Here is a 456,004-nt window from a genome sequence, read left to right as displayed (position 1 = left end):
GGCCGGTCCGGATCGCCCGGGAGTGGGTGACGCTGGCCGGGGAGACCCTGGTCGAGACCGGCGAGCAGGATGTGGCGCACGGCCGGATCAACGTCACCTGGCACAACGACACCCGGCAGGGCGACATCCGGGCGCCCTTCCCTAGCACCAGCCTGATCACCGCTCAGATCCCGCTCCGGGTGGCCGGCTCCTCACCCGGGGAGCAGAAGGTGGTGACCGCCGCCGAACACCTGCTGACAGCGCTGCGGGAGGTCTTCCAGCTGCACCCCGTACCGGCCGCCATGCGGGGCTGGGCCAGGCCCGATCCGCAGGCCCGGCTGCTCGGCAGCGCCGCCAACATCTCCGCCGTACTGGCCCGGCTCAAGCAGGACTGTACCCGGCGCTACGGCCGCCTGCTCAAGGCCGTCCAGGCGGCCGCCCCGCACCCGCTGCTCGGCCTGGACGTCGCGCTCCGGGGCAGCGAGTCGCAGCAGCGGCTGCTGGCCGTCTTCGACGAGGGCGTCCTCGGCCGGACCGGGGCCGACCAGGCCTCGGACGGCATGCTGCGGCTGCTCGCGTTCGCGGCGGTACTCCTCACCGGGGCGGGGGTGCTGGACGTCGACCCGGCGGCGGAGGTGCCCCCGGCGCACCGTCAGCTGACGGTCCTGGCGGAGGACCTCGGCGCCGGGCTGGGGGTCGAGCAGACGGCCTCGCTGCTGCGGCTGGCCCGGGAGGTCTGCGCCAAGGAGGACATCCGGCTGCTGGGCGCCCTGCAGGACCCGACGGCGGCCCGCGAGGTGGGCGGGGTCGAGCTGGTGGAGTGCCGACGGGACCCGGCGACCGGGCACAGCGTGCTGCTGCGGCCGGAGCCCCTGCGGGTACCGCCGCAGGGCGGGCCGGACCCACGGTAGCGCCGGTGCGGGTGGTCGTGCCGGTGCGGATGGTCGTGCCGGGCCGGTGGGGGCGCCGGTGCGGATGGTCGTGCCGGGCCGGTGCGGCGCCGGACCGGTGGCGGCCTGGTGTGCGGGCTCTTGCCGGGGCAGGCGGGCACGAGGGACGGGAGGTCAGGCCCCGGGGGAGTGGCGGTTTGCGGTAGACCTGGGCGGGTGACCGATCGACAGACGCCCGAGCCGGGCGGCGCACCGCACTCCCTGACGGATCTGCAGCAGAGGCTGACCGCCTTCGCGGCAGCCCGCAGCTGGCAGCCCTTCCACACCCCGAAGAACCTGGCCGCCGCGCTGAGCGTGGAGGCCGGGGAGCTGCTGGAGATCTTCCAGTGGCTGACCCCCGAGCAGGCGGCGTCCGTGATGGCGGAGCCCGAGGCGGCCCATCGGGTGGAGGACGAGGTGGCGGACGTGCTGGCCTACCTCCTCCAGTTCTGTGCGGCAGTGGGTGTGGATCCGTTGACCGCTCTGGCGGCGAAGATCGAGCGGAACGAGCTGCGCTTTCCGGTCCCGGGTGCGCAGGGTGGCAGCGGTGACGCTTCCGGTGCGGGCACTGCTCGTGGTGTGGGTGGTGCAGCTGACGTCCATGAGGTTCGAGAGGTTCGTGAGGCGCACGATCCGGAGGTCACGGACGGTTGATCAGCTGACGGATCCGACTCCTTCACTCGTGTGGGTGACATGAGTTGTCCACAGGCCGCAGTTGTCCACAGGAAACGGAAGGGGTCCTGCCGGACGCCCGTGCGGACCGCAGGCTTGCGTCGTGATCCGCCGCCCCCATGGCGGCGGTCCGACGCGAGCGAAGGGAGCGGCGGGCATGGACGCGCTGCGACTGATCAAGACCGCCCGGCACGCCCTGGCCGAGGCGAGGACGGTTCCGGACGCACTGCTGGAGGCATGGCAGGCCGGTCTGCTGACCGAGGCCGTGGGGGCGCGGATCGCCGAGCGCGAGGCCGGCGAGGTGGCCGCGCTCGGCCAGCTCCTCTGCGATGCCGGCGGCCACGCGGCGAGCTGCGTCGAGCCACAGCCGGAGATCGACCCGGATCGGGCCGTCGACGGCTCCGACGACTGGCCAGCCGACTGGTCCGGCGGCGGCCGGGCCGATCGGCTGGGTGAGCTCGGCGAGTTGGAGCCCGTGCTGCTGGGTCTCGGCAGCCTGCTGCACGAGGTGGCGGAGACGCTGGTGGTGCTCGCCTGTGGGGCCGAGGCCGAGAGCGTCTACTGGCGCTGCATCGACGGCGTCGATGCCGGGGCCGAATGCAAGGACCTGCTGGCGGAGCTGCTGAGGACGGTCCGCCGCGAGGCGGGAGCCCCGCCGCCGACGGGGCCGGACGAGACCGACCCGGACTCCGGCGGCCCGGAGGACGCCTGGGACGGCGTCGATGCGGTCCCCGAGGAGTCCGGGCCCGAGCGCGATCAGCGCGGCGTCAGTGCGCAGCGGGCCGAGTGGGCGCGGTGCGCGCAGGGGGCGGCCGGGCGGCCGGGCGGCGGTGCTGTGTCCGGCCCGGGCGGCGACCGGCGGGCGGGACGGGCGCTGCCGATACTGGTCGTCCCGCTGGGGCCGCCCGGCGTCGGCGGCTACCGGCCGGAGTCGGCGGTCCCGGTCGAGCCTTCGGTGGTTCGGGCCGCCATGGCCGCCCGCGCCCCGGAGGACTGCAGGTCGGCGTCGAGCCCGGCCAGATCGGTGCTGATGGATGCGAGCAGCTCCTGCATCTGCTCCAGCAGGCTCTGCGGCGCCGCGGGTACGGCGGGTACGGCCGGGGCAGCGGGTGTCGGCGGCGCGGTGGGCGCCTCGGACCAGGGCTCGGACATGAGGGGGCCCCTCCAGCTCGGTAGTGCGGTGTGAGGCGACGGATGTCGGCCGCCGGTCCAACGAGCCCCGATCGCGACCGGTCACCGGGGACCACCCGTTGAGGTCCAACCCTCGTCCGCTGTCAGTCCCAGGGGTGATCCGGGTTTGCGGGCCGCCGCCCGGCTCGGCTAGTGAGCCGGCCTCGGCACGGCCGCCCCCGCCCCCGCCCCCGCCCCCGCTGTCCGGGGCGCCGCGGGAGGAACGCGCCGGGCCTCCGGCGCCTGGGTCGGGGACGCAGGCGCCGGAGGCCCGGCGGTGAAGAACGAGAGGAGATCAGTTGTGCGCGTGCAGCTCGGCGTTCAGCCCGCCCCAGGAGCCGGACCGGGCGATGACCTCGACCGCGCCGCTCTGCGAGTTCCGGCGGAACAGCAGGTTGTCCTGGCCGGACAGCTCGACCGCCTTGGCGATCTTGCCGTCCGGGGTGGTCACCCGGGTGCCGGCGGTGACGTACAGGCCGGCCTCGACCACGCAGTCGCTGCCCAGCGAGATCCCGATGCCGGCGTTGGCGCCGAGCAGGCAGCGCTCGCCCACCGAGACGACCTGCTTGCCGCCGCCCGAGAGCGTGCCCATGATCGAGGCGCCGCCGCCGATGTCGCTGTGGTCGCCGACCACGACACCGGCGCTGATCCGGCCCTCCACCATCGAGGTACCGAGGGTGCCGGCGTTGAAGTTGACGAAGCCCTCGTGCATCACGGTGGTGCCCTCGGCCAGGTGGGCACCGAGGCGCACCCGGTCGGCGTGGGCGATCCGGACACCGCCCGGAGCGACGTAGTCCGTCATCCGCGGGAACTTGTCGATGCCGTACACGGCGAGCTGGCCGCCCTGCGCGCGGACGGCGAGCCGGGCCTGCTCGACGAGGTCCACCGGCACCGGGCCGATGCTGGTCCAGGCGACGTTGGCCAGCAGGCCGAAGATGCCGTCCAGGTTCTGGCCGTGCGGCTTGACGAGCCGGTGGCTGAGCAGGTGGAGCCGGAGGTAGGCGTCGTGCGCGTCGAGCGGCTTCTCGTCCAGCGAGGCGATCGTGGTGCGCACCGCGACGACCTCGACGCCCCGGCGCGCGTCGCTGCGCAGGGCCTCGGAGGCGCCCGGGCCGAGCGCGGCCTCCGCCTGCTCGGCGGTCAGCCGTACGGTGCCGGCGGGGCCGGGCTGGTCGGCCAGCTCCGGCGCGGGGTACCAGGTGTCGAGGATGGTGCCGTCCGCGGCGAGGGTGGCCAGACCGGCGGCGACGGCGCCGCGTGCGAGGGAGGAGGTTTCAGCAGTCACACCGTGCACGTTAGCCAATCCCGGTCCCGGTTGCCGAACACGCCCACCGTGCGGACGGCGTGCCGGGCCATGAGAGGGCCGCGCACGCCAAAACCCGGTGACCGCCGACCCGGCGCTCCGCGATACTCGGACAGGTGTTCATCTCGATCTCCACCACAGGCACGGCCCAGCGGTCTGCCACTGACCTGGGATTTCTGCTCCACAAGCACCCCGACAAGGTGCAGCGGTTCTCGACTTCCCACGGCGTGGCCCACGTCCTCTACCCGGAAGCGACCGAGGCGGCGTGCACGGCTGTGCTGCTGCTCGACGTCGACCCGGTCGCCCTGGTCCGCCAGGGCCGGGGCAAGGGGCGCGGCGGCTCCCCCGACCTCGCACTCGCCCAGTACGTCAACGACCGGCCCTACGCCGCGTCCTCGCTGCTCGCGGTGGCGCTGCGGACGGTGTTCCGGTCCGCGATGAAGGGCGTCTGCGAGCAGCGGCCCGGTCTCGCCGACCAGCCGCTGCCGCTGCGGATCTCGCTTCCCGCAGTCCCGGCAAACGGCTTCGGCACGGGCGCCACCGGCGCGGCAGACAGCGGCGCGGGTGGCAACGGCGCGGGTGGCGGCGGCGCGGCGATGGTGGCCCGGCTGTTCGAACCGCTCGGCTGGCAGACCGAGGTGGCGGAGATCCCGCTCGACGAGACCTTCCCCGAGTGGGGCGCGTCCCGATACGTCCGGGTCGAGCTCTCCGGCACCCTGCGCCTGTCCGACGCGCTTCAGCAGCTGTACGTGCTGCTCCCGGTCATGGACGGAAGCAAGCACTACTGGGTGGCGCCGGACGAGGTCGACAAGCTGCTCGCCGCCGGCGAGGGCTGGCTGGGTGACCACCCCGAGCTGGGGCTGATCACCCGCCGGTACCTGGCTCGCCGCTGGTCGCTCACCCGCCTCGCGCTGGAGCGGCTCGCCCTGGCCCGGCTGGCCGAGGCCGAGGACCAGGAGGCCGAGGAGGTGGACAACGCAGTCGACGACCTTCCGCAGGACCAGGACGACGCCCAGCAGGCCCAGGCCCAGGCCCAGAACGAGGACCAGAAGCAGGAGGACGAGCAGCAGGACAAGCCCGTCCCCCTCGCCGTCCGGCGCCGCGAGGCGATCGTCGCCGCGCTGCACGAGACGGGTGCCGCCCGGGTGCTCGACCTCGGCTGCGGTCAGGGCGAGCTGGTCGGCGCGCTGCTGAAGGACGCCCGCTTCACCGAGGTGCTCGGGGTGGACGTGTCCTCCCGCGCGCTCGCCGCCGCCGCCCGTAAGCTGCGGTTGGACCGGATGACCGAACGTCAGGCGGCCCGGGTCAAGCTGGTCCAGGGTGCCCTGACGTACACCGACGCCCGGCTCAAGGGCTACGACGCGGCCGTGCTCTCCGAGGTCATCGAGCACCTCGACCTGCCCCGGCTGCCCGCCCTGGAGTACGCGGTGTTCGGTGCGGCCCGTCCGGCCGCCGTCGTCGTCACCACCCCCAACGTCGAGTACAACGTCCGCTGGGAGAGCCTCCCGGCCGGCCACGTCCGGCACGCGGACCACCGCTTCGAGTGGACCCGCGCGGAGTTCGCCGCCTGGGCCGACGAGGTGGCCCGGAAGTACGGCTACACCGTCACCGTCCGCCCGGTCGGCCCGTCGGACGACGAGGTCGGTGCGCCGACCCAGCTCGCCCTCTTCCGCATCGGCACCCCGGGCCCGACCAGCACTGCACAGGGCACCACCGCAGAGACCGCACAGAGCACCACCGCACAGACCGCGACCGCACAGACCGCCACCGCACAGACCGCCACCGCTCAGGACGCTTCTCAGGAAGGGAGCGCGACCCGATGACCACCGACGCACCACAGCCCGCCGAGGCCGCGCAGCCCCTCCCGCGGCCCGTCGCCGAGCCGGCCGAGCCGACCGAGCCGGCCGACTCGGTCGAGGCCGCGCAGCCCGTCCGCCGGCTGCCCGTCACCGACGTCTCCCTGGTGGTGCTGATCGGCACCACCGGCGCGGGCAAGTCCAGCTTCGCCCGCAAGCACTTCCGCCCGACCCAGGTCGTCTCGTCCGACTTCTGCCGCGGGCTGGTGGCCGACGACGAGAACGACCAGTCGGCCTCCGCCGACGCCTTCGCGGTGCTCCACTACATCGTCGGCAAGCGCCTCGCCGCCGGCCGGCTCACCGTCGTCGACGCGACCAACGTCCAGCCGGAGGCGCGCAAGCAGCTCGTCGCGCTCGCCCGCGAGCACGACGTGCTGCCGATCGCCATCGTGCTGGACATCCCGCCGGGCGTCTGCGCCGAGCGCAACCGGCACCGGCCGGACCGCCAGCTGCCGGCGCACGTCATCCCGCGTCAGCAGCGCGAGCTGCGCCGTTCGCTCAAGGGCCTGGAGCGCGAGGGCTTCCGCAAGGTGCACATCCTGCGCGGCGAGGCCGAGGTGCAGGGCGCCGAGATCGTGCCCGAGAAGCGCTTCAACGACCTGCGCCACCTCACCGGCCCGTTCGACATCGTCGGTGACATCCACGGCTGCCGCTCCGAGCTGGAGACCCTGCTCACCCGACTCGGTTACACGCTCACCCGGGACGAGCTGGGCCGCCCGGTCGACGCCGCGCACCCCGAGGGCCGTACCGCGGTCTTCGTCGGCGACCTGGTCGACCGCGGCCCGGACACGCCGGGTGTGCTGCGTCTGGTGATGGGCATGGTCGCCGCCGGGCACGCGATCTGTGTGCCCGGCAACCACGAGAACAAGCTCGGCCGGCAGATGGCCGGCCGCAAGGTCACCGTCTCGCACGGCCTGCAGGAGTCGCTGGACCAGCTCGCCGCCGAGCCGGAGGAGTTCCGCGTCCAGGTCCGCGCCTTCATGCGGGACCTGGTCAGCCACTACCTCCTCGACGGCGGCGACCTGGTGGTCTGCCACGCCGGTCTGCCGGAGAAGTACCACGGCCGCAACTCCGGCCGGGTCCGCTCGCACGCGCTGTACGGCGACACCACCGGCGAGACCGACGAGTACGGCCTGCCGGTCCGCTACCCGTGGGCGGAGGAGTACCGGGGCAAGGCGCTGGTGGTCTACGGGCACACGCCGGTCCCGACCGCGAGCTTCGTCAACAACACCATCTGCCTGGACACCGGCTGCGTCTTCGGCGGCAGCCTCACCGCGCTGCGCTACCCCGAGCGCGAACTGGTCAGCGTGCCCGCCGAGCAGGAGTGGTACGCCCCCGTCCGTCCGATGCACACCGATGCGCCGGGCTCCCGCGAGGGCCGTCCGCTGGACCTCGCCGACGTGGCGGGCCGCCGGATCGTCGAGACCACCCACCACGGCCGGGTCTCGATCCGGGAGGAGAACGCGGCGGCGGCGCTGGAGGTGATGAGCCGCTTCGCGCTGGACCCGCGGCTGCTCAGCTACCTCCCGCCGACCATGGCACCCTGCGCGACCTCGCGCCGGGACGGCTACCTGGAACACCCCGAGGAGGCCTTCCACGCCTACGCGCACGACGGCGTACAGCACGTGGTCTGCGAGGAGAAGCACATGGGCTCCCGCGCCGTGGTGCTGGTCGCCCGGGACGACACGGCACTCGAGAAGCGCTTCGACCTGGCCGGACCCGGCGCGATCTGGACCAGGACGGGCCGGGCGTTCCTCGGGGACGAGGAGCTGACCGCCGCGGTCCTCGACCGGGTCCGCGCCGCCGCCGAGCGTGCCGGTCTGTTCGAGGAGCTCGGCACCGGCTGGCTGCTGCTCGACGCCGAGCTGATGCCCTGGTCGCTCAAGGCCGCAGAGTTGCTGCGCCGGCAGTACGCGGCGGTCGGCGCGGCCGCCGGCGCGGCGCTGCCGCAGGTGCTCGCCGCGCTGGAGCGGGCCGCCGGCCGCGGTCTGGACGTCGCCGAGCTGACGGCCCAGCAGCGGCAGCGCGCGGCGGACGCCGAGGCGTTCACCGCCGCCTACCGCCGATACTGCTGGCCGACCGAGGGTCTGTCCGGCATCCGGCTGGCGCCGTTCCAGCTGCTGGCGGCCGAGGGCGCCAACCTCGCGGTGCGCCCGCACGACCAGCACCTCGGCTGGATCGACCGGCTGGCGGCCGCCGACGATCCGGCCGCGCCGATCCTGCAGCGCACCGGCCGGTTGATGGTGGACACCTCGGACCAGGCCTCGGTCGCCGCGGGCATCGCCTGGTGGGAACGGCTCACCGAGGCGGGCGGCGAGGGCATGGTGGTCAAGCCGTTGGCCTCGCTGGTCCGCGGCGGTGCCGACGGACGGCTGGTCCAGCCCGGGGTGAAGGTCCGCGGCCGGGAGTACCTGCGGATCATCTACGGCCCGGACTACACCCAGTACCTGGACCAGCTGCGCCAGCGCTTCCTGGGGCACAAGCGCTCGCTCGCCCTGCGCGAGTACGCCCTGGGCCTGGAGGCACTGGACCGGTTGGCGGCCGGCGAGCCGCTGTGGCGGGTGCACGAGCCGGTCTTCGCGGTGCTGGCGCTGGAGTCCGAGCCGGTCGACCCCCGGCTGTAGGTGCTCCGGTGGGTGCAGGCCCCACGGTGTTCGCGGGATGTCCCGCGCGCCGTGGGGCCTCCGTCACCCCAGCGATGCATATAAATTCCGGTAGTCGTATACACTTCCCGTCTCGGTTCGCCGAGTCGCCCGATCCACCAGATGACCCAGGAGCCCGGCATGGCCTTCAACCTCCGGAACCGGCACTTGCTCAAGGAGCTCGACCTCACGCCCCAGGAGTTCCGGCACCTGGTGGACCTCGCGGCGCAGCTCAAGGCGGCCAAGTACACCGGGACCGAGCAGCCGCGGCTGCGCGGCAAGAACATCGCGCTGATCTTCGAGAAGACCTCGACCCGCACCCGCTGCGCCTTCGAGGTGGCCGCCCACGACCAGGGTGCCTCCACCACGTACCTGGATCCGGCGGGTTCGCAGCTCGGCCACAAGGAGTCGATCAAGGATTCGGCCCGGGTGCTCGGCCGGATGTTCGACGGGATCGAGTACCGGGGCTACGGTCAGGAGATCGTCGAGGAGCTGGCCGCCCACGCGGGGGTGCCGGTCTGGAACGGGCTCACCGACGAGTGGCACCCGACCCAGATGCTGGCCGACGTGCTCACCATCCAGGAGCACTCCACCAAGCCGCTGGCCGACGTCACCCTGGTCTATCTGGGCGACGCCCGCTTCAACACCGGCAACTCGCTGCTGGTCACCGGCGCCCTGCTCGGCATGGACATCCGGATCGTCGCACCGCAGCAGCTCTGGCCGACCGAGGAGGTCCGGAAGGCGGCCGAGGAGCTGGCCGGCCGCACCGGCGCCCGGATCACCCTCACCGAGGACGTCGCCACCGGGGTGGCCGGGGCCGACTTCCTCTACACCGACGTCTGGGTGTCGATGGGGGAGCCCAAGGAGGTCTGGGCGGACCGGGTCGAGCTGCTGAGGCCGTACCAGGTCTCGATGGACACCGTGCGGGCCACCGGCAACCCGGCGGTGCGCTTCCTGCACTGCCTGCCGGCCTTCCACGACCTGGGCACCGAGGTCGGCCGGCAGCTCCACGAGGCCACCGGGATGACCGAGCTGGAGGTGACCGACGAGCTGTTCGAGTCGCACCACTCGGTGGTCTTCGACCAGGCGGAGAACCGTCTGCACACCATCAAGGCGGTCCTGGTCGCCACCCTCGGCTGAGCGCCACCACCCCCCCCGCCATCGCCCCCCCGGCTGCCCGGCCCACCGAGCGCCCGGCCCACCGACCGCGCCCTCCGACCGTCCGCCCCGCCGGCCCGCGCTCTCAGAAGTCGACGTTGACGCAGGCCGCCCGGTCCCCGGCGGCGTGCGGCCCGGCGGCGTCCCCCGCGTGCAGCACCAGCGAGTGGGCCTCGTCCGTCCGGAAGCCCCAGGTCACCATGGTCTGCGCGTGGCCCGCACCGGACGCGTCGGTGCGGACGGCCAGCCTCAGCTCGTTGCGTGCGTCGGCGAAGGCGGGGTCCGTGGGCGGCTGCACCGGGGCGGGCCGGTCCTGGTAGTGCGGGCCGGAGGAGGCCGGGTCGGCCCCGCACCGGCCGGTGTGCACGTGGGCCGGGAAGGTGTGGTCGGGCGCGACACCGGCCAGCTCCACGGCGACGGTGGTGCCCAGGGCGCCGCGCACCACCGTGACGCGGACGTGCGCGCCGTACGGCACCAGGTCCTGGGCGTGGCTGATCGCGGTCGGCGGGACGAACGCCGAGGCGGGGGCGAACCGGCCGTCCACCACCGTGGGCGGTGGAGCGGCGGCGGGCACCAGGGCGATCGGCGCCAGGGCGGCGGCCAGACCGGAGAGCGGGACGGGCATCGGGGCCGGTCCTTCCGGACGAGGAGCTGGACACCGCTCACCGTGGCCGCCGAAAGGGGCCGCCCGCACGCAGACCTGCCGTCGGGTCACCCGTACGAGGAGCGCCGGCGCGGGTTCAGGCCCCGGGGACGGCCGCGCCGATGCCGCGGATCTCGCAGCGGGGTCCGCTGGCCCGCATCAGCCGCAGGTCGGCCGTGACCAGCGGGGCGCCCAGCTGCTCGGCGACGGCCACGTAGGCGGCGTCGTCGGGGGTCAGGTTGTCCTTGAGCTCCCAGATCCGGCCGAGCAGCGGGGCCACCTCGACCTTGCGGATCGGCAGTCCCGGCAGTTCGGCCGCCAGCTCGGCCACCCGGGCGGCCTCGATCTGCCGGGCCAGGTAGAGCCCGCGCAGGGACTGCATCACCTCGATCACCACGTGCTCCGGCGCCGCCCACTCGCCGTCCGCGGCCAGCTCGGCCCGCGCGGCGTCGCCGCGCTCGCCCTCGTCGGCCAGTGCCAGGACCAGCGCCGAGGCGTCGACAACTATCACCGGTGGGGCTCCCTGCTCATGGGATCTTCGGACCGGTCCACGGTAGCGCCGCCGCCGTCGGTCCGGCCGGGGCGCGGGCAGCTCCGGTTGCGGTTGCGGTACCCGCTCGGCAGGTGAAGTTTGGAGAGGATGCCCGGGCATGCCTGCCGTCGTCCGGTGAACGGGCATGCACTATGGTTTATCTCGACGTCGAGATAACTCCGCGCTATGATTTATCTTGACATCAAGATACTTGCCGAGAGGCGCACGCCTTCCATCGTGGCGAGGCGGAGCCTAACTAAGGCTTACCTTACCACTGGGTGGACCTAGAAGGAGTCAGTCGTGTCCGCGAACAGCTTCGACGCCCGCAGCTCGCTGCAGGTGGGCGACGAGTCGTACGAGATCTTCAAGCTCTCCGCCGTCGAGGGTTCCGAGCGGCTGCCCTACAGCCTCAAGGTCCTGCTGGAGAACCTCCTCCGCACCGAGGACGGCGCGAACATCACCGCCGACCACATCCGCGCCCTCGGCGGCTGGGACCCGACCGCCGAGCCGAGTGAGGAGATCCAGTTCACGCCGGCCCGCGTGATCATGCAGGACTTCACCGGTGTGCCGTGCGTCGTCGACCTCGCCACCATGCGTGAGGCGGTCAAGGAGCTGGGCGGCGACCCCTCCAAGATCAACCCGCTGGCCCCGGCCGAGCTGGTCATCGACCACTCCGTCATCGCCGACAAGTTCGGCACCCCGGACTCCTTCGTCCAGAACGTCGAGATCGAGTACGGCCGCAACAAGGAGCGCTACCAGTTCCTGCGCTGGGGCCAGACCGCGTTCGACGAGTTCAAGGTCGTCCCGCCCGGCACCGGCATCGTGCACCAGGTCAACATCGAGCACCTGGCCCGCACGATCATGGTCCGGGGCGGTCAGGCCTACCCCGACACCTGCGTCGGCACCGACTCGCACACCACCATGGTCAACGGCCTGGGCGTGCTGGGCTGGGGCGTCGGCGGCATCGAGGCCGAGGCCGCGATGCTCGGCCAGCCGGTCTCCATGCTGATCCCGCGCGTGGTCGGCTTCAAGCTGAACGGCCAGCTCCCGGCCGGCACCACCGCCACCGACCTGGTGCTCACCATCACCGAGATGCTGCGCAAGCACGGTGTGGTCGGCAAGTTCGTCGAGTTCTACGGCGAGGGCGTCACCGCCATCCCGCTGGCGAACCGCGCCACCATCGGCAACATGTCGCCGGAGTTCGGCTCGACCTGTGCGATCTTCCCGATCGACGCCGAGACGATCAGCTACCTGAAGCTCACCGGCCGCGACGAGCAGCAGCTCGCCCTGGTCGAGGCGTACGCCAAGGAGCAGGGCCTGTGGCACGACCCGTCGGTCGAGCCGGTCTTCTCCGAGTACCTGGAGCTGGACGTCTCCACCGTCGTCCCGTCGATCTCCGGCCCGAAGCGCCCGCAGGACCGGGTGATCCTGGCCGAGGCCGCGCAGAGGTTCGCCGAGGCGCTGCCGACGTACTCGGCCGAGGCCTCCAAGCCGACCACCGTCACCGCCCCTGACGGCACCTCGTACGCGATCGACAACGGCGCGGTCGTGATCGCCTCGATCACCTCCTGCACCAACACCTCCAACCCCTCCGTCATGCTGGGCGCCGCCCTGCTGGCGAAGAAGGCCGTGGAGAAGGGCCTGACCGTCAAGCCGTGGGTCAAGACCACCCTGGCCCCCGGGTCCAAGGTCGTCATGGACTACTACGAGAAGGCCGGCCTGCTCCCGTACATGGAGAAGCTGGGCTTCAACCTGGTCGGCTACGGCTGCGTCACCTGCATCGGCAACTCGGGCCCGCTGCCCGAGGAGGTCTCGGCCGCGGTCAACGAGTCGGACCTGGCGGTCGTCTCGGTGCTCTCCGGCAACCGCAACTTCGAGGGCCGGATCAACCCGGACGTCAAGATGAACTACCTGGCCTCCCCGCCGCTGGTGGTCGCCTACGCCCTCGCCGGCAACATGAACGTCGACATCACCCGGGACGCGCTCGGCCAGGACGCGGACGGCAACGACGTCTTCCTCGCCGACATCTGGCCCTCCGAGAAGGAGGTCGCCGACACCGTCGCCGGCTCCATCGACGAGGCCATGTTCGACAAGGGCTACCAGGACGTCTTCGCCGGCGACCACCGCTGGCAGTCGCTCCCCGTGCCGACCGGCAACACCTTCGAGTGGGACGCCGAGTCGACCTACGTCCGCAAGCCCCCCTACTTCGAGGGCATGGCGAAGACCCCGAGCCCGGTGAACGACATCGCCGGCGCCCGCGTCCTCGCCAAGCTGGGCGACTCGGTCACCACCGACCACATCTCCCCGGCCGGCAACATCAAGCCGGGCACCCCGGCGGCGCAGTACCTCACCGAGCACGGTGTGGAGAAGCGGGACTTCAACTCCTACGGCTCGCGCCGTGGCAACCACGAGGTCATGATCCGCGGCACCTTCGCCAACATCCGCCTGCGCAACCAGATCGCGCCGGGCACCGAGGGCGGCTACACCCGCGACTTCACCCAGGCCGACGCGCCGGTGTCGTTCATCTACGACGCCTCGCAGAACTACCAGGCCGCCGGCATCCCGCTGGTCGTCCTGGCCGGCAAGGAGTACGGCTCCGGCTCGTCCCGCGACTGGGCGGCCAAGGGCACCGCGCTGCTCGGCGTCAAGGCCGTCATCGCCGAGTCCTACGAGCGCATCCACCGCTCGAACCTGATCGGCATGGGCGTGCTGCCGCTGCAGTTCCCGGCCGGTCAGACCGCCGAGACCCTCGGCCTTACCGGCGAGGAGACCTTCTCCTTCACCGGTGTCACCGAGCTGAACGAGGGCCGCACCCCCAAGACCGTCAAGGTCAAGGCGGTCGGCGAGGCCGGCACCAGCATCGAGTTCGACGCCGTGGTGCGCATCGACACCCCCGGCGAGGCGGACTACTACCGCAACGGCGGCATCCTGCAGTACGTGCTGCGCAGCCTGATCAACGGCTGACCGGCACCCCGCACGGCGACCGGGCCGCACCCCTCCCCAGGGGTGCGGCCCGGTCCGCGTTCGGCGCCCCCTCTTGTGCGCGGTGCCCCGGGTGGACTAAACCTCTGTCTCAGCTTGGTCCAGACCATTTGACGCTGATTCAGAGAAAGCCACGGGTCTTCTCGTATGCGCATGCTCAGTCGTACCGCAGCCGCTCTCGCCGCCGTCACGGTGGCCGCAGCCCTCTCCGCCCCCGCCGCCCAGGCCCACGGCCGCGCCCCGCGCCTGGAGGGGCAGCGGGTCGGCTACTTCACCCAGTGGGGCATCTACGGCGGGTTCTCCGCCAGGAAGGTGCAGACCTCCGGGCAGGCCGGCAGGCTCACCGTCATCAACTACGCCTTCGGCAACGTCTCCGCCGAGGGCACCTGCTTCGAGGCCAACGCCGCCGGCGTCGGCGACGCCTGGGCCGACTACCAGCGGCCGGTGGGCGCCGAGGAGTCGGTGGACGGGCTGGCCGACGCCGCCGAGCAGCCGCTGAAGGGCAACTTCAACCAGCTGCGCAAGCTCAAGGCCGCCAACCCGCAGCTCCGGGCGGTGATCTCGCTGGGCGGCTGGTCGTGGTCCAGGAACTTCTCGGACGCGGCCCTGACCGACGCCTCGCGGAAGAAGTTCGTCTCCTCCTGCCTCGACCTCTACCTCAAGGGCGACCTGCCGCAGCTCGGGTCGGCCGAGGGCGGCAGGGGCGCGGCCGCGGGGGTCTTCGACGGCATCGACGTCGACTGGGAGTATCCGGGCGGCGGCGGCGACCCGGGGAACGTCGTGCGCCCCGAGGACGGCCGCAACTACACCCTGCTGATGCAGGAGTTCCGCCGCCAGCTGGACGCACTCGGCGCGAAGAGCCGCACCCACTACCTGCTGACCGCCGCCGTGCCCGCCAACGAGGCCAGGGCGGACAGGCTGGAGGTCGCCAAGGTCGCCAGGTCGGTCGACTGGCTCAACCTGATGACCTACGACCTGCACGGCTCCTGGGAGACCCTCGGGCCGACCGACCACAACGCCAACCTCTACTCCGACCGGAGCGACCCGGCCGCCGAGAACCGCGGCTACAGCGCCGACCGGGTGGTCCGGCACTACCTGGACAAGGGCCTGCCGCCGGCGAAGGCGGTGCTCGGCGTGCCGTTCTACGGCTACGGCTGGACGGGCGTGCCGGCCGGTGCCGAGCACGGCCTCTACCAGCCGGCCACGGGCCTGGCGCGGGGCGGGAGTCTCCCGTACAACCGGATCAAGGACCTGCCGGGCACCGTCCACAACGACTGGCTGCACGGTGCCACCTGGAAGTACGACGGCACGGACTTCTGGTCGTACGACACCCCGGAACTGCTGACCCGCAAGGCCCGGTACTCCCGTTGGAACGGTCTGGGTGGTGTGATGGTCTGGGCACTGGACAACGACGACGCCCAGGGCTCGCTGGTCGCGGCACTGGACAAGGGGCTCGGCCGGACCGGCCGCTGACCGCTCGGCCCGCCCCGTACGCGCGGCTTCGAACATCACGGTTCTGGTTCAGTGATGCTCGAAGCTGCGCGTTTCTATGTTCAAACGCGCATGATCGCGCTACATTTTCGGTCATCGACGGGGCGCGAGTGCAATATGCAGGCTCCCTGCACATTGCACATGCTGCACCGCCGACAACGCTTTGACCGTCACAACGGGCATCGGGCGGTTGGACTATTGCCGCCAGATGAACAGTGGACTATACCTTTGCGCATCAAAGAAACCGCCTCTGACCGGCATCTTCGCCGCTAGGCGAGCCTGACCGAACAGGAATTGACCGTCCGTCAGACCTGTCTGCATCTTCTCTGGACACCGAGGGGTTAGGGCACCATGGGCTCTGCAACCGAGTACAACCGTCGTGACATCTTCAAGCGGGCCGCCGGCATCGCCGTGCTCGCGGCCGGCGGCGGCTCGCTGCTCGCCGCCTGCGCCGGTGGCACCGGCAGCAGTGACAAGGGCTCCAAGGGGGCGGGCGGCTTCAACCTCAGCGACGCCAAGAACCCGTTCGGCGTCAAGGACGGTGAGGGCCTGGAGGTCTTCATCTTCGACGGCGGTTACGGCAACGAGTACGCCAAGGCCTTCGAGGCGATCTACTCGAAGAGCTACCCGGGCGCGAAGGTCAACCACCAGGCCGACAAGGACGTCACCGGCAAGCTGCAGCCGCGCTTCAACGCCGGCAGCCCGCCGGACGTCATCGACGACTCCGGCGCCAAGCAGATCAAGCTGGACGTGCTGGCCGACTCCAACCAGCTGACCGAGCTGACCCCGCTGCTGGACTCGCCGTACATCGACGACCCGACGAAGAAGATCCGCGACGTGCTGATGCCGGGCACCGTCGAGTCCGGAACCCTCAAGGGCAAGGTCTACAACCTGTCCTACGTCTACACCGTGTGGGGCTTCTGGTACTCCGCCAAGCTCTTCAAGGACAAGGGCTGGACGGCGCCGAAGACCTGGGCCGAGTTCATCGAGCTCTGCGGCAAGATCAAGGCCGCGGGCATCGCCCCGGTGGCGCACCAGGGCAAGTACCCGTACTACATCAACGTCGTCATGATGGACATGATCGCCAAGCAGGGCGGCCTGGACCTCATGAAGCGGATCGACAGCCTGGACGCCACCGCGTGGGACGACCCGGCCGTCAAGACCGTGGTCGAGGCGTTCTACCAGATCGTCTCCAAGGACTACCTGCTCCCCGGCACCAACGGCATGACCCACACCGAGTCGCAGACCGCGTGGAACCAGGGCAAGGCGGCCTTCATCCCCTCCGGCTCCTGGCTGGAGAACGAGCAGCTCTCCTCCACCCCGGCCGACTTCGACATGGCCTTCCTGCCGATGCCGTCGCTGCCCGGTGACAAGCTGCCCTTCGAGGCGATCCGGGCCGGCGCGGGCGAGCCCTTCATCGTCCCGGCCAAGGCCAAGAACGTCGCGGGCGGCCTGGAGTTCCTGCGGATGATGCTGACCAAGGAGGCCTCGGGCAAGTTCGCCCAGACCGCCAACAGCCTCACCTGCCTCAAGGACGGCGTCGGCCCGGAGGTCAAGCTGAAGCCGGGCACCGCGTCCACCGTCGTGGCACTCAAGGCGGCCGGCGCGAACACCTTCAACTTCCAGTACCCCAACACCGCGAGCAAGTTCGACGAGGACCTGCAGAACGCCTCCGGCGAGCTGATGGCGGCGCGCATCGATCCCGCCGAGTGGATCAAGCGGGCCAAGGAGTCGGCCACCAAGAACAAGACCGCCTGACCAGCGGAGTCACCGTACGCACCGGGGGCCCCGAACCGCCCCCGGTGCGTCACGCCTGAGGACAGGAGAAGTGACGATGCGTCACGGCAAGTACCCCTTCATCGTGGGGTTCCTCTTTCTTCCGATCGTGCTGTACGTCGGCCTGGTGCTCTGGCCGTACGCGCAGACCTTCGGATACTCCCTGACCGACTGGTCGGGGCAGAGCCAGGAGATGAACTTCGTCGGCCTGGACAACTACGCGAAACTCCTCGATGACGAGGTCTTCCTCGGCGCGATCTGGCACAACCTGCTGCTGCTCCTCCTGCTGCCGGTGATCACGATCCTGATCGCGCTGTTCTTCGCCTTCATGCTCAACGTCGGCGGACGCAGCGGCACCGGTGGTGTGCAGGGCGTCCGCGGTGCCTCCTTCTACAAGGTGGTCTTCTTCTTCCCGCAGGTGCTCTCGATCGCCATCCTCGCGGTGCTGTGGGGCGCGGTCTACCGCACCGACGGCGCTGGCCTGGCCAACGGCGTCCTGATCAAGCTCGGACTGGCCGACGCGGCGCACCCCGTGCAGTGGCTGTCCGACCCCGACATGGTCATGTGGTGCGTGCTGGCGGTGCTGGTCTGGTCCGGCGTCGGCTTCTACCTGGTGCTGTTCTCCGCGGCCATGCAGGGCATTCCGAAGGACATCTACGAGGCCGCCCTGCTGGACGGCGCGAAGCGCGGCCAGACCTTCCTGAAGATCACCCTGCCGCTGCTCTGGGAGACCGTCCAGACGGCCTGGGTGTACCTCGCGATCGTCGCGATGGACGCCTTCGCCCTGGTCTCCAGCATCAGCCCCGGCGCCTACTTCGGCGGCGGCCCTGACCACCACAGCGAGTTGATCTCCACCTACCTGATGCGCAGCTTCCTGCGCAACGGCGAGGCCGGCTACGCCTGCGCCATGGGTGTGGTGATCTTCTTCTTCACGCTGATCCTGTCCGTCGTCTCGCTCTGGGCCACCAAGCGCGACCGGATCGAGTACTGAGCGGGGCCATGGACATGAGCACTAGCATCGACAAGACCTCGACCGTCCCCGCCCAGCGCGCGGGCAGGCCCCCGAAGGCCGACCGGACGACGCGCTTCGCCGAGGGCGGGGGCGTGCTGAACGCCTTCTCGCACGGCTTCCTCGCCGTCTGGGCCCTGCTGATCATCTTCCCGCTGGTCTGGGTCGTTCTCGGCTCCTTCAAGACCGACGCGCAGATCAACAGCAGCGCCTGGAGCTGGCCGGCGTCCTGGGGCTTCAAGGCGTTCTCCACCGCCTGGTCCAAGGGCATCGGCGGGTTCTTCGTCAACACCCTGATCGTGCTGGCCGGTTCGCTCACCCTGACCATGCTGCTCGGCGGCATGGCGGCCTACGTCCTGGCCCGGTACGAGTTCAAGGGCAGCAAGGCGATCTACTACCTGTTCGTGGCCGGCTCGATGTTCCCGGTCTACCTGGCTCTGGTGCCGCTGTTCTTCATGGTCCGCAACCTCGGTGAGATCTCGCCGATCCTCGGCCTGAACAGCTACCTCGGCCTGATCCTGGTGTACACGGCGTACTCGCTGCCGTTCACCGTGTTCTTCCTGTACTCGTTCTTCCGCACCCTGCCGACCGCCGTGCACGAGGCGGCGATGCTGGACGGCTGCTCGCACTCCCGGGCGTTCTTCCAGATCATGGTGCCGATGGCCAAGCCCGGCCTGATCAGCGTCGGCATCTTCAACGTGCTCGGCCAGTGGAACCAGTACATCCTGCCGGTCACCCTGATGCAGCCCACCCAGGCGGGTGAGGCGGACCACTCGGTGCTCGCCCAGGGCCTGGTCAACCTGGCCCTGCAGTCGGGCTACAAGTCCGACGCACCTGCCCTGTTCGCCGGTATGACGATCGCCATGCTGCCGGTGCTGGTGGTGTACCTCTCCTTCCAGCGGCAGGTCCAGGCCGGTCTGACCTCGGCCACCCTGAAGTAGCGGGACCGCACACCCGAAACGGCCGCCCGGGAAGCCCGGGCGGCCGTTGCCGCGTCGGCACGTCGGAGCACGAGCCGGTGCACCGGCGCGTCAGCCGCGGTCGCACTCCTGCGCGCGCAGCGCCCGGGCCAGGTTGTCCCGGCACTCCAGCACCAGGCGGCGCAGCGCCGGGGCCGCGTCCGGGTGTCCGTCAAGCCAGGCGTCGGTCGCGTCCAGGGTCCGCTGCTCGGTCTGCAGCCGGGGGAAGAAACCGCCGACGATCCGCATCGCGATCTCGATGCTGCGCTGCTCCCAGACGGACTCCAGCAGCTCGAAGTACGGCGCGATGTAGCCGGCCGTCAGCTCACGCCGGCCGGGCTGGGCGAAGCCCGCGATCTGGGCCTCCACCAGGGCGTTCGGCAGCTCGTCGGAGTCCACCACCGCGGACCACGCGGCGGCCTTGGCCCCCGGGGTGGGCAGCGCGGCCAGGCACTTGACCGCCCGCTGCTTGCCGCTGGCGGTGTTGTCCCGCTCCAGCTCGGCGCCGATCTCCTCGGCGGTGGCCCGGCCGGCCGCGGCCAGGGTGAGCCAGAACTCCCAGCGCAGCTCCTGGTCGATCGCCAGGCCGTCGATCCGGCCGGTGCCGCCCAGCAGGCCGGCCAGCAGCTGGAGGTGTTCGGCGCCGTCGGCGGTCGAGGCCAGGAAGCGGGCCCAGGAGAGCTGGTGGTCGCTGCCGGGCCCGGCCGCGCGCAGCTCGCGCAGCGCGCACTCGGCGAGCAGCCGGCCGCCCTCGGCCCGCCAGTCGGGGGCGGCGTACAGGTCGAGGGCGGACTTGGCCTGCTGGTGCAGCGACTGCAGGACGCCGATGTCCGACTCCTGTCCGGCGAAGCGCAGCACCAGGTCGAGGTAGTCGCGGGCGGGCATCAGCGCGTCCCGGGTGAGGTTCCACGCGGCGGACCAGGCCAGCGCGCGGGCGAGCGGGTCGGTGAGCGAGCCCAGGCCGGTGCGCAGGGTCGCCAGCGACACCTCGTCGAAGCGGATCTTGCAGTAGGTCAGGTCCTCGTCGTTGACCAGGACCAGGGCCGGCCGCGGCCGGCCGGCGGCCTCGGGGACGGTGGTGCGGGCACCGGCCACGTCCAGCTCGATCCGCTCGGTGCGGACCAGCGCGCCGGTCTCGTCGTGGTCGTACAGGCCGACGGTCACCCGGTGCGGGCGCAGCGTGTCGCCGTCCTGGAGCACGGCCAGCTCGGTGATCCGGCCGTCGGCGTCGCAGACCACCTGCGGGGTGAGCGAGTTGACGCCGGAGGTCTGCAGCCAGGCGGCGGTCCAGGCCTTGAGGTCGCGTCCGCTGGTCTCCTCCAGCGCGCCCAGCAGGTCGGTCAGGACGGTGTTGCCGAAGGCGTGCCGCCGGAAGTAGCGGCGCGCGCCCTCGAAGAAGGCGTCCCGGCCGACGTACGCCACCAGCTGCTTGAGCACCGCGGCGCCCTTGGCGTAGGTGATCCCGTCGAAGTTCAGCTTGGCGTCCTCCAGGTCCCGGATGTCCGCCGTGATGGGGTGCGTGGTCGGGTACTGGTCCTGCTGGTACGCCCAGGCCTTGCGGCGGTTGGCGAAGGTGATCCAGGCGGACCGGTAACGGGTGCCCGCGCCGATCAGCCCGTAGGAGCCCATGAAGTCGGCGAAGGACTCCTTCAGCCAGAGGTCGTCCCACCACTTCATGGTGACCAGGTCGCCGAACCACATGTGGGCCATCTCGTGCAGCACCACGTTGGCCCGGCCCTCGTACGCGGCCTCGGTGACCTTCGAGCGGAAGACGAACTCCTCGCGGAAGGTGACGCAGCCCGGGTTCTCCATCGCGCCGATGTTGTACTCCGGCACGAAGCACTGGTCGTACTTGCCGAACGGGTACGGGTAGTCGAACTCCTCGTGGAAGAAGTCCAGGCCCTGCTTGGTGACGGTGAGGATCTCGTCCGCGTCGAAGAAGCGGGCCAGCGACTTGCGGCAGGTCGCGGCGAGCGGGATCTCCAGCGTGCTGCCGTCGGGCAGTTCGCGGCTGTAGTGGTCGCGCACCACGTGGTACGGGCCGGCCACCACGGCGGTCAGGTAGGTGGAGATCGGCCTGGTGGGGGCGAACCGCCAGGTCCGGGCGCCGCCCTCGCTCTCCACGCTCTCGTGCACCGCGTTGGCGTACACGTCCCAGGCGGCCGGCGCGGTGACCGTGAAGACGAACGGCGCCTTGAGGTCGGGCTGCTCGAAGTTGGCGAACACCCGCCGGGAGTCGGCCGGCTCGAAGTGGGTGTACAGGTACGTCTCGCCGTCGACCGGGTCGACGAACCGGTGCAGACCCTCACCGGTCCGGCTGTACGCGCAGTCCGCCTCGACCACCAGCACGTTGTGTGCGGCGAGCCCGTCGAGCGCGACCCGGTGCCCGTCGAAGACCTTCGCCGGGTCCAGCTCCCGGCCGTTCAGGGTGACCGTGCGGACACTCGGCGCCAGTAGATCCGCGAAGCTGCTCGCCCCCGGCTCGGCGGCGTCGAAGACGATGGTCGTGGTGGATCGGAAGGTCGCCGCTGCGGGGTCCGGAGCGGAGGTCAGATCGAGGTGGACGCGGTAGCTCTCCACCTCGATCAGTCCGGCTCGCTTCTGGGCTTCGTCGCGGCTCAGGTTCTTGCCCGGCACGGTGGTACTCCTGTCCGTATCAAGCCTTCGTGAGGCTGGGGTGCCGGCGAATCCTTTCATGCCCGACGCCCCGTACCATTGCACAGCGCGAGCAGGAATCAGCCGCCGGTCGAGGACGTTGTGCTGCTAGGTCAGACCGACCCGCATCCGTTGACTGAAGGGCACTGTCCGTGACGACTGCAGACTCCCGCAAGATCGCCGACTTCTGGTTCGACCCGATCTGCCCCTGGGCCTGGATGACCTCCCGCTGGATGCTCGAGGTCGAGCAGCTGCGCCCGGTGGACACCAAGTGGCACGTGATGAGCCTGTCCGTGCTCAACGAGAACCGCGACGACCTGCCGGACAGGTACAAGGAGCTGCTGGGCAAGGGCTGGGGCCCGGTCCGCGTCCTGATCGCGGCGGCGCAGCAGCACGGCGACAAGGTGCTCGGCCCGCTCTACACCGAGCTCGGCACCCGCTTCCACAACCAGGGCCTGCCGAACAACCGGGAGACCATCGAGGCCGCGCTGACCGCTGCCGGTCTGCCGGTCGAGCTGGCCGACGCCGCCGACACCGACACCTACGACGAGGCCCTGCGCGCCTCCCACCAGGAGGGCATCTCGCTGGTCGGCGAGGACGTCGGCACCCCGGTGATCGCGGTGGACGGCCCGGACGGCGGCCGGGTTGCCTTCTTCGGCCCGGTGGTCACCCCGACCCCGCGCGGTGAGCACGCCGCCCGCCTGTGGGACGGCACCGTCCTGGTGGCCTCCACCCCCGGCTTCTACGAGATCAAGCGCACCCGGACGGCGGGCCCGTCCTTCGAGTGACGGCTCCGCCCGGCGGACGGAAGGGCCCGGTACGCACCGCGCGTACCGGGCCCTTCCGTCGGTCACCGCCGCCGGGACGTCAGGCGGCGCTCCTTCGCCGGAGCCGGCCGACCGCGGCCAGCGCCACGGTGAGCCCGAGCGTGAAGTAGAGCTGGACCCGGTTGCCGCTGTCCAGGGTCATCAGGGCCAGGGTGGCGACGATGCCCGCCAGCGCCAGCCAGGTGAGGTAGGGGAACGCCCACATCCGCACGGTCAGCTGCTCGGGCGCCTCGCGCTCCAGCCGCCGGCGCATCCGCAGCTGGGCGACGGCGATGAAGGCCCAGACGACCAGCACCGCGGCGCCGACCATGTTGAGCAGCCAGCTGAACACGGTGGTCGGCCACCAGTAGCTGAGCAGCACGGCGAGGAAACCGAACGCCGAGGAGGCCAGCACCGCGAGCCGCGGCACGCCGCCGCTCACCCGGGACAGTGCCTTCGGGCCCTGGCCGCGGCGGACCAGCGAGTACGCCATCCGGGAGGAGCCGTAGATGTTGGCGTTCATCGCGGACAGCAGCGCGATCAGCACCACCACGTTCATCAGCTGGCCGGAGCCGGTGATGCCGATCCGGTCCAGCACCGCGACGTACGGGCCGGGCTTGATGACCGACGGGTCGTTCCACGGGACCAGGGTGACGATGACGGCCATGGAGCCGACGTAGAACAGGGCGATCCGCCACATCGCGGTCCGGACGGCGGTGGCCACGCTGCGCCGCGGGTCCTCGGACTCGGCCGCCGCGATGGTCACCGTCTCCAGGCCGCCGTACGCGAACACCGAGGCCAGCAGGCCGGTGATCAGGCCGGTGGTGCCGTGCGGGAAGAACCCGCCGCTGCCGGTCAGGTTGGCGGTGCCGGGGGAGGAAGTCCCGGGCAGCACACCGGTGATGGCCAGCACGCCGATCACCAGGAAGGCCGCGATGGCGGTCACCTTCACGGCCGCGAACCAGAACTCGAACTCGCCGAAGTTCTTCACCGCGGCCAGGTTGGTCGCGCAGAAGAAGCTCATGAAGATCGCGACCCAGATCCAGGACGGCACTCCGGGCAGCCAGCCGCTCATGATCCCGGCGGCGCCGATCGCCTCCGCGCCGACGCCGACGCACAGCAGGGTCCAGAACAGCCAGCCCACGGTGAGTCCGGCCCAGGGGCCGATCTCCCGCTCGGCGTGCACCGAGAAGGAGCCGCTGGCGGGGTGGGCCGCGGACATCTCGCCGAGCATCCGCATCACCAGCATCACCAGCAGCCCGGAGAGGGCGAAGGCCAGCACGATGGAGGGTCCGGCGGCGGCGATGCCCGCGCCCGAGCCGACGAAGAGACCGGCACCGATCACGCCGCCGAGCGCGATCATCGAGAGGTGGCGCTGCTTGAGGCCGTGCGAGAGCTGCCCCTCGGCCGAGGCCGGGGCGGGGGAGGTTGGCGAGGCGGGGGAGGCGACAGGATCGTCGGACCGCTCCAGGGTGGGCGGCTGCGTGGGGGTCGACATCGGGTCGGATCCAGACTGTTCGGATAGCGGAGACTTCGGACCACTATTCGGTATGGCGGACGGACCGGCCAAGGTGTGCGGCGAAACGGCCGCCATCCGGACGTTATTGTGACCGAAAGTAAGCGCACAATTGCGCAGATGTGTCCGAATCAGGCCGGACCCGACAAGTGCGGCCCTGACGGTTTGTCGGTTGCCGACGCCCGTCCAACCCCTTCCCAGCGCGTAGGTTCACAACTGTTCACCTGACCCGACGTGCCCGAACGGAAGATCCAGCCCATGGCCAGCGCCACCTCCGCACCGTCCGCCGCCGTCCTCGCCGACCTCCTGCCGGGTGCGACGACCCGACTCGGCACCCAGGCCCGCGAACTGGCCCTGGTGGCCGGCGGCGCCGCGTTCACCGGGCTCGCCGCGCAGCTCTCGGTCACCGTCCCCGGCTCCCCGGTGCCGGTCACCGGCCAGACCTTCGCCGCGCTGCTGGTCGGCACCGCGCTGGGCACCCGCCGCGGCATCGCCTCGCTCGGCCTCTACCTGCTCGCCGGCATGGCCGGCCTGCCGTGGTTCGCCCAGGGCAGCTCGGGTTGGGCCATGCCCAGCCTCGGCTACGTGATCGGCTTCGTCCTCGCCGCCGGCCTCACCGGCGCCCTGGCCCGCCGGGGCGCGGACCGCAGCCCGCTGCGGACCGCCGTCGCAATGGTCCTCGGCAACCTGGCGATCTACGCCGTCGGCGTCCCCTACCTCGCCCTCGCCCTGCACGTCCCGCTCGCCCGCGCCGCCGAACTGGGCCTCTACCCCTACCTGGTGGGCGACGCGCTCAAGGCCGCACTGGCCGTCGGCGCCCTTCCGCTCACCTGGAAGATCCTGGGCCGCCGCGGTTGATCGGGGCGTGCGGCCGGGTCGGCTGCCGACCCGGCCGCCGCCGCGTGCCACACTCATACCCATGCGCGTGTACCTGGGCTCCGACCATGCCGGATACGAACTGAAGAACCACCTTGTCGAGTGGCTCAAGGGGGCCGGCCATGAGCCGGTCGACTGCGGGCCGCACATCTACGACGCGGAGGACGACTACCCGCCGTTCTGTCTGCGCGCCGCCGAGCGCACCGCCGCCGACCCCGAGGCCCTGGGCGTCGTGATCGGCGGCTCCGGCAACGGCGAGGCGATCGCCGCGAACAAGGTCAAGGGCGTCCGTGCGGCGCTGGCCTGGAGCGAGCAGACCGCCGCCCTCGGCCGGGAGCACAACAACGCCAACGTGATCAGCGTCGGCGGCCGGATGCACACCGTCGACGAGGCCACCAAGTTCGTCGAGATCTTCCTCAACACCCCCTACAGCGGCGAGGCCCGGCACACCCGCCGGATCGAGATGCTGAGCGAGTACGAGACCACCGGCGAGCTCCCCCCGATCCCGGCCCACCACCCCCAGGGCTGATCCCGCACCACCCGACCCGCTCCACCCCACCCTCGACCACTGCCGCACGGGCCGTCAGAACCCGTGCGGCAGCCAGGGTGCCAGATCCGAGGCGAACGCCCGCGAGGCGTCCGCCAGCGCACCTTCGCGCAGCTCGGCCACCCGGCCGGCCGCCCCCAGCGCCGCGAGCGTCACCCCACCGAGATAGGCCGAGCCCAGCGCCCGCACATCCAGCGCCAGTTCGGCCGGCCGGTCGGTGCGCTCACAGCTCGTCCCCTTGCCCGGGCCGTCGCTCCGCAGCCGCCGGCGTCCGGTGTTCCACGGACAGAACTCGTCCGTCACCTCCAGCACCACGTCCACCGGCGTCGCGTAGCCGCGCTGCGCGAGCGCCGCGTCGACGTCGACCAGCCGGACGAAGAGCGAGTCCTCCAGCCGGGGCTCCAGCCGGCGCGGGTCGGAGGCGAGGTACAGCAGCGGGTCGTCGACCGGCCGGTTCCCGGCGGTCACCCGCTCCGTCAGGTCGAGCCCCAGCAGGTAGGACCAGAGCGCGGCGTACACCTGCGGGGACACCGCGTCGACGTCCCGCACCCTGACCGAGCCGGCCGCGTTGTTGTTGACCCAGGCGTCCTTGACCGCGTACCGCGCGTACCCCAGCAGCCGGCCGCTGCCGCGCTCCTCGGCGAGCACGCACTGCAGCGCGGAGTGCCCGGCACGTGAGCCGGGGGCGTCCAGCAGCGGAAGGCGCTCCCACCCGGGCCGCCGCTCCAGCATCCCCGGGCGCCGGGGCACCAGGCTCGCGTACAACTCCTCGCAGGCGGGGCCGGCTCCGGCCGGATCGGCCAGCCGCAGCCGGAGCTCCGGGGCTTCGGCCTCCACCGGGACGGGCACGGCGACCCGGCCGCGCGGCGCGGTCACCGCCATCCGCCAGCTGCCGACGCCGTAGCCGTACCGCCCGTAGATGGCCGGTTCGGAGGCGGTCAGCACGGCGATCGCCTCACCCCTGGCCCGGACGTCGTCGAGCTGGCGCCGCATCAGCGCGGTGAGCGCCCCCCGCCGGCGGTGGGTCGGCAGCACCCCGACCATGGTGACGCCCGCCGTCGGCAGCACCGCGCCGCCGGGCACCGACATCCGGAAGCTGAAGGCGCCGGCGCCGCCGACGATCTCGTCTCCCTCACAGACGGCCAGCGAACGGTCGATCTCGGTCAGCTCCTGCCAGAGGGCCCGCTCCTCCGGCTGCTCCTGCTCACCTCCGAAGGCGATCTCCAGCTTGCCGTACCAGCCGTCCCACTCCTCGGCGGTCAGCAGGCGGACGGTCAGGGACGAGGACGCGGATGTGTCGGCTGTCATAGGCCCACAGCTACCAGCTCGTCCGTACGAGCGCGACCGACTTTTGCGACATGTCCGGTCGAATGCGGTCACCCCCGCAGCCGTGCGCACCGGCGGCGCGCACGCTCCCCCCACCTGCGCGAAGCACCTCCGCAGTGGCCCGGACGGCGGCCGAAACGTACCGGGCCGCGGCCGGACCGCGCCCGCCGGCACCGTCCACCCCGTCGACGCCGGGCGCGGGCGGTGGATAAGGTCGGACCTCATGGCTGGCAGGAAGCCGGGCGCACCGCCCCAGACGACTGCGACGGGCCCGGCCGCGACGGCAGCCGCGGAGCCCGCCGCGGCCCTCCTGCGCGCCAGACTCCTGCGGGCCCGGCGCCGGGTGCGGCGCGCCGGCGTCGACTACTTCCGCGGCGACGGCGCCGACTGGCTCGCCTTCGCGGCCTTCCTGCTCGCCATCCCGCTGCTGGTGCTGCTGAACATCTGGATCCCCGCCTGGGCGCCGCCGACCGCCCTGGTGCTGCCGATCCTGGCCGGCGCGATGCTGCTGCGCCCTGGCACCCTGGTGCTGCTCTACGGCGCCGCCGCGCTCGGCCTGTCCACCGAGTCCCTGATCCACACCGGCGAACGGGTCGCCAGCAACCACCCCGAGCAGTACGTCTACGGGGTCACCCCCGGCGCCGCCCTGGTGGTCGGCGCGGTCGGCGTGGCCGGGCTGCTGGTCGCCCAGTTCCGCAGCCGGGTCGGCGTGCCCTGGCGCGGCGGCGGCTCGATGCTGTTCGACCTGCGCGAGCGGATCCGGGTCCAGGGCCGGGTCCCCAAGCTGCCCGAGGGCTGGCACGTCGACCTGGCGCTGCGCCCGGCCGGTGGCCAGTCCTTCTCCGGGGACTTCGTGGTGGCCGCCCGGACCGGGCCCGGCCGCCGGGTGCTGGAGGCCGTCCTGGCGGACGTCTCCGGCAAGGGGATGGACGCCGGCTCGCGCGCCCTGCTGCTCTCCGGAGCGTTCGGCGGCCTGCTCGGCTCGCTGCCGGCGCACGACTTCCTGCCCGCCGCCAACGGCTACCTGCTCCGCCAGGACTGGGACGAGGGCTTCGCCACCGCCGTCCACCTGGTGCTCGACCTGGACACCGGGGAGTACGAGCTGCTCTCGGCCGGGCACCTGCCGGGCATGCAGCGGCTGGCCGGCGCCGGCCGCTGGGAGGTTCAGGAGGCCGAGGGCCCGCTGCTCGGGGTCTACGACGGCGCCAAGTTCGACGGCGTCCGCGGGCGGCTCGGGCACGGCGACGTCCTGCTGCTGTGCACCGACGGCATGGTCGAGGTACCGGGCCGGGACCTGACCGAGGGCATGGACCGGCTGATGGGCGAGGCGGACCGGCTGGTGGCCGGTGCCCAACTCGGCGGCAGCCGGGGCGCGGCGGGCCGACTGATCGAGACGGTCGCCAAGGACGTCAACGACGACCGCGCGGTCCTGCTGCTCTGGCGGCAGTGACCGCGGGGCGGCCGGGCGCGCCGAAGTCGGCCGGGCGGCCGCACCGCGCCGAAGCCGCCAGGGCGGCCCCGAAGTCGGCCGGGCGGCCCCGAGTCGGTGGGCGTCGCGCCGGTGCCGAGCTGTCAAATCGCGAGTGGTGATCTTCGGCCATTCCTGACACTCCGCCGCCCCCGGGCACGACGCCCCGGCCCGCCCGCAGGTCTGCGGTGCTCGGCCGCGTCCGGCGGCCCCCGCCGACGCTTCGCGGACGCTCGGCCCGGGCCCTGCCGATGCTCCGTCAGAAGCCCTCCGCTAGGGTCTCGGACGGCGGAAATTCGTCCCACATGGCGGGATCTTCCTCGCAGGCTTCCGGCAAGTCCTTTACGGAGTCCGCACGAGCGACCACACTGAGTCCGGGTGGGCTGGTCGAGACTCGGGGGATTGGGGGCGAATCGTGCGTCAGGCGGCTATCGTCGGGCGGCTGCGGGTGCCCTCGTGGCGCTCCGGTCGCGGCGGGACGACCCGTCCGCCAGGGACCGTCCGGTTCCACCCCGCACCCCGCCACGAAATGAGGAAGTGAATCCGGGTGGCCTTCTCCGTCTCCGCGCTGGTGCTGTTCGGCATCATCGTTGTCATCTTCATCCGTAACAAGCAGCTGAAGACCAGCCACGCGATCATCGCGGCGCTGTTCGGCTTCATGGTGAGCCAGTCGACGGCTGCCAAGCCGATCCAGGACTTCCTCACCCAGCTCGCCTCGACGATCTCCTCCGTCGCGGGCTGACCACGCCGGGTCCGTCGGTCGGGGCCGGGCGGCCGGTGCGCCGTCCGGCGCTCTGTCCTGCCCTCGCGCAGGACCGGGGGCGGGCGGGCGGGCCGCCCCGGGCTAGCCGCGCTGCGGTCTGGCGCGACGCCAACGGTCGAGCAGCCTCGGGCGCCGGCTCACGACCGCTGTCTCGGCGGGCTCGGCGCCGCCGCCCGCCCGCGCCGCCGGCTGCTCGGCGGACTCGGCCACCAGCAGGATGAACAGCCTTGCCCAGCAGAGCCGTTCACCCCGCGGCCAGTCCAGCGCGCGCAGTGCGGCCGAGGCCCGGTCGGAGACGACGCCGTTCACCCGGACCTCGGCGACGTCCTCGCCCGCCCGGCCGCCGAGGAACAGCTTCACACCGTTCACCTGCGGCCCGGTCAACTCCTGGCGCAGCGCGTCCGCCAGCACCGGCAGCGGCTGATGGTCCGCGAGCCAGTCCGCCAACTGACGTGACCCGAAGCCGAACACCGCGGCCGGACCCTGCACCGCCTGCCAGCCGGGCAGTTCGGCCGAGCGGTAGTGGTCGCCGTACTCGCCCCGGCGGTCCAGCAGTTCGACCACGGCGGTGGCCGTGGTGGTGGCCCACATCCGGACGGCGTTGTCGAGCTGTTCCTCCTCGGTCCGGCCGAGCCCGGCCGCGCAGTCCCAGACCACCGGGCCGTCGGCGCGGCCCAGATGCAGGACATAGCCGAGGTCGACATGGCCCGTCCCGCCGTCACCGGGGTGCTCCCGTACCGCCACGGCCGTGGTGCCCGGCCCTCGCAGCAGCTCGCCGTCGACCGTGAACCCCTGTCCGAAGCGCGCCATTTCGCGGATCACGCTGCGCTGTATGACGTCCAGTCGGTGCTCCGGGCGCACAGGCCGGCTCCTTGCTCAACGGTGGGGGACTCGAACGCGTGTGAGGCTATCGGCCGCCACCCGGTCGCGGGAAACCAGCGGACAACTGGCGCCGTCTCAGGTACCGCCGGGGCGCGTGGAGCGGGCGCGTCGGCCGCCGTACGGGGGCGGGCGGGCCGGTCGGATGGGGTCGGGAGGCGCGGGGGCGCGGGAGGCACAAGAGGGGCGCGCGGGAGGGGCGCGGGAGGCGCGGGAGGGGAGCGGGCCTCCGGGGGCGACGGGCGACGGCCCGGGGGCCGTACCGGTGGTGAAATCCGTGACGGCGGGCACCGGGACGGGTGACGGGAGTCACCTTCGATTCCACGTCGACCACCTGACGGTGATATAGCCGTCGCGTGGCGTGAAATTCGGCACTCCCTGTGCGTGTGCGCATTCCCGGAGTGAGCGAATCGGCTGCGGTCGGCCTCAAGGTCACAGCGGAGCGTGACTTTCGGCCCAAGTGATCTTATGTCCGTTTCGTTCCTTACGCTCCGTCACTTGCTCCGTACACGCTTCATGGGTTTTGCTTCGTGACCTGCCCGGCAAACGCCGGGCGGGGCCACCGGGCGGAACGCCGAGTCCTGCCGCTGCCCGGGGCCGACGCACACCATCCGTGCACGGCAGGAGCGGGGGACCCAAGGTAAGTGCCGTTCCGGATTCTCCGGGCCGGCTTGGGGTGAAGCCGTGTCTTTTTCACGGCCGGGCGATCTCCCGTCCGAACCCGACAGCTCACCTCGTAGGCGTCGGAGAGGAACCGCTCAATGTCCGCTAAGGGCAAGCACCGTCGTCCCCGTCTGTCCCGTCTGACCCGAATTGCCGTCGCCACCGGTGTCGTCACCGCTGCCGTCGCGCTCCCGGCGACCGCCGCCCAGGCCCACGGCACCTCCGCCGACGCCCACGGCGCCGTCTCCGCCCCGGCCCCGGCCGCCGCGCCGGCCGCCCCGGCCGCCGCCCAGACCCCCGCCGACCACAGCTACGAGGTCGTCCACGGCGACAGCCTGTCCAAGATCGCCGACGCCCAGCACGTCGACGGCGGCTGGCAGAAGCTGTACCAGGACAACCGTCAGGTCGTCGGCGACAACCCGAACCTGATCTTCCCGGGCCAGAAGCTGAACGTCGCCGGCCACGCCGCGGCCCAGGCTGCCCCGGCCGCCCCGCAGGCCGACACCTCGAAGGCCTCCCGCTCCGAGCACCGCGCCCCGGTCACCCCGGCCCCCAAGGCCGAGACCGCCAAGCCGGCTGCCGCCAAGCCCGAGGCCCCGAAGCCCGCCGCCGCCAAGCCGGCCGCGCCGAAGACCCAGGCCCCCGCGGCCCCGGCCGCCTCGGCCCCCGCCGCCACCTCGGGCTACGTCGCCCCGGTCAGCGGCCCGATCGGCACCCCGTACCACCAGGCCGGCTCGGCCTGGTCCAGCGGCTACCACACCGGCGTCGACTTCGTCGTCGGCACCGGCACCTCGGTGAAGGCCATCGCGGCCGGCACCGTGGTCTCCGCCGGCAACGGTGGCGCCTACGGCAACGAGATCGTCATCAAGCACGCCGACGGCAAGTACTCCCAGTACGCCCACCTGTCCTCGATCGGCGTCCAGGTCGGCCAGACCGTGACCGCCGGCCAGCAGATCGGCCTCTCCGGTGCCACCGGCAACGTGTCCGGCCCGCACCTGCACTTCGAGATCCGCACCGGCCCGGCCTACGGCTCCGACATCGACCCGGTGGCCTACCTGGCCGCCCACGGCGTCAAGGTCTGATCCCCGGACCACCCAGCCGTACCCGCCGGAGGCCCGGCCCGGGACACCCCGTCCCCGGCCGGGCCTCCGGCATGCCCAGGTCTGGACGCTGGCCCGGTGCGATCTGACCGATGGTGGCGACCAAGTCGGCCGCGGGCGAGCCAACTTCTGCGCTGGAGATCGTCCTTGCTTGTGCTGGCGAGGGGGGAGGCTTCGGTGTCAGCCCGATATCCAGCGCCCGCGATGTTGCCGGACGAAGCGCACGTCGATCCGGTGCCGTGGGTGGGTCCGCAGGGCGGCCAGCTCCTGATGCGTCAGCCCGTCGATGACCCGGAGGTCATCGGTCAGGTAGCGGGCTCCGTTGTCGAAGAGCACGTGGCAGTTGGGACAGAGGCAGAGCACGTTCTCAGTGACGTCAGGTCCACGGTGCGGTCGGCCGAGGGCCTGAATGTGAGCGCCTTCGCTGTAGGTGGATCCCCCCGGGATCTCCAGCGTGAGGGCGCAGAGCTGGCACTGTCCGCCGTGCCACTGCTTCACCTGCTGGATGACCACGCTGTTGCGGACGGACCGCTGGACCGTGAAGGTTCGGGTGCGCGCCGGCTGATGGGGGAGGTCGCCATGGAACGGCACCACATCCTCGGCGACCTCAGCCTCCTCGGCTGCGACCATCCGGAACTGGCAGATTCGGAAGCCGTCAACACCCATCTTGATGCTGTGCGACTCCACGCGGAACAGGCCGTCGTAGCGAAAGCCTGCAGGAGGGGAGTATGCGGGGTCTCCGCTAGCTCCGCGGATCACCCGAACAAGGAGTCCCTCAAGCTGGCTGCGAACCAGGCCAGCGTTACCGGAATCGGTGAGCACCTGGTCACGGGTCTGCCGCCCGGTCGTGCTGTCGCGGCCACCGTGACCGGTGTAGATGATGACGTTGCCGTGATCCTCGTCGTCCACATACCCGCCGGATACCACGATCGAGTCCGCACCCTCGCGCGGGTTGCCGTGGATACCGGCCATCCGCGGGGCGTGCACGCCAGCTTCGCTGAGTTCAGTCCGGCGAGGGAAGTGTGAGCCGACCGGGTGCCCGTCAATGTGACCAAAGACCTTTGCCATCCACACAGTCTCGCAAGGATGTACGACGCGGCGGGTGTGTTCGGAGGACCCCACGGGTCCGCTGCGCTCGGTTGCGTGGTCGCCGAGCGCGAGAGGCGCGGAGCGGGCACGCCGTCCCCGGCGGGCTGTCCAACGGAAGCGGCCCCCAGCTCGGCGATTGACTCGCTGAACTGGGGGCCGAACCTGTGGAGCGGGCGACGAGAATCGAACTCGCGTGACCAGTTTGGAAGACTGGGGCTCTACCATTGAGCTACGCCCGCGTGCGTGCAGTTGACGGTGTGTCCGACTGTACGCGACCTCTCGGCCGGGGTGCGGCTGCGAGGACGGGGTTAGCGTACCTGGTCCGGGTGGTGAAGTGCACGTCGCCTTCGGTGCGGCGGGGGGTTGATAATGCGCCGGGCGGCGTCGGGCTGCCGTGTACTCTTCCTCTCGGCACCACGGGGTGTGGCGCAGTTTGGTAGCGCGTCCGCTTTGGGAGCGGAAGGCCGTCGGTTCGAATCCGGTCACCCCGACAGTGTGCGGCAGGGTCTCGTCCATCGGACGGGGCCCTGTTGTCGTCTCCGCGCCGTGCTGCGGGCGGGCTGTGGGGCGGGCCGCGGGCGGGCTGCGGCGGGTCGGGTTCTCCGGTTCCGCGAGGGGCTTCGGCAGCGCCCTGGCGTCTGCCTTTCGCGGTACCGGTAGGATGGGCTGCTGGTGGTAGTCCCTGTGGCATGCCTGCAGGTCAACCGCCCGAGGGCGAGGAGTCACGCTCACCGTCCACCCCAATACGGGAGATGCAGCTCCAACCGCCCATCGCCCGTCTCGCCCGTTCGTACGGCCCAAGGCCTGATCGAGTCCGGGCGGAGACAACCAGCCCGCAAGCCCCTAGGAGACCTAACCGTGAAGAGCGCCGTCGAGACTCTGAACCCGACCCGGGTTCGACTCACCGTCGAGGTGCCCTTCGAGGAGCTCAAGCCCAGCCTCGACGCGGCGTACAAGAAGATCAACCAGCAGGTCACCGTCCCGGGCTTCCGTAAGGGCAAGATTCCGGCGAAGGTGATCGACCAGCGCTTCGGCCGTGCCGCGGTGCTCGAGGAGGCCGTGAACGACGCGCTGCCGCGCTTCTACACGCAGGCCGTGGACGAGGGCAAGATCGAGGTTCTCGGTCAGCCCGACATCACCGACATCGAGGGTGTCGAGCGCCTCGCGGACGGCGGTGACCTCAAGTTCACCGCCGAGGTCGACGTCCGTCCGGAGATCGCTCTCCCGGACTTCACCTCGATCAGCGTGGTCGTCGACCCGGTCGTCGTCTCCGACGAGGACATCGAGAAGTCGCTGGAGCAGCTGCGCGAGCGCTTCTCCTCGGTCAAGGACGTCGAGCGCGCCGCCGGCGCCGAGGACGTCGTGGTCGTGGACCTCGAGGCCAAGGTGGACGGCGAGGTGCCGGAGGACGGCACCGCGACCGGCGTGAGCTACGAGATCGGCTCCGGCCGCCTGCTGGAGGGCATCGACGAGGCCGTCATCGGCCTGTCCGCCGGTGAGACCAAGACCTTCACCACCACCCTCAAGGGTGGCACCCAGGCCGGCAACGACTCGGAGGTCACCGTCACCGTGACCGCCGTCCAGGAGAAGGAGCTCCCGGAGCTGGACGACGAGTTCGCCCAGCTGGCGAGCGAGTTCGACACCCTGGAGGACCTGCGTGCCGACTCCCGCAAGCGCCTGGAGCGCATGAAGGAGTTCGACCAGGCCACCCAGGCCCAGGAGAAGGTCCTGGACGAGCTGCTCGGGCTCGTCGAGATGGACTACCCGGAGAAGCTCCTCAAGGACGAGGTCGAGACCCGTCGCCACAACCTGGAGCACCACCAGCTGGAGCCCATGGGCCTGAACCTGGAGACCTACCTGGCCACCCAGGACAAGACCCTCGAGGACTTCCTGGCGGAGACCGAGGAGCAGGCGAAGAAGGGCATCAAGACCCAGTTCGTGCTGGACGAGATCGTGGCGAAGGAGGAGCTCGGGGTCAACCAGGAGGAGCTCACCGAGCACCTGATCCGTCGCGCCGCCGGTTCGGGTCTCACCCCGGACCAGTTCGCCCAGCAGGTCGTCCAGGGCAACCAGGTTCCGCTGCTGGTCGGCGAGGTCGCCCGCGGCAAGGCGCTGGCCCTGGTGGTCGAGGCCGCAGAGGTCAAGGACACCAACGGCGAGGTCGTCTCGTTCGAGGACGACGAGGAGACCGAGGAGTCGGCCGAGCAGGCCGGTACCGAGGCTGCCGCCGAGTCGACCGAGGCCTGAGCCCCGGCTTCGACAGCGTGACACCTGAGTGACAGGTGACAGTGGGCCCGGACGCCGCGAGGTGTCCGGGCCCACTGTCGTCGGCCCGCCCGCGACCCCCCGCCGTTCGCTGTCCGTTCGCACCACTCGACCCTGCGCTCACAGCGAACAGTTCTGCGTGGGGGATTCTGCGGCCCCGCCCGGGCGTTAGGGTCCATAGACAGCGACACACAAGCAGATCGACTGAGCAGGTGGCTAAGTGACGTTCCCGCAGATGCAGATGCCTGGCCTGATGGCGCCGCACGCCGCCGCTGGTGACGTGCTCGGCGGCCTGGGCGACCAGGTCTACAACCGGCTGCTCAACGAGCGGATCATCTTCCTCGGCCAGCAGGTCGACGACGACATCGCCAACAAGATCACGGCCCAGCTTCTGCTGCTGGCGGCCGACCCCGACAAGGACATCTACCTCTACATCAACTCCCCGGGCGGCTCGATCACGGCCGGCATGGCGATCTACGACACCATGCAGTACATCAAGAACGACGTGGTCACGATCGCGATGGGCATGGCGGCCTCGATGGGCCAGTTCCTGCTGACGGCCGGCGCCAAGGGCAAGCGGTTCTCGCTGCCCAACGCCAACATCCTGATGCACCAGCCCTCGGCCGGTCTCGGCGGCTCCGCCACCGACATCCGGATCCAGGCCGAGCAGCTGCTGCGCACCAAGAAGCGGATGTCCGAGCTGATCGCGCACCACAGCGGCCAGTCCTTCGACCGGGTCACCGCGGACTCCGACCGGGACCGCTGGTTCACCCCGGAGGAGGCCAAGGAGTACGGCCTGATCGACCAGATCATGCACAGCGCCGCGGACGTTCCCGGCGGCGGCGGCACGGGCGCCTGAGCGCCGCCCGTAAGAGACCCCCAGACCGCACGCTTCGTCGGAGGACGGACCAACCCATGAACACCACCCCCAACATGCCGCGCGGTGAGTACTACGGCGCCCGCGCCGAGGGCCGTTACATCGTCCCGCGCTTCGTCGAGCGCACCTCGCAGGGCATCCGCGAGTACGACCCGTACGCCAAGCTGTTCGAGGAGCGGATCATCTTCCTCGGCTCCCAGGTGGACGACGTCTCGGCCAACGACATCATGGCCCAGCTGCTCTGCCTGGAGTCGATGGACCCGGACCGCGAGATCCAGATGTACATCAACTCGCCCGGCGGCTCGTTCACGGCCCTGACGGCCATCTACGACACCATGCAGTACGTCAAGCCGGACATCACCACCGTCTGCATGGGCCAGGCGGCCTCGGCCGCCGCCGTGCTGCTGGCGGCCGGCACCCCCGGCAAGCGGATGGCGCTGCCGAACGCCCGGATCCTGATCCACCAGCCCTACACCGAGACCGGCCGCGGCCAGGTCTCGGACCTGGAGATCCAGGCCAAGGAGATCTTCCGGATGCGTGAGCAGCTGGAGGAGATGCTGGCCAAGCACTCCAAGAAGCCGGTCGAGCAGGTCCGCGACGACATCGAGCGCGACAAGATCCTCACCGCCGAGGAGGCGCTGGAGTACGGGCTGATCGACCAGATCATCTCGACCCGCAAGACCTCGCTGACCGACTGAGGTCCGGCGACCCGGCGGCTCCCGGGGCGGGACGCAGGCGCATCCTCTGCCGAGGTGTGACTTTGCGCCCCGCCCCGAGCCGTTCCGGGCGGGCCCCGGGCCCGGCACAATGGCAGAGCGGGCCCATGCCCGCAGGACGGCATCTGTTCGGTATCAATTCGCCCAGGGCGTAGGGCAGAGCTGCCGAAGACGACGGAATTACCGGCGCGGCAGAGTACCGTCGGATAGCGAGACCGACCGCCGACGGCGCAGCCGGTCCACAGCACCAGGCCCCGGAACCCCCGCGGGGCCCCTGGCGAAGGGGAAGCACCTCGTGGCACGCATCGGAGACGGCGGCGACCTGCTCAAGTGCTCGTTCTGCGGCAAATCGCAGAAGCAGGTGAAGAAGCTGATCGCCGGGCCAGGTGTGTACATCTGCGACGAGTGCATCGACCTGTGCAACGAGATCATCGAGGAGGAGCTCGCCGAGAGCTCCGAGGTGCGCTTCGAGGAGTTGCCGAAGCCCCGCGAGATCTACGAGTTCCTGGATCAGTACGTGGTCGGCCAGGAGATGGCCAAGAAGGCGCTGTCGGTCGCGGTCTACAACCACTACAAGCGCGTCCAGGCCGGTGAGAACGGCCGCTCCGGCGGCAACGGCCGCGAGGACGCGATCGAGCTGGCCAAGTCCAACATCCTGCTGCTCGGCCCGACCGGCTCGGGCAAGACGCTGCTGGCGCAGACCCTGGCCCGGATGCTGAACGTGCCGTTCGCGATCGCGGACGCCACGGCGCTGACCGAGGCCGGCTACGTCGGCGAGGACGTCGAGAACATCCTGCTCAAGCTGATCCAGGCGGCGGACTACGACGTCAAGAAGGCCGAGACCGGGATCATCTACATCGACGAGATCGACAAGGTCGCCCGCAAGAGCGAGAACCCGTCGATCACCCGTGATGTCTCCGGTGAGGGTGTCCAGCAGGCGCTGCTGAAGATCCTGGAGGGCACCACCGCCTCGGTGCCGCCGCAGGGTGGTCGCAAGCACCCGCACCAGGAGTTCATCCAGATCGACACCACCAACGTGCTGTTCATCGTGGGCGGTGCGTTCGCCGGGCTGGAGCGGATCATCGAGGGCCGGGCCGGTGCCAAGGGCATCGGCTTCGGCGCCAACATCCGCTCCAAGCGGGAGCAGGACGCCAGCGACCACTTCCGTCAGGTGATGCCGGAGGACCTGGTCAAGTTCGGCATGATCCCCGAGTTCATCGGCCGGCTGCCCGTGATCACCAGCGTGCACAACCTGGACCGCGAGGCGCTGCTGCAGATCCTCACCGAGCCGAAGAACGCGCTGGTGAAGCAGTACCGCAAGCTCTTCGAACTCGACGGCGTGGAGCTGGAGTTCACCCGGGACGCGCTGGAGGCCATCGCCGACCAGGCGATCCTGCGGGGCACCGGCGCCCGAGGGCTTCGGGCCATCATGGAGGAGGTGCTGATGTCCGTGATGTACGAGGTGCCCTCGCGTCAGGACGTCGCCCGGGTGGTCGTCACCGGGGACGTGGTCTCCAAGCACGCCATCCCGACCCTCGTCCCGCGCGACATGATCAAGCGCGAGCGGCGCGAGAAGAGCGCCTGACCCCCGTCTCGGAGAAGCGGCCCCGCACCGGAAGGTGCGGGGCCGCTTCGTCGTCGGTCCGAGCCGTCGCAGGCGGTGGTCAGCGCGGGACCTCGGCCGCCTGACGCAGCTCGCGCGCGTCCGCGGCGGCCGCGGCGAGGTCGGGGGTGCTGGTGGAGCCGGCCTCGCCGGCCAGGACGGCGACCACCGAGCTGCCGTCGGCCCAGACGCAGAGGCTGTCGGTCTCCTCCTCGGCCTTCATGACCTCGCAGGAGAGGTTGCCGCCGAGCGGGCCGGGGTCGAAGGAGGAGCGGCCGCTGAAGGTGGTGCCCTGGCCGCGGGCCTGCTTCTCGAAGCTGCCGAAGAAGTCGTCGACCTGGGAGGAGGGGGCGAGCACGTTGCCCCAGCCGCCGAAGACGACCACGACCTTGCCGTCGTCCGAGCCGGCGCCGGTGTAGAGCGCGCTGACGGCGGTCGGGGTCCAGGCGTCCTTGCCCTGGCCGAAGTCGGACTGCAGGGCGGTCTGCATCTGCTCGGCCAGCGGGTTGGTGTCGTCGCGCTTCATGCCCTTGAAGGAGTCGGGCATGACGACCTTGTGGGTGCCGGTCTTTGACGTCACGTCGTAGACCGCGTACCCGAGCACGCCGGCGCCGAGCAGCACGGCGCCGCCGACGCAGCCGAGCACGATCCACAGCGTCTTGCGGGACTTCTTCTGCTGCTCGCCCGGGTAGCCGGGGTAGCCCGGGTACGGCGCGCCGCCCTGCGGGGGCACCGCGCCCCAGGGCTGCTGCGGCGCGGCGCCGTACGGCTGCTGCGGGTCCCCGTACGGCTGCGGCGGCGTGGCGCCGTAGGGCTGCGGGGCCGGCGGCGGGGTGCCGTACGGCTGGGCCGGCGGTGGGGCGCCGTAGGGATTCTGCTCGGACACCAGGACTCGCTTCCGGTCGTGGGAGGGGCGGGATCGCGGGGCGGGGCCGTGCCGGCCCTCCCGGGAGTTACTTGGCGACGACCACGGCGTCGCGGATCAGCCGGGACCGGTCGGCGGCCTGCGAGGCCGAGAGACTGGTCGAGGCGCCGGTCAGCGAGATGCTGGTGAAGGTCACGGTGCCGAAGGTGGAGTGGTTGACCCAGATGCACATCGGGGTCTCGATGGAGCTGGTGGAGGTGCCGTTGGAGGCCACACCGCACTGCATCTTGCCGCCGGGGTCCTGGGCGTCCCGGGCGTCGACCTCGGTGAGCGGGGTCTTCCAGGTCATCTTCATCGCGGCGGCGGTGGTGGTCATCATGGTGCCGGGGTCGTCGATCGTGCCCCAGCTCCCGCCCACGCTGACCAGGTCGGTGGCGGTCTTCTGGTAGACCGCCGACAGCGAACCGTCGATCTTGGTGAGGCTGTTGGCGCCGCCGGCCGGGGCGTCCTGGGCCGACTTCTTGGTGTAGCCGCCGGGCAGGGTGGCCGGGGCGCTGAGCTTGTACTTGCCCGCGGCCGAGGAGCCCGAACCGCCGCTGCCGCCGCTGCCGCCACTCCCGCCGGGGCTGTCCTTGCCGCCCATGTTCGCCACCGCGAGTCCGCCGGCCACCAGGACCACGGCGCCGATCACCAGGCCCACCACCAGCCCGGCGTTGCTCTTGCGAGGCGGGGGCGGCGGGTACCCGCCGCCGTACTGGGCCTGCGGGTAGCCGGGCTGCGGCGCGCCGTACTGCGGGGGAGGGGCCTGCTGGGGGTAGCCGTAACCGGGGTGCGGGGCCGGGGCACCGTACTGCGGCTGCCCGTAGCCGGGCTGGGGTGCGCCGTACTGCGGGGGCTGTCCGTACGGCGGCTGGGGTTGTTGCGGCTGCCCCTGCGGATACTGCTGACCCTGGCCGTACATCGGCGTCGATCTCCCCCACCGCTCCCGGAGCGGCCTCGCTGCGGCGTGCTGTTCGTGGGCACGCACACGGAATTTGGCGTACGAGTATTCGGGCACGCTACCGTACGCCGCCTCCGCCCGGCCGGGTGGTCCGCCCGGCGCGGTTCGTAACCGGGGCCCCCTCTTACGTAAACTGTGTGTCGTGACCGACACGACGAACCAGCGCCCCGAGAGCCCCAAGGGGTTCAACGCAGTCCCCGGGGACGACGCAGCCACCCTTCCGACGACCTACGCCCCGGCGGAGGTAGAGGGCGAGCTGTACGAGCGCTGGGTGGAGCGCGGTTACTTCACCGCCGACGCCAAGAGCGACAAGCCCGCGTACACCATCGTCATCCCGCCGCCGAACGTCACCGGCTCGCTCCACCTGGGCCACGCCTTCCAGCACACGCTGATGGACGCGCTGACCCGCCGCAAGCGGATGCAGGGCTACGAGGCCCTGTGGCTGCCCGGCATGGACCACGCCGGTATCGCCACCCAGAACAAGGTGGAGCAGCAGCTGGCCTCCTCCGGTCTGTCCCGCCACGACCTGGGCCGGGAGGCCTTCGTCGAGAAGGTGTGGCAGTGGAAGGAGGAGTACGGCGGCAAGATCCTCGGCCAGATGCGCCGGCTCGGCGACGGCGTGGACTGGTCGCGTGAGCGGTTCACCATGGACGAGGGCCTCTCGCAGGCCGTCCAGACCATCTTCAAGAAGCTCTTCGACGACGGGCTGATCTACCGCGCCGAGCGCATCATCAACTGGTGCCCGCGCTGCCTGACCGCGCTCTCCGACATCGAGGTGGAGCACGAGGAGGTCCCCGGCGAGCTGGTCTCGATCCGCTACGGCGACGGGGACGAGTCCATCGTGGTCGCCACCACCCGGGCCGAGACCATGCTGGGCGACACCGCGGTGGCCGTCCACCCGGAGGACGAGCGCTACCGGCACCTGGTCGGCACCACCATCTCGCTGCCGCTGACGGACCGCCGGATCCCGGTCGTCGCGGACGAGCACGTCGACCCCGAGTTCGGCACCGGCGCGGTCAAGGTGACGCCGGCCCACGACCCGAACGACTTCGCGATCGGCCAGCGCCACGGCCTGGAGAACCTCACGGTGATGGACGAGCGCGGTCTGATCACCGTGCACGGCCCGTTCCTCGGCCTGGACCGCTTCGAGGCGCGTTCCGCCGTGGTCGGCGCGCTGCGCGCCGAGGGGCGCATCGTCTCCGAGAAGCGCCCCTACATGCACGCGGTCGGCCACTGCTCGCGCTGCCAGACGGTGGTCGAGCCGCGGCTGTCCCTGCAGTGGTGGGTCAAGGTCGCCCCGCTGGCCGCCGAGGCCGGCGCCGCCGCCCGGGACGGCCGGGTGCAGATCCACCCGAAGGAGCTGGAGGGCCGCTACTTCAGCTGGGTCGACAACATGCACGACTGGTGCATCTCGCGCCAGCTCTGGTGGGGTCACCGGATCCCGGTCTGGTACGGCCCGAACGGCGAGGTCGTCTGCGTCGGACCGGACGAGCAGCCGCCGACGGGCGAGGGCTGGACCCAGGACACCGACGTGCTGGACACCTGGTTCTCCAGCGCGCTGTGGCCGTTCTCGACGCTCGGCTGGCCGGAGCAGACCCCGGACCTGGAGAAGTTCTACGCCACCGACGTCCTGCTCACCGGCCACGACATCATCTTCTTCTGGGTCGCCCGGATGATGATGTTCGGCCTGTACGCGATGGACGGCCAGGCGCCGTTCCACACCATCGCGCTGACCGGTCTGGTCCGCGACCAGTTCGGCAAGAAGATGTCGAAGTCCTTCGGCAACGCGGTGGACCCGCTGGACTGGATGGACAGCTACGGCGCCGACGCCGTCCGCTTCACCCTGGCCCGCGGCGCCAACCCCGGCGCGGACGTGCCGATCGGCGAGGACTGGGTCCAGGGCTCGCGCAACTTCTGCAACAAGATCTGGAACGCCACCCGCTTCGCGCTGATGAACGGCGCCACCGTCGAGGGCCCGCTGCCCGCGCCGGAGCAGCTGACGGCGGCCGACCGCTGGATCCTGTCGCGGCTGAACGCGACCGTCGCCGAGGCCGACGGCCTGTACGACGACTACCAGTTCGCCAAGCTCTCGGACTCGCTGTTCCACTTCGCCTGGGACGAGGTGTTCGACTGGTACGTCGAGCTCTCCAAGACCACCCTGGCCGCGGGCGGCGCCCAGGCCGACGCCTCGCGCCGGGTGCTGGGTGAGGTCCTGGACGTCACGCTGCGACTGCTGCACCCGATCGTCCCGTTCGTCACGGACACCCTGTGGACCACGCTCACCGGCGCGGAGTCGGTGGTGGTCGCCGAGTGGCCGAAGGACAGTGGCTTCCGGGACGCCGACGCCGAGGCCGAGATCGCCACGCTGCAGCAGGTGGTGACGGAGGTCCGCCGGTTCCGTTCGGACCAGGGCCTGAAGCCCGGCCAGCGCGTCCCGGCCCAGCTGGAGCTGGCCGGCACCGCCCTCGTCCCGCACGAGGCGGCGATCCGTTCGCTGCTGCGGCTGACCCAGCCGGAGGCCGGCTTCGCCGCCACCGCCTCGCTGCCGGTCGCGGGCGCCACGGTCGCGCTGGACCTCTCCGGCACCATCGACATCCCGGCGGAGCGCAAGCGCCTCGCCAAGGACCTCGCGGTCGCCGAGAAGGAGAAGGCACAGACCACCGCCAAGCTCGGCAACGAGGGCTTCCTCGCCAAGGCGCCGGACGACGTGGTCGCCAAGATCCGGAGCCGTCAGGAGGCCGCCGAGGCCGACATCGCCCGGATCACCGCGCAGCTGGCGGCACTCCCGCAGGGCTGACCCGCCACCGGCCCGAGGGCCCGCCGACCCGTACCGGGGCGGCGGGCCCTCGGCGTTCGCGGCTTCGCCGGAACCGGCCCTTTACCGGCAGATCCGCCTGCTTTCCGGTCCGATTCGGGCCGTTGGCGCCGACGTCTGCAACAGGTCTGTCCCGAGCTGCGCCCGGTGGCCGCCGGTCGGCCCGGTGGGCGCTGACGGCCCGTAGGGTGAGGGGGGTCGGGGTGTGTGCGAAGAGTCGGAACTGCGGAAGGGCGGACATGGGATGACCAGTAGTCGGCAGGGGCGTGGCCGGGACATCGGCATCGACCTCGGTACCGCCAATACCCTGGTCTACCTCCAGGGACGCGGGATCGTCCTCAACGAGCCCTCGGTGGTCGCGATGGACCGCCGCAGCGGGGAGGTGCTGAGCGTCGGCGCGGACGCCAAGCGGACGCTCGGCCGCACTCCCGGGTCCATCGTGGCGAGCCGCCCGCTGCAGGACGGCGTGATCGCCGACTTCGAGGGCACCCAGCACCTGTTGCGGCACTTCCTGCGCAAGGTGACCGGTCGCCGGCGCCTGTTCGGGCCTCGGCCGCGGGTGGTGGTGTGCGTGCCCAGCGGCATCACCGGGGTCGAACGGCGGGCCGTGGTGGAGGCGTTGGCCGGCGCCGGGGCGAAGTCGGTGCACCTGATCGAGGAGCCGATGGCGGCCGCGATCGGTGCCGGACTGCCGGTGCACGAGCCGACCGGCTCGATGGTGGTGGACATCGGCGGCGGCACCACCGAGGTCGCGGTGCTGTCGATGGGCGGGATCGTGGCGGCCCGCTCGCTGCGGGTCGCCGGTGACCGGATGGACCAGGCGATCACCCGCCAGGTCCGCAAGGAGCACTCGTTGCTGATCGGCGAGCGCACCGCGGAGGAGATCAAGCTGGTGCTCGGCACGGCCGACCCGATCAGCGGCGGCGAACTCCCGGACGGCGCCGAGGTGCACGGCCGGGACTCGGTCGGCGGGCTGCCGCGCACGGCGGCGGTGACGATGGACCAGATCCGTGACGCGCTGGACGAGCCCGTCGCCGAGATCATCACGGCCGTTCGGCAGACCCTGGACCGGGTGCCGCCGGAGCTGGCCGGCGACGTGCTGCGCAACGGGGTCGTCCTGACCGGCGGCGGTGCGCTGCTGCGCGGACTGGACCAGCGGATCGCGCGGGAGACCGGGCTGCCGGTCCGGGTGGCCGACAACCCGCTGGACTGCGTGGCCGTCGGCTCGGGCCGGTGCGTCGAGGAGATCGGCCTGCTCAAGCGGGCGTTCGCGGCCTGAGGCCGCGGGCCTCGGAGCACACCGGTGCGAGGGGTCTGTGGAACGTGGTGGACGGGGCGTTGTCGATGGTGCCGGACATGGACAGGGGCCTCCGGGCGGGCCGAGTCTGCGGATTGTCGGCGAATGGACGGACTCGGCAGCCCTTCCCGACAAATGTCGTGCCACCGGGGGGCGATGGTCATCTCAAACCAGGTCCGAAGTCCGTCGGGCGGGACCTTCGCGGGCTCTGCCGCGATCTGGTCGGTGACCTCGCGGCCGGGCCGTCCCCGGCGTGTCGGCCGACTTTCCGGGCTTCGTGAAGCGCCGTGGAATTGCGGCGGATTCGCCCGGCCGGCCTGCGCTTCTGTTCTTCCCGGGTGCGTGATCTCGACGCCCATTCAAGGCAATTGGCGTTCTTCACGGAACTGGGCGGAAAGACCCGGAGGATGCGGGACCAAAGCCCCGGTGAATGTCGGGCCGCTGAACGCGCGCGAGTTCACCGAACTTCCCAGTTCGGATGTGTACGGTGTTGCCCACGTTCCCATTCGGGCGGTGCGACTGGCGGGAGGGCGCGAGCATGGTGGTGACCACGGAGTTGGCCGACGAACTGCCTGCCGAGGCGGTGGAGGCGGTCAAGGCCCGGGCGGCGGTCCTGCTGCTGGCCTTCCGGCACGGCAATCAGCTCGCCTTCGACTCGGAGCTGGACCGGCTGCTGGCCGAGCACGCCGAGCGGGAGGTCACCACGCTGCTGGTGTGGATCGCGGCCGAGGCGGTCCGCAAGGCGTACGCCCCCGAGGTGGGCGACCGGGTGCTGCGCGGGCTGGTCCGGCGGGCCCCGGCCGACACCTCCGCGGTGGTGATCGACGAGGAGTCGGTGGACGCGGCGCTGCTGCTGGAGTCGGTGGCCGACGGTGACGTGGGCACCGTCCGCGCGCTGGTGGCGAGCACCCCGGACACGACGTACCTGCTGGGCGGGCTGCTCCAGGCGGTCGCGATGATGCTGCCGCTGCTGCCGGAGGGGGAGGCCGAGGAGATCGTGGCCGAACTGCGCCGCAGGCACAGCGGCCGGACGGCGTCTCAGGTGCCGGAGGCCAGGTACTCCTGTTCGAGCTGACAATCTGTCAGCGCGTGTCGCAATGACATGCACGCCACTAGGCAACCGGCCAGTAACCGCCCTACCGTCGACTTCCGAAGCTTCGACGGAGGAGCTGGCATGCATCGACGCCCCCACGCGCTCAGGCTCCCGGCCGCCGGTCTCACGGTGGCCCTGCTCGCCGCCGCCACCCTGGCGGCCGCCCCGACTCCCACCCCCGCTCCGGCCGTGGCGGCCGCCTCCGACTACTGCGGCGGCCGCTGCCTCGACATCCTCCCGCCCGGCGAGAACGGCAACGCCACCCTCGCCGACATCCTGGCCCACAAGGTGTTCGGCACCCGGCCCGCCCACACCGACGACCAGCTCGGCCCGTACGCCAACCTCGCCGCCGCCTACCCCGGGCTGACCGAGGCCGGTCTGCGCGGCTTCTTCAACGACGCCTCCTTCGGGGTCCCCGCCGACCAGGTGGCGAGCACCACCCGCCCCCGCCCGGACGTCGCCATCGTCCGCGACAGGGCCACCGGCGTCCCGCACATCACCGGCACCACCCGGTACGGCACCGAGTTCGGCGCGGGCTACGCGGCCGCGCAGGACCGGCTCTGGGTGATGGACCTGTTCCGGCACGTGGGCCGCGGGCAGCTCTCCGGCTTCGCGGGCGGCGCGGCCGCCAACCGCGAGCTGGAGCAGAGCTTCTGGCAGGCCGCCCCGTACACCGAGGCCGAGCTGCAGAGCCAGATCGACGCCATCGCCGGCCAGGGCGACCGGGCCCGCCAGGCGCTGGACGACGCCAGGGCGTACCTGGACGGCGTCAACCAGTACGTCAACGAGTCCTACCAGGGCCGGTACTTCCCCGGGGAGTACGACCTGACCGGCCACATCGACCCGATCACCAACGCCGGCGGCATCGAGCCGTTCAGGCTCACCGACCTGGTCGCCCTCGCCTCGGTGGTCGGCGCGCTGTTCGGCTCCGGCGGCGGCGGTGAACTCTCCTCCGCGCAGGTCAAGCTGGCCGCCGAGGCCCGGTACGGCAAGCCGGCCGGCGACGCGGTCTGGAAGTCGCTGCGCGAGGCCGACGACCCCGAGGCGGCACTGACCGTGCACAACGGTGAGCAGTTCCCGTACGCGCTGCCGCCGGACGACCCGCAGGGACTGGCACTGCCCGACCCCGGCTCGGTGGTGCCGGAGCGGATGATCTACGACGCCACCGGGTCGGCCGGCCAGGCCGTCACCGCCGCCCAGGGCGTGCTGCCCGGCAATCTGCTCACCGCCAGGCACGGCATGTCCAACGCGCTGGTGGTCTCCGGCAGCCACACCGACGACGGCCACCCGGTCGCCGTCTTCGGCCCGCAGACCGGCTACTTCGCCCCGCAGCTGCTGATGCTGGAGGAGCTCCAGGGCCCGGGCATCAGCGCCCGCGGCGCGGCCTTCGCGGGGCTCAGTTTCTACGTCCAGCTCGGCCGCGGCCAGGACTACGCGTGGAGCGCCACCTCCGCCGGCCAGGACATCACCGACAGCTACGCCGTGCCGCTGTGCACCACCGACGGCTCGCCCGCCACCACCGCCTCCGACTCCTACCTCTGGCACGGCGCGTGTCTGCCGCTGGAACGGCTGGAGCGCAAGAACGCCTGGGGCCCGACCACCGCGGACCCCACCGCCGCGGGCTCCTACACCCTGGTGATGCACCGCTCGCGGTACGGCCTGGTCACGGCCCGCGGCACGGTCGGCGGCCGGCCGGTGGCATTCACCGCCCTGCGGTCGACCTACCGGCACGAGGCCGACTCCATCATCGGCTTCCAGATGCTCAACGACCCCGGCGCGGTGCACGACGCCGCGGGCTTCCAGCAGGCCGCGCAGAACATCAACTACGCCTTCAACTGGTTCTACGCGGACGCCGCCCACACCGCCTACTACAACTCCGGCAGCAACCCCGTCCGGGCCCCCGGGGTCGACCCAGGCCTCCCGGTGAAGGCCGAACCGGCCTACGAGTGGCGGGACTTCGACCCGGTCGCCAACACCGCCCGGTACACCCCGCCGACCGAGCACCCGCACTCCGTCGACCAGGACTACTACATCTCCTGGAACAACAAGCAGGCCAGGTCCTTCGCCGCGGCCGGGTTCGGCAACGGCTCGGTGCACCGCGGCAATCTGCTGGACGACCGGGTCAGGGCGCTGGTGGCGAGCGGGACGAAGGTCACCCGGGTCTCGCTCGTCCAGGCGATGGAGAGCGCGGCCACCGCGGACCTCCGGGCCGAGGACGTGCTGCCCGAACTGCTCCGGGTGATCCGCGCCGCACCCGTCACCGACCCGGCCACCGCGACGGCCGTGCAGAAGCTGGAGGCCTGGCTGGCCGCCGGCGGGCAGCGCCGGGAGACCTCGGCCGGCAGCCACGTCTACGCGGGCGCCGACGCGATCCGCACCATGGACGCCTGGTGGCCGCTGCTCGCCGAGGGTGTCTTCCGGCCCGGCCTCGGCGACCCGCTGTTCGCCGCGCTCACCGGGGCGTTGCAGATCAACGAGTCACCCTCGGGCGGCCAGACCGGCCCGACCAGTGGCACCTCCAGCGCCAACGAGTCCATCCCGCACAAGGGTTCGGCCTTCCAGTACGGCTGGTGGAGCTACCTGGACAAGGACCTGCGCGGCGTCCTGGGCGACCCGGTGGCCGGGCCGCTCGCCCGACCGTTCTGCGGCGGCGGCGATCCGGCGGCCTGCCGGACGGTGCTGCTGGACACCCTCAAGCGCGCCGCCGCGCAGACCCCGGCGCAGGTCTACCCGGGCGACGGGGACTGCGCGGTGGGTGACCAGTGGTGCGCGGACACCATCATCCAGCGGCCGCTGGGCGGGGTGACGGACGCCAAGACCACCTGGCAGAACCGGCCGACCTACCAGCAGGTCGTCCAGTTCCGCTCGCACCGCTGACGGACGGTCCGGGGCTGCCTGGCCCATGCAGGTGGCGCCGTTGTCGAAGTTCTGCCAGTAGCCGGTGAGGATGTGCTTCGGCAGCCCGGGGCGCGGGGTGGCGGCGCCGGTGGGCGAGGGGGACGGCGACGGGCTGGTGCCGGTGCTGCTCGCCGAGGGGCTCGGCTGCGGGTCGCCGGGCCCGACCAGGGACACGTCGTCGGCGAGGTGGGAGCCCTGCGCGTACCAGCCGTGCAGGTAGACCGTGTGGGCCGGGCGGCGTGCCGCCCGGTGCGTCGATAGCGACCCCCGGATCGCCGGGCGGGCATGGGATCGAAGGCGGCGCGCCCGATCGGCGCCTGCCATCGGCAATAAACCGACAAATCCCTCTTCCTAGTGAAGGTGGCGACCATCACCTCCCCCTCGCCCGAAGGGCTCCGGGCGCCCGTGGTCCGCACCCGCCGTCCGGCTCCCTACACTGGGCGCGTGAGTGACAACGCCGGGCAGAACCCGTACACCATCCGACCCTCCGGCGCGGACTCCGCGGACAACGCCAGCGAGCTGCGCGCCATCGAGGCAGAACTGTCCCGGCGGTGGCCGGAGAACAAGCTGGAGCCCTCGCTCGACCGGATCAGCGCGGTGATGGACATCCTCGGCCAGCCCCAGCGCGCCTTCCCCTCGATCCACATCACCGGCACCAACGGCAAGACCTCCACCGCCCGCATGGTGGAGCGCCTGCTCAACACCTTCGAGCTGCGCACGGGCCGCTACACCAGCCCGCACGTCGAGTCGGTCACCGAGCGGATCAGCCTGGACTCCACCCCGATCAGCATCGAGCGCTTCGTCGAGACCTACCGCGAGATCGAGCCGTACGTGCGGATGGTCGACGAGCAGCAGCCGGTCGCGCTCTCCTTCTTCGAGGTGCTCACCGCCATGGCGTACGCGGCCTTCGCCGACGCCCCGGTGGACGTGGCCATCGTCGAGGTCGGCATGGGCGGCAGTTGGGACGCCACCAACGTGATCGACGCGGCCGTCTCGGTGATCACTCCGGTCGGCCTCGACCACACCGACCGCCTGGGCAACACCACCGGCGAGATCGCCACCGAGAAGGCCGGGATCATCAAGCCGGGGGCCCTGGCCGTGGTCGCCCAGCAGCCGCTGGACGCCGCGCAGGCCATCCTCAAGCGCGCGGTCGAGGTGGACGCCACCGTCGCCCGCGAGGGCATGGAGTTCGGCGTGGTGCACCGCGAGGTCGCGGTCGGCGGCCAGCTGGTCACCCTGCGCGGCCTCGGCGGCTACGAGTACGAGGACATCTTCCTCCCGCTGCACGGCGCCCACCAGGCGCACAACGCCTCGCTGGCGCTGGCCGCGGTCGAGGCCTTCTTCGGCGTCGGCGGCGCCCGCGGCGGCAACCTGGACGTGGACAAGGTCCGCGAGGGCTTCTCCGGGGTCAGCTCCCCGGGCCGCCTGGAGGTGGTCCGCCGCAGCCCCACGGTGATCCTGGACGCCGCGCACAACCCGCACGGCGCCGAGGCCACGGTCGCCGCGATCAACGAGGCCTTCGGCTTCTCCAGGCTGGTCGGCGTGGTCGGCACCAGCGGGGACAAGGACGTCTCGGGCCTGCTGGAGGCCTTCGAGCCGATCCTGTCCGAGGTCGTGGTCACCCAGAACACCACCCACCGGGCGACCCCGGTCGACCAGCTCGCGGCGAAGGCCGTGGAGATCTTCGGCGAGGACCGGGTCCAGGTCGAGCCCCGGCTGGACGACGCCATCGAGGCGGCGATCACCCTGGCCGAGGAGGACGGCGACCTCACCGGCACCGGGGTGCTCGTCACCGGCTCGGTGATCACGGTGGGCGAGGCCCGCCTGCTGCTGGGAAGGAAGTAACCATGCGCACCCTCTGCTCCTCGACCCTGATCGGCGAGGCCCTGCTGATCATGTTCGCGGGCCTGGTGGCGATGCAGCTGTCGGACGTGTCGACCACCGCGATCTGGACCGTCAGCGGCATCGCCATGCTGCTGTGCGTCCTGCTCTGCGGCGCGATCACCCGTCCCGGCGCGGTCGCGGTCGGCTGGGCGCTCCAGCTCGGCCTGATCGCCAGCGGCCTGGTCCTGCCGACCATGTACGGGCTCGGCGTGGTCTTCGCCGGCCTGTGGTGGTGTTCGGTGCACTACGGCCGCAAGATCGACGAGATCAAGGCAGCCCGGGCCGCCGCCACCGCCTGAGCACGGCCCGCACACACACCGGCCACGGCGTGCGGCCGGTACCCCCCGGCCGCACGTCCGTGCTGCTCACGCAAGGTAATCTCTGCGGTGGCCGCACACACCTGCCGAACCCATTCCCCAGGAGCCGCACCGTGTCCCAGCGCACTCTCGTCCTGCTCAAGCCCGACGCCGTCAAGCGCGGCCTGGCCGGCGAGATCATCAGCCGCATCGAGCGCAAGGCCAACTGGCGGCTGGCCGCCGTCGAGCTGCGGACCTTCGACCGGGCGACGCTGGAGCAGCACTACGCCGAGCACGTCGGCCGCCCGTTCTACGAGCCGCTGCTGGAGTTCATGACCTCCGGCCCGTCCATCGCGCTGATCGTCGAGGGCGAGAACGTCGTCCCGGGCATCCGCGCGCTGGCCGGTGCGACCGACCCGCTGCAGGCCGGCGCCGGCACCATCCGCGGCGACTACGCGACGATCACCCGCGAGAACCTGATCCACGCCTCGGACTCCCCGGAGTCGGCCGAGCGCGAGATCAAGATCTTCTTCCCCGCCCACGCCTGACCGGGGGTCCCCGACCCCTCACCGCCGCCCACCTGCGGAGAGGGGTCGCGGCGCGGCCCGGCCACCGGCCGGCCCGACCGGGCAAAACTCACCTTTTCATCGTCAAATACGGAACTGGGAAGCCCGACACGGCGTCCCAATCCTGCGAGAAGCCGACCCGTCCCCGGAGAATGGGCAGCGTGCCGTAGCCCGCCGACCGCTTCGACCGGCGTGGCTACGATGGACACAACTCATGGGCCCGGTACGGCTGCTCAGCTGATGTCAGCCCTGCCGCGGGCGCGGCGCGGTCGGCCCGCTCCCCGCCATCCATTCCGAACCCGGGAAGGCACTCCACACCCCATGGCCAACAACCTGTCGTTCATCGGCCGTGACATGGCGATCGACCTCGGCACTGCCAACACGCTGGTGTACGTCAGGGGCAAGGGGATCGTCCTCAACGAGCCCTCCGTGGTGGCGGTCAACACCAACACCGGCGGCATCCTCGCGGTCGGTGCCGAGGCGAAGAAGATGATCGGGCGCACCCCCGGCAACATCGTCGCCATCCGCCCGCTCAAGGACGGCGTGATCGCCGACTTCGAGATCACCGAGCGGATGCTGCGCTACTTCATCCTCAAGATCCACCGCCGCCGCTACCTGGCCCGCCCCCGGGTCGTCGTCTGCGTGCCCTCCGGCATCACCGGGGTGGAGCGCCGCGCCGTCATCGAGGCCAGCTCGCAGGCCGGCGCGCGCCAGGTGCACATCATCGAGGAGCCCATGGCCGCCGCGATCGGCGCCGGCCTGCCGGTGCACGAGCCGACCGGCAACATGGTCGTCGACATCGGCGGCGGCACCACCGAGGTCGCGGTCATCTCGCTCGGCGGAATCGTCACTGCGCAGTCCCTGCGGGTGGCCGGCGACGAGCTCGACAACGCGATCGTCCAGCACATCAAGAAGGAGTACAGCCTCCTGCTGGGCGAGCGCAGCGCCGAGCAGATCAAGATGTCCATCGGCTCCGCGTTCGCGCTGGAGGGTGAGAAGGACGAGCATGCCGAGATCCGCGGCCGCGACCTGGTCAGCGGCCTGCCGAAGACCGTGGTGATCTCCGCCGCCGAGGTCCGCGAGGCCATCGACGAGCCGGTCAACTCGATCATCGACGCGGTGAAGACCACGCTCGACCAGTGCCCGCCCGAGCTGGCCGGCGACGTGATGGACCGCGGCATCGTGCTCACCGGCGGCGGCGCCCTGCTCCGCGGCCTGGACGAGCGCCTGCGCCGGGAGACCGGCATGCCGATCCACATCGCCGAGAACCCGCTGGACTCCGTCGCACTCGGCTCCGGCAAGTGCGTGGAGGAGTTCGAGGCCCTGCAGCAGGTCCTCGACGCCCAGCCGCGGCGCTGACCGCCGCGACCACGGGCCCGGTCGCTCGTTCCCATCACAGACAGTTCGTCAACTGAATGTTCCCCGCCCGCCGACCGCGGCCGGGGCCGGTACCGAAGGGGCAGTTCCAGCACCGTGAGGGACACACGAGAGAGCCGACTACTGCTCATCCTGCTGGTGGCTGTCGCCTTCGCACTGATCACCGTTGACATCAAGGGCGGCGAGAGCTCCCCCCTCAACGGTGCCCGGCGGGCCGCCGCGGGCGTCCTCGGACCGGTCGAACGCGGTGCGGCGGGAGTCGTCGACCCGGTGGCCGGCTACGTGCGCGCAGTCCGGGACGCCGGCACCCACCAGGAACGGCTCGACCTGATCACCCGGGAGAACACCGAGCTGCGCCAGCGGCTCGCCTCCTCCGACACCGCGGCCGGCCGGACCAAGCAGCTCGACGACATGCTCCGTACGGCCGGCTCCGGCGGCTACACCATCAAGGCCGCCCAGGTGATCGCGATCGGCGCCGCCCAGGGCTTCTCCTGGACGATCACCATCGACGCGGGCAGCGACGACGGGCTGACCCGCGACATGACGGTGATCAACAGCCAGGGCCTGGTCGGCCGGATCACCACCGTCGCCCCCACCACCGCCACCGTGCTGCTCGCCTCCGACCCCGGCTTCAGCGCCGGCACCCGGATCGAGGGCAGCGACGAGATCGGCTTCGCGGCCGGCCAGGGCACCAGCCCGATGAAGGTCCAACTGCTCAACGGCAAGGCCCAGGTCAAGCCCGGCGACCGACTGGTCACCTTCGGCTCGCACAGCGGCCGGCCGTTCGTCCCCGGTGTCCCGGTCGGCAAGGTGGTCGAGGTCCAGGCGACGCCCGGCCAGCTCACCAAGACCGTGCTGGTCGAGCCCTTCGTCCAGTTCACCCGCCTCGACCTGGTCGGCGTGGTGGTCGCACCGCCGCGCACCGACCCGCGGGACGCCGTCCTGCCGCCCGCGCCCACCGCGTCCGTCGCCGCCGCGCCCGCCGCGCCGACCCAGGCGGGCGTCGTCGTACCGTCCACCACACCCGGGGGGAACTGACCATGCGTCCGGACCGGATCGTGCTGCCCGCCGTCCTGCTGCTGCTCGCCCTGGTCGTCCAGGTCAGCGTGCTGGGCCGGCTCCAACTCCCCGGGGCCACCCCCGACCTGCTGCTGCTCGTCGTGGTCGGCCTGGCCCTGGTCTACGGACCGACCGGCGGCTGCCTGGTCGGCTTCGCCGGCGGCCTGCTCGCCGACCTCGCCCCGCCCTCCGACCACGCCATCGGCCGCTACGCCCTAGTGCTCTGCCTGATGGGCTACGCCGCCGGCCTGCTCCGCCCCGAGGGCGGCCGGCAGCGCTCGGCGCTCAGCGCCCTGCTGGTGGTGGCCGGCGCCGCCGTGGTCTCCACCCTGCTGTACGCGACGGTCGGCGCCCTGGTCGGCGACACCGCCGCCCGGCACGTCGGCCTCACCGGGCTGGTCTTCAGCGCGCTGCTGTACGACGTGCTGCTGGCCCCGTTCGTCGTCCCCGCCGTGATGCTGGTGGCCCGCCGCTACGACCACGGGCCGTCCAGCGTCGCCGTCGGTACCGGCGACGGCTCCGGCCTCGGCTCGCTGGCCCGCTACCGGACCACCCGCGAGGCCTCGCCGATGCCCGTGAACAGCAAGAAGAAGCGTCCGCTGAACCTCGCCAAGCGCCCTTGAGCAGCACGGTGATAGGAGTCACTGCCCCGTGAGCAACATCCCGGAGACCGGCCGCACCCAACGGGTGACGATCCGGCTAGTGGTGCTGCAGATCCTGGTCCTCTCGCTGCTCGCCACCCTCGGCGGCCGGCTCTGGTACCTGCAGATCCGCACCGGCGACGAGTACGCGGCCAAGGCCCAGGGCAACCACATCCGCGAGGTGGTCGAACCCGCCATCCGCGGCGAGATCCTGGACGCCGCCGGCCGGGTGCTGGCCGGCAACGAGACCAAGCTGGTCGTCTCGGTCAGCCGCACCTCGCTGCTGCAGCAGAAGGACCACGGCAAGGGCGTGCTGACCCGGCTGGCGGACGTGCTCGGGCTGCCCGCCAAGGACGTCCAGGACAAGGTCCGGCTCTGCGACGCCAAGACGCCGCAGCCCTGCTGGAACGGATCGCCCTACCAGCCGATCCCGGTCACCCAGCAGGCCACCACCCAGCAGGCCATGCAGATAATGGAACGCCGCGAGGACTTCCCCGGCGTGACCGCCCAGCCCACCGCCGTGCGCCGGTACACCGGGGCCGAGGGCGCCAACGCCTCCCAGGTGCTCGGCTACCTCTCGCCGGTCACCGACGAGGAGGTCACCAAGACCGCCGACAAGGCCGGCCGGGACCGCCGACTGCCCTCCGACCAGATCGGCCGGGCCGGCCTGGAGTCCGTCTACGACGACGCCCTGCGCGGCACCACCGGCGTCGACAAGCTGGAGGTCGACAACCTCGGCCGGGTCATCGGCAGCGCCGGCCGCACCCCCGCCCAGCCCGGCGACAACCTGGTCACCAGCATCGACGCCCGGGTCCAGAAGGTGGTCGAGGACCAGCTCGCCCAGGCGATGGTCGACGCCCGAAAGGTGTACGACAAGGAGACCAAGAAGAACTACGAGGCCGACTCCGGCGCCGCCCTCGTGATGGACGTCCACACCGGGCGGATCATCGCGATGGCCAGCGCGCCGACCTTCGACCCCAACCTCTGGGTCGGCGGCATCTCGGCCAAGGACTACGACAGCCTGACCAGCAAGGGTTCCAACTACCCGCTGATCAACCGGGCCATACAGGGTCAGTCCGCCCCCGGCTCCACCTTCAAGGTGATCTCCACCACCGCGGCCGTCCAGGCCGGCTACTCGCTCGACGGTCACTACCCCTGCCCGAAGAGCCTGACCATCGGTGGACGCGAGTTCAAGAACTTCGAGAGCGAGAGCTTCGGCGACATCTCGCTGGAGAAGGCCCTGGAGGTCTCCTGCGACACCGTCTTCTACGGCCTGGCCTACGACCAGTGGATGAAGGACGGCGGCATCAAGCCGAAGAACCCGGCCGACTGGTTCTTCAAGACCGCCCACCAGTTCGGCCTCGGTGCCAAGACCGGCATCGACCTGCCCGGCGAGGTGCCCGGCCGGGTGCCGGACCGTCAGTGGAAGCAGTCCTTCTTCGACGCCAACAAGGACGCCTGGTGTGCCCAGGCGGCCAAGGGCGGCCACGAGTACGCCGACGAGATCGCCCGCGAGAACTGCGTCGACGGCAACCAGATGCGCGCCGGTGACAGCGTCAACTTCGCCATCGGCCAGGGCGACACCCTGGTCACCCCCGTGCAGATGGCCCGGATCTACTCGGCCCTCGCCAACGGCGGCACGCTCTACCGGCCGACCGTCGGCAAGGCGGTCGTCAGCCCCGACGGCACCCTGGTCCGCGACATCGCCCCGCACGAGGACGGCAAGCTGCCGGCCGACGGCAAGCTGATGAGCTACATCAACCAGGCCACCGCCGGCGTCGTCACCGGCGGCACCGCCGCCTGGAAGTTCACCGGCGCCGGCTGGCCGCAGGGCAAGATCGAACTGCACGCCAAGACCGGCACCGCCGAGGTCGCCGGCAAGCAGACCACCTCCTGGCTGACCACCTACAGCGCCGACTACGCGGTCGTGATGACGATAAGCCAGGGCGGCACCGGCTCCGGCGGTTCCGGTGACTCGGTGCGACGGATCTACCAGGCGCTCTACGGCGTGGACGACAAGGGCAACGTCGACAACGCGAAGGCCATACTGCCCAAGCCGCAGGCCGAGCTGCCCAAGTTCAACCCGGACGGCACCGCCATCATCAAGCCCGCCTCGTTCACGGCCGGCTCCGGCTTCCCCGCCGGCTCCGCGTTCCTCGACCCGGCCCCGCCGACCGGCGGCGCCGCGTCCCCGTACCCGATGGCGCTCGCCGCCCTCGAACCCACCCGCACCGGGGGAAGGAGCCGGGCATGACCTCCTACGGCTCGTACCGGCAGGTCCGGCTCAGCCCCCAGCGCGGCTCGATCTCCCGGGCGCTCGCCAAGGACGCCCCGCTGCGCCGGGTCGACTGGATCATGATCCTGGCCGCGCTCGCCCTCTCCCTGGGCAGCTCGCTGCTGGTCTGGTCGGCCACCCGCGGCCGCGACGCGCTGACCCACGGCGACCCGCAGTACTTCCTCTACCGGCACCTCACCAACCTGGTGATCGGGCTGGTGCTGTGCGGCGTGGTCGTGGTGATAGGGACGAGGCGGCTGCGCACCGCCGTCCCGTTTGTCTACATCGCCGTGCTGCTGATGCTGCTGGCGGTGCTCAGCCCGCTCGGCTCCACCATCAACGGCGCGCACTCCTGGATCCAGTTCGGCGGCGGTTTCTCCATCCAGCCGGCCGAGTTCGCCAAGCTCGCCATCGTGCTCGGCATGGCCGTGGTGCTGTCCGCCCGGGTGGACGCGGGTGAGCGGGAGTTCCCGCCCAGCCGCAGCGTCATCCACGCCCTGGTGGTGGCCGCCGTCCCGATGGGCGTCGTCATGCTGATGCCCGACCTCGGCTCGGTGATGGTCATGGCCGTCACCGTGATGGGCATCCTGCTCGCCTCCGGCGCCGCCAACCGCTGGGTGCTCGGCCTGATCTCGGTCGGCGCCGGCGGCGCGATCGCGATCTGGAAGCTCGGCGTGCTGAGCAAGTACCAGATCGACCGCTTCGCCGCCTTCGCCGACCCCACCCTCGACCCCGGCGGCGTCGGCTACAACACCGCCCAGGCCCGGATCGCGATCGGCTCCGGCGGGCTCAGCGGCATGGGCCTGTTCCACGGCACCCAGACCACCGGCCAGTTCGTCCCCGAACAGCAGACCGACTTCGTGTTCAGCGTCGCCGGCGAGGAGCTCGGCTTCGTCGGCGGCACCGTCCTGATCGGTCTGCTCGGCGTGATCCTCTGGCGGGCCTGCCGGATCGCCCGCCAGGCCACCGACCTGTACGGCACCGTCGTCGCGGCCGGCGTGGTCATCTGGTTCGCCTTCCAGGCCTTCGAGAACATCGGGATGAACCTCGGCATCATGCCGGTGGCCGGTATCCCCCTGCCGTTCGTCTCCTACGGCGGATCTTCGATGTTCGCCGTCTGGATCGCCGTCGGACTGCTGCAGTCCGTCCGCTCGCAACGGCCGATAGGGATCTGAACTCCCGCGGCCCGGTGCCCGCGGCCCCCACCGGGGCCGCGGGCGTCAAAATTTGGAAGGTCCCGATTCGGCTACCCTTGAGAGTCGTCCTGTTCCCGTAGCCAAAGGCTCACCGCATGCCAGTCGAATCGGTCTTCCCACGCCTGGAGGCCCTCCTCCCGCACGTCCAGAAGCCGATCCAGTACGTCGGCGGCGAGCTCAACTCGACCGTGAAGGACTGGGACGCCTGCGACGTCCGCTGGGCACTCATGTACCCCGACGCCTACGAGGTCGGCCTGCCCAACCAGGGCGTCATGATCCTCTACGAGGTGCTGAACGAGCGCGAGGGTGTGCTCGCGGAGCGCACCTACAGCGTCTGGCCGGACCTGGAGGCACTGATGCGTGAGCACCGGGTGCCGCAGTTCACGGTCGACGCGCACCGCCCGGTGAAGGCCTTCGACGTGTTCGGCCTGTCGTTCTCCACCGAGCTCGGCTACACCAACATGCTCACGGCACTGGACCTCGCGGGCATCCCGATGGAGTCCAAGGACCGCACCGTCGACGACCCGATCGTGCTGGCCGGCGGCCACGCCGCGTTCAACCCCGAGCCGATCGCGGACTTCATCGACTGCGCGGTGATCGGCGACGGCGAGCAGGCCGTGCTCGACATGACCGAGATCATCCGCGGCTGGAAGGCCGAGGGCCGCCCCGGCGGACGCGACGAGGTGCTGCTGCGGCTGGCCCGCACCGGCGCCGTCTACGTGCCGCGGTTCTACGACGTGGAGTACCTGGCGGACGGCCGGATCGGCCGCGTGGTGCCCAACCGGGCGGGCGTGCCGTGGCGGGTCTCCAAGCACACCGTGATGGACCTCGACGAGTGGCCCTACCCCAAGCAGCCGCTGGTCCCGCTCGCCGAGACGGTGCACGAGCGGATGTCCGTCGAGATCTTCCGCGGCTGCACCCGCGGCTGCCGTTTCTGCCAGGCCGGCATGATCACGCGCCCCGTGCGGGAGCGAAGCATCACCGGCATCGGCGAGATGGTCGAACGCGGCCTCAAGGCGACCGGCTTCGAGGAGGTCGGCCTGCTCTCGCTGTCCTCCGCGGACCACACCGAGATCGGCGACATCGCCAAGGGCCTGGCCGACCGGTACACCGAGGACAAGATCGGCCTCTCGCTGCCGTCCACCCGCGTCGACGCCTTCAACATCGACCTCGCCAACGAGCTCTCCCGCAACGGCCGCCGCTCCGGTCTCACCTTCGCCCCCGAGGGCGGCAGTGAGCGGATCCGCAAGGTGATCAACAAGATGGTGTCCGAGGAGGACCTCATCAACACCGTCGCGACCGCCTACGGCAACGGCTGGCGCCAGGTGAAGCTGTACTTCATGTGCGGCCTGCCGACCGAGACCGACGACGACGTGCTGCAGATCGGCGCGATGGCCAAGAACGTCATCCAGAAGGGCCGCGAGGTCACCGGCCAGAACGACATCCGCTGCACCGTCTCCATCGGCGGCTTCGTCCCCAAGCCGCACACCCCCTTCCAGTGGGCCCCGCAGCTGAGCGCCGAGGACACCGACGCGAGGCTCGGCAAGCTCCGCGACTCCATCCGCAGCGACCGCAAGTACGGCAAGAACATCGGCTTCCGCTACCACGACGGCAAGCCCGGCATCATCGAGGGCCTGCTCTCCCGCGGCGACCGCCGGATCGGCGCCGTCATCCGCGCCGTCTACGAGGACGGCGGCCGCTTCGACGGCTGGCGCGAGCACTTCTCCTACGACCGCTGGATGGCCTGCGCCGACAAGGGCCTGGCCGGCACCGGCGTGGACGTCGACTGGTACACCACGCGTGAGCGCACCTACGAGGAGGTGCTGCCCTGGGACCACCTGGACAGCGGCCTCGACAAGGACTGGCTCTGGGAGGACTGGCAGGACGCCCTGGAGGAGGTCGAGGTCGAGGACTGCCGCTGGACCCCGTGCTTCGACTGTGGGGTGTGCCCTCAGATGGATACGAGCATCCAGATCGGCCCCACGGGCAAGAAGCTGCTGCCGCTGACGGTCGTCAAGTAACCCCGCTCCCACGGAACCCGCCCCGGACGCCACGCGTCCGCGGGCGGGTTCCGCGTCTCCCGGCCCGCACGGCCGGCGACGGCCGCCCGGGGGTGCACTACGCTCTCGGCTTCGAGACGATCACCGGGCGCAGTGCCGGCGGGACCCGCCGGCCCGGCCGAGGGGCCGTCGGTGGGGGAGCGGATGGACGAGCGACAGCACTCCGGGGGATACCTGACCTGGGTGGCGCGGGTGGTGGCACTGGTCGTGGTGCTTCCGCTGAGGTTCGCCTGGGAGGGCCTCACCGCCGCCGGCCGGGCGTCCCGGCAGGCACTCGGGTGGGCGGCGGACCGGCTGCTGGCCCGGCCGGCCCGGTTCCTGTACCGGTACCTGGTGGCCCCGCTGGGGCGGGTGCTGCGCCGGGTCTGGATCCGGCTGGTGGTGCTGCCGCTCGGGTGGGTCCACCACCGCGTCCTGGTGCCACTGGCCCGGGGGCTCCGGTGGCTGTGGTCCGCGGCCGTGCGGGGCGTGGTCCGGTCGGCCGGAGCACTGACGGCGCTGCTCGTCCTCGTGTCCCGCCGGATCCTGGGCCCCTGCGTCCAGGCGCTGCTCGCGGCCGGGGCGGGCGTCGTGGCACTCTGCGGCCGGCTCCACCGGCACCTGGTGGCCGCGCCCGCGCGGGTCGTCGGCCGCCTGCTGCGGGCGATCGGCCGGGGCGCGGCCAGGGCGGCGCACCTGCTGCTGGCGGCGCCGCTGGTGCTGATCGGCCGCCGCCTGCTGGTGCCGTTCGGCCGGGGGCTGCTCGCCGCCCTGCTGGGTGTGGGGACGGCCTGTGAGTGGCTGGTCCGGTACGGGCTGGTCCTTCCGGCCGGGACGCTCCACCGGTACCTGCTGGTGCCGCTCGGCAAGGCGCTGGCGTCGGCCGTCCGGGCCGCGACCGCCGCCGCCGGCCGGCTGGCCCGGGGGCTGGCCGCCGCCTGCCGCTGGAGCGCCCGGCACCTGCTGGTGGTCCCCCTGGCTGCGCTGTACCGGTACGTGCTGGTGCCGCTCGCCCGGGCGCTGGAGTGGGCGGCCGGCGCCCTCGGAACGCTGGTCGGGACCGTCCTCGGCCGCCTGGTCGTTGTCCCGCTGGTGTGGCTCTGGCGGACGCTGCTCGGGCCACTGCTGGGCACGCTCCGGCAGGCCGTGGTGTGGGCCTGGCGGCTGGCCGGACGCATCTGGCGGTTCCTGGTGGTCCGGCCGTGCCGCTGGCTGCGGCACGAGGTCTGGTGGCCCGCCAAGGCCGAACTCCGACGGACGGGCCGGGAGGTCCGCCGGGCGAGCCGCGAGTTCCGCCGGGCGCTGCTCGGGTGAGCGGCGCGCGAACGCCGCTCCCGGGCCGCGTACCCTTGTCCTGACAGAAGTCCGGCCGACGCCGACAAGGCGGTGGGCCGGACTGGCTTACTGACTAAGGACTGAGCGACCCTGGCACGCCGCACGCCCGACGGTCCGCCGCCCGCTCCGACGGTGCAGCGCATCCGTCTCCGCTACACCAAGCGAGGCCGTCTGCGCTTCACCAGCCACCGGGACTTCCAACGGGCCTTCGAGCGCGCGCTGCGCCGCTCGGCCGTCCCGATGGCGTACTCCGCGGGCTTCACCCCGCACCCGAAGGTCTCGTACGCCAACGCCGCCCCGACCGGGGTGGCCAGCGAGGCCGAGTACCTGGAGATCGGTCTGGCCGAGACCCGCGACCCGGAGCAGCTGCGTGCGCAGCTGGACGAGTCGCTGCCGCCCGGCCTGGACGTGATCGACGCGGTCGAGGTGCGCACGCCCAACTTCGTGGAACGCCTGGAGGCCTCCGAGTGGCAGCTGAAACTCGACGGGGTGCCGCAGCAGGAGGCCGACCGCGCGGTCGCCGCGTTCCTGGCCGCGGAGGCCGTCGAGGTGCAGCGCCAGACCAAGAACGGCATGCGGGTATTCGACGCGCGTGCCGCGGTCGCCACGCTCGAGGTTGTAGCGGCGCAGGTCGGGAATGGTAACGACACCGGTACGGACGGTACCGGTGATGTTCGGACCGGCGGTCCCTGTGCGATACTGCGGCTGGTAGTACGACACGCCACACCCGCCGTACGACCCGACGACGTTTTGTCCGGTCTCCGTGTGACGGCCGACCTGGCGCCGCCGGTCCCCGCTGAGGTGACCAGGCTGGCGCAGGGGCCGCTCGACGAGGAGTCCGGCACGGTGACCGACCCGCTGGCGCTCGACCGCGCAGCGGCCACGGCCGGCCAGTAGAGGCCGCCTGGCTGCGCGCATCCGCGTCCGCCGAGTGGGCGGGAGCCCCGGTCCGGACTTGTTCCGGAGCCGCGGCTCCACGGGCCCCGCGGCTCCCCAGGGGAGCGAGCGCCGTCGACCACGAAGGCCAGCCCTTGCGGCCTGCCGACCCGGATGGTCGGCCGGCCCGAGGATCCTTCCTCCGGCCCGCAACCGGCCCGGAGGAACCCGCCTGGCAGCCAACCAGGCCGGGTCCGGAAGTGGCCCGGACAACTGAGAACACTGGCCCAGACCAGAAGACTTTCGACACCCCGCACCGTGCGGGGCGCCGAGCGAGACTACGAGCCCCTGTGCGGCCTCGCGTCCGCACGGCGGCGCCGTGGGAGTCGGTCCGCGATCATCGCGACCGACCGGAACCCCGGTGGCCCGCCGTGCTCGGATACGGAGCCCGGGGGCCTGACGGGAGATCCACCCGCATGCTCGAGAACACCGAACCGCAGTCGTCTGCGGCACCGGCCGACCATGATGCCGACGGCGTTTCCGCCGCTCCGCCGCGCCGTCGCCGCCGGGCGGTCTCCCGCCCGGCCGGTGCGCCGCAGGGCGCTGCCGCCGAGAGCGCCGAGACCGTAGTGCCCGCCGAGGCCCCGGTCGCCGAGGCCCCGGCCGCCACCGAGCCGGCCGCCGTCGAGCCGCCGGCCGAGAAGCCGGTCCGTGCCCGCCGTACCCGTAAGCGCGTCGAGTCGCCGGCCGGTGCGCCGGAGGCCGCCGTCGAGGCGCCTGCCGCCGAGCCGGTGGCGGAGCCGGTCGTCGAGACCCCCGCTGCCGAGACCCCCGCCGCCGAGCCGGCCGCCGAGAAGCCGGTCCGGGCCCGCCGCACCCGCAAGCGTGCCGAGTCGCCGGCCGGTGCGCCGGCCGCCGAGCCGGTGGCCGAGGCCGTCGTCGAGCCGGCCGCCGAGCCCGCCGCCGAGGAGACCCCGGCCCGTCGGCCGCGTCGCCGCCGGGTCGTCGAGGCCGCGCCGGTCGTCGAGACCCCCGCCGCCGAGCCGGCCGCCGCCGAGGAGCCGCAGGAGGCCGAGGAGGCCGAGGAGGCCGAGCCGGAGACCCCGGTCGCCGCCGAGGCCGAGGCCCCGGTCGTCGAGGCCCCCGCCGAGGCGGAGCCGCCGCAGCGGGTGCGCCGCCGCGCGGTGCGCCCCTCCACCGCGATCTTCCAGGCCCCGGTCTTCCAGGAGCCGACTCCGTTCGTGGCCGCCCCGGCACCGGCAGCCGAGCCTGCCGCCGCCCCCGCGCAGCCCGCCAAGGCCGCGAAGGCACCGGCGGCGAAGGCCGCCGCGCCCGCCGCCGAGCAGACCGAGGACGAGTTCGAGTACAGCGGGGTCGGCCGTCGCCGCCGGGTCCGCACCTCCGTGCGGGTCCGCCCCGAGGGCCGGTCCCAGCAGGAGGCCCGCGTCCAGGAGTCCCGGGCCCAGGAGGCGCGTGCCCAGGAGGCCCGCGTGCAGGCCGAGGCCCGCGCGCAGCAGCCCGAGCCGGCCGCCGTCGAGGCGCCCGTCGAGGCGCCCGAGTCCGGCCCGGAGACCGAGGCCGAGTGGGACGAGGACGGCCGTCCGTCCCGTCGTCGCCGCCGCGGTGGCCGTCGCCGCCGCCGTGGTGAGAACGACGAGAACGAGACCGACACCGAGACGGTGGCCGCCGAGTCGGCCGAGGAGCCGTCCGCTGCCGCCGAGGAGGAGGACGAGGACGAGGACGACCTGGCCTCCGGCCTGTCCTCCTCGCGTCGCCGTCGCCGTCGCCGTCGCCGCAGTGGCGAGGCCGGCGTCGAGGTGGCCGCCGAGACCACCGAGGACGGCGTCCGCACGGTGGTGAAGGTGCGCGAGCCGCGCCGCCGCTCCACCGAGCCGGCCTTCGACCCGGACGAGGTGCAGTCCATCAAGGGCTCGACCCGCCTGGAGGCGAAGAAGCAGCGCCGCCGCGAGGGCCGCGAGCTGGGCCGCCGCCGGGTGCCGATCATCACCGAGGCCGAGTTCCTGGCCCGCCGCGAGTCGGTCGAGCGCGTGATGGTGGTGCGCCAGAACGGCCTGCGCACCCAGATCGGCGTCCTGGAGGACGGCGTGCTCGTCGAGCACTACGTCAACAAGGAGCAGGCCACCTCGTACGTCGGCAACGTCTACCTGGGCAAGGTCCAGAACGTGCTGCCGTCGATGGAGGCCGCGTTCGTCGACATCGGCAAGGGCCGCAACGCGGTGCTGTACGCCGGTGAGGTCAACTTCGGTGCGATGGGCCACGGCGGCCCGCGCCGGATCGAGTCGGTGCTGAAGTCCGGCCAGTCGGTGCTGGTCCAGGTGTCCAAGGACCCGATCGGTCACAAGGGTGCCCGTCTGACCAGCCAGATCTCGCTGCCCGGCCGCTACCTGGTCTACGTGCCCGAGGGCTCGATGACCGGCATCAGCCGCAAGCTCCCGGAGAACGAGCGCGCCCGGCTGAAGCAGATCCTCAAGAAGATCGTCCCGGACGACGCGGGCGTCATCGTGCGCACCGCCGCCGAGGGCGCCAGCGAGGACGAGCTGACGCGTGACGTGCAGCGCCTGCAGGCGCAGTGGGAGGAGATCCAGAAGAAGGCCGCCACCGGCAACGCCCCGGCGCTGCTCTACGGCGAGCCGGACATGACCGTCCGGGTCGTCCGCGACATCTTCAACGAGGACTTCACCAAGGTCATCGTCAGCGGCAACGAGGCGTGGAACACCATCCACGAGTACGTCGGCGGCGTGGCCCCCGACCTCGCGGACCGGCTCCAGCGCTGGACGTCCGACGTGGACGTGTTCGCCACCTACCGGATCGACGAGCAGCTGATGAAGGCGCTGGACCGCAAGGTCTGGCTGCCCAGCGGTGGTTCGCTGGTGATCGACCGGACCGAGGCGATGATCGTCGTCGACGTCAACACCGGCAAGTTCGTCGGCCAGGGCGGCAACCTCGAGGAGACCGTCACCCGTAACAACATCGAGGCGGCCGAAGAGATCGTCCGCCAGCTGCGGCTGCGCGACCTCGGCGGCATCATCGTGATCGACTTCATCGACATGGTGCTGGAGTCCAACCGGGACCTGGTGCTGCGCCGTCTGCTGGAGTGCCTGGGCCGGGACCGGACCAAGCACCAGGTGGCCGAGGTCACCTCGCTCGGCCTGGTGCAGATGACCCGCAAGCGGGTCGGCCAGGGTCTGCTGGAGTCCTTCTCCGAGTCCTGCGTGCACTGCAACGGGCGCGGCGTCATCGTCCACATGGACCAGCCGCACAGCCACGGCGGTGGCGGCAGGACCGAGACGGCCGGCGAGGCCGCGGGCTCGGGCAGCGTCAAGCGCCGCCGCCGGGGCAAGGGCGGCGCCGCGCAGAACGAGCCGGAGGCGCTGGAGAGCGCCGAGGGTGAGTTCGAGGCCGAGGCCGAGGCGGAGGAGACCTTCGAGGTCGTCGAGCCCGAGGCCGTCGAGCAGCTGGAGATCGCGGTCGAGGAGCCGGTCACCCCGGTCGAGGCCGTGGAGCCCGCTCCGCAGCCGAGCCTGGTCGAGATCCCGGCCGCGGCGCCCGCGCCGGCCGCCGGCCGTACCCGCCGCCGTGCGGTCCGCAAGGCGACGGCTCCGGCCGGTGCGCCGGGCGAGGCCGAGATCGTGGTGCTGCAGGCCCGCGCCGACGCCGTGGTCGAGGCCGCGCTGTCGGCCGCGGCCGAGCAGCAGCCCGCCCAGGAGCCGGTGACCGAGCCGGTCGAGGCGCCCGTCGCCGAGCAGGCCCCGGCCGACGAGGTCGAGGTGCCCGCCGAGGCGGCCCCGGCCGAGGAGCAGCCCGTCGTCGCGGAGGAGGCCGAGGAGGCCCCGGCTCCGAAGAAGCGGGCCCCGCGCAAGGCCGCCGCCAAGAAGGCCACCACCACGGCGACGGCGGCCAAGAAGACCGCCGCTGCCAAGAAGACCACCGCCCGCAAGACCGCCACCAAGCGGACCAGCGCGGCGGCCAAGAAGGCCGCGGCCGCCGAAGGTGATACGGCGTCCGAGTAAGCCCCGGGTGTCGGCCGGGCCCTCTTCCGGGGCCCGGCCGGCGCCGGGTCGGGCCCGGTTTGCCCGTTGGGCGGCTGGTCCGTATTCTTGACCCTTGGCGTGTTTAACGCCGCGCTCCCGAGCAGATCACCTCCCGGGTTCAGTCCTTCTGACCTGGGGGAGGCCCCTGTGTCCGTACCCAGGTGGCTGGCATCGGCGAGTTCCGACCGAGTACAGAAAGTGGGTACCGCATGTACGCGATCGTTCGCGCAGGCGGCCGCCAGCACAAGGTCGCCGTCGGCGACGTGCTGGAGATTGACCGTATTGAGGCCAAGGCGGGTGACTCGGTCGAGCTCTCGACCATCCTCATCGTCGACGGTGACGCTGTCACCTCCGACCCGTGGGTGCTGGCCGGTGTGAAGGCTCACGCCGAGGTCGTCGACCAGACCAAGGGTGAGAAGATCGTCATCCTGCGCTACAAGAACAAGACCGGCTACCGTCGCCGCCAGGGTCACCGTCAGCAGCACACCGCTGTGCGGATCACCAGCATCGACTCCGTCAGCAAGTAAGGGGATAGCGAGATGGCACACAAGAAGGGCGCAAGCTCTACCCGTAACGGCCGTGACTCGAACGCCCAGCGCCTCGGCGTCAAGCGCTTCGGCGGCCAGGTCGTCAGCGCCGGCGAGATCATCGTCCGCCAGCGCGGCACCCACTTCCACCCGGGTGCCGGTGTCGGCCGTGGTGGCGACGACACCCTGTTCGCGCTGACCGCCGGTGCGGTCCAGTTCGGCAACCGTCGCGGCCGCAAGGTCGTCAACATCGTGGCCGTCGAGGCCTGAGTCTGCTGACCTTGCGTCAAGACTCACAGTGAGGGTGGGCCGGGATGACCCGGTCCACCCTCCGTGTTTTACCGCAGGAACATCATTTCTTCGCACTGGAGGCACATCCCATGACCACCTTCGTGGACCGCGTCGAGCTGTACGTCGCCGCGGGTAACGGGGGCCACGGCTGCGCCTCCGTGCACCGGGAGAAGTTCAAGCCGCTCGGCGGGCCCGACGGCGGCAACGGCGGTGAGGGCGGCAGCGTCATCCTCACGGTCGACGCCAACGTCACCACCCTGCTCGAGTACCACCACTCTCCCAAGCGCAAGGCCACCAACGGCAAGCCCGGCGCGGGCGGTCACCGTACCGGCGCCAACGGCGAGGACCTCGTCCTGCCTGTCCCGGACGGCACCGTGGTGCTGGACAAGAAGGGCAACGTGCTCGCCGACCTGGTCGGCCACGGCACCAGCTTCGTCGCCGCCGCCGGCGGCCGCGGCGGCCTCGGCAACTCCTCGCTGGCCTCCGCCCGGCGCAAGGCCCCCGGCTTCGCCCTGCTCGGCGAGCCCGGCGAGGCCGGCGACATCGTGATGGAGCTCAAGTCCGTCGCGGACGTGGCCCTGGTCGGCTACCCGAGCGCCGGCAAGTCCTCGCTGATCTCGGTGCTCTCCGCCGCCAAGCCCAAGATCGCGGACTACCCCTTCACCACCCTGATCCCCAACCTCGGCGTGGTCACCGCCGGCGACACCGTCTACACCATCGCCGACGTCCCCGGCCTGATCCCCGGCGCCAGCCAGGGCCGGGGACTGGGCCTGGAGTTCCTGCGGCACGTCGAGCGCTGCGAGGTGCTGGTGCACGTCCTGGACTGCGCCACCCTGGAGCCCGGCCGCGACCCGCTGACCGACCTGGAGACCATTGAGTCCGAGCTGTCGGCCTACGGCGGCCTGGAGAACCGGCCGCGGCTGGTCGCGCTCAACAAGGTCGACGTCCCGGACGGCCAGGACATCGCCGACCTCACCCGGGCCTCCCTGGAGGAGCGCGGCTACCGCGTCTTCGAGGTCTCCGCGCTCGCCCACAAGGGCCTGCGCGAGCTGAACTACGCGCTGGCGCAGATCGTCACCGAGGCGCGGGCCGCCAAGCCGGTGCAGGAGTCCACCCGGATCGTGCTGCGGCCCACCGCGGTCGACGACGCGGGCTTCACCATCAGCGAGGAGGACGGCGCCTTCCGCATCCGGGGCATCAAGCCGGAGCGCTGGGTCCGCCAGACCGACTTCTCCAACGACGAGGCCGTCGGCTACCTCGCGGACCGGCTCGCCCGGCTCGGCGTCGAGGACCAGCTGTGGAAGGTGGGCGCCCAGGAGGGCGACACCGTCATCATCGGCCCCGAGGACAACGCCGTGGTCTTCGACTGGGAGCCGACCATGGCCGCCGGTGCGGAGATGCTCGGCCGCCGCGGCGAGGACCACCGGATGGAGACCCAGCGTCCGGCCGTCGACCGCCGCCGCGAGAAGCAGAAGGGCCGCGACGCCGCCGAGAGCGAGTACCTGGCCTTCGAGGCGCTGTCCTCCAGCCGCCAGGCGCTCGAGGGCGACGACGAGGACTACTAGGCACAGCCTGCGGGTCACCCCCGGGAGCGCGGGAGACCGCGTGCTCCCGGGGGTGACCCGTACCCCGGGGCCGTACGTCCATGGGGTGAAACGGCGTGCGGGCGCCGCGGTGACATCCCGTAGATTGCGATCGGGCCGGTGGGCTCGATCCCGTACGACCGGAGGGCACTGATGACGGATCAGACACTGCGGCAGGAAGTTCTGACCGCGCGGCGGATCGTCGTCAAGGTCGGCTCCTCCTCGCTCACCACCGCGGCCGGCGGCCTGGACGCCGACCGGGTGGACGCGCTGGTCGACGCCCTGGCCAAGGTCCGCAGCCGTCCGGACGCCCCGGACGTGGTGCTGGTCTCCTCCGGTGCCATCGCGGCCGGACTGGCGCCGCTCGGGCTGGAGAAGCGCCCCAGCGACCTGGCCCGGCAGCAGGCGGCCGCCAGCGTCGGCCAGGGGCTCCTGGTGGCCCGGTACACCGCCTCCTTCGCCCGGTACGGCGTGCGGGTCGGCCAGGTACTGCTGACCGCCGAGGACGCCAGCCGCCGGGTGCACTACCGCAACGCGTACCGCACCCTGGACCAGCTGCTGGCGATGGGCGCGATGCCGATCGTCAACGAGAACGACACCGTCGCCACCGCCGAAATCAAGTTCGGTGACAACGACCGGCTGGCCGCGCTGGTCGCCCACCTGGTCCGCGCCGATCTGCTGGTGCTGCTCTCGGACGTGGACGGCCTGTACGACGGCGACCCGAGCCGGCCCGGCACCAGCCGGATCGAGCTGGTGCGCGGCCCGCAGGACCTCGACGGGATCGAGATCGGCAGCGCCGGCAAGGCCGGGGTCGGCACCGGCGGCATGGTGACCAAGATCGAGGCGGCCCGGATCGCCACCGGCGCGGGCATCCCGGTCGTGCTCACGGCCGCCAGCCAGGCCGCCGACGCGCTGGCCGGCCGGCCCACCGGCACGCTCTTCCAGCGCACCGGGCACCGCTCCGCCGACCGCCTGCTCTGGCTGGAGCACGCCTCCACCCCGCGCGGCGCGCTGCACCTGGACGCCGGCGCGGTGGATGCCGTGGTGCACGGTGGGAAGTCGCTGCTGCCCGCCGGGGTGACCCGGGTGGACGGGGACTTCACCGCGGGTGATCCGGTCGACCTTCTTGGCGAAAACGGCCACATCGTCGGCCGCGGACTGGTCAACTTTGATGCGAGGGAGTTGCCCCGTCTGCTCGGCCGGTCCACCCGGGAACTGGCCCAGGAGCTCGGTGCCGAGTACGAGCGCGAGGTCGTCCACCGTGACGACCTGGTCGTCCTGCGCGGCTGACGGAAGGCCCCGAGGGGGAGAGGGTCAGGCGGGCCCGGCCGGGTCCGGACAGTGTCGTCGCCGAACAGGAGGCCGCCGGTGGGACGCAGGCTCCAGGGAGCACTGCCCGGAGAGACGGCGGAGCGGAGGCTGACCAGCATCGCGGGCGGCCGCCGGGCCGAGCAGCCGCCGCAGCACCAGCCGCGTGAGACCGTCCGGGAGTTGCACCCGCACGTCGAGGACGAACAGCCGCAGCCCGAGCAGGGAAGGCTGTGGCACGTGGTGCTCAGCGTGGCGGGCCGCGCCACCCCGCTCGGCGAGCTGCGGACGGCGCTGGAGCGCCTGGCACACGACCACTCCTTCTTTCTGACGGCCCGTTACGCGACCGACCACGCGGAGATCCGCTACTGGGAGGAGGCCCGCGACCTGCACGACGCGGCCGCCATCGCGCTGCGGCTGTGGGGCGAGCACAAGGGCTCGGCGAACCTCCCGCCGTGGGAGATCGTCGGCCTGGAGGTCGTCGACCGCCCGACGTACCACAAACGGGTGGCCGAGGGCTTCGGGGACCCGCCCCCGCACCTCGGCGGTGTGCACCCGTACTAGGGCTCCCCGGCGCCGGGGCCAGGGCCGTGGCACGCGGGACTCCGGCGCGATCAGGGCCGCCCGACGTCTCACCGGACAGAGTGCGGGCCGGACGAGCGCGCGGGAGTCGCTACTCTTTGCGGCATGAGCGACCACGCCACCACCGACAGCCCCGTCCTCGCCGCCGCGCGCCGTGCCCGGGAGGCGGCCGCCGAGCTCGCCCCGCTGCCGCGCCGCGTCAAGGACGCCGCGCTGCTGGCGATCGCCGACGCACTGGTGGCGCGGACCGCGGAGATCACCGCGGCCAACGCCGAGGACGTCACGCGGGCCCGGGAGGCCGGCACCGCCGAGTCGGTGGTGGACCGGCTCACCCTGAACGCGGAGCGGATCGCCGCGATCGCCGCCGACGTGCGGGACGTGGCCGGCCTGCCCGACCCGGTCGGCGAGGTGGTCCGCGGCTACACGCTGCCCAACGGCCTGGACGTGCGCCAGGTGCGGGTGCCGCTCGGCGTGGTCGGCATCATCTACGAGGCCCGGCCGAACGTGACGGTGGACGCCGCCGCGCTCTGCCTGAAGTCCGGCAACGCGGTGCTGCTGCGCGGTTCGGCCTCCGCGTACCGCTCCAACACCGCGCTGGTCGCCGTGGTGCGGGACGCCGTGGCCGGGGCGGGCCTGCCGGCCGACGCCGTTCAGCTGGTGCCGGGCGAGAGCCGGGACTCGGTGCAGGAGCTGATGCGGGCCCGCGGCCTGGTCGACGTGCTGATCCCGCGCGGCGGTGCCTCGCTGATCCGCACCGTGGTCGAGGGCTCGACCGTCCCGGTGATCGAGACCGGCACCGGCAACTGCCACGTCTACGTGGACGCGCAGACCGACCTGGCGATGGCCGTCGGCATCCTGCTCAACTCCAAGGCGCAGCGGGTCAGCGTCTGCAACTCGGCCGAGACCCTGCTGGTGCACCAGGACGTCGCGGAGGACTTCCTGCCGCTCGCCCTGGCGGCGCTGGCCGAGGCCGGAGTGACGGTGCACGGCGACGAGGCGGTGCTGAAGGCCGCGGAGGGCTCCGCGGCGACCGTGGTGCCGGCCACCGAGGAGGACTGGGAGACCGAGTACCTCTCCTACGACCTGGCCGCGGCCGTGGTGCCCTCCCTGGACGCGGCGGTCGCGCACATCCGTCGCTGGTCCTCCGGCCACACCGAGGCGATCGTGACCACCTCGCAGGCCGCGGCCCGCCGCTTCACCCAGCTGGTGGACGCCACCACCGTGGCCGTCAACGCCTCGACCCGGTTCACCGACGGGAGCGAGTTCGGCTTCGGCGCGGAGATCGGCATCTCCACCCAGAAGCTGCACGCCCGCGGCCCGATGGGCCTGCCCGAGCTGACCTCCACCAAGTACATCGTCACCGGTGACGGGCACGTCCGCGGCGAGGCGACCCCGACCGTCGGGTCCTGATCCGGAGCCGGCGGACGGGCGGACCGCGCCACCCGGGTGCCGGACCAACTGCCGGGAGCCCCAGACAAACGGGCCGACCGGTAATACGCTGAATCCGTGGCTGACGATGTGGGGGGTTCGCCGTACCCCGACGGCGCCGATCACGGTGGTGCGGACGACGAGTTCGCCACCGTGGTCTTCGACGAGGCGTTCGTCCGGTCCGCCGCGGTCCGTGAGCCGAGCGCGCTGGAGCGGCAGCTGGCTGCCGCCGAGGCGAGGTTCGAGCCGGACGCGGCCGGCGCCGGTCGGGGCTATGACCTGACGACCTCGGGGGAGGGGCTGCCGCTCGAGCTGCGCCCGCATCCGCGCGGTCTCGACGACGACCGGCGGTATCCCGATCCCTGGTCCGCGCTGGACCGCTCCCGGCGGCGCTCCCGCTGGGGCCGTCCGGGCCGGTCCGACCGGATCGGCCCGAGCCGGGGCCGGGATGTCGCGCAGCAGCGCTGGCACCGGCCGGTGGCCTGGGTGCTGGCGGTGGTGATGGGCATCAGCGTGGTGGCCGTCGCGGTGGCCGCGATCTACCGGGGCACCGGCGGTGGCGCGGACGAGCGGCCGCGCCGGCCGGAGAGCGGCAGCAGCACGGGCGCCGCGGTCGGCCCGACGCCCGCGGTGGCGGGCCTGCCCTCGGGCTGAGCCGGCCGCGGGCGGAAGTTGCGCACGGCCCCTCGTACCGGGCCGGGCCCGCGTCTACCCTGGTGGTATGGGTGACCCGCGCGAGCCTCCCGAGGGTACCCCCGAGGGCGGCTCCGGCAACGAGGACGAGTTCCGGTCCGTGGTCTTCGACGAATCGTTCGTCCGCGCTGCCCGGATCCAGGAACTCTCCGCGCAGGAGCGGCTGGGCGGTGGCTACGCGCATGCCACCCGGGCCCGGGTCGGCTTCGGGGCGCTGGGCTCGCTGCCCAGGCAGGCCGTCGCGCTGCTGCTGCTCGTGGTGCTGGCGTTCGCCGCCGCGGTGTACTTCGGGGTGAGCTCCCCGCACCGGGCCGGCGGTGCGGCCGGCGGCACCCAGCTGACCTCGACCCTGGTGGCGCTGAGCCCGGCGGGGGCGGTCGCGCCGGTCGTCGATCCGGGTGATCCGTTCGCCGGGCTGCCGGCGGACTTCGCGGACGGGGCCGCGGGCCTGGGCCTGCCGGCCGCGGTGGGTACCGCGCACTTCACCCAGGCCGAGGTCGGCCGGGCCCTGGACAGCGTGAAGCAGTACCTGATGGCGTCCTCGCTGGCGCCGAGCACGCTGGTGCAGGGCGAGACCGGCCGGGCCCGGTCCCTGGTGACGGCGGGTGAGCAGACGCAGTACGACGACAGCCTCAACGCCCCGCAGGACGACCAGCGGCACGCCGCCACCGGCTGGCTGGTGCGCTTCGACCCGGGCAAGGTCGCGCTGGCGACCGAGCGGGTGAAGGTGGCGGGGCAGGCCCGGGTGGTGGAGGCGGACAGCGGGACGCTGGAGATCGCCGCGGACCACACCTTCGTCTACGCGGTGCGGCCGGCCGGGACGGGTGAGGCGCCCGCCACGCTGTTCTCCGTCCGCCGGGAGCTGCGGTTCGAGTTCGAGCACGGTGACATCGGCGCGGGCCGGGTGCGGCTGGCCGACGCGGTGGTCCACGCCGGGCCGACCTCCTGCGGCGCCGACGCGGCCGGTTATCTGCAGCCGCTGCCGGCGGGCGCGCAGGGCACCCCGCCGGCAGCGCTCAGCCCGACCGACCACGCCCGTCCGGCCTGGCAGCTGTGCGGGGTGCTGGGCCCGATCACCGGCTGACACCCCGCGCCGCCGACCGTCAGGCGGAGCCGTTGGGGCTGTCCGCGGCCGGGCCGTCGGAGCCCGCGCCGGTGTCCGGGCCGGAGCCGGTGCGGGCCCCCGCGAAGGTGTCCCGGAGCTTGCCGCCGACCGTGCCGACCCCGCCGGCCACGTCCCGCAGCAGGCCCATCAGCGGGTCCTTGCTCTCCTTGACCGACTGCGAGTACGAGTCCGCGGCGGCCTTCCACTGGGCGCCGACCCTGGCGTCCGGGTCGTCGCCGCGGCGCGGGTAGGCGCCGGCCAGGATCGAGCGGTACTCCTCGCTCTCCGCCCACTTCTTGAGCTTGGCCACCCGCACCACCGCGAACGGGTGGGTCTGCGGCAGCACCTGGAGCAGCTTGAGCACGCCGTCCCGCAGGTCGCCGGCCTTGTCGTACTCCTCGGCCTGCTCCAGGAAGGCGTCCACGTTCATCTCGGCCAGGTTGTGGCCGCCGGCCAGCTTCATCAGGCCGCGCATCGAGGCCTGCAGGTCCTGCCCGGCCAGCAGGCCGGCCCGGTCGCAGGAGAGCTCGGCCTTGCGGAACCACTCCTTGAGCGCGGTGATGACCGCGGTGATGGCCAGGTTGCCGAGCGGCAGCCAGGCGATCCGGGCGGCGATGTTGGTGAGGATCAGCAGCATCGTCCGGTAGACCGCGTGCCCGGACATCGCGTGCCCGACCTCGTGGCCGACCACGGCCCGCAGCTCCTCCTCGTCGAGCAGCTCGACCAGGCCGCTGGTCAGCACGATGATCGGGGTGTCCATGCCGATGCACATGGCGTTGACCGTCGGGTCCTGCGTCACGTACAGGTCCGGGACCTTCTCCAGGTCCAGCACGTAGGCGGCGTCCCTGACCATGTTGTGCAGTTCGGGGAACTGCCGCTCGGACGTCCGCACCGCGGTGGCCAGGAACATCAGCCGGACGCTGCGCTCGGAGACCAGCCCCGCGAGCTTCTTGAGGACGTCGTCGAAGCCGCTGAGCTTGCGCAGGGCCACCAGCGCCGAGCGGTCCGCCGGGTGCTCCCAGGCCCGGGTGGAGATCTCCGGGAAGCGCTGGCGGCGCCGGCTCGGCGCGGTCTCCTTGGTCAGATCGGACATGCTTGAGTACCTCCCTGGTCGATGCCGGCACCGGCTCCCCGGCCGGCCCCCGCTGCTGATGGCTCCAACGTCCGTACGCCCGTACTCGTCCCCGGACCCGGCGTCCCGGCGTAAGCCGGTCTACCCTGGCAGGGCCGGGCCCCGCGACGGGGCCGGGCCGCCGAGCAGCACCCCGCAGCACCCGAGGAGTCCCGCGATGTCCCCTGCCGCCCTGGCGCACCTGGCCGGTCCGATCTCGACCGAGAACGGTCCGGGCCTGTTCCTGCGGATCATCGTGGTCGCGTCCTTCGTCGGCGTCGGACTGCTGGCCTGGATGCTGCTGCGGGCCGGCCGCAACAACTGAGCCGGCCGACGCGGCCCGGGCTGACCGGACGTCGGCTGACGGCCCGTCCGTCTGCTGGTCCGCCACCCACCTGGTGGACGCGGTGGGCCGCCGCGCGGTTGCGGGGGCACCCCCCGTACGATGAGCGCGCGGGCCACCCAGGCCCGCACCCCTGGTCCGTCACCGAGCCGAGAAGGTCCTGCCGACCATGAGCAACGCTGCACTGCCCGCCCTCACCCAGCTCGCCGAGGGCGGCAACCACGAGAGCCTCAGCCCGTACCTGACCGGCGGCGGCGCACTGTTCATCCTGCTGCTCCTGCTCTTCGTGACCACGCGTTTCAACCGCGACCGCTGACCCGGGCGGCCGCGCGGGGCCCCGGCCGGGGCCCCGCGGACTCGCGCTTTCCCGGTGGCAATCCGGGTCGCGTAAGGTGTGGCGCCATGAGAGAGCAGGCCGGGGCCGCGCAGGGCGTGGCGAAGAGGCGACTCGGCGTGATGGGCGGCACCTTCGACCCCATTCACCACGGCCACCTGGTCGCCGCCAGTGAGGTCGCGAGCGCGTTCCACCTCGACGAGGTGATCTTCGTGCCGACCGGGCAGCCGTGGCAGAAGCTGGACCGCAGCGTCTCGGCCGCCGAGGACCGCTACCTGATGACGGTCATAGCCACCGCCGAGAACCCGCAGTTCTCGGTCAGCCGGATCGACATCGACCGGGACGGCCCGACCTACACCGTGGACACCCTGCGCGACCTGCACGCGCTCCACCCGGACGCCGAGCTGTTCTTCATCACCGGCGCCGACGCCCTCGCCCAGATCCTCTCCTGGCGGGACTCCGAGGAACTCTTCGAGCTCGCCCACTTCATCGGCTGCACCCGCCCGGGGCACACTCTCTCCGACGCCGGTCTGCCGGCCGGAGGAGTCTCCCTGGTGGAGGTGCCCGCGCTGGCCATCTCCTCCACCGACTGCCGCAACCGGGTCGCCAAGGGCGAGCCGGTCTGGTACCTGGTACCGGACGGCGTGGTCCGTTACATCGACAAGCGGGCGCTCTACGCGCCGGCCCAGCCTTGAACCCGGGAGGGGCGGCGTGACCGGATCGCCAGACCGCGGCCAGGACGACGGGACCTGGTACCCGTACCAGCAGCAGCCGTACCAGGATCCTGCCCCGGCCTACGGCCAGGGGTACCCCCAGGACGGGCAGCAGTACGGCCAGGGCCAGCAGCAGGGCTACTACCAGCAGCAGCCGTACCAGCCCGAGCAGCCCGTGCACGACCCTTCCCCCGCCTACGGCCAGGGGTACCCCCAGGGGCAGCAGCCCTACCAGGGCCCTTCGCAGGGGTACGGCCAGGGCTACCACCAGGGCGGGCAGCAGGGCTACTACCAGCAGCAGCAGCCGTACCGGCCCGAGCAGCCGGTCCACGACCCTTCCCCCGCCTTCGGCCAGGGGTACTCCCACGACCAGCAGTTCTACGTCCAGGACCCGTACGCCGCGCAGCAGCCCGTCCAGCAGGCGGCGCCGCCCGCGCCCCCGCGGCCCAGGCCCGCTGCGCCCGCTCCCGCAGCCGCGCCGCCGGCCGAGCCGGCGCAGCCCTCCGAGCAGGTCGGCGGGCGCCGGACCACCCGGGCCCCGAAGGACAACTACACGACCGGCGAGTTCACCTTCGTGGACGAGCAGGCGGAGGAGTCCGAGGACGTCATCGACTGGCTGAAGTTCGCCGAGTCGCGCAGCGAGGTCCGGGCCGAGCGCCGCCGCCGGCTGCGCAACCGGCTGCTCGGTCTGCTGGTGGTGCTGGCGGTCCTGGCCGCCGGGGCCGTCGGCTACCTGTGGTGGGACGGGAAGCTCGGCGGCGGCGAGGACGCGGCCGCGGTGGCCGGCGACCGGCAGGTCAACGTGGTGCACCTGCGTGACCTGCAGGGGAAGGTCTCCACCGCGATGCTGGTGAACGACGCCGCCGGCCACAAGGGCTCGGTGCTGATGCTGCCCGACACCCTGAAGCTGCCCGGTACCGGCGACACCGGCGTCGTCACGGTCGGCCAGGGGCTGGACACGATCGGCGCCTCCGCCACCCGGGAGGGGCTGAGCACCGTGCTCGGCGCCCCGGTGGGCGGCACCTGGCGGCTGGACACCCCGTACCTGGAGCTGCTCGTCGCCCAGCTGGGCGGGGTCAAGGTGGACACCGACGTCGAGGTGCGTGAGGGCAACAAGCCGGACGGCAAGGTGCTCGCCACGGTCGGCAAGGGCGTGATGCTGACCGGCAAGGCCTCGGTCGCCTACGCCACGTACCAGGCGCCGACCGAGGGCCGGGACGCCCAGCTGGCCCGGTTCGGGAAGGTGCTGGAGGCGGTGATCCGCGCCATGCCGACCGACCTGGCGGAGTCCACCGACGACGTGCACCGGATGAACGCGGTGCTGGATCCGTCGCTGCCGGAGAAGAAGCTCGGCGGGGTGCTCGCGCTGCTGGCCGGCCAGGCCAAGGACGGGCACCTGGCGGGCAGCACGCTCAAGGTGAAGTCGGACGGCACGCTGGACGAGGCCACGGCCGGCCAGCAGGTCAAGGAGATCCTCGGCGGCACGGTGAAGGCGGGGGCGGTCACCGCGGGCGGCGCGGCCACCCGGGTCTCGGTCGTGAACGCCTCGGGCAACGACCAGAGCGCCACCGCCGCGGGGGTCCAGGCGGTCAACGCGGGTCTGGAGCTGGTGCCCAGCACCGCCAAGGCGGCCGTGCAGGCGACCACCGAGATCCGCTACACCGACGACGCCCGGGCCGCGGACGCCAAGGCCCTGGCCGGTGCGCTGGCGCTGCCGGAGACCGTGGTGAAGAAGGCTGCCGACGCACAGAACGCGGATCTGGTGGTCGTCCTGGGCAAGGACTACCAGCCGCCGAAGGCTCCGTAGCCGCTCGATCGAGCGCGTGGAAGCCGGGGCCCGGATCGGACGATCCGGGCCCCGGTCCGTTCGTGAGATCCTGGAAGGCGTTATTGCCATCGAGCGGGAAGTACAACGTGACCGTCACCGACCACAGCCAGGAACTCCTCAACGTCGCCGCCCAGGCGGCGGCCGACAAGCTGGCCCACGACATCATCGCCTTCGACGTCAGCGAGGTGCTGTCGATCACCGACGCCTTCCTGATCGCCTCGGCCGCCAACGACCGCCAGGTGCGGGCCATCGCGGAGGAGATCGAGGACCAGCTGCGCGAGCAGCTCGACATCAAGCCGGTCCGCCGCGAGGGCGAGCGCGAGGGCCGCTGGATCCTGCTCGACTACCTGGACATCGTGGTGCACGTCCAGCACTCCGAGGAGCGCTCCTTCTACTCCCTCGACCGGCTCTGGAAGGACTGCCCCGAGGTGCCGCTGCCGGCCGACGCGGTGGCCACCCGCAACCGGCCCGAGAACGCCGTCACCGACGCCGCGGGCAACGCCGTCTCCGGCCTCTCCGAGGACGAGAGCTGAGCCGCGCCGCGCGGGGACCGCGCATCGTCTTCTGGCGGCACGGCCAGACCGCCTGGAACCTGGAGTCCCGCTTCCAGGGCAGCACCGACATCCCGCTCACCGAGCAGGGTGTCGAGCAGGCCAGGCGGTCGGCCCGGCTGCTCGCCGGCCTCCAGCCCGACCTGCTGGTCTCCTCTGACCTCCAGCGCGCCCGGCACACCGCCGCCGAGCTGGGCAAGGTCACCGGCCTCGGGGTGGACCACCACGAGGGCCTGCGGGAGACCTACGCGGGCGCGTGGCAGGGGCTGACCAACACCGAGATCCGGGCCCGGTTCCCGGAGCAGTTCGACGCGTGGGCGCAGGGCGAGCCGGTCCGGCGCGGCGGCGGCGAGCTGGCCACCGAGGTCGCGGACCGCGCGGTGCCGGTGGTGCTGGCGGCGGTCGAGAAGCTGCCGGAGGACGGCACCCTGGTGGTGGTCAGCCACGGCGGCACCATCCGCACCATGCTCGGCCGGCTGCTCGACCTCGACCCGGTGCACTGGGAGCGTTTCGGCGGCCTCTCCAACTGCTGCTGGTCGGTGCTCGGCCAGGGGGCGCGGGGCTGGCGGCTCCTGGAACACAACGCGGGCACCCTCCCCCAGCCGGTCATCGGGGACGAGACCTGACGGTGAACCGAGGGCGATTTCGCAGTTCCGGCTCTGACCAGCTAGAGTCTTCCTCGTTCGCAGGGAGGAACGCAGACCGAAAGGAAAGCGGGAATCGCGAGAACGCGGGGCTATAGCTCAGTTGGTAGAGCGCCTGCATGGCATGCAGGAGGTCTGGAGTTCGATTCTCCATAGCTCCACTCCGCACCGGTGGTCCCCTCAGGCCCGCATGTGTCGCGGGGCTATAGCTCAGTTGGTAGAGCGCCTGCATGGCATGCAGGAGGTCTGGAGTTCGATTCTCCATAGCTCCACAGTGGAGTGAAGGCCGCCACCCGACCAGGGTGGCGGCCTTCGGCGTTCACCGGCCGTGACGGTGGTCGGTCGCGGCGGCGTCCGGATGGGCGTGCAGCCACTCCATCCGCTCCCGGTCCTGCGGCGTCCGCGGGGTGTAGACCAGCAGATGGCAGTCGGGCGTGGCCGGGACGCCCAGCCGGGCCGCGAGGAAGTGCAGCTCGCCCACGGCGGCATGCCGGAAGACCTTGTGCGCGTCCTGCGGCGGTGCCACGTCCTGCCGCTCCCACAACGCGCGGAACTCGGCGCTGGCGCCCGCCAGCGCCCCGATGTACGCCTCCCAGGCCGGCTCCCCGACGTGCCGGCCGTACGCGCCGCGCAGCACTCCGACCATCCGCGGCAGCTCGCTGTCCCGGTTCACGAACGGGTTGCAGCACGCCGGCACGGTGAACGCGCACCACATGCTGTTGCGCCGCCCGTCCGGGGTCGCCGGCCGGACCGCGCCGGGGAACAGCAGGTCGTACGAGCGGTTGGTGCGCAGCAGGTCGTAGCGGCTGTTGGCGACCACGGCCGGCATCGGGTCGAGCTGCTCCAGGACGGCCTCCACGACCGGCCCCAGCTGCGGGCACTGCGTGTCGACGGGCGGGCCCGGCTCCAGCCCGGCCAGCCGGAACATGTGCTCGCGCTCGGCCCCGTCCAGCCGCAGCGCGCGGGCGATCGCGTCCAGCACCTGCCCGCTCGCGTTGATCGGCCGGCCCTGTTCGAGCCAGGTGTACCAGGTGACCCCGACCCCGGCCAGCTGTGCCAGCTCCTCGCGCCGCAGGCCCGGCGTGCGGCGGCGCACCCCGGGCGGCAGCCCGACCTCCTCCGGCCGGATCCGGGCCCGGCGGGCCCTGAGGAACTTGGCGAGCTCGCCGCGCCGCTGCTCCCGCGGGCGCGGCGGGCGGGTGTCGGTCGGATGGTCCAGCATCGTCATGCCCCCATCGTCCCCCGCCGCGGGCGGGCCTGGCTGGTGCTCTCGGTACCAGGATCGGCAGGCTCTAACCACCGGTACCGGGACGCCCGCAGGCTGAGGACATGACGGATCTTCAGACCCTCCCGGCCGCCCGTACGGCCACCACCGGCGCGGCCCGGCCCGGGCCGTTGCTCGGCCTCGTCCTGACCGGCCAGTTCATGGCCCTGCTCGACATCGCCATCGTCAACGTCGCCGTGCCGACCATCCGCTCCGACCTGCACGCCTCCGGCGCGGGGCTGCAGCTGGTCATCGCGGGCTACACGATCGCCTACGCGGTGCTGCTGATCACCGGCGCCCGGCTCGGCGCCCGGTACGGCCACGGCCGGCTCTTCCAGTACGGCCTGGCCGCCTTCACCGCCGCGTCGCTGGCCTGCGGGCTGGCACCGGACACCGGGTGGCTGATCGCGTTCCGGGTGCTGCAGGGTGTCGGGGCGGCGCTGATGGTGCCGCAGGTGATGAGCCTGATCCAGCAGACGTTCACCGGTGCCGCCCGGGTCCGGGCGCTCGGCCTGTACTCGGCGGTGCTGGCGGGCGGCCTGGCGATCGGTCAGGTCCTCGGCGGTCTGCTGGTGGCCGCCGACCTGTTCGGCACCGGCTGGCGGCCGGTCTTCCTGCTCAACGTGCCGATCGGCGCGGTGCTGCTGGTGCTCGGCCGACGGCTGCTGCCCGACCTGCCGGCCGACCCGACCCGCCGCTTCGACGTCCCCGGTCTGCTGCTGCTCGGCGGGACCCTCGGCCTGCTGGTGGTGCCGCTGGTGCTCGGGCACGAGCTGGGCTGGCCGGTCTGGGGATGGGTGATGCTGGGCGGCAGTGCCGTCCTGGCCGTGCTGTTCGGGGTGGTCGAGTGGCGGACCGCGGCCCGCGGCGGGCAGGCGCTGGTCCCGGCCCGGGTGCTGCGGGCGCCCGGGCTGCTGCCGGCGGCGGGCGCGCTCTTCCTGATCATGTTCGGCTTCTCCGGGTTCATGTTCGCGTTCGCGCTGCACCAGCAGGCCGGGCTCGGCTCCGGCGCCCTCAAGGCCGGGTTGCTGTCGGGCCCGGTCGCGGTCGGCTTCGGGATCTCCAGCCTCCACTGGCAGCGGCTGCCGGCCCGGCTGCACCGGGTGCTGCCGACCCTCGCGCTGGCCCTGGTCGCCGCGGGCTTCCCGCTGGCGGGCCTGGCGCTGAGCGGCGGCGGACAGCTCGGGGTGCCGGTCGTCCTGCTGTTCGCCGTGCTCGGGGCGGCCGCCGGCTGCGCGTACAGCCCGCTGTTCGCCCGCGCGCTCGGCCGGGTCGACCCGGCCGACGCGGCCGACGCCAGCGGGGTGCTGGTGACGGTGGTGCAGCTCGCCCAGGTGGCGGGGGTGGCGCTGCTGGGCACGATCTTCCTCGGCCGGGTCGGCTATCCGGCGACCCCGGCCGCCTCGGGGCACGCGGTCCTGGTCACCCTGACGGTGGTCGGTGCCGGGTTCGGCCTCGCCGCCGGTTTCGCCCGGCGCACCGGGCGGACCGCGCGCTGACCCTGCCCGGGCCCTTCGCGCCGGACCGTCCCCGCGCCCCCGCGGCGGGGACGCCGGGGCGGCCCGGCCGACCGACGTCCCAGGTGGCGGCCGGTGCCGGGGCGCCGGAAAGCGATTAGGGACCCACCCCGGTGACCGTGTATTGTTGGCGATGTCGCCGGGGGAAACGCCGGAGACAACAGCAAGGGGCTATAGCTCAGTTGGTAGAGCGCCTGCATGGCATGCAGGAGGTCTGGAGTTCGATTCTCCATAGCTCCACAGCAACAGAAGGACCGTCTCCCGGTGGGGGCGGTCCTTCTGGCGTTCCGTCAGCCACCCGGCGGTACTCGGCCCGGCGCCCGCGAACCACCGGGGCCCTACCGGCGCGAGCGGTGCGACGGCTACGGTCGTGCCATGGCCGACCTGGCACGCAAACGGAACGAAGAGCTGGCACGGATACTCCACCAGCTCGGCTGGAGCCCCGAGCGGCTCGCCCGCGAGGTGAGCGCGATGCTCCCGCCCGGGCTCGCGATCAGCTCCACCGCGCCGTACAAGTGGCGCGACCGGGGCATGGTGCCGCGCTCCCCGCACGACCAGACGGTCTGCGAGGTGCTCAGCCGCACCGTCGGCATCGCCGTCACCTACGAGCAGCTCTGGGGCCAGATGGGCGGCAGCCGCGGCGCCAAGGTGCTCTCCCCCCGGCTGCTCACCGACCCGTGGACGGCCGACACCGCCCAGACCGCGCTGCGCGAGGCGGGCGCCGACGCGGCGCCCGTCCGGCTCACCGACCTGTTCCGCGGCGACGAGCTGGAGCAGGCCGCCCGGCACTGGGCCTCCCCGCCGCCCGAGGTCACCGGCGGCGAGGGCGCCCTGCGGATCGCCTCCGAGCAGCTCGCCGACCTGCGGCTCTCGTACGAGAGCAAGCAGCGGCTGGAGCGGGCCTACGGCGGCGGCCTGATCCTCGGCCCGGCCCGGGCCGAGCTCGCCATGGTCGGCAAGCTGCTGGAACTCGGCCGGTACGACGAACCGCTCGGGCGCGAGCTGTACGGCGCGGCCGGGCGGCTGGCCCGGCTGGTCGGCTGGGCCAGCTACGACATGGGCAACGACGCCGCCGCCCAGCGGGCCTTCGTCGCCGCGCTGCGCGCCGCGCACGTCTGCGGGGACCCGCGGCTCGGGGTCAGCGTGGTCGGCTGCCTCGCCGTCCAGGCCACCTACAACTCCGGCGGACGCGGGCTGGACGCCGTCGCCATGCTCTCCACCGCGCTGCGCGCCGCAGACGAGGTGCTGACGCCCCGTGAGCGGGCCCTGCAGCTCGGCCGGATCGCCCGGGCGCACGGCAGGAAGGGCGAGCAGATCAGCGCCGAGGCGGTCGCCGAACGGGCCTTCCAGGCGCTGGCCGGCGAGCTGGACCACGTCCAGGAGCGGGCCGATCTGGAGGGCATGGTGGGGGAGGGCCACCTCTTCCTCGGCGAGCACGAGCGGGCCCGCGCGCTGCTCACCTCGGCCGTCGGGGCGCTCTCGCCCGAGCGGGCCAGAGCCAGGGCGCTGCTGATGGTGCGGCTGGCCGACTCCTACCGGCGCACCGGCGAGCAGGAGGAGGCGGACCGGATCGCCGAGGAGGCCCGGCTGCTGGCAGCCGGCATGCAGTCGGGGCGGGTGGCCCGTGCGCTGCGGGAGTTCGACGCCGCGGTCCGCGCCGGATAGCCGCCCGGGGGCCGGCCGCCCTTGCGGTACCCTGACCCCATGCGAACCGTGCGCCTGCTCCTTAGCCGGCCGCGCTGACCAGGACCGGCCGACGTCCCCGGGCGGGGGCCGGAGTCGGCGTGGCGACCCCTCCTGCGAGGGGCCTTTTTGCTTTCCGGACCGTTTGAGGCCTGATGGCCTGCCCGGGGACGCTGCCCGGTTCGCTAACCGATGACGATGGAGCCCGAAGGACCATGAGCGAGACGACCCCTGCTTCCGGCGCGGCCGACGCCGCCACCGAGCCTTTCCGCTACGGCGCCGCGCTGGCCGCCGAGATCGAGTCCCGCTGGCAGGACCTGTGGGAGAAGTCGGGGACGTTCGACGCCCCCAACCCGGTCGGCCCGCTGGCCGACGCCTCGGCCGGCGACGTCTCCGCCAAGCCGCACAGCTTCATCATGGACATGTTCCCGTACCCCTCCGGCGCCGGCCTGCACGTCGGCCACCCGCTGGGCTACATCGCCACCGACGTCTACGCCCGCTACCAGCGGATGACCGGCCACAACGTGCTGCACACGCTGGGCTACGACGCCTTCGGCCTGCCGGCCGAGCAGCACGCCGTCGCCACCGGAGAGCACCCCCGGATCACCACCGAGGCGGCCATCACCAACATGCGCCGCCAGCTGCGCCGGCTGGGCCTGGGCCACGACTCGCGGCGCTCGATCGCCACGATCGACCCGGAGTACTACCGCTGGACGCAGTGGATCTTCCTGCAGATCTTCAACTCCTGGTACGACGAGGCGGCCGGCAAGGCCCGTCCGGTCGCCGAGCTGATCGCCGAGTTCGCGGCCGGCTCGCGCCCGACGCCGGACGGCCGGGCCTGGTCGGAGCTGTCCGCCGTCGAGCGGGACGAGGTGCTGGGCGAGTACCGGCTGGCGTACTCCAAGGAGGTGCCGGTCAACTGGTGCCCCGGCCTGGGCACCGTGCTGGCCAACGAGGAGGTCACCGCGGACGGCCGCTCCGAGCGCGGCAACTTCCCGGTCTTCAAGTCGAAGCTGCGCCAGTGGATGATGCGGATCACCGCGTACTCCGACCGCCTGATCAACGACCTGGACCAGCTGGACTGGCCTGAGGCGATCAAGCTGCAGCAGCGCAACTGGATCGGCCGCTCCGAGGGCGCCCGGGTCGACTTCGCGGTCGGCGAGCGCGCGATCACGGTCTTCACCACCCGCCCTGACACCCTGTTCGGCGCCACCTACATGGTGCTGGCCCCCGAGCACGAGCTGGTCGACTCGATCGTGCCCGCCGAGTGGCCCGCCGGCGTCCCGGCCGAGTGGACCGGCGCCGCCGCCACCCCCGCCGAGGCCGTCGCCGCGTACCGGGCCACCGCCGCCGCCAAGTCGGACGTCGAGCGGCAGGTCGAGGCGAAGGTCAAGACCGGCGTCTTCACCGGCACGTACGCCGTGAACCCGGTCAGCGGCGAGCAGGTCCCGGTCTTCATCGCCGACTACGTGCTGATGGGCTACGGCACCGGCGCGATCATGGCCGTGCCGGCCCACGACCACCGCGACTTCGCCTTCGCCCGCGCCTTCTCGCTGCCGATGCGCTGCGTGGTCGAGCCGACCGACGGCCGCGGCCAGGACCCCGCCGAGTGGGACGACGCCTTCGACACCTACGACTCGGTCATCGTCAACTCCGTCCACGACGACCTGTCCCTGGACGGCCTGAGCGTGGTCGACGCCAAGGCCCGGGTCACCGCCTGGCTGGCCGGTCGCGGCATCGGCGAGGGCACGGTCAACTTCCGCCTGCGCGACTGGCTGTTCAGCCGCCAGCGGTACTGGGGCGAGCCCTTCCCGATCGTCTACGACGAGGACGGCGTCATGCACGCGCTGCCCGAGTCGATGCTGCCGGTCGAGGTGCCCGTGGTGGAGGACTACTCGCCGCACACCTACGACCCGTACGACGCCACCTCCTCGCCGAAGACCCCGCTGTCGCGCAACGAGGACTGGGTCAACGTCGAGCTGGACCTGGGCGACGGGGTCAGGACCTACCGCCGCGAGACCAACACCATGCCCAACTGGGCCGGCTCCTGCTGGTACGAGCTGCGCTACATCGACCCGGCCGACCGCGACAAGGTCGTCGACCCGGCCAACGAGGCCTACTGGATGGGCCCGACGGCCGAGAAGCCGGCCGGCGGCGTCGACCTGTACGTCGGCGGCGCCGAGCACGCGGTGCTGCACCTGCTGTACGCCCGCTTCTGGCACAAGGTGCTGCACGACCTGGGCCACGTGTCCTCGGTCGAGCCGTTCCACAAGCTGTTCAACCAGGGCATGATCACCGCCGACGTCTACCGCGACGAGCGGGGCTTCCCGGTGCCCGCCGCCGAGGTCGAGGAGCACGACGGCCAGTACGTCTGGCAGGGCGAGCCGGTCAAGCGCGAGGCCGGCAAGATGGGCAAGTCCCTGAAGAACGCCGTCGCCCCCGACGAGATCGCCGACGAGTACGGCGCGGACACCCTGCGCCTGTACGAGATGTCGATGGGCCCGCTGGACGTCTCGCGTCCGTGGGACACCCGCGCCGTGGTCGGCTCGTACCGCTTCCTGCAGCGCCTGTGGCGCAACGTCGTCTCCGAGACCACCGGCGAGCTGGTGGTGACGGACGAGGAGCCGGACGAGGCCACCCTGCGCGCCCTGCACAAGACCATCGACGGCATCCGCGGCGACATGGCGGGCCTGCGCTTCAACACGGCCGTCGCCAAGGCCATCGAGCTGAACAACTTCCTGGTCAAGCGGGGCTCCACGCCGCGTCCGGTGGCCGAGCAGATCGTGCTGCTGGTCGCCCCGCTGGCCCCGCACATCGCCGAGGAGCTGTGGCGCCGGCTGGGCCACGACGAGTCGCTGGCCTTCGCCGACTACCCGGTCGCCGACCCCGCCTACGTGGTCGACGAGACGGTCACCTGCGTGGTGCAGATCAAGGGCAAGGTCAAGGCCCGCCTGGAGGTCGCGCCGTCGATCTCCGACGCCGAGCTGGAGGCGCTGGCCCTGGCCGACCCGGCCGTGGTCGCCGCGATCGGCGACGCGCCGGTCCGCAAGGTCATCGCGCGGGCGCCGAAGCTGGTGAACGTCGTCACCGGCTGACCGCCCCACACGAAGGCGCCGGCCGTCTCCCCTCGGGAGGCGGCCGGCGCGCGTTCGTGCCGGCGTCGGTGGTGCCTGGGCGGTGCCGGTTGTGTTCGGGCGTCGGGCGGTTGTGTTCGAGCGGCGGCCGGCGGGCGGCGGGCGTCGGAGGCGGTGGCGGTGGCGGTCTCAGTCCGGTGCGGGTGCGGCGGCCCGCAGCCGGCCGGCCATCAGCCGGACGTGCTCGACCAGCTCCGGCGGCTCGTGGACGGTGAAGTCGAAGCCCAGCAGGCTGACGTACACGGCCAGGCCGTTGAGCGAATGGGAGCCGGCCCGCAGGGTGCAGCTGTGCTCGTCCAGCGGCTCGACCAGGCCCGAGGTGGGTGTGATGTGCTGGGCGACGACCTGCGCGGGCGCCCGGACGGTGAACCGGGCCCGGTAGCGGTACTGGCCGAGTGCCACCTCCCAGGAGACGAAGTCCCGGATGTCCTCCTCGGGCGGCTGTCGGGGGGCGAACCGCGGCCCCGCCGGCGGCCTCACCGACATCCGGTCCACCCGGAAGTTCCGCCAGTCCGCCCGGCCGGTGTCCCAGGCGACCAGATACCAGCGCACGCCGGTGTGCACCAGCCGGTGGGGCTCGGCGTCACGCCGGCTCTCGCTGCCGTCGTGCGCGCGGTAGTCGAAGCGCAGCCGCTCGTGCGCCCGGCAGGCGGCGGCGATCGCGCTCAGCACGGTGGCGTCCACGACCGGGCCGTTCGAGGCCATCGTGACCGTCGCGGACGCCAGCGCGTCCACCCGGTGCCGCAGCCGGGACGGCATCACCTGCAGCAGCTTGGCCAGCGCCCGGACCGAGGACTCCTCGATCCCGGACACCGTGCCGCCGGCGGCCGTCCGCAGGCCGACCGCCACCGCGACGGCTTCCTCGTCGTCCAGCAGCAGCGGCGGCATCTCCGCACCCGCGCCCAGCCGGTAGCCGCCGGCCACGCCCGGTGCGGAGTCCACCGGGTAACCGAGGCCGCGCAGCTTGTCGACGTCCCGGCGGACCGTGCGGACGTCGACGCCGAGGCGGTCCGCCAGGTCGGCGCCGGGCCAGTCGCGGCGGACCTGGAGGAGTGAGAGCAGGCGCAGCAGGCGGGCCGAGGTCTCCAGCATGGCGGCCAGTGTGGCACCGATCGGGACGGCGGCGGCCCGGGGCGGGCCGGTGGGCGGGGCCGAGGTACGGCCCCGGGTACGGGCCCGAGGTGCGGCCCCAGGTGCCGGGACGGCCCTGAGGGCACCCTGAGCCGGGCCCGCGGGAGCCCTGAGCCTCCCCTGATCTCTGGCCCCGGGCGGGATCGACGGGTCCACCCGCGGTGGCCCGGCAGCTACGGTGGAGACATCGGCAGTCGCAGCAGGCCGCACCCGGGCAGCCGGGCCCGGTGGCAGCGGTGGAAGAAGGTGGGCTCTCCATGGACGCGCTCGGTGTGGTGGTCGTGCTGGTACTGCTCCTCGGGGCGGCGCTGCTGACGATGGCGGTGGTCGGCACCGTGAAGGCGGCCAAGGCCGTCGCGGCCAAGGTCGAGCGGCACGAGGCCCAGGCCCGCCGCACGGTCGAGAACGTCACCCTCAAGGCGAAGACCTTCACCAAGCCGGGGCCGCAGGGACAGCTGGCGGCCGTCCGGCTGGCGCTGCGCACCGCGCTCGACAGCACCCGGCAGGTGCTGGAGAGCGGGCTGCCGCAGGACGGCCAGCTCGGCGAGGCCATGCAGTTGCTGACCCGGCTCGACGCGCACGCCGCCGAACTCGACGGCGAGCTGCGGATGCTGGAGCGGGAGCCGGACGGCGCCCGGGTCACGGCCAAGCTCGCCGAACTCCGCGAGCGGGCCGAGCGGATCACGCACTCCGCGGAGTCGCTGCGCTGGGCGGCCCAGGACCGGATGCGGCGGTTCGCCGACGACGAGCTGAGCCGACTGACGCAGGAGTGCACCAACGAGGCGGGGGCGCTGCGGCACTGGGACACGGCCGGGACCGGGGCTGCGACCCCGGGAGCGGGGACGGGCCCCGAGGGTGACCGTGTGTCAGGTGTGCGGGCGGGTGGTGGCGGTGCGGCGGATGCGGGTGCGGCGGCGGATGAGCGGAAGGGGCTCGGCACCGGGCGTCGGCCGAGCGCCGAGGAGGTCCTCGGGCTCGCCGATCCGCTCGCCCGGCTGGCCGACCGGCTGCGCAAGCCGAGCACGGGCGGGTCGTAGGCGCCACGTCGCCGGCCCGCCGGCCCGCCTGCCTGTCGGTCCGTCCGGTTGTCCGGCTGTCGGTCCGTCGGTCTGTCGGTCGGTCCGGCTGGCCGTCGGTCCGGCCCGTGGGGATGGCCAGCGTCGCGGCCGGCCGGCGGCCCGCGAGTCGGCCGCTGTCCTCCCGGCCGAACGCGGAGTAACCTCCGGCACATGCCCGGCCACCTCGCTCTTGTCACCGATTCCACCGCCTATCTGCCGCAGGACGTGGTGGACCGCCATCGGATCGAGGTCGTACCGCTCAGCGTCGTCGTGGGCGACGAGGTGCTCGCCGAGGGTGTGGAGATCTCCCCCAAGGACGTGGCCGAGGCCCTGCGCGCCAAGCAGCGGGTGACCACCTCGCGGCCGAGCCCCGAGACCTTCGCCGCCGCCTACCGGGCGGCGGCCGAGGCGGGCGCGAGCGGGATCGTCTCCGTGCACATCTCGGCGGAGCTGTCCGGCACCGTCGAGGCCGCCCGGCTGGCCGCGGCCGAGGTCGGCATCCCCGTGCGGGTGGTGGACAGCCGACTGGTCGGCATGGCCCTGGGCCACTGCGTCCTGGCGGCGGCCGAGGCGGCCGCAGCGGGGCGGGGGATCGAGGACGCCGCGGCCGAGGCCGGGCGGCGGGCCGAGCAGACCCGCGGTTTCTTCTACGTCGACACCCTGGAGTACCTGCGCCGGGGCGGCCGGATCGGCGCGGCCCGCGCGCTGGTCGGCTCGGCGCTGGCCGTGAAGCCGCTGCTGCACCTCGCCGGCGGGCGGATCGAGCCGCTGGAGAAGGTCCGGACGGCCTCCCGGGCGATCGCCAGGCTGGAGGAGATCGCGGTCCTGGAGGCGGGGGAGCGGGAGGTCGACATCGCCGTCCACCACCTCGCCGCCGAGGACCGGGCGGAGCCCCTCGCGGAGCGGTTGCGGGAGCGGGTGCCCGGGCTGCGCGAGTTGTACGTGGGAGAGGTCGGCGCGGTGATCGGGGCCCACGTCGGGCCCGGGCTGCTGGCTGTGGTGGTCGCGCCGCGCTGACGGCCTGGGCGGGCCCGGCCGGCCCCTTGGACTGCGCAAACTCACTCGTTCGAGCTACCTGAGTTATCCACAACCGGGGTTTTTCCACAGGGAATCGGGGACTTCCGCGCGACCGGGGAGGCCGGGCCTACCGTCCTCGGCATGAGAACGATGCTGCCGGGTACAGCCCGTCGCCAGGACACCGCCGAAGCCGTACGCGGCCGGATGGCCAACCTGTTCACCTTCTCGTCCGCCTCGCCCGCATCGTCGGTTGACGGCAGCAGCCCGTCGAGATCGGCTGCCGCTCCGAGTGACCCCGGCCCACCGCGGCGGGCGACGCCGCCCGATCCCGCCCCGGAGCCGGCCGAGCCCGACCTGCCTTCGCCCGAGCTGCCGCCCCCGCCGTCACCTGCCGCACCTCCGGTACCGCCAGGGCCGCCGGTGCCCGGCCGGCGGCGCCGCTCGCTGCCGGCCCTGCCGCCGGGGCTGCTGCTCGACCGGCGGGCGGTGCTGGGGCTGGGCGTTCTGCTGCTGCTCGCCGTCGGATACGCCGTCCAGCATTTCTGGCTGGGCCGACCGCAGCCGGTCCCTGTCCCCGCCACGACGGTCGTCGGATCACCGGAGCGACCGGCCGGGGCAGGTCCGCCGGCCACGGCGCCGGCCATGGACCCGTCCAACACCTCCGGGCCCTCCGGCGGCGGCGGGCCGTCCGGCGGTGACGGACCCGGGGCCCCTTCCGGCCCCGCCGTCGTCGTCGACGTGGCCGGCCGGGTGCTGCACCCCGGTCTGCTCACGCTGCCCGGCGGTGCCCGGGTCGCGGACGCACTGAGTGCGGCCGGTGGCCCGCTGCCGGGCACCGACACCCAGACCCTCAACCTCGCCCGGGTGCTGACGGACGGCGAGCAGATCCTGGTCGGCGTCACCGGTGTCCAGCCCGCCGCTCCGGGGTCGGCCGCGCGCGCCGGGCCGCTGAGCCTCAACCGCGCCACCGTCGAGCAACTCGACACCCTGCCCGGGGTCGGGCCGACACTGGCCCAGCGCATCATCCAGTTCCGTCAGGAGCACGGCTCGTTCCGCTCCCTCGACCAACTCCGCCAGGTCAGCGGGATCGGGGCCCGCAAGTACGAGGAGCTGAAGGCGCTGTTGTCGCTCTGACCCGGCGCCGCCCCTGCCTCCCCCTCGCTGTCCCTCCCGCCCGCGGCTCACCCGCCACCGTTCGTTCGGCCGCCACCGCTCGGCCCACAGGGAGGTGCCACCATCCCGTACCACCACCCCGACGCCCCGTCCGGCATCCCGGGACGGGCCGACCTCCGGCTGCTCCTCCCGGCCGTCTCCGCCTGGGCGGTCACCGCGTCCGTCCTCGACAGCGATCCCGAGAACCACCCGCTGGTCCTGCTCGCCGCAGGGCTGGCCGGGGCCGCCGCCGTGGTCCTGTTCGCTGTCACGGGCCGCCGTCGACGGTCGGCGCACCTGGTGATCGCGGCAGCCCTGCTCACCGGGGCCGCCGCGGCCACGACCACCGTCCTGCACACCGCGGATCTCCACCGCGGCCCGCTCGCGGCCCTCGCCAACCCGACCGCTGCCCCCGGGCCCGTCCCCGAGCCCGTCCCCGACTCCGCCGCGCCCGCCCCTCCGCCACCCACGCCCGCGGCCGGTACGGACGTGACCGTGGAACTGACGGTGTCGGGCGACCCCAGATCCCGCAGCCCCCGGGCGCGCGGCACCGCGGCCGCCCGTCCGATCCTCACGGTGGCCGCGCTGGTCGACCAGGTCCGGCGCGAGGGGCCCGGCCACCCGGCGGTCGCCACCCGGACTCCGGTCACCCTGATGGTCCGCGCCGAGGACGCGGCCGCCTGGCAGCGGCTGATCCCGTCCACCCGGGTCGGCGCGGACGTCCGGGTGATGCCCGCCGGCCCCGGCCGGCACGACACGGCCGCACTCCTGCTCGTCCACGGCCCACCGCGGCCGCTCGCCCCGCCCAGCCTCCCGCAGCGAGTGGCGGCCCATCTGCGCGGCGGTCTCCGTGCGGCCTGCGCGCACCTTCCACCGGAACCCGGCGGCCTGCTTCCGGGACTGGTCGTCGGTGACACCTCACGGCTGCCGGAAGAGCTGTCGGAGGACTTCCGCGCCACCGACCTCGGCCACCTCACGGCCGTCAGCGGAGCCAACCTCGCCATCGTGCTGACGGTCCTGCTCGGCAACCCGGGCCGGGCCGGCACCTCCGAACGGGGCGGACTGGCCCGGCTGCTCGGGCTGTCCCTGCGCACCACCGCCCTCCTCGGGACGGGACTGACCCTCGCCTTCGTCACGGTCTGCCGACCCGAGCCGAGCGTCCTGAGAGCAGCCGCCACCGGCCTGATCGGCCTGCTCGCGCTCGCCCACGGGCGTCCGCGCCAGGCACTGCCCGCGCTCTCCGGGGCCGTGCTGGTCCTGATCCTCTGGGATCCCTACCTCGCCCGCTCGTTCGGGTTCCTGCTGTCCGCCCTGGCCACGGCAGGCCTGCTCACTCTCGGACCGCGCTGGACGGCGGCCCTGCTGGCCCGAGGCTGGCCGCGGCACCTGGCCACCGCGGCGGCGGCCACCGCGGCCGCCCAGGCGTTCTGCGCACCCGTCACCGTCCTGCTCGCCCCTCGGGTCAGTCTGGTCGCCATCCCGTGCAACCTGTTGGCCGAGGCCGCCGTGGCACCGGCCACCCTGCTCGGATTCGCGGTGCTCACCGCCGACCCGCTCTCGCACGGCGCCGCGCGTCTGCTCGCCGACCTGGCCGCCGTTCCGGCCGGCTGGCTGGTCCTGGTCGCGCGGTACGGTGCCACCCTGCCGGGCGCCCAACTCGCCTGGCCCGGCGGCCTGTCGGGCGCGGCGCTGCTGGCTGCCACGGTCCTCGCGCTCTGCTGGGCCGTCCCCTCCCTTCCGGCCGGCCGGACCACCCGGCACCCGGGCGTTCGGCGGCTGCGTCGGATCCTCGCGCTGGCCTGCGCCCTGCTGGTCCCGATCGCGCTGCTGCGCCCTCCCACCCTCACCAGGCTCGCCACCGGCTGGCCACCGCCCGGCTGGCGGCTGGTCCTGTGCGACATCGGCCAGGGCGACATGGCAGTGCTCCCCCTCACCACCGACACCGCGGTCGTGGTGGACACCGGCCCGGACCCGAAGGCCGCCGACTCCTGCCTGCGTGACCTCGGGATCACCAGGATCCCCATTCTGATCCTCAGCCACTTCCACGCGGACCACGTCGAGGGACTGCCCGGGGTGCTGCGCGGCCGTCAGGTCGGCGCCGTGCAGACCACCACGCTGGACGACCCGCCGGCGGAACAGGGCCGGGTGGTCCGCTGGGCCGCCGGCGCCAGGGTGCCGCTGCTGCGCGCCGAGCGCGGTGAACGCCGGACGGCGGGGCCGGGTTTGTCCTGGGAGGTGCTGTGGCCGGACGGCACCCCGGGCCCCGCCACCCCCGGGGCCAACAACGCCAGTGTCGCGCTCCTCGTCACGGTCGGCCCGGCCACGGACGCACTGCGCATCGCGCTGCTGGGGGATCTGGAGCCCCCGGCCCAGGCAGCCCTGTTCGAGCGCGGCCCGCCACCCGGCGGGGTGCAGGTGCTCAAGGTCGCCCACCACGGCTCGTCCCACCAGGACTGGGCCCTCGCCGCGGCCCTGCACCCACGGCTCGCCCTGATCAGCTGCGGCGCCGACAATCCGTACGGTCATCCCTCGGCGCACACCGTCGAGCGGCTCCGGGCGCAGGGGGCGACCGTCCTGCGGACGGACCGCTCGGGCGACATCGCCGTCCTGGGGGCCGGCAGCACCCTGGCGACGGCGGCCCACCCGCACCCGCCACGGGAGTGACGGCCCGGGCGCGTCAGACCCGCTGCGCCGGTGTGTCCGCGGCCTCGAAGCGCTCGTTGCCCACCACCCGCAGCAGCTCCAGATGGGCGCCGTCCGAGCTGCCGGGCGGCGGGGTGAAGATGAGCAGCCGCTGGTCCTCGGTCGGGGTCAGCAGCGTCTCGCAGTCCAGGTTGACCGGGCCGATCACCGGGTGCACCACGCGCATCCGTCCGGAGCGCCGGACGGCCACCTCGTGCAGGTCCCAGACGGCGGAGAACTCCGCGCTGGCCGCCCGCAACCGCTTGACCAGGGCGGCCGAGGGCGCGTCGTTGGCCCGGCGGGCGACGGCCGCGCGCAGGTCGGCGACGTGGACCCGGCTCCAGTGGTCGTGCTCCTCGACGGGGTAGGCGGCCCGGGTGGCGGGGTCGGTGAACCAGCGCCACACCACGTTGCGGTTGTCCGGATCCAGCGGGCAGACCCCGCCGAACAGCGCCGTGGCGATGGCGTTCTGCGCGAGGAGGTCGCCGAGGTCGCTGACGATCTGGGCCGGTGTCTCCTTCAGCTGATCCAGCAGGTACAGCAGCCCGGGCTTGATGTGCTCCCCGGAGGGCCGTCCGGCCGGCGGGCGGTGCCCGGCGAGCAGGAAGAGGTGGTCGCGTTCGTCCTCGGTCAGCCGGAGGGCCCGGGCCAGTGCGCCCAGCATCTGTCCGGACGGCTGCGGACCGCGGGCCTGCTCCAGCCGGATGTAGTAGTCCGCCGACATTCCGGCGAGCTGCACCACCTCCTCGCGCCGCAGCCCCGGGGTGCGGCGGCGGGGACCGTCCGGCAGCCCGACGTCCTGCGGACGGAGGCGTTCCCGGGAGCGGCGGAGGAAGTCTGCGAGTTCACGGCGGTCCATCTCCATGGCCCCATCCTGCCTCGACATCCCGACGGGCAGTCAGGGATCGCCGATCCCTGTCAGGTCGGGCCGGGCCCGCCGTCCGCGGGTGGCCGGCTTCGGCGCCCGCGCGTGGCCGGGCCTGCCGCTCGCGCTCGGCGGGCCCGGCCCGGCCGAGGGGCCGTCAGTCCTCCTCGCGCCAGCCCTCGTACTCGGCCGCGAGTCCGTCCAGCCGGGCCAGCTGCTCGGCCGACCAGCCACCGTCCTCCGGGGCCTCCAGCACCACCAGCCACTGGGCGTCCTCGGCGTCGTCCTCCCCGGCCAGGGCGTCCCGGACGAGCTCCGGCCGGCCGAGCCCGGCGAACTCCGCCGTCAGCTTCCCGGCGGCCTCCTCGGCGGCGTCGCGGTCGGGCAGGACGAGCAGTTGGCGGGCGTGGTTCGCGGTCATCGCACCATTGTCCAACCCCGCGGGAGCGCTCCGCGCAGAGGTGTCGGCGGCTCGTGCGATCCTGGTACGCGATGGCCAGGAAGAGTGCACCCGACGACCTGCTCGCCCCGCTGACCCTCGTGGTCGGTCAGGAGGAGCTGCTGCTGGACCGTGCGGTCGCCGAGGTGGTGGCCGCCGCGAAGGCCGCCGACCCGGACACCGACGTCCGCGATCTCGCGCCCGGTGCGCTCCAGCCCGGCAGCCTGGCCGAGCTGACCACACCGTCCCTCTTCGCCGAGCGCAAGGTGATCGTGGTCCGGGCGGCCCAGGATCTCTCCGCCGACTCCGTCAAGGAGGTCAAGGCGCACTTCGACTTCCCGGTCGAAGAAGTGATCATGGTGCTGGTGCACGCGGGCGGCGCCAAGGGCAAGGGCCTGCTGGACGCGGCGAAGAAGGCCGGCGCCCGTGAGGTGGCGTGCCCCAAGCTGACCAAGGCGAGCGAGCGGCTGGCCTTCGTCCGCAACGAGTTCCGCAAGCTCGGCCGCTCGGCCACCCCGGAGGCCGGTCAGGCGCTGCTGGACTCGCTCGGCAGCGACCTGCGCGAGCTGGCCGCGGCCTGCAGCCAGCTCACCGCGGACATCGAGGGCACCATCGACGAGACGGCGGTCGCCAGGTACTACAGCGGCCGGGCCGAGGCCACCGGCTTCGAGGTGGCGGACCTCGCCGTCACCGGTCGCGCGGCGGAGGCCCTGGAGCGGCTGCGCTGGGCGCTCGCGGTCGGCCAGCCCCCGACCGGCATCACCTACGCGCTGGCGGCCGGCGTCCGCAGTATCGGCCGGCTGGCCACCGTCGGGCGCAACATGCGCCCCGCCGATCTGGCCCGGGAACTGGGCATGCCGCCGTGGAAGGTGGACCGGGTCCGCCAGCAGATGCGCGGCTGGACGGGCGACGGCGTGGCGGCCGCCCTCACCGCGATCGCGCAGGCGGACGCCGCGGTCAAGGGCGGTTCCGACGACCCGGCCTACGCGCTGGAGCGAGCCGTGGTCGCCGTCGCGCGGGCCTCCCGGATGAGCGCCCGACCGTACTGAGCGGGACGCCCCTTCCGAAGGCTCCCGACCCCGCTACCGGGCGCCGGTGGCTCAGATCCGGCCGCCGAGCGCCTTCAGCGCGTCCCGGCTGTCGATCAGCAGCGCCTGCCGGATCTCGTCGCGGTTGGGCACGGTCGCCGACTTCCCCTCCTGGTACGAGCCGGACCAGCTGGCGTAGTAGGTCATCCCGCCCTGGCGGACGTAGAGCACCTGGGTGAGATAGTGCCAGGTCTTGTCCGCGCCGCTGGTGTCGTCGAGGTAGCCGACGTAGGCGTCGTCGCCGAGGCTGGGCACCGAGCTGATCTCGTACTTGCGCTGCTGCAGCCCCGAGCGCTGGGCCTCGAACTCGGTCTGCGGGTCGATCTTCCGGTGCAGCTGGACGTCCAGGTAGAGCGAGACGTAGTCGGTGTCGTTGCTGAGCTTCTTGCGGTACTGGCTGCAGTACATGTCGTCCAGCGCGGCGTGCCGGGTGGTGTAGTGGTACGGCGTTCCGGACTGCGCCGGGTACAGCTGGCCGAACTTCGCCGGCTTGACGGTCTCGCAGAGGTTGTCGACCACCCGGTAGGAGCCCACGCTCGCGGGCCGGCCGTTGCCGGGCGCGACCAGATCGGGCACGGCCAGCACGGCGGCCGTCCAGACCACCGATGCCAGCACCGCACCGCCGACGCCCCACAGCAGCCCGCGCCCGCCACCGGCGGAGCTCCGCGCGGCCGGCCCGGCCTGGCCGGGCCCGTACCCGGATGCGGTCGGCTGGCCGCCCGGCAGCGGGCCGCCCTGCCGCCCGATCTGCTGGCCGGGCTGCTGACCTGGCGCGGTGCCGTAGGGCGAGGAGGGCACGTTCGGCGGTGGTGTCGACATCGGGGCCCCCAGCTGGCCTGTCCTACGCTGCGATCGGCGGTCGCCCCGAACCATACCGGTGCGCGGGTCGGCCCAGCGTGGACCGATCACCCGGGAGTGGGTCCGTGGACGGAGCATCCCCCGTACGGCCCTGCGGCGGCCCTCGACGGCCCCGCGGCGACCTCACGACGCGACGGTCCTGCCGATGTCGACCGACCCCGCACACGCCGACAGGCGCCGCACCGGCCCGGGGAATGGGGCTCAGCTGCGACGCCTGTCGTGATGTTGCTGTGTACCGCACCCGCGTGGCGAACGCAGGCCGCGTGCGGTACGGAGTCCTGTCCACCTCGGGCTTCCGGATAGAGGGCCGGAGGGGCCGTCGAGGGGTGGTCGGCGCGGAGCGGGTAGAGGGCCGCTGGTCACGCCGTCCGGTCCGGGCCGGGCCCGGTGGTGGTGCGTGGGGCGAGAATCAGGCGGCGGCGTTGTTGACGCGCTTGGTGATCGCCGACTTCTTGTTGGCGGCCTGGTTCTTGTGGATGACGCCCTTGCTCACGGCCTTGTCGAGGGCACGGGAGGCGGCGCGCGCCAGCTCGGTGGCCTTCTCGACCTCACCGGCGGCAGCGGCCTCGCGGGCCTTGCGCACGGCGGTCTTCAGCGAGGACTTGACGGCCTTGTTGCGCAGGCGCGCCTTCTCGTTGGTCTTGTTGCGCTTGATCTGGGACTTGATGTTCGCCACGAAGGAGCCTCAGTCTGTGTGAATTTCGATGTGGAACGGGTGTTGCACCCGGCGGCCTTCGAACCAGCCGAGAGGGCATGCCGAGGCCAGGTGCAGCGACCCAGGCTAGCAGGGGGCCCGGCCGCGTCCCAAACCGGCTCGGCCGCGAGCCGGCCCGCGCCCTAGCCGCGCAGCACCGGTTCGCCGTAGTGCTCGACCTCGGGAAACGGCTCGTAGAAGTGGTGCAGCAGCTCCCGCCACCGGACGTACTCGGCGGAGCGCCGGAAGCCCTCGGTGTGGTCCTGGAGCGTCTCCCAGCCGACCTGGAGCAGGAAGCGGGACCGCCGGCCGTCGTCCAGGCAGCGCCGCAGCTCCAGCGAGCGGAATCCGGGCTGGACCGAGATCAGCGGCCGGGCTTGCTCGAAGGCGGCCACAAAGGCCTCCTCCTGCCCGGGCCGGACGTCCAGCAGCGCGCTCTCCAGGATCATGGGCGGCCATCCTGCCGTATCCGGGGCCGCCCGGGAGGGGCGGCTGCGGGAGCGGGGAGAGCGGCCGGGGAGAGCTGACCGGCACCGAAGGCCGGGCTCGTGGGAAGATGGGCGGAACCATATCGATCGGACGAGACCGTCCGGTCGCCGGGAACGTGGTCAGAGATGACCCGCAGACCCCGGCCCCCGGACCAACGGAGAATCGGACCAAGGTGCCCGCGACCCCCAGCAACGTGCCAGAGCCCAGCCGGACCGACCCGGCGGTGATCCGCAACTTCTGCATCATCGCCCACATCGACCACGGCAAGTCCACGCTCGCCGACCGGATGCTGCAGATCACCGGTGTGGTCGACCCCCGGCAGATGCGCGCCCAGTACCTCGACCGGATGGACATCGAGCGTGAGCGCGGTATCACCATCAAGTCGCAGGCGGTCCGCCTTCCGTGGGCCCCCCGGACCGGCGACAAGGCCGGCGCCACGCACATCCTGAACATGATCGACACCCCCGGCCACGTGGACTTCACGTACGAGGTGTCCCGCTCCCTGGCCGCCTGCGAGGGCACCGTCCTGGTGGTCGACGCGGCCCAGGGCATCGAGGCGCAGACCCTCGCCAACCTGTACCTGGCGCTGGAGAACGACCTCACGATCATCCCGGTGCTCAACAAGATCGACCTGCCGGCCGCCCAGCCCGAGAAGTACGCGGCCGAGCTCGCGCACATCATCGGCTGCGACCCCGCCGACGTGCTCAAGGTCAGCGCCAAGACCGGCCTCGGCGTCGAGGACCTGCTCGACCACGTGGTCGAGAAGATCCCCGCCCCGGTGGGCGTCAAGGACGCCCCCGCCCGCGCGATGATCTTCGACTCGGTCTACGACTCCTACCGCGGCGTGGTCACCTACGTCCGGGTGGTCGACGGCCAGCTCACCAAGCGTGAGCGGATCGCGATGATGTCGACCGGCGCGACCCACGAGCTGCTGGAGATCGGCGTCATCTCGCCCGAGCCCAAGGTCGCCGACGGCCTCGGCGTCGGCGAGGTGGGCTACATCATCACCGGTGTGAAGGACGTCCGGCAGTCCAAGGTCGGTGACACCATCACCTCGATGCACAAGGGTGCGACCGAGGCGCTGGGCGGCTACAAGGACCCGCGTCCGATGGTGTTCTCCGGCCTCTACCCGCTGGACGGCAGCGACTACCCGCTGCTGCGCGACGCCCTCGACAAGCTGCGCCTCAACGACGCCGCGCTGGTCTACGAGCCGGAGACCTCGGTCGCGCTCGGCTTCGGCTACCGCTGTGGCTTCCTCGGCCTGCTGCACCTGGAGATCATCCGGGAGCGGCTGGAGCGCGAGTTCAACCTCGACCTGATCTCCACCGCCCCCAACGTGATCTACCGCGTGGTGATGGAGGACGGCACCGAGCACACCGTCACCAACCCCAGCGAGTTCCCGACCGGCAAGATCGCCGAGGTGTACGAGCCGGTCGTGCGCGGCACCATCCTGGCGCCCAACGAGTTCGTCGGCGCCATCATGGAGCTCTGCCAGACCCGCCGCGGCAACCTCCAGGGCATGGACTACCTCTCCGAGGACCGGGTCGAGCTGCGCTACACGCTGCCGCTGGCCGAGATCGTCTTCGACTTCTTCGACCAGCTGAAGTCCAAGACCCGCGGCTACGGCTCCTTCGACTACGAGCCGATCGGCGAGCAGAGCGCCAGCCTGGTGAAGGTCGACATCCTGCTGCACGGCGACGCGGTGGACGCCTTCTCCGCGATCGTGCACAAGGACAAGGCCTACAACTACGGCGTGATGATGGCCGGCAAGCTCCAGAAGCTGATCCCGCGCCAGCAGTTCGAGGTGCCGATCCAGGCGGCCATCGGCTCCCGGGTGATCGCCCGTGAGACGGTCCGCGCGATCCGCAAGGACGTCCTCGCCAAGTGCTACGGCGGTGACATCTCGCGTAAGCGCAAGCTGCTGGAGAAGCAGAAGGAGGGCAAGAAGCGGATGAAGATGGTCGGCCGCGTGGAGGTCCCGCAGGAGGCCTTCATCGCCGCGCTGTCCACCGACGCGGACGCCCCGAAGGAGAAGAAGTAACGGCTCCGGAGCCCCGGTAGCACGGCGGAGGCCGCCACCCGTACGACCGGGGTGGCGGCCTTTGCCGCGTCCGGGGGTTCAGCGCCGGCAGGGGAACCCGGGATCCATGGTGATCACGACGCCGGGGGCGTGCCGCCCGACGGTGGCCAGCAGCGCGTCGGTGTCCAGCGTCCAGCCGTTCACCGCCCGGCTGGCGGACACCAGCTCGGCGGACACCCCGGACAGGCCCTCGACCACCGCCCGGCCGTGGACGCCGGTCGGCGTGCCCGGCAGTCGGGACGCGCCGGGCACCCGGTTCACCCCGATGTGCGGCATGCTGCTCAGCGGCACCTGCTGGAGCCAGAGCCGGACGCCGGTCACCTCGCTCCACGGCACCAGGAGGGTGGTGGCCGCGTAGCGCAGCGGGTTGCCGCCGAGCAGGATGCCGTCGGCGTCGACGCGCAGCGCCACCCGGCGGCTGGCGCAGCCGTACGCCATCACCAGACCGCCGCCGCCGAACAGGGCCAGCCCGAGCACCTGGAGCGTCAGCGTGAGGATGCCGCCCGAGGAGTCTGGCAGCAGCAGCCCCACGACGAACAGCGCACACAGGAGCATCAGGCCGACGGTGCGGCGGGTCCAGCCGTAGCGGGCCTCGTAGACCCCTTCGGTGATCAACACCAGCTGGATTGTGCCAGCCGCCGCCGGACCGGGGAAGATCCTTCCGCCCCGGGACACCGGCGGGCGCCTCAGCGCAGCGCCAGCACCACGCCGTTGACGATCGCGGCCTTGGTCAGCCGGGCGAGCGCCCCGGTGACGGCGCCCGGCCGCATCGAGTCGTCCCCGTGGATCAGCTGGACCAGCCCGTCCCCGCGCCCGAGGCTCAGGCACTGCACGCCGTACCGGAAGGCGAACGGCCCGGAGGTCCCCCGGGCCAGCCGCCTGCCCAGGTAGCGGCCCATCGGCTGGGCGGTGGCGCAGCCCATCCGCAGGGTCCCGGTGCCGGGGACGGTGACGGCCGCGGCGTCGCCGATCACGTACACCTCGGGGTGCGAGACCGAGCGCAGGTAGGCGTCGACCACCGCCCGGCCGGCGGGGTCGACGGTCAGCCCGGCCTCGGCCGCCAGCGGGTGCGGTTCCATCGAGGCGGCCCAGGCGACCACGTCCGCCGGTACGGCGCCGTCGGTGGTGCTCAGCCCGTCCGCGGTGACGGCGGTGACCTCGGTGTGCTCGTGCAGCCGGACGCCGAGCCGGTCGAACACCCGCAGGACGTGCCCCCGGCCCTTCGCGGAGAACCACCCGCCGACCTGGCCGGCCGCGACGATCCGGACCTGCCAGGCCGGGTGGGCCTCGGCCAGTTCGGCGGCCAGCTCGATGCCGGTGGCGCCACCGCCGACCACGGCGACGGTGCCGGGCGCGGGTGCCTCGGCGAGCCGGCGGCGGATCTCGGACGCCCGTTCGGCGGTCAGCGCGTGCTCGGCGACCCCGGGGACGGACCGCCCGGCGGTGCGGCTGCCCAGCGCGTACACCAGGGTGTCGTAGGGGACGGCCTCGCCGGTGTCCAGCAGGACCTTGCGGGCCGTCAGGTCCAGTCCGGTGACCCGGGCCCGGAGGTGGGTCACCCGGCGCCCTCGGATCACCCGGTCGAGTGCGGGGCGGTGTTCCCGCCGTCCGGCCGCCGTCTCGTGCTCGCGGACCCGGTGCAGGAAGCGGGACTCGGGGGCGATCAGGGTGACCCGGTGGCGGCGCCCCGCCCGGGTCGCCGCGCTCAGCCCGGCGTAGCCCGCGCCGATCACCACGATGTGCTGCTGCCCGGCCATGTCGTCCTCCTCCGTCGGTGCGCGGTCCGCCGCGCGTTCGGGAAGGGGACGACGCAGCCCGCCGCGGTGTGACATCGGCGTGGACGTGAGCTGCGTCACACCACGTGGGTGAGCTTCTCCGGGTTGACCACGATGTGGGCCTCGGTGATCCGGCCCTCCCGGACGGAGAGCGCGAGCACCCCGCCGACCCGGCCCGGCGCCTCGTAGAAGACCATCCCCGGCTCGCCGTTGACCCGGGCGAACGCGAAGGAGGCGGTCGAGCCGGGCACGAAGGCCCGGGCGGTCAGGCCGAGGATCAGGCGGGCGACCTTGTCCGCGCCGTACACCGGGCGGGCACCGGCGCTGACCACGCCGCCGCCGTCCGAGTGCCAGACCACCTCGGGGTCGAGTACGGCGAGCAGCCCCTCCAGATCGCCGTTGGTGGTGGCGGCGGCGAAGGCGTGCACGACCTGCCGGTGCTCCGCCGGGTCCACCGTGCTGTGCCGGCCGCCGTCGCGGACCCGGCGGCGGGCCCGGGAGGCCAGCTGGCGGGCGGCGTCGGGGGTGCGGTCGAGCGAGGCGGCGATCTCGTCGAAGCCGACCGCGAAGACGTCGTGCAGCACGAAGGCGGCCCGCTCGGCCGGGGTGAGCTGCTCCATCACGGCGAGTATCGCCAGCGACACGGACTCGCCCAGTTCGGCGCGGTGCGCGGGGGAGTCCTCCTCGGCGACCGCGGGCTCGGGCAGCCACTCGCCGAAGTAGGCCTCCCGGCGGGCCCGGGCGGAGCCCAGCTGGTCGTAGCAGAGCCGGGTGACCACGGTGGTGAGGTACGCGCGGGGCTCGGCGACCTGCTGCCGGTCGACGGCGCGCCAGCGCAGCCAGGCCTCCTGCAGCACGTCCTCGGCGTCGGTCAGGGAGCCGAGCAGCCGGTAGGCGACCGAGCCGAGGTAGCGGCGGTTCGACTCGAAGGCGTCCGGGGCGGCCGGTGCTTCGTCCATCACCCGCCCACGGTAGCGCGGGCCGCAACGCGAGGGGGGAGGCCGGTGGTGCCGGTCTCCCCCCTCGCGGCCGATCGGCCCGCTCAGTCGACCTCGGCGACCGCCTGGGCGAACTGGGCCTGGTAGAGCCGGTGGTACGCGCCTTGAGCGGCGATCAGGTCGTCGTGCGAGCCCTGCTCGACGATCGAGCCGTTCTCCATCACCAGGATCACGTCGGCGTCGCGGATGGTGGAGAGCCGGTGGGCGATCACGAAGCTGGTCCGGCCGCTGCGCAGCCGGGCCATCGCGCGCTGGATCAGGACCTCGGTGCGGGTGTCCACCGAGCTGGTGGCCTCGTCCAGCACCAGGATGCTGGGCTGGGCCAGGAAGGCCCGGGCGATCGTGATCAGCTGCTTCTCGCCGGCGCTGACGTTCGCGCCCTCGTCGTCGATCACGGTGTCGTAGCCGTCGGCGAGGGTCCGTACGAAGCGGTCCACGTGGGCCGCCTTCGCCGCCTCGACGACCTGCTCGCGGGTGGCGCCGTCGGCGCCGTACGCGATGTTGTCGGCGATGGAGCCGCCGAACAGCCAGGTGTCCTGGAGCACCATGCCGATTCCGGCGCGCAGTTCCTCGCGGGACATCGCGGCGATGTCCACCCCGTCCAGGGTGATCCGGCCGCCGCTGACCTCGTAGAACCGCATCAGCAGGTTGACCATGGTGGTCTTGCCGGCGCCGGTCGGGCCGACGATGGCCACCGTGTGGCCGGGCTCGACCTTGAGGGACAGGCCGTCGATCAGGGGCTTGTCCGCGTCGTACCGGAAGGCGACGTCCTCGAAGGCGACCCGGCCGTTGAGCTCCGCGGGGCGCTGCGGCATGGCCGGCTCCGGGCTCTGCTCGTGGGCGTCCAGCAGTTCGAAGACCCGCTCGGCGGAGGCCACCCCGGACTGCACCAGGTTTGCCATCGAGGCGACCTGGGTGAGCGGCTGGCTGAACTGCCGGGAGTACTGGATGAAGGCCTGCACGTCGCCGACGGTGAGCGCGCCGCTCGCCACCCGCAGTCCGCCGACCACCGCGACCAGCACGTAGTTCAGGTTGCCGATCAGCATCATCGCGGGCTGGATGATCCCGGAGATGAACTGGGCCCGGAAGCTGGACTCGTAGAGGTCCTCGTTCTCCTTGCGGAAGGTCTCGGCGGCCTCCTTCTGCCGGCCGAACACCTTGACCAGGGAGTGGCCGGTGTACATCTCCTCGATGTGCGCGTTCAGCTTGCCGGTGGTCCGCCACTGGGCGACGAACTGCGGCTGTGCCCGCTTGCCGACCCGGGTCGCCACGACCACCGAGAGCGGTACCGAGATCAGCGCGATCAGGGCCAGCAGCCAGGAGATCCAGAACATCATCGCCAGCACGCCGACGATGGTCAGCAGCGAGTTCACCACCTGGCCCATGGTCTGCTGCATGGACTGGCCGATGTTGTCGATGTCGTTGGTGGCCCGGCTGAGCACCTCGCCGCGGGACTGCTTGTCGAAGTAGCTCAGCGGCAGCCGGGAGATCTTCGTCTCGACGTCCTGGCGGAGCCGGAAGACGGTGCGCTGGATGGCGGTGGTGGCCAGCCGGCCCTGGACGATGCCGAACACCGCCGAGGCGACGTAGATCGCCAGCACCCAGAGCAGCACGGTGCCGATCGCGTCGAAGTCCATCGCCTGGCCGGGGGTGAAGTCGATGGTGGAGAGCACGTCGGCGACGTTGGTGTCGCCCGCGGCCCGCCTGGCCTCGATCACCTGGTCGCGGGTCGGCCCGGCCGGGGTCTGCCCGCCGGCCACACCCGCGGCGATCAGGTCGGTGGCCCGGCCGAGGATCTTCGGGCCGACCACGGCGCAGCCGATGCTGAGCGTGCCGAGCGCCAGCACGCCGTAGAGCAGGGCCCGCTGGGGCCGGAGCATGGTGAGCAGCCGCCGGCCGGAGCCCTTGAAGTCCATCGACTTCTCGGCGCCCTGGGCGCCCATGAACCGGGCCGGACCGGGACCGCCGCGCCGGGCGGCCGCCTCCTGGGAGCCGCCGACCGCGCCGCCGGCCGGTCTGTCGCTCGCGGGGCCGCCGGGGTTGGGGCCCTGCTTCGGGGTGGTCACGCCGCCTCCTGCTCGGTGAGCTGGGAGAGCACGATCTCCCGGTATGTCGGGTTGTCGGCCATCAGTTGGTGATGGGTGCCGCTGCCGACCACCGCGCCCTCGTCGAGCACGATGATCCGGTCGGCGTCGCGGATGGTGGAGACCCGCTGGGCGACGATCACCACGGTGGCGTCGGCGGTGTCCGCGGCAAGGGCCCGGCGCAGCTTGGCGTCGGTCGCGTAGTCGAGGGCCGAGAAGGAGTCGTCGAACAGGTAGATCTCCGGCCGCCGGACGAGCGCCCGGGCGATCGCCAGCCGCTGGCGCTGCCCGCCGGAGACGTTGGTGCCGCCCTGCGCGACCGGTGCCTGCAGGCCGCCTTCCAGCCGCTCGACGAACTCCTTGGCCTGCGCGGTCTCCAGGGCCTGCCAGAGCTCCTCGTCGGTGGCGTCGGGCCGGCCGTAGCGGAGGTTGGAGGCGATCGTGCCGGTGAACAGGTAGGGCTTCTGCGGGACCAGGCCGATCACCTCGGCCAGCCGCTCGGGGGCGATCTCACGCACGTCCACGCCGTTGACCAGCACGGCGCCGCCGGTGGCGTCGAACAGCCGGGGGACCAGGCCGAGCAGGGTGGACTTGCCGCTGCCGGTGGAGCCGATGACCGCGGTGGTCTCGCCGGGCCGGGCCGTGATGTCGATGCCGCGCAGCACCGAGGCCTCGGCGCCGGGGAAGCGGAAGTCGACGCCGCGCAGTTCGAGGTGGCCGTGCGAGCGCAGCTCGGTGACCGGGGAGGCGGGCGGCACGACGCTGGACTCGGTGGCCAGCACCTCCTGGATCCGCTCGGCGCAGACCTCGGCGCGCGGCACCATCATGAACATGAAGGTGGCCATCATGACGCTCATCAGGATCTGCATCAGGTAGGACAGGAAGGCGCCCAGCGCGCCGATCTGCATCGCTCCGCTGTCGACCCGGTGCGCGCCGAACCACAGCACCGCGACGCTGGAGATGTTCACCACGGCCATCACGGCCGGGAACATGAAGGCCAGCAGCCGGCCGACCTTCAGCGAGACGTCGGCGAGCTCCTCGTTGGCGGCGCCGAAGCGCTGCTGCTCGTGGCCGTCCTTCACGAAGGCCCGGATGACCCGGATGCCGGTGATCTGCTCGCGCAGGATCCGGTTGACCCCGTCGATCCGGGTCTGCATGCCGCGGAACTGCGGTCGCAGGCGGCGGATCAGCACCACGACGACGGCGCCGAGCATCGGGATGACCAGCAGCAGCAGGCCGGACAGCGGCACGTCCAGGTTGAGTGCCATGACGACGCCGCCGACGCACATGATCGGCGCGGCCACCATCAGGGTGAAGGCCAGCATGGTGAGCATCTGGACCTGCTGGACGTCGTTGGTGGTGCGGGTGATCAGCGAGGGTGCGCCGAACTGGCCGAGCTCGCGGGCCGAGAAGCTCTGCACCCGGTCGAAGACGGCGGCGCGGATGTCCCGGCCGACCGCCATCGCGGTGCGGGCCGCGTAGTAGACGGCGCCGATCGAGCAGAGCACCTGGGCCAGTGAGACGGCGATCATCACGCCGCCGATCCGCAGGATGTAGCCGGTGTCGCCCTTGAGCACGCCGTCGTCGATGATGTCGGCGTTCAGCGTGGGCAGGTACAGCATGCCGATGGTGGAGACGAGTTGGAGCAGGACCAGGAGAAGGATCGGTTGTGAGTAGGGCCTCAGATGGGCCCGGAGAAGTCTGATGAGCACCGTGACACTCTCGTCGTCGCCGGGATGCCGCGCATCCCCGTTTTTGATTCGGAACTGCAAGGGTCCGGCCTCTTCGGTACCGAACCTGCGGGCTTGTACAGTCCTTTGCACTGCCGGTCCGTCGGCGTGCCACCCGTCGTGACCCCCTTACGGAACGGCTCCGTACCCCCTAGGCTGCTGATTGCCGTCTTGTTACTCGCTGGTTAATAAGTCGGCCGGACGCGGCTGCCCCCCACAGTCGCTGTCACTCCACCCTTGGCCACCCGCCCCCCGGAGGTCCCCGTTGAGCAGCGTGCAGTCCATGATCGAGCGGCGTCCGCCCTCCGTGGCACACCTCTTCCTCAGCAGGGTAGAGGCCACTCCCGGCCATGAGGCGTACCGGTATCCCGCGCCGGTCGACGAGCACGCCGCGGACGGGGCGCCCGGCGCCGAGCAGTGGCGCTCGCTGACCTGGGCGCAGACCGCGGAGCGGGTGAAGGCCGCCGCCGCGGGTCTGATGTCGCTCGGCATCGTGTCGGAGGACCGGGTCGCGATCTCCTCCTCCACCAGGATCGAGTGGATCATCGCCGACCTGGGCAACATGTGCGCGGGCGCGGCCACCACGACCGTCTACCCCAGCACCAACGCCGACGAGTCGGCCTTCATTCTCGCCAACGCCCAGTGCAAGGCGATGTTCGCCGAGAACGAGTCCCAGCTCGCCAAGACCGTCGCCGAGAAGGACAAGCTCCCCGCACTCGAGTACGTGGTGCTGTTCGACGCCCCGGCCGGGCCGGTCGAGACCGCCGGGCTGACCGTGCTCACCCTGGCCGAGCTGGAGGAGCGCGGCGCCGCCCACCTGGCCGAGCACCCGGACGCGGTCGACAAGGCCGTCGAGGCGATCGACAAGGAGCAGCTGGCCACCCTGATCTACACCTCGGGCACCACCGGCCGCCCCAAGGGCGTGCGCCTGGTGCACGACTGCTGGGCGTACGAGGGCCTGGCCCAGCAGGAGAGCGGGCTGCTGCGCGCCGAGGACGTCCAGTTCATGTGGCTGCCGCTGTCCCACGTCTTCGGCAAGACCCTGATCTCGGGCCAGATCGCCACCGGCCACGTGATGGCCCTGGACGGCCGGGTGGACCGGATCATCCACAACCTGCCGGTGATCCGCCCGACCCTGATGGCCTCCGCGCCCCGGATCTTCGAGAAGGTCTACAACGGGATCGCCGGCCGGGCCCGTGCCGAGGGCGGCGCCAAGTACAAGATCTTCATGTGGGCGGCCGGCGTCGCCCGCGAGTACGCCCGGGTCACCCAGGAGAACCGGGTCGCGACCGGCCGGGACAGCGCGCCGCTCGCCCTGCGGGTCCAGCACGCGATCGCCGACCGGCTGGTCTACGCGAAGATCCGCGCGGCGTTCGGCGGACGGCTGCGCGGCGCGGTCTCCGGCAGCGCGGCGCTGGCGCCCGAGATCGGCTACTTCTTCAAGGGCGCCGGTGTGCCGGTGCTGGAGGGCTACGGGCTGACCGAGACCTCGGCCGGCTCCACCGTCAACCGCTCCGAGGACTTCCGGGTCGGCACGGTCGGCACCGCGCTGCCCGGCACCGAGGTCCGGATCGCCGAGGACGGCGAGATCCTGCTGCGCGGCCCCGGCGTGATGCGCGGCTACCACAACCTGCCCGAGCAGACCGCCGAGGTGCTGGAGCCGGACGGCTGGTTCCACACCGGTGACATCGGCGAGCTCGACAAGGACGGCTACCTGCGGATCACCGACCGCAAGAAGGACATGTTCAAGACCTCCGGCGGCAAGTACGTCGCGCCGAGCGAGGTCGAGGGCAAGTTCAAGGCGATCTGCCCGTTCGTCAGCAACATCCTGGTGATCGGCAACGGCCGCAACTACTGCACCGCGCTGATCGGCCTGGACGAGGCGGTGATCATGCCGTGGGCCGCCGAGCACGGCCTGGCGGGCAAGTCCTACGCCGAGGTGGTCGCCGACCCGGCGGTGCACACCCTGATCGAGGGGTTCGTGAAGCGGCTCAACACCGAGCTGCAGCGCTGGCAGACGATCAAGAAGTTCTCGCTGCTCCCGCGTGACCTGGACATCGAGCACGGCGAGCTCACCCCGAGCCTGAAGATCAAGCGTCCGGTGGTCGAGAAGACCTACGCCGACGCCGTCGCCGGGATGTACGCGGGCACCGTCGAGGCGTGAGCCGCCCCGTCCCGTACGGTCCGAGGCTGCCGCCGCCGAGCAGTCCGGGCCGTACGGGACAATGGGGGAATGCCCTCCGCACTCCCCGACGGCGAACCCGTGCCGTCCGACGGTTCCCTGCCCGCCCACGCCCTGACCGGGCTGGGGGAGCGGCCCTTCGGCTTCTACGTGCACGTGCCGTACTGCGCCACCCGCTGTGGCTACTGCGACTTCAACACCTACACCGCGACCGAGCTGCGCTCGGCCGGCACGGTGGCCTCGCAGGAGACCTACGCGGACAACCTGGTGGCCGAGGTGCGGCTGGCCCGCCGGGTGCTGGGCGAGGCCGAGCTGCCGGTCCGGACGGTCTTCCTCGGCGGCGGCACCCCGACCCTGCTGCCCGCCCGTGACCTGGTGCGGATGCTGGCCGCGATCCGGGACGAGTTCGGCCTGGCGCCGGACGCCGAGGTCACCACCGAGGCCAACCCCGAGTCGGTCGACCCGGCCTATCTGGCCGAGCTGCGCGAGGGCGGCTTCAACCGGATCTCCTTCGGCATGCAGAGCGCCCGCCCGCACGTGCTCCGGCTGCTCGACCGGCACCACACCCCCGGCCGCCCGGAGGCCTGCGTGGCCGAGGCGCGTGCGGCCGGCTTCGAGCACGTCAACCTGGACCTGATCTACGGCACCCCCGGTGAGTCCGACGACGACTGGCGGGCCTCCCTGGACGCCGCGATCGGCGCCGGCCCGGACCACGTCTCCGCCTACTCGCTGATCGTCGAGGACGGCACCAAGCTGGCCGCCCGGGTCAAGCGCGGCGAGCTGCCCATGATCGACGACGACGTGCACGCCGACCGCTACCTGATCGCCGAACAGGCGCTCGCCGCGGCCGGGTACGCCTGGTACGAGGTCTCCAACTGGGCCACCACCCCCGAGGGCCGCTGCCGCCACAACGAGCTCTACTGGACCGGCGGCGACTGGTGGGGCGCCGGCCCCGGCGCGCACAGCCACGTCGGCGGGGTCCGCTGGTGGAACGCCAAGCACCCCGCCGCGTACGCGCAAGCGCTGGCCGAGGGCCGCACCCCGGCCCTGGGCCGCGAGCTGCTGGCCGGCGAGGACCGCCGGGTCGAGCGGATCCTGCTGGAGCTGCGACTGGTCGACGGCTGCCCGCTGACCCTGCTCACCCCGGACGGCCTGCGGGCCGCCGACCGCGCGCTGGCCGACGGCCTGCTGGACCCGGCCGCCTACGGCGACGGCCGGGCCGCTCTCACCCTGCGCGGCCGGCTGCTGGCCGACGGCGTGGTCCGGGACCTGGTGGACTGACCCGCGGCGCCGTGCGGGCGGGCGCGGGGCTCAGCAGTTGGTGTCGTTGACGATCATCGTGGCGCTGCCGATCGCGCCGAACCAGTCGATGCAGTGGCCCTTGCCGTAGACGTACACCGGCCCGGCGTAGCCGCCGAAGTAGCCCTCGTCGACGCTCGCCCAGCCCGGGTCCTCGCCCTGCGAGATCTTGACCGACATCCAGGGCTTGGTCCCGTCGTTCCTGCGGACCGTCACGGCACAGTTGTAGCCGTTGGAGCTGTTGTAGGTGAGGTAGATCGTGCCCTCGCCGACGGGCGCGGAGTTGACCACCCCGTAGCCCGACCCGCAGGCGCCGTTGTAGGGCGCCGAGAGGATCTGCTGCTCGGCGGCGCCGGCCGGGACGGTCGCCAGCGCGGTCAGCGCGGCGGCCCCGAGCATCGCCTTCGCCAGCAGGCCGCCGGGGCGCCGGGTACGGCCGTCCGTCTGTGCGGTCATGTCGTTCTCCCTGGGGGATCCGTGGTCACCGGTTGCGCAGGCCTCGTGGCCCGGGCCAAGACTCGCCCTGCCAGCCGTGCGAGGTCTTGTACGAAAGCGAAAGCGGCTCCTCGGGCAGCACGGCGGTGGTGATCCGGCCCACCAGCCGGTCGGTCGGCTCGGCCCCCGCCGGGGCGGCCCGGTGGCCGAGGAACGCGCCGGGGGAGCAGCCGACCATCGAGCGGAAGGTGCGGTCCAGGTGCGCCTGGTCGTAGTAGCCGCACAGGGCCGCGATCTCGGCCCCGGTCAGCTCGGGCCGCGCCACGAACGCCGCCAGGGTCCGTTGCAGGCGCAGGATCTGGGCCACCTGCTTGGGCGGCAGGCCGACCTGCGCACGGAACCGGCTCTGCAGCCGGCGCAGGCTCCAGCCGCTCTCCTGCGCGAGCCGGGCGACCGGGACGGTGCCGGCCGAGCGGCGCAGCCCGGCCCAGGCCAGGCCGACCTCCGGGGCCCAGTCGTGGCCGGCGGCGAGCCGGGCGGTGAAGAACGCGTCCAGGAGGGCGAAGCGCAGGGTCCACCCGGAGGCACCGGCCAGCCGGTCCACCAGCTCGGCGGCCGGCGGGCCGAGCACATCGCGCAGGTCGGCCCACTGGGACGCCAGCTCGGCGGCGACCGGCCCGAGGACGGCGTACGCCCCCCGGGGGGTCAGCGAGACCGCCACCCCGTGCATCCGTCCGCCGTGCTCGCCGATGGAGGCGGTGCGGTGCAGGCCCGCCACCGAGGAGACCAGCGAGCCGCGCGAGCCGCCTGAGACCGCGTCGAGCAGCCGCATCGGTGCGCCGAACCCGATGGTCAGCGTCAGGACGTCGGTCGGTACCTCGAGGCGCCGTCGCGGCTGGCGCAGATCCTGCCGGAAGCCCCGGTACCCGAGGATGTGGCCGCGCAGCCGGGGCTCCGGCCGTCCCTCGACCAGTTCCCACGCGCCCCCGGCGCCGGTCGATCCCTGTGCTGTTCGCATGTCGTACCCCCACGGTCGAAGCCGAGCAGCTTGGCATGCTCACGCTTTCAAGACCGTCGGGCTGTCGCCCGCCCGAACGCCCGCCTTGGCCGAAGCCGGACCCCGGTCGCAGGGCGGTCCCTCGACATCCGGCCGAAAACCCACCGCCGGCGCTCAGCCGCCCCCGCGGCCGCTCCCGGCGGCCTCTCCCCAGGCGGTGATCATGCCGGGGGAGAGGTCGGCGAAGTCCGGCGAGGCGAGGTCGCGCTCGGCGGCCGCCAGGGTGTCGGCGTCGACCAGGCCGGTGGCGAGCATCGCCTCCCGCACCCGGCGCCAGGTGTCCAGCCAGAAGGCGGTGATCGGCGCCCCCGGGGTCAGCGGCGGGACGTAGACCTCCGCGCCCACCCCGGTGAGCCCGGCCTCGCGCAGCCTGACGGGGTACCGCGGCGTCCAGCCGACGTCCGTGCCGATGGACTCGCGAAGGCCCCGCCACATCGCCCGCATGGCGAGGCGGTACGGGCTGTCCGGCGCCCCGGCGGTGGTGAGGTCGATCGCGTCGCTGAGGACCAGCCGCCCGCCCGGGGCGAGCAGCCCGGCGAGGCGGGCGATCGTCCGCCGGCTGTCGGGCAGGTGCATCAGCAGGAACCGGGCGTGCACCAGGTCGAAGCGGCCGGGGTCGAAGTCCGCCGAGGTGATGTCGGCGGCCAGGGTGCGCAGCCGGGGGCCGGCGTACGGCTCGACGAAGCGCGGGTCCCGGTCGACGGCCAGTACGTCCGCGCCGACCTCCTCGGCCAGCCAGCGCGACACCGTGCCCGTGCCGGCGCCCAGATCCAGGCAGCGCAGCCCCGGACGGGCGCCGAGGGCCAGTAACCGGGCCCGTGTGAAGCCGTCGTAGGCGACGGCGCCGAAGTCGATCCGCTCGGCCTCACCCGGGGCGCCGGGCTCGAAGAGGTCCCGGCCGTAGGAGCCGGGTACCGCGGGGCGTCCGGGCGGTACGGGGTTCGCCCGATCGGTGGCCATCGGTCCTCCCGTCCGCCCGGGGAGCCCGGTGCGCGGAGACTGCGGGGACCTCACCAGCGTATCCGCGATCGACCGCCGCGCCCGGGCGCGGATCCGCGGCCGCGCTCAGTCCGCCAGGGTCACGAAGTCGATCAGCTCCTCGACCCGGCCCAGCAGGGCCGGGTCGAGGTCCTTGTAGGAGTTCACCGAGGCGAGGATCCGCTTCCACGCCGCGGGGGTGTCCACCGGCCAGCCGAGACGGCGGCACACGCCCTCCTTCCAGCCCTCCCCGCGCGGGACCTCCGGCCAGCCGGGGATGCCCACGCTGGACGCCTTGACCGCCTGCCAGACGTCGACGTACGGGTGCCCGACGACCAGCACCGCGTCGCCGGTCACCTGCCCGGCGATCCGGTGCTCCTTGGTGCCGGGCAGGAGGTGGTCCACCAGCACGCCGAGCCGTCGGCCGGGCCCGGGCGCGAAGTCGGCGACGATCGCCGGCAGGTCGTCGATGCCCTCCAGGTACTCCACCACCACGCCCTCGATCCGCAGGTCGTCGCCCCAGACCCGCTCGACCAGCTCGGCGTCGTGCCGGCCCTCGACGTAGATCCGCGACTCGCGCGCCACCCGGGCCCGGGCGCCCGGCACCGCGACCGAGCCGGAGGCCGTCACCCCGGGCCCGCGGGCGGGGGCCGGACCGGCCGGCCGCACCAGGGTCACCACCCGGCCCTCCAGCAGGAAGCCGCGCGGCGTCAGCGGGAAGACCCGGTGCCTGCCGAAGCGGTCCTCCAGGGTGACGGTCACCCCCTCCGCGGTCTTCTCGCAGCGCACCACGGCCCCACAGAAGCCGGTCGCGGCCTCCTCGACCACCAGGTCGCGTTCGGCCGCCACCTCGGGGGCGGGTTGCTGCCGCTTCCACGGCGGGGTCAGGTCCGGTCCGTACTGCCTGCTGCGCATGCCGGGACTATACGAAATCCGACACGCCGTCACCGCCCCGACCCGCACCGGCCGTCATCCCGTGTACGGCACCACCGGCGCGACCACCTCGGCCAGCCGCCGCAGCAGCGCCGTACGGTGCGTCACCGGCACCGGCGCCGCGTCGCGCGCGGGCCGTACGCCCCGGTCGGCCGGCAGGTAGAGCGCCCGCAGGGTGCGCACGGTGTTGGACAGGTGCGCGGGGACCGGCCCAGGGCGGCGGGCCGCGAACGCCGCTTCGACCGGGCCCAGCCAGCCGAGCGACTGCTGTTCGGTCAGCTCCGGCCGGGTCAGGGTGAGGGCCAGCGCGTACGCGAGGCGGCCGTCCTCCATCGCGTCCAGGACGTGGTCGGTGGGGGCCAGCAGCCGGGCCGCGCCCAGTGACAGCAGCGGCGCGGGGTCGACCCGGGGGCAGCGGCCGAGTGCGCCGAGCAGATCGGCGCCGTGGGCCACCGCGTGCAGCCAGCCGAGCTCGGGGTGGTGCCCGCGCAGATCGGTCTCGGCCGGGTACCAGGCGGCGAACGCCGCCAGCCAGCGCGGCTCGTACTCCCCGGCCCGGACCAGCTCGGCGAGGACCAGTGGCGCGAAGGTGCGGGCCTGGACCTCGGGGTCGGTCAGGCGCTCGGCCATCTCGTCGCCCAGCCGGCGCCGCAGGGCCGGGTCGAGGCCGGGGATCCAGCGCTCCAGCAGGTACAGGGCCTGCTCGTCGCGCAGCACCGGGGCGGGGGAGCGCAGGGCCAGGCTCAGCTCCGCCACGGCCTCGGCGACCGGGCGGTCGGCCGGGGGCGCGCAGCCGTTGTCGATGATGTTCTGCCAGTCGGTCATGGCAGGGCAGGCTAGGGGCCCGGGCCCGGTCCGCGCCCGTGAATTGCGGTCCGGCGGGCCGTCAGAGCCCGGGCGCGCCCCAGACCGGGAACCAGCGGCTCAGGTCGTTCTCCAGCCGCAGGTCGTTGCCGAGCATCGCCTTCACCTGGAGCTCCAGCGGGGTGTTGCGCTTCTCGCCGCCGCCCGGCATCGGGGCGAACGGGTAGAACGAGCCGCGCTTGTACAGGTACACCAGTGCCAGCGGCTGCCCGGCCTCGTTGCGGAAGCCCACGAGCGAGCAGAGCAGCTGCGGGCCGAAGCCGTTGACCTCCAGCTCGCTGTTGACCGCGTGCAGGTCGTTCACCAGCTCCGGCAGCTGCTCGGGGGAGTGCCGGGCGAGCAGCCAGGAGTACCCGTAGGCGTCCTGGGAGGCCTCCACCGGCACTCCGCCGTTCGGGGTGTCGGCGTCGAGCAGGGCCCGGACCTGCCGCTCCACCTCGGCGAAGGCGCCGCCCTCGACGGCGGCGAAGCAGACCGAGCCCAGACCGGTCGGCCGGAAGGCGGACGCCGCCTCCAGGGTCAGTGCGGCCGAGGGCACCCCGAAGAGCTGGTCCAGGTCCGGCTTGACGGGCTTGCTGCGGCCGAACAGGGCGTCCAGGAATCCCACGTGCAGCTCCTCTGCTGGATGGCTCTCACCGGCCGAGCTCGGCGGAGATCTTCGCCAGCTGCGCCAGCCGCTGCTCCAGCGACGGGTGGGTGGACAGCAGCTGGGTGGCGGCGTCCCGGGCGCTCAGTGCAGGCGCGAAGTAGAAGGCGTTGTACGCCTGCGCCTGGCGCAGGTCCCGGGTGGGGATCGCGGCGATCTGGCCGGTCACCTTGGTGAGGGCGGAGGCCAGCGAGCTCGGTCGGCCGGTGAGCTGGGCGGCCGCGCGGTCGGCGGCCAGCTCCCGGTAGCGGGAGAGCAGCCGGGTGAGCAGGAAGCTGAGGGCGTAGACCACCATGCTGACCAGCGGAATGATGATCATCGCGATGGCGGCGTTGCTGTCGTTGCTGTTGCGGTTGCCGCCCATCATGCCGCCGTACAGGGCGATCCTGGTCATCGCGCCGGCCAGGACGCCGAGGAAGCCCGCGATCGTCATCACCGCCACGTCCCGGTGCGCGACGTGCGAGAGCTCGTGGGCGAGGACGCCCTCCAGTTCCTCCGGCTCCAGGCGGCGCAGCAGCCCGGTGGTGACGCAGACCACGGACTTCTCCGGCTTGCGGCCGGTGGCGAAGGCGTTCGGCATGGCGTTGTCGGCCACCGCGACCCGGGGCTTGGGCATGTCGGCCAGGGCGCAGAGCCGGTCGATGGTGCCGTGCAGCTGGGGGTACTGCTCGGGGCTGACCTCGTGGGCGCCCATCGCCCGCTCGGTGATCTTGTCGCTGAACCAGAACTGGGCCACGAACAGCCCGCCGGAGATCACGACGATCAGCGGCCAGGCCCCTCGGAACAGGACGATCAGCAGGCCGGTGAAGCCCACGTACACCAGGCCGATCAGGAACATCGTGGTGATCATCCGGCCGGTCAGCCCCCGGTCGGGGGCGAACCGGGAGTGCTGCCCTGAAGTCGACATCGCCGCTCCTTCGATCGCGCGCTCGCCTCCGATGCTGCCACTCGGGGCGCCCCCGGGCACCACGCACCGGCGCCTGCCGCCCCGGCAATGCGGGCAGGATCACCGGGGCGGCCCGTTCCTGCCGTCGGACCCGGGCCTTACACTGGCAGGTAAGGTTCTGGCACTCTGCCCGCCGGAGTGCCAGAAATCGGACACTCAACAGCTCAACGGACGAAGACGGAGGTGCGTGCCCATGGTCGACGAGCCCCGTTCCGTCGAGCCGGCCCGCGCGGTGGAGACCCGCCCCGTCAGCCGTCCGCTGGACGACCGCCGGCTGGCGGTGCTCCGGGCGATCGTCCAGGACTACGTCGGCACCGAGGAGCCGGTCGGCTCCAAGGCGCTGGTCGAGCGGCACAGCCTCGGAGTGTCCCCGGCCACCGTGCGCAACGACATGGCGGCGCTGGAGGAGGAGGGCTTCATCCAGCAGCCGCACACCAGTGCGGGCCGGATCCCCACCGACAAGGGCTACCGGCTGTTCGTCGACCGGCTGGCCGAGGTCAAGCCGATGACCAGTCCGGAGCGCCGGGCGATCCGGCACTTCCTGGAGGGCGCGGTCGACCTGGACGACGTGGTGGCCCGCACGGTGCGGCTGCTCGCGCAGCTCACCCGGCAGGTCGCGGTGGTCCAGTACCCCTCGCTGACCCGTTCCACGGTGCGGCACATCGAGCTGGTCCAGCTGACCCCGGCCAAGGTGATGCTGGTCCTGATCACCAACACCGGCCGGGTCGAGCAGCGGATCGTCGACTGCCCCGGCGCGGTCGGCGACACCGTCCTGGCGGACCTGCGGGCCAAGCTGAACGCGAAGGCCGTGGGCCGGCCGCTGCCCGAGGTGCCGACGGCACTGGAGGACCTCTCGGCCGCCTTCGAGGCGGGGGACCGGCCGGCCGTGAGCACGGTGCTGGCCACCCTGTTCGAGACGCTGGCCGAGCAGAACGAGGAGCGGATCATGCTGGCGGGCACCGCCAACCTGACCCGCTTCGGACATGACTTCCCGCTGACCATCCAGCCGGTGCTGGAGGCACTGGAGGAGCAGGTGGTGCTGTTGCGCCTGCTGGGTGAGACGGCGGACGCCACGATGACGGTCCGGATCGGCCACGAGAACGCCTACGAGGGGCTCAATTCCACCTCGGTGGTCTCGGTCGGTTACGGTTCGGGCGACCAGAGCGTGGCAAAGCTCGGGGTGATCGGTCCGACCCGGATGGATTACCCCGGCACAATGGGGGCGGTGCGAGCGGTGGCACGGTACGTGGGCCAGATCCTGGCCGAGTCGTAGGAACAACGCGTCGCAGGACGGCGCGCAGCAGTCGCAAGCACTTCTAGAGGCGGAACAAACCGGAGCATTTGGTGGCCACGGACTACTACGCGGTACTCGGCGTCCGACGTGACGCGGGTCAGGACGAGATCAAGAAGGCGTTCCGACGTCTCGCGCGCGAACTGCACCCGGACGTCAACCCGGACCCGAAGACGCAGGAGCGGTTCAAGGAGATCAACGCCGCCTACGAGGTGCTCTCCGACCCCGCGAAGCGTCAGGTCTACGACCTCGGCGGGGACCCGCTGTCGCCCAACGGCGGCGGCGGTGGCGGCGGCGCCGGCGGTTTCGGTGCGGCCGGGTTCGGCTTCTCCGACATCATGGACGCCTTCTTCGGCGCCGCCGGCGGCCAGCGCGGACCGCGCTCGCGCACCCGGCGCGGCCAGGACGCCATGATCCGGCTGGAGATCACCCTGGAGGAGGCCGCGTTCGGCACCACCAAGGAGCTCCAGGTCGACACGGCCGTCACCTGCACCACCTGCAGCGGTGAGGGAGCGGCCCCCGGCACCTCCGCGCAGACCTGCGACATGTGCCGTGGCAAGGGCGAGGTCTCCCAGGTCACCCGGTCGTTCCTGGGCCAGGTCATGACCTCCCGTCCCTGCCCGCAGTGCCAGGGCTTCGGCACCGTGGTGCCGACCCCGTGCCCGGAGTGCGCCGGCGACGGCCGGGTCCGCGCCCGCCGCACCCTCACCGTCAAGATCCCGGCCGGTGTCGACAACGGCACCCGGATCCAGCTGGCCGGCGAGGGTGAGGTCGGCCCCGGCGGCGGCCCCGCCGGCGACCTGTACGTCGAGATCGCCGAGACCACCCACCCGACCTTCCAGCGCCGCGGCGACGACCTGCACTGCACGGTCACCATCCCGATGACGGCCGCCTCGCTCGGCACCCAGGTGCCGCTGCAGACCCTGGACGGGCTGGAGGAGGTCGACATCCGGCCCGGTACCCAGTCCGGCCAGTCGATCCCGCTGCACGGTCGGGGCATCACGCACCTGCGCGGCGGCGGCCGGGGCGACCTGATAGTGCATGTCGAGGTGCAGACGCCCACCAAGCTCGACCCCGAGCAGGAGGACCTGCTGCGGCGGCTGGCCGTGCTGCGCGGCGAGGAGCGGCCGTCCGGGCACTTCGCGCCCGGGCAACAGGGGCTGTTCTCCCGCCTGAAGGACGCGTTCAACGGTCGCTGACCGAGGGCTCTCCCAGGGGCGTCGGGGTCACCCCCCGGCGCCCCTCGCGTGTGGACGCGGTCCGACGCGTCCGGACCCGGCGGCCGAGGCCGCCGACAGACGCAGACAGATCTACCGGAGGTTTGGTTCATGACCGCGCCCGTGTTCGTCGTCGAGACCGCGGTGCTGGGTGCCGCCGGGCCCGGCTCGGTGGTCCGGCTGGACGGCCCGGAGGGCCGCCACGCGGCGGCGGTGAAGCGGCTGGAGCCCGGTGAGGCCGTCACGCTGGCGGACGGCCTCGGCCTCGGGGTGGACGGCACGGTCACGGCGGTGCACGGCAAGGACGCGCTGGACGTCACGGTGGACACGGTGCGCCGGGAGCCGGAGCCGAGTCCCCGGATCGTGGTGGTCCAGGCGCTCCCCAAGGGTGACCGGGGCGAGCTCGCGGTGGAGACCATGACCGAGGTCGGGGTCGACGTGGTGATCCCCTGGGCGGCGAACCGCTGCATCACGCAGTGGAAGGGCGAACGCGGCGCCAAGGCGCTCGCCAAGTGGCGGGCCACCGCCCGGGAGGCCGGCAAGCAGTCCCGCCGGCTGCGGTTCCCCGAGGTGCGCGACCTGGTGACGACGCGTCAGCTCGTCCCGCTGCTCGGGCAGGCCGCGCTCGCCGCCGTGCTGCACGAGGACGGCGCCGCGCCGCTGGCCACCGCCGAACTGCCGGGCGGCGGGGACATCCTGCTGGTCGTCGGCCCGGAGGGCGGCGTCGCCCCCGAGGAGCTGGCGGCCTTCGCCGAGGCCGGCGCCCGCCCGCACCGGCTGGGGAGTTCCGTCCTGCGGACCTCGACCGCCGGGGTGGCCGCCGGGGCGCTGCTGCTCGGCCGCACCGGCCGCTGGGCCTGACCGGCCCGGCACCGGCCCGGCACCGGCCGCGCCGGCCCTCGGAGTTCGCCCTCGAAGAAACCCTTGGCCGCCCCCCGGGGCCGTGCCTAGGGTGGCTGTCGTGACCGAACCAGAGAGCACCCCCGCGAGCGCCTACCTGCGCCACCCGCACCTCCACGGTGACCTCGTCACCTTCGTCGCCGAGGACGACATCTGGCTGGCCCCGGTCGAGGGCGGCCGGGCCTGGCGGCTGACCGCCGATCAGGTCCCGGTGCGGCGGCCCCGGTTCTCGCCGGACGGCCGGCTGGTCGCCTGGACCTCCACCCGGGACGGCGCCCCCGAGGTCCACGTGGCCCCGGTCGACGGCGGCCCGGCCCGGCGGCTCACCTACTGGGGCAACCCGTACACCACCCTGCGCGGCTGGACCGCGGACGGCCGCCCGATCGCGACCACCACCGCCGGGCAGGCCACCATCCGCCGGTCCTGGGCCTTCGCCGTGCCGCTCGACGGCGGCGAGCCCACCCGGCTCCCGTACGGCCCGATCGGCGGGCTGGCCTTCGAGCCGGACGGCGAGAGGGTGCTGCTGCTCTCCGCGATCAGCCGCGAGCCGGCCTGGTGGAAGCGCTACCGGGGCGGCACGGCCGGCAAGCTGTGGATCGGCTCCCAGGAGTTCGAGCGGCTGCACCGGGAACTGGACGGCAACATCGAGTCCCCGCTGTGGGTGGGCTCCGGGCCGGCCTCCAGGGTCGCGTTCATCTCCGACCACGAGGGCACCGGGCAGCTGTACTCCAGCCTGCCGGACGGCTCCGACCTGCGGCGCCACAGCGAGAACGAGTTCTACGCCCGCAACGCGAGCACCGACGGCACCCGGGTGATCTGGCACAGCGGCGGCGACCTCTGGCTGCTGGACGACCTGGACGGCGCCGAGCCGCGCCGGCTGGACGTCCGCCCGGCCGGGCCCCGCCCGGACCGCCAGCCGCACCCCACCCCGGCCGCCGGGCAGTTGGAGACCGTCGCCCCGGACCGCACCGGCCGGGCCAGCGCCGTCGTCGTCCGCGGCAGCGTGCACTGGCTGACCCACCGGGAGGGCCCGGCCCGGCTGCTGGAGCAGACCCCGGGCGCCCGGGCCCGGCTCGCCCGGGTCGTCCCGGGCGCGGACGGCGAGCAGGGTGCGGTCTGGGTGACCGACGCCGAGGGCGACGACGCGATCGAGTTCGCCCCCGCCGTGCTGGGCGCCGAGCGCCGCCGGCTCGCCGCCGGGCAGCTCGGCCGGGTCCTCGACCTGGCGGTGTCGCCCGACGGGAAGCAACTGGCCGCCGCCTCGCACGACGGCCGGCTGCTGCTGGTCTCGCTCGCCGACGGCGCCGTGCACGAGCTGATCCGCAGCGGCGACGGCGAGGTCAGCGGCCTGGTGTTCAGCCCGGACTCGGGCTGGCTGGCCTGGTCGCAGCCGGTGCTCGGCCCGTGGAGCCTGCGCCAGATCATGCTGGCCGACCTGGCCGACCGCACCGTCGCCGAGGCCACCCCGCAGCGGTTCGCCGACTACTCGCCGGCCTTCACGGCGGACGGCAGGCATCTGGCCTTCCTGTCGGTCCGCAACTTCGACCCGGTCTACGACTCGCACGTCTTCGACCTGTCCTTCCCGACCGGCACCCGGCCGTACCTGCTGACGCTGGCGGCCGACACCCCGTCACCGTTCGGTCCGCAGCGGGCCGGACGGCCGATCGGAGGGGAGTCGGAGGACGCCAAGGGCGCCAAGGCCGGTGCCGAGGGCAAGGACGCCGAGAAGGGCGAGGACGCCGCCCCGGTCACCCGGGTCGACCTGGAGGGCATCGCCGACCGGATCATCCCGTTCCCGGTGGAGGGCGGCCAGTTCGGGAGCCTGCACGCCACCAAGGACGGAGTGGTGTGGACCAGGGTGCCGCTGGTCGGCGAACTGGGCGACAACGCCGCCTCGCTGGAGGACGTCCACCCCCGCCCCGCCCTGGAGCGGTTCGACTTCGCCAAGCGCCGGGCCGAGGAGCTCGTCGCCGGTGTCGACGGGTACGCCGTCAGCGGTGACGGCAGCCGGCTCGCGGTGCAGGACGAGGGGCGGCTGCGGGTGCTCCCGGCGGACAGCAAGGCCGGCGAGGACGACGACCTCGACGTCGACCTCGCCCGGGTGCGCGCCACCGTCGACCCGGCCGCCGAGTGGCGCCAGATGTTCGACGAGAACGGCCGCCTGATGCGGGACAACTTCTGGCGCGCCGACATGAACGGCGTCGACTGGGCGGGCGTGCTGGCGCGCTACCGGCCGCTGGTCGAGCGGGTCGGCACCCGTGACGACCTGGAGGACCTGCTCTGGGAGACGGTCGGCGAGCTCGGCACCTCGCACGCCTACATCCGCGGCCCGGGCCCGGGCACCGAGGAGGCCCGCCTGCAGGGCCTGCTCGGCGCGGACCTGGTCCGGGACGGGGAGGTCTGGCGGGTCGCCAGGATCCTGCCCGGCGAGTCCTCCGACCCTCGGGCCCGCTCCCCGCTGACGGCGCCCGGCGCGGCCGTCCGCCCCGGGGACGCCGTCGTGGCCGTGAACGGCCGCCCGGTCGACCCGGTGACCGGCCCCGCGCCGCTGCTGGCCGGCACCGCGGGCCAGCCGGTCGAGCTGACCGTCACCGGCAAGGACGGCACCGGTGAGCGTCACCCCGTGGTGGTGCCGCTCGCCGACGAGGAGGCGCTGCGCTACCACGACTGGGTGGCCGGCCGCCGCGCCGCGACCAGGGAGCTGTCCGGCGGCAGGCTCGGCTACCTGCACGTCCCGGACATGGCCAGCCCCGGCTGGGCGCAGCTGCACCGCGACCTCAAGGTCGAGATGTCCAAGGAGGGCGTGGTCGTGGACCTGCGGGAGAACCGCGGCGGCCACACCTCGCAGCTGATCATCGAGAAGCTCAACCGGCGGATCATCGGCTGGGCCCCGGCCCGCGACCTGGCGAACCCGAGCTCGTACCCGGACGACGCCCCGCGCGGCCCGGTGGTCGCGGTGGCGGACGAGTTCTCCGGCTCGGACGGCGACATCGTCAACGCCGCCATCCAGGCGCTCGGGATCGGCCCGGTCGTCGGCACCCGCACCTGGGGCGGCGTGATCGGCATCGACAGCAAGTACACCCTGGTCGACGGCACCGGGGTGACCCAGCCCAAGTACGCCTTCTGGCTGGAGGGCTACGGCTGGGGCGTGGAGAACCACGGCGTGGACCCGGACGTCGAGGTCCCGATCGCGCCGCACCAGTGGGCGGCCGGCCAGGATCCGCAGCTGGCCGAGGCCGTCCGGATCGCCCTGGCCTCGCTGGCCGAGACCCCGGCCCGGAAGCCGCCGGCGCTGCCGGAGCTGTGACCCGCGCCCCGGGGGCGGACGGCGAGGCGCCGTCCGCCCCCGGGGCCGGTCGGGCCCGGCTCAGACCTCGTCGACGTAGCGCCGCTCCTCGACCACCGCGTCGCCGCGCAGCCGGCCGGCCCGGCGGCGCCGGAACACGTTGACATAGGTAACCAGCCCGAGCAGCCCGGCGAGCATCAGGATCACACCCACCGTGTGCAGGTTCACTCCCGAGACGTGCCAGTCGACGGCGAAGGCGAGGATCGCCCCGAGCGCGAACACGATGACGCAACCGCCGATTCCCATGGTGTCGACCTCCAACCCGTGGTGCGGCCCGTTCGGACCGGCGCTCGCCTACCCCGGGCGGGGCCCCGCATGCGGCGTGCTACACCCCGGGCTCCGGTGCCCCGGGGACGCGGACCTCGGCCCAGACCGTCTTGCCGGTGTCGTGCACGGCGACACCCCAGTCGTCCGCGAGCCGCTGGATGATGTGCAGGCCGTGGCCGCCGGGCAGGCCGGGGCGGTGCGGGAGGCTGAGCACCGGCGGGGTCCGCGCGGCGTCCGTCACCTCGATCCGCAGCCGGTCCTGCGTCAGGCGCAGGCTGAGCTGCAGTGCCCCGCCGGCGTGCAGACGGGCGTTGGCGACCAGCTCGGAGACGACCAGGAGCAGGTCCTCCACCGCCTCCTCGCCGGGCCAGGCCCAGTCGGCCAGCGCCGTGCGGGCGAACTCCCGGCCGAGCACGACCTGCCGGGGCAGTCCGGCCAGCCGGACGGTCCGCCGCTGCCCGGCGGCGGGCAGGTCCGGTCGGAGCCGCTCGACGGCCTCTGCGCCTCTCTGACCGCTGGTCATCTGTTCACCCCGGCATGGTCGTTCATGATTGGTCGGTGGGGGGCACGCGTCGCGCCCCGGAGTCGTCGCCGCTCACGCGTCGGCGAGTGCGTCCGGGAGCGAGGCGTGCAGGGAGAACACGGCCCCCGCCCCGGTCAGTTCCAGCAGTCGGCCGAACTGGCCGTCGGGCGCGGCGGCCAGCCGCAGCTCGACCTCCGCCTCCTGGGCGGCGAGCCTGGTGCGCAGCAGCAGGTTGAGGCCGGAGGAGTCGCAGAAGCTGACCTCCGCCAGGTCCACCACCACGCGGGCGGGGCCGGCCGCGAGTGCCTGTTCCAGGACCTCGTCGGCCGGAGCCAGCGTGTCAAGGTCGAGCTCGCCGGCCAGGGCGACCAGCACGGTGGTGCCGCGGCGCTCCTGGCGGGCGGTCAACCGGCCGGCCGGGAGGGTCGCGCAGAGGCGCTCCGCCTCGATTCCTTCGTCAGACATCCGTTCCTCCGTGCAGCCCTGGATCACAGCCGACGATAGGCGTGGAGAGGGGGGAAACGGAAGGGCGCTGCTGCCCGGAGGGTGGCATGGCACGGGCTCCCGATCAGCGTCCCCGGCGGGACCAGGCGGGACCGACCAGGCCGATCAGCAGGGCGGCGGCGCCGACCTGCAGCAGGTGGCGGACCCAGTCGACCCCGCCGGTGTCCCGCACACCGAGCGCGGCGGCCAGGCTGTTGCCGATCAGGCCGCCGACGATGCCCAGCAGCACGGTCAGCCAGAGCGGGATCGCCTGGCGGCCGGGCAGGACCAGCTTGGCGAGCAGGCCGATCACGAGGCCGGCGAGGATGGCCCACAGGATGCTCACGGGGGCTCCTTTCGTCCGTTCCGTCCCGGACTGTCCGGGGACGTTCGTCGCCTGCCCGCGTTCCGCCGTCGCATGCACGCCGCGCGGACGTGCCGAGGAAGGGGCGACCATGTTCGATCGCGCCGGAAATCGTGAAGGTGGTGTGTGGACGGGGTCCTTCCGGTGGGACCGGGGTACACGCCGTGGGTCAGAGCGCGGACGAACCACGCAAGAGGCCGGAAGAGGGAGAGCCATGGCCGTCCTGAATCCCACGACGTCGATCACCACCCCGAAGTCGCCGAGCGCGACCCCGACGGGCCCCGCCCCGCTGCCCAGGATCGACGACCCGTCAGCCGTGTCACCCGCTGACGCCCGCGCGCTCTCCAGGACGCTGTTCCAGCGGCTGGGTCAACTCGAGGAGGGCACCCCGGAGTTCTCCTACGTCCGGGGGACCCTGGTCGAGCTGAACATGGCCCTGGTCAAGTTCGTCGCGGGCCGGTACCGGACCCGCAGCGAGCCGATGGAGGACATCATCCAGGTCGGCACGGTGGGCCTGATCAAGGCCATCGACCGCTTCGACCCCGGCCAGGGGGTCGAGTTCACCACCTTCGCCATCCCCACCATCGCGGGCGAGATCAAGCGGTTCTTCCGGGACACCGGCTGGATGGTGCACGTGCCCCGCCGGCTGCAGGAGCTGCGGATCGCCCTCGCCAAGGCCACCGACGAGCTGCAGCAGCTGCACGACCGGGCCCCGAGCACCGCCGAGCTCGCCGAGCACCTCTCGCTGAGCGAGGCGGAGATCCGTGAGGGCATCGTCGCGAGCCGGGCCCAGACCGCCGGCTCGCTCGACATCGGGGCGGGCTCCGACACGGACGACGGCCCGACCCTCGGCGACCGGCTCGCCTTCGAGGAGCGGGACTTCGAGCTGGTGCTCAACCGCGAGGCCCTGAAGCCCGCCATCGCCGCGCTGTCGGAGCGCGACCGCGAGGTGCTCTCGCTGCGCTTCGGCTCGGACCTGACCCAGGCCGAGATCGGCGAGCTGCTCGGCTTCTCGCAGATGCACATCTCCCGGGTGCTCAAGCGCGTGCTCGGTGAACTCCGTACCGCACTGCTGACCGAGAGCTGAGACGGTACGACTCGGGGCGCCCACACCTGCGCGTGTGGGCGCCCCGAGCCGTACCGGCGGGCGGGTCAGGCGGTCATGGTGACCGTCACCGTGGTGAAGCCGGCCGAGCGCAGCAGCCCCTCCAGCATGGTGCGGGTGCTCTGTTCGGCGCGCTGGGCGAGCTCGGTGTCCTTGGCGGCCTGCTCGATCTTCTGGGTGGCGAGCACCTCGACCTGCTGCTGGTTGCCGGGGTTGCCGCCGAAGAAGTCGCCGATCCGGTCGAAGAACCCGCGCTGCTGGAGGTAGACGTAGGAGCGGCGGACGTCGAGCGCGGCCGGGGCGAGCCGGGCGTGCGGGACGACCACGGTGACGGTGGAGCGGTCGGCGGAGACGGTCACCGCGCCCTTGTCGAGGGTGCTGAGGTCGGTGTAGGCGTCCACGGTGCCGGCCGCCACGTACAGGGTGCGGTTGCCGAGCAGGGCGGACGGCAGGAACGCGGCCTCGTGGTCCAGGTCGACGATGACCTGGAAGTTGCCCTGGGCGCCGGTGAACCGCTTCATCTCCTGGATCGACCGCAGCAGCACCGGCTGGCTGCGGTCGACGGTGCGGCGCTCGAACGGGTTCGGCAGCGAGGGGAGCAGCCCCAGGTGCGCCCCGGCGAGGAAGACCGCGAGGATGGCGGCGAGGGTGACCGGCAGAGCGACGTACCAGGGGGCGCGGCGCCGGCCCGGGCGCGGCTCGGCCCCTGCCCCGGCCCGGCGGGCCGGCCCCTTCCCGGCTTCGTCCGGTGCTGCGGCCGGGATGTCGGACTCGGCGGACCGGCCGCGTCTGAGGAGTGCCATCGGTGTCCCCTTCTCTTCTCTGTCGGGTCTCGTCGGACGGTGGTGCGGGCCGGGCCGGGCCGCCGGGTCAGTCGCGGCGGGCGTGCAGGGCGACCCCGAGGCGCCGGCCGAGCAGCAGGCAACTGAGCAGGGCGCCGGTGGTGTTGAGGAGGACGTCGTCCACGTCGAAGGCCGGGCCGGTCACCGGGGCGGCCTGGGCGACCTCCACGGTCACCATCACCAGGGCGGTCGGCGCGGTGACGGCGAGCGGACGGCGCAGGAACCGCTCCCGCCCCTCGGCCGGGACGGCCGGCCCGGCCCTCGCCCGCGGCCCGTCCACCGGGACTGTCGTCGCTCTCGCCATGGTGTCCGCTCCCCTCGCCGCGGACGTCCGCCGCCGGCACCTGGCGGGTACCCCGCGGCGGCGGCGCCAAGCGGACCGGCCGAGCCCACCTGGTGGTCAACTGTGCGGATTCAAAGGCGAGTTGATCCATCGTGGACGATCCGGGCAGGCCCTGCGTGGGGCGGCCGCAGGCGGGCAGACGAGCCGTGACACGTCCAGTGGAAGGAGAGGCCATGTCCCGGATCGAGGAGTCGGTCGAGGTGGCGGTACCGGTGGAGGCCGCCTACGAGCAGTGGTGCGGGATCTCGGCGTTCCCGCGCTTCATGGCGGGTGTGGAGGGGGTGACGCCGGGGCCGGGCGGCACGGTGCACTGGGTGGCCCGGGTGGACGGGATCCAGCGCGAGTTCGACGCCGAGGTCACCGAGCGGATCGCCGGCGAGCGGATCGCCTGGCGAGCGGTGGACGGTGCGGAGCACTCCGGCGTGGTCACCTTCCACGCGCTGGCCGCGGACCGGACCAGGATCATGCTGCAGCTCGACCACACCCCGCACGGCGTCGTCGACGTGATCGGCGACCGGCTCGGCTTCGTCGCCCACCAGGTGCACCGCTCCCTGCAGGACTTCAAGCGGCACGTCGAGGACCCCGCCGCCTCGGCCTGAGCCGCCCCGCCGTGAAGGAGAAACCCGCCCTACCTCCTGCCGCGGCCGGCCCGGTCGCGGCCGGCGGGTTCCTCGGAGGCCGGATGAGGCAGGGCGGCCGAGGCCGGGGCCGCGGTGACCGTGACCCGGGGTAGCGCGGCCGGGTGCCGGTCGCGGAGAAAGGCCACCAGGTGCTCGCGCACGGCGCAGCGCAGCTCGAAGGCCTGCTCGGCGTCGGCCGCGGTCATCAGCGCCCGGACCACGATCGTGCTCGGGGTGGTGTCGACCACCTGCAGGGCCCGGCCGGTCCCGTCCCAGCGTTCGTCGCCCGCGAGCAGCTTCTCGAACTCGGTGCGCAGTTCGTCGACGGGCGTGCGGTGGTCGAGGTGCAGCAGCACGGTGCCGGTGATGCCCGGATCCCGCCGGGACCAGTTCTCGAAGGGCTTCCCGGCGAAGTACGAGACCGGCATCACGATCCGCCGCTGGTCCCAGGTGGCGATCACCACGGCGGTGAGGGTGATCTCCTCGACCGTGCCCCACTCGCCGGCCACCACCACGACGTCGCCGATCCGCACCATGTCTCCGAAGGCCAGCTGGATCCCGGCGAACAGGTTGGCCAGCGAGGACTGCGCCGCGACACCCGCCACCAGCCCCAGCAGGCCGGCCGAGGCCAGCAGGCTGGTCCCGACCGCGCGGACCGCGGGGAAGGTCATCAGCGCCGCGGCCAGCGTCACCACCGCGATCCCGACGTCGCAGATCCGGCCGACCAGCTCCGCCTGGGTCCTGGCCCGGCGGACCCGGCCGGGGTCGCGCCGCCCGGCCGCGTACCTGGTCAGGGCGGACTCGATGAACAGCGAGACCGTCCGGGCGGCCAGCCAGCCCGTGCCGACCAGCAGGGCCAGCAGCAGTCCGTGCCGCAGCGGCGGCCGGACCCCGCCGCCCAGGCCCATGGCCGGCTCGCAGCCGAGCAGCAGCGCGGTCAGCGCCGCCACCAGGGCGGGTGTCCGGCAGTGCCGCAGCATCCGCCACCGCCGGGCCCCCGGCCGCCCCGCGGACAGCCGGCCGACGGCCAGCAGGAGCAGGCGGTCGACCGCGAGGACGGCGACGGCGACGGCGGCCACCACCAGGAGGGGGCGCAGGACGGTCCAGATCGGCATACGGGTTTCCTCCCGGAGGGTCGGTGCCGGACGAGCCCGAGGACCCCGGGAGGGGCGAGAACCGGGGTCCCGGGCCCGGGCGCCGCCGGGACGGGGCGACGCCGACGGGTCGCCTGCCCGCTGAGGGGCCTTCAAACATCGGGGCCCGGACGGACGCCGGTGGGTGGGACCCCGGCTCGGCTAGGCTGCCGCCGACAGTCACGCCAGGGCCGTCACGTCACTCCCGTGACGGCCGATCAGCACGAGGAGACCGAGATGGCCGGCGAGCCGCAGTCCGACTGCCTGTTCTGCAAGATCGTGGCGGGCGAGATCCCGACCACCGTGGTCCGCAAGACCGAGGACACGATCGCCTTCCGCGACATCCACCCGCAGGCCCCCACCCACGTCCTGGTCATCCCCCGGGTGCACTACCCGAACGCCGCCGCGCTCGCCGCGGCCGAGCCGGCCCTCGCCGCCGAGCTGCTCACCGAGGCGGGCGAGGTCGCCGCGGGCGAGGGCATCGCCGACTACCGCATGATCTTCAACACCGGCGCCGGCGCCGGCCAGACCGTCTTCCACGCCCATGTGCACGTGCTCGGCGGCGAGCCGCTCCGCGAGGGCCTGGTCTGATCCGGTGTCACAGCGCGAACTCGTCGTCCTCGGCACCGCCAGCCAGGTACCCACCCGGCACCGCAACCACAACGGCTACCTGCTCCGCTGGGACGGCGAGGGCCTGCTGTTCGACCCGGGCGAGGGCACCCAGCGGCAGATGCTGCACGCCGGGGTGTCGGCCACCGGCATCACCCGGATCGCCGTCACCCACTTCCACGGCGACCACTCACTGGGCCTGGCCGGGGTGATCCAGCGGATCAACCTGGACCGGGTGCCGCACCCGGTCGACGCCTACTACCCCGCCGGCGGACAGGCGTTCTTCGACCGGCTGCGGTACGCCACCGCCTTCCACGAGACCGTGGAGCTGCGCCCGCGCCCGATCGCGGAGCCCGGTCCGCTGCCGGCCCCCGGCGCGCCGTTCGAGCTCTCCGCCGTGCGGCTCTCGCACCCGGTCGACTCCTTCGGCTACCGGCTCACCGAGCCGGACGGCCGCCGGATCCTGCCCGAGCGGCTCGCCGCCCTCGGCCTGCGCGGTCCGCAGGTCGGCCGGCTCCAGCAGCAGGGCTCGGTGGAGCTGGCGGACGGCCGGACGGTCACCCTGGACGAGGTCAGCGAGGCCCGGCCCGGCCAGCGGTTCGCGTTCGTGATGGACACCCGGCTCTGTCCGGGCGTCGAGGAGCTCGCCGAGGGCGCCGACCTGCTGGTGATCGAGGCGACCTTCCTGGACGCGGACGCGCGGCTGGCCGAGGACCACGGCCACCTGACCGCGGCCCAGGCCGCCCGGGTGGCCGCCGAAGCGGGGGTGCGGACCCTGGTGCTCACCCACTTCTCGCAGCGCTACCCGGACCTGGACGGCCATCTCGCGGAGGCCCGCAGGTACTTCGACGGTGAGCTGGTCGTCGCCGAGGACCTGGTCCGGGTCCCCGTCCCGCCGCGAGGATGACCGGAAAACCATTCGCATCGCAGGCCCCGCGGGTCCAGCATCGAATGCGCCGCCCGGGGTGCCGCACCGCCGCAGCGAACATCGGCGCGGCGTACCCTGGTGACCCGGAGAGCCCGCGCGGCAACACGACTCGACAGATGGGATGAGCAGGCCTCAGCGCCGACCCATGAGTGACACACCGCAGACCCGAACCAACGGTCATCAGCGCCCCGACGCGGCCAGCACCCGGATCGTCATTCCGGAGAAGCACCCGATGGTCACCCTGCTGGGGGCGGCCGACTCGCTCCTACGGGTGATCGAGAGCGGCTTTCCCGACGCCGACATCCACGTCCGCGGCAACGAGGTCACCGCCACCGGCGACCGCGCCGAGATCAAGCTGGTCGAGCAGCTCTTCAGCGAGATGATGCTGGTGCTGCGCACCGGCCAACCCCTGACGGAGGACGCCGTGGAGCGTTCCATCGCCATGCTCCGGAAGGCCGCCGAGGACCCGGCCCACCCGGCCCCGTCCGAGGTCTTCACGGCGAACATCCTGTCCAACCGGGGCCGCACCATCCGCCCCAAGACGCTCAACCAGCAGCGCTACGTCGAGGCGATCGACAAGCACACCGTCGTCTTCGGCCTCGGCCCCGCGGGCACCGGCAAGACCTACCTGGCGATGGCCAAGGCCGTCCAGGCCCTCCAGGCCAAGGAGGTCAACCGGATCATCCTGACCCGGCCGGCCGTCGAGGCGGGGGAGCGGCTGGGCTTCCTGCCCGGCACCCTCTACGAGAAGATCGACCCGTACCTGCGCCCGCTCTACGACGCGCTGCACGACATGATGGACCCCGACTCCATCCCGCGGCTGATGGCGGCCGGCACCATCGAGGTCGCCCCGCTCGCGTACATGCGCGGCCGTACCCTCAACGACGCCTTCATCATCCTGGACGAGGCCCAGAACACCTCGCCCGAGCAGATGAAGATGTTCCTCACCCGCCTGGGCTTCAACTCCCGGGTGGTGGTCACCGGCGACACCAGCCAGATCGACCTCCCCGGCGGCACCCGCAGCGGTCTCAAGGTCGTCCAGGAGATCCTGGCCGACGTCCAGGACATCCACTTCTCGGTGCTGACCAGCACCGACGTCGTCCGGCACAAGCTGGTCGGCCGGATCGTGGACGCCTACGAGCGCTGGGACGCCCTGCAGGAGGCCGACGAGGCCGGCACCGCCCGTACCAAACCCGTCCAGCGTCGGGGCGCGCGTGCGCCCCGGCAGTCCCATCGCGCCGAAAGCTGAGTACCGAACCCTCCATGTCGATCGACATCGCCAACGAGTCCGGGTGGGACGCAGACGAGGAAGCCATCCTCGACGTCGCCCGCTACGCCCTCGACAAGATGCGGATCCACCCGCAGTCCGAGCTCTCCGTCATCCTGGTCGACAGCGAGGCCATGACGGAGCTGCACGTGAAGTGGATGGACCTGCCAGGCCCCACGGACGTGATGTCCTTCCCGATGGACGAGCTGCGTCCCGGCAAGGAGGGCGAGGAGCTGCCGCAGGGCCTGCTCGGCGACATCGTGCTCTGCCCCGAGGTGGCCGAGCAGCAGGGCCTGGCCGCCCCGACCAAGCACGGGATGGACGACGAGCTGCAGCTGCTCACCGTCCACGGTGTGCTGCACGTCCTCGGCTACGACCACGAGGAGCCCGAGGAGGAGCGGGAGATGTTCGCGCTCCAGAAGCGGATCCTGGACGGCTGGCGGGCCGGCCGCGGACTGTCGGGGATCTCCCCGGCGCCGACCGTCCACTGAGGGCCGGCCGTCTGTGAGTGGTGAGAGTACGAGCTTCCTGGTCGGAGCTCTGCTGCTGGTGGTGCTCGGCTGGCTGGCCGCCTGCGCCGAGGCCGGAATCTCGCGGATCTCGCGGTTCCGCGCCGAGGAGGCCCACCGGGCCGGCCGGCGCGGCGCGGACCGGCTGCTGGTGCTGACCTCCGACACCATCCGCTACCTCAACCTGGCCACCCTGATCCGGGTGGCCGCCGAGATGGCGGCCGCCGTCCTGGTCACCGTGGTCTGCGTACGGTCCCTCGACAGCACCTGGCAGGCCGTGCTGCTGGCGTTCGGCGTGATGGTGCTGGTGTCCTTCGTCGCGGTCGGCGTCTCGCCCCGCACGATCGGCCGCCAGCACCCGCTGACCACGGCCACGGCGGCGTCGTTCGTGCTGCTGCCGCTGGCCCGGATCCTCGGCCCGATCCCCAAGCTGCTGATCCTGCTGGGCAACGCGCTGACGCCGGGCAAGGGGTACCGCGAGGGCCCGTTCGCCTCCGAGGCGGAGCTGCGGGCGCTGGTCGACCTGGCCGAGCAGGACGACCTGATCGAGGACGAGGAGCGCCGGATGGTGCACTCGGTCTTCGAGCTGGGCGACACCATCGTCCGCGAGGTGATGGTGCCGCGCACCGACCTGGTGATGATCGAGCGGCACAAGACCGTCCGGCAGACCCTGACGCTGGCGCTGCGCTCCGGTTTCTCGCGGATCCCGGTGGTCGGCGACAACGAGGACGACGTGGTCGGCATCGTCTACCTCAAGGACCTGGTCCGGCGCACCCACATCAACCGGGAATCCGAGTCCGAGCCGGTCGGCTCGGTGATGCGCCCGGCGGTCTTCGTCCCGGACTCCAAGCCCGCGGCGGACCTGCTGCGCGAGATGCAGCAGATGCGCTCGCACGTGGCGATCGTGATCGACGAGTACGGCGGCACCGCCGGGCTGGTCACCATCGAGGACATCCTGGAGGAGATCGTCGGCGAGATCACCGACGAGTACGACCGGGAGATCGCCCCGGTCGAGGACCTCGGCGACGGCTCCTACCGGATCACCGCCCGGCTGCTGGTCGAGGACCTGGGCGAGCTGTTCGGCATCGAGCTGGCGGACGAGGACGTGGAGACCGTCGGCGGCCTGCTGGGCAAGCACCTGGGCCGGGTCCCGATCCCCGGCTCGTCCTGCGAGATCCCCGTCCCGGACGAGAGCGTGACCGACCTGGTCGCCATCCGGCTGACCGCCGAGAGCTCGGCCGGCCGGCGCAACCGGATCGGGACGGTGGTGGCGACACCGCTGCGCAAGGACGACGAGGACGAGGACGCGGACGCCGAGTAGCCGGGCGACCCGGACGGAACGGCCCGCAGGGTGCGACCCTGCGGGCCGTTTCGTCCTCGTACGAAGGCACCGCCCGTTTGACCATCCCTTCGCACCGTCCCGACCATGAAGGCATGGCACATCAGTTGCGAGCGGAGTACGGCCCGGAGGGCCCGTCCGGTGCGGTGGCCAGGTGGCACGTCGTCCGGACCGGTGAACCGGCCATGGCCATGTGCGGCGCCGTGATCGACGAGGCCGCCGAGAGCAAGCCGGAGTCGGCCTGGGGGACCGGACTGCGGATCTGCCAGCAGTGCGGGTCCCTGTACCTGCACGAGGTCCCGTTCCTCAGCGCCGACTGGCGTTGACCCCAGGGCTGGAGGTCTCCATGAAACTGCAGGACGAACTGCCCGTCGACCACCGGCTCGCCCAGGTGTACCGGTTCGGCGCGGGCCTGGGCGGTGTGTTCCTGATCGTCTTCGGCATCCTCGGGCTGCTGGACCACCCGAGCTTCCTCGACACCCAGGGCAAGGAGGTCATCGGCATGTCGAGCAACGGCACGCTGAGCGTGATCTCCCTCATCGCGGGCGGGATCCTGATCGCCGGGGCCGTCATCGGCGGGAACATCGCCTCCAACATCAACATGATCATGGGAGTGGTCTTCATCCTGGCCGGCTTCGTCGGCCTGATGGTGCTGGACAGCAGCGCCAACCGGCTGGCGTTCCAGATCCCCAACGTGCTGTTCAGCTTCATCTTCGGCTTCGTCGTGCTGACCTTCGGGATGTACGGCAGGGTCAGCAGCCATCTGCCACAGGACAACCCGTACTGGAAGAAGCGCCGGGCCAGGGAGCAGAACCTGCCCTCCGGGCCGCCGGCCCTGGTCAAGTTCCTCAAGCCCGAAGCGCCGCACCCCACCGGTCACTGAGCGCGCTGCCCCGGCGCCGGCCCGGCGGCCGGCGCCGCGGCCTGACCGCGGGCAGGCGGCCCGGATCCCGGACGTCCACGCCGACGGTTTCCGGAGATCCCGGACGGAGCGTCAGCGGACGGAGGAGAGTGGACCGCGGCAACACCCGTCCGCTCGTGCCTTCGTGCACTCGTCCAAGGGGGAACCACGATGACCGTCCGCACTCTCGGCGGCCTGGCCACCGCACCGATCGGCTTCGGGGCGATGGTGCTGTCGCCCGGCGCGTACGGCGGGACCGACGAGGACCGCGGGGTGGCCGCGCTGCGGGTCGCCCTGGACGCCGGCGCCACCCTGGTCGACACGGCGGACGGCTACGGGGTCGACGGCGAGAACGAGCGGCTGGTCGGCCGCGCCGTCGCCGGCCGGCGGGACGAGGTGGTGCTCGCCACGAAGTTCGGCTTCCGGATCCCGCGGGGCGCCGAGGCACACCGCTTCCCGGTCAACGCGGCCTTCGGCGAGCTGGCCGTCAACCTCCACCCCAAGTACGTCCGCGGCTACGCCGAGCAGTCGCTGCGCAACCTCGGCACCGACGTGATCGATCTCTACTACCCGCACTTCCCGGACCCGCAGGTGCCCTTCGAGGACACCGTCGGCGCGGTCGCCGAGCTGATCGCCGACGGGTCGGTGCGCCACCTCGGACTGTCGAACGTCACCGCCGGGCAGTTGCGCCTGGCACACGCCGTCCACCCGGTTGCCGCGGTCCAGATCCAGTGGTCGATGTGGCAGCCGGTCGACCCGGAGCTGCACCGGACCGCCCGCGAGCTGGGCGTCGGCCTGGTGGCCTGGGGCCCGCTCGGCGGCGGGTTCCTCACCGGCACCGTCCAGGAGCTGGGCGAGAACGACTTCCGGAGCAACCTGGCCCGCTACGACCGCGCCAACCTGAAGGCCAACAACGACCGGTACGCCCCGCTGCGCGGCCTCGCCGCGGACCTCGGTCTCACCCCGGGCCAGCTGGCCCTGGCCTGGCTGCTGCACCAGGACGAGCACGTGGTGCCGATCCCCGGCAGCCGCACCCCGGCCCACATCGAGGAGAATCTCGCCGCGTCCCGGGTCGAGCTGGGCCCCGACACCCTGGCCCGGATCGCGGATGCCCTGGAGCGCTTCGACCCCGTCGGAGCCGGCGCTTTCCTCAAGGAGGGCCCGGACGCCTGACCGGACGCCTGACCGGCGCCCTGCCCACCCCTCGGACAGGTCCGTGGACGCCTGCGGACCGGTGGCGGCCCGGCGCCTATGCTCAGGCCTCATGAGTGAGCTGACCGGGCTGGACCCCGAGGACAAGAAGATCATCACGCTGGCCCGCTCCGCCCGCGCCCGCAACGGCGTGGCGGAGGGGGCGGCGGTGCGCGACGAGACCGGCCGCACCTACGTGGCCGGCACCGTCGCGCTGGAGTCGCTGCGGCTGAGCGCCCTGCAGACCGCCGTCGCGATGGCCGTTGCGAGCGGCGCCAAGGGCCTGGAGGCGGCCGCCGTGGTGACCGGGGCCGAGGAGCCGGCCGAGGCCGATCTGGCGGCCGTCCGGGACCTCGGCGGCGCCGGTACGCCGGTGCTGCTGGCCGGCCCCGACGGCACGCTGCGCGTGCGCGCCGAGGCTCGCTGAGCCGCTGAGCCGAGGCCCGCCGGGACGCTGTGCCGGGCGCCCCGGCTGGGGTGCCCGGACCGGCCGGGCCGATAGTCTGACCGCAAACGTTCCGGGGGAGGGACCGATGGGGGTACTGGCGTTCTTCGCCGGTCTGCTGCTGACCGTGATGGGGCTCGGCCGCTGGAGGGAGACCGGCTCGCCGTACTGGCTGATCGGGTCGCTGGTGCTGCTTCTGCTCGTCCTGATCGGGGCGCTGACCTCGTCCGGAGGGGGAAAGAAGGCCGGTTGAGCCGGGCTGGTCCGTCCGGGCCGTCGTGATCAGGGAGAATGGTCGGCATGAGTGCCCCTTCATCCCCGTACCGCTCCGGGTTCGCGTGCTTCGTCGGCCGTCCCAACGCGGGCAAGTCGACCCTGACCAACGCGCTGGTCGGGACGAAGGTCGCGATCACCTCCGACCGCCCGCAGACCACCCGCCACACCGTGCGCGGCATCGTGCACCGCCCGGACTCGCAGCTGGTCCTGGTCGACACGCCGGGCCTGCACAAGCCCCGCACGCTGCTCGGCGAGCGGCTCAACGACCTGGTCCGCTCCACCTTGGCGGAGGTCGACGTGATCGGGTTCTGCCTGCCCGCCGACCAGAAGCTCGGCCCCGGCGACAAGTTCATCGCCAAGGAGCTCGCCGAGGTCAAGAAGACCCCCAAGGTGGCGATCGTCACCAAGACCGACCTGGTCGACTCCAAGAAGCTGGCCGAACAGCTGATCGCGATCCACCAGCTCGGCCTGGAGCTCGGCATCGAGTGGGCCGAGATCATCCCGGTCTCCGCCGTCGGCGACAAGCAGGTCGAGCTGGTGGGCGAGCTGCTCACCAAGCTCCTGCCGGCCGGCCCGCCGCTCTACCCGGACGGCGACCTCACCGACGAGCCCGAGCAGATCATGGTCGCCGAGCTGATCCGCGAGGCCGCCCTCGAAGGCGTCCGGGACGAGCTGCCGCACTCGCTCGCCGTCGTGGTCGAGGAGATGATCCCGCGCGAGGGCCGCCCCGCGGACCGTCCGCTGCTGGACATCCACGCCAACGTCTACATCGAGCGCCAGAGCCAGAAGGCGATCGTGATCGGCGCCAAGGGATCCCGCCTCAAGCACGTCGGCACCACCGCCCGCAAGCACATCGAGGCCCTCCTCGGCACGCCGGTCTACCTGGACCTGCACGTCAAGGTCGCCAAGGACTGGCAGCGGGACCCGAAGCAGCTGCGCAAGCTCGGCTTCTAGGGCTCGCCGGACAGGTCTCAGGGCTGTCGGACCGGCTCCGGCACCCCGCACGACACCACGGCCCGCCGAACGCCTCCGGAGAACTCCGGGCGCTCGGCGGGCCGTCGGCGTTTCCCGGGGGCTGCACCAACGGCGGGCAAAGTCCCGTTCCGCGGCCCCCGGACGGGCCCGGGGGAGGGCCCGCGGGAGCCCGCCGGAGGGCCCCGGGCGTATACCGCCGAGGCCGGGCGCGGTGCGGCCGATCGCCCACTGACGGCCCCCCGGGAGGTCGCCCGACGGTCCTGAGGTATCGTCATATTCGTACGGGCGGTGCGCAACTTGTGGAGGAGTGGCGCGCCGCCCGTTCACGCTTTCCGTGTCCGGCGTTCATGCCTCGGCATCCGTTCATCCCCTCAGGGCCGAGACGGTCTGTTCCAGCCATTGAGCGCTTCGGAAGGCGACACCGGGCATGGGACAGCCGAGATTCCTCCTCGTCAGCAGACTGGCGCACCCGCACGGGGTGCGGGTCGGCGACGCCGTCGTCTGGCGCCTGCTCGGGGCCAACAACCGGCACCTCGGGCAGAGCGAGGAGACCTTCCGGGACGCCGCCTCCTGCCTGGCCGCCATCGCCCGGATGCAGCAGCGGGTGGACCGTCTCAGGGCCACCGTCGGGACCGTCGACCACGGTCAACTGTGGCGCTGGCGGCTCGATTTCGAGTCCGTCCCGGTGGCCTGCTCGACCCGGGCCTTCCGTCGCCAGCGGGAGTGCCAGTACAACCTCGGCCTCTTCCTGGCCGGGGCGCTGGACGCCGGGGCCGCCGCCCGGCCGCTGTCGCTGCCGCCGCTGCCCGCCCCGCAGTCGCGCCGGAGCCTGGTGTGAGCGCGCCGTCCGCCGAGGGCCCCCGCCCGCTGACCGTCAACCCCGGCTTGGCCGACCGGCTGTTCCTGGCCTGGGCGCGCGGCAGCGGGACCCTGGTCCTGCTGGTGATGCTGGCGGTCGGCGGCTACCTCGCGGTCCGGTCCGCCGACGCGCTGGGCACCGCCGGGTGGTCGTTCCTGACCACCGAGAACTGGAACCCGGACGGCGGCCGCGGCCAGTTCGGTGTCGCCGCGGTGCTCACCGGCACGGTGCTGATCGGCGGGATCGCGGTCGTCCTGGCGATGCCCCTGGCGCTCGGCTGCGCGCTGTACATCAGCGAGTACGCGCCCCGGCGGCTGAAGCGCCTGCTGGTCGGCCTGGTCGACCTGATGGCCGCGGTGCCCAGCGTGGTCTACGGGGTCTGGGGCTTCGTCCTGCTCCAGTACGAGCTGGCCGGGGTGGCCCGCTGGCTGGCCACGTACGCCGGCTGGTTCCCGCCGTTCCGCACCACCGGCATCGACCTCGACAACCCGCTCAACCCGCCGGTGATCTACACCGCCTCCAGCCTGATGGCCGGGATCGTGGTGGCCTTCATGATCACACCGATCATGTGCTCCATCATGCGCGAGGTCTTCGACCAGGCCCCGGCCGGCGAGCGCGAGGGCGCCTACGCGCTGGGCTCCACCCGCTGGGGCATGGTCCGCTCGGTGGTCCTGCCGTTCGGCCGCGGCGGCATCATCGGCGGCACCATGCTCGGGCTCGGCCGGGCGTTGGGCGAGACCATCTCGGTCTACCTGATCCTCTCGATGCAGTTCGAGATCCAGCCGCACGTCCTGCAGACCGGCGGCAGCGCCGTCGCGCCGATGATCGCACTGCGCTACGGCGACTCCTCGCCGTTCGCCATCTCCGCCCTCATGGCGGCCGGACTCACCCTCTTCCTGCTCACCCTCGCGGTGAACTTCGCCGCGGCCGCGGTGGTCGCCCGCAGCCGCTCCGGAGCCAGCTCATGACCACTCACCTCCCCACCACCACCGTCGTGGTGCCCCCGTCGGCCACGGCGCCCGAGCCGCCCCGGCGGCGCACCGGGGGTCGCCGCGGCACCGACCACTGGGCCCTGTGGGGCAGCCTGGCCGGCGCCCTCGCGCTCACCGCGCTGCTGTTCCAGCGGATCGCCCCGCTCAGCGGCGCGATCGGGTTCGTGCTCTGTGCCTGGCTGTCCTTCCTCGGCCTGTACGCCCTGGTCTCCCGCGACGAGGGCGGTACGGCCGTCCGGGACCGGCTGGCCTCGGTGGTGGTGCACAGCATCGCCGTGCTGCTGCTGGGTGTCCTGGTCTGGACGGTCGCGTACGTGTTCTGGGAAGGCCGGGACGCGCTCAAGCACCTCAACTTCTTCACCGAGGACCTCTCGGCCGCCGGCCCCGCGGACCCGCTCGACAAGGGCGGCGCCCTGCACGCCGTCGTCGGCACGCTCACCCAGATCGCCATCGCCCTCGCCATCACCATCCCGCTCGGCCTGAGCTGCGCCGTCTTCCTCGGCGAGGTGCCCGGCCGGTTCAGCCGGCTGGTGCGGACCCTGGTGGAGGCGATGACCGCGCTGCCCTCGATCCTGGCGGGCCTGTTCGTCTACGCGGTGCTGGTGGTCACCCTCCACCGGGACAAGTCCGGCTTCGCCGCCGCCGTGGCGCTCTCGGTGATGATGCTGCCGATCCTGATCCGCGCCGCGGACGTGGTGCTCAGGCTGGTGCCCGGCTCGCTGAAGGAGGCCTCGTACGCGCTCGGGGCGAGCCGCTGGCGGACGGTGTGGACGGTCACCCTGCCCAGTGCGCGCTCCGGGCTCGCCACCGCCGTGATCCTGGCCGCCGCGCGCGGCATCGGGGAGACCTCGCCGGTGCTGCTCTGCTCCGGCTACACCAAGATCCTCAACCTCGACCCGTTCGGCTCGCCGCAGGCCTCGCTGCCGCTGATGGCCTTCACCCTGGTCAAGTTCCCCTCCCAGCTGCACGTGGCCCGCGCCTTCGGTGCGGCCGCGGTGCTGCTCGCCCTGGTGCTGCTGCTCTTCCTGCTGGCCCGCGCCGTCGGCGGCCGGGGCCCCGGCGAGCTGACCAGGCGCCAGCAGGAGCGCCGGGCGGTGCGCTCCGCCGCGGACCTGCGCCGGATGCGGCAGCCGGCCCTCACCCCGAACCCGAACCGACTCGCCCGGAAGGCAACCGTGTTGAGCCGAGTGCTCGCCCGTACCCTCACCCTGTTCGCGGCCTTCGCGCTGCTCGGCTCCTCGCTCCTGGCCGGCGCGCCGCGTGCCGCGGCCGAGGACTACCACCGGATCGGCGGCGCCGGCTCCACCTGGAGCTTCAACGCGGTGGACGACTGGATCAGCAACGTCAAGCAGTACGGCATGACGATCGACTTCAACCCCGGCGGCTCCTCCTACGGCCGCAGCCAGTTCAAGAACGGCAGCACCGACTTCGCGGTCACCGAGATCCCGTACGGCCTGACCGACAACGGGCAGGTGGACGCCGCACCGCCGTGGCCGATGGCGTACCTGCCGATCGTGGCCGGCGGCACCTCGTTCATGTACAACCTCAAGATCGGCGGGACCAGGGTCACCAACCTGCGGCTCTCCGGCGAGACCGTGGCCAAGCTCTTCACCGGCCAGATCACCAAGTGGAACGACCCGGCGGTGCAGGCCGAGAACCCGAGCCTGAAGCTGCCGGAGACCGAGGTGCGGCCGGTCGTCCGCTCGGACGGTTCGGGCACCACGGCCCAGCTCACCACCTGGCTCAGCAAGCGCTACCCGCAGATCTGGGACGCCTACTGCACGAAGACCCCGCGCGGCGGCCCGTGCGGCATGACCTCCTTCTTCCCGCTGATCGGCGGCAGGAACTGGCCGGCCCTGGGCAGCTCGGACGGCGTCGCCAAGACGGTCGCCAACGACCGCAACGACGGCACCATCACCTACGTCGAGTACTCCTACGCGCTCAACAGCCGCTTCCCGGTGGTCAAGCTGCTGAACGCGGCCGGGTACTACGTCGAGCCGAACGGCAAGGACGTCTCCACCGCGCTCAAGCACGTCCAGATCAACCCCACCGACCTGACCCAGCAGCTCGACGGGGTCTATGACGCCCCGGAGCCCGCCGCCTACCCGCTCTCCAGCTACAGCTACATGGCGGTGCACACCACCGAGGTCGGCGACTTCAAGCCGGACAAGGGCCACACGCTGGCCGCCTTCGGCTACTACTTCCTCTGCGAGGGCCAGCAGAAGGCCGACCAGCTCGGCTACTCGCCGCTCACCGAGGACCTGGTGAAGTCCGGCTTCCAGCAGCTCGCCAAGATCCCCGGCAGTGAGCGCCGGGCGTTCGACGCCGGCAAATGCAACAACCCGACCTTCGGGCCGGGCGGCACCAACCCGTACGCGGCGAGCGCCGACCAGCCGCAGGACTGCGACAAGAAGGGCTCGACCGTCCAGTGCGCCACCGGCACCGGCGGCAACAAGGCCACCACCCCGGTCAGCAAGGGCGGCGGCAAGACCGCCGCCGCCCGGGGCGCCGCCACCTCCGGCACCCCGGGCACGGCGACCGCGGGCGCCGGTACGGCCGCGGGGGGTGCCGGAGCGGCGGCCGGCGGAGCGGACGGCCAGGGCGCCGCGGCCGGTGACCCGGCGCAGGAGGGCGACGCGGGCGGGTCGGGCGGCTCCGGCGGCCAGCAGTACGCCGCCGACGCGGTGGCACTCTCGCACGCCTCGGGCACCGGACTGCGGCACACGCTGATGCTGGTCGCGGGCCTGCTGCTGGGCGCCGTGATCGTGCTGCCCCCCGTGGTCGCGGGCCGCTCGGCCCGCCGGGCGAGGTCCCTCGACGGCGGCGAGGGGGAGCGGTGACCGGCGGAACCGGCGGACGCCGCCGGGGGGTCACCCACAGGGCGCTGCGCACCGCCGCCGTGCTCACCCTGATCCTGGCCACCGCGGCCGGGGCGGCGCTGTCCACCGGGCCGGGCCCGGTGCCGGCCAGGGTGTCGGCGGCGCAGAGCGCGAGCCCGCAGATCCCGGTCGACCCGCTCGGCGCGCCGGTCGGGATCGACCCGGCCTCCGGCGCCGCGACCGGGGCGGCGGCGGGAACGGCGCCGGGGACGGCCGCGGGGAGCACCCCGGCCGGCGCCGCCCCGGCCGCCGTGAGCGCGGCCGCCGCCCCGGCGGACGGCCCCAGCGCCGTCACCGTCGGCGGGACGGGCGAGTTCGCGGGGCTGGAGGTGACGGTCGGCCAGACCACCCACCTGGTCAACCAGGTGGTCACGGTGGTCTGGAAGGGCGGCCGGCCCACCCAGCCCAGCCCGATGGTCTTCGGCCAGAACTACCTGACCTTCATGCAGTGCTGGGGTGACGCCGAGAGCGGCCCCGACCGTGACCAGTGCCAGTACGGCGCCTCCAAGGGCGACAACCGCGGCGGCGACTTCGTCCCCAGCCGCCAGCTGAACCCCGGCCGCACCCTGGTCGACCCGGCCGAGCCGATCAAGCCGACGCAGCCCAACCAGAACGTCTTCGCGCCGTTCCGGTCCTTCGACGGGAGCCCGGTCGAGACCGGCGGCAGCAGCCAGTTCTTCAGCCTGCAGTCCACCAACGAGGTGCCCTACGCGCCGACCCGGGCGGACGGCACCGGGCAGGTCTTCTTCGAGATCCAGACCGGCAGTGAGGCCGCCGGGCTGGGCTGCGGCAACACGCCCAAGGGTGAGAGCGGCCCGTTCACCGAGGGCCGGCGCTGCTGGCTGGTGGTGGTGCCGCGCGGCTCGACCGAGGTGGACGGCAGTACGCTGACCAACCCGGCCGCCCGGCTGCAGTCCTCGCCGCTGTCCGCGAGCAACTGGGCGCACCGGCTGGTGGTGCCGCTGCGGTTCGAGCCGGTGGGCCTGTCCTGCCCGCTCGGCAGCTCCGAACTGGCCACCAGCGGGACCGAGTTCGCCGCCGAGATGATCTGGCGCTGGCAGCCGGCGCTCTGCCGCCGGGCCGGGCGGATCTTCAACTTCGGCCAGGCCACCGACGACATGGCGCGGCTGCGGCTGACCAGGGACCGTCCCGGCCTGCTCTTCATGGGTGCGCCGCTGGCCGCCGCGGACCAGGCCGAGGGCCGGACCCCGGTCTACGCCCCGCTCGCCGTCTCCGGCCTCACCCTGGCCTTCGACATCGAGAGCCAGTCCAACTCCCTCACCCCGCCGGAGACCGCCAGACGGGACGGCCAGCGAATCCAGGAGATGAACCTGACCCCGCGGCTGGTCGCCAAACTGCTCACCCAGAGCTACCGGTTCGCCGTCAACCCCGGCGACCCCAGGGTCCCGGCCGGCAACCCCCGGGACCTGGTCACCGACCCGGAGTTCCTGGACATCAACCCGCAGTTCAGGAGCCTCGCCTTCCCGTCCGGCATCGCCGACCTGCTGGTGCCCTCCGCCGACGGCGACCTGGCGCTGGCGGTCTGGAGGTGGGTGCTCGCGGACCCGGACGCCAAGGCCTTCGTCGAGGGACAGGTCAGCCCCGCGTGGCACGACTCCGTCAACACAGCCTTCCTCGCGGACGACAAGGCGCAGCCGCCGGTCCCCCGGCAGGAGCTGCCCGTCCCCGGGTACCCCAAGCCCGACGGCTACTGCAAGCAGTTCGACGCGGAGCTGCAGCGTCCGGAGTGGTGCAACCTCGACGGCCACCCGTACGCCAACAACATGGCCGAGGGCGCCCGCGCGGCCGCCCGCGGTGACACCCTGGCCCGCTCAGAGTGGGATCCGTCCGCCATCCCCGGCAGCCTCAAGAAGGCCAACCCGCAGGCCCAGGGCCTGCGCGGGGTGCTGGCCCTGACCACCACCGCACAGGCGGCCCGGTACGGTCTGTCCACCGCGAGACTGCGCAACGGCGCGGGCGAGTTCGTGGCCCCCACCGAGCCGTCGATGCTGGCCGCCGCCAACGCCGCCGTGCCGGGCGCCGTCCCCGACGCGAAGGTGGTCGACCCGGCCGCCAAGGCGGCCGGCGGCTACCCGCTGACCACCGTCACCTATGCCGCCACCGTCCCCTCCGCGATCAGCGCGGCCGACGGCAGGGCCTACGCCGAACTGCTGCGCTACGCCGTCACCGAGGGCCAGCGGCCCGGCATCGCGGTCGGTGAGCTCCCGGCCGGCTACGTCCCGCTGCCCGAGGCCATGCGGGCCCGGACCACGGCGGTCGCGCAGACCATCGAGGAGCGGGCCGGCAGGCCGGAATCCCAGCCCGAGGAGCCCGCGGCCGAGCCCGGGACGACCCCCCGGGCCGTCCCGCGCGCCGCCGCGCCCGCCGCGGGCGGCGACGCGCAGGAACCGGTCGCCCCGCAGACGCCCGCACCCGGCCACAGCGTCGTCACCCTGGCCCCGAGCCCGCCCGCCGCGCCGGTGGCCCGGACCGCCCGGACGGACGTCGGCGGCCTGCGCTACCTGCTGCTCGGCACGCTGATCGCCGGCCTGCTGGCCGGTGCGGCCGGGATCGTCGTGCCCCGGCTGCTGCGCCGTCGGCGCCCCTGACCACCGCTCACCCTCCACCAGCCCTCCGACGCACCTGTGCCACCGGTCGAAGGCTTCCTCCGGCCGTGCCCGAAACCGCTCGTCCACCCGTCAACGCGCCTCATTCCAAGGGGAATCGACCAGATGAAGCTCATCGCCAAGCGCCAGCTCGCCAAGTGCGTCACCGTCGCGGCCGGCCTCGGCCTGCTGGTGGCCGGTACCGGCACCGCCCAGGCCGACCCGGCCGGCTTCCGCCCGCTGGCCGGCGTCGGCTCGGACACCACCCAGGGCGTGATGAACGCCCTGGCCAACGCCGTCACCGTGAACGGCCAGAAGGTCATCGGCTCGTACGACGCCGTCGGCTCGCCGACCATCACCACCAAGGCCGGCACGGCCTGCCAGAACCTGGCCCGCCCGAACGGTTCCGGCGCCGGCCGCACCGCCCTGCTGAACGAGCTCAACAAGGGCAACGGCTGCCTGGACTTCAGCCGCTCCTCCAGCCTCAACCTGGCCGCCTCCACCCCGGGGCTGACCTACATCCCGTTCGCGGTGGACGGTGTCACCTACGCCGTCAGTGCGGGCAGCTCCGTCCCGCTCGACCTCTCCGTCGCCGACCTGCACGCGATCTACAGCTGCGACCCCGGCTACGTGGGCACCGCCCCCAACTACTCCATCCGCCCGCTGCTGCCGCAGGCCGGCTCCGGCACCCGCAGCTTCTGGGAGGCCACCGTCGGCATCACCGAGGCCGACGTCGCGGCAGGCCGCTACCCGTGCATCTCCGACACCAAGGGCGGCAAGAAGATCGAGGAGCACGACGGCCGGGTGCTGGACACCGCCTCGCTGGTGCCCTTCTCGATCGCCCAGTACATCGCGCAGAGCTCCGGCACCCTCGCCGACATCCGCGGCACCGCCCAGCTCGGCAACGTCAACGGTGTCCCGTCGGTGCTGCTGAACACCGGCGCGGCGGCCGTCCGCGACGTCTACAACGTGATCCCCACCGGCAAGGTCGGCGTCAGCCCGTGGAGCGACGCCTTCGTCGGCGGCTCCTCCGGCATCTGCCAGCAGACCGCGCTGATCAAGCAGTACGGCTTCGGCGCCAACGCCAACTGCGGCGACACCTCGCGCACCACCGGCTGACCTGCCCCACCGGCACCTCCCACGTACCTGACCCTGCATCACCGAACAGCCTCGGAAAGGCGATTCACACCGTGAGCAGCTACCGTATTCCGCGCGCCGTCGCACTCGGCGCGGCCACCGTCCTGGCCGCGGGCAGCATCACCATGATCGGGTCCGTCTCGGCGTACGCCGACTCGCCCAGCCCGACGATCGGCACCCTGACGGTCAACCCGGCCACCGGCGCCGACGACGAGCTGATGAACGTCGTGTCCTCCGGTGTCTGCACCGGCGGCACCAACCTCCAGCTGCTGGTCTTCGGCCAGGGCTTCCCGGTCGACGGCTACGGCGTCACGCCCAACGTGGCGCAGACGGTCTACTCCCCGGACGCCCAGGGCCGGCTCTCCGTGCCGCTGAGCGACACCATGCGCGGCTTCGCGCAGAAGAACGGCTTCTCGGCGCTGAGCGGCCAGTACGAGTTCCACCTGCGCTGCCGCGCGAAGATCGGCGCCACCTACTTCGGTGACTTCGTCGGATCGGTCTGGTTCACCAGCCCCACCAGCTACACCTCCACCGACCCGAACGCCCCGGTCGCGGTGGCCACCACCACCACGCTCTCGGTCACCCCGAACGGCTCGGCCACCGCCGGCAGCGCCGTGACCCTGACCGCGAACGTCGCCCCGGCGGCGGCGGGCACCGTGCAGTTCTTCGACGGCGCCAACCCGGTGGGCTCGCCCGCCGCGGTCACCGCCGGCCAGGCCTCCACCACCACCAGCACCCTGGTGGAGGGCGCGCACAGCCTGAAGGCCGTCTTCACCTCCACCGACAGCCACTTCCTCGGCTCGACCTCCCCGGTCGTCACCTACACCATCAGCCCGGCGGGCGCGGCGGCCACCACCACCGCACTGGCCGTCCTGCCGTCCGGCTCCGCTGCCAAGGGCACCGAGGTCAAGCTGAGCGCCAGCGTGACCCCGGGCGCGGCCGGCACCGTCCAGTTCAAGGACAACGGCGCGGTCATCGGCACCCAGACCGTGGCCGCCGGCCTCGCCGAGTTCGGCACCACCACCCTGGCCGAGGGCGACCACTCCCTCACGGCCGCCTTCTCCCCGGCCGACGCCACCCAGTACGCGGCCTCGGCCTCCCTCGCGGTGCCGTTCACCGTCACTCCGCCGGTCACCCCGCCGAACCCCGGCGGCCCGACCCCGCCCGCCCCGGTCTCCGAGACCATCACCACCACCGTCGCCCCCGGCGCCCTGGTGATCAGCGTGGCCGGCGCCAACGTCACCCTGCCGCCGCTCACCCTGAACAACGACTCCACCCGGTTCGCCACCGCGGGCCCGATCCAGACCGTCACCGTCACCGACACCCGGGCCGGCGCTCCCGGCTGGTCCGTCAGCGGCCAGGTCGCCCAGTTCAACTCCGGTACCAACGCCATCAACGCGCAGAACCTGGGCTGGGCCCCGAACCTGGTCTCCAAGGGCGACGGCCTCAAGGTCACCCTCGGCGGCTCGGTGGCCCCGGCCAACGCCGTCGAGGCGGCCGACGCCGGTGCGCTCGGTCTGAAGTCCGCGCGCACCCTGGCCACCGCGACCGGCCTCGGCACCGCCAAGGTCGGCGCCGACCTCACCCTGCTCGCGCCGACCTCCACCCAGGCCGGCACCTACCAGGGCGTGCTCACCCTCACGGCGATCTGACGGCCGCTCTTCACCCGAGCGCGGCCCCGTCGCAACCCGGCGGTCGGACCGCCCTGGCCTGATGGCCGTGCACCCCGGTGCGCGGCCCGTACGGCCCGGGCGTCCGACCGCCCCACCCACCCGCACCCGCTCCCTAGGATGACGACGCCGATGCGCCGATGGCTCCTGGCCCTTGTCCCCGTCCTGATGCTGCTCCTGCTGCCGGTTGCCCGTGCCGCGTACGGTGCGCAGGAGTCGGCGCCGGCCGAAGGCCCGCAGGCGCAGACCTTCGGCATCCAGCCGGCCGGCGCCACCGAGCCCGACTCCCGGGGCACCTTCTCGTACGCGGCCACACCCGGGGCCGTGGTCAAGGACCACGTCGCGGTCTGGAACTACAGCGACCAGCCGCTCACCCTGCGGCTCTACCCGGCCGACGCGTTCAACACCGACTCCGGCGGCTACGACGTGCTGCCCGAGGGCCGGCCGTCCGGTGCGGCCGGCACCTGGCTGAAGGCCGCCGCCGACTCGCTCACCCTGCCCGCCCGCAGCCGGCAGATCGTGCCGTTCACGCTGGCGGTGCCCGCCGACGCCACCCCCGGGGACCACCCGGCGGGCATCGTGGTGGCGCTGCGGCAGGAGAGCAAGGACGCCCAGGGCAACCCCGTCACCGTCGACCAGCGGGTCGGCGCCCGGGTCAACGTCCGGGTGGCGGGGGCGCTGCGGGCCGAGCTGAAGGTCGAGGACGCCCGGGTCGCGTACCACCCCAGCGCCAACCCGCTCGGCACCGGCCGGACCACGGTCAGCTACACCGTCCGCAACACCGGCAACGTCCGGCTCGGTGGCAGGCAGGCCGTGCGGGTGACCAATCTGTTCGGCTCGGTCGCCACCGGGTCCGCCCCGGCCGACCTGCAGGAGCTGCTGCCCGGCAACGCGGTCTCCTACCGGGTCGAGGTCTCCGGCGCGTACCCGACGTTCCTCGGGACGGCCGGCATCACCGTCGACCCGCTGCCGATCGGCGCCGACCACGACCCCGGCCTGACCAGCACCGTCCACAAGCAGCGCTACGCCGGCGTCCCGTGGGCGCTGCTGGCCGTCCTGCTGCCGCTCGCCGCGGCCGGCACCTGGTGGTGGCGCCGCCGGCGCCACCACGCCCGGCTGGCCGCCCTGCCGGTGCCGAGCCCGGCCGCCGCCCCGGTCGCGGTGGGCCTGCTGCTGCTCGCGCTGCTGACGGCGGGCCAGTTCGCCGGCGCGCCGACCGCCTCGGCCGCCGACGGCGGCACCCTCGTCTTCGACTACCCGGCCGGGCACGACGACGACTCGATCGACCTGCTGACCTCCGGCCCCTGCCCGGATCCGGCCACCGCCTACCTGAGCATGCGGATCACCGGCGAGGGTTTCCCGCCCGAGGGCGCTCCGCTGGCCGGCACGGTGGCCGCCACCGCCTACCGGCAGGCCGCCAACGGCGGGTACGTGATGCCGCTCGGCAACACCCTGCGGGTGGTCGCGAACCGCAGCGGCGCGGGCGCGCTGCACGGCGCCTACACCGTCACCGCGACCTGCCGGGCCAAGGTGAACCCGACCGCGCTGCGCGAGTTCAGCGGCGTGCTGACCTTCACCACACCGACCACCTGGCAGACCGGCGCGGTGGCCCCCGAGGGCGCCATCCACGAGGCGGCCGCCGACCCCGCGAAGACCGCGGCGGACCACGGCACCGCCGGGGCGCCGGCGCCGACCGGCGCTCCCACGGCCGCCCGGCAGCGCGCGTCGGGCCTCGGGCCCGGCTCCTGGGCGGCGATCGCCGGCGGCCTGCTGCTGATCGGCTGGGTGGCCGTCCCGCCGCTGCGTCGCCGGCTGGCCCGGCCCGCGGCCGACCCGCAGGGGAGCACCGAGTGACCGTCACCGTCGTCGAGGCCCCGCCCGGCCCGTCCGTCCCGCCGCCGGCTCCCGTTCCGGCCCCGCGGCGCCCGGCCCGTCCCCGACTGCTGCCCGACCGGCCGCAGCTGATCGGCGCGGCGCTCGCGATCACCGCGGCTCTGCTGCTCGGGCTGCTGCTGGATCTCGGGCCGCTCGGCGGCCTGCGGCACCTGCGCGACCACGAGTCGGGCTACGCCGAGCTGCGGGCGAGCCTCGCGGCCGGCACCGTCCCCATCGGCCAGCTCGACAAGGACGGCCGGCCGGTCGTGCCCGGCACCCCGGTCGCACTGCTGGAGATCCCGCAGCTGGGCCTGCGCGAGGTGGTCCGGGAGGGCACGGCCGGGGGAGTGCTGGAATCCGGCCCGGGGCACCGCCGGGACACCCCGATGCCCGGCCAGGCCGGGACCAGCGTGCTGCTGGGCCGGCAGGCCGGCTTCGGCGGCCCGTTCGGGGTGCTGCGCAGCCTCCGGGCCGGCGAGACCTTCACCGTGACCACCGGTCAGGGCCGCCGCGACTTCCGGGTCGTCGCCGTCCGCCGGGCGGGCGACCCGGTGCCCGCACCGCCGCGGACGGGCTGGTCGCGGGTGCAGCTGGTCACCGGCGAGGGCCCGCTCTACGCCCCGTCCGGCACCCTGCTGGTCGACGCCGACCTGGTCGACGCCCCCGACACCGAGGACGACGTGCAGCCGGCCAACCCGCGGCCGCTGACCGCCGCGGCGCTGCCCGCCGCCGAGCGGGCCATGGGCACCGACGGCGCCGCCTGGATCCCGCTGGTGCTCTGGGGCGAGGCGCTGCTGCTGGCGGCGGTCGCGCTGGCGCTGGCCTGGGTGCGCTGGGGCCGCGCGCAGGCCTGGACGGTCGGGGTGCCGGTGCTGGCGGCGCTCGCCCTCGCGGTGGCCGACCAGGTCGCCCAACTGCTGCCCAACCTGATCTGACCACCCCGACAACCCGAGGAGAGCTGGATGACCAGCACCGACGCGGTCTTCGAGACCACGGCCGTCCTGCCCGCCCCCGCCGGCCCGGCGGGCACCCTGGACGCCCGGTCGCTGTCCGCCTGGTTCGGCCCTCGCAAGGTGCTGGAACAGGTGTCGCTGACCATGCCGGCCGGCCGGGTCACCGCCCTGATCGGGCCCTCGGGCTGCGGCAAGTCGACCTTCCTGCGGATCCTCAACCGGATGCACGAGCTGATCCCCGGGGCCACCCTGGCCGGCGAGGTGCTGCTGGACGGCGCCGACATCTACGCGCCCGAGCGCCGGCTGACCGCCGCCCGGCGGGACATCGGGATGGTGTTCCAGAAGCCCAACCCCTTCCCGGCGATGTCGATCTACGACAACGTGGTGGCCGGTCTCAAGCTCACCGGGATCCGCGCCTCACGGCCCGAGAAGGACCACCTGGTGGAGGAGTGCCTGACCAAGGCGGGGCTGTGGCGCGAGGTCGCCGACCGGCTGCGCCAGCCCGGCGGGGCGCTCTCCGGCGGCCAGCAGCAACGGCTGTGCATCGCCCGCTCGCTGGCCGTCCGCCCGAAGGTGCTGCTGATGGACGAGCCCTGCTCGGCCCTCGACCCGACCTCCACCCGGCGGATCGAGCAGACCATCCGCGAGCTGGTGCGGGAGGTCACCATCGTGATCGTCACCCACAACATGCAGCAGGCCCAGCGGGTCTCCGACCACTGCGCGTTCTTCCTGGCCGAGCAGGGCACCCCGGGGGCGATCGTCGAGCACGGCCCCACCGACGCGATGTTCACCGCACCGGTGGACATTCGGCTAGCACTTGTGGCCGGGCCGTGATCGGAGACCATGCGGCCTGACCATATGATCGGGCGGTGCACCGTGATCTCATCGATGGAGTGCCCGTTCTGTGGGCAGATGCCCCGGGTCCGCTGTCCGCGGCCCTGATCTTCGGCTGTGGCGCCCGGGACGAGACTTTCCGAACCCTTGGCGTGACCCACCTGGTCGAACACCTCGCCATGGGCACCCTGCCGCGGCTGCACCACGAGCACAACGCCCAGGTCGACCTGGAACTCACCCAGTTCACCGCCACCGGCCGCCCCGACCAGATCGTCGCCTACCTGGACCGGGTCTGCCGCGCCCTCGCCGACCTCCCGGTCGACCGGGCCGACCGGGAGAGCGGCGTCCTCGCCGCCGAGGACGGCTGCGCCGCCCACCCCACCACCGGCGCCCTGCTCTCCCACCGCTACGGCGTCCAGGGCCTCGGCCTCGCACCGTGGAACGGCCCGGGCCCGGACCGGATCCCGCTGGACGCCGTCCGCGACTGCGCCGCCCGCTTCTTCCACGCCGGCAACGCCGTCCTCACCCTCACCGGCCCGCCGCCACCCGGCCTGCGGCTCCCGCTGCCCGACGGCGAACGCCCCGACCGCGGCAGCGCGCAGCCGGTCCGGGTGGCCGGCTCCTCCTGGCAGGAGGACGCCGTGCCGGGCCCGGGCCTCGGCCTGCACTGCGACCTCGCCGACCAGGGCGTCCAACTCGCCATGGCCGTCCTCCAGGAGCGGCTGCGCACCGTCGCCCGGCACCAGCGCGGGCTGTCCTACGACGTCTCCTGCGACCGCGCGCTCTCCGGACCGGGCCGCGGCGACCGGGTGATCCACCTGGACGCCCGCGACGGCGAGGAGCGGCAGGTCGCCGAACTGCTGTGGCAGCAGGCCGTGCTGCTGGCCGCCGAGGGCCCGTCCGCGCAGGAGGTGGCGGAAGAGGTCGAGGCCGCCCGCGAGCTCTTCCTGGACCCCCGGGCGGTGGAGGTGGAACTGGAGTTCGCCGCCAACGCCGAACTGCTGGGCTGGACCTACCGCAACGTCGCGGACCGGCTCGACCTGCTCGACAAGGTGACACCGGAGCAGGTCCGGGAGGCCTTCGCCGGGGCCATGGACAGCGCCCTGCTGGCGGTGCCGGCCGGGACCCGGCCCGCCGTCCGCCGCGCCGACGGCACCGAACTGCCCGAGGGCGGCTGCGCCGGGAACACCGAACTCCCCCGGGACGGGCGGACGTTCCGGGCACCCCTGCGGGACCGGCTGACCGGCGCCGCGGCCCGCCGGGCCCGGCTGGTGCTGACCGAGGAGGGACTCTGGGCGCGGATGCCGTCCGGCGTCGTCCACCACATCCCCTTCGCCGACGTGGTCGGGGTGGAGATGCACACCCCCGGCCGGGTGGTCTTCGGCCGCGACAACTGTGTGATCCCGGTGATGCCGGAGCTGTTCGCCGGGATCGGCCCCGCGCTGCGAGCCGTCGACGAGGCGGTTCCCGCGGAACTGCGCTACCCGGCCTCCGCCTTCACCAGCGCCGACTGACCCCGGCCGCCGACCCCCGACTCCCGGAGAACGACCCGTGCCCACCTACGCCCTGATCACCCGCGCCACCGAGGAGCAGGTGCTGACCGCGCTGCGCCCGTCGAAGCTCGGCGGCTACCTCCTGCCGGACGGCGAGCGCGGCACCGGCGTGCTCTTCGACCCGCTCAGGCCCCGCTTCGGCAGGATCTCCTCCCGCCGGCTGGTCAGCCCGGCCTGGGACCTCGCCTGGGAGTTGAAGCAGCCGGTCTGGCTGCTGCGGGACAACGAGTGGGGCACCTGCGCGACGCTCGTCCTGGGCAACGGCGACACCGAGGAGCTGGGCTGGAGCGCCGACTGGACGCCGCCCGCCGACCCGGCCGAGAACGCCGCCCACCGCGAGGCCTGGGACCGCTACTGCGCCTGTGTGGCCGACCGCGCCGGGCTGCCGGAAGCGGCGCTGGCCGGGATCCGCAACGACCCCGCCCCCGACGGCAGCCGGGCCTCCGGCGCCGAACTGCTCGGCCGGCTCTGCGCCCTGGTCGGGGTCTCGGACGCGGTGGTCGGCCAGTCGCTGTACGAGCAGGCCGGGCCGCGGGGCCGGGAGGCGCGCCGCTTCGAGGCCCGCGGCCGCTGAGCCGGCCCTGCGTCACCCGCCCCGGCGCTACCCGCCCTCGCGCAGTACCAGGCTGACCAACTCCTGCTGGGAGTTGGTCAGTTTGGGATCGGCGCAGAACACCGTCCGGCCGTCCACGGTGATCTCGTAGTGGAAGCCGTCCGGTACGCCGTACGAGGGCGCGCGCAGTCCGCCGGCCACCGCCTCGCGCGCGAGGGCGTGGACGTGCGGCGCGTCGCGGCGCTCGGCGGTGTCCAGCTCCGCATGCTGGACGCGACCGGCGAGGCCGCCGGTCCGGGTCACCTGGATACGCATGGTCGTCAGTTTGCTACGGAGTGGTGCGTTTTGCCGAGGGTTTTCACAGACTCTGCCCGTTGATGCCCGATGTAAGGGCGCCGGGGGCCGGTCAGCCGGTGCTGATCCCGACCTCGGACCAGGCGGCCGTCACGGTGTTGGCCGCGGTCTCGTCGAAGCGCCTGCGGGCGGCGGCCACCGTCGCGCGGGCGAAGGCGGTGAAGTCGGCGTCGTGCGCGAGGCCGCCGGTCGTGACGGTGTCGTACCAGACCTGGCCGGCGCACTCCCAGGCCGGGCCGCGCAGGGCGGTGGCCACCAGGTAGAAGGCGTGGTTGGGGATGCCGGAGTTGATGTGCACCCCGCCGTTGTCCTGCACGGTGTCCACGTAGTCGTCCATGTGCGCGGGCTGCGGGTCCTTGCCGAGGCGCTCGTCGTCGTACGCGGTGCCCGGGTCCTTCATCGAGCGAAGCGCCACCCCGTGGACGCCCGGGGCGAGCAGGCCGGCGCCGATCAGCCAGTCCGCCTGCTCGGCGCTCTGCCCGAGGGCGTACTGCTTCACCAGGGAGCCGAAGACGTCGGACAGCGACTCGTTGAGTGCGCCGGACTGCCCCTGGTAGTCCAGGCCGGCGGTGTACTGGGTGACGCCGTGGGCGAGTTCGTGGCCGATCACGTCCAGGCAGGAGGTGAAGTCGACGAAGATCACCCCGTCGCCGTCCCCGAAGACCATCCGGCTGCCGTCCCAGAACGCGTTGTCGTAGTCCCGCCCGTAGTGGACGGTGGCGTCCAGGGGCAGCCAGGCGCCGTCGATCGAGTGGCGGCCGTAGACCTCCTCGAACAGGGCGAAGGTGGCACCGAGTCCGTCGTAGGCGCGGTTGACCGTGACGTCGGTGGAGGCGGGCCCGCCCTCGGCGCGCACCGTGCGGCCGGGCAGCCGCCGGGTGTGCCGGGCGTCACCGATGGTGCGGGACAGCTCGTGCGCGGGGGCGGCGGTCGGCAGCAGGGTGGCGAGCCGGCTCTCCCGGTGCAGGGTGTCCAGGGCGAGGGAGCGCCGGGCGGCCTCGTGGCCCTGCTCGGCGAGCCGGTCGAGGACGAAGGGGGGGACGATCGTGCAGTGACGCGGGGCAGCAGTCATGTTGCCAAGGGTGACGCATCCATGACTTCTTGTCACCATCGCGCGCAGCGACGCGGTGTCTCAAGGGGTGGAATCGTGGTGCGGTTCACTTCGTGCGCCCCGGGAGCTGGGTTACGCTGGGCTGCATCATGCGTTACGGGCTGCTTCTTCTTAGCTGCCGCGGCGAGGGCCTCTAGATCACCAGAAGGCCGGCTCCCTCGCCGCGGGGACTGTGCTGTGCCCATGCATCCTCCAGTGATGCGGTTCGATGCGGCGCAGTAGTCGGCCCGGTCGGGTGTCCACCGCCCCGACCCAGCCCGCAATCGACATCGGAAGCCGAGAGTCTCATCCATGACTGAGCAGTCCTCCATCGCTCGTGCGTTCATCGACCGTCCCACCCCCGTCACCGCCTCCACCGTCCAGCAGAAGCCGTCCGGTATGCCGTTCCACCGGTACGTGCCGTTCGGCACGGTCGACCTGCCGGACCGCACCTGGCCGAGCAAGGTGATCACCCAGGCCCCGCGCTGGCTGTCCACCGACCTGCGGGACGGCAACCAGGCGCTGATCGACCCGATGTCCCCGGCCCGCAAGCGCAAGATGTTCGACCTGCTGGTCAAGCTGGGCTACAAGGAGATCGAGGTCGGTTTCCCGTCCTCCGGCGCCACCGACTTCGACTTCGTGCGCTCGATCATCGAGGAGGGCGCGATCCCGGAGGACGTCACCATCTCGGTGCTGACGCAGGCCCGTGAGGACCTGATCGAGCGCACGGTGGAGTCGCTGGTCGGTGCCCACCGGGCGACCGTCCACCTGTACAACGCGACCTCGCCGCTGTTTCGCCGGGTGGTGTTCAAGGGGTCCAGGGACGACATCCGCACCATCGCCGTCGACGGCACCCGGCTGGTGATGGAGTACGGCGAGAAGCTGCTGGGCGAGGAGACCGTCTTCGGCTACGAGTACTCGCCGGAGATCTTCATCGACACCGAGCTGGACTTCGCCCTGGAGGTCTGCGAGGCGGTGATGGACGTCTGGCAGCCGGGTGAGGGCCGCGAGATCATCCTGAACCTGCCGACCACGGTCGAGCGTTCCACCCCGAACGTCTACGCCGACAAGATCGAGTGGATGTCGCGGAACCTGTCGCGCCGCGAGTTCGTCGCGCTGTCCGCGCACCCGCACAACGACCGGGGCACCGGCGTCGCCTCGGCCGAACTGGCCGTGATGGCCGGCGCCGACCGCGTCGAGGGCTGCCTGTTCGGGCAGGGCGAGCGCACCGGCAACCTGGACCTGGTCAACGTCGGGATGAACCTGTTCTCCCAGGGCGTCGACCCGATGATCGACTTCTCCGACATCGACGAGATCCGCCGCACCTACGAGTACTGCAACAAGATGGCCGTCCCCGAGCGCCACCCGTACGCCGGCGACCTGGTCTACACCTCGTTCTCCGGCTCGCACCAGGACGCCATCAAGAAGGGCTTCGACGCGCTGGAGGTCGACGCCGCGACGGCCGGCGTCCCGGTCTCGGAGTTCACCTGGGGCGTGCCGTACCTGCCGATCGACCCCAAGGACGTCGGCCGCTCGTACGAGGCCGTCATCCGGGTCAACAGCCAGTCCGGCAAGGGCGGCATCGCCTACGTCCTGAAGAACGACCACAAGCTGGACCTGCCGCGCCGGATGCAGATCGAGTTCTCCCGGATCATCCAGGCCAAGACCGACGCCGAGGGCGGCGAGGTCACCCCCGCGGCGATCTGGTCGCTCTTCCAGGACGAGTACCTGCCGACCCCGGCCAACCCCTGGGGCCGGATCGCGCTGAGCGGCTCGCGCAGCCTGACCACCGAGGACGGCCGGGACGCGCTGTCCACCGAGGCCGTGGTGGACGGCTCCCCGGTCACCCTGACCGGCACCGGCAACGGCCCGGTCTCCGCCTTCGGTGACGCGCTGGCCCGGATCGGCGTCGACGTCCGGGTGCTGGACTACGCCGAGCACGCGCTGAGCGAGGGCGGCGACGCCCAGGCCGCCGCGTACGTCGAGTGCGCGGTGGACGGCAAGGTGCTGTGGGGCGTCGGGATCGACGCCAACACGGTGCTGGCCTCGCTGAAGGCCATGGTGAGCGCCGTCAACCGTGCGCAGCGCGGGTAGTTCGTACGAGGGAAGATTTCGCGGGTCGACGCGTGCCACACCCCTTCCGGGTGTGGCACGCGTCACAAATTTTCGCAGCGGCACCCGTTCGGGGTGCTGACACGTGCCGGTAACCGTGGCAACATCGACGCACCGGAAACGGGGTCGGTGGGACGTCCCCGGCGTCCGGTCGCGTGACCTGCCCACTGATGCGCAGGCCGCCTGCCATGTCTGGGGAGTGGCACCGTGACAGGGTTGTGGGGTGTCCGCCCCCGGTGGCGGACGGACGTTCTCGGTGAGTTCTTCTGCCCGGGCTGTGGCGGGGACCGCAACTACCGCCGGCAGCACGGCCGGCGGTGGCTGCGGCTGTTCGGCACCCCGGTGCTGCCGCTCGGCCCGGTGATCGGCAGCGTCCAGTGCACCTCCTGCCACGGGCGGTACGGCACCGAGACCCTGGACCAGCTCACCTGCGTCCGGCTGGCCGCGATGCTGCGGGACGCCCAGTACACGGTGGCCCTGGCCGCGCTCGCGGCCGGCGGCACCGCGGGCCGGGCCGGCCGGGAGGCGGCCTGCGCGGTGATCCGCGACGCCGGCTTCGAGGACTGCGGCGAGGCCCAGGTGCTGGCCGCGCTCGCCGCGCTCTCCGGCCACGCCGGCGGCGAGCCGCTGGACGTGGACGGCGTCGGCAGCGGGCTGGCCGTCGAACTGCACGCCGCGCTGGAGCCGCTCGCCCCGCACCTCGCCCAGCAGGGCCGCGAGCGACTGCTGCTGCAGGGCGCCTGGATCGCCCTGGCGGACGGCCGCTACCTCCCCGAGGAGCGGGCCGCGCTGGCCGTCGTCGGGCGCTGCCTGAAGCTCTCCCAGACCCGCGTCGGCGAACTGCTGGCGGCGGCCACCCGCACCCCGCACTGAAGCCGCCCCCGACACCGCCGCGCGATCCCCACCGGCCGGGCCCGCTCCCCCCTCCGGGCCCGCCGTGTCCCGCACCCCACGGGCGTCCCCCCACGGCCCGGGTGCGGGCACACGGCTGCCCCCGATCCGGTCGGCCGCAACCACCCCCGCGCTGCGGGACAATGGTGGGATGTCCACACTGTCCGACCGTCCCCGGCGGGGCCCGGCATGAGCCTGTTCCGCGACGACGGCGTGGTGCTGCGCACCCAGAAGCTCGGCGAGGCCGACCGGATCATCACCCTGCTCACCCGCCAGCACGGCAAGGTACGCGCGGTCGCCCGCGGCGTCCGCAAGACCAAGTCGAAGTTCGGCGCCCGGCTGGAGCCGTTCTCCCACGTGGACGTGCAGTTCTTCAGCCGCGGCAGCGAGCTGGTCGGCCGTACGCTCCCGCTGTGCACGCAGGTGGAGACCATCGCGCCGTACGGCGGCCCGATCGTCGGCGACTACGGCCGCTACACGGCCGGCACCGCGATGCTGGAGACGGCGGAACGCTTCGCCGAGAACGAGGGCACCCCGGCCGTGCAGCAGTACCTGCTGCTGGTCGGCGGGCTGCGCACGCTGGCCGCCGGGCAGCACCAGTCGCACCTGGTGATGGACGCCTTCCTGCTGCGCTCGCTCGCCGTCAACGGCTACGGCGCCAGCTTCACGGACTGTGCCAAGTGCGGGCTGCCCGGGCCGAACCGGTTCTTCTCGCTCCAGGCGGGCGGGGTGCTGTGCGCGGACTGCCGAGTGCCCGGAAGTGCCGTACCCTCCCCTGAGACACTGGTACTGCTGGGCGCGCTGCTGTCGGGGGACTGGCAGACGGCGGACAACTGCGAACCCCGGTACTGGCGTGAGGGCAGCGGGCTGGTGGCCGCCTATCTGCAGTGGCACCTGGAGCGGGGAATCCGCTCGATGAGATACGTGGAGAAGTGAGCATGGCAGCGCGACGGCTGTTCGGCAGCAAGAAGCGGGACTACATCACCCCGGAGCCGCACCCGAGCGGCGCCCGGCCGCCCAAGCTCCCGGGCGAGCTGGTGCCCAACCACGTCGCGTGCGTGATGGACGGCAACGGCCGGTGGGCGAAGGAGCGCGGCCTGCCGCGCACCGAGGGCCACAAGGTCGGCGAGGCGGTCGTCCTGGACGTGCTCAAGGGCTGCCTGGAGATCGGGGTCAAGAACCTCTCGCTGTACGCCTTCTCCACCGAGAACTGGAAGCGCTCCCCGGACGAGGTGAAGTTCCTGATGAACTTCAACCGGGACGTCATCCGCCGCCGCCGCGACGAGATGGACGAGCTCGGCATCCGGATCCGCTGGGCCGGGCGGATGCCGAAGATGTGGAAGAGCGTCGTCCAGGAGCTCCAGATCGCCCAGGAGCAGACCAAGGACAACGACGCGATGACGCTGTACTTCTGCGTCAACTACGGCGGCCGGGCCGAGATCGCCGACGCGGCGCAGGCCATCGCCCGGGACGTCGCGGCCGGCGTGCTGGACCCGAGGAAGGTCAACGAGAAGACCTTCGCCAAGTACCTGTACTACCCGGACATGCCGGACGTGGACCTCTTCCTGCGGCCCAGCGGCGAGCAGCGCACCTCCAACTTCCTGGCCTGGCAGTCCGCCTACGCCGAGCTGGTGTTCCAGGACGTGCTGTGGCCGGACTTCGACCGGCGTGACCTGTGGCGGGCCTGCGAGCAGTTCGCGCGCCGCGACCGCCGCTTCGGCGGGGCGATCCCGAACGCCGTCGAGGACGAGACGCCCGACCTGCCGGCCCAGCGCTGAGCGACAGGTACGCGAGCGGGGCCCGGGTTCGACCGAACCCGGGCCCCGCTCGCGTACCTGTCGCTCAGGCCTTCTTGGCGCACTCCGCGCAGGTGCCGAAGATCTCCAGGGTGTGCGCGATGTCGCTGAAGCCGTGCTCGGCGGCGACGGCGTTGGCCCAGCGCTCCACGGCGGGCCCCTCCACCTCGACCGTCGCGCCGCACTGACGGCAGACCAGGTGGTGGTGGTGCCCGCTGCTGCACCGGCGGTAGACGGCCTCGCCGTCCGCGGTGCGCAGCACGTCCACCTCGCCGGCGTCGGCCAGCGACTGCAGGGTGCGGTACACGGTGGTCAGCCCCACCGAGTCGCCCCGGTGCTTGAGCATGTCGTGGAGTTCCTGCGCGCTGCGGAAGTCCTCGATCTCGTCCAGGACCGCTGAGACGGCGGCTCGCTGCCGAGTCGATCGCGCGCGCGGCGACGGGCCTGCGGTGGTCACCGTGAGTCCTCCTGGTGGTCGGGTGCTGTCGCACCTCATTGTGCCAGCCCCGTACTGGAGAGCGGGGCGTCCGTACGGCTCCCGTCCTCCTGCCTCGGCAGGGCCACGTCACAGACCGCGGGAGCGCCCTGCGGTTCGGCCCGGTGCCGGCGCCGTGCCAGCGGGGCCGCGACGGCGCTGAACAGCGCGAAGGCCGCGATGGCGAGCAGCACGATGGCCGGGCCTGACGGCACGTCGGCCTGGTACGAGCCGGCGACCCCGAGCACCGCGACGCCGATCCCGAGGCCCACGGCGGCGGCCTGGGTGGCGGCGAAGGACCGGGTGAGCTGCTGGGCGGCGGCCACCGGCACCACCATCAGCGCGCTGACCAGCAGCAGGCCGACCACTCGCATGGCCACCGTGACGGTGACCGCGGCCGTGACGGCGAGCAGCAGGTTGAGCAGCCGCACCGGGATGCCGGTGACCCGGGCGAACTCCTCGTCCTGGCAGACCGCGAACAGCTGCCGGCGCAGGCCCACGGTGACGGCCACGACGACGGCGGCCAGACCGCCGATGACCCACAGATCGCTCGCCGAGACGGTGAGGATCGAGCCCCACAGGTAGCTCTCCAGGCTGCTGCTGCCGGCCTGCGGGCTCATGCTGACCAGCAGCTTGCCGCAGGCCATGCCGCCGTAGAAGAGCATCGCGAGGGCGATGTCGCCGCGCTGGTTGCCGCGCGAGCGGACCAGCTCCATGACGATCGCGCCGAGCACGCAGACCACCACCGCCATCCAGACCGGGCTGGTCTGGAAGACGAAGCCGAGGCCGACGCCGGTGAGCGCGACGTGCCCGATGCCGTCGCCCATCAGGGCCTGGCGGCGCTGCACCAGGTAGATGCCGACGGCGGGGGCGGTCACGCCGACCAGGACGGCGGCGACCAGGGCCCGCTGCATGAAGTCGAACTGGAGCATCTCGATCATGACAGCAGCCCCTGGGCGCTCAGGTGGTGGTCGTCGGCGTGCGGGTGCACATGGTCGTGGCCGGGCAGGGCGTGCTGGCCGACCCCGCGCGGCGGCGGCCCGTCGTGCGCCACGCAGCCGTCCCGGAGCACCACGGCCCGGTCGATCAGCGGCTCCAGCGGCCCGAGTTCGTGCAGCACCAGCAGGACGGCGGTGCCGCGCACGACCTCGCTGCGCAGGGTGTCGGCGAGCACCTGCTGGCTGTCCAGGTCCACGCCGGCCATCGGCTCGTCCATGATCAGCAGGTCCGGCTCGCCGACCAGCGCCCGGGCGATCAGCACCCGCTGGTGCTGGCCGCCGGAGAGCCCGGCGACGCCGTCCGAGGCCCGGTCGAGCATGCCGACGGCCGCCAGCGCGCGGTCGACCGCGGCGCGGTCCTTGCGGCGGAACGGCAGCATCCGGTGCTGCGGGAGCCGCCCGGTGGAGACCACCTCGCGGACGGTGGCGGGCACGCCGCCGGCGGCGGTGGTGCGCTGCGGCACGTAGCCGATCCGCCGCCAGTCCCGGAACCGGCCGTACGGGGTGCCGAACAGCTCCAGCGTGCCGCGCTGCAGCGGCACCGAGCCGATCACGGCCTTGACGGTGGTCGACTTGCCGGAGCCGTTGGCGCCGAGCAGGGCGACCACCTCGCCCGGGCGCACGGTGAGGTCGATGCCGCGCAGGACGGGCCGTCCGCCGAGCGCGGCGGTGGCCTCGCGGAGGCGGACGGCCGCCGGCGCGGTGTCCGGGTCCCGGGGCTGCCGCGCCGGGCCGGAGCCGACCGCGGGGGAGGTGACGGAGCTCATGGGTGGGTGGTGTCCCCTCAGCTGGTGGCGCCGAGCGCGGCCTGGAGGTTGGTGAGGTTCTGCTTCATGACCGAGAAGTAGTCGGCGGTCGCCGGGTCCTTGACGCCCTCGATCGGGTCGAGCACGGCGGTCCTGAGCCCCAGGTCGTGGGCGACGGTCTCGGCCAGCCGCGGGTCGACCAGGGTCTCGAAGAAGACGGTGCCGACGCCGTGGTCCCGGGCGGCCTGCTGGATGGTGGCGAGGCGGGCCGGGGTGGGCTCGGCCTCCGGGTCGACGCCGTTGATCGCGACCTGCTCCAGCCCGTAGTGGTCGGCGAGGTAGCCGAAGGCGGCGTGGCTGGTGACGAAGGTCTTGGTCTTGACGCCCTGGAGGCCGTCCCGGAACTCGGTGTCCAGGGCGGTCAGGCGGGCGACCAGCTCGTCGGTGTTGTGCCGGTAGTCGGCGGCGTGCGCGGGGTCGGCCTTCGCGAACTCCGCGCCGACGCTCTGCGCGACCGCGGCGTACCGGGTCGGGTCGAGCCAGATGTGCGGGTCGCCGGCCGCGCCGGGGTGCTCGTGGCCGGCCTCGCCGCCCTCCTCGGTGCCCTCGTCGAGGTGGTGGTCGACCAGCGGGGAGGCGGCGGTGGCGTCGACCACGTGCTGGGAGTGGGTGCCCGCGACGGCCTTGTCGACGCTCGGCTGCAGGCCCTTGAGATAGACGACGGCGCCGGCGCTCTGGACCGCGGCGACCTGCTTGGCCTTGAGTTCGAGGTCGTGCGGCTCGACGCCGGCGGCGGTGAGGCCGGTGACCTGGACGTGGCCGCCGCCGATCTGCTCGGCGAGGAACTCCATCGGGTAGAAGGACGCCACCACCTTCAGCCTGCCGTCACCCGTCGTGGCGCTGGAGCTGCCGCCGCAGGCGGTGAGCAGCAGGGCGCCGACGGCTGCGGTGGCGGCGAGGGCTATCGAGGAGCGGCGGATCATCATGACAACCATTCTCATCTTGTTTGGAAATGATTGTCAACTCACCCGATTGGCTGATCGTGGAGCACGAATGTGCGAGGTCCGCCGCGCAGGCGCGCGGTGAAACCGGTGTGACAGTGGGGCACGTGCGCCCGGTAACCTGGGGCATTCGGGTGCGTGCAACCAGCCGCGCCTTGACCGTGCCGTCGTACTGAAGAGAGCACTGTGGCCGCCGACAAGATCGACACCATCGTCAGCCTGAGCAAGCGCCGTGGCTTCGTCTATCCCTGCAGCGAGATCTACGGAGGTACACGCGCCGCCTGGGACTACGGACCACTCGGTGTCGAGCTCAAGGAGAACATCAAGCGCCAGTGGTGGCGTTCGATGGTCCACGCTCGGGAGGACGTCGTCGGTCTCGACTCCTCGGTGATCCTGGCCCGCGAGGTCTGGGAGGCCTCCGGCCACGTGGCGACCTTCAACGACCCGCTGACCGAGTGCCTCTCCTGTCACAAGCGCTTCCGCGCCGACCACCTGGAAGAGGCCTACGAGGCCAAGCACAACCGGCTGCCGGCCAACGGCCTCGCCGACATCAACTGCCCGAACTGCGGGAACAAGGGCGCCTTCACGGAGCCCAAGGAGTTCTCGGGCATGCTGAAGACGCACCTCGGCGTCACCGAGGACGCGGGCGGCCTGGCCTACCTGCGCCCGGAGACCGCGCAGGGCATCTTCACCAACTTCAAGGCCGTCCAGACCACGTCGCGCCGCAAGCCGCCGTTCGGCATCGCCCAGACCGGCAAGAGCTTCCGCAACGAGATCACCCCCGGCAACTTCATCTTCCGCACCCGCGAGTTCGAGCAGATGGAGATGGAGTTCTTCGTCAAGCCGGGCGAGGACGACCAGTGGCACGAGTACTGGCTCCAGCAGCGCTGGGACTGGTACGTCGACCTCGGCCTGCGGACCGAGAACATGCGCTTCTTCGAGCACCCGAAGGAGAAGCTCTCCCACTACGCCAAGCGCACCGTGGACATCGAGTACCGGTTCAACTTCGGCGGCACCGAGTTCTCCGAGCTCGAGGGCATCGCGAACCGCACCGACTACGACCTCACGGTGCACAGCGAGGCCTCCGGCCAGGACCTCAAGTACTTCGACCAGGAGTCCGGCGAGCGGTACTTCCCCTACGTCATCGAGCCGGCCGCCGGTCTCAACCGCGCCATGCTGGCGTTCCTGCTCGACGCCTACTTCGAGGACGAGGCGCCCAACGCCAAGGGCGTCATGGAGAAGCGCGTCGGCATGCGGCTCGACCCGCGGCTGGCCCCGGTCAAGGTCGCGGTGCTGCCGCTGTCGCGCAACGCCGACCTCTCGCCCAAGGCCCGGGGCCTGGCCGCCGACCTGCGCACCGCGTGGAACGTCGAGTTCGACGACGCGGGCGCGATCGGCAAGCGCTACCGCCGCCAGGACGAGATCGGCACGCCGTTCTGCGTCACCGTCGACTTCGACACCCTCGAGGACAACGCGGTGACCATCCGCGAGCGCGACACCATGGCGCAGGAGCGCGTCTCGCTCGACCAGGTGAAGGCCTACCTCGGTGCCCGCCTGATCGGCTGCTGACCGGGATTCACCCCGCCGGACGGCCCCCACCGCCTCGCGCGGCGGGGGCCGTCCGGCGTCTCAGCCGCGGCCCCGGGAGCGCCGCCGCCCCGAGCCGCGGACGGCCGGTTCGGTCGGCAGGCCGGCCGTGCGCAGCGCCGCCAGTGCCGTCCGGGCCCGCGCCGCGTCCAGCCGGGCGACCGCGGCGAGCAGCGCCCCGTACAGCTCCGGGCGGGGCAGCACCGCCCGCCCGAACTCGCCCAGGCCGGTCGCCGAGCGCAGCCGGACCACCTCGCCGACCAGGTCCACCGCCAGCCCGTCGGCCAGCTCCCGGGCCACCTCGATCACCTCGGGGATCGGCCGGCCGGCCGCCTGGTGGAGCAGTACGCGACTGTCCCCGGCCCGGCCCATGGCGGACAACTGCTCGGCCAGCCGGGCCAGTTCGACGGCGGACGCCGATCCCCACTCCCACAGCAGGGTCTGCCCGTCGGCGGTCTGCCCGGCCTGCTCCAGGGCCGCCAGCAGCTCGGGCAGCCCGTCGGCGGGCACCGCACGAAGGACGTGGAACACCTGTGCGGCCTCCTCGGTCAGCCCGGCCTCCCGCAGCCCGGCCAACGTCCCCACGGCCTGGGCGGCCGGCCCGTCGGCGGTCGACCGGGCCAGGTATCCGGCGGCACCGGGCGGTCCGGCCGCGCGCAGCCGGACGGCCAGCCGGACGACGTCGGCCGGTGCCAGCGCCAGCGCGGCCCGGGCGGCGAGCGCCGCCGACTCGCCGCCGGAGCCCCGGAGGTGCAGATCGGTGATCAGGACGGCCAGCGCGGCCAGCTCCTCCTCGGAGCGCGCCCGCGGCCCGGGCTCGGGTGGGGCCGGGGGCGCCTGCGGCGGCTCGGCCGGCTCAGGTCCGGGTGCGGGCGCGCTCTCCCGCACCCCGCTGAACCGGGCGCCCCGCATCGGCGCCGCCGGTGCCGGCGCTGCCACGGGCGGCGGCGCCGTCTGCGGCCCCGCCTCGTAGCTGTCGGCGAACCTGGCGCCGGTGGGCCGGCGCCGCGGCGCCGCCCCGGCGCGCTCCTGCCCCTCCAGCGCCCGCAGCCGCTCGTCCTGTTGCCGGCAGCGCTCGCTCAGCCCCTCGCGCAGCCTTCGCGCCTGGCCCAGTTGGTGCAGCAGCTCGGCCGGTGGCTCGGAGGGCGGCTGCGCCGCGGCCCGCACGGCCTCGGTCAGCCGCCGCTCGCGCAGCGCCGCGTACTGCCGGGCGCGCAGCAGCTCGTCGAGCTCGGCCCGCACCCCCTCGACCTCGGCCGCCGTGGGGCCCAGCTCCTGGACTGTCATCGTGTCGGACCCGACCTCTCCGCCCGAGGACTCCTGCCCCGCCCCAGGCCATGCCTGGCAGCCATCCTGGCCCGCCGATACGGCAGTCGTGTTACGGGCACAAGTCGGCGCCCTTACGGCTCGAAGTGGATCAACTGCCGTGCAGGGGCGGGGCGGTGGGCCGCGAGCGGTCAGCCTTCCAGCCGGGCACGGGCCTCCATCAGGGCGAAGCCCAGGAGGTTGAGCCCGCGCCACCGGTAGGGGTCGGTCGCCCGCTCGTCGTCGGCCGCCAGGCCGATCCCCCAGAGACGGTCGAGCGGGCTGGCCTCCACCAGCACCCGGTGGGCGGTGCCCAGCAGGTAGGAGCGCAGCTCGTCGCTCGAACCGAACTTGGCGACGTTGCCCTGCACCACCAGCTCGAACCGTGCGGCCGCCCAGCGCCGCTCCTCGAAGCCAGCCACCTGCCGCCCCAGCTTCTTGGCCTCGGCCGGCGACCGGGCCGCCAGGATCCGCGGCACGATCGCCTCGTCCCCGAACAGCCGGGCCTTGCCGGCCATCATCCAGTGCTCGGCGGTCGGGTAGCGCGTCCCGTCCACGGTGAACGGAGCCGACCACCACTGGCTCAGCGACCCGGACCCGACGCTGCCGTCCCGCTCCGGCTGGTGGCCCCAGAACAGCAGGTACTTGGGCCGGGCACCGCAGGCCACCAGCGTGGCGAGCTCGTCGCGGGTGCGGGCGTCGGTGGGGGTGGTGGGTTGCACGGTCGTCATGGCGCCCATCGTCGCATCGGACGCCGACAGCCGACCATCGCATTGTTCCGAGGTCCCGCCACGGTGCCCCGGGAGCGGCCCGACCGGCCGGTGCGCCGAGTGGGGGACAATGGAGAGTCTCGAACCCCTCCCCCTGAGGACTTGCCGCGCATGACCACCACGCCCGCGCCCGCCCCGGCCGCCACCGAGTTCGCGCCGCTGAACATCGGCCCGATGCAGGTCTGGCCTCCCGTCGTGCTGGCCCCGATGGCGGGGATCACCAACGCGCCGTTCCGCACCCTGTGCCGTGAGCAGAGCGGTGGCCGCGGCCTGTTCGTCTCCGAGATGATCACCACCCGGGCGCTGGTCGAGCGGAACGCCAAGACCATGCAGCTGATCCACTTCGACCCGAGCGAGAAGCCCCGCTCGATCCAGCTGTACGGCGTGGACCCGGTCACCGTCGGCAAGGCCGCCCGCATGATCGCGGACGAGGACCTGGCCGACCACATCGACCTCAACTTCGGCTGCCCCGTCCCCAAGGTCACCCGCAAGGGCGGCGGCTCGGCCCTGCCGTACAAGCGCAACCTGCTCCGCGAGATCCTCCGGGAGGCGGTCGCGGGGGCCGGCGGCCGTCCGGTGACCATGAAGATGCGCAAGGGCATCGACGACGACCACCTCACCTTCCTGGACGCCGGCCGGATCGGCGCCGAGGAGGGGGTCTCGGCGATCGCCCTGCACGGCCGCACGGCCGCCCAGCACTACGGGGGCACCGCGGACTGGTCGGCGATCGCCCGGCTGCGCGAGGCCGTCCCGACCGGGATCCCGGTGCTGGGCAACGGTGACATCTGGTCGGCCGACGACGCGGTGCGGATGATGCGCGAGACCGGCTGCGACGGCGTGGTGGTCGGCCGCGGCTGCCTGGGCCGGCCCTGGCTCTTCCGGGACCTGGTCTCGATCTTCGAGGGCGAGGCGGACTACGCCCGCCCGGCCTTCGCCGACGTGGCCCGCTCGATGGTCCGGCACGCCCAGCTGCTCGGCGAGTGGATGGGTGACGAGACCCGCGGTGTGATCGACTTCCGAAAGCACGTCGCCTGGTACACCAAGGGCTTCTCGGTCGGTTCCGAGCTGCGGGTCAGGCTCGCCAACTCCAGCTCCCTGGCCGAGCTCGGCGACACCCTCGCCCAGGTTGACCAGGCACAACTGTGGCCGGCCGGCGCCGACGGCCCGCGCGGGCGGACGAGTGGCAACAATCGTGTTGTCCTTCCCGAGGGGTGGTTGGACGATCCGTACGACTGCGCCGTGCCGAGCGTGGACGCCGAACTGGACACCTCGGGCGGCTGATCGCTACGAAGTGGCCAAACCGGCCGCTGTGGTGCGCAGGCCGCCTCGGACGGGCCCTCTTGGACAACCTGGCCAAGAGGGCTCCTTTGAGGCAGATTTCGGTCACGGTGGGCGGTTCCGTTGTGACGCAATGACACGATCGGCGCAGGTCGACTACGACCGACGGCTGAGATGCGCCCGTGACGCTGGCCACATATCGTGGCGGTTGACGCCTGGTCAGAGGTCTCCGCAGGGGTGAGCGGGTGTGAATCGCTTCCCGAAGGGGCTTTCCGGCGGATCGGCGCGGCTGGATGCAGGAAATCAAGCCGGGGCAACACAGTGGTTCGCGGACCACTACGCTCTGTCCGGTTCATGTGATCTTCAGGTTTCGTTGTGTTCACTACTTGAAGCATCACTAGCGTCAGCCGGACGATTTCACCAACAGAGGTAAACGCCCTGACGGGCATTCGATCTGTCGGGTGTCCGCGGATCCCGAGCCTCGTACGTCATGTCGACGGCGCGGCACCACCTTCGAAATGGGTATGTTCTCCGGCGTCAGGGCAACCGTGTGCGAGGAGACCGACCCGTGCCGTCCGAGCAGAAGTTTGTTTACTCCTTCACCGAAGGAAACAAGGACCTCAAGGACCTTCTTGGCGGGAAGGGTGCGAACCTCGCCGAGATGACCAACCTGGGTCTCCCCGTCCCCCCGGGGTTCACCATCACCACGGAGGCCTGCAAGGTCTTCCTGCAGACCGGCAGCGAGCCGGGCTCGCTCAACGACGAGATCAGCCGGCACCTGCTGGCGCTCGAGTCCGAGATGGGCAAGCAGCTCGGCCAGGCCGACAACCCGCTGCTGGTCTCCGTGCGCTCCGGTGCCAAGTTCTCCATGCCGGGCATGATGGACACCGTCCTGAACATCGGGCTCTCCGACGCCTCGGTGACGGGCCTGGTCGCGCAGTCCGGCAATGAGCGCTTCGCCTGGGACTCCTACCGCCGCCTGGTCCAGATGTTCGGCAAGACCGTGCTGGGCGTCGAGGGCGAGCTGTTCGAGGACGCGCTGGACGAGCTCAAGAGCGCCAAGGGCACCGAGAACGACCTCGACCTCACCGCCGAGGACCTCAAGGTGCTGGTGGAGACCTTCAAGGGCATCGTGCGCCGCGAGACCGGGCGGGAGTTCCCGCAGGAGCCGCGCGAGCAGCTCGACCTGGCCATCCACGCCGTCTTCCACTCCTGGAACGGCGACCGGGCCCGCCTGTACCGCCGCCAGGAGCGCATCCCGAACAGCCTGGGCACGGCCGTCAACATCTGCAGCATGGTCTTCGGCAACCTCGGCGAGGACTCCGGCACCGGTGTCGCCTTCACCCGCGACCCCTCCACCGGTGCCCAGGGCGTCTACGGCGACTACCTGCAGAACGCGCAGGGCGAGGACGTCGTCGCCGGCATCCGCAACACCCTCCAGCTCGCCGACCTGGAGCAGCTCGACAAGAAGTCGTACGACGAGCTGATGGCGATCATGCACAAGCTCGAGACGCACTACCGCGACCTGTGCGACATCGAGTTCACCATCGAGCGCGGCAAGCTCTGGATGCTGCAGACCCGGATCGGCAAGCGCACCGCCGCCGCCGCCTTCCGGATCGCCGTCCAGCTGGTCGACCAGGGCCTGATCGACCTCGACGAGGCGCTGCACCGGGTCAACGGCGCCCAGCTGGCCCAGCTGATGTTCCCGCGTTTCGCGCCCACCTCCGAGACCAAGCCGGTGGCCTGGGGCATCGCCGCCTCGCCCGGCGCCGCGGTCGGCCGGGTGGTCTTCGACTCGTACACCGCGGTCAAGTGGTCCCGCTCCGGCGAGAAGGTCATCCTCGTCCGCCGTGAGACCAACCCGGACGACCTGGAAGGCATGATCGCCGCCGAGGGCATCCTGACCTCCCGCGGCGGCAAGACCTCGCACGCGGCCGTCGTCGCCCGCGGCATGGGCAAGACCTGTGTCTGCGGCGCCGAGGAGCTGGAGGTGGACACCAAGAACCGCAAGTTCACCACCTCCGACGGCCAGGTCGTCCACGAGGGCGACGTGGTCTCCATCGACGGCGCGAACGGCAAGGTCTACCTGGGCGAGGTCCCGGTGCTGCCGTCCCCGGTGGTCGAGTACTTCGAGGGCACCCTGCACGCCGGCGCCGATGTCCAGGGCGGCCTGGTCCAGGCCGTGCACCGGCTGATGTCGCACGCCGACGTACGCCGCCGGCTCGCCGTACGGGCCAACGCGGACAACGCCGAGGACGCCAACCGCGCCCGCCGCTACGGCGCCCAGGGCATCGGTCTGTGCCGTACCGAGCACATGTTCCTCGGCGAGGAGCGGCGCAAGGAGGTGGAGCACCTGATCCTGGCCGACAACGACAAGGACCGCGAGCAGGCGCTCTCCACCCTGCTGCCGCTGCAGAAGGGCGACTTCCTCGAGCTCTTCCAGTCGATGGACGGGCTCCCCGTCACCGTCCGGCTGCTCGACCCGCCGCTGCACGAGTTCCTCCCCGACATCACCGAGCTCTCGGTGCGCGTCGCCCTCGCCGAGGCCCGCAAGGACCCGAACGAGAACGACCTGCGCCTGCTCCAGGCCGTGCACAAGCTGCACGAGCAGAACCCGATGCTGGGTCTGCGCGGTGTGCGCCTCGGCCTGGTCATCCCCGGCCTGTTCGGGATGCAGGTCCGGGCGATCGCGGAGGCCGCGGCCGAGCGCAAGCTGGCCGGCGGCGACCCGCGGCCCGAGGTGATGATCCCGCTGGTCGGCACCGTCCAGGAGCTGGAGCTGGTGCGCGACGAGTGCGAGCGGGTGCTCGCCGAGGTCGTCTCGTCCACCGGGGTGCCGCTGGACATCAAGCTGGGCACCATGATCGAGTTGCCGCGCGCCGCGGTGACCGCAGGTCAGATCGCCGAGGCCGCCGAGTTCTTCTCCTTCGGCACCAACGACCTCACCCAGACGGTCTGGGGCTTCTCCCGGGACGACGTGGAGGCCAGCTTCTTCACCGCCTACCTGGAGAAGGGCATCTTCGGCGTCAGCCCGTTCGAGACCATCGACCGGGACGGCGTCGGCTCGCTGGTCAAGATGGCCGCCGAGGCCGGCCGGGCCACCCGGCCCGACCTCAAGCTCGGAGTCTGCGGCGAGCACGGCGGCGACCCGGACTCGGTGCACTTCTTCCACGAGGTGGGACTGGACTACGTGTCCTGCTCCCCCTTCCGGATCCCGGTGGCGCGCCTGGAGGCAGGCCGCGCCGCCCTCGAGACGGCGGGCAGCGACTCGCGCTGACGGGCCGGGGACATCCCCCCGTCGACGTGGTCCCATCGCTGACCGCACCCCCTCCAACCGGGGAGGGGCGTACGGCGGAGCTCGGCGCAGGAGAGCCGCCGTACGTGAAGCAGTCGGGGCGGGAACGGACAATGGCGTCCGTTCCCGCCCCGGCGGCGTTTTCGGGGTGAACCGCCCGGCCGTGGGCAGGCTGGGCCCATGCACAGCCGACCGGTCCTCGCCCTCGCCCTCGCCGTCTGCGCCCTGGCCGGGTGCGACGGCAGCCCCACGCCCGGCCCCGCGGCGTCCGCCGCCCGCCCGTCCGGCAGCTGGGTGCCGAGCAGCTCCGCGCTGGCGGACGTGTGCCGCTCCGGGCTGCCGAAGCAGGCCGCCGACACCCTCGCGCTGATCGCGGCGGGCGGCCCGTACCCGTACCGCACGGACGGTGTCGTCTTCGAGAACCGGGAGAACCGGCTGCCCCGCCGGGGCGGCGGCTACTACCACGAGTACACCGTGACCACCCCGGGCTCGGGCGACCGGGGGACCCGCCGGGTGGTGACCGGCGCGGCGGGGGAGCGGTACTGGACCGCGGACCACTACGGCTCGTTCCGGGAGATCGACGACAGGTGCTGAGATCACCCGGCTGCGGCACGGTCGGGAGGACGGTCGGGAAAGGGGTGCGTCGGGTCGGCGGCCGCACACCCCGCTCGCCGCGACACGCGCCGGGCGCAGCGCGCTCGCCGCGCACCCGGCGGGGCTCCAACGGCTGGCCGCCGCAGCCGAAGCCACCGGTGCCGACGCGACGCGGTCGGACCGAGCCGGTCCGGCCTCCTTGCGCCGGAGGTTCCGGGTCGCGAGGATCATGGCCATGCCCAACTTCACCGCCCCTGACGGGACCACCCTCGCCTACCGCCGGATCGGCCGCGGCGAGCCGCTGATCTGTCTGCCCGGCGGCCCGATGCGCGCCGCCGCGTATCTGGGCGACCTCGGCGGCCTGGCCGCGCACCGCACCCTGGTCCTGCTCGACCTGCGCGGGACCGGCCGCTCCGGGCGCCCGGACGACCCGGCGGGCTACCGCTGCGACCGGCAGGTCGCCGACGTCGAGGCGCTGCGCGCCTACCTCGGCCTGGAGCGGATCGACCTGCTCGGGCACTCCGCGGGAGCGGGCCTGGCCACCCGCTACGCCGCCGAGCACCCCGAGCGGATCGGGCGGCTCGCCCTGATCACCCCGGTCACCGCGGCCGTCGGCATCCCGGTCGACGTCGACGACTTCCGCGAGGCCGTGCGGCTGCGCGGCAACCCCGCGTGGGGCCCGGCCGCGCTGGCCGCGATGGAGGCGGCGCTGGCCGGAGCCCTCACCCCCGAGCAGTCGGACGCGATGCAGCCGCTGCTCTACGGCCGCTGGGACGCGGCGGCCCAGGAGCACGCGGCCGGCGGCCCGGCCCAGCGCAACGCCGAGGCCGCGCGGCTGTTCTGGGCGGCCGGCGCCTTCGACCCGGACGCCACCAGGGCGGGCCTGGCCGGCCTCAAGGCGCCCGTGCTGGTGCTGTCCGGCGAGCTCGACGGCGGCCCGTCGCCGCGGCGGGCCGCCGAGTTCGCCGAGGTCTTCCCGCAGGGCGTCCACCGTGTGCAGCCGGGCGCGGGCCACTTCCCGTGGCTCGACGACGAGGAGCGGTTCGTCCGGACGGTCGCGGAATTCCTCGGCCGCTGACGGCGGAGGGTGGGAGGATCTCCTCCCGATGACCGACACCACCACGTACGCCCTCGACTCCTTGCACGGCCTCTCGGTCGGCGACGCCCTCGGCGCCCAGTTCTTCGTCCCCGACAACCGCGACCACCTGGACCTTCGCCCGGCCCCGCCCGGGGTCTGGCCCTGGACGGACGACACCGAGATGGCCTGCTCGGTGCATGCCGCCTTCACCGAGCGCGGCGCCATCGACACCTTCGACCTCACCCACGCCTTCGCCCGCCGCCACGACTTCGACCGCGGCTACGGCCCGGCGGCCAACCGCCTGCTGCGGCTCGTCCGCGAGGGCGGGCACGCCCCGACCCTCGCCGCCGAACTCTTCGACGGCCGGGGCTCGTACGGGAACGGCGCCGCGATGCGGGTCGCGCCGCTCGGTGCGGCCTTCGCGGCGGACCCTGCGGCCGTGGTCGGGCCGGCCGCCGCGACCGCCGTGATCACCCACACCCATCCGCAGGCCGTCGACGGTGCGATCGCCGTCGCGGTGGCCGCCGCCCACGCCGTGCGGGCCCGCACCGAGCCGACCACCCCGGCCGGTTTCCTGCGGGCCGTCGGCGCGCTGACCCCGCGCGGAGCGGTCGAGCGGGGCATCGCCGAGGCGGTGCGGCTGCTGGGGGCGGACGCCCGGTCGGCCGCACGGGTGCTGGGCAACGGCAGCCGGGTGAGCGCCGCCGACACCGTGCCGTTCGCACTGTGGGCCGCGGCCCGGCACCTCGACGACTACTCCGGAGCCGTCCGGGAGACGATCTCGGCCGGCGGGGACGTGGACACCACTGCGGCGATCGTCGGCGGCATCGTCGCCGCCCGGACCGGCACCGAGGGCATCCCCGCCTCGTGGCTGGCCGCCCGCGAGCCGCTCCCGGCCTGGGCCGTACCCGCCCCCGGCAGCGTCGCCGCCGCCACCTCGCCGCCGCGCACGATCCGGCTGCCCCGCCCGGCGCCCGTCCCGGAGACGGTGTGGAGCGAGGAGCAGTGGCAGCGGACCAGGGAGGGCCTGCTGCCGAACGACACCGCCGGCCTCTGGCGGGCGTACACCGCCGAAGGCGTGCTCCACCTGCACCTCGCGGCGGGCGGTGACGCCCTGGCCGAGATCAGGGTGGAGCCGGTGCCGGGCGGCCCGGGCCGGGGGTGGCAGCCGGTCTCGGCCGTCCACGAGGCGCACCCGGCCTCCTACCGGGGCGGCGGGGAGGGCCTGGTGGAGACGCTGCTGCGGCTGCTGTGAGGCAGGGGCAGGTCCTGATCGGGTGACGCCCGGGGGGACGGGCCGCGGCCGTGCGCCGGCCGATCTAGGCTGCGGGTATGGCACATCTGCTCTCCGTGAACCTGGCCCGTCCACGTCCCAACCCGGCCAAGCCCGGGACCACCGCCACCGGCATCGACAAGCGCCCGGTGGACCACGAGGTGCACCTGCGCGCCCCCGGCCCGAAGAGCGGGGGGCTGGGCGGCGGCCTGGTCGGCGACAGCGTCTTCGACACCCGCAACCACGGCGGCGACGACCAGGCCGTCTACGCCTACTCCCGGGAGAGCCTGGACCACTGGGAGCGGGCGCTGGGCCGCGAGCTCACCGGCGGCAGCTTCGGCGAGAACCTCACCACCGCCGGCCTCGACGTCGACCGGGCGCTGATCGGCGAGCGGTGGCGGATCGGCGACGGGGTGCTGCTGGAGGTCTCCTCGCCGCGGATCCCCTGCTCGACCTTCGCCCGCTGGCTGGACGAGCGGGGCTGGGTCAAGCGCTTCGCCCAGGGCGCGCTGCCCGGCGCCTACCTGCGGATCGTCGAACCCGGGGTGATCCGGGCCGGTGACACCGTCACCGTCGAGCACCGTCCGGACCACGGCGTGACCGTCGAGCTCTGCTTCCGGGCACTGATGACGGAGGCTCAGCTGCTGCCCCGGCTGGTCGACGTCGAGGCGCTGCCGGAGGAGACCCGGGAGCTGGCCCGCAAGCGCACCGGCGGTACCCCGCCGTACGACCCGCAGGAGTGGGAGACCGACGTGTAGGGCGTGCGGGCGCCGACCGGCCGCCGCCCCCCGGGGCACCGGCCGGTCGGCGCCCGGAGCGCGGTCAGACCGCGATCAGTGGGCCGCCGTGTCTAAGACACTCCTGGGTGAGCGCCGGATCCGGCGCGCTCGGCGAGGTCGCGGCGGCGATCCGCAGCTCGATGATGTCGCGGACGGCCTCCCACTCCTCACTCAGGATCGAGTAGAAGGCGGTGCTGCGGACCTCGCCGTCCAGCCCCCGCGAGTGGGCCCGGCGGACGCCCTCGCAGGTGGCGCCGAGACGCTCGATCGCGGCGCGTGAGCGGGTGTTGCGGGCGTCCGCGCGCAGCGAGATCCGCTGCACACCCCAGACCTCGAAGGCGTGCCGGAGCATCAGCAGCTTGGCCTCGGTGTTGATGCCGGTGCCCTGGGCGCGCGGCGAGAGCCAGGTGTTGCCGATCTCGGCGGCGTCCGGGACGGCCAGCAGCGGGTCGCCGTGCGGCACCCCGGGGACCGGCGGCCACACCAGCGGCCCCTGCCAGTAGTCCAGTTCCAGGAATCGGGTCGAGCCGACCACCCGGTCGTCGGCGGTGCTCACCGTGGCGAACGGCTGCGACCGCCCCGCCGCCCGGTCGGCCAGCGCGCGGGCGATGTACTCCCGGGCGGCTTCCAGGCCGTGCGGTACGGGGGTGAAGGCGTAGGTCGTACGGTCCTCGGCGCCGGCCTCGGCCAGGGCCGCGGCGTGGTGCTCGGCGAGGGGCTCCAGCCGCACGGTGCGGCCGTAGAGGGTGACGGATACGGGCACGGATCCTTCGGTCCTTCGGCATTCGGAGGGGCCGTTCGCGCCGGGGTACGGCACGAGGGCAGTGGTCTTTCGCCCCGGCCCCGGAATCGACCGCCGCGGCCCGTCGAGACCCCCGGAACGCGGGCGGTACGGCGGTGCGGCGGCCCGGAAGCGGGCAGCGCGGTGCCGGAACGGAATCGGGTCGACGGGACCGTACCGGCGGGATGAGCGAGGGGACAGTGTGCGTCCGCGAGATGGCCGAAAGAGGAATGAGAGCGCGAAGGAAGCAGGCGGCCAGGTGAAGGCAAGGTGCGAGAGGAGTGGCTGGCCGCGCATCGGACCGGGTCGTGGCCCGCGCCGTGACAGACGGCGTGGCGACGACGCGACGATGCGAGGCAGCGAGAGGACGATACCCGTCCGAGGGCGGTGCGTCACCTCGCATCGCGCGAACGGGGGCGCGCGCGGGCTCCCGCCCGCCCGGATCCGCCCGGCGGCGGCCGACGCGGGGGCTCCCACCAGCGGTTTTCCAAGCGGGTGAGAACATTTCCGGGACGGGGAGAAGACACCGGGCGCGGCGGGAATGTCGGCGGGCTCCGGCACGCTGGACTGAAGCAGGCGGCCGGGCCGTGACAAGGCACTCCGCCGTGGGCGGGCCCAGCAGGGCCGGCCCGGTGAGACGACGAGACGGAACGGGGTTGGGTGCACCGTGCGTGATCCCAAGGAGCTGTACCAGCTGGAGCCGCTGGGCGTGGCCGCGGTGGCCGTCGCCCGCGACGCCGCGGCGGAGGCCGACAGCGGCCTGGTACTGCTGTACCACTTCGAGGGCTTCATGGACGCGGGCGAGGCCGGCGGTCAGGTCGTGGCGCACCTGCTGGAGCACGGCAGCCCGCAGGTGGTGGCGAGGTTCGACCACGACCGCCTGGTGGACTACCGGGCCCGCCGCCCGGCGATGACCTTCGACCGCGAGAGCTGGACGGACTACGACCCGCCCGAGATCCTGCTCCAGCTGGCGCACGACTCGGTCGGCGCGCCCTTCCTGGTGCTCACCGGCCCGGAGCCGGACACCGAGTGGGAGCTGTTCGCGGCGGCCGTGCGCGGCCTGATCGAGGAGTTCGACGTCCGGCTGTCGGTCGACTTCCACGGTATCCCGATGGGCGTGCCGCACACCCGGCCGGTCGGGGTCACCCCGCACGGCAACCGGCTCGACCTGGCGCCGGGCTACCCGAAGTGGTTCGAGCAGGCCCAGGTGCCGGGCAGCGCGCAGGCGCTGCTGGAGTACCGCCTCGCCGAGGCCGACCACGACGTGCTGGGCTTCGCCGTCCACGTGCCGCACTACATCGCCCGCTCGGCCTACCCGGCCGCCGCGGTGGTGATCCTGGAGGCGGTGCAGTCGGCCACCGGGCTGGTACTGCCCGGCGGCGAGCTGCGGGTGCGGGTCGACGAGGTGTACGCCGAGATCGAGGACCAGCTCACCCAGGGCGACGGCGAGCTGCGCTCGGCGATCCGCGGCATGGAGGGCCAGTACGACGCGGTGGCGGGCGCCGAGGACCGGGAGAGCCTGCTGGCCCAGACGGCCGACCTGCCCTCCGCGGACGAGCTGGGCCGGCGCTTCGAGGAGTTCCTGGCCGAGCACGAGCGCGACGCGGACTGACCCGGTCGTCGCGGGGGCGGCAGGGCCGGGAGAGTGACCACGGCCGGGGACGGGATCGATTCCCGTCCCCGGCTCGTTCGCTCTCTTCGGACGCCCGGGGGACGGGCCGTCCGTCGTGCACCGATGACGGCCCGACCCCGGGGGGAACACATGGACATGAGTCTCAGGCGCGCCGGCGTGCTGTCCGGCCTGGCCGGGCTGCTGGCGCTCGCCGGCTGCGGCGGTGGCGGCGACGGGGCCACCCCCGTGCCGGCTCCGTCCGCCCCGGCCTCCGCCGCGACCGCCTCGCCGTCCGCCGCGACCGCCCCGGCGTCCCCGCCGGCCGTCCGGCCCTATACGGCGCTCGGCGACTCGTACACCTCGGGCCTGCAGATCCCGCCCCAGCAGGGCACCCCGAGGGGCTGCGCCCGCTCGGGGGTGAACTACCCCTCGCTGGTGGCGGCCCGGCTCGGGCTGAGCGGTCCGGACTTCCGGGACGTCAGCTGCAGCGGCGCGCGCACCAGGGATCTGACGGCGCCCCAGCAGACCGCAGGCGGGGCCAACCCGCCCCAGCTGGAGGCGGTCTCGGACGCCACCCGGCTGGTCACCCTCGGGATCGGCGGCAACGACGTCGGCTTCATGGACGTGCTCGGGCGCTGCGCGATGGAGAGCGTCAAGCGGTCGGTGGCCGCGGCGCTGACCGAGCAACCGGGGGCCGAGGCACCCTGCCGGGAGTACTACACCACCGGCGGCGGCGCGGACGAGGTCGGGCGGGCGATCGAGGCGACCGGTCCGAAGGTGGTCGAGGCCGTGCGGGAGATCCGGCGGCGGGCCCCGCAGGCCAGGGTGCTGCTGGTCGGGTACCCGGCGCTGCTGCCGGCCGATCCGGCGGCCTGCGAGGCCACCCTGGGCTCCGGCGTGGCCCCGGGCGACCTGGCCTTCCTGGCCGAGAAGCAGCGGCAGCTCGACGCGATGCTGCGGCGCAGCGCCGAGCAGGCCGGCGGCGTCTTCGTGGACACCTCCACGCCGTCGGCCGGCCACGACATGTGCGCGGGGGAGGACCGGCGCTGGGTCGAGCCGCCGCTGCCCGCGCCCGGGCTGGCCTCGCTGCACCCCAACGCCAGGGGCGAGCAGGGGATGGCCGCCGCGGTGCTCGCGGCGGCCACCCCCTGACGTCCGGTCAGCCCCTGGGGCCTCAGGCCGCCCGGACGGGGTGGACGGGGATCCGGACGGCCTCGTCGTCCAGGCACTGGCCGGTGGCCAGCTCGAAGCGCTGCTTGAGCAGCGGCGAGGCGACGTACACCCGGCCGTCGGCGGTGGTGCCGAGCAGGCCCCGGGAGAGCACGTAGGCGCCGGTGAACGGGTCGCGGTTGGCGATCGCGTACAGGGCGTCCGCGCCGTCCCGGAAGACGGCGGCCTGCCGGCCGTCGGGCAGCAGGACGGCGACGCCCCGGCCGGGGGTGAGCAGGTCCCAGTCGCAGACGGGGGTCCAGGTGCGGTCGGCGAACAGCTCGACCCGGGTGCTGGTGCGGACGGGTGCGGTCATCGGGAGGCCTCCAGGATCGGGGCGCGGTCGGGGTCGAGGGCGGCGAGCAGGTCGGCCTCGGTGGCGAGCAGGGTCAGGTCGGGCTTGACCTGGTCGCGCTCGGCGGTGAAGCGGATGCTGGGGTCGGGCACGCCGGGGGCGTTGACGAAGGAGACGAACCGGGCGAGGCGTCCGGGGTCGGCCAGGGTGGCGGCCCACTCGTCCTCGTAGTCGGTGACGTGGTGGGCCATCATGGCCTCCAGGTCGGCGGCGATACCGAGGCTGTCGTCGACCACCACGGCCCGGACGTGGTCCAGGCCGCCCTCGATCCGCTCCAGCCAGGCCGAGGTGCGCTCCAGCCGGTCCGCGGTGCGGATGTAGAACATCAGGAACCGGTCGATCAGCCGGATCAGCCGCTCGTCGTCGAGGTCCTGGGCGAGCAGGTCGGCGTGCCGGGGGGTGGCGCCGCCGTTGCCGCCGACGTAGAGGTTCCAGCCGTTGGAGGTGGCGATCACCCCGAAGTCCTTGCCGCGGGCCTCGGCGCACTCCCGGGCGCAGCCGGAGACCGCCGACTTGAGCTTGTGCGGGCTGCGCAGGCCGCGGTAGCGCAGCTCCAGCCGGATCGCCATGGCGACCGAGTCCTGCACGCCGTACCGGCACCAGGTGGAGCCCACGCAGGACTTCACCGTGCGCAGCGACTTGCCGTAGGCGTGGCCGGACTCGAAGCCGGCCGCGACCAGCCGGTGCCAGATCTGCGGCAGCTGGTCCACCCGGGCACCGAACAGATCGATCCGCTGGCCGCCGGTGATCTTGGTGTAGAGGCCGAAGTCGCGGGCCACCTCGCCGATCACGATCAGCTTGTCCGGGGTGATCTCGCCGCCGGGGATGCGCGGCACCACCGAGTAGGAGCCGTTGCGCTGGAGGTTGGCCAGGAAGTGGTCGTTGGTGTCCTGCAGCGCGCCCTGCTCGTCGTCCAGGATGTGCCCGGAGACGGCCAGCTCGGGCGCCAGCGAGGCGATGATCGAGGCGACGGTGGGCTTGCAGACCTCACAGCCCTCGCCGCCGAGCCGGCCGTGCTCGGCCAGCAGCCGGCGGTGGGTCGGGATCCGCTTGACCCGGACGATCTCGTACAGCTCGGCGCGGGTCTGCCCGAAGCAGGGGCACAGGCCCTTGTCGACCTCGATGCCGGAGGCCGCCAGTTCCTCGTCGACGACGGTGCCCAGCAGCTTGAGGCAGGAACCGCAGCCGGTGCCGGCCTTGGTGCACTTCTTGACCTCGGGCACGGTGGTGCAGCTGTGCTCGGTGACGGCGGCCCGCACGGCGCCCTTGGTGACGTTGTGGCAGTTGCAGACCACCGCCTCGTCCGGCAGCGCGGAGCTGCCCAGCGAGACCGGCGCGCCGAGTCCGGCCGGCAGCACCAGCGACTCGGCCGGGACGGGCAGCGGGGTGCCGGTGCCGGCCAGCGGCCGCAGCGCGGAGTACGCCTCGGCGTCGCCGACCAGGATGCCGCCGAGCAGCGCGCCCTCGGGCGTGACCACCAGCTTCTTGTAGACGCCGGCGCGGGAGTCGGAGTACACCACGTCCAGGGCGCCGGCGGTGGTGCCGAAGGCGTCGCCGAAGCTGGCCACGTCCACGCCGAGCAGCTTGAGCTTGGTCGACAGGTCGGCGCCGGTGAACGGCTGCACGGCCTGCCGGGCCAGCTGCTGGGCCACCGTGCGGGCCATCTCGTAGCCGGGCGCGACCAGGCCGTAGACCCGGCCGTCGCAGGCCAGCGCGCACTCGCCGATGGCGAACACGGCCGGGTCGGAGGTACGGCACAGCTCGTCCACGGCGATGCCGCCGCGCTCGCCGACGGTCAGGCCGCAGTCCCGGCCGAGCTGGTCGCGGGGCCGTACGCCCGCCGAGAAGACCACCAGGCCGGTGTCCAGCCGGGAGCCGTCGGTGAACGTCATGCCGGCCGCCCGGCCCTCGGCCGAGACCTCGACGGCGGTGGTGCCCACCCCGGTGTGCACCACCACGCCCATGCCCTCGATGGTGCGGCGCAGTGCCTCGCCGCCGCCCTCGTCGACCTGCACGGGCATCAGCCGGGGGGCGAACTCGACCACGTGGGTCTCCAGCCCGAGCCCGCGCAGCGCGCCGGCCGCCTCCAGCCCGAGCAGCCCGCCGCCGACCACCGCACCGACCGTCTGCCCGGCCGCGTACGCCTCGATGGCCTGCAGGTCCTCGATGGTGCGGTAGACGAAGCACCCCTCGGCGTCCTTGCCCGGCACCGGCGGGACGAACGGGTACGAGCCGGTGGCCAGCACCAGCGTGTCGTAGCGCAGGGTGTGCCCGGCCGCGGTGGTGACCGTCCGGGCGGCCCGGTCCACGGCGGTGACCGGCGAGGACAGGTGGACCTCGTAGCCGTGCCGGTCGGTGAAGCCCTCCTCGGCGAGCAGCAGGTCCTCGGCCGTCCGGCCGGAGAAGTACGAGGTGAGGGCGACCCGGTCGTAGGCGGGCCGCGGTTCCTCGGCGAGCACGACGACCCGGTAGCGGTCGGCGGCACCGGTCTCGGCCAGGGCCTCCAGGAAGCGGTGGCCGACCATGCCGTACCCGACCAGGAGCAGCGTGGGCTTGGTGGTGGTCATCAGGAAGTCCCTCCGGTGGTGGTGCTCTGCGTGGTGAGCAGGTGGAGCGGGTGCGCGGGCAGGGCCTCGTCGCCCTCCCAGGCGTGGGCCAGGGTGCCGACCGTGTCGAGGTCGCCGAGCAGGACGCCGCCGACCAGGCGGTCGCCGCCCTGCCCGTCCGGGCGGACGATCACCTTGCGGTAGGTGCCGCGGGCGGCGTCCGCCAGCCGGATCACCCGGTCGTCGGGGTCGGCCTCGGTGGCGCCGAACGCGGCCAGGTCCAGCGGGGCGCCGCCGGGGCCGGCGAGGGTCAGCCGGGTCAGCAGCCGGCTGCCGCGGTACCCGGCCGCCCGGCCGGCTCCCTGGCCGGTGTCCCGGCCGGCGAGCACCTCGGCCAGCCGGTCGGCCTGGGCCAGCGCGGGGCCGGCCAGGCCGTACAGCACGCCGCGGTGCTCGGCGCAGTCGCCGACGGCGAAGACGTGCGGGTCACCGGTGCACAGCCGGTCGTCCACCGTGATCCCGTGCCGAGTGGCCAGCCCGGCGGCCCGGGCCAGGCCGGTCCGCGGCCGGACACCGACGGCGAGCACCAGCAGCTCGGCCGCCGGCCGGAAGCCGTCGGCCAGCTCGATGCCGGACACCCGCCGGTCCTCGGTGAGCACCGAGCGGACCCGGCACTCGGTGTGCACCTCGACACCCAGGTCGGTCAGGTGGGCGGTGAGCAGGGCGGCCGCGTCCGCGTCCAGGTGACGCTCCATCAGGTGCTCGCCCTGGTGGGCCAGCAGCACCGGGACGCCGCGCGCGGCCAGCGCCCGGGCGGCGCTCACCCCGAGCAGCCCGCCGCCGACCACCACGGCCTGGCGCACCTGCGGCAGGTAGGCGTCGATGTCGGCGCAGTCGGCCATGGTCCGGAACGCGAACACCCCGGCCGGCAGCTCGTGCCGTTCCCGGCCGGCCACCGAATCGTCGAACAGTCCGCGCAGCGGCGGCAGCACGGGGTTGCTCCCGGTGGCGAGCACCAGATCGCCGTAGCCGACCGCAGAGCCGTCGTCGCACAGCACCCGGCGCTGCGCCCGGTCGATCCGCACCACCCGGGCGCGGCGCCGGACGACCTGCGGGGGCAGCGGCGCGAGCGCCGCCACCTCGGCCGCGTACCGCCCGGCCAGGACCTCGGCCAGCAGCACCCGGTTGTACGGCGGCCACTCCTCCTCGCCGAGCAGGACGACCTCACGCCCGCCGTGCCGGGCGAGCTGCTCGGTGAGCCGGTGGCCGGCCATGCCGCCACCGACCACCACCACGCGGCTGTCGCTTGCTGTCATGCCCTCGAGCATCGGCCGCAGGTGTTACCCGGCCGGGGCCGCCCGGTTTCGCGAGCGGAACTTCGGCCTCAGCGCCGCCCCCGGGCGGCTGTGAGCGCGGCGGCCGTGGCGCCCCGCCGCGGCGGCCCGCCCGCTCAGAGCGGTTCCAGCCGGACGGCGCAGGCCTTGAACTCCGGCATCCGGGAGACCGGGTCCAGGGCCGGGTTGGTGTGGCGGTTGGCGTTGCCCTCACCGGGCCAGTGGAACGGCATGAAGACGGTGTCGGGGCGGATCGCCGTGGTCAGCCGGGCGGGGGTGACGGTCCGTCCGCGCCGGCTGACCACGGCGACCCGCTCCCCGTCCACGATGCCCAGCCGTTCGGCGAGCACCGGGTGGAGCTCGACGTACGGGCCGGGCGCGGCCGCGTTGAGGGCCGCCACCCGCCGGGTCTGCGCGCCGGACTGGTACTGGGCCAGGACCCGGCCGGTGGTCAGCCGCACCGGGTACTGCTCGTCCGGCTCCTCGGCGGGCGGCCGGTGCTGCACCGGGACGAAGCGGGCCCGCCCGTCGGGGGTGGCGAAGCGGTCCAGGAAGAGCCGGGGGGTGCCGGGGTGGTCCTCGTCCGGGCAGGGCCAGAACACCCCGTCCTCGGCGGCGATCCGCCGGTAGCTGATGCCCGCGTAGTCGGCGGGCCCGCCGGCCGAGGCGCGGCGCAGTTCCTCGAAGGCCTGCTCGGGGTCGGTGGGGAAGCCGGCGCCGTGGCCGAGCCGGTCCGCCAGCGCGTGCAGCACCTCCAGGTCGCTGCGCACGCCCTCGGGCGCGTCGACGGCCCGGCGCCGCAGCACGACCCGGCCTTCGAGGTTGGTCAGGGTGCCGGTCTCCTCGGCCCACTGGGTCACCGGCAGCACCACGTCCGCCAGCTCCGCCGTCTCGGACAGCACGACGTCGCTGACCGCCAGGAAGTCCAGCGCGCGCAGCCGGGAGCCGATATGCGTCGAACCGGGCGCCGAGACCACCGGGTTGGAGCCCATCAGCAGCAGCGCCCGCACCTCGGTGCCGAGCGAGTCGAGCAGCTCGTACGCGCTGCGCCCCGGGCCCGGCAGCGAGCCGGGGTCGACGCCCCACACCGCGGCGACGTGCGCCCGCGCGGCCGGGTCGTCCAGCTTGCGGTAGCCGGGCAGCTGGTCGGCCTTCTGCCCGTGCTCCCGCCCGCCCTGGCCGTTGCCCTGGCCGGTGAGGCAGCCGTACCCGGCGTACGGGCGGCCGGCGTTGCCGGTGGCGAGGCAGAGGTTGATCCAGGCGTTGACCGTGTCGGTGCCCTTGGCCTGCTGCTCGGGCCCGCGGGCGGTGAGCACCATCGCGGTCGGGGCCGCGCAGAACAGCCCGGCGGCGGCGCGCAGCCGGGGGAGCGGGACGCCGGTGACGGCCTCGACGTGCTCGGGCCAGTGCGCCATCGCGGCGGCGCGGGTCTCGGGCCAGCCGGTGGTGCGTTCGGCGATGAAGGCCTCGTCGGTGCGGCCGTCCGCGATCACCAGGTGGAGCAGTCCGAGGGCCAGCGCGAGGTCGGTGCCGGGGCGCGGGGCGAGGTGCAGGTCGGCGAGCTCGGCGGTGCGGGTGCGGCGGGGGTCGACGACGATCAACGTGCCGCCGTTGTCCCGGAGTTCGCGCAGGTACCGGACGAAGGGCGGCATGGTCTCGGCCGGGTTGGCGCCGACCAGCACGACGCACCCGGCCCGCGGGATGTCGTCGAGCGGGAACGGCAGCCCGCGGTCCAGCCCGAACGCGCGGATCCCGGCGGCGGCGGCCGAGGACATGCAGAACCGGCCGTTGTAGTCGATGGCCGAGGTGCCCAGCACCACCCGGGCGAACTTGCCGAGCAGGTAGGCCTTCTCGTTGGTCAGCCCGCCGCCGCCGAACACCCCCACGGCGTCCCGTCCGTGGGCGGCCGCGGTGGCCCCGAGGGCCTCGGCGATCCGGCCCAGTGCCTCGTCCCAGCCGGCCGGCCGCAGGGCGCCGCCGACCCGGACCAGCGGGGTGGTGAGCCGCGCCCCGGGGGCCAGTACGGCGGCCGCGTTGGCCCCCTTGCCGCACAGCGCCCCCCGGTTGACCGGGAAGCCGGGCCGCTCGACGACCGCGACCGGCACCGGACCGTCGGCGGGGCTCAGCCCCATCCCGCACTGGAGCGCGCAGTACGGGCAGTGGGTCTCGGTCGCGTCGCTCATGCCCGCCAGCGTGCTGCGGCGCTGTTTCGCCCCGGCGGCCCGCAGGTTACGGCGGCCGCACACCCCGCTCACCGGTGCGGGAGCCCGTTGTGAGGGCCGGGAAACCAGTCGTGACCACGGGGCAACGGCCGGGAAACAGGCTACGGCGAGGCTTGCCCCATGACCGTTCTCTCCGCCGCTCCGCCGAGGGTGCTGCACACCGCCCGCCGCCCGGCCCTGGTGCTCGTCGCCCACGGCTCCCGGGATCCGGCCGCGGCGGCCGAGATCCGCCGGCTCGCGGCGATGGTGGCCGACACCCGCCCGGAGCTCGACGTCCGACTCGCCCACCTCGGTCTGAACGCCCCGCTGCTGCCCGAGGTGCTGGGCTCGCTCAGCGGTTCGGCGGTGCTCGTCCCGCTGCTGCTCGGCCGGGGCTACCACGTGAAGGCCGACCTGCCGGCCGCCCTGGCCGGCGCACCGCAGCTCAGCGGGGTGATCGCGGCCCCGCTCGGGCCCGACCCGCTGCTCGCCGAGCTTCTGCAGGCCCGGCTGGCGGAGGCGGGCGTGCGGCCCGGGACCGGCTCGGTGGTGCTGGCCGCGGCCGGCTCGCGGGATCCGCAGGCGGCCCTGGACAGCGAGGCGCAGGCCGCCCTGCTCGCCGCGCGGCTCGGGGTGCCGGTACGGCCCGGCTATGTGACCGGTGCCGGCCCGAGTGTGGCGGAGACGGCGGGGCGGCTGGCCGCCGAGCGGCCCGGCCCGGTCGCGGTGGCCGGGTACTTCACGGCGCCGGGGGACTTCGCCCGGCTCGCGGCCGCCGCCTGGGACGGCCCGGCCACGGCCCCGCTGGGCGCGCACCCGCTGCTGGTCCGGCTGGTGCTGGAGCGCTACGGGTCCGCCGCCGGCCGGCTGCCCGCCGCCGTGGGTACGCACCGGCACCGGACCGCCGGCTGACCCGGTGGCAGGCCGAGGGCCGTGGCGGTCGCCGTCCTCGCCGTCGCCCGCCCGGTCACGGGCAGCCCTGCCGGCGCCGGCTGTTCACCGCCCGCACCCCGGGCCGAAAGCGCGGCGCACCGGCGTGATGTCGGCGGGCGGGCGTACGGTGACTGTCATATGGACGACACCGCGCACCGCACCGCCCCGTACGACCCGCAGGCCCAAGCCCGTTGGGTGCCCGAGCCGGACAAGCGCCCGGGCCGCACCGCCTTCCAGCGCGACCGGGCCCGGGTCCTGCACTCGGCGGCCCTGCGCCGGCTCGCCGGCACCACCCAGGTGGTCGCCCCGATGCGCGCCGACTTCTCCCGCACCCGGCTGACCCACTCGCTGGAGTGCGCCCAGGTCGGCCGCGAGCTCGGCGCCGCGCTCGGCTGCGACCCGGACCTGGTGGAGACCGGCTGCCTGGCACACGACATCGGCCACCCACCGTTCGGGCACACCGGCGAGGAGGCGCTCGACCAGGCCGCCCAGGCGTGCGGCGGCTTCGAGGGCAACGCCCAGTCGCTGCGCATCCTGACCCGCCTGGAGCCCAAGCGCTTCGCCCCGGCCGAGGAGGCCCCGGCCCGGCTCTCCCCCTGGCCCGGCCGCAGCGTCGGCCTCAACCTCAGCCGTGCCGCCCTGGACGCCGCCACCAAGTACCCCTGGGCGCGCGGCGGCCACCCCGCCGATCCGGGCTCCACCAAGTACGGCGTCTACGCCGACGACCTGCCGGTCTTCCGCTGGCTGCGGGCCGGTGCCCCCGACGGCCGCAAGTGCTTCGAGGCGACCGTGATGGACTGGTCCGACGACGTCGCCTACTCCACCCACGACGTGGAGGACGCGCTCCAGGCGGGCCACATCGACCCGGCCGCGCTGCGCTCCGCGGAGGAGCGTGCCGAGCTCTTCAAGATCGCCGAACGGTACGCCTCCGACGCCTCCGCCGAGGAGCTGGCCGAGGCCCTGGACCGCCTCCAGGCCCAGGAGTGGTGGCCGCGGGCGTACGACGGCTCGGCCCGCGCCCGTGCCGGGCTCAAGGACCTCACCAGCCAGCTGATCGGCCGCTTCTGCCTGGCCGCGGAGCAGGCCACCCGGGCCCGCTACGGCCCCGGCCCGCTCACCCGGTACGCGGCCGAGCTGGTCGTGCCGACCGAGGTCCGGCTGGAGTGCGCGGTGCTCAAGGCGGTCGCCGTCCGCTACGTGATGCAGCGCGACGAGCAGGCCCAGCTCCGCTCCCGCCAGCGGATCGTGATCGCGGAGCTGGCCGAGGCGCTGGCCCGCACCGCCCCGTACGGCCTGGACCCGGTGTTCGCCGCGCTCCACGAGGAGGCCGAGGACGACCGGGCCGCCCTGCGCGCGGTGGTCGACCAGATCGCCACCCTCACCGACGCCTCCGCCTTCGCACTGCACCGGCGGCTGGTCGAGAAGGCGACGGACTGATCCCGCGCCCCGGGAACGGGCCGCCGGGTGCGTAAACTTCCAGGGTGGCCGGTCGGATCAGGGATGAAGATGTACAGGCGGTGCGCAACGCGCTCCCCATCGACGCCGTGGTCGGCGACTACGTCCAGCTGACCAGTGGCGGCGGTGCGCAGCTCAAGGGCGTCTGCCCGTTCCACGACGAGAAGTCCGCCTCGTTCTACGTCCACCCGGGCAAGGGCGTCTACCACTGCTTCGGCTGCGGCGAGAGCGGCGACACCATCTCGTTCCTGATGAAGATCGAGCACTGCTCGTTCGCCGAGGCCGTGGAGCGGATGGCCGCCCAGGCGGGCATCACCCTGCGGTACGAGGAGGGCGGCTACTCGCCCCGGCACCAGCAGGGCGAGCGGACCAGGCTGGTCGACGCGCACAAGATCGCCGCCGCGTGGTTCCAGGAGCAGCTGGGCTCGCCCGAGGCGGAGATCGGCCGGCGCTTCCTGGCCGAGCGCGGCTTCGACGAGGCCGCCGCCCAGCACTTCGGGGTCGGCTACGCCCCGGTGGGCTGGGAGCACCTGGTCCGCTACCTGCGCGGCAAGGGCTTCACCGACAAGGAGATCCTGCTCGGCGGCCTCGCCTCGCAGGGCCAGCGCGGCGGTCTGATCGACCGCTTCCGGGGCCGGCTGGTCTGGCCGATCCGGGACTCCGGCGGCGAGGTGGTCGGCTTCGGCGCCCGTCGCCTGCGGGAGGACGACACCGGCCCCAAGTACCTCAACACCCCCGAGACGCCGCTGTACAAGAAGTCCCAGGTGCTCTACGGCATCGACCTCGCCCGCAAGGAGATCGCCAAGTCCGGTCGGGCCGTGGTGGTCGAGGGGTACACCGACGTGATGGCCTGCCATCTGGCCGGTGTCACCACGGCGGTGGCCACCTGCGGCACCGCCTTCGGCGAGGAGCACGTCAAGATCATCCGCCGGCTGCTGATGGACACCTCCACCTACCGCGGCGAGACGGTGTTCACCTTCGACGGCGACGCGGCCGGCCAGAAGGCGGCGCTGCGGGCCTTCGAGGACGACCAGAAGTTCGCCGCCCGCACCTCGATCGCGATCACCCCCGGCGGCATGGACCCGTGCGAGCTGCGCCTGGCCAAGGGCGACGAGGCGGTCCGGGAGCTGATCGAACACCCGGTCCCGCTCTTCGAGTTCGCCCTCAGCTCGGCCGTCGCCCGGCACCGGGTCGACACCGCCGAGGGCCGGGCCGCCGCCCTGGAGGAGGCGGCCCAGATCATCGTCAAGATCAAGGACCGCTCGATCCAGCACGAGTACGCCGTCCAGCTCGCGGGCATGCTCGGCATCCTGGACGAGCAGTTCGTGGTCCGCCGGATCGGCCAGCTGGCCCGCTGGCAGCGCGAGAACCAGCAGAACGCCGCCCAGCGCCCCACCCGCCGCCCGGACCAGGCCCAGGGCGCGCAGCCCGTCCAGCCGCCCCGGCCGGTCTTCCGGCTCAACCCGCGGGATCCGGCGCAGTTCGTCGAGCGCGAGCTGCTCAAGCTCGCCCTGCAGCATCCGGACCTGGTCAGCCCGGCCTTCGACCAGTACGGCGAGGACGAGTTCCCGACCCCGCCCTACGCCGCCGTCCGCCGCGCGATCGGCACCACCGGCGGTACCGCGTACGGCGCGAGCCTGCCCGACTTCACCGCCGCCGTCCGCGAGGCCAGCCCCGACGACCAGGTCCGCGGCCTGGTCACCGAGCTCACCGTCGAGCCGATCCGCTCCCGCCGCAAGGCCGACGAGATCTACGCCGGCGAGTTCCTGGTCAAGCTGCGGCTGCAGGCCGTGGACCGCCGGGTGAACGAGGCCCGGGCCCACCTCCAGCGGCTCGGCAGCCGTGCCACCGCCGAGGAACTGCACGCGGTGCAGAGCGAGTTGTGGGCCCTTCAGCAGTACGCCCAGCAGCTGCGGTCCCGGGGCGCGGCGGCGCTCTGAACCACCTCGGGCCGTGCTCCGTGTGGTCTGTCCCCCGTCGGTGGGTATCCCATCCCTTGTGGCGCGGCGTCCCCCCAGCGCCGCCACGGCCGTGGAGGGATGCCCGTGGAGCTTGCCGCTGTGAGCCGGCCCCAGGCCGTCGTGCGCGAGGACGGCACCGATCCGACGACCGACGAGCCTGCGGCCCGGGTGCCGGCCCAGGCCGGCCGGGCGGAGGCCGAGGAGCACGAACGCAGGGGCGCCGGCGCGCTGGACGAGGCCTCGGGCCCGGCCGCCGACCTGCTGCGCCAGTACCTGCGCGAGATCGGCCGGGTCCGGCTGCTGACCGCCGCCGAGGAGGTCGAGCTGGCCTGCCAGATCGAGGCCGGACTGTTCGCCGAGGAGGCGCTGGACCGGGCCGCCGCCGACGGCCCGGGCGCGGACGGCCCCGGGCTCGCCGACGAGCTGGACCGCCTGGTGGTGCTCGGCCGGATAGCCAAACGCAGGCTGATCGAGGCCAACCTGCGGCTGGTGGTCTCGGTCGCCAAGCGCTACGTCGGCCGCGGCCTGACCCTGCTGGACCTGATCCAGGAGGGCAACGTCGGTCTGATCCGGGCGGTCGAGAAGTTCGACTACACGCGGGGCTACAAGTTCTCCACCTACGCGACCTGGTGGATCCGGCAGGCGATGAGCCGGGCGCTGGCCGACCAGGCCCGCACCATCCGGGTGCCGGTGCACGTGGTGGAGCTGATCAACCGGGTGCTGAGGGTGCAGCGGACGCTGATCCAGGAGTGCGGCCGGGAGCCCACCGCCGCCGAGGTGGCGGGCGCCCTCCAGCTGTCGCCGGAGCGGGTCAGGGAGGTGCTGCGGCTGGCGCAGGAGCCGGTCTCGCTGCACACCCCGATCGGCGAGGAGGACGACGTGGCCCTGGGCGACCTGATCGAGGACGCCGACGCCGCCTCGCCGGTGGAGAGCGCCGCCTTCCTGCTGTTGCGCGAGCACCTGGACGCCGTGCTCGCCACCCTCGGGGACCGCGAGCGGCAGGTGGTCCAGCTCCGTTACGGCCTGGGCGACGGCCTGCCGCGCACCCTGGAGGAGATCGGTCACCTCTTCGGGGTGACCAGGGAGCGGATCCGCCAGATCGAGTCCAAGACCCTCGCCAAGCTGCGGGCCCACGTCGGCGCCGATCAGCTCAGGGGATATCTGGACTGAAATAGAATGTGACATTGCACAATGCCCCCGCCGCTGGTAGCGTCGCGGACGCGGCGGCCGACGGTGGGAGGAGGCCGCCGTACGGCGAGCAGCAGTGGCACGGCGGCCGACAACAGTGGGGTGCCGCCGGCCGCCTGCCGCCCGGTGCGGGCAGCCCACGCCCTCGGGCGCTGCCCGTGGGCCGGGCCCGGTCCCGACGGCACCCGCCGGAGCCGTCGGCACCGGGCCCGGCCGCCGCTCAGTGGTGGAACGCGGACCGGGTCTCGACCCCCATGCTGCTCAGCGGCGCCGGCTGGTCGCGCAGCTCGGGCAGCAGCCGGCGCAGGTCGTCGAGCAGCACAGGTCGGTCCGGTCGTCCGGGAAGGCGTACGCGGGCAGCTGCCAGCCCGCTCCCACATCCGGCGCGAGACGTCGAACACGTCGAAGGCGGTCTCGCCCTCGGTGGTGAAGGCGAAGACCGGCAGCTCGTCACCCCTGGTCCGGGCAGGACCTCCCGCGCTGCCACCGGCGCGGGCATGACGCATCCTCGGTGCCCGCGGAGAGTGGCGGCGGGCTCAGCCCGCGGCCTCCGGGTGCACCTGTCCGCGCACCGCGGCGTACTGCTGGCGCACCGCGCTGCCGACGGCCAGGTCGTGCTCCTGGTCCGGCACGATCGTGGTGACCTCGGGCAGCTCCCAGTGCGGCGGTTCGGGGGTGCCGGCCAGCGCCCAGGCGGCCTGCCGGGCCGCGCCGCGGGCGGCGTGGTCCCCCGGAGGCGGTACCACCACGGGCACGCCGAAGACCAGCGGTGCGATCTCCCGGACGGCGCCGAGCCGGCCGACCGCGCCCAGCAGGAAGATCCGGCGCACCCCGACCCCGTGCGAGCGCAGCACGTCGACGGCGTCCGCGATGTTGCACAGCATGCCCTCGACGGCGGCCCGGGCGAAGTGCTGCGGGGCCATCGACTCCATCCGCAGCCCGGTCAGGGTCCCCGCGGCGTGCGGCAGCTTGGGGGTGCGCTCGCCGTCCAGGTAGGGCAGCAGCACGAGCCCGTACGAGCCGGGGGAGGACTGCTGGGCGAGCGCGCTCAGGCCCTCCAGGTCGGTGCCGAGGACGGTGGCGGTCGAACGCAGCACCTGGGCCGCGTTGAGGGTGCCGACCATCGGCAGGTGGCGGCCGGTCGCGTCGGCGAAGGAGGAGATCAGGCCGGACGGGTCGACCACCGGCTGGTCGTGCACCGCGAAGATGGTGCCGTTCCCGCCGAGCGAGACCACCGCGTCCCCGGGGCCGAGCCCGAGCCCGAGGGCGGCCGCCATGTTGTCGCCGGTGCCGGCCGAGATCAGCAGGCCCTCGGGGGTGTGCCCGGCCGGCTCGGCGGGGCCGAGCACGTCCGGCACCCGCAGCTCGTGGCCGATCGCGAGCTTGATCAGGTCCTGCCGGTACTCGCCGGTGATCGGCGACCAGTAGCCGGTACCGGAGGCGTCGCCGCGGTCGGTGGTGCGCCGTCTCGGGCTGCCGAGCAGCTGGGAGATCAGCCAGTCGTGCGGCAGCAGCACCTCGGCGATCCGCTTGGCCGAGGCGGGTTCGAACTCGGCCAGCCAGCGCAGCTTGGCGATGGTGTACGTCGGTGCGGGCACCGCGGCGATGGCCTCCACCCACGGGCCCGGGCCGCCGAGCGCGTCCACCAGCGAGGCGGCCGCGCCGGCCGAGCGGGGGTCGTTCCACAGCAGGGCCGGGCGGACCAGCACCCCGCCCGCGTCCAGGCCGATCAGGCCGTGCTGCTGGGCGGAGACGCCGATCGCCCGGACCCCTTCCAGCAGGCCGCCGGCCGCGGCGTCGCCGAGCGAGTGCAGCCAGGTCTGCGGGTCGACCTCGGTGGTCCGGGCATCGACGCCCTCCGGCAGCGGGTGGGGCGCGCGCCCCTGACGCAGGACGGCCCCGGTGTCGGAGTCACACGCGACGATCCGGGTGCGAGTGGTGGAGCTGTCGATGCCCGCGACGATGGCCATGCGGAGATCATGCCTCAGCCGGTGGTCGCGGTGCTGGCGCCCGTGGCAAGTGTTGCCCAGTCGGTACGGGATTCGGCCAGGCCCCGGTCACGGCCGGAAGGTCCCCCAGTCGTCGGCGGTCTGCCGGCGGGTGAAGTACGGGACGCGGTCGGTCACGGCGTCCGGCAGCTTCTCGCCGACCCGGTCGGCCACGGCGCCTGCGGCCCGGCCCGCGACCGCGCCCGCCTGCTGCTTGGCCTTGCCCGCGGCGTCCTGGACCTTGGGGTTCTGGGAGAACTGTCGGGCCGCGCCGGCGAGCTGCTCGTACCGCTGCCGGCCGGCGCGGGCGCCCAGGACGTATCCGACCCCGACGCCCACGATCAACGTCAGTTTCCACATGCTCGGCTCCACCCTTCGTCGCGGTCATTGCCGCATTGCCCTACCCGTCGGGCCGGGCGGCGAACCGCCCGGCAGGTGGCGGGGCCGTCTCCGGTCACCCGCCGCCGTCCCAGCATCCCCGGCGGGCCGCCGGGGCGCGCGCGGGGCGCGCCGACCGGGCCGCCCGGGGGAGGGCGGCGCGGGTCCCCGGGTGGGGGCCGGGGAAAGCGATTGGCGGAACACCCCCCTGAGTGCGCTAATGTATGTCCCGCAGCGAGCGCCGAAGGCCCGGGAGGATCCGGGACAGAGGCAGAAGATCGATCCCCCATAGCTCAATTGGCAGAGCAGCCGACTGTTAATCGGCAGGTTATTGGTTCGAGTCCAATTGGGGGAGCTTGGACGGCCCCCTGTGGATCGTCCCGCTGTGCAATCCCCCATAGCTCAATTGGCAGAGCAGCCGACTGTTAATCGGCAGGTTATTGGTTCGAGTCCAATTGGGGGAGCTCGCCTCCACGGAGACGATCGGTACAGAGCGAAGGCCCCTCGGTCGACCGGGGGGCTTTCGTGTTTCCCCGGGGCCCGAGGCCCGGCGCCCGGCGCCCCCTGGCGGCCCGTCAGGCCGCCGCCGTCACCCGGTGGCCAGCCGGTAGAGCTCCGTCACCCGCCGGTCGAACGCGATGCTGTACGAGGTGGCGTCGGTGTTGCCGCCCTGCTGGTAGCCGCCGATCACCCCGACCACCTTTCCGTCCTCGGTGAGCCAGGGGCTTCCGCTGGTGCCGACGGTGTAGCCGGAGCACTCGAACCGCTCCTGGGTCGGTCCCTGCGCGCCGGTACGTCCCGAGCAGGTCACCGGGGTGCCGCTGTCGTTCGGGTAGCCGGTGACGGAGACCGGCAGGCCGACGCCGAGGCCGGTGCCGAGCGGGTTCGCGCCGACCCGGTCCTCGATCCGTTGCCCCTGCACCTCGGCCACGGTGAGGAAGGCCACGTCGTACTCCGGATCCTCGCCCAGGCTCCACCGCGGATCGACCGTGATCGAGGTCACCGGCCAGACGCCGTACGGGGTGCGGCCGTCGCGGTAGCCGGGGGCGAAGACCAGGTCGTCGAAGCGGCCGCGCTCCGCGGTCTGGACGCAGTGCGCCGCGGTGACCAGCAGGTTGTGCCGGGGGCTGGCGACCACGCTGGCGGTGCACATCCTGGGGCCGGTCACCGCGCCGAGGAAGAGGGCGCCGATCCGGTCGCCGGTGGCGCCGGCGACGGCGGGCCGGGCGGTGGGCCGGGGGCCGGTCCGGCCGTCCGGTCCGGGGTCCGGGCCGCAGGCGGCGGCGCAGTGGATCGTCAGCAGGAGCGCGGCCGGCCACCATGCCCGCCGTACCGCCCGTTCCGTCCGGCGCATCCCGCTGGCTCCCCGCACTCGCGTACTGCGGCCCGCTCGGACGACGGGCCGGAACGCAAGATCTACCAGGCCGGGCGGGCGCTGCGCCAGGCAGGGCTGAGCCGCGCGGGGGGCGTACCCGGTTGCGCCCCCGGCGCGCATCGCGACTGATCGACCGGCTATGCTGCCGGGGACGGCCCTGAGGGGCCGTCTGCTGCTGGAACGGCCGGCTTGCCGGTCACCAGCTGGTCGAATCGGGGGCGGTAGCTCAGCCGGTTAGAGCAGGGGACTCATAATCCCTTGGTCGTGGGTTCGAGTCCCACCCGCCCCACCTCGGCAGACCAGCCCCTACCTGCGAGAACTGTAGGGCAGTCGGGCCCCCGCCCGGGCGCCGACACACCGGGATTCACCCGTCCGGTAATGTCCGCGGATCCTCGCGTTGACGAGCGGGTGCCGCAGCCCCGAGCCCCCCGCGGGGTGACCCGTGCGGGTGATTGTCCCGGTACGTGCCGTCGGCTCGCGCGAGCCCCACAGGTGTGTCAAGTCGGATCCGGAACCGCCCTGTTGACATGTTCTGATGGTGGAGTAGATTCCGATGGTCCAGCTGGGATGGATGGTGCTTGGCAAGTCGTCAGCTCCACTGGAGCGGCGGCCGTCCGGAGGGAGCGCTCCGATGATCTACCGGCTCGATCCCGCGGTCGTCTGGTTCCCCGGGGACGGCGAGGTGCGGTTCTACCACCCGGTGGCGCGCGAGTTCCGCACGCTCGACGGCACCGCCGCCCGGATCTGGCTGCTGCTCGCCGAAGGGGGCGGTTCGGCCGCCATCGCCGAGCAGGCGGCCGTCGCGGCGCAGGACGTCCAGGAGTTCGTCGACCTGCTGCTCGCGCAGGGGCTGGTCCGGATCGACCGGCAGCCGCCGGGCCCCGGCCCGGCCGAGGTCCTGCCCGGGCCGGCCCCCCGGGCGGCCGGCGGCTGAGTGCGGGCGCCTTCGTATGCTGGGCCGGTGCTCTCCCCCGCCACGCTGCCGACCCCGCTGACCGTCCTGGACGAGCCGGCCCTCGCCCGGCTCGGGGTGGAGCTGCGGCTCAAGCGGGACGACCTCGCGCACCCGGCCGTGCCGGGGAACAAGTGGCGGAAGCTGGCGCCCAACCTGGAACGGGCGGTCGCCGAGGGCGCGCCCGGGCTGCTGACGTACGGCGGGGCCTACTCGACGCACATCCGGGCGGTGGCGGCCGCCGCGCAGGGGCTCGGGCTGGCGAGTGTCGGGGTGATCCGGGGCGAGGAGCTGGCCCAGGCGCCGCGGAACTGGTCGCTGCGGGCGGCCGAGGCGGCCGGAATGGCACTGGAGTTCGTCCCGCGCCCGCTGTACCGGGAGCTGGCGGCCCGGGGCGGGGAGCCTCGGGAGGGGTTCCTGGTACTGCCGGAGGGCGGGTCCAACGCGCTCGCGGTGCGCGGGGCCGCCGTCGTCGCCGCGGAGCTGGCGTCGCAGCTGCCGGACCTGGGCGAGCGGGACCTGGTCTGCTGCCCGGTCGGCACCGGCGGCACGCTGGCCGGGATCGCGGCCGGGCTGCCCCCGGGTGCGCGGGCGCTCGGGGTGGCGGTGCTGCGCGGCGAGGCCTACCTGGAGCGGGAGGTGGCGGGACTGCACCGGGCCGCGTACGGCCGGGAGTTCGGCAACTGGCGGATCCACCACGGCTACCACGGGGGCGGGTACGGCAAGGTGCCGGCCGAACTGGAGCAGTTCGCCGCGGGGTTCGAGCGGCGGCACGGGGTGCCGGTGGAGCGGCGGTACGTGGCGAAGGCGCTGTCGGCGGTGTACGGCCTGGCGACGGCGGGGGAGTTGGCCGCCGGCACCAGGGTCACCGTCGTCGTGACGGGACTGCCCGACCCGGGCGACGGCCTCAGCCGAAGCTGAGGTCGGCGCAGAGGTCGCTGTCGGCGGGGCGGGTGTTCTCGGTGATCCCGGTGGGGATGCCGGTGGGCAGCGCGGTGGGCGCACCGGCCCCCTCGCCGGGAGCCGTGCCCTCGCCGGTGTGGGCCGAGGCGTAGTCCCGGCCGAGGGTGACGGTGATCCCCTCGGCACCGGGGTCGGCCCGCAGCTCGGCGCCGGGAAAGAGCTGCGCGAGCCGGTTCGCGGCCTCCTGGTCGCCGGGGGCGTACCCGATCAGGGTTGTCCGGCGGAACTCGGTGTCGGGGCCGACGGTGATCTGCTGGTAGCCCTTGGCCCTGAGCGCGGTGGCGGCCTGTCCGGCGAGCCCGGTGGAACGGGAGGCGTTGTGCACGGTCAGCGGGACCTGCTCGGCGGCCGGGGTGTCGGCCGTGCCGGTCGCCGGGGCCGACGCGGGCGCCGACGCCGACGCCGAGGCCGGGTCGGTGGGGGAGGCCGCGGGGTCGGCGGCGGACTGGCCGGTCAGCGTCCGGTCCTGCTGCAGCAGCCGCCAGAGGGTGTCCACGTCGGGGTGGACCAGGGCGACCCGGTCGCCCTGGTAGCGCCAGGGCACGGTGACGAAGGATATGTCGGCGAGTTCGATGTCCTGCAGCGACTGGCCGAACTCGGCGAGCTTCACCGCCGAGCCCAGCTCCTCGTCCACGGTGAGCGACCTGGTCGCGGCGTCGGCCAGCGGGAGCAGGGTGGTCGGGTTGAAGCCCTGGCTCCGGACCTTCTTGATCAGGGAGGAGAGGAAGGCCTGCTGGCGTTTCACCCGGCCGATGTCCGAGCCGTCGCCGAAGCCGTGCCGGGCGCGGACGTAGTCCAGTGCCTGCTGCCCGGTGACGGTCTGCCGGCCCTTGGCCAGGTGTATGCCGTAGGAGTCGACGTTGTTGGGTACGCAGACGTCGACGCCGTGCACCGCGTCGGTCATCGCGGCGAAGCCCTTGAAGTCGACCACGATGGTGTGGTCGATCCGCAGGCCGGTCATCGCCTCGACGGTGTTCTGGGTGCAGGCGGGGTTGCCCTGCGGGTACTCGCCGACGGTGAAGGCCGAGTTGAACATCTGGTTGGTCCGCTGCGGGGACCAGTTGCCACTGGGAAGCTTGCAGGCCGGGACCGTGACCAGGGTGTCGCGGGGTATCGACACCCCGACGGCGTGCTTGTGATCCGCGTACACGTGCAACAGGATCGCGGTGTCGGAGTGGCCCACGCCCTCCTCGCCGCCGCCCAGGTCGCCGTTGCCGTCCTGGCGGGTGTCGGAGCCGAGCAGCAGGATGTTGACCGGCCGGCCGCCACCGCTGGCGGTCGGGCCGGCCGGCGGGCGGCTGGGGGCGATGCCGTCGGCCGAGAAGGTGCTGATGTTGTGGTCGAGCCGCTGGTAGAACCACGCGCCGGCGCCGGCGGTACCGACCACCAGGACTGCGGCGGTCGCACCCAGGCCACGGGCTATCCGGGCCCTGCGGGTGCCCTTGGCGGGCCGGCTCTTGGGGTCGGTCATCGGTCAGCGCTCTCTGCCGGGTGTGGCAGGCGCCACGGGTACACGTACGGTCCAGATGAATAGACGGTCCGGGAGTGCATCCGGTTACACATGTGAGCCGAACTTCTTCTTCCCGGCCTCCCCGGGCCTGCCCCGGGGTGGGCCGGCGTGGGCGTCAGTCCGCCGTGTCGGCGCCTTCGAGCATCCTGCGCAGCAGGTCACGCAGCTGGCGCCGCTCGTCCTCGGCCAGCGCGGCCAGCGGCTCGCGGGCGAAGTTCAGCGATTCGCGCAGTTCCTCGGTGGCCTGGCCGCCGGCCTCGGTGGCGGCCACCCGCTTGACCCTGCGGTCCAGCGGGTCGGCCTGGCGGGTCACGAAGCCGCGGGTCTCCAGGCGGTCCACGATGCCGGTGATGTTGGAGGGCTCGCAGGCCAGGGTCTGGGCGATGTGGCGCATCGGCATCGGGCCCCGGCTGAGCAGGGCGAGCACCTTGGCCTGGGCGCCGGTCAGCGAGCGGGCGGCGGCGGCCTCCTCGTACTCGCGGTGGAACAGCGCGACCAGGCTCGCCATGAGGTCCACGACCTCGCGGGTGATCGGGTCGGCGGGCGGCTGCTTCTCCATGGACACCAGTCTAGCTGAACATTTGACAACGTGAACCTTTTATCCCCACGATTGCTTTAGTTGGTCAACCTTTCAGGCAGGCCACGGACAGACGAACCACGCAAGGAGCACGACATGGCAGAGCAGGCGACGCCCACCACCGGCCGCGAGTGGCAGCTGGCGGCCCGGCCCCAGGGCTGGCCGACCCCCGCGGACTTCGCGCTGGTCGAGGCCCCGGTGCAGCAGCCCGGCCCGGGTCAGATCCTGGTCCGCAACGCCTTCCTCTCGGTCGACCCGTACATGCGCGGCCGGATGAACGACGTGAAGTCCTACGTCCCGCCGTTCGCGATCGGCGAGGCGATGGACGGCGGCGCGGTCGGTTACGTGATCGCCTCCGAGGCCGAGGGCTTCGAGGTCGGCGACGCCGTCCTGCACGGGCTCGGCTGGCGCGAGTACGCGACCGTGGACGCGGTCCGCTCGGTCAAGGTGGACCCGCAGCTCGCCCCGCTCTCCTACTACCTCGGCGTGCTCGGCATGCCGGGCCTGACCGCCTACGCGGGCCTGCTGGAGGTCGCCTCGTTCAAGGAGGGCGACACCGTCTTCGTGTCCGGCGCGGCCGGCGCGGTCGGCTCGCTGGTGGGGCAGATCGCCCGGCTCAAGGGCGCCAGGCGGGTCATCGGCTCGGCCGGCTCGGCGGAGAAGGTGGCCAAGCTGGTCGACGACTACGGCTTCGACGCGGCCTTCAACTACAAGGACGGCCCCGTCCGCGAGCAGCTCGCCGAGGCCGCGCCGGACGGCATCGACGTCTACTTCGACAACGTCGGCGGCGACCACCTGGAGGCCGCCATCAGCCTGCTCAACGTGAACGGCCGCGCCACCCTGTGCGGCGCGATCGCCCAGTACAACGACACCAACCCGCCGGTCGGGCCGCGCAACCTGGCGCTGGTGATCGGCAAGCGGCTGCGCCTGCAGGGCATGCTGGTCGGCGACCACGCGGCGCTGCAGCAGCAGTTCGTGGCCGAGACGGCCGGCTGGCTGCGGGACGGCGGGCTGACCTACGACGAGACGGTGGTGGAGGGCGTCGAGAACACCGCCGAGGCCTTCATCGGTCTGCTGCGCGGTGCCAACACCGGCAAGATGGTCGTCAAGCTCTGACCTCCCCGCGGCCGAGTCGCACTGCCCCGCCGCGCTGCCCCGTCGCCATGCCCGCCGCCAGGCCCGGGGTGGCGGGCAGGGCGGTTCGGGTACGGGCGCTCGCGGGCGCCGCGCCCCGGTCCTTCCGACGGATCGTCACCGGGCCCGCCGTGCCTGCCGATAGCGTGATCCGGCAGGCAGACCGCGGGCGATAGGTCCGTTCGGGGGAGAGATCCCGGGCAGGGGTGGACCTCCCCGGGGATCCGACTAACATTGGGTGAAAGCTTGTCCGTTTTGCTCAATTTGATGACCTAATGTCGAATAACTTGAGCGTCACGGGGGTAAACGGTACCTACCGGCGACGGGCACGAGGCAGCTGGGGAAGGCGACCCTCGTCCACAGCCTGGAGGTCCCGGTGACGACACGTGGAGTCCTGTACGTCCACTCCGCGCCACGCGCGCTGTGCCCGCATGTCGAGTGGGCGGTCGCGGGCGTGCTCGGGGTGCGAGTCAGCCTCGACTGGATCCGGCAACCCGCCGCGCCCGGTCACTGGCGGGCCGAGCTGTCCTGGCAGGGCGCGCCCGGCACGGCCTCCCGGCTGGCCTCCGCCCTGCGCGGCTGGCAGCTGCTGCGCTACGAGGTCACCAGCGAGCCCTGCGCCACGGCCGAGGGCGAGCGCTACAGCAGCACGCCCAGCCTCGGGATCTTCCACGCCGTCACCGGAATGCACGGCGACATCCTGATCCCCGAGGACCGGCTGCGCGCGGTGCTGCTGCGCTCCCGCAACGAGGGGAGCAACCTGGAGGCGGAGCTCTCCCGGCTGCTCGGCAAGCCCTGGGACGACGAGCTGGAGCCGTTCCGGTACGCGGGCGAGGGCGCCCCGGTGCGCTGGCTGCACCAGGTGGTCTGAGCCGCCGTCGACGGAGACGGAGAACGGGCCGGGGCCCCGACCACGAGATCACCTCGTGGTCGGGGCCCCGGCCCAATCGCTGCTGCCGGCGTCAGGCGGTGCGGAAGGCCAGCACCACGTTGTGGCCGCCGAAGCCGAAGGAGTTGTTGATCGCCGCGACCGGGCCCTCGGGCAGCTTGCGCGGCTCTCCGACCACGATGTCCGCGTCGATGTCGTCGTCCAGCTGCTCGACGTTGATGGTCGGCGGGGCCAGGCGGTGGTACAGGGCCAGCACGGTGGCGACGGTCTCGATCCCGCCGGCGCCGCCCAGCAGGTGGCCGGTCATGGACTTGGTCGCGGAGATCGCGACGTGGTCCAGGTGCTCGCCGAGCTCCTTGCGCAGCGCCTTGATCTCGGCGGTGTCGCCCTGCGGGGTCGAGGTGGCGTGCGCGTTGACGTGCACGATCTCGGCCTTGTCCAGCTCGTTGCGCTCGAACAGGTCGGCGATCGCGCGGGCCACGCCGGCGCCGGTGGGCTCCGGCTGGGCGATGTGGTGGGCGTCCGAGGACAGGCCCTGGCCGACGGCCTCGCAGTAGACCCGGGCGCCGCGGGCGGCGGCGTGCTCCGCCGACTCCAGCACGACCACGCCGGCGCCCTCGCCGAGGACGAAGCCGTCGCGGCCCTTGTCGTACGGGCGCGAGGCGTGCTCGGGGTCGTCGTTGTTCTTGGACATCGCCATCATGTTGGAGAAGGCGACGATCGGCAGCGGGTGGATCGCGGCCTCGGTGCCGCCGGCCACCACGACGTCGGCGCGGCCGGTACGGATCATCTCGATCGCGTAGCCGATCGCCTCGGCGCCGGAGGCGCAGGCGGAGACGGGGGTGTGCACACCCGCGCGGGCACCGACCTCCAGGCCGACGTTGGCGGCCGGGGAGTTGGGCATCAGCATCGGGACGGTGTGCGGGGAGACCTTGCGCACGCCGTGCTGCTTGAGCACGTCGTACTGGTCGAGCAGGGTGGTGACGCCGCCGATGCCGGAGGCGATCACGGTGCCCAGGCGCTCGGGGGCGAGCTTGGAGGACAGGTCGGTGGCCGGGGTCTCGAAGCCGGCGTCCGCCCAGGCCTCGCGGGCCGCGATCAGCGCGAACTGCGCGGAACGGTCCAGCTTGCGGGCCAGCGGGCGGGGCAGGATCTCGCCCGGCTCGACGGCGGTGCGGGCGGCGATCCGGACGGGCAGGTCGGCAGCCCACTCCTCGGTCAGCGCGGCGACCCCGGAACGGCCGGCGAGCAGGCCTTCCCAGAACGAGGCGGCGTCGCCGCCCAGCGGCGTGAAGGCGCCGATACCCGTGACGACCACGGTGCGGTTTTCAGCGGTCACTGGTTTCTTCTTCTCTCACGTGTTCAGGGGAAAGGCGAGCTGGGGGAGGGAGGGCGGCCGGGGCGCGGTGAGGCACCCCGGCCGGTCAGCTGGATCAGCTGTTGTTGACGATGAAGTCGACCGCGTCGCCGACCGTCTTGAGGTTCTTGACCTCGTCGTCCGGGATCTTCGCGCCGAAGCGCTCCTCGGCGGCCACGACGACCTCAACCATCGAAAGCGAGTCGACGTCCAGGTCGTCGGTGAAGGACTTGTCGAGCTCGACGTCCTCGGCCGGGATGCCGGCGATCTCGTTCACGATCTCGGCGAGACCGGCCAGAACCTCGTCCTTGGTAGCCATAGTGGCTGCTCCTCTTCAGTGTGGAAAGCGATCGGTCCGGCGGACCGTCGCAGGTCTTCTTCGGTGGGCAGGAATGCCTAGGGGAGAGTAACGACTGCGGCGGCGTAGACCAGACCCGCCCCGAACCCGATGATCAGAGCCAGGTCGCCGCTCTTCGCCTCGCCGCTCTCCAGCATGCGTTCCATCGCCAGCGGGATGGAGGCGGCCGAGGTGTTGCCGGTCTCGACGATGTCCCGGGCGACGGGCACCGAGTCGGGCAGCTTCAGGGCCTTGATCATCGTGTCGGTGATCCGCATGTTGGCCTGGTGCGGGATGAAGGCGCCGAGCTGGTCGGCGGTGATCCCGGCGGCGTCCAGCGCCTGCTGGGCCACCTTCGCCATCTCCCAGACCGCCCAGCGGAAGACGGTCTGACCCTCCATCCGCAGGGCCGGCCACTTGATGCCCTCGCCGGCGCCGTTGACGGCGTCCTCCTTGGCGAAGGCGGTGTCCCAGGCCTGGGTCTGCGAGATGACGTCGCGCTGCGAGCCGTCCGAACCCCAGATCACCTTGCCGATGCCGGGGACGTCCGAGGGGCCGACCACGGCCGCGCCGGCGCCGTCACCGAAGATGAAGGCGGTGGAGCGGTCCGAGGTGTCGGTCAGGTCGCTGAGCCGCTCCACGCCGATCACCAGCACGTACTCGGCGCTGCCGCCGCGCACCATGCCGTCGGCCAGGCCCAGGCCGTAGCCGAAGCCGGCGCAGGCGGCCGAGATGTCGAAGGCCGGGGCGGTGCCGCAGCCGAGCCGCTCGGCGATCTCGGTGGCGATGGCCGGGGTCTGCTTGAGGTGCGAGACGGTGGCCACGATCACGCCGCCGATCTGCTCCGGTGCGATGCCGGCCTGGGCGATCGCCTTGCCGGCCGCCTGCACCGACATCTCGGCGACGCTCTCCTCGGGGCCCGCCCAGCGGCGCTCGGCGATGCCGCTGCGCGAGCGGATCCACTCGTCCGAGGACTCGATCCAGTTGAGCACCTCGGCGTTGGGGATCACCCGGACGGGGCGGTAGCCGCCGACGCCGTGGATCCGCGCGAACTGCGCGCCGCTGCTGGGCTTGATCTGAGGGCTGGTCATGCGTCGTTCTCCTGACCGCCGTGCTCCGCGACGAGCTCCCGGGCCTTGTCGAGATCGGCAGGGGTCTTGAGGGCCAGCGTCGCGACACCCTTGACGTTGCGCTTGACCAGGTTGGTGAGGGTGCCGGCCGGGGACAGCTCGATCACGGCCGTCGCGCCCAGCTGCTGCAGGGTCTCCATGCAGAGGTCCCAGCGGACCGGGTTGGAGACCTGGGCCACCAGCCGGTCCAGCACCGCGGCGCCGGTGGGGACGGCCTCGCCGTCCCGGTTGGAGACGTAGGTGACCAGCGGGTCGGCCGTGCTCAGGGTGGGCGCCAGCTTGGCCAGGCGCTCGACCCCGGGGGCCATGTGCGCGGTGTGGAAGGCGCCCGCCACCTTCAGCGGGATCAGCCGGGCACCGGCCGGCGGGTCGGCCTTGAGCGCCGCCAGCTGGTCCAGCGTGCCGGCGGCCACCAGCTGCCCGCCGCCGTTGTTGTTGGCCGCGGTCACGCCGTACTCGGCGAACTTCGCGGCCACCGCCTCCGGGTCGCCGCCGAGCACGGCGGTCATCCCGGTCGCGGTCGCGGCGGCGGCCTCGGCCATGCCCAGGCTGCGCTCGCGGACGAAGGCCAGGGCGTCCTCGGCGGTCAGCACGCCGGCCAGCGCGGCCGCGGTGATCTCGCCGACGCTGTGGCCGGCCACCGCGCCGACCAGCTCACGGGGGCCCGGGCCGTCCGCGAACAGCACACCGGCGGTCAGCAGACCGGCCGCGACCAGCAGCGGCTGGGCCACCGCGGTGTCCTTGATCTCATCCTCGGACGCCTCGGTGCCGTAGCGGACCAGGTCGAGGCCGGCCACCGTCGACCACTGACGCAGCCGGTCGGCAGCGCCGTCCAGTTCAAGCCAGGGGTTGAGGAAGCCGGGAGTCTGGGCACCCTGTCCAGGGGCGACGATTACGAGCACGGTTCAACCCTCTCTCGCCGGACGCCCGGGGGCGGGTAGGCGACGGTAACGAAGAAAAGCACGTCGGCTTGTGGAGTCTCCACAGTGCCCCTCAGCCGTGGTCGGCCGCCGTACCGAGGCGGCCCAGCGCCAGGGCGATGCGCAGGGTGAAGGCCGAACGTACGTCGGACGGAGCATAACCGGTGACGTCGGTCACACGACGCAGCCGGTAGCGCACGGTATTTGGGTGGACGAAGAGCATCCGGGCGGCGCCTTCGAGCGAGGAGGCCTGCTCCAGGTAGACGCTGAGGGTCTCCAACAGGGCGGACCCGGCCTCCTCCAGCGGTGTGTAGATCTCCTCCACCAGCTGTTGCCGAGCCACCTCGTCGCCCGCCAGCGCCCGTTCGGGCAGCAGGTCGTCGGCCAGCACCGGGCGCGGGGCGTCCGGCCAGGCCGCGCAGGCGCGCAGCCCCGCGGCCGCGGCGTGCGCGGAACGGGTCGCCGAGAGCAGGTCGCCCACGGTCGGCCCGACCACCACCGGGCCGGGGGCGAACTGGCCGATCAGCGCCCGCGCGGCGTGCACCGGCTCCTTGTCGCCGCCGACCACCACCACCAGCCGACGGCCGAGCACCCCGGTGAGCACGTGCAGCTTGGCGTACCGGGCGGCCCGGCGGATCGCCTCCACCACCAGCTCGCTGTCGCCGTCCGGCGCACTGCCCATCACCACCCGGACCTGCTTGGGCTGGCCCCAGCCCAGCGCCGCCGCACGCGACAGCACTCCTTCGTCCGCGTCACCGGACAGCAGCGAGTTGACGACCAGTGCCTCCAGCCGGGCGTCCCAGGCGCCCCGCGCCTCGGCGGCCTGGGCGTAGACCTGGGCGGTCGCGAAGGCGATCTCCCGGGCGTAGACCAGCACCGACTCCCGCATCCCGGCCTCGTCGCCCGGGGCGGCGACCTCCTCGATCGCCTCCTCCATCACCTCGATGGTGGTGCGGATCAGCTCCACGGTCTGCCGCAGGGTGATGGCCCGGGTCAGCTCGCGGGGCGCGGTGCCGAAGACGTCCGTGCTGATCGCCTGCGGCGCCTCGGGGTGCCGGTACCACTCGGTGAACGCGGCGATACCGGCCTGCGCCACCAGGCCGATCCAGGAGCGGTGCTCCGGCGGCATCCGCCGGTACCACGCCAACTGGTCGTCCATGCGGGCGATCGCGGCCGTCGCCAGCTTGCCGGAGGACTTCTCCAGCCGCTTGAGGGTGGCGATGCGCAGCTCCGCCCGCTCGGCGGCGAGCTTGCGCTCCTGCGCCGTCAGCCGGCCGGACCGCCCGGTGGAGGGCGGCTTGGCGGCGGCGGGACGGGCGGGCGCCGCCTTCTTGGCGGCGGACTTCTTGTCGGGACTCGCTGAAGCGGCTGGCACAGGACAAGACTGCCTCACCGAGGGACATGCTGGTGCACACCCCCACCGGAAGCACGGGGTGGGGCAGGTCACACCCGTTACGGTAGGCACCGTGACCGACACCCGACAGCGCCCCCGCGCAGATCAGCGCCGGGCTCCCGAACGCTACCTGTCCACACCGGCCGAGGGCATCGAGACCCGGCACGCGTTCTCCTTCTCGGCGCACTACGACCCGAAGAACACGCACTTCGGCGCGCTGCTCGCCTGCAACGAGGAGACCCTCGCCCCCGGCGCCGGGTACGAGGAGCACCGGCACCGCGACACCGAACTGCTCACCTGGGTGGTCTCCGGCGCCCTCGCGCACCGGGACGGCGACGGCCACGCGGGTGTGGTCCGCCCCGGGATGCTCCAGCACCTCAGCGCCGGGCGCGGGGTCACGCACACCGAGCGCAACGTCGGCGGCGCCCGGGAGCCCGTCCGATTCGTCCAGTTCTGGCTCCAGCCCGACGAGTTCGCCGCCGAACCCGCGTACGGGCTGCGCCGGGTCGAGCCCGCGCCCGGCGGGCTGACCCTGCTCGCCTCCGGCCTCGACCGCGACGCCGACACGGACGCCCTGCGGCTGCGACGCAGCGACGCGGCGCTGCACCTGGTCACCGCCGGCCCCTGGCAGCCGCTGCCGGAACTGCCCCGGGCGCCTTACCGCTACGCGCATCTGACGGCGGGTTCGATCGGCTACCGGACGGTGCCCGGGCCGCAGGGCGGCGGCCGCTCGCTGGAGCCGGGCGACAGCGTCCGGATCACCGGCCCGGCCTTCGCGGACCCGGTGGCCGGGCCGGACGGCGCCGAACTGCTGCTGCTGGAGATGCACTCCGGGCTCGTCCTCGGCTGAGCGGGGGCGGCGGCCCGCGCTCCGCCCGGCGCTCAGCCGCGCAGTTCGGCCAGGACGGCGTCGGTGAACGGCGGCCAGACCTCGGCGGCCCAGGGGCCGAAGTCGCGGTCGGTCAGGGCGACGCAGGCGACCCCGGCGGCGGGGTCGACCCACAGGAAGGTGCCGGACTGGCCGAAGTGGCCGAAGGTACCGGCGGAGCTGGTGGTACCCGTCCAGTGCGGGGCCTTGTCGCCGCGGATCTCGAAGCCGAGGCCCCAGTCGTTCGGGCGGCGGTGGCCGAAGCCCGGGAGCACGCCGCTGGTGCCGGGGAAGGCCACCTCGCGGGTGGCGGTGTGCACGGTGGAGGCGTCGAGCAGCTTGGGGGACTGCAACTCGGCCGCGAACAGCGCCAGGTCGTCGACGGTGGACAGGCCGCCCGCGCCGGCCGGGGAACGGTGCGCGGTGTTGATCAGGGTCGACCGCATGCCCAGCGGCTCGAACACCGCCTCGGCCGCGTACCGGCCGAACTCGATGCCGGCGGCCGCGGACAGCGCCTGCGCCAGCACGTCGAAGCCGGCGTTGGAGTAGAGCCGCCGGTCGCCGGGCGGGGCCATCACCCGGTGCTCGTCGAAGGCCAGCCCCGAGGTGTGCGCCAGCAGGTGCCGGACGGTCGAGCCCTCGGGGCCGGCCGGATCGTCGAGCTCGAAGACCCCCTCCTCGACCGCGACCAGTACGGCGTACGAGGTGAGCAGCTTGGTCACCGACGCCAGGGGGAAGAGGTGCTGCTGCGGCCCGTGGCCGCCCAGCAGCGCGCCGTCGGCGCCCCGCACCACCGCGGCCGCAGCGTTGGGCACCGGCCAGTCCTCGATCATCCGCAAGCTCTGCATGGGTCGAACTCTAGCCATCCGGGCCCGTCGGCCGCGTGGGAGGCTTGCTTGGAGTGCACTCCAACTCAGTAGCTTCGTAGTCGTCGCCGATCACCGGGGGTCAGACCATGGCAACGCTCGCACCGATCTCGATCGACCTGCTCACCTGCGGGGAGGCCTACAACCGGGCGAGCGCGGACGCCGACCGCACCCCGCGGCACGCCATCGGCGAGGTCGCCGAGGCCAGCGGTCTGACCGCGCACACCCTGCGCTGGTACGAGCGGATCGGCCTGCTCGACCCGGTCGACCGCTCCTACTCGGGCCAGCGGCGCTACAGCGACGCCGACCTGTCCCGGCTGGCCTTCCTCGGCCGGCTGCGGCTGACCGGGATGCCGGTCGCCGACATGCTCCGGTACGTGGAGCTGGTCCGGGCCGGTGACCACACCTTCGACGACCGGCGCGACCTGCTGGTCGCCCACCGCGAGGAGGTCCGGCAGCGGCTCGCCGACCTGCACGCGACCCTCGCCGTCCTCGACTACAAGATCGACCTGTACTCACGCCTCCCCGACGCAGGGGAGCGGAAGGAGAGCGCATGACCCTCCCCACCACCGCGCTCGGCACCGGCGGCCCGACCGTCGGACTCCAGGGCCTGGGCTGCATGGGCATGAGCGAGTTCTACGGCCCGACCGACACCGCCGAGGCGCTCGCCACCCTGGACGCCGCCCTGGACCTGGGCGTCACCCTGTTCGACACCGCCGACGTGTACGGCTCCGGCCACAACGAGGAACTGGTCGGCCCGTTCGTCCGGGCCAACCGCGACCGGGTGGTGCTGGCCACCAAGTTCGCCATCGAACGCCGTGCCGACGACCCGTCCTACCGGGGCGTGCGCAACGACCCCGCCTACATCCGCACCGCCGTCGACGCCTCGCTGCGCCGCCTGGGCATCGAGGCGATCGACCTCTACTACATGCACCGCCGCGACCCGCGGGTGCCGCTGGCCGAGTCGGTCGGCGCGCTGGCCGAGCTGGTCCGGGCCGGCAAGGTCCGTCATCTCGGGCTCTCCGAGGTGACCGGAGACGAGCTGCGCGAGGCGTACGCGGTGCACCCGATCGCCGCGCTGCAGTCCGAGTGGTCGGTCTTCTCACGGGACGTGGAGCGCACGGCGGTGCCGGCGGCGGCCGAACTCGGCGTGGCCTTCGTGCCGTACTCGCCGCTCGGCCGGGGCTTCCTGACCGGCTCCTTCACGGCTGCCGAGCAGCTCAGCGAGGGCGATTTCCGGCGCTCCCACCCGCAGTTCAGCGGGGACAACGCGGCCCGCAACGCCGCTCTGGTGGCGCCGATCCAGAAGATCGCCGCCGACCGCGGGGTCTCCGCCGCCCAGGTCGCGCTGGCCTGGGTGCACCAGCGGGCCGAGGTGCACGGGCTGACCGTGGTGCCGATCCCCGGCACCCGCAAGCGCTCCCGGCTGGCCGAGAACACCGCGGCCGCGGCGCTGCGGCTGACGGCCGCCGAACTGGCCGAGCTGGAGCCGATCGCCGGGCAGGTCGCCGGCAACCGGTACGCCGACATGACCTTCACCTCGGCCGGCCGCGAGTAGGCCGCGGGCAGCCGGCCCCGCGCTCGGGGCCGGGCCGTGCGGCCCGGCCCCGACGGTCAGACCGTGCGCCCCATCCAGCCCGCGAGCCGGGTGTACGGGTCGGCGCCGGCGGGTACCGGCTGCACCGGCCCGAACGGCAGCTCGCCGCCGCGCGGTTCGGCCGGCAGCACCTGCTCGGCGACGCCGAGCGCGCCGAGCGCGAGCTCCTCGTCCAGGGCCGCCGACGGGTCGACCGCCTGGGCGATGTCCCAGGTGTGGGTGACGGCCTCCATCACGTAGCCACCGAGGGCGAACCGGCCGGGCACCTGTCCCCACGGCACCCAGGACAGCCGGTCGAGGACGGCGTCGTCGGCCCAGGCCGCGGCGGCCCGGGCCCGGGCCCGGTCGAACGCCTCGGCCCACTCGGTGTCCTCCACCTCGCCCACCGAGGCCGCCACGTCCAGGCTGCGGCCGCCCTCGCCGACGTACGCGATCCGGTGGACGCCGCCGACGGTGTGGCCCAGCAGGGTGCGCAGGTCGAACTCCGTGCAGGGGGTGGGGCGGTCCAGCAGCTCCGGGGTGACCTGGGCGATCAGCTTGGCGAGCTGGTCGAGGGCGCGCAGGTAGTGCGGGCGGGGGTCGAACGAGGCGTCCATCTTCTTGCTCCTCAAAGGGTTCGTGCTGTCTTCGAGGCACACTCTCCCCGCTATACCTGACATCTCGTGTCAGGTTTTAGGCTGACTTTCGTGAAGGCCGACCGACTGCTCTCGATCCTGCTGCTGCTCCAGACCAGGGGCATGGTCCCGGCCGGGGAGCTGGCCGCCCGGCTGGAGGTCTCCGTCCGCACCGTCTACCGGGACGTGGAGGCGCTGTCGGCGGCCGGCGTACCGGTCTGGGCCGAGCGCGGACGCAACGGCGGGATCAGCCTGCTGCCCGGCTACCGCACCGACGTCACCGGGCTGACCGCCGACGAGGCCCGCGCACTGTTCGTGCTGGCCACCGCCGGCGCGCACGACGCGCTGGGCCTGGGCGAGGCACTCGCCACCGCGCTGCGCAAGGTGATGGCCGCGCTGCCCGCGCCGCACCGCCCGGCCGCCGAGCGGACCAGCGAACGGATCCTGGTCGACCCGGAGCGCTGGATGCGGGTCGGCGCCGCGCCGGTCGAGCTGGGCGACCTGCAGCGGGCGGTCTTCGCCGACCTGCGGCTGGAGCTGAGCTACCGGCACAGCGGCGCGGCGCAGCCGAGCGGGTACACCGTCGACCCGTACGGCCTGGTGAGCAAGGCGGGCGTCTGGTACCTGGTGGCGGACCTCGACGGCGCGCCCAGGCTGTTCCGGGCCGACCGGGTGCGGGCGGCGCGGGTGGCCGAGGAGCCGGTGCGGCGGCGGCCGGGGCAGGGGCTGCCGGAGGTCTGGGCGGTGCTGCGCGAGCGGGTCGAGGAGCTGCCGGACGAGGTCACGGTGGTGGTCCGGGTGCGACGGCGACGGCTGGACATGTTCACCCGGATCCACGCCGCGCTGCTGTCGGCGCCGCCGTCGGGCGAGGACCCCGACTGGGCCGAGGTCCGGCTGGGTCTGCGGGCCGTGCCGGCGGTCCGGATGCTGCTGGCCTTCGGGGCGGACGTCGAGGTGCTCGACCCGCCGGAGGCGAGGGAGGAACTGGCCCGGGCGGCCGCGGAGGTCGTCGAGCTGTACGGAACGGGCGCGCCCTAGGCGACGGTCGGCGGGTGGCTGACGCTGTCGTAGTGGCCGAGCGCGATGGCGCCGAAGTTGTGCAGGCTGGCGGTGCCCTGAGCGAAGTAGCCGTTGTGGCCCTCGGCGCCGGTGGAGGAGACGTCCATCGCGCCGAACGCGGTGCTGGTCGGGTCGGCGCCGTGGCCGAGACCACCGACCTCCAGGTACGGGACGTTGCCGATCCAGTCGCTCCGGTTGCGGGTCGCCCAGACCTCGACGCCGCGGCCCAGCTCGGTGGCGGACTCCACACCCATGCCCGGGCTGCCGAAGACCACCACGTCGGTCGGGCTGCCCTCGTCGATCCGCGGCGCGGCGGTGCCGCAGACCACGGAGCCGTAGGAGTGGCAGAACAGCGCGGGCGGGCCGGCCGGGTGGCTGGTCACCTTCAGACCGGCCAGCAGCCGCACCAGCCGGGGCGCGGCCACGTCGGCGAGCCGGGCGGTGACCGCGTCGGGGCCGAGGCCGGACGGGGTGACGTAGCCCGTCCAGGCGATCACCGCGGTACGGGTGCCGGGGGCCTGGCGGTGCTCCTCGGCGAGCAGGGCGCGGGCCATGCCGGCGGGGGAGCGCAGCGGGTCGACGGCCTGGTCGAAGTGGCCGAGGTCGGCGTCCGAGCCGGGGACCAGGACGGACACCCGCTGGGCGGTGGCCAGGTCGCCGTACACCTCGCTGACCAGGCCGCGGCCGCGCGGGTCGAAGGCGAGGATCTGCCGGCCTTCGGCGAGCAGGTGTTCCGAGTCGTCGGCACGGGCGGTGGCCAGCGCGCGGGCGGTGGCGTCCAGGGCGCGGTCGGCGGCCCGGGCACGGGCGCGGTCGCGTTCGGCCGCGATGGCGATCCGGTTGGCGTGGTAGCGCAGGGCCAGTGGGGCGCCGTCCAGGTTGCCGACCACCAGCGGGTAGGCGGCGGTCAGCCGCTCGGTGTCGGCGGGGTCGAGCGCGGCGAAGAAGGCGGCGACGGTGGTGGCGTCGGCGGTGGCCGGGTCGGGCAGCCGCAGGCCCGTCGAGTGGTCGGACACCCAGGCGGCGCTGCCGGCCGGCGGGGTCGCGATGGCGACCTGCTCGTTGGCGGCCGCGGCCTGTGCGGCGGCGGCGCCGGCGTCGACCAGCACGGCACAGCCCGCGAAGGCGCCTATCAGGATGCGCTTGACCTTCCTGCGCTGCATGGCGTCATCTCCCTCGGGCCGGTCACCGTCACAGCGGGCCGGGCCCGATGGTGCTACGACTGCCAACTACACGTCAGCCAGGTTAGAGGCAGCGGGAAGCCGGGGAGAGCCTGCAAACTGTGTTCTGGCTCACATTCGCTCGTGTGGGTGGCGGAAACCGACCGGTTCCGATCACTTCACCCCTGGTTCAGTTACCACCCCCGGTCCACCTGCCTCACCCCCGGTCCACCTGCCTCACCCCCGGTCCACCTGCCTCACCCTTGGTCCACCTGCCTCACCCTTGGTCCACCTGGGAGTGCAGGCGCTTGGGGGCGACACTGCGCCAGGCCTCGGTGAGCAGCTCGCCGAGCTCCTCGCCGTCCACCTCGGCGAGGGCGACCAGCACCCAGCCGTGCCGGCCGACGTACGGCGCGAAGGAGTACACCTCCGGGGCGGCGGCGAGCAGCTCCGCCTGGTCCTCCTTGGAAGCCTTGACGCAGACCCTCCCCGACTCGGGGCTGCCCATGGCGAAGATCTTCTTGCCGACCCGCAGCGTGATCTCCTCCCAGGTCGGCTGCTCGTGCGCCTCGGGCAGGGCCAGCGCCATCGCCTTGAACTGATCGAACGTCACCATGGCGCCAGGGTAGGGCCGGGCACCGACAGCCGGCGGCACCCCGGGCCGGCGGCACCCCGGAGCCTCGGCGCCACCTCAGACCACCCCGAGCGCGTACACGGTGAAGACCGCGGCCCCGGCCCCCGCCGCGGTCCGCCACAGCCGGGACGGCCACGGACCGTCGAACCGCCGCGCGAACCGGCCGACCGCCGCGAGCACCAGCGCGAACACCGGCAGCCAGGCGGCCCGGGCCAGGACCCAGCCGAGCGAGTCGGGGCCGGCGGTCAGCCCGGGGACCGCGCCGAGCAGCGATCCGGGCAGGGCCACCGCGAACATCGCCGTCTGGTGCCAGCAGAAGATCGTCATCGCGGACAGGTTGACCACCACCACCGGCAGCCACAGCAGCGGGCGGCCCAGCAGCCGGCCCAGCCGCTCGCGCAGCAGCACCGCGGCCCCGCACTGCACCGAGGCCAGGGCGAGCACCAGCAGCGACGGCGGGTGCGAGTTGGTCCGGGCCGCCCCGGGCACCCCGACCATGCTGGCCGGGTAGTGGAACACCGCCAGCAGCACCGCGAACAGCGCCGCCCCGCCGAGCAGCAGCAGCCCGCCGCCGGCCCGGCGCAGCCGGCCCTGTGCCCAGGAGACCCCGAGCTGGTAGGCGAACAGCCAGCCGGGCAGCAGGTTCACCAGCGCCAGCCAGGAGGGCACCGCCCCGCCCCACGGCCCGTAACGCAGCAGGTCGACCACGGCCACGGCGCCGAGCAGCGGGGCCGCCGCCCAGGCGCCGAGCCGGCGTCCGGCCGCCAGGCAGTACGGGGTCAGCGCGGTGAGCACCAGGTAGATCCCGACGTACCAGAGCGGCTGGACCACCAGCACCGCGCCGGTGCGCACCGTCCCCTCCGGCACCCCGGCCGCGTGCATCAGCGGGATCAGCAGGGCCCAGACCGCGGCCACCCCGAGCACCGGGCGCAGCAGCCGTACGGCCCGTCCGCGCAGCCAGCCCGCCAGGTCCGTGCCGCGTTCCCGGGCCCGGGCCAGCGACCTCGCCGCCGCGTACCCGCCGACCAGGAAGAACAGTCCGAGCAGCTGGAGCACCCAGCTGAGCGGGGCGAGGAAGCCGAGCGGGCCGAGCGGGCTGGCGTTGTGCAGCACCCCGTCCCCGGGGGTGACGGTGAAGCCGCCGAGCATCCAGTGGCCGGTCGGCACGGCGAGCAGGGCGAGGGCGCGCAGCCCGTCCAGTGCCCGGTCGCGGCTCGCGGGGGTGCGGGCGTCCACCGCGGCGGCGGCCCTGCGCAGCAGGTCAGTTCGCATCGTGGCACTCCGGGGCGCGGTCGGCGCAGCGCACCTCGGCGGTGTCGCCGAGGGCCAGCGCGGTGAAGTTGGCGAGGGAGGCGGTACCGGGAGCGAAGTAGCCGGTGTGGCCGTGCGAGCCGGCGGAGGAGAGCAGCCGGGCGCCGAAGCCCGGCGCGGTCGGGTCGGCGCCGTGGCCGAGGCCGAGCACGGAGACGTGCGGGACGTCGCCGATCCAGTCGGTGTCGTTGCGTTCGGCGGCCCAGACCGGCACCCGCAGGTCGGCGGCGTGGTCGGCGTCCGTGCCGGGGGAGCCGAGCAGGACGAGAGCGGCGGCCTGTCCGGGACCGAGGCCGGCGCGGGCGCAGACCACCGAGCCGTAGCTGTGGCAGAAGACGGTGGCGGGGCCGCCGTGCGGGGCGAGGCCGGCCAGCAGGCGGTGCAGCCGGGGGCCGCCGGCCGCGGCGAGGTCGGAGGCGGCGGCGTCGAGGCCGACCCCGACGGGCGTGGTGTACCCGGCCCAGGCGATGACGGCGAGCTGCTCCCCGGCGGCCGTCCGCAGCTCCCGGGCCATGCCGGCGGGGGTGCCGTACGGGTCCCCGGCGCGGTCGAAGCTCATCAGGTCGATGTCGGAGCCGGGGACCACCACGGCGGTGCGGCGGGCGGTGGCGAGGTCCCCGTACACCTCGGCGACCTGGCCGCGGCCGCGCGGGTCGAAGGCGAGCACCTGCCGGCCGGCCAGGGTGGCGTACCGCTCGGCCCGGGTGCGGGCGGCGGTGCGGCGGGCGCCGCTCAGCGCCGGGTCGTCGGCCCGGGCCTGCTCGGTGCGGCGCTCCTCGTCCAGGGCCAGGGCGTTGGCCCGGTAGCGGAGCCGGAACGGCGCGCCGTCGAGGTTGCCGACCACCAGCGGGTGGCGGACGGCCAGCGCCTCCTGCTGGGCGGGCGTCAGCCCGGCGAAGAACGCGGCCACCTCCTCGGGGCCGGCGTCGCCCGGGTCCGGCAGTCGCACGCCCAGGACGGTGTCCGCCCGCCAGGCGGCCGTGCCCGGCGGCGGCCCGGTGAGCGCCGTCTGGCCGTCGGCCACGGCCCAGCCGCCCACCCCCACCACGGCGGTCGCGGCCAGCACGGCGGCCACCAGGGTGCGCCGAAATCGCAGCAGCATCTCGCTCTTCCTCTCGTCCGTGAACGGGAGGAAGGTAGGAGCACGACGGCCCCGCGGACATCGGTCCACGGGGCCAACCGGCTCGTACCACCCGGGTACCACCCGGGCGCCGGCGGTGCTACTGACCGGGCGTCACCAGGCCCGACTCGTAGGCCAGCACCACCGCCTGGGCCCGGTCGCGAAGGTCCAGCTTGGCGAGCACGCGGCCGATGTGGGTCTTGACGGTCTGTTCGGCGACCACCAGCCGCCCGGCGATCTCCTGGTTGGACAGGCCGCGGGCGATCAGCTCCAGCACCTCGGTCTCCCGGGGCGTCAGCCCGTTCAGTCGCAGGGCGGGGTCGCGGCGCGGGGCCGGGCGGGTCCGGGCGAAGTCCTCGATCAGGCGGCGGGTGACGGACGGGGCGAGCAGTGCCTCGCCCGCCGCGACCACCCGGACGGCGGCGATCAGGTCGGCCGGCGGGGCGTCCTTGAGCAGGAAGCCGCTGGCGCCGGCGCGCAGCGCCTCGTAGACGTAGTCGTCCACGTCGAACGTGGTGAGCATCAGCACCCTGGGCCGGTGCACCACGCCGGGCGGAGGGTCGAGGAGGCGCCGGGCGGCCTCCAGGCCGTCCATCTCGGGCATCCGGACGTCCATCAGCACCACGTCGGGGTGGGTGCGCCCGCTGGCCTCCAGGGCCTGCCTGCCGTCGGCGGCGTCGCCGACCACGTCGATGTCGCTCTGGGCGTTCAGCAGGGCGGCGAAGCCGGCCCGGACCATCGCCTGGTCGTCGACGATGAGTACGCGGATGGTCATGGAGCGGTCTCCCCCGGGGTGGTGACGGGCAGTACGGCGGCGACCCGGAAGCCACCCTCCGGGAGCGGGCCGGTGTCCAGCCTGCCATCCAGCAGCCGGACGCGTTCGCGCATCCCCACCAGCCCGTGCCCGGTGCTTTCGGTGCCCTCGACCCGGGCGCCGCCGGGCCGTGGGGCGGCGTTCACCACGGTGACCCGCAGGGTGCCGTCCTCGGCGGCGAGCGAGACCCGGGTCTGCGTGCCCGGTGCGTGCCGGACCACGTTGGCCAGCGCCTCCTGCACGATCCGGTACACCGAGAGGTCGGTGGCGGCCGGCAGCGGCAGCAGCGCGTCGACCTCCGGGCCCACCGACAGTTCGGCCCGGACCCCGGCCCCGGCGACCGTGCCGACCAGCCGGCCGAGGTCGGCGACGCCCGGCTGGGGGCTCTTGTCGGGGCCGCCCTGCTCGCTGCGCAGGACGCCGAGCAGGCGCCGCATCTCGGCCAGCGAGCTGCGCGCGGCCGCGGCGATGCCGGCGAACTCGTCGACCGCCTCGGGGGGCAGCCCGCCGATCCGGTAGGGCGCGCTGTCGGCCTGCACGGTGATCACCGACATGTGGTGGGCGACCACGTCGTGCAGCTCGCGGGCGATCCGGGCGCGCTCCTCCAGGAGGGTGCGCAGCGCCCGTTCCTCCTCGCTGATCTGCTCCTGCTCGGCCAGCCGGCGGCGGGCCTCCCCGCGCCCGCGCAGGCTCCAGCCCAGCAGCAGCATCGCGCCGCCGAGCACCACGGCGAGGGCGGGGGCGTCGCCGGCCCGCTGGGGGAACGCGGCGGCCGCGCCGACCGTGCCGAACAGGGTGACCAGCCAGACCGCCAGCAGGGTCCGGCCGCGCTCGCGCAGGGCCAGTGCGGCCAGCAGGAAGAGGTAGCCGATCAGGGTGGCGGCCGGCCAGGGCCAGGGGCCGGCCCCCGGCGTGCTGTCGAGGGTGACGGCGGCGGTGGCGGCGGTGGCGGCGGTGATGATCCACCAGGCGGGCAGCGACCGCCGGACGGCCAGCAGCAGCGGCGCCGTCTGGGCGATCGAGAGCACCGTGGCCGGATAGCCGTCCAGCCCGTACGAGCCGGTGAGCACCACGATGTCGATCGGCAGCAGGGTGGCGACCAGGATCAGCGCGAGCGCGTACGGCAGGGCGCGCAGCCAGCGGTTGGGCGAGTCGGCCAGCAGCGGCCGGTGGTCGGGGGAGGGCCGGGTCAGGCTGAGGGAGAGCTCCTGCAGCTGGTCCTGGACGGTGGCTCTGTTCACCCGGCCCGAGCGTAGGGGCCCGCGGTGCGGATGTCGTCCCACCCGGGTGCCGGGTCCGGTGTCATACCCCGGTATGACCCGGCCGCCCTCACTCCCGCCAGGAGCCGGCCAGCGCCGGGCCGAGCTGGTCGAAGTGGCGCTCGATCAGCTCGATCATGCCCTCCGGGCCGGCGTCGTTGGCGGCGCCGTCCGCCCCCCAGGACAGGTGGGAGATCCGGACCACGCTGCCGAAGACGGCGGCCAGCAGCCGCGGCCGCAGGTCGGTGGCCGGGTCCAGGCCCTCGCGGTCGGCGAGCACCCGGGCGACCACGCCCTCCTGTTCGGTGGCCCGGCGCAGGTGGGCGGCGAGCAGGGTGGGGGTGTTCTCGATCAGCTCGAACAGTTCCAGCGCGGCGGTGACGCTGCCCGGCCCGCTGCTGCGGCCGCTGCCGAGGGTGCGCCAGGCCTCGGTGATCGAGGCGCGCATGGCCTGCAGCGGGTTCTCCTCGGCGGGGCGCTCGCGCAGGCAGGCGATGAAGAAGTCCTCCGCGTCGGCCATGACGGCCAGCGCGACCTCCTCCTTGTTGGCGAAGTACCGGAAGAACGTGCGCTGCGAGACGTCCACGGCCGCCGCGATCTCGTCGACGGTGGTGTCGCCGTAGCCCCGGTTGAGGAAGAGCGTGTGCGCGGCGGCGACCAGGGAGTCTCGGGTGCGCTGCTTCTTCCGCTCGCGCAACCCGAGCACCCGGCAGCCGGGATCGGTCTCGGATGCGGAGAGCTGCGAGGCCATGACGTGGGCCTTTCGACTGCGAGGGGGTGGCGCGGCGGGGCCGGGCCCGGAGGCGTCCGGCAGGTCAACCATAGCGCTCTGCCATATGTCAGCGTGAGTCACAAGTCACAGTTTGCCGAATGTCAGTGGCTGACATAATGTTCCCGAGTGGCGCCCGTCAGGTCCGACAGCTCGTGGGGACGGGTGGACCGGGGCGCCACCTTCCTGTCTCCCCAGCCCTCGGAAGGCGTGTCCATGAGCCAGTCCGTCGTCAACACCGACAAGGCGGACGTACCGCCTCGGCGCAACGCCGCGCCTCCGGCCGGGCGAGGGCTGCAGGGTCACCCCTGGCTGACCCTGCTCACCGTGGCCGTCGGCGTCATGATGGTGGCCCTCGACGGCACCGTCGTGGCCATCGCCAACCCGGCCATCCAGGCCGACCTGGGCGCCTCGCCCGCCGACATCCAGTGGGTCACCAGCGGCTACCTGCTGGCCCTCGCGGTCTTCCTGATCACCGCGGGCAAGATCGGCGACCGGTTCGGCCACAAGTCCACCTTCCTGGTCGGCGCGACCGGGTTCGCCGCCACCTCGGCGGCGATCGGCTTCGCCGGCTCGATCCAGATGGTGATCCTCTTCCGGGTGCTCCAGGGCCTGTTCGGCGCACTGCTGCAGCCTGCCGCGCTCGGCCTGCTGCGCGGCGCCTTCCCGGCCGAGAGGCTCAACATGGCGATCGGCATCTGGGGCGGCGTGATCGGCGCCTCCACCGCGGCCGGCCCGATCGTGGGCGGCCTGCTGGTCGAGCACGTCAACTGGGAGTCGGTGTTCTTCATCAACATCCCGGTCGGTCTGATCGCCCTGGCGCTCGGCCTGTGGATCCTGCGGGACGTCCGCAGCGAGAACGCCGCCAAGTCCTTCGACATCCCGGGCATCGTGCTGCTGTCGGGCGCGATGTTCATGCTGGTCTGGGGCATCATCAAGGCCCCGACCTGGGGCTGGGGCGACCTCACCACCTGGGCCTTCCTGGGCGGCGCGATCGTCGCGATGGTGGTCTTCGCGTTCTGGCAGACCAGGGCGGAGGAGCCGCTGATCCCGCTCGGCCTGTTCCGCTCGGTCTCGCTGTCGGCCGGCACCCTGCTGATGGTGCTGATGGCGTTCGCGTTCTTCGGCGGCGTCTTCTTCGTCACCTTCTACCTGCAGAACGTGCACGGCATGACCCCGGTCCAGGCCGGCGTCCACCTGCTGCCGATGACCGCCATGATGATCGTCGGCGCTCCGCTGGCCGGCGCCGCGATCGGCAAGGTCGGCCCCCGGATCCCGATCGTCGCGGGCATGCTCTTCACCACCGCCGCCATGCTCGGCATGTCCACCCTGGACGTGGACTCCGGCACCGGCGTCATGTCGCTCTGGTTCGTGCTGATGGGGCTCGGGCTCAGCCCGGTCATGGTCGGCGCCACCGAGGTCATCGTCGGCAACGCCCCGCTGGAGCTGTCCGGGGTGGCCGGCGGGCTCCAGCAGGCCGCCATGCAGGTCGGCGGCAGCCTCGGCACCGCGGTGCTGGGCGCCGTGATGGCCTCCAGGGTCACCGACGTGCTGCCGGGCAACTGGGCCAGGACCGGACTTCCGGCACCCCGGGGCGCGGACGCGGAGGGCCTGAAGCAGGCCGCCCAGCTCGGCATCGCCCCGCCCGCCCCGGCCGGAACCCCGCAGCAGGTGGTCGACGCGATGGCCGGCGCCGTCCACTCCTCGTTCGTCAGCGGCATGTCGGTGGCGTTCGTGGTCGCCGCCGTGGTCGCGGCCTTCGCCGCCGGGCTCGGCCTGCTCACCAGGCGCGGCGCCACCGACGCCGGACCGGCCGTGCACATCTGACGTCCTCGCCGACGACGGCGGCCCCGGGCACCCGCTGCCCGGGGCCGCCGTCGTGTCAGGTCCCGCCCGGCCGCCTGCCGGGAGCGTCCCCCGCCGACAGCCGCGCCTCGCGGACGTACCGGATCCGCTCCTCCCGCTCCAGCTCGGGGAACCAGTCGGCGAGCCGCTGCTGGGCCTCCTCCGGGGTCAGGCGCAGTTCCCGCAGCAGGAACCCGGCCCTGGCGACGATGTCCTCGTGCATCGCGAGCCTCCCGGTACGAACGGCCCCCATGTCCCCGAGTCTGCTCCGTCCGGGCGGCCGGGGCCTATCGGCCGCGACCGTGCCGGAAGCGGCCCTCGTCCAGGCCGATGATCGGCGCCGGGTAGTCCGCCGGCTCGCGCAGCAGCCACGGCCGGTGCACCGCGGCGCCCGGTACGGCGGCCAGCTCCGGCACCCAGCGCCGCACGTACGCGCCCTGCGGGTCGAACCGCCGGGCCTGGGTGAGCGGGTTGAGCACCCGGTTCGGCCGGGTGTCGGTGCCCGTGCCCGCGACCCACTGCCAGTTCAGCTGGTTGTTGGCGACGTCCCCGTCCACCAGCAGCGCCAGGAAGTGCGCCGCACCGGCCCGCCAGTCCTGGTAGAGCGTCTTGACCAGGAAGGACGCGGTCAGCAGCCGGGCCCGGTTGTGCATCCAGCCCTCCGCGGCGAGCTGCCGCATCCCGGCGTCCACGATCGGATAGCCGGTCCGGCCCTCGCGCCAGGCGGCCAGCTCGCCCTCGTCGTGGTGCCACCGGTCCCCCCGGGGCCGGTAGTCGGCCCGGGCGGCGCCGGGGCGGGCGGCCAGCACCTGGTGGTGGAAGTCGCGCCAGACCAGCTGCCGGACGAAGGCCTCCGCCCCCGGCCCGCCGCGCCGCTCGGCGAGCGCGACCAGCTCGGTCGCCGAGAGGCAGCCGAAGTGCAGGTAGGGGGAGAGCCGCGAGGTCCCGTCGCCCGCCAGGTCGTCGTGCTGCTCCTGGTAGTCGGCCGAGGCCCAGCCCGACCAGCGCCGCCGCCCGGCGCTCTCGCCGCCCTCCGGCAGCCCGGGGGAGTCGGGCCGCACCTCGGGCACCGCGACCCCCCGGACGGCGTCCGGCACCCGCACCTCGCGCGGCGCGGCCAGCGGGGCCCGGCGCTCGGCCTGCCGCCAGGCCCGGGAGTAGGGGGTGAAGACGGCGTAGTGGTCCTTCCCGGCCGGGGTGACGGCGCCCGGGGCGAGGGCGGTCAGGACCGCGTCGTGCACCCGCAGCCGCCCGCCCAGGGCCTCGCGCAGCCGGCGCTCCCGGCGTTGCGCGAAGGCGCTCACCCCGGCGGCCAGGTGCACCCCGGCCGCGCCGGTCTCGCCGGCCAGCCGGACGGTCTCGGCCACCGCGTCCCCGCGCCGCACCACCAGCCGCCCGCCCCGGGCCGCGAGGCCCGCGTCCAGGTCGGCCAGGCAGGCGGCCAGGAAGGCGGCCCGGTTGGGGACCGCGAAGCCGGCGGCCTCGATCCGCTCGTCGAGCACGAACAGCGGCACCACCTCGGGGGACTGCGCCAGTGCGGCCCGCAGTACCGGGTTGTCGTGGAGCCGGAGGTCCTGGGTGAACAGCGCGATGGAGACGGACATCCGCCATACCTACTCCTTTCGGGCGGCGCCCGCCCGGGGCGCGCCGAGCCGGACCCGGCGCGAGACTGGGAGGACAGCTCGGGGCCGCCTTCCGGACACGCACGGGACACGCACAGTGGGGTCGCCATGAGTTCTCAGGACGACGCGGTGCCCGGCAGCGGCCGGCTGATCGCCGGGCGCTACCTGCTGGGGGAGCGCCTCGGCCGCGGGGGAATGGGCACCGTCTGGGTGGCCCGGGACACCGAGCTCGACCGCGAGGTCGCGGTGAAGGAACTGAGCGTCGCCGGCATCCCGCCGGACGAGCTCGCGACCCTCAACTCCCGGATGAAGCAGGAGGCCAGAGCGGCGGCGAAGATCAAGCACCCGGGTGTGATCACGGTCTACGACGTGCTGGAGCAGGAGGGCCGGCCGTGGATCGTGATGGAGCTGATCGACGGCCGCTCCCTGGCCGAGGTGATCGGCTCCGAGGGCACCCTGCTCCCGCGCGACGCCGCCAGGGTCGGCGAGCAGGTGCTGGCGGCCCTCGACCAGGCGCACCGGCACGGCGTCCTGCACCGGGACGTGAAGCCGGCCAACGTCCTGCTGGAACGCGGTGGACGCGCGGTGCTCACCGACTTCGGGATCGCGCTGCTGGAGGGCTCGCCCGGGCTGACCCGGACCGGCGACATCGTCGGCTCGCCGGACTACGTCGCCCCCGAGCGGGTCAACGGCCACCGGCCCGGGCCGGAGTCCGACCTGTGGTCGCTGGGGGCCACGCTGTACGCCGCGGTGGAGGGGCAGTCGCCGTTCCACCGCACCACGACCATGAGCACCCTGCGGGCGGTGGTCGCCGACCCGCTCCCGGAGCCCCGGAACGCGGGCGCCCTCGCCCCGGTGATCGAGGCACTGCTGCGCAAGGACCCGGCCGAGCGGCCGACGGCCGACCGGGCGCTGGGCATGCTCGCCGAGGCCGCGGCCGTCGATACCGGCCGGACCCGGACGCAGTCCACGCCGCCGACGCCGATCCCGCCGATCCCGAAGCCGACGCCGACCCCGACGACCCCGACGCCGGTCCCGCCGACGCAGCCTGGTGGCGGCGGCCACCGTCGACGGACCCTGCTGGTCGTGGCCGGCGCCGTCCTGGCGGCGCTGCTGGCCGGCGGCGTGGCCTTCGCGGTGGTCAACAGCGGCTCGCACGACGGGGTGCAGACCACGATCGTCAGCCCGTCCGTGACCACCCCGCCGACCTCACAGCCGCCGACGACCCAGGCCCCGACGACCCAGGCCCCCACCTCGCAGCCACCGACGACCCAGGCGCCGACGACCCAGGCCCCCACCTCGCAGCCACCGACGACCCAGGCCCCCACCTCGCAGCCACCGACGACCCAGGCCCCCACCTCGCAGCCACCGACCTCGCAACCCCCGACCACCCAGGCCCCCACCTCGCAACCCCCGACCACCCCACCCACGACGTCGCCGCCGACCTCCCCCGGGCCGACCGCCCCGGCGGCCCCGGCGGGGTTCCGCTGGGTGGACGACCCTGCCGGCTTCCGGGTCGCCGTCCCGCAGGGCTGGACCCGCAGCGAGACCAACGGTCAGATCGACTACTCGCCCGACGGCGGCCTCCACCTGCTCCGCTTCGGAGTCGGGCGGGGTGTGGTGCAGAGCGCGGAGTCGCACTTCGTGGAGCTGGAGCAGACCGTCGGCCGGCAACCCGACTATGCCCGGATCATCCTGCAGGCCAACGTCTACCAGGGCAGCGACGGCGCCCTGTGGGAGTACACCTGGACCGACGCCAAGCGCGGCCCGCGGCACGCGGCCGACCAGGCCTTCGTCGCGTCGAGCGGCACGGAGTACGCGATCTACATGGCCTCACCGGCGGGGGACTGGACCACCGCCCAGCAGCAGTTCGGCACCGTGCTGAACACCTTTGAGCCCAGGTGACGGCCGAGGGCCGGACTCCTCGGCGGGAGTCCGGCCCTCGGTCGTTCAGCGGGTGCCGCGGATCAGGCGTCGCCGCCGGCCGCGCCCGGGTCGGCCGCCGCCACGTCGAGCAGCTGGTAGCGGTCGATGGCCTCCTTCAGCAGGCCGCGGTCGACCTTGCCCTGCTTGGCCAGCTCGGTGAGCACGCCCAGCACCACCGACTGCGAGTCGATGTGGAAGAAGCGACGCGCCGCGCCACGGGTGTCGGCGAAGCCGAAGCCGTCGGCGCCCAGCGACTGGTACGCGCCCGGCACCCAGCGCGAGATCTGGTCCGGCACCGCGCGCATCCAGTCGGACACCGCGACGAACGGGCCCTCGGCGCCCTGGAGCTTCTGCGTCACGTACGGGACGCGCTGCGGCTCCTCCGGGTGCAGGAGGTTGAACTCCTCGGCCTCCACCGCGTCGCGACGCAGCTCGTTCCAGGAGGTCGCGGACCAGACGTCGGCCTTGACGTTCCAGTCCTCGGCGAGGATGCGCTGGGCCTCCAGGGCCCACGGCACGGCCACGCCGGAGGCGAGGATCTGGGCCGGGATCTGGCCGGCGGTGGCCGGCGCGTACCGGTGCAGACCCTTGAGGATGCCCTCGACGTCGACGTTCTCCGGCTCGGCCGGCATCTTGATCGGCTCGTTGTAGACCGTCATGTAGTAGAAGACGTCCTCGCCGTGCGGGAACTCCGCCGACGAGCCGTACATCCGCCGCAGACCGTCCTGGACGATGTGCGCGATCTCGAAGCCGTACGCCGGGTCGTACGCGACGACACCGGGGTTGGTCGAGGCCAGCAGGTGCGAGTGGCCGTCCGCGTGCTGCAGGCCCTCGCCGGTCAGCGTGGTGCGGCCCGCCGTGGCGCCGATCACGAAACCGCGGGCCAGCTGGTCGGCCATCTGCCAGAACTGGTCACCGGTGCGCTGGAACCCGAACATCGAGTAGAAGACGTAGACCGGGATCAGCGGCTCGCCGTGCGTCGCGTACGAGGAACCGGCGGCGATCAGCGAGGCGGTGCAGCCCGCCTCGGAGATGCCGTCGTGCAGCATCTGGCCGGTCGGGGACTCCTTGTACGCCAGCAGCAGCTCGCGGTCGACCGACTCGTAGGTCTGGCCGAGCGGGTTGTAGATCTTGGCGGACGGGAAGAGCGAGTCCATACCGAAGGTGCGGTACTCGTCGGGCGCGATCGGCACGAAGCGGTTGCCGATGCCCTTGTCCCGCATCAGGTCCTTGAGCACCCGGACGAACGCCATGGTGGTGGCGATGGTCTGGTTGCCCGAACCCTTCTTGACGGCCTTGTACGCGTCGTCGCCCGGGAGCTCCAGCTGGCGCGGCCGCACCTTGCGGGTCGGCACGTAACCGCCGAGCTCGCGCCGGCGGTCGTGCATGTACTGGATCTCCTCCGAGTCCTTGCCCGGGTGGTAGTAGGGCGGGTAGCCCTCGTCCAGCTGCTTGTCGGTGATCGGCAGGTGCAGCCGGTCACGGAAGCGCTTGAGGTCCTCGACCGTCAGCTTCTTCATCTGGTGGGTCGCGTTGCGGCCCTCGAAGTTCGGGCCCAGCGTCCAGCCCTTGACGGTCTGGGCGAGGATGACCGTCGGCTGGCCCTTGTGCTCGCGGGCCGCCTTGTACGCCGCGTAGACCTTGGCGTGGTCGTGGCCGCCGCGACCCAGGTGCTGGATCTGCTGGTCGGACATGTTCTCGACCATCGCGCGCAGCCGCAGGTCGCCGCCGAAGAAGTGCTCGCGGATGTACGCGCCGGTCTCGGTCGCGTAGGTCTGGAACTGGCCGTCCACCGTGGTGTTCAGCTTGTTGACCAGGACGCCGTCGCGGTCCTGCGCGAGCAGCGGGTCCCAGCTGCGGTCCCAGACCAGCTTGATGACGTTCCAGCCGGCGCCGCGGAACTGCGACTCCAGCTCCTGGATGATCTTGCCGTTGCCGCGGACCGGGCCGTCGAGGCGCTGCAGGTTGCAGTTGACCACGAAGGTGAGGTTGTCCAGGCCCTCGCGCGCCGCCAGGGACAGCTGGCCGAGCGACTCGGGCTCGTCCATCTCGCCGTCGCCCAGGAAGGCGTACACGTGGCTGTCGGAGGTGTCCTTGATGCCGCGGTGCTCCAGGTACCGGTTCATCCGGGCCTGGTAGATCGCGCCGAGCGGGCCGAGGCCCATGGACACGGTGGGGAACTCCCAGAAGTCCGGCATCAGCCGCGGGTGCGGGTAGCTGGACAGGCCGTAGGGGGCCTTCGACTTCTCCTGGCGGAACGCGTCGAGCTGCTGCTCGGACAGTCGGTCCAGCAGGAAGGCGCGGGCGTAGATGCCGGGGGAGGCGTGACCCTGGAAGAAGATCTGGTCGCCGGACTCGCCCTCGGCGTCCTTGCCCCGGAAGAAGTAGTTGAAGCCCACGTCGTACAGCGACGCGGAGGAGGCGAAGGTGGCGATGTGGCCGCCGACGCCGATGCCCGGGCGCTGCGCCCGGGAGACCATCACGGCCGCGTTCCAGCGGGTCGCGTTGAGGATCTTGCGCTCGATCTCCTCGTTGCCGGGGAAGAACGGCTCGTCCTTGGTGGCGATGGTGTTGACGTAGTCCGTGCTGCGCATCTCGGGCACGGCGACACGCTTCTCGCGGGCGCGCTCGATCAGGCGGAGCATCAGGTAGCGGGCGCGCTCACGCCCCCGCTCGTCGATGGCCGCGTCGAGCGACTCCAGCCATTCCGCGGTCTCCTCGGGATCGAAGTCCGGGACCTGACTCGGAAGGCCGCCAATGATGATCGGGTTGCGATCGGATCCGGAAGCCACGCTGTTCCTTCACTGTCGGTCGATACTGAGGTATGTCGCGCCGCCTCCATCGTGTACCGCGACTCGGAGATCCGTCATCTCTACCGATCGGTAACCGTTCCGCCTGGTGGGCGGCCCGGTCAGGAGGTGTGCGGCAAGCGGCTTCATTGCCTTCGCCGCGCACCCCCGAGGGTTACGAAGAGGTGGTCCGACCTGGTTACCCGGCCGCCCGATGGCGGGCGGTCAGGGTGAGGGCCAACAGGAGACTCTACGCCCGCGTGGGCGAGTACCCCGAATGCCGTTCGCATCTCGGTCAGCTGTACGGCATGTGACCCAGGACCGGGGGAAGCATCCTCGGCCAGGATGGAAAAGGGCAAATCGGTGTGATTCCCGCCACCTGGAGCGGCGTGTTCCCCCGCGACACGTCAACCTTTGGGTGGGATCGGCGGTCGGGTACTTGCGCGAACCGCCGGTCCCGTGTGGACTACGGCCACAGCCTCGGCATTGATGCCGAGCCGAATACTGGAGGTTATTCCCGTGAGCGCGACCGCGGACCCCGCGGACAAGTCCAACCCGGCACTGCGTTTCGGCTTCGAAGAGGGCCAGATCGTCCAGGAGCTCGGGTACGACGATGACAGTGACCAGGAGCTCCGCGAGGGCATCGAGGACATCACTGGTACGGAGCTCGTCGACGAGGACTACGACGACGTCGCAGACGCCGTCCTGCTGTGGCACCGCGAGGAGGACGGGGATCTCACCGACGCCCTGGTCGATGCGCTGGAGTACCTGGCGGAGGGCGGCCTGGTCTGGCTGCTGACCCCGAAGACTGGCCGTGAGGGCCACATCGAGGCCTCCGACATCGCCGACGCAGCCCGCACCGCCGGTCTCTCCCAGACCAGCTCGGTGTCGGTCGCCAAGGAGTGGGCCGGCACCCGGCTGGCCACCCCGAAGGCCTCGCGCACCGGCAAGCGCTAGTCCCGATCGTCCCCCCGAAAAGCCCCGACCGGGCCCCGCTGGAGCTTCCTCCAGCGGGGCCCGGTCGCATCGGCGGGCCGGTTGGAGAAGCCGCCGGGGAGTGTGTTCACCCAGGGCGAAACCGGCCCTCCACCAGCCGGAAGCTCTCACCCGTTCGGCCTAATGGCCGTGATCGGATGCGAGGATGCCCCTGTCCGCGCGGCACACCGAGGGCCGCGGCACCCCAGAGGAAGGTCTCACCATGGCCATCGAGGTCGGCACCCAGGCTCCGGACTTCGAGCTGAAGAACCAGCACGGCGAGCTCGTGAAGCTCTCCGACTTCCGGGGCGAGAAGAACGTCGTCCTGGTCTTCTACCCGTTCGCCTTCACCGGCGTCTGCACCGGCGAGGTGTGCGCGATCCAGAAGGAGCTGCCGCGCCTGCAGAACGACGAGGTCCAGGTGCTCGCGGTCTCCAGCGACTCGCCGTTCACCCTGCGCGTCTTCGCCGAGCAGGAGGGCCTGGAGTACCCGCTGCTGTCCGACTTCTGGCCGCACGGCGAGGTCTCCCGGGCCTACGGCGTCTTCAACGAGGAGAAGGGCTGCGCGGTGCGCGGCACCTTCGTGATCGACAAGAGCGGCGCCGTCCGCTGGTCGATCGTGAACGGCCTCCCGGACGCCCGGGACGAGCAGGAGTACCTGAAGGTCCTCGGCGCGCTCTGAGCGCGCCCCGGAGCAGGCTCCGGTGGACCGGGCGGGACGGCCCGGCGGCGGCCGGTTCGAGGCGCGCCGGGCCGACTCGCCCCCCGGTGGGGAACCCGGCACTACGATCGGGCCGTTGGCAGGACGGGCGCCGGCTTTGAACGGGCGGCGTCCGGAAACCGCACCACCGGGGGCACCAGCCGTGCCTCCCGATTCCTGGAGGCAACACGTGGGTGTCAGTCTGAGCAAGGGTGGCAACGTCTCGCTCACCAAGGAGGCTCCCGGCCTGACGGCCGTGATCGTGGGCCTCGGCTGGGACGTCCGCACCACCACCGGCAGCGGCTTCGACCTGGACGCCAGCGCGCTGCTCTGCGACGAGCAGGGCAAGGTCCGCTCCGACGCCGACTTCATCTTCTTCAACAACCTCAAGAGCGCCGACGGCTCGGTCGAGCACACCGGCGACAACCTCACCGGTGAGGGCGAGGGCGACGACGAGCAGATCAAGGTCAACCTCGCCGGTGTCCCGGCGGAGATCGCCAAGATCGTGTTCCCGGTCTCGATCTACGACGCGGAGAACCGCCAGCAGAGCTTCGGCCAGGTCCGCAACGCCTTCATCCGGGTGCTCAACCAGGCCGGCGGGGCGGAGATCGCCCGCTACGACCTGAGCGAGGACGCCTCGACCGAGACCGCGATGGTCTTCGGCGAGCTGTACCGCAACGGCGCCGAGTGGAAGTTCCGCGCGATCGGCCAGGGGTACGCCTCCGGCCTGCGCGGCATCGCGCAGGACTTCGGGGTGAATGTCTGACCGCGGTGGCGGTTGGCTAAGCTGCACGGCCGGGGCCGGCGGGAGCGATCAGCGCTCCCGCCGGCCCCGTGTGCTGCCCCGGCGCGCCGTCGGGCCGGGGGAGTTCAGGAAGTTCAGGCGGGAGTGCAGCACTGCGCGGGCCGCGGTGGGCGTAGACCTTTGGGGTGCGCCGCCCGCACCGACGTGCGGCGGCAGGGCTGTACCCCGCGGACACGGAGCCCCGAAGAGCGGGGGGACTAGGGAGGAAGTACATGAGCGTCACGCTCGCCAAGGGCGGCAACGTCTCGCTGACCAAGGCCGCGCCGAACCTGACGCAGGTGCAGATCGGTCTCGGCTGGGACGCCCGATCGACCACCGGGGCGTCGTTCGACCTCGATGCGAGTGCACTGCTCTGCTCCGGTGGCAAGGTGCTCGGCGACGAGTACTTCGTCTTCTACAACAACCTGAAGAGCCCCGAGGGCTCGGTCGAGCACCAGGGCGACAACCTCACCGGTGACGGGGACGGCGACGACGAGGTCGTGCAGGTCCACCTCGACCTGGTCCCGGCCCAGGTCGACAAGGTGGTCTTCGCGGTGTCGATCTACGACGCCGAGACCCGGCAGCAGAGCTTCGGCCAGGTCGCCAACGCCTACATCCGCGTGGTGAACATGGCGGACGGCTCGGAGATCGCCCGCTACGACCTGAGCGAGGACGCCTCCACCGAGACCGCCATGATCTTCGGCGAGATCTACCGCTACCAGGGCGAGTGGAAGTTCCGCGCGGTCGGCCAGGGCTACGCCTCCGGCCTGCGGGGCATCGTCCAGGACTTCGGCGTGAACGTATCGTAAAGCGCGGTTCAGGGAACCGTACTGCGGCGCCGGGCGGGCCGTCCGGGAGTCGGTCCCGGTCGGCCCGCCCCCGCCTGAACTCAACGAATTCGAAAGGTAACTGACTCCAGTGTTCCTCCGCACATTCGGATGGTCCTTCGCCATCACGATCGCCGGCCTGATCGCAGCCGGCCTGATCTGGGGGGCCGAAGGATTCGGCGTGGTGCTGATCCTCTCGGTCCTCGAGATCTCCCTCTCGTTCGACAACGCGGTCGTCAATGCCACCGTCCTGAAGCGGATGAACCCCTTCTGGCAGAAGATCTTCCTCACCGTCGGCGTGCTGATCGCCGTCTTCGGCATGCGGCTGATCTTCCCGCTGCTGGTGGTCGGCCTGACGGCGCACCTCAGCCCCGGTACGGTCATCGAGCTGGCGCTGGACTCCAGCAAGACCTACGAGGGGCTCACCTACGCGCAGTACCTGGAGGCCGCCAACCCGGCGATCGCCGCCTTCGGTGGCATCTTCCTGCTGATGATCTTCCTCGACTTCATCTTCGAGGAGAAGGACTTCAACTGGCTGCGCTGGCTGGAGAAGCCGCTGGAGAAGATCGGCAAGCTGGACGCCCTCTCCTCGGTGATCGCCCTCGTGGTGCTGGCCGTCTCCTCGCGGCTGTTCGCCGCCGAGCACGCCGAGACCGTGCTGCTGGCCGGCCTGATGGGCCTGGCCACCTACCTCGCGGTGAACGGCCTGTCCGGGGTCTTCGAGTCCGGGCTCGAGGAGCAGGAGGAGGCCGAGGAGGAGGCCGAGAAGACCGGCAAGTCGATCGTGCAGGTCGGCGGCAAGGCCGCGTTCTTCCTCTTCCTGTACCTGGAGGTTCTGGACGCGTCGTTCTCCTTCGACGGCGTGGTCGGTGCCTTCGCCATCTCCCAGGACATCTTCATGATCACCCTGGGTCTGGGCATCGGCGCCATGTACATCCGCTCGCTGACCGTCTTCCTGGTCCGCAAGGGCACCCTGGACGACTACGTCTACCTGGAGCACGGCGCGCACTACGCGATCGGCGCGCTGGCGCTGATCCTGCTGGCGAGCATCGAGTACCACATCCCGGAGATCGTCACCGGGCTGATCGGTGTCGCCTTCATCGGTGCGGCGCTGGCCTCCTCGATGGTCCGCAACAAGCGCGAGCAGGCGCTGGCGGGCAGCTCCTCGGACGGCTGAGCCGCCTTCGGCCGACCCGCCTTCGGCCGGCATGACGAACGGGCCCCCGCACGGTGTGCGGGGGCCCGTTCGTCATACCGGGGGAGCTCAGCCGAGCTGCTTCTCGATGGCCCGGAGCTTGCGCTCCAGCGAGTCCAGCTTGGGCATCGCCAGGGTGTCGTCGTCGGCCGTCAGGTCGATCGAACCGTACGAGGACGAGCCCAGGTAGGAGTCCGAGGAGTACGGGTTGTCCCCGAGCACCGAGGACGAGGCGGAGCCGACCGCGGCCACCGGGCGGCGGCCGGCCGAGAGGGCGGCGGGCTCCAGCGCGGAGGGGCCGCTGGGGTCGACGGCTCCCTCGGCTAGGGCAGGCTCCGAAGCGGGCTGTCCGTCGCCGCCGGCGGTCAGCGCCGGCACCTGGCGGCCGCCGCGGGCCCTGGCCAGCATGCCGCCCTGGCGGGCGATCGCCTTCAGCTCGGCCCGCTCGCGGCGGTCGGCGCTGCGGGCACGCGCCTTGGCGTCCAGCTTGGCCTGGCGCTCCTCGCGCACCTCGTCGACCGCCTCGTCCAGGCTGCGGACGTTCTCCAGCAGCATCAGCGACCAGGCCGCGTACGTCTCGCGCGGCGCGCGCAGCCAGCGCACGATCCGGATCTGCGGCAGCGGACGCGGGATCAGGCCCTGCTCGCGCAGCGCGGCCCGGCGGGTCTGCTTGAGCGCCCGGTCGAAGAGCACGGCCGCGGAGATCGACATGCCGGCGAAGAACTGCGGGGCGCCGTCGTGCATCCCGCCGCGCGGGGCGTGCACCCAGTTGAACCAGGCCGAGGCGACCGCGAACAGCCAGACCAGCAGCCGGGAGCCGAGCGCGGCGTCACCGTGGCTGGCCTCGCGGACCGCGAGCACCGAGCAGAACATCGCCGCGCCGTCGAGGCCGAACGGCACCAGGTACTCCCAGCCGCCGGACAGGTTCAGGTTCTGCTGACCGAAGCCGACCAGGCCGTGGAAGGAGAGCGCGGCCGCCACACCGGCGCAGCAGAACAGCAGCACGTAGGAGGCACCGCCGTAGATCGCCTCCTTGCGGCGGCGGCGCTCCTCGCTGCGCTCCCAGGAGTCGGTGTTCTCGTCGGCGCCGTTGTTCTTGAAGCGCAGGAAGGCCACCAGGATGGCGGTGAACAGCAGGGCTGCGGCGCCAACGACGGCCCAGACCAGCTGTATGGAGGAGAGGTTCATCGCGGGGAGGGCCTCGGCTTTCCGCAGGGCAGGAGAGATCTTCGCGGTCGGGCACAGGCGGGGGGTGCCGGTCGGATCCCGCCGCAGGGGGCGGGTCTGACGGCCCGTCGCGGACGCCGGGGGACAAGGCGAACGGGACACCTGTGCGGCTAGACGATATCGCGTCCGAGGGAGCGGCATGTTACGGGAGCGGGGATCCTTCTGCCACCAAGGACTTCCCGGTGCGCTGACGTTGACTCAGCCACCCGGATTGGGTATGGCTCTGACTGCCCGGTACGGGCACGACGGAAGGGCCGGCTGCGGGATCATGGGCCCGGTCGGATCTGACTGGCTCTGGGGGAGGACGCAATGGTCTCGGTGTGGGAGTTCCTGAAGGGCGAACGCAACAGCGTGGACGCCGGGGGGCAGTTCAAGATCACCTTGACCAAGGCCCGCCCGCAGCACGCGATCACCGGCTCGGCGGCCACCACCGGCTACCTCTACGTCAACCTGCACTGGGCGGCCCGCACGGCCGACGGCCCGGCCGGCGGCTCCTCGCTGCGCCGGCTCTTCGACCCGCGCATCCTGCGGCCCCTGGCGCCGGACTCCTTCAACCGCCCGCAGCTCAACGTCGACCTCGACCTGGCCTGCCTGTACGAACTGACCGACGGCACCCGGGGGGTGGTCCAGCCGCTCGGCCAGCTGTTCGGCGACCTGAACCGGCCGCCGTACATCAAGCTGAGCGGCGACGACGTCTACGGTGCGCCCTCGGGCGAGACGATGTACATCAACCTGGAGAAGAAGGACCAGTTCAAGCGCTTACTGATCTTCGTCTACATCTACGACGACACCCCGGCCTTCGACCGCACGCACGCCACGGTGACCATCGTCCCGCAGAGCGGCCCCCGGCTGGAGATCAAGCTGGACGAGCGGGCCCCCGCGGCCCGTTCCTGCGCGGTGGTACTGATCGAGAACTCCGGGGACGGCCAGCTCACCGTCCGCCGGGAGGTGCGCTACGTGCACGGGTTCCAGTCCGACCTGGACCGGCTGTACGGCTTCGGCATGCAGTGGCAGCGGGGCTACAAGGCCGGCCCCACCGCGCCCGGCACGGCCTGAACGGCCGGCGCCCGACCGGCCCGGGCCCGGCCGGTCAGCGGGGCTGGAACTGCGGGCCCTGCGGCGGCAGCGCGAAGGTGCCCTGCGGCTGCCGCTGCTGGGCCGGCTGCGGAGGCGCGACCGGCTGCTGCTGCGGGTAGCCGTACCCGGTGGGCTGGTGCTGGGGCGGGAAGCCGTACCCGGCGTAGCCGGTCGGCTGGGGCTGCTGCTGGGGCTGCTGGTGGGGCGGCGGGTAGCCGTAGCCGGTCGGCGGGGTGCTCGGCGGCGGCGGGGCGGCCGGCGGGTTGCTCGGCAGGGGCGGCGGGGTGAGCGGGGCCGCGGGGGTGGCCGGGGCCAGCGTGTAGGTGTCGGGCTCCTCGGACGGGTGGTCCGGGTGCCGGTCCTCCGGGAGACGCTGCAGCTGGGCGCCGCCGGTCGAGTCGGGGCCCGCCGCGCCGTCCGCGCTCTCGTCCTCGACCGCGATGCCGTAGTCGGTGGCGAGGCCGCTCAGGCCGGACGCGTAGCCCTGGCCGACCGCGCGGAACTTCCAGCCGCCGTCGCGCCGGTACAGCTCGGCCGCCACCAGGGCGGTCACCTCGCCGGTGTCGGCCACGGTGAACTCGGCCAGCGGATCGGACGGCTCGCCCGCCCCGGCGTCGTACAGCAGCACCCGCAGTCCGGCCACGGCCGGGAACGCCCCGCCCTCCGCGGAGCCCGCCAGCACCACCCGGTCGACCTCGGGCGGCAGCTTGGCGAGATCCACCTCGACGGCGTCCCAGACCTCGGAACCGGAGTCGGACCCCTGCTTCGGCAGGTGACGCACCAGGCCGGACGGGTGCCGGGGCTGGTTGTAGAAGACGAAGTCCGCGTCCGACCGGACCTTGCCGCCGGCGCCGACCAGCAGCGCGGAGGCGTCCACGTCGGGCGAACCGGGCGAACCGGTCCAGCGCAGCACGGCGCGGACCGCGGCGGCTGTCAGCGGGATGTTGGCGCCCTTCGCCATCACATGCGTCATAGCGCACCATCCTGCCTGTTCGCGACCGGTTCGGACAATGCGCCTCCCCCGGCGGGGCCGTGCCGGGGGGCCGCCGGGCGCGTGTTGTGTGAAGCGGATGGCAACCTTCCGAGAATTCGATGTTTCACGGCTCCGCGTGGCCGAATCTGTCCGTACCATGGCGCCCAACGGCCCCGGCCTCCCACCCCTCCCCGAAACGCCCCCGCGCGGGCGCGTGCCGATCACGGGCTGCGGTGGAAACCGGGCGAACCATTCGTCCGGCTCATCCGTCCCACTGGTGAGGCGCCGGCCACCCCGCCCACCGGCGGGCCGCAATCAATCCCAGGGGAGGGCACTTTGCGCCACTTCGGTCATCTCGCGGAGGACGTCCGCAGCCGGCTCTTCCTCCGGGAGCCCGCGGCCTTCGACCAGGACAGCGACGCCGCCGTCCTCGCCACCGCGCTCGGCGCCACCCTCTACAGCCCCGCCACCCGGGCCAGCCTCGCCGCGGACATCCGCAAGCAGGCCGCCCGCGGCGTGGTCTCGATGGTGCTGTGCCTGGAGGACGCCATAGCCGACCACGAGGTCCCGGCCGCGGAGGCCAACCTGGTGGTCCAGCTCGGCGAGCTCGCCGCCACCGGGCAGCAGCGTCTCCCGCTGCTCTTCGTCCGGGTCCGCGCCGCCGGACAGATCACCGACCTGGTCGAACGGCTCGGCCCCGCGATCGCCCTGCTGACCGGCTTCGTGGTGCCCAAGTTCACCGAGGACACCGGCGCCGCCTTCCTGGAGGCGCTCACCGACGCCGAGGAGGCCTGCGGGCGGCGGCTGTTCGCCATGCCGGTGCTGGAATCCCCCGAGCTGGCCCACCTGGAGAGCCGCCGCGAGACGCTCTTCGGTGTCGCCCGGCTGCTGGAGAAGTACCGGGAGCGGATCCTGGCCGTCCGGCTCGGCGTGACCGACCTGTGCTCCGCGTACGGGCTGCGCCGCTCCCCCGACCTGACCGCCTACGACGTCGCGCTGGTCGCCGGCGTGATCGGCGACGTGGTGAACGTGCTCGGCCGGGCCGACGGCAGCGGCTACACGGTCACCGGCCCGGTCTGGGAGTACTTCCCGGTCCAGGAACGGATCTTCAAGCCGCAGCTGCGCCGCACCCCGTTCGCCGAGGCCCACCCGCCCGCCGAGGGGCTGCGCCAGCAGATCATCGAGCACGACCTGGACGGCCTGATCCGTGAGATCGAGCTCGACCGGGCCAACGGCCTGCTCGGCAAGACCTGCATCCACCCCAGCCACGTCCCGGCCGTGCACGCGCTGTCCGTGGTCACTCACGAGGAGTTCTCGGACGCCCAGGACATCCTTCAGCAGAGCCTGGGCGGCGGCGGGGTGCTGCGCTCGGCGTACACCAACAAGATGAACGAGGCCAAGCCGCACCGGGCCTGGGCCGAGCGGGTACTGCTGCGGGCGGAGGTGTTCGGCGTGGCCCGCGAGGAGGTGAGCTTCGCCGAGCTGCTCGGCGCCTGCCTGTGCCCCTGAGCGCCGGACCGTGCCCCGGGCCGTCCGGCTGCGCCCCGGGACACCCGGCCGGGCGCCCGGGCGCCCCGGAACCCGTACGCTCGTTCGAACGACAGGTTCGAGCCGCACCACCGAAAGCAGGAGTCTTGACAGCACAGCACGCCGGACCGGCGCCCTGGACCGGCCAGTGGGTCACCGACCGGCTCGACCTGCGGCTCACCGGCTCGCCCGAGCTGCCCGGTCTGATCGGGCTCGCGCTGCGGCGCAACCCGCGGCGGGCCCACCTGCTGGTCTCCGGGGTGCTCGGCAAGCACGTCCCGCAGCTCCCGTCGGTGGTGCACGGCGCAGGCCTGGAACTCGGCCGCCGGGTCCGTGAACTGCTCGGCCCCGACGCCGCCGCCCGGTCCGTGGTGCTCGGCTACGCCGAGACCGCCACCGCGCTCGGCCACAGCGTCGCCGACGGCCTGGACGCCCCCTACCTGCACTCCACCCGGCGGCCCGTGGCCGGGGTGGACCCGGTGGGCGGCTTCGAGGAGGAGCACTCGCACGCCACCTCCCACCTGCTGCTGCCGGAGGACCCTCGGCTGCTGGCCGGCGACGGGCCGCTGGTCCTGGTCGACGACGAGTTCTCCACCGGCACCACCGTGCTCAACACCGTCCGCGCCCTGCACGCCACCCACCCGCGCGACCACTACGTCGTGGTCGCCCTGGTCGACCTGCGCACCGCCGACGACCGCGCACGCCTGACCGAGGCGGCCGCCGAACTCGGCGCCCGGCTCGACCTGGTGGCCACCGCCGACGGCGGCGTCCTGCTGCCGCCCGACGTGCTGACCCGCGCCCAGGCCCTGATCGAGGCCGCCGGCCCCGAGGCCCCCCTGCCCGGGGGCGGGCCCGCCCCCGTGGAGCGGGTCGAACTGGCCTGGCCCGCCGACCTCCCGGACGGCGGCCGGCACGGCTTCACCCCCGGGCACCGGGCCCGGCTGGAGCAGCTCCTGCCCGGCCTCGCGGCCGCCCTCGCCACCCGGATCACCGGCGAGCGGGTGCTCGTCCTCGGTTTCGAGGAGCTGATGTACGCGCCGCTGCGCCTCGCCGGCGCCCTGGCCGGGGTGCTCGGCGAGCAGCGGGTCCGGTTCTCCACCACGACCCGCTCCCCGGTGCTGGCCGTGGACGACGCCGGGTACGCCATCCGGACCCGGCTGGCCTTCGCCTCCCACGACGACCCGGCCGACGGGCCGGGTGAGCGCTACGCCTACAACGTCGCCCCCGGCGACGACGTCTCCCGCCGCTTCGACAGCGTGGTCCTGGTGGTGGACGACCCGGCCGACACCCCCGCCCTGCACCGGGGCGAGCGGGCCCTGCTGCAGCAGTTGCGGCAGGTCACCGACCAGGTGGTGCTCGCCGTTCTCCCCTCGTACCGCCCGACGACACCCCGCTGACGCCTCGCTGCACCACCATGCAAGCTGAGCACCCCCACCGAAGGCCGGCATGATCACTGAGACCAATCTGACCAGCTCGCCGCCCCTGCACGGACCGGCGTTCTCCTCGTACCCGGCGCAGGACGTCACCTGGCTGCTCAAGGACCTCTCCGAGGTCCCGCTGGAGGCCCCGACCGAGGAGCGCGAGGAGGCCGTGCAGTCGGGCGGTGCCCACTACGCCGAGTCACTGCCGGTCGAGTACCAGCCCAGCCCCGAGTACCAGGAGCTGTTCCAGCAGGCGCTGACCGCCTCGGCCGAGCGGATCGCGCTGGCCGTCGGCACGGTCGCCGAGACCCTGGTGCGCGAGCGCGGCCGCACCCTGGTGCTGGCCTCGCTGGCCCGGGCCGGCACGCCGGTGGGCATCCTGATCCGCCGCTGGCTGGAGTTCGCGCACGGCATCGACGCCCCGCACTACACCGTGTCCATCGTCCGCGGCCGCGGCATCGACCAGGTGGCCCTGCGGTACCTGGCCGCCCACCACGACGCCGGCACGGTCGTCTTCGTCGACGGCTGGACGGGCAAGGGCGCGATCACCCGCGAGCTTTCCGACGCCCTGCGGGGCACCGGGTTCGACCCGGACCTCGCGGTACTCGCCGACCCGGGCGGCTGCGTGCGCACCTACGGCACCCGGGACGACTTCCTGATCCCCTCGGCCTGCCTCAACTCGACCGTCTCCGGCCTGATCTCGCGCACCGTGCTGCGCGACGACCTGATCGGCCCGAACGAGTTCCACGGCGCCAAGTACTACCGCGAGCTGGGCGGCGCGGACGTCTCCCGGGCGTTCGTGGCCGCCGTCGTCGAGCGCTTCGCCGCCGTCCGTGAGGCCGCCGAGGCCGCCGCCGGCCGGCTCGCCGCCGAGGACCGCACTCCCACCTGGGAGGGCTGGGCCGCGGTCGAGCGGATCAGCGCCGAGTACGGCATCGACAACGTCAACCTGGTCAAGCCGGGCGTCGGCGAGACCACCCGGGTCATGCTGCGGCGGGTGCCCTGGCGGGTGCTGGCCCGGCGCGGCGCCGGCGCGGACCTGGACCACGTCCGGCTGCTGGCCGACCAGCGGGGCGTACCCGTGGAGGAGGTGGACGGGCTGCCGTACTCCTGCGTGGGCCTGATCCACCCCCGCTACACCCGGGGCGCCACCGGCGCCGACGGGACGGCAGTGCGAGCGGAGGACAACTGATGGACAGCCGGTTCCTGGTGGCGAGCGACCTCGACCGCACCCTGATCTACTCCAACCGGGCGCTGGCCCTGGAGATGCCCGACCGGCTGGCCCCCCGGCTGCTCGCGGTGGAGGTGCACGACGGTCGGGCGCTCTCCTTCATGACCGAGGACGCCGCCGAGCTGCTGGTCGAGCTGACCACCCTGGCCGCCTTCGTCCCCGCCACCACCCGCACCCGCGCGCAGTACGAGCGGGTCCACCTGCCCGGCCCGACGCCCGGCTGGATCCCCGAGTACGCGATCTGCGCCAACGGCGGCCACCTGCTGGTCAACGGCGTGCCGGACGAGGACTGGCAGGCCGAGGTGGGTGCCCGGCTGGCCGCCTCCTGCGCCCCGCTGGCCGAGGTGGTCGAACACCTGGCGATCACCGCCGACCCGGAGTGGACCCACAAGCGCCGGGTCGCCGAGGACCTCTTCGCCTACCTGGTGGTCGAACGCGCCGAGCTGCCCGACGGCTGGCTGGCCGAGCTGACCGGCTGGTGCGAGGAGCGCGGCTGGACCGTCTCGCTCCAGGGCCGCAAGGTGTACGCCGTGCCGTCCCCGCTCACCAAGAGCGCGGCCCTGGCCGAGGTCGAGCGCCGGACGGGCGCCGCCACCGTGCTCTCCGCCGGCGACTCGCTGCTCGACGCGGAGCTGCTGCTCGCCGCGGACCACGGCTGGCGCCCCGGCCACGGCGAACTCGCCGAGACCAACTGGACGGCGCCCGGTGTCACGGCGCTCAACCGGATCGGTGTCTCGGCGGGCGAGGAGATCGTCCGTCAGATCCTGGCCAGGGTCAGGGCGGGTGCCTCCGTCCGGGTCTGACGGCCGGTAGACATCTGGTGGGGGTTCACGAACCTCTCACGAAGATCAGGTTTGCCGATGAATCTCGCCTGGGTCTCCGCGATTCGAGGCCGCGGCGAAGGACAAGGCGAACGAGGCGGCCGCGCAGAACACCGGCGGCGGCGAGCGACCGGGCGCACCGACGCCACCACCGACTCCTCCGCGGTGCTGGCCTCCACCGGCGGCGGCGAGGGGCTTCCGTGGGAGCTCGGCGGCTCCGTCGCGGCCCTCGCCCTCGGCGCCGGCCTGGTCGTGGCGGCCCGCCGGCGTACCGCCGACGAGCGCTGATCCACGACGGTTCGGCCGACCGACACCGCCGCCCCCGGCAGGCTCTCCTGCCGGGGGCGGTGTCGTGCCTGTCGGCCCGGCCGCTGGCGGGATCAGCCGCAGCAGCCGCCTCCGCAGCAGCCTCCGCCGCCGCTCGGGGCGGCCGGGGCCGCGGAGGACGCGGCGCCCCCGGTCACGGCCACCGTGGAGAGCAGCTTCGTGGTGTCGGTGTGGCCCTCGGGGCAGACCGCCGGGTCGTTGGCCTGGGCCATGGCGCGGCGGAGTTCGAAGGTGGCTCCGCAGGAGCGGCAGCGGAAGTCGTAGCGAGGCATACCCGCAGGGTACCCAGGTTCAGCCGGCGGAAGGCTCCGGGCGCCGCTTCTCCCGGACGTAGATCTGCTTGCGGACCCGCGCCACCACCGTGCCGTCCGACCCGAGCACCTCGGTGTCGAACCAGACCAGGGCCTTCTTGCCCTCGGCGGTCAGCTCGCGGATCTCGGCCAGCCGGTCGTCGGTGAGGTGGAAGTCGGCGAAGACGTCGCCCCGGCCGGGCGCGACGAACTCGATCTCGGCGGCGCTGTCCCAGACCAGGTAGTCCGGGCCGAGGTTCTGCATCACCAGCAGCATCCAGAACGGGTCGGTCATCGCGAAGATCGAGCCGCCGAAGTGGGTGCCGACGTAGTTGCGGTTGAGCCGCCCCAGGCGGAGCCGGACCTTCGCCGTCCGGAAGTCGGGGCTGACCGCGAGGACCCGGATGCCGGCGAACAGGAACGGCGGCCAGATGGTGAGCACGCGTCTGAAGGTGGACGCGGTGATCTTGCGCTTTCGTGCCATGGGGCAACTCTAGCAACTAAGTTACCGGCGGGTAGGGGTGGGCTTGCCCGGGATCAGTGGCTGCCCCGGATCATCGCGACCACCTCGGCCGCCTTCTCCCGCACCGCCGCCAGCTCGGTCAGGAAATGCCAGTAGTCCGGATGCCGGCCCGCCTCCTCCAACTGCGCCACCGCCCGGTCCAGCCGAGCGACCGCGGCGTCCAGCGGCGCCGCATGCCGCGGGTCCGGCGTCTGCCGCCCCGACATCGCCAGCCGCTGGGCGTCGCGCAGCGCGAACCGGGCCCGGTCGATCTCCTGCTGGGGGCTGTGCTCCACGTCGTTCAGCTGCCGGAGCCGGTCGGTCACGGCCGAGACCGAGCCCTCCGCCGTGTCCAGCAGCGCCCGCACCGTGCCGATCGCCGCCGTCGCGTCCGGCCAGCGCTGCTCGTCCCGGGCCCGGACCGCCTCCGCGAGCTTGCCCCGCGCCGTCCGCACCGCCTCCGGGATCTGCGCCGGGACGTGCTGCAGATCCTGCCAACAGGCCAGGCTGAAGCGGCGCCGCAGCTCGCTCAACGCCGGCTCCACCGCCTCCGACCTGGTCTCCAGCGCCTGGATCCGGGTCCGCAGACTGCCCACCCGGCGGTCGATCTCCCGCGCCCGCTCCGGCAACTGCTCCGCAGCCGTCCGGACCGCCTCCGCCCGCCGCTGCACGTCCTCGGCCCGCCGCAGGGTGTCCGGCACCCCGTGCCTGCCGGCGCCCTCGTTCAGCCGGGTCAGTTCCGGGGCCAGCTCCGCCAGCCGGGCCGCCAGGTCGTCCGCCCGCATCCCCGCCGCCCGGACCGACTCCAGCGCCGTCGTCGCACCCAGCAGCGCCCGCTTCGCCTGCTCGACCGCCGGGGTCACCTTCATCAGCTGGGCCTCGGCCCGGTCCACCAGCGGCTGCAGCCTGGTCAGGAAACCCGACAGCTCCGACCTGGCGGCCTGCAGCTGACGCTGCGCCTGCTCAAGCCCCTGCCGGGCACGGGCGGCGGCCGAGGACTCCAGCTCCTCGGCCTCCAGGTCATGGGCGTCCAGCGCGGCCAGATAGCCGACGGTCACCTCGTCCACCCGGGCCGCGATCTGCTGGTAGTCCGCCACCGTCCGGCGCGCGGTCTGCTCGTCCTCGACGGCGCGGACCGTCTCCACCGCCAGCTGCACCTCGCGCTGGGTGGAGTCCAGCTCGTAGAAGGCCTCCTGTGCGGCATCACGGGCGGCCTTCGCGTCCGCCCGCTGGCCCTCGCCCCGGCGCCACCAGCCACCCCGCCCGCCGCCACCGCCGGCCACCCTCACACCGCGCTCCCTCTTCGGCCCCGCACGCCTGATCCACTGCCCATTCTTCCCGATCTCCACCCCCGACCGGCACCCCCGGGTGGCGGCCCGCGCGCAAGGGGGCGGCGAGCGGGGCGCCGGACCAGGTACTCTTGGCTGTCGTCGTGCCGCCGGACACCGGTGGACGTGACGCGCGGGCGCATAGCTCAGCGGTAGAGCGCCGCCCTTACAAGGCGGATGTCGGCGGTTCGAAACCGTCTGCGCCCACAGGTCGTGACCAGTACGAGGGCTCCGAACCATGATCGGTTCGGGGCCCTTTCCGTGTCCGACGGGGATATTCGGGAGATCAACTCCCAGGGGCCGACGGAGGCGCAGGACCTCCGGCCGCCCGAGCCCGGTCCCACCGAACCTCCAGAGCGTCGAGACTGCGCTTGATCCGCAGCTGACGAAGAACGACTCGTCGGCGGCTCGGCGAATTCACGACTGGGGTATCCGCCGTGGCAGCCGCGATCCGAGGGGAAGGCCGCCGTTCGACCTGAGCCGCCGCGTGATGACGGTGCAATCCCAGCAGCCTTCGAAGTGGTTGCCCCCTGGATTTCAACCACTCGGTTGAGTTCGGGCAGGCTCAGGCACTGTGGGCGCAGACGGTTTCGGACCGCCGTCCGCCGTGCACGTTCGACCGGGTGACGCGACGAGCAGGACCCACGGCCGCCGGTCTGCGCGGTCGGCACGGCGCGGGGGGCGGCCGAGGGCGGTGACGGCGACGTCACTGGTGGCGGGTGTCGCCCCACGGGTGTCTCGAGGCCCGGGAGTGCCGGAACTAGCCCCGGCGGGCCAGGAGTTGGAGCAGGCCGCTGACCGCGACGCCGGTGACGATCTCGCGGCGGTCGATCATGCCCTGGAGACGGGCCACCGGGATCCACTCGATCCGGTCGGCCTCGTGGGTGTCGACGGGCGGGCCGATGTGGACGGCGTCGCGGGCGAGGAAGGTGTGGTGCTCGGCGTTGGACATGCCGACGATCGGCTGGATGTACGCCAGGGGTTCGAGTGTGGAGACCCGCCAGCCGGTCTCCTCCTCGACCTCGCGGGCGGCGGCGGCCTCGACGCTCTCGCCGTCCTCGACGATGCCGGCCGGGATCTCCCAGCTCCAGGTGTCGGTGGTGAAGCGGTGCCGCCACATCAGCAGGACCTCGTCCCGGTCGTTGAGGACGACCGCGGCGGCGACCGGCGCCCACTTCACCACGTGGTGCCCGTAGCGGGGGTGGCCGGGAGGTTCGACGTCCACGAGGTGGAGCCCCACCCAGGGACTGGTGTAGATCGGCCGGCTGCCGTGCACGGTCCACTCGCTCATCTCGTGCCCTCTCCTCGGCTGCGGCCCCCGCGATCCTGCCACACCGCCCGGCGGTGGCGGTGGGCCTGGCCGGCCCGGGCGGTCACCAGGTGACCGGGAGCGGCTGGAGGCCGTGCACGATCTTGCCGGTGTGGTGGCGCAACCGCTCGGCCACCCGGGCGAGGCCGAGCCGGGCCTGCGCCGGCGGGGGTGGTGGGCGAGGGTGCCGAAGAGGTTGACCCGGCCGGGCCCGTCCTTGGGGAAGGACTCCAGGACCGCCCTGAGTGCGGGCGGCCAGTCGGTCAACGGCAGGGGGCGATCAGGGGTTGGGGGTTCACGGGGGCTCCGGCGGTGGAGGGGGACGGTTGGGCCGTGGGCGGGCTCACCACTCGCCGACGACGACTCCGGCGCCGGGCCCCGCTGGCGAAGCCGCACATGCCGACCAGGTAGGCCGTTGCAGGCGTTCATGAGGTCGAAGACCGGTGCGCGCAGGCCGAGTTCGTCGGCCACCACGTGGGCGGTGGCCGCGAGGATGACGGCAGGTTCCCGGGCGCGGCGCGGTGCTCCCGGGCGGTGGTCCGCCGGGGGGGAAGCGGCCTGCCGCGAAGCTTCGTTCGTAGTCGTACCGGGGGGGCGGGGTCGGTGGGTGCGGCGGCGGGGGTGCGGTGGTCACTCGTTGGTGTGGCATTTCCGGTGGGCGGGCACTCGGGTGGCTCCGGAAACCGCGAACGGCCGCCCCCCGGTGCGGGGAGCGGCCGTTCAGGTGCTGAGGGGTGTCAGCGGGGCTGCTGGCTGCTGCTGTGGCCGCCGCCGGTCCGGCGGGCTCCGCCGGGGCGGGCGCCCGAGGAGCCGCCGGTGCCCGAGGCCGCGGCGCGGCCAAGGTGGGCCGGGCGGCCGCGGCGGTTGCGGTTGGCGGCGGCCGAGCGGCGGGGGCGCTCGATCACCGGGTCGGGGATGACCACGGGGACGCCGCTGGGCTCCCGGGCGCCGGTGATCCGGGCCAGCTCCGGGTCGGTGGAGTGCACCCGGGCGGAGTTCGGGGTGATGCCCGCGGTCGCCATCAGCCGTGCGACCTCGCGCCGCTGGTTGGGCAGGACCAGGGTGACCACGGTGCCGGACTCGCCGGCCCGGGCGGTGCGGCCGCCGCGGTGCAGGTAGTCCTTGTGGTCGCCCGGCGGGTCGATGTTGACGACCAGGTCGAGGCCGTCGACGTGGATGCCGCGGGCGGCGACGTTGGTCGCGACCAGCGCGGTCACGGCGCCGGTGCGGAACTGCTCCAGCGTGCGGGTCCGCTGCGGCTGCGACTTGCCGCCGTGCAGGGCCGCGGCGCGCACGCCGCTGGCCAGCAGGTCCTGCACCAGGCGGTCCGCGCCGTGCTTGGTGTCCGTGAACATGATCACGCCGCCGTCGCGGGCGGCGATGTGCGTGATGGCCGCGTTCTTGTCGGAGCTCTGCACGTGCAGGACGTGGTGCTCCATGGTGCTGACGGCGGCGGCGGACGGGTCCACCGAGTGGGTGACCGGGTCCTTCAGGAAGCGCCGGACCAGGCGGTCCACGTTGCGGTCCAGGGTCGCGGAGAACAGCATCGTCTGCCCGTCCGCGCCGACCTGCTCCAGCAGCTCGGTGACCTGCGGCAGGAAGCCCATGTCCGCCATCTGGTCGGCCTCGTCCAGGACGGTGACGGCCACCTCGTCGAGCCGGCAGTCGCCCCGCTCGATGAGGTCCTTGAGCCGGCCGGGAGTGGCCACGACCACCTCGGCGCCGCGGTGCAGCGCCTGCGCCTGGCGGCTGATCGACATGCCGCCGACCACGGTCGCGATCCGCAGCCGCACCGTGTGGGCGTACGGCGTGAGCGCCTCGGTGACCTGCTGGGCGAGCTCGCGGGTGGGGACCAGCACCAGGGCCAGCGGCTGGCGCGGTTCGGCGCGGCGGCCGGCGGTGCGGGCCAGCAGCGCGAGGCCGAAGGCGATGGTCTTGCCGGAACCGGTCCGGCCGCGGCCCAGGACGTCGCGCCCGGCCAGCGAGTTCGGCAGCGTGGCGGCCTGGATCGGGAAGGGCGAGGTGACGCCCTGCCGGGTCAGGGTGGCGACCAGGGCCTTCGGCATGTCCAGCTCGTCGAAGGACTCGACGGCGGGCAGGGCGGGGGTGGTGCTGACCGGGAGCGCGAACTCCGCCTGGCCGGAGCTGCGGGGCCGGTGGCCCGAGCCGCCGCCGGTGCGCGGACCGGAGCGGGAGCCGCTACGGGCGCCGGCGCGCGAGCCGGCGCCGGAACTCCGGTAGGACGAACGGTTGGAATTGACCATACGAGAACCTTCCTTGGGGCGGCACGTCTCCCGGGAAGGTTCCGCGGCGCGACAGCGCGCCGGGACATCGCAAGAACGGGCCAGAAAACGGGCGGCAGCGGGGCGGCGTCGAACGCAGCGCCCCGTGACATGCCAAAGGGCCCGCACCGTGCAAGTACGCGGTGCGGGCCCCGGCTGCGTGGCGGGTGCCTGTGCAGCGGCAAGAATTAGAGGGGGCGAATGTTCTCCGCCTGCGGGCCCTTCTGGCCCTGCGTGACGTCGAACTCGACCTTCTGGCCCTCGAGCAGCTCACGGAAACCGCTGGCGTTGATGTTCGAGTAGTGGGCGAACACGTCCGGACCGCCACCCTCCTGCTCAATGAAGCCGAAGCCCTTTTCCGAGTTGAACCACTTCACGGTGCCATTAGCCATTTAAAGAATCTCCTTCAGGGGACTGTCGAAACCCGCACTGCGCAGGTTTCGCGTCGCCGTGATGATGACCCGCCCGGGAAAAAAGAACCGGGAAACAAAAATGCGCCTGTCGGTCACAAGCCAACAGGCGCACACAAAGTTCATGGGAACCAAAACTGCAACTGGTACCGACTGTAGCAGGCCGGGGGCCGGAGCGGGTGATCGCGGGCCCACCAGTTCTGCCGGCCGCCCGCGCGGCCCCGTGCCCGGGCGCCCGCGGGCCCGTCACCCGCGGGCGGGGCGGGCCGCCGGACGGGTGAGTCTGACGGTACGTCAGCGATCATCGGCGCCGGCCGGGGTTCACCCTCCCGGGTTCAAGATCCGGATAACTATTCAACTCCGATGCCCGCACACATGGCGCGGTCGCATTCCCCGGGGCGCATACTGGCGATGATGACGAATTCAGCCGCAGCCCGGCGACACCTGCCCACCAGTCCCTTCAAGGCTCCTGTCCAGCCGGTCCCCAAGCGGTTCGCCGTGGGAGACCGGGTCTCGCACGACCGCTACGGACTCGGTCGGGCCATCGCGGTCGAGGGTGACGGCGAGATCGCCGTACTGGTCGACTTCGGCTCGCGCCAGGAGCGGCTGGTCCAGCCGTTCTCCCAGCTCTTCAAGCTCTGACGGCACAGCTCCGACAGCCCTGACGGCCTGACTCCGACGTCACGGCTCCGACGCCGCCCCGGTGGCCTCCCGGGCCGCGCGACCCCTCGTCCCCGCGGACGGCCGGGGTGCGTGGCGCGGGATACGGCCGCGCGACAGCGGCGATACGCCGGCCCGCCACTATGGGTACCGGCGGCGCTGCGACCGATCGGCACGGGGCGATCCGGCAGCACGTCGCCAGCACGGGGGCGGCTTGGCCGGACCGGTCGGTGACCGGTGCGGCCGGTACGGGGGAGCGGACAGGTCAGAGCGAGGGGAGCCCGGCTGCGGGCTCCCGGCGGGTGCGACCGGATCGAGGGCGGTGTCCTCGGCCCATCCGGTCCCGACCGCGATTGATCGGCCGTCCGGACAAAGGGTGCGCCGGTGGGACAATGTCCCACCGGCGCACCCTTGTCGTTTCCCGCCGCAGACGTTCTGGGGGTGGGTCAGGGACCGGCCGGTGCGCGGAAGCTGATGGGGTGACTTGTAGGTTGCCCTCGTCAGGTTGCGCCGTGCGGTCGGGCACCCCCGGCTGTCGCACTGCTGCGGCGAGTTCGAGTAGAGGCTAGGAGACGCGTTGGCTCGCAAGCCCCGCCCCATCGATCCGACCGAAGGCCCACTGCAGGCGTTCGCCTACGACCTGAGAGAAGTGCGCGAGGAGGCGGGGAACCCCACCTACCGCGCCCTGGCCGGACGGGCCGGTTTCAGTGCCACCACCCTGAGCGACGCGGCCGGCGGTGTGCGCCAGCCGAGTCTGGAGGTCACGCTGGCCTACGTGGGCGCCTGCGGGGGCGACGTAGACCGCTGGAAACATCGTTGGCATGAGCTCGACCGGGAGCTGGCCGCCGCGCGCGGTGAACCCCCGGCCCGCCCGGACCCGGAGCCCGCCCCTGAGCCCGCCACGGCCCCCGGGTCCGGACCCGGATCGGAGCCCGGATCCGCCGCCGAGGCGATACCGGGGCCGGCACCGACCCCGGGGCCGGCGCAGGACGCACGTCAGAACGGCCGGGATGCGCTGGAGAACGGCCGGGACGCGCTGGAGAACGGCGAGGAGGCCGAGCTCGGCTCGCCCTCGGACGCCGACGGCGACCCCGCCGAGCCCGGCCGCTCGCGCCGCTGGCCCGCCGTGCTTGCCGCGGTGGTGCTGGCGGTGGCCATCGGGGTCTCCGCCCTGGTGCTGCCCAAGCTGATCGGCGGCTCCGCCCCGGCGGCCTCGATGGTGGTGCCCCCGTGCGCCGACTACGCCGGCCCGGTCGCCTTCACCGGGCGCACCTACGGCACGGTCACCCGGGTCCGGCAGGGGCCGAGCCTGAACGCCGACTCGATCGCGGAGTACCCGCCCGGCTGCGCGGTCTCGTTCAGCGGATTCTGCCTGGGTGACGTGATCAAGGACATGACCTCGAACACGCCCGACATGCGCTGGTTCAAGGTGAGCGGCGGAGGGGTGATCTCCTCGGGGGTCATCCACGGAAATCCGCCCAAGGGAATGCAGCCCGAGATGTGTCAGGGCGGTTCCCCCATGCCCTCCTCCATTTCGATGACCGCCTCGCAGCCGGGGATGGGTTCGGATGCGATCGACCTCGGGGCGACCGGGACCGACCTGGGGATCGTCGGCTTCGCGGGGTACTTCACCCCGGCCGGTGCGGCCGTTCCCGGTCCGAAGTGGCAGCAGATCGGGTTCGTCGCCAAGTCCGACTCCGGCTTCTCCTCGCCCTGGCGGCTCGGGCCGCTCCGCAGCGAGATCGCGGAGCGGGGCGGGATCCCGGTGGTGGCGGTCGCCTGCCTCGGCGGAGAGGGGCCGACCGACACCGTCGACGTCAGGCTCTACCGGCCGGGTGTGGCCGGGGAACTGGCCCGGGTGGAGCTCGCCGCCGCCGAGCAGGCCGTCGCGGCCCGGGCCGCGTGCGCCTTCCCGCGCGAGAACTGACCGGGCGGCGCCGGGCCCCCGGATCTATCCAAACCCGACACTTCGGGCGCTGATTGTCCGTCATTGATTGACCGGCAGGCCGGCCCGCGCTGGACAACCCGGCAGCCGGATACAACGGAGGTGATGATCGACTAGCGGTGGTCGCGCCCGCCCTCGCCGGCGCGCCGACCCCGGAGGGGGAACGGGTTAGATGGAGTTCTGCGTCCTTGGTCCGCTGCTGGTTCGGGACGGCGGCGGTGTGCGCGCCGTCCCGGCGGCGAAGCAGCGAGTGCTGCTCGCCGCACTGCTGCTGAGGCCGGGTCAGGTGGTGCCGGCGGATGTCCTGGCCGACACCATCTGGAACTTCGCCCCGCCGCCGAGCGCCTCCACCACGTTGCGGAACTACGTGATGCGACTGCGCCGTGGCCTGGGGGAGGCCGGCGAGCGGATCGAGACCCGGGAGGGCGGCTACCTGATCGAGGTCGGGCCCGGCGAGCTGGACGCGAGCCGGTTCGAGACCCTCCGGGCCCAGGGTGAGGCCGCGCTGCGCGAAGGCGCGCACGAGCGGGCCGCCGAACTGCTCCGGGCCGCGCTCGGCCTGTGGCGCGGCCCGGCCCTGGCGGACGTGCCCTCCGACGCGCTGCACCAGGTCGAGGCCGGCCGGCTGAACGAGGGCCGGCTGGACGCCGTGGAGGCGCGGGTGGAGGCCGAACTGCGGTTGGACCGGCACCCGGCGGTCGTCGCCGAGCTGCGCGCGCTCACCGCCGAGCACCCCGGACGGGAGCGGTTCTGGGCGCAGCTGATGGCCGCGCTGCACCGCAGCGGCCGCCGGACGGAGGCGCTCGGCGTCTACCAGCAGGTCCGCCGGACCCTGGTGGAGGAGATCGGCGTCGAGCCCGGAGCGGAAATCCGGGAGATGCACCAGGTCATTCTCCGGGACGAGCAGATCGTGGCCGAATCACCCGAAGAGGAATTCACCGTCACGCCGCACCAGTTGCCGCCGGACGTCGCCGATTTCACCGGGCGCACGGCGGAGGTCCGGGAGGTTTCCGGCCATCTGCGGGCGCGGCGCAACTGTCCGGCGGTCGTCGCGGTGTCCGGGCAGCCGGGCATCGGGAAGAGCGCCCTGGCCGTGCACGTGGGGCACGCCGTCCGTGAGGACTTCCCGGACGGGGTGCTCTACGCCGAACTCGGCGGCACCGACCCCGCACCGGCCGAGCCCGCGGCGGTGCTGCGGTCCTTCCTGCTCGCGTTGGGCGTCGCGCGGGACGCGGTGCCCGCCGGGGTGGGGGCGCGGGCCGCGCTCTACCGGTCGGTGCTGTCCGGGCGCCGGGTCCTGGTGGTGCTGGACGACGCCCGGGACAGCGCCCAGGTCCGCCCGCTGCTGCCGGCCGACCCGGCCGCCGGGGCGCTGGTCACCAGCCGCGGGGTGCTCGCCGACCTGCCCGGCGCCCGCCATGTCGGCGTCGGGGTGCCGGAGGAGGCCGAGGCGAGGCTGCTGTTCGGGCGGATCATCGGTGCGGAGCGCGCCATGGCGGACCCGCAGGCGGTCGCGGACGTGGTGGCGGCCTGCGGGCGGGTGCCGCTGGCGGTCCGGGCCGGCGCCGCACGCCTGGTGGCCCGGCCGGCCTGGAGCGTACGGGCGCTCGCCGACCGGCTGGCGGTGAGCGGCCGTCTCCTCGACGAGCTGCGGATCGGCGCGCTGGACGTACGGCGCAGCATCGCCCTGAGTCATGACGCGCTGGACGCCGCCACCGCCCGGGCCTTCCGGGTGCTGGCGTGGTCGGACCGCCGGACCATCGGGCTCGCGGACGCCGCCGACCTGCTGGATGAGTCCCCGGCCGGGGTCGAGCCGCTGCTCGACCGGCTGGTGGACGCCCATCTGCTGGCCGCTCCCGCGCCGGGCCGGTACGCGTACGACGACCTGCTGCGGTCCTACGCCCGTGAGCAGAGCCTGCTTCTGGACCCGGAGTGGCTGCGCACGCGGTCCGTCGGGTGCGTCGTCGGCGCGAGCGCCGCGGCGGCGGGGCGGCCGGTCGGGATGGCACGGGTGCCCGCGCAGCGGCACCCGGTCGAGAAGCACGGCTGGTGCCCCACCTGCAGCTCGTCGGACGCGCAGGTGGCCTGAGCGTCAGCGGTAGTCGCTCTCCTGGATCGGCCGGCCCTCGGGGACCGGCCGCCGGCGCCAGGCGCCGAACAGGACGGCCGCCGCGCGGCGGGCCGCCTGCCGTCGCCCGTGCGGCTGCTCGCCGCCGGGCTGCGCGGCGGGCCCGGTCGGGGTGTCCGTCGGGCGTATCGCTGCCTCGGTCATCTGCGGGCTCCCCCTCGGTGCGGCCACTGCGCGCGTCGGACGTCGACGGCGAAGAGATGATGATGCGTCAGCTCTTTCGATGCTCGTCGAATTCTACGCGCCGCGTCCAGGGCGGCCCGGCCCGAGGTCCCGGGCCCTCGACCCCGGGCGCCCGACCCCGGCCCTCGGGCCGGGGCTACTCGTCGTGGTGGACGGAGACCAGGGCGAGGGTGATGTTGTCCGGCCCGCCCGCGTCGATCGCGGCCTTCCAGAGTTCGAAGGCGGCCGCGCTGTCCGAGTGCCGGGTCAGGATGTCGGCGATCTCCTCGTCCGGCACCGGGTCGGTGAGGCCGTCGCTGCAGACCAGGTAGCGGGCGCCGGCGGCGGGCAGCGGGTGGACCGCGATGTGCGGGTCGACCGTCCGGGGGGAGACCGAGCCGCCCAGGGTCTGGGTGACGATGTTGGTGGTGCGGCGCCCGGGCGGCGGCGGCGGGCTGTCGTCGGTGCTCAGCCGCAGCAGGTCGCCGCCGGTGGCGTCGAGCACCCGGCTGTCGCCGACGTTGAACACGATCACCTCCGTCGAGGTCACCACCAGGCCGGCCACCGTGGTGCCCATGCCGGCCAGCTCCGGCGTCTGCTCGGTGGCCTCGAAGACCTCCCGGTTGCAGGCCAGCAGGGCCTCCCGGACGGCGTCCGGGTCGTCCAGTCCCGGAGCGAGGGCGGCCAGCCGGCGTGCCACCAGGGCGCTGGCGACCTCGCCGCCGGGGTGGCCGCCGAGTCCGTCGGCGACCGCGACCAGGCAGGGCGCGCCGAGTGGGAAGAGCAGCGTCTGCGGGCTCTCGGTGACCGTCGCGCACAGCGTCCACGGGCCGATGGCCAGGCTGTCCTCATTGTGTTCGCGCACCAGGCCTTCGTGGCTCAGTGCGCTCACGGCGATATGGGCCATGGTGTCCTCGTCCCCGTTCGGCGGCACCCCCTGCACCCATTGTGGCCGTGCCGGACCGGCAGGTGTGACGGTCCGCCCCCGATCCGGGTGGTGCGCATGCGACTGGCCCGCCCCCGCCAGGGCCTGTCGGCGAATCCGTGACCGTGGTGCGATCCGGTCCCCCTTGACGGCCTCGCGGGGCTCGGCTTACTTTGCTTTCGCATACCAAAACTATTCTTCCGCATCGTGGAAACGCCAGGGGTTGGCGGTCCACCGGACGGAAGAGCCCCCGACCACCTCGGGCCGGACGCAGGAGAAACCCGATGCCTCGTATGACAGCCGCCCGCGCGGCAGTGGAGATCCTCAAGCGCGAAGGCGTTGAGGTCGCGTTCGGCGTGCCGGGCGCTGCCATCAACCCGTTCTACGCGGCCCTCAAGGCCTCCGGGGAGATCCGCCACACGCTCGCCCGCCACGTCGAGGGCGCCTCGCACATGGCCGAGGGCTACACCCGCGCCAAGGCCGGCAACATCGGTGTCTGCATCGGCACCTCGGGCCCGGCCGGCACCGACATGATCACCGGCCTGTACTCGGCGATCGCCGACTCGATCCCGATCCTGTGCATCACCGGCCAGGCACCCACCGCCGTTCTCCACAAGGAGGACTTCCAGGCCGTCGACATCGCGTCGATCGCCAAGCCGGTCACCAAGGCCGCGACCACCGTCCTGGAGGCCGCGCAGGTCCCCGGCGTGTTCCAGCAGGCCTTCCACCTGATGCGCTCCGGCCGTCCCGGCCCGGTCCTGATCGACCTGCCGATCGACGTCCAGCTGACCGAGATCGAGTTCGACCCCGAGACCTACGCGCCGCTGCCGGTCTACAAGCCCGCCGCGACCCGCGCCCAGATCGAGAAGGCGATCGGTTTCCTGCTCGCCTCCGAGCGCCCGCTGATCGTCGCCGGCGGCGGCATCATCAACGCCGACGCCGCCGAGCTGCTGGTCGAGTTCGCCGAGCTCACCAACACGCCGGTCATCCCCACCCTGATGGGCTGGGGCATCATCGCCGACGACCACGAGCTGAACGCCGGCATGGTCGGCCTGCAGACCTCGCACCGCTACGGCAACGCCAACCTGCTGGAGTCGGACTTCGTCCTCGGCATCGGCAACCGCTGGGCCAACCGCCACACCGGCGCCCTGGACGTCTACCGCAAGGGCCGCACCTTCGTCCACGTCGACATCGAGCCGACCCAGCTCGGCAAGATCTTCGCCCCGGACTTCGGCATCGCCTCGGACGCCAAGGCCGCGCTGCAGCTCTTCGTCGAGGTGGCCAGGGAGCTCGAGGCCGAGGGCCGGCTGCCCGACCGCACCGCGTGGGCCGCCTCCACCCAGGAACGCAAGGCCACCCTGCAGCGCCGCACCCACTTCGACAACGTGCCGCTCAAGCCGCAGCGCGTCTACGAGGAGATGAACAAGGCCTTCGGCCCGGAGACCCGCTACGTCACCACCATCGGTCTGTCCCAGATCGCCGGTGCGCAGATGCTGCACGTCTACAAGCCGCGGCACTGGATCAACTGCGGTCAGGCCGGCCCGCTGGGCTGGACCATCCCGGCCGCGCTCGGTGTCGCCACGGCGGACCCGCAGACCCCGGTCGTCGCCCTCTCCGGCGACTACGACTTCCAGTTCATGCTGGAGGAGCTGGCGGTCGGTGCCCAGCACCGGATCCCCTACGTCCACGTCCTGGTCAACAACGCCTACCTGGGCCTGATCCGCCAGGCGCAGCGCAACCTGGACATCAACTTCCAGGTCAACCTGGAGTTCGAGAACATCAACTCCCCGGAGCTGGGCGTCTACGGCGTCGACCACGTGAAGGTCGTCGAGGGCCTGGGCTGCAAGGCGATCCGGGTCACCGAGCCGGACCAGCTGCTGCCCGCCTTCGAGGAGGCCAAGAAGCTGGCCGCCGAGTACCGCGTCCCGGTCGTGGTCGAGGCCATCCTGGAGCGCGTCACCAACATCTCGATGGGCGGCGCCGGCATCGACGCGATCAACGAGTGGGAGGAACTGGCCACCGAGCCCGGCCACGCCCCCACCGCGATCCGGCCGCTGGCGGTCTGACCGGCCGCGTACACGGCGGGGCCGCCCGGGCGATCGGTTCGCCCGGGCGGCCCTGCCGTCGTGGACGGTCAGTTCCAGGGCTGCGCCCCGGCCTGCACCTTCGCCCGGACGAAGTCCAACTGGGCCCGGCTGTCCAGGACCCCGGGGTGGGTGATGGCGGTCGGGGCGGCCGCGGCCTCGGGCGCGGCGGCGCTCAGGCCGGGGGCGATCAGGGCGAGCAGCGCGGCCAGGGCAGGCAGCCGGCGGGTGACGCGGTTCATCGGTGGTCCCTTCCTCGTGGTCAGGACGGCAGGTGCCACTGCTGGTTGGCGGCGCCGGAGCAGTCCCAGATCTGGACCTTGGTGCCGTTGGCGGTTCCCGCGCCCGTCACGTCCAGGCACTTGCCGAGCGCCTGCAGCGAACCGCCCTCCGCCACCGTCCAGTTCTGTGCGGCGGTGCCGTTGCAGTCGTAGAGCTGGACGGCCGTGCCGTTGGCGCTCGCGGCGGCCGCGACGTCCACGCACTTGCCGCCGTACCCGGTGATCCGCCCGCTCGGGCGGCCGGGGGTGGTGATCCCGCCGGTCTCGACGTAGGGCGCGGCGTACTGGGCGGGGAAGCCCGGGCGCGGCGCTCGCCTTTTGGGGCCGCGGCCAGCAGGGTGCCGGCGGCTGGCGCCAATGGTGCGACGAGGGTGGTCAGGCGGGAGGGGCGTGGCATGGGAGTCCTCCTGGGGACCATGGGGGATCGGCCGTGCGGGAGCCGCCCTGACGGGCCGTCGGAGCAGCCGCGCCGGTGGGGAGGGCGGATCGGCCGCTGTCGGGCTGCGCCGCCGCTCGGCGTGGCGCCGGAGTCAACTCGCCGTCAGGGGTCCCGTCAAGGGTTACCGTTGGGAACCTTTCCTCACCGATGAGTCGCCAACTCCCGAAGGATCACGCCCGGATGCTCCGAGCTGTGCCTTCACAGGTTGGCGACAATTGGTTCAGACCAAAGCCTTGACGCCTTGACGTGTCCAGGAGTTGAATCGCACCGCCCCACCGGCCGCCCTTCCCCCCTGGCAGCCCCCGCTGTTGGCCACACCCCCACCCGCAGACCTCTCGGCCACCGAAAGGCGGAGCCGACATGCCCAGGCACCCCTCTGCCCACCCGTCCCGCACCCGCCGTACGGCCGCCGCCCTGCTGGCCGGCGCCCTCGCCGCCTCCGGGCTGCTGGCCGCCGCCGGTGGTGCGCAGGCGGCGGGCGAGCCGGTCTCGATCTGGCTCACCACCACCGACGACGCCGGCGGACGGCACGTCACCCGCGGGCTCCAGCAGCAGCCGTCGGTCTCCTTCACGGCCGGCGCCGGCAGCGGCGGGCAGCAGATCACCGTCGACGAGTCCACCCGCTACCAGCAGTTCACCGGTGGCGGCGCCTCGTTCACCGACACCGCCGCCTGGCTGCTGAACAGCAGCGGAGCCCTGAGCGCCGCCACCCGCGACGCCACCATGCGCAAGCTGTTCTCACCCGCCGAGGGCATCGGGCTGTCCTTCGTCCGCAACCCGATGGGCGCCTCCGACCTCGCGCGATTCGGCTACACCTACGACGACCGGCCGGCCGGCCAGGCCGACCCGAACCTCGCCGACTTCTCGGTCTCCCACGACCTCGCCGACGTCCTGCCGCTCACCCGGCAGGCCCGGCAGCTCAACCCCGGCCTCACCGTGATGGCCTCGCCGTGGACCGCGCCCGCCTGGATGAAGGACAGCGGCAGCCTCGACGGCGGCTGGCTCAAGGCCGAGTACTACGGTGCCTACGCCCAGTACTTCGTCAAGTACCTGCAGGCCTATCAGGCGCAGGGCGTCCCGGTGAACTACGTCACCGTCCAGAACGAGCCCACCTGCTGCGCCGGTTACCCCTCGATGAGCTGGAACGGCTCCGGGCTGCGGTACTTCACCGGCACCGCGCTGCTGCCCGCGCTGAAGGACGCCGGGCAGAGCGCCAAGGTCCTGGCGCTGGACTGGAACTGGGACCAGTACGCCGGCTACGCGGCGCCCGTCGTGGACGACCCGGCGATCCGCGACCACCCCAACTTCGGCGGCATCGCCTGGCACGGCTACGGCGGCGACGTCGCGGCCCAGACCACCGTCCACAACCAGTACCCCGCGCTGGACGCGTTCGACACCGAGCACTCCGGCGGCACCTGGATCGGCAACCAGCAGCAGGAGGACATGCGCAACATCATCGACTACACCCGCAACTGGGGGAAGTCGGTGACCAAGTGGAGCCTCGCCGTCGACCAGAACATGGGCCCGCACTACGGCGGTTGCGGCACCTGCACCGGCCTGGTCACGGTGCACAACGGGGACGCCCGCAGCGGGCAGGTCGACTACACCGTCGAGTACTACACGATGGGCCACCTCACCAAGTTCGTCCAGCCGGGTGCCTACCGGATCGCCTCCACCGCCAACTCGGCCGTACCGAACGTGGCCTGGCTGAACCCGGACGGCTCCAAGGCGCTGATCGCGTACAACGACAGCGGCTCCGCGCAGAGCGTCCGGGTGAACTGGGGCGGCCAGAACTTCTCGTACAGCCTGCCCGCGAAGACCTCGGCCACCTTCAGCTGGAGCGGCGGCCAGAGCGGCGGCGGCGCGTCCGGGCCGATCACCGGCCTGGCCGGCAAGTGCCTCGACGTGGCGGGCGGCGCGACGGCCGACGGCACCGCCGTCCAGCTCTACGACTGCAACGGCACCACCGCCCAGCGCTGGACCGTCGGCACGGACGGCACGGTGCGGGCCCTCGGCAAGTGCCTGGACGTCTCGGCCGGATCCACCGCGGACGGCGCCAAGGTGCAGCTGTGGGGCTGCAACGGCACCGGCGCCCAGCAGTGGAGCTACGCGCCGGGCTCGCACGACATCGTCAACCCGGCCGCCGGCAAGTGCCTGGACGCCACCGGCAACAGCTCCGCCAACGGCACCAGGGCCCAGATCTGGACCTGCACCGGCGCGGCCAATCAGAAGTGGACGGCGCCCACCGGCTGAGCCGGGCACCGCGGCGGATCAGCTGCCGAACTGGAGCAGCATCCCGTGGCCGGCCACGACCGACACCGCCAGCAGCACGAGGTCGGTCACCCCGAGGGCGAGCCCGAGCAGGGCCCGCCCTCGGCGTGCCGTCCCGCGCAGCAGGGCGAGGGCGGCGAGCGTGATGGCGATCGGGCCGAGCACCAGGTTGAGGACCAGCAGACCCGGCAGCGCGAGGACGAAGGAGGCGACGGCCATCTGGTCGGCCTCGACCCGGCCGCGGCGGGCGGTGTTCAGGTCCGCGGCGTGCGCGGCGTGCGGGGTGTTCATGGCGTTCGTGGCGTTCATGGCGGGACTCTCCTCGGTGGTCGGTCAGTGCCGGTGGGAGCGGGGCAGGTGCTCGCGGGCGCCGAAGACCAGCAGCCAGGCGGCGATGGCGCCGGCCGCGGCGAGGAAGGCCGGGAGGGGGAGGTGGGCGGCGGCTCCGGCGAGGAGGCCGACGGCGGCAAGGGCGACGAGAAGCATGACGAGCCTTTCGGCGACAGTTCAGCTAACAGTTGTTCGCTGACTTCTCCACTCTACGCTTCCCAGACTCGGCAAACAGTTGTTTACTGAATGATGTGAGTCACAGTGAGAGCGGTGTGGGGGTCCGTCAGGCCCAGAAGCAGCAGAGCCGGCGCGCCCTGCTGGACGCGGGCCTGCACCTGCTGGAGCGGCAGAACCTCAGCGGGCTCGGGGTCCGCGAGGTCACCCGGGAGGCCGGACTGTCCCCGGCCGGGTTCTACCGGCACTTCCCCGGTCTGGCCGAGCTCGGCGTGGCCCTGGTGGAGGAGTCGCTGGCCAGTCTGCACGGCATGATCCGCGGCGCGTTCGCGGAGCAGGGCGCGCAGGGCGACGACCCGGAGGCGCTGATCGACCGGACGGTCGAGGTGGTCGCCGCCCACGTCCGGGAGCACCGTGCGCACGTCCGTTTCCTGGCCCGTGAACGGCACGGCGGGGTGCGGGCGGTGCGGGAGGCGATCGCGGCCGAACTGCGCCGCTTCGCCGACGAGGTGGCCGAGGCGCTGTCGGCCCAGCCGGTCTCGTCCGGGTGGCCGGCGGGGGACGTCAGGATGCTGGCCGAGCTCTATGTCGACCTGCTGGTGTCCACTGCGACGGCCTTTCTGGAGGCCGGGCCGGAGGGTGAGGCGGCGGTGGCCGCCACCGCCCGGACCAGGCTGCTGCTGATCAGCGTCGGGCGCCGCCACTGGCGCCGCGGCTGACGGCCGCTCGGGCGGCGGCGTCCGGGCCCGGCGTCCGGGCCCGGTGTACGGGCGTGGGGTGCGGCGGTCTTGACACATCGTCATGCCCGCGTCAAATTTTGAGGACCCCCACATCGAGAGGCCCTCCCCATGAAGAAGCCGCTCATCGGCGCGTCCTGCGCTGCCCTGGTGCTCTCCGGCGCCACCGCCCTGGCCGGCGCCACCCCCGCGTCGGCCGACGCCTCCGTCGCCGTCAACTTCGCGGGCACGGTGGCGCTCAGCAACTGTTCCGGCTCCCTGGTGCGGCTCCCCAACTCCACCGCCTCGGACCCGGCCCTCGTCCTGTCCAACGGGCACTGCCTCGAAACCGGCATGCCCACCGCGGGCCAGGTCATCGTGAACCGCTCCTCCAGCCGGAGCTTCACCCTGCTGAGCTCCTCGGGCGGCAGCCTGGGGACGGTCCGCGCCAGCAGGATCGTCTACGGCACGATGACCGACACCGACGTGTCGATCTACCAGTTGGCCAGCACCTACGCGAGCATCCAGTCCCGGTACGGGATCAGCCCGCTGACCATCTCGCCGAACCACCCCACCCAGGGTGCGTCGATCAAGGTGGTCTCCGGCTACTGGAAGAAGATCTACTCCTGCAGCGTCGACGGCTTCGTGTACCGGCTCAAGGAGGGCGGCTGGACCTGGAAGGACTCGGTCCGCTACACCTCCAGCTGCAACACCATAGGCGGCACCTCCGGTTCGCCCGTCGTGGACACCGCCACCGGCATGGTGACCGCCGTGAACAACACCGGCAACGAGGACGGCGAGCGCTGCACCGAGAACAACCCGTGCGAGGTCGACCAGAGCGGCGCGGTGACCGTCCGCAAGGGCATCAACTACGCCCAGGAGACCTACGGCATCCCGGCCTGCTTCGCCCCCGGCAACCGGCTCGACCTCACCCTCGCGGGCTGCGTGCTGCCCCGGCCGTAACCGGCTCCACCGCGCCAGGGCCACCCGCGCCAGGGCCACCCGCACCCCTCCGGCGGGTGGCCCTCGGCGCTCTCCGGGCCGCCCGCCCGGGGCGCCCCCTGTCGAAAGAACTGAATGAGTGGTTCAATTCTTTCGTGGCATACCGACGAACCCCCGCCGTACAGGCCAGGCTGGACGCCCAGCGCGAGGCCGTGCTGCTGGCCGCGGTGGAGCTGCTGTCCGAACGCGGCTACGGCGGCTGCTCGATGGCCGCCGTCGCACACCGGGCCGGGATCGCCACCGGCTCGATGTACCAGCACTTCGCCGGCAAGGCCGAGCTCTCCGTGGAGCTCTTCCGCCTCACCGTCGGCCGTGAGCTGGCCGCCGTCGCCGAGGCCGTCACCCGCGAGAGCACCCCGCACCGCCGGATGGCCGCCATCGTGGAGACCTTCGCCGCCCGCGCCCTCAAGGCGCCCCGGCTCGCCTACGCCCTGCTCGCCGAACCGGCCGACGCCGTGGTCGACGCCGAGCGGCTGGTCTTCCGCCAGGCCTTCCGCGACCTGTTCGCCGCCCAGATCTCCGAGGCCCTCGCCGACGGTCAACTCCCCCCGCAGGAGCCGGCGCTGACCGCCGCGGCGCTGGTCGGAGCGGTCGGCGAGGCCCTGGTCGGACCGCTCGCCGCCGGCGGCAGCCACCCCGACGACATCATCCCCGCCCTGGTCTCCTTCACCCTTCGCGCCCTCGGAGAGCCCGACCGGGGACCTTCCCGCCGAGCTCCCGCTCCCACCGAACTCCCGCCGAACCGAGGAGAAGGCTGATGCCCGCCACCCACGAGGTCACCAACCAGGTGCCCGCGCCGTACGGTCACGACGTCGCCGCCGACCCGACCCTGCTCGCCGCCCTGCACCGGGCCGGCGCCGGCTGGGCCGAGCCCGAGCTGCACCGGCTCGGCGTCCTGGCAGGCTCCGAACAGGCCGCCGAATGGGGCCGGTTGGCGAACGAGAACCCCCCGGTGCTGCGCACCCACGACCGCTACGGGCACCGGATCGACGAGGTGGACTTCCACCCCTACTGGCACGAGCTGATGGGCGTCGCCGTCGGCCACGGCCTGCACGCCGCCCCCTGGCGCGACGACCGCCCCGGCGCCCACACCGCGCGGGCGGCCAAGTTCCACGTCTGGAGCCAGGTCGAGGCCGGTCACACCTGTCCGATCTCCATGACCTACGCCGCCGTCCCCGCCCTGCGGGCCACCCCGGAGCTGGCCGAGTGGCTGGAGCCGCTGCTCGCCGCCCGCACGTACGACTTCGGGCTGCGTGAGCCGCGCGGCAAGCGCGGCCTGATCGCCGGTATGTCGATGACCGAGAAGCAGGGCGGCTCCGACGTCCGCGCCAACACCACCGGCGCCGTCCCGCAGCCCGACGGCACCTACCGGCTCACCGGGCACAAGTGGTTCACCTCGGCCCCGATGTCCGACCTCTTCCTCACCCTGGCCCAGGCCCCCGGCGGCCTCAGCTGCTTCATGCTGCCGCGGGTGCTGCCGGACGGCAGCCGCAACCGGCTGCTGCTCCAGCGGCTCAAGGACAAGCTCGGCAACAAGTCCAACGCCTCCGCGGAGATCGAGTACGACGGCGCGGTCGGCTGGCTGGTCGGCGAGGAGGGCCGTGGGGTGCCGACCATCATCGAGATGGTCAACATGACCCGGCTCGACTGCACCATCGGCGCCGCCGCCGGTATGCGCTACGGCGCGGTGCGGGCGATCCAGCACGCCACCCACCGGCGGGCGTTCGGCGCCGCCCTGATCGACCAGCCGCTGATGCGCAACGTCCTGGCCGACCTGGTGGTCGAGTCCGAGGCGGCCACCGCCGTCGCCATGCGGCTGGCCGAGGCCACCGACCGGGCGCTCGGCGGTGACGCCGGCGAGGTGCTGGTGCGGCGGCTCGGCCTGGCCGTCGCCAAGTACTGGGTCTGCAAGCGCGGCCCCGCGCATGCCGCCGAGGCCCTGGAGTGCCTGGGCGGCAACGGCTACGTCGAGGAGTCGGGCATGCCGCGGCTCTACCGGGAGGCCCCGCTGGTCTCCATCTGGGAGGGCTCCGGCAACGTGGCCGCGCTGGACGCGCTGCGCGCCATGGCCCGCCGCCCCGAGACGGTCGAGGCCTTCCTCGGCGAGCTCGACCTCGCCGCCGGCGCCGACCGCAGGCTCGACGCCGCCGTCGCCACGCTGCGCAAGCAGCTCGGGGACACCGCCGAGATCGAGTACCGCACCCGCCGCCTGGTGGAGTCGATGGCCCTCGCCTTCCAGGGCTCGCTGCTGGTCCGCCACGGCGACCCCGCGGTGGCCGACGCCTTCTGCGCCTCCCGGCTCGGCGGCGACCACGGCGCGGCCTTCGGCACCCTGCCGACCGGAGTCGACACCGAAGCCGTGATCGGCCGCGCGCGGCCGTGACCGAGACCGCGGAAGTCCACGCGTTCTGGCGGCAGCTGGGCCTGCCCGGCCTGATCGACGTGCACACGCACTTCATGCCGGAGCGGGTGCTGGACAAGGTGTGGGCGTACTTCGACTCGGCCGGTCCGCTCACGGGCCGGCCGTGGCCGATCGCCTACCGGCACGACGAGCAGCAGCGGGTGGACACCCTGCGGGGGTTCGGCGTCAGGGCGTTCACCGCGATGCTCTACCCGCACAGACCGGACATGGCGGCCTGGTTGAACGCCTGGGCCGCCGGCTTCGCCGAGCGCACGCCCGACTGCCTGCACACCGCGACCTTCTTCCCCGAGCCCGGCGCGGGGGAGTACGTGGCGGCGGCGCTGGAGCGGGGCGCGCGGGTGTTCAAGGCACACGTCCAGGTCGGCGGGTACGACCCCAACGACCCGCTGCTGGAGCCGGTCTGGGGGCTGCTGGCCGAGTCCGGCACCCCCGTGGTGGTGCACTGCGGCTCCGGCCCGGCGCCCGGCAAGCACACCGGGCCCGGGCCGATCGGGGCACTGCTGGGCCGCCATCCACGGCTGCGGCTGATCGTCGCGCACCTGGGGCTGCCGGAGTACGCCGACTTCCTCGACCTGGCCGACCGCCACCGGTCCGTCCACCTGGACACCACGATGGTGTTCACCGACTTCACCGAGCGCACCGCCCCCTTCCCGCCCGCCGAACTCCCGCGCCTGGCCGCGCTGCAGGGCCGCATCCTGTTCGGCAGCGACTTCCCGAACATCCCGTACGGCTACCCGCACGCGCTGCACGCCCTGGCGCGGCTCGGCCTGGGGGAGGACTGGCTGCGCGCGGTCTGCCACCACAACGCCGCCGGGCTGTTCGGTCTCACGCCACCCGGCTGAGCGCGTCCAGCAGGTCCCGGTGCGGGGACGGTGCGGCGGCGACGGAACGGACGGCGAACCGGTGCTGTCCGTGGCGCTCCCCCGGGTGCCGGCCGTAAGGAACCCGGGGCCGGCCTCGCTCCAGGTCGCCCGGACGGGCCGGGATCCTGCTGCCACGCCGGGCGTGAGCCGCGGGCCGCGCGGCAGACTGGAGGTATGTGCCGCAGCATCAAGACCCTCAGGCCGCCGATGGCCCTGGACGTCACCGACGAGGACATCCGGGCCGCCGCGCTCCAGTACGTCCGCAAGATCTCGGGATTCCGCGCTCCCGCCGCGCACAACCGGGAGGTCTTCGAGGAGGCGGTGGAAGCCGTCGCCGAGGCGACCGCCCGGCTGCTCGACGGCCTGGAGGTGCGGGGTGCCGACCGGGCGGCGGCAGGATAGCCGCGCCTCCGCGCCGGGCCCGCAGGTCAGGCCGCCCGGCCGGTGCGGTGCGGGAGCGGGGTGAGCGCGGCGTACTCCAGGGGTGCGGACGGGTCGACGGCGACGTCGAGCGGGGCGGGTTCGGCGCCCGAACGGGCGAGCAGGCCGCCGATGGCGGCGATCATCGCGCCGTTGTCGGTGCACAGCCCCGGCCGGGGGACGCGCAGGGTGATGCCCGCCGCCGCGCAGCGCTGTTCGGCCAGCGCCCGGACGCGGGAGTTGGCGGCGACGCCGCCGACCACGACCAGGGTGGTGATGCCGTGGTCGGTGCAGGCCCGGACGGCCTTGCGGGTGAGGACGTCGGCGACGGCCTCCTGCAGGGCGGCGGCCGCGTCCGGTACCCGCGGCTCGGCGCCGGTGGTGCGCTGGGCCTCGACCCAGCGGGCGGCGGCGGTCTTGAGGCCGGAGAAGGAGAAGGCGTACGGGTCGTCGCGGGGGCCGGTCAGCGGGCGGGGGAAGCGGACGGCCCCCGGGTCGCCGTCGCGGGCGGAGCGGTCGATCGCGGGGCCGCCGGGGTAGGGCAGGCGGAGGATGCGGGCGACCTTGTCGAAGCACTCGCCGGCCGCGTCGTCGAGGGTGTCGCCGAGGTGGACGATCGGGTCGCGGGCGAGGTCGCGGACCAGGAGCAGCGAGGTGTGGCCGCCGGAGACGATCAGCACCACACAGGGGTCCGGCAGCGGCCCGCCGTCCAGGGTGGCGGCGGCGACGTGGCCGGCCAGGTGGTGGACGCCGTACAGCGGGACGCCGAGCGAGAAGGCGTAGCTCTTCGCGGCGGCCACGCCGACCTGCAGGGCGCCGGACAGGCCGGGGCCGGTGGTGACGGCGACCGCCCCGACGTCGGCGAGGGTCAGCCCGGCCCGGTCCAGCGCCTCGCGGACGACGGGAGCCACCGCGTGCACATGGGCGCGGGCGGCGATCTCCGGCACCACCCCGCCGAACCGGGCGTGCTCGTCCATGCTGGACGCCACCGCCTGTCCGAGCAGCCGGCCGTCCCGGACGAGGCCGGCGCCGGTCTCGTCGCAGGAGGACTCGATCCCCAGCACCACCGGTGATCCCGCCACTGTCGCCACCCGCTGCCACCCTCTGTTGCCTTGGCCAACTACCTGCACATATTGTGCAACAAGGCGGAGGCCGGGCCTCTGCGCGCCGGGTGCGACTGGATGACCGCGTACTGGCCGCTGGTGCGCCAGGGCCGGTCGGTGCGGTCGAGCTCGGCGACCAGCGGGGCGGAAAGGCCCACGGCGACCTCCGACTTGAGGGTGCGCAGGGCCGTCACCGGGGACGGGAAGTGGGCGACGCTGTCCCCGAACGGGGTGGCGGCCGGCCAGTGCCGGTCGCCGACCAGCCGGCGGTAGTTGAGGTCGCCCTTGAGGATCGTCATGGCCGCGCCCGCGAACTCGGCGCGCAGGTCGGCCGGCAGGTCGTGGAACGGCAGCGGGGCGCAGAAGAACGGGTGGGTGCGTACCTCCAGCGAGCCGGCGCCCAGGGCCTGCCAGAGCCGGCGGCCGATCGGCCCCGGCGCGGTGCGCAGCCGTTCGACGGTGGCCAGGACGTCGGCCATCGTGGCGTCGGACACGAAGTACGGCTGGGGCTTCACGAAGAGGACCACGGAGCCCGCGAGCCCCTGGGCCAGCAGATGGTCGATCAGCACCAGATCCGGCAGCAGTTCCCGCCCGGCGTTGTCGGCGACCACGCAGACCCGCCCGCCGGACGCGTTCGCCAGCGCGTCCCACAGGACGGCGCGGTCGTCGGCGAGCAGGCCCGACGGGGAGGGGCCCTCGCCCGCGCCGGCGGTGATCCGGAAGCTCAGGTCCGCACGGTTGCCCCAGAGCGCGGAGGTCAGCAGCGCGTCCGCGCGGCCCGTTTCGGGCAGCGTGCCGAGCGCGGCCAACTCCTCGTCCACCGCCGGGCTCGCCAGCTCGGCGCTCTTGAACGGCGCGAACGGGTCCACGCCCTGCCACGCTCCCGGCCGGAAGTAGCCGGTGGCGTCGAGCAGTCGCCGGTAGAACCAGCTCTCGGCCCACAGGAACGGCGCCTCGCCCCACGGCCGGCCCCACCGGCCCTCGCCCCAGGCCAGCCACCGGGCGTGGTCGTGCCAGCCCGGGTCCGGCGGCGACAGGACCCCGGACGTGCTCTCGGTGAGCAGCCGCCCGACCGCCGCCCGCTCGGCGGGCCCGTACGGCAGCGCGTCCAGGACCTGCCGGACGAGCTCGGGATGGCGCTCGTGGAAGACGGCCCGGGCGAAGGACCCGGGGACGTCACTGCGGATCACGGGTGCGGTCGGGGCAGGTGGCATGGCGGGTCCGTGGGGAGGCGGCAGGGGCTACGCGCCGGTCGTCGAGCCGGGGCGGACCACCATCATGACCACCACGACGGCCCACAGCAGGTTGAACACCCCGGCCGTCATCGGCAGCAGCCGCAGGGCGCGCTCGGCCCGGGCGTGGTCCTCGCCCGCCGGGTCGGCCGCGTCCAGGGCGTCGACGGTGGCCTGCTGCGAGGGCACCACGAAGAGCAGCAGAGCGCCGGCGGAGAGGGTGGTGAGCACGATGGAGACGATCAGCCAGGGCTGGCCGATGATGCCCATCACCTGGGCCGTGCCCACACCGAGGACCGGCACGGCGACCCCGAGCAGGGCGTAGACGTTGGTGATCCGGTGCAACAGCCGGACCGAGGCGGCCGCGGTGGCCTGCTCGGGACCGGCCGCGAGCGCCACCCGGGCGCGGGCCGGGAACATGCTGACCGCGACCGCGACCGGTCCGATGAACAGGACCGAGGCCAGGACGTGCAGGCTCAGCAGGAGCTTGGCCATGGTGCGGTGATCCTTTACGCGCGGAAAGCCGCCACGGGGGCGGTCGGCCGGAGGGCCGGCAGCACGCTAACACCCGCTTATCCGGGTCTCCGGGCCGGGGCGGCGCCCCCTCAGGCCGTCCCGATCACCGCCGGCACCGCGCTGACGACGGCGGCGACGGCGCCGCGCAGGTGGTCGGTGCGGTCCAGGATGTGCAGGTCCTCGAAGGGGTGGACGGCGTCGGCCGGCCCGTCCGTGCGGCTCAACGGCAGCGCGGAGAGGTCGAGTTCGGCGAGGCTGTCGAGGGTGGTCCGGCCGACCTTGATCAGCGCCTCCTTGCGTACCCACTGCCGCAGGAACGCGTGCTCCGGCTCGGGGTGCCCGGCCACCTGGGCCCGTTCGGCGTCGGTGAGCACCCGGGCGAGCAGGCCCGGGTCGGGGCCGGGGCGCTTGAGCACCTCCACGTCGATGCCGACCGGCCCCCGGCCGGCCGCCGCCGCGACCACACCCTCGGTGTGCGAGAGGCTGAGCCAGACGTCCGGCCGGTCGGCCAGCCGCGGTCGGCCGTGACCGAGCAGGCCGCAGCCTGGACAGTGCTGTTCGAAGGCGAGTTCACCGGGCCGCAGGCCGAGCAGCCGGGCGGCGCAGAGCCGGACCAGGACATGCGCGGCGATGAAGTCCCGCCGGCTGGACTCCCTGCGGAACCGGTCCGCCCGGTCCCGCTCCACCGGATTCAGCAGGCCCCGGTGGCCGTCCGGATGGCCGAGCACCTCCGCGGTGGTGGCCACGATCGCCAGTGGTGCCTGTTCCTCGGTCCCGTTCGGCATCCCGCTCCTCCCCTGGCCGTCCTCGGCGGAACCAACCTACCCGCCCGCGCGGACGCGTCCCCGGCCGCATCGGACAGTGGCATCACCTGCTCGTACGGCAGTTCGGCAGGTCCCGCCCGCTCGAAGGGCGGTGCGGTGCGGCCGCCCGGCTGAATCCGGGAGGTGCGCGGGGCCGGACGGCACCGACGGTCAGTGCTGCAGGACCTTCGAGAGGAACTCGGCGGCCCGCTCGGTCGCCGGGTGGGCGAAGAACCGCTCCGGCGGGGCGGTCTCGACGATCCGCCCGTCGGCCATGAACACCACCCGGTCGGCGGCGCGCCGGGCGAAGCCCATCTCGTGCGTCACCACCAGCATGGTCATGCCCTCGTCGGCGAGGGAGACCATGACGTCCAGCACCTCGTTGATCATCTCGGGGTCGAGGGCCGAGGTGGGTTCGTCGAACAGCAGCGCCGCGGGGTCCATCGCCAGCGCCCGGGCGATGGCCACCCGCTGCTGCTGTCCGCCGGAGAGCTCACTGGGCCGGGCCCCGGCCTTCCCGGCGAGACCGACCCGGGCCAGCAGCCCGCGGGCGCGTTCCTCGGCCTCCCGGCGGGACAGGCCGCGCACCTTGATCGGGCCGAGGGTGACGTTGTCCAGCACGGTGCGGTGCGCGAACAGGTTGAACGACTGGAAGACCATCCCGACGTCCGCCCGCAGCCGGGCCAGCGCGCGGCCCTCGGCCGGCAGCGGGGTGCCGCCGACCGTGATCGTCCCGGCGTCGAGGGTCTCCAGCCGGTTGACGCACCGGCACAGGGTGGTCTTGCCGGACCCGGACGGGCCGAGCAGCACGACCACCTCGCCGCGGTGCACGTCCAGGTCGATGTCGTGCAGGACCCGGACGGTGCCGAAGCTCTTCGACACCTTCCGGATGCCGATCAGGGGCTCGGTGGGCGGGTGGCCGGCGGGCTGGTATTCGGTCGCCATGTCAGCAGCCCCCGGGGCCGTCGTAGACGTTCCAGGGCAGCGGGCGGTACGGCGTGCCGCAGGGAAGCCCGGCCGCGACGTGGTACTCGCCGGTGGTCAGGTCGACGATGTTGGAGGCGATGGTGCTGGTCTGCAGCAGCGGGTCGGTCTGCGGGTCGGGGTGGTTGCAGACCGAGTGCGGCAGGCCGAAGTGGTCGCCGAGGGCCTGCTCGATGACACCGCGGACGTCCTCCGGCTCGGAGAGGTCACGGGCCCGGCGCAGTGCCGCCTCGATCAGCGGGACCCGGTAGAGCGAGTCCACCGAGAAGGGACGGTAGCTGTCGGCCAACTGCGGTGGTACGGCGGCCTGGTAGTGGTTGCCGTGCACCAGCAGGCCCTGCTCGGGGTAGAGCCACTGGTGCCGCCCGGGGGTGGTCTCCAGATCGATCGAGACGCCGTCGCGGTGGGTGTACAGCAGGTTGGTGGGGATCTGCTGGCGGGCGGAGAACGGCACCTGGAGGGCGTCCTTGAAGTTCGCCTGGTCCAGGATCCGCCGTCGGATGAAGGTCTGCGGGACGCCGATCTCGTCGCCGAAGCGGCCGCCGAGCCCGTTGGCGTTCAGGGCGATGCCCGCGGAGTTGGCGCCGTGCCGGCCGATCTGCCCGGCCTCGACCACCATCACCACGGTGGGGCGCGGCGGCTGCACCACGCGCAGGGCGACCAGGGTCCGGCCGGCGCCGGTGCGCCAGTCCCAGTTCTGCCCGGCCCAGACGTGCCCGTCGCCGGCGGCGGGGGGCAGCAGGGCGAAGGAGGAGCAGCCGTCGGCCGCCTCGGCGGGCTCGGCGTCGGCCTCGGCCCCGGCGGTCCCGGGTGCCTGTGGCGGCCGGCCCATCCGGGCGAAGGTGCGGTCGTAGACGATCTCGCCGCGGGCGTTGAGGGCCATCAGGTCGAGCAGGCCCGTCCCGGCGCCTTCGGCGACGCCGCGCAGTTCCTCCAGCAGGTCGGGCGCGAAGTCCTCGACGAGCGGCACCCACAGCCGGGCCCGCTCGGTGACCCCGTGCCAGTCCAGCCGGCTGCCTCGGGCGAAGGACTCGCCGTAGAACTCCAGCGCCGCCTCGATCTGGGGGCGGGCGGCCTCCCCGTACGTGCGGCCGCGCTCCCGCGGGGGCCCGGAGATCTCGATCACGGGGATGGGCGGTGTGTGCATGGACTTCCCTCGGGTGCTGAGCGGACCGCTCTGTAGCATCGACTACAAGCGCGACGCATTTCGTAGCTGTAGTGCTGCCAGAGCGTAGCCGAAACTACAATGGAGTCAAGTACTGTCATGAGGACTACTTCAGCCGCCGGCGAGGCCGGTGCCGCCGGTTTCCACGCCCGGGTCGCCGAACAGCTGGCCACGCTCTCCCCGGCCGAGCGGCGGGTCGCGGAGTATCTGCGCAACCACGTCCAGGACGTGCCGTTCGCCACCGCCGAACAGCTGGCCCGCGCCTCCGGCACCAGCGACGCCACCGTCGTACGCACCGCCAAGGCGCTCGGCTACAGCGGGCTGCCCGACCTCAAGCGGGAGCTCGGCCGGCACTTCGTGGACAGCAGCCGGCCGTCCGCGGTGCGCCGCCGCCCGGTCGACGGGGACGCCGGGACGGTGATCGACCAGGTCTTCGACGAGGCCGTGGACCGGCTGCAGCAGACCCGCCACCGGCTCGACCCGGCCGCCTTCCGGCAGGCGGTCGACCTGCTCTCCGGGGCGCGCGAGGTGATGGCCTTCGGCGTGGGCGCGTCCGAACTGGTGGCCCGCCACCTCGCCCTGCGGCTCGCCCGGCTGGGGCGGCGGACCAGGGTCGCCGCGTCCACGGGTTTCCACCTCGCGGACGCGCTGCTGCCGCTGTCCGCGCAGGACGTCCTGGTGGTCTACGCGCCCGGTCGGCTGCTGGACGACCTGGAGGTGGTGCTGGACCACGCCGCGCAGGTGGGGGCCGCCCGGATCCTGGTCACCGACTCGCTCGGACCCGTCCTCCAGGACCGGGTCGACGTGGTGCTGACGGCACTGTTCTCCAGCGGCGGCCTGGCCGGGGAGGAGCTGGCCTCGATCGCGCTCAACGACGCCCTGCTGCTGGCCGTGCAGGCCGAGGACGCCGACCGGGCGGCGGCCGCGGGCGAGACGCTGAACCGGCTGCGCGAGGCGCTGACCGGCCGCGATCCGGCGGTCTACGTCCCGCGTCGGGCGGCCCAGCGCAGGGGGGCCGCGGGCGCGGAGGGCCGAGCTGCGGAGGGCTGAACCGCGAGGGCGCGGCGGCACGGCCGCGGGGCGGTACGGGCGGGCCGCGGGGCGGGGGCGGACGGGCAGCAGCTGTGGCGGGGCCCTTGACAGCGGCCTCGGGGCGGCTAGGGTGAGCGCCTACTACCGGTTCTACCAATCCTGTAGTACCCACGACAGAACGGCTGCCGCGGCTACGTGCCGCGGACAGCCGGACCCCCCGCCCCGCCCTGTCGGCACCGCCCACCGCCGCGCCCCTCCGCGGCCAGCGAAAGGACCAGGTCATGACCGTCAGGAGAGTCGTCGCCCTCGCGGCCGCCGTCGTCTGCGCCACCTCGGTGATCACCGCCTGTGGCTCGGGCGCCGCCCCGCTGCCCTCCGACACCGGCCCGGCCGGCTCGCTGCTCTCGAAGGCGCCGGTCGGCAAGAACCTGCCGGCCAGCCCGACGCTGGACCGCATCCGCCGGAACGGCCACCTGACCGCCGGGGCCTCCGACACCAGCCCGGGCTTCTCCGAGAAGAACCCGCTGACCGACGACTACCAGGGCTTCGAGAGCGACCTCACCCAGCTGCTGGCCAAGTACCTGCTGGGCAAGCCCGCGGTCGAACATGTCGGGGTGACCGCGGACACCCGTGAGGCGCTGCTCCAGAACAACACCGTCGACGTCGTCATATCCACCTACCTGATCACGCCCGAGCGGCTGAAGAAGGTCTCCTTCGGCGGCCCCTACATGAACCTCGGCCAGGCCCTCCTGGTCCGCAAGGGCACGACCGGCATCGCGGGTGTCAACGACCTCAACGGCCGCAAGGTGATCACCACGGCCGGCCCCGCGGTGGAGGCGCTGAAGAAGGCGGCGCCGAACGCGGAACCGGTGGTCTTCCAGACCGTCAGCCAGTGCCTCCAGGCGCTGCACGACGGCCGCGGCGACGCCTTCGTCAACAACCAGGCCGTCGCGATCGCCCAGGCGAAGAAGGATCCGGCGCTGGAGATGCTCTCCTTCACCTACGGCGCCTCGATGTACGGGGTGGGCCTGCCGAAGGACGACCCGGCGTTCACCCGGATCGTCAACGACTTCTTCACGGAGATCGAGCAGGACGGGCTGTGGAAGCAGGCCTGGGAGGACAACGTCACGCCGCTCACCAAGGCGCCGGCGCCCACGCCCCCGCCCGTCGGCGACCTGGGGATCACCCCGGCCCCCGCCCCCTCCGCATCCTCCTGAACGGAACGCCGCCGTGAACGTCGTCGCCGACCACCTCGGTGAGATCCTGGCCGGCTTCGGCCGGACCGTCCTGCTCACCGTCGCCGGCTACACCGCCGCGCTCCTGCTCGGCGGCGTGCTCGGACTGTGCCGGGTCGCCCCGCTGCGCGTGCTGCGCGCGGTGGGCGCGGTCTACGTCCACACCTTCCGCAACCTGCCGCTGCTGCTGGTCGTGGTGGTGTCGGTGTTCGTCCTGCCGCAGCTCGGCCTCACCCTGCCGCTGGAACCGTCGCTGGTCGTCGGCCTGTCGCTGTACGTGGCCGGCTACGTCTGCGAGATCCTGCGCTCCGGTCTGGAGACCGTCCCGGTCGGGCAGATCGAGGCGGGCCGGGCCCTGGGGCTCACGACCGGGCAGTGCCTGCGGCTGATCGTGCTCCCGCAGGCGCTGCGCGCGATGATCCAGCCGCTGGGCAACATGTTCATCGCCTGCGCCCTGGGCAGTGCGGTCGGCTCGGTCGCCGGGGTCAACGAACTGTCCGGTGTGATCCGGCAGTTGAACGTCCAGTACGTCGAACCGCTGGCGCTGTTCGGCACCGCCACCCTGCTCTACGTGGCGCTCACCCTGGCCGGCGGCATGGCGACCGGCGCGCTGGAGCGACGCTTCCGGATCCACCGATGAACAAGGCAGCCCGAGGTGAAGCCGTGATCGACACCCTCCGACCGACCGCGCCGGCGCCGGCCTCCCCGGCGGGCGGCCCGGTGGCCGGGCTCCGCCGGGCCGTCGCCCCGACCCCGCTGCAGGGAGCCGCGGGCGTGCTGTTCGAACCGCCCGGCCCGCGCGGGCGCAGGCAGCGGCGGATCGCCTCGGCCGGCGCCTGCGCGCTGATCGTGCTGCTGCTCGCCGCTCTGCTCGCCCAACTCGGCGCGCACGGCCAGCTCGACGCGGCCAAGTGGCAGCCGCTGCTGACCGTCCCGGCCCAGCGGTTCCTGTTCAGCGCGCTCGGCAACACGATCGTGGCCGGTCTGGTGTCGATCGCGATCGGCCTGCCGGCCGGCGCGCTGCTGGGCCTGCTGCGGCTCTCCCGGCGGCCCGCCGTCGCACTGCCCGCCGCGGCGGTGGTGGAGCTGCTGCGGTCGCTGCCGCTGCTGTTCCTGGTCTACTTCTTCCTGCTCGGGCTGCCCGCACTGGGCGTGCGGATGTCGCCGTTCTGGCAGCTGGTCGTCCCCATCGTGCTGCACGGCGCGGGCAACTTCGCGGAGATCTTCCGGGCCGGCGTGCTCGCCCTCCCGCGCGGCCAGAGCGAGGCCGGCTACGCCATCGGCCTGCGGCACGGCCAGGTCATGCGGCTGATCGTGCTGCCGCAGGCCGTCCGGGCCCTGCTGCCGACCATCATCGGCCAGGCGGTGCGGGCGCTGAAGGAGACCACCCTCGGCTACGTGGTCAGCTACCCCGAGCTGATGCACCAGGGCAATGTGCTGGCCTCCTACCTCGGCCACGACTTCCTGCAGGTGTACTTCGAGATCGCGCTGGTGTTCGTGGCGCTCAACTGGCTGCTCTCCCGCTGCGCGGAGTGGCTGGAGACCCGCACCCGCGGCGGGGCCGGGGCCGGGGCCGTCGCCTAGGCCTGGCCCGGCCGCCGGGAAGTGCTCGACGGTCCGCCGCTCCCCGGCGAGGTCGGCCGGTTGTTCGTCGGCCACCCGGCCCGGCAGGCGCTCGATCCGGGGCGGCAGGACCCTTGGCTCCAGAGGTCCCATGGTGCCGACGGTACGTGCTGGCCTACTGTCATGTCCCGTGAACCGTACGGGAGACAGCTCACACCGCGATCGGGTTTGACCGCCGCGTGGCGCGTGCAGGCTCTGCAACGACCGCCCGAGGCCGGATCGGACCACCACACATGTCTTTGGGGGGAGTGCCGTGCCGGACTACATCGAGTTCCTGACCGACGAGGGCGCCGTGGTCCGCGTCGAGACCGCCGCCGCCGAGGAAGGCCACCTCGGTGCGGACGACGGGCCGTACGGTATGCAGCCGGTCGGCCGGGCCCCGGGCGGGCAGGTCCGGCAGGCCGCTGCCGGGTTCGAGGAGGCGCTCGGCGGTGTCCGGGCCGCGGCCGAGTCCGCCCTGGCGGTCTTCCGCGACGGCCGGCTGCGCCCCGACGGCGTGGAGATCGAGTTCGGGATCAAGCTCACCGCGGAGGCCGGCGCGCTGATCGCCCGCACCGGCGGCGAGGCACACCTGACCGTCAGACTCTCCTGGGGGAGGGGAGGTTCAGCCGCCGCGGACCGGTCCTGAGCCCGCCGATGCAGGAGGCTCGCTGGCTGGCCAGGATCGACACCGAGGAGGCCGTCCCGACCGTCGGGGCCGGGATGCTGATCTCCGAGCGGGAGGTGCTCACCTGCGCCCACGTCGTCCAGGGTGCCCGGCGGGCCACCGTCCGGCTGGTCAACCGCCCCGACCACCCCGGGCTGCCCGCCGGTGTGGTGCTGCGCGGGCCCTGGCCCGGGCGCCCGGCCGGCGGCGGCGACGTGGCCGTGCTGCTGCTGGACCGCCCGGTGCCTCCGGAGGTGGCCGAGCCGGCGGTGTTCGCCGCGCCGCACCGCTGGGCCCGGCGGCCCGCGGCGCTCGCCGCGTACGGCTTCCCGATCGGCCACGACAGCGGCCTGAGCAGCGAGGTCAGGCTCACCCGGGGGGCCTTTCGGATCGGCGGCGAGCAGCTCCAGCTGGAGCACGAGGGCACCGGGATGCCGCTCTCCCCGGGCTTCAGCGGCGGGCCGGTGGTGCTCGCCGACACCGGGGAGGTGGTCGGCATGGTGACGGCGGCCCAGGACACCGTCGGCATCCCGCGCAGCCCGGGGGACCGCGGCCGGCCGGCCGTCCGGCTCGGCCGGATGCTGCCCGGGGAGGTGATCGCCGGGTACGTCCCGCAGCTCGCCGACCGCCTGCCGGACCTGCCCCTGCCGGCGCCCGCCGTGCGGGAGCTGAGGCTGCTGCTGGCCGGCGCCGTACCGCCCGCGGACCCGCTGGAGCTGTACCGCGCGGCCGTCGGCCCGCTCGGCTGCCAGGAGCCGGCCAGCCGCCCGACCGGACTCTGGGAGGCCTGCTGGTACCTGCTCACCGAGACCATGGCGCAGCCCGGCCGGGCCCACCCGGTCCTGGCCTTCGCGGACCGGACGGCGCAGGCCGCCGAGGCCGCCGGCGCCGGACCGCTCGGACCGGGCCTGCGGCGCTGGCTGGAGGAGTGGTCCCCGGCGCACCCGGCGCCCCCCGAGCCGTCGTTCGGCGCGCCGCCCGCCGCCCGCCGGGGCGAGCGCTGGCGCCCGATCCTGGTGGAGCTCAGCCCCAGCGGCGCCGGCCGGGACCTCTTCCACGTCACCGTCTCCGCCGTCCGGGCCGGCCGGCCGGTCAATCCGCACAGCAGCGCCGCCCTCGGGCTGGGCGAGGGCATGAAGACCTTCGTCCGGGAGCGGATCGACCACGAGCTCGGCCGGCTGGAGACGGACGGCGCCGAGCTGGTGGTCTTCTCCCTGCCCCGCAGGCTGCTCACCGAGCCCGTGCACGGCTGGGCCAGGGAGCAGGACTACGGGCCGCTCGGGGCGGACCACGCCGTCGTGGTGGTCGACGAGCAGCGCCGCTCGGACCCGGCCGACCGGCTCCAACTGGAGCGCAAGTGGGCGCCGTTGCGCGGGCACCGGACGACCCGGCTGCACTCCGTGGGCTGCACCGACCCGCCGGACCACAAGAAGCTCTACCACCACCTGCGCCCGCCCGAGCGGCCCGAGCTGCCCGCCTTCCCCGGCCCGCCGCACGGAGCCCCGTACGACCGGCTGCTGGCCGCCGCGCTCAAGGCCGGCGCCCCGGCCGTGCTCTGGGCCCGGTGCCCCTGCACCACCGAGCACGCGCCCGCGCGCGCCTGTCGCGGGGGTCGGTTCCTCGCCAGACTGGCGGACGAACTGGTCGATGTTTCCCCGCTCGATCTCCCGCGCAGGGTCAAGGAGTTGCGGCACCGGGTGGAGGAGAGTGACGATCCTCGGGGGCACTGGGCGGCGGACCTGGTGCTGCTCTGGGAGGACCCGGCGGTCGTTCCGAGTCCGGCGCGCCCGTTCCGCACCGTCCCGACCGCACCACCGACCCGCACCACCGACCCGTGACGGGGCACCCCGGGCCCCGGCCGACACCGACGACCAGCGATGCGACACCCGATCAGGAGCGCACACCCATGCCGTTGAAGCGGATCTACCGCGGCGCCGCCGAACCCCACCACGGCATCGCCGAGTTGCCCGCCCCGCCGCCCTGGCGGGCCTTCGACGGCGCCCCCGTACTGCCCCCGCCGGCCGGCCCGACCGGCTTGGGCCCGACCCCGGTCGGCCACCGGGCGCAGACCTTCCGGCCCACCCGGGAGACCGTCGAACTGGTCAACGCCGCCCTTCACCTGCGCCGGCCGCTGCTGGTCACCGGCCCGCCGGGCGGCGGCAAGTCCAGCCTGCCGTACGCGGTGGCCCGCGAGCTCGGCCTCGGCCCGGTGCTCCGCTGGAACATCACCAGCCGCTCCAGCCTGCGCGACGGCCTCTACCAGTACGACCCGCTGTCCCGCCTGTACGCCGCCAACCAGGCCGGCCCGGACGCCCCCTCCTCCGATCTGGACGAGCACCTGCGGCTCGGCCCGCTCGGCACCGCGCTGCTCCCGTACGCGCACCCGCGGGTGCTGCTGATCGACGAGATCGACAAGGGTGACCTGGATCTGCCCAACGACCTGCTGCACGTCCTGGAGGAGGGGCAGTACGAGATCGAGGAACTGGTCCGCGCCGCGCCGCAGCAGCCCGAGGCCCGGGTGCTGACCGCGGACGGCGGCACCCGGGCGCAGATCAGGGGCGGCCGGGTGCGCTGCCGCGCGTTCCCGTTCACCGTGCTCACCAGCAACGCGGAACGCGAGTTCCCCGCCGCCTTCCTGCGCCGCTGCGTGGTGCTGGAGCTGCGCCGGCCGGAGGGCCCCGAGCTGGAGGCGATCGTCAAGTCCCACCTGCCGGAGGCCGACTCCGAGCTGGTGGACGAGCTGGTGCAGGTCTTCCTGTCCCGTCGGGAGGAGGGCGAACTGGCCACCGACCAGCTGCTCAACGCCATCTACCTGACCTCCCGGCCCGAGATGGCCGACGCCGCCGACCGGGCCGCGCTGGCCGCCCGGGTGATGCCCTACCTCAGCCGGGGCCGGGACGACGATGTCTACTGACGGCGGCGCCCTCGACCGGCTGGCGGCCGTGCTGACCGGGCTGGGGCTGGGCGAGCCGGGCCCGGTCGAGCTGGCCGAGCTGCTCTGGCTGGCCGCCCGCGGCGCGGAGGCCGGTGCCGACGCGGAGCCGGGGGCCGCCGCGCCGGCCGGTGAGGGGGACGAGGACGGCGACGGCACGGGCGGCAGCGGCGCCGGCGGTGACGGCTGGGCCGCCGCCGGGGGCAAGGAGACCGCCCCCACCCGGACCGCCCTGCACCTGCCGTCCGACGACCCGGCCGACCGCCTCGCCGACGCCGCGCCGGTCTCCGCCGCCAGCCCGCCGATGCTGGCCCGGCCGCTGATGCTGCAGCGCGCCCTGCGCCCGCTCAAGCGCCGCGTCCCGCACCCCCGGCGCCGCCTGCTGGACGAGACCGCCACCGCGGAGCGCCTCGCCGAGGCGCTGCGTTCGCCGGCCGCACCGCGCGACCCGGCGGCGGTGCGCTGGCTGCCGGTGCTGCGCCCCGACACCGAGCGCTGGCTCGACGTCCATCTGGTGTTGGACTGCGGCCCGACGATGGGGATGTGGCGCCCGCTGGCCCGGGAGCTGCGGGCGGTGCTCCAGCAGACCGGCGCCTTCCGGACGGTGGCGACCGCCCGGCTCGGCGCGGCCGGCACGCTGACCGACTGCCGGCCCACCGACGGGCGCAGCGCCGTGCTCGTGCTGAGCGACTGCATGGGCCCGCAGTGGCGGCCCGGTCCGGCCGGCGACGCCTGGCACCGGACGCTGCTCGGGATGGCCCGTCGGGTGCCGGTCGCGGTCGTCCAGCCGTTGCCCGAGCGGCTGTGGCGGTTGGCGGCGGTCCCGGCGGCGGCCGGCGAGTTCACCGCCTCGGAGGCCGGACAGCCGGCCGTCGGGTACGGCTTCGCCCCGGTGGGCGCGCCACGGCCGGCCGGTACGGTGCCGCTGCCGGTCCTGGAGCCGTCCGCCGACTGGCTGGCCAACTGGGCCCAGCTGGTGGGCAGCCCGACCGGTGGCCGGGTGTTCGGCTCGGCGCTGCTGCTCTCCTCGGCGCGGTGCGCAGCGGACGACGAACCGGGCCCGGAGCCGGAGCAGCTGACGGCGGAGGAGCTGGTGCTGCGGTTCCGGTCGACCGCCTCCCGGGAGGCCTTCGCGCTGGCCGGGCTGACCGCCCTGACCACCCCGGCGCTGCCGGTGATGCGGCTGCTCCAGCGGGCCGGGTTCGCCCGGCCGCAGCCGCAGCACCTGGCCGAGATCGTGGTGAGCGGCCTGCTGCGGGAACACACCGGCCGCCGCGGGTACTTCGACTTCCGGGCCGGGGTACGGGACGTGCTGCTGGGTACCGTGCCGCGTTCGGTGGCGCACCAGGCCGTCGACCTGCTGACCCGGATCGGCGGCGAACTGGCCGACGCCTCGGACCGCGCCACCGCCCCGCTCGGCTCGTTCCGGGCGCTGGCCCCCACCGACCGCGGCGGCGTGGCCGCCCTGCTGGAGCAGCGCCCGTTCGCGCTGGTCGATCCGGACGCCCTGCAACTGCTGGGGACACCGGGCCGGGCGGAGCTCCAGCCGTACGAGGCGGTCGCCGAACCGGAGCCGGCACCCGTACCGCCGCTCCGGCCGAGCGGCCCGCACCCGCCGCCGGTGCCGCCGGCGGCCGAGGGGCTGCCCGACCCGGAGCGCTCCCGGGCGGTGCTGCTGCTCACCACATCCCGGCAGGAGGCGGGTGAGCCGCGACGCTCGGACGAGTACCGTGCGCTGCGTGAACTGGCCGCGCTGGCCGAGGCGTTGGCCGATCCCTACCTGGTGGGGCTGGACCGCCGGCACATCTGGCTCGGCGAGGACGACCCTGAGGGCTTCCTGCGGGCGCTGCGACGGGCCGCGCAGGAGGCGGAGGACGCGCTGATCGTCCACCTCGGCGGCCCGGCACCGGTGCCGGGGACGGAGGCGGCCCCGGCGGCGGGGGAACGTGCGCCGTCCGTCGGCTGGCAGGCGGTGGCGGCGCTGGTCGCCGGGGCCTCCGCGGCCAAGCGGCTGCTGATCCTGGACGGTTTCGCCGAGCCCTCGGCGGAGCCGGTACCGACGCCGAGCGTGCAGCTGGACGGGCATCTGGTGATGGGGGTCCGGGATCCGGCCGAGCGCTCCGTCGCGGGCTGTCTGGCCGCCGCGCTGCGGCAGGGCGACCCGGCGCTCGGGCGGGAGCTGACGACGAGCCAGGTGATCTCGCTGGCGCTGTTCGAGCAGCCCGCGCCGTCGTTCGGGGTCCGCGAGCCGGAGGGCGGGCGCTCCTTCCCGCTCTCGCGCAACGCCGCGCTCCCGATCGGCCTGGGCCCGGTGGGCGGCCGGCCCACGCACTCCGGTCCGCGGCGGCGGGAGACCCAGCCGCTGGAGACGCCCCGGCCGTACTTCTTCCTCAGCTACTCCCGCGGCCCGGCCGCCGACCGCTGGGTGGACCAGCTGTTCGACGACCTGAGCGAGGAGGTGCTGCAGCTGACCGACCTGCCCGCCTCCGTCCCGGCCGGATTCGCCGACCGCGGCGCGGAGCTGGACAGCTGGGCCCGCTGGCAGATCACCGAGGCGCTGGCCGGCTGCCGGGTGTTCGTCCCGCTCTACTCGCCCCGCTACTTCGCCGACGAGCGCTGCGGCCGGGAGTGGTACGGCTTCGCCCGCCGGGCCGAGCGGTCCGCCCGGACGGCCACCGGCTGGTCGAGCGGGATCGTCCCGGTGCCGTGGCTGCCCACCGAGGCGGCCGCCCTGCCGGACCCGGCCCGCCGGCTCGGCCTGGAGCACGTCGGCCCCGGCAGTGACCCGCTGGGCGCCGGTCTGTACGCGCTGATGCGTACCGGCCGCGGCCGCGGCCCGTACGAGCTGACGGTGCACCGGCTGGCCGTGCGGATCGTGCAGGTGGCGCACGAGACCCGGATCCCGGCCGGCCGGCCGCTGTCCTGGGAGGCGCTGGAGAACGCCTTCGCTACGTCACCGCCCCCTGTCGGCTGAACCGCTCCTGCCGCCACTCGCCGCTGTCCAGCACCTCGGCCAGCTGCCGGGCGGCGTCCCACACGTCGGTGTACGAGACGTAGAGCGGGGTGAAGCCGAACCGCAGCAGGTCGGGGGCGCGGAAGTCGCCGATCACCCCGCGTTCGATCAGGGCCTGCATCACGGCGTAGCCGTCCGGGTGCCGCAGCGACACCTGGCTGCCCCGGCGCCGCTCCTCGCGGGGCGTGACCGTCGGCAGGCCGAGCGGCTCCACCAGCTCCAGGAACAGGCTGCTCAGCGCCAGGCTCTTGGCCCGCACCGCGTGCAGGTCGACCTTGGCCCAGACGTCCAGGCTGGCCTCCAGGGCGGCCATGCCGAGCAGCGGCGGCGTGCCGGTCAGGAACCGGCGGACACCCTCGGTGGGGGCGTAGCCGGGCTCGAAGGCGAACGGCCGGGCATGCCCGAACCAGCCGCTCAACGGCTGCCTGGCGTCGGCCTGGTGGCGTTCGGCGGCGTACAGGAAGGCGGGCGCGCCGGGGCCGCCGTTGAGGTACTTGTAGGTGCAGCCGACGGCGAAGTCGACCTGGCAGCGGTCGAACTCGACCGGCAGCGCGCCCGCGCTGTGGCAGACGTCCCAGATCATCAACGCCCCGGCGCGGTGCACCCGTTCGGTGATGGCGGCCATGTCGAGCAGCTCGCCGGTGCGGTAGTCCACGTGGGAGAGGACCACGGCCGCGACCTCGGCGTCCAGCAGCCGGTCCAGGTCGGCGGCGGTCGGCAGCAGCACCGGCTCGACGCCCTCGAACAGCGAGGTGACGCCCTCGGCGATGTAGAGGTCGGTGGGGAAGGCGGAGCGCTCGGCGAGCACCGTCCGGCGCCCGGGCCGCATCCGCAGGGCGGCCCCGAGCACCTTGAACAGGTTGACCGAGGTGGAGTCGCAGACCACGACCTGGCCGGGCGCGGCGCCGAGCAGCGGGGACAGTCGCTCGCCGAGGCCCTGCGGCAGCTCGTACCAGCCGGCGTCGTTCCAGCTGCGGATCAGGCCGTCGCCCCACTCCTGCTCGACCATCCGGCGGACCCGCTCCGAGGTGCCGCGGGGGAGTGCGCCGAGCGAGTTGCCGTCCAGGTAGAGCACCCCGGCGGGCAGCGCGAACTCGGCGCGCAGGCCGGCCAGCGGGTCGGCGGCGTCCAGGGCCTCGCACGCCGTGCGGGTGGGGGTCACAGCGCGTTCCTCACGTTCCACAGCTCGGGGAAGACGTCCTGGTCGGCGGACTGCTTGAGCCAGTTCAGGCCGCTGGAGCCGCCGGTGCCGGGCTTGCTGCCCATCGAGCGCTTGACGGCCGCGTAGTGCCGCTGGCGCCAGCGGGTGACCCGCTCGGCGGTGTCCAGGAGCGCCTCGCCCAGCCGGGCCAGCTCGGCCAGCTCGGGGTCGGCGTAGACCGTGTGCCAGGCCTGCTCGACCTCGTCGCTGGCCCGGTGCCGGGTGGTGGCCGGCTCGTGCGGGACGGCGACGCCGCGCCGGTCCAGCAGCGCCAGCGCGTCGTCGTACAGGCTGGGCGAGCGCAGCGCGCTCATCAGGTCGGCGTGGGTGGCCGGGGCTTCCTGGTACATCCGCAGCAGCGACTCGCTCTTGTTCCCGAGCAGGAACTCCAGCCGCAGGAAGGCGGCCGACTGGAAGCCGGAGGCCTCGCCGAGCACCGAGCGGAAGCCGTTGAACTCGGCGGGGGTCATGGTGGCCAGCAGGTCCCAGGACTCGACCAGCACGTCCTGGACGTGGGTGCCGCGCCGCACGGCGGCCAGGGCGGCGGTCAGGTCGTCCTCGCGCAGCGCGTGCTGGGCGGCCGTCCACTCGTGGTGCAGCAGGTCGAAGAGCAGCTCCATCACCTGGGTGGTGACGATGAACGAGTACTCCGCCGCCACCTTGCTGCGCGGCTGCTGCAGGCTGTGCAGCGTGTCGAGGTGCACGTAGCGGGCGTACGGGGTGCCGGTGCCCGGCTCCTCCCCGTCGCGGAAGGAGAGGTTCGGCCGGTCGGCGGCGTCCCTGTTCATACCCGTTCCTCCTGGTGTGTCTGGGATCGTCCGCCCATCGGCGGGGTGGCACCTATTGTGCGGTGGCGAAGGCTGCTCTTGAATGGGCGGCGGGCATCCGATCCGCCACCTGGCCTTTCGTGCGAAAGGCCTTCGGGCGGTTTCGCCTTCCGAACCCAAAGCCGACCCCGGGAGCCGTGATGGACGCCGTGGACCGCCTCCTGCTGGCCGAACTGCAGGCCGACGCCAGGCTCTCCTACAACGAGCTCTCCCGCCGGGTGAACCTCTCCGCGCCCGCCGTCGCCGAACGGGTCCGGCGGCTGGAGGCCGACGGGGTGATCGCCGGCTACCACGCGCACGTCGACCCGGCCCGGGCCGGCGTCACGGTGATGGCCCTGGTGTCGATCCAGTGCAACGCCCCGCGCTGCCTGCTGCGCGATCCCGAGGTTCCCGGCTGGCCCGAGGTCTTCCAGCTGCACCGGGTGACCGGCGGCGCCTGCTGCACCCTCCTGGTCGGAGTGCCCGACATGGCCGCGTTCGAGCGGCTGATCGACAAGCTGGCCGGCTACGGCCAGCCGACCAGCTCGATGATCCTCTCCAGCCCGGTGCCCTGGCGGCCGGTGGTCGCGCCCTGACCGGGAACCGGCCCGGTCAGCCGATGTACGCCTGCGCGTCGATCTCCACCAGCATCGCCTCGTGCGGCAGTTCGACGAAGACCGTGGTGCGGCACGGCTTCACGCCGCCCTCGGGGACGTGCCGGTCGATGAACTCCCCGTACACCTCGTTCATCGGCCCGAAGTCCTCCCGCCTGGTGAGGTAGACCCGGAACATCAGCACGTCCTCGACGGTCGCGCCGCCCGCCTCCAGCACCGCCCGGACGTTCTCCAGGGTGCGCAGGGTCTGCGCCTTCACGTCACCCGGGTACAGGTACGCGGAGGTGGCGGGATCCTGCGGCCCCTGCCCGGAGACCTGCAGCAGCGGGCCCTTGCGCACCCCCTGGGAGAACACCCAGGCGGGGGCGGGGGCGCCGTCGGTACGGACCTCGGTCTTCATCCAGCACTCCTTGTCGGTTCGGCTCCGAGCGGTCGGGCTCCGAGCGGTTCGGTCGGACTCGGGCCGGTCAGCCGGGGGCGGGGTGGCCGCAGTCGGCGGAGACGGCGGCGGCGGTGGCCAGCAGCCGCGGGAGCAGCGCCAGGACCTGTTCGTGGGTCAGCAGGACGTCCGGCACCGACACCGAGACGGCCGCGGCCACCCGGCCGGTGGCGTCCCGGACGGGCGCGGCGACACAGTTGATGAACGGCTCGTGCTCGGCGTGGTCCTGTGCCCAGCCCTGCCGGGCGACCTGCTCCAGCTCGGCCAGCAGCGCCTCGGGCGTGGTCAGCGTGTTCGCGGTGAACGGGGTGAACTCGACCCCCGCCACCACCTCGCGCCGCTCGGCCGGCGGCAGGTCGGCCAGCAGCACCTTGGACACGGCGGCGCTGTGCAGCGCCGCGCGCAGCCCGATCCGGGAGTACATCCGCACCGGGTGCCGGGAGTCGTACTTGTCGATGTAGACCACCTCGCCGCCCTCGTACGCGGCCAGGTGCACGGTCTGGCCGGTGACCGCGTTCAGCTCGCGCAGGTGCGGCGCCGCGACGGCCCGTACTCCGCGCTGCTCCAGCGCCTGCCCGGCCAGCGCGAACAGCTGCGGGCCGAGCCGGTAGCGGTGCGCGGCGTCGCGCTGCACCACCCGGGCCTCCTCCATCGGGCGCAGCAGCCGCAGCGCGGTGCTCTTGTGCGCGTCCAGGACGGCCGCCAACTGCTCCAGGGTCCGCTCGCCGCGGCCGAGTTCGGCCAGCAGCAGCATCGCCCGGGCCACCGTCGAGCTGCTCACCGGGCGGCCGCCGGGTGGAAGCCGTCGGCGTCGACCCGGGTGGCGGCCCACCCGGCCGGGTCGGCGGCCAGCAGCCGCTCGACGACGTCGGCCGGCGGGGCCGCGCCCAGGTCGCCCCGGACGGTCAGCGCCGAGGCGGCCGACAGGTGGCCGAGCCGCAGGCACCCCGCCTGCGGCAGTCCGCGCACCACGCCCGCCAGGTAGCCGGCCGCGAAGGCGTCGCCGGCGCCGGTCGGCTCGACCACCTCGACCCGCAGCGCGGGCTCGGCGAGGACCGAGCCGTCCCGGGCGATCGCGGTGGAGCGGCGCCCGTCGTCCTTGAGCACCAGCACCTCCGGGCGGGGCAGCAGCCTGCGCAGTCCCTCGGGGTCGTCGGTGCCGAGGACCTCCCGGGCCTCGTCGGCGCCGAGCAGCACGATCTGCGATCCGTTCATCAGGAACCGCAGTGCCTGCCGGTCCCGGCCCGCCCACAGTGCGGGCCGCCAGTTGAGGTCGAAGCTGATCCGCCGGCCCGGCACCGCCAGCAGCGAGCGGACCAGCCGGTGGCAGCTGTCGGAGAGGGCGGGGGTGATGCCGGTCAGGTGGATCAGGCTCGCGCCGTCCAGCAGGGGCGCGGCGGCCGGGTCGGCGAGCACCTCGGGGCCCATCGCGGAGGCGGCGGAGCCGCGCCGGTAGTAGTGCAGGCGGCTGCGGCCCGCGCCCAGGTCGTGCGGGTGGTCGCCGCCCGCGCCGGTCTCCTTGAGGTAGAGCCCGGTCGGGCGGTCCGGGTCGACGGCGACCGCCGAGGTGTCCACGCCGTGCGCGGCGATCTGCGCGACCAGGCTGCGGCCCAGTCCGTCCGCGCCGACCCGGCTGATCCAGGCGGCCGGGACGCCCAGTCCGGCCAGCGCGCAGGCGACGTTGGACTCCGCGCCGCCGAAGCCCCGGCGGAAGGTCTCGGCGTGTTCCAGCGGCCCGGTGCGCTCCGGCAGCAGCACGGCCATCGACTCGCCGATGCACACGGCGGCAGGGGTGGTCACCGGCAGGCTCCTGGCGGGGTGGTGGGGGCGGTCGTTGACCAGTGGTCTGGACCTGAGGTTAGATCACCTGCACAGCCGATGCAATGATCGTTGCAGATAATGCAACAGGAGGGCGGTCCCGGTGGAGACCATCGACCGTGCCAGGGTGGCGGAGCTCGCCGAGGAGCGGTTGGACTGGCGCTTCAAAGCCGTCCCCACCGCCGCCTGGGGCCGCACCGTCGCCGAGTACCTGGCCGGCGGCCCCACCCTGGACGACCTCGGCACCCCGCTGGTCACCCTCGACGCGGGCGCGCTCGACCACAACCTGCGCACCATGGCGGACTGGTGCGCCCGCGCCGGGGTCGAGCTCGCCCCGCACGGCAAGACCTCGATGGCCCCCGCGCTGTGGCAGCGCCACCTGGACGCCGGCGCCGTCGCGATCACCCTGGCCAACCTGCCGCAACTGCGCGTCGGCCGGGCCTTCGGCGTGCGCCGTATCCACCTCGCCAACACCCTGCTCGACCCGGCCGGCCTGCGCTGGCTCTCCGGCGAACTGGCCGCCGACCCGGAGTTCCGGTTCGCCTCCTGGGTCGACTCCACCGACTCCGTCGCACTGATGGACCGGGCCCTGCGCGGCGCCCCGGCCCCGGTGGACGTCTGCGTGGAACTCGGCGCCCCCGGCGGCCGGACCGGCGCCCGCACCGTCGCCGAGGCCGTCGAGGTGGCCCGCGCCGTGCACGCGGCCCCCGGCCTGCGGCTGGCCGGGGTCAGCGGCTACGAGGGCCCGCTCGGCCCGGACGGCTCGGACGCCTCGGTCGCCACCGTCATCCGCTACCTGGCGCACCTCGCGGAGCTGCACCACGAGCTGGCCGGCCTGTTCGAGACCGAGGAGGTCTGGGTCACGGCCGGCGGCAGCGCCTTCTTCGACACCGTCGCCGACCACCTCGCGCCGCTGGCCGGGCCGCGGACCAGGGTGGTGCTGCGCTCCGGCGCGTACGCCGCCCACGACGACGGCTTCTACCGCGGCATCTCGCCGTTCGGCCGGACACCGGGCGCCGAGCCCTTCCGGGCCGCACTGCACGGCTGGTCCCGGGTGGTCTCGCGGCCCGAGCCCGGCCTCGCCCTGCTGGACGGCGGCCGCCGCGACTTCCCGTACGACCTGGGCCTGCCGCAGCCCCAACTGGTCCGCGGCCGGGGCCCGGTGGCCGGCACCGTGACCGCGCTCAACGACCAGCACGCCTTCCTGCGCGACGCCGAGGTCCGGATCGGCGAGATCGTCCGGCTCGGCGTCTCGCACCCCTGCACCGCCTTCGACAAGTGGAACCTGATCCCCGTCCTGGACGACTCGGACGCCGAACTGCCGCGCGTGGTCGATCTGGTGAGGACCTTCTTCTGATGCCCGACCTCCTGGTCCGGGGCGCCTGGATCATCGACGGCACCGGGGCCGAACGGCGCCGCGGCGACCTCGCGGTCACCGGCGGCGTCATCGCCGAGGCCGACGGCGCCCCGGCCGCCCGCACGATCGACGCCGACGGACTCGTCCTCGCCCCCGGCTTCATCGACATGCACGCCCACTCCGACCTGGCCGTGCTCACCGAGCCCGAGCACCTCGCCAAGGTCAGCCAGGGCGTCACCTGCGAGGTGCTCGGCCAGGACGGCCTGTCCTACGCGCCCGTCGACGGGCCCACCCTGGCCCGGCTGCGCCGCCAGCTCGCGGGCTGGAACGGCGACCCGGACGGCTTCGCCTGGGACTGGCGCACCGTCGGCGGGTACCTGGACCGGCTGGACCGCTCGGGCCTGGCCGCCAACGCCTGCTACCTGGTGCCGCACGGCACCCTGCGCGCCCTGGTGGTCGGCTGGGAGGACCGCCCCGCGACCGGAGCCGAACTCTCCCGGATGCGCGAACTCCTCGCCCAGGGGCTGCGCGAGGGCGCCGTCGGTCTCTCCAGCGGTCTCACCTACACCCCCGGCATGTACGCCCCCACCGCCGAACTCGTCGAACTCTGCCGGGTGGTGGCCGCACACGGCGGCTACCACGGTCCGCACACCCGCTCCTACGGCGCCGGCGCGCTGGACGCGTACGCCGAGATGATCGAGGTCTCCCGGCGCAGCGGCTGCCCGCTGCACCTCACCCACGCCACCATGAACTTCGGCGTCAACCGGGGCCGGGCCGAGGAGCTCCTCGCCCTGCTGGACGCCGCCCTGGCCGACGGGCTCGACCTCACCCTGGACAGCTACCCCTACCTGCCCGGCTCCACCACGCTGGCCGCCCTGCTGCCCTCCTGGGCCACCGAGGGCGGTCCGGACCGCACCCTGGAGCGGCTGCGCGACCCGGCCGCCCGGGAGCGGATCCGGGCCGCCATGGAGGAGCACGGCAGCGACGGCTGCCACGGCGTGGTGGCCGACTGGTCCACCGTGCAGATCTCCGGCGTCCGCGACCCCCGGCTCGCCGACCGGGTCGGCCGCACGGTGGCCCAACTCGCCGCCGACGGCGGCGGGACGGAGGCCTTCCTCGACCTGCTGCTCGCCGACGGCCTGGGCACCACCGTCCTGCAGCACGTCGGCCACGAGCCCAACGTCCGTGCCATCATGCGGCACCCGGCCCACACCGTCGGCAGCGACGGCCTGCTCACCGGGGACCGGCCGCACCCCCGCGCCTGGGGCACCTTCCCGCGCTATCTCGGCCACTACAGCCGGGAGTTGGGCGTGCTCGGCCTGGAGGAGACGGTGGCCCGGATGACCGGCCGGCCGGCCCGTCGGCTCGGCCTGCACCGGCGCGGAGTGATCCGCCCCGGCTACGCCGCCGACCTGGTCCTGTTCGACCCGCGGACCGTCCGCGACACCGCCACCTTCGACCGGCCGCGCAGCCCCGCCGCCGGCATCCCGTACGTCTTCGTCGGCGGCACCGCCGTGATCGACGACTCCCGACCGACCGGGGCCCGCCCGGGCCGCGCGCTGCGCCGCCGCACCACCGGAGAGACCCGATGACCCTGCCCCAGGAGCTGGCCGCCGACCGGGTGATCGCGGTGGTCCGCGCCCCCGCCGTCCCCGACCCCGCCGCCCTGTGCGCGGCGCTCGCCGAAGGCGGCATCCGCTGGGTGGAGTTCACCTTCACCACCCCGGACGTCACCGCGCTGCTGCGCCGCGCGACCGCCGCCGGGACCGGCAGCCGGATCGGCGTCGGCACCGTGCTGACCGCCGAGCAGGCCGGGCGGGCCGTCGACGCGGGGGCCGAGTACCTGGTCACCCCGGGGGTGCGTCCGGCGGTGGCCGCCGCCCCGGTGCCGGTGATCCTGGGCGCGCTGACGCCGAGCGAGGTCGCCGAGGCGCTCGACCTGGGCGCCGCCGCCGTCAAGGTCTTCCCCGCCCGCGCCTTCGGCCCCGGCTACCTGAAGGATCTGCACGGTCCGTTCCCCGGCGCCCCGCTGGTCGCCTCCGGCGGCGTCGACGCGGGCAACGCCGCCGCGTTCCTCGACGCCGGCGCCCTCGCGGTCTGCGCGGGCAGCGAGGTGGTCACCCCGTCGCTGGTGGCCGCCGCCGACTGGCCGGAGATCACCCGCCGGGCCCGGGCCTTCACCGCCGCCCTGGGCTGACCGCCGTTCCGCAGCAGGTCGGAGCAGGCCTGAGGGCCTTACGAGCGCACGTCGAGGACCGCCCCGGCCGGCCGGGGCGGTCCTTGTCGATCTGGACCATACCGGGTATACATACCGAGTATGCGCTTCGGGTCGAGGGGATCTCGGCTGCGCGACCGGCGCCCAGGGGGCGGTCGCGAGCGGCGCCAGTACGAGAGAGAGCCGGGAATGACCACAGATCACAGGGAGACCGGGGGCGCGGTCCTGCAGTTGCAGAACGTGTCCCGGGTGCACGGCCGCGGAGCCGCGGAGGTCCACGCGCTGCGCGGAGTCGACCTCGCCGTGCGGGCGGGGGAGTTCGTGGCCGTCATGGGGCCGAGCGGCTCCGGCAAGTCGACGCTGCTCACCCTCGCGGGCGGGCTGGACCGCGCCAGCTCGGGCGAGGTGGTGATCGAGGGCCGGCCGCTGGGCGGGCTCTCCCGCAACGCCGTCGCCGCCGTCCGCCGACGCGCGATCGGCTATGTGTTCCAGGACTACAACCTGGTCCCCGCGCTGACCGCGGCCGAGAACGTGGCGATCCCCCGCGAACTGGACGGCGTCGCCGGACGGCGGGCCCGCACCGAGGCACTGGCCGCACTGGAGGAGCTCGGCATCGCCGAACTCGCCGACCGCTTCCCGGACGAGATGTCCGGCGGCCAGCAGCAGCGCGTCGCGATCGCCCGCGCACTCATCGGCGAGCGGCGCCTGGTCCTCGCCGACGAGCCCACCGGGGCCCTGGACTCCACCACCGGTGAGGCCGTCCTCGCCACGCTCCGGGCCCGCTGCGACGCGGGCGCGGCCGCCGTCATGGTCACCCACGAGGCCCGCCACGCGGCCTGGGTGGACCGGGTGGTGGTGCTGCGCGACGGCCGGACGGTGGACCCCGGCACCGACGTCGCCGGGCTCCTCGCCGGCACCGACGGCGGCGACGCCCGGTGAAGCTCTCCGCCTGGCGGGCCGCCCTGCGCATCGCCCGCCGCGACGCCCTGCGGGCCAAGGGGCGCAGCGCCCTGGTCGTCGCGATGATCGCACTCCCGGTCCTCGGCGTCACCGCCGCCGACGTCACCGCCCGCAGCGGCCAACCGACCCCGCAGGAGCGCGCCACCCGGGTGATGGGCGCCGCCGACGCGTACGTCGTCGCGCAGCGGCCCGGCTGGCGCCTGCAGCAGGCCCCGGACCCGGACGCCGCCGTCTCGATCGTCTCGCAGCAGGGCGCGAAGCCCGTCCCCACCGAGGAGGAGGCGGCCCGCGCCGCCCAGCCGCTGGACCGGCTGATCACGCAGGCGCTGCCGCCCGGGGCCCGGGTGGTGCCGGTGCAGACGCCGTCCGCCTTCGTCGGCGCCTCCACCGCCCACGGCCAACTCCCGGTGCAGGCCTACGGCGTGGACCTGACCGACCCCGACACCAAGGGCCTGGTGACGCTCCACGAGGGCAGCTGGCCCCGTGACCAGTACGAGGTCGCGGCGACCACCGCCTTCCTCGCCGAGGCCGGGCTGGCGGTCGGCCGGACCACCACCCTGGCGGGCACCGACCGCCCGCTGCGGATCACCGCCGCCGTCGAGTACCCGGGCGAGCTGGACGCCGTGCGCCTGGTCGGCCGGCCGGGCGAGCTGGCCGGCCTGCTGGCGACCGCCGGGCGGACGCCGGAGTCCGAGGACCCGCGCGGGCACGGCTGGCTGGTCTCGCTCCCCGGCAGCGCCTCCTTCGGCTGGGAGGACGTCAAGCGCACCAACGCCTACGGCTTCTCGGTGACCTCCCGGGCGGTGCTCGCCGACCCGCCGCCGGACAGTGCCGTGCCGCTGTACCGGGACAACCCCGACCGCCTCGGTACGGCCGAGACGGACGGCCTCAACCGGTCGACCGTGGTCACCACCGTGGTCGGCATGGCCCTGCTGGAGATCGTCCTGCTGGCCGGCCCGGCCTTCGCGGTCGGCGCGCGCCGCTCCCGGCGCCAGCTCGGACTGGTCGCCGCGGGGGGTGGCGACCGTACCCACGTCCGCGGGGTGGTGCTGGCCGGCGGTGTCGTGCTGGGCGGCGCCGGAGCCCTGGCCGGCACCGCGCTCGGCGCCCTCGCGGTGGCGCTCGGCCGGTCCTGGCTGGAGACGAGGTCCGGGGCGCGCTTCGGTCACCTCGCACTCGAGCCCGCCGACCTGCTCGCGATCCTCGCCATCGGCGTGCTGACCGGGGTGCTGGCCGCGATCGTCCCCGCCGTCCAGGCGTCGCGGCAGCCCGTGGTGGACGCCCTCACCGGCCGCGGCACCACCCGCCCGCCCGCGAAGTGGTTCACCCTGCTCGGCGCGGCCGGCGTGCTGGCCGGCACGGCCCTCGCCCTGCTCGGTGCCACCAGCGGCGCGCGGACCAGGGTCGTCACGGCGGGCTCGATGCTCGCGGAGCTCGGCCTGGTCGCCTGCACCCCGTTCCTGGTCGGCCAGGTCGGCCGGCTCGGCCGCTTCCTCCCGCTCGGCCCGCGGCTGGCGCTGCGCGACGCGACCCGCCACCGCGGCCGGACCGCACCCGCGGTCGCGGCCGTCATGGCCGCCGTGGCCGGTGCGGTCGCCGTGCTGACCTTCCAGAGCACCGGGGACGCCGCGGCCCGGTCGGACTACGTCGCGGCGGCGCCGGTGGGCACCGTCACCCTGCCGTCGGCCGGCCCCGGCGTCGACCGGCTGCGGGCCGCGGTCGAGCAGGCCGTCCCCGACCTCGGGCCGCGCGCCGACCTCCGGCGGGTCGCCTACGGGGTCTGCGACGGGAGCAGCGGCAGCTTCTGCGGCCGGATCGCCCTGAAGGCGGTGCCGGAGCACACCTGCCCGCCGGTGGCCGGCCAGCCCGGCTCGGCGCACGGCGCCAGGATCGCCCCGGGCGAGGCGGAGCGGCTGCTCGCGACCGACCCGCGCTGCCACCCGGGCAAGGAGCGGAACTACCAGTACGGCGAGCTGATCTCCGGCGACGCCACGCTGCTGCACAACCTGCTGGCCGCCGACGGACCCGAGGCCGCCCGGGCCCTCGCGGACGGGAAGGTGGCGGTGTTCGACCCGAGCCTGGTCAAGGACGGCACGCTGACGCTGGAACTCACCCGTTTCGGCGCCACCGGTCCGGACGGCAACACGGCGAGCACGCTCACCCTTCCCGCGGTGCTGGTCAAGGCCGAGGTGCCGGCCGCCCGGGCGGTGATCCCGCCGGCCACGGCCGAACGGGCCGGGCTGAAGCTGGCCGAGTCGGGCTCGGTCTGGCGGCCCGCCCGGGCGCCGTCCGAGGTGGCCGAGCAGCGGGCGGACGCGGCGGTCACCGCGGCCGGCGGCCGCGGCGGGATCGGCGTCGAGCGCGGCTACCAGGAGGGCTCCGAGAGCGTCGTGGTGCTCGGCCTCGCGGTCGCGGCGACCGCGGTGGCGGTCGCCGCGGCGGGGATCGCCACCGGGCTGGCCGCGGCGGACTCCCAGCGGGACCTCTCCACGCTGGCCGCCGTCGGTGCGGCCCCGGGGATCCGGCGCAGGCTCTCGGGCTTCCAGTGCGCCGTGGTCGCGCTGATCGGCGCGGTCCTCGGCGCGGCAGCCGGACTGGTGCCCGCGGCGGCGATCCAGCGGGTGCAGAACCTGGGCCGCACGCCGGAGGTCGACGCGACCGGCGCGATCTGGATGGGCACCCATGCGCTGGCGGTGCCGTGGACGTACCTGGCGGTCGTGCTGGTCGGACTGCCGGTCCTCTCCTGGGCGCTCGCCGCCGGGTTCACCCGCTCCCGGGTCGCGCCGACCCGGCGGACGGACTGACCCGGGGCGGGGCGGCCCCGGGGGGCGGCGGGGGCGGGTCGGCACGGGCCGGCCCGCCCCCGCTCAGTCGAGCCGCACCGTCACCCCGCCCTCGCGCAGCACCGCGACGATCTCCTCGAAGTAGCTGCGCTCCCGGCCGCCGGCCGGCCTGCGGGTGAGCCGGTGCCGGGCGACGGAGGCGTCCCGCCAGACCAGGGTGAACGGCGGCTCGGGGCCGAAACCGCCGCGCAGACAGTCGGCGAGTGCGTCCAGATTGCGGCCGTAGTAGCCGTCCGGTGCGCCCACGGCCCGGCCGAGCGCGGTCCAGAACGACCCCTCGTCGGTGATGCCGGCGCCCGGCAGTTCGTACACGGGCGGGGACGCTGCTCCCATCGCTCTCCCTCGGCCGGCGGATTAGCCCGGATGGCGTTCCCGGGTCGAGCCGGTGGGCCCACTGGGCTGGGATTGAGGTCGAGTGCGGCGTCAGCCGTGCCACCGGACCCAGGGGCGTCACCATGACCAGTCTGCACCGCAAGGACCTCGGCCTGCTGGCCCTGCGCACCGCCGTCGGCGGGGTGCTGTTCGCCCACGGCGCCCAGAAGCTGTTCGGCTGGTTCGGCGGGGGTGGCCTGGAGGGCACCGCCCAGGCGATGGAACACATGGGCTTCGAACCGGGCCACCGGAGCGCCGTCGCCTCCGGCCTCGGCGAGGCGGGCGGCGGTGCGCTGCTGGCCCTCGGCCTGGCCACCCCGGTCGCCGGGTCGATCGTCGCCGGCACCATGGCGGGTGCCATCTCGGTGCACGCCCCGGCGGGCTTCTTCGCCACCGGCGGCGGCTTCGAGTACCCGGCCCTGCTGGGTGCCTGCGGCCTGTCGCTGGGCGTGGCCGGGGCGGGACGCTACTCCCTGGACCACGCGCTCGGCCACGTGGTGGACCGCCCGTGGCACGGGGTGATCGCGTTCACCGCGGCGGCGCTCGGTGCGGTCGCCGTGGTGACCCGCCGTCAGGACGTGGTCCGCCGCCGTGAGGCCCGCGCCGCCGACGAGGCCGCCGAACAGGCCGGGCGCGGCCTGTCCTGACCGCGCGCTGACCGGTGGCTGACCGGCCGCGCCACCCGACGGGGCTCCCGGGTTAGCCGGGGGTCCCGTTGGGCATGATCGGTCCGGCGCGGCTGCAGGGCCATGCCAACGAGCGTACGAGGAGAGCGGCATGGCGAAGATCCAGGGCCAGGTCAAGTGGTTCAACGAGTCGAAGGGCTTCGGCTTCATCAGCCCGGCGGACGGCAGCAAGGACGTGTTCGTCCACTTCTCGGCGATCGTGGGCAACGGGTTCAAGACCCTCGCCGAGGGCCAGAACGTCGAGTTCGAGATCGAGGCCGGCCAGAAGGGCCCGAGCGCGGTCAACGTCACGGCCGTCTGACGCACCTCCCGGCCGCGGGGCCGCCCGCCGTCAGTAGCGGACGGCCCCCGCGTACGGCATCACGTCGACGCCGACGATCTCCACGGTCTTGCCGGTGCGCGGGGCGTGCAGGAGCCTGCCGTCGCCCAGGTAGATGCCGACGTGGTGCAGGTCGGCGTAGTAGAACACCAGGTCGCCGGGCTGGAGTTGACTCTTGGCGATCTTCTGCCCGGCGGCGAACTGGGCCTGCGAGGTGCGGGGGAGGGCGACGCCGCCGGCCGCGAAGGCCTTCAGGGTGAGGCCGGAGCAGTCGTACGAGCCGGGCCCGGTGGCGCCGTAGACGTACGGCTTGCCGAGCTGCGCGTGGGCGAAGTCCAGGATGTCCCTGGTCCGCCCGGTGGCCGGACCGGTGTACGGGGTGCGGGCCGCGCCGCGGGAGGCGGCGGGCTGGTCGCCGGCCAGGACCTGGGCGCGTTCGGCCGCCTTGAGGCCGCCCAGGATGCGCTGCACCTCGGCGAGCCGGCTCTGCACCTCGGCCTTCTTGGCGGCGGCGGCCCGGCGGGCGTCGTCGAGTTCGGTCAGCCGGCCGGCTGCCTCGGCGCGGAGTCGGTCGAGTCGGCGCTGCTGGTTCTGCAAACGCTGGAGAGCGCCGACCTGGGTGGCGGCGGCGGTGTCCTGACGGCCGGCGCTGTCCAGGTAGCCGTCCGCGTCGGAGGTCAGCATCAGCCGGATCGCCGGGTCGATGCCGCCGTCCCGGTACTGGGCGGCCGCGACCGCGCCGAGGGTCTCCCGCAGGGCGTTGAACTGCTCCTGCTGGAGGGCGAGTTCCTGCTGCAGGCCGCCCGTGCGGGTCTGCAGCTGCTGCCGGCGCTCCTGGAGGCCGTTGTACTGCTCGGTGGCGGCTTCGGCGTCCTCGTAGAGCGCGTCGACCTGGCGCTGCACCTGGTCCAGCGAGGGCTTGGGCTCGGCGTGCGCGGCGGCCGCGGGCAGCAGCAGGGCGCCTCCCGCGCCGAGGGCGAGTACGGTGCGGCGGCGCCGGGTGCCGGAGGGGGAGGGGAGGCGGTGCTGACCCATGGTGTTGCTGCTCCCTCGCGGTTCGGCCGGCAGGTGCTACTACTAATCTCCTAAGCAAATTAGTAGAAAGCCGGTCCGAAAGGCAAGCCGCCCGAGGCCCGGGCCCGGGTGGCCCGCTCAGACGAGGTGCGGCACGCAGACCAGCGCGAGCGGGACGGCGGCCAGCGCCCCGGCCGCCGCCGGGCCGAGCAGCACGGCCGCGCGCGGCAGCCGGGGCGGCCGGCGGCGAGCCGGGAGACCCGGGCCGCGGCGTGGTGGCCGGCGGCCAGCGCGGTGGACGGCGCCGGGCCGGCCGCCACCACGCCCATCGCGCCGGCCAGGGCGCGGGCGGAGTGGTGCCGCAGGGCGCGGTCGTCGGCGGCCATCTCCAGCAGGGCCCGGGTCTCGTCCCGTACCAGCCGCCCGAGGGGCAGCCCCGCGAACGTCCGGGCGAAGGCCTCGGCCGCGCAGGCGGCCAGGTGGTGGCGGCCGGTCAGGTGGCCGTGCTCGTGGGCGAGGGCGGCGGCCAACTGCTCCGGGGTCAGGGCGTCCAGCGCGCCCCGGCTGACCACCACCCGCCGGGACCGCCCGGGCAGGCAGTAGACGGCCGGGGCGGGGTGCTCCAGGACCAGTGCGCCGGGCACCAGCCCGCGCCGCCCGGCCAGGTCGAGCAGCCTCCGGTGCCGCGCGCGGCCCCGCGCGGCCGCCGCGAGCCGGACGGCGAACAGGCCGACCGGCACCAGGGCCACCGCCGCGGCCGCGGCCAGCGCGACCCGCGACACGGCCTCCGCTGGGGCGGACAGCCCGCACAGGTGCAGCAGCCGGTCATGGTGGTGCGGCGCCGGGTCCAGGAGCTGCCGGACGGCCAGGGCCACCGCGGCGACCGCCGAGACGCCGAGCGCCTGCCAGGCCAGCACGCCGAGCGCCGGCGCCCGCCGCACCCAGCCCGCCCGGGCCAGCCGCGGCGGCAGCAGGACGGCCACGGCCGCGGCCCAGCCGGCCAGCAGCAGGACGGCGGTCATGCCGGCCCGCCCGGCTCGCCGCCCTCCAGGCCGGCCAGTGCCCGGCGTAGCGCGGCCAGCTCCTCGGGGGAGATCTGCTCCACGAAGCGGGCCAGCGCGGCCGGCGCGTCGGTGCTCGCGCCGAGCGCCTCGCGCATCAGCTCGGCCGTGTAGGACTCGCGGCTGCGGGTCGGCGCGTACACCCAGGCGCGGCCGGACTTCTCGCGGCTCAACAGGCCCTTGGTGTGCAGGATGTCCGCGACGGTGAGCACCGTGGTGTACGCGACCGGGCGGTGCCGGTTGAGGTCGTCCACCACCTCGCGGACGGTGGCCGGACGGCCCCAGCCCCAGAGCCGGTCCATGATCTCCGCCTCCAGCTCGCCGAGCTTGCGCACCACCGCCGTACCTCTTCCGTCGCCCCTCCGGCCGTCCGCGCCATGGTATGCGGCCGGGCGCCGGCCGCGGCGGCCGCGGCCCGGTCACCCGAACCGCTCTGCCGGGTGGCCGGGCGGGTGGGGCGGGCCAAGGGTGGTGGGGTGGGGGCAGCCGAGCGAGGAGTGGTCATGGAGCGTCGGGTCGTGCCGGGTCGTCAGGTCGGTTCAGGGCGTCGGGTCAGGGTGGCCGCGGTGGCCGTCGCGGCGGCCATGCTGGGCGGCGGCGGGCTGGCGGCCTGCTCGTCGGACGGCTCGCCCTCGCCCGCGGTCTCCTCGGCGCTCGAGTCCGGTCTGTCGGCCGCGGCCTCGGCGGCCGGGAGCCTGGCCTCCAACGCCACCTCCGCGGTGGGTTCGGCGGCCGAGAGCCTGGCCTCCGACGCCACCTCCGCGCTGGGTTCGGCGGCCTCGTCCGCGCAGGCGGCGGCGTCCTCGGCGCTGGCCAGCGTGAAGGGCGGGCTGGACGCGAAGAGCGACATCTCGCTGGGCTCGGTGTCGTCCGCGTCCGACGGGAAGGTGAAGGTGCCGGTCACCGTGAAGAACGGCGGCTCCAAGGGCTACCAGTACACGATCCAGGTGAACTTCACCGACCAGAGCGGCAACGTGCTGGACGTGGTCGTGCTGAGCGTGCCGGAGGTGACCGCCGGGGGCACCGCGCAGGCCACCGCGACCAGCAACCGGAGCCTGTCCGGGACGGTGAAGGCGGACGTCGCGGCGGCGCTCCGGTACTGATCGGAGTGGTGCGGCGGGCCGGGCCGAACCTTAACGATGGCTCAAGGGGCAAGTGGGGCTCTTGACGGGGGAGTTGGTCTAGTCCATTTTTGTGCCCAGGTGCAGGGAGCCCCTGGACCGGCGCCGGAGGTCTCGACCTGCGGCGCCGGTTCGGCCTATCCGGGCACCTGACCCACCGGTTACGCACCACCGAAGGCCCCGCTCGATTCCACTGTCATGCCCCTGACGTCCGGCCCCACCCCGGACGTTGCACCCGGGGGGTGTGGCGGGATCCCCCACGACCAGGAGTCACGCAGCCATGCTTCGTTCCGTCCCCGCGTCCCGGCCGGCGCACCGGCGGCGCCCCAAGAGCCTGACGGCTCTGGTGGCCGGCACCGCCGCCTCCGCGCTGATCGGCACCGCCCTCGCGCTGACCTCGGGCGTCTCCGCCCAGGCCGCGCCCACCAACTCCACCGGCGCCCCCGCGACCAGCGGCGGCATCAAGGTCGCCTACTTCGACCAGTGGTCGATCTACGGCAACACGTACTACCCGAAGACCGTCCAGGACACCGGCGTGGCCGGGAAACTGGACTACCTGATCTACGACTTCGCCAACATCAACCCCACCACCCTCTCCTGTTTCGAGGCGACCAAGGCCGCCTCACAGGACGAGAACAACCCCAGCGCGGGTGACGGTGCGGCCGACGCGTTCGCCGACTACCAGAAGAGCTTCGGCGCGGACATCTCGGTCGACGGTGTGGCGGATGTCTGGGGCCAGCCGATCGCGGGCAACTTCAACCAGCTGAAGAAGCTGAAGGCGAAGAACCCCAACCTCAAGGTGCTGCTGTCGATCGGCGGTTGGACCTACTCCAAGTACTTCTCCGACGCGGCGGCCACCGACGCCTCGCGCAAGAAGCTGGTCTCCTCCTGCATCGACATGTTCATCAAGGGCAACCTGCCCGTCGACGCCGGCTACGGCGGCACCGGCGCGGCCGCGGGCGTCTTCGACGGCATCGACATCGACTGGGAGTACCCGGGCGGCGGCGGCCACCTCGGCAACCACGAGAGCCCGAGCGACAAGCAGAACTTCACCAAGCTGCTCGCCGAGTTCCGCACCCAGCTGGACGCCCAGGGCACCGCCGACCACAAGACCTACGCGCTGGCCGCGGCGGTCGGGGCCGGCCAGGACAAGATCAAGAACATCGAGACCGACAAGGTCGGCCAGTACCTGACCTTCCTCGATGTCATGACCTACGACATGCACGGCGGCTGGGAGGCGCAGGGCCCGACCAACCACCAGGCCCCGCTCTACTCCGGCCCGAACGACCCGATGACCCCGATCCCCGGCGGCACCGGCAAGTACTCGATCGACGCCTCGATCAAGGCGTGGACCGTCGGCGACCCGCAGTACGGCATCGTGGGCGGCTTCCCCGCCAAGAAGATCAACATGGGTGTCCCGTTCTACTACCGCGGCTGGACCGGCGTGCCGAACAACGGCAAGAACGGCCTGTTCCAGAGCGCGACCGGCCCCGCCGCCGGTGCGGCGATGTCCGGCAATGTCCCCGGCATCCAGATGTACAAGGAGCTCGCGGGCTTCGTCGACAACCCGGCCAAGACCTTCTGGGACGACACGGCGAAGACCACGTACTTCTACGACGGCACCACCTTCTGGAGCGGTGAGGACGCCCGGTCGATCCAGGCCAAGGTCGACTACGCGCACTGCAACGGCCTCGGCGGCTCCTTCGCCTTCTCGCTGTACGACATGGGCACCAAGACCGCCCTGTTCGACAAGATGGTGAGCGCCACCAACGGCTCCGCGGCCGACTGCCCGGCGGCTCCGTCCCCGTCGCCGACCTCGGCCTCGCCGTCCCCGTCGTCCTCGGCCTCGCCCAGCAGCTCGGCCTCGCCGTCCCCGTCCTCCTCGCCGTCCACCTCGGCCTCCCCGACCGTGCCGGGCTGCACCGTGCCGAGCTGGAACGCCGCCACCGTCTACGCCACGGCCGGCACCAAGGTCAGCTGGAAGGGCCACACCTACACCAACAAGTGGTGGACCACCAACGAGGACCCGTCGACCTCCGGCCAGTGGGGCGTGTGGACCGACAACGGCGCCTGCTGAACCGGCACCACCCCTGACGGCCCGACCGGGCCGCCGCGAGCATGACGCAGGGCCCCGGACGCGATGTCCGGGGCCCTGCGGTCGTTCGGCGGCCGGAGGTGCCGTGGCCGCGCCCCGGGGGTGGTGGCCGTCCGCTCAGTCCAGGTCCGCGGTCCGGCCCAGCGCGTCCGGCTGGGTCACCTCGATCCGGCGCAGCATCCGGCCGAGCATCGCGGAGAGCGCGGGGCGCTCCTCGGCGGTGATGTCCTGCAGCAGGTCCGCCTCGAAGACGGCGGCCATCCGCATCAGCTCCAGCCACTTGTCGCGGCCGTCCTCGGTGAGCTCGATGATCACCCGGACCCGGTTGGCCTCGTCCCGCTCCCGGGTGACCAGGCCGTCGGTGACCATCCGGTCGATCCGGTGGGTCATCGCGGCGGGCGTCAGCCCGAGGCGCTTGGCGAGCTCGCCGGGGCCGAGCCGGTACGGGCTGCCGGCGATCACCAGCGCCTTGAGCACCTCCCACTCCGCGGATGTGATTCCCAGCACGGCGAGCTGCCGGCTGTAGGCCACGTTCATCCGCCGGGCGAGGCGGGACAGGGTGGACACGATGGTCTCCACCTGAGGGTCCACCGTGGGGAATTCCCGCTGGTAGACGGCCACCTGCTCGGCGATGCCCAGCTCGCCGTCGTCCGGCGGCGCGGGTCTGCGTGCGCTCATGCGGACCAGTGTCCCACGCAACCCTGCAGGCGTTAAGCCTTTGACGTCTCAAGCTTTCGAGCCTTAGAGTTCAGGCCTAAAGTTTAGCTCTTAAATCTTCCGGCCTAAACACGACAGGTCTGAAGTCTCAAGCAAAGGGGTGTGCACGGTGACCGGCACGGTGAAGCAGCAGAGGCAGCAGCGTTACGGGGCGGGCGGCCCGCTGCGCCGCGTCCAGATCGGCAACGCGCTCAGCGCGTTCGGCAGCGGCTTCACGATGCCGTACATGTTCGTCTACGTGGACCAGGTGCGGGGCCTGGGCTCGCTCGCCGCCGGGATGGTCTTCACCGTCTTCGCCCTGGCCGCGCTCGCCGTGCTGCCGTTCACCGGCCGTGGCATCGACCGCTACGGCCCGCGCCCGGTGCTGCTGGCCGGCGCCGCGCTGGCCGCCGTCGGCGCGTTCTCGTTCGGGCAGGCCGGCACCACGCCGACCCTGCTGATCGCCTCGTTCCTGTTCGGCGCCGGCGTCACCACCTGCCAGCCCGCCCTCGCCACGATGATCGTCCGCAGCTCGCCCAAGGCCACCCGGCACCGCGCCTTCGCGCTCCAGTTCACCCTGGTCAACCTGGGTATGGGCATCGGCGCGCTGGTCGGCGGGCAGATCGTCGACATCGCCGAGCCGGCCAGCCTCACCAGGCTGTTCACCATCGAGGCGATGACCTTCCTCGGCCTCGCCGCCGTCACCGGCAGCGCCCGGATCCCGGCCGCCACCACCGAGCCGGACGGGCCCGCCGCCCGCCGTGGCGGCCCCACCGGGCTGCGGGCGCTGGTCGCCGACAAGGCGATGCTGCGGCTCTGCCTGCTGGCCGGCCTGATCTTCTTCACCTGCTACGGCCAGTTCGAGTCCGGGGTGGCGGCCTTCGCCACCGACACCGTCGGCACCGCGCCGTCCACCCTGGGCCTCGCCATCGGCGCCAACGCGCTGACCATCGTGGTGCTGCAGATGTTCGTGGTGCGGATCACCGAGCGCCGCCGCCGCACCACCGCGATGGCCGCCGCCGGCGCGGTCTGGCTGGCCGCCTGGGCGATGGCCCTGATCGCCGGACTGATCCGGACCGAGGCGCTGGCCGCCACGGTCGCGATCGTCGCCATCTACGCGCTGTTCGGCGTCGGCGAGTCGCTGCTCGCGCCCACCCTCGGCCCGATCGTCGCGGACCTCGCGCCGAGCCGGCTGCTCGGCACCTACAACGCCGGGTACGCGCTGGTGAAGCAGATCGCCGTCGCGGTCGGCCCCGCCGTCGGTGTCCTGCTGGTCGGCTCCGGCACCTGGCCGATCTACCTGGCCGCGATGGCCGGCTGCACCCTGCTGATCATCGCGCTCGCGGTCCGGCTGCGCGGCCACCTCACCCCCGCGCAGGACAACGTCCACCATCTGACGGTGGCTCAGCAGCCCGTCCGGGAACTGCAGACCGCGGCCTGACGCGAGGCCCCGGCCCGGCCGCCCGCCCTCGTCCGCTCCGGATGCGGGCGGGCGCGGGCCGGAGCTACGCTCGGTACCGTCGGAGTGTCCCCGTCCCGGAGAGGGGCGAATCAGCATGACGTCCGACCTGCTCGATTCCGGCACGCTGGCAGGCCTGCGGTCAGGCCTGCTCGGGGAGGCGATCGTCCCGGGGGACACCGCCTACGACGAGGCCCGGACCGTGTTCAACGGCATGATCGACCGACGGCCCCGGGTGATCGCGCAGTGCCTCAACCACCAGGACGTGGCCTCCGCCATCGCCTTCGCCCGGTCCCACGGGCTGGAGATCTCGGTGCGCGGCGGCGGGCACGGGGTCACCGGGGCCGCGGTGGCCGACGGTGGCCTGGTGGTCGATCTGCGCCGGATGAACGCCGTCGACGTCGACCCGCAGACCAAGATCGCCAGGGTCGGCGGCGGCGCGACCGTCTCCGACCTCGACCGGGCCACCCAGCCGCACGCCCTCGCCACCACCGGCGGCCGGGCCTCCACCACCGGAGTCGGCGGCCTCACCCTGGGCGGCGGATCGGGCTGGCTGGAGCGCAGATTCGGGCTGATGTGCGACAACCTGCTGGCCGCCGAACTGGTCACCGCCGACGGCCGCCGGGTGCGCACCGGCGAACAGGAGAACCCCGAGCTGTTCTGGGCCCTGCACGGCGGCGGCGGGAACTTCGGCGTGGTCACCGAGTTCACCTTCGGCCTGCACCCGCTGCCCGCCTTCGCGATCACACTGCTGCTGTGGCCGGCCGAGGCCGGACCGGAGGTCCTGCGCCGCTACCGGGACTACATGGACGAGGCCCCGGGCGAGGTCGGCGGCGCCCTGATCTACCTCACCGGCCCGCCGGAACCGTTCGTCCCGCCGGAGCTCGTCGGCCGGCTCGCGGTCGGGGTCCTGCTCACCTACACCGGCAGCCTCGGCCAGGCCCGCCCGGTCTTCGAACCGATGCTGGCGAACGGCCACCGCGGCGAGGTGATCGCCGAAATGCCCTACGCCGAGGTGCAGTGCATGCTCGACGACCCGCCGGGGTACCGGAACTACTGGTCGGCGGAGTACCTGGCAGGCTTCCCCGACCAGGCGGCGGACCTGTTCTGCGCGCGAGCCCGGGACATGGTCACGCCGTCGCCCTCCCAGCACGTCGTCTTCCCCCTCGGCGGTGCGGTCGCCGCCGGCCGGGACGACTTCCCGGTCCCCTGGCGGGTCGCCCCCTGGGCCGTCCACCCCTTCGGCCTGTGGGAGGACCCGGCGGACGACGAACGCGGCCGCGCCTGGGCCCGCGCCGTCTGCTCGGACCTGAAGCCGTGGTCGATCGGCGCCGTCTACCTCAACTTCATCGGCGACGAGGGCGAGGAACGCACCCGGGCCGGCCTCGGCGAGCAGAACACCCGCCGCCTCGCGGCCGTCAAGGGCGAGTACGACCCGGACAACGTCTTCCACCGGAACCACAACATCGTTCCCGCCTGACGCGAGGCCGCTCCCGCTGCGGGTCCCGAGCCGCGCCCCTGTCGGAGGTTCGCAGCCACCTGGCGGACGTCCTCGACCGGGCACGTCGGGACGAGACCCCGGACGATCATTACTCGACGGGGCAAGCAGGAAGCCGTCGTGATCGACATCCGTGAGTACCAGCGCCTGACCGATGCCTCAGGGGCGTCAACGGGGTCTATGTGCGGCGACGAGGCGGGGACGCAGGCTGAGGAGCTCTTGATCGTCAGGCGGTCGAGTTCCCCCAGACCCTGAGTGCCGCGCCGTTAGCCTGAACCCCTCCGCTGTCAGTTGTCGCGTCCAGTCCACGGTGTCAACCTGGCGGCCCGCAGTCCACCCGGCAAGAGCCCTCTCCGTCCTCTCAATCCGCGCCTGTTGACCGAAGTCTGCCGCACACCAGCCCAGCAGCATTCCGGACTGCCGTCCACGCGGGCACGGAGATCACTTACGGGAGAGCCCTCGGTTGATCTGTCGGGAGGTGTCCAGCGGCTCTTCCTGCCTGATCTCTCCGCATCGCGGTCATGGAGAGTTCGGCGAGGCGGGGGAGGAACGTGACGTGGAGCCGCTCGACCGGGTGGAGCAAGCCGCGCTCGCAGGTCTCCGCTACCCATACCTGGTAACAGGCGCACGGGTAGGCGGGGTTGATGCCGATCTCGCCCTTGGGGATCGTGCCGTTGAAGGGCGTCGGGATGCCTTCGGTGTTCCAGTAGTCCCATGCCTCCAGGGCCTTGGCCTGCTCGAAGGCGAGGTAGAGCTGCGGGTACCGGTCGATGGTGCGCATCTCGCGGAAGATGAGCTGGCCCAGCAGGTGTGGTGCGGTCGCGGCGAGGGCGTCGAAGTCCGCGTCTCGGAAGGTGAACGACGCCGCATCTTGGCCAGGCGCGAGTGCCACGTTGGCGAACAGGTGCGACAGGCGTCGCCTGGTGGAGCAGGCTACCCCGGCGGTCAGGCGGGCCTCGATCTGTCCGACGAGCTGGAGGAGGCGTTCGTGTCCCGGGTTGAAGCGGGACAGGTCGAAGAGCTGGTCCATGCCCTCGACCGCTGAGAAGGCCAGCTGCTTGTAGAGGCGGTTGTTCATCTCTCCGAGCTGGGCGTACGCCCTGGTCTCGGGGGTCGTGGAGTTGAGCATCAGGTACTCGGACAACACCTCGAAGTAGAGGTAGCCGAGGAACGGGAAGGCCGGCACGGTGGCGGCGAGCCGGTCGATGAACTCGGCGTCCGGTGTCGGCTTCCCGGCGGCGTTGGCGAGGATGGCGTCGAGGAATGGCGCCGCTGCACGGAGCCGGTCCAGTACCGCTCGGCGGAGCTGGGTGTCCTCGGGGCCGGTGAGGAAGCTGCGGTGGGTGAGGTAGGTGCGCAGGTGGATGGCGCCCAGCCGGAGGTAGTCGATGCCCTTGGGCGGCACGGGGGTGTCTGGGGTGATCTCGAAGACCAGGGTGCGGGTGTGCTTCTTGGTCTCCAGCAGGTAGGTGCCCAGGTTGTGGGGGCGCAGGCCGGCGGGTTCGGGGGTGAGGGGCGCGCAGTAGAGGGCTGCGGCGAGGCAGCCGGTGGAGGCGTAGAGGTGTCCGCTGGCGCGGATAGCGTCCAGGGCCACGGTGGTGTGCATCAGGTGGATGGGGCGTCCGGACGCCAGCGTCTTGGTCATGGAGTTTCCGCGGAGCAGCCAGCTGCTCGTCGGCCGTGTCCGGGATCGTCGCGGTCGTCGTGCCGCCGGCAGTCGTGGACCGCTGCGGCGGCACACAGGGCCGCGGTGTGATCGCGGTCGAGTCCGTACTCCTGGGCGAGCAGACCGGCGAGCAGGCACACACGGGCGTTGTGCCGGATGCCGTGGATGGAGTCGACGAGCTGGGGCTGCGCGAACCAGGTGACGTCCGGTACCAGGGTGAGCGGCGGATGTGGCAGGGTGGGCGGCGCGGCTGAGGCTTCGGGCCGGTTCCTGGCGATCCAGGCGAGTGTGTCCCGGTCCATGACCTGATGGTCTGGAAGACTTCGGTTCTCGGCGAGTTCTCTGAGCGACGCGGTGCTGGGCTCCGGCGTTCGTGAGGTCATCTCTGGCTCCTCGAAGGGAAGAGGTTCGGTGGGCGTCAAGCTGGGTGTGGCGATCCTGACCATGGGCACGCGGCCGAAGGAGCTGGCCGAGCTGCTGGCCTCCGTGGAGATGCAGACGGTCAAGGCCACGAAGGTCGTGCTGGTTGGCCAGGGGTGCGTGCTGCCGGAACTGCCGTCGTGGGTGGAGGGCGTGGAGCTGGCAGAGAACCTCGGGGTGACCGGCGGCCGGAACGTTGCCCTGGACCACTTGCGGGACGTGGACGTGGTGATCGACCTGGACGACGACGGCCTGCTGGTCGCGGACGACGTCCTCGCGCGGATCGCCGCCCTGTACGGAGGTGACCCCGGGCTGGGGATCGTCGGTTTCCGGATCGCAGACGAGACCGGAGTCACTCAGCGGCGCCACGTCCCCCGGCTGCGGGCAGGTGATCCGATGCGTGGCGGTGAGGTGACCGGCTTCCTCGGCGGCGGCCACGCGCTGTCCTCGAAGATGCTGGAGCAGATCGGGGGCTGGCCGGACTCCTTCTTCTTCGCGCACGAGGAGACCGACATGGCCTGGCGGGCGCTGGATGCCGGATGGCGAGTGCTGTACGTTCCCGAGCTGCTGCTCCAGCACCCGCGCACCAGCCCGACGCGACACTCCTTCTTCTACCGGGTGAACGCCCGAAACCGGGTGTACCTGGCGCGCCGGCACCTGCCTGCTCTGCTGCTGCCGGTCTACGTCGGGGTGTGGGTGGCGCTCACCGTCGCCAGGACCCGGGACGCGGCCGGGCTGAAGGCGTGGTTCGCGGGCTTCGCCGAGGGCTGGCGCACACCGTGCGGCCGACGCAAGCCGATGCGCTGGCGCACGGTGTGGACCATGACCCGGCTGGGTCGGCCGCCGATCATCTAGGCCGCTGCCGCCTGGCGCATCCACTCGGGGATGGCGCCGGGAGTGGCCCTGAGCCAGGCCACGTACCGGGCGACGCCTTCTGCCACCGTGATGGCCGGCCGCCAGCCCAGCAGGTCCTCCATCCGCTGGACGGAGGCGTATCCGCCCTCGGGGTCGCCGGGCGGCATGGGCGTCTCGACCAACGGCACGTCCGGGAAGTGGCTGCGGACGAGTTCGGCGATTTGCCGGATCGAAGTTCCGCTTCCGGTACCGATGTTGATGGTCTCGTTGTGCGCGCGGGGTGCGACGAGCGTGCGCAGCGTGCCGGTGGCGATGTCGTCGACGTGGACCATGTCGCGGATCTGGTGGCCGCCGCCGTTGAGGTGCAGCGGCAGGCCGAGCGCGGCCCGCATGGCGAACCAGGCGACCACCCAGGAGTGGCTCCGCTCCTTGACGACCTGCGGCTCACCGTAGACCGAGAAGTACCGCACCACGGCGTACGAGATTCCGGCGCCGCCGAGCACGGCGGCGGTCTGGTACTCGCCCCACGCCTTGCTGTTGCCGTACACCGACACCGGCTGGACCGCCGCGCCCTCAACGAACTGTGGGCTGCCGTTGCCGTAGACGCTGGCGGAGGAGACGAACACCATCCTGTGCACCCGGTCCGAGGCGGCGACGGCGTCTAGGACGCGCTGGGTGCCGGTGATGTTGGTGTCGATGGCGTCAAGCGGTCGGCGGGTGCAGGCTGCCACGTCGGCCAGGGCGGCGGCGTGGATCACGTAGTCGCAGCCGGAGATCACCTTGCGCATCAGGTCCGGCTCGGCGATGTCGCCGACGATGAAGTCCGGGTCGGAGGCGTCGATGCCGAACCGCTCGCGGTACACCTCGTGCGGGTAGGCGTCGAGCTTGCACACCGAGATGGGGCGGGCGCCGAGCTGGCGGAGCTGGGACGTGATGCGGCTGCCGATGAGGCCACCGGCTCCGGTGACCAGCACGGTCTTTCCTGACAGCTGTTCGAGGGACAAGAGGTTCTTCCTCTCACACGCGGGATTGGTGGGGGTGCAGGGGCGCGGTAGCCCGCTGGCGATGGTCTTGTCAGTTGTCGCGGTGCTGCGGGCAGCGGCAGGCGGGCCAGGTGGCCGAGGGGTGGTAGGCGTAGGCGTCGGCTTCCGGCTCCACGGTGATGACACCGGAGTCGTCGTACCGGGTGCCGTCCTTCGCAATCTTGAACGTGCGGATGTACAGGCCCTGGTGGCGGTCCTCGGGGAGCTTGAAGTCCGGGGCGTTCTCGGTGCTCACGCCGCCGACTCCCGGTGCTGTTTGCGGCGGCGATGACCGGCAGCGAGCTGACGCAGGACCAGGGCGCGTCGGCGGGCGCGTTCCCGGTTCGGGAGGAAGATGACGGTCCGGTCGTCGGCCTGGATGTGGAGCTCGATGCTGTTCACGCGGCGCTCCCGAAGCGGATGCTCCTGGTCACGTCGCAGGGCCAGGGGCTCTCGCACCGGACGCACAGCCCGTCCCTTCTACGGCGCTCGTCCAGCAGCATGCGATTGCTCACGGCGGCGCCCTCCCGCGTCGGACTCGTGGATCGGCGTGGGCTTGGCTGGTTGGAGTCCACGAGCGCCGAGGTGCCGTTGAGGCTCCACGGGTGCGGTGTGCGGTGTGCGGTCGGCAGTCGTCATCAGCGTCTCCGGGGTCGCGAGTTGGCGGGGCGGCTCTCCTGCCGATGCATGGCTGGAGCCGCCGCAGGCCGCCGGTCCGCAGGGGTCCAGGACCCGAATCGGCTCCACTCTGCGGAGCGGCATGCAGTTAGTGAACCGCCTAATCGCTACTGGGAGTACGGTGTTGGGCACGCTATGCGATTTAAGCGGTTTAACGGCCCGTCAGGGAGGTGCGCTTTGGCGCCGACGAGGGAACCGAACGAGCGGCTGCGGAAGGTCATCGACGAGACGAAGCTCTCCGGCGATGCGATCGCGCGCCTGGTCAGGCGGGTGGCGGCCGAGCATGACGAGCTCTTGGAGACCAACAAGTCGAGCATCACGCACTGGAAGAACGGCGGTCAGCCGGCCGGGAACGTCGGTGCCTTCCTGGCCGAGGCGTTAGGCCGTGCGCTCGGCGGACGGGTCGTGACGCTGGAGGAGATCGGCCTGATCGCGCCCGCACCCCAAAAACCCGACTGGGACGCGGATACGCTGAGCGCGCTGGCCGAACTCGGGAGAACCGACGTGGACGTGGAACGCAGGCGGGCGCTGGGGGTGGCGGTCTACTCGGTGGCCGCACTCTCGCTGCCCGGCGAAGACTGGTGGCAGCGCATGGCCGAGCGGGGCAGTGCGCGCGGTTCTGCCGCAACGCGGCGGGTCGGCCCTGGCGACCTGGCAGCCGTCCGTGACATGACCGCCCTGTTCTCGCAGGTCGATCAACGGCGAGGCGGTAGTCACGCCTGGACGTCCGTGGTGCAGTACCTGACGACCGACGTCACCACTTACCTGCGAGGGAGGTTCACGGACGAGCGTGTTCGCCGTGATCTCTTCTCTGCAGCCAGCGAACTCGCCTACCTGGCTGGTTGGATGGCGTTCGATGGCGGCCAGCACGCGACAGCGCAGCGGTACTTCGCCGAGGCGGTGAAACTCGCGGCTGAGGCCGGCGATCCGCCGATGGCCGCTCACGTGCTGCGGGCGATGGCGCACCAGGCCATCGACCTCGGACACCACCAGCAGGCTCTCAACCTTGCTGCCGCATCCGTCGACGGCGACCGGTACGCCCTCGCCTCCCCACGGGAGCGGGCTCTCCTCGGCGTCGTCCACGCCCGGAGTCTGGCCGCCGCTGGACGCAAGAACGCCGCCGCCAAGGCGCTGCTGCGGGCCGAGGACGACCTGTCCGCCGCGAGCGACGACGTCGCTGAGCCGGACCGGGTGTTCTTCTTCGGTGAGGCCAGCCTGGCCCACGAAACAGCGTGCGCCCTGCGTGACATAGGGGACCTCGACGGCTCGGTGCGCGAGTTCCACCACAGTGTCCGTACCCGCAAGGCCACGAAGTTCACCCGCACCCACGCCGTGACGCTGGGATACCTCGGCTCCGTGTACGCGCAGATGAACAACATCGACCGGGCCTGTGCCACCTGGTCGCAGGCGCTCGACGCCATGGACGGCGTACGGTCCGGCCGCACCCGCCAGGCCGCCGCCGACATGCGCACCCTGCTCTCCCCTTACCGGCGGCGCGGTACCGCGGCGATCGGCGAGATCGACGCACGCGCTGCCGCGTACCTGTCCGAAACAGCTTGATGAGGAGTCACTGATGGCAGACCGTGAGACGTTCGAGGTCGAGGCCCTGGGCCACGTGGTCGGCGGACGGATCGAACCCACGGACGACTTCTGGGGCGGCACCCGGGCGATCATCCGGCTGGACGGCTCCCTCTTCACTCCTGATGCGACCAAGGGCTTGGAGGACTTCTCGCATCTGGAGATCGTCTTCCGGTTCCACCTCACGGACCCGACCGACCTGAACCTCGGCGCCCGCCGGCCCCGGGACAACCCGGACTGGCCGGAGGTCGGGATCTTCGGTCACCGCAACATGCGGCGCCTGAACTGGCTCGGGGTCTCGCGCTGCCGCCTGCTCAAGGTCGACGGCCTGGACCTCCACGTCGAAGACCTCGATGCCGTGGACGGCACTCCGGTACTGGACGTGAAGCCGTGGTTCGGCGAGATGGGTCCTCGGGGGGAGCGGCGTCAGGCGGAGTGGACCACGGTCATGCTCCGCGACTACTTCGCGCCCGCAGCCGAGGGGTGACAGGATCTTCCTTTCTGCCTGTCGGTATGGAGACGATCACCGACCACGGTCGGGAACCGCAGGGTGGGGGAGCAGATGACTGAGCAGGCGGTGTTCGTCCTGGGTGGCGGGCTGCAGGCCCTGGAGCCGACGGCGTTCGAGACGGAGGCGGAGTTCCAGGAGCTTCTCGCGCGCCATCCGCGGGTCCTGGACTTCGGTTCGCTGGTCGGTGGCCGGCCGTTGCGGCTGGTGCTGGTGGCGCGGGAGATGGGTGTCCCGACGAGTGCGGACAGCGGTCCGGCGTACCGGCTGGACCACCTCTTCGTCGACGCCGACGGGGTTCTGACGCTGGTGGAGGTCAAGCGGGCGAGCGACACGCGCATCCGGCGCGAGGTGGTGGGCCAGATGCTGGACTACGCGGCGAACGGGGCGCGTTACTGGCCCGGAGCGCTGCTTCGGCGCTCGTTCGAGGAGACCTGCGCCGCAGACGGCCGGCCGGTCGAGGAGGCGTACCGGGAACTGCTCGGCGACCGTTCCCGGGAGGAGTTCTGGACGGTCGTCGAGGAGCGGCTGGCCGCCGGGCAGATGCGCCTGCTGTTCGTCGCGGACCGGATCCCGCCGGAGCTGAGGGCGATCGTCGAGTTCCTCAACCGACAGATGCGCCAGACCGACGTGTACGCGGTCGAACTGACCCAGTACCGGGGCGACGGCGACCTCCGCGTCCTCGTCCCGCGCGTTCACGGGGAGGTCGCCACGGCGGCGAAGTCCGCCTCCGGCCGCGGCGTCACGCAGCGGACCGCACGAGCCGACATGGACGCGGCGATACGGACCCGGCTCGACCCCGAGGCGAGGCGGGTCGCGTCCGCACTGCTCGATCACGCGGCGGCCGAGGGGCGGTTGGAGGGCGGTACGGCCAAGTACCCGAGCATGTCGGTCTACTACTCCGTGGCCGGCCGGCAGGTGCCGATCTGGACACTCTCCCTGTACGACAGCCCCGCGAAGGAGGAACTCGCCTTCAGTTTCGGGTCGATCACCCACCACCTCGGCCTCGACGGTGCGGCCGCGTTCGCGGCTGCCCTGCCGGCCGTGCCGGTTCTCGCGGAGAAGCTGGAGGCGCAGCGGGCGAAGGGCTACAGGGGCTGGCCCTCGGTACCGCTGGCCGCCCTGGCGGCCCGGCCCGGAGCGGTCGAGGGGATTCTGGCCGCGATCCACCGGCTCATGGCCGGCCGGGAGACCTCCGCCTGACCGGGCCGGTGCCGGGACGACCGTCCGGGCACCGGCCCCGTGCGGCCGTGCGCTACGGCGCCGTCGGCATCAGCAAGGAGAAGGTGTCCGCGCGCTCCGGGAAGCGGATGGCCAGCGGGGCGATGGGGCCGCCGAACTCCAGGACCAGCTGGTCGGCGGCGCCCGCGGTGACCGCCTCCAGCAGGAAGTCGCGGTTCACCTGGACCTGGAGGCCGCCGGCCGGGGCCTGTGCGGACAGGTCGAGCCGGCCGTCGGCGTCCACGGTGAGCACCGAGACCTCGTAGGAGGCGCCGTCCTGGCCGCGCAGGGCGGGGCGGACCGGGCCGGTCGCCAGGGCCTCGCGCAGCAGCTCCGCGGCGAGCTCGACCCGGTGGGTCGGGGTGAGCCGGATCAGCGCCCGGTAGTCCGGGTAGTCCTGGTCGATCCGGTGGCCGCTCGCCCGGTGGGGGCCGGCCGAGACGGTCAGCAGGTCGCCGTCGACGGTCAGCTCGGCGGTCGGCGCGCTGGCCAGCAGGGCGCGGACCTCGTCCACCAGGGCGGTCGGTGCGACGACGCTCGTCTCCGGGCCGGTCAGCCCGGACACCGGAGCCTCGGAGACCGCGAGGCGGTAGCGGTCGGTGGCGACCAGCCGCAGGGTGTCGGCGGACACCTCGAACAGCACGCCGGCCACCGCCGGGTGCTCGGCCCCGGGTGCGGCCGCGAACCGGACGGCGTCCAGTGCGGCGGCCAACTCGGCGGCGGGTACGGTCAGTCGGGTCGTTCCCATGGTGGTCTCCCTCAGGTCGATCAGTGCTCGAACCGTGGAGAGCTCGCGGCGGGCGTCCGCCAGGCCGTCCTCCAGCCTGCGCAGGTGGGTCTCGACCGCGGCCGCGGCCGTGCCGGCGTCCCCGCCGAGGACACGGCGGATGTCGGCCAGCGGCATCCCCACCCGGCGCAGCCGGGCCAGCAGCCGGGCGTCGGCGAGCTGCTGCGGCGCGTACCAGCGGTATCCGGTCCTCGGGTCGACCCGGGCCGGGCCGAAGACACCCGCGCCGTCGTAGAACCGCAACGCGCTGACGCTCAGCCCGCTGTCCCGCGCCATCTCACCGATGCTGCGCATGCTGCTCTCCACACCGAGGACCTTGGTCCCTCGACCTGGTCGAGGGTCAACCCGGGAACGGCATCCGCGGGAACGGAGAAAGGCCCGGCGCACAGTGTGCGCCGGGCCTTCTCTGCTACTGAGTAGCGGGGACAGGATTTGAACCTGCGACCTCTGGGTTATGAGCCCAGCGAGCTACCGAGCTGCTCCACCCCGCGTCGGTGAACACGACCTTACGGCACGCGGCGCCCAATGCGAAATCGATTGCCCCGGCAGCACCCCGGCAGCACCGGGCAGCCCCCGGTCGCCGCCCCGCGCGCCGCGGTGCGCGGGAACCGGATGGCCCGGGCCGCCCGGCCCCGGCGGGCTAGGATCACGGAAAGGCGACACAGTGTCAGACCCGGTCGACGTCCCGTCCGCCGGGCCACCGATCGAACCGGCGAGGTCATGGCGTACGCGGCAGTCACCGAGACCCCGGCCCTGTCCGAGGCCCCCGCACCGGCCCCCCGCAACCCCTTCCCGTGGGTGGTCCGGCACTCCGGCTGGCTGGGGCCGATCGCCGTGGCCGTGTTCGCGGGTCTGCTGCGGTTCTGGGACCTGGGCCGCCCCAACGCCTTCGTCTTCGACGAGACGTACTACCCCAAGGACGCCTGGTCGCTGCTGCGGCAGGGGTACGAGGGCACCTGGCCGAAGGAGGCCAACGACCAGATCCTGGGGGTGCCGCAGAGCATCCCGCTGAGCACGGACCCGGAGTTCGTGGCCCACCCGCCGCTCGGCAAGTGGGTCATCTCGCTCGGCGAGTGGATCTTCGGGCTGCACCCCTTCGGCTGGCGGTTCATGGTCGCGCTGCTCGGCACGCTCACCGTGCTGATGCTGGCCCGGATCGGCCGGCGGCTGTTCTCCTCGACGCTGCTCGGCTGCACGGCCGCGCTGCTGATGTCGGTGGACGGCCTGCAGTTCGTGCTCAGCCGGGTCGCTCTGCTCGACGGCGTGCAGATGTTCTTCGTCCTCGGCGCCTTCGGCTGCCTGCTGGTCGACCGCGACCACGTCCGGGAGCGGCTGCGCGCGGCCCGCACCGAGGGCGGTGCGGCGGGCGACCGGCTCCGGCTGGGTCTGCGGCCCTGGCGGCTCGCCGCGGGCGTGCTGCTGGGCTGCGCCTGCGCGGTGAAGTGGAACGGCGCGCCGATCCTGGCGGCGTTCGTGGTGCTGGTGCTGCTGTGGGACCAGGCGGGCCGCCGCTGGGCCGGGGCGTACCGGCCGTGGCGCTCGATGCTGCGCCGGGACGCGCTGCCCACCGTGCTGTCCACCGCCGGCGCCGCGCTGGTGGTGTACAGCCTCAGCTGGACCGGCTGGTTCGCCACCGACGGCGGCTACGACCGGCACTGGGCGGACGGCCGGGACGGCCTGTCGATGCCCCGCACGCCGATCGTGGACATCCCGCTGCCGCAGGTGTCGATGGGCTGGGTGCCCGCGCCGCTGCGCAGCCTCTGGCACTACCACGCGCAGATGTACAACTTCAACACCGGCCTGTCCGACCCGCACTCCTACCAGTCCAACCCGTGGAGCTGGCTGGTCCAGGGCCGCCCGGTCTCGATGTACTGGCTGCAGCCGGCGCAGGGCCAGGGCGGCTGCACCGCGCCCGAGGGCTGCGCCAGCCAGATCCTCGGGCTCGGCACCCCGGTGCTGTGGTGGACGGCGTGCTTCGCGCTGGCGTACGCGCTGTGGCGCTGGTTCTTCCGCCGGGACTGGCGCTCGGGTGCGGTGCTCGCCGCCGTCGCCGCGGTCTACCTGCCCTGGTTCAGGTACCAGGAGCGCACCACCTTCTCCTTCTACATGGTGGTGCTGGTGCCGTTCCTGTGCCTGGCCGTCGCGCAGATGCTCGGCGCGCTGATCGGGCCGCCCGGGTGCTCGGCCGAGCGGCGGCGCTGGGGTGCGGCCGGGGCCGGGGCGATCGTGCTGGCGGTCGTGGTCTGCTTCGCGTTCTTCTACCCGCTGTACACGGCCGAGGTGATCCCGATGAACGACTGGCGGGCCCGGATGTGGTTCACCAGCTGGGTCTGACCGTGGCGGCGTCGACTGCGCTGCTGCCGGTCACCCCACTGCTGGGGGTCGTCTGCGCCCTGATGCTGGCCGGGGCGGTGGCGGTCGCCGGCCGGGGCCGGCTCGGCCACGGGCGGGCGGTGCTGCGGGCCGGGCTGCGGGCGGCGCTGCAGCTGGGCGTGGTGGCGCTGGTGATCGCCTGGGTGGTGGGCTCGCTCTGGACCTCGGCCGCCTTCGTCCTGCTGATGCTCGCGGTCGCGGTGCGCACCGCCGGGCGGCGGATCACCGCCGGCCCCGGCTGGGTCTGGGCGGCGGTGCCGATCGGCGTCGGGGTGCTGCCCGTCCTGGCGCTGCTGCTGGGCTCCGGGCTGCTGCCGCGGCAGGGGATCTCGGTGATCCCGGTGGCCGGCATCCTGATCGGCGGTGCGCTGAGCGCCACGTCGCTCTCCGGCCGCCGGGCCCTGGACGAGCTGCGGACCCGCCGTGGCGAGGTGGAGGCGGCCCTGGCGCTCGGCTTCGAGGACCGTGACGCCCGGCTGGAGATCTGCCGGACGGCGGCGGCGACCTCGCTGGTGCCGGCCCTCGACCAGACCCGGACGGTCGGCCTGGTCACCCTGCCCGGGGCGTTCGTCGGCATGCTGCTGGGTGGTGCGACGCCGGTCCAGGCGGGGGCGGTGCAGCTGTTCGTCCTGGTCGCGTTGCTGCTGGTGGAGGCGGTGGCGGTGGTGGCCGTCCTGGAGCTGGTCGGCCGGGGACGGATGGCCCCCGAGGGGCCGGGCGGGGTGGGGTAGGGTGGGTGGCTGTTGAAGGGGAGTAGCCCTCCACCGGAACGTCGACATACTGGCCCGCTCGCGGGCCCGGCGCCCGGGACACCCGCTTCTCGGGGTGTTGGCGAGACCTTCGGCCGCAGTGCTGTGACCATTTCCAGTGCTGTCGGGCCGAAGCGTCCCCTCGTGGCACTCCGGTCGGGCAGCCCGACCGAGAGACGACCGATACTCCGATGAGCCTGACCGTTGCCGCCGTGACCTTCGGCATCATCTTCCTGGCCGAACTCCCCGACAAGACCGCGCTGGCCAGCCTGGTGCTGGGGACCAAGTACCGCGCGGGCTACGTGTTCGCGGGCATCGTCGCGGCCTTCGCCCTCCAGGTGGGGCTCGCCCTCGCGGCGGGCAGCCTGCTCGCGCTGCTCCCGCAGCGCTGGGTCGAGGGCGTGACCGGCCTGCTCTTCCTGGGCGGTGCGGCGATGCTGCTGTGGCACCGGGAGGAGGAGGACGACGGCGAGGCCGCCAAGGAGCCCTCCTCCGGGAGCTTCTGGAAGGTGGCGGGGGCGAGTTTCGTGGTGGTCGCGGTCGCCGAGTTCGGCGACCTGACCCAGATCATGACCGCCAACCTGGCCGCCAAGTACGCCGACCCGGTCGCGGTCGGCCTCGGCGCCTGGCTGGCCCTGTGCGCGGTGAGCGGCGTGGCCATCCTGGGCGGGCAGAAGCTGCTCAAGCACGTGCCGATGCGGGTGATCGTGCGGGTGGCGGCGTCCGTGATGCTGCTGATGGGCGGCGTCAGCCTGGTCCGGGCCGTGATCGGCTGACCGGGCCGTCGGGCCGGCCGGTCAGCTCATCGACTCCAGCTGGGAGCGGGTCACCGGGCCGTACTTGCCGTTGCGCTCGTTCGACGGGATGTTCTGGCCGTAGACGCTCTGGAAGTAGCTGACGGCCTGCTTGGTGCGGCTGTCGAACGTGCCGGTCACCAGCGAGTCGTCGTAGGCCCAGTCCAGCACCGTGACCAGCCGCTGCTGCATGGCGCTGACGTCCGCGCCCTTGTCGCCCTGCTGCAGCACGGCGCGGACGGTCGGGGTCGGCGAGGGGGTCGGGCTGGGGGCCGTCGGGGACGCCGAGGGGCTGGGGCTCGGGCTGGGGGCGGCGCTGGAGGGCGGCGCGCTGGTCGGCGGCCTGCTGCTCGCGGACCTGGAGGCGCTCGGCGAGGGGGAGGGCTTGGCGCTCGGCGAGTTCTCGGCGCTCGCGGAGCTGCTCGGCGTGGCCGAGGGGGTGGCGTCCGGGGAGGTGGCGCTCGGCGCGGGCAGCGCGTGGTCGGTCGACTTGGACTTGTCCGACGGAGCGAGGGCCAGGGCCAGCCCGGCACCGAGCGCCACGATGCCGAGCCCCGCCCCGACCACGGCGGCCCGGCGGCGGGTGGCGGTGGTCCGGCGGCGGTCCGGGGCCGGACCGGAGGCGGTCGGCGCCTGCACGCTGTACGAGCCGAGGTCGGGCCGGCCGGGCGGCGGGGACTGCGGCTGCCAGTGCGGATACCCCGGCTCCGAGTCGTCCGCCGGGTACGGCGGGCCGGCCGCGGAGGTCTGCGGCAGCAGCGCGGTGGCGAACGGGTCCGGGGCGGACGCGGGCTCGTAGTGCACGGCGGCCGGCACGTACGGACGGACCAGCGGGGGCCCCTCCACGTGCGGGAGCACCACGGTCTCCTCGGTGGAGAGGGGGCCGGAGGAGTGGCACGCACAGCCGCCCGCGCTTCGGGCTGCGCCGCACAGCGGGCAGTGCTCAGCCGGCATGGGCCGGTCCTCCTCGGGGTCTGGTGTCGAACGGCCCCGATTATGCAGGAGGTTGCCGGGTGTGGACAGGCGGGTCCGACGGCCCGTGTGGCCATTGTCCCGGTTGATGACGATACGAACGGGGTGAACGGTCGGTGTCGATCGGGTGTCAGGCCGCCCCGGGTTCGACGGGCTTCACGGCGTCCGGCACCTGGCCGGCCACCGGGGCGCTGGGGGTGACGGGCCGGCCGCGTTCTCGGGGACCGTCCCGCCCTGCCGGCGCGCCAGGTGCGACCAGTACGCCGGGCTCGGCCTGATCCAGCCCCGGTCGACCCGCTCGTAGGGAGACATGCCGCCGCCGGTGCTGCCACCGCCCGCCTTCGCGACCGACGGGCCCCCGCCGCAACCGGTCGGGGAGACCGCCAGGACCGAGCGGGCCGCGACCGATCCCACGAGCACCCGCATCCGCACCGCGAATCGTCCCCCCGGACGTTCTCGATCTCCGCCGAGACCAGCAGCCTGGTCTGACGGTCGATCAGCCGGCGCGGTACTGCTGCGGGCTGACGCCGTTGACCCGCTTGAACGCCGCGCTCAGCGCGAACGCGCTGCCGTAGCCCACCTGCCGGGCCACCGCGGCGAGCGTGGCGTCCGGCTCGCGCAGCAGGTCGGCGGCGAGGGCGAGGCGCAGGCCGGTCAGGTACGCCATCGGGGGCTCGCCGACCAGCTCGGCGAACCGGCGGGCCAGCGCGGCCCGGGACGCTCCGACGGCGTCGGCGAGCCCGGCCACCGTCCAGGGCTCGGCCGGGGCGGTGTGCAGCAGTTCCAGCGCGCGGCCCAGCACCGGGTCGCCCTGGGCCCGGTACCAGCCGGGGGCCCGCGCCTCGGGGCGCGAGAACCAGGCGCGCAGCGCCGAACTGAGCAGCAGGTCGAGCAGCCGGTCCAGCACCACGTCCTGGCCCGGACCGTCCCGGCCGATCTCCTCCTCCAGCAGCGGGACCAGCGGCGAGCTCCACTCCTCGCCCGGCAGCACCAGCAGCACCGGAAGTGCCCGCAGCAGCCGGCCGCTCACCTCACCGCGCAGCTGGTACGTCCCGCTCAGCAGCACGGTGGATCCGCCGGGGCCGTCGCCCCAGGCGCGGACGCCCAGGTCCATGTCCTCGCACAGTTCCACGCCGTCCGGGGTGGTCGAGCGCTGGCCCGGGTGGATCACCACCTGTGGCGGCCGGTCCGGCCGGTCGGCGAGGGTGTACGGCTGCGGGCCGCGGGCGATCGCGAGGTCGCCGGGGCGGAGCAGCACGGCCGGGCCCTGCGCGGGGGTCGTCCAGACCTCGCCGCGCACCGGCGCCAGGACGGTCAGCGGCGCCTCGTCCTGGATCCGGACCGACCACGGCGGTGCGAACACCGACCGGAGCAGGAAGGCGCCCTGGGCCCGGGGCCCCGCGAGCAGCCCGGCGAGTGCGTCCATGGGGCCAGCGTAGACGCCCGCGCATGCGGCCGAGCGCCTCGGCGATGGTCCGCGGCGGGCGGGGTCGGTTGACTTGTGGGCATGACGGAACTTCGAACGGCGAGCCTGGTCGCGGCCACCCTGGCGACCGGCCTCAGCGCGGGCCTCTTCTACAGCTACGCCTGCTCGGTCATGCCGGGCCTCGGCCAGGCGGACGACCGGACCTTCGTCACCGCGATGCAGCGGATCAACGTGGCGATCCTGAACGGCTGGTTCGCCCTGTCGTTCGCCGGCGCGATGGTGCTGATCATCGTCGCCGTGGTGCTGCAGTACCGCGCCGGCGGCGGGGCGGCGATGTGGTGGACGGTGGCGGCGGCCGGCTGCTACCTGGTGCTGCTGGTGGTCACCATGGCGGTGAACGTGCCCCTCAACGACCGGCTCGCGGCGGCCGGGGAGCCCGGCGCCATCGCGGATCTCGCTGCGGTGCGGGCCCGGTTCGAGGACGTCTGGGTCCGCTGGAACGTGGTCCGCGCGCTGGCCGGCACCGCCGCGTTCGGCTGCCTGGCCTGGGCGCTCACGCTGACCGGGCGCGGCGGCTCGGCCTGAGTGCGGGGCCGAACGGTCCATCTCCGGGGCCCTGCCGCCGGTCGGCGGAGTGTCGCCGACCGGCCGCGACGCGGCCTGGCTGATCATCCCTCACATGAGAAGACGAGAGCGCCTCGCGGCGGCGACGGCGAGCATCGCCTGCGCCCTGGCCCTGTTCACGGCCTCCCCGGCCCCGGCCGCGCAGGGCGGCCACGGCCCGGCCACGGACCCGTACTTCCCGCTCGACGGGAACCGGGGCTACGACGTCCAGCACTACGACCTGGGGCTCGACTACACCCCTGCCGCCCACCTCCTGGTCGCCGAGGCGACCATCACGGCGAAGGCGGAGCGGACGCTGTCCGAGTTCGGACTCGACTACTCGGGACCGCAGATCGAGCGGGTGCTGGTGAACGGCGCGGCGGCCCCCTACCGGTGGGACGGCCGCAAGCTGGTGGTCAGCCCGGCCGTCCCGCCCTGCCGGGGCGAGTCCTTCACCGTGCGGGTCGGCTACCGCGGCGAGCCCGGCCCGATCGACGACCCGGCGCTCGGCATCTACGGCTGGGTCACCACCGAGGACGGCGCGGTGGCGCTCAACGAGCCGGACGGGGCCAGGAGCTGGTACCCCGTCAACGACGATCTGCGGGACAAGGCCACCTACACCTTCCGGATCACCACCCCGACCGGGGTGACCGCGCTGGCCAACGGCGAGCAGCAGGGCGCGCCCGTCGTCGACGGCGACCGGACCACCGTCACCTGGGCGATGGCGAAGCCGATGGCGAGCTACCTGTCGATGGTGGCCATCGGGAACTTCCGGGTGACCCGGAGCCTGGTCGGCGGCATCCCCAACACCACGGCCTACGACCCGGCCGGCGCGGGCGACGACTCCTTCCTGCACCGCACCACGGGGGAGGTGATGACCTGGGACGCGGCCAGGTTCGGCCCGTACCCGTTCGACTCGGTCGGCGGGATCATCGACCCCAGCGGTGTCGGCTACTCGCTGGAGACGCAGAGCCGCCCGGTCTACGAGACCCCGCCCGATGAGGGGCTGATCGTCCACGAGATCGCGCACCAGTGGTTCGGCGACAGCGTCACCCCGAAGTCCTGGCAGGACATCTGGCTGAACGAGGGCTTCGCCACCTACGTGGAGTGGCTGTGGCAGGAGGACCACGGCGGGCCGTCCGCCCGGCAGACCTTCGACGACCTCTACGCCACGCCCGCGGACGACCCGTTCTGGCTGCTGAAGACCGGGGACCCGGGCCGCGACCAGATGTTCGACTACAACGCGGTCTACCTGCGCGGCGCGATGACCCTGCAGCAGCTGCGCACCGTCCTCGGCGACCACGACTTCTTCGCGCTGCTGCGCGCCTGGCAGGAGAAGTACCGCCACGCCAACGCGGACACCGGAGACCTGCGCCGGCTGGCGGAGCGGATCTCCGGCAAGGACCTCGGGCCGCTCTTCCAGGCCTGGCTCTACACCGAGGGCAAGCCGGCGCCGCTCAGCTGACCCGGCGGTAGGCGCTGCCGTCGCGCTCCCTGGCCAGCATCCCGCCCTCCACCAGGTACCGGCGCAGCGCCGAGCTGTCCTCGTGCACCGTCCGCAGCGCCTCGTTGACCTCCGGCTCGGTGTAGTCGCGGCCCGGCGCGAACAGGGTCTCGGCGAGGTGGACGAGCAGCTGTTCGCGGCGGGCGGCCCGGCGCGGGATCGCCGTCAGCCGCCCCCGGGAGAAGAGGGCACTCACCTCGGGGGTACGGGTCTGGGGCACGGCACTGTCTCCTGGTCTCTCGGGCCGGACGTCCGGTCGAGGCTGCCACGCCCGGCGGCCCGGGGCATCCGGTTTTGTCCGCGCACCGGGTGCCGTGCGGCAGGATGGGGGCATGAGCATCGTGAAGATCAATGTGCTGACCGTCCCCGCGGAGATGCGCGAGACGCTGGAGAAGCGCTTCGCCGCGCGGGCCGGGGCGGTGGAGAACTCGGACGGGTTCGAGTGGTTCGAGCTGCTGCGCCCGGTCGAGGGCACCGAGCAGTACCTGGTGTACACCCGGTGGGCGAGCGAGGAGCACTTCAAGGCCTGGATGGAGGGGCCGATGCAGGCCGCCCACCGCCAGGGCCCGCCGGCGGCGGAGGGCGAGGCGCCCAAGCGGCCGGCCGCGTCCGACTCGACGCTGTGGTCCTTCGAGGTGGTCCAGTCGGCCGGTCCCAAGGCCTGAGGCCCGCAGGTCGGCCGCCGTCCGTCCCCGGCCGGTGCCGGGGACGGACGGCCGTCAGCGGTCGCGGAAGGTGACCGGTGCGGCGAACGCGGCCCGGCGGGTCGCCCGGCGCAGGGCCCGCAGCACCGGGCCGCCGACGGTGAGGCAGAGCACGGCGGTCAGCGCGGCGCGCGGCAGGTCCCAGCCGAGCGAGGTGGTCAGGCAGTACACGGCGAAGCGGACCAGGTTCTCGCTCACCGGGTCGCCCGGGACGAAGGAGACGGAGCTGCTCAGACCGCTGATGTAGGGCCAGCCCTGGAGATTCATGACGGTCCCGTAGGCCACCGCCGAGATCGCCCCGTAGCAGGCCAGCATGGTCAGCTCGGCCCGTCCGCGCAGGGTGGCCGGGCCGGGCAGCAGGCCCGCGCCGAGGCTGACCCAGCCCATCGCGAGCATCTGGAACGGCAGCCACGGCCCGACCCCGCCGGTGAGCAGCGCCGAGGCGAACAGCGTGACGGCGCCGAGCACGAAGCCGAAGCCCGGGCCGAGCGCCCGCCCGCCCAGCACCATCAGGAAGAACATCGGCTCCAGGCCGGCCGTGCCGGCGCCGAGCGGGCGCAGCGCCGCCCCCGCGGCGGCCAGGACCCCGAGCAGGGCCACCGCCTTCGCCTCCAGTCCTGGGCCGCCGCCGGCCTCGCGCCCCTCGGAGATCTGCGCCACCACGACGCCCAGCAGCAGCGGCATGAGCAGGGCGAACAGCCAGGGGGCGTCGGTGGAGTGGCCGACCAGCGCGGAGTCGGTGGCCGCGAGCAGCGGCCAGCCGAAGCCGACCACGCCGATGGCCGAGACCAGGCCGAGGGCGGTCAGCGACCGTCGGCCGAGCGGCACGGGGCGGCCGAGCTCGGGCGGGGTCGGTGCCGGGCGGCCGGGCACCGGCGCGGCGGTGCCGGGTGGGGTCGGGTCGGGTCGGGTGGGATCGGGGCCGCTCATGCCTGCTCCTCCTCCGCCAGGGCCGCGACGACCTGGCCGGTCGTCAGCAACCCCGGCAGCGCCAGGATCTTGGACACCTGCGGCGCGAAGGCCGGCGAGGAGATCACGACCTCGGCGGTCGGCCCGTCCGCGACGATCTCGCCCTCCGCCAGCACCACCGTGCGGTGCGCCAACTCGGCTGCCAGCTCGACGTCGTGGGTGGCGAGCAGCACCGCGTGCCCGGCCGCGGCGAGTTCGCGCAGCACCTCGACCAGCCGGCCCTTGGCGGCGTAGTCCAGGCCGCGGGTGGGCTCGTCCAGCAGGATCACCGGCGGTCCTGCGGTGAGCACCACGGCCAGCGCCAGGGTCAGCCGCTGGCCCTCGGAGAGGTCGCGCGGGTGCAGGCCCTCGTCGATGCCGGGGAGCAGCCGGGCGATCAGTGCGCGGCAGCTGCCCGCCCCGGCGCCGGCGTCCCGGTCGGCGGCGGCGCACTCGGCGTCGACGCTCTCGCCGAACAGCAGGTCGCGCGGGTCCTGCGGGACCAGGCCGACCCGCCGGATCAGCTCCTTCGGGCTGGTCCGGTGCGGTTCCAGGCCGCCGACCCGGACGGTGCCGGAGGCGGGCCGGTGCAGGCCGACCAGGGCGCCCAGCAGCGTGGACTTGCCGGCGCCGTTGCGTCCCATCAGGGCGGTGATCTCGCCGGGGCGCAGTGCCAGGTCGACGCCGCGCAGCGCCGCCACCGGCCCTCGCCGTACCGCGAGGCGGGCCACCTCGGCGACCGGTGCGCCGTCGGCCGGGGCGGCGGGGGCCGGGGTGTGTCCGGCCAGGCGGTCCCGCAGCGGCCCGGCCTTGCGGCGGGCGTCGCGGACGGACAGCGGCAGGGGCGACCAGCCGGCCGCCCGGCCGAGTGCCACCACCGGCGGGTGGACGGGGGAGTGCGCCATCACCTCGGCCGGTTCACCGAGCACCGGGGCCCGGCCCCGGCCGGGCAGCAGCAGGACCCGGTCGGCGTACTGGACCACCCGTTCCAGCCGGTGCTCGGCCATCAGCACGGTGGTGCCGAGGTCGTGCACCAGCCGCTGGAGGACGGCGAGCACCTCCTCGGCCGCGCCGGGGTCGAGGGCGGAGGTGGGCTCGTCCAGCACCAGCACCTTGGGGTGGACGGTGAGCACCGAACCGATCGCCACCCGCTGCTGCTGGCCGCCGGAGAGCGAGCGCAGGGCGCGCCCGCGCAGTTCGGCCAGCCCGAGCAGGTCGAGGGTCTCCTCGACCCGGCGCCGCATCACCTCGGGGGCCAGACCGAGCGACTCCATGCCGTAGGCGAGTTCGTCCTCGACCGTGTCGGTGACGAAGTGGGCGAGCGGGTCCTGTCCCACCGTGCCGACCAGGTCGGCGAGTTCGCGCGGCCGGTGTTCGCGGGTGTCCCGGCCGTCCACGGTGACCCGGCCGGTCAGCTCGCCGCCGGTGAAGTGCGGGACGAGGCCGCTGACGGCGCCCAGCAGGGTGGACTTGCCGGAGCCGGACGGGCCGACCAGCAGGCAGAGTTCGCCTTCGGGGACGGTCAGGTCCACCCCGCTCAGGGCGGGTTCGGTGGCCTCGGCGTACCGGACGCCGACCTGGTCGAAGGTGATCACTGGGTGCTCCGGGGCGGTTCGGGGGCGACGAGGGCGGGCAGCAGGCCGATCAGCAGCGCGGCGGCCGGCAGCACGGGCAGGGTCGGGACGACGGGCGGCACCACGGACGGCATGAAGGCCTCCGGGTAGCGGCCGGAGAACCAGACGGTCAGCGCGGCGACGGCCACCCCGGAGCAGGTGACCAGCCACTCGGGCACCGCCCACGGATCCGGCCGGTAGCGGGTGCGTACCGCCCGGCGGCTGCCCAGCAGCAGGCCCGCGCCGGTCAGCGCCAGCCCGAGCAGCAGCACCGGGAACGCCCAGGCCGCGCCACCGGGGGCGAGCAGGCCGTAGCAGGCGGAGCAGACCCCGAGCAGGCCGAGCAGGGTGAGCGCCGCGGTGGCCCGGGACACCCGGCGCGGGACGTCGGCGGTGCGGCCGAAGCCCCGGGTGTCCATCGCGGCGGCCAGGCTGACGGAGCGTTCCAACGCGCCCTCCAGCACCGGCAGTCCGACGCTCAGCACGGCCCGCACCCCCCGGTCGGTGCGGCCGCGCAGCCGGCGGGCCGAACGCAGCCGCTGCACGTCGGCGACCAGGTTCGGGGCGAAGGTCATCGCCACCACCACGGCCACCCCCGCCTCGTACAGTGCGCCGGGCAGGCTGCGCAGCAGGCGGGACGGCGAGGCGAGGGCGTTGGCCGCGCCGACGCAGATCAGCAGGGTGGCCAGTTTCAGCCCGTCGTAGAAGGCGAAGAGCAGGCCCTCCAGGGTGACCGGGCCGCCGATCCGCACCCCTCGCGCCCAGTCTGGCAGCGGCAGTTGGGGCAGCGTGAAGAGCACGTGACTGCCGGGGACGGGCGAGCCGAGCAGCACCGCGAAGACCATCCGGACGGCGAGCACCAGCAGGCCCAGCTTGAGGAAGGCCCCGTACGAGCGGGACCAGGGCGCGTCGCTGCGCCGGGCCGCCACCACGTACCCGGCGACGCCGATGATCAGCAGGAGCAGCAGCGGGTTGGTGGTGCGGGAGGCGGCGGCGGCCAGGCCGAGCGCCCAGAGCCACCAGGCGCCGGGGTGCAGCAGCCGTGGGCCGATGGTGGAACGTGTTCCTGATTTCGCGGTACGGGGCACGAGGATGAGGTCCTGAACGGGTCAGTGGCGCCGGCGGCGGGCCTGCCACACGGCGCCCGCGCCGAGCAGCAGGACCAGCGCCGCGCCGGCGATCAGGCCGACGGACGGGCCGCTGTCGCCGGCGGGCCGGGACGGTCCGGTCACCGGCTCGCCGCAGCCGGCCCGCGGGTAGCCCGCGATGGCGCAGAGCATGCCGGAGGAGTCGTAGCGCAGCGGCGGCGCGACGGCGGCCAGCACCTCGGCGGAGCTGGCGCCGGGCGGAACCGAGGCGCAGGCGGTGCGCGGGGCCGGGGGGTTCTCCCCGCTGGCGAGCGCGCCGGGCGGGGCGTCGGCGGCGGTGCCGAAGTCCAGCACCACGCCGACCCGCTTGCGGCCGGCCTGGGCGGCGGTGGCCGCGCAGATCGCACCGAAGTCGCCCGCCGCACCGGGACGGGCGGCGTCGCGGCCGCCGTCCGGGCTGTCGGCGAACCGCCAGCCGTCGACGGAGCCGTCCGGCGGCAGGTAGGTGGTGGGGCCCTGCTGCTGGTACGCCCAGGCGCCCGCGGACCACGTCCAGAACGACCAGTAGCGGTAGCCGGCGGCCTGGGCGGGGGAGGCGAGCACGCCGAGCAGGGCCGCGGTCAGCAGCGCCAGGACGGCGGCGGCGCGCACCGCCGCCGTCCCGCGCGGGGCGGGGGTCACTTGGACTCGTCGCCCTTGTCCTCGGTCGGCTGCTCGCCCGGCCGCTGCACCGGCGGGTGGTGCGGGCCCAGCGGACGGGCGCCGCGCCGGCGGCTGAGGCTGAGCAGCAGGCCGCCGCCGACGCCGATCAGCAGGCCGACGCCGATCAGCCAGCCGGTCGAGATGCCGGAGTCGCTGGGGGCGACGTCCGCGGCGGGCGCCTTGGTGGCGTTCGGCACGGAGGCCGGGGCCGGGCCGGCGTCGATCAGCAGCTGGACGAGGTTGTGCCCGCCGAAGCTGTACGGGTCGAGCTTGGCCGCGCGGGCCATCAGCAGCAGGGTCGCGGTGGCGGCGGCGTCCGTGCCGTCCTTGCCCTCGGCGGCCCAGCCGTAGCCGTTGTTCATCAGCCACTGGGCGGCCGGGGCGGCCTGCTCCGGGTGGCCGGCCTGGACCAGGCCGAGCACCGACCACGAGGTGGCGTTGTAGTCGGGGCCGGGGGTCGCGCCGGGCGTGTTCTGCACCAGGTGCTGCCCGTTCGCGGCCAGCTGCGCGGCCAGGTACGCGGAGACGGCCTCGGCCGCGTCGGCGTGCGGCACGGTGGCGGCGGTGGAGCCGTCCGGGCAGGCCGGGGGCTTCGGGGCCGGGCCGGTGCCGGAACCGGCGGCGACCGGGAGGCGGCCGCCGGCGGCGGCCAGCGCGGCCTGGGCGGAGGCGAGCGTGTTGGGGGCGAGCGAGCCGTCCGGCGCGGGCTGGTAGGCGAACGCGCCGCGCTGGTCGGCGGGGGCCGCGCAGCCGAGCTGGAAGGCGGCCAGGCCGTCGTAGCCGCTCTTGCCGGACGCGGTGGTGCCCGTCGGGTCGGTGCCCGCGGCGACCAGGGCGTTGACGGCCAGCGCGGTCGAGTCGGCGTCGCCCGGGGCACCCGGGTTGTAGGCCCAGGTCCCGTCCGCGTTCTGGTGCGCCGTCAGCCACTGCGCGCCCTTGGTGACGGCGTCCTGGTGGCCGCCGAGCTGCACCAGTGCCTGCACGGCGACGGCGGTGGCGTTGCTGTCCTCGGTCGCCGGGTCGCACGCGGCGGCGGCGTCGGCCCGGTACGAGGGCCAGCCGCCGTCCGCGCACTGCTGGCCGGTCAGCCAGCCGACCGCCGAGTCGGCCGGCACGACCTTGTCGGCGGCCAGCGCGAGCAGTGCCAGCGACTGGCGCCAGACGCCGTCGTAGGTCGGGTCGCCCTTTCCGTACAGCCCGGCGGGCACGGCCACCGGGGCGGGCGAGGCGGACGGGGTGTCGGCCAGGGCGGGCGTCGCGGTGACGCCGGCCAGCAGCAGGCCGGCCACGGCGGCGGCGACCGGGCGGGCAGCGGTCAGCATGGTGGGGTGGTGCCTTTCGAAGAGCGGTGGCGGCGGCCCGCGGCGGGCCGCCGGTGGACCTCGGCGGAGCCGGAACGGGAGCCGGGCCGGCCGCTCGCCCCGCTCCGGGCGGTCCGGCGTCCCGGCCGGGGGCACGCGGTCGCGGGCCGGGCCGGAGGTGCACCGGCTTCCCCGCACGGCGGGTCGGATGAAGTTGTCGCCCCTGACTCTAGCCGCCTGACCAGCCGCTTCCCCGACCGGTTCGGCCGTGGCGCCCGGAAGGTGAGGCGGCTCTCACCGGGCGACCGGACGGAGGGTCACCGGACGGCGGCTCAGCGGACGGCGGCTCAGCGGTACGGGCCCGGGTCGGCTGGCCTGCCCGGGTCCTGGACCTCCACCAGGTAGCGCCAGGCGTCCGGCCGGCTGCCGTCGAGGTCGGTGAACCCGTACTCCCGGGCGAGCCCGCCGCTGGACAGCGAGGTCCCGTTCCAGCGCGCCACGTCGGGGTCGGCGGCGAGCGCCGCGACGGCCCGGCCGACGTACGCCGGGCTCTCGGAGATGCCGAAGTGCGGGACGCGTCCGAGAGCGTCGCGCCAGTTCCCCTCGGTCACGCCGAAGGTCTCCAGCATGATCTCGGAGCGCAGCCAGCCGGGCGTCAGCGCCACCGCGGTGGCCCCGCGCGGCCCGAGTTCACGGCCGAGCGCGAAGGCCATCCGCAGCACCGACGACTTGGCGAGGTCGTAGAAGAAGGAGACGCGGTAGCGGCTCGCGTTGTACTCGGCGGTCCCGTCGGTCATCTCCACCACCAGCCCGCCGGGCCGGCGCAGCAGCAGCGGCAGCGCGAAGTGGTTGGTGACGGCGTGGGTCTCGACCGCCAGCCGGAGCAGTCGCAGCCCCTTGTCCAGGTCGTGCTCCCAGACCGGGACGTCCCACGCGAAGAGCCCCTCGCCGCCCCAGATGTCGTTGACCAGGAGGTCGAGCCGGCCCTGCTCGGCGTCGATCCGCCGGACCAGCGCCTCGACCTGCTCGGGGACCAGGTGGTCGGCCACCACCGGGATGCCCCGGCCGCCGGCGGCGGTGACCAGCTCCGCGGTCTCCTCGATCGTCTCCGGCCGGTCGTACTCCGAGCGCCGGCCCCGGGTGCTGCGGCCGGTGGTGTAGACGGTCGCGCCGGCCGCGCCGAGCTGGACGGCGATGCCCCGCCCCGCGCCGCGGGTCGCCCCGGCGACCAGTGCGACCCTGCCTTCGAGTGCCGGTGGCACGGGCGTTCTCCGCTCGTCGTGGCCGCCCGCGCGGCCGGTCGGTCCGGGTCCCATCCTCGGCGACCACCGCGCGGTCCGGGCGCACGGCGCGCGCGGGTCGGGCCGCCGCCGGGGCTCAGCCGGCGGTCAGCAGCCGGGCGGCCGTGTGCAGGTCGGCGCGCACCTCGCCGAGCGAGGCACGGCCGGACAGCCAGGCCAGCAGGGTGGCGTGCCAGGTGTGCCCGATCACCCGCAGCGCCGCCTGCTGCTCGGCGGTCGGCGGCCCGGGCAGCGCGGCGGCCGCCAGCACGATCGCGGAGGTCAGCCGGGACACCTCGTCCACCTCGTGGCTCACCGAGCGGTCCGCGAAGGACAGCGCCCGCACCATCGCCTCGGCCAGCCGGGGCTCGCGCTGGAGCGCGTGGAAGGCGGTGGTCAGCGCCTCGGCGACCCGCGCGGCCGGGTCCTCACCGGCCGGTGGCCGGCGGCGGACCTGCTCGTGCAGCTGCCCCAGCTGCTCCTGCATCACCGCGACCAGCAGGTGCACCTTGGACGGGAAGTAGCGGTACAGCGTGCCCAGCGCGACCTGCGCGCCCTCCGCGACCTCCCGCATCTGCACCGCCTCGTACCCGCCCCGGGCGGCCAGCGCGGTGGAGGCCCGCAGGATGCCCCGGCGGCGCTCGGCCTGGCGCGGTGACAGCCGTCCGTGGGCCGCGGTGGTGGTGGTCAAGGAAGCCCCCGGGCGCCTGGTTCCGATGTCGGGTGTCAGCGTGGCGTGAATCACCCGCCCTGGCTCAGAACGGGAAGCTACGGGCCGGTATCTTCGAGGTCTCTCGTTGTTCACCCGCCCAACAGCGAGCTCCACACCACCATGAAACGTGATCTACTTTACCGGCCGTGCCCGCCGCGGTGAGTAGGGATAAGGGGCCAGGATGACCGCGCTGCCGCGACCGCTGCGGATCGCCCTGCTGTCCTATCGCGGCGACCCGTTCTGCGGGGGCCAGGGCGTCTACGTCCGCCACCTCTCCCGCGAACTCGCCCGGCTCGGCCACCACGTGGACGTGATCGGCGCCCAGCCCTACCCGGTGCTGGACGAGGTCGAGGGCCCCGGCACGGTCCGGCTGGTGGAGCTGCCCAGCCTCGACCTGTACCGCTCCGACGACCCGTTCCGCACGCCCGCGCTGGCCGAGTACCGCAGCGCCGTCGACGTGCTGGAGGTCGCCGGGATGCGCACCGGGGGCTTCCCCGAGCCGCTCACCTTCTCGCTGCGGGCCCGCCGGTACCTGGCCCGGCACAAGGGCCGCTACGACGTGGTGCACGACAACCAGACCCTCGGCTACGGCCTGCTCGGCCTCGCCCGGCACGGCTTCCCGCTGATCACCACCGTGCACCACCCGGTCACCGTGGACCGGCAGTTGGAGCTGGACGCGGCCACCACCCGGCTGCGCCGGCTGTCGCTGCGCCGCTGGTACGGCTTCACCCGGATGCAGCGCCGGGTCGCCACCCGGCTGGACCACATCATCACCGTCTCCGCCAGCTCCAAGGCCGAGATCGCCGAGCACCTCGGGGCCGCCCCCGGCGCGATCTCGGTGGTGCCGATCGGCGCCGACACCCGGCTCTGGTCGCCCTCCGAGGACGTCGCCGTGGTGCCCGGACGCATCGTCACCACCTCCAGCGCCGACGTCCCGCTCAAGGGCCTGGTGTACCTGGTCGAGGCGCTGGCCAAGGTCCGCACCGAGCGCGACGCGCACCTGGTGGTGGTCGGCAAGCGGCGGGCCGAGGACGGCCCGGTCGCCGACGCCGTCCGGCGGTTCGGCCTGGAGCGCCACATCGAGTTCCGCAGCGGCCTGACCGACCAGGAGCTGGTCGACCTGTACCGCTCCGCCGAGGTGGCCTGCGTGCCGTCGCTGTACGAGGGATTCTCGCTGCCCGCGGCCGAGGCGATGGCCACCGCCACCCCGCTGGTCGCGACCACCGGCGGAGCCATCCCCGAGGTCGCCGGCCCGGACGGCGAGACCTGCCTGGCCGTCCCCCCGGGCGACGCCGGGGCACTGGCCGAGGCCCTCGGCCGCCTGCTGGACGACCCCGCCCTGCGGGCCCGCCTGGGCGCGGCCGGCCGGGCCCGGGTGCTGGCCGGTTTCAGCTGGGAGCGGGCGGCCGAACTGACCGTCGAGCGCTACCGCGCGGCCCTCGCCACCGGGGTCGGCCGGCGGGCCCGCGCCGGGGCCGGCTGGCGCTACGTCTGACCGTTCGTCGCCCGGACGTACCCTCAACCCTCAGCAGTACAGCACCAACGAATGGGAGCCCCGCAGTGCTGACCGTCGATTTCTCCCGATTTCCGCTCGCCCCGGGCGACCGGGTGCTCGATCTGGGCTGCGGCGGAGGCCGGCACGCGTTCGAGGCCTACCGGCGCGGCGCCAACGTCGTCGCCCTGGACCAGAACAGCGAGGAGATCGCCGAGGTCCGCAGGTGGTTCGCCGCCATGGAGCTCGCGGGCGAGGCCCCGGCCGGCGCCTCCGCGGTCGCCATGGAGGGCGACGCGCTGGCCCTCCCGTTCGAGGACGACACCTTCGACAAGGTCATCATCTCCGAGGTGATGGAGCACATCCCGGACGACAAGGGCGTGCTCGCCGAGATGGTCCGGGTGCTCAAGCCCGGCGGCCTGCTCGCCGTCACCGTGCCGCGCTGGCTGCCGGAGAAGATCTGCTGGGCGCTCTCCGACGAGTACCACGAGGTCGAGGGCGGCCACATCCGCATCTACAAGGGCGACGAGCTGGTGGAGAAGGTCCGCGAGGCCGGCCTCACCCCGTACGGCAGCCACCACGCGCACGCCCTGCACTCCCCGTACTGGTGGATCAAGTGCGCGGTCGGCGTCAACAACGACAAGGCGCTGCCGGTCAAGGCCTACCACCAGCTGCTGGTCTGGGACATCGTCGGCACCCCGGTGATCAGCACGATCACCAAGGCCGCCGAGAAGGCGCTCAACCCGGTGATCGGCAAGAGCTTCGTGGTCTACGCGTCCAAGCCGCACCGGGCGGGCGACGCGTGACCGCCGCCGTCCCGGAGGTGCTGCTGCTGGACGGCGTGCTGGACGCCGAGCAGGCCGCCGCCACCGTCCGCTCCATCCTCGCCGACCAGCTGCCCGACGGCGCCATCCCGTGGTTCCGCAGCGGCCACCTCGACCCGTGGGACCACACCGAGGCCGCGATGGCCCTCGACACGGCCGGCGAGCACGCCGCCGCCGAGGCCGCCTACCGCTGGCTCGCCGACCACCAGAACGCGGACGGCTCCTGGTACGCCGGCTACACCGAGGGCGAGGTGACCAACGCGTCGAAGGAGACCAACTTCTGCGCGTACATCGCGGTCGGCGCCTGGCACCACCACCTCAGCGCGGGCGACGACGCCTTCCTGGAGTGGCTGTGGCCCACCGTCCGCCGCGCCCTGGACTTCACCGTCGGCCTGCGGCTGCCCGACGGCCCGATCGCCTGGCGGCTCGACGAGGACGGCACCGCCCCCCAGGAGGCGCTGCTCACCGGCTCGTCCAGCATCCTGCACGCCCTGCGGTGCGGTCTGGCCATCGCCGACTACCTCGAAGAGCCCCAGCCCGACTGGGAGTTGGCCGCCGGACGGCTGCGCCACGCGATCGCCCACCACCCCGAGCGGTTCCTCGACAAGGACCGCTACTCGATGGACTGGTACTACCCCGTGCTCGGCACCGCCCTGCGCGGTCCCGCCGCCGCCGAGCGGATCGCCCGGGACTGGGACCGCTTCGTCGTGCCCGGCCTCGGCGTACGGTGCGTCAGCGACCGCCCCTGGGTCACCGGCGGCGAGAGCGCCGAACTCGCCCTCGCCCTGTGGGCCTGCGGCCAGTCCGACCGGGCGGTGGAGATCCTGCGCTGGATCCAGCACCTGCGGCACACCGACGGCTCGTACTGGACCGGCTACGTCTTCGAGGACGACGCCATCTGGCCCGAGGAGCGCACCACCTGGACGGCCGGCGCCCTCCTGCTGGCCGTCGCCGCCCTCGGCGGCGACCACGCCACCGTCGCCGTGTTCGGCGGGGAGCAGCTGCCCAGCGGCCTGGTGGTCAACGACTGCTGCACGGCCTGACCGGCGGCGCACACGCCGAAGGGGCGGTCCCGGGTGAAACCGGGACCGCCCCTTCGCCGTACTCCGCGGGTCAGCCGCGCTGAATGCCCGTGGTGTCGGAGAGCAGGCCGTGGGTGCCGTCCTGGAGCTGGGCGACCAGCGCGGTGCCGCGCTGCTCGACCGCCAGGTACCAGGTGCCCGGGACGAGCTCGCCGACCGACGGGCCGGCCGGGTTGTCGCGGGGCGCCAGCGGCCGTACGGCCGGGACGGCGAACCAGAACGGGGTGAACGGCGCCGCGGCGGCGGCCGGGGCGGGCGCGGCGGCCTGCATCTGGTCCTGCGGCTGCTGGGCGGCCGGGTAGCCGTAGCCGCCGGCCGGCGGCGCGGCCGCGTACCCGACGGGCTGGGCCGCGGGGTCGCCCTGGCCGGCCGGGGAGCCCGGGTAGCCGTACTGGCCGCTCTGGGCCGGCTGACCGGCCTGCGGGGCGTACTGGCCCGGCTGACCGGGCTGACCGGGCTGACCGGGCGCGTACGGCGCGTAGCCCTGCTGGGGGACGGCGGGCTTGTCGGCGAGCAGCGGCGCCTGCAGCGCCGGCACCAGCGGGGTGGCCACGGCGGCGCCGGCCAGGATCAGCACGGCGAGCAGTGACAGCCAGGAGCCGAAGGAGTGGTCGACCAGGTCGGCCGGGTCGATCCGGCCCGCCTTCGCGGTGGCCGCGAAGTACCCGCCGCCGTTGGCGAACAGCGACCACAGGCCGGACCAAGCGGCGAACACCGCGAGCGCGACGCCCCACTGGCGCAGCTTCAGGCCGGCGACCAGCCTGCTCTCCGCGGCCTCGCCCTGGAAGCGGGCCAGCAGGATCAGCGCGGCGCCGGCGACGCCGGCGAAGAACAGCGTGGCCAGGATGGTCAGGAAGCCGCCGTGCCAGACGTTGTAGGAGCAGTCCGATCCGCAGTCCGGCCCGCCCACGGAGGTGTTGGCCTCGTAGAAGGGGAGGAAGGAGAAGACGAAGAGCAGGACGGCCGCACCTGCGACGGCGGCGTCTCCCCTGGTGAGAGCGCGCAGATTCACTAACGTTCCCCTCGTTGGTGTGTCGTGGACGGCGGGTTGTACTCGGCCGACCGGACGAGCCGGTCTACCCGATCGGGGCAAAAGCCTAGGGCCAAGCACTTGCGACGTGCACAGCACCCTCCGGAATGCGGCGCACTCGTTGCAAAACCGGCCGGGTTCTCAGCCGGACGTGAGATACGCGGTCAGGGCGTCGGTGATGCCCTGCGCGGCCTGCTGGCGCCACTGCGGGTCGCTCATCCGGCCGGCGTCGCCCGGGTTGCGCATGTTGCCGCACTCGATGAAGACCTTCGGGATCCGCGACAGGTTGAGGCCGCCCAGGTCGGTCCGGGTGTCCAGGCCCTGCTTGCCGATGTAGTCGGCGTACGGTTCGCCGGTCGCGTCCTTGAAGTGGTCGCGCAGCAGTACCCCGAAGCGGTGCGAGGGCTCCACGATGGCCGAGGTGTCGGCCTTCCCGGCGGTGACCTTGCCCGGCATGATCACGTGGAAGCCGCTCACCGAGGCCGGCGCGCCGTCCCCGTGCACCGAGAGCGCGACGTCCGCCTTCGCCTCGTTGCCGATCGCGGCCCGCTCGTCGATGCACGGACCCCACGGCCGGTCGCCGTCCTGGGTGTACACCACCCGGGCCCCGAGGTCCTGCAGCAGCTGCCGGGCCCGCCGGGAGACGTCCAGGGTGTACTCGGCCTCGCTGTACCCGCTGTTGGTCGAGGTGCCCGTGGTGTCGCACTCCTTGCGGGCGTTGCCGATGTCCACCTGGCGGTTGATCTCCGTGGTGTGCTGCCCGTTGCCGGTGTTGTGGCCCGCGTCGAGCAGCACGGTACGGCCGGCCAGCGGCTTCCCGGCGCCGGCCGGGGGCGGGCCGGAGGCGGTGCCGGGAGTCGTCGGCGACGCGCTGCCGGCGGCGGACGCGGCGTCCGGCGACGGTGAGCCGGGCGGCACCGGCAGGCCGGTCGGCAGCCCGGCCGGGTCGGCCACGTGCCCCTCGCCCGCGGGGGCGTCCGACGGGCCGAAGACTCCGGGACCGCTGTCGGCCAGCGCCTGCCAGCCGAACCAGCCCCCCAGACAGATCGGTACCGCGGCGCACCCGAGCAGCAGGGCACGGCGGCGGCGCGGACGGTCGGCCGGCACCTCGACGGGCGGCTCCGGTGGCGGGGGCGAGCTGGTGGGGCGGGTCACGAGTGGTTCAGATCCTGTCCGCGGTGCGAGGGGTCAGGCCGTAGGCCTCGGCGATCGGCTTCCACCGGGTGGCGAAGTCGTTCTTCGACTGGGTGGCCTGCGGGTTCAGGTCGCCGGCCCGTCTGTAGTCTGCCGTGCTGGGTGCGGTGTTGTTCACGCACCCCTGGCTGCTGACGGTGCGCCCCCACGCGGCGTACGCCCGGTCGATGTCCCCGGACTGCTGCCAGGCCGTGCTCAGCGTCTTCGCGAGGTCGGCCGCGCCCGGCAGGTCGCCGAGCTCCAGCTTGGCCAGCGCGGCGATCAGCTGGTCGCGCTGCTGGGCGCCGCTGTCGAAGACCGCCACGGCGCTGTCGACGTCCGCCTTGGCCGGGCAGCTGCGGACCTTGGCCACCGAGCTGCCGATGCCCGAGCGGGCGCTCTCGGCCTGGGCCAGCAGGGCGTCCAGGCTCTTCGCCTGGGCCGCCGCGTTCGGCCCGGTGCTGCCCGCGCCGGCCGGGACCGACGGGGACGGGGAGCCGGCGGCCGGGGTGCCGCCGGCCGGCGCCGACGGGGCGCCGGACTGCGGCGGGGGCTGCTGGGCGGTGCCGGCCGGGGCGGCCCCGGCCTGGTCGGCGGAGTCGGTGTTGCGGACCGCCCAGGTCACGCCGACCCCGATCACCACGAGCAGCGCCACACCGAGGGCGACGTACATCGGGGTGCGGTTGCGCCGGGGCTCGTCCTCGTCCGGGCCCGGGTAGTCGCCCGGCGGCGGGTACGGCGGCCGGCCGGGCTGCTCGGGCTGCTGGAAGGCCGGGAACGGGGGCTGCGCCGGCGGACCGGCGCCCGGGAAGCCGCCGGCGTGCGGCGGGAAGGGCTGCGCGGCCTGGTCGGGGAAGCCCGGGGGCGGGCCCGTGGGTGGTCCGGTCGGCGGCGCCGGCGAGCGGAACAGCGGCGGCCCGTCGTGTCCGGCGGGCACCGGTGGCAGCACCGTGGTCGCCTGGTCGCTGTCGAACGGCACCCCGGGCCGGTCGGCCCGGTCCGGGAACGCGGCGGGCGGGAAGGCCGCGGGCGGGAAGCCCTGGGCGGCCTGCCGGGGCGGCTGGGGCTGCGCCGGGTACTGCGGGGGGTGGGGCACGGCCGGCTGCGCCGCCGGTGGCACAGCGGCCGGCCCCGCCTTGCGACGTACCCAGCCGCCCGCGCCTCCGCGTGCGGTCGGATCCCAGACCGCCGGCGGAGTGTTCTCCTGATCCGTCATGTCCCTGCCCTCGCCCCCGCCGACTGTCACCCTGTCCGTACGACCCGGTGCCTGCGGCGGGCCCGGCTCGTCCAGCCCCCCGGCTGCCGCCGACACGGTACCCGCCCGACGCTGTGCCGAGCCACGGCGGTACCCCGAGGGGGCAGGCCGTGTGGCTCGACGTTAGAGCATCACTGATCGTCCGCGCAGGAACCCGGCCCACTCCGCCGCACTCAGCGCCCGGTTCGGCGCAGTACCCGCAGCGAGCCGGTCACCGAGATCTCCTCGAAGCCCTCGGCGAGGGCGCGCAGGTAGACCCGATAGGGGGCCTGGCCGCCGTCGGCGGGGTCGGGGAAGACGTCGTGGACGACCAGCAGGCCCTCGGGTGCCAGGTGCGGCGTCCAGCCCAGGTAGTCGCCGGTGGCGTGCTCGTCGGTGTGCCCGCCGTCGATGAAGACCAGCGCGAGCGGGCCGCCCCAGACGGCGGCGAGCTGCGGCGAGCGGCCGACCAGCGCGATCACGTGCTCCTCCAGGCCGGCCCGGTGCAGGGTCCGGCGGAAGACCGGCAGGGTGTCCATCAGGCCGACCTCGGGGTCGACCAGCGTCGGGTCGTGGTACTCCCAGCCGGGCTGCTGCTCCTCCGAGCCCCGGTGGTGGTCGACCGTCAGGGCCACCGTCCCGGCCCGCCGGGCGGCGTCGGCCAGCAGGATCGCCGAGCGCCCGCAGTAGGTGCCGATCTCCAGCAGCGGCAGCCCGGTGCGCTCGGCGGCGGCCACCGCCGCCGCGTACAGAGCGAGCCCCTCGTCCACCGGCATGAACCCGGTCGCCGCCTCGAAGGCCGCCAGCACCTCGGGTGCCGGCTGGGCGTGGGCCGCCAGGAGGTCGGTCATGGTGGTGCTCCCTGCTCGCGATGCTGGTCCCGGGGGTCGGTGGCTGGACCCTACTCGATGGTAGGCAGCGGCCCGGCTCCCGGGTGGCGCGCTCGACCGCCCCCGGCGGACGGCGCCCGGCGGACGAGGACGAGGGCGGCGACGGCCGCCACCGCGACCATCGCCAGCCCGGTGCCCACCAGGACCTGCCGCGGCGACAGCGGCCCGGCCAGCACCCCGCCCAGCGCGGCCCCGGTCGGCGCCGCGGTCAGCAGCACCGTGCCGCGCAGCGCCAGCACCGTGGTCAGCCAGGCCTGCGGGGTGCGCTCCTGGAACAGATGGGAGACCAGCGCGCTGTACGGGCCGTACACCACCCCGCCCGCGGCGAAGCCGGCCAGCGACACGGCGGCCGGCCCGTGCGGCCCGAACGACAGCATGGCGACGCCGTGGCCAGCGACGATCCCCAGCAGGACCGGCCGCAGCGGCAGCCGCCGCAGTGCCCCGACGGTGACCGCGCCGGCCACCGCGCCGAGCCCGAACACCGCCCAGTACGCGCCGAGCAGGCCCGCCCCGGCCCGCAGCTCCTCGCCGACGAACAGTGGCAGGGCGACCTCCACCGGCCCGTAACAGAGGTTGAACAGCCAGGTCACCGCGGTCAGCCCGAGCAGCTCCGGGCGGGCCCGCAGCACCCGCAGCCCGTCCCGAAGCCGGGTGCCGGTCGGCGCCGGCGCGTCGTCCGGCACCTCGGTGCGCCCGGCTCGCAGGGCCAGCAGCCCGAAGGAGGCCGCGTCCAGCCCGATGATCCCGGCCGGCCCGAGCGGCCCGGCCAGCAGCCCGGCGAGCGCGGGCCCGACCACCGTGGACACCCAGACGCCCGTGCTGAGCAGGGCGTTGGCGGCCAGCCGGTGCTCCGCCGGCAGCAGCCGGGCCACCAGCGCGTACCGCGCGCCGCCACCCCAGGCGTGCAGCAGCGAGGACCCGGCCAGCAGGGCGACGAACACCGCCGGGTGCAGCAGCCCCAGCGCCTGGCCGACCGGGACGCACCCCAGCAGTACCGCGCGCAGCAGCGCGTCCGCCCGCATCAGCCGCTGCGGGGGCATCGGCTGCAACCGGCGGCCCAGCAGGACCCCGCCGAGCGCCCCCGGCAGGACGTACGCGACCAGGGCCGCCGCGATCAACGGGCCGGCCGCGCCCGGCGGGGCCAGCTCGACGGCCAGCCAGGCCACCGCCACCGTGCTCATGCCGTCCCCGAGGTCGGAGGCGGCCAGCGCGGGCAGCAGGCGCCGGAACCGGCGGTCGGCGAGGGCGGGGCGGTATCCCCGCGGCACCAGCCGGGGGAGCAGGGCTGAGATCATGGGGCCAGGCAAGCGGTTCAAGCGCGCGTGAAGTCAACCCGCGACGAGCGAGGAGTGCCGTGCGACAGCTGGGCATCGGCGAGTTGGCCCGACAGGCCGGGGTGCGGCCCTCGGCCCTGCGCTACTACGAGAGCCTGGGCCTGCTCCCCGGCGCCCGCCGCGAGGGCGGCCGCCGGGTCTGGCCGGCCACCGCGCTGCGCCGGGTGGCGCTGATCAGGATGGCGCAGCGGGCCGGCTTCACCCTGGCCGAGATCGGCGGCCTGCTGGAGGGCGACCCCGGGCGCGGGGCCACCCGGCAGTGGCGGGAACTGGCCGAACGCAAGCTCCCGGAGCTGGACCTGTTCATCCGTCGGACCCAGGAGCTGCGGGACGCGGTCGCCGCCTGCCTGGCCTGCGGCTGCATGAACTTCCAGGACTGCGAGCTGCTCGGCGCGGGTGGCTGAGCGTCAGCTCCGCAGCAGTTCGCGGGCCAGCTTCTCCCCGTGTGGTGCCAGCTCGGCCTCGATCGCCGCGGCCTCCTCGTCCGCGAGCGCGACCAGCGGCTCGGTGACCGGCGGGCGCTGCCCGACCAGGCGGATCCGCAGATGGGTCGGGGGGTGCTCGTGGTCGACCGAGCCGAGCGCCCGGGCGGACAGCCTCAGCCGGCGCTCGCGCTCCACGGGGGGAACGGCGGCGACGCTCTCCGCCAGCTCGGTCCAGAGCTCGGCGGCGGCGGCCCGGTGGTCCGTCCCGCGGGCACGGACGGGCCGGTTGCGCCGGCGCAGCAGGACCGACTCGACGGTGCTGCCGAGCAGCAGCGTCTCCAGCATCGACCGCGCGGTCGCGGTGCCGGCGACCTTCGCGGACAGCGCGTCCGCGCGGTACTCGGCGGCCTGCCCGGACCTGGCGGTGAGCCGGTCCAAGGCCACCAGCAGGACCGCCACCGCGCCGTTGAGCACCCGCATCACCAGCCGCTGGACCATACCGGCGAGGACCAGCACGAAGTGGTCCTCGGCGGAGGTCAACCGCTCGGGCAGGGTCAGCCGGTACCACTCGTGCAGGGCCCTGAGCGCGGAGCCCAGCCAGCGCCCGCGCCGGTGGTCGCCGTTGACGTCGTGGCCGAACTCGTGGGCCAGCACCGCGACCCGCTGCCCCGGGGTGAGGACCGCCCACAGCGGCAGCCCGATCATCAGGACGCCCCGGTTGCGGACCCCGATCCGGGCGAAGGCGGCGTTGAACTCGTCGGTCAGCAGGATCACGTCCACCGGCGCGGCGCCCACCGCGGTGGCGACCCGGTCGGCCAGCGCGTACAGCGCGGGGGCGTCGGCGCGTTCCACCGGCGCGGCGTCCTCGGTCAGCCGGCCGAGGCGGGGCCGCAGCACGACCGCCACCACCAGCCCGACGGCACCCAGGACGCGCAACGGCCACGGCCCGGAGACCACCAGCGCGACCGAGCCGGCCAGCAGGAGGAGGGTCGTCAGGTGCACCAGGCCGGCCAGTGCGGCCGCGAGCCGGACGGCCGGGTCCCGGTGCGCCGGGGTGTCGCTCGCGACCTGCTCGTACACCAGCTCGGCGCGGGTCCGAACGGCCTGCTCGCGCTTGGCCGTCCGGCGCCCGGCCCGGTCCTCCCGCCGTTGCTCGCGCGGCGTGAGCAGGCTCGGGGCGGCCGGTCTGGCCAGCAGGTTCCACTCGCAGGCCGGGCACCAGGCGGGGAACGTCGGATCGGTATCCAGTGGCGCCGTGCAGTCCGGGCAGCTGTCGGGGCGGGTGAGCGTGGGCATGGCCGGTGATCATGCCAGGTCGCGGACCGGAGGTGAACCGCGTTCCGGGGCCGGGGCCGCCCTGTTCCTGGAACGTGTTCCAGAACGTACCCTCGTACCGCCAGAGCCCAGCCCGTAGGCGAACCCCGGGGAGCATCCATGCGCGCAGCGATCCTGCACGAGACCGGCCAGGACAAGCTGGAGGTCCGCGAGGACGTCGAGACGGTCGGCTTCGGGCCGGGCCGGGTACGGGTCCGGCTGCGGGCCACCAGCCTGTGCCACTCGGACCTGTCGGCGATGGCCGGGATCATGCCGCAGCCCGCCCCGTTCGTGCCCGGCCACGAGGGCGCCGGCGAGGTGGTCGAGGTCGGCGAGGGCGTCACGGGCGTCGCGGTGGGCGACCGGGTGGTGCTCTGCTGGATGCCGCCGTGCGGCGAGTGCGCGCACTGCGGCCGCGGCCAGGGCCACCTGTGCGTGGCGAGCCTGCGGCGGCTGTCCGTACCGAACTTCCGCTTCGGCGGCACCGACGCCTTCGGCTTCTACAGCACCGGCACCTTCGCCGAGGAGGTGGTGGTCACCGCCGACAGCGTGCTCAAGGTGCCCGCCGACCTGCCGTACGACCTGGCCGCGCTGATCGGCTGCGGGGTGACCACCGGGCTCGGGGCCGCGGTCAACACCGCCCGGGTCGAGCCCGGGTCCTCGGTCGCGGTGATCGGCGCCGGCGGGGTCGGCATCGCGGCCGTCCAGGGCGCCCGGGTCTGCGGTGCGGCCCGGATCACCGTGGTCGACCCGGTGGAGTCGCGCCGCGAGCGGGCACTGGGCTTCGGGGCCACCGACGCCGTCGCGCCCGAGGAGCTGAAGGCCGCCGCGAAGGGCCAGGAGGGCGGCGGCTACGACTACGTCTTCGAGGCGGTCGGCCGCTCCGCCACCGTCCGGGCCGCGTACGACGCCGCCCGGCGCGGCGGGGCGGTGGTGGTGATCGGCGCCGGCGCCAGGGCTGACCAGGTGTCCTTCAGCATGGCCGAGCTGTTCTTCAACGAGAAGCGGATCCTGTCCTCGATGTACGGCGGCGGTGAGGTCCGGCGGACCGCAGCGCGGGCGATCGACCTGTGGCGGGCCGGGCGGCTGGACCTGGCGGGCATGATCACGCACCGGCTGCCGCTGGAGGGCGTCAACGAGGCGATCGCGCAGATGCGCAGCGGCGAGGCGCTGCGTACGGTGCTGACCCTGGACTGAAGGCTTGTCCGCGGCCCCGCCCCCGGCGGCGGTGGGGCGGACGGTACCGCCCCACCCCACCGGGTGAACCGTTTCAGCGGCGGTGGCGGCCGTGCGGGTCGCTCTCCGGGCTGTCGTCGGGCGCGGTCGAGCCGCGGTGCCGGCCGTGCGCGCTGCCCTCGGCAGCCTCCTCGGCGCGGGAGGCGCCGTGGCCGTGCTCGGTGGTGGTGTTGAGGGTGTCGGACATGAGCTCGTCTTCTCCGTGCGGGATTACGGGTGCTGCTGGCGCAGCGTCGGTTGGGGGCGGTCGTGGCACGCCCCGGACCGGGGCGCCACAACGGCCGAGTCGGACGGCAGTTTACCGAGGTCCTCAGCCGGCCGACCGACTCCCCGTCAGCGAGCCCCCGCCCGGCCGGCGGTCCGGTACGGCCACGCCCTCGCGGAACGGCTCGCCCGATCCGCCCGGCTACCCGGGCCGGCCGGTGCGCAGAAAGCCGGCCAGCAGCTCGTGCAGCAGCGTCGCGCCCTCCTCGACCAGCATCTCGTGCCCGGCGCCGACGGCCTCGACGTAGCCGAAGTCGGTGCCCTCCACCCGGCCGAGCCGCAGCAGTTCGTGGCGCAGCGTGCGGGACTGGCTCACCGGCACCACCTCGTCCCGGTCGCCGTGCAGGATCAGCAGCGGTGCGGTCAGCCGGTGGGCCAGCCGGAGCACGTCGCGCGGGCCGCGGGCGTCCTCCAGCGGCCGGTCGCCACCGAGCCGGCCGGCCAGGGCCCGGACGGGCGCGGCGCCCTCCGCGAGCAGCCGGGCACCGGAGAGGAACGGGGCGGCCACCGCGCAGCGCGCCACCTGCCCGGGCGCCGCGTGCGCCGTCGCGAGCAGCGCGAGGAACGCGCCGTAGCTGACCCCGAACAGGGCCGGGGGTTCGAGTCCGAGGGCCGATCTCTGGCCCGCCACCCCCTCCAGCAGGTGCAGTACGTCCTCCAGGTCCGGGCCGCCCCAGGCCCCCCTGATGGCCATGGCGTGCTCGGTGCCGTACCCGGTGGACCCGCGCTGGTTGGGCGCGAGGACGGCGAGTCCGTCCCCGGCCATCCGCTGCAGGGCAGGGTCGAACTCCAGCCGCCAGGCGTCCGCCGGGCCGCCGTGCAGGGCGATCACCAGGTGCGGGGTGCTCAGCCAGGTGTCGCCGCCGTAGACCACGGCCTCGACCGGACCGGACGGACCGGCCAGCTCCAGGCTCTGGGCCGGGTTCCAGCACCCGCCGTCGCTCGGCGCCGCGCTCGCGTCGAGCCGCCAGCCGGCGGGCGTACCGCGGGCGTGCCGGACGGGGCCGGCGCCGGCGGGCCCGGTGGCCGGCCCGGTATGGCCGGTGCCCGCCAGCGGCGCCAGCTGCAGGGGCAGCGGGACGGTGCTGGGCACGGTGTCGGGGCCCTGCCCGAGCAGGGTGTCCACCTCCAGGGTGGCCAGTGCCGCCGGGTGGTCGGGCGCCGAGTACGGCATCCGCAGGCCGGCCGCCGACCAGTCGCCGACCGCGCCGAGCCGGCCGGCCGGTACCGGCAGTGGCTCCAGGCCGCCGCCGGGCTGCCACAGGGCCAGCGCGGAGCCCGCGCCTCGGTCGATCTGCAGCGCGACCCGCAGGCTGCCCGGCTCCTCGGCGGTCCGGGGTGCCAGGGCGATCGGCTGCAGGAACATCCCGGCGACGTGCAGGCAGTCGGGGAAGCGCAGCGGCTCACTGCCGCCGATCACGCCCCAGCCGAGCCGGTCGGCGCCCGGGGCGTCGCTGCGCACCATGCCGAAGCGGGTGTCCGGATCGAACAGCACCAGGCGGTCGTTGCTGCCCTCGGTGATCTCCAACAGCGGTGTGGTGATGCCGAGTTCGAGGTCGAGCACGACCGACTTGACGGTGCCTTCGGCGACCCGGTCCAGGGCGAGCAGACGGCCGCTGCGGTCGAGCCAGACCCCGCCGCCGTGCAGTCCGGGCAGCTCGGCGATCTGGGCCGGCTCTGAGCCGTCCGCCCGGATCAGCCAGACCGTGGTGACCGGCCGGGCGTCGGTGCCCAGGGCGACCGCCACCGGGAATCCGGGCCCGGCTCCCGGGACCGGGAGCAGCCGCAGACCCGGCAGGCGCAGCGCGGCCACCTCCCGCTCGTCGGCCGCGGCCCGGCCGGCGACCGCCGAGAGCAGTACCAGGCTGTGCCGGTCGCCGTCGTGCCGGCAGACCAGCACCCGGCCGTCCGGCAGCGAGACCAGCTGGGAGCGCAGGTTCTCCGAGCGGTGGCCCGGCAGCGGGAGAGCGGTCGGTTCGGCGGGGCCGTGGGCCGGCAGCCGCCAGGTCTCCGGGTACCAGCTGCCGTCGGCGCCGGCCGCCAGACAGGCGGCGTGCGAGCCGTCGGCCGCGAAGGTGAAGCTGAGGCGGCGCAGGGCCTGGGCGGCGGTGCGGGTCGTGGTGCTGCTCATCGGCGGCTCACCTACTTCCGTGGCGGGTCCCTCGGGGGTCGGGGCGGGGTGGGCGGGGATACGGACGGTCAGACCGGGCCGACGGTCACCGGTTCCGGATCCACCCAGCTGCGCGGGCCGCCGTACCGCAGCCGCAGCAGGAAGGCGAGTGCCCCCGGGCTCCCGGCGTCGTGCGCGGCGGCGCAGCCCGTCCCGGTCTCGTCCGGCAGGACGAGCAGGCCGTCGCGCAGGGCCGCGCGGGCGGCGATCAGCGTGGCCAGTTCCTCGGCGCCGGCCCGGAAGCGGGTGTCGCCGGTGGCCCGGGCCAGGTCGAGCAGGTACTCGCCGTCGCCGGCCAGGCCGTGGCAGGCGGACACCCCGCCGTGCCGGCGGGCGTCCAGGACCGTCTGCCCGGCGGCCAGCGCCAGCCGGTGGGCGGCCGGGTCGCCGGTGGCCTGCCAGTACCGGACCAGGAAGCTGCCGGCCCCGGACGAACCGGAGCACCGGTGCGCCGGCCGGACGTGCTCCGGTTCGCCCTCGCTCCGCGGCCACCAGGCGCCCTCGCCCTCGGCGCGGACCGTCGCGGCGAGCGTGTCCGCCGCCTGCCGCGCGCCGTCCAGCAGCGTCGCGTCCCCGGTGGCGCCGGCGGCGGCGAGCAGGAAGGCCCCCACCCCGGCCACCCCGTGGGCGTACCCGAGGCGGACGGCGCCGGCCGGGCCGGAACCGTCCGCCTCGGGCCCGGGCCAGACCGTCCCGTACGGCTCGGGCCGGGCGGCGGACAGCAGCGCGCGGGCGCACGCGGCGGCGCGCTCCAGGAATCCGGACTCGCTGGTGGAGCGGTACAGCCGCAGCTGGAGGAGACCGGCGCCGGCCGCGCCGTGGCAGACGTCCGGGTCGGGCCCCGCCACCGGGACGCGGCGGGCCAGCTCGGCGGCGCGCCGTGCGAGCGCCCGGTCGCCGAGCGCCTCGGCGGCGTCCAGCAGGGCCCAGGTGGCACCGGAGCGGCCGAACGGCAGACCGGGCAGCACCACCGGCTCGGCGCCGCTGCGCCGCTCGATCCACGCGGCGGCCGTCCGGGCGGCCGCCCGGGCCGTCTCGCGGGCGCCCTCGGGCAGCGGCGCCGAGCCGGCCCGGGCAAGCAGGCCGAGCACGCCGGCTGCGCCGTGCCGCAGGTCGCAGGGGTCGGTGAGCCGTCCGGCGGGGACGCCCGGCCAGAGCCGGTCGCGCCGCCGCGGGGTGGCCGTCCTGGCGAGGTGGCGCAGGCCGTCGTCGATCAGCCGGTCCAGGCCGGCGCCGGGCACCGCCGTGCGGCCGCCCGGGGCCGGCCCGGGGCCGGCGGCCAGCGCGGCGCGGACCAGGCCGAGCGGCATGCGGTGCTCCGGGGCGTCGGCGCGCAGAGCGAGGACGACGGGGGCCAGCCGGCGGGCCGTCTCCCCGCCGCGGGCGGCCAGCGCCAGCCAGCGGCCGAGCCGCTCCCCGACCGGACGGGCCTGCGGCAGGTCCTCCGGCAGCAGCGGGTCGTGGCCGGTGGCGAGGAGGAAGAACAGCCCGCCGAGCGCGTACAGGTCGGCGGTGTGCTCGCTGCGCACGATCCGGCGCAGGAGGTGGTGCTCGGGGGCGCGGTAGCCGGGGGCGCCGGCCGAACCGGCCGCCGCGCCGGCCTCGGCGGCCAGCTCCAGGTCGACCAGGCGCAGCCCGCCGTCGGGCCGGACCATCACGTTGCCGGGGGAGAGGTCGCGCAGGACCAGCCGGTGGGTGTGCACCCGCTCCAGCAGGTCGACGAGGGCGAGGGCCATCGGGCCGGCGTCGGCCCAGGGGACGTCCGGTGCGCCGTCGCGGCGCAGCCGGGCGGCGACCCAGCTGTCCAGCTGCCGGCCGGGGACGCGCTCCCGCACCAGGAAGAGCGAGTCGTCCTGCTCGACGAGCTCCAGCGGACGCGGGGTCAGCTCCTGGCCGTCGAGCCGCCGCAGCAGCCGGGCCTCGTGCCGCAGCGCGGCGCGGGCGTCGGTGCCCGAGCGGTCGCCCCCGACGGACGTGCGGGCCTGCTTGACCACGACGTCGGTGTCGGTGACGGTGTCCCGGCCGAGGAACACGCCGCCCTTGGCGTCGTGCCGGACGGCGGCCGTCAGCGCGTACCGGCCGCCCAGCAGGACGCCGCCGGTCCGCCGGACGCCGGCGGGCCGGGTCGACCCCCTCCCCTCGACGGGGTCGACCGCCCACGGCGGGCACCGGAAGTCCGCCGTGCGGACGTCCTCGGGGGTCGCTCCGCCGGGTCCGCCCAGGGTCGGGCGGGACGCGCCGGCGTCGCCCGGTTCGTCGGTGCCCGGTCGGGTGCGGGCGGCGAGGGCGCCGTACCGGTGGTGCACCCGGCTGCCCGGGGCGTACGGCCGGTCGGAGAGCAGCACCGGGCCGGGCAGTCCGAGGGTGGCGCGGTGCAGTTCTTCGGCCAGCCGTCGGAATTGCGCGTCGTCCGCGGGATGGACCGTGATGAATGTGCCGGCCGGCCCGCGGTCGCCGCGCCGGGAATTCACCGCGCGGAGCTTCTCCCGGTCGGCGGCGAATGTGAATGCGCAGGGATCCTCGGCGAGCACGGCGGAGACTGCCGCGAGAACCTGCACGGCCGCGTCGGTGGCCGCGCTGATGTGCAGTTTCCGGCCCTGGCCGGGGATCTCGCGGCCGGGCGGCCGGACCGTGCACCAGCGACCGTCGACGGCGGTCAGCCAACCGCCCTCGCCTCCCCGGTCCCCGGCGCCGGCCACAGCCGCCCGTGCCACCTCCACCAACGTGCCGTCCACGCCTGCCGGCCCGTCGTCGACCGATCCCGTCCCCCCGGCCGTGCGCAGTGGTGTGCCCGTCCCCATCTGCTTCACACCCCTTCGTCGGTACCGCCCCGGGCCCGCGAGCGGCGGCCCCGGGCCGGCCGGCCCTCGCCGATCGGTCCTGTGGAGTACGAGAGCGTCCCGGCCGCTCCGCCGGCCCACCCCGTCCGCGTCGCCGGTGATTTCCGGCTGCTGCGGACGGGGCCGGGCAATTCGACGGGGCGTCCCTTTTTCCTGACCCCCCAGGTCGGGACAACTCTCGTTTGCACCACTGAAGTTACTTATCGGGACCGACGTGACTCAATGGCGATCGGGTCACTTCACTCGTAAGGGTGATCCAGGTTCGTTTTCGAATGCGTGCGACCCCCGGTCTGTGGGCCGGGAACAGCGGTCGGAACGGTTTCCGGCCGGTCGGCCGGCCCACGGTGCGCCCCCGCGCGCTGGTTGACGAGCAGCTGTGCGGGTTGCCGGGCCGGGCCGGGCCGCGCTTCGCGGTAGTCTCGACAGGTGCCGAAACTGTCCGACGTCATCACCGTGCTCGAAGAGGTCTACCCGCCGAGCTGGGCGGAGTCCTGGGACGCCGTCGGCCTGGTCTGCGGCGATCCCGGGGCCGAGGTCGAGCGCGTGCTGTTCGCCGTCGACCCCGTGCAGGCCGTGGTGGACGAGGCGGTCGAGTGGGGCGCCGGCCTGGTCGTCACCCACCATCCCCTCTATCTGCGCGGCACCACCAGCGTCGCCGCGACCACCTTCAAGGGCCGGGTGGTGCACACCCTGATCCGGGCCGGGATCGCCCTGCACGTCGCGCACACCAACGCCGACCACGCCGACCCCGGGGTCTCCGACGCGCTCGCCGACGCCGTCGGCCTGCGGGTCACCGGTCCGCTCGTCCCGGACCCGACCGACCCCAAGGGCCGCCGCGGCAGCGGCCGGATCGGCGTGCTGGAGCCCCCGCTCCCGCTGTCGGCCTTCGCCGCCCAGGTCGCCGCCGGTCTCCCGGCCACCGCCGCCGGCGTCCGCGTCGCGGGCGACCCGGACCGGCTGATCGAGCGGGTCGCGGTCTGCGGCGGCTCCGGGGACAGCTTCCTCGCCCAGGCCCGGGCGGTCGGGGTGGACGCCTACGTCACCGCCGACCTGCGCCACCACCCGGCCTCGGAGGCCACCGAGGCGGCGCCGGTCGCGCTGGTCGACGCCGCGCACTGGGCCACCGAGTGGCCCTGGCTCAACCTCGCGGCCGGGGAACTGCTCACCGCTGCCAACCGGTACGGCTGGGCACTGGAGGCCAAGGTCTCCGCCCTGGTCACCGACCCGTGGACGGCGCACGCGCCGATGCCGTCCGCCCCCTGACACCCACGACGCGGTCCGACCGCCGTCACCATCCGACCGCGTCACCAGCTGACCGATTGACACAGGAGCACTCCGCTTGAACGCCGCGCCCGCCGACCAGATCCGCCTGCTCGACCTGCAGGCCATCGACTCCCGCCTGGACCAGCTGGCCCACCGGCGCCGCACCCTGCCCGAGCACGCCGAGATCGACAAGGCCGGCGCGGACCACACCGCGCTCAAGGACCTGGTCGTCGCCGCCCAGGCCCAGCTCGGCGACACCACCCGCGAGCAGGTCAAGGCCGAGCAGGACGTGGAGCAGGTCCGCGCCCGGGCCGCCCGCAACCAGCAGCGGATGGACTCCGGCGCCGTCACCTCGCCCCGCGACCTGGAGAACCTCCAGCACGAGACCGCCTCCCTCGCCAAGCGCCAGGGCGACCTGGAGGACGTCGTCCTCGAGGTCATGGAGCGGATGGAGTCCGCCGAGACCCGGGTCACCGAGCTGACCGCCCGTCTGGAGCACGCCTCGGTCGTCCTCAAGGAGGCGGAGACCCGCCGGGACGCCGCGTTCGCCGAGATCGACGCCGACGCGGCGAAGGTCCAGCGCGACCGCGAGGTGGTCGCCGGAGCCGTCCCCGCCGACCTGCTCAAGCTCTACACCCGGCTGCGTGAGCAGCAGGGCGGCGTCGGTGCGGCCCGCCTCTACCAGCGCCGCTGCGAGGGCTGCCGGGTGGAGTTCGCCGTCTCCGACCTCAACGCGATCAAGGCCGAGCCGGCCGACGCCGTGCTGCGCTGCGACAACTGCGGCCGGATCCTGGTCCGCACCGCCGAGTCGGGCGCCTGACCCGGTGGCCCCCCGCAGACTGGTCGTGGAGGCCGACGGCGGCTCCCGGGGCAACCCGGGGCCGGCCGGCTACGGCGCGGTCGTCCGCGACGGCGACACCGGTCAGATCATCGCCGAGGCGGCCGAGTTCATCGGGCGGGCCACCAACAACGTCGCCGAGTACAAGGGTCTGATCGCCGGCCTGCGGGCCGCCCGCGAGCTCGATCCGGAAGCCACCGTGGACGTCCGGATGGACTCCAAGCTGGTGGTCGAGCAGATGTCCGGGCGCTGGAAGATCAAGCACCCGGACATGCAGCCGCTGGCCGCCGAGGCCCGCACCGTCCTGCCGCGCGGCCGGGTCACGTACCGCTGGATCCCGCGCGAGCAGAACAAGGACGCCGACCGGCTGGCCAACGAGGCCATGGACGCGGGCCAGGCCGGCCGCCCCTGGGAGCCCAAGGCCCGCCCGGCGGCGGCGCCTCCCGCCCAGGAGCCGCTCGCCGAGCCCGCCGCCCCCAAGGCCGGCTGGGCCGCGCCCGCCGACCTCGGCACGCCGACCACCTTCGTCCTGCTCCGGCACGGCGAGACGGCGCTCACCCCGCAGAAGCGGTTCTCCGGCAGCGGCGGCAGCGATCCGGAGCTCTCCGAGAAGGGCCGCTGGCAGGCCGAGCGGGCCGCCGAGGCGCTGGCCGCGCGCGGCACCGTGCAGGCCGTGGTCAGCTCCCCGATGCGGCGCACCCGGCAGACCGCCGAGGCCGTCGCGGCCCGGCTCGGCCTGGAGGTCCGGATCGAGGAGGGTCTGCGCGAGCTGGACTTCGGCGACTGGGAGGGGATGACCTTCGCCGAGGTGCAGCAGAAGTACCCGGAGGACCTCGACGCCTGGCTCGGCTCCGCCAAGGCCAGGCCCACCGGCAGCGCCGAGAGTTTCACCAACCTGACCCACCGGGCCGGCGTCGCCCGGGACAAGATCATCGCCCGGTACGCCGGGAAGACGGTACTGGTGGTCTCGCACGTCAGCCCGATCAAGACCCTGGTCCGGCTGGCGCTCGGCGCCCCGCCCGACTCGGTCTACCGGATGGAGCTGTCGGCCGCCTCGCTGTGCGCCGTCCAGTACTACGCGGACGGCAACGCCTCGGTCCGGCTGCTCAACGACACCGGGCACCTGCGCTGACGGCGGCCGGCCGGCCGTGAGCCGCCGCCGACGAAGCCGACGACGACGAAGGGCCGGGCAGCCGCCCGGCCCTTCGCGTTCCGGTCAGTGGATGTCCGTGACCACGACGTCCAGCTGCCAGGGCTTGCGCGTGGTGCCCTGCGCGGACACCTCCACCCGGTAGCCGAGACCGGCCAGCGCGTCCACCAGCTCGCCCGGCGACGCGGGCTGCGCGCCCGCCGTCAGCAGGTCCCGCACCAGCCGGCCCTTGGTCGCCTTGTTGAAGTGGCTGACCACCGAGCGCTTGAGCACCCCGTCCACCTCGCGCTCCTGCAGCACCCGCACGGTCGCCGTCCGCGCCACCACCTCGCCGGCCGGTTTCCACGCCGCCGCGTACGCCGAGCTGCGCAGGTCCAGCACCAGCCCGTCCGCGACGGCGGGGAGCGCCTCGGCCATCGCGCCCCGCCAGTACGCCCCGAGCGCCCCCAGCGGCGCCAGCTTCACGCCCATCGAACACCGGTACGGCGGGATCCGGTCGCCGATCCGCACCGCGCCCCACAGACCCGAGAACACCAGCAGCGAGCGCTCGGCCAGCGCGTACGCGTCCTCGTCCAGCTTGGCCAGCGCGAGGTTGTCGAACAGCACCCCGGTGTACACCTCGCCCGCCGGCAGCGCCCCGGCCACGGGCAGCGCGGCGTTGCGCGCCACCTCGCCGCGCAGCCCCGGGCTCAGCCCGAGCACCTCGCGAGCCCGCTCCTCGTCGCCCGAGCACAGCCCGACCAGCGCGTCCAGTACCGCCCGCCGGGCCCCGGTCAGCCCCGGCAGCGACAGCGACTCCAGCGCGACCGGCGCCCCGGCCACGGAAGCGGCCTTCCCCTCCGACGGCGGCAGCAGGACCAGCACGGTGACACCCCTCAACAGTTTGTGGCAGCGAACCCCGCCACTCTACGCGGACCCGCCCCGCCCCCGGGCGGCCACCAGCGCCGCCCCCGCGCCGAGCGCCACGCACAGCGGCGAGTAGTAGCGCCGGTCCAGCCGCACGAAGCGCTCCGAGCGCGCGATCCGCCCGCTGCCGAACAGCACCGGCCCGCCCACCCCGCGCGCCAGCAGCGCCCCGGCGGTGGTCACGCTGCCCGCCTTCGCCAGCCAGGCCGGGCCGACCGCCGGCAGGACCCCGGCCCGCGCGCCCACCGCAGCGGCCGCCACGCCCAGCAGGCCCGCCACCCCGGCGCACATCGCCGGCGTCGGCACGTGTTCCTCGCCCACCCCGATCACCGCGTCCGCGAACTCCGCCCGGGAACCCAACGGCCACGGCGAGCGCATCCACACCGCGTGCAGTACCCCCGTCGCCGCCAGCGCGGCCGACACCGCGACACCCGTCGCCTTCACCACCATGGTCAATCCCCCTTCGCCACAACCACCTTACGGGCCGCTCCGACGCGCCCAGCGGCCCGGTCGGCCGTACGCTGCGACCATGCCGCGTCGACACCTGAGGGTCCGAGCCGCCGAAACCGCCCGGATCAACACCGAACTCGCCGAGCTGCGCAGACGGTTGGAGATCCGCACCGAATGGCCCGCCGATGTCCTGGCCGAGGCCGAACGGACGGCCTCGCTGCCCCGGCTGCCCGAGCTCGACGCCACCGACCTGGAACTCTTCACCCTCGACCCGCCCGGCTCGCTCGACCTCGACCAGGCCATGCACCTCGCCCGGCGCGGCAGCGGCTACCGGGTCCACTACGCGATCGCCGACGTCGCCGCCTTCGTCACGCCCGGCGGAGCCGTCGACACCGAGGCCCACCGCCGGATCCAGACCCTCTACTTCCCCGACGGCAACGTCCCGCTGCACCCCGCCCGGCTCTCCGAGGGCGCCGCCAGCCTCCTTCCCGGCGAACTGCGGCCCGCCCTGCTCTGGCAGCTCGACCTCGACGCCGACGGCGCCGTCCTGCTCGCCGACGTCCGCCGCGCCCAGGTCCGCTCCCGCCGCCGGCTCGACTACGCCGGCGTCCAGCGCGCGGTCGACTCCGGCGCCGCCGACCGACAGCTCGACCTACTCGCCGAGATCGGCAGGCTCCGCGAGGCCCGGGAACAGGCCAGGGGAGGCGTCAGCCTGCCGCTGCCCGAACAGGAGGTGGAGACCGACGACGGCGGCTACCGGCTCGCCTACCGCGCCCCCCGTCCCGCCGACGGCTGGAACGCCCAGATCTCGCTGCTCACCGGCATGGCCGCCGCCGACCTCATGCTGGACGCCGGCGTCGGCCTGCTGCGCACCCTCCCGGCCGCCCCCGAATCCGCGTACGCCCGGCTCCGCCGGGTCGCCCGCGCCCTGCACGTCGACTGGCCCGACCGGATGCCCTACCCCGAGCTGATCCGCTCGCTCGACCCGGCCAGGACCGCCGACGCGGCCTTCCTCAACGAGTGCACCGGGCTGCTGCGCGGCGCCGGCTACCGGGCCTTCGACGCCGCCCGGGGCACCCGCCCGCCCGCCGACCCGGGGCACGCCGCGCTCGCCGCGCCGTACGCCCACTGCACCGCCCCGCTGCGGCGGCTGGGCGACCGCTACGCCCAGGAGATCTGTGCGGCGGTCGCGGGCGGCGCCGATGTCCCCGGCTGGGTGCAGGAGGCACTGGCGGGCGTCCCCGGGCTGATGGAGAGCGGCGACCGGCGGGCCCGGGAGGTCGAACGAGCCTGCGTCGACCTGGTCGAGGCCGAGCTGCTGCGCGGCCGGGTCGGCGAGGACTTCGAGGCCGTCGTCATCGACATCGACGAGCGCAGGCCAGGGACGGGCACCGTGCAGTTGCGCGACCCGGCGGTGGTGGCCAGGTGCGAGGGCGGCGGGCAGCTCCCGCTCGGCGAGCGGATCAGGGTCCGGCTCACCACGGCGGACCCGGTCACCCGCACGGTCCGCTTCGCCCCGGCCTGAGAACGGCGGCGGCCCGGCGCCGGTGCGATGATCGGGCCGTGAGCGAACCGAACCCCGCGCCGGACCGACGCCGCCGCCTGCTGATCCTCGCGATCTGCTGTCTGAGCCTGTTCATCGTCGGTCTCGACAACACGGTGGTGAACGTCGCGCTGCCGGCGATCCAGAAGGATCTGGACGCGTCCGCCTCCGGGCTCCAGTGGATCATCGACGCGTACACCCTGGTACTCGCCTCGCTGCTGATGCTGTCCGGATCCGTCGCCGACCGGATCGGCCGGCGCCGGATCTTCCTGCTCGGCCTGGTGCTGTTCTCCCTCGGCTCCCTGCTGTGCAGCCTGGCGCCCGGCCTGGACTGGCTGATCGCGTTCCGTGCGCTGCAGGCCGTCGGCGGGTCGATGCTGAACCCGGTCGCCATGAGCATCATCACCAACACGTTCACCGAACCGCGCGAGCGGGCCCAGGCGATCGGGGTGTGGGGCGGCGTGGTCGGGATCAGCATGGCGCTCGGGCCGCTGATCGGCGGCGTCCTGGTCGAGACCGCGGGGTGGCAGTCGATCTTCCTGATCAACGTCCCGGTCGGCCTCGCCGCCGCCGCGCTGACCCGGCGGTACGTCCCGGAGTCGCGGGCGCCGAAGCCGCGCCGGTTCGACCCGGTCGGGCAGCTGCTGATGGTGCTGCTGCTCGGCGCCGGCACCGCCGCGATCATCGAGGGCCCGGGGTACGGCTGGACCTCGCCCGGGATCCTGCTGCTCGGCGCCGTCGCGCTCGCCGCGCTGGTGCTGTTCCCGCTCTGGGAGCGCCGGGTCGCCCAGCCGCTGATCGACCCGCGGTTCTTCCACAGCGTGCCGTTCACCGGAGCGACCGTGAGCGCGGTCTGCGCGTTCGCCGCGCTCGGCGGCTTCCTCTTCCTCAACACCCTCTACCTGCAGGACGTCCGCGGCTACAGCCCGGTCGAAGCCGGTCTGTGGACGCTGCCGATGGCCGGGCTCACGCTGGTCGCCGCACCCGTGTCCGGACGGATCGTCGGACGGCGCGGGCCCCGGCTGCCCCTGGTCGTCGCCGGCGCGACCATGGCGGCCAGCGGGGTGCTGCTCACCCGGCTGGCCGTCGACTCCCCGGCGAGCCTGCTGATCACCGCGTACGCACTCTTCGGGGTCGGCTTCGGCCTGGTCAACGCGCCGATCACCAACGCGGCGGTCTCCGGCATGCCGGACGCCCAGGCCGGCGTGGCCGCCGCCGTCGCCTCCACCAGCCGGCAGGTCGGACAGGCCCTCGGCGTCGCCGTCCTCGGCACCGTGGTCACCGCGGCGGCCGCGTCCACCTCCGCCGGGTTCACCGAGGCCACCCACGCCGGCTGGTGGATCATGGCCGGCCTCGGCCTGACCGTCCTGGTGCTCGGGGTGATCTCCACCACCCCCTGGGCCGCCCGCACCGCAGCCGAGGTGGCCGCCCGCCTCGACCCCCCGCGGGTACCCGTCCAGGGCAGCCGCAGCGAACCGCTACGATGACCAGTACGGCGGACGAGCCGGCCGGGCGGCCGCGTCGGGCACCTTCGGGGGCCCGCCGAGGAACGTCCGGGCTCCACAGAGCAGGGTGGTGGGTAACGCCCACCCGGGGTGACCCGCGGGACAGTGCCACAGAAAACAGACCGCCTGCGGCCTCGGCCACAGGTAAGGGTGAAACGGTGGTGTAAGAGACCACCAGCGACCGAGGTGACTCGGCCGGCTAGGTAAACCCCACTCGGAGCAAGGTCAAGATCGGCACCCTCGGGTGCCGTGCGCGGATGACCGAGGGCTGCTCGCCCGAGTCCGCGGGTAGACCGCACGAGGCTGTCGGCAACGGCAGCCCTAGATGGATGGCCGCCTCCCCGGGCCGCGCAAGCACCCCGGGAGACAGAACCCGGCGTATAAGGCCGACTCGTCCGTCGCCTGGCTGAGGAAGGCCCTCTGATCTGCATAATCGCAGGTCAGGGGGCTTTTCTGTGTCCGCCTGAGCTGTATCTGGTTGCTCACTCTTCGTGTCTGTTCCGGCCTGTTTCCGGGTGCGCTGTGGCGATCGTGTGGAAGTGGGGACGGCACGGGCGAGCCGCAGCGCGCGGCTTCTACCCTCGGGGGAAGTGTGAATAGCGGTCGTACCCAGGGTCGCCGGGGTGCCAGATGTCCACGATCTGGTCGCCGGGGATGTCGGCGGTGTAGTGGAAGGTGACGCCGTTGCCATCGAGGCCGAGGTGGATGCCGATGAAGTCGAAGATCAGTTCCCGGCCGGGCACGCTGGCAGCCGGGTCGGTGACGTCGATGCCTGCGACGACCACCGCCGGGCGGCCCAGGCTGCGTACGTGCGCGTAGTCGACGCCCTCCCAGACGGGACCGAACTGCTGGACCTCACCGGCCTTGAGCGCCCGGCCGGCACGCTCGACCAGAAAGTCTTCCGCCAGGGTCAGCAGTCCACGAGTCCGCACGTCCTCGGCCTCGTGGTCGAGAAGCCGAGTTGTCGATGTCCACTCTCGTGTGAGGTCACGCGTCAGGCGTACCGGATCGGTGGTCGAGCGTGCATCCGATTTTGCGCGCCGAAGGGGACGGTCCAGTCCCACTTTTTGGACAACCGTCCTATGTTGATCAGCTTGCATACGAGGAAGCCCCCGGCCGCTGAGCGGGGGCTTCCGCGTTGCTCCGAGGGCATCGCCAGGCACGATCAACCCATCAGGAGGCGGTCTGCTCGATGCGCTCGAAGATGTCCGCGTCGGTCTTCTGCTGCCACTCGGGCAACGCGTCCCAGTCAGCGACGTAGCCGGCCTTTGGGTTCTCGATGTGCTTGTGGATCTGTGCGATCCAGCAGGTCGCGACAAAGCGGCCCTTCTGCTCGCGGCTGAGCTTGGCCGTGTTGCCTGCGCTTACCTGAACGAAGGCCAGTACCTGGCCGTAGACGGCGGCGGCACACTGTCGCTCCCACTCCGGGGTCTCATCCCACGGCGCGATGTAGCCGCGCTTCGGCTCGCCGGGGTAGTGCTTCGTCACGCCCGCGATCCACGCCTCGCGGAAGATCCGGCCCTCGTCCGACATGCAGTCGCTCCTTCGTCAGGCGGCGCTCGACAGCGCCGAAATCTGCTGGTGCAGCTCCGAGGCTCGCCCATCGCCCATGAGCGGGACAAGACGGGCCTGGAGACCCTCCAGCTTCTTGCCGATGTAGCCCGAGCCCGTCTGGCCGGCCAGCTCCGGCACGGTCTGCGCCTCGCGCTGGAGGAAGAAGACCTTCGCCCCGCGACGGTCCGCGACTCGCAACAGATCCCAGCCCTGGGCCTCCTGGTAGTAGCGGGACAGCTGTTCCTGGCCGGTCCCGCGCCGCACCCACTTGAGGCCCTGTTCGGCGGCGCGGTTCATGGACCACCAGGCGATCAGTCGGCCGAGCCGGTGCGGGTTCGGGGCGGTGAATGTCGTCGCGAGGAACAGCGTCGGCTCAGTGCGTTCCTCCTCCGTGAACGCCCACTGCGGCAGGGCCTCGTTCCCGAAGTGCGACGTGCAGCCGACGACGCCTTCGGTCTCGTGCTCCAGCACCCACACCGGAAAGGCCGGGTTGCCGGCTTGCGAACCGTACTCGTCCGCCATGTCCGCGCACTCGCCCAGCCCTCGCGCGGACAACCACGCAGACCGGGCTCGCACCAGTGCTGCGATTGCCTCGGCGTCCTTGGCTGTTGCCTCATACATCCGATACACCAGGACTCTCCCTTCGGCACACCCAGCCAAGAGCCTAGGGCCCCAGGCGTGACCGACACGCCGGAGACGACATGGAGACCACTGTCTGGGCACTGCCGCCAGCGCCAGATGCGACTGGTGGACAGGAGATGGAGCCGGTCGACGCAACTTGAAGGTGTCCTCTGCCGCACGCCAGCGCTTCGCCCTGGGCCTTTTCAAGCGCCTCGTCCAGTGCAGTGACGCCGAGCGCTAGCGACGTGGTGAGCTCCACGTCCGAGCCTTCGACCGATGCCACAGACCGGGCGTCACGGCCCTCCTGGATGATCTCCCGTACGTCGTCCTCCAACGGTAGGTCATGGTCTGCCAAGTAGGCGGCGTGCCCTACCCGGTAGAGCGTCCGGTTGAGGTCTCGGCGGAGCTACGGAAGGTCGGCGCCTTGGCAGTGATCGAGCGGCACCCGTAGGTGCCGGTCGCCAACCATGGTGCCGAGGTTGACGATGCCGAGGGCGAACCAGCCCGTGCGGGCCAGGCGGCTGGTTTGGTCACGCGGAGACCGTACGGGCTTGAGGTACATCCCTGTCAGGGAAATGTACGAGCTCCATCCCGGCCGCGTCGGCCGGCTCAGCGCCCCGGATCAGTCCGACGCTCGACAGGCCGAGCGCCTGCGCGGCGGCGGCGGTGGCCCGCAGACGGGTCGAGTGAGCCCGCCGAAGGTCAGTAGCCGGGTGTATCCCTGGCCCTGTACCCGGGCGGCTCTCCCCGGGGCGCTGCGATCGACCATTCGGGCCAACGGAGTCCCCCGCTGCGCCGACACTGCGGGCGCGGACAGTGGACAACGCGTTAAGGCCGGTCACTAGTGGAGGAACGCCACCCGAAGGAGCACCCATGCGGCACCCCTCCCTGGCGGCCACCGCGGCCGCCGTCGCGCTGCTCGCCGCCGTCTGCAACGGCTGCTCGAGCAGCAAGAGCTCGACGAGCACCAGCTCCGCCCCCGCGACCGCGTCCGCCTCGCAGAGCGCATACGCCAGCGCGTCCGGCTCGGCCGGCACCACCGCGGGCGCGGCCGCCGTGAAGGTCGCCGCCACCGGCGGCGAACTGGGCTCCATCCTGGTCGACGGCCAGGGAAGGACGCTCTACCTCTTCGAGGCCGACACCTCGTCGCAGTCCACCTGCTCCGACGCCTGCGCGGCCGCCTGGCCGCCGTTCACCACGACCGGGGCAGCGACCGCCGGCGACGGTGCCACGGCCGGTCTGCTGGGCACCACCAAGCGCCCGGACGGCGCCACCCAGGTCACCTACAACGGCCACCCGCTCTACTACTACGCAGGCGACGCCAAGCCCGGTGACACCACGGGCCAGGACCTCAACCAGTTCGGCGCGAGCTGGTACGTGCTCAACGCGGCCGGCGCGAAGGTCGAGCCCAGCTGACCCCGACCGGCCCAAGACGAAGGACACCTCGATGTACCCCGCCGAGCGGCCCAGGCTGCGGCAGGCCCGCGCCCTCTGGGCCCTGCTCCCGATCGCGGTCACGGCCGGCCTGTACTGGTTCGGCCGTGCCCACTCCCCTGACTACACCAGTGGCCTGTTCGGGCAGTACGGCGACGACGCCAACCGGTTGAAGGCCCAGCTGGGCAGCGCCCTGGAGGGGCTGGCGCTGGTGCAGGTGGCGCTCGCCCTGTGGATGTACCGCCGTCTGCCGGGTGCGGGTGCCGCCCCTCGCCCGGTGCGCACCGTTCACCGGGCCGTCGGGCTGGCCGCCTTCCTGCTCTCGCTGCCCATCGCCTACCACTGCATCACCGCCTACGGCGTCGAGTTGTCCGACAGCCGGGTCGCGGTGCACTCGGTCACGGGCTGTGTCCTGTACGGCGCCTTCGCGGCGAAGGTGATCGTGGTCCGCCACCGCCGGCTGCCGGGCTGGGCCCTGCCGGTCGCGGGCGCGTTCCTCGTCTGCGCGATCACGCTGACCTGGTACTCGGCCGCGCTTTGGTTCCTGGACGGCCACCACGCCCCCGGGCTGTGACGCCGTGGAGTGTGGTCGCGGCAGGTCCGGCGGGGGGACGCCGGGGTCGTGGGCGAGCTGGGCGCGTTCCGGGCGCGACTGCTCACCGCTGGAGATGTCCTGCGGGCCGCGGCCGGAAGGGTCCCGGCCCCCGGCCCGCTCGATCGTGACCGTCCGGGAGCCGTCGTCGGTGCGTCGGTTGTCGAGTGGGCCGGGCCGTCCGTCGTGTGCGGGGTGCCGAGCGCCGTTGCCCACCCCCGTGGGGCAGCGGCGCCCGGGGCTCGGTAGCGGGGAGGCCCGGGGCACACGGGTGTGCTGAGTGAGCCCGGCCCAGGCTCTTGATCCTGCACCGGCCGTGAAAATGTGTCAACTATCGTTGATTGCCCGGGCGGTCTCCGGCGGGAGAATCGTACGGTTTGTCGGTTTGGTCCGCAACGATCGTGCAGATCAGTACAGAAGTCGGATTCTGGCGGCGCGTCAGGCCGTTCTATGATCCGCCATATGTCCACGGAAACTTCACCCCCGGAATCGCCCGACCCCCCGGAGTTCTCGGCGCGCTTCCGGAGACTCATCGCGGTGATCTACCCCAAGGATCTCGGCCGTCCCTGGCGCGACTCGGAGATCGCCGAGGGGACCGGCCTGAGCGGCACCTACATCGGCAACCTCCGCAAGGGCACCCAGAAGCCGAGCCTGGAGAACGCGGTCAAGATCGCCAAGTTCTTCGGGGTCCCGCTGGACTACTTCAGTGACTCCGCCACCGCCCAGGCCGTCGAGCGGGACCTGCGGAAGATCGAGGCGCTGCGCGACTCCCGGGTGGAGCGGATCGCGATGCGGGCCGCCGGGCTGCCGCCCGAGATGCAGGACGCCGCGCTCACTATTGTGGAACAGCTGCGCAGGGCGGCCGGCCTCCGCGACGACGGCAACCCCGTGGCGTGACCGACTACCTGGAGATGCCGCTGGGGCACTGGCGGCGGCCGGAGGGGGAGCAGCACGTGCAGGCTGTAGGACGTACCCGTCGCCGGATGCGCGCCATGGCGAGAGCGCTGGACCTGCCCCCGCTGAGCACGGTCGAGGAGCTCTGCGCGGCGGTTGCCGACCGTTCCGGGCGCCCGGTCCGGCTGACGCCCCGGCGGATGCGGGTGGGGGAGCCGTCCGGCTTCGTCGAGCGCCGGGCCGACGCCGACGTGATCCACTTCGAGCAGGAGACCTCCGGGCTGCACCAGGCGCACATCATCTGCCACGAGCTCGCCCACCTGCTCTGCGGCCACCTCGCGGAGGTCCCGCCGCCGGATGAGGAGGCGGCCCGGGTCGAACTCCCGACCATCGACCCGGACATGCTCCGGCTGGTCCTCGGCCGCTCGCACTACGACGACGCGGCCGAGCAGGAGGCCGAGGTGCTGGGCGCCGAGCTGATGCGGATCCTGGTGCTCGCGCCCGGCGCCGGGACCACCTCCCAGCTGGCACCGGCCCTCGAACACCGCCGGGGCCAGCATGTCTGACCTGCCGTTCGACGTCGGCTACCTGGTCATCGGCTCGGCGGCCTGGGTGGTGGCGGCCCTGAAGATCCGGGCCTGGCGGCGCGAGCCGTCCCGTGGACTGCTCGTGGTGGCCCTGGCGATCGCCTCGCCCGCGACCGCGTTCCTGATGGCCGCCCCGGTCCTGTACGGGCTGATCGACCGGGCCACCGGCGTCGGCAACCTCGCGACCCTGCTGGTCTACCTCGCCATCACGGGGTTCTCCGCCGCCGCCGTGGTGCTCGCCCTGATCTGGACCCCGCCGGCCGAACGCGCCGGGGTGGTGGTGTGGGACGCGGCCCCGGCCGCGACCTGGCGCCGGGCGCGCCGCCGGCTCGCGGTCTTCGCTGTCCTCGGTCCGACGATGGCCGGGCTGTTCCTGCTGGGCGGTCCGTACCGCCCGGAGACGCCGCTGACCTTCGACACCACGTACGCGACGACACCGGCCACCGCCCTGTTCCTCGCGCTCTACCAGGGCCTGTTCGCGTTCGCCCTGCTCGACATCGGCCGGGTCTGCCTGGGCCACGCCGCCCGGCTGCCGACCGGCTGGCTGCGCCGCGGCATCCGGCTGATCGCCTTCGGCGCCCGCACCGCCTGCGGGTACGTGCTGTGCAAGATCGTGGCGATCGGCGCGACGGCGGCCGGCGTGGCCGGGCTGGACTGGCTGAGCACCGGTCTCGGCCCGGTCTTCGCCGCCGTCGGCGCGGTGCTCATCACGGCCGGCTTCGCCGGCCCGGCCGGCGCCGCCTTCCTGCGCCGCCGCCGTGACTACCGCGCCCTGCGCCCGCTGTGGGACCTCGTCTACCGGGCGGACCGCCGCCTCGCCCTGGAGGCCCCCGCCTCGCGCCGGACCGAGCGCCTCGCCGTCCGCGACCTGGAGTGGCGTACCGCTCGGCGCGGACTGGAGATCCGGGACGGGCAGTTGACGCTGCGTCCGTGGGTGGACCCGGCCGTCCTGGCCGCCGCCGACGGTGTCGCCGACCGGGCCGGCCTGGACGCGGCGGAGCGTGCGGCGCTGACCGTGGCGGTGGCCCTGCGGTCCGCGGTGGCGGCCCTCGCCGCCGGGGCGCCGCCGAGGGCGCGCGAGGACCAGGCGGTCCTGCCCGGCCTGGACGCGGCGCCGGCCGAGGAACGAGCGCACCTGGTGCGGGTCGCCCGCCGCCTGCACGGCCCGCTCACCGGCGAGGCGCTGGCCGACGCGGCGGGGGTGACCCGGTGACCGCACCCGCCGGCGCGCGCGACCCCTACGCACAACTCGTCCTGGAGACGATGCCGGAGGAGTCGCGGGTGGGCCTCACCCTGGGGTTCGTCCGGACGTTCGCGGTGCCCGAGATCGCGGCCGTGCTGCACGGAACCGGCCGGATGACCGGCGAGCCGAAGGCGCGGGCGAAGGCCACCGGGGCGGCCATGTTCGCCCTGATCGGCCACGGCCCGGACAGCGCGCAGGGGCGGCGGGTCGTCGCCGAGCTGCGCCGCGTCCACGACCGGCCGGGCATCACCGCCGAGTTGATGCACTACGTACTGGCCTGCTTCACCGTCTGCCCGCTGCGGTTCGTCGACGCGCACGGTCCACGGGCGGTCACCGCAGCGGAACGGGAGGCCGCGTACACCTTCCACCGGGAGCTGGCGGACGCCCTCGCGCTGGACCCGCCCGACGGCGAACTGCCCGGCCTGGAAGCCTGGATGTCGGAGTTCGAGCGCCGCAGCTTCGCCCCCAGCGAGCCCGGCCGGGCACTGTGGGAGGCGACCGGCGGCCTGCTGGCGTCCCGACTCCCGGGCCCGCTGGCCCGGTTGGCCCCGGCGGTGGCCGCCTCGCTGCTGGACGAGCCGCTGCGGACGGCCTTCGGGGTGCGCCGCCCGTCCGCGCCGGTCCGGGCGCTGGTGGGCGGTGCGCTGCGGGTACGCGCCCGGGCCCGCCGCAACGCCGCCTGAGCTGCGGTGGGCCCGCCGCGATCGGCTGGCGGGTTCAGCGCAGCAGACGCCGCTCCTTGGCGGTGGCGACGGCGCCCGCGCGGGTGTCGACGCCGAGCTTCGCGTAGATCCGTCCCAGGTGGGTCTTGACGGTCGCCTCGCTGATGAACAGCGCGCGGGCGATCTCGCGGTTGCCGTGGCCCTGGGCGAGTTGGGCCAGGATGTCGTGCTCGCGGTCGGTGAGCTGGGGTGCGGGGGCGCGCATCTGCGCCATCACCCGGGTGGCCACCGGCGGGGAGAGGGCGGTGCGGCCCTGCGCGGCGGCGTGGATGGCGGCGAACAGCTCCTCCGGCCGCTCGGCCTTGAGCAGGTAGCCGGTGGCGCCGGCGGCGATCGCCCGGGTGATGTCCGCGTCGGTGTCGTAGGTGGTGAGCACCAGGACCCGGGTGGCGGAGGAGGCCGCGGTGATCCGGCGGGTGGCCTCGATGCCGTCGATGCCCTCGCCGAGCTGCAGGTCCATCAGCACCACGTCCGGCCGCAGCCGGGCGGCCAGCGTGATCGCCTCCTCGCCGCTGCCGGCCTCGCCGGCCACCTCGATACCGGGAGCGCTGGCCAGCAGCGCCAGCAGCCCGGCCCGGACCACCGCATGGTCGTCGCACACCACCAGCCGGACGGTCGCGTTCACCGCTGCTCCCCGGAGGTCGACAGCGGGATCGAGGCGGAGACCACGGTGCCCTCGCCGGGGCCGCTCTCCACGGTCAGGGTGCCGCCGAGCTGACGCAGCCTGGCCCGCATCGCGGGCAGCCCGTGGCCGCGCCCCCCGCCGGGCCCCGGGGGGCTCTCGGGGGCGAAACCCCGGCCGTCGTCGGCGATGTCCAGGACGGCCTGGTCGCCGAGGTACGAGAGGGTGAGCGCGGCCGTGCGGGCGCCGGCGTGCTCGCGGACGTTGGCCAGCGCGCCCTGGGCGATCCGCAGCAGCGCGGCCTGGGCGGCGGCGGGCAGCGGCGCCGGAACACCGTCGACGTGGCAGCGCACCGGGCGGCCGCCCTCGGCGCTCTCCCGTTCGGCGAGGGCCCGCAGGGCGGCGTCCAGGGTGCCGCCGTCGGCGAGCTCGGCGGGGGCGAGGTCGTGGACGAAGCGGCGGGCCTCGGCGAGGTTGCGGGCGGTGATGGCGGTGGCGGTGCGGACGTGGCCGCGTGCGGTCTCCCGGTCCTGTTCCCAGGTGCGGTCGGCGGCCTGGAGCAGCATCTGCTGGCTGGACAGGCCCTGGGCGAGGGTGTCGTGGATCTCCATGGCGAGCCGTTCGCGTTCGGCGAGGGCGCCCTCGCGGCGTCCGGTGGCGGCCAGTTCGCGGCGGGTGCTGATCAGGTCGTCGATCAGGGCGCGCTGGCGGGTGGCCTGGCGTTCCATGTACAGGAAGACGGCCGTGGCCAGTCCGGCCACGGTGGGGGGCAGCAGCGGCAGGGTCGGGTCGAAGCCGTCGGCCAGCTGGAGTTCGGCGACCACGACCAGCGTGGTCATCGCCGCGACCACCGGGATCGCGGCCCCGGTGGGCAGGGCGCGCAGCACGGTGTAGATCAGCGGGATGGCGCACCAGGCGAAGCTGGGCGCCAGCAGGACGAGCACCGCCCAGCTGGCGAGCACCGCGAGCAGGCCGGCCAGTTCGGCGGGGCGGGGGCCGGGCCCGGGGCGGCCGGGGCGGCGGGTGGGCAGCAGCAGGTGAGCGACGGCCAGCGCGAGGCCGAGGGCGATCACCCAGGGGGTGCGCGGGGTGTACCAGTGATGGGCCAGGTAGCGGGTGAGCGAGGCGGTGAGCAGCAGCAGGAAGGCGACCCGCATCACCGTGGCCAGCCACCCCGCGTCGGGGTCGCCGGCCGGGGCTCCGGTGTCGTCCACGTGCTCTCCTCGCCTGCTGTGCCGGCCCGGCGGGCAACGCCGCCGACCAGCTCTTCTCCTCGCATGGTGGCCCGCCGGGCGGCCCCGCGCATCAACCGATCGGCTGACCCCGTTGTCCTCCATGATGCCTGCGGGCTCGGGCCGGTCCGCCGATCCACGGGTCCGGTCGGCGGCCGGAGGATCGAGGCAGAGCGGGAGCCGGTGCGGCTTTCGCAGCCGATTCGAGCAGGAGCCGAAGCATGAAGAAGATGAGCCCCCGGTCCCGTGTCCTGACCGGTGCCGTCGCGGTGGCCGCGCTGGCCGCCGGCACGCTGGGCGCCGTGTCGGCGAGCGCCGAGACGAACCAGGCGCCCGCCGCCGTCAGGGCGGACGTCTCGGACCGGAACCTCACCGAGTCCACCGGTCTGACCGTCGAGGCGGCGACCAGGGCCGCGCAGGCCGCGCTGGACGCCGCCCAGAAGAACGGCCAGCACGTCTCGGTGGCCGTGGTGGACCGCAACGGTGTGACCCGGGTGCTGCTCAAGGGCGACGGCGCCGGCCCGCAGTCGCCGGAGTCGGCCGAGCGCAAGGCGTTCACCGCGGTGTCCTGGAACGCGCCGACCTCCGAGCTGGTCAGGCGCCTCGCCACCACGCCGAACCTGAAGGACATCCCGGGCACCCTCTTCCTCGGCGGCGGCGCCCCGGTGCAGGCCAAGGGTGCCCCGATCGCGGCCGTCGGCGTGGCGGGCGCGCCCAGCGGCGACCTGGACGAGCAGTTCGCCCAGGCGGGGGTCGCGGCCCTCGGCAAGTAGCCGGCGGTCGGTGCGGCGGGGCCCGCCCGGCCCCGCCGTCCGGACGCCCGGAGCGGACCGGCATCGGCCGGCGGCCGGTGACGAGCAGCCGGGCGGCGTGCCTGCTCAGCCCGATCCTTGGGCGGTCATGCCCCAGCACCTCCGGGCCCGGCGGGCGGGACGGCCGTGCTCAGGCGAGCGGATCCGTCCGGTAGACGCACAGCGCCCAGATCACGAACACGTCGAGGGTCAGCACCACCACCGACCACAGCGGGTAGTACGGCAGCGAGAGGAAGCTGCCGAGCATGCTCAGCGACGCGAAGAAGATGCCCGCGTACCGCGCCCAGGCGGAGGCGCGCAGCAGCGCGAGGCCGGTCACCAGCACCAGCAGGCCGAGGATCAGGTGGATCCAGCCCCAGCTGGTCAGGTCCAGCCGGAACACGTACCGGGGGGTGGAGACGAAGACGTCGTCGTCGGCGATGGCCATGATCCCCTGGAAGATCTCCAGGATGCCGTTGACCATCATCACCACCGCTGCGAACAGCACCAGCCCGGTCACCCAGGCGGTGTTGCCGCTCTCCTGAGGCCTGTTCGCCGGCGGTGGAACGGTCGGACCGGTCGCAGTGCTCATGACTCCTCCTTGCCGTGCCGGACTGTCACCCGACCTTCGGCCCGGCCCGGCCGGGCGTGCAATCGGACGGGGCCGTCCGGGTGACACCCCCGCGGCGGCGCCGGATCGCCGACGGCCGGCCCGGTGGGTCCACCGGCCGGGGACCGGCTCCCACCGGCGTTGCGGCCGGGGCCGAGCGGGGCAGCCGGCGGTCACCCCGGCCCGGTGCACCGAACCGCCGCCGTGGGCTCAGGACTGACGGGCCGCCAGTTCTCGGAGGGCGGCCACGGCCCGGTCCGCCTCGTCGGCGCCGACGAACAGGTGGTCGTGGTGGAAGCCGGCCACCACGTTGCAGCTGATGCCCCGGTCGGCGAGGTGGCCGGCCACGGCCGCGGTGAGGCCGACGGCGTTCAGCGCGGAGTGGATCTGCAGGGTGATCCAGGCGGCCACGTAGTCGTACGGCAGGCCCAGCGCGTCGGCCTCCTCCTGCGCCACCACGACCGTGGGGCCCTCGGCCTCGACGACCGTGACGACCGGGCGCAGTCCGGTGGGGACCTTGCCGGGGAGGGTGCAGTAGACGTAGCGGCCCGGGTTGAGCACCGGGCGCATCCCGCCGAGCAGCTTCTGGAGATCGCGTTCGCCTGCCATGCGGCCACCGTAGTGCGTACGGCCGGTGCGGCGGCGGACGCGGCGCGGCCCGCCCAAGGCGCGCCGTCTCGGTGGCCGCTCGAAAGCCGTTGTCATCCGACAGTCAGCGATATATCGTTGAGTTATCGAGATGCCTCGCTCGGAGGTGTCCGGGAACGGGAGGTGGTGCGCTCATGCGCCCAGGAATGCGGACACGCGGTATGGGTCGCCGGGGACGGCGGCCGGAGTTCGCGGAGTCGTTCGGGGAGGGCTTCGAGGGCCGTCCGGCCTTCGGGCCGTTCGGTGGCCCGGGTGGGCCGGGGCCGTTCGGCCCGGGCCCGTTCGGCCCGGGGCCCGGCTTCGGCGGGCACGGCCGGGGCGGCCACGGCCGCGGTGGCGGCCGGCGCGGCGGCCGGGCGCGGCGCGGGGACGTCCGAGCCTCGCTGCTGGCCCTGCTGAAGGAACGGCCGATGCACGGCTACGAGATGATCACCGAGATCGGTGAGCGGACCGGCGGGGCCTGGCGCCCCAGCCCGGGCTCGGTCTACCCGACCCTCCAGCTGCTGGAGGAGCAGGGCATGATCCAGGCTCGGGAGGTCTCCGGGAAGCGGCTGTTCGACCTGACCGAGGCCGGCCGGGCCGAGGCGGAGGCCGGCGACGAGTCGCCGTGGGCCGAGGCGAGCCGCGGGATCGACTGGGAGGCCGTGCAGGAGGTCGGCGAGGCGATGGCCGCCGTCAACCACGCCGTGCGCCAGGTCATGACGACCGGCAGCGACGTCCAGCGGGCCCAGGGCCTGGCGGTCCTCGCCGAGGCGAAGAAGAAGCTGTACCTGATCCTCGCCGAGGAGGGCTGAGCGAGAGGTGGGCGAGGGGTGGACGAGTGGTGGGCGAGCGGTGAGCCGGGCCTACGGCCGGGTGCCGGCCGGCCTGCCGGACCACGGCAGCCGGCCGGCCCAGCCGCCCGCGGCACCGGCGTCGCCCTCGGGGTCGTACTCGTAGCGCCAGCGCCACCGGCCCTTGGTGTCGTACTCCTTGGCGCGGCGGTAGACCAGCGTGGCCGGGGGGAGGTCGCTGTGCGCGGGCACCGGTACCCGGTAGACCCTGCCGACGTTGTGGAACGGGTTCAGCAGGATCGGCAGCACCCTGCCGTCCAGCGGCCCGCCGACGAATTCGGTGTCCTTGCTCTTCACGTCGTCCAGGGTACGTGCGGGTCGGGCGGCTCCCGTGCCGGTAAGGAGCGGGCCATGTGCAGCAGATGTGACCGGCGCAGCACGTCCCCCGGTCATCCGGACGGTCCCGGCACCCTTATCCTGCTCTGTACGCCTCCGGGGTTCACCCGGGTCCGCGGGCCCCGTACGGGCCGGGCCGGGCGCTTCCGCGCCTGCCCGCCGAGCCGCAACTCTCGTTTCTCCGTACCGTGACCCCGGCGTCGGCCGCCCGGCGATCCCGGCACGCGGCCGATGGCAGACGTACCGCACGGTGCCCGCCCGGGAAGCCCCGGGCGCGATCCGGTGTTGCGTCGGATGTTGCGTCGGTCGCTGTGTCACACCAGGCACAGCAGGTCACAGCAGTGCGGAAGGGGCCCGATGGAAGCCAGCAGCAGGTGGACAACCTGGTGGCGGCGTGACCGGCAGCAGGAGCGCCAGGTCACGGGTGGGGACGCGGCGACCCGGTTGGATCTGCTGCTGGGTGCGGTGCGGGCGGGTTTCCCGCTGGCACCTGCGGCGCACCCCGCCGGCCACCGATGTTCCTGCGACCGGGTCGGCTGTCCCGCGCCCGCGCAGCACCCGGTGTCCTTCGCCTGGCAGTCCCAGGCGACCACCGATCCGGAGCAGCTGGCCCGCTGGCTCTCCCGGGATCCGCAGGCGAACTTCATCACCGCGACCGGCCGCGCCCACGACGTCCTCGACGTGCCGGCCGAGGCCGGCACGCTGGCGCTGGAGCGGCTGGACGAGCTCGGTATCGGCGGCCCGGTCGCCGTGGTCGGCGAGGACCGCTACCTCTTCTTCACCGCCACCCGCGGCACCCCCGCCGACGAGGACGAGTGGTGGACCAGCGCGCTGGACTCCACCCCCGACACCATGTCCGAGCACCCGGGCCTGCGCTGGCACTGCCGCGGCTCGTACACCCTGCTGCCGCCCGCCGCGCTGCTGGACGGCACCCAGGTGCGCTGGGTGCGCGGCCCCGAGCAGTCGCTGCCGGACCCGCTGCGGGTCCTGGACGTGCTCACCGACGCCTGCACCGAGGTCGGCGCCGTCGCCGAGGAGCAGTGGCTGATCGGCTGACGCCGAGGACGTACGAGAGAGGGCCGCCCCGTCCGGGGCGGCCCTCTCTCGGTGTGCCGGGTGCTACGGGAGGGTGAGGATCTCCGCGCCGTCCGCCGTGACGACCAGGGTGTGCTCGAACTGGGCGGTGCGCCTGCGGTCCTTGGTGACGACTGTCCAGCCGTCGGCCCAGACCTCGTAGTCGTAGGTGCCCAGGGTCAGCATCGGCTCGATGGTGAAGGTCATTCCGGGCCGGATCACCTCGGTCGCCCGCTCGCTGTCGTAGTGCGGGATGATCAGGCCGGAGTGGAACGAGGTGTTGATCCCGTGGCCGGTGAAGTCGCGGACCACGCCGTAGTCGAAGCGCTTGGCGTAGGACTCGATGACCCGCCCGATGATGTTCACCTGGCGGCCCGGCTTGACGGCCTTGATCGCCCGGTTCAGCGACTCGCGGGTGCGCTCGACCAGGAGCTTGGACTCCTCGTCCACGTTGCCGCACAGGTAGGTCGCGTTCAGGTCGCCGTGCACCCCGTGGATGAAGGCGGTGGCGTCGATGTTGACGATGTCGCCGTCCTGAAGGACCGTCGAGTCCGGGATGCCGTGGCAGATCACCTCGTTGACGGAGGTGCAGATCGACTTGGGGAAGCCCCGGTAGCCGAGGTCCGAGGGGTAGGCGCCGTGGTCGCACATGTACTCGTGCGCGACCACGTCCAGTGCGTCCGTGGTGATCCCGGGCTCGATCAGCTTGGCGGCCTCCTCCATCGCCCGGGCGGCGATCTGCCCGGCGATCCGCATCTTCTCGATCGTCTCCGAGGTCTGCACCTCCGGCCCGGTGTACGGGGTCGGCGCGGGCCGGCCGACGTACTCCGGGCGCGCGATGTGCGCGGGGACCTTGCGGGTGGGGGACACGATGCCGGGTACCAGAGCCATGACGGCGAGTCTATCGGCCGTACCCGGCCGGTACCCCGGCCGTGTGTGCGGGCCGGGGCACCGGGAATGATCAGTACGGCCGTCAGGCCGGGACGACGGGAACGGGAGGCGCACGATGGCGTTGGGATTCGGCCGCAAGGGCACAGGCAGGCCGGGGGAGTGGTTCTACTGCATCAAGCACCACAAGGTGGAGGAGGGCCCGGAGTGCCCGGCCAAGGACCGGCTCGGCCCGTACGCGAGTCGCGAGGAGGCCGGGCACGCGCTGGAGACCGCCGCCGAGCGCAACCGCGAGTGGAAGAACGACCCGCGCTGGCAGGACGACGCCCCCGCGGACGGGCAGACCTGACCCCGTCCGGAGCCGCCGCCGCGCCGGCCCCGGCGGTCACGCCGCCGGGGCTGCCTCCCGGGCTGCCTCCCGGGCCTCGTGCTCGGCCCGCACGGCGGCCGCGTGCGCGTCGGTGCGGTCGTCGTAGGCGAGCAGCCGGGGCAGGGCCGCGGTGAGCGCGACCACACCGGCCACACAGGCCAGGCCGCCGATCCAGATCGAGCCGCGCACACCGACCAGGCCCGCCATGCCGCCGGCCCTGACCTGGCCGAGCTGCGGACCGACCGAGTAGCTGAGCAGTTCGACGCCGGCCATCCGGCCGCGCACCGCGTCCGGGATGGACTGGTTCCACATGGTCGAGCGGGCGGTGCCGGAGATCTGGTCCGCACCGCCGGCCAGGGCCAGGCAGAGCAGCACCAACCAGATGTTCGGGGCGACGCCGGCCAGCGCCATCGCCGCACCCCAGCCGAGGGCGGCGAGCACCAGCATCCGGCCGTGCCGGTGGATGCGCGAGGTCCAGCCGCTGGTCGCGGAGACCGCCAGGGCGCCGACGGCGGTCGCGCCGTACATCAGGCCGAGCGCCCGGTCGGCGTGCAGCTCCGAGGCGAAGAACGGGTAGATCGCCACCGGGAAGGCGAACAGCATCGCGCAGGTATCGATCACGTAGGTACCCAGCAGGTCCTTGCGGCTCCAGGCGTACCTCACCCCGGTGACGATCGCCCGCACCGACGGCTTCTCGGCGCCGCTGGGCGGCGGCACGGCCCGCATCCGGGCGAGCAGCAGCAGCGAGACGACGAAGGTGGCCACGTCCAGGGCGAACGCCGTCTGCACGCCGGCGGTCGCCACGATGATGCCGGCCAGCGCCGGGCCGGCCACCGAACCGACGTTGCGGTACAGCGAGTTGAGCGCGAACGCGGCGGTCAGCTGGTCGTGCGCGACGATCCGCGGGGTGAGCGAGTCCAGGGCCGGCCGCTGGAGACCGTCGAGCGCCGCGACCAGGGCGGCGACCAGGTAGATCGGCCAGAGCAGCGGGTTCGGCAGCAGGGCGTTCAGCAGCAGCACCCCGGTCAGCAGGGCCAGGCCCGCCTCGGCGGAGAGCACCAGCTTCCGCCGGTCCAGCGCGTCGGCGAGCGCGCCGCCCCACAGCCCGAAGACGATCAGCGGCACCAGCTCGAAGGCGCCCACCAGGCCGACCGCGAACGAGGAGCCGGTGAGTGCCTTGATCTGCAGCGGCACGGCGACGTACGTCAGGAAGCTGCCGAACGAGGTGATGCACCCCGAGCTCCACAGCAGTCGGAAGTCCCGTGAGGAGCGCCAGGGCGCGAGATCGGGCAGCAGACTCCGGGCACGGGGGACCGGTGGGGAGGCCTGGTCTGGGGAGGTCACAGACCGAGAGCATCGACCCGGCCGGGTACGGGAGGCAAACGAATTACCAGTGCAGGGCGGGCGAACCGGCCAGCCGGACGGCCAGCCGCCGCCACCGGGGCAGCGGCCGACGTGCCGCCCCGGCGGCGCTGCCGACCAGGTGCTGGAGCAGCTCGAAGGGCTCCTCGGCGGCGCCCGGGACGGCCAGCCGCTGGTGCGCCAGCGGGCCCAGCTCCTCCTCGCCGCCGTCCAGGGCGAAGACCGCCGCACCGCCGCGCCGGGCGTCCTGGATCCGCTCCAGCAGCCGCTCGTCGGCCGCCCCGGGGGCCACCACCAGTACCGTCGTCCCGCGCGGGCTCTCGGTCAGCCGCCGCAGACCGTGCGCCAGGTGGGCCGGCGCGCCCGGCGGTACGACGTGCCGCAGCAGCGTCGGGGCCAGCGCGGCGGCGCCCGACCGCAGGGCCTCGTCACCCAGATGGGCCGCCAGGTGCCAGGGCTCGTACCCGGCGGTGCCGACCAGCAGCAGCCCGCGCGTGCCGCGGCCGGCCACCGAACGGCGCAGCTCCCCGCCGAACTCCAGGGTGGACTCGGGCCAGCCGCTGCCCGCCAACGCCTCACGGAGTGCTGAAACTCTCAGTGCGTCCATGGGGCACAGCGTGGAGCAGCGGCCCCGGCTTTGGCAGGATCTTCCGCATGACGCACCCCGATTCAGTGAACGCACCCGCTGCCGCCGCCACCCCCGCGCAGCCCGAGGTATCCGAGCTGGTGGTCGGTGTCCTGGGTGGCACCGGGGACCAGGGCCGCGGCCTCGCCTACCGGCTCGCCGCCGCCGGCCAGCAGGTGATCATCGGCTCCCGGACGGCCGACCGGGCCGAGGCCGCCGCCGCCGAGCTGGGCCCGGGGGTCCGCGGCGCGGACAACGCGACCTGCGCGCGGGAGAGCGACATCGTGATCATCGCGGTGCCGTGGGACGGACACGCCGCCACCCTCACCGCGCTCCGCGCCGAGCTGGCCGGCAAGATCGTCGTCGACTGCGTCAACCCGCTGGGCTTCGACAAGCAGGGCGCCTACGCGCTCAAGCCCGAGGAGGGCAGCGCCGCCCAGCAGGCCGCCGCCCTGCTGCCCGACTCCCGGGTGACGGCCGCCTTCCACCACCTGTCCGCGGTGCTGCTGCAGGACCGCACGATCGAGCGGATCGACACCGACGTGATGGTGCTCGGCGACGAGCGCGCCGCCACCGACCTGGTGCAGGCCCTCGCCGAGCGGATCCCCGGCATGCGCGGCGTCTTCGCCGGCCGGCTGCGCAACGCCCACCAGGTGGAGTCGCTGGTCGCCAACCTGATCTCGGTCAACCGCCGCTACAAGGCCCACGCCGGTCTGCGGGTCACCGACATCTGAGCCCCGGCCCGGACCGCGTCCGACACCCGAAGGGCCCCCTCGACCCGCCCGAGGCGGCCCTTCGGCGACAATGGACGGTGACCACCCCGCCCCGGCCCCCGCCGGGGCGCCCCCAGCCAGGAGCTCCCGCCATGCCCCGCAACGCCCTGCTCGCCTCGATCGTCCTCGTGCTCGCCGTCACGGCGGCCGTCGTCTCCTTCGTGGAGGGCAACTGGTTCGGGGTCGTCTGGGTGCTGATGGCCGGTGTCGCCAGCAACATGGCCTGGTTCTACGTCCGCAAGGACCGGATCGAGCGGGCCCGCGCCGCCGAGCAGCAGGCCTGACCGCGGCCTGACCGGTCGTCCGGGCGGGCCGGGGGCTACTTCCAGAACCGGAACAGCGCGTCCCCGACGGCCACCACGTAGTCCTGCACGCCGAACAGGCCGATGAACCCCAGCGCCAGGTCGCTCAGCCACCGGCCGGCCTCGGTCTGCCAGATCACCACGAACAGCGCCAGCATCCCGTACGGGGCGTACGGCTCGACCGCGCGCCTGGTCCGGTACGAGAGCCAGGGCTCCAGGATCCCGTAGCCGTCCAGCCCCGGGACCGGCAGGAAGTTCAGGATCGCCGCGGTGATCTGCAGATACGCCAGGAAGGCGAGCGCCGCGGGGAACGGCGACACCGGCACCTCGTGGCCGTCGAACTGGCTGGGCAGGGACGGGTCGTCGAACACGCCCCCGCCGACCAGCACCAGCAGCACCACGCCGAACGCCAGGTTCACCAGCGGCCCGGCGGCGGAGATCAGGCTGTGCTTCAGCCGGCCCTGGATCCGGTGCCGTTCGATGAAGACCGCGCCGCCCGGCAGGCCGATACCGCCCATGATCACGAAGACCACCGGCAGCACGAAGCTCAGCACGGCGTGCGCGTACTTGAACGGGTTGAGGGTCAGATAGCCCTTGGCCCCGATCGTGATGTCGCCGCCGTGCAGCGCGGTGCGCGCGTGCGCGTACTCGTGCAGGCAGAGCGAGACCATCCAGCCGGCGACCACGAACAGGAAGACCCCGAAGCGCGAGCTGCCGTAGCCGGTGGCCACCGCCCACGCGGAGGTGCCCAGGATCGCGAGCAGCACCCAGAAGACCGGGCTGATCCGGTTCTCCTCGCTGCGGCGGTCGGCGGTGGCATAGGTCATGGTGGCTGGACTCCGGGGACTGGTGGGACGGGCAGAGGGACGATCATGCCGGGTGCCGGGCGGCCGGACAACCCTTCCCGGCCCTCGGCAGGGGCGACCCCCGGTGAACGTCCGGCGACCCGGAGCCGTTCCGGCGGCGGTAAAGGGCGTGCGGCTCCCCGGACGTCCACCAGAATGGTCCCCGTGCACTACGGCATCCTCGGCACCACCACGGCCCACCGCGACGACGGCACCCCGGTCCCGCTCGGCGGTGCCCGGCTGCGCGCCCTGCTGGCCGCCCTGGTGCTGCGCCAGGGCCGGCCCGTCCCGGCCGAGCTGCTGGTCGAGGAGGTCTGGGACGCGGACCCGCCGCAGGACTCCGCCGCCTCCCTGCAGACCCTGGTCGGCCGGCTGCGCCGTACCGTCGGCCGCGCGGAGATCGGCTACGGCCCGGCCGGCTACTGGCTGACCGGCGGCACGACCGACGTCGGCGACTTCCAGCGGCTGGCGGACCAGGGACGACGGGCCCTCGCCGACGGCGACCACGCCCGCGCGGCCGAGGATCTGCACGCCGCCCTCGCCCTGTGGCGCGGCCCCGCCCTGGCCGACCTGCCCGACCGCGGCGGCCCCGCCGCCCGGCTGGAGGCCCAGCACGACGAGGCCCGCCGGCACCGGATCACCGCCGACCTCACACTCGGCCGGGGCGGCCACCTCACCGCCGAACTGGCCGAACTGTGCGTACAGCGCCCGCTGGACGAACAGCTGCACGCCCTGCTGATCCGCGCCCTGCACCAGGACGGCCGCACCGCCGAGGCCCTCCAGCAGTACGAGACCGCCCGGCGGATCCTCGCCGACCGGCTCGGCACCGACCCCGGCCGCGACCTGCAGGCCCTGCACCGGCAACTGCTCGCCCCGGCCGCCCCCGAGGCGCAAACGCAGGCCCCGGCCGAGACGCCCCGGCCGGCCCGCACCGGCGGCAACCTGCGCCCCCGGCTGACCAGCTTCGTCGGCCGCGACCACGACCTGGCCGCCCTCGGCCGGACGCTGGCCGACGGCCGGCTGACCACCCTCACCGGCCCCGGCGGCTCCGGCAAGACCCGGCTGTCGGTCGAGGCCGGCCGCGCCGCACAGGCCGACGGCGCCTGGCCGGACGGTGTCTGGCTGGCCGAGCTCGCCCCGCTGGAGGACCCGGCCGCGGTCCCCGGCGCCGTGTTCTCCGCACTCGGCCTGCGCGAGACCGTCCTGCACACCGGCGGCGCCGTCGCCGAGGCGATCGAGGCCCGCGAGCGGGACCCGCTGCGCCGGATCGTCGACCACTGCGCCCGGCGCCGGATGCTGCTGGTCCTGGACAACTGCGAACACCTGATCCAGGCCGCCGCCGAGCTCGCCGACCAGCTGCTCGCCGAGTGCCCGGGCCTGACGATCCTCGCCACCAGCCGCGAGCCGCTCGGCGTCCCCGGTGAGCGGGTGCTGCCGGTCGAGCCGCTGCCGGACGCCGCCGCGCTGCGCCTGCTGGCCGAGCGCGGCGCCGCCGCCCGCCCCGGCTTCGACCCGGCCGACGACCCGCGGGCCTGCGCCGAGATCTGCCGCCGGCTGGACGGCCTCCCGCTCGCCATCGAGCTCGCCGCCGCCCGGCTGCGCGGCCTGACCCCCCGCCAGATAGCCGACCGCCTGGACGGCCGCTTCGCCCTGCTCACCGCCGGCTCCCGCACGCTGCTGCCGCGTCAGCAGACCCTGCGCGCGGTGGTCGACTGGAGCTGGGACCTGCTCGGCAAACGCGAGCGGGCGGTCCTGCGCCGGCTGTCGGTCTTCGCCGGCGGCTGCACCCTGGAGAGCGCCGAGCAGGTCCTCGCCGACGACGCCGACGTGCCCGCCCAGGAGGTCGCCGACCTCCTGCTCTCGCTGGTCGACAAGTCGCTCGTGGTGGCGGGGCTGGGCGCGGAGCCCCGGTACTGGATGCTGGAGACCATCCACGAGTACGCCGCCGAACGCCTCGCCGCCTCCGGCGAGGCGGAACGGGTGGCGGACCGTCACGCCGCCTCCTACCGCGAGCTCGTCCGCGCCGCCGACCGGAGCCTGCGGGGCCCCCGGCAGATCCACTGGCTGGCCGTACTGGAACGCGAGCAGGACAACATCCGGGCCGCCCTGCGCCGCGCGGTCGACACCCGGGACGAGCAGCAGGCGCTGGTGCTCGCGCTGGCGATGAGCTGGTTCTGGTCACTGCGCAACTACCGCGAGGAGGCGTACACCTGGTACGAGCAGGTGTGCGCGCTCGGCCCGGACCCGTTCGCCGAGGACGCCCCGGCGCCGGTTCCGCTGGAGGTCGACCCGCTGGCGGTGCCGCTGCCGCTGCCGCGCACCCAGCTGGAGGAGGCCAGGCGCCAGCTCCACATCCACCGGCTGGTCGCCCGGTTCACCGGCAACCTCTCGGCGTTCGGCGAACCGGAGACGGCGGCCCACGCCGACCGGGTCCTGGCGGCCTACACGCCGGACCTGCCGCAGTCGTACCGCTTCCCGGTGCTGCTGCGGGTGTTCGCCGCCTTCCTGTCGGGCGACATCGACCAGCTGGTCGGCCTGCTGGACGACGCGGTGGCGGGGGCCCGCCGGCACGGCCGGCCGACGGATCTGGCCTTCGTGCTGCAGATCCGCGCCCGGCTGCTGAACGACTGGGTGGGGGGCCTGGACCAGGCCGTGCGGGACAGCGAGGAGGCGCTGGCCCTGTCCATCGAGCTCGGCGACATCTGGGGGATGTCCGAGGCGTACTCCTCCAAGGCCGAGAACGTGGCCAAACGCGGTGACGCGGTCGGCGCGACCGAGGCCTACCGGCGGGCGATCGAGCTGGCCGAGGAGCTCGGCGCCCCGCAGGAGGTGCCGCTGCTCCAGGCCCGGCTGGGCGAGGCCCTGTACGAGCTGGACCCGGTGGAGGGCGAGCGGCTGGTGCGGGCCGCGCTGGACAGTGTGCGCAAGGGCAACCAGTCGGCGGACGGCGCGATGCTGTACGGGCGGCTGGTGCTGTGCAGCATCCACGTCGAGCGCGCGCAGTACCCGCAGGCCGACGAGCAGCTGGACCTGCTGGTGGCGGACCAGGACACCTTCGGGCCGATCGCGCCGGAGATCTTCGAGGGCATCGTCTCCTGCCTGCGCGGCTGGGTGGCGAGCCGGTCCGGCGATGCGGTGCGCGGGATCGAGCTCGTGCGGGAGAGCCGCCGTCGGATCGTCCGGGTCGGGGGCGTCGCCACGGTCTTCGCCGAGCACATGAGCATGCTGCTGCTGCTGCCCGCGTCCGCGATCATGCTCGGCTACGCCGAGCAGCGGGACGAGCCGCGGGCGGCCCGGCGCGGGGCCGTCCTGCTGGGCGCGCACCTCGGCCTGCACGGCGCGATGGGTTCGATCCTGGAACGGACGGAGCGGGCGCGGACCGGTGACGGGCTGATGGCCCTGCTCGGCCCGCAGGAGTACCGGGCGGCGGTCGAGGAGGGCGGCCGCCTCACGCTCTCGGAGGCGACCGCCCTGCTCAACGACCCCGGGGACTTCTAGTGGGGTCGGCCCGGCCTCAGGTGCGCTTGCGGAAGCGGGCGACCGCCAGCGGGGCGGTGACCGCGGTGATCACCGCGGAGCAGACCAGCACCACGGTCACCGAGTGGGCCAGCGGCCCGCCGTTGATCAGGTTGCGGCAGGCGTCGGCCAGTGCCGAGAGCGGGTTGTACTCGGTGAAGGTCTGCAGCCAGCCGGGCATGGTGGTGGTGGGCGCGAAGATCGAGCTGCCGAACTGCAGCGGCATGATCACCAGCATCCCCACCCCCTGGACCGCCTGGGCGCTGCGCATGGCCATGCCCAGCAGCATCGAGATCCACACGATCGACATGCCGAACACCAGGGACAGGCCGACGGCGGCCAGCAGCTCCGGGAAGCCGGTCTTGATCCGCAGCCCGATCAGCATCGCGAAGGCGATCAGGATGGTGAAGGAGACCAGCGCCCGGCAGGTCTCCGCCGCGATCTTCGACAGCAGCACCGCCGCGCGCCCGATCGGCAGAGTGCGGAACCGGTCCATGACGCCGGTCTGGAAGTCGCTGTTCAGGCCGGTGCCCACCGACATCGCCAGGTTGAGGCCGGTGGTGCCGAGCAGGCCGGGGATCATCCACTGGATGTAGTCCTGCTGGGTGCCGGCCACCGCGCCGCCGAACACGTAGACGAACAGCACGGTGAAGACGACCGGGATCAGCAGGGCGTCCAGCATGGACTCCGGGTCGGCCTTGATCCGCATCAGGTTGCGCCGGGTCAGTGCCCCGACGTGGCGCACGCTCGCGCGCAGGCCGATCCGGGAGTCGTCCAGGTGGCCGGGGGCCAGGGTCGCGGCGCTCATGCCACGGGCTCCTTCGTGAGGGTCGGGGCGGTGGGCTCGGCGCCGGCCGGCTTGCCGGTGATCGCCAGGAAGACCTCGTCCAGGCTGGGCAGCTTGGTGTCGATGCCGGCGAGGGCGAAGCCGCGGCCGCCCAGCACGCCGATCACGGCGGTGAGTTGGTCGTCGCCGGCGATCGGCACCGAGAGCAGCCCGGTGTCGGCGGAGAAGGTCGCACCGATGCCGGTCTCCTGCAGGCAGCGGACCATCTCGGGCAGCTCGGCCGGGTGCACCGGCCGGACCTGCAGGGTCTGGCCGCCGACCTGGGTCTTCAGCTCCTCGATCCCGCCGTTGGCGATCACCCGGCCGCGGTCGATGACGGTCAGCTCGTGGGCGAGCTGCTCGGCCTCCTCCATGTACTGGGTGGTCAGCAGGACGGTCGAGCCCTCGCCTACCATCCGCTGCACCTCGTCCCAGACCTCGTTGCGGGTCCGCGGGTCGAGGCCGGTGGTGGGCTCGTCCAGGTAGAGCACCTTGGGCCGGCCGATCATGCTGGCGGCGAGGTCGAGGCGCCGGCGCATACCGCCCGAGTAGGTCTTGGCCGGGCGCTTGGCGGCCTCGGTCAGCGAGAAGCGCTCCAGCAGCTCGGCGGCCCGGGCCTTGGACTCCTTGCCGGAGAGGTCCAGCAGGCGCCCGATCAGGTAGAGGTTCTCGTAGCCGGAGAGCAGCTCGTCGACCGAGGCGTACTGCCCGGTCAGGCCGATGGTGCGGCGCAGCTGCTTCGGCTGGCGCAGGACGTCGTAGCCGCCGACGAAGGCGGTGCCGGCATCCGGCTTGATCAGCGTGGAGAGCACCCGGACCAGGGTGGTCTTGCCGGCGCCGTTCGGGCCGAGCAGACCGAGTACGGTGCCTTCGCGGACGGTGAGGTCGACGCCGTCGAGCGCCTTGGTCGCGCCGTAGTGCTTCACGATGCCGCGGACCTCGACGGCGTTGGTGCGCTGTCCCCGGTCGTTCGGGGCGGTGGCGATTCCTGTCATGCCGTCAGGCTGCCCGGCCCCGCTGCCAGGGCGCTGTCAGGGCGCTGTCGCCGCTGACAGCGGGCTGTCGTGCTGCCGTCGCGCCCGTCCGGCCCGGCGTTTCGCCGGGCCGGACGGGCGGCGGGCCGCTACTTGAAGGTGTGCTCCGGCGCCGGGAAGGTGCCGGCGCCGACCTCGGCCGCGAACTCGCGGGCGGCGTCGCCGAGGACGGCCCGCAGGTTGGCGTACTGCTTGACGAACTTCGGCACCCGGCCGGCGGTCATACCGGCCATGTCGGTCCAGACCAGCACCTGGGCGTCGGTCCCGGCACCGGCGCCGATGCCGACGGTCGGGATCACCAGCTGCTCGGTGACCTGCCCGGCGAGCTCGGCCGGGACGGCCTCCAGCACGACCGCGAAGGCGCCGGCCTGCTGGACGGCCTTGGCGTCGCGCAGCAGCTGGTGGGCCGCTTCGTCGCCGCGGCCCTGGACGGGGTAGCCGCCGAGCGCGTGCACCGACTGCGGGGTCAGCCCGATGTGGGCCATCACCGGGATGCCGGCCTCGACCAGCAGCTCGATCGAGCGGGCGCTGCGCTCGCCGCCCTCCAGCTTGACCGCGCCGACCCCGGCCTCCTTCATCAGCCGGGCCGCGTTGTGCATGGCCTGGCCGGGGGACTCCTGGTACGAGCCGAACGGCATGTCGCCGACGACCATGGCCCGCTTGGTGCCGCGGACCACGGCGGCGGACAGCATCACCATCTGGTCCATGGTGACCGGCACCGTGGTCTCGTAGCCGAGGTGACAGTTGCCGGCCGAGTCGCCGACCAGCAGCACCGGGATGCCGGCCTCGTCGAAGACGCCGGCGGTCAGCGCGTCGTAGGCGGTCAGCATCGACCAGCGCTCGCCGCGCTGCTTGGCGGCGGCCAGGTCGCGGACGGTGACCCGACGGTTGGTGACACCCCCGTAGAGGGTGTTGCCCTGGGGGGCGGGTGCCTGCGTCGGGGCAGGCGAGAGCGGAGAAGCGTTCATCGAACAGGCTCCTGAAGGGTTGTCGTCTCGTGGCGCCGTACGGCGTCCCCGGATCTGCTCCCATGCTTGCACGCCCGCGCCCGAGCGCAAAGAGGGGTGCGGTCGCGGGTCCGCGTCCCGCTCCTTTACCCGAAATTTGCGATACGGCCCTGTCTCGTATCGAAATGAGGGCTACCCTGGGCCCAGGGGTTACGAGACGAACTCGACTCGTAAGTCCGGACCTCTTCGTACGGACAGGGAAGACACACCCATGACCACCGCCATCGCCACGCCACGCGTGCCCGAAGCCATCCACCGCCGCCGATGGGCGATCCTGAGCACCCTGGTGCTCGCCCTGCTCGTCGTCGTGCTCGACACGTCGATCCTCAACGTCGCGATGAAGACCATCGCCACCCCCGCGCCGACCGGCCTGGGCGCCACCCAGAGCGATCTGGAGTGGTCGATCAACTCCTACACGCTGGTCTTCGCCGGGCTGCTGTTCACCGCGGGCCTGCTCGGCGACCGGCTCGGCCGCAAGTGGACGCTGCTCGGCGGCATGCTGGTCTTCGGCCTCGGTTCGCTGCTCTCCGCGTTCGCCGACTCGCCCGGCCAGCTGATCGCCTTCCGGGCCGTGATGGGCCTCGGCGGCGCCTTCGTGATGCCGGCCACGCTGGCCATCATCATGAACGTCTTCGAGCGGCACGAGCAGCCCAAGGCGATCGGCATCTGGGCCGGCGCGGTCGGCCTCGCCATCGCCATCGGCCCGATCACCGGCGGTCTGCTGATCGAGCACTTCTGGTGGGGCTCGGTCTTCCTGGTCAACGTGCCGATCGTGGCCCTCGCCCTGGTCGCGATGGGCCTGCTGGTGCCCGACTCCAAGGACCCGAACCCGGGCCGGCTCGACCCGGTCGGCGTGCTGCTGTCGATCGTCGGCCTGGTCGCACTGATCTACGGCATCATCAAGGGCGGCGAACTGGCCGACTTCGCGGACCCCGGGGCCTGGGTGCCGATCCTGATCGGCCTGGTCGCGCTGGCCGCCTTCGTCCTGTTCGAGAAGCGCACCAGCCACCCCGCCCTGGACATCACCTGGTTCCGCAACAAGGTGTTCTCGGCCTCGGTCGTGGTGATCGGCGTGATCTTCTTCGCACTGATGGGCGTCTCCTTCTTCGGCGTCTTCTACACCCAGAGCGTGCGCGGCTACAGCGCCCTGCAGGCCGGCCTGCTGATGCTCCCGCTGGCCGGCGCACAGATGATCTTCGCGCCGCGGGCCCGGCTGGTGGTCGACCGCTTCGGGGTACGCGCCACCTGCGCGGCCGGTATGGCGCTGGTCGCGGTCGGCCTGTTCGGCTACCTGGGCCTCGACACCGACACCCCGATCTGGGTGCTGATCGTGCTCGGCTTCGTGATGGGCACCGGCATGGCGCACGTGATGCCGCCGGTCACCGTCGCGATCATGGGCTCGCTGCCCCGGGAGAAGGCCGGCGCGGGCTCCGCGCTGAACAACACCTTCCGGCAGGTCGGCGGCTCGCTCGGGGTCGCCATCCTCGGCGCGGTGCTCTCCACCGTCTACCGCGACGGCATGGCCGACCGGCTCGCGGCGCTCCCGCCGGCCCTGCGGGACAAGGCCGGCGAGTCGCTGGAGGCCACCGTGGCCGTCGCCGGAAGCACCCACAACCCGGGGCTGGTGGCACCGGCCCAGGACTCCTTCGTCCACGCCATGCACGTGGTCGCGGGCCTGTCCGGCGGCATCACCGTCGCCGGCGCCGTGATCGCCCTCCTGCTGCTGCCGGGCCGGGCCCCGGCCGGTGCGGCCGGCCCCGGCGCACCCGACCGGGCCCCCGCGCGGCAGCGTCCCGCCCAGGTCTGACCTCGGGCCATGGACAATAGCGGCATGCAGACCGACACCCCGGCCGCCAGCCGCACCCCCGTGGCCGTCCCCGTCCCTGAGCCCGGCGCTCCGCGACGGGGGCGGCCCCGCAGCGAGGCGGCCGAGCAGGCCATCTTCGCCGCCGTGGAGCAGTTGATGGAGGAGGGGGTCGGCCTCGCCGAACTCTCCATCGAGCGGGTGGCCGCGCAGGCCGGGGTCGGCAAGGCCACCATCTACCGGCGCTGGACCAACATGGAGGCCCTGCTGGTCGACGTGGTGGCCCGGCTGGAGGCACCGGCGCCCCAGCTGACCGGCGGCACCGTCCACGAAGAGCTGGTCGGCATGGTCGAGTACATGCGCAAGCGCGGCCTGGCCAAGCGCTCCCGCTGGGTGCTGAAGTCCGCGCTCGGCCAGATGAACGACTGGCCGGAGCTGCGCGCCACCTACCAGGAGCGGGTGGTCAAGCCGCGCCGAGAGCTGGTCCGCACGATCGTCCGCCGGGGCATCGACGAGGGCGTGCTGCGCACCGACCTCGACGTGGAGCTGGTCTGCGAGGTGCTGATCGGCCCGATCCTGTTGCGTACGATCCTCTGGGACGACGCCCCGCTGGACGACCCCGAGCTGGCCCGGAAGATGATCGACGCGGTGCTGAACGGGGTCGGCGCGAGCCCGTCCGGTGGGGAATGTCACTGATCGGTGCGTGCCGCAACCTTCGCGTGTCCGCGAGGCGTCTGTCCCGTCATAGGCTGAGCCGAGAATCAGACTAAAACGGCATCAGCCGGGCGGACCGGGGCGAGTGCGGAGGAGTGGCGATGGTGCAGGCGGACAATCCGGCGGCGGCCGCGGGGAGCGGGCAGCCGGAGTCCAAGGGCATCCGGCGGCCGGCCGGGCTGCGCGCCCGGTTCGCCCCCTGGCTCGACTGGCGCCGCGGCTGGATCCTCGCCGTCCTCGCCCTCCTGGTCGCCTTCCTGCTCGCCTTCCACGCCGAGGTCCCGAACGCCGTCGGCAACGTCGGCAGCCTGCTGGAGAGCTTCCTGCCCTGGCTCGGGCTCGCGGTGCCGGTGCTGCTGGGGCTGGCCCTGTGGCGCCGCTCCGCGCTCGCGCTGGCCGCCGTCCTGATGCCGGCGGTCATCTGGCTGAACCTCTTCGGCGGGCTGCTCACCGACAAGGGCTCCGGCAAGGGCGACTTCACCGTCCTCACCCACAACGTCGCGGCCGCCAACAGCGACCCGGCCGGCACCCTGCGGCTGCTCAACGACTCCGGGGCGCAGATCGTCGCCCTGGAGGAGCTGGCCGCCGGCGCCGTCCCCACGTACACCAAGGGCCTGGCCGCCAAGTACCCGTACCACGTGGTCGAGGGCACCGTCGGGCTGTGGTCCAGCTACCCGATCGGCGGCGTCGCGGTGGTGGACATCCGGATCGGCTGGACCAGGGCCTTCCGTGCCGAGGTGACCACCCCGAAGGGGCCGCTCGCGGTCTACGTGGCACACCTGCCGTCCGTGCGGGTGCAGTTCGACGGCGGCTTCACCGCCGGCCGGCGGGACGTCAGCGCCCAGGCACTCGGCGACGCCATCGAGGCGGAGCCGCTCAAGAAGGTGCTGCTGATGGGGGACCTCAACGGCACCATGAACGACCGCAGCCTGGCCCCGATCAGCGCCCAGATGCGCTCCGCCCACGGGGCGGCCGGCGACGGCTTCGGCTTCTCCTGGCCGGCCTCGTTCCCGATGGCCAGGATCGACCAGATCCTCAGCAAGGGCGGCCTCAGGCCGACCGACTCGCGGGTGCTGCCGGCCGACGGCAGCGACCACCGGGCGGTCGCCGCGGACTACCGCTACTGACGGACCGCCCCTGCCGGGCGGACCCCGCCCGGCCGGCCCGCGCGGACCGGCCGGGCGGGAGCCCGTCATCGGTGGCCCCCGCCGCTCCGACGACGCGTCAGATGGCCTCGGTGTCCGGACACGTGCCGGTAAGCCTGGCAGTGGAGCCGGTCATTGGCCAGGGTGAATTTCAGCCGACTACGAATCAGCTGATGTGTATTACGCGGTCTCGGTCCGCTCAGCCGGCGCTGAGGTCGATCGACGCCCCGTCCGGCAGGTTGTACACCTGCTGGGCGATCGGGCCGCGGATCCGCATCGCGGTCACCGCGTCCCGGACGGCGAAGTTGTCGAACTCGTAGCCGCCGCCGGCCACGAAGAACTGCAGCGGGACGAGCCGCTGGTCCGGCTCCAGCGCGCCGTTCTGCTGCTGGAACGCGTAGGCGAAGTTGGCGGCGGCGTTGACCTCCGGGTCCGCCAGCAGCCACTGCGCCCATTCCTCCAGACTGGTGCCGAGCACCTCGACCTCCGCGGTCTCCGGGTCGAAGACGACCACCTCGGCGCCGTCCATGATCGCGAACTGGTTCCCGAAGATGTCCTGACCGAAGCAGAACAGCCCGTCCGCCAGGCCGTCGTAGGTGTCCTTCCAGGTGTTCTCCTCGTTCCAGCCGAGCAGATCGGGCCCGAGGCCCTCCTCGCCCGCCCGGAAGACCTGCACACCGGCGTTGAACAGGAAGAACCCGTTGACCCGGGAGACCATCGCGCCCAGTTCGGCCAGCGGGCCGCCCGCCACGCCGAAGTCCAGCTCCGCCGAGGGCCCCATCGGACCCCGGGCGCGGCCGAGAAGCTGCTCAAGGGCACTCTGGGTCATTTCCGGTCACTCCTCGCTTCGGGGCCGATCGGCCGCGTCAGATAGTGCTCGCGCACCCGGTCGGTGACGACCAGCCGCAGGGTGGGCTGCAGGACCATCGAGTCGGGGATGGCGTCCCACGACGCGTACGGCCACCAGCGCTCGTGCGCGGCCAGCAGCATTCTCTCACCGGCCTCGGTCTCGCCCTCGGTGGCGTACCAGCCGGCCAGCCAGAGACAGATCTCGTACTGCTCGGGGAGCGCGCCCGACTCCTCCACCAGGGCGCGGCCCCGGGGGAAGTCGTTGGTCGTCTTCACGGCCTCCCAGGCGACCCGCTGCTCACGGACGGCCAGGGTCCCGAAGTCGCGCTCCAGGAACTGGCGGCCGATCACGCCCTCGACGGGCCCGACGGGCTCGCCCCAGCCGCCCCAGCTCGGGAGCAGCCGGTCGAGCGGTCCGGCGGGAACCTCGTCCGCCCGCCAGCGCAGTGCCTCGCCCAGCACCCGGTCGGCCGGGACGAGCTCGGCCGCGGCGCGCAGCCGGGGCTCCGCCGGGACACCGACGTGCAGCTGGGCGGCCAGGAACGAGTCGTCGAACGGGATGTCCTGATCGCACAGCTCGCCGCCGAGCGGCCCCTGCCGGGCGATCAGCGATTCGGCGAGCTCGGCGGCCTCGGCGAACCGGTCGTGCCAGAACAGGAGCTGGATGGCGGCCGCCCCGGCCTCCCAGGCCGGATCCGTATCGGCGTGAGGGTCCGTCGCGAGTGCGAGCAGACGCGGCAGCGCTTCCCGGAACGCTCCCTGCCGTGCCTGTGAGATCAGCTGCTCAGCCACGTTCACGCCGTGTCACCCCTTGCCCTCACCGAATTCGTATCCTCACCCGAGCATTGTGTGGCAAGCCGTGCAACGCGCTGCCCATCGCCGAGCCGGAGCCGCGGTTGTCCGAGTCGGAGATGTACTTGACGCTCGCGCCCTTGCCGCCCTCCTGGAACATCGCGGGCGGGTACTCGTCCCGGTCCTTCGGCGGGGCGGTGGGGATGCCCCGCAGCGACTCCGCCCGGTTGGCGTCCGCGTTGCCGCGGTCGATCGTCAGGACGGAGGGCTTCGCCGGGCCGGTCCTGGAACGCCCGCCGCGCCAGATGGTGCCGTTCTGGGCCTCCTGGATGTGCTGCGCCGACTCCGGGTACTTCGAGGAGTCGATCACCATCTCCGCGTCGTAGTCGCCCCTGACGCCGAGGTGGCCGGCGATCCGGGTGCGGGCGTCGTGCTGGCGGACCATGCGTTTGCGAGCGCCCTTGCCGGTCATGCCGTCGTTCTTGGCGATCTTCTCGGCCAGCGCGAGGATCTGCTTGGCGTGGGCGTCGTCCGCGTCCTTGAGGTTCTGGACGACCTTCTTGGCGCCGTGACCGGCCTGTTCGTACATCTCGGAGACGGCCTTGGCCGCGTCCTTGCTGATGGTCCTGCCGACCCGCTGGGCGGCGTCCTCCAGGGCCTTGGCTATCGGGTGGCTCAACTGAACGACACCCCCGAGGTCGCGCCGGCGAAGGTCTGGGCGTGGCCGACGACGTCCTCGGCGTGCCGCTGGAGCTCGGCCGCGTGGGCGAGCATCCGCTCGGGGTCGATCTGGAACCCCTCGCCGGCCCCGCCACCGCCGCCGGCGGCAGCTCCGACCGCGGCCTGGACGCCCTTGAAGACCAGGCCGGTCAGCGCCCGGGTGACGGCCTCCTCCAGCGGGGCGACCGCCCGCTCCACCAGCATGCCGATCACCTGGTCCTCGGCCTCCTGGATGATCTCCTTGACGATCCGTCGCTGGACCTCCGCCAGGGCGGCCTCGGCCGCGGCGGAGGCGCCCAGGGTGACCACCGCGGTGGCCGCGGCGGCCGCCAGTTCGGCTGCCATGATGCCGAGTTGGGTGATGACCGCGAGCTTGGCGGCGATGATCACGTCCGCCGCGACCTCCAGCGCGATCGCGCTCGCGTTGCAGACCTGGACCAGGTCGTCCATGTGGTCCGCGGACATCCGCGTCCAGGTGTCGGCCAACTGCTGGTAGGAGGAGGCCTGGTAGGCGTCGGCCATGGCCCGGATGGTGGCGGTGGCCGCCGCGTGCGTGCCGTCGATGTTGGTGGCGAACTGTCGGACGTGGTCGGCGTACTCCCGCACGCTGTCCTCGTTGACCTCGGGCCAGTTCAGGCCGAGCAGGTCCATGACCCAGATCAGTTCACCCGGTAGCTCGATCGCCAAGATGACCCCCCGTCATCACTCCGCGTGACAATGCGTCACTACTCAAGCGATTTTAGTACGAATGTCAAAGCCCCGACCCGGGCGTGGTAAGGGCGTCCGGGACGGGGCTGGTGGCGACTTGGTGAAGAGCCGGCGGAGCGTCAGCCGCGGCGCCAGCGGTTGGTGATGGGCAGTCGGCGGTCGCGGCCGAAGCCCTTCGCGGAGATCTTCGGGCCCGGCGGGTACTGGCGGCGCTTGTACTCGGCCGTGTCGACCAGTCGCACGATCCGGTCGACCACCGCGGCGTCGAAGCCGGCCGCCACGATCGCGTCCCGACCCTGGTCGCCCTCCACGTACAGGTCGAGCACGGTGTCCAGCAGGTCGTAGTCCGGCAGCGAGTCGGTGTCCTTCTGGTCCGGCCGCAGCTCGGCGGACGGCGGCTTGACGATGGTGTTCTCCGGGATCGGCGGCACCTCGCCGCGCCGCCCGGCCTCCTCGTTGCGCCAGCGGGCCAGCCGGAAGATCAGCGACTTGTAGACGTCCTTGATCGGTCCGTACGCGCCGACCGAGTCGCCGTACAGCGTCGAGTAGCCCACCGCGAGCTCGCTCTTGTTGCCGGGCGCGAGCACGATGTGCCCCTCCTGGTTGGAGATCGCCATCAGCAGGGTGCCGCGCAGCCGGGACTGCAGGTTCTCCTCGGCCAGCCCGGTGAGGCCGAGCGAGTCCATGTAGGCGTCGAACATCGGGGCGATCGAGACGGTGCGAAAGTGCAGGCCGGTGCGCTCGGCCAGCTCGGCGGCGTCGTCCCGGGAGTGCTGCGAGGAGTACCGGCTGGGCATCGAGACGCAGTGCACGTTCTCCGCGCCGAGGGCGTCCACCGCGATCGCCGCGACCAGCGCCGAGTCGATACCGCCGGAGAGGCCGATCAGCACCGAGGCGAAACCGTTCTTGCGTACGTACGCCCGGGTTCCGGTGACCAGGGCGGCGTAGATCTCCGCCTCGTCCTCGACCCGAGGCGCGACCTCGGCCCCGACCGTCCCCCAGCCTCCGGCCGGGGGTGCCCCCACGGCGGGGGCGGGCAGCGGCTCGCCGCCCAGGTCGGTGCGGACCAGGTGCAGGCCGTCGCCGAGCAGCAGGCCGTCGGCGTGGTCGGCGGCGGCCGCGGGAAGCTCCAGGTCGACCAGCACCAGCCGTTCCTCGAACTGCGGGGCGCGGGTGAGCACCTCGCCGTCGGCGGAGACGACCAGCGAGTCGCCGTCGAAGACCAGCTCGTCCTGGGCGCCGACCATGTTCAGGTAGGCCAGCGTGCAGCCCGCCTCGGCGGCCCGGCGCCGCACCAGCGCCAGCCGGGCGTCGTCCTTGTCGCGCTCGTACGGCGACCCGTTGATGACCAGCAGCAGGCCGGCCCCGGCCTCGCGGGCGGCGGTGACGCGGCCGCCGTCCTGCCAGATGTCCTCGCAGATCGCCAGCGCGACGTCCACGCCGTGCAGGCGGAGCACGGAGAGCTGGTCGCCGGGAACGAAGTAGCGGTACTCGTCGAAGACGCCGTAGTTGGGCAGGTGGTGCTTGGCGAAACGGTTGACCACCTCGCCGCGGTGCAGCACCGCCGCGCAGTTCTGCGGCTCGCCGGCCGGGCGGCCCAGCTTCGCCGAGGCGTGGTCCGAGCGGCCGAGGTAGCCGACCACCACCGGCACCTCGCCCAGCCCCTTGGCGGCCAGCCGGGCGGCCAGCTCGACCAGCGCCGTCCGGGAGGCCTCCACGAACGAGCTACGCAGGGCGAGGTCCTCGACGGGGTACCCCGTGAGAGCCATCTCGGGGAAGGCGACCAGCCGGGCACCGGCCTCGGCGGCCTGCCTGGTCCAGCGCACCACCTCGTCGCTGTTGTGGGCGAGGTCGCCGACCCAGGGGTCGGTCTGGCACAGGGCGAGACGGAGATTGGGCATGCCCCAGAGTGTAATCGTCTATCTGACGCTATGTCTCGCCCGGCCCCCGGTTCCGGCCTCCGTCCGCCCCGCCCGCGGCACCCCGGTCCGCCGCGGCACCGGCATTCCGCGTGCGCGGTCACCGGCGCGTCGCGTGTGCGGTTGGCGGCGCCTCGCGTGTGCGGTGACCGGCACCTCCGGCCGGGGCCGGGGCAGGTCGGCGAAACTCGGTGTCGGCATCCGGGCGGAGATCCGACATGATGGGACCAGTCGCCACGCGGGCCGGTTCCGGGCGTAACACGGGCGTAAAGAGCAGAGGTGAGACTGTCCCCATGGGCAAGCAGCAGGAGTTCGTGCTTCGTACGCTCGAAGAGCGTGACATCCGTTTTGTCCGGCTGTGGTTCACCGATGTACTCGGGTTCCTGAAGTCGGTCGCGGTCGCTCCGGCGGAGCTGGAGCAGGCCTTCGAGGAAGGCATCGGCTTCGACGGCTCGGCGATCGAGGGCTTCGCCCGGGTCTACGAGTCCGACATGATCGCCAAGCCGGACCCGACCACCTTCCAGATACTGCCGTGGCGCTCCGAGACCCCGGGCACCGCGCGGATGTTCTGCGACATCATGATGCCGGACGGCTCGCCCTCCTACGCAGACCCGCGGTTCGTGCTCAAGCGGACGCTGGAGAAGGCCTCGGCGCAGGGCTTCACCTTCTACACCCACCCGGAGATCGAGTTCTTCCTGCTGAAGAACCTCCCTGGCGACGGCACCGCGCCGATCCCGGCCGACCAGTCCGGCTACTTCGACCACACCCCGCGCGGTGTCGGCCACGACTTCCGCCGCCAGGCGATCACCATGCTGGAGTCGATGGGCATCTCGGTGGAGTTCTCCCACCACGAGGGCGCCCCCGGCCAGCAGGAGATCGACCTGCGTTACGCGGACGCGCTCTCCACCGCCGACAACATCATGACCTTCCGCCTGGTCATGAAGGAGGTCGCGCTGGAGCAGGGCGTGCACGCCAGCTTCATGCCGAAGCCGTTCTCCAACTTCCCCGGCTCGGGCATGCACACCCACCTCTCACTGTTCGAGGGTGACCGCAACGCCTTCCACGAGTCCGGCGCGGAGTACCAACTCTCCAAGGTCGGCCGCTCGTTCATCGCCGGCCTGCTCAAGTACGCCGCCGAGACCGCCGCCGTCACCAACCAGTGGGTCAACTCCTACAAGCGGATCTGGGGCGGCTCGCAGCGCACCGCGGGCGCCGGCGGCGAGGCCCCCTCGTACGTCTGCTGGGGCCACAACAACCGCTCGGCGCTGATCCGCGTCCCGATGTACAAGCCGGGCAAGCAGGGCTCCACCCGGGTCGAGGTCCGCTCGCTGGACACCGGCTGCAACCCGTACCTGGCCTACGCCGTGGTCCTGGCCTCCGGCCTCAAGGGCATCGAGGACGGGCTCGAACTGCCCCCGGGCGCGGACGACGACGTCTGGGCGCTCAGCGACGCCGAGCGCCGCGCCCTCGGCATCCAGCCGATGCCGCAGAACCTGGGCGAGGCCATCGACCTGATGCAGCGCAGCGAGCTGGTCGCCGAGACTCTCGGCGAGCACGTCTTCGACTTCTTCCTGCGCAACAAGCGCCAGGAGTGGGAGGAGTACCGCTCCGAGGTCACCCCGTTCGAGCTGCGCAAGAACCTGCAGGTGCTGTAACCGCAGGTCAGGGCTGGTCTGAGCAGAAAAAAGCCCTCGGGGTCGACGGAAGGTATCCGTCGACCCCGGGGCTTCTCATCGCTCCTGGGCCGTCTGTGGGCCGTCAGTGCCGTGATCGGTGGCCCAGCCGAGGCGAAGGGCCGGACGAGCAAAGAAGCGCCCTGGTTGAGCCGATGACACTCGACCGATCGCCGTTCCGGCGGTCGCCCGATCGGTGCAGGCCGAGGGGACAGACGGGCTGTCGGGGGGTCCAATGACAGGGGCGGACAGGGACTGCGCTGACGTGGTCCGGCGGGTCCGAGCACCCGAGGAAGGGCGGCGACGTGACCAGCAGCAGTGCCGATGATCTGTCCCGCGAGGCGGGCGAGCTGTTCGACTCCGGGCGGCGCCGGATCTTCGACGACGTCGGGCAGCGCAGGCTCCACTACCACCTCCTGCGGCTGGCGGCCGCGGGTGTCGGTTCGGACGAGGTGGACGACCTGCGCGAGCTCGGCCGCCTCGCCTTCGCCGACCTCGACGTCACCGCACAGGCGAAGAGGATCAGGGAACGTCCCGGCGCCGGCGCCCTCGCGGTGGCGATCGCCGGCGTCGTGGAGCGGGCCGATGGCGAGGCCCCCCGTTCGCGGGTGATGCTCGGCGCGGTGCTCGGCGCGTACGCGGTGCTCGGCGGCACGGTGGCGCAGAACCGCATCCCTCGGGAGGAGATCCCGGGGGCGGCCGCGCTGGGCGCCGTCGGCGGTGCGCTCGTCGCCTCGACCCTTCCCGTGGTCCTCGACGGAATCGACCGGGTCGGCCTGCCCGACTACCTCGGCCCCGCGGGCTGACGCTCCGCCGCGAGGCCCGGAACGCCGCATCGGCCTGCCCGACCCCTGAGGGTCGGGCAGACCGACGTGATGCGGCCCCGGGACGCCCGGTGGGCCGGAACCGGTCAGGACCGGCGGGTGTGGCGGAACCGCAGCAGCGCGCCGCCGGCCACGAGCAGCCCGGAAGCGCCGAGGACGAGCGGGATCTGGCTGGTACCGGTGTGTGCCAGCTTCCCCTTCTCGGCGTGCGACGAGCCGTACGAGCCCTTGCTGTGGGAGGAGGACTTGGCCGGGTAGGAGGACTTGGCGGGCTTCGCGTGGTAGGCATCGTTGGACGCCAGGACGTGGTTGGAGTTCTGCACGTTCTGGTTGTTCTGCTGGACCACCGTCAGCACGACGTTCTGGAACTGGCCCTGGGCCTGGAGCTGCTCCTGCTCCTGCTCCTGCTGCTGGGCCTGGTCATGGTCCTTGCCGGGCTTGCTGCCGTGCTCGTCGTGCTTCGGGGGCTGGTGCTGCGGCGGCTGGTGGGTGGGGGGCTGCTCCTTCGGCGGCTGGTGGGTCGGGGGCTTGTCGCCGTGCTCCCCGTGGTCGCCGTGCGTGGGCGGCTTGTCCCCGTGGTCATCGTGGGTGGGCGGCTTGTGGCCGGGGTGGTCCCCGTGGGTGGGCGGCTTGTGGCCGTGTCCCCCGTGCTTGGGCGGCTGGTGGGTCTTCGGGGGGCAGTGCTTGGGCTTGACGCCGTGGGACCGCAGGGCGTCCTCCTCGTCCTCGGAGTCCTCCGAGCCGTCCTCCCAGAACGCCGGGTCCGACTCCTCGACCCACTCCTCGGCGCCGAGCTCCGCCTCGGGCGCCGCAGCGGCCTGCGCCTCGGGCGCCGCCGCGGCCTCCGGCCCGACCTCGTCCTTGGTCGCCGGCACCGAACGCGGGTCCGGCACGGTGGCGCCCTGGAACCAGGAGTGGCCGGCCGGACCGGCACCCTCGTTCGCGCGCTGGAGGAGGTCGTTCACCCACGGTCCCCCGTGGGTGGCTGCGGCCACCGCGTCGATGCTCGTGGTCTGGTCGGGGAAGGTGGCGGCGTACGAGGTGCTGTTGGCGCCCCAGACGAGCGCGAATGAGGTCAGTCCGGAGAGGACGAGACCGGCTGCACGGGTTTGCATGACTCTCCCAGATGATCGGTAAAACGGATCCTCTGTTTATGGCAGTTCGTACGGTAAGTGATTGAGCGACGCCGCCGGGTCACCGATTCGGGGGACGGATGACACCTCCTGATGGCCGAACGCCGTCACCCGAATCCGCGACCGCCCGCCCGCCGCGCGCCTTCGGGCGCCCCAGGGCGTGTCGAATTGCACGCAGTGTGAGCGCGCGGTGGAGTGAGGGGCTCCGCCCGTGTCCGTCTGTGCAGGAGGGAAGCCCATGGTGACGCAGCGTCGACGCCGGCGCCGGGCGGTGCTGGTGGCCGTCCAGGGGATGGGGGAGCTGCTGGTCACCCTGGGGGTGCTCCTGGCGCTGTTCGCCGTCTACTCGCTCTGGTGGACGGACGTGGTCGCGGACCGCCGGGCGGACCAGGCCGGTGGCCGGCTGCGCGAGGCCTGGTCGACGACGCCGACGCCGACGCCAGGGCCGGTGCCGCTGCCGCCGGACGGCTCGGCGACCCCGCCGTCACCCGGGTATGCCGCCGGCGACGGCGTCGGCTTCCTGCACGTGCCCGCGCTGGGCAAGGGCTACCAGGTGCTGATCAGGATGGGGACGGACGAGGGGACGCTCGCCGAGGGGGTGGCGGGGGTGTACACCGAGCCGTACGAGGCGGCGATGCCGTGGGACGAGGAGGGCAACTTCGCGCTCGCCGCGCACCGGGACGGGCACGGCGCGAAGTTCCACGACCTGGACCTGGTCGGACCCGGCGACGCCCTGGTGGTCGAGACCCGGGACAAGTGGTACGTCTACCGCGTCGACGGCACCCTCCCGCAGACCTCGCAGTACGACACGGGGGTGATCGCGCCGGTGCCGACCGGGTCCCCGTACCACGCGCCCGGCCGCTACATCACGCTGACCACGTGTACGCCGGTCTACACCTCGCTCTACCGGATGGCGGTCTGGGGCAGCCTGGTGCGCGAGGAGCCGGTGGACGCCGGGCGGACGCCGCCGGCCGAGCTGCGTTGAGCGGGTCGGGTGAGCGGCCCGGGGCAGCTCGTACCGGACACGGGTGTTCGACCGCGGGAAGTGGCAGGGTTGGACGTGGCAGGGTCGAAGGCGCGGCCGTCGGGTGGCGGCCGCGGGTCCCGTGCGGGGGAGCGGGCCGCGGCCCGGCGATCGTAGGCTCGTAGCTTCGTAGGTTCGTAGGCCCGCGCAGCTCGTTCGGGCCGACCACCGCACCGGAGGGGCCATGGCAGTGGAGGAACGGGCCGGAAACCGTATCAGCCGGCCGGAGATCAGGCTGGTCCGCCGGGGTTTCACCGACCCGGAGCAGGCCCTGCGGCTGCTCGCCGGGCCGGCCCTGCACGGCCTGGCCGCCGACCCGGTGCTGCTCGACGCGCTCGGCGCCGTCGCCGACCCGGACCTGGCCCTGCGCGGGCTGGCCCATCTGCTGGAAGCCCTGGACGAGTCCGAGCGGCACACCCTGCGGGACACCCTCACCACCTCCAAGCCGCTGCGCGACCGGCTGCTCGGGGTACTCGGCGCCTCCGCCGCGCTCGGCGACCACCTGGCCCGCCACCCCCGGGACTGGCACGCGCTGGTCACCTTCGAGCAGCGCGACATGCACCCCGGACAGGCCGAGTTCCAGCGGGAGCTGTCCACCCGGGTCCGGGCCGCCGCGCCCGCCGGGCGGGCCGACGCCCTGCGCGCCGCCTACCGCCGCTGTCTGCTCGCCATCGCCGCCCGCGACCTGAGCGGCACGACCGACCTGCCGCAGACCGCCGCCGAGCTGGCCGACCTGGCCGGTGCCACCCTGCAGGCCGCCCTGGACATCGCCGCACAGGAGGACGAGGAGGCCGCCGCGGCCTGTCGGCTCGCCGTGATCGGCATGGGCAAGTGCGGCGGCCGGGAGCTCAACTACGTCTCCGACGTCGACGTGATCTTCGTCGCCGAGCCGCGCGAGGGCGTCGAGGAGCAGCAGGCCACCCGGGCGGCCACCCGGCTGGCGGCCCGCGCCATGCGGCTGTGCTCGGACACCACGGGCGAGGGCACCATCTGGCCGGTCGACGCCAACCTCCGCCCCGAGGGCCGCAACGGCCCGCTGGTGCGCACCCTGGCCAGCCACCTCGCCTACTACCAGCGCTGGGCCAAGACCTGGGAGTTCCAGGCCCTGCTCAAGGCCCGCCCGGTGGCTGGCGACCCCGAGCTGGGCGCCGCGTACGCCGAGGCGATCGCCCCGCTGGTCTGGCAGGCCGCGGCCCGGGACAACTTCGTCACCGACGTCCAGCAGATGCGCCGCCGGGTGGTCGACGCGATCCCCGCGACCGAGGTGGGCCGACAGCTCAAGCTGGGCCCGGGCGGTCTGCGCGACGTGGAGTTCGCCGTCCAGCTGCTCCAGCTGGTGCACGGCCGTACCGACCCGTCGCTGCGCAGCGGCAACACCCTGGCGGCACTGGCCGCCCTCAGCGCCGGCGGCTACGTCGGCCGGGCGGACGCGGCCTCGCTGGACGCCGCGTACCGCTTCCTGCGCGCACTGGAGCACCGGATCCAGCTGTACCGGCTGCGCCGTACCCACCTGGTGCCCAAGGACCCGGCCGACCTGCGGCGGCTCGCCCGCTCGCTCGCCGCCGGGATCCAGGACGACACCCGGGCCGACCCGGTCGCCGCCCTGGACCGGGAGTGGAAGCGGCACGCGGTCGAGGTGCGGCGGCTGCACGAGCGGCTGTTCTACCGCCCGCTGCTGGACGCGGTGGCCGAGCTGCCGACCGGCGCGGCCGGGCTCGGCCACGCGGCGCTCACCCCCGAGGGGGCCAGGGCCCGGCTGGAGGCGCTCGGCTACGCCGACCCCGCCGCCGCGCTGCGCCACCTGACCGCGCTGGCCTCCGGGGTCAGCCGCAAGGCGGCCATCCAGCGGACCCTGCTGCCGGTCATGCTCGGGTGGTTCGCCGACTCCGCCGACCCCGACGCCGGGCTGCTCAACTTCCGCCAGGTCTCCGACGCGCTCGGCCGCACCCCCTGGTACCTGCGGCTGCTGCGCGACGAGGGCGCCGCCGCCGAGCAGCTCGCCCGGGTGCTCTCGGCCGGCCGGCTCGCCCCCGACCTGCTGCTGCGCGCCCCCGAGGCGGTCGCCATGCTCGGCGACCCGCAGGGCCTGGTCCCGCGCGGCCGGGCCGCGCTGGAACAGGAGATCCTGGCCGCCGTCGGCCGGGCCCCGACGGCCGCCGCCGGGGTGGCCGCCGCCCGCGCCGTCCGCCGGCGCGAACTGTTCCGCACCTCCGCGGCCGACCTGCTCGGCCGCCTCGGTCCGGACGAGTCGAGCGCCCTGGACGCCGCCGGCGAGGCCCTCACCGCGCTCAACGCCGCGACCCTGCAGGGCGCCCTGCGGGCCTGCGTCGCGGGCTGGGAGGCGGACAACGGCGAACTGCCGACCCGGCTCGCGGTGATCGCGATGGGCCGCTTCGGCGGCCACGAGCTCGGCTACGGTTCCGACGCCGACGTCCTGCTGGTCCACGAGCCGCTGCTCGGGATGCTGGAGGAGGACGCGGCCCGGGCCGCCCGGGCCGTCTGCAACGAACTGCGCTCCCTGCTGGCCGCCCCCTCGACCGAGCCCCCGCTGCTGGTCGACGCCGATCTGCGCCCCGAGGGCCGGCAGGGACCGCTGGTGCGGACGCTGGCCTCGTACGCGGCCTACTACCGGCGCTGGTCGCACGTGTGGGAGAGCCAGGCGCTGCTCCGGGCCGAGCCGGTGGCGGGCGACGCAGACCTGGGGGAGCGGTTCCGGGCGCTGATCGATCCGCTGCGCTACCCCGGCCACGGGGTGCCCGAGCGGGATCTGCTGGAGATCCGGCGGATCAAGGCCAGGATCGAGTCCGAGCGGCTGCCGCGCGGCGCCGACCCGACCACCCACACCAAGATCGGACGCGGTGGTCTGGCCGACGTCGAATGGACGGTGCAGCTGCTCCAGCTGCAGCACGGCCACGCCGTCCCCGCGCTGCGGACCACCCGGACCAGGCAGGCACTGGCCGCGGCGGCCGAGGCCGGCCTGATCGGGGCCGAGGACGCCGCCGTGCTGGACGCCGCCTGGCTGCTGGCCTCCCGGGTGCGCAGCGCGGTGATGCTGGTGCGCGGCCGGGCCGGGGACTCCTTCCCCGGCGACGCCCGCGAGCTGTCCGGGGTGGCCCGCTACCTCGGCTACGGCGCCGGACACAGCGGGGAGCTGGTGGACGACTACCGGCGCACCACCCGCCGGGCCCGCGCGGTGGTGGAGCGGCTGTTCTACGGGCCGTGAGACGGCGGTGCCCCGCCGGCAGCCGGTCCGGGCGGGGCATCGGGGTGTCGTGCGGGGTCAGGACCGGCCGGCGCCGACCTCGGCCGTCCACTGTTCGGGGACGGTGACCTCGTCGCCGTCCGGGACGGCGACGGTCACCTTCGGCAGCTGGTAGGCCCAGACGTGGTAGACGGCCCGGGCGGCCAGGAAGCCGACGCCCAGGCAGAGGGCGCCGCCGACGGCGTCCATCCAGAAGTGGTTGGCGGTGGAGACGATGACCACCAGGGTGGCGGCCGGATAGACCAGGCCGAGGATCCGGACCCAGAGCGGGCGGGCCAGGAAGAAGATCGTCAGTCCGCACCAGAGCGACCACCCGATGTGCATCGAGGGCATCGCCGCGTACTGGTTGGACACGTGGGCGGCCGGGCCGGAGGCCATCGAGCCCCAGGTGTGGTGTGCGGCCACGGTGTCGACGAAGTTCCCGCCGGTCATCAGCCGGGGTGGGGCGAGCGGGAAGAAGTAGAAGCCGACCAGGGCGATGCCGGTGGTGACGAACAGGACGGTGCGGGTCGCCGCGTAGCGTCCGGGGTGGCTGCGGTAGAGCCAGACCAGCACACCGATGGTCACGATGAAGTGCAGGGTCGCGTAGTAGTAGTTCATCCCCACGATCAGCCAGCCGACCGAGTCGATCGCGTGGTTCACCGAGCGCTCCACGGCTACGCCCAGGGCGCGCTCGAAGTCCCATATCCAGGTCGCGTGGCGCTGGGCGATCGACGCCTGCTCGGGGACGGCGTTGCGGACCAGCGAGTAGAGCCAGTAGCTGATGCCGATCAGGGCGAGCTCGAACCACAGCCGCGGGCGGGCGGGCCGCCGGCGCTGCTCCCGGACCCGGCCGCGCAGGGCGGCGGTCGGTGACTGGGCGACGCGGGTGGCTCCGTCCGCCGGCCGGCCCGGTCGGGCGGCGACGGGAACGGAACCGCCGGTGGGCGCCGCGGCGGCGCGGTCGGCGCCGGCTGCATGGATCTCGGTCGATTCCCCCATGGGGGAGAAGTCTGCCAGACGTCTCGTGGCCGCCTGCTCATCCTGTGGTCGGGGATTCTTCACCGACTGTCCCCCTGCAGGGGTAGGGGAAGGAGAGGTGTAGGGGCGCATATCGACCATTGTTGCTCGCGGGTAACGGGCGGTCGAACCGGGGTGGACGTTTTTGACCTGGGCTTTGGCCGGAGTGAGGGTGCCCGCCGGGGGTCAGGTGTCCGGCGGGCGCGCTCGGTACCGACTCTGCGGTCTGCACAACGGTTCGGTCAAGACCCTGCTTGCAACATTTTCTGCATCTTGCTGAAACATATTTCAGCGCGCTACGGTCCGGCCACTCATCGACGACGAGCCGCATCGAGGGAGAGCCAGCCGTGGCCGAAGTCCAGCCCCGCCCGCCCCGGAGCACGACGCCCTACCGCAGTCCCGGCCGAGCCGCCGTACTGCTCGCCGCATCCCTGATCGCCGTCACGCTCGGCGCGGCCCCGGTCGCCGCCGCCGGCGCGCCCGCACCGCCGTCCGACGCCGCGCTCGCGGCCACGGCGGGCCGGCACGACCTGACCAGGGAGCAGTTCTACTTCGTCCTGCCGGACCGTTTCGCCAACGGCTCGACCGCCAACGACGCCGGCGGTATCACCGGCGGCCGGCTGGACAACGGGTTCGACCCCGCCGACAAGGGCTTCTACCACGGCGGTGACCTCAAGGGCCTGATCGACCGGCTCGACTACATCCAGGACCTCGGCACCACCGCGATCTGGCTGGCACCGATCTTCAAGAACAAGCCGGTACAGGGCAGCGGAGCCGACGCGTCGGCCGGCTACCACGGCTACTGGATCACCGACTTCACCCAGGTCGACCCGCACTTCGGCACCAACGCCCAGCTCAAGGAGCTGATCGCGAAGGCGCACGGCAAGGGCATCAAGGTCTTCTTCGACGTCATCACCAACCACACCGCCGACGTCCTCGACAACCGCGAGCAGGCCTCCGGCTACCGCTCCACCGGCGCCTACCCGACCCTGGACGCCGACGGCAACCCGGTCGACGAGACCGCCCTCGCCGACGCGGGCGCGAAGTGGCCCGCGATCACGGCCGACTCCTTCCCGTACAGCCCGGTGCTGCGCACCAAGGCCGACGCCACCGCCAAGACCCCGTCCTGGCTGAACGACCCCGCGCTCTACCACAACCGCGGCAACTCGACCTTCGCCGGCGAGTCCGCCACCGAGGGCGACTTCTCCGGCCTCGACGACCTCGACACCCAGAACCCGCGGGTGGTCGAGGGCTTCAAGAAGGTCTACGAGCAGTGGGTCCGGGAGACCGGCGTGGACGGCTTCCGGATCGACACGGTCAAGCACGTCGACCTCGCCTTCTGGCAGCAGTGGGCGCCGGCGCTCAAGAAGTACGCGGCCGAGCAGGGCAACCGGCGGTTCTTCATGTTCGGCGAGGTCTACTCCGGCGACCCGGCCGTCACCTCGCCGTACGTCACCAAGGGCCGGCTGCAGGCCACCCTGGACTTCCCGTTCCAGGAGGCGGCCCGCTCGTTCACCTCGCAGAACGGCTCGGCCAAGGCCCTGGCCTCGGTCTACGGCCAGGACTACCGCTACACCACCGCCGACACCGACGCGTACGAGCTGCCGACCTTCCTCGGCAACCACGACATGGGCCGGATCGGCTCCTTCCTGCGCGCCGACAACCCCTCCGCGAGCCCCGAGCAGCTGCTGGCGAAGGACCGGCTGGCGAACGAGCTCCAGTTCCTCACCCGCGGCCAGCCGGTCGTCTACTACGGCGACGAGCAGGGCTTCACCGGCGCGGGCGGCGACAAGGACGCCCGGCAGGACATGTTCGCCTCCAGGACCCCGTCCTACAACAGCGACCCGGTGATCGGCGGCGCCGCCGGCTCCGCCGACCGCTACGGCCGCAGCGGCCCGCTCTACCAGGGCATATCCGCCCTCGCCAAGCTCCGCAAGGACCACCCGGCACTGGCCGACGGCGCCCAGATCGAGCGCTACGCCGCCGACGGGCCCGGGGTGTACGCCTTCTCCCGGATCGACGCCGCCGAGCAGGTCGAGTACCTGGTCGCGGTCAACAACGCCGCCGAGGCGAAGACCGTCACGCTGGCCACCTACTCGGCCGGCCTGGCCTTCGACCGGCTCTACCCCGCTGCCGGGGAGCGGCTGACCACCGGCGCCGACAAGAAGATCACCGTCACCGTGCCGCCGCTCTCCTCCGTGGTGCTGGAGGCCGCCGGCCGGCTCGCCGCCCCGGCCGCCGCCCCGGCGCTGACCGTGCGGCCCCCGGCCGACGGCTCCAGCGGCACGGTCACCGTCGGTGCCGAGGTGGCCGGCGGCGGGTTCGACCGGGTGAGCTTCGCCGCGCAGATCGGCAACGGCCCCTGGCGCACCCTCGGCACCGCCGACAACGGCGACTGGCGGGTCACCCAGGACCTCGGCGCGGTCGCGCCGGGCACGGTGGTCCGCTACAAGGCCGTGGTCCGCGACTCGGCCGGACACCTGCGCTCCGCGACCGGCAGCTTCACCACCGGCACCCCCGCGCCCAAGCCGGTGCCCACGGCGAGCTCACGCCCGTACGCGGTGGTGCACTACCAGCGCAAGAACAACGACTACGACGGCTGGAACCTCTACGCCTGGGGCGACCTCGCCGACGGCGAGTCCACCCCGTGGCCGGCCGGCCACCCCTTCGTCGGCCGGGACGCCTACGGCGCCTTCGCCTACGTGAAGCTCAAGAACGGCGCCGCCGACCTCGGCTTCATCGTGGAGAAGGACGGCGCCAAGGACGTCGACACCGACCGCCACATCGAGCTCGGCAGCACCGGGGAGGTCTGGCTCAAGGAGGGCGACCCCGCCGTCCGCACCGCCAACCCCGACCCGGCCGTCCCCGTCCCGGCCGGCACCGCCGTCATCCACTACCACCGGGCCGACGGCGCCTACGACGGCTGGGGCCTGCACGACTGGACCGGCGCCGCCACCCCGACCGACTGGGGCAAGCCGCTGCCGCCCGCCCGCCGGGACGCGTTCGGCGCCGTCTTCGAGGTGCCGCTCGCGGCCGGCGCCACCAGCCTCAGCTACATCATCCACAACGGCAACGACAAGGACCTGCCCACCGACCAGTCGCTCGACCTCGCCACCACGGGCCGCGAGATCTGGATCATCGGAGGCCAGGAAGGCCACCTCCTCCCGCAGGCCCCCGGCAGCAGCTCCCAGCTCGACCTCGGTTCCGCGCGGGCCCAGTGGATCGACGCCCGCACCGTGGTGGTCCCGGCCGGGTACGGCGCCGGCGACGCCGCGCTGGCCGGCGGAACCAGCGCCCAGCTGGTCTACGACCCCGAGGGCGGGATCAAGGCCGACAAGGGCGCGCTCACCAAGCCCGGCCACTGGATCCGGCTCACCCCGGCGGCCGGCCTGACCGCGGCCCAGAAGACCAAGTACCCGCACCTGGCGGGCTACCGGGCCTTCACCGTCGACCAGCGCGACACCGGACGGGTCACCGCCGCGCTGCGCGGTCAGCTGCTCTTCACCGAGCACCTGCCGAACGGCGCCGTCCTGGCCGCCACCGGCGTGCAGATCCCGGGCGTGCTCGACGACCTGTACGCGGCCAAGGCCGCCGGGGCCGCGCTCGGGCCGGTCTACAGCAACCGCACCCAGGGCGACTGGCTGCGCCGCGACTGCCGCCGGGTGACCCTGTCGCTCTGGGCGCCGACCGCCACCGAGGTCTCCGTCCAGCTCTTCGACCGGGCCACCGGCGGCACCCCGAGAACGGTGCCGCTGCGCCGGGACGACGCCAGCGGGGTCTGGTCGCTGACCCGGGACGCGGGCGAACTCGACGGCCGCTACTACCTGTTCCAGGTCAAGGTGTGGGCGCCGAGCGTGCAGCAGCTGGTCACCAACACCGTCACCGACCCGTACTCGGTCGCGCTGTCGGCCGACTCGAAGCGCAGCCTGGTCACCGACCTCGGCGACCGGGCGAACAAGCCGGCCGGCTGGGACGCGCACCGCACCCCGGCCGCCGTCCCCGCCGTCCGCCAGCAGATCCAGGAGCTGCACGTCCGCGACTTCTCGGTGGCCGACACCAGCGTCCCGGCCCCGGAGCGCGGCACCTACCTGGCCTTCACCGAGTCCGCCTCGGCGGGCATGCAGCACCTGCGCGAGCTGGCGAAGGCCGGCGTCACCACCATCCACCTGCTGCCCACCTTCGACATCGCCACCATCCGGGAGAACCGGGCCGAGCAGAAGCTGCCCGCCTGCGACCTCGCCGCGCTGCCGGCCGACGGCGAGAAGCAGCAGGAGTGCGTGGCGGCCGTCCAGGCGGACGACGCCTACAACTGGGGCTACGACCCGCTGCACTACACGGTGCCCGAGGGCTCGTACGCCACCGACCCCACCGGCACCGCGCGGACCGTGCAGTTCCGGGCGATGGTCCAGGCGATGCACGAGGCCGGGCTGCGGGTGGTGCTCGACGTGGTCTACAACCACACCGCCGCCGCCGGGCAGGCCGAGCACTCGGTGCTCGACCGCGTGGTGCCCGGCTACTACCAGCGGCTCGGCGACAACGGCCAGGTGACCACGGACAGTTGCTGCGCGGACACCGCCCCCGAGCACGCCATGATGAACAAGCTGGTGGTCGACTCGGTGGTGACCTGGGCGCGGCAGTACCGGGTCGACGGGTTCCGCTTCGACCTGATGGGGCTCGACCCGAAGTCCACCATGCTGGACGTGCAGTCCGCGCTGCGCGGGCTGACCCGGGAACGGGACGGCGTCGAGGGCAAGGACATCTTCCTGTACGGCGAGGGCTGGAACTTCGGCACCGTCGCCAACGACGCCCGGTTCGTCCAGGCCACCCAGGCCAACATGGCCGGCACCGGGATCGCCACCTTCAACGACCGGGTCCGCGACGCCGGGCGGGGCGGCAACTTCCAGCTCTCCTCCGCGCCGCAGCAGGGCTTCGCCTCCGGCCTGTACACCGACCCGAACGGCTCGGCGGACAACGGCACCCCCGAACAGCAGAAGGCCCGGCTGCTGCACCAGATGGACCAGATCAAGGTCGGGCTGACCGGAAATCTGGCCGGATTCACCTTCACCGACAGCTCGGGCAAGGCCGTCAGCGGTGCCGGGGTCGACTACAACGGCGCCCCGACCGGCTACGCCGCCGCGCCCGGTGAGGCGGTGGAGTACCTGGACGCGCACGACAACGCGGACCTCTTCGACGCCCTCGCCTACAAGCTGCCGCAGTCCACCTCGCCCGCCGACCGGGCCCGGATGCAGGCGCTCGGTCTGTCGCTGACGGCCCTGACGCAGGGGCCCGGCTTCGCCCAGGCCGGCAGCGACCTGCTGCGCTCCAAGTCGCTGGACGCCAACTCCTACGACTCGGGTGACTGGTTCAACGCGATCCACTGGGACTGCGGGCAGGGCAACGGCTGGGGCCGCGGTGTGCCGATGGCGGCCGACAACCGCTCGATGTGGCCCACCGCCAAGTCCCTGCTGGCCGACCCCCGGTTGACCGTCGGCTGCAACGAGACGGGGGCGAGCAGCGCGCTCTACCGGCAGTACCTGCAGATCCGGCAGTCCTCACCGCTGTTCGCCCTGAGCAGCGCCGCCGAGGTCCAGCGGCGGCTGTCCTTCCCGCTCTCCGGCACCGCCGGCGAGACGCCCGGTGTGATCACCATGCACCTGGACGGCTCCGGGCTGAAGGGGGCCGAGAAGGGCATCACCGTGGTGTTCAACGCGACCCCGACCGCTCAGCGGCAGTCGGTGGACGCGCTGGCGGGCACCGCGCAGTCGCTGCACCGGGTGCAGGCCCAGGGGGCCGACCCGGTGGTCAAGCAGGCAGGGTTCGATCCGGCCACCGGCGGTTTCACCGTGCCCGGGCGGACGGTGGCGGTGTTCGTACAGAACTGACGATCAGTCGGGCGTCTCCAGGGGCTCCGCGGTCGCGGGGCCCCTGGGGCGCGTTTCGGACCGTGTGACGCCGGGTGGCCGGAAACCGTCCATGGCGGCCGGAAAAACTTGGCATGTACCGGCCCTTATGTCCTCCTGACGCCGACCGGTCGTTCGGCCGGTCTACGCGTGCAGTGGTCCCGCTAGCTCGATCGCTGCCGAGCCGCAATGACATCCATGTGCAGCAGGCTCGGCGGTGGCACCGGGCCGGCCGCGCGGTGCCATTGACGCTAATTGGCCAATCAGTGGCATGCATCTGTCATTCACGGTCCGTTTGCTGCCACGATTCCCCCGGCTGCAGACGCGAGGGGGCCCCACCCCCCGGGGGCAGCCGATCCAGCGCAGGTTCAGCGCTACCGGCTCCACTCTGTACCCGCTCCTGATTGCACCGCACCCATGCCGCGCACCAGCGGCAGGGCCCCCGCTGCGCCGCAACCCCGCGGCCCAGGTTCTCTCCACCGCTCGTGACCCCGCGAACGGTCGGATAAGGAGTCTGCATTGTCCCGTCACACCCATGTCCGGACGAGTCTGGCCGCCCTCGCCGCCACCACCGCGCTGCTGGTGACCGGCTTCCCCGTGGTCGCCGCGCAGGCCGCGCCGAGCGCCCCGTCCCCCGTCGCGCCCGCCGGCCAGGCCGCCGCCCTCGCCGCCGCCGGCCAGCAGAGCGCCGCGCTGGCGCAGACCCTCGGCCTCGGCAGCCAGGAGAAGCTGGTCGTCAAGGACGCGTTCCGCGACGCCGACGGCAGCCAGCACTTCCGCTACGAGCGCACCTACGGCGGACTCCCGGTGCTCGGCGGCGACATGGTGGTGCACCAGACCTCCGCCGGCACGGTGAAGAGCGTCGACCGGGCCTCCGAGGCCTCGCTGAACGGCGTCGGCACCACCCCGGCGCTGGCCGCCCCGAAGGCGCAGGCCACCGCGCTGGCCGCGGAGGCCGGCTCCAGCCTGCAGACCGCCCCGCGCCTGGTCGTCTGGGCCGCCGACGGCTCGCCGCGCCTGGCCTGGGAGACCGTGGTCTCCAGCACCGAGGCGGACGGCACGCCGAGCAAGCTGCACGTCGTCACCGACGCGAGCACCGGCACCGTCATCCACAAGTTCGAGGGCGTGCAGACCGGCACCGGCCAGGGCGTCTTCGTCGGCAACGTCACCATCGGCACCACGCTGTCGGGTTCGACGTACCAGATGAAGGACAACACCCGCGGTGGGATGTACACCACCAACCTGAACAACGGGACGTCCGGCGCCGGCACCCTCTTCACCAAGTCGACCGACACCTGGGGCAACGGGCAGGCCAGCAACAAGGAGTCCGCCGCCGTCGACGCCCACTTCGGCGTCTCGGCGACCTGGGACTACTACAAGAACACCTTCGGCCGCAACGGCATCCGCAACGACGGTGTCGGCGCCTACAGCCGCGTCCACTACGGCCAGAACTACGTCAACGCGTTCTGGGACGACAGCTGCTTCTGCATGACCTACGGTGACGGCTCGGGCAACAACGCCCCGCTGACCGAGCTGGACGTGGCCGGCCACGAGATGAGCCACGGCGTCACCGCCGCCACGGCCAACCTCAACTACTCCGGCGAGTCCGGCGGCCTGAACGAGGCCACCTCGGACATCTTCGGCACCATGGTCGAGTTCTACGCCAACATCCCGTCGGACAACCCCGACTACCTGATCGGCGAGCTCATCAACATCAACGGGGACGGCACGCCGCTCCGTTACATGGACAAGCCGTCGAAGGACGGGGCCTCCGCCGACAGCTGGTCCTCGACCGTCGGCAACAAGGACGTCCACTACTCGTCCGGCGTCGCCAACCACTTCTTCTACCTGCTGTCCGAGGGCAGCGGCGCGAAGGTGATCAACGGCGTCAGCTACAACAGCCCGACGCTCAACAACATCACCGTCACCGGCATCGGCCGGGACAAGGCGGCCGCGGTCTGGTACCGCGCGCTGACCACCTACATGACCTCCACCACCAACTACGCCGCCGCGCGGACCGCGACCCTGAACGCGGCGACCGACCTGTACGGCGCGGGCAGCGCCGAGTACACGGCCGTCGCCACCGCCTGGGCCGCCGTCAACGTCGGCACCGTGACCCCGCCGAGCTCGCCCGTGGTCACCAACCCGGGCAACCAGGTCACCCTGGTCAACTCCGCGGTGAACCTGCAGATCTCGGCCTCCGGCGGCACCGGCGCGCTGACCTACACGGCCACCGGCCTGCCGGCCGGCCTGTCGATCAACGCCTCCACCGGCAAGATCACCGGCACCGTGACCACCGCGGGCACCTCCAACGTGACGGTCACCGCCAAGGACACCGCCAACAAGACCGGCACCACCAGCTTCACCTGGACGGTCAACACCACCGGCGGCACCTGCACCCCGGCGCAGCTGCTCGGCAACGCGGGCTTCGAGACCGGCACCGCCGCGCCGTGGACCGTCACCAGCGGCGTGGTCGACAACAGCGCCTCGCAGGCCTCGCACACCGGCTCCTGGAAGGCCTGGCTGAACGGCTACGGCTCCGCCCACACGGACTCCGCCGCGCAGACGGTGACCATCCCGGTGGGCTGCAAGGCCACCCTCAGCTACTGGCTGCACATCGACACGGCGGAGACCACCACCACCACCGCGTACGACAAGCTGACCGTCACGGTCAACGGCACCACGGTCGCCTCGTACTCGAACCTCAACAAGGCCACCGGGTACGTCCAGAAGACGGTCGACCTGTCCTCCTACGCGGGCCAGTCGGTGACCGTGAAGTTCAACGGCGTCGAGGACTCCTCGCTGCAGACGAGCTTCGTGATCGACGACACCGCGATCAACACCAGCAACTGACCCTGACCCCGGGGCGGTGAAGGGCCCGGCGGCTTCGGCCGCCGGGCCCTTCGGCCGTCCGGCGGCGGCCGGCGCCGGCCTGTGAGCCTTCGGCAACCTCGACGCAACACGAAACACCGGTGAAACACCGTCGTCCGCAACAGGAAACCCGGTACGGCGAAACTCTCCGGATCGGCGTGCGCACAACCCCACCCACGGTGCGATCCGCGCCGTACGGGAAGGTTCCGCATGCTGCTCGCCGAATCCTCGTCCGGTCTCGACACCGGCGACACCGCCTGGCTGCTGGCCAGCACCGCCCTGGTCCTGCTGATGACCCCGGGCCTCGCGCTCTTCTACGGCGGCATGGTCCGCAGCAAGAGCACGCTCAACATGATCATGATGAGCTTCGTCTCGATCGCCGTGGTCACCGTGGTCTGGCTGCTGGCCGGCTACTCGCTCGCCTTCGGGGCGGACGCCGGCGGCTGGGGCCTGATCGGCGGCCTGGAGCACCTCGGGATGACCGGGATCACCCCGACCAGCCTCACCGGCCATGTGCCGACCCTGCTCTTCGCCACCTTCCAGCTCACCTTCGCGATCATCACCGCCGCGCTGATCAGCGGAGCCATCGCGGACCGGGCCCGGTTCGGCGCCTGGGTGGCCTTCACCGCCGTCTGGACGCTGCTGGTCTACGTCCCGGTCGCGCACTGGGTGTTCGCCCCCGGCGGCTGGATCCTCACCCGGCTGGGCGCGCTGGACTTCGCCGGCGGCACCGTGGTCGAGGTGAACTGCGGCGCGAGCGGCCTGGCCCTGGCCCTGGTGCTCGGCCCGCGCCTGGGCTTCAGGAAGGAGGCGATGCGGCCGCACAGCCTGCCGCTGGTGCTGCTCGGCGCCGGCCTGCTCTGGTTCGGCTGGTTCGGCTTCAACTCCGGTTCGGCGCTGGGCGCCAACGGTCTCGCGGCGGCGGCACTGCTCAACACCCAGGCGGCCGGCTGCACCGGCCTGCTCGGCTGGCTGCTGGTGGAGAAGCGCCGGGACGGCCACGCCACCACGCTCGGCGCGGCCTCCGGCGCGGTGGCCGGCCTGGTCGCCGTCACGCCCTCCTGCGGCAGCGTGGACCTGCTCGGCGCGCTGGTGATCGGCCTGGCCGCGGGTGTGGTCTGCTCGTACGCCGTGAGCTGGAAGTTCCGCTTCGGCTTCGACGACTCGCTGGACGTGGTCGGTGTCCACCTGGTGGCCGGGGTCATCGGCACCGTACTGATCGGACTGTTCGCCACCGCCACCATGACCGGCGGCGCGGCCGGCCTGCTGCACGGCGGCGGCCTCGGCCAGCTCGGCCGGCAGCTGGTCGCGGTCCTGGCGGTCGGCGCGTACGCGTTCGCCATGACCTACGGCATCGGGAAGGCGATCGACCGGCTGATGGGCTTCCGGGCCTCGCCCGAGCACGAACTGACGGGTCTCGACCTCGCCGTGCACGCCGAGACCGCGTACGATCACGGCGTCCTGGGCCACGGCACCACCGGGGCCCACGCCACCGTGCTCACGCACTCGTCCGACAGGACTCCCGCGACATGAAGCTGATCACCGCCGTCGTCAAGCCGTTCAAGCTGGACGAGGTCAAGACCGCGCTGCAGGAGATCGGGGTGCACGGACTGACCGTCACCGAGGCCAGCGGGTACGGCCGCCAGCACGGGCACACCGAGGTCTACCGCGGCGCCGAGTACCGGATCGACCTGGTGCCCAAGGTGCGGATCGAGGTGGTGGTCGAGGACGAGGACGCCGAGCCGGTGATGGAGGCGATCGTGGCCGCCGCCCGGACCGGGAAGATCGGCGACGGCAAGGTCTGGTCCGTGCCGGTGGAGGGGATCGTCCGGGTCAGGACCGGCGAGCGCGGGCCGGACGCGGTCTGAGCCAGCCCGGGCCTGCCGTCGGGGTCACCCCCAGGCGCGCCGCCAGGCCGCACCCTCCGCGATCAGCTGCGGGGACAGTGCCTTCAGCCAGTTCTCGTCGTCGGCCATCGCGGCGAGCCGGTCCTCGGCCAGGGCCGGTCCGGGCCGCGTCCCGCGGGCCGTGGTGCGGCCGTCGGCCGGGTGCGTGGTGCCGTTCATCGAGGTGATGAGTACCACGGTGCCGCCCTCGTGCCGTACCGCGACCGTCCGGCCGACGAGGCCGCTCCCGGCCTCGGCGCCCTGGTAGGCCACCATGTGGTCACCGTTGTCGAGGGTGGTCTGCGTGCAGTCGTCCGGCGAGGCCGGCGTCGCCCGGGGCAGCGCCGGCAGGTGCGCGCAGTCGAACTTCTCGCCGTCCGCGTCGATCAGCGAGACCACGAGGGTGGTCGGCCCCGGGCCGTCGTTGAAGTCGACCCGGAAGCTTCCGCCGGAGGCCGGCATCCCCGCCCCCGGGGCGAAGTTGCTGTACGCCCCGCTCGGCAGCAGCGAGCTGAGCACGGCCAGCATGCCGTCGGCACCGGTGGCGGCGGGCTCGGCGGCGGGGCCCGACCGCGGCTCGGGGACGGGGTCGCCGGGGGCGTCGGTCACCGGTGCGGCGGTGGCGGGCGCGGCGGCGAACGCCGGGCCCCGGGCCTGCCGGACGGTCACCACCCCGACCGTGCCCACCAGCGCGGCGGCCACGAGGGCGGACCCCGCCACGGCCAGCCGCCGGCGACGGCGCAGGGCGCGTCCCTGGGCGGTCGCCTGCGCGACCATCAGCACCACCGGGGGAGCGCAGAGCTCACCCACACTCTCCTGGAAGCGGCGGGAGAGGTCGCCGTCGAGATCGCGGTCGACGTCGCTGTCGCGTTCAAGGTCCATGGCCGGGTTCCTCGTTCGGTTCTTCGGGGGAGACGGTGCGGTGTGGCGGGAAGGGGAGGCGGCTCAGGAGAGGAACATCAGCTCGCGGTCGCCGCCCAGAATGCCCCGCAACTTGGCCAGGGAGCGGGTGTTGAGGCTCTTGACGGAGCCGGTGGACATCCCGAGCAGGTCGGCGACCTCCTCGATGCTGCGGTCCTCCAGGTACCGCAGGACCACCACCGCGCGGTTGCGCGGCGGCAGCAGCCGCAGTGCGGCGGTGAGGGTGACCCGCAGATCGGGGCTCAGCGCCGACTCGGGGGAGTCCGGTACCTCGGCGATCACGATCTCGGTCGACTTCCGCAGCCGGCGGTGCGACAGGTAGTACCGGAGCAGCACCTTCCGGGCGTACGCGTCGAGGCCCGGCTCGTCCTGCCCCCGGCGCAGCCGCCCCCAGATGGAGAACATCTTGGCGAGGGTGGTCTGCACCAGGTCCTGGGCCTGGTGCCAGTCACCGCACATCATGTACGCGACATGAAACAGTCGACGGGCCCGGGTGCTCGCGAACTCCTCGAAGTCGAGTTCCGCGTCGTCCATCCGGTGCTCCCCCGAGTGATTGGTACTGGTGACGTCACTCCTACTGACGCGGTGACCCCGACGGAGGTATCAGCCGATTTTCCGGTGACATCGAACCGTTGCCGACGGCGGCCTTGACGCACCCATCGGGCGGTCATATGTTCTCACCGCACTGCAAGTTTCCTGAAAGTTTCAATGAGTTTGCAGCAAGTGACTCGTCCGTAGCGCGGACCCCACCCGCCGCGCTCCGGCCCGGTCGGACTGCGCCCCACCATCCGCAGCCCGCCGGTCCTGCCGCATCCCTCCAGCCCCGCCCTGCACCTCTTCGCACCCCGGCCCGCGCACCTGCGTCCGCGGGCCGAACCAGGCCGCCCACCCGCCCCCTGGAGACACCGTGGTCACCAATTCCCCCACCTCCCGCCCCGCCCGCGCCGCCGGCGCGCTCACCGCCGCGGCGGCCCTCGCGCTGTCGGTCGGCGCCGGGCTCTCGCTGGCGCCGACCGCGGCGGCCAGCCCGCCCGGCGGCGGCAAGGACGTCACCGCCACCCTGTTCGAGTGGAAGTTCGACTCGGTGGCGAAGGCCTGCACCGACACGCTCGGCCCCAAGGGCTACGGCTTCGTCGAGGTCTCCCCACCCCAGGAGCACATCCAGGGATCCCAGTGGTGGACCTCCTACCAGCCCGTCAGCTACCGGATCGCCGGCCGGCTCGGCGACCGGGCCGCGTTCCAGTCCATGGTGAGCACCTGCCACGCCGCCGGCGTCAAGGTGATCGCCGACTCGGTGATCAACCACATGTCGGCCGGCTCCGGCACCGGCACCGGCGGCACCGTCTACAGCAAGTACAACTACCCCGGGTACTACCAGGACCAGGACTTCCACTCCTGCCGCAGCGCCATCTCCAACTACGGCGACCGCAGCAACGTGCAGAACTGCGAGCTGGTCAACCTCTCCGACCTCAACACCGGCAGCACGTACGTCCAGCAGACCATCGCCAACTACCTGAGCGACCTGCTCTCGATCGGCGTCGACGGTTTCCGGATCGACGCGGCCAAGCACATCGCCGCCGCCGACCTCTCGGGCATCAAGTCCAGGATGAGCAACCCGAACGCGTACTGGGTGCAGGAGGTCATCTACGGGGCCGGCGAGCCGATCCAGCCGAGCGAGTACACCGGCACCGGCGACGTCGACGAGTTCCGCTCCGGCACCTGGCTGAAGAGCGCCTTCGACGGCGGCCGGATCGCCGACCTCTCCTCCTGGGGCTCCGGCCTGCTCGGCAGCGGCCAGGCCCGCACCTTCGTCGACAACTGGGACACCGAGCGCAACGGCTCCACCCTGACCTACAAGTACGGCAACAGCTACACCCTGGCCAACGTCTTCATGCTGGCCTCCCCGTACGGCTCGCCCAACGTCTACTCCGGTTACGCCTTCACCGGCCACGACGACGGCCCGCCGAACGGCGGCGCCGTCAACGCCTGCTACCAGGACGGCTGGAACTGCACCCACGCCTGGCGGCAGGTCGCCAACATGGTCGGCTTCCGCAACGCGGTGTCCGGCACGGCGCTGACCAACTGGTGGTCCAACGGCAACAACGCCATCGCGTTCGGGCGCGGCGGCAAGGGCTATGTGGCGATCAACCACGAGAACGGTGCGATCACCCAGACCTTCCAGACCTCGCTCCCGGCCGGCAGCTACTGCGACGTGCAGCACGGCGACCCGGTCGCGGGCGGCGGCTGCACCGGGACCAGCTACAGCGTGGGCACGGACGGGAAGTTCACCGCCACCGTCGGCGCGGGCGACGCGGTCGCCCTGTACGTCGGCGCGAGCGGCGGCGGCACCACGGCGTCGCCCAGCCCGACCCCGTCGGCCGCCACCGGGGCCTCGTTCGCCGTGAACGCCACCACGGTCCTCGGGCAGAACATCTTCGTGGTGGGCAACAACGCGGCCCTCGGGAACTGGGACACCACCAAGGCGCTGCCGCTGTCCTCGGCGGCCTACCCGGTCTGGAAGCTCGACCTGGCGCTGCCGGCCGGTACCGCCTTCGAGTACAAGTACATCCGCAAGGAGGCGAACGGCGCGGTGACCTGGGAGAGCGGCTCCAACCGCACCGCCACCGTCCCGTCGAGCGGCAAGGTCGCCCTGAACGACACCTGGCGCAGCTGACCCACCCCTGACCCCCGCCCGGCACTACCAGGGCGGGGGTCACGGCTTCTGCTGCGACGTCGAGCTCCCCGGCGGGCGCTGGAACGGACACCTCTGCCGGATTGGCTGCCCGCCGGCCAGTTGAAGGGCTCACTCACAACCGATGTGGTCGGGTGGCCGGGTCACGTTGCCGTGACCCGGCCACCCGACCACCGGTGGTGCTCCCGCGGCAGTGCGCCGCAGGGTCAGTGGCCGAAGTCGAACCAGTTGACGTTGACGAAGTCGGCGCCCTGGCCGCTGGTGAAGGTCAGGTAGACGTCGTGGGTGCCGGTGACGCCGCTGATGTTGGCGGGGACGGTACGCCAGCTCTGCCAGCCGCCGGTGTTGGCGACGGCGAAGGAGCCGACGGGGGCGCTGGTACGGCTGTCGAGCCGGACCTCGACCAGGCCGCTGACGCCGCCCGCCGCGCCGCTCGCCACCCGGCCGAGGAACTGCCGGGCGGGCGTCGAACCGAAGTCGACGCCGCGGTAGAGCGCCCAGTCGCCGTTGGCCAGCGAGCCGATGTCCTGGCCGCCCTCGGCGCAGGCCTCGGTGGCGGTGCCGCCCTGGCCGTCGAAGGACTCGGCCTGGATCGGCGCGTACGCGTCCCGGTGGCCGCCCGGCGGCGGGGTGCTGGGGGTGCCCGTCGGGGTGGGGCTCGGGGTCGGTGTGGGTGTCGGGGTGCCGGTGCCGGACTGCCAGACCCCGACGTAGTCGACCACCATCGGCACGCCGGAGGCCGTGGCCCCGTCCGGACCGCCGCCGAAGGCCGCCGGGAAGGCGCCGCCCATCGCGACGTTGAGGATCAGGAAGAAGCCGTGCCCGGTGGCGGCCGCCCAGGTGCCGGCGTCCATCTGGCTGGCGTTGACGGTGTGGAACTGCGCGCCGTCCAGGTACCAGCGCAGCTGCTCGGGGCTGGTGCTGCGATCCCACTCGACGGTGTAGGTGTGGAAGCCGCTCTGGCAGGTGCCGGGCCCGCAGGCGCGCTGGCCGCCGATGCCGGTGGTCTCGTTGCAGACGCCGCCCGGGCTGGTGCCGCAGTGCAGGGTGGCCCACTCGTTGTTGATGCCCTGGACGTTCTCCATGATGTCGATCTCGCCGATGCTCGGCCAGTTCCAGTAGTTGCCCCGGTAGGGCGCGCCGAGCATCCAGAACGCGGGCCAGTAGCCCTTGGCCGCCGCCCCGGTGACGTTCGGCATCTGGAGCCGGGCCTCGACTCTGAGCTTTCCGCCGGCCGGGGGCTGGAAGTCGGTGCGGTTGGTCTCGATCCGGCCGGAGGTCCACTGCCCGGCGGCGTTGCGGACCGGGGTGATGCGCAGGTTGCCGGAGCCGTCGAGGGCCACGTTCGCGGTGCTGGAGGTCATCGTCTCGACCTCGCCGGTGCCGAAGCCGGCCGGGCCGCCGGGGTAGGAGGTGCCGGTGGTGTACTGCCAGGTGGCGGTGTTGACGCCGGTGCCCGCGGGCCCGTTGAAGTCGTCCGCGAAGACCTGGGTCCAGCCGCCGGGCGCCGGGACCGCGGCCTGCGCGGGGTCGAACTGGCCGGCCAGCCCGCCGGCCAGCAGCCCGGCGAGGCCGAGCGCGGCGAACAGGAGGCGGAGACGTGGTGGTCGGTGCCGCATGGGGTGCCTCTCGTTGGGTGGGGGATCCTGAGAGCGCTCTCTATTTTGGTATCGGAGCCACTGGCGGCTGTCAACGGATGAAGGCGAATCGGTGGCAGATCCTGGCTTTCCGTTGAAGAGTTGACGCAAAGGGTTGACATCGCGTCAGGCGGTCGACACCCTCCGAATGAGAGCGCTCTCATCTGCCCCCACCCCGTGAGAGGTCGTCGTGACCAAGCTCTTCCGCCTCGCCTCAGCGCTGCTCGTGCTCTGCGCAGCCGTGCTGGGGGCCGTCGGCCCGGCCCGGGCCGCCACCGACTACGCCCAGGGCGTCACCGCTGCCGGCGAGGGCCGGGTCCAGTTCTGGTTCAGGCCGGCCGCCCCCGCCGCCCTGGTCGACGTCCACTACCTGGTGAACGGAGCCAGCCAGCAGAACTTCAGGATGGACGGCGCGGCCGGCACCTGGACGAAGACCGCCGGTTCGCTGCCGGCGGGCGCCGTGCTCGACTACTGGTTCACCTACGAGAAGTCCGGCCCGCTCTACGACACCCCGCACTTCTCCTACGCCCTCGGCGGCACGACCACCCCGCCGCCGGGCGGCGGCCAAGGCGGTGCCGGCGGCTTCCCGGTGTCCTTCGTCAACAACACCCGGGGCACCTGGTCCAACAGCCAGGCGTACGTGCTGATCCTGGGCATGGCCACCCCCGGCCGGTGGTCGTACCTCAAGCCGGACGGCACCCTCGCGCCCATCAGCCACCTGGACGAGAGCGCGCCCGGGCACCTGGTCAAGAACGGCCGCACCTACGCCGCGATGTCCTTCTCCCTGGCGCAGACGAGCACCGTGACCGTACCCGCCCGGCTGGAGGGCGCCCGGATGTACCTGTCGCTCGGCTCGCCGATGTACATCCCGATCTCGCCCGACGACTCCGGCTGGGGCGGCCCCGACCCGCTCAACCCGGCCGACCCCAACGCCGACGTGTACTACGACTGGTACGAGTTCACCTACCGCAACGGGGTGGTGCCGTTCGGCGGCAACACCACCCAGGTGGACATGTTCGGCTTCCCCGTCACGGCTCGCCTGCAGCAGAGCTCCAGCGGCTACGACCAGACGGTCGGCATCACCCTGACCCGCGATCAGGTGCGCAGCCGGTTCGGCACCGACGTGGGGCCGGCCTTCCGGGGCCTGGTGGACCAGTACCGGATCACCGCACCGCGCACCTCCGCGCGGTTCCGTCCCGGCGGCGCCCAGGCCGGCTACCTCCAGCCAGCCATCGACGCGGCCTGGGCGCAGTACGCCGACCGGCAGTTCACCCTCACCCGGCTCGGGCAGACCTTCACCGGGCGGGTCGTGGGCGGGCGGCTGCAGTTCACCAAGGACGGCGCCGGCCCGTACCACCTCTCCAAGCCCACCACCGCCGATGTGATGGCCTGCTCCGGAGCCCTGGCCTCGCCCGGAATGGCCACCGTGGAACTGGAGTTGGGTGCGGAGTTCTGCGCGGCGCTCAACCGCGGCGTCGCGCTGGACACCGCGCAGTGGTACACCGCGGGCGCCTACTACCCGGCCGGTGTGAGGAACGACTACGCCGGGTTCTTCCACGCCGTCGGCCTGGCCGGTCGCGCCTACGGATTCGCCTACGACGACGTCAACGACCAGAGTACGGTCAGGATCCTCCCGAACGCGGACCCGCCCTCCCGCCTGACCATCGGGCTCGGCTGGTAGGGGTGCTCGACGTGGTGGTGGCGGCCCGGCCTCAGCCGCGTCCGATGTACGGCATCGCCGTCGCCATCACCGTCGCGAACTGGACGTTGGCCTCCAGCGGCAGCTCGGCCATGTGCCGGACGGTGCGGGCGACGTCGGCCACGTCCATGGTGGGCTCGGGCGCCGTCCGGCCGTCCGCCTGGCGGACCCCGGTGGTCATGGCCGCCGTCATGTCGGTGGCCGCGTTGCCGATGTCGATCTGGCCGCAGGCGATCCGGTAGGGACGGCCGTCCAGTGAGAGCGACCTGGTGAGGCCGGTCACGGCGTGCTTGGTGGCGGTGTAGGCGATGCTGTGCGGGCGTGGGACGTGGGCGGAGATCGAGCCGTTGTTGATGATCCGGCCGCCCTGCGGCCGCTGGGCCTTCATCAGCCGGAACGCGCCCTGCGCGCAGAGGAACGCGCCGGTCAGGTTGAGCTCGACCACCGCCCGCCACTCGGCCGGATCCAGGTCCTCGACCGGGGTGGGGGTGCCGAAGGTGCCGGCGTTGTTGAAGAGCAGGTCGAGCCGGCCGAAGCGTTCGGCGGTCCCGGCGAAGAGCGCGTCCACGGCGGCCGGGTCGGTGACGTCGGTCGGGATCACGGCCGCGGTCGGGGCGCCCAGCCGGGCGGTCTCGCGCAGCGGCCCGTCGCGGCGGCCGGCCAGGACGAGCTGCCAGCCGGCCCCCGCGAGTTCCAGGGCCACGGCGCGCCCCACCCCGCTGCCGGCTCCGGTGACCACGGCGACCTGCTGCGACACGTGCTGCTCCTCGGGGTGCTCGGCGGTGCCTCGATGATCCCGCAGCGGCGGCCCGGGCGTCACTGGTACGAGTGTCCAAGGCGTGGCACGGCGCGGGGCGGACGCGCTGGCGAATCTCCCGGGCGGGGCGGGCGCCGCCGCAGTCGTGGGCCCGGGCCGGCGGATCGGCCGACCGAGTGGCAGTTGACCGAGTTGGCGCGGCACGCGGTCTCCGGTGCGTACGGCGTGCGGTACGACGGGGTGACAGTGGTCACGGGTGCGGCGCTCACGCCGTCCGCCGGGGTCGCGGCCGGTGCCGGGGTCCAGCCGCCCGAAGGGGCGGGCCCCGCCGGTGCTCCGCGGTGGACGAGGTGCTTGTCGCGCAGGTGTGACCCCTGCCGTTCGGCGGGGCGAACCCCCGCCGGACGGCGGGTTCCGGATCTTCGTCGCAACCGGGCCACCCGTCCGGTCCGTCATAGGATCACGGGTGGTGCGGTCTCCGATCGGAGGCCGCCTCGCCCGTTCCGGGGCGGCCGACAGCCAGAGATCCGCCGCCCGATCCCAGGTCCCGCCGGGGCCACCGCCCGGACACACCGACCGGGCGAGACACCGCTCGGAGAGTCCCCACCGTGCAGCCGAAGCCGCCCTCCTCCCGTACCCGTGCCGTTCTCGGCGGTGCCGCCGCGTTCGCGCTGGCCGCCTCGCTGGCGGCCTGCGGGAGCACCGACGCCGGCAAGCCGGCCGCCGACGGCGCGAAGACGGCCGGCGGTGCGGCGCCGGCCGCACCGCCGAGCCCCACGCCGACCAAGCCTTCCAAGGTGCTGAAGCCGACCGGGCCGGCCGCGGAGCTCAAGAAGGTCCGGGACACGGCGGCCGGGCCGATCATGATGACCACGCTGACCGGGGCGAAGTCCGGTGTCAGCGGCAAGGTCTGGGTCTGGCTGCCGCCGGAGTACAGCGACCCCAAGTACGCGAACACGGGCTTCCCGGTGCTGACCCTGTACTCGGGCGGCCAGAGCGCCGGCTACAACACCTGGACGGACAACCAGCTGCCCATCGAGGAGGCCGACGCGGCGATGTCGAAGGAGGGCAAGGCGCACCCGTTCATCATGATCATGCCGGTGCAGAACCTCGAGTCCAACGAGGCCAAGGCCCTGGAGTGCAGTGACATCCCGGGCCAGCCGAAGATCGGCACCTGGATGTCGCAGGACATCCCGGACTTCGTCCGCGCGAACTTCCGCACCGTCAGGGGCCGGGACGGCTGGGCCGTGATGGGGGCCTCCACCGGCGCCTTCTGCAGTGCCAAGCTGGCCATGCAGTACCCGGACGTCTTCAAGGCGGCCGTGCCGATCGACGGCTACTACAACCCGGACTCCCCGCTCTGGAAGGGCTATGAGCAGGACCGGCTGGCCAACAGTCCGGGTCAGCTGGTCGCCGCCGGCACCGCCGACGTGCGGATGCTCGCGACCGCCGGCGGGGCCAACGCGGGCGAGGTCAAGCTGGTCAAGGCCTGGGTGGCGAAGGCCAAGCCCCCGCTGACGATCGACTACTACGAGCAGCCCGGCGGCAACCACCTCACCTCGGACTTCAAGAAGATGATCCCGAACACCCTGGAGTGGCTGACCAAGAACGTGGCCGGGCCCGAGAGCGACTGACGGTCCCGGATTTCGCGGAGCCGCCACCTCGGCGGCTCCGCTCGCGCCATACTGGTTCGTGGGCTGCGGTAAGTCCGGCGAAAAGCCGTCGACAGGCCCCTGACCTGCGCGTCAATCAGACATTCATTCGACCCTGATGGCATGTCACCACCCTGAAGACCCGGGCCGGGACACCACAGACGCGGTGTCCGCAGCGGCCAGCCTCAGCCAGTCGTGAAGAGAGCGCCATGCCCAGCCATCTGCTGCCCGTCAGGACCCCGCACGTTCCGGCCCCGTCCGACGGGGAGAGCGCCCGGGCCGCCGCCGAGCCGCCCTCCGTGGCGCCCGTCCCGTTCGCGGGCCTGCGCCTGGTGCACTCCGCCATCCGCCGCGACCTCGCCCGGTTCCCCAACGCGCTGCGTCTGCTGCAGCCCGGCGACCCGGCCGCGGGCGAGGCGCTCCAGCGGCACTGGGACTTCATGACCGCCATGATCACCTGCCACCACGAGCAGCAGGACACCCGGCTCTGGCCGCTGCTGCGCCGCTTCGTGCCGGAGATGCGCCTGCTGCTCAACTGGCTGGAGGCTGACCACCACAACCTGGACCACTCCTTCACCCGGGTGACCACCCTGGTGCGGATCGCCACCCGGGACGCCGCCAGCAGCTGGCCGGTGGCGTACGCGGTGGAGGAGCTGGCCGCCCGGCTGGAGACCCACCTGCGGATCGAGGAGCGGCAGCTGCTGCCCCGGATGGACGGCGTCTTCCCGGTCGGCTCCCGGATCGGCACCCTGCCCGAGCTGCTGGACCTGCTCCGGGCGGCCGACGGTCCGGCCTCCTCGGACGCGCTGGTCTGGCTGCTGGAGGGCGTCGACGAGCGGGTGGTCGACCGGCTGCTCGCGGACTGCGACGACGAGACCGTCCGGCACTGGCCGCACTGGCGGGACACCTACGCGCGCTGCACCGACCAGCTCTGGGGCCCGCAGTTCTGAGCCCGCCCGGACGGCGGGCCCGACCGCGGCCCGCTCAGTGGCGCAGCCCCACCGCGGCGTAGTACCCGTCCAGGTCCGCCGGGTCGGTGGTGGCCAGCCCGAGGTACCCGTCCGGCCGGACCAGGAACAGCCCCGCGCCCCAGGCGTCCACCCGCAGGGTGCGCACACCCGCCGGCGCCGCGGGCGGCTCGCCGCCGCCCGCCACCAGGGTGAAGTGCGGCCCGCGCAGCACGTCGAACAGTCGCCCGCCGCCGGACAGCGGCGTGTCGGGCGCGCGGTCGCCGGCCCGCAGGGCGTCCTCGGGCAGTCCGGTGCGGGTGTCGACACTCAGCGGGCCGCCCCGGTAGCCCACCCCGAGCTGTTCGGTGCGCTCGCCGCGCCGGACCGGACGGTCGCCGCCGGTGCCGGCCGCGGCGCGGTGCAGCGAGGTGCTGATGTCCAGCACGTCGGCCGCGACCGGCAGGCGTTCGGCCTCGTAGCTGTCCAGCAGCTCGGCCGGCGCGCCGTGGCGCAGTACCTGGCCGAGCTTCCAGCCCAGGTTGTAGGCGTCCTGCACGCTGGTGTTCAGCCCCTGGCCGCCGGCCGGGGAGTGGATGTGCGCGGCGTCGCCGGCCAGGAAGACCCGGCCGCCGCGGAAGCGGTCGGCGAGTGCGGCGCGCGGGCGGAAGTCCGAGGCCCAGCGGACTTCGGTGACGGCCTCGGCGGGCAGGTGGGTGCGTTCGGCGACGGTCCGGCGCACGCCCTCCGGGGAGGTGTCGGGGACGCCGTCCGTGAACTGGGCGAACAGCTGGAAGTCCGCCGTGCCGGGCAGCGGGCAGAGCAGCAGCGGGCCGCCCGGGGCCTTCGGCCAGATGTGCCAGTCCGCGCGGTCGAGGCCGGTCAGCCGCAGGTCGGCGACGAGTGCCGGGTGCGGGTCGACCGTCTCACCGACCATCGGGATGCCCACCGCCCGCCGTACCGTGCTGCGCCCGCCGTCGGCGGCCACCAGGTAGTCGGCGGTGACGGAGCGGACGGCGCCGTCCGGCCCGGTCAGCCGCGCCGTGACCCGCTCGGCGTCCTGGGTCAGCCCGGTCAGCGCGGTGCCGAACACCGCCTCGCCGCCCAGTTCCCGCAGCCGGGCGTGGAGGATCTCCTGGGTGCGCCACTGCGGCAGCATCCAGATGTCCGGGTACGGCACCGACGGGTCGCCGGCCCTGTCGCGCTCCATCAGGTCCCACCGGGCTCCGCGCTCGCCGTCCTCCCAGCTCTGCATCAGCGGGTAGGGCGCGCCCGAGGCCCGGACGGCGTCGATCACGCCGAGGTCGTCGAGGACCTCCTGGGTGCGGGGCTGCAGGCCCTTGCCGCGCGAGCCGGGGAACAGATCCGGGGCCCGCTCGACGAGCAGCGCGGACACGCCGCGGCGGGCGAGGTCCAGGGCGAGGGTGAGGCCGGTCGGGCCGGCGCCGACGATCAGTACGGGAGTGTGCACTCCAAGACTCCTTAACGTTGTTAAGTGGCTGCCTTCCGAGCGTGGCCTTAACAGTGTTAAATTGTCAAGGGGTCATCGAGGAGGAGCGTGCGCATGGCGGCGAAACTGGACCGGGCACAGGTGGCGGACACCGCCCTGCGGCTGCTCAACGAGGTCGGTCTGGACGGCCTGACCCTGCGCCGGATCGCCACCGAACTCGACGTCAAGGCCCCCGCGCTCTACTGGCACTTCGCCAACAAGCAGGCCCTGCTGGACGAACTCGCCACCGAGATGCTCCGCCGCATGACCGCCTCCGCCGAGCCCCCCGCCCCCGACGCCCCCTGGCAGGAACACCTGCTCGCCGCCTGCCGGGCGCTGCGCCGCGCCCTGCTCGGCTACCGCGACGGCGCCAAGGTGTTCAGCGGCACCCGGCTGACCGACAGCGGCCACGCCCGGCACCAGGAATCCCAGCTCGACGTCTTCCGCCGGGCCGGCTTCACCCTCGCCGAGGCCGTCGACGCCTACTTCACCGCCTACAGCTTCACCATCGGCTTCGTCATCGAGGAGCAGGCCGTCCACCCGCGCCCGGGCGAACGGGCCCCCGGCTACGACAGCGCCGAGCGCGCCGAGCGGATCGGCCCCGACCACCCGCTCGCCGCGGCCGCCGGCGAGGACCTCTTCGGCGGCTACGAGCGGCGCTTCGAACACGGCCTCGCGATCGTCACGGCCGGCATCGCCGCCCTCGCCCGGAAGTGACCCGCGGCCCCCACCGAGCGGCAACCCGCCGCCGGAGCGGCACAATTCACGCCCGCCCGTACCCGACCCGCCTTGGTACCGTCCCCGGATGCCCTCGCTCTTCGAACCCCCGCTGCTCACCCGTCTGAAGTCCGCCGAACGGATCCTCGTCGCCGGAGCCGGCGGCGGGTTCGACGTCTACGCCGGGCTGCCGGTCGCCCTCGCGCTGCGCGCGGCCGGCAAGGAGGTCCACCTGGCCAACCTGTCCTTCAGCCACCTCCACGGCCTCGGCGCGGACGTCTGGCTGGCGCCCGACGTGGCGGAGATCCGCCCGGACACCGGATCGGCCGAGCCCTACTTCCCCGAACGCACCCTGGCCCGCTGGCTGCGCCTGCACCGCCTGCCCGACACGGTCTGGGCCTTCGCCTCGGTCGGCGTCCAGCCGCTGCGCGACGCCTACCGGGCCCTCACCCGGCACCTCGGCATCGACGCGATCCTGCTGGTTGACGGCGGCACCGACATCCTGATGCGCGGCGACGAGGCCGGGCTCGGCACCCCCGAGGAGGACATGGCCAGCCTGGGCGCGGTGGCCGGTCTGACCGAGATCCCCGAACGGCTGGTCAGCTGTCTGGGCTTCGGCGTCGACGCCTACCACGGCGTCAACCACAGCCTGGTGCTGGAGAACCTGGCCGCCCTCGACCGCGCCGACGGCTACCTCGGCGCGTTCTCCCTGCCGCGCGACTCCCGGGAGGGCGCCCTCTACCTGGACGCCGTCGAGCACGCCCGGGCGGCCTTCCCCGAACACCCCAGCATCGTCCAGGGCTCGGTCGCCGCCGCCCTGCGCGGCGAGTTCGGCGACGTCCGCTTCACCGAACGCACCCGGCACAGCGCACTCTTCGTCAACCCGCTGATGACGCTCTACTTCTCGGTCACCGTCGAGGCCCTGGCCGCCCACCACCGCTACCTCGACCGGATCGAGCACACCGTGCTCACCCGCCAGATCAGCTCCGCCGTCGAGGAGTTCCGCGACACGCTCCCCGCCCACCGCCCGCCCCGGCAGTTCCCGCACTGACGCCGGCCCGGCTCCCGCGCGGACACCCTGCGACTCCTCGGGATCAGGCCTTGCGGGCCGCCGCGACGATCTTGGCGGTGGTGTGGAAGAACCGGGAGGTGCCCTGCCCGGTGTACGACGACGGGAACGCCGTCGCCGGGTTGGTGCCGAGACGGCCGTTGCGCAGGTGCACCACGACGTAGGCGGTGCCCGGGTCGGCCCCCAGAATGTCCCAGTCGCCCTTGGGGGAGTGCACCGGGAACTCCAGGCCGTCCGGCAGCGGCTCGGACAGGAAGACCAGGCAGAGCCTGAGCTCCGGGGTCACCTCCACGCCCGCGAACGGCTCGGCGGCGACCAGCTCCTCGACCTCGTCCACCGTGCGCAGCATGGTCGGCACCGGGTAGCCGAGAGCGGCCTCCAGATGCTGTTCGATCCGGCGGGTGAGTGCGGCCCGGTCGGTCTCCCCGGTGTCGAAGAAGACGTTCCCGCTCTGGATGTAGCTGCGGACCCGGGCCAGCCCGAGTTCGGCGAAGAGCTCCCGCAGCCGCTCCATCTTCACCGTCCGCCCGCCGACGTTGATCGCGCGCAGGAATGCGATGTAGGTCTGTGCCATCCGGCCAGTCTGACAGCGGCAACCGACAACGGCGGCCAGACTGGCGCCATGGTTACCTGGCAGGATTTCGAGCAGCAGGCCCCGGACCTCGCGCCCGCCGTACGAGCCCGGTTCGAGGCCCACCGGCACCACGTACTGGCCACCCTGCGCAGGGCCGGCGCCCCTCGGGTCAGCGGCACCGAGGTGCAGTTCATCGGGGCGGACCTCACCATCGGCTCCATGGACGGCGCCGTCAAGGCCCTCGACCTGCGCCGGGACGGCCGCTACGCACTGCACAGCCACCCCGGCGACGAGACGATGACCGACGGCGACGCCAAGATCTCCGGCGTCGCCGTCGAGATCGCCGACGAGGTCGAGCTGTCCGCGTACGAGAGCGACCTCCCGCAGGCGCCGCCCGGCCCGTTCCACGCCTTCCGGCTGGGGATCACCGAGGTGGTGCTGACCACCGTGGCCGACAACCGGCTGGTGATCCGCTCCTGGCGCCCGGGGGAGGAGGTCCGGACGGTCACCCGCGACTGATCAGCCCGGCAGCACCGAGCGCACCGCGTCCGGCGTGCGAGCCACCACGGCGTGGCCGTCGTCCGCGGTGATGATCGGCCGCTGGATCAGGATCGGGTGCTCGGCCAGCGCCGCGATCCAGCGCGCCCGCTCGCCGTCCTCGCGCGGCCACTGCTTCATCCCCAGGTCCTTCGCCGCCTGCTCGTCCAGCCGGGTGATGTCCCAGGGCTCCAGCAGCAGCCGCCCCAGCACCTCCTCCAGCTCGGCGGCGGTCGGCGGGTCCTCCAGGTAGCGGCGGACGGTGTACTTGGCACCGACGGCGTCCAGCTCGGTGAGGGCGCTGCGGCACTTGCCGCAGCGCGGGTTGATCCAGATCTCCATTCCGCCACCCTACTCAGCGCCGGTGCACCCGCCGACCGGCGCGCCCGCCCGGGAACGCCGACGACCTGGCCGTCCTCGCCCTCACCCCGGCCTGACCGTCGGCGCGGGGCGGCACACTGTGGGGGTGTCCGACGCCGATCCCGATGCCGCCCTGATCCCGCCGATTCCGGCCCGCCTGCCCGCGAAGGTGCGCTGCCTGCGCTGCGGCCGGCTACTGCACGACCCGGAGTCCCGGATGCTGCGGCTCGGCCGCGAGTGCCGCCGCCCGGACGACGCCGTCCGGGTGCTCCCCGGCGAGCAGGACCCGCTCCCCGGCCTGGATGCGGAGGGCTGAGCCGTCAGTCGCCGTACGGCAGCAGGCCTGAGGTGTCCAGCTCCAAGTCGAAGGGCTCGGGGATCTTGATGCCGGCCCCGAGCCCTCCGATGCACCGGTGCTGCCGGTCTACAGGTCGTAGTACAGCTCGAACTCGTGCGGGTGCGGCCGCAGGGCGATCGGGGCGATCTCGTTGGTGCGCTTGAAGTCGATCCAGGTCTCGATCAGGTCCGGCGTGAAGACGCCGCCCGCGAGGAGGTACTCGTGGTCGGCCTCCAGGGCGTCCAGTACCGCGCCGAGCGAGGCCGGCACCTGCGGGACGGCGGCGTGCTCGTCGGGGGCCAGCTCGTACAGGTCCTTGTCGACCGGCTCCAGCGGCTCGATCTTGTTCTTGATGCCGTCCAGGCCGGCCATCAGCATCGCGGCGAAGGCCAGGTACGGGTTGGACGCCGGGTCGGGCGCGCGGAACTCGATGCGCTTGGCCTTGGCGTTGGAACCGGTGATCGGGATCCGGATCGCGGCGGAGCGGTTGCGCTGCGAGTAGACCAGGTTGACCGGGGCCTCGAAGCCGGGCACCAGGCGGTGGTAGGAGTTCACCGACGGGTTGGTGAAGGCCAGCAGCGAGGGGGCGTGCCGGAGCAGGCCGCCGATGTAGTACCGGGCGGTGTCGGACAGGCCCGCGTAGCCCTGCTCGTCGTAGAAGAGCGGGGAGCCCTCGGTCCACAGCGACTGGTGGACGTGCATGCCGGAGCCGTTGTCGCCGAAGATCGGCTTGGGCATGAAGGTGGCGGTCTTGCCGTTGCGCCACGCGACGTTCTTGATGATGTACTTGAACAGCATCAGGTCGTCGGCGGCGTGCAGCAGGGTGTTGAACTTGTAGTTGATCTCCGCCTGGCCGGCGGTGCCGACCTCGTGGTGCTGGCGCTCGACCTCCAGCCCGGACTTGGCGAGCTCCAGCGACATCTCGGCGCGCAGGTCGGCGAAGTGGTCGACGGGCGGGATCGGGAAGTAACCGCCCTTGTACTTGACCTTGTAGCCGCGTGCGTCGCCCTCGGCGGAGCCGCTGTTCCAGGCGCCCGCCTCGGAGTCGATGTGGTAGTACGAGGCGTTGGCGCTGGTCTCGAAGCGCACCGAGTCGAAGACGTAGAACTCGGCCTCCGGGCCGAAGTACGCGGTGTCGGCGATGCCCGAGGAGGCGAGGAAGGCCTCGGCCTTCTTGGCCACGTTGCGCGGGTCGCGGCTGTAGGCCTCGCCCGTGATCGGGTCCTGGATGAAGAAGTTGATGTTGAGGTGCTTCTCGGTCCGGAACGGGTCCAGCCGGGCGGTCGCCAGGTCCGGCACGAGCGCCATGTCGGACTCGTGGATGGCCTGGAAGCCGCGGATCGACGAGCCGTCGAACATCAGGGTCTCGGACGGGTCGAAGGTCGCCGCCGGTACCGAGAAGTGCTGCATGACGCCCGGCAGGTCGCAGAAGCGGACATCGACGAATTTGATGTCGTTGTCGGCGATGTACTGCTTCACCTCGTCGGCGTTGGTGAACATCCATCCTCCTCAGCGTGCGGTCTGGTGGCTCACCCTAGGGCGGCTCACGTTAGAGCTGGGCCGTTTCCGGTCGGTGACTCCACCGTTTCCTGAATGTTAACCGGCCCGCTCCGGTGGGTGGCAAAGCCGTACGGTTTCGGACAAAACGCAACCCCTGTCGGCACCGTGATTCTCAAGTGGTCCAGACCACTTGTGGAGGGCGGTCGACACGGATTCACCCCTGCGGGGGGAGGGTGGCGAAGATCGCCCGGGAGGTCCGGATACTGTGGATTCGTGGATACCAGAGAAGCGTTGGGATCGTGGATCGACGGCCCGAAGGCCGCGGCCGAGCGGATGGGCGCCGACTTCGGCTACCGCGGCGAGCGCCTGGGCCTGCCCAAGGAGGGCCCCGGCTCGCTGGCCGGCCCCGGCCGGCGGATCGGCGCGCTGTTCGTCGACGGCTGGCTGGTCAGCCTGGTGGCGTACGGGCTGCTCGCGCGCGGCGACCAGGCCGCGGCCAACCTGTGGACCACCCCGCTCTTCTACGTGGTCACGGTGCTGCTGCTGGCCACGGCCGGCTTCACCGTCGGCAAGCGGCTCTTCGGCCTGCGGGTGGTCCGCCTGGACGGCACCCGGGCCACCATCCCGCAGGTGCTGCTGCGCACCCTGCTGCTCTGTCTGGTGGTGCCGGCCCTGGTCTGGGACCGCGACACCCGCGGCCTGCACGACAAGGCGGTCGGCACGGTGGAGATCCGGATCTGACCACGGCCCGACACCCGCACGTCAAACGGCCCCGCCGCGAGAGGATCGCGGCGGGGCCGTGGTGTCGAGTCGGGGCCCGGAGAGCGGGCCCGGCAGGCGCTGGGATCAGCGGACCTGGCCGCCCTTGGGCATCCGCGCACCCTTGGGCATCGGGCCCTTGGGGATCGGCGCCTTGGAGAGCAGGTCGCCCAGCGCGCGCAGCCGGTCGTTGGTCTCGGTGACCTGGGCCGGGGAGATGGCACGCGGCAGTCGCATCAGGTGGATCTGCAGCTTCTTCAGCGGGATCTCGCCCTCGCCGTTGCCGACCATGATGTCGTGCACCGGGACGTCGCCGACGACCTTGGCCATCTTCCGCTTCTCGGAGGCCAGCAGCGGGCGGACCCGGTTCGGGTTGCCCTCGCCGATCAGCGCGATGCCCGCCCGGCCGACCGCGCGGTAGACCGCGTCCTGGTTGCGGGTCACCGCGACCGGGGTCGAGTTGGCGCTCCAGCCGCGGCGGATGTTGTCCAGCACGGCCGCCACCGCGCCGGGCTGCCCCTCCATCTGCCCGAACGCCGCCCGCTCCGCCCGGCGCCCGAAGACGATCGCCATGGCGAGGAACGCCACGATGAAGCCCAGGATGCCCAGGTAGATGGGGTGACCGATCAGGAAACCGATGGCGAGGAACACGCCGAAGGTGAGGAGGCCGATGCCTCCGATGATCAGGCCGATCTTGGTGTCGACCTTCTTGGTCATTTGGTACGCCGTGCGGATCTGCTTCAGCCGCCCGGGGTTCTCGGATGTTTCCCTCGCCATACCGCTCATGGTACGTGTGGCAGGTACGGGATATCCAAGGGCGGTGCCGGTTCGTGACCTGCGTCTTCCCGGACGGCCGCGCACGGACGGACGCCGGGGCACACCGAGGGGCCCCGCGGCGCGCCGCTCAGGCCCGCTGCCGCGCCTGGTCCGGACGCCCGGGCGCCGCCGCGCCGTCCACCCGGTCGGCCGCGTACCGGCGGTTCTCGCACACCGCCGACCAGGCGTTGCGCCGGGCGCGGCGCTGGCCGCCGCCCAGCAGCACGCTCTCGGCCATTCGGACGGCGTCCTTGACCGAACGCACCCGGCCGAGCACCCGGGCGTCCCGAAGCGCTCCCATTGCTGCCTGCATGTCGCGTGCTCCCCTGGCTGTCGAGGCGGATCCGACTCCGTACATCCTGGCCGAACGGTGTTACCTGCCGGTGACCCGGGCGTCAAAGGCCGATGAAGCCCGGGCACGGCGACGGGGCGGGCCCGAACCGGACCCGCCCCATCATCGGACGAAACTCAGACCGCGGCCTGCGCGCGGTGCTCCAGCGCCTGCCGGTACAGCCGGCCGGCCCGGTACGAGGAGCGGACCAGCGGGCCGGACATGACACCGGCGAAGCCGAGCTCCTCGGCCTCCTGCTGCAGCTCCACGAACTCGTGCGGCTTGACCCAGCGCTCCACCGGATGGTGGCGCACGGACGGCCGCAGGTACTGGGTGATGGTGATCAGCTCGCAGCCGGCCCCGACCAGGTCGGCCAGCGCCTGGCTGACCTCCTCGCGGGTCTCGCCCATGCCCAGGATCAGGTTGGACTTGGTCACCAGCCCGGCCGCGCGGGCCTGGGTGATGACGTCCAGCGAGCGCTCGTAGCGGAAGGCCGGCCGGATCCGCTTGAAGATCCGCGGCACCGTCTCGACGTTGTGCGCGAGCACCTCGGGACGGGAGTCGAAGACCTCGTCCAGCAGCGCGGGGACGCCGTTGAAGTCGGGGATCAGCAGCTCGACGCCGGTGCGGCCGGTGGCCCGGTCGGCGGTCAGCGCGTGCACCTGGCGGACGGTCTCGGCGTACAGCCAGGAACCGCCGTCCTCCAGGTCGTCGCGGGCGACGCCGGTGATGGTCGCGTAGTTCAGGTCCATCGTGACGATGGACTCGGCGACCCGGCGCGGCTCGTCCCGGTCGAAATCGGCGGGCTTGCCGGTGTCGATCTGGCAGAAGTCACAGCGGCGGGTGCACTGGTCGCCGCCGATCAGGAAGGTCGCCTCGCGGTCCTCCCAGCACTCGAAGATGTTGGGGCAGCCCGCCTCCTGGCAGACCGTGTGCAGCCCCTCCTTCTTCACCAGCGACTGCAGTGCGTTGTACTCCGGGCCCATCTTCGCCCGGGTCTTGATCCACTCAGGCTTCCGCTCGATGGGGGTCTCGGCGTTCCGGACCTCCAGGCGGAGGAGCTTCCGGCCGTCGGGTGCGACAGCGGACACGTGCGACTCCTAGGACTAGACGGGGTACCCCCAGGGTACGCCTGTGCTTTCAGCTATTGGGCCGGGCCCCGGCCCTGCAATCGCAGGGCAACAACCGGAGCCCGGTGTGGATTCCCCGCCTCAGCGAGCGAGCGAGGGCTCCGGCAGCTCGGCCAGAACCGCCGCGAGGTGCCGTTCGACGACCGGCAGCGCCTCGGCCACCGGGAAGCCGCGGCCCAGCTCGGAGCCGACCGAACCGACGCCCGCGTCCCGGATCCCGCACGGGACGATCTTGTCGAACCAGGTCATGTCCGGGTCGCAGTTGAGCGCGAACCCGTGCATCGTCACACCACGCGCCACCCGGACGCCGATCGCCGCCAGCTTGCGGTCGTCGCCGCGCTGGCCGGCGTTGGACGGCGCGTACTCCGGCCCGGCCAGCCGCGGGTCGATCCCCAGCGGCAGGCCCATCCGCAGCGTGAGCTTGCCGATCTCCACCACCTGCGACGGATCCACCACCGCGTCCGGGATCTCCCGGCCGAGCTTCCAGACCCCGCTGCGGCCCTCGATCCGGGTGGTCTCGACGCCGAACTCGGTACAGGCCCTGATCAGCGCCTCCTCCAGCCGCCGGACGTAGGCGACCACGTCCATCGGGTCCGGCAATTTCACGATCGGGTAGCCGACCAGCTGGCCCGGGCCGTGCCAGGTGATCTCGCCGCCCCGGTTCACCTCCACCACGGGGGTGCCGTCCAGCGGCAGGTCGGCCGGGTTGGTGCGCTTGCCCATGGTGTACACGGGCGGGTGCTCCAGCAGCAGCACGGTGTCCGGGATCTCGTCCGCGACCCGCAGCGCGTGCAGCCGCTGCTGCTCGGCCCAGGCGTCCTGGTACGGGACGGCGCCCTCGCCGATCCCCAACCGCACGAACCGTATCTGCTCGCTCACCACTGCTCCTTGCCAGGCGTTCGAGACCAACCCCAGAACTGTACGCCTGCGCCCGGGCGATCCCCCCGGGCCGGGGACGCTCCCGGGGATGTCAGGCGGCGAGCAGTTGCAGGCGCAGGGCGAGGTGGAGTTCGAGGCAGCGCTCGGGCTGGTTCCAGTCGGGGCCGAGCAGGGCCTCGATCCGGTCCAGGCGCTGGACCACGGTGTTGACGTGGACGTGCAGGTGGTCCTTGGCGCGGGTGAGGCTCTGGCCGCAGTCGAAGTACGCCCGCAGGGTCCGGACCAGTTCGGTGCCGCGGCGGGCGTCGTAGTCGAGGAGCGGGCCGAGGGTGGCCGCGACGAAGGGGTCCACCTCGTGGCCGTCCCCGAGCAGCACGCCGAGGAAGCCGAGGTCGGCGGCGGCCGCGCCGTCCCCCTCGCGGCCGAGCACGCGCAGCGCCCGGACGCACCGCAGCCCCTCGGCGTACGCCGCGGCCAGCGGGACGGGGCCGGTGGCGGGGCGGCCCACGCCGACGGTCACCGGGACACCGGCCAGCCGGGCCAGCCGGTCGGCGGTGTCCCGGGCGAGCCGGCCGGGGGAGGTGCCGTCCTCGGGGAGCAGCAGGACCACGGCCTCGCCGTGCTCCGCGCTGATGCCGCGTGAGCCGAAGAGGTGGCGGGCGGCGGCGCCGGCCAGCCGGGCGCGGCCCTCGGTGCCGCTCTCGGCGACCAGCACGAGGTGCGGCCGGGCGAGGTCGACGCCGAGGCGGCGGCCGCGGGCGGTCAGGCCGGCCGGGTCGCGTTCGGGGGCGGTGAGCAGGTCGGCGAGGAGTTCGCCGCGGATCCGGTTCTCGGTCTCGGCGACGGACCGGCGCAGCAGCAGGAGCAGGGCGGTGACCACACCGGCCCGTTCGAAGATCCGCCGGTCCGCGTCGTCCAGGTCGGGCCGGCCGTGCAGGGCGAGGCCGCCGAGCAGTTCCTGGCCGGCCAGGACGGCGCAGACCCAGCCGCTCCCGTGGCGCACCGCGCGGGCCTCGGCCCGGGAGGCGGCGAGCGCCTGCGCCGGCTGCCCACCGGTGACCGGACGGCCGCTGACCGGGCGGCCCTCGGCGTCGTGCACGGAGACCTCGCCGCCGAGCAGGGCGGCGACCTCGGCGGCGACGTCGGCCACCTCGGCGCCGCGCAGGACCAGGTCGGTGAGCCGGTCGTGAGCCTGCTCGGCGCGCTGGACGGCGGCCGCGTGGGCCCTGATGACCTCGTTGGCCCCGGCGAGTTCGGCCAGCGCGGCGCGGGTCTCGGCGAGGGACTTGGCGGTGTCCAGCGCGATCGCGGCGTGCGCGGCGAGGGTGCAGAGCAGGGCGACCTCGTCGGGGGAGAAGGTCCGGGCGGAGCGGTCGGCGGCGAACAGCACGCCGATCACCCGGCCGCCGAGCAGCAGCGGCACGCCGATGATGGCGACCAGTCCCTCGTCCAGCACCCCGGCGTCGATCCGGCCGGTGTGGCGGAAGCGTTCGTCGGCGCGGTAGTCGGGGGTGGCGTAGGGGCGGGAGGTCTGGGCGACCAGGCCGCCGAGACCGTCGCCGAGACCGAGCCGCAGGTGCTGGAAGAGCGCGGAGACCGAGCCGTCGGTGACCCGCATGTAGGTGTCCCCGGCGGTCTCGTCGGGGAGGGTCAGGTACGCGGTGTCGGTGCCGAGCAGCATCCGGGCCCGGCGCACGATCGCCTGCAGGACGGAGTCCAGGTCCCGGGAGGCCGCGAGGTCGCCCGCGGTGTCGAAGAGCGCCGTCAGCTCGGTCTCCCGGCGACGGTGCTGACGCAGGGTCCGGTGCACCCGCAGGGCCTGCCAGGTGGCGTCGTCGATCTCGGCGAGCACCTGGGCGGGGGCGCCGCGGCGGCGGGCCTCGGCGAGTACCGCGGCGAAGTCCTCGGTGGCCGCGCCGGTGGCCAGCAGATCGAGCAGCCGCCGCAGCGCGGGCGCCGCGGTGGGGGCCTGGCCGGCGGGCGCGGGGCCGCCCGGGGCGGGGCTGGTTCGGGAGGCGGGGTCGTCCATGGTGCGGGACATCGTGCCAGTTCTCGGTGGAGGGGGGAACGGCCCGGCGCGGATGGCGGAGCGCGCCGGGCCGTACGGGGGCTCAGACGGTGACCGCCTGCCCGGCCGGCCGTTCGCCGGCGGGGCCGGAGGGCTCGATCGCGGCGAGGTCGCGGCCGCGGGTCTCCCGGGCGCAGACCACCGCGAACACGGTGACGGCCGCCGCGATCGCGACGTAGACCGCGATCGGGGTGGCGCTGCCGTAGTCCTTGAGCAGCGCGGTGGCGATCAGCGGCGCGGGGGCGCCGGCGGCGACCGAGGAGAACTGGGCGCCGATCGAGGCCCCGGAGTAGCGCATCCGGGTGGCGAACAGCTCGGAGAAGAAGGCCGCCTGCGGCGCGTACATGGCGCTGTGGAAGACCAGGCCGACGGTGACGGCCAGCACCAGCGAGCCGAAGTCCGCGGTGTCGACCAGGCCGAAGAAGACGAAGGCCCACACCCCCACCCCGGCGGCGCCGACCAGGTAGACCGGTTTGCGGCCGACCTTGTCGGACAGCGCGCCGAAGACCGGGATGAGCGCGAACTGGACGGCCGAGGCGATCAGGACGGCGTTCAGCGCGGTCTGCTTGGGCAGGTGCACATGGCCGACGGCGTACGCGAGGACGAAGGTGGTCATCACGTAGTACGAGATGTTCTCGGCCATCCGGGCGCCCATCGCGACCAGCACGTCCCGCCAGTGGTCGCGCAGCACCGCCACGATCGGCGGCTTCTCCTCCGCGCCACGGGCCTCGGCCGCGGCCAGCGCCTGCTTGAACAGCGGGGACTCGTCCACCGACAGCCTGATCCACATCCCGACCATGACCAGCAGCGCGGAGAGCAGGAACGGGATCCGCCAGCCCCAGGCGAGGAAGTCGGCGTCGCTCTGCACGGTCGTCAGCAGCGAGAGCACGCCGGCCGCCAGCAGGTTGCCGGCCGGGGCACCGCCCTGCGGCCAGGAGGCCCAGAAGCCGCGCCGGCGCGGGTCGCCGTGCTCGGAGACCAGCAGCACCGCCCCGCCCCACTCGCCGCCCAGCGCGAAGCCCTGCACCAGCCGCAGCGCGGTCAGCAGCAGCGGTGCGGCCACGCCGATCTGGCGGTACGTCGGCAGGCAGCCGATCAGCGTGGTCGCCCCGCCCATCAGCAGCAGGCTGAGCACCAGCAGCCGCTTGCGGCCGATCCGGTCGCCGAAGTGGCCGAAGACCAGGGCGCCCAGCGGACGAGCGGCGAAGCCGATCGCGTAGGTGAGGAAGGAGAGCAGGGTGCCGGTCAGCGGGTCGCTGTTGGGGAAGAAGACCTTGCCGAAGACCAGGGCCGCGGCGGTGCCGTAGAGGAAGTAGTCGTACCACTCGATGGTGGTGCCGATCAGGCTGGCACCGACCACCTTCCAGAGCCGGGAGCCGCTTCTCGCGACGTCGGGAGAGCTGGCCATCAGGGTCACCTCGGGGGGTTGGGTGGTGATTGCTGGGTGGGGCGGGCAGAGCGGGTGGGCAGGCGGGCGGGCCGGGGTCAGCGCGCGGTCCAGCCGCCGTCGACGGGCAGGCTGGCGCCGGTGATGCAGGCGGCGGGCGGCGAGCACAGCCAGACGGCCAGGGCGGCCACCTCGGCGGGCTCGATCAGGCGCTTCACGGCGGTGCGGTCGAGCATGATCCGCTCGACCACCTCGTCCTCGGGGATGCCGTGGGCGGCGGCCTGGTCGGCGATCTGCCGCTCCACCAGGGCGGTGCGGACGTACGCCGGGTTGATGCAGTTGCTGGTGACGCCGTGGGGTGCGCCCTCCAGCGCCGCCGTCTTGCTGAGGCCCTCCAGGCCGTGCTTGGCGGTGACGTAGGCGGACTTGTAGGCGCTGGCGCGCAGCCCGTGCACGGAGGAGATGTTGACGATCCGTCCCCAGCCCTGCCGGTACATGTGCGGCAGGGTGCGGCGCAGGATCCGGAACGGCGCCTCCACCATCACCCGCTGGATCAGGGTGAACCGTTCCACCGGGAACTCGTGCAGCGGCGCGACGTGCTGCAGGCCGGCGTTGTTGACGACGATGTCGGCGTCGTCCGGCAGGGCCTCCACCGCGGCCGGGTCGGCGAGGTCGGCGACATGGGCGTTCCCGCCGATCCGTGCGGCCACGTCCTCGGCGGCGCGCGCGTTGAGGTCCACGACGTGGACCTTGGCGCCGGCCGCGGCGAGCGCCTCGGCGCAGGCCCGGCCGATGCCCGAGGCGGCGCCGGTGACCAGGGCGGTCCGGCCGCTGAGCGGGGGCGGGACGGAAGTGGTGTCCATGGCCGAGAACGGTAGGAACAGCGGGCCCGCACTCCTATGTGGCCGACCGCCATAGACCGAACCCCCGGCATGGCGGTCCGAGCCATGGGACCGGATTCGGCACAGCGGACATCCAAGCCAAACACGCGGGGCCGGAGCTTCCCCACAACGGACGCCAATGCGTCACCCGTTCGGAGGACTGCCCGCCCAGATCCGCCCATAGCGCCCGAATGCTCGCTACATTCACGCCGATTCCCGACAGGGGGCGCCGCCCCGGGCACCGGGGGGATCCGGTGCGGCGCTCGAGAGGTGTTGACAGACATGCCCCAACGGCCTGCAACCGACAGCCCGGCGTACGGACCGCTCGACCCGCTCGACCCGCTCGACCCGCACGAGATGCCGGCCGGGGCCCTTGCGCGCGCTTCCGTCGTGCCCGCCGCGGCCGCCGCCGACCACCCCGCCGACCACCCGGTCGGCCGTCCGGCCGACCCGGCGCCGGCCGCCGCCAGGACCCAGAACCCACAACTCGCGGCCCTCATCGAGGAGTCCGGCTTCTCGCACGCCGGTCTCGCCCGCCGCGTCGACCAGCTCGGCCTGGAGCACGGGCTCGACCTGCGCTACGACAAGACCTCGGTGACCCGCTGGCTGCGCGGCCAGCAGCCCCGCGGTGCGACCCCCGCCCTGATCGCCGAGGTCTTCACCCGTCGGCTCGGCCGCCGGCTGACGGCGCAGGACGTCGGCCTGGACGCCTGCGCGCCGGTCTACGCGGGCCTGGAGTTCGCCGAGACCCCGCAGGAGGCGGTCGACATCGTCGCCTCCATGTGGCGCAAGGACAACGGCCCCTACGCCGAACTGCGCAAGATCGCCTTCACCCCGGCCGGCCTGGTGGTACCGAGCCGGGACTGGCTGATCGGCCGCACCGACGAACGGGTCGCCCGGGACGGCTCCGCGCAGCCCCCGGAGGAGGACCGCGCCGCCCGCGCGGAGCCGCCGGTCCCGAGGGGCGGGCCGGGCCCCGGCCAGCCGAGGGTCCCGCAGCAGGGGCGGGTGCCGCAGCAGACCCGCCGCCCGCCCGCCGCCGGGCCCGACCAGGCCGAGAGCCCGCGCGACCAGCGCCCGCCGGTCCGGGTCGGTCGCGGCGACATCGCCGCCATCCGCGCGGTCGGCGACCTCTTCCGCGCCCTGGACCACGCCTACGGCGGCGGCCACGCCCGGCAGGCGCTGGTCCGCTACCTGGAGAGCGAGGCCGAGCCGATGCTGCGCGGCCGGTACGGCGAGCCGGTCGGCCGCGCGCTGTTCGGCGCGGTCGCCGACCTGACCAGGCTGGCCGGCTGGACGTCCTTCGACATCGCCGCGCACGGCCTGGCGCAGCGGTACTTCGTCCAGTCCCTGCGGCTGTCCCAGGCGGCGGGGGACAGAGTGCTCGGCGGCTTCATCCTCACGACGATGAGTCAGCAGGCCGTGCACCTCGGCCACGCCCGGGAGGCCATCCAGCTCGCCCGGGTCGCCCAGCAGGGCGTCGGTACCACCGCCGCCCCCGTCGTCCAGGCGCTCATGCACGCCGCCGAGGCCCGCGGCCACGGCCTGCTCGGCGACGTCCGGTCCTGCACCACCGCCCTGGTCCGCTGCGAACGAGCCCTCGGCACCAGCCGGCCGGGCGACGAGGTGCCCTCCTGGGCGAGGTACTTCGACGACGCCCAGCTGGCCGACGAGTTCGCGCACTGCTACCGCGACCTCCAGCAGTGGCGGCCGGCCGCCCAGCACGCCGAGAAGTCGCTGCGCCTGCGGGGCCCCGCCTACGCCCGCAGCCGCATCCTCTGCCGCCTGGTCCTCGCCTCCGCCCGGCTGGGCATGGGCGAGGTGGAGGAGTCCTGCGGGATGGCCACCGACGCGCTGCGCGCGGCCGGTGAGATGCGCTCCGCCCGTACGGTGGAGTACCTGCGCGACTTCCACCGACGCCTCGCCCCGTACCGCAGCACCACCGTCGTCCGGGGCTTCGAGGACGCCGCCCGACAGTCGGGGGTGATCTGACCACCCGCCCGCCGCGCCCCGGGCGTCACCAGCTCTCCGCCCGCGCCCCCGGCCCGTCGGCCGGGGGCGCCGCCGGGGTCGTGCCACCGCGCAGGTGCTGGGCGAGCAGGGGGAGCAGCAGGACGGAGAGCATGCCCGCGCCGACCAGCGCGGCGGCGGTGGAGGTGCGCAGATGGCCGGCGTCCACCTCGATCGTGGTGATCACGACGACCAGCGGCAGCGCGGTGGCGGCGTACAGGCCGAGGGCGGCGCGGTCGCGGCGGGGCAGGTCGGGGGCGAAGAGCGCCGCGGGCACGCCGCGGACCACCACGAGTCCGGCCAGGAAGATCGGCACCAGCAGCAGCGTGCCGGGGTCGTGCAGCAGCGCCGTCAGGTCGAACTTCATCCCGCTGACCACGAAGAACACCGGGACGAGGAAGCCGAATCCGAGGGCCTCCAGCTTGGCGTCGACCACCTCCTGTTCGGCCTGCGGGACGCCGGCCAGCAGCAGCCGGCCGACGACGCCGGCCGTGAAGGCCCCGAGCAGCAGGTCGAGGTCGAGCCAGAGGGCGGCGGCGACCATCGCGCCGAGCACCAGGATCACCGAGCGGACGGCGAACTGCCCCGAGGTGCGCAGGGTGCGCACTATCATCCGGGCGACCCAGGCGGGCTGGGGCCGGCGGGCCAGTCCGAGGGCGGCGAGGGCGATGAGCGCGAAGGCGGCCAGGATCACGGCGGACCTGAACGGTGTGTTGCCGCTGAGCAGGACGGCGACGGCGACGATCGGCCCGAACTCGCCGACCGCCCCGGTCGCCATGGTCATCGAGCCGAACGGGCTCGCCAGCACGCCGGAGTCCCGCAGGATCGGCAGGAGTGTGCCGAGCGCCGTGGTGGTGAACGCCAGCCCGGCGAAGGCACCGTTCAGCGGGTCGCTGTTGAGCAGCCCGCCGAACACCAGGGCCACCGTCAGCGACAGCAGCCACGCGGCGCCCGCCCGCCGCAGCGGGCCGCCGCGCAGCCGGGTGAAGTCGACCTCGTAGCCGGCCAGGAACATCAGCATCGCCAGGCCGAACTCGGACAGCGCGTCGAGGAACCCGCCGACGCCTGCCCATCCCAGGGCGTCCGGGCCGATCAGGATGCCCAGCACGATCTCGAAGACGACGGTCGGTACGGCCAGCCACCGTCCCAGCCGGTCGGCGAGCAGGGGCGCGGCGACCGCGCAGGCCGGGACCAGGACCAGCGCCTGGATCTGCACGTCGGCCGCGCTCACTGCCCACCACCGGCCGTCCGACATGTCCGACTACGGGTCATATCAGCATACTGACACGCGGTGGGTGAGTGGCCTGGCAGGCCAGGCCGGGCCGGAGCTACGCCGCCACGTCGGCTGCCCGGTCCGCCGCCGGTACGCCGAGGTCGCCGAGCACGGCCTGCGCGGCCCGCCGCCCGGACACCAGCGCGCCCTGCACGGTGCTGGTGTCCCGGTGGTCGCCGCACGCGTACAGGCCGGCCAGCAGCCGGACGGGCCGGCGGACGTTGTGCGGCGGCGGCATCGCCGGCACCGCGTCCGCGAGGTGTCGCACGCTCAGGAACTCCCAGCCGGCCGTGCCGGTGCCGTACAGCTCGGCCAGCCGCCGCCGAACGGCCGGCTCCTCCCCGGCGGGGCCGCCCGAGTCGAAGCGCTGCCGGCCGAGCACGGTGGTGGCGATCAGCGCCCGCCCGGCCGGGGCGTACGAGGGGTCCAGCTCGCTGAGCACCAGGGAGTGCGCGACGCCGCCCCGGTCGGTGCCCCGGTCCGCGTCGAGCAGCAGCAGCGGCTCCTCCATCGGCGAGCGGTCCGCCGCGTGGTAGTACGTGGTGACGGGGTGGAAGCCGGGCAACCGCAGGCCGGGCAGCAGGGCCGCGGCCGAGCGGGCATCGGTGGCCACCACCACCGCCCGGGCGGCGATCCGGCCGTGTCCGGCGGTCTCCACACCGTCCGCCGCGACGGAGGTGACCCGGACCCCGAGCCGGACCGTCCCGGCCGGCAGGCTCTCGGCCAACTGGGCGGGCACCGCGCTCGCCCCGTCGGCCGGGAGACAGAGCCGGCCCCGGGCGTAGCTGCGCAGCACCAGGTCGGCGACCCGGCTGCTGGTGGTGAGCGCGGGGTCGGCGAGCAGGACACCGAGCAGCGGGCGCAGGAAACCGTCCACCGTCCGGGGGGACAGCCCGCGCTCCGTCAGGGCGCGGGCGGCGGTGGTCTCCGGGCGCGCCAGCAGTTTCGCGGCGGGGGTGGCGGCCAGCCGGGCGAGCGTGGCGGCCAGCCGGGCCTTGTCCAGCGGACTGCCGAGCGGCCCGCGGGAGGCGGCCTGCCGGGCCGTGTTCTGCTGCGGGTCGCCGACCCGGTGGCGCCGGCCGCCGCTGTGCACCATCATCCCGGCGGCGAGCGGACGCAGCGCCAGCCGGTCCAGGTCGAACCGCCTGGTCAGCTCCGGGAAGTCGGTGTTGAGCAGCAGACTGCCGTGGTCCAGCCGGAAGCCGTCCAGCTCGCGGGCGGCCATCCGGCCGCCCAGCTGCCGGGTGGCCTCCAGGACCTGGACGGTGACGCCGCGGGCGGTCAGTGCCCGGGCGGCCGTGAGGCCGGCGAGCCCGGCGCCGACCACGATGACGTCCGGATCCGACGGCTGGCGGATGCGGCGGGTGAAGTCGTATGCGGGCACGGATGTGCTCCTCCCTGACGGTGGCTTCCGCGGCCGGGCGCGGCCGGACCGGTGAACTCCGGCCGAGCGGGCAGCGACGTGCCGGGAACCGGTCCGTTCGGGTGATGCCCAGTCAATGTCCTGATCAGACAGTCGGATCCGGTGATTTACCGCGGCACGGCAGGGGCGTGGCGGCATCGAACGGGGGCACGGTCACGGAGCGTGCGCCATCGGGGGGCGGGCGCCGGGGTGGTGGGCGCACACGGTCACGACAGGCGCGCAGCGCGCCGCCCGCGTGCCTCTGTGCGCCCCCCGGTGTCCGCGGCCTGTGCCGCCTCCCCGTCCGCTCCCAGGGCGGCGCCGGAGCCTACAGCGCGGCCCGTACCACCGATTCCGCATCCGGGTGCCGGAAGGCGAAGCCGGCGTCCAGCAGCGCCCGCGGCACGACCCGGTGACTGCCCGCGACCTCCACGGCCATCTCGCCGAGGACGGCCTGCAGGGCGAGGCGCGGGACGGCGAACACCGTCGGCCGCCCGAGCACCCGCCCGAGCACCTCGGTCAGCCGGCGGTTGGTCACCGGGTCGGGCCCGACCAGGTTGACCGGTCCGCTCACCCCCGGGGTGTCGATCAGGAAGCGCAGCGCCGCGACCTCGTCCGCCAGGGAGATGACGCTCCAGTACTGCTCGCCGGAGCCGAGCCGTCCGCCCAGCCCGAGCTTGAACAGCGGGAACAGCCGGGCACCGGCGCCGCCCCCGGCCGCGAGCACCAGGCCGGTGCGCGGGTGCACCACCCGGATCCCCGCCTCGGCGGCGGGTCGCGCCGCGGCCTCCCACTCCACGCAGACCGAGGCCAGGAAGTCGTCGCCGGCCCGGTCCCGTTCGTCGATCACCCGGTCGCCGGTCTGGCCGTAGTAGCCCACGGCCGAGCCGCTCACCAGGACCTGCGGCGGCTCCTTCAGTTCGGCCAGCGCACCGGCGATCGCCTCGGTGCCCAGCACCCTGCTGTCGCGGATCTCCCGCTTGTAGGAGTCGGTCCAGCGCCGGTCGCCGACCCCGGCGCCGGCCAGGTGCACCACCGCCTCGACGCCGTCCAGGCCCGCCGTGTCCACCCGCAGCAGGTGCGGGTTCCACCCCACCCCCACCGTGCCGTCCGCCTGCGGGCCGGTACGGCTGCGGTGGCGCACCAGCCGCACCACCTGATGGCCGTCCGCCAGCAGCGAGCGGACCAGTGCCGAACCGATCAGACCTGTGGAACCCGTCACCGCGATGCGCATGCACCCATCCTCGCAGCCGCCGCGGGTTCCACGGGCCCGGCCGCGCGGATCCCGCGGGTCCGCCGGGTGCGGGAGGGTCCTGCGTGGACGATGTTCTGGCGGTGCGTCAGGCCGGCGGCGCAGGGCCCGGTGGGCGGCCCGCCCGTGCCAAGTCGTGACCCGTCCGCCCCTGCCCCGCGCCGGTGCCCGGCCGGTACCGTTCCGGGGTGACCAACTCGATTCCTCCCGGCTGGTACCCCGTCCAGGGGACGTCCGAGGAGCGCTGGTGGGACGGCAGCGCCTGGACGGCCGACGTACGCCAGGCCGGTGCGCCCACGGCCGGGCAGCTCGCCGACGCGCCGACCCAGGCGTGGGAGAGCGCCTCGTACACCCCGCCCGCGGCCCCCGTCGGCCCGCCGACCGCGCAGCCCGCCTACGGCTACCCTCCGCAGGGCCTGCCGGGCGGCTATGGCTACCCCGGACCGCCGCCCCAGCCCAGGCGCAACGGGCTGGTCATCGGTATCAGCATCGCGGTCGTGGTGGTGCTCGTCGCGGCCGGCGTCATCGGGTACTCCTTCACCCGCGGCGAGGACCCGAGCCCGCCCCCGCCGAGCCCCACCGCCTCGGGCTCCGGCACGCGCGGCGCGTCCCCGTCGGCCAGCCGCAGCCCCCGGCCCAGCCCGAGCGCCAGCCCCAGCCCGTCCCGGAGCACCGGTGCCGCGACCACCGTCACCGACACGGTGCACTCGCTGCGGGTCACCGTCCCGTACGGCTGGACGACCGGCACCCCGACCGACGTGGTCTCGATGCGGTCGACCAGCGGCCCGTACGACTGCGGGATGGCCGAGCAGTGCGTGCGCGGCCAGTTCTCGATCGAGAGCAAGGCCGTCGCGGGTTCGGACGCCAAGAGCGCGGCCGAGGCGGCGATGGCCGAGTTCGCGCCCGCCGTCTTCGGCAAGCTGCTCGGCCACCGCGAGCTGGCCTCCGGCCCGATCGTGGTCGCCGGGGTCAACAGCTACGCGGTGCGCTGGTACGTCACCCCGGAGCAGGGCGCGCAGGGGTACACGCTGCTGATCGCGGCCCCGGCCGAGGGCGGCGGGTTCGTCGTGCTGCGCGGCGGTGTGGACGACGACCCGCTGGCCCCGAAGCCGGCGGTGCTGGAGCAGATCGTCGCGGGCATCCGCACCACCGACTCCGGCAGCGGCACCTGACCGCCCCCGGCGGGGTCAGTCGCCGAAGCGCTCCCACAGCAGGGGGAAGCGTTTCGCCATGATCTCGGCGTCCTCGAAGTCGAAGGAGTCGCCCTCGGGCCCGGCTGGCTGGTCGAGCCCGAGGTCCGGCAGCGGCAGCCCGGTCAGCTGCTCGTACGCCTCGTCGGCCGCGTAGCCCAGGTCCTCGGCGTCGCCGTCCTCCTCGTCGTCGAAGTCCGGCACCAGTTCGGCCAGCGAGTCGGGCTGGTGCACGGCTCCCTCGAAGACCTCCCGGCCCTGCCCGATCAGCCAGCACCGGAAGTAGTCGAAGGTGTCCTCCGAGGCGCCGTCCAGCATCAGGTAGGCCGCCGCCCACAGGTCGGTCCGGTACGCCCGCTGGAACCGCGCCTCGAACAGCCGCGCGAAGTCGATCACATCGTCGGGCGTCAGCTGGGCCAGGCGCTCCACCAGCACGTCCGCCTGCTCGTCCGGGTCGCCGTCGGCCGCGTCCCTGGTCTCGTCGATCAGCTGCCAGAAGTCCGTCTCGTACATCACCGCTCCAGCATCCCTGTTCGCCCGCGCCGATGCACACGCGGCGCACGGTCGCGGGCGCGCCGTGCCCGCCGGTTCGGGCCGCACCGGCCCGGTGGGCCGGGGAGCGGCCGGGAAGACGCCGGTGCCCCGCCCGTCGGAGGACGAGCGGGGCACCGGCGTGCCGTGCTGACCGTCAGAGGCCGAGGTCGCCCTCGAAGGCGCCCTCTTCCAGACGGGCCTTGACGGCGCCCAGGTAGCGGGCGGCGTCGGCGCCGTCGACGATCCGGTGGTCGTACGACAGGGCCAGGTAGACCATGTCGCGGACCGCGATCGTCTCGCCCAGGTCCGGGTGGTTGATGACCACCGGGCGCTTCACAGCGGCACCGATGCCCAGGATCGCCACCTGCGGCTGGTTGATGATCGGGGTGTCGAACAGGGCACCGCGCGAGCCGGTGTTGGTGATGGTGAAGGTGCCACCACCCAGCTCGTCCGGGGTGACCTTGTTGTCGCGGGTGCGGGCCGCCAGGTCGGCGGTCTTCTTCGCGATGCCGGCGATGTTGAGGTCGCCCGCGTCGTGGATGACCGGGACGAGCAGGCCGCGGTCGGTGTCCACCGCGATGCCCACGTGCTCGGCGCCGTGGTAGGTGATGGTGCCCTCGGCCTCGTTCACCTGGGAGTTGACGACCGGGTGGGCCTTCAGCGCCTCGGTGGCGGCCTTCACGAAGAACGGCATCGGGGACAGCTTGACGCCCTCGCGGGCCTCGAAGCCGGCCTTCGCCTTGGCGCGCAGGCGCATCACCTTGGTGATGTCCACCTCGACCACGGTGGTCAGCTGGGCCGACACCTGGAGCGACTCGACCATGCGCTTGGCGATGACCGAGCGCAGGCGGGACATCTTCACCGTGGTGCCGCGCAACGGGGAGACCTCGGCGACGGTGGCCGGGGCCTTCGCGGCGGCGGCGGCCGGGGCGGCGGCCGGAACCTTGGCGGCCTCGGCGGCGGCGATGACGTCCTGCTTGCGGATGCGGCCGCCGACACCGGTGCCGGTGACGGCGGACAGCGCGACACCCTGCTCGGCGGCGAGCTTGCGCACCAGCGGGGTGACGTAGGCGTCACCCGCGTCGGCGGCCGGCGCGGCCGGAGCCGGGGCAGCGGCGACCGGGGCAGCGGCGACCGGGGCCGGCGCGGCCGGAGCCGGGGCAGCGGCCGGAGCGGCGGCCACGGGAGCCGGAGCGGCGGCCACGGGGGCCGGGGCAGCGACCGGGGCGGCCGGGGCCGGGGCGGCCGGGGCCGGAGCCTCGACCACCGGGGCCGGGGCGGCAGCGGCCGGGGCCGGAGCCGCGGCAGCGGCGCCCGCCGCACCGATCAGCGCCAGCTGGGCGCCGACCTCGGCGGTCTCGTCCTCGCCGACAAGGATCTTGACCACGACACCGGCGACCGGCGACGGGATCTCGGTGTCGACCTTGTCGGTGGACACCTCCAGCAGCGGCTCGTCGACCTCGACGGTCTCACCCTCGGCCTTGAGCCAGCGGGTGACGGTGCCCTCGGTGACCGACTCGCCCAGGGCGGGCAGCAGGACCGGGGTGGCGTCGGCGGCGGGAGCGGCGGCGGCCGGGGCCGCAGCCGGGGCCTCGGCCACCGGGGCCGGGGCGGCGGGCGCCTCGGCCACCGGAGCGGCCGGGGCCGGGGCGGCGGCCGGAGCGGCCTCCGCCACCGGGGCGGCGGCGGCGACCGGGGCGCCGGAGCCGTCGTCGATGACCGCCAGCTCGGCGCCCACCTCGACGGTCTCGTCCTCGCCGACCTTGATCGAGGCCAGGATGCCGGAGGCCGGCGCCGGGATCTCGGTGTCGACCTTGTCGGTGGACACCTCCAGCAGCGGCTCGTCCATCTCCACGTGCTCACCCTCGGCCTTCAGCCAACGGGTGACGGTGCCCTCGGTCACGCTCTCGCCCAGTGCGGGCAGTGTTACTGAGACCGCCATGGTTTCAGCGACTCCTATCAAGTCTTGCGTACAGGAATGGGGGTGGCTGGGCGCGATCAGTCGTGCGCGTGCAGCGGCTTGCCGGCCAGCGCCAGGTGCGCCTCGCCGAGGGCCTCGGACTGGGTCGGGTGGGCGTGGATGAGCTGGGCGACCTCGGCCGGCAGCGCCTCCCAGTTGTAGATCAGCTGGGCTTCGCCGACCTGCTCGCCCATGCGGGCGCCGACCATGTGGACACCGACCACGGCGCCGTCCTTGACCTGGACGAGCTTGATCTCGCCGGCGGTCTTCAGGATCTTGCTCTTGCCGTTGCCGGCCAGGTTGTACTTGAGCGTGACGACCTTGTCCTTGCCGTAGATCTCCACGGCCTTGGCCTCGGAGATGCCGACCGAGGCGACCTCCGGGTTGGAGTAGGTCACGCGCGGCACGCCGTCGTAGTCGATCGGCACGGCCTTGAGGCCGGCCAGCCGCTCGGCGACCAGGATGCCCTCGGCGAAGCCGACGTGGGCGAGCTGCAGGGTCGGGACGAGGTCGCCGACGGCCGAGATGGTCGGCACGTTGGTGCGCATGTACTCGTCGACCAGGACGTAGCCGCGGTCCGTCGCGACGCCGTTCTCCTCGTAGCCGAGGCCGGCCGAGACCGGGCCGCGGCCGATCGCGACGAGCAGCAGGTCGGCGTCGATCTGCTTGCCGTTCTCGGTGGAGACGCGGACACCGTCGGCGGTGTACTCGACGCCGGAGAAGCGGGCCTTGAGCTCGAACTTGATGCCGCGCTTGCGGAAGGCACGCTCCAGCAGCTTGGAGGAGTTCTCGTCCTCCAGCGGCACCAGGTGCGGCAGGGCCTCGACGATGGTGACGTCGACGCCGAACGACTTCCAGACGGAGGCGAACTCGACACCGATCACGCCGCCGCCGAGGATGACGGCCGACTTCGGGATGCGGTCGAGCTTGAGGGCGTGGTCCGAGGAGATGATCCGGTCGCCGTCGATGTTCAGGCCGGGCAGCGACTTCGGAACCGAACCGGTGGCGAGCAGGATGTGGCGGCCTTCGATGCGCTGGCCGTTCACGTCCACCGAGGTCTGCGAGGAGAGCTTGCCCTCGCCGGTGATGTAGTGGACCTTGCGCGAGGCCACCAGGCCCTGCAGGCCCTTGTACAGGCCCGAGACGACGTCGTCCTTGTACTTGTGGACGCCCTTGATGTCGATGCCCTGGAAGGTGGCCAGGACGCCGAACTCGGCGGCTTCCTTGGTCTCGTCGGCGATCTCGGCCGCGTGCAGCAGAGCCTTGGTGGGGATGCAGCCGCGGTGCAGGCAGGTGCCGCCGAGCTCACCCTTCTCGATCAGGGCGACGCTCAGACCCAGCTGAGCGGCGCGGAGCGCCGCGGCGTAACCGCCGCTTCCGCCTCCGAGAATGACTACGTCGAAAACGGTGCTGGCGTCGTTCGCCACGTCACGTCCTCCATGCAAAGGTGTGCGGTTCGCCGGGCCGGTCGCGGTCCGGTGGTCGGGTAGGCCTTTGTAAGGCGCCCAGTCGTGCCGGAAATACATCTTTGCACTTGTTGGCGGCGGCTGATGTCCGGGGCTGCCCCGAAGGGCCCGTCGAGGGCGTCGACAGGCGGCCGAATGCCCCGTACGTGTGGTTATCGTCGCAGCTCACAGGGGTGACGGCGGGCCTGCGAGCGGCCGTGTCGGACGGCCGGTGACTCGGATCGTTCCGCTGTGTGGAACAAAGTTTCGCCGGAGGCGAACACGATCGTGCATTGCGGAGGGCCGTTACCGGCTGGTAATGCCGGAGGGGCCCGGGTGCCGTCACGGCACCCGGGCCCCTCCGGGCGGGCTCGGCGTCAGGCGCCGGCGGTGTCCTCGGCGAAGCGCACCAGGGTGCGGACCGCGCTCGCGGTGCCGCCCTTGGGGGTGTAGCCGAACGGGCCGCCCTCGTTGAAGGCCGGGCCGGCGATGTCCAGGTGGGCCCAGTCGATGCCCTCGGCGACGAACTCCTTGAGGAACAGGCCGGCCACCAGGCCGCCGCCCATCCGCTCGCCCATGTTGGCCAGGTCGGCGACGGTGGTGTCGGTCATGCCCTTGCGCAGCTCGGCCGGGAGCGGCATCGGCCAGGACTGCTCGCCGACCGCACCGGCGGTGGCGTGCAGGCGGTCGCGCAGCTCGTCGTCGTTGGCCATCACACCGAAGGTGCGGTTGCCCAGCGCCAGCACCATGGCGCCGGTCAGGGTGGCGACGTCGACGATGACGTCCGGGTTCTCCTCGCCGGCGCGCACGATCGCGTCGGCCAGCACCAGGCGCCCCTCGGCGTCGGTGTTCAGCACCTCGACGGTCTTGCCGCCGTACATCCGCAGCACGTCGCCGGGGCGGGTCGCGGAGCCGGAGGGCATGTTCTCGGCCAGCGCCAGCCAGCCGGTGACGTTGACGGCCAGGCCGAGCCGCTTGGCGGCGACCACGGCGGCGAACACGGCGGCGGCGCCGGACATGTCGCACTTCATGGTCTCGTTGTGGCCGGCCGGCTTCAGCGAGATGCCGCCCGAGTCGTAGGTGATGCCCTTGCCGACGAAGGCGAGGGTCGCCCGGGCCTTGGGGTGGGTGTAGGCGATCTTCACCAGGCGCGGCGGGTTGGCGGAGCCGACGCCGACGCCCATCAGGCCGCCGAAGCCGCCCTTGGTCAGCGCCTTCTCGTCGAGCACCTCGACCTTGAGGCCGTGCTCCTTGCCGGCCGCCTGGGCGATCGCGGCGAAGGACTTCGGGTTCAGGTCGTTCGGGGCGGTGTTGATCAGGTCACGGGCGCGGTTCATCTCCTCGCCCAGCGCGGTCGCGCGCTCCACGGCGGCCTTGGCGTCCTTGCTGCCCTTGCGGGCGGCCAGCACGACCAGTTCGCCGACCGGCTCCTTGCCGCTGCCCGCACCCTTGTAGGTGCCGAAGCTGTACGAGCCCAGCAGACCGCCCAGCGCGACGGCCTCGATCTCCTCGGCCGACTCGGCAGGCAGGGCCAGCGCGGCCTTCTTGGCGCCGGCCAGCGTGCGCGCGGCGACACCGGCGGCCCGGCGCAGCGCCTCGGCCTCGTACCCGCCCTCGACGGCCTCGCCGAGGCCGACGGCCAGCACCAGCGGGGCCTTGAGGCCCGAGGTGGTGGGGAGCTTGACCGCCTCACCCTCGGCGCCGGTCGCGCCCAGGGTGGTGAGGACCTCGGCCAGCTTGCCGTCGAACGCCTCGGTCACGGCCTCGGCGCCGGAGGCGACGACCAGGCCCTTGGAGCCCTTCGCCACACCGATCACCAGGGCATCCGCACGCAGCGTTGCGGCGGAGGAGGTGCTCACAGACAGTGCAGTCACGTAAATGCGTCCTGTTCTTTCGCGGTCCACGGCCGGGTACGGCACCGGTGCCGTACCGGCATAACCCCGGCGGTTCCGCGGGGAAACGGGCGCAGGGCTACGGTTGCTCCCCGCATGGTAGTCCGCATGCTGGGATCCCGCCGCCCCCGGTGTGCGGGTTGTGCGGCACCTGTCACGGCCGTCCACCGGCGGCTACGGTGAGTGATCGGGCGGGGGCTCGACGGGCCGACCGCCCGTCAGCTGAACGGGCGTCGGCATCCGAACCGTCAGGCGCCCTCCCCGGCGGGGCCGTCAGTCGAGCGCCAGCGCCAGCAGGGCGCCGGTCGCCGCGGTCTCCGCGAGCGCGCCCAGCACGTCCCCCGTGATGCCGTCGAACCGGCGTACGCACCGCCGCAGCAGCAGCCACGCACAGCCCAACCCGACCGCCAGCGCGACCGGCTGACGCAGCGTCGACCAGCCCTCGGCCGCACCTGCCAGCGCCAGTGCCAGCGCCGAGCCGGCCGTCACCGCCAGCGCCCCGCCGACCGGGACGGTGCCCGCGACCATCGCGCCCAGCCCGCCGGGCCGGGCCGCCGGCACCGGCCGCAGACAGCCCCAGGTGAGCGCGCAGCGCGCGGTGACGGCCGCCGTCAGGACGGCGAGGGCGCCGCGCCCCGCGGACGCGGAGAAGGCCTCGGACAGCGCGGCGATCTGCGCCAGCAACACCAGCAGCAGGGTCAGCACGCCGAACGGGCCGATGTCCGACTGCTTCATGATGCGCAGCGCGTCCTCGGCCGGCCTGCCGCTGCCCAGCCCGTCCGCCACGTCGGCCAGCCCGTCCAGGTGCAGCCCCCGGGTGAGACCGGCGAGCACCGCGACCGCCGCCACCGCCCCGAGCAGGGCGCCACCGCGCAGCGCGACCAGCGCGCCGGCCCCGGCCGCCGCACCGCCCAGCACCAGCCCGACCAGCGGCGCCGCGAGCATCGCCCGCCCCGCCGTCGGCCGGTCCCAGCGCTCGACGTGGACCCGCAGCACCGAGAGCGTGCCGAAGGCGAACCGCAGCCCGTCCAGCACGGCCCGACTACCCCCGGCCCAGCAGCTCCGCGGCGCTCGGCAGCCTTGCCGGCGGCCGCGGCTCCCGCGGAGCGGCGGCCGGCACCGCGGCGGGCTCCGCCAGGGTGTCCGAGGCGGCCTGCAGCAGCGGCAGCGCCAGCAGCGCGCCGGTGCCCTCGCCCATCGAGACGCCCAGATCCTGCAGCGGGGTCAGGGTCAGCCGGTCGTACGCCTTCGCCTGGGCGGGCTCACCGGTGGCCATCCCGGCCTGCCACCACTCGGGCGCCCGGAACGCGATCCGCTGGGCCACCAGGGCGCAGGCGGCCGACACCACACCGTCCAGTACCACCGGCAGCTTGCGCACGGCGGCCTGCAGCAGGAAGCCGGTGATCGCCGCGAAGTCCGCGCCACCGGTGGTGGCGAGCAGCGCCAGCTGGTCGCCGAGGACGGGCCGGGCCCGGCGCAGCGCGTCGCGTACGGTGGCGCACTTGACCATCCAGATCCGGTCGTCGATCCCCGAGCCGCGCCCGGTGACGGCGGCCGCGTCGGTGCCGCACAGCGCACCGATCAGGACGGCGGCGACGGTGGTCGAGCCGACCCCCAGGTCGCCCAGGACGACCAGGTCGGTGCCGGTGTCGGCCTCCTCGTCGGCGACGGCGGCGCCGGACAGGAAGGCACGGACGGCCTCCTCGGCGCTCACCGCGTCCTCGACGTCGATCCGGCCGGAGCCGCGGCGCACCCGGTGTCGGACGACCTCCGCCGGGAACTCGTCGGGATCCGCGTCCACCGCGAGGTCGACCACCCGCACCTGGGCGCCGTACCGGCGGGCGAGCACGGCGACCGGCGCGGTGCCGTCGAGCACCGCGTGCACCCGCCGGGCGGTGCCGCCGCGGGCGTCCAGCCGGGAGACCCCGAGCGAGGCCACGCCGTGGTCGCCGGCGAACAGCAACACCTTGGCCGCGGTCAGCGGCCGGGTCGGGGAGCCGCCCTGGACCGAGGCGAGCCAGCTGCCGAGCGCCTCCAGCTGTCCGAGGCCGCCGCGCGGTTTGGGTGACGCCAGCCAGCGTTCCTCGGCGGCGCGCCGGGCACTCTCGTCGGGGCGCTCGACGAGCGAGGAGAACGTATCGAGATCCACGGTGGTGTCCATCGGTCGGAAGGCTACACGGCGCCCGCGCTCAGGCAGCGGCAGGCTTGATGATCAGCGCCTGACCCGCTACGACGAGCAGGACCCGTTCGGAGGCCTCGGCCACCGCCATGTTCAGCCGGCCGAGGGTGTCCCGGAACCGGCGCCCGGCGGCGGTGGCCGGTACCACCCCCATCCCCACCTCGTTGCTCACCGCGATCACCGTGCGCTCGGTGCGCCGCCAGGCCGCGGCCAGGGCGTCGCAGCGCGCCTGGACGGCCCGCTCGCCACCGGCCGCCCAGAGCGCGTCGTCCCAGGCGTCGTGCTCGTCCATCACCGCGGTCAGCCACAGCGCCAGGCAGTCCACCAGCACCGGCGCGGGGTCGGCCCGGTCGGCCAGCACCGCCTCCAGGTCGCAGGTCTCCGCGGTGCGCCAGCTCGCCGGCCGTCGTTCGCGGTGCAGCTCGACCCGCTGAGCCCAGTCGGCGTCGCCGTCCCGCTCCCCGCCGGTCGCCACGTACAGCACGTCGGGCCGGCCGCCGAGCAGCTGCTCGGCACGGGTGGACTTGCCGGAGCGGGCGCCACCGAGGATCAGGGTGCGGGGGATGGTCATGCGCCCCATCCTGCCGGAGAAGCGTCCCGGCGAGGTATGGGAGCGATCACGGCGGGCACGCTACTGTCCGTACGACACAGCGGTCGGACGGTGGGAGGAGCACGGCATGGTGTGGACGTGGCGGTTCGAGAAGGAGGACGGCTCCGTGGTCTCCGGGGCCGGCGGTGACGAGGAGTTCAGCAGCCAGGGGGACGCCGAGTCCTGGATCGGCGAGAGCTGGAAGGACCTGCTGGAGGGCGGGGCGGACCGCGCGGTGCTGCGCGACGACGACCAGGTCGTCTACACGATGAGCCTGCACGAGGGCTGAGCGCGCGCGACGGCGCCCGCCGCCCTCGCGGCTCCTTGCCGCGGTGTGCCGCTACTTGCCGCCGAAGACGTGGAGCAGGGCCGCGACCTGCCGGTACGGGTCCTGCCGGCCGGCCCGCTCCTCGGCGTCCAGGAGCTGGGCGAGCTGGCGCCCGTCGACCGGCGCGGCGTGGTCCGGCGTGGTGTCGGTGAAGACCCGCACGCCGTACCAGTGCCGCAGCGGCACCGAGACCTCGGCGAGGGTGGTGGCCAGGTCGGCGAGGCGGTCGGCGCGCGCGGACAGCCCCAGCCGGTTGGTGTAGCGGGTCGACTCGAAGGACTGCAGGGCCGTGCGCCAGTCCCCGGTCAGGCCCGGCCGCATGGCCAGGGCGTCGGCGTTGCGGACCACCAGGGAGAGCACGCCGCCAGGGGCGAGCACCCGGGCCAGCGAGGCCAGCATCGGGTCCGGGTCCGAGAGGTAGCGCAGCACGTCGTGGCAGAGCACGACGTCGAAGCTGCGGGGGCCGAACCAGCGCCCGCAGTGGTGGCCGTCGCCGGTGTGCAGCCGCACCCGGGCGCGGACCTCCTCCGGCTCGGCCGCCAGCGCGGCCTGGGCCGCGCCGAGGGTGACCGGATCAGGGTCGAGCGCGGTGACCAGGTGTCCGGCCCGCGCCAGCCGCAGGGCCTGGGTGCCCTGGCCGCAGCCGACGTCCAGCACTCGCAGACCGGTCCGCCCGCTGAGCTGCTCGGCCAGCTGCCGGGCCACCAGCTCCTGGCGGACCAGCGTGCGCAGCCCGCCCTGCCGTTCCAGCCAGTGCCCGGTGGAACTGCCGAGCGGAGCGCTGCCCCGCGCCGGCAGGTGCGCCGGGACGGGTGGTACGGCAAACCGGTCGTGGCCGCCGCCGCCCTGCCCGGGCAGGGCGTACAGCCCGGGCGTCTGCGGATCGACGGCGGAGACCCAGGAGGGCGGGACCGGCTCTGCGGTCAGGGTCGCTCGCCCCGCTTCACCTGCGGCTTGGGCAGCCGCAGTCGGCGCATCTGCAGGGTGCGCATCATCGCGTAGGCGATCACACCGCGGGTGTTCTGGTCGGGGAAGCGCTCACGCAGCGCCTTGCGCAGCCCGAAGCCGAGCCGCAGGAAGTCCAGGATCACCACGACGAAGAACGCCATGAACAGCAGCGTGGACAGCAGCTGCAGGGACTGGACCTTCATCACGCTGAGCACGAGCACGACCACCGCGTACGGCAGGAAGAACTCGGCGGCGGACCAGCGGGAGTCGATGAAGTCGCGGGCGAAGCGTCGCACCGGGCCCTTGTCGCGGGCCGGGAGGTAACGCTCGTCGCCCTCCAGCAGCGCGGTGCGCTGCTTCTCCCGCTCGGAGCGCATCCGCTCGCGCGCCTGGCGGTTCGCCTCCTTGCGGTCCTTGGGCACGGTCACCCGGGTGCGGCGGTTGGCCTCGGCCTCGCTGCGCTTGGGTGTCGGCCGGCCCTTGGGGGCCTGCGGGTCACGGGACAGGGTCTTCTCGTCCTGCTCGGCCAGCGCGGTGGCGGAGGAGGAATCATCTGAGCGGCGTCGGAACACATCACCAGCGTACGTGTTGACCGGGTGCTTTCGGCCAGGGCCGTCGGACCCAAACCGGTATCGATCACCTGGCGTGTCCCTAAGGGAGTCTCCGCCCTCCGGTGGATCATGGAGTCAGGGTCGGCTCCACCCCAGGGACGATGCCTCCGGGGCCTGCGCTGTAGCAGTCTTGTTGCAGCTCGTGCACTGCGGCGAGGACCTCGCTGCGAATACACTCGACGTGTTACGAGACGAATCCGCAGGCCCGAAGAAGGGGGCACTCGACGCCCATGAGCGACGGAATCATGAAGCGTATGGGGCTGATCTTCCGCTCCAAGGCGAACAAGGCCCTGGACCGAGCGGAGGACCCGCGCGAGACGCTCGACTACTCCTACCAGAAGCAGCTCGAACTGCTGCAGAAGGTCCGCAGGGGCGTCGCCGACGTGGCCACCTCGCGCAAGCGCCTGGAACTCCAGCTGACCCAGCTCCAGCAGCAGTCCGCCAAGTACGAGGACCAGGGCCGCAAGGCGCTCTCGCTGGGCCGCGAGGACCTGGCCCGTGAGGCGCTGACCCGCAAGTCGAACCTGCAGTCCCAGATCACCGACCTGGAGACGCAGTACCAGCAGCTGCAGGCCGAGGAGGAGAAGCTCACGCTGGCCTCCCAGCGGCTGCAGGCCAAGGTCGACGCCTTCCGCACCAAGAAGGAGACCATCAAGGCCACCTACACCGCCGCCCAGGCGCAGACCCGGATCGCGGAGTCGTTCTCCGGCATCTCGGAGGAGATGGGCGATGTCGGCCTGGCCATCCAGCGGGCCGAGGACAAGACGGCCCAGATGCAGGCCCGGGCCGGCGCGATCGACGAGCTGCTCGCCTCCGGCGCGCTCGACGACGCCAGCGGCCTCGGCCGCAAGGACGACATCGAGGCCGAGCTGGAGCGGGTGGCCGGCGGCAGCGACGTCGAGCTGGAGCTGGCCCGGATGAAGGCCGAGCTCACCGGCGGCACCCCGGGCGGGGCGCCGCAGGCGATCGAGCAGGGCAAGCAGGACACACCGCCCACGATCAACTACAACAAGTGATCCGACCTCCAGGGACCGGGAGACGCGCGGCATGATCATGAGGGTCATGGGTGAGGGGCAGTTCCAGGTCGGCGACAGCCACCTGAACCGGCTCAATCGGCTCGACGACGAGCTGCTCACCGCACTCGAGTCGGGCGACGAGGCGGGCTTCCGGTCCGCGCTCGCCCGTCTGCTCGACGCGGTGAAGGAGTTCGGCATCCCGGTGCCGGACGATTCCCTGGAGCCGTCCGATCTGATCCTCCCGGACGCCGAGGCGACCATCGAGGAGGTCCGCGCGATGCTGCGGGACGAGGGCGACGGCCTCATCCCGGGCCTCCCGGAGTAGTCCGTGACAGGAAGCGGGGCGGCACCCATCGGGTGCCGCCCCGCTTCCTGTCTCCGTACGCGTCGCCGCACCGAACCGATGTGCGGAAACGATTCTGCCGGCGAGGGCAGGACAGCGGGCCGCCGCTACGGGAGCGCCAGCATGCGGTCCAGCGCCGCCTTCGCGTACTTCTCGGTCTCCGGGTCGACGGTGATCACGTTCGGCACCCGGCCCTCGACCAGCGACTCCAGCGCCCACACCAGGTGCGGCAGGTCGATCCGGTTCATGGTCGAGCAGAAGCAGACCGCCCGGTCCAGGAAGACGATCTCCTTGTCCGGGTGCGCCTTGGCCAGCCGGCGGACCAGGTTGAGCTCCGTGCCGATGGCCCACTTCGAGCCGGGCTCGGCCGCGTCCAGCGCCTTGATGATGTACTCGGTCGAGCCCACCATGTCGGCCGCGGAGACGACCTCGTGCTTGCACTCCGGGTGCACCAGCACGGTGACCCCGGGGATCCGGGCCCGGACGTCGTTCACCGAGTCCAGCGAGAAGCGGCCGTGCACCGAGCAGTGTCCGCGCCAGAGGATCATCTTGGCGTCCCGCAGCTGCTCGGCGGTCAGACCGCCGTTCGGCTTGTGCGGGTTGTAGAGCACGCAGTCGTCGAGCGAGAAGCCCATGTCGCGGACGGCGGTGTTGCGGCCGAGGTGCTGGTCCGGCAGGAAGAGCACCTTCTCACCCTGCTCGTACGCCCACTCCAGGGCCCGCTGGGCGTTGGAGGAGGTGCAGATGGTGCCGCCGTGCTTGCCGGTGAAGGCCTTGATGTCGGCCGAGGAGTTCATGTACGAGACCGGGACGGTCACGTCCGCGATCCCGGCCTCGGTCAGCACGTCCCAGCACTCGGCGACCTGCTCCGCGGTGGCCATGTCGGCCATCGAACAGCCGGCCGCGAGGTCCGGCAGGACGACCTGCTGGGCGCTGCTGGTGAGGATGTCGGCCGACTCGGCCATGAAGTGCACGCCGCAGAAGACGATGTACTCGGCCTCCGGGCGGGCGGCCGCGTCCCGGGCCAGCTTGAAGGAGTCGCCGGTGACGTCGGCGAACTCGATGACCTCGTCCCGCTGGTAGTGGTGACCCAGGATGAAGACGCGGTCGCCCAGCTTCTCCTTGGCCGCGCGGGCGCGCTCGACCAGGTCGGGGTCGGAGGCGGCGGGAAGGTCGCCCGGGCACTCGACGCCGCGCTCGCTGTTCGGGTCGGCCTCCCGGCCGAGCAGCAGCAGTGCGAGCGGCGTCGGAGTGGGGTCGACGCCGTAGGTCTCGGTGGTGGTGGTCACGGGCGGGTGCCCTCCTGTGCGGCCGATCGAACGAACCAGCCTTCTCGTCTATCTGACACTATCTATGATAACCCGTTAGCGTCACTCTGACGATGGCCGTCCTGTCAGTGTGACGAGAACCGCTCGCCGAATCGGCGTCTTCCCGGCGTGGCCGAATCGATATCCGGACCGGCTCGCGCTTGGCTTGGGCCATGAAGGCAATCGCGATCAGGAAGTACGGCGGCCCCGAGGTCGTCGAGTACACCGACCTCCCCGATCCCAAGGTGGGGCCGGACTCGGTGCTCGTACGGGTGAAGGCCGCCGGGATCAACCCGGTCGACTGGAAGGTCCGGGAAGGGTACCTGGACGGGCTGATGGATGTGCACTTCCCGCTGATCATGGGCTGGGACCTGGCCGGGGTGGTGATGGCGGTCGGCGGCGCGGTCACCGAGTTCAGCCCGGGCGACGAGGTGATCGGTTACGTCCGCAAGGACGCCGTGGAGCACGGGACCTACGCCGAGCTGGTCTCCGCCCCCGTCCGCACCCTGGCGCTCAAGCCCGCCGCACTGGACTGGGCGCAGGCCGGCGGGCTGCCGCTGGCCGGACTGGCCGCCCACCAGTGCCTGGGCGGCGCGATGAGACTGAAGGCGGGCGAGAGCGTCCTGATCCACGGCGCGGCCGGCGGCGTCGGCTGCCTGGCGGTGCAGCTCGCCGTCGCCCGCGGCGCCCGGGTGATCGGCACCGCCGGCGAGCGCAACCACGCCTTCCTGCGGAGCCTGGGCGCCGAACCGGTGGCGTACGGGGACGGACTGGTGGACCGGGTCCGCGAGCTGGCCCAGGGCGGGGTGGACGCGGCGCTCGACCTGGTCGGCGGCGGTGAGCCGCTGGAGGTCTCGGCCCAGCTGGTGGCCGATCCGTCCCGGCTGGTCTCGATCGCCGACTACGGTGTGGTGGCCCGCGGCGGCCGCTACGTCTTCGTCCGCCCGGACGCGGCCGGCCTGGCCGAACTGGCCGCGCTGGCCGACGAGGGAAGGCTCCGGGTGCCGGTGGCCTCCACCTTCCCGCTCTCCCAGGCGGCCTCCGCGCAGGCGCTGAACGCGGAGGGCCGCACCCGCGGCAAGATCGTGCTGCTGGTGGACTGAGCCGGGTCTTCGTCAGAATGGGGGCGGTGCGCCGTCTCACCCCGACGCCCCACCACCCCCACCCGCACCACCCGTGGAGCCCGCACCGATGAGCACGCACCGACCGGCAGACCAGGGCGGGGCGTCACTGGACGAGACCGACCGGCTGCTCCTGGAGCACCTGAGCCGGGACGGCCGCGCCTCGTACGCGGAGATCGGACTGCTGGCCAACCTCTCCGCCACCGCCGTACGCCGGCGGATCGACCGGCTCCGGGCCCGCGGGGTGGTCCGCGGCTTCACCGTGGTCCTCGACCCCTCGCTGCTGGGCTGGCAGACCGAGGCCTTCGTCGAGGTCTACTGCCGCGAGCGCACCGCGCCCGAGGAGATCCTGGCCAGCCTGCGGCAGTTCCCCGAGGTGGTCGCGGCCTGGACGGTCACCGGGGACCCGGACGCGCTGGTGCACCTGCGCGCCTCCGACACCCGTCACCTGGAGGCGGTGATCGAGCGGATCCGCAAGGAGCCCGGCGTCCAGCGCAGCCGCAGCTCGGTGGTGCTCTCCCGGCTGATCGGCTGACGCCTCCGCGCGGCGGATCCGGGCGCGCGCAGGATTCCTGCGTGCGGTGGTCGTAACGCGCTCGAATCCTGCCCGGCGGGCCCGCTTCCGACGCGCGGAGGAACGTTTCTGCTGCCTAGGCTGAAGAGCGTCCGGTCGGCCCCCAGCAGCCCCACCCGCCACCGGAATCCCCGCTCCGGGACGATCCCGTCGAGCCCCGAGAACGACTGAGAGGGACACCGGTGTCCGCAGCTCCCGACCGCATGCACCAGCCCGACAACCAGCTGGTCGACCTGGTCTTCGACTACATGCGCGAGCGGCTGCAGTACGACCCCGTGCCGCTCGACCACCCCGGAGACGGCGAGCACCTGCGCAGCCGGCTGGCCGGCCTGCTGAACGAGCGCGGCAACGCCGCCACCGACGTTCTCAAGCTCTACGACCACGAGCTGTCCAGAGCGGTGATCTCCGCCGACAGCCCGCGCTACCTGTCCTTCATCCCCTGCGCCCCCACCAAGGCCGCCCTGCTCTTCGACATGGTGGTCTCCTGCGCCTCCCTGCAGGGCATCTCCTGGCTGGAGGCGGCCGGCGCGATCGCCGCCGAGAACCAGGTGCTGCGCCTGATCGCCGACCGGGCCGGCCTGCCGGAGACGGCCGGCGGCACCTTCGTCTCCGGTGGCTCGGCCGGCAACCTGTCCGCGCTGGTGGTCGCCCGCGACACCGCCCGGCGCAGGCTCGGCGTCGGCCCCGAGGCCCGGCTGCGGATCGCCGTCGCCGACCAGGTGCACTCCTCGGTCAAGAACACCTTCAACATCATCGGCGTGGAGGCCTTCAAGGTCCCGACCGTCGACCGCCGCTTCACCGGCGAGGCACTGCGGGCCGCGCTGGCCGCCGACCCCGACCCCGAGACGGTCATCGCGGTGGTCGGCACCGCCGGCACCACCAACGAGGGCATCGTCGACGACCTGCAGGGTCTGTCCGAGGTCACCCGCGAGCGCGGTATGTGGTTCCACGTCGACGGCGCGTACGGCGGCGCGGGCCTGTTCGCCCCCTCAGTGCGGGAGCGCTACAACGGCATCGAGCACGCCGACTCGTTCATCGTCGACCCGCACAAGTGGCTGTTCGCCCCGTTCGACTGCGCCGCCCTGCTGTACCGCAACCCCCAGCTGGCCCGCGCCGTGCACACCCAGGACGCCTCCTACCTCGACGTCCTGCACACCGACGGCGACGAGTGGAACCCCACCGACTACGCCTACCACCTCACCCGGCGCGCCCGCGGCCTGCCGCTGTGGTTCTCGCTGGCGGTGCACGGCACCCAGGCGTACACCGCCGCGATCGAGGAGGGCCTGACGCTGGCCCGCGAGACCGCCCAGGTGATCCGCGACACCGAGCACCTGGAGCTGCTGCACGACCCGCAGCTCTCGGCCGTCTGCTTCCGCCGCGCCGGCTGGACCAACGAGGACTACTACCGCTGGTCCCAGCAGCTGCTCGCCGACCAGATCGGCTTCGTCACCCCGACCGGCTGGGACGGCGAGACCGTCGCCCGCTTCGCCTTCGTGCACCCGGGCACCACGATGGAGATGGTCCACGAGATCCTCGCCACCATGGCCTGAGCGGCACACCGGCCCGAGCGGCCGGCCCCGCCGGGGGCGCCGGGGCATCCCCGGCGCCCCCGGCGCGCCTTTGGCGCCCCCGGTGTCAGAGCAGGCCGCCGTTGGGGACGTACGGCATCGGCGGCCGCATCCCCCGCAGCGCGACCCAGCCATGGGTCTCCAGGCTCAGACCGAGCTCCAGCCCCACGTCGACCGCCCACTCCTGCTCCGCCGTGAGGTGCTCGACCAGGGCAGGACGCCCCTGCGGGACGCGCGCCAGGGCCTCCCTCAGCAGCCGGGTGGCGATCCGCTTCGAGGTCGCGCCGAGCAGCTTCACCTCGCCGCCGTGCCGGTAGCAGTACCCGCTGCCGGCCAGGCTGTCGGCGATCAGCAGCTCGTCGTAGTGGTCGATCATGTACGCGTGGTCGGGCCCGTGGGCCGCTCCCCGCAGCCGGCGGTCGACCGAGTCGAGTAGGTGCCGGTGGCCGGCGTTCCCGGGATGCACCGGGATGTCGCCCGGATCCTGCAGGCCGGCCCGGTCCACGGCGCCCCTGAGGGTCATCGCGGGATGCAGGGTGAACCCGGCCCGCCGGTAGTGCCGGGCCGCCGCCGGTGAGGCCGACGCGCACAGCATGCCGCGCAGGCAGCCCCGCCCGTACGCCGTGGCCCGCTCCAGCAGCAGCCGCCCGACCCCCTGCCCCTGGGCCTCGGGCGCCACCACGAACAGGGCCAGGATCCAGACGCCCTCCCGGCGCAGTGACAGCGCGGCCCCCATCGTGGCGCCGTCCCGCTCCGCGATCCAGCAGCCGTCGGCGTCCGCCCGGGCCAGGTGCCGGGTACGGGCCAGCTGCTGCGTCGAGAGCACGTGGTCGTCCGGGCTGTCCCGCGACGTCCCGTAGAAGTGGCGGAAGGCCGCCCGGGCGACGGTCTGTACGGCGCGGGCGTCCGCCGCGGTGTCCCGGAGCCGACGAAGGATCACATCCGCCATCCTCCCCGCGGCAGCCCTCCGACGTGGCCGGTTCGCCCAGATCGGACGGTGAACAAGGTTCCCGGGTGTGCGAGCATGGGTGTGTGGGGGAGCGGGCGACGAAAACGTCCCCCGGAAGCACCACCGACCGGAAATGATTCCGGGAGGCCGCTGGTTGGCACTGGCGGCAGACAGTCGTCAAAGACCGGGAGTAAGCATGACCGTCCAGGACGAGACCACCAAGGTCGAGAGTGGCATCCAGCTGACCGATGCCGCGGCGGCCAAGGTCAAGGGCCTGCTCGACCAGGAGGGCCGCGACGACCTCGCGCTGCGGGTCGCCGTGCAGCCGGGCGGCTGCTCGGGCCTCCGCTACCAGCTGTTCTTCGATGAGCGCTCGCTCGACGGCGACGTCATCAAGGACTTCGACGGTGTGAAGGTCGTCACCGACCGGATGAGCGCTCCCTACCTGGGCGGCGCCACCGTCGACTTCGTCGACAGCATCGAGAAGCAGGGCTTCACCATCGACAACCCGAACGCCACCGGCTCCTGCGCCTGCGGCGACTCGTTCAGCTAAGCCCTGACACCCGAAGGGCGGCGCCGGGAGTTCCCGGCGCCGCCCTTCGGCGTGTGCGGACCGACGTCAGCGCGGGCCGCCGGCGGGATCGCCGTTCGGCTGGACCTGCTCGCCGGTGGCGAGGTCCAGCACCGCCTCGCCGTGGAACGGCTTGTCGAGCTGGGCGCTCACCTCGGTCGGCTTGGCGAGGGCCGCACAGGCCTGGCCCTTGGGCGCCGGCTCGGTGACCACCACGCGGACCCGGATCACCCCGGGCGTGGCCTCCTCGGCCTTCAGCCCGTACCGGTCGCAGATCCCGCCGTAGAAGGTGACGACCAGTTTGGTCCCGCCGTCCACCCGGTAGCCGGTGGCCGGGAACCTCGGCGCCGTCGGGTCCGGCTCGCCGACGGCTATGCCCGGGCCGGGCGGGCTGGCCGGCGCGGACGGCGGCGCGGTCGAGGGGCGCGGGTCGGTGCTCGGCGCGGCGCTGGCGGAGGCCGACGGGGACGCCGGCGCCGTCGGGCCGGTGGAAGCCGGCGAGGCGCTGCCCGAGGGCGATCCGGGCGAGGACGCGGTCGGGGCGCCCTCCGCGCAGGCGGCCAGCGCGCCGACCGCGAGCATCAGTCCGGCCAGTGCGGCGGCGGCCCGGCGGCGGTGGGCGGCCCGGAACGGTACGGCTGCGGTCCTGTCGTCCATGCTGTGACTTCCTCCCGAGGGCTGTGCAGCCCGCCTCTCCGCGGCGCTGCGCGGATTTGACGTGCCCCGGAGGAATCCGGTTCCCCGGTCGAGGATCAGCCGCCGTAGTCCGGCATGCCGGCCACCAGCCGCTGCGCCCCGGCCGGGACCTCGACACCGGCCGGAGTGGCCGGGACGGGCTCGGGACCGGAGGCCAGCGCAGGCCAGAAGCGTTCGAGCCGACGGGACGAACGGACCAGGGCGGCCAGGCTGTCCGGGTCCGCGTCACCTCGCAGCACGCTCGGGGGCCGAACGGGGGAGTGGCTGGGCATCATCGGTCATCGCTCCGATCGCCGAGCCGCGGCGGGCGCCGCGGACGTCCGGGGGTCGGGAAACCGGCCCCTGACTGCGACCCTAGGCCCGCTCGGGCGGCCGGACCAGGCCTACCGCGGGGTAGCACCCGTCGGACGGACGGTCGGCCCGTCCCCGCGCGCCCCTGTACCGTAGGTGAGTTCCCGTTCATCGCTTCCGGCCCCATTCCGCCCGAGGAGACCTCCGTGCGTATCGCCGTCGCCGGCTCGATCGCCACCGACCACCTGACGACCTTCCCCGGTCGGTTCGCCGATCAGCTGGTCGCCGAGCAGCTGCACACCGTGTCGCTCTCCTTCCTGGTCGACACCCTGGACATCCGCCGTGGCGGCGTCGGCCCGAACATCGCGTTCGGCATGGGCCGCCTCGGCCTGCGGCCGATCCTGGTCGGCGCGGCCGGCGCGGACTTCGACGAGTACCGCAGCTGGCTGGAGCGCAACGGCGTGGACACCCAGTCGGTGCACATCTCGGAGACCCGGCACACCGCCCGCTTCATGTGCACCACGGACCAGGACCACAACCAGATCGCGTCCTTCTACACCGGTGCCATGGCCGAGGCCCGCAACATCGAGCTCAAGCCGATCGCGGACCGCGTCGGCGGCCTCGACCTGGTGCTGATCGGCGCGGACGACCCGCAGGGCATGGTCCGGCACACCCAGGAGTGCCGCACCCGCGGCTACGCCTTCGCCGCCGACCCGTCCCAGCAGCTGGCCCGCCTGGAGGCCGACGACATCCGCGAGATCGTCGACGGCGCCGCGTACCTGTTCACCAACGAGTACGAGGCCGCGCTGATCGAGACCAAGACCGGCTGGAGCACGGACGAGATCCTCTCCCGGGTCGGCACCCGGGTCACCACGCTGGGCGCCAAGGGCGTCCGGATCCAGCGCAAGGGCGAGCCGGACATCACCGTCGGCTGTCCCGCCGAGGAGCGCAAGGCCGACCCGACCGGCGTCGGCGACGGCTTCCGCGCCGGCTTCCTGGCGGGCCTGTCCTGGGACCTCGGCCTGGAG

Annotated in this window: 399 protein-coding genes, 10 tRNA genes, 1 other RNA gene, 6 pseudogenes and 1 riboswitch (2 of these 417 cut by a window edge); of the genes and pseudogenes, 231 read left to right on the top strand and 185 right to left on the bottom strand. The window is 73.4% G+C overall.

Annotated elements, in window-relative coordinates; all coding sequences use genetic code 11:
* The 3 genes from OG871_RS13875 to OG871_RS13865 form a co-directional block, all read left to right on the top strand.
* A protein-coding gene (locus tag OG871_RS13875) for an AAA family ATPase (RefSeq protein ID WP_371497057.1) crosses the window boundary here: on the top strand, positions 1-890 show its 3' portion. The gene continues 373 nt to the left of window position 1, outside the view; only the last 890 of its 1,263 coding nucleotides appear in the window; its start codon lies off the left edge, out of view; the stop codon is at positions 888-890.
* A gap of 240 nt (positions 891-1,130) precedes the next feature.
* Positions 1,131-1,562, top strand: a complete 432-nt coding sequence (locus tag OG871_RS13870) for a nucleotide pyrophosphohydrolase (RefSeq protein WP_371503302.1) — start codon at positions 1,131-1,133, stop codon at positions 1,560-1,562.
* Positions 1,563-1,737: 175 nt separating this feature from the next.
* Positions 1,738-2,766 (top strand): DUF6099 family protein, encoded by a 1,029-nt coding sequence (locus tag OG871_RS13865; RefSeq protein WP_371497056.1) that lies wholly within the window; start codon positions 1,738-1,740, stop codon positions 2,764-2,766.
* 279 nt (positions 2,767-3,045) lie between these two features.
* Here OG871_RS13865 and dapD read toward each other — a convergent pair whose 3' ends face one another.
* Positions 3,046-4,035, bottom strand: coding sequence for a 2,3,4,5-tetrahydropyridine-2,6-dicarboxylate N-succinyltransferase (dapD, locus tag OG871_RS13860; RefSeq protein ID WP_371497055.1), 990 nt, complete (start codon positions 4,033-4,035; stop codon positions 3,046-3,048).
* 134 nt (positions 4,036-4,169) lie between these two features.
* On the opposite strand from dapD, the gene OG871_RS13855 reads away from it, so the two are divergent.
* The 3 genes from OG871_RS13855 to argF all read left to right on the top strand — a co-directional run bounded on the left by OG871_RS13855 (position 4,170) and on the right by argF (position 9,691).
* Entirely contained in the window at positions 4,170-5,876 is a 1,707-nt protein-coding gene (locus tag OG871_RS13855; protein WP_371497054.1) for a 3' terminal RNA ribose 2'-O-methyltransferase Hen1, read from the top strand.
* Entirely contained in the window at positions 5,873-8,533 is a 2,661-nt protein-coding gene (locus OG871_RS13850) for a polynucleotide kinase-phosphatase (RefSeq protein WP_371497053.1), read from the top strand. The genes OG871_RS13855 and OG871_RS13850 overlap by 4 nt, the downstream gene beginning before the upstream one ends.
* A 159-nt stretch (positions 8,534-8,692) precedes the next feature.
* Positions 8,693-9,691: an ornithine carbamoyltransferase gene (argF, locus tag OG871_RS13845; RefSeq protein ID WP_371503301.1), complete on the top strand. Its 999-nt coding sequence runs from the start codon at positions 8,693-8,695 to the stop codon at positions 9,689-9,691.
* Between the two features lie 103 nt (positions 9,692-9,794).
* On the opposite strand, the gene OG871_RS13840 is transcribed toward argF, so the two are convergent.
* Both OG871_RS13840 and OG871_RS13835 read right to left on the bottom strand, forming a co-directional pair.
* A complete protein-coding gene (locus tag OG871_RS13840) occupies positions 9,795-10,334 on the bottom strand; it encodes a superoxide dismutase family protein (RefSeq protein ID WP_371497052.1) in 540 nt (179 codons plus the stop codon).
* 115 nt (positions 10,335-10,449) lie between these two features.
* Positions 10,450-10,863 (bottom strand): type II toxin-antitoxin system VapC family toxin, encoded by a 414-nt coding sequence (locus OG871_RS13835; protein ID WP_371497051.1) that lies wholly within the window; start codon positions 10,861-10,863, stop codon positions 10,450-10,452.
* A 321-nt stretch (positions 10,864-11,184) separates the two neighbouring features.
* On the opposite strand from OG871_RS13835, the gene acnA reads away from it, so the two are divergent.
* From acnA to OG871_RS13810, 5 genes are all read left to right on the top strand, one after another.
* Positions 11,185-13,848 carry an aconitate hydratase AcnA gene (gene acnA, locus OG871_RS13830; protein WP_371497050.1) on the top strand — a complete coding sequence of 888 codons (2,664 nt, stop codon included), beginning with the start codon at positions 11,185-11,187 and terminating at the stop codon, positions 13,846-13,848.
* Between the two features lie 171 nt (positions 13,849-14,019).
* Complete coding sequence (locus OG871_RS13825; protein WP_371497049.1) at positions 14,020-15,339, top strand: glycoside hydrolase family 18 protein; 1,320 nt, start codon at positions 14,020-14,022, stop codon at positions 15,337-15,339.
* Positions 15,340-15,708: 369 nt separating this feature from the next.
* Positions 15,709-17,115: an N-acetylglucosamine/diacetylchitobiose ABC transporter substrate-binding protein gene (gene ngcE, locus OG871_RS13820; RefSeq protein WP_371497048.1), complete on the top strand. Its 1,407-nt coding sequence runs from the start codon at positions 15,709-15,711 to the stop codon at positions 17,113-17,115.
* A 76-nt stretch (positions 17,116-17,191) separates the two neighbouring features.
* Positions 17,192-18,124, top strand: coding sequence for a carbohydrate ABC transporter permease (locus OG871_RS13815; protein ID WP_371497047.1), 933 nt, complete (start codon positions 17,192-17,194; stop codon positions 18,122-18,124).
* A 14-nt stretch (positions 18,125-18,138) separates the two neighbouring features.
* Positions 18,139-19,083, top strand: a complete 945-nt coding sequence (locus tag OG871_RS13810) for a carbohydrate ABC transporter permease (protein WP_371497046.1) — start codon at positions 18,139-18,141, stop codon at positions 19,081-19,083.
* Between the two features lie 90 nt (positions 19,084-19,173).
* Here OG871_RS13810 and pepN read toward each other — a convergent pair whose 3' ends face one another.
* Positions 19,174-21,738 (bottom strand): aminopeptidase N, encoded by a 2,565-nt coding sequence (pepN, locus tag OG871_RS13805; RefSeq protein ID WP_371497045.1) that lies wholly within the window; start codon positions 21,736-21,738, stop codon positions 19,174-19,176.
* Between the two features lie 170 nt (positions 21,739-21,908).
* Here pepN and OG871_RS13800 point away from each other — a divergent pair, with 170 nt between their 5' ends.
* Positions 21,909-22,544, top strand: a complete 636-nt coding sequence (locus OG871_RS13800) for a disulfide bond formation protein DsbA (protein ID WP_371497044.1) — start codon at positions 21,909-21,911, stop codon at positions 22,542-22,544.
* 79 nt (positions 22,545-22,623) lie between these two features.
* On the opposite strand, the gene OG871_RS13795 is transcribed toward OG871_RS13800, so the two are convergent.
* Positions 22,624-24,060 (bottom strand): amino acid permease, encoded by a 1,437-nt coding sequence (locus OG871_RS13795; RefSeq protein ID WP_371497043.1) that lies wholly within the window; start codon positions 24,058-24,060, stop codon positions 22,624-22,626.
* A gap of 276 nt (positions 24,061-24,336) precedes the next feature.
* Between OG871_RS13795 and OG871_RS13790 the strand changes: the two genes are divergently transcribed.
* Together OG871_RS13790 and OG871_RS13785 are read left to right on the top strand one after the other, a co-directional pair.
* Positions 24,337-24,936 carry a biotin transporter BioY gene (locus OG871_RS13790; protein ID WP_371497042.1) on the top strand — a complete coding sequence of 200 codons (600 nt, stop codon included), beginning with the start codon at positions 24,337-24,339 and terminating at the stop codon, positions 24,934-24,936.
* A 61-nt stretch (positions 24,937-24,997) separates the two neighbouring features.
* A complete protein-coding gene (locus OG871_RS13785) occupies positions 24,998-25,483 on the top strand; it encodes a ribose-5-phosphate isomerase (RefSeq protein ID WP_371497041.1) in 486 nt (161 codons plus the stop codon).
* Positions 25,484-25,537: 54 nt separating this feature from the next.
* Here the strand turns inward: OG871_RS13785 and OG871_RS13780 are convergent, their stop codons facing one another.
* Complete coding sequence (locus tag OG871_RS13780; RefSeq protein WP_371497040.1) at positions 25,538-26,809, bottom strand: GNAT family N-acetyltransferase; 1,272 nt, start codon at positions 26,807-26,809, stop codon at positions 25,538-25,540.
* A gap of 328 nt (positions 26,810-27,137) precedes the next feature.
* On the opposite strand from OG871_RS13780, the gene OG871_RS13775 reads away from it, so the two are divergent.
* Complete coding sequence (locus OG871_RS13775) at positions 27,138-28,277, top strand: PP2C family protein-serine/threonine phosphatase (RefSeq protein ID WP_371503300.1); 1,140 nt, start codon at positions 27,138-27,140, stop codon at positions 28,275-28,277.
* 565 nt (positions 28,278-28,842) lie between these two features.
* The gene (locus tag OG871_RS13770; protein WP_350640734.1) at positions 28,843-29,037 is read left to right on the top strand and encodes a hypothetical protein; all 195 of its coding nucleotides are present in this window, start codon (positions 28,843-28,845) and stop codon (positions 29,035-29,037) included.
* A 102-nt stretch (positions 29,038-29,139) separates the two neighbouring features.
* On the opposite strand, the gene OG871_RS13765 is transcribed toward OG871_RS13770, so the two are convergent.
* Entirely contained in the window at positions 29,140-29,919 is a 780-nt protein-coding gene (locus tag OG871_RS13765) for a DUF6348 family protein (RefSeq protein ID WP_371497039.1), read from the bottom strand.
* A gap of 613 nt (positions 29,920-30,532) precedes the next feature.
* A riboswitch (cyclic di-AMP (ydaO/yuaA leader) is annotated at positions 30,533-30,693 on the top strand.
* A gap of 5 nt (positions 30,694-30,698) precedes the next feature.
* Between OG871_RS13765 and OG871_RS13760 the strand changes: the two genes are divergently transcribed.
* The gene (locus OG871_RS13760) at positions 30,699-31,682 is read left to right on the top strand and encodes a peptidoglycan DD-metalloendopeptidase family protein (RefSeq protein WP_371497038.1); all 984 of its coding nucleotides are present in this window, start codon (positions 30,699-30,701) and stop codon (positions 31,680-31,682) included.
* Between the two features lie 198 nt (positions 31,683-31,880).
* Here OG871_RS13760 and OG871_RS13755 read toward each other — a convergent pair whose 3' ends face one another.
* Positions 31,881-32,768: a YDG/SRA domain-containing protein gene (locus OG871_RS13755; protein ID WP_371497037.1), complete on the bottom strand. Its 888-nt coding sequence runs from the start codon at positions 32,766-32,768 to the stop codon at positions 31,881-31,883.
* 186 nt (positions 32,769-32,954) lie between these two features.
* Positions 32,955-33,028, bottom strand: a tRNA-Gly gene (locus OG871_RS13750).
* Positions 33,029-33,206: 178 nt separating this feature from the next.
* On the opposite strand from OG871_RS13750, the gene OG871_RS13745 reads away from it, so the two are divergent.
* From OG871_RS13745 to clpX, 5 genes are all read left to right on the top strand, one after another.
* Positions 33,207-33,280 (top strand) — tRNA-Pro (locus tag OG871_RS13745).
* Positions 33,281-33,647: 367 nt separating this feature from the next.
* Positions 33,648-35,036 carry a trigger factor gene (tig, locus tag OG871_RS13740; RefSeq protein WP_371497036.1) on the top strand — a complete coding sequence of 463 codons (1,389 nt, stop codon included), beginning with the start codon at positions 33,648-33,650 and terminating at the stop codon, positions 35,034-35,036.
* 259 nt (positions 35,037-35,295) lie between these two features.
* Positions 35,296-35,913 carry an ATP-dependent Clp protease proteolytic subunit gene (locus OG871_RS13735; RefSeq protein ID WP_371503299.1) on the top strand — a complete coding sequence of 206 codons (618 nt, stop codon included), beginning with the start codon at positions 35,296-35,298 and terminating at the stop codon, positions 35,911-35,913.
* A gap of 56 nt (positions 35,914-35,969) precedes the next feature.
* On the top strand, positions 35,970-36,629 hold the full coding sequence (locus OG871_RS13730) for an ATP-dependent Clp protease proteolytic subunit (RefSeq protein WP_363640852.1): 660 nt from the start codon (positions 35,970-35,972) through the stop codon (positions 36,627-36,629).
* Between the two features lie 313 nt (positions 36,630-36,942).
* Complete coding sequence (gene clpX / locus OG871_RS13725; RefSeq protein WP_371497035.1) at positions 36,943-38,232, top strand: ATP-dependent Clp protease ATP-binding subunit ClpX; 1,290 nt, start codon at positions 36,943-36,945, stop codon at positions 38,230-38,232.
* Positions 38,233-38,311: 79 nt separating this feature from the next.
* Here clpX and OG871_RS13720 read toward each other — a convergent pair whose 3' ends face one another.
* A complete protein-coding gene (locus OG871_RS13720; protein WP_371497033.1) occupies positions 38,312-39,136 on the bottom strand; it encodes a hypothetical protein in 825 nt (274 codons plus the stop codon).
* 67 nt (positions 39,137-39,203) lie between these two features.
* Positions 39,204-40,076: a hypothetical protein gene (locus tag OG871_RS13715; RefSeq protein ID WP_371497032.1), complete on the bottom strand. Its 873-nt coding sequence runs from the start codon at positions 40,074-40,076 to the stop codon at positions 39,204-39,206.
* Positions 40,077-40,257: 181 nt separating this feature from the next.
* Here OG871_RS13715 and OG871_RS13710 point away from each other — a divergent pair, with 181 nt between their 5' ends.
* The 24 genes from OG871_RS13710 (at position 40,258) to OG871_RS13595 (ending at position 73,310) form a co-directional block, all read left to right on the top strand.
* The gene (locus tag OG871_RS13710; RefSeq protein ID WP_371497031.1) at positions 40,258-42,912 is read left to right on the top strand and encodes a valine--tRNA ligase; all 2,655 of its coding nucleotides are present in this window, start codon (positions 40,258-40,260) and stop codon (positions 42,910-42,912) included.
* Between the two features lie 262 nt (positions 42,913-43,174).
* Entirely contained in the window at positions 43,175-44,209 is a 1,035-nt protein-coding gene (locus OG871_RS13705; RefSeq protein ID WP_371497030.1) for a rod shape-determining protein, read from the top strand.
* A 556-nt stretch (positions 44,210-44,765) separates the two neighbouring features.
* On the top strand, positions 44,766-45,302 hold the full coding sequence (locus tag OG871_RS13700; RefSeq protein ID WP_371497029.1) for a hypothetical protein: 537 nt from the start codon (positions 44,766-44,768) through the stop codon (positions 45,300-45,302).
* Positions 45,303-45,401: 99 nt separating this feature from the next.
* Positions 45,402-48,197: a penicillin acylase family protein gene (locus OG871_RS13695; protein ID WP_371497028.1), complete on the top strand. Its 2,796-nt coding sequence runs from the start codon at positions 45,402-45,404 to the stop codon at positions 48,195-48,197.
* Between the two features lie 498 nt (positions 48,198-48,695).
* Positions 48,696-50,063: a folylpolyglutamate synthase/dihydrofolate synthase family protein gene (locus OG871_RS13690; RefSeq protein ID WP_371503298.1), complete on the top strand. Its 1,368-nt coding sequence runs from the start codon at positions 48,696-48,698 to the stop codon at positions 50,061-50,063.
* A 2-nt stretch (positions 50,064-50,065) separates the two neighbouring features.
* Complete coding sequence (locus OG871_RS13685; protein WP_371497027.1) at positions 50,066-50,401, top strand: DUF4233 domain-containing protein; 336 nt, start codon at positions 50,066-50,068, stop codon at positions 50,399-50,401.
* Positions 50,402-50,532: 131 nt separating this feature from the next.
* The gene (ndk, locus tag OG871_RS13680) at positions 50,533-50,946 is read left to right on the top strand and encodes a nucleoside-diphosphate kinase (RefSeq protein ID WP_371497026.1); all 414 of its coding nucleotides are present in this window, start codon (positions 50,533-50,535) and stop codon (positions 50,944-50,946) included.
* 351 nt (positions 50,947-51,297) lie between these two features.
* Positions 51,298-52,323 carry a rod shape-determining protein gene (locus tag OG871_RS13675; RefSeq protein ID WP_033821861.1) on the top strand — a complete coding sequence of 342 codons (1,026 nt, stop codon included), beginning with the start codon at positions 51,298-51,300 and terminating at the stop codon, positions 52,321-52,323.
* Positions 52,324-52,437: 114 nt separating this feature from the next.
* Positions 52,438-53,379 (top strand): rod shape-determining protein MreC, encoded by a 942-nt coding sequence (gene mreC / locus OG871_RS13670; protein WP_371497025.1) that lies wholly within the window; start codon positions 52,438-52,440, stop codon positions 53,377-53,379.
* Positions 53,380-53,381: 2 nt separating this feature from the next.
* Entirely contained in the window at positions 53,382-54,023 is a 642-nt protein-coding gene (mreD, locus tag OG871_RS13665) for a rod shape-determining protein MreD (protein WP_371497024.1), read from the top strand.
* Positions 54,024-54,051: 28 nt separating this feature from the next.
* A complete protein-coding gene (gene mrdA / locus OG871_RS13660) occupies positions 54,052-56,295 on the top strand; it encodes a penicillin-binding protein 2 (RefSeq protein ID WP_371497023.1) in 2,244 nt (747 codons plus the stop codon).
* Entirely contained in the window at positions 56,292-57,491 is a 1,200-nt protein-coding gene (rodA, locus tag OG871_RS13655; protein ID WP_371497022.1) for a rod shape-determining protein RodA, read from the top strand. The genes mrdA and rodA overlap by 4 nt, the downstream gene beginning before the upstream one ends.
* 116 nt (positions 57,492-57,607) lie before the next feature.
* Positions 57,608-59,533 carry a TIGR03960 family B12-binding radical SAM protein gene (locus tag OG871_RS13650; RefSeq protein WP_371497021.1) on the top strand — a complete coding sequence of 642 codons (1,926 nt, stop codon included), beginning with the start codon at positions 57,608-57,610 and terminating at the stop codon, positions 59,531-59,533.
* A 183-nt stretch (positions 59,534-59,716) separates the two neighbouring features.
* Positions 59,717-60,865 (top strand): hypothetical protein, encoded by a 1,149-nt coding sequence (locus OG871_RS13645; RefSeq protein WP_371497020.1) that lies wholly within the window; start codon positions 59,717-59,719, stop codon positions 60,863-60,865.
* 153 nt (positions 60,866-61,018) lie between these two features.
* The gene (locus OG871_RS13640) at positions 61,019-61,783 is read left to right on the top strand and encodes a TIGR03936 family radical SAM-associated protein (protein ID WP_371497019.1); all 765 of its coding nucleotides are present in this window, start codon (positions 61,019-61,021) and stop codon (positions 61,781-61,783) included.
* Positions 61,784-62,238: 455 nt separating this feature from the next.
* Complete coding sequence (locus OG871_RS13635; RefSeq protein ID WP_371497018.1) at positions 62,239-65,793, top strand: Rne/Rng family ribonuclease; 3,555 nt, start codon at positions 62,239-62,241, stop codon at positions 65,791-65,793.
* Between the two features lie 230 nt (positions 65,794-66,023).
* A complete protein-coding gene (gene rplU / locus OG871_RS13630) occupies positions 66,024-66,341 on the top strand; it encodes a 50S ribosomal protein L21 (RefSeq protein ID WP_033818965.1) in 318 nt (105 codons plus the stop codon).
* 12 nt (positions 66,342-66,353) lie between these two features.
* On the top strand, positions 66,354-66,611 hold the full coding sequence (rpmA, locus tag OG871_RS13625; RefSeq protein WP_030233756.1) for a 50S ribosomal protein L27: 258 nt from the start codon (positions 66,354-66,356) through the stop codon (positions 66,609-66,611).
* 110 nt (positions 66,612-66,721) lie between these two features.
* Positions 66,722-68,197, top strand: coding sequence for a GTPase ObgE (gene obgE, locus OG871_RS13620; protein WP_371497017.1), 1,476 nt, complete (start codon positions 66,722-66,724; stop codon positions 68,195-68,197).
* Between the two features lie 171 nt (positions 68,198-68,368).
* Positions 68,369-69,505 carry a glutamate 5-kinase gene (proB, locus tag OG871_RS13615; RefSeq protein WP_371497016.1) on the top strand — a complete coding sequence of 379 codons (1,137 nt, stop codon included), beginning with the start codon at positions 68,369-68,371 and terminating at the stop codon, positions 69,503-69,505.
* Positions 69,506-69,583: 78 nt separating this feature from the next.
* Positions 69,584-70,087 carry a hypothetical protein gene (locus tag OG871_RS13610; RefSeq protein ID WP_371497015.1) on the top strand — a complete coding sequence of 168 codons (504 nt, stop codon included), beginning with the start codon at positions 69,584-69,586 and terminating at the stop codon, positions 70,085-70,087.
* Between the two features lie 123 nt (positions 70,088-70,210).
* Complete coding sequence (locus OG871_RS13605; protein ID WP_371497014.1) at positions 70,211-71,515, top strand: glutamate-5-semialdehyde dehydrogenase; 1,305 nt, start codon at positions 70,211-70,213, stop codon at positions 71,513-71,515.
* Positions 71,516-71,611: 96 nt separating this feature from the next.
* Complete coding sequence (locus OG871_RS13600; protein WP_371497013.1) at positions 71,612-72,187, top strand: hypothetical protein; 576 nt, start codon at positions 71,612-71,614, stop codon at positions 72,185-72,187.
* A gap of 67 nt (positions 72,188-72,254) precedes the next feature.
* Positions 72,255-73,310 carry a hypothetical protein gene (locus OG871_RS13595; RefSeq protein WP_371497012.1) on the top strand — a complete coding sequence of 352 codons (1,056 nt, stop codon included), beginning with the start codon at positions 72,255-72,257 and terminating at the stop codon, positions 73,308-73,310.
* Positions 73,311-73,329: 19 nt separating this feature from the next.
* Here the strand turns inward: OG871_RS13595 and OG871_RS13590 are convergent, their stop codons facing one another.
* On the bottom strand, positions 73,330-74,424 hold the full coding sequence (locus tag OG871_RS13590) for a M48 family metallopeptidase (RefSeq protein WP_371497011.1): 1,095 nt from the start codon (positions 74,422-74,424) through the stop codon (positions 73,330-73,332).
* Between the two features lie 196 nt (positions 74,425-74,620).
* On the opposite strand from OG871_RS13590, the gene OG871_RS13585 reads away from it, so the two are divergent.
* The 8 genes from OG871_RS13585 to OG871_RS13550 all read left to right on the top strand — a co-directional run bounded on the left by OG871_RS13585 (position 74,621) and on the right by OG871_RS13550 (position 79,127).
* The gene (locus tag OG871_RS13585) at positions 74,621-74,767 is read left to right on the top strand and encodes a hypothetical protein (protein WP_371497010.1); all 147 of its coding nucleotides are present in this window, start codon (positions 74,621-74,623) and stop codon (positions 74,765-74,767) included.
* A 187-nt stretch (positions 74,768-74,954) separates the two neighbouring features.
* Positions 74,955-75,101, top strand: coding sequence for a hypothetical protein (locus OG871_RS13580; protein ID WP_371497009.1), 147 nt, complete (start codon positions 74,955-74,957; stop codon positions 75,099-75,101).
* A gap of 86 nt (positions 75,102-75,187) precedes the next feature.
* Positions 75,188-75,814, top strand: a complete 627-nt coding sequence (nadD, locus tag OG871_RS13575; protein ID WP_371497008.1) for a nicotinate-nucleotide adenylyltransferase — start codon at positions 75,188-75,190, stop codon at positions 75,812-75,814.
* Positions 75,815-75,830: 16 nt separating this feature from the next.
* Positions 75,831-77,639 carry an LCP family protein gene (locus OG871_RS13570; RefSeq protein WP_371497007.1) on the top strand — a complete coding sequence of 603 codons (1,809 nt, stop codon included), beginning with the start codon at positions 75,831-75,833 and terminating at the stop codon, positions 77,637-77,639.
* A gap of 107 nt (positions 77,640-77,746) precedes the next feature.
* Positions 77,747-78,193, top strand: coding sequence for a ribosome silencing factor (rsfS, locus tag OG871_RS13565; RefSeq protein WP_371497006.1), 447 nt, complete (start codon positions 77,747-77,749; stop codon positions 78,191-78,193).
* Positions 78,190-78,837: a histidine phosphatase family protein gene (locus OG871_RS13560; protein ID WP_371503297.1), complete on the top strand. Its 648-nt coding sequence runs from the start codon at positions 78,190-78,192 to the stop codon at positions 78,835-78,837. Before rsfS ends, OG871_RS13560 begins: the two co-directional genes overlap by 4 nt.
* 106 nt (positions 78,838-78,943) lie before the next feature.
* Positions 78,944-79,016 (top strand) — tRNA-Ala (locus OG871_RS13555).
* Positions 79,017-79,054: 38 nt separating this feature from the next.
* Positions 79,055-79,127 (top strand) — tRNA-Ala (locus tag OG871_RS13550).
* A 47-nt stretch (positions 79,128-79,174) separates the two neighbouring features.
* On the opposite strand, the gene OG871_RS13545 is transcribed toward OG871_RS13550, so the two are convergent.
* Entirely contained in the window at positions 79,175-80,083 is a 909-nt protein-coding gene (locus tag OG871_RS13545) for a helix-turn-helix transcriptional regulator (RefSeq protein ID WP_371497005.1), read from the bottom strand.
* Between the two features lie 101 nt (positions 80,084-80,184).
* On the opposite strand from OG871_RS13545, the gene OG871_RS13540 reads away from it, so the two are divergent.
* From OG871_RS13540 to leuS, 4 genes are all read left to right on the top strand, one after another.
* Positions 80,185-81,618, top strand: a complete 1,434-nt coding sequence (locus OG871_RS13540; RefSeq protein ID WP_371497004.1) for an MFS transporter — start codon at positions 80,185-80,187, stop codon at positions 81,616-81,618.
* A gap of 185 nt (positions 81,619-81,803) precedes the next feature.
* Positions 81,804-81,876 (top strand) — tRNA-Ala (locus OG871_RS13535).
* Between the two features lie 135 nt (positions 81,877-82,011).
* On the top strand, positions 82,012-83,301 hold the full coding sequence (locus OG871_RS13530; RefSeq protein WP_371497003.1) for a hypothetical protein: 1,290 nt from the start codon (positions 82,012-82,014) through the stop codon (positions 83,299-83,301).
* A gap of 233 nt (positions 83,302-83,534) precedes the next feature.
* Complete coding sequence (gene leuS / locus OG871_RS13525; protein ID WP_371497002.1) at positions 83,535-86,414, top strand: leucine--tRNA ligase; 2,880 nt, start codon at positions 83,535-83,537, stop codon at positions 86,412-86,414.
* Positions 86,415-86,582: 168 nt separating this feature from the next.
* Here leuS and OG871_RS13520 read toward each other — a convergent pair whose 3' ends face one another.
* On the bottom strand, positions 86,583-87,545 hold the full coding sequence (locus tag OG871_RS13520) for a helix-turn-helix transcriptional regulator (RefSeq protein ID WP_371497001.1): 963 nt from the start codon (positions 87,543-87,545) through the stop codon (positions 86,583-86,585).
* 296 nt (positions 87,546-87,841) lie between these two features.
* On the opposite strand from OG871_RS13520, the gene OG871_RS13515 reads away from it, so the two are divergent.
* From OG871_RS13515 to OG871_RS13500, 4 genes are all read left to right on the top strand, one after another.
* Positions 87,842-88,621 (top strand): hypothetical protein, encoded by a 780-nt coding sequence (locus tag OG871_RS13515; RefSeq protein WP_371497000.1) that lies wholly within the window; start codon positions 87,842-87,844, stop codon positions 88,619-88,621.
* 192 nt (positions 88,622-88,813) lie between these two features.
* Positions 88,814-89,659 carry a DegV family protein gene (locus tag OG871_RS13510; RefSeq protein WP_371496999.1) on the top strand — a complete coding sequence of 282 codons (846 nt, stop codon included), beginning with the start codon at positions 88,814-88,816 and terminating at the stop codon, positions 89,657-89,659.
* Positions 89,660-89,800: 141 nt separating this feature from the next.
* The gene (locus OG871_RS13505) at positions 89,801-90,793 is read left to right on the top strand and encodes a helix-hairpin-helix domain-containing protein (protein WP_371496998.1); all 993 of its coding nucleotides are present in this window, start codon (positions 89,801-89,803) and stop codon (positions 90,791-90,793) included.
* A gap of 270 nt (positions 90,794-91,063) precedes the next feature.
* Positions 91,064-93,475 carry a ComEC/Rec2 family competence protein gene (locus OG871_RS13500; RefSeq protein ID WP_371496997.1) on the top strand — a complete coding sequence of 804 codons (2,412 nt, stop codon included), beginning with the start codon at positions 91,064-91,066 and terminating at the stop codon, positions 93,473-93,475.
* 13 nt (positions 93,476-93,488) lie between these two features.
* Here the strand turns inward: OG871_RS13500 and OG871_RS13495 are convergent, their stop codons facing one another.
* Together OG871_RS13495 and OG871_RS13490 are read right to left on the bottom strand one after the other, a co-directional pair.
* Positions 93,489-94,358, bottom strand: coding sequence for a helix-turn-helix transcriptional regulator (locus OG871_RS13495; protein ID WP_371496996.1), 870 nt, complete (start codon positions 94,356-94,358; stop codon positions 93,489-93,491).
* A gap of 157 nt (positions 94,359-94,515) precedes the next feature.
* Positions 94,516-94,779: a hypothetical protein gene (locus tag OG871_RS13490; RefSeq protein ID WP_371496995.1), complete on the bottom strand. Its 264-nt coding sequence runs from the start codon at positions 94,777-94,779 to the stop codon at positions 94,516-94,518.
* A gap of 71 nt (positions 94,780-94,850) precedes the next feature.
* On the opposite strand from OG871_RS13490, the gene holA reads away from it, so the two are divergent.
* Positions 94,851-95,846 carry a DNA polymerase III subunit delta gene (holA, locus tag OG871_RS13485; RefSeq protein ID WP_371496994.1) on the top strand — a complete coding sequence of 332 codons (996 nt, stop codon included), beginning with the start codon at positions 94,851-94,853 and terminating at the stop codon, positions 95,844-95,846.
* A gap of 51 nt (positions 95,847-95,897) precedes the next feature.
* On the opposite strand, the gene OG871_RS13480 is transcribed toward holA, so the two are convergent.
* The 3 genes from OG871_RS13480 to OG871_RS13470 all read right to left on the bottom strand — a co-directional run bounded on the left by OG871_RS13480 (position 95,898) and on the right by OG871_RS13470 (position 97,886).
* Positions 95,898-96,704: a hypothetical protein gene (locus tag OG871_RS13480; protein WP_371496993.1), complete on the bottom strand. Its 807-nt coding sequence runs from the start codon at positions 96,702-96,704 to the stop codon at positions 95,898-95,900.
* A gap of 448 nt (positions 96,705-97,152) precedes the next feature.
* Positions 97,153-97,419 carry a 30S ribosomal protein S20 gene (gene rpsT / locus OG871_RS13475; protein WP_350640779.1) on the bottom strand — a complete coding sequence of 89 codons (267 nt, stop codon included), beginning with the start codon at positions 97,417-97,419 and terminating at the stop codon, positions 97,153-97,155.
* Positions 97,420-97,580: 161 nt separating this feature from the next.
* On the bottom strand, positions 97,581-97,886 hold the full coding sequence (locus OG871_RS13470; RefSeq protein ID WP_371496992.1) for an antibiotic biosynthesis monooxygenase: 306 nt from the start codon (positions 97,884-97,886) through the stop codon (positions 97,581-97,583).
* 212 nt (positions 97,887-98,098) lie between these two features.
* Between OG871_RS13470 and lepA the strand changes: the two genes are divergently transcribed.
* Positions 98,099-99,967: a translation elongation factor 4 gene (gene lepA, locus OG871_RS13465; RefSeq protein WP_371496991.1), complete on the top strand. Its 1,869-nt coding sequence runs from the start codon at positions 98,099-98,101 to the stop codon at positions 99,965-99,967.
* Positions 99,968-100,045: 78 nt separating this feature from the next.
* Here the strand turns inward: lepA and OG871_RS13460 are convergent, their stop codons facing one another.
* From OG871_RS13460 to OG871_RS13440, 5 genes are all read right to left on the bottom strand, one after another.
* On the bottom strand, positions 100,046-100,624 hold the full coding sequence (locus tag OG871_RS13460; protein ID WP_371496989.1) for a hypothetical protein: 579 nt from the start codon (positions 100,622-100,624) through the stop codon (positions 100,046-100,048).
* Between the two features lie 68 nt (positions 100,625-100,692).
* Positions 100,693-101,763, bottom strand: a complete 1,071-nt coding sequence (locus OG871_RS13455; protein ID WP_371496988.1) for an NAD(P)/FAD-dependent oxidoreductase — start codon at positions 101,761-101,763, stop codon at positions 100,693-100,695.
* Between the two features lie 95 nt (positions 101,764-101,858).
* Entirely contained in the window at positions 101,859-102,740 is an 882-nt protein-coding gene (gene sigJ, locus OG871_RS13450; RefSeq protein ID WP_371496987.1) for an RNA polymerase sigma factor SigJ, read from the bottom strand.
* A gap of 83 nt (positions 102,741-102,823) precedes the next feature.
* Positions 102,824-104,722: an ABC transporter ATP-binding protein gene (locus OG871_RS13445; RefSeq protein ID WP_371503296.1), complete on the bottom strand. Its 1,899-nt coding sequence runs from the start codon at positions 104,720-104,722 to the stop codon at positions 102,824-102,826.
* A gap of 119 nt (positions 104,723-104,841) precedes the next feature.
* Positions 104,842-106,575, bottom strand: coding sequence for an ABC transporter ATP-binding protein (locus OG871_RS13440; protein WP_371496986.1), 1,734 nt, complete (start codon positions 106,573-106,575; stop codon positions 104,842-104,844).
* Between the two features lie 283 nt (positions 106,576-106,858).
* On the opposite strand from OG871_RS13440, the gene OG871_RS13435 reads away from it, so the two are divergent.
* Positions 106,859-108,757 carry a long-chain fatty acid--CoA ligase gene (locus tag OG871_RS13435; protein ID WP_371496985.1) on the top strand — a complete coding sequence of 633 codons (1,899 nt, stop codon included), beginning with the start codon at positions 106,859-106,861 and terminating at the stop codon, positions 108,755-108,757.
* Between the two features lie 69 nt (positions 108,758-108,826).
* Positions 108,827-110,056, top strand: coding sequence for a radical SAM family heme chaperone HemW (gene hemW, locus OG871_RS13430; protein ID WP_371496984.1), 1,230 nt, complete (start codon positions 108,827-108,829; stop codon positions 110,054-110,056).
* A gap of 30 nt (positions 110,057-110,086) precedes the next feature.
* Here hemW and OG871_RS13425 read toward each other — a convergent pair whose 3' ends face one another.
* The 7 genes from OG871_RS13425 to htpX all read right to left on the bottom strand — a co-directional run bounded on the left by OG871_RS13425 (position 110,087) and on the right by htpX (position 115,894).
* On the bottom strand, positions 110,087-110,530 hold the full coding sequence (locus tag OG871_RS13425) for a spore-associated protein A (protein ID WP_371496983.1): 444 nt from the start codon (positions 110,528-110,530) through the stop codon (positions 110,087-110,089).
* A gap of 25 nt (positions 110,531-110,555) precedes the next feature.
* Positions 110,556-111,527 carry a helix-turn-helix domain-containing protein gene (locus tag OG871_RS13420; RefSeq protein WP_371496982.1) on the bottom strand — a complete coding sequence of 324 codons (972 nt, stop codon included), beginning with the start codon at positions 111,525-111,527 and terminating at the stop codon, positions 110,556-110,558.
* A gap of 153 nt (positions 111,528-111,680) precedes the next feature.
* Entirely contained in the window at positions 111,681-112,526 is an 846-nt protein-coding gene (locus OG871_RS13415) for a class I SAM-dependent methyltransferase (protein ID WP_371496981.1), read from the bottom strand.
* Between the two features lie 105 nt (positions 112,527-112,631).
* Positions 112,632-113,459: a DUF3097 domain-containing protein gene (locus OG871_RS13410; RefSeq protein WP_371496980.1), complete on the bottom strand. Its 828-nt coding sequence runs from the start codon at positions 113,457-113,459 to the stop codon at positions 112,632-112,634.
* 54 nt (positions 113,460-113,513) lie between these two features.
* Positions 113,514-114,302: a DUF2785 domain-containing protein gene (locus tag OG871_RS13405; RefSeq protein WP_371496979.1), complete on the bottom strand. Its 789-nt coding sequence runs from the start codon at positions 114,300-114,302 to the stop codon at positions 113,514-113,516.
* 61 nt (positions 114,303-114,363) lie between these two features.
* Positions 114,364-114,948 carry a hypothetical protein gene (locus OG871_RS13400; RefSeq protein ID WP_371496978.1) on the bottom strand — a complete coding sequence of 195 codons (585 nt, stop codon included), beginning with the start codon at positions 114,946-114,948 and terminating at the stop codon, positions 114,364-114,366.
* 25 nt (positions 114,949-114,973) lie between these two features.
* Complete coding sequence (gene htpX, locus OG871_RS13395) at positions 114,974-115,894, bottom strand: zinc metalloprotease HtpX (protein ID WP_371496977.1); 921 nt, start codon at positions 115,892-115,894, stop codon at positions 114,974-114,976.
* A gap of 232 nt (positions 115,895-116,126) precedes the next feature.
* Between htpX and hrcA the strand changes: the two genes are divergently transcribed.
* The 4 genes from hrcA (at position 116,127) to OG871_RS13375 (ending at position 122,648) form a co-directional block, all read left to right on the top strand.
* Entirely contained in the window at positions 116,127-117,206 is a 1,080-nt protein-coding gene (hrcA, locus tag OG871_RS13390; RefSeq protein WP_371496976.1) for a heat-inducible transcriptional repressor HrcA, read from the top strand.
* Positions 117,207-117,277: 71 nt separating this feature from the next.
* A complete protein-coding gene (gene dnaJ / locus OG871_RS13385; RefSeq protein ID WP_371496975.1) occupies positions 117,278-118,423 on the top strand; it encodes a molecular chaperone DnaJ in 1,146 nt (381 codons plus the stop codon).
* Positions 118,424-118,552: 129 nt separating this feature from the next.
* Positions 118,553-119,302, top strand: coding sequence for a 16S rRNA (uracil(1498)-N(3))-methyltransferase (locus OG871_RS13380; RefSeq protein ID WP_371496974.1), 750 nt, complete (start codon positions 118,553-118,555; stop codon positions 119,300-119,302).
* A 100-nt stretch (positions 119,303-119,402) separates the two neighbouring features.
* Positions 119,403-122,648: a PDZ domain-containing protein gene (locus OG871_RS13375; protein WP_371496973.1), complete on the top strand. Its 3,246-nt coding sequence runs from the start codon at positions 119,403-119,405 to the stop codon at positions 122,646-122,648.
* 60 nt (positions 122,649-122,708) lie between these two features.
* Here OG871_RS13375 and OG871_RS13370 read toward each other — a convergent pair whose 3' ends face one another.
* The 4 genes from OG871_RS13370 to OG871_RS13355 form a co-directional block, all read right to left on the bottom strand.
* Positions 122,709-122,933 (bottom strand): DUF6458 family protein, encoded by a 225-nt coding sequence (locus OG871_RS13370; RefSeq protein ID WP_371496972.1) that lies wholly within the window; start codon positions 122,931-122,933, stop codon positions 122,709-122,711.
* A gap of 79 nt (positions 122,934-123,012) precedes the next feature.
* Positions 123,013-123,477 (bottom strand): ATP-binding protein, encoded by a 465-nt coding sequence (locus OG871_RS13365; protein WP_371496971.1) that lies wholly within the window; start codon positions 123,475-123,477, stop codon positions 123,013-123,015.
* 72 nt (positions 123,478-123,549) lie between these two features.
* Complete coding sequence (locus OG871_RS13360; RefSeq protein WP_371496970.1) at positions 123,550-123,942, bottom strand: STAS domain-containing protein; 393 nt, start codon at positions 123,940-123,942, stop codon at positions 123,550-123,552.
* Positions 123,943-124,045: 103 nt separating this feature from the next.
* Positions 124,046-124,306, bottom strand: a complete 261-nt coding sequence (locus tag OG871_RS13355) for a GlsB/YeaQ/YmgE family stress response membrane protein (protein ID WP_371496969.1) — start codon at positions 124,304-124,306, stop codon at positions 124,046-124,048.
* A gap of 232 nt (positions 124,307-124,538) precedes the next feature.
* Between OG871_RS13355 and OG871_RS13350 the strand changes: the two genes are divergently transcribed.
* Entirely contained in the window at positions 124,539-125,411 is an 873-nt protein-coding gene (locus OG871_RS13350; RefSeq protein WP_371496968.1) for an RNA polymerase sigma factor SigF, read from the top strand.
* A gap of 65 nt (positions 125,412-125,476) precedes the next feature.
* On the opposite strand, the gene OG871_RS13345 is transcribed toward OG871_RS13350, so the two are convergent.
* Positions 125,477-126,232 (bottom strand): DUF4230 domain-containing protein, encoded by a 756-nt coding sequence (locus tag OG871_RS13345; protein WP_371496967.1) that lies wholly within the window; start codon positions 126,230-126,232, stop codon positions 125,477-125,479.
* A 67-nt stretch (positions 126,233-126,299) separates the two neighbouring features.
* Positions 126,300-126,557, bottom strand: a pseudogene (locus OG871_RS13340) (VanZ family protein); the annotation flags it as partial.
* Between the two features lie 230 nt (positions 126,558-126,787).
* Here OG871_RS13340 and OG871_RS13335 point away from each other — a divergent pair.
* Complete coding sequence (locus OG871_RS13335) at positions 126,788-127,213, top strand: SRPBCC family protein (RefSeq protein ID WP_371496966.1); 426 nt, start codon at positions 126,788-126,790, stop codon at positions 127,211-127,213.
* Positions 127,214-127,242: 29 nt separating this feature from the next.
* On the opposite strand, the gene OG871_RS13330 is transcribed toward OG871_RS13335, so the two are convergent.
* Entirely contained in the window at positions 127,243-128,349 is a 1,107-nt protein-coding gene (locus tag OG871_RS13330; protein ID WP_371496965.1) for a mechanosensitive ion channel family protein, read from the bottom strand.
* A gap of 255 nt (positions 128,350-128,604) precedes the next feature.
* On the opposite strand from OG871_RS13330, the gene OG871_RS13325 reads away from it, so the two are divergent.
* From OG871_RS13325 to OG871_RS13220, 22 genes are all read left to right on the top strand, one after another.
* Positions 128,605-128,958, top strand: coding sequence for an HIT domain-containing protein (locus OG871_RS13325; RefSeq protein ID WP_371503295.1), 354 nt, complete (start codon positions 128,605-128,607; stop codon positions 128,956-128,958).
* A gap of 4 nt (positions 128,959-128,962) precedes the next feature.
* Complete coding sequence (locus OG871_RS13320; RefSeq protein ID WP_371496964.1) at positions 128,963-129,883, top strand: ribonuclease Z; 921 nt, start codon at positions 128,963-128,965, stop codon at positions 129,881-129,883.
* Positions 129,884-130,136: 253 nt separating this feature from the next.
* Entirely contained in the window at positions 130,137-131,153 is a 1,017-nt protein-coding gene (locus OG871_RS13315) for a PhoH family protein (protein ID WP_371503294.1), read from the top strand.
* Between the two features lie 14 nt (positions 131,154-131,167).
* Positions 131,168-131,662, top strand: coding sequence for an rRNA maturation RNase YbeY (ybeY, locus tag OG871_RS13310; protein WP_371496963.1), 495 nt, complete (start codon positions 131,168-131,170; stop codon positions 131,660-131,662).
* 13 nt (positions 131,663-131,675) lie between these two features.
* Positions 131,676-133,001: a hemolysin family protein gene (locus OG871_RS13305; protein WP_371496962.1), complete on the top strand. Its 1,326-nt coding sequence runs from the start codon at positions 131,676-131,678 to the stop codon at positions 132,999-133,001.
* 113 nt (positions 133,002-133,114) lie between these two features.
* Positions 133,115-133,345 carry a hypothetical protein gene (locus tag OG871_RS13300; RefSeq protein ID WP_371496961.1) on the top strand — a complete coding sequence of 77 codons (231 nt, stop codon included), beginning with the start codon at positions 133,115-133,117 and terminating at the stop codon, positions 133,343-133,345.
* 20 nt (positions 133,346-133,365) lie between these two features.
* Entirely contained in the window at positions 133,366-133,902 is a 537-nt protein-coding gene (locus OG871_RS13295; RefSeq protein ID WP_371496960.1) for a DUF4383 domain-containing protein, read from the top strand.
* A 189-nt stretch (positions 133,903-134,091) separates the two neighbouring features.
* Entirely contained in the window at positions 134,092-135,093 is a 1,002-nt protein-coding gene (locus OG871_RS13290) for an aldo/keto reductase (protein ID WP_371496959.1), read from the top strand.
* Between the two features lie 91 nt (positions 135,094-135,184).
* On the top strand, positions 135,185-135,538 hold the full coding sequence (locus OG871_RS13285) for a cytidine deaminase (protein ID WP_371496958.1): 354 nt from the start codon (positions 135,185-135,187) through the stop codon (positions 135,536-135,538).
* A gap of 106 nt (positions 135,539-135,644) precedes the next feature.
* Positions 135,645-135,809 carry a hypothetical protein gene (locus OG871_RS13280; RefSeq protein WP_371496957.1) on the top strand — a complete coding sequence of 55 codons (165 nt, stop codon included), beginning with the start codon at positions 135,645-135,647 and terminating at the stop codon, positions 135,807-135,809.
* Positions 135,810-135,856: 47 nt separating this feature from the next.
* Positions 135,857-136,786 carry a GTPase Era gene (gene era / locus OG871_RS13275; RefSeq protein ID WP_371496956.1) on the top strand — a complete coding sequence of 310 codons (930 nt, stop codon included), beginning with the start codon at positions 135,857-135,859 and terminating at the stop codon, positions 136,784-136,786.
* A 448-nt stretch (positions 136,787-137,234) separates the two neighbouring features.
* Positions 137,235-137,645 carry a hypothetical protein gene (locus tag OG871_RS13270; protein ID WP_371496955.1) on the top strand — a complete coding sequence of 137 codons (411 nt, stop codon included), beginning with the start codon at positions 137,235-137,237 and terminating at the stop codon, positions 137,643-137,645.
* Positions 137,642-138,634 (top strand): phosphate ABC transporter permease subunit PstC, encoded by a 993-nt coding sequence (gene pstC, locus OG871_RS13265; protein ID WP_371496954.1) that lies wholly within the window; start codon positions 137,642-137,644, stop codon positions 138,632-138,634. The genes OG871_RS13270 and pstC overlap by 4 nt, the downstream gene beginning before the upstream one ends.
* On the top strand, positions 138,631-141,498 hold the full coding sequence (pstA, locus tag OG871_RS13260; protein WP_371496953.1) for a phosphate ABC transporter permease PstA: 2,868 nt from the start codon (positions 138,631-138,633) through the stop codon (positions 141,496-141,498). The genes pstC and pstA overlap by 4 nt, the downstream gene beginning before the upstream one ends.
* The gene (locus OG871_RS13255) at positions 141,495-144,146 is read left to right on the top strand and encodes a hypothetical protein (RefSeq protein ID WP_371496952.1); all 2,652 of its coding nucleotides are present in this window, start codon (positions 141,495-141,497) and stop codon (positions 144,144-144,146) included. The genes pstA and OG871_RS13255 overlap by 4 nt, the downstream gene beginning before the upstream one ends.
* A gap of 123 nt (positions 144,147-144,269) precedes the next feature.
* A complete protein-coding gene (locus OG871_RS13250; protein WP_371496951.1) occupies positions 144,270-145,262 on the top strand; it encodes a hypothetical protein in 993 nt (330 codons plus the stop codon).
* A 71-nt stretch (positions 145,263-145,333) separates the two neighbouring features.
* On the top strand, positions 145,334-146,932 hold the full coding sequence (locus OG871_RS13245; protein WP_371496950.1) for an Ig-like domain-containing protein: 1,599 nt from the start codon (positions 145,334-145,336) through the stop codon (positions 146,930-146,932).
* A gap of 150 nt (positions 146,933-147,082) precedes the next feature.
* Positions 147,083-148,804: a hypothetical protein gene (locus OG871_RS13240; RefSeq protein ID WP_371496949.1), complete on the top strand. Its 1,722-nt coding sequence runs from the start codon at positions 147,083-147,085 to the stop codon at positions 148,802-148,804.
* Entirely contained in the window at positions 148,801-149,760 is a 960-nt protein-coding gene (locus OG871_RS13235) for a sortase (protein ID WP_371496948.1), read from the top strand. The genes OG871_RS13240 and OG871_RS13235 overlap by 4 nt, the downstream gene beginning before the upstream one ends.
* A 27-nt stretch (positions 149,761-149,787) precedes the next feature.
* Positions 149,788-150,612, top strand: a complete 825-nt coding sequence (locus OG871_RS13230; protein ID WP_371496947.1) for a phosphate ABC transporter ATP-binding protein — start codon at positions 149,788-149,790, stop codon at positions 150,610-150,612.
* Between the two features lie 152 nt (positions 150,613-150,764).
* Complete coding sequence (locus tag OG871_RS13225) at positions 150,765-152,126, top strand: hypothetical protein (protein WP_371496946.1); 1,362 nt, start codon at positions 150,765-150,767, stop codon at positions 152,124-152,126.
* Between the two features lie 37 nt (positions 152,127-152,163).
* Positions 152,164-152,739, top strand: coding sequence for a hypothetical protein (locus OG871_RS13220; protein ID WP_371496945.1), 576 nt, complete (start codon positions 152,164-152,166; stop codon positions 152,737-152,739).
* A 27-nt stretch (positions 152,740-152,766) separates the two neighbouring features.
* Here the strand turns inward: OG871_RS13220 and OG871_RS13215 are convergent, their stop codons facing one another.
* Together OG871_RS13215 and OG871_RS13210 are read right to left on the bottom strand one after the other, a co-directional pair.
* Positions 152,767-153,033: a protealysin inhibitor emfourin gene (locus OG871_RS13215; protein WP_371496944.1), complete on the bottom strand. Its 267-nt coding sequence runs from the start codon at positions 153,031-153,033 to the stop codon at positions 152,767-152,769.
* A gap of 91 nt (positions 153,034-153,124) precedes the next feature.
* Complete coding sequence (locus OG871_RS13210; protein WP_371496943.1) at positions 153,125-154,144, bottom strand: M4 family metallopeptidase; 1,020 nt, start codon at positions 154,142-154,144, stop codon at positions 153,125-153,127.
* A gap of 330 nt (positions 154,145-154,474) precedes the next feature.
* On the opposite strand from OG871_RS13210, the gene leuA reads away from it, so the two are divergent.
* The 4 genes from leuA (at position 154,475) to OG871_RS13190 (ending at position 158,943) form a co-directional block, all read left to right on the top strand.
* Positions 154,475-156,256, top strand: a complete 1,782-nt coding sequence (gene leuA / locus OG871_RS13205) for a 2-isopropylmalate synthase (protein ID WP_371496942.1) — start codon at positions 154,475-154,477, stop codon at positions 156,254-156,256.
* A gap of 225 nt (positions 156,257-156,481) precedes the next feature.
* On the top strand, positions 156,482-157,147 hold the full coding sequence (locus OG871_RS13200) for a TerB family tellurite resistance protein (RefSeq protein WP_371496941.1): 666 nt from the start codon (positions 156,482-156,484) through the stop codon (positions 157,145-157,147).
* Positions 157,148-157,354: 207 nt separating this feature from the next.
* Positions 157,355-158,101, top strand: coding sequence for a DNA repair protein RecO (gene recO, locus OG871_RS13195; protein ID WP_371496940.1), 747 nt, complete (start codon positions 157,355-157,357; stop codon positions 158,099-158,101).
* A gap of 2 nt (positions 158,102-158,103) precedes the next feature.
* Positions 158,104-158,943, top strand: coding sequence for an isoprenyl transferase (locus tag OG871_RS13190; RefSeq protein ID WP_371496939.1), 840 nt, complete (start codon positions 158,104-158,106; stop codon positions 158,941-158,943).
* A 64-nt stretch (positions 158,944-159,007) separates the two neighbouring features.
* Here OG871_RS13190 and OG871_RS13185 read toward each other — a convergent pair whose 3' ends face one another.
* From OG871_RS13185 to OG871_RS13170, 4 genes are read right to left on the bottom strand one after another with little or no spacing between them, the layout of a single operon-like run.
* Positions 159,008-159,418: a Fur family transcriptional regulator gene (locus OG871_RS13185; RefSeq protein ID WP_371496938.1), complete on the bottom strand. Its 411-nt coding sequence runs from the start codon at positions 159,416-159,418 to the stop codon at positions 159,008-159,010.
* A 35-nt stretch (positions 159,419-159,453) separates the two neighbouring features.
* Positions 159,454-160,374, bottom strand: coding sequence for a metal ABC transporter permease (locus OG871_RS13180; protein ID WP_371503293.1), 921 nt, complete (start codon positions 160,372-160,374; stop codon positions 159,454-159,456).
* Entirely contained in the window at positions 160,374-161,201 is an 828-nt protein-coding gene (locus OG871_RS13175) for a metal ABC transporter ATP-binding protein (RefSeq protein WP_371496937.1), read from the bottom strand. Before OG871_RS13175 ends, OG871_RS13180 begins: the two co-directional genes overlap by 1 nt.
* A 17-nt stretch (positions 161,202-161,218) precedes the next feature.
* Positions 161,219-162,166, bottom strand: coding sequence for a metal ABC transporter substrate-binding protein (locus OG871_RS13170; protein WP_371496936.1), 948 nt, complete (start codon positions 162,164-162,166; stop codon positions 161,219-161,221).
* A gap of 201 nt (positions 162,167-162,367) precedes the next feature.
* On the opposite strand from OG871_RS13170, the gene OG871_RS13165 reads away from it, so the two are divergent.
* On the top strand, positions 162,368-163,750 hold the full coding sequence (locus tag OG871_RS13165; RefSeq protein ID WP_371496935.1) for a glycine--tRNA ligase: 1,383 nt from the start codon (positions 162,368-162,370) through the stop codon (positions 163,748-163,750).
* Positions 163,751-163,810: 60 nt separating this feature from the next.
* Here OG871_RS13165 and OG871_RS13160 read toward each other — a convergent pair whose 3' ends face one another.
* Both OG871_RS13160 and OG871_RS13155 read right to left on the bottom strand, forming a co-directional pair.
* Positions 163,811-165,055: a hypothetical protein gene (locus OG871_RS13160; protein ID WP_371496934.1), complete on the bottom strand. Its 1,245-nt coding sequence runs from the start codon at positions 165,053-165,055 to the stop codon at positions 163,811-163,813.
* Between the two features lie 170 nt (positions 165,056-165,225).
* Positions 165,226-165,804, bottom strand: a complete 579-nt coding sequence (locus OG871_RS13155; protein ID WP_371496933.1) for an NADAR family protein — start codon at positions 165,802-165,804, stop codon at positions 165,226-165,228.
* Between the two features lie 150 nt (positions 165,805-165,954).
* Between OG871_RS13155 and dusB the strand changes: the two genes are divergently transcribed.
* The 6 genes from dusB (at position 165,955) to OG871_RS13125 (ending at position 174,119) form a co-directional block, all read left to right on the top strand.
* The gene (gene dusB, locus OG871_RS13150) at positions 165,955-167,124 is read left to right on the top strand and encodes a tRNA dihydrouridine synthase DusB (RefSeq protein WP_371496932.1); all 1,170 of its coding nucleotides are present in this window, start codon (positions 165,955-165,957) and stop codon (positions 167,122-167,124) included.
* Positions 167,125-167,671: 547 nt separating this feature from the next.
* The gene (gene ppdK, locus OG871_RS13145) at positions 167,672-170,398 is read left to right on the top strand and encodes a pyruvate, phosphate dikinase (protein ID WP_371496931.1); all 2,727 of its coding nucleotides are present in this window, start codon (positions 167,672-167,674) and stop codon (positions 170,396-170,398) included.
* 198 nt (positions 170,399-170,596) lie between these two features.
* Positions 170,597-171,010: a ribonuclease domain-containing protein gene (locus OG871_RS13140; RefSeq protein ID WP_371496930.1), complete on the top strand. Its 414-nt coding sequence runs from the start codon at positions 170,597-170,599 to the stop codon at positions 171,008-171,010.
* Between the two features lie 235 nt (positions 171,011-171,245).
* Entirely contained in the window at positions 171,246-172,088 is an 843-nt protein-coding gene (locus tag OG871_RS13135) for an alpha/beta fold hydrolase (protein WP_371496929.1), read from the top strand.
* Positions 172,089-172,116: 28 nt separating this feature from the next.
* Positions 172,117-173,343 carry an ADP-ribosylglycohydrolase family protein gene (locus tag OG871_RS13130; protein ID WP_371496928.1) on the top strand — a complete coding sequence of 409 codons (1,227 nt, stop codon included), beginning with the start codon at positions 172,117-172,119 and terminating at the stop codon, positions 173,341-173,343.
* A gap of 77 nt (positions 173,344-173,420) precedes the next feature.
* A complete protein-coding gene (locus OG871_RS13125; protein WP_371496927.1) occupies positions 173,421-174,119 on the top strand; it encodes an MOSC domain-containing protein in 699 nt (232 codons plus the stop codon).
* Between the two features lie 64 nt (positions 174,120-174,183).
* Here the strand turns inward: OG871_RS13125 and OG871_RS13120 are convergent, their stop codons facing one another.
* Positions 174,184-174,903: a GNAT family N-acetyltransferase gene (locus OG871_RS13120; RefSeq protein WP_371496926.1), complete on the bottom strand. Its 720-nt coding sequence runs from the start codon at positions 174,901-174,903 to the stop codon at positions 174,184-174,186.
* A gap of 685 nt (positions 174,904-175,588) precedes the next feature.
* Here OG871_RS13120 and OG871_RS13115 point away from each other — a divergent pair.
* Positions 175,589-176,533 (top strand): PAC2 family protein, encoded by a 945-nt coding sequence (locus OG871_RS13115; RefSeq protein ID WP_371496925.1) that lies wholly within the window; start codon positions 175,589-175,591, stop codon positions 176,531-176,533.
* Positions 176,534-176,689: 156 nt separating this feature from the next.
* Positions 176,690-177,685 carry an SGNH/GDSL hydrolase family protein gene (locus OG871_RS13110; RefSeq protein ID WP_371496924.1) on the top strand — a complete coding sequence of 332 codons (996 nt, stop codon included), beginning with the start codon at positions 176,690-176,692 and terminating at the stop codon, positions 177,683-177,685.
* A 22-nt stretch (positions 177,686-177,707) separates the two neighbouring features.
* On the opposite strand, the gene nirD is transcribed toward OG871_RS13110, so the two are convergent.
* The 4 genes from nirD to OG871_RS13090 all read right to left on the bottom strand — a co-directional run bounded on the left by nirD (position 177,708) and on the right by OG871_RS13090 (position 184,160).
* Positions 177,708-178,058, bottom strand: coding sequence for a nitrite reductase small subunit NirD (nirD, locus tag OG871_RS13105; protein WP_371496923.1), 351 nt, complete (start codon positions 178,056-178,058; stop codon positions 177,708-177,710).
* Complete coding sequence (nirB, locus tag OG871_RS13100; RefSeq protein ID WP_371496922.1) at positions 178,055-180,664, bottom strand: nitrite reductase large subunit NirB; 2,610 nt, start codon at positions 180,662-180,664, stop codon at positions 178,055-178,057. The genes nirD and nirB overlap by 4 nt, the downstream gene beginning before the upstream one ends.
* Complete coding sequence (locus tag OG871_RS13095) at positions 180,664-181,959, bottom strand: NAD(P)/FAD-dependent oxidoreductase (RefSeq protein WP_371496921.1); 1,296 nt, start codon at positions 181,957-181,959, stop codon at positions 180,664-180,666. The genes nirB and OG871_RS13095 overlap by 1 nt, the downstream gene beginning before the upstream one ends.
* A gap of 134 nt (positions 181,960-182,093) precedes the next feature.
* The gene (locus OG871_RS13090; protein WP_371496920.1) at positions 182,094-184,160 is read right to left on the bottom strand and encodes a molybdopterin oxidoreductase family protein; all 2,067 of its coding nucleotides are present in this window, start codon (positions 184,158-184,160) and stop codon (positions 182,094-182,096) included.
* Positions 184,161-184,319: 159 nt separating this feature from the next.
* On the opposite strand from OG871_RS13090, the gene OG871_RS13085 reads away from it, so the two are divergent.
* The 4 genes from OG871_RS13085 (at position 184,320) to OG871_RS13070 (ending at position 189,697) form a co-directional block, all read left to right on the top strand.
* The gene (locus OG871_RS13085; protein WP_371496919.1) at positions 184,320-185,090 is read left to right on the top strand and encodes a sirohydrochlorin chelatase; all 771 of its coding nucleotides are present in this window, start codon (positions 184,320-184,322) and stop codon (positions 185,088-185,090) included.
* A gap of 159 nt (positions 185,091-185,249) precedes the next feature.
* A complete protein-coding gene (locus OG871_RS13080) occupies positions 185,250-186,548 on the top strand; it encodes a deoxyguanosinetriphosphate triphosphohydrolase (RefSeq protein ID WP_371496918.1) in 1,299 nt (432 codons plus the stop codon).
* A 44-nt stretch (positions 186,549-186,592) separates the two neighbouring features.
* Entirely contained in the window at positions 186,593-188,506 is a 1,914-nt protein-coding gene (dnaG, locus tag OG871_RS13075; protein ID WP_371496917.1) for a DNA primase, read from the top strand.
* Between the two features lie 99 nt (positions 188,507-188,605).
* Positions 188,606-189,697 carry an RNA polymerase sigma factor gene (locus OG871_RS13070; RefSeq protein ID WP_371496916.1) on the top strand — a complete coding sequence of 364 codons (1,092 nt, stop codon included), beginning with the start codon at positions 188,606-188,608 and terminating at the stop codon, positions 189,695-189,697.
* 238 nt (positions 189,698-189,935) lie between these two features.
* On the opposite strand, the pseudogene OG871_RS13065 reads toward OG871_RS13070, so the two are convergent.
* The 3 genes and pseudogenes from OG871_RS13065 to OG871_RS13055 form a co-directional block, all read right to left on the bottom strand.
* Positions 189,936-190,176, bottom strand: a pseudogene (locus OG871_RS13065) (glutamate decarboxylase); the annotation flags it as partial.
* Between the two features lie 75 nt (positions 190,177-190,251).
* The gene (locus tag OG871_RS13060) at positions 190,252-191,685 is read right to left on the bottom strand and encodes an FGGY family carbohydrate kinase (RefSeq protein WP_371496915.1); all 1,434 of its coding nucleotides are present in this window, start codon (positions 191,683-191,685) and stop codon (positions 190,252-190,254) included.
* Between the two features lie 87 nt (positions 191,686-191,772).
* Positions 191,773-192,063: a hypothetical protein gene (locus OG871_RS13055; protein WP_371496914.1), complete on the bottom strand. Its 291-nt coding sequence runs from the start codon at positions 192,061-192,063 to the stop codon at positions 191,773-191,775.
* Positions 192,064-192,363: 300 nt separating this feature from the next.
* Between OG871_RS13055 and OG871_RS13050 the strand changes: the two genes are divergently transcribed.
* Positions 192,364-192,436, top strand: a tRNA-Asn gene (locus OG871_RS13050).
* Positions 192,437-192,472: 36 nt separating this feature from the next.
* Positions 192,473-192,545, top strand: a tRNA-Asn gene (locus OG871_RS13045).
* 125 nt (positions 192,546-192,670) lie between these two features.
* Here the strand turns inward: OG871_RS13045 and OG871_RS13040 are convergent.
* Positions 192,671-193,435 carry a serine protease gene (locus OG871_RS13040; protein WP_371496913.1) on the bottom strand — a complete coding sequence of 255 codons (765 nt, stop codon included), beginning with the start codon at positions 193,433-193,435 and terminating at the stop codon, positions 192,671-192,673.
* 236 nt (positions 193,436-193,671) lie between these two features.
* Between OG871_RS13040 and OG871_RS13035 the strand changes: the two genes are divergently transcribed.
* The 3 genes from OG871_RS13035 to OG871_RS13025 all read left to right on the top strand — a co-directional run bounded on the left by OG871_RS13035 (position 193,672) and on the right by OG871_RS13025 (position 195,329).
* Positions 193,672-193,745, top strand: a tRNA-Ile gene (locus OG871_RS13035).
* Positions 193,746-194,087: 342 nt separating this feature from the next.
* Entirely contained in the window at positions 194,088-194,390 is a 303-nt protein-coding gene (locus OG871_RS13030) for a PqqD family peptide modification chaperone (RefSeq protein ID WP_371496912.1), read from the top strand.
* Positions 194,391-194,417: 27 nt separating this feature from the next.
* Complete coding sequence (locus OG871_RS13025; protein WP_371496911.1) at positions 194,418-195,329, top strand: 1-aminocyclopropane-1-carboxylate deaminase/D-cysteine desulfhydrase; 912 nt, start codon at positions 194,418-194,420, stop codon at positions 195,327-195,329.
* Here the strand turns inward: OG871_RS13025 and OG871_RS13020 are convergent.
* The gene (locus OG871_RS13020) at positions 195,316-196,842 is read right to left on the bottom strand and encodes an LCP family protein (RefSeq protein WP_371496910.1); all 1,527 of its coding nucleotides are present in this window, start codon (positions 196,840-196,842) and stop codon (positions 195,316-195,318) included. The genes OG871_RS13025 and OG871_RS13020 overlap by 14 nt on opposite strands.
* Before the next feature lie 154 nt (positions 196,843-196,996).
* Positions 196,997-197,440, bottom strand: a complete 444-nt coding sequence (locus tag OG871_RS13015; RefSeq protein WP_371496909.1) for a MarR family winged helix-turn-helix transcriptional regulator — start codon at positions 197,438-197,440, stop codon at positions 196,997-196,999.
* A gap of 114 nt (positions 197,441-197,554) precedes the next feature.
* Here OG871_RS13015 and OG871_RS13010 point away from each other — a divergent pair, with 114 nt between their 5' ends.
* Together OG871_RS13010 and OG871_RS13005 are read left to right on the top strand one after the other, a co-directional pair.
* Positions 197,555-198,574, top strand: a complete 1,020-nt coding sequence (locus OG871_RS13010; RefSeq protein WP_371496908.1) for an NADP-dependent oxidoreductase — start codon at positions 197,555-197,557, stop codon at positions 198,572-198,574.
* A 394-nt stretch (positions 198,575-198,968) separates the two neighbouring features.
* Positions 198,969-199,463 (top strand): DUF3145 domain-containing protein, encoded by a 495-nt coding sequence (locus OG871_RS13005; RefSeq protein ID WP_371496907.1) that lies wholly within the window; start codon positions 198,969-198,971, stop codon positions 199,461-199,463.
* A gap of 91 nt (positions 199,464-199,554) precedes the next feature.
* On the opposite strand, the gene fabF is transcribed toward OG871_RS13005, so the two are convergent.
* The 5 genes from fabF to OG871_RS12980 form a co-directional block, all read right to left on the bottom strand.
* On the bottom strand, positions 199,555-200,820 hold the full coding sequence (gene fabF / locus OG871_RS13000) for a beta-ketoacyl-ACP synthase II (RefSeq protein ID WP_371496906.1): 1,266 nt from the start codon (positions 200,818-200,820) through the stop codon (positions 199,555-199,557).
* Positions 200,821-200,914: 94 nt separating this feature from the next.
* Entirely contained in the window at positions 200,915-201,157 is a 243-nt protein-coding gene (locus OG871_RS12995) for an acyl carrier protein (RefSeq protein WP_371496905.1), read from the bottom strand.
* A gap of 77 nt (positions 201,158-201,234) precedes the next feature.
* Complete coding sequence (locus tag OG871_RS12990; RefSeq protein ID WP_371496904.1) at positions 201,235-202,266, bottom strand: beta-ketoacyl-ACP synthase III; 1,032 nt, start codon at positions 202,264-202,266, stop codon at positions 201,235-201,237.
* Entirely contained in the window at positions 202,263-203,207 is a 945-nt protein-coding gene (locus OG871_RS12985; RefSeq protein ID WP_371496903.1) for an ACP S-malonyltransferase, read from the bottom strand. Before OG871_RS12985 ends, OG871_RS12990 begins: the two co-directional genes overlap by 4 nt.
* Before the next feature lie 91 nt (positions 203,208-203,298).
* Positions 203,299-204,453: a PucR family transcriptional regulator gene (locus tag OG871_RS12980; protein ID WP_371503292.1), complete on the bottom strand. Its 1,155-nt coding sequence runs from the start codon at positions 204,451-204,453 to the stop codon at positions 203,299-203,301.
* Between the two features lie 238 nt (positions 204,454-204,691).
* Between OG871_RS12980 and OG871_RS12975 the strand changes: the two genes are divergently transcribed.
* Complete coding sequence (locus OG871_RS12975) at positions 204,692-205,468, top strand: pirin family protein (RefSeq protein WP_371496902.1); 777 nt, start codon at positions 204,692-204,694, stop codon at positions 205,466-205,468.
* A 32-nt stretch (positions 205,469-205,500) separates the two neighbouring features.
* Here the strand turns inward: OG871_RS12975 and OG871_RS12970 are convergent, their stop codons facing one another.
* Positions 205,501-206,334, bottom strand: coding sequence for a serine hydrolase domain-containing protein (locus OG871_RS12970; RefSeq protein ID WP_371496901.1), 834 nt, complete (start codon positions 206,332-206,334; stop codon positions 205,501-205,503).
* Positions 206,335-206,441: 107 nt separating this feature from the next.
* Between OG871_RS12970 and OG871_RS12965 the strand changes: the two genes are divergently transcribed.
* A complete protein-coding gene (locus OG871_RS12965; protein WP_371496900.1) occupies positions 206,442-206,909 on the top strand; it encodes a MerR family transcriptional regulator in 468 nt (155 codons plus the stop codon).
* A complete protein-coding gene (locus OG871_RS12960; protein ID WP_371496899.1) occupies positions 206,906-207,910 on the top strand; it encodes an aldo/keto reductase in 1,005 nt (334 codons plus the stop codon). The genes OG871_RS12965 and OG871_RS12960 overlap by 4 nt, the downstream gene beginning before the upstream one ends.
* 56 nt (positions 207,911-207,966) lie before the next feature.
* Here OG871_RS12960 and OG871_RS12955 read toward each other — a convergent pair whose 3' ends face one another.
* Positions 207,967-208,545, bottom strand: a complete 579-nt coding sequence (locus OG871_RS12955) for a TIGR03086 family metal-binding protein (RefSeq protein WP_371496898.1) — start codon at positions 208,543-208,545, stop codon at positions 207,967-207,969.
* 90 nt (positions 208,546-208,635) lie between these two features.
* On the opposite strand from OG871_RS12955, the gene OG871_RS12950 reads away from it, so the two are divergent.
* Positions 208,636-209,601, top strand: a complete 966-nt coding sequence (locus OG871_RS12950; RefSeq protein WP_371496897.1) for a helix-turn-helix transcriptional regulator — start codon at positions 208,636-208,638, stop codon at positions 209,599-209,601.
* Here the strand turns inward: OG871_RS12950 and OG871_RS12945 are convergent.
* From OG871_RS12945 to OG871_RS12915, 7 genes are all read right to left on the bottom strand, one after another.
* Positions 209,598-210,785: an alpha/beta hydrolase gene (locus OG871_RS12945; RefSeq protein ID WP_371496896.1), complete on the bottom strand. Its 1,188-nt coding sequence runs from the start codon at positions 210,783-210,785 to the stop codon at positions 209,598-209,600. The genes OG871_RS12950 and OG871_RS12945 overlap by 4 nt on opposite strands.
* A gap of 274 nt (positions 210,786-211,059) precedes the next feature.
* Entirely contained in the window at positions 211,060-211,398 is a 339-nt protein-coding gene (locus tag OG871_RS12940; protein WP_371496895.1) for an MmcQ/YjbR family DNA-binding protein, read from the bottom strand.
* Between the two features lie 75 nt (positions 211,399-211,473).
* Complete coding sequence (locus tag OG871_RS12935) at positions 211,474-212,688, bottom strand: acyltransferase (RefSeq protein WP_371496894.1); 1,215 nt, start codon at positions 212,686-212,688, stop codon at positions 211,474-211,476.
* Positions 212,678-213,829, bottom strand: coding sequence for an alpha/beta hydrolase (locus OG871_RS12930; RefSeq protein WP_371496893.1), 1,152 nt, complete (start codon positions 213,827-213,829; stop codon positions 212,678-212,680). The genes OG871_RS12935 and OG871_RS12930 overlap by 11 nt, the downstream gene beginning before the upstream one ends.
* A gap of 118 nt (positions 213,830-213,947) precedes the next feature.
* The gene (locus OG871_RS12925) at positions 213,948-214,622 is read right to left on the bottom strand and encodes a response regulator (RefSeq protein ID WP_371496892.1); all 675 of its coding nucleotides are present in this window, start codon (positions 214,620-214,622) and stop codon (positions 213,948-213,950) included.
* Positions 214,619-215,902 carry a sensor histidine kinase gene (locus tag OG871_RS12920; protein WP_371496891.1) on the bottom strand — a complete coding sequence of 428 codons (1,284 nt, stop codon included), beginning with the start codon at positions 215,900-215,902 and terminating at the stop codon, positions 214,619-214,621. Before OG871_RS12920 ends, OG871_RS12925 begins: the two co-directional genes overlap by 4 nt.
* An 88-nt stretch (positions 215,903-215,990) precedes the next feature.
* The gene (locus tag OG871_RS12915; RefSeq protein ID WP_371496890.1) at positions 215,991-216,671 is read right to left on the bottom strand and encodes a TetR/AcrR family transcriptional regulator; all 681 of its coding nucleotides are present in this window, start codon (positions 216,669-216,671) and stop codon (positions 215,991-215,993) included.
* 234 nt (positions 216,672-216,905) lie between these two features.
* Here OG871_RS12915 and OG871_RS12910 point away from each other — a divergent pair, with 234 nt between their 5' ends.
* Positions 216,906-218,516, top strand: a complete 1,611-nt coding sequence (locus OG871_RS12910) for an MFS transporter (RefSeq protein WP_371496889.1) — start codon at positions 216,906-216,908, stop codon at positions 218,514-218,516.
* Between the two features lie 55 nt (positions 218,517-218,571).
* Here OG871_RS12910 and OG871_RS12905 read toward each other — a convergent pair whose 3' ends face one another.
* Together OG871_RS12905 and OG871_RS12900 are read right to left on the bottom strand one after the other, a co-directional pair.
* A complete protein-coding gene (locus OG871_RS12905) occupies positions 218,572-218,787 on the bottom strand; it encodes a hypothetical protein (protein ID WP_371496888.1) in 216 nt (71 codons plus the stop codon).
* A gap of 34 nt (positions 218,788-218,821) precedes the next feature.
* On the bottom strand, positions 218,822-220,138 hold the full coding sequence (locus tag OG871_RS12900; protein ID WP_371496887.1) for a deoxyribodipyrimidine photo-lyase: 1,317 nt from the start codon (positions 220,136-220,138) through the stop codon (positions 218,822-218,824).
* A 126-nt stretch (positions 220,139-220,264) separates the two neighbouring features.
* On the opposite strand from OG871_RS12900, the gene OG871_RS12895 reads away from it, so the two are divergent.
* Positions 220,265-222,061: a protein kinase gene (locus OG871_RS12895; protein WP_371496886.1), complete on the top strand. Its 1,797-nt coding sequence runs from the start codon at positions 220,265-220,267 to the stop codon at positions 222,059-222,061.
* Between the two features lie 62 nt (positions 222,062-222,123).
* On the opposite strand, the gene aceE is transcribed toward OG871_RS12895, so the two are convergent.
* Positions 222,124-224,874 carry a pyruvate dehydrogenase (acetyl-transferring), homodimeric type gene (aceE, locus tag OG871_RS12890; RefSeq protein WP_371496885.1) on the bottom strand — a complete coding sequence of 917 codons (2,751 nt, stop codon included), beginning with the start codon at positions 224,872-224,874 and terminating at the stop codon, positions 222,124-222,126.
* 516 nt (positions 224,875-225,390) lie between these two features.
* Between aceE and OG871_RS12885 the strand changes: the two genes are divergently transcribed.
* From OG871_RS12885 to OG871_RS12865, 5 genes are all read left to right on the top strand, one after another.
* Positions 225,391-225,828 carry a DUF3052 domain-containing protein gene (locus OG871_RS12885; protein ID WP_363644244.1) on the top strand — a complete coding sequence of 146 codons (438 nt, stop codon included), beginning with the start codon at positions 225,391-225,393 and terminating at the stop codon, positions 225,826-225,828.
* A gap of 241 nt (positions 225,829-226,069) precedes the next feature.
* Complete coding sequence (locus OG871_RS12880) at positions 226,070-226,528, top strand: peroxiredoxin (protein ID WP_371503291.1); 459 nt, start codon at positions 226,070-226,072, stop codon at positions 226,526-226,528.
* 208 nt (positions 226,529-226,736) lie between these two features.
* On the top strand, positions 226,737-227,312 hold the full coding sequence (locus tag OG871_RS12875) for a TerD family protein (protein ID WP_371496884.1): 576 nt from the start codon (positions 226,737-226,739) through the stop codon (positions 227,310-227,312).
* Positions 227,313-227,563: 251 nt separating this feature from the next.
* On the top strand, positions 227,564-228,139 hold the full coding sequence (locus OG871_RS12870; protein ID WP_371496883.1) for a TerD family protein: 576 nt from the start codon (positions 227,564-227,566) through the stop codon (positions 228,137-228,139).
* Between the two features lie 109 nt (positions 228,140-228,248).
* Entirely contained in the window at positions 228,249-229,334 is a 1,086-nt protein-coding gene (locus OG871_RS12865; RefSeq protein ID WP_371496882.1) for a DUF475 domain-containing protein, read from the top strand.
* 87 nt (positions 229,335-229,421) lie between these two features.
* On the opposite strand, the gene OG871_RS12860 is transcribed toward OG871_RS12865, so the two are convergent.
* A complete protein-coding gene (locus OG871_RS12860; protein WP_371496881.1) occupies positions 229,422-230,540 on the bottom strand; it encodes a DUF2637 domain-containing protein in 1,119 nt (372 codons plus the stop codon).
* Between the two features lie 348 nt (positions 230,541-230,888).
* Here OG871_RS12860 and OG871_RS12855 point away from each other — a divergent pair, with 348 nt between their 5' ends.
* On the top strand, positions 230,889-231,635 hold the full coding sequence (locus OG871_RS12855; protein ID WP_371496880.1) for a Tellurium resistance: 747 nt from the start codon (positions 230,889-230,891) through the stop codon (positions 231,633-231,635).
* 34 nt (positions 231,636-231,669) lie between these two features.
* Here OG871_RS12855 and OG871_RS12850 read toward each other — a convergent pair whose 3' ends face one another.
* Entirely contained in the window at positions 231,670-232,629 is a 960-nt protein-coding gene (locus OG871_RS12850) for a TerD family protein (protein ID WP_371496879.1), read from the bottom strand.
* A gap of 336 nt (positions 232,630-232,965) precedes the next feature.
* Here OG871_RS12850 and OG871_RS12845 point away from each other — a divergent pair, with 336 nt between their 5' ends.
* The 4 genes and pseudogenes from OG871_RS12845 (at position 232,966) to OG871_RS12830 (ending at position 237,917) form a co-directional block, all read left to right on the top strand.
* Positions 232,966-234,138: an HpcH/HpaI aldolase/citrate lyase family protein gene (locus OG871_RS12845; protein ID WP_371496878.1), complete on the top strand. Its 1,173-nt coding sequence runs from the start codon at positions 232,966-232,968 to the stop codon at positions 234,136-234,138.
* Between the two features lie 125 nt (positions 234,139-234,263).
* Positions 234,264-236,769: pseudogene (locus OG871_RS12840) on the top strand (phosphoribosyltransferase).
* Positions 236,769-237,611, top strand: a complete 843-nt coding sequence (locus OG871_RS12835; protein ID WP_371496877.1) for an HAD family hydrolase — start codon at positions 236,769-236,771, stop codon at positions 237,609-237,611. The pseudogene OG871_RS12840 and the gene OG871_RS12835 overlap by 1 nt, the downstream one beginning before the upstream one ends.
* A gap of 57 nt (positions 237,612-237,668) precedes the next feature.
* Positions 237,669-237,917, top strand: a complete 249-nt coding sequence (locus OG871_RS12830; protein ID WP_371496876.1) for a hypothetical protein — start codon at positions 237,669-237,671, stop codon at positions 237,915-237,917.
* Positions 237,918-238,009: 92 nt separating this feature from the next.
* On the opposite strand, the gene OG871_RS12825 is transcribed toward OG871_RS12830, so the two are convergent.
* Genes OG871_RS12825 through OG871_RS12815 form a run of 3 tightly spaced genes read right to left on the bottom strand, consistent with a single transcriptional unit; the run spans position 238,010 to position 240,037 of the window.
* Positions 238,010-238,228, bottom strand: coding sequence for a zinc ribbon domain-containing protein (locus OG871_RS12825; protein WP_371496875.1), 219 nt, complete (start codon positions 238,226-238,228; stop codon positions 238,010-238,012).
* Positions 238,229-238,247: 19 nt separating this feature from the next.
* The gene (locus tag OG871_RS12820; protein ID WP_371496874.1) at positions 238,248-238,730 is read right to left on the bottom strand and encodes a DUF4442 domain-containing protein; all 483 of its coding nucleotides are present in this window, start codon (positions 238,728-238,730) and stop codon (positions 238,248-238,250) included.
* 53 nt (positions 238,731-238,783) lie between these two features.
* Complete coding sequence (locus OG871_RS12815; protein ID WP_371496873.1) at positions 238,784-240,037, bottom strand: hypothetical protein; 1,254 nt, start codon at positions 240,035-240,037, stop codon at positions 238,784-238,786.
* 174 nt (positions 240,038-240,211) lie between these two features.
* Here OG871_RS12815 and OG871_RS12810 point away from each other — a divergent pair.
* A tRNA-Val gene (locus tag OG871_RS12810) sits at positions 240,212-240,283 on the top strand.
* Between the two features lie 553 nt (positions 240,284-240,836).
* On the opposite strand, the gene OG871_RS12805 is transcribed toward OG871_RS12810, so the two are convergent.
* The 3 genes from OG871_RS12805 to OG871_RS12795 all read right to left on the bottom strand — a co-directional run bounded on the left by OG871_RS12805 (position 240,837) and on the right by OG871_RS12795 (position 244,059).
* Positions 240,837-241,367, bottom strand: coding sequence for an NUDIX hydrolase (locus OG871_RS12805; RefSeq protein ID WP_371496872.1), 531 nt, complete (start codon positions 241,365-241,367; stop codon positions 240,837-240,839).
* Between the two features lie 755 nt (positions 241,368-242,122).
* Entirely contained in the window at positions 242,123-243,649 is a 1,527-nt protein-coding gene (locus OG871_RS12800; protein ID WP_371496871.1) for a DEAD/DEAH box helicase, read from the bottom strand.
* Positions 243,650-243,855: 206 nt separating this feature from the next.
* Entirely contained in the window at positions 243,856-244,059 is a 204-nt protein-coding gene (locus OG871_RS12795) for a cold-shock protein (protein WP_350636871.1), read from the bottom strand.
* A gap of 432 nt (positions 244,060-244,491) precedes the next feature.
* Between OG871_RS12795 and OG871_RS12790 the strand changes: the two genes are divergently transcribed.
* The 3 genes from OG871_RS12790 (at position 244,492) to OG871_RS12780 (ending at position 248,771) form a co-directional block, all read left to right on the top strand.
* Positions 244,492-244,719 carry a hypothetical protein gene (locus tag OG871_RS12790; protein WP_371496870.1) on the top strand — a complete coding sequence of 76 codons (228 nt, stop codon included), beginning with the start codon at positions 244,492-244,494 and terminating at the stop codon, positions 244,717-244,719.
* 595 nt (positions 244,720-245,314) lie between these two features.
* Complete coding sequence (locus OG871_RS12785; protein WP_371496869.1) at positions 245,315-246,664, top strand: helix-turn-helix domain-containing protein; 1,350 nt, start codon at positions 245,315-245,317, stop codon at positions 246,662-246,664.
* 190 nt (positions 246,665-246,854) lie between these two features.
* Positions 246,855-248,771, top strand: coding sequence for a BTAD domain-containing putative transcriptional regulator (locus tag OG871_RS12780; protein ID WP_371496868.1), 1,917 nt, complete (start codon positions 246,855-246,857; stop codon positions 248,769-248,771).
* 3 nt (positions 248,772-248,774) lie between these two features.
* Here the strand turns inward: OG871_RS12780 and OG871_RS12775 are convergent, their stop codons facing one another.
* Together OG871_RS12775 and OG871_RS12770 are read right to left on the bottom strand one after the other, a co-directional pair.
* Complete coding sequence (locus OG871_RS12775) at positions 248,775-248,954, bottom strand: hypothetical protein (RefSeq protein WP_371496867.1); 180 nt, start codon at positions 248,952-248,954, stop codon at positions 248,775-248,777.
* Positions 248,955-249,129: 175 nt separating this feature from the next.
* Positions 249,130-249,879 carry a PP2C family serine/threonine-protein phosphatase gene (locus OG871_RS12770; protein ID WP_371496866.1) on the bottom strand — a complete coding sequence of 250 codons (750 nt, stop codon included), beginning with the start codon at positions 249,877-249,879 and terminating at the stop codon, positions 249,130-249,132.
* 302 nt (positions 249,880-250,181) lie between these two features.
* Here OG871_RS12770 and gcl point away from each other — a divergent pair, with 302 nt between their 5' ends.
* Complete coding sequence (gcl, locus tag OG871_RS12765; protein ID WP_371496865.1) at positions 250,182-251,963, top strand: glyoxylate carboligase; 1,782 nt, start codon at positions 250,182-250,184, stop codon at positions 251,961-251,963.
* A gap of 74 nt (positions 251,964-252,037) precedes the next feature.
* On the opposite strand, the pseudogene OG871_RS12760 reads toward gcl, so the two are convergent.
* Positions 252,038-252,223, bottom strand: a pseudogene (locus tag OG871_RS12760) (hypothetical protein); the annotation flags it as partial.
* A 20-nt stretch (positions 252,224-252,243) separates the two neighbouring features.
* Entirely contained in the window at positions 252,244-252,486 is a 243-nt protein-coding gene (locus tag OG871_RS12755; protein WP_371503290.1) for a ricin-type beta-trefoil lectin domain protein, read from the bottom strand.
* Positions 252,487-253,061: 575 nt separating this feature from the next.
* Here OG871_RS12755 and OG871_RS12750 point away from each other — a divergent pair.
* Positions 253,062-254,954 carry a lectin gene (locus OG871_RS12750; RefSeq protein ID WP_371496864.1) on the top strand — a complete coding sequence of 631 codons (1,893 nt, stop codon included), beginning with the start codon at positions 253,062-253,064 and terminating at the stop codon, positions 254,952-254,954.
* 18 nt (positions 254,955-254,972) lie between these two features.
* Here the strand turns inward: OG871_RS12750 and OG871_RS12745 are convergent, their stop codons facing one another.
* Both OG871_RS12745 and OG871_RS12740 read right to left on the bottom strand, forming a co-directional pair.
* Complete coding sequence (locus OG871_RS12745) at positions 254,973-255,281, bottom strand: DUF4190 domain-containing protein (protein WP_371496863.1); 309 nt, start codon at positions 255,279-255,281, stop codon at positions 254,973-254,975.
* 24 nt (positions 255,282-255,305) lie between these two features.
* Entirely contained in the window at positions 255,306-255,458 is a 153-nt protein-coding gene (locus OG871_RS12740) for a hypothetical protein (protein WP_371496862.1), read from the bottom strand.
* 95 nt (positions 255,459-255,553) lie between these two features.
* Here OG871_RS12740 and OG871_RS12735 point away from each other — a divergent pair, with 95 nt between their 5' ends.
* The 6 genes from OG871_RS12735 (at position 255,554) to OG871_RS12710 (ending at position 260,881) form a co-directional block, all read left to right on the top strand.
* On the top strand, positions 255,554-256,195 hold the full coding sequence (locus tag OG871_RS12735; RefSeq protein ID WP_371496861.1) for a TetR family transcriptional regulator: 642 nt from the start codon (positions 255,554-255,556) through the stop codon (positions 256,193-256,195).
* 129 nt (positions 256,196-256,324) lie between these two features.
* Entirely contained in the window at positions 256,325-257,155 is an 831-nt protein-coding gene (locus tag OG871_RS12730) for a serine protease (protein ID WP_371496860.1), read from the top strand.
* 134 nt (positions 257,156-257,289) lie between these two features.
* Positions 257,290-257,952 carry a TetR/AcrR family transcriptional regulator gene (locus tag OG871_RS12725; RefSeq protein WP_371496859.1) on the top strand — a complete coding sequence of 221 codons (663 nt, stop codon included), beginning with the start codon at positions 257,290-257,292 and terminating at the stop codon, positions 257,950-257,952.
* Positions 257,952-259,577, top strand: a complete 1,626-nt coding sequence (locus tag OG871_RS12720; protein ID WP_371496858.1) for an acyl-CoA dehydrogenase family protein — start codon at positions 257,952-257,954, stop codon at positions 259,575-259,577. The genes OG871_RS12725 and OG871_RS12720 overlap by 1 nt, the downstream gene beginning before the upstream one ends.
* Positions 259,574-260,458 carry an amidohydrolase family protein gene (locus tag OG871_RS12715; protein WP_371496857.1) on the top strand — a complete coding sequence of 295 codons (885 nt, stop codon included), beginning with the start codon at positions 259,574-259,576 and terminating at the stop codon, positions 260,456-260,458. The genes OG871_RS12720 and OG871_RS12715 overlap by 4 nt, the downstream gene beginning before the upstream one ends.
* 195 nt (positions 260,459-260,653) lie before the next feature.
* Entirely contained in the window at positions 260,654-260,881 is a 228-nt protein-coding gene (locus OG871_RS12710; RefSeq protein ID WP_371496856.1) for a DUF2277 family protein, read from the top strand.
* 26 nt (positions 260,882-260,907) lie between these two features.
* On the opposite strand, the gene tsaD is transcribed toward OG871_RS12710, so the two are convergent.
* From tsaD to OG871_RS12680, 6 genes are all read right to left on the bottom strand, one after another.
* Positions 260,908-261,981 (bottom strand): tRNA (adenosine(37)-N6)-threonylcarbamoyltransferase complex transferase subunit TsaD, encoded by a 1,074-nt coding sequence (tsaD, locus tag OG871_RS12705; RefSeq protein ID WP_371503289.1) that lies wholly within the window; start codon positions 261,979-261,981, stop codon positions 260,908-260,910.
* A 38-nt stretch (positions 261,982-262,019) separates the two neighbouring features.
* Positions 262,020-263,216, bottom strand: coding sequence for a damage-control phosphatase ARMT1 family protein (locus OG871_RS12700; protein WP_371496855.1), 1,197 nt, complete (start codon positions 263,214-263,216; stop codon positions 262,020-262,022).
* Positions 263,217-263,243: 27 nt separating this feature from the next.
* Positions 263,244-263,729 (bottom strand): DUF2269 family protein, encoded by a 486-nt coding sequence (locus OG871_RS12695; RefSeq protein WP_371496854.1) that lies wholly within the window; start codon positions 263,727-263,729, stop codon positions 263,244-263,246.
* A 110-nt stretch (positions 263,730-263,839) separates the two neighbouring features.
* Entirely contained in the window at positions 263,840-264,535 is a 696-nt protein-coding gene (locus tag OG871_RS12690; protein WP_371496853.1) for a 4'-phosphopantetheinyl transferase superfamily protein, read from the bottom strand.
* A gap of 189 nt (positions 264,536-264,724) precedes the next feature.
* Positions 264,725-265,498 carry an amino acid ABC transporter ATP-binding protein gene (locus OG871_RS12685; RefSeq protein ID WP_371496852.1) on the bottom strand — a complete coding sequence of 258 codons (774 nt, stop codon included), beginning with the start codon at positions 265,496-265,498 and terminating at the stop codon, positions 264,725-264,727.
* A gap of 1 nt (position 265,499) precedes the next feature.
* A complete protein-coding gene (locus OG871_RS12680) occupies positions 265,500-266,684 on the bottom strand; it encodes a C45 family autoproteolytic acyltransferase/hydolase (protein ID WP_371496851.1) in 1,185 nt (394 codons plus the stop codon).
* A 117-nt stretch (positions 266,685-266,801) separates the two neighbouring features.
* Between OG871_RS12680 and OG871_RS12675 the strand changes: the two genes are divergently transcribed.
* The 8 genes from OG871_RS12675 to OG871_RS12640 all read left to right on the top strand — a co-directional run bounded on the left by OG871_RS12675 (position 266,802) and on the right by OG871_RS12640 (position 277,144).
* On the top strand, positions 266,802-267,752 hold the full coding sequence (locus tag OG871_RS12675; protein ID WP_371496850.1) for a MurR/RpiR family transcriptional regulator: 951 nt from the start codon (positions 266,802-266,804) through the stop codon (positions 267,750-267,752).
* Between the two features lie 263 nt (positions 267,753-268,015).
* Complete coding sequence (locus OG871_RS12670; protein WP_371496849.1) at positions 268,016-268,951, top strand: glutamate ABC transporter substrate-binding protein; 936 nt, start codon at positions 268,016-268,018, stop codon at positions 268,949-268,951.
* A 13-nt stretch (positions 268,952-268,964) separates the two neighbouring features.
* Positions 268,965-269,609, top strand: a complete 645-nt coding sequence (locus OG871_RS12665; RefSeq protein WP_371496848.1) for an amino acid ABC transporter permease — start codon at positions 268,965-268,967, stop codon at positions 269,607-269,609.
* Between the two features lie 23 nt (positions 269,610-269,632).
* Positions 269,633-270,553: an ABC transporter permease subunit gene (locus tag OG871_RS12660; RefSeq protein WP_371496847.1), complete on the top strand. Its 921-nt coding sequence runs from the start codon at positions 269,633-269,635 to the stop codon at positions 270,551-270,553.
* A gap of 292 nt (positions 270,554-270,845) precedes the next feature.
* Positions 270,846-271,220 (top strand): CU044_2847 family protein, encoded by a 375-nt coding sequence (locus tag OG871_RS12655; RefSeq protein WP_371496846.1) that lies wholly within the window; start codon positions 270,846-270,848, stop codon positions 271,218-271,220.
* An 8-nt stretch (positions 271,221-271,228) separates the two neighbouring features.
* Positions 271,229-273,076: a trypsin-like peptidase domain-containing protein gene (locus OG871_RS12650; protein WP_371496845.1), complete on the top strand. Its 1,848-nt coding sequence runs from the start codon at positions 271,229-271,231 to the stop codon at positions 273,074-273,076.
* A 68-nt stretch (positions 273,077-273,144) separates the two neighbouring features.
* Positions 273,145-274,152: an AAA family ATPase gene (locus OG871_RS12645; RefSeq protein ID WP_371496844.1), complete on the top strand. Its 1,008-nt coding sequence runs from the start codon at positions 273,145-273,147 to the stop codon at positions 274,150-274,152.
* Positions 274,142-277,144: a TIR-like protein FxsC gene (locus tag OG871_RS12640; RefSeq protein WP_371496843.1), complete on the top strand. Its 3,003-nt coding sequence runs from the start codon at positions 274,142-274,144 to the stop codon at positions 277,142-277,144. Before OG871_RS12645 ends, OG871_RS12640 begins: the two co-directional genes overlap by 11 nt.
* On the opposite strand, the gene kynU is transcribed toward OG871_RS12640, so the two are convergent.
* On the bottom strand, positions 277,119-278,345 hold the full coding sequence (gene kynU / locus OG871_RS12635) for a kynureninase (protein WP_371496842.1): 1,227 nt from the start codon (positions 278,343-278,345) through the stop codon (positions 277,119-277,121). The genes OG871_RS12640 and kynU overlap by 26 nt on opposite strands.
* On the bottom strand, positions 278,342-279,172 hold the full coding sequence (locus tag OG871_RS12630) for a tryptophan 2,3-dioxygenase (protein ID WP_371496841.1): 831 nt from the start codon (positions 279,170-279,172) through the stop codon (positions 278,342-278,344). Before OG871_RS12630 ends, kynU begins: the two co-directional genes overlap by 4 nt.
* Positions 279,173-279,351: 179 nt before the next feature.
* Here OG871_RS12630 and OG871_RS12625 point away from each other — a divergent pair, with 179 nt between their 5' ends.
* Positions 279,352-279,786, top strand: coding sequence for an Lrp/AsnC family transcriptional regulator (locus OG871_RS12625; protein ID WP_371496840.1), 435 nt, complete (start codon positions 279,352-279,354; stop codon positions 279,784-279,786).
* Between the two features lie 16 nt (positions 279,787-279,802).
* On the opposite strand, the gene OG871_RS12620 is transcribed toward OG871_RS12625, so the two are convergent.
* From OG871_RS12620 to OG871_RS12610, 3 genes are all read right to left on the bottom strand, one after another.
* The gene (locus OG871_RS12620; RefSeq protein ID WP_371496839.1) at positions 279,803-280,204 is read right to left on the bottom strand and encodes a RidA family protein; all 402 of its coding nucleotides are present in this window, start codon (positions 280,202-280,204) and stop codon (positions 279,803-279,805) included.
* 67 nt (positions 280,205-280,271) lie between these two features.
* The gene (locus OG871_RS12615) at positions 280,272-281,024 is read right to left on the bottom strand and encodes an IclR family transcriptional regulator (protein ID WP_371496838.1); all 753 of its coding nucleotides are present in this window, start codon (positions 281,022-281,024) and stop codon (positions 280,272-280,274) included.
* Entirely contained in the window at positions 281,021-282,043 is a 1,023-nt protein-coding gene (locus tag OG871_RS12610) for a sugar kinase (RefSeq protein ID WP_371496837.1), read from the bottom strand. The genes OG871_RS12615 and OG871_RS12610 overlap by 4 nt, the downstream gene beginning before the upstream one ends.
* Before the next feature lie 121 nt (positions 282,044-282,164).
* On the opposite strand from OG871_RS12610, the gene OG871_RS12605 reads away from it, so the two are divergent.
* From OG871_RS12605 to OG871_RS12585, 5 genes are all read left to right on the top strand, one after another.
* Positions 282,165-283,418, top strand: a complete 1,254-nt coding sequence (locus tag OG871_RS12605) for an alanine racemase (protein ID WP_371496836.1) — start codon at positions 282,165-282,167, stop codon at positions 283,416-283,418.
* A complete protein-coding gene (locus OG871_RS12600; RefSeq protein ID WP_371496835.1) occupies positions 283,418-285,010 on the top strand; it encodes an amidohydrolase family protein in 1,593 nt (530 codons plus the stop codon). Before OG871_RS12605 ends, OG871_RS12600 begins: the two co-directional genes overlap by 1 nt.
* Positions 285,007-285,615, top strand: coding sequence for a bifunctional 4-hydroxy-2-oxoglutarate aldolase/2-dehydro-3-deoxy-phosphogluconate aldolase (locus tag OG871_RS12595; RefSeq protein ID WP_371496834.1), 609 nt, complete (start codon positions 285,007-285,009; stop codon positions 285,613-285,615). Before OG871_RS12600 ends, OG871_RS12595 begins: the two co-directional genes overlap by 4 nt.
* Before the next feature lie 207 nt (positions 285,616-285,822).
* The gene (locus OG871_RS12590; RefSeq protein WP_371496833.1) at positions 285,823-286,572 is read left to right on the top strand and encodes an ABC transporter ATP-binding protein; all 750 of its coding nucleotides are present in this window, start codon (positions 285,823-285,825) and stop codon (positions 286,570-286,572) included.
* Positions 286,569-289,397 carry an FtsX-like permease family protein gene (locus OG871_RS12585; RefSeq protein ID WP_371496832.1) on the top strand — a complete coding sequence of 943 codons (2,829 nt, stop codon included), beginning with the start codon at positions 286,569-286,571 and terminating at the stop codon, positions 289,395-289,397. Before OG871_RS12590 ends, OG871_RS12585 begins: the two co-directional genes overlap by 4 nt.
* Positions 289,398-289,460: 63 nt before the next feature.
* On the opposite strand, the gene OG871_RS12580 is transcribed toward OG871_RS12585, so the two are convergent.
* Positions 289,461-289,769, bottom strand: a complete 309-nt coding sequence (locus tag OG871_RS12580) for a barstar family protein (protein ID WP_371496831.1) — start codon at positions 289,767-289,769, stop codon at positions 289,461-289,463.
* A gap of 122 nt (positions 289,770-289,891) precedes the next feature.
* Between OG871_RS12580 and OG871_RS12575 the strand changes: the two genes are divergently transcribed.
* Together OG871_RS12575 and cspC are read left to right on the top strand one after the other, a co-directional pair.
* Positions 289,892-290,455, top strand: a complete 564-nt coding sequence (locus tag OG871_RS12575) for a DoxX family protein (protein WP_371496830.1) — start codon at positions 289,892-289,894, stop codon at positions 290,453-290,455.
* A 130-nt stretch (positions 290,456-290,585) separates the two neighbouring features.
* Complete coding sequence (gene cspC / locus OG871_RS12570) at positions 290,586-290,795, top strand: cold shock-like protein CspC (RefSeq protein WP_371496829.1); 210 nt, start codon at positions 290,586-290,588, stop codon at positions 290,793-290,795.
* 30 nt (positions 290,796-290,825) lie between these two features.
* On the opposite strand, the gene OG871_RS12565 is transcribed toward cspC, so the two are convergent.
* Genes OG871_RS12565 through OG871_RS12555 form a run of 3 tightly spaced genes read right to left on the bottom strand, consistent with a single transcriptional unit; the run spans position 290,826 to position 293,223 of the window.
* The gene (locus tag OG871_RS12565) at positions 290,826-291,848 is read right to left on the bottom strand and encodes a C40 family peptidase (protein WP_371496828.1); all 1,023 of its coding nucleotides are present in this window, start codon (positions 291,846-291,848) and stop codon (positions 290,826-290,828) included.
* Positions 291,849-291,907: 59 nt separating this feature from the next.
* Positions 291,908-292,849, bottom strand: a complete 942-nt coding sequence (locus OG871_RS12560) for a M56 family metallopeptidase (RefSeq protein WP_371496827.1) — start codon at positions 292,847-292,849, stop codon at positions 291,908-291,910.
* The gene (locus OG871_RS12555) at positions 292,846-293,223 is read right to left on the bottom strand and encodes a BlaI/MecI/CopY family transcriptional regulator (protein WP_371503288.1); all 378 of its coding nucleotides are present in this window, start codon (positions 293,221-293,223) and stop codon (positions 292,846-292,848) included. The genes OG871_RS12560 and OG871_RS12555 overlap by 4 nt, the downstream gene beginning before the upstream one ends.
* Before the next feature lie 168 nt (positions 293,224-293,391).
* On the opposite strand from OG871_RS12555, the gene OG871_RS12550 reads away from it, so the two are divergent.
* Entirely contained in the window at positions 293,392-293,991 is a 600-nt protein-coding gene (locus OG871_RS12550; protein WP_371496826.1) for a hypothetical protein, read from the top strand.
* Positions 293,992-294,289: 298 nt separating this feature from the next.
* A complete protein-coding gene (locus OG871_RS12545) occupies positions 294,290-296,086 on the top strand; it encodes a glycosyl hydrolase family 18 protein (protein WP_371496825.1) in 1,797 nt (598 codons plus the stop codon).
* 135 nt (positions 296,087-296,221) lie between these two features.
* Here the strand turns inward: OG871_RS12545 and OG871_RS12540 are convergent, their stop codons facing one another.
* The gene (locus tag OG871_RS12540) at positions 296,222-296,782 is read right to left on the bottom strand and encodes a MarR family winged helix-turn-helix transcriptional regulator (RefSeq protein WP_371496824.1); all 561 of its coding nucleotides are present in this window, start codon (positions 296,780-296,782) and stop codon (positions 296,222-296,224) included.
* Positions 296,783-296,930: 148 nt separating this feature from the next.
* Here OG871_RS12540 and OG871_RS12535 point away from each other — a divergent pair, with 148 nt between their 5' ends.
* The 3 genes and pseudogenes from OG871_RS12535 to OG871_RS12525 all read left to right on the top strand — a co-directional run.
* On the top strand, positions 296,931-298,241 hold the full coding sequence (locus tag OG871_RS12535; protein WP_371496823.1) for an MFS transporter: 1,311 nt from the start codon (positions 296,931-296,933) through the stop codon (positions 298,239-298,241).
* Between the two features lie 115 nt (positions 298,242-298,356).
* A complete protein-coding gene (locus OG871_RS12530; protein WP_371496822.1) occupies positions 298,357-299,739 on the top strand; it encodes an FAD-binding oxidoreductase in 1,383 nt (460 codons plus the stop codon).
* Positions 299,740-299,777: 38 nt separating this feature from the next.
* A pseudogene (locus OG871_RS12525) lies at positions 299,778-299,908 on the top strand (type II toxin-antitoxin system Phd/YefM family antitoxin); the annotation flags it as partial.
* Between the two features lie 294 nt (positions 299,909-300,202).
* On the opposite strand, the gene OG871_RS12520 reads toward OG871_RS12525, so the two are convergent.
* Both OG871_RS12520 and OG871_RS12515 read right to left on the bottom strand, forming a co-directional pair.
* The gene (locus OG871_RS12520; RefSeq protein WP_371496821.1) at positions 300,203-301,402 is read right to left on the bottom strand and encodes a hypothetical protein; all 1,200 of its coding nucleotides are present in this window, start codon (positions 301,400-301,402) and stop codon (positions 300,203-300,205) included.
* The gene (locus tag OG871_RS12515; RefSeq protein ID WP_371496820.1) at positions 301,399-301,725 is read right to left on the bottom strand and encodes a hypothetical protein; all 327 of its coding nucleotides are present in this window, start codon (positions 301,723-301,725) and stop codon (positions 301,399-301,401) included. Before OG871_RS12515 ends, OG871_RS12520 begins: the two co-directional genes overlap by 4 nt.
* Before the next feature lie 142 nt (positions 301,726-301,867).
* Here OG871_RS12515 and OG871_RS12510 point away from each other — a divergent pair, with 142 nt between their 5' ends.
* Positions 301,868-302,698, top strand: a complete 831-nt coding sequence (locus tag OG871_RS12510) for a glycosyltransferase family 2 protein (RefSeq protein ID WP_371503287.1) — start codon at positions 301,868-301,870, stop codon at positions 302,696-302,698.
* Here the strand turns inward: OG871_RS12510 and OG871_RS12505 are convergent.
* The 3 genes from OG871_RS12505 to OG871_RS12495 all read right to left on the bottom strand — a co-directional run bounded on the left by OG871_RS12505 (position 302,695) and on the right by OG871_RS12495 (position 304,122).
* Complete coding sequence (locus OG871_RS12505) at positions 302,695-303,702, bottom strand: NAD-dependent epimerase/dehydratase family protein (RefSeq protein WP_371496819.1); 1,008 nt, start codon at positions 303,700-303,702, stop codon at positions 302,695-302,697. The genes OG871_RS12510 and OG871_RS12505 overlap by 4 nt on opposite strands.
* A gap of 70 nt (positions 303,703-303,772) precedes the next feature.
* Complete coding sequence (locus tag OG871_RS12500) at positions 303,773-303,976, bottom strand: hypothetical protein (protein WP_371496818.1); 204 nt, start codon at positions 303,974-303,976, stop codon at positions 303,773-303,775.
* Complete coding sequence (locus tag OG871_RS12495) at positions 303,973-304,122, bottom strand: hypothetical protein (protein ID WP_371496817.1); 150 nt, start codon at positions 304,120-304,122, stop codon at positions 303,973-303,975. The genes OG871_RS12500 and OG871_RS12495 overlap by 4 nt, the downstream gene beginning before the upstream one ends.
* Before the next feature lie 453 nt (positions 304,123-304,575).
* Between OG871_RS12495 and OG871_RS12490 the strand changes: the two genes are divergently transcribed.
* The 3 genes from OG871_RS12490 (at position 304,576) to OG871_RS12480 (ending at position 307,687) form a co-directional block, all read left to right on the top strand.
* Positions 304,576-305,958, top strand: coding sequence for a Tat pathway signal protein (locus OG871_RS12490; RefSeq protein WP_371496816.1), 1,383 nt, complete (start codon positions 304,576-304,578; stop codon positions 305,956-305,958).
* 13 nt (positions 305,959-305,971) lie between these two features.
* Positions 305,972-306,463, top strand: a complete 492-nt coding sequence (locus OG871_RS12485; protein ID WP_371496815.1) for a TrmO family methyltransferase — start codon at positions 305,972-305,974, stop codon at positions 306,461-306,463.
* 75 nt (positions 306,464-306,538) lie between these two features.
* A complete protein-coding gene (locus OG871_RS12480) occupies positions 306,539-307,687 on the top strand; it encodes a hypothetical protein (RefSeq protein ID WP_371496814.1) in 1,149 nt (382 codons plus the stop codon).
* Between the two features lie 52 nt (positions 307,688-307,739).
* Here OG871_RS12480 and OG871_RS12475 read toward each other — a convergent pair whose 3' ends face one another.
* Both OG871_RS12475 and OG871_RS12470 read right to left on the bottom strand, forming a co-directional pair.
* Entirely contained in the window at positions 307,740-308,786 is a 1,047-nt protein-coding gene (locus tag OG871_RS12475; protein ID WP_371496813.1) for a MerR family transcriptional regulator, read from the bottom strand.
* Between the two features lie 123 nt (positions 308,787-308,909).
* Positions 308,910-308,983: transfer RNA gene (locus OG871_RS12470), tRNA-Met, on the bottom strand.
* 229 nt (positions 308,984-309,212) lie between these two features.
* On the opposite strand from OG871_RS12470, the gene OG871_RS12465 reads away from it, so the two are divergent.
* From OG871_RS12465 to OG871_RS12455, 3 genes are all read left to right on the top strand, one after another.
* Complete coding sequence (locus OG871_RS12465) at positions 309,213-310,826, top strand: dolichyl-phosphate-mannose--protein mannosyltransferase (RefSeq protein WP_371496812.1); 1,614 nt, start codon at positions 309,213-309,215, stop codon at positions 310,824-310,826.
* A 62-nt stretch (positions 310,827-310,888) separates the two neighbouring features.
* The gene (locus OG871_RS12460; protein ID WP_371503286.1) at positions 310,889-311,596 is read left to right on the top strand and encodes an ABC transporter permease; all 708 of its coding nucleotides are present in this window, start codon (positions 310,889-310,891) and stop codon (positions 311,594-311,596) included.
* A 209-nt stretch (positions 311,597-311,805) separates the two neighbouring features.
* The gene (locus OG871_RS12455) at positions 311,806-312,390 is read left to right on the top strand and encodes a TMEM165/GDT1 family protein (protein ID WP_371496811.1); all 585 of its coding nucleotides are present in this window, start codon (positions 311,806-311,808) and stop codon (positions 312,388-312,390) included.
* Between the two features lie 21 nt (positions 312,391-312,411).
* Here OG871_RS12455 and OG871_RS12450 read toward each other — a convergent pair whose 3' ends face one another.
* Positions 312,412-313,362 carry a peptidoglycan-binding protein gene (locus OG871_RS12450; protein WP_371496810.1) on the bottom strand — a complete coding sequence of 317 codons (951 nt, stop codon included), beginning with the start codon at positions 313,360-313,362 and terminating at the stop codon, positions 312,412-312,414.
* 514 nt (positions 313,363-313,876) lie between these two features.
* On the bottom strand, positions 313,877-314,806 hold the full coding sequence (locus tag OG871_RS12445) for an AraC family transcriptional regulator (protein ID WP_371496809.1): 930 nt from the start codon (positions 314,804-314,806) through the stop codon (positions 313,877-313,879).
* An 81-nt stretch (positions 314,807-314,887) separates the two neighbouring features.
* Here OG871_RS12445 and OG871_RS12440 point away from each other — a divergent pair, with 81 nt between their 5' ends.
* Both OG871_RS12440 and OG871_RS12435 read left to right on the top strand, forming a co-directional pair.
* Positions 314,888-315,391 carry a DUF1772 domain-containing protein gene (locus OG871_RS12440; protein ID WP_371496808.1) on the top strand — a complete coding sequence of 168 codons (504 nt, stop codon included), beginning with the start codon at positions 314,888-314,890 and terminating at the stop codon, positions 315,389-315,391.
* Positions 315,392-315,485: 94 nt separating this feature from the next.
* The gene (locus OG871_RS12435) at positions 315,486-316,874 is read left to right on the top strand and encodes a M1 family metallopeptidase (RefSeq protein WP_371496807.1); all 1,389 of its coding nucleotides are present in this window, start codon (positions 315,486-315,488) and stop codon (positions 316,872-316,874) included.
* Here OG871_RS12435 and OG871_RS12430 read toward each other — a convergent pair.
* A complete protein-coding gene (locus tag OG871_RS12430) occupies positions 316,867-317,133 on the bottom strand; it encodes a DUF2087 domain-containing protein (protein ID WP_371496806.1) in 267 nt (88 codons plus the stop codon). The genes OG871_RS12435 and OG871_RS12430 overlap by 8 nt on opposite strands.
* A gap of 112 nt (positions 317,134-317,245) precedes the next feature.
* Between OG871_RS12430 and OG871_RS12425 the strand changes: the two genes are divergently transcribed.
* Positions 317,246-317,578 carry an antibiotic biosynthesis monooxygenase gene (locus OG871_RS12425; protein ID WP_371496805.1) on the top strand — a complete coding sequence of 111 codons (333 nt, stop codon included), beginning with the start codon at positions 317,246-317,248 and terminating at the stop codon, positions 317,576-317,578.
* A 54-nt stretch (positions 317,579-317,632) separates the two neighbouring features.
* Here OG871_RS12425 and OG871_RS12420 read toward each other — a convergent pair whose 3' ends face one another.
* The 7 genes from OG871_RS12420 to OG871_RS12390 all read right to left on the bottom strand — a co-directional run bounded on the left by OG871_RS12420 (position 317,633) and on the right by OG871_RS12390 (position 325,240).
* On the bottom strand, positions 317,633-318,547 hold the full coding sequence (locus tag OG871_RS12420) for an ECF transporter S component (RefSeq protein WP_371496804.1): 915 nt from the start codon (positions 318,545-318,547) through the stop codon (positions 317,633-317,635).
* A complete protein-coding gene (locus OG871_RS12415) occupies positions 318,544-320,160 on the bottom strand; it encodes an ABC transporter ATP-binding protein (protein WP_371496803.1) in 1,617 nt (538 codons plus the stop codon). The genes OG871_RS12420 and OG871_RS12415 overlap by 4 nt, the downstream gene beginning before the upstream one ends.
* Positions 320,157-321,266 carry an energy-coupling factor transporter transmembrane component T gene (locus OG871_RS12410; RefSeq protein WP_371496802.1) on the bottom strand — a complete coding sequence of 370 codons (1,110 nt, stop codon included), beginning with the start codon at positions 321,264-321,266 and terminating at the stop codon, positions 320,157-320,159. Before OG871_RS12410 ends, OG871_RS12415 begins: the two co-directional genes overlap by 4 nt.
* Before the next feature lie 21 nt (positions 321,267-321,287).
* Positions 321,288-321,947, bottom strand: a complete 660-nt coding sequence (locus OG871_RS12405; protein ID WP_371496801.1) for an SCO2322 family protein — start codon at positions 321,945-321,947, stop codon at positions 321,288-321,290.
* On the bottom strand, positions 321,944-323,290 hold the full coding sequence (locus OG871_RS12400; protein ID WP_371496800.1) for a prenyltransferase/squalene oxidase repeat-containing protein: 1,347 nt from the start codon (positions 323,288-323,290) through the stop codon (positions 321,944-321,946). The genes OG871_RS12405 and OG871_RS12400 overlap by 4 nt, the downstream gene beginning before the upstream one ends.
* Positions 323,291-323,616: 326 nt before the next feature.
* Positions 323,617-324,531: an SDR family oxidoreductase gene (locus OG871_RS12395; RefSeq protein WP_371496799.1), complete on the bottom strand. Its 915-nt coding sequence runs from the start codon at positions 324,529-324,531 to the stop codon at positions 323,617-323,619.
* A 115-nt stretch (positions 324,532-324,646) separates the two neighbouring features.
* A complete protein-coding gene (locus tag OG871_RS12390; protein ID WP_371496798.1) occupies positions 324,647-325,240 on the bottom strand; it encodes a TetR family transcriptional regulator in 594 nt (197 codons plus the stop codon).
* A 202-nt stretch (positions 325,241-325,442) separates the two neighbouring features.
* Here OG871_RS12390 and OG871_RS12385 point away from each other — a divergent pair, with 202 nt between their 5' ends.
* From OG871_RS12385 to OG871_RS12375, 3 genes are all read left to right on the top strand, one after another.
* Positions 325,443-326,756, top strand: coding sequence for a glycosyltransferase family 4 protein (locus tag OG871_RS12385; protein ID WP_371496796.1), 1,314 nt, complete (start codon positions 325,443-325,445; stop codon positions 326,754-326,756).
* Between the two features lie 65 nt (positions 326,757-326,821).
* Positions 326,822-327,559, top strand: coding sequence for a class I SAM-dependent methyltransferase (locus OG871_RS12380; RefSeq protein WP_371496795.1), 738 nt, complete (start codon positions 326,822-326,824; stop codon positions 327,557-327,559).
* Positions 327,556-328,620 carry a prenyltransferase gene (locus OG871_RS12375; RefSeq protein ID WP_371496794.1) on the top strand — a complete coding sequence of 355 codons (1,065 nt, stop codon included), beginning with the start codon at positions 327,556-327,558 and terminating at the stop codon, positions 328,618-328,620. Before OG871_RS12380 ends, OG871_RS12375 begins: the two co-directional genes overlap by 4 nt.
* A 70-nt stretch (positions 328,621-328,690) precedes the next feature.
* Here OG871_RS12375 and OG871_RS12370 read toward each other — a convergent pair whose 3' ends face one another.
* The 5 genes from OG871_RS12370 to OG871_RS12350 all read right to left on the bottom strand — a co-directional run bounded on the left by OG871_RS12370 (position 328,691) and on the right by OG871_RS12350 (position 334,281).
* Complete coding sequence (locus OG871_RS12370) at positions 328,691-329,671, bottom strand: hypothetical protein (protein WP_371496793.1); 981 nt, start codon at positions 329,669-329,671, stop codon at positions 328,691-328,693.
* Between the two features lie 159 nt (positions 329,672-329,830).
* Positions 329,831-330,844: an N-acetylmuramoyl-L-alanine amidase gene (locus OG871_RS12365; protein WP_371496792.1), complete on the bottom strand. Its 1,014-nt coding sequence runs from the start codon at positions 330,842-330,844 to the stop codon at positions 329,831-329,833.
* Between the two features lie 7 nt (positions 330,845-330,851).
* On the bottom strand, positions 330,852-331,958 hold the full coding sequence (locus tag OG871_RS12360) for a hypothetical protein (protein WP_371496791.1): 1,107 nt from the start codon (positions 331,956-331,958) through the stop codon (positions 330,852-330,854).
* 332 nt (positions 331,959-332,290) lie between these two features.
* Complete coding sequence (locus OG871_RS12355) at positions 332,291-332,947, bottom strand: class I SAM-dependent methyltransferase (RefSeq protein WP_371496790.1); 657 nt, start codon at positions 332,945-332,947, stop codon at positions 332,291-332,293.
* Between the two features lie 50 nt (positions 332,948-332,997).
* Positions 332,998-334,281 (bottom strand): MFS transporter, encoded by a 1,284-nt coding sequence (locus OG871_RS12350; protein WP_371496789.1) that lies wholly within the window; start codon positions 334,279-334,281, stop codon positions 332,998-333,000.
* A 59-nt stretch (positions 334,282-334,340) separates the two neighbouring features.
* Between OG871_RS12350 and OG871_RS12345 the strand changes: the two genes are divergently transcribed.
* Positions 334,341-334,724 (top strand): MerR family transcriptional regulator, encoded by a 384-nt coding sequence (locus OG871_RS12345; protein WP_371496788.1) that lies wholly within the window; start codon positions 334,341-334,343, stop codon positions 334,722-334,724.
* A gap of 3 nt (positions 334,725-334,727) precedes the next feature.
* Here OG871_RS12345 and OG871_RS12340 read toward each other — a convergent pair whose 3' ends face one another.
* On the bottom strand, positions 334,728-336,041 hold the full coding sequence (locus OG871_RS12340) for a M48 family metallopeptidase (RefSeq protein ID WP_371496787.1): 1,314 nt from the start codon (positions 336,039-336,041) through the stop codon (positions 334,728-334,730).
* A gap of 138 nt (positions 336,042-336,179) precedes the next feature.
* On the opposite strand from OG871_RS12340, the gene OG871_RS12335 reads away from it, so the two are divergent.
* On the top strand, positions 336,180-337,256 hold the full coding sequence (locus OG871_RS12335) for an alcohol dehydrogenase catalytic domain-containing protein (protein WP_371496786.1): 1,077 nt from the start codon (positions 336,180-336,182) through the stop codon (positions 337,254-337,256).
* A gap of 73 nt (positions 337,257-337,329) precedes the next feature.
* Here OG871_RS12335 and OG871_RS12330 read toward each other — a convergent pair whose 3' ends face one another.
* The 3 genes from OG871_RS12330 to lanL all read right to left on the bottom strand — a co-directional run bounded on the left by OG871_RS12330 (position 337,330) and on the right by lanL (position 342,530).
* Positions 337,330-337,482 (bottom strand): hypothetical protein, encoded by a 153-nt coding sequence (locus OG871_RS12330; RefSeq protein ID WP_371496785.1) that lies wholly within the window; start codon positions 337,480-337,482, stop codon positions 337,330-337,332.
* Between the two features lie 219 nt (positions 337,483-337,701).
* Positions 337,702-339,690 (bottom strand): alpha/beta fold hydrolase, encoded by a 1,989-nt coding sequence (locus tag OG871_RS12325; protein WP_371496784.1) that lies wholly within the window; start codon positions 339,688-339,690, stop codon positions 337,702-337,704.
* A 68-nt stretch (positions 339,691-339,758) separates the two neighbouring features.
* The gene (gene lanL / locus OG871_RS12320; RefSeq protein ID WP_371496783.1) at positions 339,759-342,530 is read right to left on the bottom strand and encodes a class IV lanthionine synthetase LanL; all 2,772 of its coding nucleotides are present in this window, start codon (positions 342,528-342,530) and stop codon (positions 339,759-339,761) included.
* A 465-nt stretch (positions 342,531-342,995) separates the two neighbouring features.
* Between lanL and OG871_RS12315 the strand changes: the two genes are divergently transcribed.
* The 3 genes from OG871_RS12315 to OG871_RS12305 all read left to right on the top strand — a co-directional run bounded on the left by OG871_RS12315 (position 342,996) and on the right by OG871_RS12305 (position 345,802).
* A complete protein-coding gene (locus tag OG871_RS12315) occupies positions 342,996-343,832 on the top strand; it encodes a Nif3-like dinuclear metal center hexameric protein (RefSeq protein WP_371496782.1) in 837 nt (278 codons plus the stop codon).
* 76 nt (positions 343,833-343,908) lie between these two features.
* A complete protein-coding gene (locus OG871_RS12310) occupies positions 343,909-344,652 on the top strand; it encodes a zinc ribbon domain-containing protein (RefSeq protein WP_371496781.1) in 744 nt (247 codons plus the stop codon).
* A gap of 4 nt (positions 344,653-344,656) precedes the next feature.
* Positions 344,657-345,802, top strand: coding sequence for a bifunctional RNase H/acid phosphatase (locus OG871_RS12305; RefSeq protein ID WP_371496780.1), 1,146 nt, complete (start codon positions 344,657-344,659; stop codon positions 345,800-345,802).
* A gap of 84 nt (positions 345,803-345,886) precedes the next feature.
* On the opposite strand, the gene yaaA is transcribed toward OG871_RS12305, so the two are convergent.
* Together yaaA and OG871_RS12295 are read right to left on the bottom strand one after the other, a co-directional pair.
* Positions 345,887-346,684, bottom strand: a complete 798-nt coding sequence (yaaA, locus tag OG871_RS12300) for a peroxide stress protein YaaA (RefSeq protein ID WP_371503285.1) — start codon at positions 346,682-346,684, stop codon at positions 345,887-345,889.
* Between the two features lie 42 nt (positions 346,685-346,726).
* On the bottom strand, positions 346,727-347,176 hold the full coding sequence (locus tag OG871_RS12295; RefSeq protein WP_371496779.1) for a DUF3995 domain-containing protein: 450 nt from the start codon (positions 347,174-347,176) through the stop codon (positions 346,727-346,729).
* A gap of 79 nt (positions 347,177-347,255) precedes the next feature.
* Between OG871_RS12295 and OG871_RS12290 the strand changes: the two genes are divergently transcribed.
* The 3 genes from OG871_RS12290 (at position 347,256) to rnpB (ending at position 350,622) form a co-directional block, all read left to right on the top strand.
* The gene (locus OG871_RS12290) at positions 347,256-348,701 is read left to right on the top strand and encodes an RNB domain-containing ribonuclease (RefSeq protein WP_371496778.1); all 1,446 of its coding nucleotides are present in this window, start codon (positions 347,256-347,258) and stop codon (positions 348,699-348,701) included.
* Between the two features lie 38 nt (positions 348,702-348,739).
* Entirely contained in the window at positions 348,740-350,206 is a 1,467-nt protein-coding gene (locus tag OG871_RS12285; protein ID WP_371496777.1) for an MFS transporter, read from the top strand.
* A gap of 13 nt (positions 350,207-350,219) precedes the next feature.
* Positions 350,220-350,622, top strand: an RNA gene (gene rnpB / locus OG871_RS12280) — RNase P RNA component class A.
* A gap of 177 nt (positions 350,623-350,799) precedes the next feature.
* Here rnpB and OG871_RS12275 read toward each other — a convergent pair.
* From OG871_RS12275 to OG871_RS12265, 3 genes are all read right to left on the bottom strand, one after another.
* On the bottom strand, positions 350,800-351,156 hold the full coding sequence (locus OG871_RS12275; protein WP_371496776.1) for a hypothetical protein: 357 nt from the start codon (positions 351,154-351,156) through the stop codon (positions 350,800-350,802).
* A 241-nt stretch (positions 351,157-351,397) separates the two neighbouring features.
* Positions 351,398-351,757: a hypothetical protein gene (locus OG871_RS12270; protein ID WP_371496775.1), complete on the bottom strand. Its 360-nt coding sequence runs from the start codon at positions 351,755-351,757 to the stop codon at positions 351,398-351,400.
* A gap of 15 nt (positions 351,758-351,772) precedes the next feature.
* Positions 351,773-352,300 carry a hypothetical protein gene (locus OG871_RS12265; RefSeq protein ID WP_371496774.1) on the bottom strand — a complete coding sequence of 176 codons (528 nt, stop codon included), beginning with the start codon at positions 352,298-352,300 and terminating at the stop codon, positions 351,773-351,775.
* A 972-nt stretch (positions 352,301-353,272) separates the two neighbouring features.
* Here OG871_RS12265 and OG871_RS12260 point away from each other — a divergent pair.
* The 6 genes from OG871_RS12260 to OG871_RS12235 all read left to right on the top strand — a co-directional run bounded on the left by OG871_RS12260 (position 353,273) and on the right by OG871_RS12235 (position 357,832).
* On the top strand, positions 353,273-353,815 hold the full coding sequence (locus OG871_RS12260) for a hypothetical protein (protein ID WP_371496773.1): 543 nt from the start codon (positions 353,273-353,275) through the stop codon (positions 353,813-353,815).
* A gap of 31 nt (positions 353,816-353,846) precedes the next feature.
* Positions 353,847-354,407 (top strand): DUF6529 family protein, encoded by a 561-nt coding sequence (locus tag OG871_RS12255; protein ID WP_371496772.1) that lies wholly within the window; start codon positions 353,847-353,849, stop codon positions 354,405-354,407.
* A 555-nt stretch (positions 354,408-354,962) separates the two neighbouring features.
* Complete coding sequence (locus tag OG871_RS12250; RefSeq protein WP_371496771.1) at positions 354,963-355,322, top strand: helix-turn-helix domain-containing protein; 360 nt, start codon at positions 354,963-354,965, stop codon at positions 355,320-355,322.
* Between the two features lie 95 nt (positions 355,323-355,417).
* Positions 355,418-355,885 carry a hypothetical protein gene (locus OG871_RS12245; RefSeq protein WP_371496770.1) on the top strand — a complete coding sequence of 156 codons (468 nt, stop codon included), beginning with the start codon at positions 355,418-355,420 and terminating at the stop codon, positions 355,883-355,885.
* Positions 355,878-357,119 (top strand): MAB_1171c family putative transporter, encoded by a 1,242-nt coding sequence (locus OG871_RS12240; RefSeq protein ID WP_371496769.1) that lies wholly within the window; start codon positions 355,878-355,880, stop codon positions 357,117-357,119. The genes OG871_RS12245 and OG871_RS12240 overlap by 8 nt, the downstream gene beginning before the upstream one ends.
* Complete coding sequence (locus OG871_RS12235; RefSeq protein WP_371496768.1) at positions 357,116-357,832, top strand: oxygenase MpaB family protein; 717 nt, start codon at positions 357,116-357,118, stop codon at positions 357,830-357,832. The genes OG871_RS12240 and OG871_RS12235 overlap by 4 nt, the downstream gene beginning before the upstream one ends.
* Before the next feature lie 34 nt (positions 357,833-357,866).
* Here OG871_RS12235 and OG871_RS12230 read toward each other — a convergent pair whose 3' ends face one another.
* Positions 357,867-358,496 carry a response regulator gene (locus OG871_RS12230; protein ID WP_371496767.1) on the bottom strand — a complete coding sequence of 210 codons (630 nt, stop codon included), beginning with the start codon at positions 358,494-358,496 and terminating at the stop codon, positions 357,867-357,869.
* Positions 358,493-359,707, bottom strand: coding sequence for a sensor histidine kinase (locus OG871_RS12225; RefSeq protein WP_371496766.1), 1,215 nt, complete (start codon positions 359,705-359,707; stop codon positions 358,493-358,495). The genes OG871_RS12230 and OG871_RS12225 overlap by 4 nt, the downstream gene beginning before the upstream one ends.
* A gap of 239 nt (positions 359,708-359,946) precedes the next feature.
* Between OG871_RS12225 and OG871_RS12220 the strand changes: the two genes are divergently transcribed.
* Entirely contained in the window at positions 359,947-360,498 is a 552-nt protein-coding gene (locus OG871_RS12220; RefSeq protein WP_371496765.1) for a heme-binding protein, read from the top strand.
* Between the two features lie 169 nt (positions 360,499-360,667).
* Here OG871_RS12220 and OG871_RS12215 read toward each other — a convergent pair whose 3' ends face one another.
* Complete coding sequence (locus OG871_RS12215) at positions 360,668-361,108, bottom strand: hypothetical protein (RefSeq protein ID WP_371496764.1); 441 nt, start codon at positions 361,106-361,108, stop codon at positions 360,668-360,670.
* A gap of 228 nt (positions 361,109-361,336) precedes the next feature.
* Complete coding sequence (locus OG871_RS12210) at positions 361,337-361,735, bottom strand: ACT domain-containing protein (RefSeq protein ID WP_371496763.1); 399 nt, start codon at positions 361,733-361,735, stop codon at positions 361,337-361,339.
* 200 nt (positions 361,736-361,935) lie between these two features.
* Here OG871_RS12210 and OG871_RS12205 point away from each other — a divergent pair, with 200 nt between their 5' ends.
* A complete protein-coding gene (locus tag OG871_RS12205; RefSeq protein WP_371496762.1) occupies positions 361,936-362,568 on the top strand; it encodes a PadR family transcriptional regulator in 633 nt (210 codons plus the stop codon).
* A 51-nt stretch (positions 362,569-362,619) separates the two neighbouring features.
* On the opposite strand, the gene OG871_RS12200 is transcribed toward OG871_RS12205, so the two are convergent.
* The gene (locus OG871_RS12200; protein ID WP_371496761.1) at positions 362,620-362,904 is read right to left on the bottom strand and encodes a hypothetical protein; all 285 of its coding nucleotides are present in this window, start codon (positions 362,902-362,904) and stop codon (positions 362,620-362,622) included.
* 396 nt (positions 362,905-363,300) lie between these two features.
* Between OG871_RS12200 and OG871_RS12195 the strand changes: the two genes are divergently transcribed.
* On the top strand, positions 363,301-363,999 hold the full coding sequence (locus OG871_RS12195) for a bifunctional DNA primase/polymerase (RefSeq protein WP_371496760.1): 699 nt from the start codon (positions 363,301-363,303) through the stop codon (positions 363,997-363,999).
* A gap of 63 nt (positions 364,000-364,062) precedes the next feature.
* On the opposite strand, the gene map is transcribed toward OG871_RS12195, so the two are convergent.
* Positions 364,063-364,908 carry a type I methionyl aminopeptidase gene (map, locus tag OG871_RS12190; RefSeq protein ID WP_371496759.1) on the bottom strand — a complete coding sequence of 282 codons (846 nt, stop codon included), beginning with the start codon at positions 364,906-364,908 and terminating at the stop codon, positions 364,063-364,065.
* Between the two features lie 115 nt (positions 364,909-365,023).
* Here map and OG871_RS12185 point away from each other — a divergent pair, with 115 nt between their 5' ends.
* A complete protein-coding gene (locus OG871_RS12185; protein ID WP_371496758.1) occupies positions 365,024-365,254 on the top strand; it encodes a hypothetical protein in 231 nt (76 codons plus the stop codon).
* Positions 365,255-365,290: 36 nt separating this feature from the next.
* Here the strand turns inward: OG871_RS12185 and OG871_RS12180 are convergent, their stop codons facing one another.
* Both OG871_RS12180 and OG871_RS12175 read right to left on the bottom strand, forming a co-directional pair.
* Entirely contained in the window at positions 365,291-366,619 is a 1,329-nt protein-coding gene (locus OG871_RS12180; RefSeq protein ID WP_371496757.1) for an MFS transporter, read from the bottom strand.
* 43 nt (positions 366,620-366,662) lie between these two features.
* Positions 366,663-367,244 (bottom strand): hypothetical protein, encoded by a 582-nt coding sequence (locus OG871_RS12175; protein ID WP_371496756.1) that lies wholly within the window; start codon positions 367,242-367,244, stop codon positions 366,663-366,665.
* A gap of 47 nt (positions 367,245-367,291) precedes the next feature.
* On the opposite strand from OG871_RS12175, the gene npdG reads away from it, so the two are divergent.
* Both npdG and OG871_RS12165 read left to right on the top strand, forming a co-directional pair.
* Positions 367,292-367,996, top strand: coding sequence for an NADPH-dependent F420 reductase (gene npdG, locus OG871_RS12170; protein ID WP_371496755.1), 705 nt, complete (start codon positions 367,292-367,294; stop codon positions 367,994-367,996).
* Between the two features lie 131 nt (positions 367,997-368,127).
* Positions 368,128-368,319: a hypothetical protein gene (locus OG871_RS12165; protein ID WP_371496754.1), complete on the top strand. Its 192-nt coding sequence runs from the start codon at positions 368,128-368,130 to the stop codon at positions 368,317-368,319.
* A 35-nt stretch (positions 368,320-368,354) separates the two neighbouring features.
* Here the strand turns inward: OG871_RS12165 and OG871_RS12160 are convergent, their stop codons facing one another.
* Entirely contained in the window at positions 368,355-369,164 is an 810-nt protein-coding gene (locus OG871_RS12160) for a site-2 protease family protein (RefSeq protein ID WP_371496753.1), read from the bottom strand.
* Positions 369,165-369,347: 183 nt separating this feature from the next.
* On the opposite strand from OG871_RS12160, the gene OG871_RS12155 reads away from it, so the two are divergent.
* Entirely contained in the window at positions 369,348-372,680 is a 3,333-nt protein-coding gene (locus OG871_RS12155) for a BTAD domain-containing putative transcriptional regulator (protein WP_371496752.1), read from the top strand.
* 16 nt (positions 372,681-372,696) lie between these two features.
* On the opposite strand, the gene OG871_RS12150 is transcribed toward OG871_RS12155, so the two are convergent.
* The 3 genes from OG871_RS12150 to panB form a co-directional block, all read right to left on the bottom strand.
* A complete protein-coding gene (locus OG871_RS12150) occupies positions 372,697-373,506 on the bottom strand; it encodes an ABC transporter permease (protein ID WP_371496751.1) in 810 nt (269 codons plus the stop codon).
* Positions 373,503-374,519, bottom strand: coding sequence for an ATP-binding cassette domain-containing protein (locus tag OG871_RS12145; protein WP_371496750.1), 1,017 nt, complete (start codon positions 374,517-374,519; stop codon positions 373,503-373,505). Before OG871_RS12145 ends, OG871_RS12150 begins: the two co-directional genes overlap by 4 nt.
* A gap of 128 nt (positions 374,520-374,647) precedes the next feature.
* Positions 374,648-375,526 (bottom strand): 3-methyl-2-oxobutanoate hydroxymethyltransferase, encoded by an 879-nt coding sequence (gene panB, locus OG871_RS12140; RefSeq protein WP_371496749.1) that lies wholly within the window; start codon positions 375,524-375,526, stop codon positions 374,648-374,650.
* Positions 375,527-375,776: 250 nt separating this feature from the next.
* On the opposite strand from panB, the gene OG871_RS12135 reads away from it, so the two are divergent.
* From OG871_RS12135 to OG871_RS12125, 3 genes are all read left to right on the top strand, one after another.
* The gene (locus OG871_RS12135; protein ID WP_371496748.1) at positions 375,777-377,372 is read left to right on the top strand and encodes an MFS transporter; all 1,596 of its coding nucleotides are present in this window, start codon (positions 375,777-375,779) and stop codon (positions 377,370-377,372) included.
* A 24-nt stretch (positions 377,373-377,396) separates the two neighbouring features.
* On the top strand, positions 377,397-378,065 hold the full coding sequence (locus tag OG871_RS12130) for a TetR/AcrR family transcriptional regulator (protein WP_371496747.1): 669 nt from the start codon (positions 377,397-377,399) through the stop codon (positions 378,063-378,065).
* 119 nt (positions 378,066-378,184) lie between these two features.
* Positions 378,185-379,210 carry an endonuclease/exonuclease/phosphatase family protein gene (locus OG871_RS12125; RefSeq protein WP_371496746.1) on the top strand — a complete coding sequence of 342 codons (1,026 nt, stop codon included), beginning with the start codon at positions 378,185-378,187 and terminating at the stop codon, positions 379,208-379,210.
* A 217-nt stretch (positions 379,211-379,427) separates the two neighbouring features.
* Here OG871_RS12125 and OG871_RS12120 read toward each other — a convergent pair whose 3' ends face one another.
* The 5 genes from OG871_RS12120 to OG871_RS12100 form a co-directional block, all read right to left on the bottom strand.
* Positions 379,428-380,057, bottom strand: a complete 630-nt coding sequence (locus OG871_RS12120; RefSeq protein ID WP_371496745.1) for an SMI1/KNR4 family protein — start codon at positions 380,055-380,057, stop codon at positions 379,428-379,430.
* On the bottom strand, positions 380,054-380,875 hold the full coding sequence (locus tag OG871_RS12115; RefSeq protein WP_371496744.1) for a hypothetical protein: 822 nt from the start codon (positions 380,873-380,875) through the stop codon (positions 380,054-380,056). The genes OG871_RS12120 and OG871_RS12115 overlap by 4 nt, the downstream gene beginning before the upstream one ends.
* Positions 380,876-380,894: 19 nt before the next feature.
* On the bottom strand, positions 380,895-381,548 hold the full coding sequence (locus OG871_RS12110; protein WP_371496743.1) for a hypothetical protein: 654 nt from the start codon (positions 381,546-381,548) through the stop codon (positions 380,895-380,897).
* Positions 381,545-382,276 (bottom strand): hypothetical protein, encoded by a 732-nt coding sequence (locus OG871_RS12105; protein ID WP_371496742.1) that lies wholly within the window; start codon positions 382,274-382,276, stop codon positions 381,545-381,547. The genes OG871_RS12110 and OG871_RS12105 overlap by 4 nt, the downstream gene beginning before the upstream one ends.
* 140 nt (positions 382,277-382,416) lie before the next feature.
* Positions 382,417-384,198, bottom strand: coding sequence for an NAD+ synthase (locus OG871_RS12100; protein ID WP_371496741.1), 1,782 nt, complete (start codon positions 384,196-384,198; stop codon positions 382,417-382,419).
* Positions 384,199-384,509: 311 nt separating this feature from the next.
* Here OG871_RS12100 and OG871_RS12095 point away from each other — a divergent pair, with 311 nt between their 5' ends.
* Together OG871_RS12095 and OG871_RS12090 are read left to right on the top strand one after the other, a co-directional pair.
* Positions 384,510-385,871 carry a glutamine synthetase family protein gene (locus OG871_RS12095; RefSeq protein ID WP_363640399.1) on the top strand — a complete coding sequence of 454 codons (1,362 nt, stop codon included), beginning with the start codon at positions 384,510-384,512 and terminating at the stop codon, positions 385,869-385,871.
* A gap of 323 nt (positions 385,872-386,194) precedes the next feature.
* Positions 386,195-386,695 (top strand): hypothetical protein, encoded by a 501-nt coding sequence (locus tag OG871_RS12090; RefSeq protein ID WP_371496740.1) that lies wholly within the window; start codon positions 386,195-386,197, stop codon positions 386,693-386,695.
* Between the two features lie 104 nt (positions 386,696-386,799).
* On the opposite strand, the gene OG871_RS12085 is transcribed toward OG871_RS12090, so the two are convergent.
* Entirely contained in the window at positions 386,800-387,828 is a 1,029-nt protein-coding gene (locus OG871_RS12085) for a hypothetical protein (RefSeq protein ID WP_371496739.1), read from the bottom strand.
* A 256-nt stretch (positions 387,829-388,084) separates the two neighbouring features.
* Between OG871_RS12085 and OG871_RS12080 the strand changes: the two genes are divergently transcribed.
* Both OG871_RS12080 and OG871_RS12075 read left to right on the top strand, forming a co-directional pair.
* A complete protein-coding gene (locus OG871_RS12080) occupies positions 388,085-388,831 on the top strand; it encodes a class E sortase (RefSeq protein WP_371496738.1) in 747 nt (248 codons plus the stop codon).
* A gap of 223 nt (positions 388,832-389,054) precedes the next feature.
* Positions 389,055-392,093 carry a bifunctional [glutamine synthetase] adenylyltransferase/[glutamine synthetase]-adenylyl-L-tyrosine phosphorylase gene (locus OG871_RS12075; RefSeq protein ID WP_371496737.1) on the top strand — a complete coding sequence of 1,013 codons (3,039 nt, stop codon included), beginning with the start codon at positions 389,055-389,057 and terminating at the stop codon, positions 392,091-392,093.
* A 57-nt stretch (positions 392,094-392,150) separates the two neighbouring features.
* On the opposite strand, the gene OG871_RS12070 is transcribed toward OG871_RS12075, so the two are convergent.
* The gene (locus OG871_RS12070) at positions 392,151-393,113 is read right to left on the bottom strand and encodes a phosphatase PAP2 family protein (RefSeq protein WP_371496736.1); all 963 of its coding nucleotides are present in this window, start codon (positions 393,111-393,113) and stop codon (positions 392,151-392,153) included.
* Positions 393,114-393,478: 365 nt separating this feature from the next.
* On the opposite strand from OG871_RS12070, the gene pulA reads away from it, so the two are divergent.
* The 4 genes from pulA (at position 393,479) to OG871_RS12050 (ending at position 403,770) form a co-directional block, all read left to right on the top strand.
* On the top strand, positions 393,479-399,013 hold the full coding sequence (gene pulA / locus OG871_RS12065) for a pullulanase-type alpha-1,6-glucosidase (RefSeq protein WP_371496735.1): 5,535 nt from the start codon (positions 393,479-393,481) through the stop codon (positions 399,011-399,013).
* Positions 399,014-399,550: 537 nt separating this feature from the next.
* A complete protein-coding gene (locus tag OG871_RS12060; protein WP_371496734.1) occupies positions 399,551-401,884 on the top strand; it encodes a M4 family metallopeptidase in 2,334 nt (777 codons plus the stop codon).
* A 228-nt stretch (positions 401,885-402,112) separates the two neighbouring features.
* On the top strand, positions 402,113-403,435 hold the full coding sequence (locus tag OG871_RS12055) for an ammonium transporter (RefSeq protein ID WP_371496733.1): 1,323 nt from the start codon (positions 402,113-402,115) through the stop codon (positions 403,433-403,435).
* The gene (locus tag OG871_RS12050) at positions 403,432-403,770 is read left to right on the top strand and encodes a P-II family nitrogen regulator (protein WP_371496732.1); all 339 of its coding nucleotides are present in this window, start codon (positions 403,432-403,434) and stop codon (positions 403,768-403,770) included. Before OG871_RS12055 ends, OG871_RS12050 begins: the two co-directional genes overlap by 4 nt.
* 24 nt (positions 403,771-403,794) lie before the next feature.
* Here OG871_RS12050 and OG871_RS12045 read toward each other — a convergent pair whose 3' ends face one another.
* The gene (locus tag OG871_RS12045) at positions 403,795-404,670 is read right to left on the bottom strand and encodes a hypothetical protein (RefSeq protein ID WP_371496731.1); all 876 of its coding nucleotides are present in this window, start codon (positions 404,668-404,670) and stop codon (positions 403,795-403,797) included.
* Between the two features lie 63 nt (positions 404,671-404,733).
* A complete protein-coding gene (locus OG871_RS12040; RefSeq protein ID WP_371496730.1) occupies positions 404,734-405,243 on the bottom strand; it encodes a SigE family RNA polymerase sigma factor in 510 nt (169 codons plus the stop codon).
* A gap of 373 nt (positions 405,244-405,616) precedes the next feature.
* Here OG871_RS12040 and OG871_RS12035 point away from each other — a divergent pair, with 373 nt between their 5' ends.
* Positions 405,617-407,383 carry a carbohydrate-binding module family 20 domain-containing protein gene (locus tag OG871_RS12035; protein WP_371496729.1) on the top strand — a complete coding sequence of 589 codons (1,767 nt, stop codon included), beginning with the start codon at positions 405,617-405,619 and terminating at the stop codon, positions 407,381-407,383.
* 224 nt (positions 407,384-407,607) lie between these two features.
* Here the strand turns inward: OG871_RS12035 and OG871_RS12030 are convergent, their stop codons facing one another.
* Positions 407,608-409,020 (bottom strand): carbohydrate-binding protein, encoded by a 1,413-nt coding sequence (locus OG871_RS12030; protein WP_371496728.1) that lies wholly within the window; start codon positions 409,018-409,020, stop codon positions 407,608-407,610.
* 208 nt (positions 409,021-409,228) lie between these two features.
* On the opposite strand from OG871_RS12030, the gene OG871_RS12025 reads away from it, so the two are divergent.
* Positions 409,229-410,719 carry a glycoside hydrolase family 64 protein gene (locus OG871_RS12025; RefSeq protein WP_371496727.1) on the top strand — a complete coding sequence of 497 codons (1,491 nt, stop codon included), beginning with the start codon at positions 409,229-409,231 and terminating at the stop codon, positions 410,717-410,719.
* A 31-nt stretch (positions 410,720-410,750) separates the two neighbouring features.
* Here the strand turns inward: OG871_RS12025 and OG871_RS12020 are convergent, their stop codons facing one another.
* On the bottom strand, positions 410,751-411,539 hold the full coding sequence (locus OG871_RS12020; protein ID WP_371503284.1) for an SDR family oxidoreductase: 789 nt from the start codon (positions 411,537-411,539) through the stop codon (positions 410,751-410,753).
* Between the two features lie 563 nt (positions 411,540-412,102).
* Here OG871_RS12020 and OG871_RS12015 point away from each other — a divergent pair.
* Positions 412,103-413,128 carry an alpha/beta hydrolase gene (locus tag OG871_RS12015; RefSeq protein WP_371496725.1) on the top strand — a complete coding sequence of 342 codons (1,026 nt, stop codon included), beginning with the start codon at positions 412,103-412,105 and terminating at the stop codon, positions 413,126-413,128.
* A gap of 227 nt (positions 413,129-413,355) precedes the next feature.
* Positions 413,356-414,096 carry a hemerythrin domain-containing protein gene (locus tag OG871_RS12010; RefSeq protein WP_371496723.1) on the top strand — a complete coding sequence of 247 codons (741 nt, stop codon included), beginning with the start codon at positions 413,356-413,358 and terminating at the stop codon, positions 414,094-414,096.
* A 34-nt stretch (positions 414,097-414,130) separates the two neighbouring features.
* On the opposite strand, the gene OG871_RS12005 is transcribed toward OG871_RS12010, so the two are convergent.
* A complete protein-coding gene (locus OG871_RS12005) occupies positions 414,131-415,564 on the bottom strand; it encodes an FAD-dependent monooxygenase (RefSeq protein WP_371496721.1) in 1,434 nt (477 codons plus the stop codon).
* A gap of 93 nt (positions 415,565-415,657) precedes the next feature.
* On the opposite strand from OG871_RS12005, the gene OG871_RS12000 reads away from it, so the two are divergent.
* Positions 415,658-416,299 (top strand): TetR/AcrR family transcriptional regulator C-terminal domain-containing protein, encoded by a 642-nt coding sequence (locus OG871_RS12000; protein ID WP_371496719.1) that lies wholly within the window; start codon positions 415,658-415,660, stop codon positions 416,297-416,299.
* An 88-nt stretch (positions 416,300-416,387) separates the two neighbouring features.
* Positions 416,388-417,350 (top strand): DUF1152 domain-containing protein, encoded by a 963-nt coding sequence (locus OG871_RS11995; RefSeq protein WP_371496718.1) that lies wholly within the window; start codon positions 416,388-416,390, stop codon positions 417,348-417,350.
* Between the two features lie 43 nt (positions 417,351-417,393).
* Here the strand turns inward: OG871_RS11995 and OG871_RS11990 are convergent, their stop codons facing one another.
* A complete protein-coding gene (locus OG871_RS11990; protein WP_371496716.1) occupies positions 417,394-417,942 on the bottom strand; it encodes a DUF1697 domain-containing protein in 549 nt (182 codons plus the stop codon).
* 48 nt (positions 417,943-417,990) lie between these two features.
* On the opposite strand from OG871_RS11990, the gene OG871_RS11985 reads away from it, so the two are divergent.
* Entirely contained in the window at positions 417,991-418,461 is a 471-nt protein-coding gene (locus tag OG871_RS11985) for a pyridoxamine 5'-phosphate oxidase family protein (protein ID WP_371496714.1), read from the top strand.
* Here the strand turns inward: OG871_RS11985 and OG871_RS11980 are convergent, their stop codons facing one another.
* Positions 418,462-418,821, bottom strand: coding sequence for an ArsC/Spx/MgsR family protein (locus OG871_RS11980; RefSeq protein ID WP_371496712.1), 360 nt, complete (start codon positions 418,819-418,821; stop codon positions 418,462-418,464). It lies immediately after the preceding gene.
* 124 nt (positions 418,822-418,945) lie between these two features.
* On the opposite strand from OG871_RS11980, the gene OG871_RS11975 reads away from it, so the two are divergent.
* Positions 418,946-419,155: a DUF6011 domain-containing protein gene (locus tag OG871_RS11975; RefSeq protein WP_371496711.1), complete on the top strand. Its 210-nt coding sequence runs from the start codon at positions 418,946-418,948 to the stop codon at positions 419,153-419,155.
* A 108-nt stretch (positions 419,156-419,263) separates the two neighbouring features.
* On the opposite strand, the gene glnA is transcribed toward OG871_RS11975, so the two are convergent.
* On the bottom strand, positions 419,264-420,676 hold the full coding sequence (gene glnA, locus OG871_RS11970; RefSeq protein ID WP_371496709.1) for a type I glutamate--ammonia ligase: 1,413 nt from the start codon (positions 420,674-420,676) through the stop codon (positions 419,264-419,266).
* Between the two features lie 273 nt (positions 420,677-420,949).
* On the opposite strand from glnA, the gene OG871_RS11965 reads away from it, so the two are divergent.
* A complete protein-coding gene (locus OG871_RS11965) occupies positions 420,950-421,417 on the top strand; it encodes an RDD family protein (protein ID WP_371496707.1) in 468 nt (155 codons plus the stop codon).
* Positions 421,418-421,522: 105 nt separating this feature from the next.
* Here OG871_RS11965 and OG871_RS11960 read toward each other — a convergent pair whose 3' ends face one another.
* The 7 genes from OG871_RS11960 to OG871_RS11930 form a co-directional block, all read right to left on the bottom strand.
* Entirely contained in the window at positions 421,523-422,212 is a 690-nt protein-coding gene (locus OG871_RS11960) for a DUF4191 domain-containing protein (RefSeq protein ID WP_371496706.1), read from the bottom strand.
* Positions 422,213-422,339: 127 nt separating this feature from the next.
* On the bottom strand, positions 422,340-422,564 hold the full coding sequence (locus OG871_RS11955) for a hypothetical protein (RefSeq protein ID WP_371496704.1): 225 nt from the start codon (positions 422,562-422,564) through the stop codon (positions 422,340-422,342).
* A gap of 155 nt (positions 422,565-422,719) precedes the next feature.
* Positions 422,720-423,673 (bottom strand): lipoyl synthase, encoded by a 954-nt coding sequence (gene lipA, locus OG871_RS11950; RefSeq protein WP_371496702.1) that lies wholly within the window; start codon positions 423,671-423,673, stop codon positions 422,720-422,722.
* A 120-nt stretch (positions 423,674-423,793) separates the two neighbouring features.
* Positions 423,794-424,594 carry a lipoyl(octanoyl) transferase LipB gene (gene lipB, locus OG871_RS11945; protein ID WP_371496700.1) on the bottom strand — a complete coding sequence of 267 codons (801 nt, stop codon included), beginning with the start codon at positions 424,592-424,594 and terminating at the stop codon, positions 423,794-423,796.
* An 88-nt stretch (positions 424,595-424,682) separates the two neighbouring features.
* Positions 424,683-426,632, bottom strand: coding sequence for a helix-turn-helix domain-containing protein (locus OG871_RS11940; protein ID WP_371496698.1), 1,950 nt, complete (start codon positions 426,630-426,632; stop codon positions 424,683-424,685).
* A gap of 70 nt (positions 426,633-426,702) precedes the next feature.
* Entirely contained in the window at positions 426,703-428,067 is a 1,365-nt protein-coding gene (locus tag OG871_RS11935) for an MFS transporter (RefSeq protein ID WP_371496697.1), read from the bottom strand.
* A 77-nt stretch (positions 428,068-428,144) separates the two neighbouring features.
* Positions 428,145-428,909, bottom strand: a complete 765-nt coding sequence (locus OG871_RS11930) for a 3-hydroxybutyrate dehydrogenase (protein ID WP_371496696.1) — start codon at positions 428,907-428,909, stop codon at positions 428,145-428,147.
* A 300-nt stretch (positions 428,910-429,209) separates the two neighbouring features.
* Between OG871_RS11930 and OG871_RS11925 the strand changes: the two genes are divergently transcribed.
* Positions 429,210-430,919: a regulator gene (locus OG871_RS11925; RefSeq protein ID WP_371496695.1), complete on the top strand. Its 1,710-nt coding sequence runs from the start codon at positions 429,210-429,212 to the stop codon at positions 430,917-430,919.
* A 25-nt stretch (positions 430,920-430,944) separates the two neighbouring features.
* Here OG871_RS11925 and OG871_RS11920 read toward each other — a convergent pair whose 3' ends face one another.
* From OG871_RS11920 to OG871_RS11910, 3 genes are all read right to left on the bottom strand, one after another.
* A complete protein-coding gene (locus OG871_RS11920) occupies positions 430,945-432,168 on the bottom strand; it encodes a cation:proton antiporter (RefSeq protein ID WP_371496693.1) in 1,224 nt (407 codons plus the stop codon).
* Between the two features lie 97 nt (positions 432,169-432,265).
* Positions 432,266-433,594: an NAD(P)/FAD-dependent oxidoreductase gene (locus OG871_RS11915; RefSeq protein WP_371496691.1), complete on the bottom strand. Its 1,329-nt coding sequence runs from the start codon at positions 433,592-433,594 to the stop codon at positions 432,266-432,268.
* Positions 433,595-433,940: 346 nt separating this feature from the next.
* Positions 433,941-434,846 carry a TIGR01777 family oxidoreductase gene (locus tag OG871_RS11910; RefSeq protein WP_371496689.1) on the bottom strand — a complete coding sequence of 302 codons (906 nt, stop codon included), beginning with the start codon at positions 434,844-434,846 and terminating at the stop codon, positions 433,941-433,943.
* A 206-nt stretch (positions 434,847-435,052) separates the two neighbouring features.
* Between OG871_RS11910 and OG871_RS11905 the strand changes: the two genes are divergently transcribed.
* Positions 435,053-436,036, top strand: a complete 984-nt coding sequence (locus OG871_RS11905) for a DUF2510 domain-containing protein (RefSeq protein ID WP_371496687.1) — start codon at positions 435,053-435,055, stop codon at positions 436,034-436,036.
* Between the two features lie 15 nt (positions 436,037-436,051).
* On the opposite strand, the gene OG871_RS11900 is transcribed toward OG871_RS11905, so the two are convergent.
* From OG871_RS11900 to cobU, 7 genes and pseudogenes are all read right to left on the bottom strand, one after another.
* The gene (locus OG871_RS11900) at positions 436,052-436,567 is read right to left on the bottom strand and encodes a DUF4240 domain-containing protein (protein WP_371496686.1); all 516 of its coding nucleotides are present in this window, start codon (positions 436,565-436,567) and stop codon (positions 436,052-436,054) included.
* Between the two features lie 175 nt (positions 436,568-436,742).
* Positions 436,743-438,530 (bottom strand): 2-oxoglutarate dehydrogenase, E2 component, dihydrolipoamide succinyltransferase, encoded by a 1,788-nt coding sequence (gene sucB, locus OG871_RS11895; protein ID WP_371496684.1) that lies wholly within the window; start codon positions 438,528-438,530, stop codon positions 436,743-436,745.
* 56 nt (positions 438,531-438,586) lie between these two features.
* On the bottom strand, positions 438,587-439,975 hold the full coding sequence (gene lpdA / locus OG871_RS11890) for a dihydrolipoyl dehydrogenase (protein ID WP_371496682.1): 1,389 nt from the start codon (positions 439,973-439,975) through the stop codon (positions 438,587-438,589).
* 395 nt (positions 439,976-440,370) lie between these two features.
* A complete protein-coding gene (locus OG871_RS11885) occupies positions 440,371-441,867 on the bottom strand; it encodes a leucyl aminopeptidase (protein WP_371496680.1) in 1,497 nt (498 codons plus the stop codon).
* A gap of 291 nt (positions 441,868-442,158) precedes the next feature.
* Positions 442,159-442,920 carry an adenosylcobinamide-GDP ribazoletransferase gene (locus tag OG871_RS11880; protein ID WP_371496678.1) on the bottom strand — a complete coding sequence of 254 codons (762 nt, stop codon included), beginning with the start codon at positions 442,918-442,920 and terminating at the stop codon, positions 442,159-442,161.
* A gap of 7 nt (positions 442,921-442,927) precedes the next feature.
* On the bottom strand, positions 442,928-444,046 hold the full coding sequence (locus tag OG871_RS11875; RefSeq protein WP_371496676.1) for a nicotinate-nucleotide--dimethylbenzimidazole phosphoribosyltransferase: 1,119 nt from the start codon (positions 444,044-444,046) through the stop codon (positions 442,928-442,930).
* Between the two features lie 28 nt (positions 444,047-444,074).
* Positions 444,075-444,623 (bottom strand): annotated as a pseudogene (cobU, locus tag OG871_RS11870) (bifunctional adenosylcobinamide kinase/adenosylcobinamide-phosphate guanylyltransferase); the annotation flags it as partial.
* A 118-nt stretch (positions 444,624-444,741) separates the two neighbouring features.
* Here cobU and OG871_RS11865 point away from each other — a divergent pair.
* Positions 444,742-444,942 (top strand): hypothetical protein, encoded by a 201-nt coding sequence (locus OG871_RS11865; protein ID WP_371496674.1) that lies wholly within the window; start codon positions 444,742-444,744, stop codon positions 444,940-444,942.
* A 51-nt stretch (positions 444,943-444,993) separates the two neighbouring features.
* Here the strand turns inward: OG871_RS11865 and OG871_RS11860 are convergent, their stop codons facing one another.
* Both OG871_RS11860 and OG871_RS11855 read right to left on the bottom strand, forming a co-directional pair.
* The gene (locus OG871_RS11860) at positions 444,994-445,686 is read right to left on the bottom strand and encodes a class I SAM-dependent methyltransferase (RefSeq protein WP_371496672.1); all 693 of its coding nucleotides are present in this window, start codon (positions 445,684-445,686) and stop codon (positions 444,994-444,996) included.
* A gap of 218 nt (positions 445,687-445,904) precedes the next feature.
* Positions 445,905-446,501 carry a DUF3043 domain-containing protein gene (locus OG871_RS11855; RefSeq protein ID WP_371496670.1) on the bottom strand — a complete coding sequence of 199 codons (597 nt, stop codon included), beginning with the start codon at positions 446,499-446,501 and terminating at the stop codon, positions 445,905-445,907.
* Between the two features lie 284 nt (positions 446,502-446,785).
* On the opposite strand from OG871_RS11855, the gene OG871_RS11850 reads away from it, so the two are divergent.
* Both OG871_RS11850 and OG871_RS11845 read left to right on the top strand, forming a co-directional pair.
* Positions 446,786-447,556, top strand: a complete 771-nt coding sequence (locus tag OG871_RS11850) for a PspA/IM30 family protein (protein ID WP_371503283.1) — start codon at positions 446,786-446,788, stop codon at positions 447,554-447,556.
* 31 nt (positions 447,557-447,587) lie between these two features.
* Positions 447,588-447,881, top strand: coding sequence for a hypothetical protein (locus tag OG871_RS11845; protein WP_371496668.1), 294 nt, complete (start codon positions 447,588-447,590; stop codon positions 447,879-447,881).
* A 125-nt stretch (positions 447,882-448,006) separates the two neighbouring features.
* Here OG871_RS11845 and nadA read toward each other — a convergent pair whose 3' ends face one another.
* On the bottom strand, positions 448,007-449,188 hold the full coding sequence (gene nadA / locus OG871_RS11840) for a quinolinate synthase NadA (RefSeq protein WP_371496666.1): 1,182 nt from the start codon (positions 449,186-449,188) through the stop codon (positions 448,007-448,009).
* A gap of 191 nt (positions 449,189-449,379) precedes the next feature.
* Between nadA and OG871_RS11835 the strand changes: the two genes are divergently transcribed.
* The 3 genes from OG871_RS11835 to OG871_RS11825 all read left to right on the top strand — a co-directional run bounded on the left by OG871_RS11835 (position 449,380) and on the right by OG871_RS11825 (position 452,451).
* Entirely contained in the window at positions 449,380-450,309 is a 930-nt protein-coding gene (locus OG871_RS11835; RefSeq protein ID WP_371496664.1) for an NADP-dependent oxidoreductase, read from the top strand.
* An 88-nt stretch (positions 450,310-450,397) separates the two neighbouring features.
* Entirely contained in the window at positions 450,398-450,862 is a 465-nt protein-coding gene (locus OG871_RS11830) for an Lrp/AsnC family transcriptional regulator (RefSeq protein ID WP_371496662.1), read from the top strand.
* A gap of 221 nt (positions 450,863-451,083) precedes the next feature.
* Positions 451,084-452,451 (top strand): aspartate aminotransferase family protein, encoded by a 1,368-nt coding sequence (locus tag OG871_RS11825; protein WP_371496660.1) that lies wholly within the window; start codon positions 451,084-451,086, stop codon positions 452,449-452,451.
* Positions 452,452-452,536: 85 nt separating this feature from the next.
* Here OG871_RS11825 and OG871_RS11820 read toward each other — a convergent pair whose 3' ends face one another.
* The gene (locus OG871_RS11820; protein WP_371496658.1) at positions 452,537-453,409 is read right to left on the bottom strand and encodes a GNAT family N-acetyltransferase; all 873 of its coding nucleotides are present in this window, start codon (positions 453,407-453,409) and stop codon (positions 452,537-452,539) included.
* 205 nt (positions 453,410-453,614) lie between these two features.
* On the opposite strand from OG871_RS11820, the gene erpA reads away from it, so the two are divergent.
* Positions 453,615-453,971, top strand: coding sequence for an iron-sulfur cluster insertion protein ErpA (erpA, locus tag OG871_RS11815; protein WP_371496656.1), 357 nt, complete (start codon positions 453,615-453,617; stop codon positions 453,969-453,971).
* A 66-nt stretch (positions 453,972-454,037) separates the two neighbouring features.
* Here erpA and OG871_RS11810 read toward each other — a convergent pair whose 3' ends face one another.
* On the bottom strand, positions 454,038-454,646 hold the full coding sequence (locus tag OG871_RS11810) for a hypothetical protein (protein WP_371496654.1): 609 nt from the start codon (positions 454,644-454,646) through the stop codon (positions 454,038-454,040).
* Between the two features lie 95 nt (positions 454,647-454,741).
* Entirely contained in the window at positions 454,742-454,924 is a 183-nt protein-coding gene (locus OG871_RS11805; RefSeq protein WP_371496652.1) for a hypothetical protein, read from the bottom strand.
* Between the two features lie 258 nt (positions 454,925-455,182).
* On the opposite strand from OG871_RS11805, the gene OG871_RS11800 reads away from it, so the two are divergent.
* Positions 455,183-456,004, top strand: the 5' portion of a protein-coding gene (locus tag OG871_RS11800) for a carbohydrate kinase family protein (protein ID WP_371496651.1). 153 nt of this gene lie beyond the right edge of the window; the window shows 822 of its 975 coding nt (coding positions 1-822); it begins with the start codon at positions 455,183-455,185; its stop codon lies beyond the right edge, outside the window.

The organism is Kitasatospora sp. NBC_00374 (genome assembly GCF_041434935.1).
Lineage (GTDB): Bacteria > Actinomycetota > Actinomycetes > Streptomycetales > Streptomycetaceae > Kitasatospora.
Note: the sequence above shows the minus strand (reverse complement) of the source record. Positions and strands in the feature narration are given on the sequence as shown.

Excerpts from the sequence above, each read along its gene's own strand:
- OG871_RS12510 (WP_371503287.1), top strand. The coding sequence starts at position 301,868 with ATGGGCACGCGGCCGAAGGAGCTGGCCGAGCTGCTGGCCTCCGTGGAG.
- OG871_RS12085 (WP_371496739.1), bottom strand. The coding sequence starts at position 387,828 with ATGCAAACCCGTGCAGCCGGTCTCGTCCTCTCCGGACTGACCTCATTC.
- OG871_RS13580 (WP_371497009.1), top strand. The coding sequence starts at position 74,955 with ATGAGCAACGCTGCACTGCCCGCCCTCACCCAGCTCGCCGAGGGCGGC.
- OG871_RS13685 (WP_371497027.1), top strand. The coding sequence starts at position 50,066 with ATGCGCACCCTCTGCTCCTCGACCCTGATCGGCGAGGCCCTGCTGATC.
- nirB (WP_371496922.1), bottom strand. The coding sequence starts at position 180,664 with ATGACCACCACCAAGCCCACGCTGCTCCTGGTCGGGTACGGCATGGTC.
- glnA (WP_371496709.1), bottom strand. The coding sequence starts at position 420,676 with ATGTTCACCAACGCCGACGAGGTGAAGCAGTACATCGCCGACAACGAC.
- OG871_RS12530 (WP_371496822.1), top strand. The coding sequence starts at position 298,357 with ATGACGTCCGACCTGCTCGATTCCGGCACGCTGGCAGGCCTGCGGTCA.
- OG871_RS13020 (WP_371496910.1), bottom strand. The coding sequence starts at position 196,842 with ATGACCGACCCCAAGAGCCGGCCCGCCAAGGGCACCCGCAGGGCCCGG.
- OG871_RS13505 (WP_371496998.1), top strand. The coding sequence starts at position 89,801 with ATGAGAACGATGCTGCCGGGTACAGCCCGTCGCCAGGACACCGCCGAA.
- OG871_RS13300 (WP_371496961.1), top strand. The coding sequence starts at position 133,115 with ATGGCACATCAGTTGCGAGCGGAGTACGGCCCGGAGGGCCCGTCCGGT.
- OG871_RS12550 (WP_371496826.1), top strand. The coding sequence starts at position 293,392 with ATGGAGCGTCGGGTCGTGCCGGGTCGTCAGGTCGGTTCAGGGCGTCGG.
- OG871_RS12750 (WP_371496864.1), top strand. The coding sequence starts at position 253,062 with ATGCCCAGGCACCCCTCTGCCCACCCGTCCCGCACCCGCCGTACGGCC.
- OG871_RS12330 (WP_371496785.1), bottom strand. The coding sequence starts at position 337,482 with ATGTCCGACACCCTCAACACCACCACCGAGCACGGCCACGGCGCCTCC.
- npdG (WP_371496755.1), top strand. The coding sequence starts at position 367,292 with ATGACGCACCCCGATTCAGTGAACGCACCCGCTGCCGCCGCCACCCCC.
- OG871_RS12205 (WP_371496762.1), top strand. The coding sequence starts at position 361,936 with ATGGGTCGCCGGGGACGGCGGCCGGAGTTCGCGGAGTCGTTCGGGGAG.
- OG871_RS12560 (WP_371496827.1), bottom strand. The coding sequence starts at position 292,849 with ATGACCGCCGTCCTGCTGCTGGCCGGCTGGGCCGCGGCCGTGGCCGTC.
- OG871_RS12820 (WP_371496874.1), bottom strand. The coding sequence starts at position 238,730 with ATGGCACGAAAGCGCAAGATCACCGCGTCCACCTTCAGACGCGTGCTC.
- OG871_RS13335 (WP_371496966.1), top strand. The coding sequence starts at position 126,788 with ATGTCCCGGATCGAGGAGTCGGTCGAGGTGGCGGTACCGGTGGAGGCC.
- OG871_RS12485 (WP_371496815.1), top strand. The coding sequence starts at position 305,972 with ATGGCAGACCGTGAGACGTTCGAGGTCGAGGCCCTGGGCCACGTGGTC.
- OG871_RS11925 (WP_371496695.1), top strand. The coding sequence starts at position 429,210 with ATGCCCCAACGGCCTGCAACCGACAGCCCGGCGTACGGACCGCTCGAC.
- OG871_RS11830 (WP_371496662.1), top strand. The coding sequence starts at position 450,398 with ATGAGCACGCACCGACCGGCAGACCAGGGCGGGGCGTCACTGGACGAG.
- panB (WP_371496749.1), bottom strand. The coding sequence starts at position 375,526 with ATGAACGCTTCTCCGCTCTCGCCTGCCCCGACGCAGGCACCCGCCCCC.
- OG871_RS13605 (WP_371497014.1), top strand. The coding sequence starts at position 70,211 with ATGAGCGACCACGCCACCACCGACAGCCCCGTCCTCGCCGCCGCGCGC.
- OG871_RS12075 (WP_371496737.1), top strand. The coding sequence starts at position 389,055 with ATGGCAGTGGAGGAACGGGCCGGAAACCGTATCAGCCGGCCGGAGATC.
- OG871_RS13405 (WP_371496979.1), bottom strand. The coding sequence starts at position 114,302 with ATGACCGACTGGCAGAACATCATCGACAACGGCTGCGCGCCCCCGGCC.
- OG871_RS11810 (WP_371496654.1), bottom strand. The coding sequence starts at position 454,646 with ATGGACGACAGGACCGCAGCCGTACCGTTCCGGGCCGCCCACCGCCGC.
- OG871_RS12930 (WP_371496893.1), bottom strand. The coding sequence starts at position 213,829 with ATGCTGCTGCGATTTCGGCGCACCCTGGTGGCCGCCGTGCTGGCCGCG.
- OG871_RS12710 (WP_371496856.1), top strand. The coding sequence starts at position 260,654 with ATGTGCCGCAGCATCAAGACCCTCAGGCCGCCGATGGCCCTGGACGTC.
- OG871_RS12245 (WP_371496770.1), top strand. The coding sequence starts at position 355,418 with ATGGCGAGAGCGCTGGACCTGCCCCCGCTGAGCACGGTCGAGGAGCTC.
- OG871_RS13425 (WP_371496983.1), bottom strand. The coding sequence starts at position 110,530 with ATGACCGCACAGACGGACGGCCGTACCCGGCGCCCCGGCGGCCTGCTG.
- OG871_RS12695 (WP_371496854.1), bottom strand. The coding sequence starts at position 263,729 with ATGGCCAAGCTCCTGCTGAGCCTGCACGTCCTGGCCTCGGTCCTGTTC.
- OG871_RS12685 (WP_371496852.1), bottom strand. The coding sequence starts at position 265,498 with ATGGCGACCGAATACCAGCCCGCCGGCCACCCGCCCACCGAGCCCCTG.
- OG871_RS13270 (WP_371496955.1), top strand. The coding sequence starts at position 137,235 with ATGGGACAGCCGAGATTCCTCCTCGTCAGCAGACTGGCGCACCCGCAC.
- OG871_RS12040 (WP_371496730.1), bottom strand. The coding sequence starts at position 405,243 with ATGGACGACGCGGAACTCGACTTCGAGGAGTTCGCGAGCACCCGGGCC.
- OG871_RS13455 (WP_371496988.1), bottom strand. The coding sequence starts at position 101,763 with ATGGCCGGGCAGCAGCACATCGTGGTGATCGGCGCGGGCTACGCCGGG.
- OG871_RS13735 (WP_371503299.1), top strand. The coding sequence starts at position 35,296 with ATGCCTGGCCTGATGGCGCCGCACGCCGCCGCTGGTGACGTGCTCGGC.
- OG871_RS13160 (WP_371496934.1), bottom strand. The coding sequence starts at position 165,055 with ATGACAGTCCAGGAGCTGGGCCCCACGGCGGCCGAGGTCGAGGGGGTG.
- OG871_RS12215 (WP_371496764.1), bottom strand. The coding sequence starts at position 361,108 with ATGAGCACTGCGACCGGTCCGACCGTTCCACCGCCGGCGAACAGGCCT.
- rpmA (WP_030233756.1), top strand. The coding sequence starts at position 66,354 with ATGGCACACAAGAAGGGCGCAAGCTCTACCCGTAACGGCCGTGACTCG.
- OG871_RS13345 (WP_371496967.1), bottom strand. The coding sequence starts at position 126,232 with ATGGCACTCCTCAGACGCGGCCGGTCCGCCGAGTCCGACATCCCGGCC.
- OG871_RS11960 (WP_371496706.1), bottom strand. The coding sequence starts at position 422,212 with ATGGCGAGGGAAACATCCGAGAACCCCGGGCGGCTGAAGCAGATCCGC.
- OG871_RS12265 (WP_371496774.1), bottom strand. The coding sequence starts at position 352,300 with ATGGCGGACGAGTACGGTTCGCAAGCCGGCAACCCGGCCTTTCCGGTG.
- OG871_RS13125 (WP_371496927.1), top strand. The coding sequence starts at position 173,421 with ATGGCACATCTGCTCTCCGTGAACCTGGCCCGTCCACGTCCCAACCCG.
- OG871_RS11980 (WP_371496712.1), bottom strand. The coding sequence starts at position 418,821 with ATGGAGATCTGGATCAACCCGCGCTGCGGCAAGTGCCGCAGCGCCCTC.
- OG871_RS12645 (WP_371496844.1), top strand. The coding sequence starts at position 273,145 with ATGCCGTTGAAGCGGATCTACCGCGGCGCCGCCGAACCCCACCACGGC.
- OG871_RS12445 (WP_371496809.1), bottom strand. The coding sequence starts at position 314,806 with ATGGACGCACTCGCCGGGCTGCTCGCGGGGCCCCGGGCCCAGGGCGCC.
- OG871_RS13795 (WP_371497043.1), bottom strand. The coding sequence starts at position 24,060 with ATGTCGACCCCCACGCAGCCGCCCACCCTGGAGCGGTCCGACGATCCT.
- OG871_RS12460 (WP_371503286.1), top strand. The coding sequence starts at position 310,889 with ATGCTGGCCGGGGCGGTGGCGGTCGCCGGCCGGGGCCGGCTCGGCCAC.
- OG871_RS13785 (WP_371497041.1), top strand. The coding sequence starts at position 24,998 with ATGCGCGTGTACCTGGGCTCCGACCATGCCGGATACGAACTGAAGAAC.
- OG871_RS13360 (WP_371496970.1), bottom strand. The coding sequence starts at position 123,942 with ATGTCTGACGAAGGAATCGAGGCGGAGCGCCTCTGCGCGACCCTCCCG.
- OG871_RS13540 (WP_371497004.1), top strand. The coding sequence starts at position 80,185 with ATGACGGATCTTCAGACCCTCCCGGCCGCCCGTACGGCCACCACCGGC.
- OG871_RS13015 (WP_371496909.1), bottom strand. The coding sequence starts at position 197,440 with ATGGAGAAGCAGCCGCCCGCCGACCCGATCACCCGCGAGGTCGTGGAC.
- OG871_RS13650 (WP_371497021.1), top strand. The coding sequence starts at position 57,608 with ATGCCAGTCGAATCGGTCTTCCCACGCCTGGAGGCCCTCCTCCCGCAC.
- OG871_RS13215 (WP_371496944.1), bottom strand. The coding sequence starts at position 153,033 with ATGCGTATCCAGGTGACCCGGACCGGCGGCCTCGCCGGTCGCGTCCAG.
- OG871_RS11875 (WP_371496676.1), bottom strand. The coding sequence starts at position 444,046 with ATGGACACCACCGTGGATCTCGATACGTTCTCCTCGCTCGTCGAGCGC.
- OG871_RS13850 (WP_371497053.1), top strand. The coding sequence starts at position 5,873 with ATGACCACCGACGCACCACAGCCCGCCGAGGCCGCGCAGCCCCTCCCG.
- OG871_RS13480 (WP_371496993.1), bottom strand. The coding sequence starts at position 96,704 with ATGTCGACACCACCGCCGAACGTGCCCTCCTCGCCCTACGGCACCGCG.
- OG871_RS13700 (WP_371497029.1), top strand. The coding sequence starts at position 44,766 with ATGGTGGTGACCACGGAGTTGGCCGACGAACTGCCTGCCGAGGCGGTG.
- OG871_RS12240 (WP_371496769.1), top strand. The coding sequence starts at position 355,878 with ATGTCTGACCTGCCGTTCGACGTCGGCTACCTGGTCATCGGCTCGGCG.
- OG871_RS13760 (WP_371497038.1), top strand. The coding sequence starts at position 30,699 with ATGTCCGCTAAGGGCAAGCACCGTCGTCCCCGTCTGTCCCGTCTGACC.
- OG871_RS11955 (WP_371496704.1), bottom strand. The coding sequence starts at position 422,564 with ATGCAGGCAGCAATGGGAGCGCTTCGGGACGCCCGGGTGCTCGGCCGG.
- OG871_RS13080 (WP_371496918.1), top strand. The coding sequence starts at position 185,250 with ATGGACGACACCGCGCACCGCACCGCCCCGTACGACCCGCAGGCCCAA.
- OG871_RS12925 (WP_371496892.1), bottom strand. The coding sequence starts at position 214,622 with ATGACCATCCGCGTACTCATCGTCGACGACCAGGCGATGGTCCGGGCC.
- OG871_RS13170 (WP_371496936.1), bottom strand. The coding sequence starts at position 162,166 with ATGATGATCCGCCGCTCCTCGATAGCCCTCGCCGCCACCGCAGCCGTC.
- OG871_RS13240 (WP_371496949.1), top strand. The coding sequence starts at position 147,083 with ATGCGCCGATGGCTCCTGGCCCTTGTCCCCGTCCTGATGCTGCTCCTG.
- OG871_RS13730 (WP_363640852.1), top strand. The coding sequence starts at position 35,970 with ATGAACACCACCCCCAACATGCCGCGCGGTGAGTACTACGGCGCCCGC.
- OG871_RS13645 (WP_371497020.1), top strand. The coding sequence starts at position 59,717 with ATGGACGAGCGACAGCACTCCGGGGGATACCTGACCTGGGTGGCGCGG.
- OG871_RS12990 (WP_371496904.1), bottom strand. The coding sequence starts at position 202,266 with ATGACCAGCCCTCAGATCAAGCCCAGCAGCGGCGCGCAGTTCGCGCGG.
- OG871_RS12745 (WP_371496863.1), bottom strand. The coding sequence starts at position 255,281 with ATGAACGCCACGAACGCCATGAACACCCCGCACGCCGCGCACGCCGCG.
- OG871_RS13285 (WP_371496958.1), top strand. The coding sequence starts at position 135,185 with ATGAGTGAGCTGACCGGGCTGGACCCCGAGGACAAGAAGATCATCACG.
- OG871_RS12095 (WP_363640399.1), top strand. The coding sequence starts at position 384,510 with ATGGGCAAGCAGCAGGAGTTCGTGCTTCGTACGCTCGAAGAGCGTGAC.
- OG871_RS12165 (WP_371496754.1), top strand. The coding sequence starts at position 368,128 with ATGCCCCGCAACGCCCTGCTCGCCTCGATCGTCCTCGTGCTCGCCGTC.
- OG871_RS13175 (WP_371496937.1), bottom strand. The coding sequence starts at position 161,201 with ATGAGCTCCGTCACCTCCCCCGCGGTCGGCTCCGGCCCGGCGCGGCAG.
- OG871_RS12945 (WP_371496896.1), bottom strand. The coding sequence starts at position 210,785 with ATGCAGCGCAGGAAGGTCAAGCGCATCCTGATAGGCGCCTTCGCGGGC.
- OG871_RS12880 (WP_371503291.1), top strand. The coding sequence starts at position 226,070 with ATGGCCATCGAGGTCGGCACCCAGGCTCCGGACTTCGAGCTGAAGAAC.
- OG871_RS12720 (WP_371496858.1), top strand. The coding sequence starts at position 257,952 with ATGCCCGCCACCCACGAGGTCACCAACCAGGTGCCCGCGCCGTACGGT.
- leuS (WP_371497002.1), top strand. The coding sequence starts at position 83,535 with ATGAGCGAGACGACCCCTGCTTCCGGCGCGGCCGACGCCGCCACCGAG.
- OG871_RS12195 (WP_371496760.1), top strand. The coding sequence starts at position 363,301 with ATGGAAGCCAGCAGCAGGTGGACAACCTGGTGGCGGCGTGACCGGCAG.
- OG871_RS13250 (WP_371496951.1), top strand. The coding sequence starts at position 144,270 with ATGAAGCTCATCGCCAAGCGCCAGCTCGCCAAGTGCGTCACCGTCGCG.
- OG871_RS13470 (WP_371496992.1), bottom strand. The coding sequence starts at position 97,886 with ATGATCCTGGAGAGCGCGCTGCTGGACGTCCGGCCCGGGCAGGAGGAG.
- OG871_RS13330 (WP_371496965.1), bottom strand. The coding sequence starts at position 128,349 with ATGCCGATCTGGACCGTCCTGCGCCCCCTCCTGGTGGTGGCCGCCGTC.
- OG871_RS12055 (WP_371496733.1), top strand. The coding sequence starts at position 402,113 with ATGCTGCTCGCCGAATCCTCGTCCGGTCTCGACACCGGCGACACCGCC.
- OG871_RS12220 (WP_371496765.1), top strand. The coding sequence starts at position 359,947 with ATGAAGAAGATGAGCCCCCGGTCCCGTGTCCTGACCGGTGCCGTCGCG.
- OG871_RS13280 (WP_371496957.1), top strand. The coding sequence starts at position 135,645 with ATGGGGGTACTGGCGTTCTTCGCCGGTCTGCTGCTGACCGTGATGGGG.
- OG871_RS11990 (WP_371496716.1), bottom strand. The coding sequence starts at position 417,942 with ATGGCACAGACCTACATCGCATTCCTGCGCGCGATCAACGTCGGCGGG.
- OG871_RS12120 (WP_371496745.1), bottom strand. The coding sequence starts at position 380,057 with ATGACCCAGAGTGCCCTTGAGCAGCTTCTCGGCCGCGCCCGGGGTCCG.
- OG871_RS11930 (WP_371496696.1), bottom strand. The coding sequence starts at position 428,909 with ATGGACACCACTTCCGTCCCGCCCCCGCTCAGCGGCCGGACCGCCCTG.
- OG871_RS13210 (WP_371496943.1), bottom strand. The coding sequence starts at position 154,144 with ATGACTGCTGCCCCGCGTCACTGCACGATCGTCCCCCCCTTCGTCCTC.
- OG871_RS12995 (WP_371496905.1), bottom strand. The coding sequence starts at position 201,157 with ATGGCTACCAAGGACGAGGTTCTGGCCGGTCTCGCCGAGATCGTGAAC.
- OG871_RS12895 (WP_371496886.1), top strand. The coding sequence starts at position 220,265 with ATGAGTTCTCAGGACGACGCGGTGCCCGGCAGCGGCCGGCTGATCGCC.
- OG871_RS13530 (WP_371497003.1), top strand. The coding sequence starts at position 82,012 with ATGGCCGACCTGGCACGCAAACGGAACGAAGAGCTGGCACGGATACTC.
- OG871_RS13715 (WP_371497032.1), bottom strand. The coding sequence starts at position 40,076 with ATGTACGGCCAGGGTCAGCAGTATCCGCAGGGGCAGCCGCAACAACCC.
- OG871_RS12740 (WP_371496862.1), bottom strand. The coding sequence starts at position 255,458 with ATGCTTCTCGTCGCCCTTGCCGCCGTCGGCCTCCTCGCCGGAGCCGCC.
- OG871_RS13415 (WP_371496981.1), bottom strand. The coding sequence starts at position 112,526 with ATGGCCACCGATCGGGCGAACCCCGTACCGCCCGGACGCCCCGCGGTA.
- OG871_RS11865 (WP_371496674.1), top strand. The coding sequence starts at position 444,742 with ATGGTGTGGACGTGGCGGTTCGAGAAGGAGGACGGCTCCGTGGTCTCC.
- OG871_RS12150 (WP_371496751.1), bottom strand. The coding sequence starts at position 373,506 with ATGAGCGCCGCGACCCTGGCCCCCGGCCACCTGGACGACTCCCGGATC.
- OG871_RS13490 (WP_371496995.1), bottom strand. The coding sequence starts at position 94,779 with ATGACCGCGAACCACGCCCGCCAACTGCTCGTCCTGCCCGACCGCGAC.
- erpA (WP_371496656.1), top strand. The coding sequence starts at position 453,615 with ATGACCGTCCAGGACGAGACCACCAAGGTCGAGAGTGGCATCCAGCTG.
- OG871_RS12675 (WP_371496850.1), top strand. The coding sequence starts at position 266,802 with ATGAGGACTACTTCAGCCGCCGGCGAGGCCGGTGCCGCCGGTTTCCAC.
- OG871_RS11940 (WP_371496698.1), bottom strand. The coding sequence starts at position 426,632 with ATGTCCCGCACCATGGACGACCCCGCCTCCCGAACCAGCCCCGCCCCG.
- OG871_RS12965 (WP_371496900.1), top strand. The coding sequence starts at position 206,442 with ATGGCAACGCTCGCACCGATCTCGATCGACCTGCTCACCTGCGGGGAG.
- OG871_RS12540 (WP_371496824.1), bottom strand. The coding sequence starts at position 296,782 with ATGAGCGCACGCAGACCCGCGCCGCCGGACGACGGCGAGCTGGGCATC.
- OG871_RS12620 (WP_371496839.1), bottom strand. The coding sequence starts at position 280,204 with ATGAAGACCGAGGTCCGTACCGACGGCGCCCCCGCCCCCGCCTGGGTG.
- OG871_RS12790 (WP_371496870.1), top strand. The coding sequence starts at position 244,492 with ATGACGAATTCAGCCGCAGCCCGGCGACACCTGCCCACCAGTCCCTTC.
- OG871_RS12830 (WP_371496876.1), top strand. The coding sequence starts at position 237,669 with ATGAATCTCGCCTGGGTCTCCGCGATTCGAGGCCGCGGCGAAGGACAA.
- OG871_RS13790 (WP_371497042.1), top strand. The coding sequence starts at position 24,337 with ATGGCCAGCGCCACCTCCGCACCGTCCGCCGCCGTCCTCGCCGACCTC.
- OG871_RS13190 (WP_371496939.1), top strand. The coding sequence starts at position 158,104 with ATGGCAGCGCGACGGCTGTTCGGCAGCAAGAAGCGGGACTACATCACC.
- leuA (WP_371496942.1), top strand. The coding sequence starts at position 154,475 with ATGACTGAGCAGTCCTCCATCGCTCGTGCGTTCATCGACCGTCCCACC.
- sucB (WP_371496684.1), bottom strand. The coding sequence starts at position 438,530 with ATGGCGGTCTCAGTAACACTGCCCGCACTGGGCGAGAGCGTGACCGAG.
- OG871_RS12870 (WP_371496883.1), top strand. The coding sequence starts at position 227,564 with ATGAGCGTCACGCTCGCCAAGGGCGGCAACGTCTCGCTGACCAAGGCC.
- OG871_RS12010 (WP_371496723.1), top strand. The coding sequence starts at position 413,356 with ATGCCCAGCCATCTGCTGCCCGTCAGGACCCCGCACGTTCCGGCCCCG.
- OG871_RS11910 (WP_371496689.1), bottom strand. The coding sequence starts at position 434,846 with ATGCGCATCGCGGTGACGGGTTCCACAGGTCTGATCGGTTCGGCACTG.
- OG871_RS11850 (WP_371503283.1), top strand. The coding sequence starts at position 446,786 with ATGAAGCGTATGGGGCTGATCTTCCGCTCCAAGGCGAACAAGGCCCTG.
- OG871_RS12465 (WP_371496812.1), top strand. The coding sequence starts at position 309,213 with ATGGCGTACGCGGCAGTCACCGAGACCCCGGCCCTGTCCGAGGCCCCC.
- OG871_RS13755 (WP_371497037.1), bottom strand. The coding sequence starts at position 32,768 with ATGGCAAAGGTCTTTGGTCACATTGACGGGCACCCGGTCGGCTCACAC.
- OG871_RS11835 (WP_371496664.1), top strand. The coding sequence starts at position 449,380 with ATGAAGGCAATCGCGATCAGGAAGTACGGCGGCCCCGAGGTCGTCGAG.
- ngcE (WP_371497048.1), top strand. The coding sequence starts at position 15,709 with ATGGGCTCTGCAACCGAGTACAACCGTCGTGACATCTTCAAGCGGGCC.
- mreD (WP_371497024.1), top strand. The coding sequence starts at position 53,382 with ATGCGTCCGGACCGGATCGTGCTGCCCGCCGTCCTGCTGCTGCTCGCC.
- OG871_RS12100 (WP_371496741.1), bottom strand. The coding sequence starts at position 384,198 with ATGCCCAATCTCCGTCTCGCCCTGTGCCAGACCGACCCCTGGGTCGGC.
- OG871_RS13135 (WP_371496929.1), top strand. The coding sequence starts at position 171,246 with ATGCCCAACTTCACCGCCCCTGACGGGACCACCCTCGCCTACCGCCGG.
- OG871_RS13085 (WP_371496919.1), top strand. The coding sequence starts at position 184,320 with ATGACCGTTCTCTCCGCCGCTCCGCCGAGGGTGCTGCACACCGCCCGC.
- OG871_RS12565 (WP_371496828.1), bottom strand. The coding sequence starts at position 291,848 with ATGGGTCAGCACCGCCTCCCCTCCCCCTCCGGCACCCGGCGCCGCCGC.
- OG871_RS12860 (WP_371496881.1), bottom strand. The coding sequence starts at position 230,540 with ATGAACCTCTCCTCCATACAGCTGGTCTGGGCCGTCGTTGGCGCCGCA.
- OG871_RS13155 (WP_371496933.1), bottom strand. The coding sequence starts at position 165,804 with ATGACGACCGTGCAACCCACCACCCCCACCGACGCCCGCACCCGCGAC.
- OG871_RS12325 (WP_371496784.1), bottom strand. The coding sequence starts at position 339,690 with ATGAGCAGCACCACGACCCGCACCGCCGCCCAGGCCCTGCGCCGCCTC.
- OG871_RS12480 (WP_371496814.1), top strand. The coding sequence starts at position 306,539 with ATGACTGAGCAGGCGGTGTTCGTCCTGGGTGGCGGGCTGCAGGCCCTG.
- OG871_RS13055 (WP_371496914.1), bottom strand. The coding sequence starts at position 192,063 with ATGTGGAAACTGACGTTGATCGTGGGCGTCGGGGTCGGATACGTCCTG.
- OG871_RS11985 (WP_371496714.1), top strand. The coding sequence starts at position 417,991 with ATGGTTACCTGGCAGGATTTCGAGCAGCAGGCCCCGGACCTCGCGCCC.
- OG871_RS12650 (WP_371496845.1), top strand. The coding sequence starts at position 271,229 with ATGCAGGAGGCTCGCTGGCTGGCCAGGATCGACACCGAGGAGGCCGTC.
- OG871_RS12350 (WP_371496789.1), bottom strand. The coding sequence starts at position 334,281 with ATGATCTCAGCCCTGCTCCCCCGGCTGGTGCCGCGGGGATACCGCCCC.
- OG871_RS13410 (WP_371496980.1), bottom strand. The coding sequence starts at position 113,459 with ATGCGCAGCAGGCAGTACGGACCGGACCTGACCCCGCCGTGGAAGCGG.
- OG871_RS13840 (WP_371497052.1), bottom strand. The coding sequence starts at position 10,334 with ATGCCCGTCCCGCTCTCCGGTCTGGCCGCCGCCCTGGCGCCGATCGCC.
- OG871_RS12210 (WP_371496763.1), bottom strand. The coding sequence starts at position 361,735 with ATGGCAGGCGAACGCGATCTCCAGAAGCTGCTCGGCGGGATGCGCCCG.
- OG871_RS12340 (WP_371496787.1), bottom strand. The coding sequence starts at position 336,041 with ATGCCCACGCTCACCCGCCCCGACAGCTGCCCGGACTGCACGGCGCCA.
- OG871_RS12640 (WP_371496843.1), top strand. The coding sequence starts at position 274,142 with ATGTCTACTGACGGCGGCGCCCTCGACCGGCTGGCGGCCGTGCTGACC.
- nirD (WP_371496923.1), bottom strand. The coding sequence starts at position 178,058 with ATGACCGCACCCGTCCGCACCAGCACCCGGGTCGAGCTGTTCGCCGAC.
- pstA (WP_371496953.1), top strand. The coding sequence starts at position 138,631 with ATGACCACTCACCTCCCCACCACCACCGTCGTGGTGCCCCCGTCGGCC.
- OG871_RS12700 (WP_371496855.1), bottom strand. The coding sequence starts at position 263,216 with ATGCCACCTGCCCCGACCGCACCCGTGATCCGCAGTGACGTCCCCGGG.
- OG871_RS12900 (WP_371496887.1), bottom strand. The coding sequence starts at position 220,138 with ATGTCCGTCTCCATCGCGCTGTTCACCCAGGACCTCCGGCTCCACGAC.
- OG871_RS12770 (WP_371496866.1), bottom strand. The coding sequence starts at position 249,879 with ATGGCCCATATCGCCGTGAGCGCACTGAGCCACGAAGGCCTGGTGCGC.
- OG871_RS12000 (WP_371496719.1), top strand. The coding sequence starts at position 415,658 with ATGGCGGCGAAACTGGACCGGGCACAGGTGGCGGACACCGCCCTGCGG.
- OG871_RS12805 (WP_371496872.1), bottom strand. The coding sequence starts at position 241,367 with ATGAGCGAGTGGACCGTGCACGGCAGCCGGCCGATCTACACCAGTCCC.
- nadD (WP_371497008.1), top strand. The coding sequence starts at position 75,188 with ATGAGAGAGCAGGCCGGGGCCGCGCAGGGCGTGGCGAAGAGGCGACTC.
- OG871_RS12680 (WP_371496851.1), bottom strand. The coding sequence starts at position 266,684 with ATGCACACACCGCCCATCCCCGTGATCGAGATCTCCGGGCCCCCGCGG.
- OG871_RS12080 (WP_371496738.1), top strand. The coding sequence starts at position 388,085 with ATGGTGACGCAGCGTCGACGCCGGCGCCGGGCGGTGCTGGTGGCCGTC.
- gcl (WP_371496865.1), top strand. The coding sequence starts at position 250,182 with ATGCCTCGTATGACAGCCGCCCGCGCGGCAGTGGAGATCCTCAAGCGC.
- OG871_RS12400 (WP_371496800.1), bottom strand. The coding sequence starts at position 323,290 with ATGCTGACCGCTGCCCGCCCGGTCGCCGCCGCCGTGGCCGGCCTGCTG.
- OG871_RS13140 (WP_371496930.1), top strand. The coding sequence starts at position 170,597 with ATGCACAGCCGACCGGTCCTCGCCCTCGCCCTCGCCGTCTGCGCCCTG.
- obgE (WP_371497017.1), top strand. The coding sequence starts at position 66,722 with ATGACCACCTTCGTGGACCGCGTCGAGCTGTACGTCGCCGCGGGTAAC.
- OG871_RS11935 (WP_371496697.1), bottom strand. The coding sequence starts at position 428,067 with ATGGCCAGCTCTCCCGACGTCGCGAGAAGCGGCTCCCGGCTCTGGAAG.
- OG871_RS12970 (WP_371496901.1), bottom strand. The coding sequence starts at position 206,334 with ATGCAGAGCTTGCGGATGATCGAGGACTGGCCGGTGCCCAACGCTGCG.
- OG871_RS13325 (WP_371503295.1), top strand. The coding sequence starts at position 128,605 with ATGGCCGGCGAGCCGCAGTCCGACTGCCTGTTCTGCAAGATCGTGGCG.
- OG871_RS12455 (WP_371496811.1), top strand. The coding sequence starts at position 311,806 with ATGAGCCTGACCGTTGCCGCCGTGACCTTCGGCATCATCTTCCTGGCC.
- OG871_RS12045 (WP_371496731.1), bottom strand. The coding sequence starts at position 404,670 with ATGGACCTTGAACGCGACAGCGACGTCGACCGCGATCTCGACGGCGAC.
- OG871_RS12825 (WP_371496875.1), bottom strand. The coding sequence starts at position 238,228 with ATGCCTCGCTACGACTTCCGCTGCCGCTCCTGCGGAGCCACCTTCGAA.
- OG871_RS13515 (WP_371497000.1), top strand. The coding sequence starts at position 87,842 with ATGGACGCGCTCGGTGTGGTGGTCGTGCTGGTACTGCTCCTCGGGGCG.
- OG871_RS12050 (WP_371496732.1), top strand. The coding sequence starts at position 403,432 with ATGAAGCTGATCACCGCCGTCGTCAAGCCGTTCAAGCTGGACGAGGTC.
- OG871_RS12520 (WP_371496821.1), bottom strand. The coding sequence starts at position 301,402 with ATGACCAAGACGCTGGCGTCCGGACGCCCCATCCACCTGATGCACACC.
- OG871_RS12135 (WP_371496748.1), top strand. The coding sequence starts at position 375,777 with ATGACCACCGCCATCGCCACGCCACGCGTGCCCGAAGCCATCCACCGC.
- OG871_RS12515 (WP_371496820.1), bottom strand. The coding sequence starts at position 301,725 with ATGGACCGGGACACACTCGCCTGGATCGCCAGGAACCGGCCCGAAGCC.
- OG871_RS12435 (WP_371496807.1), top strand. The coding sequence starts at position 315,486 with ATGAGAAGACGAGAGCGCCTCGCGGCGGCGACGGCGAGCATCGCCTGC.
- OG871_RS12960 (WP_371496899.1), top strand. The coding sequence starts at position 206,906 with ATGACCCTCCCCACCACCGCGCTCGGCACCGGCGGCCCGACCGTCGGA.
- OG871_RS12160 (WP_371496753.1), bottom strand. The coding sequence starts at position 369,164 with ATGACCTATGCCACCGCCGACCGCCGCAGCGAGGAGAACCGGATCAGC.
- OG871_RS13060 (WP_371496915.1), bottom strand. The coding sequence starts at position 191,685 with ATGGCCATCGTCGCGGGCATCGACAGCTCCACCACTCGCACCCGGATC.
- OG871_RS13230 (WP_371496947.1), top strand. The coding sequence starts at position 149,788 with ATGACCAGCACCGACGCGGTCTTCGAGACCACGGCCGTCCTGCCCGCC.
- OG871_RS12670 (WP_371496849.1), top strand. The coding sequence starts at position 268,016 with ATGACCGTCAGGAGAGTCGTCGCCCTCGCGGCCGCCGTCGTCTGCGCC.
- OG871_RS13365 (WP_371496971.1), bottom strand. The coding sequence starts at position 123,477 with ATGACCAGCGGTCAGAGAGGCGCAGAGGCCGTCGAGCGGCTCCGACCG.
- OG871_RS12915 (WP_371496890.1), bottom strand. The coding sequence starts at position 216,671 with ATGGCCTCGCAGCTCTCCGCATCCGAGACCGATCCCGGCTGCCGGGTG.
- OG871_RS13825 (WP_371497049.1), top strand. The coding sequence starts at position 14,020 with ATGCTCAGTCGTACCGCAGCCGCTCTCGCCGCCGTCACGGTGGCCGCA.
- OG871_RS13420 (WP_371496982.1), bottom strand. The coding sequence starts at position 111,527 with ATGCGAACAGCACAGGGATCGACCGGCGCCGGGGGCGCGTGGGAACTG.
- OG871_RS13370 (WP_371496972.1), bottom strand. The coding sequence starts at position 122,933 with ATGGGAATCGGCGGTTGCGTCATCGTGTTCGCGCTCGGGGCGATCCTC.
- OG871_RS11900 (WP_371496686.1), bottom strand. The coding sequence starts at position 436,567 with ATGTACGAGACGGACTTCTGGCAGCTGATCGACGAGACCAGGGACGCG.
- OG871_RS13635 (WP_371497018.1), top strand. The coding sequence starts at position 62,239 with ATGCTCGAGAACACCGAACCGCAGTCGTCTGCGGCACCGGCCGACCAT.
- OG871_RS12125 (WP_371496746.1), top strand. The coding sequence starts at position 378,185 with ATGGTGCAGGCGGACAATCCGGCGGCGGCCGCGGGGAGCGGGCAGCCG.
- hrcA (WP_371496976.1), top strand. The coding sequence starts at position 116,127 with ATGGTCGACGAGCCCCGTTCCGTCGAGCCGGCCCGCGCGGTGGAGACC.
- OG871_RS12425 (WP_371496805.1), top strand. The coding sequence starts at position 317,246 with ATGAGCATCGTGAAGATCAATGTGCTGACCGTCCCCGCGGAGATGCGC.
- OG871_RS12855 (WP_371496880.1), top strand. The coding sequence starts at position 230,889 with ATGGTCTCGGTGTGGGAGTTCCTGAAGGGCGAACGCAACAGCGTGGAC.
- OG871_RS13445 (WP_371503296.1), bottom strand. The coding sequence starts at position 104,722 with ATGGGCGCCCAGGGCGCCGAGAAGTCGATGGACTTCAAGGGCTCCGGC.
- OG871_RS13290 (WP_371496959.1), top strand. The coding sequence starts at position 134,092 with ATGACCGTCCGCACTCTCGGCGGCCTGGCCACCGCACCGATCGGCTTC.
- holA (WP_371496994.1), top strand. The coding sequence starts at position 94,851 with ATGGCCAGGAAGAGTGCACCCGACGACCTGCTCGCCCCGCTGACCCTC.
- OG871_RS12800 (WP_371496871.1), bottom strand. The coding sequence starts at position 243,649 with ATGGTCAATTCCAACCGTTCGTCCTACCGGAGTTCCGGCGCCGGCTCG.
- OG871_RS13595 (WP_371497012.1), top strand. The coding sequence starts at position 72,255 with ATGGGTGACCCGCGCGAGCCTCCCGAGGGTACCCCCGAGGGCGGCTCC.
- OG871_RS12580 (WP_371496831.1), bottom strand. The coding sequence starts at position 289,769 with ATGGGAGCAGCGTCCCCGCCCGTGTACGAACTGCCGGGCGCCGGCATC.
- OG871_RS12175 (WP_371496756.1), bottom strand. The coding sequence starts at position 367,244 with ATGGACGCACTGAGAGTTTCAGCACTCCGTGAGGCGTTGGCGGGCAGC.
- OG871_RS13095 (WP_371496921.1), bottom strand. The coding sequence starts at position 181,959 with ATGACAGCAAGCGACAGCCGCGTGGTGGTGGTCGGTGGCGGCATGGCC.
- OG871_RS12625 (WP_371496840.1), top strand. The coding sequence starts at position 279,352 with ATGGACGCCGTGGACCGCCTCCTGCTGGCCGAACTGCAGGCCGACGCC.
- OG871_RS12630 (WP_371496841.1), bottom strand. The coding sequence starts at position 279,172 with ATGAACAGGGACGCCGCCGACCGGCCGAACCTCTCCTTCCGCGACGGG.
- OG871_RS13545 (WP_371497005.1), bottom strand. The coding sequence starts at position 80,083 with ATGACGATGCTGGACCATCCGACCGACACCCGCCCGCCGCGCCCGCGG.
- OG871_RS13350 (WP_371496968.1), top strand. The coding sequence starts at position 124,539 with ATGGCCGTCCTGAATCCCACGACGTCGATCACCACCCCGAAGTCGCCG.
- OG871_RS12290 (WP_371496778.1), top strand. The coding sequence starts at position 347,256 with ATGCCGCGTCGACACCTGAGGGTCCGAGCCGCCGAAACCGCCCGGATC.
- OG871_RS12575 (WP_371496830.1), top strand. The coding sequence starts at position 289,892 with ATGACCAGTCTGCACCGCAAGGACCTCGGCCTGCTGGCCCTGCGCACC.
- OG871_RS12910 (WP_371496889.1), top strand. The coding sequence starts at position 216,906 with ATGAGCCAGTCCGTCGTCAACACCGACAAGGCGGACGTACCGCCTCGG.
- OG871_RS13380 (WP_371496974.1), top strand. The coding sequence starts at position 118,553 with ATGACCGCGCCCGTGTTCGTCGTCGAGACCGCGGTGCTGGGTGCCGCC.
- hemW (WP_371496984.1), top strand. The coding sequence starts at position 108,827 with ATGCCCTCCGCACTCCCCGACGGCGAACCCGTGCCGTCCGACGGTTCC.
- OG871_RS13090 (WP_371496920.1), bottom strand. The coding sequence starts at position 184,160 with ATGAGCGACGCGACCGAGACCCACTGCCCGTACTGCGCGCTCCAGTGC.
- OG871_RS12775 (WP_371496867.1), bottom strand. The coding sequence starts at position 248,954 with ATGACCGAGGCAGCGATACGCCCGACGGACACCCCGACCGGGCCCGCC.
- OG871_RS12595 (WP_371496834.1), top strand. The coding sequence starts at position 285,007 with ATGACCCTGCCCCAGGAGCTGGCCGCCGACCGGGTGATCGCGGTGGTC.
- OG871_RS13010 (WP_371496908.1), top strand. The coding sequence starts at position 197,555 with ATGGCAGAGCAGGCGACGCCCACCACCGGCCGCGAGTGGCAGCTGGCG.
- OG871_RS12955 (WP_371496898.1), bottom strand. The coding sequence starts at position 208,545 with ATGGACGCCTCGTTCGACCCCCGCCCGCACTACCTGCGCGCCCTCGAC.
- dusB (WP_371496932.1), top strand. The coding sequence starts at position 165,955 with ATGACCACCACGCCCGCGCCCGCCCCGGCCGCCACCGAGTTCGCGCCG.
- OG871_RS13815 (WP_371497047.1), top strand. The coding sequence starts at position 17,192 with ATGCGTCACGGCAAGTACCCCTTCATCGTGGGGTTCCTCTTTCTTCCG.
- proB (WP_371497016.1), top strand. The coding sequence starts at position 68,369 with ATGACGGATCAGACACTGCGGCAGGAAGTTCTGACCGCGCGGCGGATC.
- OG871_RS11845 (WP_371496668.1), top strand. The coding sequence starts at position 447,588 with ATGATCATGAGGGTCATGGGTGAGGGGCAGTTCCAGGTCGGCGACAGC.
- OG871_RS12905 (WP_371496888.1), bottom strand. The coding sequence starts at position 218,787 with ATGGGGGCCGTTCGTACCGGGAGGCTCGCGATGCACGAGGACATCGTC.
- OG871_RS13495 (WP_371496996.1), bottom strand. The coding sequence starts at position 94,358 with ATGGAGATGGACCGCCGTGAACTCGCAGACTTCCTCCGCCGCTCCCGG.
- OG871_RS13695 (WP_371497028.1), top strand. The coding sequence starts at position 45,402 with ATGCATCGACGCCCCCACGCGCTCAGGCTCCCGGCCGCCGGTCTCACG.
- OG871_RS12730 (WP_371496860.1), top strand. The coding sequence starts at position 256,325 with ATGAAGAAGCCGCTCATCGGCGCGTCCTGCGCTGCCCTGGTGCTCTCC.
- OG871_RS12385 (WP_371496796.1), top strand. The coding sequence starts at position 325,443 with ATGACCGCGCTGCCGCGACCGCTGCGGATCGCCCTGCTGTCCTATCGC.
- OG871_RS13510 (WP_371496999.1), top strand. The coding sequence starts at position 88,814 with ATGCCCGGCCACCTCGCTCTTGTCACCGATTCCACCGCCTATCTGCCG.
- OG871_RS12130 (WP_371496747.1), top strand. The coding sequence starts at position 377,397 with ATGCAGACCGACACCCCGGCCGCCAGCCGCACCCCCGTGGCCGTCCCC.
- map (WP_371496759.1), bottom strand. The coding sequence starts at position 364,908 with ATGGCTCTGGTACCCGGCATCGTGTCCCCCACCCGCAAGGTCCCCGCG.
- OG871_RS12590 (WP_371496833.1), top strand. The coding sequence starts at position 285,823 with ATGACCACAGATCACAGGGAGACCGGGGGCGCGGTCCTGCAGTTGCAG.
- OG871_RS13865 (WP_371497056.1), top strand. The coding sequence starts at position 1,738 with ATGGACGCGCTGCGACTGATCAAGACCGCCCGGCACGCCCTGGCCGAG.
- OG871_RS12475 (WP_371496813.1), bottom strand. The coding sequence starts at position 308,786 with ATGCGCAGCATCGGTGAGATGGCGCGGGACAGCGGGCTGAGCGTCAGC.
- recO (WP_371496940.1), top strand. The coding sequence starts at position 157,355 with ATGAGCCTGTTCCGCGACGACGGCGTGGTGCTGCGCACCCAGAAGCTC.
- OG871_RS12850 (WP_371496879.1), bottom strand. The coding sequence starts at position 232,629 with ATGACGCATGTGATGGCGAAGGGCGCCAACATCCCGCTGACAGCCGCC.
- OG871_RS13130 (WP_371496928.1), top strand. The coding sequence starts at position 172,117 with ATGACCGACACCACCACGTACGCCCTCGACTCCTTGCACGGCCTCTCG.
- OG871_RS12070 (WP_371496736.1), bottom strand. The coding sequence starts at position 393,113 with ATGGGGGAATCGACCGAGATCCATGCAGCCGGCGCCGACCGCGCCGCC.
- OG871_RS13110 (WP_371496924.1), top strand. The coding sequence starts at position 176,690 with ATGAGTCTCAGGCGCGCCGGCGTGCTGTCCGGCCTGGCCGGGCTGCTG.
- OG871_RS13810 (WP_371497046.1), top strand. The coding sequence starts at position 18,139 with ATGAGCACTAGCATCGACAAGACCTCGACCGTCCCCGCCCAGCGCGCG.
- OG871_RS11995 (WP_371496718.1), top strand. The coding sequence starts at position 416,388 with ATGCCCTCGCTCTTCGAACCCCCGCTGCTCACCCGTCTGAAGTCCGCC.
- htpX (WP_371496977.1), bottom strand. The coding sequence starts at position 115,894 with ATGTCGACTTCAGGGCAGCACTCCCGGTTCGCCCCCGACCGGGGGCTG.
- OG871_RS12355 (WP_371496790.1), bottom strand. The coding sequence starts at position 332,947 with ATGACCGACCTCCTGGCGGCCCACGCCCAGCCGGCACCCGAGGTGCTG.
- lanL (WP_371496783.1), bottom strand. The coding sequence starts at position 342,530 with ATGGGGACGGGCACACCACTGCGCACGGCCGGGGGGACGGGATCGGTC.
- OG871_RS12795 (WP_350636871.1), bottom strand. The coding sequence starts at position 244,059 with ATGGCTAATGGCACCGTGAAGTGGTTCAACTCGGAAAAGGGCTTCGGC.
- OG871_RS13590 (WP_371497011.1), bottom strand. The coding sequence starts at position 74,424 with ATGTCCGATCTGACCAAGGAGACCGCGCCGAGCCGGCGCCGCCAGCGC.
- OG871_RS12780 (WP_371496868.1), top strand. The coding sequence starts at position 246,855 with ATGGAGTTCTGCGTCCTTGGTCCGCTGCTGGTTCGGGACGGCGGCGGT.
- OG871_RS12940 (WP_371496895.1), bottom strand. The coding sequence starts at position 211,398 with ATGGTGACGTTCGATCAGTTCAAGGCGATGGCGCTGGCCCTGCCCGAG.
- cspC (WP_371496829.1), top strand. The coding sequence starts at position 290,586 with ATGGCGAAGATCCAGGGCCAGGTCAAGTGGTTCAACGAGTCGAAGGGC.
- OG871_RS13780 (WP_371497040.1), bottom strand. The coding sequence starts at position 26,809 with ATGACAGCCGACACATCCGCGTCCTCGTCCCTGACCGTCCGCCTGCTG.
- argF (WP_371503301.1), top strand. The coding sequence starts at position 8,693 with ATGGCCTTCAACCTCCGGAACCGGCACTTGCTCAAGGAGCTCGACCTC.
- OG871_RS12335 (WP_371496786.1), top strand. The coding sequence starts at position 336,180 with ATGCGCGCAGCGATCCTGCACGAGACCGGCCAGGACAAGCTGGAGGTC.
- OG871_RS12935 (WP_371496894.1), bottom strand. The coding sequence starts at position 212,688 with ATGCGAACTGACCTGCTGCGCAGGGCCGCCGCCGCGGTGGACGCCCGC.
- OG871_RS12835 (WP_371496877.1), top strand. The coding sequence starts at position 236,769 with ATGGACAGCCGGTTCCTGGTGGCGAGCGACCTCGACCGCACCCTGATC.
- OG871_RS13040 (WP_371496913.1), bottom strand. The coding sequence starts at position 193,435 with ATGCGCCGGACGGAACGGGCGGTACGGCGGGCATGGTGGCCGGCCGCG.
- OG871_RS12260 (WP_371496773.1), top strand. The coding sequence starts at position 353,273 with ATGCGGCACCCCTCCCTGGCGGCCACCGCGGCCGCCGTCGCGCTGCTC.
- OG871_RS13585 (WP_371497010.1), top strand. The coding sequence starts at position 74,621 with ATGTCCCCTGCCGCCCTGGCGCACCTGGCCGGTCCGATCTCGACCGAG.
- OG871_RS12295 (WP_371496779.1), bottom strand. The coding sequence starts at position 347,176 with ATGGTGGTGAAGGCGACGGGTGTCGCGGTGTCGGCCGCGCTGGCGGCG.
- OG871_RS12420 (WP_371496804.1), bottom strand. The coding sequence starts at position 318,547 with ATGAGCGGCCCCGATCCCACCCGACCCGACCCGACCCCACCCGGCACC.
- OG871_RS12440 (WP_371496808.1), top strand. The coding sequence starts at position 314,888 with ATGACGGAACTTCGAACGGCGAGCCTGGTCGCGGCCACCCTGGCGACC.
- sigJ (WP_371496987.1), bottom strand. The coding sequence starts at position 102,740 with ATGGACGAAGCACCGGCCGCCCCGGACGCCTTCGAGTCGAACCGCCGC.
- OG871_RS12690 (WP_371496853.1), bottom strand. The coding sequence starts at position 264,535 with ATGCCGAACGGGACCGAGGAACAGGCACCACTGGCGATCGTGGCCACC.
- OG871_RS13070 (WP_371496916.1), top strand. The coding sequence starts at position 188,606 with ATGCCCGTGGAGCTTGCCGCTGTGAGCCGGCCCCAGGCCGTCGTGCGC.
- OG871_RS13315 (WP_371503294.1), top strand. The coding sequence starts at position 130,137 with ATGGTCACCCTGCTGGGGGCGGCCGACTCGCTCCTACGGGTGATCGAG.
- OG871_RS12450 (WP_371496810.1), bottom strand. The coding sequence starts at position 313,362 with ATGCCGGCTGAGCACTGCCCGCTGTGCGGCGCAGCCCGAAGCGCGGGC.
- OG871_RS12545 (WP_371496825.1), top strand. The coding sequence starts at position 294,290 with ATGCTTCGTTCCGTCCCCGCGTCCCGGCCGGCGCACCGGCGGCGCCCC.
- era (WP_371496956.1), top strand. The coding sequence starts at position 135,857 with ATGAGTGCCCCTTCATCCCCGTACCGCTCCGGGTTCGCGTGCTTCGTC.
- OG871_RS12600 (WP_371496835.1), top strand. The coding sequence starts at position 283,418 with ATGCCCGACCTCCTGGTCCGGGGCGCCTGGATCATCGACGGCACCGGG.
- OG871_RS13295 (WP_371496960.1), top strand. The coding sequence starts at position 133,366 with ATGAAACTGCAGGACGAACTGCCCGTCGACCACCGGCTCGCCCAGGTG.
- OG871_RS13520 (WP_371497001.1), bottom strand. The coding sequence starts at position 87,545 with ATGCTGGAGACCTCGGCCCGCCTGCTGCGCCTGCTCTCACTCCTCCAG.
- OG871_RS13030 (WP_371496912.1), top strand. The coding sequence starts at position 194,088 with ATGATCTACCGGCTCGATCCCGCGGTCGTCTGGTTCCCCGGGGACGGC.
- OG871_RS12185 (WP_371496758.1), top strand. The coding sequence starts at position 365,024 with ATGGCGTTGGGATTCGGCCGCAAGGGCACAGGCAGGCCGGGGGAGTGG.
- OG871_RS13705 (WP_371497030.1), top strand. The coding sequence starts at position 43,175 with ATGACCAGTAGTCGGCAGGGGCGTGGCCGGGACATCGGCATCGACCTC.
- OG871_RS12255 (WP_371496772.1), top strand. The coding sequence starts at position 353,847 with ATGTACCCCGCCGAGCGGCCCAGGCTGCGGCAGGCCCGCGCCCTCTGG.
- rodA (WP_371497022.1), top strand. The coding sequence starts at position 56,292 with ATGACCTCCTACGGCTCGTACCGGCAGGTCCGGCTCAGCCCCCAGCGC.
- ybeY (WP_371496963.1), top strand. The coding sequence starts at position 131,168 with ATGTCGATCGACATCGCCAACGAGTCCGGGTGGGACGCAGACGAGGAA.
- OG871_RS12030 (WP_371496728.1), bottom strand. The coding sequence starts at position 409,020 with ATGCGGCACCGACCACCACGTCTCCGCCTCCTGTTCGCCGCGCTCGGC.
- rplU (WP_033818965.1), top strand. The coding sequence starts at position 66,024 with ATGTACGCGATCGTTCGCGCAGGCGGCCGCCAGCACAAGGTCGCCGTC.
- OG871_RS12145 (WP_371496750.1), bottom strand. The coding sequence starts at position 374,519 with ATGACAGGAATCGCCACCGCCCCGAACGACCGGGGACAGCGCACCAAC.
- OG871_RS12270 (WP_371496775.1), bottom strand. The coding sequence starts at position 351,757 with ATGTCGGACGAGGGCCGGATCTTCCGCGAGGCGTGGATCGCGGGCGTG.